Genomic DNA, 369,070 nt, shown 5'->3' with positions numbered 1-369,070 from the left:
TCTAGAATTTCTTGAGCAGCTTCTGCGATCGCGCCGCCTTTATTCAATTCCAATCTACCTACATCTGTATTTGCAAGCGCTGCTGCTTTTTTTACAATTGCGAATGCTCTAATTAAACTTTCATGAATTTTGTACCCTGTAATCGGGAAATTTTCAACAGCGCGTAAAGTTTGAATTCCGTAATATGCCTTAATGGGTAATTCCTTTGCTCCCAAAAAATCCTTCTCCACTCGCATGTTCTTGTTTGTTATTGACATTTTAATTTCTCCCCCATATTAAATGTAAAACCTAAATAAATCATATGAAGTTATTACCAATCCTTATCAGATTTTATTGTTAAATCGTAGGCTAAAGGCTCTTCAATAATTTTTTTAATCTCTTCTAATTTATTAGTTTTTCCAAGCGTCCACATCAACTTTGCTATGATGGCTTCCGTATTCATATCTCCAGATAATATTACTTGATGTTGCGCCACTTTCCGTCCTACTTCATAGAGAAGTATGTCTTCTCCTTCTTCCAGGCATTGAGTAGTAATCACTACAGCAATCCCCATTTCAGTCAACTCTTGAATTTTCGAAAGCAAGTTCCTTCCTTCAAAAGGTAATCCACCGTTACCAAAACTTTCAATAATAATCCCTTTATACAAATATTTTAAACAATTAAATATCTCTGACTTTGTACCTGGATACAATTTCATAAGAAAAACGTCCGTACATAAATTAGTATCTATTGAAAGTTCATTATGTGAGGAAGTTGGCTTCCAATGATATTTCACTTCATCTTCATTTACCTCAGCAACATATGGATAATTCACACTTTCAAATGCATCATAACTTTTTGTTCGCATTTTTACTGCTCTCGTTCCAATAATCACCCTACTATCAAAAACAATAAACACACCGCCAACATCCTCACAGGCAAATCTAAGAGCATCAGCTACATTTTTCTTTGCATCTGTCTTTTTAAAACTAATAGGTACTTGTGAGCCTGTTAAAACAACTGGTTTTCTTAAACCTTGAAGCATATAAGATAACGCAGAAGATGTATAAGCTAACGTATCCGTTCCATGTGTAATCACAAACCCGTCATAGTCATCATAGTGATTAAAAACAGCATTAGCTATTTCTTTCCAATGCTCAGGTTGCATATTGGTACTATCAATATTCATTAAGATTTTGCAATCTATTTCTAAGTTTCGGGATGACCTCGAAAAATAATTCAATAATTCCTCAGCGGACAATCCTGGAACAAGCCCTTCATTCCCCTCCACAGATGCAATTGTCCCACCAGTTGCAAGTAATAAAATTCTCTTCATACACAACCCCTCCATAAAATAAACAACGATATATCGTTCGCGAAATGCGTATTTATACTTATCATTATAGAACTTAATTTGAATTAATCAAGTTTTCGTATTCAATACGCGTACTTTTTTCTGTTCTTAATTCTTTTTCTATGTTATAATTAATTTAATAAAATTAGATGGGGTATGAGACGAATGCTGGAACGTTTATCTGAATTAAGAAAAAATCAAAGATGGTCCTTACAAGAGACAGCAGATCGACTTGGGATTGCGAAAAGCACCTATGCTGGTTATGAAAATGGTTATAGATTACCTTCATTACAATCTTTATCTAAAATAGCAGATTTATTTGATACGTCTGTAGATTATATATTAGGTCGAGTTGAACATTCACATCAAAACAAAGATGTAATTGATATTACAAGACTCCTAAACGATCCAGATTCAACACTTTTAATAGATGGAGAAGTACTTTCAACAGAAGAGATAATTGATTTTATTGCTTTTGTGAGAAGTAAACGAGAACTAAGTTCCAAGAGAATAGAAAATATTGAATCAACATTTGAAAATTGATTAACTAAAGAACAAAGACACTGCACTCTTTAAACTTAGAAATACTTAGATAATTAATTTGTAAACGGTTTATATAGGATTAGCTTGGGGAATATTATTAATCCGAATTCATTTTATCAACTTCATATTTATAAATTACATTTTATTATTTTACATATGAAAAATATTCTTCCCCAAAAACTTGCATGCCAAGAAAAATCGCGGAACTACACTGATTGATCTAGTACTTCTCTCCATGCAGTTCATGCTGGCAGCACGTGCACATATGTATAATCCAAATCCAATCAGAGGACATGACAAGGAAAATAGCAATGCATTCTTTCGTTTGGAAAAAGAGCGCTATGCATCAGTTCTACTTCTATCTTTTGATATAGTAGCCGACGAAGGATATGCTTCATATCTTCTCCCTGTTGATAGAATTGCAAAATGGAAATAGTATAAAATTTATATTAAGGATTAAAGGAGACAGAATAGCATGGAAATAATCGCAGCTCTTTTAGTAGGAATCGTAGCATTAGAGCATTTATTTATCATGATTCTCGAAATGTTTTTTATTAATTCAAAAGTAGCACAACGCGCTTTCAAATTGCCGAAGCATTTAGAAGGAGATCGAAACGTAGCCATTATGTTTGCAAATCAAGGTTTATATAATGGGTTCTTAGCAGCTGGCCTCATTTGGGGACTTATACTTGGAAACAATCCCATTGGTTATATGATTCAATTATTTTTCATCATTTGTGTGGTGGTAGCAGCTATTTTCGGAGGTTTCACATCCAATAAATCAATTATCGTGAAACAAGGACTCCCCGCTATTTTAGCGCTGCTTGCCCTTTTATCTGTCATATAGAACCAAAGCTTTTCAATAAAAGAACTCATTTTTGAAAAAATCGCTATTCTTTCTGTAGATTCATAGGAAAGGATGGCGTTTTTGTATGTCTATTTCTGTATCGAAAGAATTTGAAAGTATAACAGATTTCAAACAAGAATTAGCAAAGTATATAGAGTGCTATAAGCATGAAAGAATCAAGGGAAAATTAAAAGGTATGAACCCAGCATTGTACTAGGCTCATATCCCAGAGGCTATCTAATAAACCGACTCCTCTAACTTTCGGGGGCACAGTCTAGTTGAAGTGCTAAAAGCAACGAATTTACTATTTTAAATTTAAGTGTTTAACCTTGAAGTACTTAAATTCTTTTTTCCAGATAAAGCATACATTATATCTTGATGTTTTATTGTCCTCTTATAATTATGTGGTATCGGGAATTTATTTTGGTGTTCTTTCATTATAATTAAAGTTTGAAGTTCTATGCTCAATACTTTTGCGAGAACATGATAGTTATATCCATTGTTTAACAGAGAAATTATGTCATAAAACATAGTTTTTCCACCCACTAATTTTACTAATCTATTCTTTAACTCATCCCTTTTTTCTTTAGCTTCATCAATTTCTAACAACATAGATTTTTTATTTGTTTGCTTAATATATTGATTATATAACTCTGGGAATTCTTTTTGGACTTCTTTGTTTAATACTGGTTTATATTTAATCATATACGTAACTTGTAACAATGAGCGTTTTAACAAACTATCTTCAATGAGATACGCTACTTTATTAAATAAATGTACATATTCCTTAATATTGGAATAACTATTAAAATGAGCTAACACTCTACTTTTTATACTAAAAGCCTTGCCTACATAAATAATATTGTCATTATAATCTTTAATGAAATAAATACCACTGTCAGATTTTTTCAATTCATTATCCAGTTCTTCTAGACTCATAAAATGCAATTCACTCATACTTCTCCCTCTCCTTAGCAGTTTTAAATCGTAAAAAACAAGCAAGGTTTCTAAAAAAGTACTTAGCTGCCCTAGCATCTCTTATTTTATCTCTTGCTAAATTTCAAAAAACTGTTTCTATGTTACTCAACTATCAATATGATTATTAATAAAATTTTCGATCGTTATTATCTCGCAATTTTATCATGTAATTTCGAGATCGTTTCCTCATTTAAATTACTGTGTTTTATTGAGTAAAGGAAATATATTACTACCCCAATAGTAATCCAAATACTAAAGTACACCCATGTCCTTAACGGTAAATTTAGCATTAAAAACACACAACATACAATTGAAACGCTTGGTAATACAGGTACAAAAGGTACCATAAATCCACGTTTTAAATTTGGGTGTGATTTACGGAGGATAATAACTGATAGACAAACTAACGCAAACGTCACCAAACTACCGATATTAACTAAATTAACTAATTCTTTCAAGTCAATAAACCCAGCTATTATAGAGCTCCCTATTCCTGCCAATCCAGTGATAAAAGTGGGTGCTCCAGTTTTCTTATTAACTTTCGCAAATGATTTCGGTAACAATCCATCACGACTCATTGCAAAGAATACTCGTGTTGCCGCATACATATTGGAAAAAATAACAGCCATAAGGCCAATTACAGCACCTGCAGCAATTGCACCAGCGACTTTTCCTTGTCCTACAACTTCCATTACATAAGCCATCGCCTCAGGAACATTTAATTCTTTATAGGAAACCATTCCTGTCATAACAAGACATACCATAACATAAATAATTGTACATATGATTAATGATGCGATAATACCGATGGGAAGATTACGTTTCGGATCTTTTACTTCTTCTGCTGAAGTTGCTAATATATCAAAACCCGTAAAAGCGAATAAAATAGCTGCTCCACCCGTAAAAACTCCACTTAAGCCGTATGGTGCAATTGGTACCCAGTTCATTGGTTTTACATAGAATATACCAACTGTAATAAACAACAAAATCATTCCAATTTTAATCAATACCATTGTATTATTGATTCGTTTACTTTCCCTCGTACCACGGGATAACATCCATGCTAATATCAATGTAATGATTACTGCTGGTAGATTCACAATACCACCATGCGAAGGAATCGTTACTAGAGCTTTAGGTATCTCTAATCCAAATCCTTTTATTAAATTGTGGAAATAGCCTGTCCATCCAGCAGCGACAGCCGCTGTTGCCACAATATATATTAACAGTAAAGACCAACCTACTAGATGAGCAACAAACTCACCAATTGTTGCATATGAGTACGTATATACACTACCAGATGCCGGGAGCGCAGAAGAAATTTCTGCGTAACATAATGCTATAAATCCACATATAATTGCTGCAAGTACAAATGAAAAGATAACTGCTGGACCAGCATCTCTTGCTGCTACTAATCCAGTTAACACAAGAACCCCCGTTCCAATTATCGAGCCTACCCCTAACATAATTAAATCAAATGCTCCTAATGTTTTCGTTAAGGTCTTGCTTTGATTATGCTCTAACAATTGTGTAACGGATTTCTTTTTTAGTAAATTACTCATATTTTCTGTATCCCCTTTAAAATAAGGTTTGTTCTTCTCGTTAGTGTTGTATATAAATTTACTTAGTTATTAACTAGCCTCATAATATTTCTTTTACATTAAATAGATTTGAAATATTATATAAATTCGCTTCTCACTTACTAGTTAAACTAGACATTTCCATAGATTTTTGCGTACAACGTTTCATAGCTGAAATGATAGCTGTTCTTAAACCTTTTTCTTCTAGCGTTACTACAGCTTCTATCGTCGTTCCACCTGGAGAACAAACCATATCCTTCAATTCACCTGGATGTATTCCTGTTTCCAATACCATTTTTGCAGAACCTAATACAGCCTGAGCCGCAAATTTATAAGCTTGTTTTCTCGGCATACCGCCAAGTACAGCAGCATCTGCCATGGCTTCTATAAACATATACACATATGCTGGAGAAGAACCACTAATAGATGTAACAACATCCATTAGTTTTTCATTTACGACCTCCGTCTGGCCGAAAATATTAAATATGTTCAGTACCTCTTTTATATCTTTTTCTGTAACCATTTCATTAAAACATAACGCAGACATTCCTTCTCCAACAAGTGCCGGTGTATTAGGCATTACTCTAACAACTTTTAATTTTCTACCAAATTCATTCTCAGTGCTCTTAATACTTTTTCCTGCAGCAATAGTTACAACGATTACATCATTTTTTATTTGATCTTTTATTTGGTTAATTACTGATGAGTATAAATCTGGTTTGATTGATAAAATTAAAATGTCAGCACTGTTAGCGACTTCATTGTTGTTAGTAGTTATAGTTATGCCATATTCATTACTAGCATTTTTTAAATTAATGACGTTTAAATCTGAACAAATTATTTGATCTGGAGAAACTATATTTTTTTTAATCATCCCACCTATCATAGCAATACCCATGTTTCCACATCCGATGAATCCTATTTGTTTATTCATAATAATTTGCTCTTGCTCCTTCTACTCTAAGTTTTATTAATTTTGAAATTATTATTCTAAATAAGGGCTATTACAATTACTGGGTTTATCAATAGAATTTAAACATTCTCCTTCCTATATAAAGCTTACATATACCTCTAATAACTTCTTTGCTTTCGCTGAATTTTGAGGTGGGGGTTTTACTGCCCGGCAAATAGCGGGATAAAATCATTTCTTTAATCTATAATAAGAAGGACATAAAAAAACAAAAAGTTACAAAAATTTTTAAATTAAAATTTTTGTAACTTTTTGTTTTTGTGTAAATATAAGGTCAATTGAGACGTCTCACCGTTTTAAACTTGATGCTCCATAATCTTGTATAGTTACATTTATATGATATTTAATCGGTACCTTACTAAATGTTTGATCCCAATCTTTTTTGACTTTCTCCCATGTTCTCGGGTGTTTAATTCTTAATTGGTTGCCAAAACCCGCAATATCGACTTGATATTCTTTTTGTATTTTTTTTGTAACATGATGTACTAAGTGCTTTACTTCTTTTTCAATAGCTTTTTCTTCTCTTTTTAAAAATTCATTTTCAAAATCCTTTCCTGATTGCATCCAATTTTCAGACAAACGCCCTTCTGATTCAATGTTTACATCAAAGGAAATATTATTTCCTTTAACATGTGGTATGATTTTGCTTTTTATTGACTTTATTTCGTATATAATGAGTTTCTTTGATTCTTTATCAAAAGTTTTTACCACACCACCATTCCTTTTTCCGTTTATCCATACTACTCCTTCCAATTCCTGCTCATTTAAAAAGCCCATCAACTTTTTTGTTTTCCCTTTAATTACAGCAGCTCCTGCAAATTTTGTTTCCCCATTTATCGAGATTACATTTTGCAAAAGAAAACTGGAACCTGACCGCATCTTTCCTTCCAATTTAGCGAGCGATACAGGAGGTAAAATCCTTGTTGTTCTATTTCGATTATCTGCAATTCCAGACAAACGAAATGCTGGGATTTCTCCTTTTTTGTTTGATTCCAGTACCTCCTTCGCTAGACCCTTGCTAATTAAGATCATACAGCTAAGCCGAACTTCATTGTCGCGGAGATACTGTTCAAGTAATTGTTCTAAACTGTATGTACGTACAAGACTATCACTAATAACAATGTTTTTTAAATGTGGGCTGAACATTGCGCTCTCTCTTTTCAATGAAAACTCACGAACAATTTGATGAATGGAATCACCGGTCTCAGAAACATTTATATAACGTTTTTGTTGTCCGTTTCCTTTACTTTGTGCTTGCGAACTGACAATTTGATAAGTTGCTTTTATAAGATTTCTTTTAGGATAACCTCCTTCCTCATCCTCTTTCTCAATTGTTGAATCCTTCCCTTTATCTAGTGCTATACCTGCAGTTAAACTCAACTCTTCTACTTCTTTACTGCTCCAACATCCTGTTAAAAATAGAAGCAAAAGCGTCCATAACAAAGCCAAATAGAGCCGCATATAATAAAATTTATTTTTCACACTACTCCTCCTTTTAATCGCGTAATAATAAGAAGAAGCAGTGGCAGTAAAGCAAACAAAAATAAAGCAGCATTACCGAGCATATCCCCCAATTTAAGCAAATCATTTATATTTTTCGAAGTCATAGCAATGATGTAAATGATTGGAATCAAAGCAAAAATAAACGGATGAATACTCTTTTTAAAGAGTTGCGCTAATCCTAATGCAGCTGCATAGTAACTAATCGTATAGGTAGCAAATATTTGCATAATCCATATTACAAGCAGTAAAGATTCAAAACGTTCAAATATCAAACCAGAAATTTCAAAACTGCGCATAAGGTCAATTGTCGGCCATGTTCTTGTTACAACCCCATCAATTGATAATGCACCAATGACCATTACAACAGTTATTACATAAAAGATTAACGGAATAGAAATTCCAACTAAAATAGCTTTTACTGCTTTCTTTCGTTGTTCCATAAATACCAAAAGAATTAACATAATTTCAGGACCTGTATATGCGAGAGACGTTGTTTTTATCCCATCTAGCACTGGTTTAATTCCCAAACCTAATACGGGACGGAGATTATCTATCTCGAATATTCCGATACTCATAAAGGAAATGATTAAAAAAATAAAAACAGTAATAGGAAATATTATTTCAAACATCCGTGCAATTGAATTAATACCACCCATAATCAAATAGAGACCTATCCACATAAAAGGCATAACAATAGCCCATGTAGGAGTTCCTTCTAGCAAAAAAAAGCTTATTACTTCTGCCATTGAACGAATTTGAAATGCTGAAGTTGTAAGAAAATACCCTATAATAAGAAAACTAAGCAATCTGCCTATCCATTTCCCTACAATATCTTGACTGTATTGGTAAAATGTTTTTTCTGGAAACTGCTGACTTAATTTGACCATAATTACTCCTGAAACCATTGCGAGTATCCCACCTAATATCACACTTAACCATACATCTGGTGTTTTCACTTTTTCCACAGATGCTCTGGGCAAAGTGAGAATTCCTGTCCCAAGTATGTAATTTACAATAATAACAACTGCTTGTGAAGTTGTTATTCGGTCTTTAGGTATAGTAATCACTGAAGGCCACTTCCTTTCGTCATCAGCTACCTTTTGCGGATAGTTTTTTTGGTATGCATTATTTTCGGTCGACGTCTCATTATTTTTAATGGCATGCGAACCATAAAATCTTTCCAGTCACTGAATCGATATGGAACAGCAGGGCTAGTATAAGGAACGCCAAAACTTTTCAGTTTCACTAAATGACTGCAAAGTAAAAGATAGAAGAGAATAACTCCATACAATCCAAATATCGCAGCACAAAACATAGCTACAAAACGAAGAATGCGTAACGTAATTCCCACACTATATTGCGGAATAGTAAAAGAAGAAATAGCTGTTACCGCAACAACGATAACCATTATTGGACTAACAATTCCTGCTTCTACGGCAGCCTGACCAATTATTAAACCGCCCACAATTCCCATTGCAGGTCCAATCGGTTTAGGCAGACGTAAACCTGCTTCTCGCAAAACTTCGATAGCTACTTCCATAATTAACGCTTCTATTAAAGCGGGAAAAGGAACTCCTTCTCGCGATCCGAGAATAGAAATAGCGAGCTTAGTGGGAATTAATCCTGGATGAAATGAAATGAAAGAAATATACAATGCTGGAGCAAATAATGAAACAAAAGCTGTCATGAAGCGTAATAAGCGGAGAAGCGTACCAGGAAGCCACCTTTCATAATAATCTTCTGGTGATTGCAGCAGCATACTAAATGTAACTGGAGCAATTAAAACAAATGGTGTTCCATCTAACAAAATAGCTACTCGACCTTCCATCAAAGCACTAATAACACGATCAGGTCGTTCTGTATTTTGAATCTGCGGAAAAGGACTGAGATAATTATCTTCAATAAGTTGCTCTATATAACCAGATTCGAGTACACTGTCTATGTCAATTTTCTGAATTCTATTTTTTATTTCTTCCACCAATTCTGTACTAGCAAGATCGTTAATAAATGCGACAACTAACTCTTTCTTTGCACGTTCTCCTACTGGTAGCTTTACTAATGATAAGCTCTCATCCGCACAATGTCGTCGCAAAAGTGAGGTATTATCACTTAATACTTCAGTAAAACCGACCCGTGGCCCTCTGACTAATGCCTCCGATACTGGTTCTTCAATGTTTCGTTTATTTGCTTTTGTTGTACCAAGAATAAACACATCTGCTAAACCATCAATTAAAAGAGCTGTTGAACCTATCAATACTTTGGGTATTAAATCTTTTATGTAATGGACTTCTGCTACTTCACTAATTGTAAGAACTTTATTTTTAATATATTCTTTTGAAACAGTCCCCTCCACATAAGAAGATTCATTTTTATATTCATCAGAAAAATCATCCATTAGTAATTTCATAATATGTTTGTCAATTATCTCTTTATCTGATAGACCATCAACAAAAACGATCCCAGCCTGAATATCTGTGCGTCCAATATTAAACTTCCGAAAGCGAACATCAGAATTATGTCCGATTTGTTGCTTTATAAGTTCTAAGTTAGAGGCAAAATCATTTGTGAAATGAACGATTGTATTTTGAGAAGGTTTATATTCTTGTTTCGTTTTACTTTGAATATTATTTTTTTTCACTTGTTTGTCTCTTGACTTCCACCAACTCATTCTTCCCACTCTTTCTCTGACATACGAACCCAATGAAAAAATCTTGAGATAGTATACGGAATTAAAAACAAGATAAAAGCTTGTACAAAGACTTTCCAATCTGGAAGATAAGAAGTAATTATGTTCCACATTTTTATCACCCAATTTATATACTCTGCTAGGATTGAGATTTCTAAAAAACGATATGTACTTAATAAAAAATAACGATAAGATTAAAGAGCAGAAAAGCGAGACATTATGCTTATTTAGTACCAATAACCAGTTAGTATAAAAACATTTCTGACCTAAAATACCATTTCCAATTATAATTTGTTAGATATTATCTCCTTTTCCCTTATTTATATGCCCACATTTGAATTTTAAATAATATAAGGATCGATGATATTTCCTCTTAAAGAAAAAAAGATGCTAGAAGATAGCATCTTTTTTAAATTCAACTTATTATGTATTTATATTTTATTTTGAAAATACTCGTTTTTTTTAATGAATATTAATGTTTAAAAAATAAAAAATACATATTCTTTTGTTCTAAGTTCATACACTTCTACCGAATCGATACGGAATTTTCTGACTTTAAAACCAATATGAAATAAAGGAAAGTCCTCTCTTAGAAAAACTATATAAAACAAATAACATGAAAACAATTATCAATCTATCAATTGAAAATAATAATTAGCAAAAGTTTATCATCTTAACTCCAAGTGTATTCGTTTTGCTTCAAAATAAAGAACTTGAATAAATTTTTTCGTATCGATACGAGCAGGTAATGTTGGTTCATTATTCAATTCTGTCATCTTTCTCCTTACGGTAGTAAAATCAAAAAATCTAGAAGCATAATTTTCGAACTTCGGGTTTAAAAAATCAGTAAGTCCAAGGGATGCTAAATGGTTTAATGATTGATAAATAGCTCTCCGAATCCTTTGTTTGGAAGCTTCTATGAACCTTTTTAATTCGGCATCTTCAGCTGAATCCCCAAGTTTTTTTTGAGCCAAATTCATAAAAATCTCTTTTAGTGAGGGAAAGCCTTGTTCCAACGTGTTATCTTGTTCATATTTATATAAATAATCCAGCATATCCATTAAATCTTTACTTCCACTTTCACTGGCTATTCCTAATTCAGACAAAAGAAAATGAATGGAATTTTGAAAATGATTGAAAGTATTTAAATGTTTTTCATTACGGTATTTTTCTTGCACACTTGAATTACTATCCAATTTTAGGACCATATTAAGCGATTCTTGAATGTTTTTTATCGATTTTTCCAAACGAATTCGTTCAATGACTTTCCGAACAACTGTTAATACTTCAATCCGGTTAATCGGCTTAATAATATAGTATTCAACACCAAGCGAATAAGCTTCAGCAATTAATTCTTTTGATTCTACTTGAGAGACCATGATGATTTTCCCTTTAAACGAAGGTTTTATTTGACGAATTGTTTTTATTCCATCTTGAATCGGCATTAACAAATCGATAAATAAAATGTCTATATTTTTAAGGATTACCATTTGTTGCTCTAAAGATAAACCATCCTCAGCTTCTCCTATAACCTCCCCAAGATCTTCATCCTCGATAATTTGAGCCAACATTGAGCGAACCGCTTTTTCATCATCTACTATATAAAAATACATAGAATCACCCTTTCGAAATTATATGATCAATCCCTAATCTAATTATAAAAATTGATCCTTTTCCTTCGGTTCTGTCCTCAAGCGTAACATCACCTTCAAGTTGTTCGACCATTTCTTTAACATACGATAATCCGATACCTGTCGATGGGTTGCCTAAATCATCATATTTAGAAGTAAACCCAGGCTCAAAAATTGAATCTTTATATTTTGAAGAAATACCGGGACCATTATCGCCTATTTGAAATTCAACAAAATGGTGGTCTTTATTAATGTCAATTGTGATGGTTCCCATACCTTGGATAGCTTCTACAGCGTTTGTAACGATATTATTTATAATAGATAAGATTGTGTAAATATGATAATGAGGATGCACACCCTCAATTTTATACACAAATTGGATGTCTTTCTCTAGCAACCGTGCATATTTCGTATTTGCCCGCATAATGATATTTACTAGTTCATGTACAGACATATAATCTGTAAAACTTTCATCAGAAATTAGTTTTGAAAGTCCCGCAAAAATACGTTGGTTATCCTTTTTAACGTCATGGACCTCACCAGCAATTTGTAATGCCTGTTGCCTTAAATCCCCAAACTGAAAATCCATCTGTTTGTGCTCAAAAGAGTCTAAGGTTTTATATAAATCATAGGATTTTTTTGTTATATTCTCAGCATCTTGTAAGGTTTTTTTTAAATGAACAGCATCTTCATATAAATTAGAGATGAGCATGAGCATGTGTTCATTTTGTTTCTTTATGTGTCTCTCCCTTGATTGCGCTTCATACAATTTCATCATATTGAAAAAGCTTAGAACTATAAAACTATGGGAACATGCGATAACAATGATCTCATTTATTGCCTCGGATGTGATTGATGTTTTTAATACGAAATATTGAACCATTAATTCCACACAGTCTGACAGTATTTCAATCATGCAACCAATAAAACCAATCATTAGTGGTTGATGATAAAAACGTTTGATTTTTGCTAAATGAAAAAGATACGAATAAGTAAAATAAAAGAAAAAACTAGGATAGTGAGTATGAAAAGCGGCTAGCCAATCCATATTTTCCTTTATAATGACATCCATTGAGATACGAAATACTACCACGACTATTGCTGTTAAAAAACCCGGTAAAAATGCTGGAACTCGTCGAAATAACAACAAAAAAAAGAAAAATGTTGGTGCACCAAAGCTCATTCTAAATGTTTCATTTAAGGGAAATGACTTTATTTCACCTACTAAGGGTACTGTAAGTATCATTAAAACGAGAATATAGATGTCTTTCTTTACTAAATTACTAAGATTCAAAATAATCACTTCTCACTTTCGCCTAACAGTCAGTATACAAACCTATTTGTATTAATACAATACTTACTCTATTTTTTTCAAGAACTGATAAATAAGATATAAACGAAAGCATTATAGATTGTGAGTATTCATTACACTCTTCTACTTTAGAAAGATACTTTAGAACTCAAAAATGTTCAGACACAATATAAGGTCTGAACACTTTTGGACTCGCTCTAACACCAAAATATCTGTGCTCCTTTTTAAAATATACTTAAATCCCATTCTTTTGCAATATGTTCTAACAACATAATTCCTGGTAAACTATTCCCATATTCATCAATGGCTGGTCCGTAAATACCAATACCACATCCATCTTGGAACGATAAATCCTTCCTAGATTTTGAGGGAACAAGTGTCATAATTCCACCGGATACCCCACTCTTAGCTGGTAATCCAATGAAAGCAGCAAATTTTCCAGAAGCATTGTACATTCCACAAGTAAGCATTAAAGCTTTTGTTAACCTAGCTACTTCTTTAGGGAGTACTTGTTCTTTGCGAATAGGATGATATCCATCATGTGCTAGTATAAGCCCTATTAAGGCAATATCTTCTGTATTTATTTCAATCGAACATTGTTTTAGGTAAACCTCTAGTGTCTCCTCCACATCTGATTCTAGAAAACCATTCTCCTTTAAATAGTATGCTAATGCTCTATTACGATGAGCTGTTTCCCATTCTGATTGAAATACTATTTCATTAATAGCGGGACGCTTCTCTATCATTTTTTCAATTAATACGTATAGAGATTCTAATTTTTCTTGCACCGATGTCCCTGGCAAAAGTGAAGCTATCGTAATTGCCCCAGCATTAATCATAGGATTAAAAGGTTTTCCTGGTTTATGTATCTCTAAACGAATAATTGAATTAAAGGCATCTCCAGTTGGCTCTACGTCAACTCGTTCTAATACATAAGAAATACCGCGACTTAAACAAGCAGCTATAAAACCGATTACTTTTGATATACTTTGTAATGTGAAAGGTATCTCCCAATCTCCTGATTTTATCATTGTTCCATCTGGCTTTACTATACAAATACCTAACTGCGATACATTTATTTCCCCCAAAGCGGGAATATAACTGGCGCTTCGTCCCTTAGCTGCATACGTTCGATAATGAGCTACCCATTGATCTAAGCAAACTTTTTCTTGACCCTCAACTTGAACGCTAGAATCCTTTATCATTTAATAATATTCCCCCGTACTATTAACTTTATATAGAATGATTTTTTCTTTACTATAATCAATAATATTTGCACTAGAACCAAGAAAAATATTCAGACATATTGCAGTCTGAATATCCTTCTTATTACACACTTTTCTTTTTTGAAGTTTTCTCATAACTATCCCAACATTCAATATTTTCAAGCCCTTTAATGTTTTCTTTATAAAAAATAGGATCTTTACCAGCTTTTTTCTGGTTTATATAATCTTGTAACGCCGCAAATGCTACTTTTGAAAGTAAGGTAATAGCAATTAAATTAATAATAACCATAAAGCCCATAAATAAGTCCGCTAAATCCCATACAATTTGAATCTTTGCAACAGAACCAAATACAATCATAGCCAACACACTTATTCTGTATATCATTAACCACACTTTACTTGTATGTAAGAAGCGAATATTTGTTTCACCATAATAATAGTTGCCAATTAACGCACCAAATCCAAATAAAAAAACAAAGATAGCAAGACAACCCGATGCCCAAGGACCTATGTGTTCACTTAATGCTGCTTGTGTAAGTGCAATACCATTTAACCCCGGTTGTTTATATGCATCAGACAGCAAAATAATAAAGGCAGTACTAGTACAAATGATCAGTGTATCCGTTAATACACCAAATGCTTGAATCAGTCCTTGTTTCACCGGATGACTTGTTGTTGCTGTTGCGGCAACGTTTGGTGCACTTCCCATACCAGCTTCATTTGAAAATAAACCACGTTTAACTCCATTCATAAGTGCTGCACCAATTGAACCGCCTGCTATTTGTTTAAAACCAAATGCGTTTTGAACAATAAGAGAAAGCACTTCCGGCATTTTTGATATGTTGGTAACTACAACAAATAATGCAACTCCAATGTATAATACCGCTAAAAATACCACCTTGTATTCAGCCATTTTTGCAATACGTTGTACACCACCAAAGATAATCGCAGCGAAAGCAATGGCCATGATTATCCCAACTGTTAGACGATCTGTACCAAATGAGTTTTGAAAAGCAATTGTAACTGTATTTGATTGTACTGAATTGAATACAAGACCAAAAGTAATTGTGATTAAAATAGAGAATAATACTCCCATCCAACGTTTATTCAACCCTTTTTCCATATAATAGGATGGACCACCGCGGAAACCAGTTTTATCTTTTACTTTATATATCTGTGCTAATGTGCTTTCGACAAAACTGGAGGCCGAGCTAATAATAGAAATAATCCACATCCAAAATACAGCTCCAGGACCACCTAATGCAATTGCAATCGCAATTCCTGTGATATTCCCTGTTCCAACGCGGGCTGCCATACCAATACAAAACGCTTGAAAAGGAGAGATTTGATCTTTAGAACCACTTTTCCCCTCCATTAATACACGGACCATCTCTTTTAACATTCGAAACTGTACAAAATTCAATTTAAATGTAAAATAAATTCCGCAAATAACAAGCATAATAATTAACAATTTAGACCATAAAAAATCATTTGTTGATCCGACTAACTCTACAAAAAACCTTTCCATATCATCACTCCATGTCAAAATTTATATATCATAATTTATATAAAATCACCTATATTTCCTGGTATAAATACCTCTTTCATATTCAAATACAACAAGGATAAAAATTTTCTATATTAATCGGATTGGCCTGTTTAAGCAAACATCACAACATGTAACCGTAAAACTGAAATTTTGAAGAACTTAACGCTTATACAAACGGATGCTCTACCCCTTTCTGCAAAACTAATATTCTTATCCACTAATGTTGTTGTACTATTATGTTTGTTTCGTTTACTGGTGATTTACATTTAAATCATAATAATCAATAGTGATTAACTGGTTTTTTGTTAATTTTATCAAGAACATGGAAATATCTCCTTTCTCACTACTAATCTCAAAAATAGGCTAGGTAAAAACTTCACGAAAAATCTATAAAGCGCTTTCAATCTTCAACTAAGAGAACCTTGTCTTTAATTTATAATTAAAAGTACAGAATGTTACGAAAAAGTACAGATTTTTATAAAAACAAAAAATATTTTAAGGTTTTTTCATCTAAAAAAACACTGAAATTTTGTGAATTTTATACAGTATCCAAACGTCGCGGATTCTCTTCTACCTAATCTTTGACAAGCCTCTATTTTCTTCATATAATCATGCATACTTTTTCTCTTTTAGAGCTTCATATAAAGTATTTGAAATCAAGAATCAATAAAATGTTGTAAGAATATTAAAAAAATAATACTTTTAATTTATTTATGGTATCATACAAAAAACATTTGTTTTCTCAATTAATCTCCTTAGTTGGATTCATCTATATTGCACATATTTACAACATTAAAGACACTAAGCAAAAAAGGATTTTGTTGAAGGGATGAAACATTACAAAACTCTTATTTAGGACCTTATGCCATCCTCTTTTCTAGCAATATCGAGTTATCCAAAAAATGTATATTTACTAACATAGATTATAGGTGGGGTATTGTGAAAGAAATAGTATTCGTTCAAAATAAAAAAAGACTTCTTATGAAATTCGAATTTTTAAAAAAGGATTTAGTACTTACCATTTCACTGATACTAGCAATTGTAAGCTGCTTAATACATTCGCCAAAGATCGAATATATTAACTTTGAAGTGTTAATTAGCTTATTTAATCTAATGGTGGCCATTAAGGCCTTTGAACAGCTAAAAATATTAGACAAACTTGCCGTTGCGATTTTAAATAAATGCAATAACAGCAGGTCAATATCTATTATTCTAATTTTGTTATGCTTTATTTGCTCCATGTTTGTAACAAATGATGTCGCTCTCCTCACTTTTGTACCAATAACACTTGTCATTAGTAAAAAAACACAAATGAACATGATGGATACAATCATCCTGCAGACAATTGCGGCAAACATCGGTAGTAGCTTGATGCCTATGGGAAACCCCCAAAATTTATACCTATATTCTTACTATGGAATTAAGCTCATCCCATTTTTAGGTTCAATCCTGCTTTTAGCTGTACTTGGGATTAGTTTGTTATTTATATTTACTCAAAAACTTCAAAAAACAGATTTGAAAATAGAACTATCTGTTATTACCGTGAAGAATCGAAAAAAAGCTACCGTCTGGATTTTGATACTTATCACTATCATTGCATCTATTTTTGGTGTCATTAATTATTACATTGCGCTAATAGTCACATTGATGGCAGCATTTACTTTAGATAGAAAATTACTATTTAAGATCGATTATTTTCTTCTAATAACCTTTGTCTGTTTTTTTATTTTTATCGGAAACATTTCCCATTCCGATGCGCTGGATACATTTGCTCGTGCTAATTTAAGAGGAGATACTTCAGTCTTCTTTAGTTCCATATTTTTGAGTCAACTGATTAGCAATTTTCCTACTTCAATTCTTCTATCAAACTTTACTTCTGATTGGAAACCTTTATTACTCGGGGTAAATATTGGAGGGCTTGGAACAATTATCGCATCTTTAGCCAGTGTAATCTCCTATAAATTATTCATTCAGGCAAATAGTAAAGAGACCAAGGCGTATTTAATCAAATTCAGCATTTACAATTTTTCATTTTTAATCATACTTACATGTATACAATACTTTATCTTTAAATTTCTATAATTTTAAAAAAGCGATTACTACTAGAATAATAAAACCAAAAATTTCTCAACATTAAATTGAGAAATTTTTGGTTTTAAAGTACATAGTACTTACAATTAACATTATATGCAAGATCCACCACTTGCATCAATTAACTCACCAGTTATCCAACGACTATCTGATGATGAAAGAAAACCTCACCTTCAGGTAAAGTCAACTTAAACTAAAGTCACTTCATATATTTTACTTAAAATTCCATCAATACCTACCTTTGAACAGTTAGTTTAAAATGCCCTGCCTCTATTCAAAGATATTTCAGCAGTGCCTGTATTCTTCCTCTTTAATATTTTTGTTTCTTAGCCATGAGTATACTTAGAAAACCTCTAAAAACTAGTTAATAATCTTTTAGAATCTAACTTTCCTATAATACTCTTTGCTATTTCTTCAATATTTTCATTTTTAAAAAAATGACTACCTTCAAAAGAATGAAAAGTACACGTTTTACTTGTATATTGCTTCCATTTTATTACTTGATCGTATGTAGTAAATTCATCATTTTTCCCATTAAATATAAGAAAATCAATATCACATGGTTGTATATTATTATCATGAATATATGTCTCGACAATCTTAAAATCTGCTCTTAAAATAGGGAGAAAAATCTCCATTAATTCTTCTGATTGAAGTACCCCAGATGGTGTACCTCCCATTGCAATAACTTCTCTTCACTAATGTACTCATAACAAGAATTGAATAATATAGCATTAATACTTCTGTACCTACTATCTATTTTATTTATTGGACATTTATAATTCAAAAAATTACACATTATTCACAATTAGGATACATACCCAAAATATGATTTGAACATGTTATTATATTTTAAGATAATATAAAATCAGTTTTTCTATAAGAGAACTTAATCTTTATGTAGTACGAAATTGTTAGTAATACAGTATATATTTTAATTTAGTTATAAAAACGTTTAAAGACCACCTATTTCGATAAGTGATCTTTCTTTGTGATTCTGCATTTGTGCACTACTGTAGAAATATATCGTAGATACGCTTTGTTTGCTAAATTTTTAGTTCTTTCCATTTACTAAAAAACATAGCTTCATACAATTAATATTATATTCGTTAAATTGCAAACTATTATTTTGTCTTCTGTACAGGCAAACTACTAAAAATCAATTCAGCAACTTTTACATATCCTTTTGAGTTTGGATGAATGAAATCCGTAGACCAAAGCGTATTGTCATTAACTAAATGATGATTCCAAAAGTCAACATGATGAAGCTTATACTCTCTACTCAGTGAAAGTATAACTTCATTTGCCTCTAATAATTGTTCTTTTATTACTTGTTTTTTTTCAGAAGGAAATGGAAGCCTAACAGTAAAATCTGGAAGGTTTGCTATCATAATATCAGCACCTGTTTTACTTAATGTATCTATCATAAATTCCATATCGTTCTTATATGCATCATGATTCCAACGTCCTTTTAGAACATCATTTGCACCTGCAATGAGACTAACCAACTCTGGATTAAAAGTTAATGCCTTTTCCAATTGCTGTGAGCGAATTTCTTTAGTTACTAACCCACGCTTTGCAAAATTAGCATATTCTATATCGTTTACACATAGTTGAACAAAATGATCTACCCAGCTTTTTAATGCAATTCCCTCAACTTCATCCCCTATCCCCTCTGTAAAACTATCACCAATTGCTACAAATCGCTTCCACATATGTATTCCCCCTTTATTATTAACCATATCTATACTATACAATAGCTCACACCGTAATTGTTATTTCTAAGTGGTTTTCAATTTCAATTATATTCCACTTTACTATATTTACATTTAGAATCCAAATATGACCGATTCCTAAGTATACTTAGGAATCGGTCATATTCATATATTTACTAAAGAAATAAAATCTCTCCAGGAATTATATTTTTTTCAAAAAATTTGTTGTTCTTTGTTTTGCCCAGTTGATACATTTCTTTTCGATTAAATAATACGAAACTATAGAAAAAAGTAGTGTCATTGCAATGCACAAAGTAAGAAGGAAAAAGATAGGTATCTTTGTATACAAAAGTTTAAATAGTACCATCATGATTGGAAAATGACACAAATAGATACTGTATGAAATTTCTCCTAAATATACAAATACACTCTTATTTAAAAATGCTTTTACTTTTAGGTTACTCATAGCCATTATAATAAATATACTAACCCCCATTACGACACCCCAATCTTTTAATAAGAAAGTAGTATCATTACGGGAAAGACCATAAATTAAAATGGAATATAAATATAGAATAATCCCTAATGCAATAAGAAATCCTTTTTTAAATTTTTTCATATTCCTATATGAGTAGATAAGTTTTTCCTGATACTTAAAAAGTAACATTCCAACCATAAACATAGATGTAAAATGCAGTGTGTCAGCATAACCATTATAAAATCCTTCAGCTTTCCCAATATGCAACATATTAAGAAAAACACTAATTAAAGAAAAGCTCAAAGCAAATAGTATCGATTTCTTCCAATTCAGTTTATAGAACAGAAGGAATAACAAAGGAAATACAATAGATATACGCATTTCTTGAGCCAATGACCAAATAACTGGATTATAATTTTCCGTAAAAAAGTTATTAAGAAGCACAAAGTGGTTTAGAATATCTAATTTTGTTATAGACCCTTGCCATCTATCATAGAACCAATCCCGTAGCCCTACCACTTCATACGGCGAAAATAAAATAAATAAAGCAAAGGTAACGATTATCCAAAAATAATAAGGGATATAGATTCTTACAAATCTCTTAATTAAATATCCCCAATAATTTGTTTTTGAATGATAAAGTGCCATAGATAACACAAAACCACTTAGTACATAAAAAACGATAACAGCTTCCCCACCCGCCCATAAAAACCTAAGCGGGGAAAATTTAATAGAATTAGGCAACGATGGTAGCATTAAACAAAAATGTCCAAATACCACAGTAAGTGCCGCTAACCCTCGTATCGAATCTAATTCTTTTATTCTCTTACTCATAAAATGTTCTCCTTGTAAATAATAAATTTTGCTGTTCATAAAGGCCACTATACGAATGTAGTGGGAGAATTGTACATATTGTTTCTTTAAATTCCTAATATAAGCAGTATAAAGTTAATTTGACCTCCATTTCTTTATATACATAATTTAAAACAAAATATTTAATACAAAGAAAAGATTTTATTAAATTTTTATAAAACTTAATAACAGAAATAAGTTACCAAATATTTTTTATTGTCACATGATGGAATAATAAATGTTTTTTCATCATGTAACTTTATTAAACGAATCCTGTACCAAAATCCTTTGAATCGAAATATTCATAATAAACGCCATCCTTTCTGTATTTTTCTACAAAAAGAATAGCGTTTTTTGGTTATATAGATACAAATTTAATTTACCTTGGTAGCAATACGAAAAGTTTCGAAGAACCCAATTTGAGAATTAATGCAATCTTCCATTCCAAGCTATCCACATAAAAATCTATAATACTTTGAAACTTTTTGTTTCAGATTAATATGTAGTTTTATCCTATAAAGTTAGCTTTTTACTATACCAACCACACTATCCCACATACCGCTAAAGAAAGATCCGATTTGGCGCATAAAACGTGTAAACCAATTTGCTTGTTCGACATCAGATTTTGTTACAAGGTCTATTTGTAATGAATTACCTGATAAGAACCCAGGATCTGTATTATCTTTAGGCGAGATAATCATTTTACTAATTGTTACACCTTTTTTAATAGGCGCTTCTTGTTCCGTATTCGGTACTTTAAATTCTTTTTTATAAATGTCTTTGTTGCCTTTTGGCATTGGAAGTGAAACAGCTTGCTTCGTTTGAACAACTACATCTTTGTCTTTTGCATTTGCTACTCGCACTGTTTCATGCCCTTTTACTACTGCATCTTTCCCATAGACTTTCTTCACTTCAAAATTCGCAAATCCATAATCGTATAATTTCTTTGTTTCATCAAAACGTGCCGTATGAGAGTTTGCTTTTATCACTACAGAGATTAGGCGCATACCGTTTCTTTCTACTGTACCAGTGAAACAATCTCCCGCTTCTGGAGTAGTTCCCGTTTTCAAACCATCTACACCTTCGTATTGCTTAATTAAGCCTTTTAACATCCAGTTAAAATTCGCCATATCAATTGGATATTTACCACCCTCTTGGAATGTTTTTTTAGGAATTTTTGCAGTATCTAATATTTTAGGAAAATCTTGAATAAGACGTTGCGCTAAGATTGCACAATCCCTTGCAGACATTTTATTTTTCTCGTCTAGAGTTGTCCCTTCTGGGTGATATCCTTTTAAATCTTGGTTTGTTAAGCCTGTAGCGTTTACAAATTTATAATGTTTCATTCCAAACGCTTTCGACTTATCGTTCATCATTTTTACAAAATTGACTTCTTTACCAGCAATCTCTTCAACTAAAGCAATTGTTGCACCGTTTGCAGAGTAAATTGCCATTGCCTCATATAACTCTTTAACCGTATAAGAGCCACCATTTTCTAATGGAACGTTTGATAATGAGCGATCTTGCGAAATCTTATGTGCATATTCAGAGATTTTAACTTTTTGATCCCATTTAAGTTTTCCTTTATCCATCGCTTCATGAACTAAGTATTCACTCATCATTTTTGTCATACTAGCAATTGCCAATGATTCATCTGCATTTTTTTCATATAAAATTTTCCCGGAATTTTCTTCTATTAAAATTGCTGATCCCGCTTCAACGTCTATAGCAGAAACTGTTTCCGCTGCTGCTCTTCCAAATGTAACAACAATGCTACAAAATAGTGTAATCACTGTTACTATTGCAATAAATCTCTTGCAAAACATACCTTTCACTTCTGTTACCTCCAATATCTTTGTACTCAAAAAACGTTCTTCTAACATAATCCTCAAAAAATAGACAGTGTTATCAAATTCTATATACATATAAGACGTTAGGATAACTTTCATTTAGACCATCTCATCAAACCCTTTTAGGACAATGACACTTCGTATTCCCACACACATCCCTCTTTTTAATACCTTCGTATTTTTCAAAATGATCCGTACTTTCATATTTTTTAGGATTACACTTAATAGACAGTGTAAGTAATACATTTGTTCCATGTTTACAAAAAAACAGTGTGTTCCGATTAAATATCGAGACACACTGGTAGCTTAGCATTCGTTTATTAGCTATCATGGTTTTTACTTATTCAATGCAGCTATTTGCTAGACTCATACTAAATAAGAAAAAAACTACATCCTATATTGAATGTAGTTTTTCTAGCTGATTTATTTATTTTTCACTTCATTTTTATAAAAAGCAAACAATGGTTCAATGGCTGGACTAGATAAAAGAGGAATTGCCTTCTCAGTCAATTCTCTATCCCAATCAAACCAACGCATTTCCATTAGCATATTAATTTCTGTATCAGTGAACCGTTTCTTTATTTCCTTAGCAGGATTTCCACCTACTATTGTATAAGGTGGAACATCTTTACATACGACAGATCCAGCTGCAATAATTGCACCTTCACCAATAGTAACGCCAGGCATTATAATAGCATTCATACCAATCCAGGCATCGCTTTTAATGACTGTATCACCCTTCGGTTCATATGATTGTTCTATTTGCTCAATGAATGGATAAACTGTAATCCATTCAGGGTGATGATTATGATTCCCACCCATTAAAATGACAACTCCACTTGCAATACAAACATAATTTCCAATAATGAGTTTATCAAGTTGCCAACCCATCTGTTCAATTGGATTGAAAAGTACTCGAGACTTAGCATCGCCCCATAAATATCTAACGCAACCATCTTCAAAATTTTGATCGCCATAATATCCTGAATAATAGGAGTACTCTCCTACTTCAATAAGTGGATTTGTTACTATATCTTTTAAATACTTCGTTTCAGACCAATGATTATATAATGGATGCTTCATAATTACATTCCTCGCTTCTAAGTATGGTAGATTTAATAATTTACTTAGAAGCTTAATACGACAGCTACATTTTTAAACTTTTTCAAACGACGAATCATTATCTTCAAGCCTTTCTTTTATACTAAAAAAAGCATAACGCAATAAATTACACTAGTCAAATTGTTTAATTTTGAACACATCTTAAACCGCGTAATACTGCAAGAAGAACATTAAAACACTCTGACTTTGATACAAATAATATATTGATTACATTTAGTTCATATTTTGTAAAAAAATTTTAATTGCCATGACAAAGCAAACAATAACCACTATTGGTCGTATTAATGACGTTCCTTTTGTAAGCACCATCTTTGCCCCAATATATGACCCTATAATTTGACCAAGCATCATAATCAGCCCAATTGTCCAATCAATTTGGCCAAAAATAATAAAATATAACAAAGCAGCGAAATTACTAGTAAAATTCAAAATCTTAGCATTTGCAGTTGCTCTTGTAGCACTATATCCACATAAAAGAATGAAAGCTAAAGCAATTAAGCTACCTGTTCCTGGGCCGAAGAAACCATCATAAAATCCAAGGAATGGAGCCACTGTTAACGCAAATAACAACATACTTATTTTTCTCGGTCGATCTTCGTTTGCTATATTTGGAGATAATAGAAAATAAAGACCAATAATAATAAGTAAGAAAGGTAATATCATGATTAAATATTCTGCTCGTATCTGTAAAATAAGCCATCCACCCAAAATAGATCCAAAAAAGGTCATTAAGATGGACAAACGCATTTCTTTGAGATTAATTTCTTTCTTCTTAATAAAAATCACAGTTGCCATGAGGGTTCCGCTACTCCCTTGTAGTTTATTAGTTGCTATCGCTACAGAAGGAGACATACCTACTAATAACATTACTGGGATAGTTATCATACCACCGCCCCCAGCAATTGTATCTATCCATCCTGCTAAAATAGCTACTAAAAATAGTAATATGAGTAATTCAATAGTAAAATCCATATAAAGGAAATGGGAAGGTTTGAGCTATTACAGCCCAAACCTTCCCATTCTCCCTCCTCTCTTTAAACTAGTTTATGATATCTGTAAAGTAACTCTCTTTCTGGTCGCGTAATCGGCTGGAAACGTATTGCCTGCAAACAATTCTACGTCCATACTTATTATCACCAATCGGAATTTTATATTCTTCCTCCGATAACCTTTCTCTACCATGGGTTACATTTGTTTGCTTACCATAGTATGAATTTGGCATAATCAATAAATCTTCAGATGTAAGCGGGACTTTATAAGTAGGCATTGTCCGTAACAGTTCCAAAAACATGTCGAATTTTAACTTTTCTTCTTCACTTCCTCCCACATAAATCAATCTATTTTCTGCTCCATTCAAACAAGTTGCAATAATATCACCATTATCATCCAAAAATATAATTTGGTTTATTTCCCCTACGAATCCCGATATTTCACCATCCGCCATTCCTGCGATATGAGCAATAGGCATTTTACTTATCGCCAATATATCATCTTTACTGAAGTGATTTTCTTCAAGATGCTTTTGAAGTAATTTTGGTGTTCCAATATGAGTATTGGTTTTTAAATTTAACACTCCTTTTAATAAAAGAGCATCAACCCTTGTAAATTTGCCGCAAGTAATTTCCGAAACTATTAGTTCGACGGATTTATTAAGTCTATTCGATACAATGTCTAAATTCGTATTGAACGATTTCAATCTTTCTTCAATATGTAATTGATCTTTCATATCTGTATACACTGTCGCATCGTTATGTTGATAAAAGTTTCCGCCACCAGTGCTTGCACCGACATTTCGCAAAACTTCATCATTGTTTAAAGGAGAAATGAGATGAAATCTATTTTTCCCTGCATGTTCGGACGGATGAATCAAAGCATCATAATTAAAAAGTGTGGCAAAAAGCCATGTGACCCATTCAGCATAAAAATATTTTTTCATTCTATCGTGTTCGTTTTCACCATAATTAAAGCCTTTGCGATTTTCTCCAGGTAATAGGGTTTCCATAGGATCACACGGAATATTTTTAATAAGGATAGGCGGTACGTTTCCACCACAATTCGCTTCTTTTATCATATGAAGTAGTTTTTTTACATCTGAATTCGGAGTTTTCTTTAAATAGTCAACCAAAAAAATGAGCCACTCTTTTGAAAAGCTTGCAGCTATTTCTTGATCACAAGTATAAGGATTATGAGTTTTTAATTCATTGTCTATCAGATTCTTGATTTTATCCTTTAATACATTAGGAATAGTAATTTCTTCAATTTCCGTAATCTGCAGTATTCCTTTATTCATTATAAAACCTCCGTTATTTTATTTTTCTACACCATATCTCCTGTTAAATGAACTACCCACTTCTTTTTTGCTCCTTTGCTTTTCGTCAGAACTATTAGAACCACCAATTTACAGATACTAAACGTGAATGATACGAGATTTCCTCTTAGTTACATTTCTCCAACGAATTCCCCTTGAATTAGCATATTTAATTTAAAAATCTAATTCATTTTCTAAAACTTTCCGAAAATCGAAATCAGAATTTTCTTCATACTAACAGTAAAAATATAACACGAAACCAAAAAATGTAAATAGTTAGGATTTTTTATAAAAAATAGTCAGACTACTTTTAGGATAATTCGCATTTCATTGGACCAGCTATTCCCCTCTATTTTATTTATAACAATTAAACAACCTGTCTTTGCAATAAAAAAAGTCCCCTGAATGATAGAGGACCTTCTTTACAAGTATATTTTATTTTAAAGTTCTTACTTATCTTTTATTTTAAAAGATATTGCTGTAACTTCTTTATTAACAGTTCTGTTCCCTCTGGACTTATAATAATCTTCCCATTCGCTAACGAAATATTCTTATCTGAAATATCACCTGTAATTGCACAAGCTTGTGAAGATTGATATTTCCGCAAAATAATCTGATCATCTTCCACAAACATTTCTAGCGCATCTTTTTCTACAATTCCTAAACTCCGTCTTATTTCCATTGGAATAACAATACGCCCCATACTATCTGCTTTACGAGTACTCCCTCTTGATTTCATAAAATGTCACCCTTTATTTTTATCTACTATTACAGGACTTATTTTAGCAATAAACAGCAATAAGGAATAGTTCGTATTACAGCACTTATTTTAACAGGAAATTCCAATAAGGAATAGCTCATATTAAAGCTTTCTCTTGTTTATTTCTGGTTTTTAAAATATTTATCCTTGATTATCTTAATATATTGTTTTCTTTCTGTTAGTTCAAAAATAAATAAAGCCTTATTAATATAGTTAAAACCATCTTCACTAGATTGCTGAAGTTCTAATAAATTTGAACCTTTTTCGAAATTTAGTTCCCCTAATAAGTATAAACTATTTATATTAATGGCTAATTTAATACCTATATCACTGTACTTTATTGCTTCTACATGTTCATATGTAAGATGTAAACATTTTGTTAAGTTATAAATAATTCTTAATTTAATTTCTTTATTTCTAGGAAATTCTATCTTATTAAAATTACTTAAACATTTCTTTAATATGCCTATACTTTTTTCATATTCTCCATTTTCCGCATAGATTACTGCCATTGTGTGCATAATATCTATTTCTCTTTCTGATAAAAAATCAGCATTGGTTACAGTTAGTTTTAATGCATGATTTAAAAGATTTAAAGCAGTTTTTGTTGATCTATTCACCATAAATATAGCAATTGCTTCATGCCATAGTAGAAATTGTTTATTTTCTTTTGACTCGAAATTATTTTCGTTTTTCTCTTTTTTCACTATTTCATAAAGTTCTTCATATTGTTTTTGTTTTATGCAATCTCTTATTACATATTTTACGTTTTCTACATATTTTAATTTTTTATTTTGAGTTAGCGCAAATATATAATTCGGATCAACACCAAGTCTTTCAGATAATTGATACAACAATATGCTAGATGGATAAATAATACCTTTTTCTATCTTACTAATCTGACTTTGTGAACATATTCCCCGACATAGTTCAGATTGTGATATATTTTTTTTCTTTCTAAGTTCTTTAATAATAATACCGAGATTATAGAATTCCATTTCTCCCCCTCAAATGTAACAATTTATGAGTATAAGAATATTTTCCAACTTTTAATGTGATGTAAAATTAATATAGTTACAATTACTAATTATATTGATTTATAGTTTCTTTTACAAACTTGTATTAAAATGAGAGAAATTATTACAATTAAAGGGAATAAAGAGTATTGGATATGATTTTTCAACTTTATTTCAAATAATAGTTTCTTTTGATTTTTATATGAATAATTTCGAAGGAGCTTATTTTATGAAAAGAATGTTAACCGAAAGAGAGTTAGAAGTGGCTATTTATGTAGCAAAAGGATTAACAGATGCAGAAATTTCCAAAAAGATATATATTAGCCCTAGAAGAATTTCAACGATAATTAATCATATTAAAGAAAAATGGCGTATTCATTCTAGAGTGGAATTAGGTATTTTAGTTTATCATTTTGGGTTTATAGATGCACCCTTATTTTCAAATAAAGAAAGTCATTTATTTGAAAAGATTGCACAATAATTGGCCAAGTATAATTCGTTTAAGTTACAAATATAAACAGAAAAACCGCTGAACTTTTATTATTTATGGTAATTCTGCATTCTGAAGTTGATGGGCATGTATGGATTGTTAAAAAAACATATAAATCTTATTCTTATAGATATTTTAGTAAGAATGATTTTACTAGAAACTTTTAAAAGGTGAAAACATACCTTTAAACAATGTTTCTTCCGCAACAGCAAGTGCAAGTATAGCTTTTCATTTAAAAAACCTATCCATTTTGATTAAGATTTTTTCAAAAAGGGTAGGTTTCTTCAGTTTATAGGAAAGTTATACTAAACTCATAAAAAAATACAATAAAATAGGTAAAAATGCTATCACGTCTTTACCTATCCTATGGATAAACAGATTCTCATAAGAAATAGACAACTTCCCAAAGAATTATAAATATATTATTTTAAATTAATTGGTTGTTGTTGAGTAATACAATGAATCATACCACCATTTTTATACAGCTCTCTTACATCTATCCCCAACACTTTACGATCAGGATAAAGTTTTTGAATCATCTCATTTGCTATTTTATCATTAGGATCATTATAGTTTGGAACTAAGATGACTTCATTCGCTATATAATAATTAATATAGGAACCTTTATAATCAAGCTTCTTCCCATTTTTTAATGTAACATTATTCTTACTTAGCGGTAGATATACATACTTGTACTTATTACCTGTAGCATCTTTTGCCTGCAGCAACTTGTTAATATCTTTGCCAGACGCTCCCCATTCAGCCAAATCTTTTTCTTTTAACGTTATAATAGTAGATTTATCGTGGAATTTGGCAAATCCATCAATATGAAAATCAGTAATATCTAAGTTAGGTGCTCCATCTAACCAAATAAAATTTGTTACCCCAAGTTCACTAAAATATTTTTCAATATCCTTTTCTGACAATTTAGCGTTCCTATTTTTATTCGTCACAGCACTTCTAGTTAATAAAACAGTTCCATTACCATCCAATTCAAATGCGCCACCTTCAAGAACAAATTTATTCCAATTTATTCTTTCAATGCCTAACTGATTGCTAAGATTCTCACGAAGACGAGCATCTTTCTTATATGGCGTTTTCTTTCCCCATCCGTTAAAGCCTGGATCTAATATCTTTACATTTTTGTCATTATCGTAAACAAAAATTGGACCAGTATCTCTAGCCCATACATCGTCAGTAGGTGCGATAAAGAAATCAATTTTCTCCATATTTACCCCTTGATCCGTTAGAACTTCAATAATTCTTTCTTTCTCTTCTTGATCATATGCAACAATATGAACTTTTTCGCCTTTGCTTAAAGATTCTGTCATTTGAATCCAAATCGGTTCTACTTCTTGCTGATATTTTGACCCGTATGTAAGTTCATGAGGCCATTGTAGCCATGTTCCTTCATGTTTGCTTTTTTCATCTGGCATTGTATACTTTCCTACTATTTTTTGCGCCTCTACTTTCTTCCTATCTTCTCTCTGCGGTTTTTCAATTTCCTTCGCCTGGACTTTCTCAATTCCCTTAATTTGAGCATAACCACTAATAATAGATGTGGTTAGTACAGCACTCATACACAATTTCGTTATTTTTTGCATTTCTTAACCTCCTTTTCTGTTCAACTGTAAACCTTTACATAGTGTTAAGGTCAAGCTTTTTTAATTAAATTATTACGTATGAAGCACGATTTAAATCGAACAATATCTTTCTGTACAAAATGCAAAACATCCACTCCGGGGGTGGTATGAAATGTTAACTTGATGAGCATGTGTAACTCCACCATTTATAAAAACTTTGGAATGCATATAAAAAGGTTGGAGAATTAGCTTCTCTAACCTTTTTATATGCACTATTATGTTTATACCTCTAACATCAATCCTTTTGCCTTTTGCCTGTTCCATGTTCAACCTCATATAAATAACAAATAAGAATCAACAATTCCTACTATAATCACCATTGACCCCTATAACATCTCGCGCTTTTTTCACTTATTATCTTTTCTATTCTTTCTACTGTATTTTTTATGAATGTATTCATTTCTAAAACTAATACAGTACATGAAATTTTATATTACATACGTATTTATTTATTCAGTTTATAATTAACTATTCAAAAGCAGTTACGATTCTCTCTTTCATTTTCTGTATTACTTCACTGCTTACTATTTTTTGACCAGCGGGAAGTTTTAATATAGCAGCAGCCCCCTTACTAAGGTATATTTCTTGGTCATTATTTTGATTTACTATCAATATTCCTTGCCCTTCAAATTCAAAATAACTAAGATTTTTTGTTTCATTTGTATTATTTGTTATTGCTTTATATAACTCATATAAATCTTTACTTCTATTTTCTCCACCCATTCGAATCGGTTCAGCATCATTCGCAACTATTAGTCCTTCTGGCTGCTCACCCTTCATAATAAACCACAGCTTTTCATTTGTTGGTAATAGTATATGCTTAAATTCAGAGCTATTTAAAATTTGCTGTGCTGGAATTGTTTCATAGATTGGTATCGAAAATGAAGAGGTTGTTATTTTTTCAAAACTTACATTTTCAGAAGAACTACTCTTACTATATTGATAATCTTTTAATGCGATCGATTGTACTGGTTCACTTTTATTTTTTGATGCATAACTAATTTTACTAGCGAAAATAATAACAGTCATTAAACAAATGCATGGTATCACAAGCTTAAGTAGTTTTCCCATTCATGAACCCCCACACTTTTAATATTATTAGTTTGCACGGATATTATAAACAGTTTCATTCCACCAAAAATTATTATTGTTATGGAACGTACTGAAATTATGATTATAATGATCACCATACCAAGGGTCCATGTAAGTTATATAGTCTGTTCCATTTGTACCTTTATAGAATCCATCAAGTACTAGAAAGTGTCCGATGTTAGCTCCATTTTGCCACATAATAAGTGCAATCATCGGTTGATTACTATTAATTTGATTTTTGAACCAATCATACGATTTTGCTCCAGAACTTATAGCTGAGCTAACACCATATCCCGATAATCCATATTGTATTTCACGTGAAGTTGCAGGATTATTATATGATCCACCTTTGACATATCTAACATACTGGTCTTGTGAAGGAGTTTTCCCAAAATAATTTAAAACTGAAACCGAAGTGCCCGCCCAACACCAATTTGATCTTTCTTGTAATATGTTAGGAACAGATAATTTACGATCTGTTGATGTATTTGGAGGATTTCCATTAATATAAGCTGACGTTACATATACTTTTTTCCCATCTTTAAAATAATAAAACCAACGATTATCTAAATTTCCTGTCCAATAATCTTTAACCGCTTCACCATACTCCCATCCTTTAAAAGATACTTTTGTATTTCCGGGAATCACATCTATAATATTTGCATTCAAACTTTTTTCTTCTCTAACATTTACATTCAATGGAGCAGTTGTTCCTGAAAATTCAACTTCTTCTGCTATTACTTTGTGAACACCAGTGAAACTAATTGTGAAGAACAATAAAAATATACAAACAATACATTGCTTTCTTCCCTTCATTTCTTCACCCCTTCATAAGTACTAAAAAACATCAACAATTCATCCTTATTAATTGTTCAAGCTTAATATTACATATTAACGAAAAAAGACTTCTCATAAAGTGAAACTTTAATCAGTGGGGGTTTTGTTCATCCCCCACTGATTATTAGTTAAACCAATCGGGCTTTTACAGGTAGCCCGACCCCCACCTAACTTCTTTCCTCTCGCTGAATGTTGAGGTGGGGGTCTTACTGCCCGGCAAATATCGGGATAAATTCCAATACAAAAAAGTAGCCTATAAATTTTTATAGGCTACTTTTCATTTTATCGTTATTACTTAGCTAATTCTTTCGTTCCCTGCATTACATCAACGAAGAATCCCCAGTTGTTCACAACAGAAGAAATACTAATATGCTCATCTGGAGTGTGAACGTTGAATATATCTGGCCCGAATGAAATTGCATCTAATTCAGGCATCTTTTGAACGAATACACTGCATTCAATCCCTGCATGTACAGCAAAGATTTCAACATTTTTATTGTATTTTTCTTGATGTACTTTTTCAAACAAATTACGAATTTGTGAGTTTGGATTGTATGGCCACTCCGGATATTCTGACTCTAATTCAAATGTTGCTCCAACTAATTCAGCAATATATTTAATTTCATCGGCAATATGTCGTTTTAAACTACTTACAGAACTTCTTACTTCGTTTCGCAATTTAATTTCATCTTGCAGCGTTTCAATAACTCCTAAATTTGTTGAACTTTCTACAAGTCCTTTAATATCCATGCTCATACTTTGAATGCCATTTGGAATTAAGAATAATGATGAAATAAGCTGTTTTTGTGTTTCTTTAGCAAATACTTTTTCTACTTTCTCATCTAATTTTGTAAGTGTAACATGAACATCTGGATCAACAGCACGCATTTCTTCTTGTAATACTCGTGTCCATGATTTTAACTTTTCTTCAACTTTCTCTACATCTTCTTGACGTAATAAAATTGTAGCTATACTTTCACGTGGAATTGCATTCGTTTTTAATCCGCCATGAGCCTCACTTATATCAAATTGAATATTTATTGATAAATCACGTAAAACTCGTCCTAGTACTTTGTTCGCATTCCCACGTTGTTTATCAATTTCCATACCAGAATGTCCGCCCTTAAGTCCACCAACATATAGACGGTATGTATCCATATCAACTGGTGCCTCATCCCAAATTACTGGAATTGTTTCAACTGCTTTCGCACCACCTGCGCTACTTACAAGTAATTTATGATCTTCTTCAGAATCAATATTTATAAAAATCTTTCCGTCAAAGTGGTCTGCATCAACAGCAAAAGCTCCGCCCATTGTCGTTTCTTCTTCAGTAGTGATTACTACTTCAAGTGCTGGATGCGGAATATCTTTTGAATCTAATAAAGCTAATGCATATGCAACAGCAATACCGTTATCAGCACCTAAAGTTGTTTGATTCGCATATAGCATGTCTCCAATAATTCGTAACTCAATTGGATCTTTTTCAAAATCATGTACTGTTGCTTGATTTTTTTCACAAACCATATCCATGTGACCTTGAATGATAATAGCTGGTACACTCTCATAGCCAGCAGTTGCGTCTTTTTTAATAATGACATTTAATGCTTCATCTTGAATCACTTCTAAGTTACGCTCTTTTGCAAAGCCCACTAAATAATCACTAATTTCCTTTTCATTACCTGATCCTCTAGGAATCTTTGAAATTTCTGCAAAATGATAAAATACAGGGTGCTTTGTTAATTTTTCTAAAGTAGAATACATTTTTCAAGCTCCTCTCAAAATGAAAAAATAGTATGTAAGTCTTTTATCATTATACCATGATTCATTATTTTACCTTTCTTTAAACATATTAAAAATTTATTATGAGCAGTTCAATTTAATCCTTCTGCGCTCTATACCTTATACTCTTACATCATTATTAGAATGTTGTAATCTATATCGATTTTTCTAATTTAACAATAATTGTATACTTTTTAAAGAAACAAATTGAAGGAGATAAATAATATGAAAAAGCTTTTTGCTGTTATGACACTATGTTTATTATTTTCAAGCATTACTATTGGATGTGAGAGAGCATCACTAAATAGAATTGGTAAGGGTGTATATTACGTACAGATAAAAGGTGAAGGCGCTATCGAAAAAGTAGATTTACCTGGAAAAGTAAAAGAAAAATTAAATGTTAACTAACTTGAAACTAATCCGTAAATAACGGAACAAAAAACAAAAGAAAATGCTCTATGCATTTTCTTTTGTTTTTTGTACTCGTATATATTTTGAACTGCTATTATTCATAAGTTTTTCTAACCGATTTATATTTTCCGTTAATGCACCTTTCACAAGAGAGAAATCTGTATTTGATTCTTCTTTTTTTTCTTTAAAAAACGAATACTTTTGTACATTTATTTCAGCCATCTCTTCTCCCCCTTTTCAAAAAGATACAATCTTCTATTTATATTATATAGCAAATAAAGACAGAGTGTACACGAATCATTTTCTTTTTAATTCTTCTTCTAACTTTTCTACTTGCTGCAACGTATCTCCTTTGATTAAAGAGAAATCTGTTGTATCTTCATTTTCTTCTTTGAAAAAATCATTGTCATAATCTTTTATCACTACAATCACCTCTACGTGCTAGTGTAGGAATGATTGTCCCATTTTATTCAACTTTGTCGAATTTTGTTTTGAATTTATGTATAGAAGAAAAGGACAGAAAAACAATTCTGTCCTACTTACTAAAATAACTATGATGTATTGTTAAATTATATACATTTTCAAAATCTCGATCCTGCAGGCTATTCTTCTTCCCATCAATCACGATAAAAACATCATTCATTATTTTTGCTGGTATAATTCCCACGTTTTCTACTTGCACTGCTTTTTGTTCATTCAATTGCTCTATATGCTCTATAGGTATTGTAATACTAAATTGAGAACGAATACCACGAAAGCCCGTATTTAATTCATTCGCTGCTTCAAATACAACAATTTTCGCTCCAATTTTTTCCCCGTATGAATCTAAAAATGCGTTTAAGCTTTTTGTATATTCCTCTTCCGTATGCCATTCCATCGTCCCAAATGCTGCTGGATTAATATTTTGGATAATGTTCGTATATATTTCTCCTCTTGCTTTTGAAGCGATTAATGACCGCTTTATGGATTGAACAGTTTTACCGATATCGCTAAATTTCGCTCCCCATATTTCGGAAATATTAGGTGTTAAAATAAATGAAATATCAACAAAAATGACCATCGCAGTGAACATTAATAAGTTTTTCCAGAGGGTTAAATCGATTCCTTTAATCATGAAATAAACTGTGACTGATGTTATGAATAATCCATACCAAGTTTTTCGAATTCGCTGCTTTTTCTCTTCATATAACTCTTCATTTCTCCAATAAAAGAAAACAAGAACTACAAAAACGATTGCTAAAATAAATAAGCCAATTCGAATGTTAGAGATCGTCAATTACATCACCCTCCATTCAAAAACTACTCACGATATCATTACATGCGCAAGTAGTTCTCTTTATGACAAAAGACGTGGACAAGCTTCTAAATTTAGCTACATCGCATATACATTAGAAGGAGGCCACGTCTTTTATCATGAGTCTACATTGTATATGTAGACAAGCATGCATTTCAAATTTTCATGTTAAAAAGAAATATGTTTCGGAATTTCCCCTTCAGGTACTTCTCCATCCATACTTAAGTAATAATGGCGAATCGGACGTAAATTTTCGTCTAATTCATAAACGAGCGGAATGCTAGTTGGAATATTTAATGAAACCACACCATCATTTGAAAGGTTGTCTAAGTATTTCACTAGCGATCGAATTGTATTACCATGTGATGAAATAATTACTTTCTCACCACTTTTTAATGATGATGCAATTTCTGAATGCCAATACTCCAGCACTCTCTTCTCCGTATCCTCTAAACATTCCGTCAATGGAAATTCACCTTTTTTGAGCGTTTTATATCTCGGATCGTTCGCTTCATATCTAGGATCTTCTTCAGTAAGAGCCGGTGGTCTTACATTGACACTTCTTCTCCAAATATGAACTTGTTCTTCACCGTATTTTTTTGCAGTTTCTTCTTTATTCAATCCTTGTAGCGCTCCATAATGCCTTTCATTTAGTTTCCATGATTTATGTATAGGCACCCAAGTAAGATCCATTTCATGCAGAACAATCCATACAGTCCGGATTGCTCGTTTTAATACCGATGTGTAAGCAACATCGAAAGTATAACCGTTTTCCTTTAATATTGCTCCTGCTTCTCTTGCTTCACTTAATCCATTCTCTGATAGATCTACATCCGTCCATCCAGTAAAGCGATTTTCAAGGTTCCATAAACTTTGTCCGTGACGAATAAGTACAAGTTTTATCATTATAATTCCCCTCTCGGAAATGTGAATTTTATTGTTCCATCGCGTACACGTATAAAGTATCTAGTAATGCATTTTTTTATCCATTCACTCTATGATTTACCCATAGTTGCCACATGCATGGATAAAATTCTTTCTTTTTCAAACTATAAAGAAAGGCCTATTTCTCATTATTTTTGATCAACTGGAATTTCTCTTTTCGCTATCCATGCATCATGACCTGAACGGCTATTTGCCATTTCGTTCATAACTTGATGCCAATTCTCTTCACATGATTCACCAAATTTTGAAAAAATAGCACCCATTTGCTTTCTTTGAACATCACTTAGTTTTTTCTCTAAATCTGTACCTTCTTCTGTTAAGGATAATTGTTTTACTCGACGATCATGAGTAGCTTCATTACTTTCAATTAGTCCTTTTTCAACAAGTTGACGCAGTGGTCCGTGAAGAGCTTGTTTACTTATTTCTAATAGCGATAGTAACTCATTTACACTTATCCCTGGAAAACGTGCGATAAAAAATAAAATTCGGTGATGTACTCGTTGTATACCATACTCTTTTATAATTTCATCTGGCTTTTCAGTAAATGTTTTATATGCAAAATAAAATAATGCCAATGCCTCATTCATCTGTTCTTCTTTATGTCGTGTCATCTACTTTCCCCCTGTATGTAAATTATACCACAATCCAGTAATGAATATTTTAATCAACGCACTTGAACTTCTGTAGTCCATTGAAGCATTCACTACACGAACTAAAATAATTAGGAGATGATTCTCTTGAAAACGCAATACACTGTAAGTACATATTTATTAGATCGATTACATGAATTAGGAATTGAGCATATATTTGGTGTTCCTGGTGATTATAATCTTGCCTTTTTAGATGATGTGATTGCACATGAAAATTTAGAATGGATTGGTAACTGTAATGAATTAAATGCGGCATATGCAGCAGATGGATATGCTCGCATAAAAGGCGTCGCTGCTCTTATTACCACTTTTGGTGTCGGGGAATTGAGCGCCATAAACGGCATTGCCGGCTCATATGCCGAAAACGTACCAGTTATAAAAATCACCGGTACACCAACAACAACTGTAATGGAAAATGGAGGACTCGTTCATCATACATTAGGTGATGGAAAGTTCGATCACTTTTCCAATATGTATCGAGAAATTACGGTAGCACAAACAAATTTAATCCCTGAGCATGCCGCTGATGAAATTGATCGTGTATTACGTACATGTTGGAATGAAAAACGTCCAGTTCATATTAATTTACCGATCGATGTATATAATAAACCAATTAATAAACCTACGGAGCCAATCTTAAATCATCCCATAGTAAGTAATAAAGACGCATTAGATAAAATGCTTCTACATGCCATTTCAAAAATAAATAGCGCCAAAAAACCGGTTATATTAGCTGATTTTGAAGTGAATCGTTTTTATGCTGAAGAAGATTTACATCAATTCGTAGAAAAAACTGGCTTCCCTATCGCATCACTAAGTATGGGAAAGGGCATATTCCGAGAAAAACATCCTCAATTTATAGGAATTTACACTGGCGATGTTAGTCCTCCATACTTGCGAAAAAGAGTTGATGAATCTGACTGTATCATTAGTATCGGTGTGAAATTAACTGATACTATTACCGGTGGCTTTACACAAGGTTTTACGAAAGAACAAGTTATAGAAATCCATCCCTACACTGTGAAAATTATAGATAAAAAATACGGTCCAGTTGTAATGCAGGATGTTTTACAACATTTAAGTGATTCAATTGAGCATCGTAATAAAGATACTCTTGACGTTAAGCCATTTATTTTAGAATCATCACCTTTTACTGAAGAGTTCAATCCAAAAGCACAAATGGTCACACAAAAACGTTTTTGGCAGCAAATGTACCATTTCTTACAAGAAAACGACGTCTTAATTGTAGAGCAAGGAACACCTTTCTTTGGTAGTGCTGCTATCCCTCTACCTAATAACACTGCATATGTAGGACAACCGTTATGGGGATCTATCGGATATACACTTCCCGCTCTATTAGGAACACAACTCGCTAATGTAACACGGCGTAACATTTTAATTATTGGTGATGGTTCTTTCCAGTTAACTGTTCAAGAATTATCCACTATGTTACGTCATAATTTAAAACCAATCATATTTTTAATTAATAACAACGGATATACTGTTGAACGAGCGATTCATGGACGAGACCAACCATATAATGACATACAAATGTGGGATTATAATAAACTGCCAAATGTATTCGGATCAGAAGAAAAAAGTCTCACATTTAAAGTAAAAGATGAAATAGAGTTAGCAGAAGTCTTAAATAAAATAAGTTTTAATATGAATCGACTTATCTTTATTGAAGTTGTAATGAGCCAAGGGGATCAGCCTGAATTATTAGCTAAACTTGGAAAAAGATTCGGCAGCCAAAATTCTTAAAAAGAAAAAGCATCGCTATAAATCATAACGGGTTCAGCTAAAAGTTGTAAAACTTGTTTTGCCACTCAAAATATATGTCAAAAAGGATGGTAAGTGCCATCCTTTTTGACATATATTGAACTTTTACTATTTATAAACCCCTTCTTCGACTAACACCCTGTGTAACAAGCTAAAATTTTTAATCAACCTTTAACTTTATAGCTTTAGTGGCAATAAAGGTTTTAATATGCTTATCTAATATCCTTGTTCCACCAAAACCATCCTCGTAAAAACCTGTTATAACAAAACCAGCTTCAATTTGGCCTTGGATTTGGTCTTCTAAAGTATGCGCATATTCTATTGTTTGATTTGAATCGATGTAATCTTGAACTTCATCCTCTGGTAAATAATCCAATGTTGATGAAGGAATTGAATGTTTAACATCAAGAATACCTTTTTGTTCTTGGTTATCATCAAAAATCCATAGTAACGGATTTGTAAATCCAGCAATAAGAATACCTTTATTCTTTAAAACCCTAGAAACTTCATTCCATACAAGATGAACATTTTTTATAAACAAATTAGAAACAGGATTTATAACAATATCAAAATATTCATCCTCAAAATCACCAAGGTCTGACATATCTCCTTGTACTGTTTTCAAATTCAAACCATCCCGTTTTGCTACCTTTTCATCTTGTTCCAATTGCTTCTTAGATATATCAGTAACTGTTACATCTGCTCCAGCAGCAGCTAGAACTGGTGCTTGTTGTCCGCCACCTGATGCTAAGCAAAGTATCTTTAATCCATCTAATGACTTTGGAAACCACTCTCTAGGAACTGATTTTTCCGTAGTGACTGTAATCTCCCATTCACCTGATTTGCTTTTCTCAATAACCTCGCTACTTACAGGCTGCGTGTATCTAGAACCTTCTTCCACCTTCTTATCCCATGCATTACTGTTTTGCTGTGTAGTATCCATTGCGATTTTTCCTCCTAACTACCTAGTTGCAATTTAATTGTAAGATTATTAACTATTTATACATTCCTTTTTTTATTAACCTACCAGATAGTAAATACTTAGTTGTATATATTTATCTTAACAAATAATCGACCGTAAATATAAAAAAATTCTAAATAAACATGAAATTAGACAACTATTCAATTCATTTAAAATAAACGATATTAATTAACAATTCCCCAAAAATGATATACCAACAAAAAAGGCGTTCCAAACCTGTTGACAGTTGGAACGCTTTTTAAAGTTATTTAATTTTTCAAACTCTTAACTAAACACATTATACAAATAAGCGATGCTTCTTTTTTATTCAGCAAGCGTTAACTGCCAAGACACACCATACTTATCATTTAACCAACCAAACTTTTTACTAAATGGATAGGCACCTAAAGGCATAAGAATTGCTCCATCCTGCGCTAGTTTATGAAAGACCGTTTCAATTTCTTCTTCTGTCTCACAAGTTACATAAAGAGACATAGCTGGAGTGAATGTAAAATTATGATTTACATAACTATCAATACACATAAACTCTTGGCCATTTAGCGTAAAAGTTGCATGAATTACAGTTCCCTCTTTACCAGGTCCATTTTCATCGTAGCGAGAAATACTTACAATTTCTGATTGATCAAATAGGGATGTGTAAAAATTCATCGCTTCTTCAGCTTTTCCTTCAAACATTAAAAATGTAGTAATTTTTTGATTTGTGTTACTCATATAGAGACAGCCCCTTGTTATGTATTTATGCAAAACATACATCGGTCAACGAAACCGAACGTACATTCTTATAAATGTATTGTCTATAAAAACGATGAATTTGTCAATTATCTAATTTTCATTTCTTCTTAAACAATGCTGTCCAAAGAAATGATTCCCCAAACATATCATTCGGTTGTTTCATTTGTTTCATCCTTCTAATCTCAATTACCTCAAATTCTTTAAATATCTCTCTTAACTTTTCTTCCGAGTATGCAAGACCACCTTGTAGACTCCATCCTCTATATACGTCCCAATCTGTTATTTCTGATCCATTTCGTTCATCCAAATCACCTGCTGCAAAACATGTTAATCCGAAATAACCACCTGATTTTAAATATCTATCAATTAACTCTATATAATTCATTCTTCTATGTGGTGGAATATGATGAAGGCAACCAGAATCATATATAAAATCAAATTCATTTTGAACCTCTAAATTGAAAATTGAATCACAAATGAAGTGAATTTGTACCCCTTTTGCCAACGCCCTCTCTTTTGCCCACTGAATGCCTTCTGCAGATAAATCCACTGCTGTAACATCAAATCCTTCATTCGCTAAATAAATGGCATTTCTACCTGGACCACATCCAAGTTCTAATACTTTCCCTTTTGAAACTCTCTCTTTTTGTATATACGAAACTAGATTCTCATCTGGAATATTTTCAAAAAACGGAACATCCTTTTCTCTATTGGCATAAAATTCATTCCAAAATGGTTCTGCAGGTCTTAATAATGAATCAAGCATTTTTAAAATGTCTTCTTGTGTGTGTAACGTTTCATTTTTCATTTGCACTCCTCCATATTTTAATAGTCAGAAAATTATTATATAACCTCCTGAACATTCAGACAAATAAAACTCCACATTTTATTCTTTCTTTATTTTTCAATTCACTTAAAATACGGTAAATGAAATTATCAACTTTACTCTCATTGAGCAAATGCATACCAACCTAATCTTAAAATACAAAAAGAGCCACAAAAATTTGTGACTCCTTCTGCATTCATAATTGTATCAGGATTTTTTATTATATATCGATTTCTCTATTAACAAACAATATATCTCTTCATCCCAATTACCACTTCATATTTTAACGCCCACGTCTTTTCTGACCTTGATTTGTACTACTTTTCTTATTGCTTGGCTTATTAAATGATCGATTATTTTCATTTCTCGAATCACGTCTGGAACCTTCACGGCTATCTCTTTGACGATTTTGACCTGATTTCTTTGGAGCCGGCTTTGGTACCGGTTTTCCATTTTCATCTACACGTTTTATCTTCGGTTGTTCGATTATTTCTCTTTGTATTGGTGCACCAAGCATTTTTTCAATTTCTTCTAAATGTTTTTCATCTTTCGCTGCAACGAACGTAATTGCAAGACCTGATCCACCTGCACGTCCTGTTCGGCCAATGCGGTGAATATAACTTTCTACATCTTCAGGGATATCATAGTTAAATACGTGCGTTACACCATCTACATCAAGTCCACGAGCTGCTACATCCGTTGCGATTAAGTACTGAATTTTAGCTTCGCGGAAACTCTTCATAACCCTTTCACGTTTCGCTTGAGGTATATCACCATGAAGTTCAGCACAATTATAACCTAGTCCTTTTAAATTATCATAAAGCTTACTTGCTCTAACCTTTGTACGACAGAAAATAACTGCTAAAAATGGCTGATCACGATCCATAACAAAACGAAGTGCATCTGGCTTTGCACGATCTGTCGTCTCAATGACACGCTGTTCAATTGTATCTACCGTTACTTCTTCACTTTGTACTTGAATCATTTGCGGCTCATCCATATAACGTTTCGCCAATTTTTTAATATCTTTTGGCATCGTTGCTGAGAATAACATCGTTTGCTTGCTACCAGGTGTCTCATCTAAAATATCTTCAATATCATATAAGAAACCGAAATAAAGCATTTGATCCGCTTCATCTAGTACAATCGTTGAAAGATTACTTAGATCAATTGTTTCACGTCGTATATGATCTAATAATCGTCCTGGTGTTGCTACAACAATATGTGTATTACCTTTTAACTTTCTCAATTGTTGTGCTACATCTTGCCCGCCATAAATCGCTAGTACATTAATATCTTCTCTTTGAACAAGCATTTTTTTAATTTCAGTTGTAATTTGCAATGCTAGTTCCCTTGTTGGTGCAACAATTAATGCCTGAACATCACTAGACTCTGGATCGATTTTTTCTAAAATCGGTAAAACAAATGCTAATGTTTTACCCGTTCCTGTTTTCGCTTGCCCAATAATATCTTTTCCTGACATAATAACAGGAATTGCTTTTTCCTGAATTGGTGTTGCTTCCGTAATTCCATTTTCACGTAATGTATGATTAAAAGTTTCACTAATTCCTAATTCTAAAAAGTTTTTCAAATAGACCACTTCTTTTCCTTATTTTTCACATTAGCTTTCATTGTACCATTTGTTTCGCCAAATATGAAAAATAAAAAAATTCTTACCTTCTTTTTTTATATTCATCATGTACTAGGTGGACAAATTCTTTTTGTTTTGTCTCGGAATTTATTAATACTTCCATGTTAGTAGTAGACAAAATGAACTTTTTAATTTTTCTATTACTCCAAATTAGTCTTGTATACTTTGTATCTTCGTGTAGCTTTCGAAACCACTCGAATTCACTTAACTTTGCAATGTGATGTTTTAATTTCATATCATTTCGAGGATAAAATGTAATTATAGCCATTATTACATCAAGCAATAAACTCATCTTTTCCCCTCCTATACATATATATTTCAATGTTAAGGAAACATAGGTACAAGGTGATAAAATTGACCAATACATTCATAAAGATATTTTGTATATTGTTCTTACTATATTTTCAATCGACCTCAATTATTATGGCGAAATCTCAAACAAATGTGATAAGTGAATTTAAACAAGCTTTACTCCAAAATGATAAAAAATTAATGCGGTCATATGTAACAGAAGGGATTGAACTACCTACATTCCAAAAGGAAAAACCTATTCATGAAATTAAAATAATACCATCTCCAAAAGAAGATACTACAATTCTTATTTCCTATTTCAAAGACACTGATGATGAATTTACTATCGGTTACATTTTAGAAATAATAACAAAAAACAATAAAATATCTCAAATTAATCAAATTTACGATGGAACTAATCCTCTAATGAAAGAAGCTACTATTGTAAAAAAATATGAAATGAAGTGTAAGAAACATATACTTACTCCTACAAAATTCCCGTTCGAAATTCATGAATTTCAAGGGTACATCTATAACGATTACTTAGAACTACGATACTACAATAAAGATAGTAATGGGATTTTTAAAATCACTGTTTCACCAGTTCAACATAAATTAGATCAATATTTACATAAGGGCACTAAATTTTACATTTTAAAACATAATATAAAGGCAGTATATAATCCTCATTTTGATTTAGCATACGAACTTATCTTTCAGAAGGACGGTTTTCAATATAAAATCGCCCTTGGTAACAAACTATACATAAAAAGAAAATACAATGTTACTGATTTAATAAGAATTGCGGAATCTATGAATTAAAAAACCGATCTTTTCAATATAAGAAAGATCGGTTTTTTTATATATTTTATATAATGAGTTTTCCTCCATGATAGCAATAATACTTTACGGCTTTAAGGCTTTTAATCCTTTTTAATGACTCTTCTGCTTTTTCTATATCTAAGCAAAAATTTGGATTAGCTATTACTAATTCATTATTATCTTGAACGGCCGCATCCCCTGTAATTACACAGTCTAAGTCCGGAAAATATAATGAAATATGCCCCGAAGTATGTCCTGGCGTCGCTACTATTTGACATTTATCATTCAAAATCATTTGACCATCATATACTTTTTCATCGACGGAAATATGTCTTATATTTTTTAACTGTTGTATAAACCATTCACTAAATTCTTTCTCTTCAATTGGCATATGTTCTAACATTTCTTCAGCTTGAACTAGTCTCTCTGATTTTATTTCACCATTAATGTAGTTGGATTCTATTTCACTAGCAATAACATGAAGTTGAGGATATTTCACTTTGAAATCGTATAAAGACCCTATATGATCATCATCATAATGAGTAATAATTATATTTTTTAAGTTTTTCATCTCATATCCATGTTTTAAAATTTCATTTTCAATTAAAGGTAAAAAATTTTTATAACCTGTATCTACTAAAGTTAATTCATTGTTTAATACAATTAAGCTCGGATAAATCCATTGTTTTCGCCCGTTACATTCAAATTCAATTGGTAATTCTATTATCTTCATTTCCCTTCCCCCATACCGTTTATTAAATGTTTAATAATAACTGCATCATCCACATACATTTTACTATACATATCACGAATTGAAGTATGGGCTTCTTTAGTTTCTGTACAAAATTCAAACTTGGTCTCACTTCCCATTAACAGATTTCCGACAAGCTTCTCGATTAAATCCGTCTGGGTATCTTATTGCTAATTTAGATATATTCATTTGAGCGATGTCATCTAACGTATATTCCACCTCATGAGCCGTGATAGAGATTATAGTACATAATGTCACCCAATTCTAAAGCTAACCTATAAGTATTGCCGTTCTCTTCTCCTAAACAATGAACCGGATCAAATCCATGCCCATGGAAAATAGCCTTTCTTACAATATCAGCAACCTCACCATTTTTGACTACATAAATTTTATTATCCATACTATGTAATGAAACACTGTAGGTCGTTGCATCATAAACATTATATTATTTTGAACAGGTAATTTCCTATTCTTATGGAATTATAAATTAAGAAACAAAAATAAAATGGATTATTCCCTCACTTCTTTGTCCATCCTTTTAAAAAATATATGTTTTTGTAAAAGGAGTGTTTATATGGAGAAACAGACGCTTTGGAAAAAATTCAAAAAAAGCTCCGCAAACCTTGGAAAATCCAGCGTATATGAAAGTATTATTTTATTTTACACAATGAAAAAGAAAACGTTACCTATTAAAGCAAAACTCATAATATTAGCTGCTTTATCCTATTACGTATTAACAATCGATTTCATTCCAGATATAGCTGCTATTATCGGTATTGGCTTATTAGATGATGTTTTAGCAATTGCTGTAGCGCATAAATACGTTATGAGGCATGCAGACGCTGAAATTCGTGAAAAGAGTAAAATTAAAATGGAGTCCTTGTTTACTTCAGCACACATTTAACGAAGAAAGATAGGCTCTCACTTGTCTTTGTTCACTACTTATCCATCTTCTATAGCTTTTAATCCAATGATTTGAACAGTGTTAAAACAGAAAAAAGAACTAAAATAATCTTTAGTTCTTTTTTTATCAAATCAATTTATTTTTGAAAAATCTTTAAAAAGAGCCTATTTTAGTGTACCAACTAATACAGGCTCTTTTCTAATTCAAATTTGCAAAATCCGCATCATTTTACGCTATACTTTGTTACTTCAACAACATTTCTCTTTCATCGCTTTCATCATAGACATAGTTGTCTTCATCATTTCATCACATTCGTTCATTTTTACCATCATTGCCTTATCCATTTCTACATCCATTTGCATCATGTTATTCATCATCATTTTCATACACTTCATTTCACACATCATTTTTTCCATAGACATCATCATGTTTGTTGTTTCTACCATCATAGTTTTTTCCATATTAACATCCCCCTAGAATTTTTATGTTACAAGTATAAAAATTCCTTTTTGTTTTTCTAAAACCTTCTTAGTTTACCTCATACAAATATTTATCAATATTTTTCCCTCTCTATTGATTATTGATTCGCTTTATTTATTGTCACGCTGAAAACGTACATATAATAAAAAGCATCTTATTTTAGATGCTTTTTATTATATGATTGACACTATGAGCCCATTTATTTCGTGAACATAGGTTAAATCTATTATTTTTCATAAAATCCATGAATCTGACTATAACGTATTATAGTTTTATTCATATACTGTAGTAGATTACTAGAAAGGAGGCGTATATATGGAAAGTTGTATTGTGTTCGTAAACGGCCAACCTTTTTTAGTACTCACAGTTGCTGGCATCGAAATTGCTAGATTGGAAATTACTCTTCAAGTAGCACTAGCTTTGAGAGTTCTCGGTATTCCAATCTGTGAGTAGTCCATTTAAGTAAGTTTAAAAGAGGGCTTTCGCTCTCTTTTAGACTGTTGTCAATACATGTACTTCTATTCGCTTAGCAAGTGTAAATTATAACTTTATAAAATTTATATATAATTATTTACGCTAAAAGGACTTTCTGTAACATACACCTGCAAACAATTCAACATCCTCTTCCTATCACGTTCTTTATAATGATTTAAACATGCAATTTGGATCCAATTATTTTTTTGCAAATAAGATGACTCATAATGAACAATGTATCCTTGCAATGCTAATGCATCGCCTACTGCTTTAGAAGAATACCCTTCATTTAACTGAATGGTGAGTATAATTTGCGCGGTGTGCTCTTTAGGTGAAACAAGCTTTAAACCCATATTAGTAATAGCTTCTTCCATATAAGCATATGTCTCTTTTATTTTTACAAACGCCGTTTCATCCTCAAATTTCTTCAATGCTTCTTGCAGTGCGTAAATTAAATTCCATGAATGAGAATATGGAATACTGTCATTCATTTCATACATACCAATGTCCATATACGCAGGTATTGCTTCGTTTTTCTCTATATTGTGATTATGAAAAACGAAAGATAGTCCTGTAAATGATTTAATCGCTTTCCCGCTAACGCCACTTGCAAAATATACATCCTTCAAATCTATCGGTATTGCTCCAATTGAACTAATACAATCTACACATAGTTTCATATGATATTTTTTACAAAAAACATTTAGCTCGTCCAAATTATTTAACATTCCAGTTGATGTTTCATGATGAACAAACCAAAGCCATTCATAATTTCCACTTACAATTATTTTTTCTAATTCGATTTGTTTAAACGGCTCTCCCATTTGTTTTTTATACGTATCAAAATTTAAATGTGCTCGTTTTGCCTGCTCAATTAATCTATTACCAAACTCTCCATTCGCTAAAACTAACCCTTTACCTTTTAAAGAACGTATCTGTAAAGCAATCGCATCATTCGCTAACGTCCCTGTTCCTAACATAATTTGTACATGTTTTGCTTTTGTCATTTGAAGTAATCGTTTCTTTACATTGTCCATTGTCACTTGAAATGACTTAGAACGATGCGAAATAGGCTTAGTAGAAAACGCCTTTTGAACATTCTCTTCCATGTCTACTGGACCAGGTAAAAACGTAAATTCTTTCGTCATAATACCTCCAACACTCGATTCTTCGAACATAGTAGGTGTAACATACATTGGCTGAAAAGCTGCTTCTTCTGTTCCAACTAACGTATGGAAAGATTTGAACCCCATATGCTCATATAAAGGCAGCTCACGTGTTGTAGCTGAAATGAGTGCCAATTCATATCCATTTAGAAGCAAATAACGATGTAAAAAGCGAATTAATCCTAACAACGCTCTACCATTTCTATATTCACGTTCTACTGAAAGCAAACGAATTTCATATACGTTTTCACCATGTTTGTTTAAATATACATCTAAATTTGAGATTTTATTATGTAATGAGAATGGGCGTTTTCCTCTTACCGCGACCATACCTACTAACTTCTCACCGTCTAAACAAATTAAATATGTATTTTCTTCATGAAATCGATCTATACGAAAACGTTCCTCCGTTTCTTCATGTTGCGGAATTTCTTCTACAAATGTTTTATAGTTCAATTTATGTATACTTTCAAATTCCCAAGCTTGATCAGCAATTTTATAAATTATCCCCATGTCCTATCCCCTTTCTCTCTACTTATTGCTCGTTGTTTAATTCATAAAAATTATAAGTGGAGATACCCCCACTTATAAAGTGAAACTTTAATCAGTGAGGGTTTTGTTCATCCTCCACTGATTATTAGCCTTCACCAATCGGGCTTTTACGGGCAGCCCGCCCCCCACCTAACTTCTTTGCTTCCGCTGAATTTTGAGGTGGGGGTCTTACTGCCCGGCAAATAGCGGGATAAAAGGTTCACTTTATTCTCGATTTACATATAAAATAAGCACAATAATAAGTACACTTAATATAGTCGTACCAATAGAGTAAGAATAAAAAACCATACAAATTGGTAAACAAGCAATTGTAATTAACCCTGGCTTTGTAAATCCTTTAAATATTAAATAAAAAACAATAAAAATACCTATGAGGGTAAGCGCTATCAAATAATCAAATGCGATGAGTCCTCCGATAAATGTCGAAATTCCCTTTCCGCCCTTACCTTTAAACAACATTGGGTAAATATGTCCAATAATAACGGTCAATAATGTTAACATTACGAATGTAGCATCTTCAAAAAGATATTTTGCTATACAAACTACAATTGCACCTTTAATCGCATCACCTAAAAATGTAGCGACGAAATACCATTTTCCATATACACGCCCCATATTTCTTGCGCCAGGATTTCCGCTTCCTTCATCCCTAATATCAACGTTATGTCTCAACTTTGTTACTATATAAGCGGTCAAGATGTTACCAAATAAATAAGAAGCCACCAAATACAAAAACTGCATACTATTAATCATGTAATCATTCACTTTCTACATGGGAATACATATACACTATTCAATTACTACGTATATTGTACATTTTTCAATCTACATCCCTTTGTACATTTTAACATCATATTTTTACAAATCATACAAAAATTCTCATTTATCTATTTACACTTTAAAATATACATCCTTCATTAAATAATATGTTCCTTTCACTGCCATTTCTGATTGTGATACAAATGTAAGTTCTTCAATCCTTTCCTCACAGCACTTCTTAAATACATCATATATTTCAGGAACTAAACGTAATATGCTACCACTTACTGCAATTGGAGTTGAAAACTTACATTGCATCTTATTATAAACATCTACTGTAATTCTCGCTAATTCCTTACCAGCTTGCATCATAATTTCATGTGCACCCTCATTCCCATTTCTCGCTTCCTGAATAACTAATGGTGCGATTGCTGCAACTTTATCTTTTGAAGAAGTATATACTAGGCTTTTTATATGAGACGGTGTCAAAAGTTGAAACTGCCTTTGAATATTCAAGCTTAATGGACAAAGGCTAACTCCTTGATCGAATTGTAATGCCATTTTCTTTAAAGCTTGTAATGCAATCCAATATCCGCTTCCTTCATCCCCTAAAATATGTCCCCATCCACCGCTATACTCGTATACTGTCCCTTTCTTTCCTAGGCAAATCGCACCTGTACCGCCAATTGTTAAAATTCCTTCCTTCCCTTTTAAAGCAGCTGCATGTGCAATCATTGCGTCATTAAAAACTTCAATTTGTGTTCCGTACTTCTTTTTTAGACGTATTGTTAATTCATTTGTATTTGCTCCACTTATACCTGCTAATCCTAAACAAATACAAACGCAATGCTCATTTATTAAACGTTCCCAACATTGATTAATCGCATCTATAATATGTGTGAGTGCATTCTCATAATTTATTACTATATTTCCAAATCCACTCGTACCTCTCGCAAGCTCATTTCCGTCTTGATCAAATGCAATTGCTTCTGTCTTCGTCCCCCCACCATCTACTCCAATCATATACTTCATTTACTTGCCCTACTTTCATCTTCTAGTCGTATGGAAAGTTATATTCCCTAAAACAACCGGTTCCTTAGCACCTGTAGCACTCGGCACATTACTCGGATTACGATGGTACGTTTCGTTTGCTAAAACTGCAAATGCGATTGCTTCTTTCGCCGCTGAAGAATACCCAATATCTTCTTGAATACATATTCTGCATCTTTCTTCTCTTAATTTATTCTGTATCATTTCGACAAGTGTGTCATTATAGCTTCCGCCTCCACCTAGAACTACCTCATCAATTTCATACAATGGAAAAATAAACTCCTTATAATGATGAACAATTGAACTTGCTGTAAACATCGTGACAGTCGTCAATATACTTTCTTTACTATACTTTTCAAATCGCTTTAATAATTCACTCACAAACTCTTTTCCAAATTGTTCTCTACCTGTTGATTTTGGTGGTTTCATTTTTAAGAATGGATGGTTCATACAGTATGTTAATATTTCATCTACAACTACCCCCTGTTTTGCAATTTCACCCTTTCGATCATATGGTAAATGAAATAATCTTTGACACAATTCATCAATTACCATATTTCCTGGACCAGTATCAAAAGCAATAACACTTTTATTACTTCGTTTACTTGGTATGACTGTAACATTACCAATCCCACGAATATTTTGCAGTATCCTATTTTTAGTTCGATGCTGGTATAAAATAATCTCTGAATATGGTACAAGTGGTGCGCCTTGTCCTCCTGCTGCCATATCCATCGTTCGAAAATTAGAGATTACTGTTGTTTCCGTTTCATATGCTATAACTGCTGGTTCTCCAATTTGTAATGTCGAAGAAATAAAATTGCCTTCTTGCTTGGGCTGATGATAAATCGTTTGTCCGTGAGAACCTATTAAATCTAATCGCTCCAATGACCAATTAGCCTTTTTACAAATTTCCTTTACAGCATTAGCAAAACATAAACCAAGCTTAAAGTTCAAACTGCATATCAATTGAACATTAGATGTATCATTTGATAAAGCCTGCTGTATCTCATTTTTTATATCCTTACAAAACGGAACAGTAATAAAATGAATGAGTTCAACTTTAGAATCTACACCGTTTCCTTCAATATGAACGAGCGCTACATCTATTCCGTCTAACGATGTACCAGACATTATCCCTGCAATATACATACTATGCATGCCCCCCATTCACTAAAAAACAATTATGTAAGTAAACAACGTACAACCTACAGAAAACAATATAAATCTAATAAACAACTGGCCTTTCGATACAAAGGTGCCATCAATGAAAGAAACAACGATCGTAAGCAAAACACTTGCCGCAATACTTGTAACGAGCCATATACTATGCATTTGTGATAGATTTAGCATTCTTAATACAGGTACTAAGAGTAAATTTGCACATATTACTCCAAACAATAATATAAATACACCTTTATAACTAAATTTTATATTCATTCCTTTACACCTTCTCTCAGTTTAATACGAAAGAAGTGATAGACAAAAAGTCTATCACTCAAAATAACCGTATAAAGTTTAAGGACTAACAGATTCCCCGTCACCATTCTTTTCAATTTCAAGCATATTTTTGTCATACATTTTAAAGAATGGTAGGTAAATAAGAAATGATATTGCTATATTTATAAAAACTAATACTACTGCGCGCCAATCCCCACCTGTGGCTAAATACGCGCCAATTGGAGCTGGTAATGTCCACGGCGGCATAATATGTGTTGGCGTTACAAATCCCATCGCAGTTGCTGAGTATGCAACAGTTGCTGTTACGAGTGGTGTAATGATAAACGGGATAATTAAAATTGGATTTAGTACAATCGGTAATCCGAAAATAACAGGTTCATTAATATTAAAAATACCAGGAACAATACAAGTTCTTGATAATGCTTTCGAATATTTTGATCGACCAAATACAATCATAGCTAATACAAGCCCTAACGTCGCACCAGAACCGCCAATCCATATAAACCATTGATATAACGGCTCTGGTGATATGAATGGCAACTGATCTGCTCCACTGGCAACTGCTTCACCATTTTTCCCTAAGTAAACTTCCCATAATGGCCGAGCAACAGTTCCAACAACCGACACACCATGGATTCCGAATGACCAAAAAAATGTAATTAAAAACACTGGAATGATTACACCGAAGTAACTATCACCAGCTTTTACTAATGGTGCTGCTAATTTATCAACAACGTGGTGTAAATCAATGCTAAAAACGACAGTTACTAGACTCATTGTAATAATAACGAATGCAGCAGGTATAAGTGCTTCAAATGAACGTGATACAGATGGCGGTACTTGTTCTGGCATTTTAATCATTACATTTTTCGTCTTACAAAACCTTAATATCTCTACGGATAAAATAGAAACAATCATCGTCACAAATAATCCATGACCTCCGAGATTTGTCATCGGAAGCATAAATCCTTTTTTATCAATTAATTCAGGGGTTAACGTTAATAGCAGTGAACATACCGCAAGCTGTGCTCCTGATAAAGCATCTAGCTTATAACTTTTTGCTAAATTATATCCTATTCCAAATGCTATATATAAAGACATAATAAACATCGTTAACCGATATGGTATTAATATACTTGTTTGATTTTTCAATGCCCATACTGATATGAAACTATCTTTCGGTAATGGTGGAAATGCTACTATTAAAAAGAAACTCCCTACGATAATAAATGGTAACGCCGAAATAACTCCATCACGGATTGCTTGTAAATGCCTCTGTTCAGAAAGCCTTGCCATCGGTCCAGATAAGTTTTTATCAAGAAACGTGACAAACTTATTCATAACGCTTCCCCCTAACTAATTAATTCATTTACAGTTTTCAACAAAGTCGGTCCACCAAGCGGTGTGTATGCTTGCGGTGGAATAATACCGCACGGAATGGATTCCTCTTCTGCAATTTTTTTTACAGAGGCAAATCGGTGTCTTATTTGAGGTGCAACCATTACAACATCCCAACCATTCTTTACTTCTTCCTCTACCTCATTCGTTCCAATTGCATGCACTTCCATGCTCACACCTTTTTTCTCCGCTTCTTTTTTTAAAGCGTTTACAACAATTGCGCTGGACATTCCTCCAGAACAAACGAATAAAACTTTCATTATTGAAGCCTCCTATACTTATAAATTATTTCCTTCAAATGAAAGAAAGTTTCACTTTACTAACAAGCATATGAAGACATGAAACGATTTAGTTATACTGAAAGTAAATTTCACTAAAAATATTTTTCCTATTAAATTAATGTTTCAATATTTATTTTTCTCAATTGCAAGGCCAACCTCACATCATATATTATTTTAAATAATCGTATAATAGGGAGGCGTATAAATGATTATGAAACGTTTATTAATGATGTGTTGTATCATCATCTTGTTTACTCCTTTCTCTTTCATTTCCCCTCACTCTACCTATGCTGAGGTAAATACTACTTACAAAAAGCATGAATTACGCGCTGTATGGATAGCATCTGTTCTTAATATTGATTGGCCCTCAAAAACTGGCTTACCTATCGAAAAGCAGAAACAAGAATTTATAAAATTATTAGACGATGTAAAAAACACTGGTATGAATGCAGTCGTTGTACAAATAAAACCAACCGCTGATGCTTTTTATCCTTCAAATTACGGTCCTTGGTCTGAATACATTACAGGTTCACAAGGAAAAGACCCTGGATACGACCCGCTCGCATTTATGATTGAAGAAGCACATAAAAGAAATATAGAATTCCACGCATGGATTAATCCATACCGAATAACGATGAATCACACTGATATAAATCGACTATCAGAAAATCACCCTGCAAGACAACATCCCGATTGGGTTGTACCTTACGGCGGGAAGCTATATTACAACCCTGGTATTCCAGAAGTGAAAAACTTTATAACAGAAGGCGCTTTAGAAATCGTAAAAAATTATGATGTTGATGCAATTCATATGGACGATTATTTTTATCCTTATAAAGTAGTTGGCGAAGAATTTCCTGATCAAAAAACATTTGAATTATATAATAACGGAAATTTTTCAACTATCGAAGATTGGCGTCGCAATAATGTAAATGAACTCGTAAAAGGTTTAAATACTGCTATAAAACAAGAAAAATCATACGTAAAGTTTGGCATTAGTCCGTTCGGCGTATGGCGAAATATAGCTGACGATCCAACTGGCTCTAATACAACCGCAGGTCAAAGAAACTACGATGATCTTTATGCTGACACACGTGAGTGGATACAAAAAGGGTACATTGATTACATTACACCGCAAATATATTGGAATATCGGTTTCACACCTGCTGCATATGACATATTAGTAGATTGGTGGGTAAAAGAAACAAATAACAAACCGATTCACCTTTACATCGGTCAAGCGGCTTATAAAATTAATAACAACTCTGTCCCTGCTTGGTCTAATCCAGAAGAATATCCGAAACAAATCGCATTAAACCATCAATATCCACAAATAAAAGGTAGTATGCATTTCAGTTTAAAAGATATAAATAACAATCCACTTGGAATAAAAGATAGACTCTCCAAAGACATATATATACATCCTGCATTAATCCCGCCCATGCCTTGGCTTGATCATGATCCACCAAAACAACCTACTTTAAAAGGTGCCATTCCAAGAGATGACGGTATTGCTGTAGGAATAATTGACAATAGAGATAATGACTCTGCTTATTACGCCATTTACCGTGTGAATGGAAAAAATGAAGTGGATATACACAACCCAAAACATTTACTTACCACTGTAAGAAAAACAAAACTTGGAGAAATTTACGTAGATAAAACGACTATTTCTGGAGAAACGTATACGTATGTGGTAACTGCAGTTGATCGATTGCATAACGAAAGTGTTGCTTCTAGTTATACTACCGTTAAGGCAAAATAAAATCTCAAAAAAACGCCTTAAAGCTGTGAAACACTTAGCTTTTAAGGCGCTTTTTCTATTTATTCTTAAACTTCTCAGTCGCTGCTCTCATCTTCACATTCAAATCATGATCAATGGAGTCCCGAATATCACGCTCTACTACTTCCATTTCTTTTTTGAAATTTTGCAAGTAGACTTTTAACTCTTCTTCTTTTTCTGGTCGTTGTGACGGAGGTAATTGCACCACTAAAGATAACATCGCAGTTAAATCTTTCATTAAGAACGTTTCAAGTTTATGTTGTTGTTCAAACATACGCTGCTCTTGATAATACGGCAATGCATTTAATACTGAAATTGTAATATCATCAACTGTTCTTTGTAATGAAGGATTTATCGAGCGTTTATACGTTTGAATTGTATTCAATGCATCTGGATATCGATCATAAAAATACAATTTATAAAACGATAGGTCTGACGGTTTTACAGTTTGCTGCGTTTCTTGTCTTAAGAAATCTTTCACTTTCATCGCGGCCACATCGATATCTTCATTTGTAAGCTTTTTCGTTGTTTTTGCCATTACATGCACTTTTTTCTGTTTTTCTTTCGGTAACATTGAAAATACTTGCTCTCTCGTACGTTGACTTGATGTACAGAAAAGAGTATTCAATGTATGTTGTTCTTTCTTTCCTTCTGTACGAATCCATCGATAAAAGAGTGGATGTTGCGTAAACTCTTGTAAAAACGGTGTCGATTTATTCGATAACTTTTCTATAGAATCTTGCGCCCTCTTATATGGTTTCGTCCATGAAAAATACAGTTTACGTCCGAAATATACTACTAAAACAACGACAGTAAATGCGATTAAAAGTAATGTACCTAATAGTACTAATACTGTTTGAATGAAACTCATTTTTTCACCTCCTCTAATAATCTGTTATTTCCTTGGACGTTGAATGAGTTTCTGCTTCATCTCATCATTAAATGTGTCTAATTCAATGACAAATTTCTTACTAGACTCAATAATACGTTCTGACGATTTCTCAGAAGCTTCAATCGCTGCGAATACATTTTGGAATGATTCACGTAATTTATCCATGCTAATAGCAGGATTTTCAAGCAACTTTGTTGTTTCTTCTGTATTTTGTTTCAATGCTTGAGAGTTACTTAATACCATTGATTCAATTGCTTCATTTGTCGCATTAACAGCATCAATTGTTTTACGTTGATTCGTTAATGCTAGCTGAATAGCAGCTGAAACTGTTACAACGTTTTGCGTCATCGTAATTGCATTACGAATTGCCTCTGTTAACTTTTCATTATTTTTCTTAATGATATCTACAGATGCAATCGATTGTAATAGTACACTTTTCGCTTGCTGCATATTACGTGTACGTACAAGTATCTTTTCTAATGCATCGTTTATTAATGGAATATCTCTTTGACGCTCTGGGTTTTGCTTCTCAGCTTCAAGCATCCCAGCAAGTTTTTTCCCTAAGTATACTTGTTTATCAAGAGCATGAATTTTATCATGCGATTGCTCTTTTAACATTTCAAGGCCAACCGTATCTTCTTGCAAATTGTCACGGCCAATTAGAAGGGATCTAATAATCTCCTCGATTTGCTTATCTATAGATTGGTATTTATGCACATATGTTTCAAGTGGATTTTTTTTGAATACTTTAAACATTATTTTCTTCATACCACTTGCTTTTAATGAATTCGGATCAAGCTCTGATACCACTTTTCGTAACTCTAACAATGTATTTGGAATTTCTTCATTTTTCCCATTCATCATCGCTGTTACAGGACGTTTTAACGCCGATAACGTTTGTCCTGCTGCTTGTTGCTCTTTATCCCCTAAATCTCCTAGCTGAGACAATACTTTTGATAAATCTGTATTTTGCTCGCTATTTAACTTTTGTACATAAAGATCAGCTTCTTTATTCAATTCATCAAGTTCTTCATCTTTTATAACTGTATCAACTACTACTCCTACATTATTATCTTTCACAATTGATACGGGTTCTTTTTTCTCGAGTTCAGTCAACAAAATCGCTCCTTTATTTATATGTGCGAATTTATATGCACTATTTTTCATTTCATTTATCGTATTTCATGTACAATCAGTCTGTTTGAAATCGATTTTTCAAGAAATATCTGCTTATGCAGTCATTCCCTGTTTCTTAGTATAAGTATACCTGTTATCCACATTATTTTCCTCAGACTTAAGACCTAGAGAAGAACATGCTGAAGGCGGATTCTTCGTATGTTATCTATATAATTTACATTCTTTCTGTCATGCTGTAGTCAATCTTTTGACATTTGCCGGCTTTCAATGTGATAATTATATTACGTTCACTTCTATTTATTTTTGCGCGCTACAAATGCTCCCTTTTGAAACGCTAATAACACCGTTTCAAACACATCATCCTCTTCAATCATTTTTATGAAATCAGCTAATTCACTCGCATGGGAAGTTGCATTATCAATAACAAGAAATCCTTTTGGTTGTAAAATACGTTTTATATGCTCAAGCCACCACATGTATTGTGTACGCTCTGAATCTAGGAAAATAAAATCAAATGAATAATCGAGTTGCGAATCTAAAAATGCCCCTGCTTCTTGATTATGAACATCAATTCTTTGTAATAGGTTTGCCTTTTCAAAATTTACAAGCGCCTCTCCCACTCGTTCTGAAGAAAGCTCTACCGTTGTTACATTTCCATTTGTTTCTTCTACCGCATTCGCTAACCACAATGTAGAATAACCATTAGAAGTTCCAATTTCTAAAATTTTTTTTGCATTACACCCTTTTACTAAAACTGATAAAAATTGCCCCATTTCACGAGAAACATTCCGTAATTTTTCTTCCCGTGTTTTTTTATTCTGATCATGCTCTTCTCCATATTGTTCAAGTTGAAATAATAATGAATTTAACGTATCCATTCTTTTCATCGCCTTTCCAAGCAATATGATGAAAAAGCTCTTGCTGCCCGTCTACTTTTCATTATATGCGAAACGAAAACCTTTTTCCCGTTATATGACAAAAATTTATAATTTTTTATAGCATATTGTTTCGTTTTTTGGTAAAGTTAATTTCTACGTGCAATTATTCCATTCTTATTATTTCATATTAAAATTGCAGTTATTAAATTATATAAACCCCATTTAAATGAATCGGTATTTCAAATTCAATTAAGCGCCCTTTTTGGACGCATTTTCTTTTGTTTATATATTTTTCGAAGAAAGGATGCTTACAATGAACGTGATTAGCTTAGATGCTGCAAGAAAGCGAAAGCAGCATAAAAAATTAATGATTACAATACCGATTATTACACGTATTTATGAAGAAGACGGGGAAATTAAATTTGAGGTAGCCGGTGAAAAAGATGTACCTCTTGAAATGTTAGAAAAGTAATAAAATAAAGACGCATTTCTGTTGAAATGCGTCTTTATTTTATATTTTCACATTTAAATGCATAAGTTTTTCAGGATTAACCATCATATAAATGTTTGAAATTTTCTCATTCTCAAATGAAAATGAAAGTACATAAGTCACTTTATTATTTATAGTAACAATAACTCCTGGTGCACCATTTACCATTTTAAAATTAACATTGTACTCTGCCGGGAACTTTTTCGCAATTCCAAAAAATAAACGTATAATTCTATCTGCAGAATAAATCGGATGAATTGCAGTTGTCACTTTACCGCCACCATCTGCTTTGAATATCGCATCTGTTTTTAATACTTCTAACATGCCTTCCGCATCCCCACACTGTAATGATGATACAAACTTTTCAACATAAGCAGCCATTTTCTTCGTACTTAATTTTGATTGCTTCGGTTTATCCAAAATACTTTTTCGTGCCCGTTGAAAGATCTTCCTACAGTTCACACTACTCTTATCAACAATTGAAGCTATTTCTTCGTATTCATAACTGAAAACCTCTCTTAATATGAAAACAATCCTTTCCACTTCAGACAGTTGTTGTAAAAGTAATAAATATGCTGTGGAAAGGGATTCTTTTATTACAAATGACTCTGATGGCTCATCACTCTCTTCTACAAGTGGCTCTGGTAACCACATCCCCACGTACACGTTACGTTTATGCGCTGCCGAACGTAATTTATCGATTGAACGATTTGTCGCCATCTTACACAAATATGCTTTCATATTTTCGATAGACTGTATATCCTCTATATTATCAAGCGAGATAAATACATCCTGAACGATATCCTCAGCATCCATAACACTCCCAAGGATTCTATATGCTAACGAAAATAATAATGGCTGATATGCTTCATATAATTGCTCCGTTTCCATGATGAACACCTTCACTTTCTAATTGCTTTAAAATGTGTAACGCTGCACGTTTTCCGCTTGCTACTGCAGCATCAGCTAATAATTCATCCTGCCCAGTCCAATCACCTGCAACGTAAACACCTGGCATTTCAGGGATATTAGGACCTGGAGTTTCAACTCGTTCAATATGAGGAAAATCATATGCTACTGTTATTTTCGGTAAATATTGCTGCGCAACAACTTCTCTTTTCCAATTTGGATGTAACAACTCCATCGCACTTTCTAACTGTTCTTTATCTTCATGAATATGATTCATCTCTAGCACAGGATTATGGTACTTAATTAGACTCACTGCAATGGATCCATCTTCACTTAATTTAGCTGCTCTTGATTGATTCGTGAAAAATATAGGTTGATCTAACCCTAATGCAAATTGATGTGTAGGATTGGGTAATCGTCTCAAACCAATATCTAATGCAGCAGCGGTAACCAGTACCGATTGTTCACTCCATCTATGCAAACTTGTTCCTTCTGTCCCTTTTATTATTTTACAAGCCTCTTTCGGTGGAGTCGTCACGATGACTGTACCTACTTCAAATACCTCATCGTCAAAACAATGTATTCTTTGTTTATCTTCATCATGCTCTATTTCCAAAACATGCTTTTTAGCCAAAAATTGCACCCCGACATTATTGGCTATATCTCTTAATTTTGTTATAATCGTCTCCCAACCACCATCTACATAAAGTACACCTTCTTTCATAGATAGTTGTATTTGCTTTAGTACTGAAGAAGCTAATTGTATTGTAGGAGCAAACGTATATGTTGTTGTTCGGCATAGGGCATAAAATATATTGCGAACCATTGGATCTTTTATTTCATTTTCCGCCCATGCAGTTAGGCTCATTTTTGGAACTTCTCCTACATCTAAATTCCCTAAACGAATCATAAAACGTGAGAATTGTACTTTTGCAGACCACGAAAGTAGTGGCGTTGATAAAATAGAGCGAAAATCTGTTGGGATAGTGAATATATCCCCTTTCCATATTCCATGTGCTTTTGTAGTTGGTATTCCACCCGGAAGATTCATACCGAGCTCATTAAAAGTTAAAAATGCTGCTCCTCCTCTATATAAGGCATGTGCACCAAGATTCATGCAGATCCCATTTTTATTTATAGTCATCCCTCGACCACCAAATCGACTGGACTTTTCTAATACAATCACTTTCTTTCCAGCTTTCGCTAAATATATAGATGCTGTTAATCCAGCAAGCCCACCACCAACAATTGCTACATCAAATTTCTTCATAATAAAATCCCTCCTTATCGTTCTACATACAAGACGAACGATTAAGGAGGGATGTGACATGAAAATACATTTTTATTTATCTACTTACTTTCATTATTTTTTATTCGGTCATATTGCATTCGAAATAACTCAATTGCAAATGGAATATCCTCTTCACTCTTTATATAATAACTTATCCATCCTGATTCAGGTAATATGTGATGTGCTTTCACTAATCCTTGGTTTACTAATTCATCTCGCTTTAACTTCGGAAACGGTAAATCAACTAATTTATCACCATGAAGATGACCAAGTTCCTTCTTACCATAATTTATTTCAATACCACCAAATCGATGCGGTTTTTCAGAAACACCCGTCCAGCTGAGCACTTCATTTCTAATCATTTCACTAAATGACATAAACATTCACTCCTTATAAATGATTGATGTAATTTAAAATTAACATTTTCATTACTTTTTTCCATCAATCAAAAGTATGAATGAGAATACGAATATAGTTTAATCTCAACACCTTTATTTTTTACATATTTAAAACAATTTTAAACGGGATTTATTCTATTGAAATAAGTTATGAACTCAGCCCCATTTACTCTGCCTACTCACAACTACAAGAATCTCAAAACGTATCATGTATCACCACTACAAGTATGCTAGATTGCTATAAAACCCTTGGAATGATTCATCAATTATACAAACCAACTATAAACGATTTCGAAGACAATATAGCACTTGAAAATAGCCATTTTAATAACAATTTATTAACTACAGATCCGATCGCTTTCCACAATCTAGTATCGTATGAACTATTTGAAAATATCATAACGGCTTATACTTCAGATTTACAACCCATTTATTTACCAGATGGTGCTACAATTATTGATTCTACTTTCTCTGCATTTCCAAGACTTTCACATAACATGAAACAAGCAAAAGTAAATGGCATACCTGTTCCACTTAAAACAAAGGTATCTCATTTTGACGTCATATAAATCCATTTTGGTTTAAAACAAAACTTGGCATTATTGTGGCTAAATTACGCCTATACCGCTAAAGCACAATTAATTATTCAGCAATAACCTATCTTAAATACAAGACCAATTCCTTTCTAAAAGGCATTGGTCTTTTCATATAACGTAACCATTAAAATATACTTTAATATTTTTACTCCTTACCTAACATCACGAATTCCGCCTTTCGTTCGTTCACCCTAATTTTTATCCATATTAACGTTATGAGAAATAAGAAGTACAGGCTATATTCTTTATAAAATAAGTGAATGTATTACGATACAAACAAATGCACATAACTAACACTAGGCACATATCCTAAATTTGTATCCATACTTTCCAATAGAAAGGCAGGTAATACAATTGACTTCCAATATTGACTACACCTCTCCTTCAACCAATTTCACTCATGATGTAAGTAAAAGTAATTTTTTTAAGAAAGATGCCCAAAACTATATAAACGTACTTGGCATAAAACAATTAAATACTTTAGAAAACACTTCTTTACTAGATATTTATTTAAGTACAGGCAATGTTGTAGAACCACATATTCATCAAAATGCAGCTGAACTTGTTTACTGCATTTCAGGATCTGCTGTTGTTTCTTTACTTAATCCATTTACAAATCAAATATTAAACTTACCGATTAAACCAGGGCAAGTTGCCAACATTCCACAAGCATGGTGGCATTACGAGATCGCTTCAGCGGATAATACTCATTTATTAGCTATTTTCGATGCCCCAACCCCAGAAGTTATTTTTGGTTCTGATATTTTAAGATTAACTCCAGCCAATATGATGGCTCATACTTATTGCCTCAATGAACAACAATGGAAACAAGCGGTATCCCCTATTCAATCTACTACAGTAATTGGTCCTCCAGCAAACTGTAATCAGAACCGCGGAACTCAGCCTCCTAATCCACAACAAAATTTATATTACCAAGATTCATATTATTTCCCTCTTTACTGGGGATATTAATTTATCTCATTAAAAAACAATTATTTATCTCCTTGGAAAATACCTAGGAGATTTTTTATCGTAACAATTAATAGAGTACATACATATAATAGTTATATATTTAATTGGAGGTGATAGTACTATGAGTAATTATAACTATCGAAAAAACTACTCTCATAATAAAAATAGTAGTTCATCCACATCCTCTCAGTCTTCGAATTCTCAATCTTCCAATTCCCAATCACAAAGAGATTTAGCCGAGCAAGGCTATGTAAAGAAAAAAGGATGTAACTGCAATAAAAATAAATAAGATCTTTTTTAGCTATACAAAAAGGAATACTCTTAAAAAGAGTATTCCTTTTTTCAATGCTCACCATTTAAGACGCGATGCTTAGACGAATGTTATCCCTGCACTTGCGAATCCTGTAATAGCAGTAGCTATATCAAAACCTGGTGTAGTTGATGAAACAACAAGTAATATCTTATCTTGTGGAGCGACCGCAATTGCTTCTCCGATAATACCACTTGAAGTGGCACCGATAGCAATTAGACCACTAAATGCTGGTGTTAATAGTAATGGTACACCTACTGGAGTGAAAGTATTACTTGCTGCTGGTGCGCTGTACAACTGCATTTGAATTTGTATGCTTCCTAATGCTAAAGCAACCGCTACAGTTACACTAAAGAATCCTGCTAACGAAGTAATTGTACCTGCGCGAGGAGCTACAAATGCGAAATCAAATACTGGAGGTACAGGGCCTATAGTAATCGGGCCACCAGGTGGGACAATTACAGGGAAGAATGAACTTCCAAATCCAAGAAGTGCTCCTGTGTTTGCTAATCCACCTAAAACAGTTGCTAATGCTACTGGTGTACCTGATGCAAACGGAATAACCGCTCCAGCTCCTGTTGCTCCTGTTAGGCCTGTTGCTCCTGTTAGGCCTGTTGGACCTGTTGGGCCTGTTGCTCCTGTTGGACCTGTTGCTCCTGTTGGGCCTGTTGCTCCTGTTGCTCCTGTTGGGCCTGTTGCTCCTGTTGCTCCTGTTGCTCCTGTTGCTCCTGTTCCTGTTGGACCTGTTGGACCTGTTGGACCTGTTGCTCCTGTTGTTCCCGTTGGACCTGTTGGACCTGTCGCCCCTGGAGTAGCATTGATTAATTGAATTAATAAATTAAAAAGAAGTTGTAAAGTTGCAGAATCTACATTTGAGTTGCAGGATATAGGGATAAGATCTAAAGCGAAGAAGAATTGTGCAAGGGCGCTATAAAATTGTTGCAATAATGTTGACAATTGTCCTAAATTAGGTGCTGGAGATTGTAATAAAACTATAATACTTTGAGTTAATTGTTTCAAAAAATTAACTTCTGGGGAAGGTAATAAGGAATTTAAGAAAATTAAAAATTGATTAAATAAATCGAGTAACACTAATCTGTTTGCATTACTTGGATTTGCAAAAAATGCTGAAATAGCTGATACTAATGAGTTTAGTAAAGTAATTAATTGACTTAATTGTTCCCTAGTAATAGGAACTGACTGTGGATTTTTACAACAATCTGCTGAAAAAACAATCGGATTGCAGTTATTATGATCAAAACAATCATTATGTTTCATTTATTTCCTCCTTACTTTTCTTATAGTTGAGTGTTTTCCTATTCTAAGTACTATAAAAGATGCGATTGAAAAAAGTAGTTGAGTTATATGTTTCTCTTAAAATAGGAAACATGAATGATAATCAAACTTGAAAACGTTATTTAATTATGTTCATGACTCACATATTAATTATATGTTTTTAATAATTTAGTGCTTAGATTAAACACCTAAACTTAAGAGTTTATTTTATTTTTCCACGTTTATCTCTTAAACCAAAGAATACATATTAATTTGAATACAAAAATTCAAATTAACCCTTAGCATATATTCCACAAATATCAACATCGCTTTTTAATTGTAGTAAAAATTATACTTTTAATAAAATTATGCCACTCTTCTAATCCTAAAGCCGTTTCTATTATAGAAAACTCTCATACAATATAGTGGACAAGTTATTCAATACTTCGGTCCAATAAAATATGAATAGGAGTGAGAATTAATTGCCTATCATTCAACCATTTATGGCATCTAGAAGATTCACATCTACACTAGGAGCCGGGACTGGCACAGGCGCAGCCTTTGCGGTTGCTGCCACAGCTTGCTTAAACGATGCGGGTACTACTGCAACTGCTTTTCCAACTTTCACGTATTACAACCTATATGTAAACGGTATCCTTCAGCCAAGCGTGAACTCCAGTGTTACTACTGGCCCTACTGGCGCTATTACAATTCCTGGTGGAGATGCATTAGACGGCGGAATTCCAATCACAATCGAATTTATCGTCACTTAATGTTAACGAATGTAATTTAAAACAAAAAAGACAGATTCCTTTTAAAATAAGAATCTGTCTTTTTTAATTAATAATAATAAATTGCAAAATAATTGAAGACCCTTGCGATGGTGGTTGATTATCCAATAAAGTTAGTTTACCAGTACTAACTTCATAAAATGGTTGTGGTTGCAGAATTCCATTAATAAACAAATTTATATATGAAACCTCACTAGGTGATAATATATTCGTCGTACCATATTGAGCTATCCCATCTGCATTTGTATATATAAGTTTCTCTCCATCTGAAAAAGTGTAATATAACAAATTGGTTGTTGTTATGGGGCCAATCCCCCCAGTAGGACCTGTTGCTCCGGTTACTCCCGTTGACCCCGTTACTCCCGTTGGACCTGTTACTCCCGTTGACCCTGTTACTCCCGTTGACCCCGTTACTCCTGTTGCTCCGGTTACTCCCGTTACTCCCGTTGGCCCGGTTACTCCCGTTGACCCTGTTACTCCCGTTGACCCCGTTACTCCTGTTGCTCCGGTTACTCCCGTTACTCCGGTTACTCCCGTTGGCCCGGTTACTCCCGTTGACCCTGTTACTCCCGTTGACCCCGTTACTCCTGTTACTCCCGTTGACCCCGTTACTCCTGTTGATCCGATTACTCCCGTTACTCCGGTTACTCCCGTTACTCCCGTTGACCCCGTTACTCCCGTTGGACCTGTTACTCCCGTTGACCCCGTTACTCCTGTTGATCCGGTTACTCCCGTTACTCCCGTTGACCCCGTTACTCCCGTTGGACCTGTTACTCCCGTTGGACCTGTTACTCCTGTTGATCCGGTTACTCCCGTTGGACCTGTTACTCCCGTTAGCCCTGTTACTCCTGTTGCTCCTGTTGATCCTGTTGATCCCGTTGGACCTGTTACTCCTGTTACTCCTGTTACTCCTGTTACTCCTGTTGGACCTGTTACTCCTGTTACTCCTGTTACTCCTGTTGGACCTGTTACTCCTGTTACTCCTGTTACTCCTGTTGATCCCGTTGATCCCGTTGGACCTGTTACTCCTGTTACTCCTGCTGGACCTGTACTTCCAGTCGGAACATAAATTGGTGGAAGAGCTGGAAATGTAGGGCCGATATTCTCAGGTCCTATCCTACCTTTATTCATTGATAATTTATCATTCCGCTTCAATTCAATACCTCATTTCACATGTTTTTAACTAACATACATTATTATGACTCTATCATTAAGGAATAACTTCATAACTATCTTTTTTCTTTCCAAATGATTCATACATTTATTAAACCTTTTACCGTTACTATAAACTACTTCTATTAATAGAATAAAATGATAGTTCCACTCTAAAAACACTACACTTATTAGGTTCTAATTTAAAAATGAGGTGATTTATTTGCAAGATAAAAATGAAAAAATAAAAGAAGAACTACTATCAATGGCTCTTGAAATAATTCTTCCATACAGACTTACAGGACCTACTGGGAATACTGGTCCTACCGGAAGTACTGGGTCAATTGTTACAACAAACTTTATGTTCGCTAATAATACATTAGGTGATCCCATCTCAGTTATATTAAGTGGAACTAATATTCCACTTTCTAATAACCAAAGCCTCAGTAATTTTACAGTTAACGCTTTAAACGATGTATTTACAATTCCTGTAACCGGAAGATATCATTTAACCTATCAAGTTAATACGACAACTTCTCTACTTGCTGGAACAAGGTTACTATTAAACACTTCTACTCCACTTTCTGGCTCTGTTTTTTCTCCCGCTATGTCAACTTCAAATTATAATAATAATTTAATTACTAATTTAATTGCTGGTAATACAATTTTACTTCAATTATTCGGTATATTATCCATTGTTAATTTAGTTGGAGGTGGTTCAACAGGTGCCTCTCTAACAATTATACGAATCGATTAAAAAATGATTCATTCTTTTTCTAATACACATTATTAAATACCAAGTCTATCATAATAATAAGAACCACCCAATTATTTCATGGCGTTGATTACGTAACACAGAACAAATTACACTATATTTATAGTAGAAACTATCTATACTAAATTTTCCGTATATACATTATCAATTTACACTCACCCTTACCGATGTTACATTAAATAAGAAGACAGTTTCTCCTTTACGAACCATCTCTCAATACGTATTTGAGAAACGTACTCCAATCCTATACGCGAGAGCAATACTATGTTGGCACTCAAACGAGTGTCTTTTTTTTTTGTAATTTAACACAAAATAAAAACCATCTTGTATAGATGGTTTTATCTTTTATTTTTTATCTTATATATATAAATGTATACTTATGTAGCTGGGTAATAAATTGTCATGCTTAACCGAGTCAAGGATTCCCCTAAATTATGATAAGAGTGTGATCTATCGGCCTTAAAACGAATGGAATCTCCACTATTTAATGTATACTGACAATTATTCACTTTTATTGTCAATTCTCCTTCAAATACCGTTATAAATTCTTCTGCTCCTTCTTTATGCCCTTCTGAACTTAGTTTCCCTTCTGTTTCTATTTCAACTGTATAGATTTCAAAATGTCTATCATCTTGAAAAGGAAAAGAAGGATACACTTTATATTTCCCATTATCTTCAGACAATACTTGAACATCATCCCGTAAAACAACTTTTATATCGGGTTGTGGATTATTGATTAAAGAAGTAAAAGACACTTTCAATCCATTAGCAATTTTCCATATTGTGGTTAGTGTCGGACTTGATTCTCCTCTTTCAATTTGTCCAATCATCGTTTTACTCACTCCTGTTAATTGAGAAACCTTTTCTAAACTTAATTTTTCTTTTTCTCGTATTGTTTTTAAATTTTTCGCTAGAATAAGTTGAATTTCTTCCATAAAAAACACCCCTACACTATATACAATATAACGACCGTTATGTATAATAAAAAGCACACGTTATATTGTTCTTTTCGGTCATTATAACATACAAAAAATAATAAGGGGGTTTTGAAATGCCTATATTTTCTTTTTTATTATTTGTTTTTATAAGTAGCTTCACACCCGGCCCTAACAATTTTTTAGCTATGACATACGCCAATCAACACGGGTTAAAGAGGAGCATGCAATTTTGCTTTGGAGTAGCTTTCGGCTTTTTCATCCTCACTTCTTTATGTAGTTTCTTTAATGTAGTACTACTTAACATCTTACCCATAATCGAATTCCCTTTAAAAGTTTTAGGTGTAACATACATGTTATATTTAGCTTTTAAAATACTCACTAGTAAAGGCAGTACGAATCCCAGTGAAAAAGATAATAAAAACTTATTTACAGTGGGGATTTCTCTTCAATTCGTTAACCCTAAAGGGATATTATTCGGACTGACTGTAGTATCGACTTTCATACTCCCTTACTACAATTCATATTCAAGTTTTCTACTTTTTTCATTATTTCTAGGTGTAGTCGGTTTAATGAGTACATGTAGTTGGAGTTTATTTGGTTCAATATTCCAAAAATTATTAATAAAACATAACCAATTATTTAACATCATTATGGCCGTTTTATTAATCTTCAGTGCCGTTTCAATCGTTATACACTAGTTCAATGCTCATTCTAATTTTAGATTTTTGTACTTTTTCATACCAATCTATATTTCCTAATCTTTGTCCTTAATGTCATAAATATTTAGTTTCCACACCCATCTGTTTTTTATTCACATACTGCCCTTAACTAACTACTTTTCTCTAGTAGAACTTTGATATGGGAATATTGCTGTACACAGATCCGCCCTTATTTATTCTCGTATTACCAGCCTATAACCTTTCATACCTTTTCATTGAGCACCTGATGCTGGATCGGAAATAAAGTATGGTAATCCCTTTAAAGTTTTTCAATTCTAGATTATCTATCTTCTAAAACAAAGTACTCAAAAAAGAAAACCACAACTTAAAACATTAGTTGTGGTTTTCTTTTTTCGTAATATTCACTTTAAAATCTATTTATAATAATACCGAAAAATACGGTATAATATAAATTACTGTTCTTTGGGAGGGTTATAATGTCTGATAAGTATAAAATTTTCATTCTTATTGTTACCGCATTTTTTTCTTTCTTTTCCTTAATAAAAGATTTCCGCAACACTTCAAAAAGTTTCTTTTGGGGTAGTTTTGTAATTCTTACAAGCTTCATAATACTTTTAACACTCGCTTTAGATTTAACTCAAATAATCCTATATTCAACGCAGATAGCGCTTGAGATTATTACAATACCACGTAAACTATTTCTACCATCTGTCACTGAGGCCGCTAGTTTTTACTAACAACTCGTAATTCTACAAAAACACATAAATTACATACCTGAACAACTGTATATTCCACCCTTTTTGTAACTTAACTACGTTTAATCTGCATTTTTGCAACCTAAAACGCTATTCATATGTTTTACCAGAGATTCAAGGTGATACTGTCAAAGCATTTAATGAAAGACTATTGGGTTTAGCGATGTTTACAATCATGAAAAATGCGGTTTCTCTTTTCTAAAGAAACCGCACCACATGAATATTATTATTAAATTTTAAACTGACTCGTATACAATTCAAAGTAAAACCCTCGATCCTCCATGAGAGATTCATGATTCCCTTTTTCTAAAATACTCCCATCCTTTATAACGAGGATTTGATCTGCCTTTTCAATCGTTTTGAGTCGATGAGCGATTACGAAACTCGTTCTACCTCTCATTAAATTGTTTAATCCTGCTTGAATTTGCAATTCTGTTCTCGTATCAATATTAGATGTCGCTTCATCAAGAATTAATATGTCTGCATCTGCTAAAATTGCCCTTGCAATCGCAAGAAGTTGTCTTTGTCCTTGACTTAAATTCGATCCTTCTGAAGCAATCTCTGTTTCATATTGTTTCGGTAAATGTTTAATAAAAGAATGTGCCGATGCAGCCTTTGCTGCATTGATTACTTCTTCATCACTTGCATGTAATCGTCCATAACGGATATTATCCATGATTGTCCCAGCAAATAAATACGTATCTTGTAAAACTACTCCTATTTTACTTCGCAAAGAATTGATATCATAATCTTTTATATTTTTTCCATCAATATGAATTTGCCCTTGCTGTATATCATAAAATCGAGTTAATAAGTTTATGATTGTTGTTTTTCCCGATCCCGTTGGACCAACTAAAGCAATTGTCTCTCCAGGCTGTGCCTTAAGACTTACTTCTTTTAAAATTGTTTTATTTTCCACATAACCAAACGAAACATTCTCAAGTTCAACATGCCCTTGTATATTTTGTACAATGAATGCGTCTTTTTTATTTTGAATTTCTGGTACCTCATCCATAATTTCAAAAACTCGTTCTCCCCCCGCAACTGCCGCTTGAATCGTATTCATTAACGTTGCAAATTGACTTAGTGGTCTTGAGAATTGACGAGAATAATTAATAAACGCCGCAATGACACCTACTGTTGTCATACCGTTTAATACCATAACGGATCCAGTCCCAATTACAAGCCCCATTCCTAAGTTATTAATAAAGTTCATACTCGGAAAAATAAAAGCTGAAAATGTATCAGCCTTCGTTGCTGAAATTCTTAGTTGTTCATTAATTTTATTGAAATTTTGTACGGTTTCTTTTTCTTTCCCGTATAACGTTGTAACATCCGCGCCTGTTATAGCTTCTTCAATAAAACCATTTAATTCTCCTAAATCTTTTTGACGCTTTGCAAAGTTTTTACCACTATATGCAACAAGTTTTTTTGTAACGAAAAACATAATAGGTACTGTAATTAAAGTTACAAGTGCCAAAATCCAATTTAATGAGAACATCGCAATCGTCACACCTATAAAGGTTAAAGCTGATGAAATAATCTGTACGACACTTTGCGTCAACGCTTGATTTAAATTGTCAATATCATTTGTCACACGGCTCATTAAATCACCTTGAGAACGTACATCAAAGAACCGTAAAGAAAGCGTTTGGATTTTCTCAAATATATCTTGTCGTATTTTTTGAATTGTCTTTAATGCAACATTAATCATGACATACGTTTGTAACCATGTTAAAAGCACCGTTACACCGTAAATTGCAATAAGTAACATACACATTCTTGCCGTACCGTTTAAATCTTTCGGTACAATATATTGATCTATAATTACTCCCATAAAATATGGACCTAATAACCCAAGTAATGTCGTAACAAATACTAGAAATATAACGAACATTAGAGCAGCTTTTTCATACCCCATATAGTTCCAAATCCGTTTTACAGTTCCTTTAGTATTTTTAACTTTTCCACTCTTAGGTGCGTTACGTCCACCTTTATTAGCAAATTGTCCTTGAAAATTACGCATGTTCTTTCCCACCTTCTTTATGCAAATTACCACCTTGGGAAAGATAAATTTCCTGATATACCTCACATTGTTCTAGCAGTTGTTCATGTGTACCATCACCAACTAATTCACCATTATCTAATACGAGAATTTTATCAGCATCTATTATAGATGCGATTTTAGAAGCAATTAATAATATCGTTGTTCCTTTATATTCTGTTCTTAATGCCGATTGAATGTTCGCTTCTGATTTCGCATCAACTGCTGATGTAGAATCATCTAATATAAGAATAGATGGTTTTCTCACAAGCGCTCTTGCAATGGATACACGTTGTTTTTGTCCACCTGATAAATTCGTCGCACCTTGTGTTAAATTATAATGATACGATTCTTCCAACTTGTTAATAAACTCAGTCGCACACGCAGATGAAGCTGCTGTTTCCAATTCATCGTGTGTTGCATCTTCTTTACCGTAACGTAAATTCTCTTCTATACTTCCTGAGAACAACAATGCCTTTTGAGGTACAAAACCTATTGAAGCACGTAATTTTTGTAAATCGTACCTCTTAACATTTATTCCGTCAATACAAATTTCACCTTGCTCAATATCATATAAGCGTGGTAGCAGTTTAGCTAAAGTAGACTTACCACTCCCTGTAGAACCGATAATCCCTACTTTTTCACCTTTACGTATGCTGAATGAAATATCTTTTAAAACGTATTCATTATTTTTCGTATAACTATAACTAACATCTCTAAAATCAATATTCCCTTCGATTTTCTCAGGTTCAATTGCGTTAGCTTCGTTCATAATATCAACTTCAGTATTTAAGACTTGTTGTACACGATCCGCAGATGGAAAAGCTCGAGCAATTTGAATAAATACCATACTAATAGACATAAGTGCCATTAAAATGATATTCAAATAGTTAATAAATGCTAAAATCGCACCTACTTGAAGAGTTCCATTAAATACTTTTTCTCCACCAATCCATAGTGTTGCGACAATTCCACCACTGACAACTAGCATAATAATTGGCATCATTAAGGAAATAAGCTGCACAGCTCGAATATTTATCTTCGTTAAATTTGTATTCACATTTCCAAACTGAGAAATTTCATATTTTTGTCTTACATACGCTTTTATAACACGTACACCAGATAAATTTTCTTGTAACTTTGTATTCACTTTATCTAATGCTTCTTGCACCTTTTTAAACGTTCCACTCGCTTTACTTGCAATTAAAATAATCGCCAGTAATAAAATTGGTACAACTACAAGTAATATTGGAAATAACTCTCGCGCTGTTACAAAAACAATAATTATACTTCCGATAAATAACAAAGGGCCACGAACGAGAACACGTAATGTCATCGTCATCGCCGATTGAATTGATGTAATATCATTTGTCACAATCGTTAATAATTTTCCGGTTCCAAATGCATCCCGATTTTTACTAGAAAATGTTTCTATTTTTGTAAACACATCTTTTCGTATGTCTGTAGCGAAATTTACAGCTGCTTTTGTAGAATACATCATACACCCAAGTCCTCCAACTACCCCAAGTGCCGCTGCTCCTAACATAAGAAGCCCCATTTTTATTACATAATTCAAATCCCTATTTGCAATCCCGACATCAATAATATGTTGCATAATAGTCGGTTGAATTAAGTCCATCGCAACCTCAAGTACCATAAATAGCGGTCCAATAATAGCGAAGAACATGTATGGTTTTAAATACTGTAATAGCTTGCGAAATGATTTCATACATAATCTCCTTTTTCCATGAAATTACCACTGAGTAATTCATATCCCTCCTTATTTAAACCCTATAGTTTGTAATTTCTTCTTTACTTTTATTATATTATGCAAATTAATATTTAACATTATTAAATGATAAGCATTAATGACTTTTCGGTCAATAAATGTGCTTTATAAATATACAAATACAAAAACCGCATTCTTAATGAAAAGAATGCGGTTTTTTATCTATATTTCTTCAATTGTAAAATCGAAAAACTCAGTCTCAAATCCTTTATTTTTAGAAGGACTACACGTGTAAAAGCCTATTTTAACAGGCTCATTCCCTATATCCTCCATTAAATGAGCGATTCTTATTTGTTCCCATCGCTGACTTATTTTCACATATATTGAATAATCACCGCGTTTTCGAATAATTCGAAAACGAAGTTGTTGCTTAGCTGCTTCAGTTGGATAATCTTGCGTTGACCAGTCAGAATATCCATTATTCGTTACGACAGCACCTAAATGAGATGGCCCCTCAGGGATATATTCTAAAGAAGTTTTTAACCAACAGTTCTCCGAAATCATAACAAAAAGACCTGCTTGATCGTATGTCGCATTTGGATTCATACGTAACTGAACTTCAGCCTGAAAATCTGTCATAATCTCATTATAAAATACATGACCATTCATTATTTCAAAGCCATAATGTGTTTTCAGCCAAAAATCTGTTTCTGCCTTCGAATGGACAATGAATGTATGATTTTCTTCCAGTTTGTAATATTCAGTTACATTCATTACGGTAAGTTGCTCAATATGATTTGGTATATATGATGTTTTCATAATTCCTCCATAAAAAAGCAATTAAATCAATATTTAAAACTCGGTTAACACCGGGAATTTATAACCTTTAAAATCTAATTCCTTATTACTTCGAACCATTAAATACTTACTAGTCTGTAATTCTGTATATTGTACATCATCAATTCCTAATTGATCTGGGCAAAAATAAAATTCAATCTCCTTAAATTCCCCAGAGATTTCCTCACATAATTCATCTAAAATCGGAAGTACCGGAGCAAATACTCCATATAATTTTAGTTTTTGATTTTCTATTGTAAAAACAATCAACGTATCTAATTTCTCTGAATAATATAGGTTTTCATTCCATGTTGAATCATACATATTTAAATAAAACGAAGAGCGGTAATTTAACGTTGAAAATGTATTAGAAAGCCTTTGGCCATTTTCAATCATCTCATGTATTAATTGTCTATCCTCTTCATTATAAAAATCTAACTTTTTAATTTGAGAATCTTTATCACTCTTGTTTTCGTATGATACTTTCATCAAATATTCTTGCACAATTTGAAAACCAAATGGTTTATATAGTTCTGGATTTTCAGTAAATAAAAGCGCACACTCACATTGCTCATCAATTTCTTCTATCATCTTACTAAACAATTGTTTCATTAACCCTTGTCGACGATGATTCGGATGTGTCATTACCGATTGAATACCCACTGCATTTATTTTTTCACCATTCATTAAAAGCGGAAGTGAAAATGCAGCAACATTCGCAATCACTTTGTTATCTTGTAAAAATGATAAAGCTTTATATGTATAATCCCAATATCCTTTCTCCGTAAAATCACGTAATGTTTGACTTTCAATACCAAACACTTCTTCAAATAAAGGAAATAACTGCTCTCTTTTCGGTTCTTCTATTAGAAGATTTGCAAATTTTTCAACATTCCCCATGTTGTCCCTCCATACTTCAATTCCATAAAATTATATATGGTTATATGACCTGACCTTAAAATAATAGGTCTTACAAATCAATATACTATCATAAAATATAAAAAAATAATCCAATTAATTTTATGTTTTCGCAATTAGAAAAAAAGTCGAATAAAACAATATTAAGATTTTTGTATATTAATAAGGTTATTATATAAAAACAGTGCTTTCTAGTTAGTTTTTACTAATAGAAATGCACTATTTATAAAAATATTTTTTTATTCTTTTATTCCTTCAAGCCTCTCCTTCGTATTTATTTCTTCTCCCCTCAGTCGCTTTTCAAATGTCTTTCTCCAACTAGTAGAAAGTGCATGTACTTCTAAAATTCTCTTTATCCCTTCTATATTTTGTTTTTCCTTATGCATAATACGATTAGCAAACGCTACTGTAATACTTATTGGATCAGACTTCAGCAACTTTAACGTATCAACTGGCGACACCCACCCTTCTTTTAATACACGAAAATAAAATCCTGTATATCCTGTTTCTTGAAAATACAGTGGTAACTTTGGAATATTGTATTTCTTAGCTAACTTAAAACAAGGTTGCCTTGGTTGCGTTACTTGTACTATCGCTTCTCCGATCTCAAACGTATCACCGATACAAACATCCTCTTCACGCATACCACTTACTGTTATATTTTCTCCGAATGCTCCATATTCAAGGTCTTGATTCAATGTTTCTTCCCAATAACTATAATGTTCCCCGGAATACACACAAACCGCTTTATCCACCCCTCCATGATGAACTAAATCCGCCTGACCATCACCTTTAAATTTTAAAAATGATAAATATATAGGTTCCTTTGTTTTCGTTTTATTTATACCCGTATGAATTAATTTTCCTCCATACATAACTTCTTTTGGGAATCCTATATTTAGTGATAGTACCTCATATAATTTATTCATCATAATTGCCTCTCTCACTTTCCGCACAATTTTTTAAAAGATTGATTTATTATTTCAAAACCTTTATCAATTTCTTCATTTGAAATAACAAGAGGCGGTAAAAAACGTAGTACATTATCAAATATCCCTGCCCCAATACTTATAAGCCCATTCTTCCAGAATTCATCAATTAATTGTACTGTTAGTTCTTTTGCTGGTTCTTTTGTTATGCGATCCGTTACAAGTTCCATTGCTACCATTGCACCAATTCCACGAACGTCACCTATGACTTCGTATTTTAATTGCATTGCATGTAAATGTGACATTATTCTATTTCCAATTTGTTGAGCTCTTTCAACTAGATTTTCTTCTTCCATAATTTCAAATACAGCAAGACCGGCTGCGCATGATAACGGACTTCCAGCAAAGGTCCCACCGATTTGACCCCTTCCAGGAACATCCATAAACTCAGCGCGCCCAACAATCGCACTTAATGGTAAGCCTCCAGCTATTGATTTTGATAATGCAATAATGTCAGGTTCTATATTAAAATGTTCCGTTGCAAACCATTTTCCAGTTCTGCCAAATCCAGTTTGCACTTCATCCATGATCATTAAAATGCCATATTGATCACAAATTTCCCGGATTCGTTTTACAAATAAAATGGAAGGAACAATAAATCCCCCTTCTCCTTGTACTGGTTCCATTACGATTGCCGCTACTTTTTCAGGTGATACTTCCTCTAAAAATTTTTCAAACTGATAGATGACTTGAGAATCCACTTCTTCAGAAGAAACTCCTTCTGCAGCTCTGTAATAGTACGGATACGACAATATATGCATGTCTGAAACGAACGGGCCAAATCCTGTTTTATATGGGTTTTCTTTCGTTGATAAAGACATCGTCATTAATGTTCTCCCATGAAACCCTCGTTCAAACGAAATTACTTTACTTCTCCCGGTTACTTTACGTGCGATTTTTACAGCATTTTCAATCGCTTCCGCACCACTATTTGCAAACATCGTTTTTTTCTTACTTGTTCCTGGTATTTTTTCATTAATTTTCTCTGCTAAAGCAATATAGTTTTCATATGGAGTTACATGAAAACAAGGATGAATAAATGACTTTGCTTGTTCTTGTACCGCTCTTACAACTTTCGGATGACAATGACCAACATTTTGCATTCCAATACCACCAGCAAAATCAATAAACTGATTCCCATCTACATCTGTAATGATCGCTCCGCTAGCTTTTTTTACATATAAAGGCGTTAAATGATATATTCCTGTCGGTACTGCCTCCTCATACCTTTTTTGAAGTACTTGTGAATAACTGCCTGGTAATACGCTCGATTTCAACAATTCCTCTTCACCTCATCTAATCTTTATCATCAATCTATTTCTAATAAAGTGATTATAAATCGCACAAAATCATTGTTCAATTCAATTATTTATATAATAATGATAGGTATATCCTATGATTAAATTTGAGGTGATTCCAATCGAATTACGACAATTAGAATACTTTTTAGCTGTTTCGAAAGAATTGCATTTCACAAAGGCAGCCGAAAAATTAAACATTTCCCAACCTTCACTAAGTCAACAAATACGTGCGTTAGAACATGAAGTAGGAATGCCACTTTTCGATCGAATTGGTAAAAAGATATCTTTAACTGAAGCAGGAAAGATTTTATTATCACATAGTAAAACCATTTTTCATGAAGTCGAACAAGCCCGTTCTGCTATCCAGGACTTAAATGGATTACAGTACGGATCCTTAACAATCGGCTCATTATTAACCGTTGTAAATTATTTACTACCGCCAACCCTTTTACACTTCAATAATCTTTATCCAAACATTGAGCTTTCTGTGTTAGGACTTCGCACAGGAGAAATTCGCGAAAAATTGTTACAAAACGAATTAGATATTGGTATTACATTTCTCCCGGTACAAGATAAAGAAATTGTTTCTATCCCGCTATATAAAAGTGAACTTACATTAGTTATTCCAATCGGTCATCCTTTAAGTGAGCTTGATCACGTGTCTATTAAAGAATTACAGAACTACCCTTTAATCCTTCTACCAAAAAACTTTTATTTAACAGAACTACTTACGACCTATTGTCAAAACTTTAGCTTCAAACCAAAACCAATTTTAGAAATTAGTACGATGGAATCTTTAATTCAAATGGTTTCAAAAGGTATGGGAATTACAGTGTTACCCAAACCGTATATAGACTTTTTGCAAAACGAAAACATTCAAGCTATTAAAATAGAAGATCCTACTCCAACTATAGATATAGGACTGATTTATAGAAAAGATAAATATATGTGCGCTGCAACTCGAGAATTTATTGAGCAACTAAAAATAACAGTACATTCTTTACAAAACTAATGGATATTTATAAAAACACTATAAAAACTAATTTATTTTAAATTCTCACTAAAATAAGAACTAGGATACTTTTACAATCAATAGTTTCCTAGTTCTTATAATACATGTGTATCTCTATACTAAATGATTCCCTTTTCCACCAACGTCTCTGCGATTTGAACTGAATTCCAAGCCGCACCTTTTAACAAATTATCGGAAACGATCCAAAGATGGAATCCTTTTGGCGTATCAGGGTCTTTCCTAATTCTTCCGACAAACGTATCTATTTTCCCTTCTGCATATAATGGCATTGGATACAGCTGTTCACTAGGGTTATCTTGTAAAATAACACCTGGTGCATCGAGCAGTACTTCTTTAATTTCTGTAACAGTTGTTTCTTTTTCAAGTTCTATATAAACTGATTCTGAATGACCTGATACAACTGGAACACGTACACAAGTAGCTGCCATTTTCAGGTTTGGGTCTTCTAAAATTTTCTTCGTCTCTTGAATCATCTTTACTTCTTCAAAAGTGAAATCATTATCAGTGAATATATCTACTTGAGGCAGTACATTAAACGCAATTGGATAATGCTTTTTATCTTTTTTCACTGGTAATATAGCACTTTCCACTTCTTCACCTGTAAGCATCGACTTAGCTTGTTCTTTTAATTCATGAATCGCATGAATTCCAGAACCTGATACAGCTTGATAAGTGGAAACGATAATTCGTTCTAAACCGAATGATTTTCGGATTGGCTGAAGAGCTGTTACCATCTGTAATGCTGAACAATTCGGAACTGCAATAATACCGTTATGCTCCTTTAAAGTGTGTGAATTAACCTCTGGAACAACGAGCGGTACATCGTGCACCATTCGATACTCACTTGTGTTATCAATTACGATTGCGCCACTAGAAACTGCGTGATTTACAAATTGTCTAGACACTTCTCCTCCAGCACTGAAAAAGGCAATATCTACACTTTCAAAACTAGTTGTTTTTGCCTCTTGTATTGTAATCTCTCGCCCTTTAAATTTTACTTTCTTACCAGCAGATCGTTTTGACGAAAGGAATATAACTTCAGCTATATTAAACTTTGTTTCTTGTTCTAACAGTTCAATAATTTTCTGACCTACTGCACCTGTAGCTCCAACAACAGCTACATGATAGCTCTTTTTACTCATTTTTTCTCCTCCAATACTGCTTACATGAATTTCCCCACAACATAATATTAAAAGAAATTTAATCATTTGAAAAATTGAAATACATGATATAATCATTCACAAATCATGATATTAAAAGAGGGGTCACTTATGGAAATGAGACATGTTAAAACATTTTGTGCCATTGTTAAGCATGGCGGTTTTTCTAAAGCTGCTCTTGCATTAGGTTATGCGCAATCTACTGTTACAGGGCATATAAAAGCATTAGAAAACGACTTACATATCCCTCTTTTCGATCGATTAGGGAAAAAAGTACTTCTTACAAAAGCAGGTCATCAATTTCATCCTTATGCATTAGAATTACTTGCTATTTATGAAAAAGCACAAGAAATCCCTCAAAATAATGATTATTTGGAAGGGACGTTAAGTATTACATCTAACGAATCGTTAGCAGTGTACCGTTTACCACAATTATTACGTACTTACAAACAGCAAAATCCGAAAGTAAATATCGTTCTTGAGACTACTACAAATGAACATGCACTGCAAAAGCTACATGAAGGAGAAACAGATGTTATCTTCTTAATTGGTGAAAGTATAGCACATAACGATTTTATTATACGTACTTTTTGTAATGAAACATTCGGATGGATTTTACCTATTCATTCCCCCGTACAGGAAAATCCATTTCGTTTATTACAGGATACTCAGTTTATTTTTACAGAACAAAGCTGCGGTTATCGGCCAATGGTCGATCGTTTTTTGCGTCAAAGCGGAAATATTCTAGAAAAAACATTTGAAACTTCTAATGTTGAAGTCATTAAACAAGCTGTTATGTGTGAGTTAGGAATTTCAATTCTTCCTTACATCGTTGTACAAGAGAATTGTCAAAAGGAACAAATACGTTTTCAACCTATCGAAACTCCAGCCGTTATTCAAAGTCATGTAATCTATCATAAATCTAGATGGATTTCCCCGGTACTACAGTCGTTTCTTTCCTTACTAGAGCGAGGCTAAATTATTAAAAATGTGCACAAAAAAAGAGTAACTGCCTAAAAAGCACTTACTCTTTTTCATTGATACGTATATTATTTATTAGCCTGTCCCCCACCTGCAATTAATTTACTACCTGAATATGTACCTTTTTGCATAAACACTTGATTAATTAATTCTTTTTGTTCAGCTTGCGACATTATTCCTTTTCCTTCTCCTAAATTCCCACTTTGCAATTTCCAAATTTTATTATGATCCACATCAACCTTTTCATATTTCCCTTGTTTCCATCGTTCTAAAATATCCACATATGTATTTTTTTGTGCAACATCATTACTATTTATAATTTCAAGTAAACTTTCAATACGTTCTTGTGTGATAAAAATATAGCCCCATTTTTGTTCAGCTTTCGTTTTTTGGTGTGCCATTTCATGTAACGCTGTTTGTATGTTCTCATCTGTCCATTTAAAATTTTTATTAAAACCACTATTAGGTAATGAATGATTGCCATTTTCTAAAAGCTTCGCATCTTCGGCTTTTACATTACTATCAGCTAGCACTTCTACTGCCGGAGCTGCTGGCGTTGACTTTTTCGCAACTGGTTTACTATTATTCAAATAATAAAGCATACCATATGTTAAACCTACCCCGATTACTGCCATACCAGCTATAATACCGATTATTTTAAATAGTGTTTTCATCTCGCTTATTTCCTCCCAAATATCTCTGTTCTTACTACCTCATTATTTCTTATATAAAACAGTTCCTTCATTCAAAATAGTTCATCCCATCCCCTACCATATTATTTATATATATTTCCTTATATTGTATTTCTTTTTTTGTGAAATTGAAAGATTATTCCGTCAAAACCCAAAAATATTCTACAAAATTTCCCTTTATATTTATATGGAAACAAAAAACAACGAGCGCCTTCTACAACACTCGTTGTTTTTACTTTATGCACGATTTTCTTTTAACCACTCCGTAATAGCATCTAACCTCGAAACATCAAAACGTCTATCTTCACATACGTTTAAGCTGTTTAAACTTTTCACAATTTCTAATTCATTCGACTTTATACTTTTTGCTTCAATCAATTTACAGTACCCGTCTGTGACGGTATTTAAATTTTCATAATAACACTGCAACGATTTTGATATATGTAAATGTTTTTCAAAGTTTCTTCTGCTTCTCGTCTCATCAAATTCTTTTCGTTTTCTAAGTTCTTCATCAATTGTTTTCTAGTTCACGGCATGTTGTACTTTTCCCAACAGCACTCGCTCCCTCAAACGCTATAATCCCCATAGTTTCTCCCACTTTCATTAACTAAAATCTCGTTGTTTCGCTCTTCTCCCCCATAACTGTCTCCATAAAACAATTGAAGCGATAGAAAGCATTATTGTTGTAATAATACTACCTTCAATCCCAAATGAGCCTCCATGAAGGACTTCATTGCCATTTTTTACAGGTTTAAATAGTGGTGTTGAATATATCGTCATTCCACTAACGGCAAAGCCATAAACGTTATATTGTGCCCAATTCCAAATGGAATGCCATGCACAAATCCCCCAAAGACTACTGTCCTTTAAAACGTAAAAAGCTGCAAATACGCCAACTAATATTATATTCGATATTGAAAGAATTGTAATTCCTGGATTAAGCAAATGAAGAAAACCAAATAAAAAGGACGTCACAACAATTCCAATCCATATACGGCTTCTAACAGAAAGAACTGGGAATAACCAACCTCTTACAACAATTTCTTCAGTGGCCCCTTGTATTAAAAATGCGACTAAAGATCCTACAATACCAAATATAACTGTCATCGTAATTTCTTGCATTTGTAGTTTTACATTTCCTGTTAATATGAGTAAAATTACTGGTATCGAAATGAAAATAAACCCTATTAGTGCCCCTCTCAAATACTTTCTCATCCATTGCTCATTCCAAAAACCAATAGATGAAAACGACCTTTTCTCTACAAATTTAATCCATAAAAACACAAAAAATATAGCCCCGCCAAACGTTAATATCATCTCAATATTGCTATAAATTGCCTTCATAAAAGTTGTTTCTGTTTTCGGTAAAAACAGCATAAATAACATAAACAATTCACCTAAAGTTAAAAATACAATTGCAAGTATAACAGCAAAGACAGGGTGTACTTTCCTTCTTCCTTCTTTTGCTGCTTCGATTATTTTAAATTGTTTATTTTGCAATATTCATCCTCCTAATTATTGTAATCATCTTTATTCTTAAAAAATATACCGTTTCCTTTAAACATACTTTTTTATATAAATGATTTCTGTTTGGAATACATTCAGATTAGGAATAATATATAAATAAAAGAGATGTCTTTGTGCGTTTTACCATTATCGCCCAAATTACTCACTGGTATTACCAGCACTTGCTATTTCACACCATTTGTTGTAAGATAGTAATTAAGGTCAATTTAACAATATATTTTCTTTGCATATTATCAAGTATCAATCAGGACCATTTCGTACTCCTTATGGGTTTTTGATAATATGTGAACTTTTATTTTCATTCAAATAAGGCCGATCATATTGTAATCTTTTTAAATTTTAGGAGGCATTACCATGACATTAACAGGTAAAGTAAAATGGTTTAACAGCGAAAAAGGTTTCGGTTTCATCGAAGTTGCAGACGGTAACGACGTATTCGTTCACTTCTCAGCTATCACTGGCGACGGCTTCAAGTCTCTTGACGAAGGTCAAGAAGTTAGCTTCGAAGTTGAAGACGGTAACCGTGGACCTCAAGCTAAAAACGTTGTAAAGCTATAATTCAAACAATAAAAAGGTTGTTACCAGCTCGGTTAACAACCTTTTTAATATATAACTAAAATTTTTTACATAAAAGGAGTGGTTACATGTATCGCAATCGAAAGAACGATGTAGCAGAAGTACCACCAGAACAAACGCCTGTTTGGGAATGTGAATCAGAGGATTGTTTAGGATGGATGAGAAAGAACTTTTCATTTGAAGAAGAACCTAAATGCCCTTTATGTAAAAGTAGCATGAAAAGCGGAGAACGTTTATTACCTAAGTTAGGTTAATTTTACTTAACCCCTCTTTTAATAAGAGGGGTTTTTTATTAAATATTTAATTCCTCTACATCTGTTCGCACTATAGAATATAACAATGCATCGTGTTGTTTATTTCCTTGATGAATATAGCCGCGTAACAAACCTTCCTTTTGAAAACCTATTTTAGATAGCATTTTACAAGAAGTAACGTTTTCAGGATATGTAATAGCTCCAATTCTATATAAACCTAAATCTTGAAATCCATAATGAATGATTTCCCCGGCTGCTTCCGAAGCATATCCCTGCCCCCAATAACGCGGATGCAAATCATACCCTATTTCAGATCGTTTACTCCATAATTGTAAATTATTCAACCCAATTGTCCCAATTAAAGTGTTTGTTTCTTTTAACACAATCCCCCATCGTATTGCCTTTTTCTCAAAGTAATTTTTCGAAAAAGATTCAATCATACGTGAAGCTTGGCCAAATTCCGTAAAAGAATTCATACCGTAATAACATGTAACTTCATCCAATGAAAAGATTTCATATATTTTTTGACAATAAGATTGTTCTATTTCAACTAAACGCAAGCGCTCTGTTTCTAATATAGGAAATACCACAGGATCACTCCTTTCTCTCTACTAATTTATTATAGCAGAAAAAATATTCATAATTAGGCAAGTCCTCAATATCCCACTAATCAAATATTTCTAATGACTCTTTTCCTTTTTATTCTATAACAAGTAAGAGTATACCTTCTTACTTGTTGATTACCGCCTTGGTCATATAATGTAATTTATATTTTGCTTATTTCGCTTTACATAATACCAATATCCCTCCAGATACATCCGTTCGCTCATTATAAGAATAATTTCCATTCTAAAACAACAGACTAATTCATACATTAATGTTAAAATATAGAAAATATTCCATTCTATTATGGAGGTGTAAAAATTCTATGTATATATTCATCAGCTTAGCCCTCTTACTCATTTTGCTTATTTTTTTATTCGCAAAAAAATTCACACCAAACTCATTCATGATGACTAACTTTAAAGGAAATAGCTTTAAGACATTTTCAATTGGTATATTAATCGCTGCCACACTCTCTCTTTCATATGGAATCTATCACGCAGCAACATATCAACCTAGTTATTTAGATATTAAATTACATAACCAAAACTACACCGTTTTCGGTAATGTGGGCGAGTTCGGTTATTTCTCAGCGAACTTACCGAAAAAAGATGTAGAAGTTGAACTGTATTTCGCCTCTTGGGAAACATTACAGTTTAAAAATCCAGAAATATTCATAGATTATCCTTCAGGCAAACAAGAATTTTGGAGGGCAAGTATAGTATCAATATCCACAAATAAACTAAAAGAAAAACACAACATAAAAGAAATTTATCAACTCTCACCATACTCATTTAAAGAGTCTGGAAATATTACATTAACAATAAAAGAGAATAATGGAAGAACTAAAAAAGTTTCCATTCAAGTGAAATAAATAAAAAAACTGTCCCTCCAGTAGACTGAATGGACAGTTTTTACATATGTATTCTATATTATTATTTTAACTCTTCACTTAATGTAGTCATTATTTCTTTGGCCGTATTCTTCCCGTTTCCAATACATGCACCAATTCCAACACCGTAATATGAAGCGCCAGCTAAATATACATTAGGATATAGAGAAGTCAATTTTTCATTTAATGCTTGAACCGCTTGATTATGTTCTAAATGATATTTCGGCATTAAATCTTTCCAATTTGTAACTTCAACTACTTCTGGTTCACCTTTAATTCCAAGACTCTTTTCAATATCATATAAAGCGACTCGTACTAATTCTTCTTCACTATAATTTTTGATCGTTTCATATATCGGATTGGTACTCTTATAAAACATTCTTACTAAAAGCTTTTGTGTACCCGATGTATGTTTCCACTTCCGGCTTGTCCATGTACAAGCATCACAATATAAATCACTGTTTTCTGTTACGATAAACCCTGTACCGTCCGCCGGTAGTTGTTCATCTGGAATGTCAAAACCTAAATAAATACTAATAAGTGATGAATTTTTAAATTTATTAAAATGCTCGTTTAACTCATTAGATTGTAATAAAGTTTGTGCTATATCATGCGGAGCTGCTAAAACAACATAATCAGCTTGGATTGATTCCTGATTTGCAATAGAAATCTCATATTGATCTCCTCGTTTACTTACAGCCGTCGTTACAGCACCTTTTTTTATGACAGTTTCAGTTAACTTGTCTTCTAAGCGATTAATTATCGTAGATAGTCCACCTTTAAATGATACAAACTTTTTATTTCCTGCTGATTGAAATTGCTTTTTATTCTCTTCAAATCCTTTCATAATACTTCCATATTTATTTTTATAATCAAGTAAATACGGTAATGTTGATGCCATTGTAAGCTCATTCAATTTACCAGAATACACGCCTGAAAGTACCGGCGCAATTTGTCTTTCCACTAACTCTTTTCCTAAAAAGCTTTCTAAAAATAGAGCAAGTGATGTATCTTTCGTAAACTCTTTATTTTTCGTTATAAAATCTTTTAAAGCAACAATTTTCCCTTTCGTTGAGACTAGCGTACTGCTAAACAACGACTCGACACTCATCGGAATACCAAATATACTGTCAGAAGGAATGGGGTGTAAAATATTATCAGAATATATGTATGAAATACCCGTTTCGTTATATACCATTTCTTCTTCTAAGTTTAAATCTTTTACAAGCGGCATAACATGTTCATTGCGAGCAACGATAGAATCCGCTCCTGATTCCATAATAAAATCCTGTTCTTCAACACTATGGATTTTACCACCTAAAGACTCTTCTTTCTCGACAAGGATTAAATGTAAATCGATATTATAATCCTTTTTTAATTTTTCTAAATAAAACATAGTAGAAAGTCCCGTTATACCTCCACCGATAACAACAACTGTTTTCATATGTGCTGCGCTCCTAACCGATACAATTAATCATTCTTTTATTATTATACCCAATACTCCTTACATTCGACTAGCGGCTTGCGCATTCTGTAAAAAATTTGACACTATATACGAATACATTTATATACATTTAATCCGTACATAACCATCATTGTAAATGAATATATATAAAAAAGAACTATAACATTTACAAATCACGTCATAGTTCTCTCTATTTTAAAAACATAAAGTAATTGATCAGTTTGTCTATTTCTTGACTTAATGCCAGTACTTTTTCATGTTGAATTCCATAATCCGATACTAAATATAAAAGTTCTTCTTTTTTTATTTCAATTACCTTTTCCAATTTTACTAGTTCCATGTCGATTTACTTCTCTCCAAACATAAAATGTATGTTATTTAGTATAGCCTACTTACATAATTAGTAAAAGTAAAATACGCATGTAAAATCTTACATATTTGAAAAAACAATATACTACTAACAAAAAAAGAAACTTATATCCTCCCTTTTTACAGATTATTAAAATTCATTACGAATGAATAACATACCGGAATTGTTCTAAGGTTATACCTTTATATTCCGGAGCTCTCTTTATATGATCAAAATAACTATATGAGAATTTGAAAACATGTCCAAAATCCCAATCAAATTCACTATAGTCCTTTAGCCAAAATTGATTTTCAGTTGGTAATACGTGAGCACGTTTAGATTCAATTAAAGGCAAATGATCTATAGGAGAATGTAGATTTATTTCAGTATTCAGCATAAGTTTTTTACTAGCACGCAGTACGTATACTAGTTTTAAAAGCGGACGTATCCCTCGTTGAAATACATCTTTATGTCCTAAATCATACATTATATTAATTGCGTGGGAAAAAGTAAGCATATGGCCAATTAAATCATGATGTGATTCTGCTCTATAAATAACCTTAAACTCCGATAGTTCATTTAAAATAAACTTAGATAATTGTTTTGGATTTCTTAATTCACTTTGTATCTCGTCATATATACTTAATTGTTTAACTTCTTTCGTCGTAAAACCAATCCACGATCTACCAGGAATTGTTTTTTGAAATGATAATATAAGATCTGTTATCCCTTCTATCGCTTGATTATTTCCCCATTTTTGTAGCTCTTTCATAGCTAATAAACTTAATGCCGCATAAATGACGTTATGCCCCACCCAATGAAGTTCATCAATTGTATATTCCAATGATTTTATTATCTTTTTTTCAGCAATTTGAAAATCAATTTCTTCTTTACTATCGATGATTTCATCTAAGTTTTTCTTGTTCAGCATCATTTTTGTATGAGAATGCATATTACGAGCTATCTCTTCTTCAATATTATTATCCTTCATGAAAAAATAACTAGCAATTGCAGCTGCCCCGTAATGTGCATGCCAAATATCCTTTGTTTGTTTTTTGCATTGAGAAATAATTGAAAGGCCGCCTTTTAACACACTTTTATTTTCCATTTTCTATCCCCCATAATAAAACTCACTTTATATTCATCCTAAAGATGGCGTTAATACAAATAAAATGTGATTCGATTCATCACTTTTATTCAAAAATCGATGCTTCACGTTTGGTGGGATACGTACAACATCACCTTCTTCTAAAAAATATTCTTTTCCTTCTAATTCCACATACACTTCTCCTTTCATGACAACCGCAATCTCTTCCTTATCTTCATGTGAATAGTGACTTTCCGTTGTGTTTGCTTTTTTATTTAAATCCATCATTAACATTTCAATACGTGCTTTCATAAAATCAGGTGTTAATACATCATATACAATGTGATCATTATTTTCCCGATATACTTTTTTTCGATCTTTTTTCTTAGAAATGAGTGAGTCTGTATCAATATCATTAATAAAAAGTGTAAATAGCGGCACATTTAATGCTTTCGCAATTAATTCCAATACATTTAAAGAAGGATTAGCATGTCCTCTTTCAATTTGGCTAATCAGTGACGTACTAATCCCTGCATACTCAGCAAACTCACGAATTGTCATATTATTTTTCTTACGATAACTTAAAACAGTTTGTCCAAGTCGATAGTGAATCAAAATAACTACTCCCTTTCGTCCATCATAATGTATGATTCATTCCCTTTGTGCTGACTTACTAAACAAGGGCAAATAATCCTTTTCTATCGTCCCCGAGACTTATATACTTACCTTTGTACATTATATCGCATTAAGTATATTATAATAAACATTCTATCGGAGGGACAGACTTTGAAATCACCTATTTTTTCATATTTCATCTTATTTTTCGGTGTATTCGCCTTATCAACTTCAGCAATTTTTGTGAAAATGGCAGATGCTCCTGCGGCAATTATTGCTTTTTATCGATTATTATTTGCTACAGTAATTCTGTTACCGTTATTACTATTTAATAAAAGGAATCGAAACGAACTAAAAACATTATCGAAAAAACAATGGGGATTTGGATTTCTATCCGGGCTATTTTTAGCTGCACATTATGTACTATGGTTTGGATCCTTACAATATACTTCCGTAGCAAGTTCTACAGTTATCGTAACGTTACAACCTTTATTTTCAATGATTGGTGGTTACTTTTTATTTAAAGAGAGATTTACGAAAGGAGCGGTTATCGGTTGCTTCATTGCCATTTCAGGAAGTATCGTCATCGGTTGGCAAGATTTCCAAATTAGTGGCGACGCTTTATACGGAGATATTTTAGCATTTATGGCGGCCGGCATTATTACAGCTTACTTTTTCATTAGTCAACACATTCGTAAAGATTTATCTCTTATACCATATTCGGTAATTAGTTATGGAAGTAGCGCATGCTTTCTCGGTATATTTGCTTATATGCAGCAACAATCTTTCATTCATTACGCTACACAAACTTGGTTGTCCTTTATTGGACTAGCTTTCATTGCAACGATTTTAGGACAAACGATATTCAATTGGTTATTAAAATGGATGAGCGCTACTGTTATTTCAATGAGTATTTTAGGTGAAACAATTGGTACTTGTGTTCTAGCATATTTTATTTTGAGTGAAACCATTACTTTACAACAAGCACTAGGAATTTCAATTATTTTCATTGGATTAACATTATTTTTATTACAACCGAAACTAGCGAATCGCAAATGACAATTAAAAAAGCATGACATTGATTTGTCATGCTTTTACATATTAATTATGTACAATTAAACCATCAGGTCTAAAACGACTCATCATAATTTCATTTATAAACTTTCCGTGAGCCTTTAAATTCCCTACCTTTACCCCTTCTACTACAAACCCAAATTTTTCATATAAATCTTTTGCTTTCGGATTCGTTTCTAATACACCAAGTTCTACTCTCTCTAACATTAACCAATTATCAGCTAAATCAAGCATTTTTGTAAGAAGTGCTTTGCCAATACCTTTATTATGATATTCACTGTCTACCCCAATAAATAAATCGCCTGAATGAGATCTTCGTCCCGGACTTTGTGTTAAGCCAATAAACCCTACTACTTCCCCGTCATACTCTGCAACAAATTCAAATTGATTTGGCGCTAAGTTTCGAATTCTATTTTCCATAGCGTCTACACGCATGCTAGGTAAGAAAACCATATAAGGCAAAACCTCATCCTGTATACATATACGATGAATTGCTGTAGCATCTTGTATTTCTACTGCTCGTATGTTGATTCCCATATTCCTCCCCCCTTCATATAAATAACAATATATTTATCATTCTAGAAACCTATATTAAATCCTTCCTCACTTGTATTTCTTTATGTTATTTCTACATAATTATTTCGGTATAACACTTAGTTTCCAAACTTCTTATCCTAACAACCCCGATATGCTTTATATTTTCATCTTATTATATAACTCAAGCAAATTCTCTATTGGAATACCGTTTATCTTCATACCAGTTACATCACAATTTACTATTTCAATATTTTTCAGGTTACTATTATGTATTGTACTACCCTCCAAATCACAGTTTTCAAATGAAAGAGGTTCCTTCTCATCTCCAAGACTTGTATTTTTGAATTGCACTCCACCTAATGTCACCAAATTAAATGTACTACTAGAAAGATTTAAATCTGCATATGAAGAGCTTCTAAAGTTTATATTCCTAAACTTTGATTGACTTACATTACAATTACTCATATTCAAATGCATTATATTACTACCAACAAATGCACTATTTTTTAAATTTACTTGATAATATTCTGTATGAACCAAATTACAGTTTTCGTATTGACCATTTTTCATATCTTTATTTTTAATTAAGTTCTCTTCACCTGCACCTACATTTTTTCTTTTTACATAGCAATACTCATCTTCAGATTTAAAAATGATTTCATAGCCCATTTTTTTATAAAAATGATGATTATTAACTTGTCTACTAGATGTTTCAAGATCCCAAATCCTTATGTTCGGAAATTTTTCTTCTATTAACTTAATAATCCTTGATCCAATTCCTTTTCCTTGAAGAAAAGGCTCTACAAAAATACGATCGATTCTTCCGTACGATTTACCAGAGATCGTAACTATAATTCCCCCGATTATTTTTTCATCCATTATCACTTTGTAAGAATCCAATTCTTCAATTGAATATCTCATCATTTCAACTGAAGAATATCCTGGCGGTTGAATGTTATAATCAATTACATCATCTTGGCCGCATAACCACCGCTTCGCTTCTTCGTCAAATGTTCTTTTCATTATTTCTGTTAACTTTTCAGCATCTAAAATTGTAGCTTTTTCTATAAATATTATTGTCATTTTTATGTTCCCCTTCATCGTTACAATCTCATAACTTTTGTAATCTATATAGTTATAAAATAAAGAAAATTAAAATCAATCACTCTCTCTACTATTAAACTACAAATCAACCTATATTTTCCACTGTTACTTAGTATGAATGAATAAAAGGAAGAGAACATGTAATATACACATGTTCTCTTCTTTTTATTTTACGCCTATTCATTTTCAATTTTATATAATTAAAAATTTGATATTACTTAAAGCCACTCGTTACATGTATTAACTAGTTCCTGTAAATCCTCTATAAAACGACTCGCATGATATCCATCACAAACCGCATGATGTACTTGCAATGAGAAAGGTAGCATTACCTTGCTTCCATCATTGAAATATTTTCCGCAAGTTATAATTGGTAATAGAAAATCACCATCATTATTAATATTTAAATTAAATCCTGTAAAACTAGTCCAAGGTATCCCAGAAATCGGATAAACATTTGGCGGAATATTTTCTTTCGGGAAGAGACCATGAACATTAGCAAAACATTTCATATCCTCTTCATAGTTTTTATAGAAAATGTGGAAATCACTAGAATAATCCGTCCATATACTTGAAAAAGATTTATCACCTTTATGAAAGATTGTATAACTAGGTATCATTTCCTCCCAATACCCTAAAACTCCTTCATCATTAAAACATGTCCGAAATTCTTTATGTTTATTTATCATTCTAGAAATTATATAAATAAAAGTCGGATAAAATTTTATTTCCTTTTGATGTATTTTCTCTAGCATCATCGTAATATCAACATTCGCTGTCATACTAAACGAACACTTTAATTTTAAATAATGTTCAAAATACTGCTCTCTATTCCAATTTTCTCTGTCAATTAAATGAAACTTCATTTCATTAGCCTCCTAAATTTTCATTTTTATTTTAGAAGGCTAATTTCCTTGTTTTCACCACACTTGTTCACTCCTTATAGTTTACATTTATACTCACGTTTTTATTTAATTATATAACATTTACAAAAATCCATTCACATATTTCTTGCAATCCATTCACATACTATTAATAATGTGAAACTTTAATCAGTGGGGGGCAGTTGATCCCCCACCTAACCTTCTTTGTTTTTGCCGAATTTTGAGGTGGAGGTCTTACTGCCCGTTAATGCGGGATAAATTAAATGACGTTTGGAGGATTCAAACATGCATGATAAAAATGAAAATAAAAAATTAAATGTTATCGAAAACACTACATCTATTCACAATAATAATACTGCAAATCTAACTAGCGAAGAACAAGCAATGAACGGCTTATACGGAATGCCCGAAACAACAATTGAAGATGCTGATCACGCTGCAGCTGATGATTTGACTTCAAAAAATTAATGAACTACATTGAAAAAAGCCAAGGAAAATATCCTTGGCTTTTTTAACTATGCATCCACCTTTTGTATTTCTTCACTCTTTCTTGAAAGTTTACCTGGCCAAAAAGCAAATCGGCCTAACACAACTGTAATTGCCGGTACAAGTAACGGTCTTACGATAAACGTATCAAGTAAAACTCCAATTGCGGTCACAATACCAAATTGAACTAAAACTTGAATTGGTAACGTACCTAACACCGCAAAAGTTCCTGCTAAAATTAAACCTGCGGATGTAATGACACTTCCTGTTTGTATAACACCATTTTTTACTGCATCCAAGTGATTTTGAGTCTTTCTGTTCTTCCATATTTCTGAAACCATAAAGATATTATAATCTTCACCTAAAGCAACTAAAAATACGAATGCGTATAGCGGTATCGCCCCTTGTATTGCCGGCGCTCCCATACCAAAGTGAAGTAATATCCATCCTGCTCCTAATGCAGAGAAGAATGATAAAACAACTGTTACTATTAAATAAATCATCGCTACAATTGATCGTAAGTAGACAAGTAATAGTAAAGCTATAATACTAATCATTACTGGAATAATAACTGCTTCATCACGTTCCGTAATTTGTTTTGTGTCATATAGTGACGCTGTTTCTCCACCAATCCACAATTGATCTTCAACATCATTAATCCCCGCATCTTTTAATACTTTTTCTACACTATTTTTCAATTTAGGGATTTGATCTAGTGCTTCAATAGAGTACGGATTTTCCGCTAAAGAAATTTCATACATTTGTATTTGTTTATTTTCTTTTCCCTCTTTTGGCTCTTTCACTGTATTTACAAAAGAAAATTTCTCAATCTCTTGCTTAATTGGAAGCTCTTTTCCTTTCGTATTAACAACAACTTTTACTGGCGCTAGTTCCCCAGCTGAAAAATGATCACTAATTAACGTAAACCCTTCACGTGAAGGCATATCCTTCGGAAACGATTCTAAAAGGTCATATGTGTATTGAATACGTGGTACGAATGAAGCTAATCCACCTAATACAAACACAGTTAGCATAATTATTGTCCACGGTCTTCGTACTACAATATCTCCAATTTTATTACTAAAAGAGCCTTTTGATTTTTTAACTTTTATTACTTTCTGTTTCTTTCTTGCAAATTCCTCATTCATCGCAATTGTTCTTGGTATAAACGGAAAGAATGCAGCTCTGCCGAAAATTAATAAAAATGCAGGAAGAATTGTTAAAGCAGCAACCCCCATTATGAATACAGCAACACTGAATGGTACTGCAAATCGATGAAAGGCGCCGTAATGAGCAAGTAATAATGTTCCTAATCCAAGTACGACAGTTAATGCACTCATTATAATTGCCCCGCCAGATGCTTTAATCGCAAGTTGCAGCGCTTTATATTTACTTTCTTCTTCTAACAAGTACTCTCTATATCTTGAAATTAAAAATAGACAATAGTCTGTACCCGCGCCAAACAATAATACGGTCATGATTGATATCGCTTGGGCATCTACTTTAATCCACCCATGATCAGCTAAAAAACCAAGTGTAGGACTAATAATACCGTATGCAAAGCCAACAACAAGTAAAGGTAAAATTGCTAAAATTGGTGAACGGTAAAGTAAAATTAATAAGACCAATACTAATAGTACAGTAGCGACTAATAATTTCACATCAGCTTGACTAAATAAACTAACAGCATCTGTTTGAATACCTACAGGGCCAGATAATCGAACATGTAAACCAGAGTCCGTTATTTTTTGTTTAAATGGATCAACATCCACCTTACTATTCACTAGTATTCTTACATCTTCAAGATTTCCTTTTAATATATCCGTACCAGCTGATTTATTAAAGAATATCGGTGTGACAAATGATGTACCATCTTTTGATGCACTTTTTGATAATACTTGCTCTGGAATTGTATCAAATGGTGGTAACGTTGATAGTTCTTTTAAAGGGCTAGCTTTTAACTCTCTATAAACGTCCTGTATGAGTTTATAGTCTTTTGACTGTAATCCACCATCTCTATGCCATACTACTAACAACGGATTTCCTGCATTATTAGGAAACTCTTTTTTCATAAGTTCTTCCGCTTGCTGTGACATAGCTGTTTCAGGTAAATTTTTCGGATTTGGTTCTTTCGTACTATTTACTTGTGGCAACGTAAATGAAAGTACTAATGTAATAAGAATCCAAACTGATAAAGTTATCCATTGCGTATTCTTCCCTGCTACAATCCTCCCTAACATATGTAACGGGTGCTTTTTCATAAAAACCCACCTTCCTTTTTTCCTCCAATATTAATTATATATACTGGTCAGTTAATTAATCAAGAAAGATTAAAAATTATGTTATAATTATCTCAATAATAAATGTCAGGAGCGAATGTATTTGGAACAAAAACAACGTCCTCTCGGAAGACCTCGTCAAAATAAAAATACAAAATCTACAAAAGAAATAATTTTAGAAGTTGCAACTCGATTATTTCTTACTCAAAATTATCAAGTCGTTTCCATGGATGAGGTCGCGAAAGAATGCGGTGTTACGAAAGCAACCGTCTACTATTACTATTCTACAAAAGCTGATTTATTTACCGCTACTATGATTCAAATGATGATACGTATAAGAGAGAATATGGATCAAATACTTTCCACGAATAAAACTTTGGAAGAAAGGTTGTTAGACTTCGCTACAGTATACTTACACGCAACGATGGATATTGACATGAAGAACTTTATGAAAGATGCAAAACACTCTTTATCTGAAGAGCAGTTGAAAGAATTAAAAAATGCCGAAGATAACATGTATGAAGTGTTGGAAAAAGCACTTCATAACGCGATGCAACTTGGAGAAATAAGTAAAGGCAATCCTAAATTTGCTGCCCATGCTTTCGTATCTTTATTATCAATTGGGAATTTTAAGGATGAAAATCACAATCCTATTCTTGCAAATATAGATGAGTTAGCACAAGAAATCGTTTCTTTTTATTGGAACGGGTTAGGTCATTCGTATTAAATAAATTCCCTTTAATAAAAGAGCATATTTGAATTTTTCTCAAACATGCTCTTTTATCAATTACGTGTTTTATTTATATACTTACAATTAGATTATTCTTTAGCACAAATTCAAAATTTTTATTTACAAATTTTGAATTTGTGCATTTATATTCCCTTTACTTAATCCCCCATGGTAACAAACTACGGATTCAATATCTAGATTTAAATACTTCTTCAAAGACTGTTGTGCTTCCTGAACATCCAAAGTAGTTGGAGCATGAATTCCTCCTAACATTCCATTTACACTATACATTGAATCCCCAGCGATAAGAGTTTTACTTTGTTTCAAATATAAACTAATATGACCCGGCGTGTGTCCTGGCGTATGGAGAATTAGTATGCCACCGCAATACGGAAGTTCTTGTCCATCAATCACAGTATCACTCACTTTTCCTTTTGGTGGATTCTCCACATTTCCACCTTTCAATAAAGGTAAATCTCCTTCAATATATGGCTTATCTAGCTCGTGCGCATAAACTTTAATATTACTTCCGTAATTCTGCAACAACTTTGGAAGACTACCTATATGATCTATATCCTGATGCGTTAAAATCACGGCTTTTAATTTATCAAACGATACGCCAACTCTCTCCATCTCTACTTGTATATCTTCAATTTGTCCAGGGAAGCCAGTATCTATTAATACTGCCATTTCATCATCCCATAAAAGAATTGGGTGAATAATAAATCCTTGAAATTCAAGTTGTAACATTTCTACTCCTTTAGCAATCTCCATACAGCAATTCTCCTTTATACTGAAGTTTGAAAATATGTACGAGTAAACTGAAAATATAAAGCGCCGCTATCTTTTAAGATGTTTTGTCATCCCAACAGAGAATACCTCAAACCCTATAGATTCATAGTAAGATTGCAATTTTTCCACACACATAAGTTGGGGAATAACTTTGTTTTGTTCACAGTGCTGGATTAATCGTTCCACTATTTCTTTTCCAATGCCAATGGACTGATATTTTGGCAATACACATACACCGCAAATAACGCCTGTTATTACACCATCTGATATAATACGCCCCATCCCAACTAACTCTTTATCATCAAAAGCATAAATTACATACCAACTTTGTTTACACATTTGTTCCAATTCATTCAGCGTTAAATTAAGAGAATTCCATTCTAAAGATTCATATAAGCTTAATAATCCATTGAAATCTGTTGGGTGTTTAATTGTGTAATTTATTCCATTATTCATGTAAATACTCCTTATTCCTTCGTTTGTTTGTATTTTATAAAATTCCCCTTATTAATATGAAATTAATTTAAATAAACTTCCATAAAAATAATAAAATTCCTACTCAACATAAAATAAAAAGAAGTTAACCTCACCTCAGTTAACTTCTTTTATAAAAATCTATTATTATATTATCAACCAAAAATCATACAGCTACAGACGATAAGAACAAACAAAACTAATAAACCATTTGAGAAATAACCCATAGAATACTACCCCTTTATTTCATTATGTAAAAGATTTTATCATAAAATTATTTACAACATAATAACTGAAAAAGACATTACATTCATTAGTTACGTATATTTAGTAATATTTTAATTTTAGCCATATTCGCCTTTTCTAAAATCAATTCTCCTCCTCCTCTGCTTTAGTCCACATAATCTCAAAATAACAAATTAGTAAATGTTAATTTACTATAATAAGTTTAAACATTTGATTTATAGCTAAATTAGTAATAAAATAATGACTAAATCCAAAAAGGAAGCGAAAATAATGCCCCATAAAGAATTATTAAACGAATACATGAATTTATTATTAAATATGTCAGGTACTTTCAAATTACTATCAGAAAAATCCTCTGAATTTACACATTTAGAACAACACGTAGTGGAGTATCTCGCCCAGCAAAAAGTACCTGTAAATTCAAAGATGATTGCTAATTATTTAAACATTCCTAAGCAACAATTAAGTGTAACTGTACGTAATTTAAAACTAAACGGCTATATTGTAAAAAAACAAGATACGGTAGACAAAAGAGCTGTATTAATTTCTCTGACAGAAAAGGCTGAAAAGGTACATTATGAGAGATGGAAACAAATTTATAAAAATTTCACAGTAAACCTCGAAAAGTTATCTGAAGAAGATAGGCGGGATTTAACTTACGGACTATATAAAACAAATACAATGCTCTCAAAAATGTTACATAACGACTAAATATATTGTTTATGATTAAACGGAGGATGTTTCATGGTTAAAGAATTAGATTTACAATCCGTACAAGGTACGATGCTTATTCCCCTATGGGGAAGAGCATATGGCAGTGAGAAGAATAAGGATATTTTAGATGATACAGAGGCTATTCGAATAATTAAAGAATGCGATTTTGACTTCTCAACAATAGCAAATACATTTGGCGAATACGGATGTGTCACATACATTACTCGTGCACGAAAAATTGATGATGCGATAAAACAATTTATAGCAAAACACCCGAACGCCACTATAGTAAATATCGGTTCAGGACTAGATACTACTTTTTCAAGAATTGATAACGGTACAATACATTGGTATAACCTTGATTTACCCGATGCAATCTCTTTTCGCAAGACTTTAATTGAAGATACACCGAGGAATATTAGCATCGCTAAATCATTTTTTGATACTTCTTGGTTTGACGATATAAGATATGATCCAAACGACGGTATTCTTTTTATATCAGCAGGCGTATTTTATTACTTTAAAGAAGAAGATTTAAAAGAGATCATAGTTGCTATGTCAAAACGTTTTCCTGGAGGAGAGCTATATTTTGATGCTGAATCAAAATTCGCACTGAACCTTTCGAATGCAACTGTAAAAAAATCTGGCAATAACGGCGCGATGATGTATTTTTATGTAAACAATCCAAAATCAATAGAAAAATGGTCTTCTTCCATAAAAGTATTAAGCTGCTCCCCTTTCTTTAAAGGTATACCTACAAATAAAGATTGGGATGGTAGTACACGTATTATGATGCGAATTGTAAACGCAATAAAGATGTTGAAGTTTGTTCATTTGCGGTTTAAAAAATAATAAATAAAGAAGACCTCAATACATTTATATTTAGGTTATACATGTTAAACATAAGAAAAAGGCAGGAACATATTTGATATGTTCCTGCCTTTTTCTTATGGGGTACCGATACATAGTCATCTAGCTATGAAAAGCAACTACCCCAAAATGAGAAATTTGGCATCTTAACACCCCTCAAGTAGCTTCTGTATATAATACATTTTAAATTTAATTTTTCTTGATAAATCAAAGATTTCCTGGCATACTCTTAAAATTATTTATGCACGAATAAAATCTCTTCGTAAACGTCCAATTGCACTAAAATATACAAAAATTGAGAAATTTGAAAAAGACACTCTTATGAGTGCCCTTCTTAGCAACTAAGTCCGCTGCAGCTTTTACCATAACCCATATGAATTTCGCCTGTAAGAGGGAATTTTAAATTCATATTTAATTATTAAAATAAACCGTACCAAAGTTTTCATTAAATCTTTTACACCAAACAGAAACCGAACCATATTCACTTACATCTATCCCTTCAGGAATTTCGTAGTTTTGGTCTCCTTTATTTCCCTTTAATTTTCCTAATTCAATATACTGATAGTTTTTTACGTCTTCATTATTTTTCAAACGATTTGTAGGAACTAATACAACTCGTACATCTGGCCCATTTGATGTTGCAAAATTAGAAAGTCGTAAAACACGTTTTCCATCCGCTAATTGGTGAATTTTTGCCGTTCCAGTTGTTTCATGGACACCGTTTTGAAACTGACCTTCCCTTATTACTCGATCACTTTGTTGCCTTACTTCAGTTGATTGTATCTCTGCTTGTGGCAATGATTCATTTACGTGCTTATCAATAAATAATTTCTCTGGTCGGAACAATGACCATAAAATCCCCAATACAATTATTAAACCACCTATAAGCCATACATATTTTCTTTTCATAAAGTAAAAAACCTCCTGTAACATACTGTGTAGTAGTATGTTAACAAGAAGGTCTTTCATTTTTCTAACGTAAATGTTACAAAAGTCTTTCAGCCATCTTATTTTTTTACTGATGTGATGGGAAGAGTGAACCAAAATTCACTTCCCTGCTTACCATCTGCGCGATTCCTTACACCAATTTCCCCTTTGTGCATTTCAATTAATGATTTTGCAATAGCTAATCCAAGTCCGGAACCTCCAGATTGTGAACTTCTTGATCGATCTGTTCTAAAAAAACGTTCAAATACACGTAATTGATCATTTGGAGAAATTCCCATTCCTTCATCCCGCATAATGAATTGGACCTGTTGAGTTGATTTATTTTCCACTACAGTCAATTCAATTGTTCCAGAGATAGGAGAATATCGAATTGCATTATGTAATAAATTACCTATGACCCTTTCAATTTTACAAGGCATAATCAAGAGTCGAGGTAATGTATCAGGGACATCCAATTGCACATGGATTTGTTTGTCTCCTAATAAGACAGAATGTGACTCTAATACATCTAATAGAACTTTATCTAAATGTGTAAAACTTGGGTGAAAATCTACTTGCTCAAACTCTAACTTTGAAAGATCAAATAAGTCGTTGATTAATCCATTTAATCTTTCTATTTCTTTTAAAACCGTTGCCAAGTATTGCTTTTTTATTTCAGGATCTTCAATCAGGTTATCTTGTAATGCTTCTATCATCATTTGCATGCTAGCCATAGGTGTTCGTAAGTCGTGTGAGATATTGGTAATTAGCTCCTTACGAGAGTTTTCCTGTTCCTCTAACTTAGTAAACCCTTCTTCTAATTTTTTTGCCATCTGTTGAAAGGCTGTTGCCAATTCTTTAAACTCACGTGGTTCTTGCCCAATTATATACATCGTTTCAAAGTGTCTATCACTAAATTGTTTCGTCAATTTTATTAAATTTTGTATAGATTTCATGATAGGACGTGTCATTAACCAATAAATAAACGTTGAAATAATGAATGCCACAAATGCAATTACTGTTAATAACCGCGTTTGTTCCGGTTCAAGTAACATTTTCGTCTCACTATACCATATAGCAATTACCATAATACTGGTACTTAATAGATTCATGAGTAACAATTGAATACGTAATCTCATGTTTCATTTCCTCCATTTGGCTCAAAGCGATATCCTATACCCCAAACCGTATGAATCCAACGATTCTTTAGCGTATGCTTTTCGAGCTTTTCACGTAAACGACTCACTAACACGGTAACTGTGTTTGATGCCCCTTCATGTCCAAAATCCCAAATTAATTCAAGAAGCTGCGAGCGAGAAAATACTTGTTTTGGATGCTTTGCCATGAGATAAAGTACCTCAAACTCTTTCACCGTTAACTCCACTTCCTTATCACAAACAAGTACATATCTTGTCTTTGGATATATTTTTAAATCTGGAAACTCTATCACTTCCAATAGAGATTCTTTCGCTTGTATTGGTACATGGCTTCCTCTTCTTAGTATAATTTGAACCCTTAATACTAATTCACGAGGGGAAAATGGCTTTGTTAAATAATCATCTGCCCCCATTGTTAAGCCTAAAATTCGATCCCTTTCCTCTCCCTTAGCAGTTAACATAATAATAGGGACATTTGACTGTTGACGAATTTCCTCGCATAATTCCCATCCATCTTTTTTTGGCATCATCAAATCTAATATAATTAAATCTGGTTGATGTGTAAGAAATAAATCCCAACCTTCTTTACCATTTACAGCGGTATAAACTTCATATTCTTCTCTTTCTAAATACCGTTTGCATACTTCTCGAATATTTTCTTCATCTTCTACAATTAAAATTCTTTTCTTCATATACTATCCTCACTTCTTTTTCACCAATAACACAAAATTTATTGTTTCTATTATCCAATGAAAATTCAGAAAATAAATTTTGTAATACAGATAGTAATCTTAACATTTGATTACTTATATGACTAGATAGGCATTTAAAATAGTAGTTACTAAATTATATAAATTAAAAGGAATGAGTCCGATTCAACATCGAACTCATTCCTTATTAGTAACCTAAATTATTGTATCTAACTTTTCGGATTCAATTCATTTCCGGTTCTCTTTTCAAACTTAGCAACAGGACTGTTACCTATTACTGAACTCTTGATAGATTCCATGCTATAGTATCAGTCCCATTCTCTCCATTACCATATTTCATATAATCGATTAAATATCCTACCTTTAACTTGTTACCATTAGATAGTATGTTCCATTGCTTATGGTATCCAGTGAAATTCTTTGGATATGCATGATTAAATTTAAAAGTACTTGCATTCTGTTTTTGATCTAAATGGATATAACTATCTTGAAGTTTTAAATATGCATAATCTGAATAAATAGGATTTCGAAATTTAATTAATACCTCTTCATCCTTTTTAATTGGTTTTCCAGGTCGAGGTTGACCTACTCTTTCAATAATTACATTCACTTTTTCATCGCTAGATTTTTCAGTCCAAAGATACTCCCATTTATTCCCAGCATGATGACTTCCCCAATAAGCTGTATTTCCATATGAAGCTACGGTATAAGGAACCCCTTCTGTAACAAATTCACCTGAATTATCTACTACATAATCTTCAAATTCTTTATTAGCTTTAATTTCAGTATCAATCTTTTGTGTAGGGGTTAGATTGTGTGCGTCATTGATTTCAAATGTAACTTTTCTGTGCGCAGCAATTTCAGATTTAATAGGGTGTATATTTTCTCTAGACTCATATGTAAATCCATTCTCACGTTTAACTAGTGTTACTGTTTGTGACGGAGCACTCCATTTCTTACTATAAGTAGTAGGAATCTCTTTACTCACACCAAATAAACCAGGTAAAATTGTTGCCCTAATCTTTTGCGTCACAGAATCATAACTACCTTCTACTAATGTTGGTTGCTGTAGTTTTGCAAAAGCACCGTGTACAGAGTCTTTATGTAAATAACCGCGATTTCCCTGTCCCGCTTTTAAATCGTTCAATGCATCAGTTCCATTATTAGCTGAAACTACTGATACGTTATTAGTACTTTTAGCCTTGTTTACAATATGATTTACTTTTTTCGTATCTATATTTACATGTTGAAAAACTTCGTTATAGGATAAAACTGGCTTATCAGCAAGGGATTTGTCTTTAGGAGTATATACCCTAAACTTTGGTATATTTCCTATATCTGTTTCTAATTGTTCAGTAGCTGCATTTACTCTAGACTCATATCTCCCTGAATCCCCCAAATGCATAATTTCTTCACCTTTTTCAATAGATAAATCCATTGTACTTGTAGGTAAAACTTCAATCGAAAGAAGTTCCCCTTGTTCAACAGCTTTCAATTCATCCAAAGATAAGACAATATTCGCATCTGCTTGTCCTTCTAAACTGTCAATTACTACTTCTGTTTTATTCCGTCCACCTTTTTCTGTACTTAAATAGTTTGCTTTATAACGATCTTGTGTTGCCTTTACAGTATTAATAATTTTGTTTCCTAAACGAATATTAAAATGAGGCGAAACATTTTCAGCGGATGCTGTTCCTACATTCTTATATTCCAAATGTACCCGTAATTTTGCTGCGTTCGCTGTATCCACAGTTGTTGCAGTAGACCAATCAAAATTATTTGTATAACTCTCCGTTTCCGTAGTTGTTTTTGAATATCCGTATCCCACATTTGCTGAAACACTTCCGGAAGGAACAGGACCGGCTGCTGAGCCTTCTACACCACCTGAACCACTTAAACCTACATTAAATGAATGTTGTGTAGATACACTTTTTTCCCATCCTCTGCTAACTGATCCGCCATTATTATCCGTAATGGTTGCAATAGGAATTACTTCAATTCGTTTGACACCAATTTGCAAATTCGGCATGTTGGCAACTATCGGATTGAAATTAGTATCAGAATCGTTGTTATAATTCTCAACCTCATACATATCAGTAAAAGGATCACCATCCGTATTTGCATTCATAGGATTCGATATAAATTTTGGTTTCCCTTTATCCTTCTCGGGATCCCATGCTTTCGCTTCATTTTTTCCAGTTTGTGAATTGAATTCAATTTTATATCCATTCATCTCTAAGTCGTTAGAAATACCATCTTTATCCCAATCGTTGTTTGCCATTTCAATGTTTTGTGTAATGAGTGAACCTATTTCCCCATCAGATCCGAGCGTGAAATTCTTATCTTCTTTTTTTACATTTACATTCTCTTTGAATATTTCAACTGTACCTCCTGGATTCGGTTGTTTTACATCTGCTAAAGCAGGAGATGCTAAAGTCAGTGCCATCGATACACTACCTAATACACTAATTGCTGGCTTCAATTGTTTCATTGTTATTTTTCCTCCTTGGTTTCTAGGTCAATTAGAACACCTACTAGTAAGATTAATTTCATCATATATAACAAATCTTTCTTTTCTCTCTCATAACTGTTAAAAAAGTCTCTCGTAAATGTTACAAAACACTTACAGAGTTTTTAAAATCTATATATGAAACATTAAAAAGCCGTAATATGAAGAATCGATTACAATATATACAAAAAAACAGCTAGCCAAAGCTAACTGCTTACTAATTTATAAAATTTCAGTAAAAGAATGTATTAATTTTGAAGTGTGCAAATTGGAAGAGTGACTTCAACTATAGTTCCCTTATTCACTTCACTCTCAATAAATACCTTCCCCTGGTGTGTTTCAATAATTTTATAACATACCATTAATCCTAAGCCGATTCCCTCTTCCTTAATACTGTAAAAAGGTTCTCCTAAGTATGGTATACGTTCTTTTGGAATCCCACATCCTTGATCGATAAAGCGAATCCTTATTTGATTATTATCAAGTTTATCAAATTGAATCAAAATTTCTCCTCCTGTTGGCATAGATTCAATTGCATTTTTTATAATATTAACAAATACTTGTTTTAATTGATTTCCTTCACATGGAATCAATGGAATACCAGGTGTAAAATCAATTAAAATTTTTATATTATTCATCATTGCTTGAGGTTGCAGTAGCATTAAAACTTGATCCATTAGCACACTAATATCATTAGGTTGTATCTTTACCACCTGTGGTTTGGCTACCGCCATAAATTCATTAGTAATACTTTCTATACGCTCAATCTCTGATGATACTATATTTATATACCCCTGATTATTCTCAGTTTCCGTTGATTTTAGTAATTGCATAAACCCTTTCATTGCGGTTAATGGATTATTAATTTCATGAGCCATTGCAGTCGCTAATTGTCCTACGACAGCAAGTTTTTCAGATTTCCGTAGTAATTCTTCTGTTTTTAGCCGTTCAGTGATATCACGAGAAATACTCAGGAAAACCTTTTTACCATTTAAGTTAAAAACACGGACACTAAACTCAGTTGTTATTATTTTTCCTGTTGGAAAAGCATATTCATCTTGTAAAGTGAAGGAAGTTTGTCCCTCTCTAATTTTTTCTAACAACCTTACAATCATTTTAGAATCTTGTGGTACTACATTTGGAAATGGTAACGAGAGCAGCTCTTCTCTACTATATCCAAATCTTTTACAACCAACAGGGTTTACCTCAATGAATCGACTGGGAACATAATTTTCATTCAGCTCTACTACATATACTGCATCAGTTGCTTGTTCGATTAGTGCACGGTACTTCATTTCACTATCTTTTAATTGTTGATGTAATCGATGTCGCTCTCTTTCTGCTTGTTTTCTTTCAGAGATGTCTCTACATATTGCAGATAAAGCTATCACATTTCCTCTTACGTCTAATATAGGAGAAACTGTCAGACTGACATCAAGAAGACTTCCATCGTTACGTCGTCTAACAGTTTCTAATCTAGTAACTACGGATTCTCCTGTTAGAATTTTCTGAATATTTTTGAGTGATTCTTCCATTAAGAAATCTGGTACACAAGGTAATCTCTTACCTATGATTTCTTCTAATGACCATCCAAATATCTTTTCATAAGCTTTATTTGCTTGTAAAATATGCCCTTCTCGATCAGATATGGTAATAGCATCTACATTATGCTTTATAAATGATTCTAGTAATTCTTTGGTAGCTCTTAATTCTGATTCTACCTTTTTCCTTTCGGTTATATCGACTGTAGAACCAACAACTTCAATAACTTGTCCATTTCGTTTAATCGGCCTAAGTGCAATAAGAATAATTGTTTTATCATCTGGCCAAGGTAATTCGAATATAATTTCTTTCCCTTCCCATGCCTGAAGATAATACTTCATCAATTGTGAAACTAAATGTGGTGGAACAATAGAGGCATCAATAGTCCGTAAGCTTTTCCCTACCACCTGTTCAGAGTAAAATCCTTTTTGATAATAAAACTGTCCATCACATAAAGTGTGTATAAAGTGCTTACCCACTTTTTTAAATTTAAAAATCCCTCCTTGAAGCTCATGTACGGTATCTGTAAGTTCTTGCTTGGATTTTTTTAATTCCCGGTTCATTTTAGATAAGTCCTGTGTTAAATAATACAATCTCTGGTAGGCTTCCATAAGAAATAGCCCAATTAAAAGTCCTAACGCTATATATAATAAACCTCCAGAGTAAAGTAACGTAGTATTAAAGAATACACCAACTAACCACTTTATTCCGACAAAAATAGAAAAATATAAAGATGCACTTTTAAAAGGATGAAGGTTTTTAAAATATGTTTTAAAAGTAAAAAATAGAACACTCATACTTAAATATGCAATCACAGGTGGCTCCCAATACCCACCAATGAAAAAGATACGCATTATAATTATGCTAATTAGTGTAATCCAACCAGCAATGCGACCAAAGTAAATAAAAGATAGAATAAGAGGAACAACTCGAAGATCGTAGGAAAATCCCATGTATGGAAAAGAAAAGAGCATCAAAGTAACTGCAATAATCCCTCCATAGAATTTTTCGAAATATCGCCTGGAATGAACCAAAAAAACTTGAATAAATATCGCTGCGCTAACTAATAAAGAAAAAATAGAAAGATTGATGAAATAGTCTTTAATAATCATGTAATGTCCCTCCTTGCATTAAAGATATATTCGACAAAAAAACAGAAAATCCTACAAATAATATACACAGTTCAGGTGCAAAAAAATATAATTCCGTACATGACAATACATGTAAATAGTATCATATTGATTCAAATCGAAAATCAGGGCATCTTCCATTTGAAACTGTAAATCCCCCAAAAATAAGGTGTTTATTTAAATGTTATGTACAAAAAAACGTAGGAATATTTAATTCCTACGTTTTTTATAAATTAATCAATTCCTTCACTATTACGATTCTTCTAATTCCTCAATTTCGGCTTTTCGCTTTAAAAATATTGCAATATCTTTATTCTCCCTTTCTATTAAACCAAGAGCATGTCTATCATTTAAAGCTAATTATTTATAACCCCATATATATTGTATCGTTGTCGCTTTACTATGTTTATGATCCGCAAAATACCATTCTAAAGGTTGTAAAGGGTTAGATACTTCAAATAATTCAGCTGGCTACCATGAAGGCAAGTTTTCATTTTCACCCAGTCGCCTTCTTTGGGCCAACGAGGATCTGTCATTGGTATTCTCCTTAGAACTATACTTTATGGATTTGAATTAATTTTTTTATTACTTGTTGCTCTTTTAATGTATTTGCAGTGCTTCTACCTGCGGAGTCTCTTCCTAATATTTCAACTTCATATTTTGTATTCTTTGTAGCCTCTTCTAGTTCTTTTTCTTTCTTTTCAGGTTTGCATATATTTCATGTCAAATTACAGAAGTGAGTCAGGCCACTCTAAATCTTAGATTAGAAGAACATGAATAATATTCTTTTTTGAATTGTAATTAAACCTCAGAGTGGCACCTCATACTCAGAACCATTTCCTTACCTAACAGAAGTTAATAAAACATATTTAATTATTGCTTCACCGCTTTGGCTACAAGTGCTGCGTATGCTTCTGCACCTACTTTGGTTAAATGCACACCGTCAGGTGCAAAGTAGTCTTTCTTTCCAGCACTTGCTGCATACCAATCAACTAGAGTTACATTCGGATATTCAGATACCGTTACTTTCAGTCTCTCATTCACGATTGATTCCCACGGACGTGGTACTCTCGTATTAATAAATATGATTTTACGTTCGTTTCCAATTACTTTTATTAATGAAACAAGTTGCTCAGTAGTAAAGGCTCCATTTGTACCTAATCCAATAATGACATAATTTCCTAAATTACCTTCATATTTTAACTGTTCAACTACCGGAATCGCTTTTGACAGCTGGCGACCAATTTGGGCATCAATCCTAATATCAGGAAAAGTATTTTTTAAATACGGAGTAATATCAATCATAACGGAATCGCCTATCGCAGTAACTGTGAGTGAATTTTTATGTTGCGCAGAATTTACTTCTCTTGATTCCCCTTGTTTTTGAGGCGTCTCTTGATTTGGATTTTCCCAAACTGCAACTGGATGTGGCGCCGGTTGTGTTTGTGCTGCTTTCACCTTATCTTGTTGAGAGTTCTCCTTAGCCTTACTAGCTTTTGATAACCCTACAACCGCTATCGACGAAACGAATAATGTACAAATTAAAGCTAACTTAACACCTAAAGTGACATTTTGAATTCTTAAATTCTTAAACTGAATGTTCCGGAGCGCACCTTGTCGGATTGGTTTTTCAATAAACTTCCATGAAATTTGCGCAATCAATATAATCAAAAGAAATTGAAGGATTGCTCTTATTAATGAAAAATCCCCAGCATTTACCTTTGGAGTCGTCAATGTAAGAATTGGATAATGCCAGAGGTATATGCCATACGATCTTATCCCTATCCAACGTAAAGGTCTAAATCGTAAAAATTGAGCAATACGACTAGCTGGATGAGCTAGATTTGCGACTAACAATGCTGTTGCAATTGATAAGAGAACCATTCCTCCCTTGTATAGAAATGGATCATATTGATTGGTCTTCCAAAACATAACCAAAATAATAATAAGGGCAATGCCCCCCACTACATCAAGAATGAAACGCGCCTTTGGGATAATTTTATTTGCAAGTCTATTGCTTGGCCAAACTAAGGCAAGTACCGCTCCGATAAGTAAGGAAAAGGCCCTCGTATCTGTACCATAATATATTCTGCTCGGATCAGCTCCAGGTTCATACAAAATTGCCATCGCTAAAGCTGAAGCAACGGCTCCCAGACAAATTAATAAAATCATACGGGATTGTTTTTTTATGTAGTAAAGCCCTAAACTAATGATAAACGGCCAAACAACGTAGAATTGTTCCTCAACTGCTAACGACCAAAAATGATTCAATGGAGAAAGCTGGTTAAAATTATCAAAGTACGATAATTTATGATAAATATACCACCAGTTACTAACATAAAATAATGCCGCTAATGAATCTCCGCGCATTTTTTCAAGTAAAGAGCTATGAAAAACTGTAATCCATGCCAACGTTATAACGAGCATAACAAGCATTCCTGGAAGCAATCTCCTTGCCCTACTAAGCCAGAATTTTTTTAAATCAATTCTCTTATTTCTCTTCCACTCTATGGCTAGAATATCTGTAATTAAATAACCTGAAAGTACAAAAAATACAGTAACTCCTAAAAATCCTCCAGGCATCCAATTAAAATTAATATGATACAAAATAACACCTAGTATAGCTAGGCCCCTTAGACTGTCCAATCCAACCATATAACGACTATTTTTTTTAAAAGGTTTAGTCATCCTACATTCACCTCTTTTTCTTGGAAATTAGGTTAATAATAACGGCACAAAGTACTATTAATCTCCTAAAATCGTATAAGCTAAACTATTACAAACATCTTTTTGTAAGGCTTTTTTTTATCTTTACATGCACAGTAATTAATACTTTAACACGTTATCTGGCTCTGTTGTGAAAATTTTTAAGCTAGATGTTCTTGTTGCTCTTCCGAAAAAGAGGAATATGATATATAACGTATATTTGAACATTTCCCTGCAAAATAACGTTATAAAGAAGGGCTACTGGTTATGAGCAGCCCCTCTTTTACCTTACTTCACATATACATATGTTTCATTTGAAATAACATTTTATGTCTTGCCCTTACTGTCGTGTATTTTATATTGCAGCGAACCTTGCATCAGAACAATATGTGTTCTGGTGCAAGTTTTTTTTAACTAGAATAAATTCTGGGAAAGCAAATAAGGAACATGATAGATGTGATATTTTAAAGAAAAATAATAGTAGCCATTTGCTACTATTATTTTTTTCTTTAAGTTATCATAATATGCCTGAAATTCTAAAGGGACGTGGTATGCCAATTCATCTAACAACCATTATGTGCTGAGTTCGTAAATGCGAAAATTTCATTCGTGATTTTTGAAAAATAAAACAAAAAAGAAAAACTATCTTTGAAAATGGATGAAACCTACATAAATGTCAACTAATCTATGTACGAATTCCTTTGCTTTAGCTAGGTGTTCTAGGAAATAAGGAGCCATATGCCGGTCAATTTTTCAATTAACTTGGTGTCTAGTTTAGTGTACCATCTCCAATTAATGCATTTTTTCAGGTTCAGTTCATTATATTTTCTACTTTGTCTTTATATACAACATATTCTTTTCCATCCACTACTGCTACCACCGCAAATTCATCATTTGGATTGAATGAAAGCCAGTCAGCCCACATGCTTGTATTAGCACCTCCACTCCACATATGATGAACAGTGTTTTTAGTTAAATTCATAACTTTATAAGACGCATTTGGTGCATTTGTTCCAGTCTTTATTTCAAAAGTGTATGCGTTATGGATTTTTTTATAAAAGTAAAAAACGTTTGATGGACGAAGTAGATTCATAAAATCTTGTTCTTTCTTCTCTGCAATTTTTATGCCTTCTAGTAATGTGACAACATCTGCTCTTAATGTTTTCCAACTGTCTTTAGCTGAATTCAAGTTAGGCTTTAAAAATTTATATCTATTTTGATCAGCTTTTTCATCAGCTTTATCAATATGCCCCATTACGCCCGAATATTGAGAGTCTAAATCATCCCATTGTGTGGACATATAAGTAAGAGCAGTAATAGCACTATCAATCGTACTATGCATATCACTAATATTATGAAATGCAACTCCGACTACACGATTTAATGTAATTTTATAATCTACAGTTTTACGTAATTCTGCTAAATCAGGCTCTAATCGACCTAAATTATCTCTAGCAGTACCTATCATTATGCCACCAGAAATAAGCGTGGGGATAAAAGGGACTTTCACCATTATTAACCCATCAGATTCTAATTTCTTATAATAGTTTACTTGTCCTAAAACTTCATCTAAACGCTTTTGATCAGTCTCTACATCAGCTCCTTGGTTTTTTAAAATCGATTGCAAGGTCTCTTTATGGCTTCCAAATACTCTAACATCTTCTCCAATAGCGTTTTTAAATTTAGTTAATTCTTCTATTAACGCTTTTGCGGACTTTTGGTTTCGTTGAATCCCCACCCTTAAATCTGTAATCCCCTTTTTTAAAGTATCCCCATTTCCATTATTGATCGCCTCTACTAATGTTTCATAATAATTTTCAAACTTTGTATCGTATTCAATAATGCCGGTCAATGTATCTAAAAGCTGTTTTTTTACTTTTGTATTCCATGTAACAGCATGTGCTCTTGCATTCTTTTGATCCTGTACAATTTTACTAGGTAAATCTGCATACCCATTAATAGAAATTCCTTCAAAACTCACATCCGGATTATTAATTAGTAAATAAGAATATTCATTCATAGCCTTTGCAAATAACCCAGCATCTTGTACAGTTTTTTTCATCTTTTCTTCATTTGCTGAAAGAGACATATCTCCAGTGTTCGTTTGTTCAGTTTCAATTGCAAAGGTTGCTACTGGTGTGATTGCATAGGTAGTTGTCATAATTAAAAATGCTGATACAGCCAGTATTTTATAAGGTTTTTTTTTCATCTTTTCTTATTCCTCCTGCATAGAGTATGATTTCAAGTCCTATTCTTATTAAAAGACGATGTTGTTGCATAGATTCGATATTATTAAGCAAATCTATATAACCTGTCCCCTATTGATTAATTCTGTTACAAATTTTTAAAAACAAGTAAACTACATGACTATCTTTTTATTTGGATAAAACTTATATATAAGTGAAAGGCGAAGTCTTTAATGAGACTCCGCCTTTTTAATATATAAGGATTTATTAATTATCGCTTTACTGTTTAACAGTGTAATCATAGGCTCTCTATGTTATGGATTACTTTGCAATAGAATAAATATTTCCCTATTTTTGTGGAGTAACAGTTTCCACTTTTAATTCCTTTATCCCCTCTTTTAATGTAACCGCATCTGTTCTTAATGTTTTCCAACTGTCTTTCGCTGCATCCAAGTTATTTTTTAAGAATTTATATTTATTTTGATCCGCTTTTTGAGCTGCCTTCTCAATATGCCCTAGAACGCCCGAATATTGAGAATCTAAATCTTGCCACTGCGTCGACATATAAATAAGGGCATTAATAGCATCATCAAGTGCCTTATGCATTTCATTAATATTACTGTAAGCAACTCCAACTACTCGATTTAATGTTACTTTATAATCCACGGTCTGACGTAATTCTGCTAATAAAGGCTCTAACTTACCTAAATTATCTCTTGCTACTCCCACTATGATACCGCCAATTATTGGTAGACCCAAAATGGCACCCTTCATTACATTAAATCCATCAGATTCTAATTGTTTATAATAGTTTACTGATCCTAATACTTCTTCTAGACGTTTTTGATCGGCTTCAACATCCGCACCTTGATTTTTTAAAATCGACTGTAAAAGATCTTTATTACTTCCAAATGCTCTAACATCTTTTCCAATAGATTCTCTTAATTTAGTTAATTCTTCTATTAATTGTTGAGCATACTTTTGATTTTGTTGAATTTCACCTCGTAAATCTGTAATCCCTTCTTTTAAAGTTTCTCCATCCCCTGTATTAATTGCCTCTACCATTGTGTCATAATAATTTTCAAATGTTGTATCATATTCAACAATACCAGTCAATGTATCTAAAAGCTGCTTTTTTACTTTCGTGTCCCAAGTAACAGCATGTGCTCTTGCATTCTTTTGATCTTGTACGATTCTACCAGGTAAATCTACATATCCATTAATAGTAATTCCCTCAAAATTCACATCAGGATTCTTAATTAACATATAAGAGTAGGCATTCATAGATTTTGCAAATAATCCAGCCTTTTGCAAGGTTTCTTTCATTTTCGCTTCATTTGCAGAAAGAGAAGTATCTCCATTGTTCGTTTGTTCAATTTCACTTGCAAAAGCTGCTACTGGTGAGACTACAGGAGTTGCTGTCATAGTTAAAAGAGCCGATGCAACGATTAGTTTGTACGGGATATTTTTCATCATTTTCTATTCCTCCAATATAAGTTTTCATTTTCAGTTCTATTCCTGTTTAAAAGCGATGTCTTTTGAAATGAATTCTGCATCTTTATGAATATCATTCCAACTTTCTTTAGCAGCTTTTAAATCATCCGGTATTAAAGAGAATTTGTGGTCTTGCATAGAATCGATATTATCCAGTAAATCTGTATAATTTGCGCCCATTGTATTCCATTGCTTTTGAATATTTGTTAGAGATAAAATCGCTTGATCTACAGTCTGATATAGATATGCCAATGTTTCTTTCGCGTTAGTAAGCGAAAGAACTGCTTGATTAGCACGATCTGCTTTCATACTTAATTCTCCGATTTTGTTTGAAATTTCGTTATAGGAGTCCATATGCTTAGATGCCGTGACACCCGCCGCAGTTCCTAGGCCGATACCAGCTGCTCCAAGAGCTGAAAGTCCACCAACAACAGCTGGTGTTGCTGTACCACCAGTTACAACAATTACAACTGCTCCTCCAATGGCTGCAATAACTAAAATAGCTGCTCCCAATCCCCCACCAATTGACCATGCTAATACATCATCAAAATGTTTTTTCTGAGTAGAACGAAGTTGCTCAATTTCAGCTTGAAGTTGTGGAATCGTTGCTTGTTGACCTGCCAATATTGCAGTTAATCCGCCTTTCCCATCTGGACCACCAACATTATTTTTAAAATCTGTAGAATTTTGATATAGTTTCCCTTTGAAGTCTTGTAGCATCTTAATTACATCTGTTACCTCTTTTGAATTTGTATTAATTGTTGTAATTAAATCATTTATGCCCTCTTTTAGACCTGCCTTATCTTTCTTTTGTACAGTATCTACTAATGTGTCGTAATAATTTTGAAATTGTTCATCGTAATTTACAATATTACGAGCTGTTTTTTGAATCTGTGGCTTCGCTGTATCTAACCAATAATTCGCATTGATTCGTGACAGTTCTTGATTAAGGTGAATATTTTTGAGCAACTCTCCTCCTTCTGATCCTAAATCGATATTAGATAAATTTACATTCGGTTGCTTAATCATTGTTTTTGCGTACAAATCCATTACAAGAATATGAGACCCTGTTTCAGCCAATGCTTTCTTCAGTCCCTCAGGACCTAAAACATAATTGCCTACTTTTTGTTCTTGGGCGGTCGTTTCTTGTGCAAATGCATGAATAGTGTTACCAGTAGTAGCAGTTATAACCGTTGCCAGAGTGGCTAAAGTTAGCACTTTGAATGGGAATTTTTTCATCATTTTTCTCCTTTTTTCGCTATATTCCTAGAATTTTCATAGTTTTTCCAAAAACGTAATATCAAAATTTATATACCTGTTCTTCAAGGTAACCTATTACATTTTTTAATTGTCTTAATGTATCTTTTTGAGACTGCTCGTTAGTTGCATCAACATTAGTAGATAATTTTGTAATATTATTTTTTATTAGATCCAAATCTTCTTTATAGCGCTTTAGTAGGTCAAGTTCTACATCTACTTGATTTGCAAACGTATGCAAATCATTTTGTGAAAGAAGAAGCATTGATTTTTGCAAATCTGCTATTGATAGTTTCGTTGTTAAATCATATATTTTTTGGTTTTGTTTCTCTAAGTCATCTAAATATGATCGCTGCTCTGCTGTTAGTTTATTTACTTCTGCGAAGACACCAAATGTTTTCTTAATCTTTTCAGTATCAATGGCTTTCATCAGGTCATATTCTTGCGTTTTTGCGGCTGCAGCTGCAGCTATTTCACCTTGTTTGCTTTTCTCAATTGCTTCACGAGCTGCTTTTTTGGCCGATTCAATTTCTAGAGCAGTTTTACCTTGTTCTGTCGCTTCTTGCGCTGCTTTTTTCTCCGCTTCTAGAATAGAGTTGTTAATTTCTTTTCCTTTGTTATACGCTGCCATCCCTGCTTGAGCAGCCGGTTCAATAATTTCTTTTGAAAGACTATAAATTTCTTTGAATATAGCAAATCCCTGCTCATTTAAAGCTCCTGGTATTAATGCAATTTGTTGTAAATCATTTTGAATTGCTTTTTTGGTATTTAATATTTCATTTTTTAACTGATCTATTTTTCCTGTTCCATCTGTACCTAATATGCCTTGCGCAGTTGCCACATTAGTATCGAAATCTTTTAATTTTTTATCAAGCTGTAATTTAAGATCAGTTAACTCATTAATTTGTCGTTGCGCATTTTCTTGATTCGTCATAGCCATTTCTTGAAGTACTTCAAGTCTATCCACAAAACCTTCTCTATCTTCTTTATTGTCTACATACGATTTTAATGTCGGATAATAGCTATTAAATTTTGTTACAAATCCTTTGCTTTTTGAATTTAATAGAATTAACTGTGGATAGAGTTCCAATGACCATTCCTTCATATCTTGTTTGATTAGGAATTGATTTGTATTTAAAGCTGGGACTTCCTCTAGCTGTACATTAGGACTCATTAAAGATTGATCAATATACGTTTGGATTAATTTAGATTGCGCACCTAATTTTCGTAATGATGAAGAAATATCCATGTTTTCCTGTTGAGTTTCTGCTTGAACGATTGGTGTTGCGAGAGTATTGATAGGAATAGTCGCTCCAGTTACAATGGATGTTATTAAAAATCCTGTCATTATTTTATTCTTCATTCCGTACACTCCTTTACCATTTTTTTCTATAACTTGATTCATATAACTTGTACGACCTAGCGCTAGGCTCACTCTTTGTACACGGATGAGGAAAGAGAAGTCTTTCAGATAGGGTGTTATCCTTATTTTTTACTTCTAATAGGATGTAAGAATTTTACTCATCTCTCATTTAGATACTTTATTTTCCAAAAAATAAACAATAAAAATTCATCAGCTATATTTGAATTAGACACCCAATGGGTAGTAATATATTAATTCTCCCAAAGAGTTGCGGTTTAACTTACAGAGCCACGAGGATTGATAAGCCAATGCTTACAGTTAATCCTGTTTTGACTTTAATATCAATTACATAATATGTCTCTTAGTTTTGTCAGCAAGAGCCTTACAAGACTACAAAAGACGAACTTATACTGTACATTGCTTATACTTTTATTGCGGAATAAATTCACTTTTGTTATGCAAAAACTTAGAACACTTTTATTACAAACTTGATCATTTTGAGATTCTAGGTCTCTCATTAATTAACTGATTATTAGGAAAATTATTTTCGACATAATGTTACTTACAACTTCGCTATACTCCTATTAGCGTAATCTTCTCCTTTCTCTCTGGTCATACCAGTTATGTTGTTCATTAAAACATTAAATTTTTAATGCGTAAATAGCAAAATTTTGTCGATTGTACTCAATAATTTAACTGTTAAGTAAAAACACGAGCCAAAAACATTATACAAATATAATTAATTAAAAATTTCACCTCTGTAATTGTAATGATTACAAATTAATATATATAAGGTTAAAAAATAACTATTTTAGCTTAACCAAGAAATTATATTTTAGAAAAAATACTTATAGAATAATTTAATAGGTTTTTTTATACTTTTTTACCTTTATTTAGTAATGTATAATTGCATAAAACATAGATATATCATGTGATATATGTTACATTATTAATTTTTACGAAATATACCCTAATATCAACATTAATAAATATTTAAAATGGAGATATTAATCTATAAACTTATTCATCGTTATAACCATATATTTTAAAATATAAAACAGCTGCAAAACTTTCTTAAAAATCCTTTGCAGCCTTCTGTTTTTTTGTTTTCTTTAGAAAAATAGTGTTTCAAGTTAACAATATGGTATAAACATTTCCATTGTGCTTTTGCTTGGATATATGTTTCATGGACTCTTCAAAAGCTATTTGTTTGAGCTGACGTCAGACTCGTTTGTCTAATTCAGAACTATACTGATAAATCCAGCGCCTAATTATTATTTAAAAAATAGATAAGCTTCGTTTCTCCATTATTTTTGCCAACTCCTGAAAATTGAAACTGTTCCGCTAACAAGATAATATCAGGTTGATCATACGTCTATTTAAATACAAGTTCCTTATCTAAACAAATCACACACTTTTTCTAGAGTAATAAGCTCAGTATTTTCAAGTTTTAGAGATTACTTACACCTATGTTTAAGTTTTTACATTGAAACCAAATAACAAGCCTATATTATTGTATATTTTTCACGGTACTGTCTAGGGGTCATGCTAGTAATTTTTTTGAAAACCCTCGTAAAATAACTTTGGTCATTAAAGTTTAGCCAAGCACAGATATCTGATAACGAATAAGTAGTTAGAGTTAATAATTTTTTTGCTTCTTCCACTCGTTCCCTTTGAATATATTCACTTAAAGTAATTCCCATTTCTTTTTTAAATAGTTTAGACAGATAAGTAGGGGTAATTTCCAAATGATTAGCAAGTTCATTGAGAGTTATTCCATCGTAAACATTTTTATTAATATGTTTCATACATGTAGTAACCGCGTATGAATACTTTTGTGCATTGTATTCTTTCACACGATCTGCAAAGGTACGTAAAGCGTCTCCTGACAATCGCTTTGCAGATTCTACGTTATCTAATTGTTCCAGAGTTTGTATATATAAAATACTATGAGCAAAAGCAATATCTGGTGGCAGGTTTCCTTCTATCGCATATCGAGTAGCTAAGGTAATCGCAATAATTCCAAGGTTTTTTTGGTTCCTGAGCGGATCCTCTATTAACATCAGTTCAACATCCTCTTGTGAAACTGCATACATATACTGTATTAACTTTTTTTTATTTCCTTCTTTGATAGTCAAAAAGAAATCATTTACTAATGCCATGTTGTGAGTTTTAGGTTTGTTTTGTCGGCGTTTTAAAATATATAAATCAGGTTTCACAATTTTATTAGGAACTTCCTCTAGTACTTTATTTTTTTCTAAAACAATACCTACATCTAACTTTTCATTGAAAATCATGTAATGTAATAAAATTCCCATATCAATTAATGTAGTTTTTTTAATCTCAGATAAACACTGATAATAGGCTAGTCTTTCTTGAATTTTATCATTTGATTTAAATTCTTTTTGAAGTTTTATGGTCATATCATCTGAACCTTTTGGATGTATAGTGGGACCGATAATAATAGTCCCTTTAATGTGATCATGATTTTCTATATGTATTAGAACAAAATTTTCAAGATAGCTGTTACATCTGAAAAGTGGTAAGTTAAAGGGATCGTTTTCTTGATAAATATCACTAAGATGTTCTTCTTTTGAAGAATAAAAAGGACTATATATATCATCAGATGTAGAATGATATAAAATTTTTTTGTCTGTAGATAAAATATGTACAGGGGCATTAAATGCTTTATGTGCAAGATCACACAAGTGTTGTATATCGATAGAAGTATTCATTACATTCTCCTTTTAAGTAAATTATTTGATAAATTTCCGCATTGTTCCTTTTATAGTTTCATAAAATATATTCTGCTAGGTATAATTCACGACAAATAATACTATAAAATATCAAATTAGTACAATTAACGACAAAATATTACTATATCTTTTTTATGAAAATCATATATTATTTAATTGTAATTAGCATCTAAATATCAGAGTAGATAAGAAAATGAAATGAACGAAGGTCATTTCTTAATTCTACAAGATCTAATCATTACACTTGAGAAAACAGTGAAGAACATACAAAATACAGTGGTACTCAATGCGAGGACCAAGCTGGAAAAAAGATTCAAAATACAGCGAAAGTAACAGGAGATACTGTACCACCGCAAGAACCAACAAACAAAATTTCAATTCAATTACTTGTACAAATTGAATTCCAAAAATAGATAATGTTAATTTAAATGTAAAACTGAAAACCTACTGTGTTTCAAATTTTAGACAAAGATAACAAAAAGTCGGGAAATTAACAACAGAGGACAATGATAAGACTATTTATGAACCACTATGCTTCGGAAAGTACACGTTGGAAGAAATTCAAGCACCAAATAGGTCTACGTTATTTAAAGATCTAATTGAGAGAAGAATCTTATCATCAGTACAAAAATAAAAAAAGAAAACATAAAAAACGAATAGAATATTTAAAATTCTGGCGATATAGGGACAACTATTTTTATCTAATCCCCCACAATATTACTGGTCCCAACATTAGTTTTATTTTCCACAAATGAGGAAGAAATATATAGATTTCAAAAATACTAGGAATTGCAGAGGAGATAGAACATATGAATAAACTTTATTTATATGTTGTTCATCTTTGTATTATTAATCTTTATGCTACCTAGCTCGAATACCGCACCACATCAACATATTCTTAATTTTCCACTTTATTTTTAATTAAGAATCAAAATACCTTTAAATGAAGTTGTATTATAGTTTATTAAATACTATAAATAAAAACAAAATGCTATTTAAACCTCCTCTGACTACTTATATGAGGGTTTTTCTCTAATGATACCTATGGTATTAACTCTACTTTAAAGGATCATTTTAAGAGAATTTGAGAAGCCATTTTTCTAGTTCACCATCAAAAATCTTGAAATTTATGTAAAAAAGAACCCGTTTTATATATAGTTTCTTTTTTTCATTTCTTTAACTTAGTCTAATCTATATTGGCCAGTTAATTGTTCCTCAGCCATTCGAGCTAAGTGTAATTATTCTAATCATTAACACCTTTTTCCTTTAAATTCTTTAGACCCTATCCTTGTTTATATGAATAGCTTTCTTATTCGAAAATAGATTTTTAAAAATTCCTACCCCTACAATTAATACACCTATTCCAACTAATTTATTTATTTGTATTGGAACGCTCTCCATTCCAAACAATCCGAATGTATCAATACATAATGCAACAACTAATTGTGTAATAAGACTAATTAACACCGTATACGCTGGACCTAAACTCTTTATTGCACCCATTATACAAATAATTAATCCAATGCCAAACAATCCGCTTATATAAAACAAATAATTTGTAGTGTAAAAATTAATGCTAATACTTTTCTCTGTTATGATATAAAATAGACCAGAACTTATGAGACCTATTCCAAGAACAAATGCAGTTGTTAACCACTGTCCTACACATTCATTGACCTTTGTGTTAAAAATAGATTGTAAGCTAATTAATACTCCAGCAAATATAGCTAAACTAAATCCAATCAAAATATTCCTCTCCCTTTCATTGCTCATATATATTATCTTTAGCAACTTCCTTCATTCTAGAAAAATCTTTAATTACGATAACTCCATTTTTCTTTTCAATTAATTTTTCTTTATTTAATTTCTGTAACACCCGAATTACGTGCCTATAACTTACTCCTATAAAATCAGCAATACTTGATATGGAAGTTGCATCTAAATCCTCTTTATACATATTTCCGTTACTATCGGTTGAAATTGATAGTAAATAACTAGCTACACGCACTTCTACTGGATAAAGTAAATTTAGAGCTGTAAAACGGGTCGATATTTTTAACGTGTTCGCAATGTTTTCAAGCAAGAAGTTCATAAATATAGGATCATGTAATAACTTGTTTCTAATAACCCTATTAGAAATGGAGATAGCTACAACATCTGAACACGCTTCAACGACATTATGAGTCTTGCTTTTTTGTATTAATTCAAGATCACCAACAACCGCCAATGGATTGATAAAGCGAAGAATTAGTTTCTTTCCTTCTGGTGTAATCGTATAAACTTTTACTTTACCTTTCACTACAAAATATAAACGATCCATTTCGTCATCTATATTGCAAATAAACTTGCCTTTTTCAAAATGATTTATTTGAAAATAAGCTGTATCTATTTCTGAAAAAATCTCAAATATTTTATTAGTTTTCAAATAATGAATAATTAAATCTGATCTATTCTCCATTCTCATTTCCTCCTTCTATTTACATATTAAATATTACAATCCCTATAATCATTACTATTGTTCCCACAATATGATATCTCTCCATCTGTATCTTTTTTATATGGAACAGTCCTTTTATTTCAATGAAAGTTGCTGTTAACAATTGAGCAACCATAAGTGTGCTAGCTGTCAATGTAACCCCCATTGAATATATCGCCATAGTTTCTGCACAAATAATGAATCCACCAAATGCACCGGCTACTAAATATATTTTTTTCACACCCTTTAAATCCGTTACTTTCTCTTCTTTCTTTAACAAAAATATAGTTACTGCAATAAGGAATCCAATTAAATGCGTTATAATACTCGTTGGCCATATGCCGATATGTGAACTAAGTTTCGCATTAAAGGTTCCTTGAAGTGTTATACATACACCAGCAAAAACAGCAAATACAATGCCTTTCAAAAAATCATCTCCTAATTTTTTATTTCTAACTTAATTAAAAGCTATGACCCTAAAAGGCAAAAGGACAAATGTCACATCACTATGAAAATAATTAGAAATGAACAAAAAACACATCTCAAAAATTTGAGATGTGTTTTTATATTTTTATTAATATATAATTTTTTACATATTATAACTACGCTACATTAACAGTCTTCTTCATAACAAACTTTGCAAATAAGAAACGCACAAGCGGCCCCATAATAATTAATTGTAATGGATAAGCCATAATGAAATTTTTAATAAAAATTGAAAAATAACTTGAAACAAATGATTCCCCTTGTAGTCCACCATGTAAATACATCATAGCCATTCCGTAAAATGACATAAAGAAAACCATTCCGATTACCATAGCTGTAGCCATCGCTACTATAATATTTATTTTCTTCGATTTATTAAACGGTATCGCGAATACAATTTTTTTCGCACAAGGTCCAACGATACATATCTCAATTAATAACGCAATCATAAATCCAATTAGTAGTTCTAATGCGATCTCCTTAATATGAATTGGCCCTCCTGCTCCGTTCAATAATAAATTGTAAAACGTCATTACGATAACCATCCCTAGGCACATCATCATACCGAATTGGAGGTTTTCCTTTCTTGTTGTTGGCAACTTTCATCATCCCTTCTCTTTGAGTCTTTGCCATTATATCGATATTGGAAACTCCTTCGTAAGTGAACATTTTGTGAACATTTCGAAAGCGTTTACGTGTATTTCTTTCACTCTTCACTCTAATCTTCCCATTCTATAACTGTATGCTTATAAAGGTTTTATATATTTCACTGTTGAATTACTAAATTTAACATTGAAATATATTACTACTAGGAGGATAACTATGAATGAAGCAGAATTTTACGCCTATCACATCGTTACAAAGAAAAAAATGAATATCGGACAAATCATTCATTTTGATAAAAATCAAACTAACACTTTATATCACTTCTTTTTTGAAAGAGAACACTTAAATGCTACTGGCGAAGATTCTATTCAAATTTTAAAAAGCAATTATATAAATAACGAACTACATATAAATAATGAAAACGCTCAAGTAGTTATGAAATATACGGATCAAACAATTAGAGCCGTTAGGGAAACGATTGTCGAAATGGTTAGGCTGCAAGAATATCCTGAATACCCTTCAAGGTTATCTTGCTTATATGCTTCTAAAAGCTATGAAGATGCTTTGAAATGGAAAGCGTTATTTGATTCTTACAACCGAGATGTTTTACAGATTGTTAAGCTACTAGTGAGTGGAAATTCTTTTGAAAGCGACGGAAATCTTTTACCAAAAGAAGATGGTATTTCTTTCTCCAGAAAAATTGAACAGGCTAGAGACTATTGGAAAGGAAATAGCAAAAGCGAATTACCTGAGCTACTGATTAATGGGAAAATTCAGGTGGTGGAAATTATCGATGATTTTTCCAAAATTAAAATTTAATTCTTGGCTAAATATTAGAGAATGGAGATTACAATGATGAAAAAGGTGTACTTCAATCATGATGGTGGTGTAGATGATCTAATTTCACTATTTTTATTACTCCAGATGGGTAATGTCGAACTTACAGGTGTTTCAGTTGTCCCTGCAGATTGTTATTTAGAACCCGCAATGTCTGCAAGTCGTAAAATTATTGATCGCTTCGGCAAAGGTAATATCGAAGTAGCAGCGTCAAACTCTCGTGGAAAAAATCCATTTCCGAAAGACTGGCGAATGCATGCATTTTATGTAGATGCTTTACCCATTTTAAATGAGTATGGAAAAGTTGCAACACCTGCAGCAGCCAAACCTGCGCATCATCATTTAATAGAAACTCTTCTACAAACGGAAGGAAAAACAACTTTATTATTTACAGGGCCGCTAACTGACCTAGCCCGTGCATTATATGAGGCTCCTATAATCGAAGATAAAATTGAACGTCTCGTTTGGATGGGCGGTACATTTCGGACTGCAGGCAATGTACATGAGCCGGAACACGATGGAACGGCTGAGTGGAATTCGTTTTGGGACCCTGAAGCAGTAGCTCGTGTATGGGAGGCGAAGATTGAAATCGACTTAGTAACACTAGAAAGTACAAACCAAGTTCCGTTAACAATAGACATACGTGAACAGTGGGCAAAAGAGCGTAAATATATTGGTGTTGATTTCCTTGGTCAATGCTATGCGATGGTTCCTCCTCTCGTTCACTTTTCAACGAACTCTACTTACTATTTGTGGGATGTATTAACCGCTGCGTTTGTTGGGAAAGCTGACCTTGCACAGGTACAAACGATTAAAAGTATTGTTCATACATACGGACCTAGCCAAGGGCGTACAGTGGAAACTGATGATGGGCGACCTGTAAATGTCGTTTATAATGTAAACCACAATGGTTTTTTCAACTATATAACTGACTTAGCAAAGAAAGCTTCCACTTGAAATTCTATCAATACGAAAAATAAATAAAGTCGTATAGCTTCAGATGATGAGCCTGCAAAAAAATTCAAATTGGTTGCGGCTTAATATTTACTTATTAAAAAGAGTATTGAAGTAAACTTCAATACTCTTTTTGTACAGTTTAAGGCTATTTGATTAAAGTTGCGTTTTACAGGTTAACCATTTCATAACCATTTACAAAATACGTTATTGTTTCTAACTCATCTTCATTTAATTCTCTATCTAGCTCTTGTTTATACGCTTCCTTTATCTTCTCTTCATCGCCTTTATGAGCTTCTGTGTATGTTCCTACTGTTTTTAGCAATTGTATTTCTTTTAAAAATCCCTCCCGATCTATAGCCTCTCCATGAGAAAGAATATATGTCTCAGCATCAAATTTTTCTAGTTCATCTATTAATGTAACCATTCTTTTCGTCGTATAGTTCCACTTCGAAGAAAAAATATCTGCATATATACAGTCTCCTAAAAATAATATCTTTTCTTCTTTTATATACATAACAACAGAGTCATGTGAATGATCTCCGCCCACATGCTTTAGCACACATGTCACTTCACCAAGATCTAATTCAAGTTGATTCTGGAATGTTAAAGTTGGAGGAATAATTTTAATATTTCTCGCTTTTTCATTAAACTCTTTTTTGATACAATCCGCACAAAATTCAATTTCAGTACCCTCTTTTACACGTGTGTCCAACGCTTCATCTGTCCATTCATAAGAAACAAGTTTACTCATCTCTTTTTTCGTTTCAGAATGTGCAATAGACAATGCCTCTTGTAGTACAGGTAATCCAAAAATATGATCCCAGTGCCAATGCGTTAGTGCTACAAAATCAGGACTTGATACATTCTGTTCTTTTAACATTTCTAGAAATAATTGTGCATGTTCTTCTGAATTCCCCGCATCAATCATTAACGTTTTTTCTTTTCCAACTACCATCCCTAATATAGGTCTATCTGTTTCAGAAACAGGTGTCATATACCAAAATGAGTTTCCTATTTTTTTAATTTGCTGCATAATCAATTCCCCTTTTCATATTCCCACTTAAATTTAATATATAAATTATAACGAATTGCTAGTTTTTTCTCTATACTCAAACACAATTACTTGGACTAATCCAACTTAACTTTTCGTAAGCTAAAAATAAGGGAATACAATCGGAGTGTGATACTATGGAGCGTTTATGGATTCCAATGATTGTAACATTTTTTTCGTTCGGTGGATTACTATTAGGAGCTGTTGTTGGAGTTGCAACACGCCAGCTAATTGAAGAAAAGATGCATCGTTTATACGCATTATGTGGTGGTATTTTGCTTGGCCTTTTATCCCTTGAAATTATTCCTGAAACATTTTCAGGCTATGAAATGACTGGTCCTATACTTGGTGTAGCTATCGGTATTTTAGTTATGAGCTTATTAGATAACTATTGTCACCATCCAATGATACATAAAAAGGATCAACAAGCATGGCAAACATTCCTGTTTCTCTCTTTCGCTATATTTATTCATAATATACCGAGTGGATTTGCGTTAGGCACAGCTTTTATTAATCATGCTGACTCAGCCATTCCCTTTTTAATAGCAATCGTCGTTCACCATATTCCAGAAGGATTAGCTTTAATTATCCCCTTTCTCTTTACAAAACATAAATATGTTTCATTTCTATTAACAACTTTATTACTTTCTCTTATTCTCGGTACCGGTACGGTGTTTGGCATTTTAATGGAAGGAAAAGCTCTTCATTTACAAGGTCTCATTATGGGCAGCGCTATCGGTTCACTTGGTTATGTCACAATTCATGAAATGCTTTGGAAAGCTAAGAAACAGCTCTCTTTCCTTACATTTCTCATGTGGGCAACTAGTGGTTTTTTACTAATAACAGTGTTTACTTTATTCGCTGGTCATCATTAAAGCTAAAAAATTTATTATTTGTATATTTTTCCTTTTTCTTCAAAACATATTGTTATCTACCTATTATGAGGAGGAACAATTATGTTTGGGAAAACAGCTGGTGAAGCATTAGTTGATTTATTAATTGACTGGGGAGTAGAACATATATACGGTATGCCTGGAGATTCTATCAATTCTATCATTGAAGCTTTAAGAAAAAAACAAGATAAAATTAAATTCATTCAAGTTCGCCACGAAGAAGCTGGCGCATTAGCAGCGGCCGCTTATGCGAAATTAACAGGGAAACTCGGTGTTTGTATGGCAATCGCAGGACCTGGAGCTATTCATTTATTAAACGGTTTATATGATGCGAAACTCGATAAGGCTCCTGTGCTAGCAATTTCAGGACAGGTAGAAACCGATTTACTCGGAACGGATTTTTTCCAAGAAGTAAACTTAGAAAGATTGTTTGATGATGTTGCAGTGTATAACCAGCGCATTATGTCAGCGGAGCAACTACCTGCTGTAGTGAATCAAGCGATTCGTATGGCCTATACGAAAAAAGGTGTATCTGTTCTCACTATTCCGGATGACGTTCCGAAATTCGAAGTAAAAAATGGGGCTCGTGTTACAAACACTTCTTTTACATTGCCTGAGCTATTTCCGCAAAAAGAAGATTTAGATGCAGCGAAACTCGCAATAAATGAAGCGACAAAACCTGTTATTTTAGCAGGTAAAGGCGCAAAACATGCAAGAGAATCTTTACTTGCATTCGCAGAACATATCGGCGCTCCAATCGTACTTACATTGCCAGCTAAAGGAATTGTTCCTGATGAACACCCACTTTGCATCGGTGGATTAGGATTAATTGGAACGAAACCATCTTATGAAGCAATGAAACACGCGGATACTTTAATTATGGTGGGTACTTCTTATCCGTTCACTGGTTTCTTACCTGAAAAGGCAAAAACAATTCATATCGATACAGATCCTGCCCAAATCGGGAAGCGTTATGTGACAGATATCGGCTTAGCCGGTGATGCTGATAAAACATTAAAATGGTTAATTGAAAATGTAGAAAAACACGAGGACCATTCCTTCTTAGAGCATCATCAAGAAATGATGAAAAAGTGGGAAGAAAAATTACACGGTCAGGAAGAAGATTCCTCTACTCCAATTAAACCACAACGCGTTATGCATGCATTGCAGCAAGTAGCAGAAGATGACGCCATTCTTTCAGTTGATGTCGGAAATGTAACGGTCTGGACAGCAAGGCACTTCCGTATGACGAACCAGCAATTTATCATTTCAAGCTGGCTCGCAACACTTGGCTGCGGTTTACCTGGTGCACTTGCTGGAAAAATTGCGTTCCCGAATAAACAAGTATTTGCAGTTTGTGGTGACGGCGGATTTGGAATGACTATGAACGATTTTGTAACAGCTGTAAAATATAAACTACCAATCGTTGTCGTCGTATTGAACAATAATAAAATTGCCATGATTAAATTCGAACAAGAAGTTATGGGTAATATCGAATTCGGCACCGATTTAACGAATCCAGATTTCGCAAAATATGCAGAGGCGTGCGGCGGTATTGGCTACCGTATTGAGAAATTAGATGAACTACTACCTGCTTTCGAAAGTGCAGTAAAACAAAACAGGCCGTGTATTATTGATGTAGTTGTAGATGTAAACGAAGCACCAATGCCAGCAAAAATCACATTTGGTCAAGCAGCTGGTTATACGAAACATATGATAAAAGAATTATTTGAAGAAGGTAAAATTGATTTACCTCCACTTTAAACGAAAAAAGATAGCTGAAAACGATTTGTCTTCAGCTATCTTTTTTTATTTTTGTACCTCTCTATAGAATGAAAAATCATTCATAGTCGGTTGTATTTGTTTCTCTACTTTCCCTTTTTTCTTTTCCCCCTTCGGCCTTCTCACATTTCCTAATTTAATCGCATCTTGCATACTATTACTAATCAAATTTCCAGATAAGATTGTCATACTATAAAAAAGAATTGGTATGACCACGCTCCAAGTATGAGTAGTTAAATGGCGGAAGTTTTGACCAATTAATCCTGTCCATTCTTTTGTTACACTATCTGCCTCTGTACCAAAGATTATTGTTCCGCCGAAAAACAGTTCTAACAAACCAAGATGTAAGAGAAGTAATAGGGTGCTTACAAATTGCTGGGCTACTAATAAAAGAAATGATGGTAATATATGTGGCCATACATGGCGTTTCAACCGCTGCCACTTACTCCCTCCGAGCACAGTAGCAGCCAACATAAATTCTTCATTCTTAATACGCTTTACTTCTTGCGCCGTATACAACATAACAGTTGGTACAGCAAGGCACGCAAGAACTATAATTTGAAACGTAACCCGTAAATGAAACGGAGCAGCCTCCTCTCCACTTTCAAACATTAAAACTTCATTTAACATAAAATAGGAAATCATAATCATCGGTACAATACTAAACGGATCAAAAAAAGATGAGATAACTGAAAATGAGCGTTTACTGTACATACCAAGCAATAAACCAATAGTTCCGCCAATTACTACACGTAAAATTGCGATAACGATACTAGCACCAACTGTCCATTTCGCTCCTTCTATTATTAACTGAAAAAGGTCGCGTCCTTTCTCATCGCTTCCAAACCAAAATTTACTCGATGGTGAAAACGGAGCAGCCTCTAATTCTCCTTTTTCGTTATACATCATCGTTAATTCACGAATATTTCCGTCAAAAAACACCGTATTTCCAATACTAACAATCATTAATACACTCAAAAAAGTAACACCTAGCCAAAATCTCACATCTCTTTTTACAACTTGCCACATGTTACACACGCTCCTTTATAACATTTTTTAAAAGCGTATGTAATAAACGAAATAGTATAAAAAGCGGTACGTATAATATAACTAAACTCACTGTAAATATTTCTAATTTGGAATTTTCTTTTACAAAAACAAACATGCCGTACGTATTAAATAGCCATTCAATAATATATAAATTTGATAACATAAATAAAATATTTGTTTTTGCATAATAGACTGTTGTTAACAAGACGTTTCTTGAAATATGGTGCGTCAAAACATGTCTTAAACTCAGTCCTTTACTCTTTGCAAATATGCTATAATCTTTCTCTAATTCTTCTCTAAAACGTAATAATAGTAGCTTCATAAATAATAACGTTGTAGGTATAGCAAGACATATTATTGGTAACATACGAGCTCTATCCTCACCAAATCCCGCATGTTTCACTGGCATAAATCCTGTTTTTTGAAAGATAATTACTACTAGAAGTTGAGATAATAAAATTAATAAAATGTCCGGGATACTTTCCAGTGCGACGAAAACTCCATTCCATATACGTTGCTTTGATTGAGAGCGCTGCAATACCCACACAACGATAACATACGCAATGAGTAAAGAAAGTATAAATGCCGAAATAAATACAAACATTGTCTCTACATAATGAATCCATATTTGTGGAAATAACTTTCTTGAGTTCCGAAATCCGTAAGTAATTTCACCTGGTTGTAGTAACTTCTCCCCAAGAAACAGAACTGTGTCCCAAAAACCGATTAAATCAATTTGCAGTCCTTTAAATAAACGCGGAAGTGCTCCTAAAAAAAGGATACAAATAAGTGCCGCAAATAATTGTAAACATGTAACTCCACACCACTTACCAATTCGAATGAACATAACCATTATCCTTTCTATTTAAATGAATATTCAGAAATAAAATATATGTATAGTACCTATACCTTTTAACAAATTAACTCCTCTTTCTAAAAAACATAGCAATTCCCGTCATTTTTTGGAAGTTGTATTATATCTTTCGACCATTATCCAACATTTTCCTTACCAATAAATTCCATACTATAAAAAAGCACTTATTTTTAAACTAAGTGCTTTTTGTATTTAATTCTATTTTACGAATGTATCACACATCCACTCATAAAACTTTTCCTTTTCTTCAAATTGAGGGTAATGTGCTGAGTTTTCAAAAGCTATAAATTCCTTTTGATCCGCTTCAATCAAATCAAAATATTTTTTAGCTGCATGAAATGAAGTATTATAGTCATATTTACCCATAAGAAAATAAAATGGTAGCTTTAGCTTAGTTACTTTAGTAGGTAATGGATTCTTTAAATCTTTTTCTAATAAGACCGTTTGGGAATGTGATACTCCAACGTTATAACGAATTACGTCTAACAAGTTATATTCATTACTAAGTAACATCTGAATGTTATCACCATCTGGATTTTCAATGAGTCTTGATGTTCCACCATATTTTGCAACATAATCTCTCGGAGTGTATGTATCGCCGTTTTTAATTTTTTCGGTTAACTCTTTTAAATATGAAACCTCCTCCGTATTTCCCCCATTTTGCGCCTGTTCAATAACGTATTTTAAACTATCCATCTCACTTTCTACTGTGTCACCCATCTGCCCTATACCAACATATGCTTCATATTTTTCAGGAGCTTTATAGGCAGCTTGCATTCCAATATATGTACCGTAAGAATGCCCAATCAATATTACTTTTTCTTTACCGAGACGTTTTGAAACATAATCTGTCATAGCTAATAAATCTTCTACAAGTAGGTCTGATGATAATTTCGAATAGTCTTCAAAAAAATGATACGATTTCCCGCTTGCCCTTTGATCATAATTAACAACTGTGAATTTCTCTTCCAATAAGTATTGATATTTTTGAGCATATGGTATTTCCGAAGAACCTGGTCCACCATGAACAAAGATAATTACTGGATTCCTCTTATCTTTGCCACGTATCATAATCTCATGACCACTTCCATTTATCTCTACTTGTACTAATGTACTTATACTGTTATTACTCTTTATTTGCGAAGTCCATGTAGGAAATATTAGTGCTATGGTTAGTAATAGTATAGTAATGACTCCAATAAGTTTTATTGATTTTTTTATCTTTTTCATAATACGCTTCCTTTCTGTTAAATTTATAAAATATCAATTTATTTCTGCAAAACTACCTCAAGAAAATAAAAGTACAAAACAAGTACACTTTCCAATTTCATCTCAATGTTTTTGTACATTATTAATGTCCCATACACATCTTAACTTTCCGCTATATAACCCCTTAATATTTTCTTAATTTCCAATATTTTATTATTATGAAGACTTGATAACGTCTTGCATACACGTATTTATGTATCACAAACATAGAAAAAAGCCCTTGTTTTCAAAACAAGGACTTTTTTCATAAACTATTTCGCTACCTCTTCTTTCGGCATTACCATACCTTTATACAATTGAACAGTTATCCAGTAATAGATAAAATAAATGACTAAGAATATTCCTATCGGCATCCACACTTTTACAAACGGGTCAACTAAAATAAAGCTGAATAAGTTAAGCCCTACTAAAACGTGGGAAATTCCAATGATTGCTGGGAAGATAAATAAATATGAAATTTCTTTATATATACTTTTCGTTAACATACTACGTCTCACACCGATTTTTCGTAACATTTCATAGCGGCGTACGTCGCGAGAAGCACCTGTTAATATTTTGAACATAAGGGAACTTGCCATCATTGCTAAAAAGGCAATTCCGAGGAAAAATCCCATAAACATTGTTCCGCTCATGAAGCTGTTCATGAACTGATAAATTGTCATTTTCGTAAATAAATCTACCTTTGCACCTGTTGCTTTTTCAATTTGTTCTTTTTGTCTCTTGTCTATTTCGATCAACAACGGTTTATATTTTTTCATATCATCTACTTTTGCTAATGTTACAGTATGTTCTGTTCCTTGAATTCCTTTATAATGCTCTTCATCAGCAATTCTTACAGGCTTTCCGCTAAATTGATTATGTGTAATTTGTATTTCTCTTACAACCGCATCTTCCCAATCTTTTGGCATACGAGGAAGCCTATTCGCTGCTTCGGGAGCTTCCAAAGCAGAATATACAGGTTCTGTTAAAGGTTCAGCCACACGTTTTCGTGCAGGCTCTTTTAACGTCTTTGTATCAAAATGATCTGAAATAAGTGGTGGGTTTTCAGTTAAGTCGTTACGTAAATAATAAACCGCTTCTCCATCTACTTTATATTTGTACTTGCTTTCTTCAACAATTTCCATTTCTTTCAAGGCCGCTTTGTCTTGATCATTCGGATCATGAATTACAACATCATATACACGAGAAAAGTCTGTCATAATACCTACATTTTTTTGGAACGCCATACCTGCCGTCATCGCACCTGCACCTAATGCAATTAACATCGCTACAGTTCCTAATACTCTCGATAAACTATTTACTCGAAAGCGTAACTGTGCATATGTAAAACTATTTAAGCCCATTTCATTTCGTTTTTTATTTCCCTTAATTTTCATCACAAAAAATGGGAGCAATGAACTAAAAATAAAGTACGTTCCAAGTGTTGTAACAATCGTCGCTATTATAAAACCAAGTTCAGCATATGTTCTTATATTTACCATAAAATAATACCCTGTACTTACTAGTAATACACCCAGTACTGTCATTATAATAATGCGAGTTTTACTTTTCTTTACTTCATCTAGTGTTTCATCTTCACGAATTAACTCTAGTTCTGTTTTACGTAACAATCGAATGCTATTCATTATACCCGTAATGAAAAATAGTATTAAGAAGAAAATAGATGTAACTAAAATAGCTGGTGTGTATACAGATGCGTAACTACCTTTTGCTGAAATTTCCATGCCATTCATTAAAAAATTTCCTGCTACACTTGCAAGTAACATTCCTACTAAAATACCGATAATAATACTGACAATACCCATACCGAATGTTTCAATAAATAATAACTGTGCTACTTTTTTCTTTTTCGCTCCAAGCATCATATACATACCAAGTTCTTTTCTTCTTAATGTAAGTAAAAAAGAATTGGCATATATAATATAAAATACAGTTATGAAAGAAAGTAATATTGCACCTACCCAGAAGACGAGTCTAATACTACTAATGAGACTATTACCTTTTGTAAATTCACTGTTCATCGCCATCGTTTGGAACATATAGAAAATACTAATACTAATAACGAGACCAATCAGTAAAACCATATAATCCTTTAACATCTTTTTCATACTATGACGTGATAATTTAAATAACATTGTTTCGCCCCCTACTTAGACTCAGCAGCTGAGCCCATATGAGCGAGCACACCTAAAATGTCTTGATAGAAATTCTCTCGAGTACCTTGACGATTTAATTCTTTATAAAGAAGACCATCTTGAATGAATAAAATACGCTCACAGTAACTTGCACTAAACGCATCATGTGTAACCATCAAAATACTTACATTGTGATTTTCATGTAAATCTTGCATTGCTTCTAATAAACTTTTTGCATTTTTACTATCAAGTGCTCCTGTTGGTTCATCTGCTAATACGATTGCCGGATTATGTACTAAAGCTCGTGCTGCCGCTGTTCTTTGTTTTTGCCCACCAGAAACAGCAGTCGGATATTTTGTTAAAATTTCAGTAATTCCTAATTTCTTCGCAACCTCATTTACTTTTCCTGTAATCTCACTTGACGGTACACCTTGCAAAGAAAGAGGCAAAGCAATATTTTCATAAATTGATAAGTTTTCTAGTAAGTTAAAATCTTGAAAAATGAATCCTAATTTTTGAGAACGAAAATCTGATAATGCATTCCCCTTCATAGAAGTAATATTTGTACCAGCTATCGTCACACTACCACCTGTCGCTTGATCCAGTGTACTAATCACATTAAGTAAAGTCGTTTTTCCAGATCCAGAAGGACCCATGATCCCGACGAATTCCCCTTCCTTAATATGTAATGATACGCCTCTTAATGCTTTTGACTGATTCTCATTTCTTTTCCCATACGTTTTTTCTACACTTTCTACAGTAACTACATTTGTTGACATTTCTTTCACTCCATCCCTTTTGTATAGTATTATTTTTTCATATAATTCTTATTTTTCACTCATGTAAAATCTTACTATTTTTTAGCTTTTCAAACAGAAAGAGATGCACAAGTAACATGAACCTTTTTCCTCCTTCATATTCTCACTTTTCTAAAACTCGTTCATTCGATTTCTCTTACATTTACCTTACATTTTTGTAAGGTAAACAAGAAAACACACCAAATTCTAATGGTGTGTTTTCTTGTTAATCAATATTTTTTATTCTTTATTTCCTCTTCCATACTTGCCGCAAATACATCTAGCGCAACAACTTCTGACTTTTCTTCCCCATATTTACGTACATTTACAGATCCGTTTTCCATTTCCTTATCCCCAATAACAAGAACATAAGGAATTTTTTGCATTTGTGCTTCTCTTATTTTATATCCTAACTTTTCGTCTCGCACATCTCGTTCAATACGAACTCCAGCTTGTGCTAATTTATCTGCAACCTCATTTGCATATTGTACATGAACTGCATTTGAAACTGGAATTACTTTCACTTGAACTGGTGCTACCCATGCCGGGAACGCGCCTCCAAAGTGTTCAATTAATATTGCTAAAAAGCGGTCTAACGAACCTAAAACTGCTCGGTGAATAACAACTGGTCTTTTCTTTTCATTCTTCACATCTATATAATTTAAATCGAATTTCTCTGGCATTTGGAAATCAAGCTGAATTGTTCCGCACTGGTGACTTCTATTTAAGGCATCTTTAATATGGAAATCAATCTTCGGTCCATAAAATGCGCCGTCACCTTCATTTAGTCTATATTTATAATTCAATGACTGTAATACATTTTCTAATGCGGCTTCTGCTTGCTCCCACAATTTATCGTCACCCATTGAATCTTCTGGACGAGTAGACAGCTCCACTTCATATTCGAATCCAAAAGTTTTATATACGTAATCAATTTGCCCCATTACGGATTTAATTTCATCCTCAATTTGTTCTGGTGTTACAAATAAATGAGCATCATCTTGGCAGAAAGTACGTACTCTTAATAATCCGTTTAACGCTCCGCTAAATTCATGGCGATGCACTTGACCGAACTCACACATGCGAATTGGTAATTCACGATAAGAATGCAATTTATTTTTGAACATAAGCATGTGTCCTGGACAGTTCATTGGCTTTAATGCAAAACTTTTGTTGTCTACTTCTGAGAAATACATATTATCTTTATAATGGCCCCAGTGCCCTGATCTCTCCCATACTTCTTGGTTCATCATAAACGGAGTGCGTACTTCTTGATAATTGTATTCTTTTTGAATTTCTCTTAAAAATGCTTCTAATTCATTCCGAATAATTTGGCCTTTCGGTAAATAAAATGGCATTCCCGGAGCCTCTTCAGAAAACATAAATAACTCAAGTTCATTACCTAACTTACGGTGGTTTCTTTTTGCTGCTTCTTCAACAAAATGTAAATACTCTTCTAACTCTTTTTGAGAAGAGAATGCAACACCATATATACGCTGAAGCACTTGGTTATTACTATCACCTCGCCAATATGCACCGGAAACGTGAGTTAATTGAAATGCTTTCAAATAACCTGTAGATGGTACATGTGGCCCCCTACATAAATCTACAAATTCACCTTGTTTATATAGTGTTACACTTTCCCCACTAGGAATTGCTTCTAAAAGTTCTAATTTCAAGCGATCGTTCATTTCTTGAAACAGTTTTGTTGCTTCTTCTCGAGAAACCTCAACTCGTTCTATACTTATATTTTCTTTTATAATATTTCTCATTTCTTTCTCGATTTTTGGTAAATCTTCTACGTTTACACTACTTGGAAGATCCATATCATAATAAAATCCATTTTCAATAACAGGCCCTACCCCAAGATTTATATCACCATATAATCTTTTTACAGCTTGCGCTAAAATATGTGCCGCAGAGTGTCTTGCAATTTCTACTCCATCATTTGAATCTATAGTAATGATTTCTACTTCCGCATTTTCTTCAATATTTCGGCGTAAATCATATAACTGATCATTTACTTTCCCAGCGACTGCTTTCCTTTTCAAGCTACTACTAATTGATCCAGCAATTTCTTCTAAAGTAATTCCTTTTACAAATTCTTTAACACTACCATCCGGAAATTTAATTTCAATCATCTGTTCTTTCATTTTTCATCTCTCCATTTCATAATAAAAAGCACACTCATCCCTAAAATAGGGACGAGCGTGCTTTTACCCGTGGTTCCACCCAGATTCCCATTGTAAACATACAATGGCTTCTTTTACGGTAACGTCGTTTACACGGCACTAGATACTTCATTTCCCCAGTGCAGCTCTAAGGTGGTAAGTTATTTTTCTGCGTTAGGAAGTTCTCAGCTTTCCTTCCTTCTCTGTATAACCGGGTAAAATAACTCGTGTCCTTTTCTTCGCTTATTATGAAATTGAATGCAAAAAAGCATATTCATCCCTAAAATAGGGACGAATATGCTTATATCCGTGGTTCCACCCAGATTCCCATCACAAAAAACATAATGGCTTCTTTTGCGATAACGTCGCATACACGGCACTAGATACTTCATTTCCCCAGTGCAGCTCTAAGGTGGTAAGTTATTTTTCTGCGTTAGGAAGTTCTCAGCTTTCCTTCCTTCTCTGTATAACCGGGTAAAATAACTCGTGTCCTTTTCTTTGCTTTTATAAAACATCCATTTATTGTTATTTAATATATCTTATTCATTTTATTTTTGCAAGTGTTTAAAAAAATTATTTATTTAATTTAAAAAAGTGAAACCAAATTTTTTTGGTTTCACTTCACAATTTTACCAATCTTGTGGTTCGTAATTTAAATCTGAAAATAGACGTCTTTTCTCTTTCTTCGATAAATCTCTCCACTGCCCAACTGGTAAATTATTCAATTCTATATTCATAATTCTCGTACGTTTTAACGTATATACTTGATAACCTAAAGCTTCACACATACGGCGAATTTGACGATTCAGCCCTTGTGTTAAAATAATTTGGAACTCATATTTTGATAACTGTGTAACCTCACAAGGAAGTGTTTTTGTACCTAAAATTTTAACTCCCGCTGCCATTTTCTCTAAGAAATCAGGTGTAATTGGCTTATCCACTGAAACGATATATTCTTTCTCATGCTTGTTTTCAGCACGTAAAATCTCATTAACGATATCGCCATCATTCGTTAACAAAATTAAACCGTCTGAGTCTTTATCGAGACGTCCAATATGACTAATACGTAAAGGGTGATTCACTAAATCAATAATATTACCTTTTACTGCTTTTTCACTTGTACATGTAATACCTACTGGTTTATTTAAAGCGATATACACATGGTCTCGAGCAATACGAAGTTGTTCTCCATTCACTCGTACATCATCACCTGGATTTACTTGGTCACCAATTTTTGCAACCTTACCGTTAATAATTACTCTTTTCTCATTAATTAATTTATCTGCTCCGCGTCGAGACGCTTTTCCAGCTTCACTAATAAATTTATTGATACGCAAGTTAGGCACATCCTTTTCATAAAAAATTTCAAGCTCACACTGCTTCTACCGTACAATACAAAAGGGTAAGCCTCCTATTTTAACTTAAATATATTAACATGAAAGGGTATATGACGTCTTCTATTAATTTCTTGTTTACAAGAAATTATCTTTATTATACATTCATTTATACACTTTTTCTGCACTTAATATACAAGCCATTCTTCCTTACATACAGCTTGTTTACTTCTTATCTCTTCTATATCTTCATGAATGTTAGCCAGTTTATACAACATGGGAAAACCCTCTTCCACATAATATTGATGCGCCATTTCATCTTCCCAATAAGTTAATACTATGTAACGAGTTTCATTTTTTAAAGACTTCGCAACTACTCCACCTAACATCCCTTTTGCATTCTCCATTCCTTTATTCCAAATTGTTTCTTGCTTATGTAAAAAATGATTTTCTTTTTCTCCCTTTACATCACATATGGCAACTCTTACGAATGATCCTTCTGTAACAACGTTTTGCAAAGGCTTATCATTTATATCATACAACGTTTGAAATAGTTCAATTTCACATGAAAGAAACGTATCTTTTTGATTACTATTTAAATAAATTGTATCGTGAGCACCGTTCATAAATGATTGATATGCACTTCTATCTTCCCATAAAGTAAATACACATGCCTCATCTTCATTCCATCCACCAAATTGCCCATGAAAACCATCTAAATGTTGTAAATCACCCCATTTTTCTTGAGCAGCCGAAAACATCTCCCTTTTCTTCCACTCTGCAAAATATTGTTTTTAGTAACATTTCTAATTCCCCCTCATAATACAATCTCTCTTACAACAATCAGTTTACATAACAAAACTATGGTAACTAAAAACTTCTACTTTTGTACAAATAATCATTTTTTTGCACTATATCTATCAAACCATCTATCTGTTTTCATTTCAAATAATTCGGAATATAAAAAATGTAGCTCTATAGGAATTACATCGAAATCTTTTCTCCCTTGTATATCTATTGCTCAAATAAATAATACGTAATTTCTCTCGGATAATGTTATACATTTACCTTTCGTTCCACTTTTTTAAAACTAACTAGGCTGGCTCCCATCCACTTGCCTTTATAATAAGCATTACACTTATATATGTATAAACCTCTTCATTATCATCATTAACATGGATTGCTGACATTGGTACTGGAAATTTTTCAATTTTAGATTCTTTGTCTACATAAATGAGTGCAAATAAAGTGAAACTTTAATCATTTTGGGATTCTTCATCCCCCACCTAACTTCTTTGCTTTCGCTGCATTTTGAAGTGGGGGTCTTACTGCCCGTTAATGCGAGATACACCAATTAATAACATAGCCGTTACAATATTTAAAACTAGTTTTCTTTTATTCACTTTCACTAAAATTCCCCTTTCTTATATATTCCTTTCATCTTTTTACTAATTTTAATTAGTTACGTATAAAAAAGATGTAATTCAAATCACTTCTAACTTTATTTTCTCTATTTAAAACAACATTATTGTTATATATTATAATTATAAGTTTTTAAATTTTGGAGGCGTTACATATTGAAGAAAATTCTTTTTGCTAAATGGACAGTAGTTATTTCTATTTTCATCATTTTCGGTACGATTTTCTACGTAACTAATGGTAAAAATAAAAATGATAATGAAAAAGCAACTGTAGAAACAGTGGATACAAAAACTTTCAAAACTAAATTACAACCTAAAATTAAGGAATTGACTACTAATTATAATGACATTATCGAAAAAGATTGGTTGCCTGCCTGGGAAGAGATGAACACGAACGGAGATTCAGTGGATAGAAATAAACTATTAGCTACAATGAGTGCTGTTTCCAAACAGTATGAAACACTTATGAACGAAATAGACACGATAAAAATCGAAGAAAGCATAACGGATATACATATACAAAAACAACTAATCCAATTCACAACTCAGTTTAAATCCGCATCATATTACATGAAAAATGCAGCAGATTTAATTATTGATAAATACAATAATTCTACTCCGGCCAATGAAATAATTGAAAATACAAAACAGGCTTTAGGGCTTGCCGATCAACATATTGTCATCGCTTTATCTACTTTAAATGAAATTAAAGATAAATTAGGAATTTCTAAAAAATAAAACTGTTTACTATTTTAAAATAAAAAAAAGATTGCAATTCACAGTTTATCTGTCTATAATATTTTTATTGATTTACATTCAATGTGTATATTAATTTTATAATTCGGATGAACCATTCAGGAGAAGGTCAATTGATCTACCGACGGGGCAAAAAGTTGTAATACCAACTTTGAAACTCTCAGGTCTTGGTTACAAGTAGAACTGCATGGGGACGAATCTCTGGAGAGACTCCCTCTCGCTTTTAATAGCGCGGAGGAAAAAGAGCGCCGAAGGAGCAAATCCGCTATTTTAGCGGATAATCTCTCAGGTAAAAAGGACAGAGACAAGCGAAGGAAAATGCCGATTTGTATCGGTTTATTTTTCTATTCCTTGTTTCTCCAGAGACCATTTCATTTACTTGAAGTGGTTTTTATTTTTTCTAAAAAAGGAGAATAAAGATGGAGACAGTAAGTAAAGTATTAGAACAAATGAATCATTACGTGTGGGGATTGCCAACTTTGTTGCTACTCGTTGGTACTGGTATCATTCTCACAGTGCGTTTGAAAGGTTTACAGTTTAGTAAACTATTATACGCTCACAAAATAGCATTTAAAAAGTCAGAAGATACGTCATCTTCTGGAGATATTAGCCACTTCCAAGCACTCATGACAGCTATGGCCGCAACGATTGGTATGGGAAATATCGCCGGTGTTGCAACAGCTGTTACAATTGGTGGTCCTGGTGCAATTTTTTGGATGTGGATTACCGCTTTATTCGGAATGGCAACAAAGTATGCCGAAGCAATTCTAGCAGTGAAATACCGTGTTAGTAATGAAAATGGTGAATATTCAGGTGGACCAATGTATTATTTAGAGCGTGGCTTAGGTAAGAAATGGCTTGCTGTTTTATTCGCTATATTCGGTACAACTGCTTCTTTCGGGATCGGTAATATGGTGCAATCTAACTCAGTTGCAGAGGCAATGCGAATTAATTTCTCTTTCCCCCCTGCTTTAACTGGTATATTAATGTCATTTTTAATCGCTATTGTTATTTTAGGCGGTGTAAAAAAAATCGGGAAAGTAACGGGATTTATTGTTCCTATTAAAGCTTTCTTTTATATAATTGCTGGTCTTATTATTATTTTCTATCACTTTGATCAAATTCCAGAAGCATTTTCACTTATTTTTTCTGGTGCATTTCAAGGTACAGCAGCCGCAGGTGGTTTTATTGGAGCAACAGTCGCATCAGCTATTCAAATCGGAATGGCGCGCGGTGTATTTGCAAACGAAGCTGGTTTAGGTAGTGCTCCTATTGCGGCCGCTGCAGCAAAAACAGATTCACCTGCAAAACAAGCTTTAGTTTCTATGACTGGTACTTTTCTTGATACATTTATCGTCTGTACAATTACAGGACTTGTATTAATTACAACTGGAGCATGGAAATCAGGTAAAACCGGTGTTGAAGCTACAACACTTGCATTCCAATCTGTATTCGGCACCGCTGGTAGTATGATCCTTGGTATTGCCATAATTTTATTCGCCTACTCTACTATTTTAGGCTGGTCATATTACGGTGAGAAATGTGTCGCTTATTTATTTGGAGAAGGTGCTGTTCGATATTATAAAGCAATCTTTATCGTGATGATTGCGATTGGTGCCAATTTAAAACTTGGCATCGTATGGACATTTGCTGATATTGCAAATGGACTTATGGCAATTCCAAACTTAATTGGCCTAATCGGATTAAGTGGTATCGTTGTCGCTGAAACGAATCGTTTTTTACAAGCAGAGAAATTGAAAGAAAGCCATAAAAAACAGGCAAGTTAATCTGTTTTTAAAATAACTGTAGTTCAAATTTCACTATAAATATTAATTTTATATAGAATACAGCCCTACATTTTGAAAAAGAAATTGGTCAAAATGTAGGGCCTTTTATTTTATTAAAAAAGTTCCACTAAAGTAAATAAAAGAATATGTTTAGTACATTATATTCTATTAAGTAAACTTCATTTAAAATTATCAGTGTTGGTTACTCTAAAAATCATTAGCATCACACATAAATTATAGTGAAGTAATACTAAAATATAATGAACCTCAACATAAATATCTCGGTAAGAATCCCCTCTTTTTTTAAGCAGTATTATCAAAAAAACTTTAAAGTCCAGTTGATTATATATAAATCACAACTTAATAACCAGAAAATTATAAAAGGAAAACTATTGAAGATTATGTAATATAAAGGTAATCTATAGATAGACGATTCTAAGATGTTATTCGGAGAAAACTTCTTAGTTAAGTATGTTAACTTGTTTGCACTAAATTTTACAAATAAAGGGGTATTAAGAATCATGAAAGCAAAGAAATTAGTAAGTTTAGCATTACCAGTTATGTTATTAAGTGGTTGTATTACAATTGAAACTGATAGTAAGAAAGCGGAACCAAAGAAAGAAGAAACGCAAAAGATGGAGAAAGAGAGTAAGTCAACCGATAGTAAAAAAGATGATAGCTTATCTGCAGCGAATGGTAAAGATGCAAACAGTAACTCATCAAGTAGTAAACCAAGTTCTTCTTCTAACAATTCAAACTCATCTACTTCCTCTAGTTCATCAACTGCAAAGTTAAGTGGTTCAGAAGTTGAGAAATACAAGTCAGAAATAGTAGAAAATGCTACTAAAGTTGATGATGTTTTGAAATTAATAGAAAAGGTAGCAAGTTCAGATGTTAAGTCATATAGTCAAAAGAAAAGTGAAGTACAACTAAGTATAGGTGGAGCAAAAGCATATGTAACAAAGTTAAGAAACCTCCAAGCACCGCCTGAGTTAAAAGTAGAACAAGAAAATATAAAACAATCAATGGAACTTTATAATGAAGCATTTGCACTGCTTTTTGATGCAATAGAAGAACAAAACGAAAGTAAGATGAATCAGTCATTAACGAAAGCTAAAGATGGTTCAAAGCTTTTTGAGGAAGCAACAGATAGTATTTCTAGAAAAACACAGTAAGGCTGAAATCAAGGTAAATAGATACGGCTAATTTATTAACTAAGGATAAGGGGCATTTAATCATGAAAGCAAAGAAACTACTAGGATTAACCATACCAGTTATGTTGTTAATGAACGGTTGCATGAAAATAGAAGAGTCTAAACCTGCTAAGACAGAAGAGTCTAAAACCGCTAAGACGGATTCTGAAGTTAAGACTTCTAAAGAAGCTGACTCTAGTACTTCAAAGCAGTCAACTTCTGATGTGAAGAAAGTAAGAGTATTAGCAGACGACTATCCTATGTATTTAATTGATTTAGGAAATGAGTTTGATAGACTATTCAAAGAGTACAATAATATAGTTGGGGAAGCTAGCAAAGGCAATAAGACACGAAAAGACGTATTAGTTAGTGTCGAAAACATCTTTAAAGCAATTGATAAGTTTGAAGAAATCGACCCACCGAACAAGTATATAGATGCTCAAAAGGATATTGAGAAAGCAACCGCTAAGTACAGAAAAGCCTTTGAGGGAGTAGAACGTATTTTCTCACAAAACACAGAGAAAAATACTGGTGGTAAAACTGACAAAGAAGTAATTGAAAACGCTGAAAAGTTAGTTAAAGAAGGCGACAAATACTGGATTGAAGTATATAACAACATGAAAAACGAAGTAACGAAGGCGAACGGCGGCGGAATATCTGCAAGTGAGAAAACAGGAATAGACACTAATTCAGGTGTTAACGAAGCAAACGTTAAGAGTAAAGTAACAGACGGAACTGAGTTAATTGCTGACTGGGGACTTGAAACTTCTAGTGGTTTCCTAGTAACATTTATCATAAAAGGTGGAAATACTTTTGAGTTATATGCAGCAGGAACTTACCCAAACAAGGACAATGTAACGGAAGGAACATGGTCTTACGATAAAAACTCTATGACTTTTGAATTACATATAACGAAGCGAATGGACAACGGTAAAGAAGTCACTGTTTCTAAGAAAGACATACCTTATATTGTACAGAATTTCGATGGTAAGACCTTACAATTATTAAATACAGAAACAAATAACACAACAAGATATGTGAAACAAAGTTTCTAATAGACAAGAAATAGAGTCACTCCCTCTTAACCACTTAGATTTCTTTTATCAAGATGGATAAAACGTAACAACTATTTATAAATGGTATAACTTCATTTGGAAATCACAATTAATCTATGAAAAAAGGAATGACTCATGCATAATGAGCATTCCTTTTTTCGTTCTCTTACTCAACCAATATCATTTAAAATAAATTTATATCAATCTTCCCCCCTTTTTATTCCAATAAAAGTTTTTCACATAAATGTCATAAATCGTATGGTCTAACTATATAGTTGAAAAGGAATGCGACATTAAAGTGTCGCTGAAAAACTCATCCAAGAAAAGGGAGGAAAAATCTTTTGAAAAACAAATTCATTGTTTTCCTATCTGTTTTATCATTTATTATTGGTGGTTTCTTCTTTAACACGAATACTTCAAGTGCTGAAACATCATCTACTGATTACGTTCCTAACCAATTAATCGTTAAATTCAAGCAAAATGCATCTTTAAATAATGTGCAATCTTTTCATAAATCTGTCGGAGCTAATGTCTTATCTAAAGATGATAAGTTAGGTTTTGAAGTCGTTCAATTTTCAAAAGGTACTGTAAAAGAAAAAATAAAGAGTTATAAAAATAATCCAGATGTGGAATATGCAGAGCCGAATTATTACGTTCACGCCTTTTGGAATCCAAACGATCCATATTTTAAAAATCAATATGGATTACAAAAGATCCAAGCTCCACAAGCTTGGGATAGCCAACGAAGTGATCCTGGTGTAAAAGTAGCTATCATTGATACAGGAGTTCAAGGCTCACACCCTGATTTAGCTTCTAAAGTAATTTACGGACATGATTATGTTGATAACGACAATACATCTGATGATGGTAATGGTCATGGTACACATTGCGCTGGAATTACTGGAGCACTTACGAATAATAGTGTCGGAATTGCTGGTGTTGCCCCGCAGACTTCCATTTACGCTGTTCGCGTATTAGATAATCAAGGAAGCGGGACTCTTGATGCTGTAGCGCAAGGTATTCGAGAAGCTGCTGATTCGGGTGCAAAAGTAATTAGTTTAAGTTTAGGAGCTCCAAATGGTGGTACTGCATTACAACAAGCAGTTCAATATGCATGGAATAAAGGCTCTGTTATAGTTGCAGCTGCTGGAAATGCTGGAAATACAAAAGCTAATTACCCTGCTTATTACAGCGAAGTAATTGCAGTTGCTTCTACAGATCAATCAGATAGAAAATCTTCATTTTCTACTTATGGTAGCTGGGTAGATGTTGCAGCACCAGGTTCAAATATATATTCAACATATAAAGGGAGCACGTATCAATCATTAAGTGGTACATCTATGGCAACACCTCATGTTGCAGGAGTCGCTGCTCTTTTAGCAAATCAAGGATATAGCAATACACAAATCCGCCAAATTATTGAGTCAACTTCTGATAAAATTAGTGGTACAGGTACGTACTGGAAAAACGGTAGAGTCAATGCATATAAGGCTGTACAATACGCTAAGCAATTACAAGAAAATAAAGCTTCGTAAGAAATACAGTGAAACTTTAATTATTGGAGGCTTTGTACATCCCAAATGATTATTTTCCCACACTAATCGGTACTTTATAGGCAGTTCATGCAGGATAAAATAGAAGGAGAGACTTTTACAATTAAAGTCTCTCCTTCTTACAAACTATATTACTCCCCCTTTTTCTGAATCATATGTAAATACAGTACAAAATCCATCATTGTCGATGAATGACCAAGTTGACGGATCATTGCTGTTATATTTCCTCTATGATATGTACCATGATTTACGACGTGTTGCACTAATTCTAAAATTGAAGTATGTAGTGTCCCTGCATATGGATTCTTAATAACAAATTCAGCATGTACATCTTGTTGTGTACTTAGAAATTCTTTATACTGATTAGCTATATTTAAAAACATTTCTTCTAATTCATTTAGCGATTTTGTATCGATTTGTTTTTTTAACTTTTCACGATCTTGTATTGCTTCACTCATACTTCTGCCATGTAATATGTGTAACCACACTTGATCTGTAATATAAATATGCGCAAAAGTATCCTTAATGGATGGGAATACACTCTGTATCTGCTCATTCAAAATTGTCTCATAATTTGGTAACTCTTTTAATCGATTGAATAATCTAGTATTAGCCCAAGCATGGTAATCACACTGTTTTAATATATAATCTTTCAATTTATATTACCTCCTTATTGTATAAAACGAACGTTTTGCTCCTTCATTTCCGATTCTCTATCAGCTTTTACAATCCCTTTTTCTTCAATTTCATGTTTATTTATCGTTTTATATTTTACATACGTATAAAATTCCGTTTGAAATGGAAATGGTGTAATCCGAATTGTTTCCTCGTCCACCCATTCAGCTTGAATAAGTTTCTCCTCTTTACTATTAAACATTTCTGTTCCTTCAAAACCATCTTTAAATAAATCAACTTCATCTTTCTTTTTGACACCAGGCTTATTCATACATACGTATAAAGAAAGTTCATCACAAAACTTTAATAATCTATAATGTTTATCGAACATCGCAAACTGTTCCTGTGTTAACGTTTTCAAAATTCTTTTTTGTCGTTCTAATTCATGTTTATAAAAAGAAAGCATCTCTTCATCTTCCTCATTTAATGGGAATGATAAAAAGTGTTTACTACACAGTAATGCCCCGTATGGATTAGAATCTTCAATTTCATTCAAACCAATCGTATAAAAAACAAAACGTAATGGGCTTGGACAATCCATAAATGTATACGGAATATTTTTAGCATCATTCAAAATTGGTACTTTATCAAGTTCTATCCATCCTCTATCATGTTCATATATTGCATCAATTGTCTCTTTTAAGTATGTTGTATCTTCAAAAAAACATTCTTTTATATGCCTAGCAATCTCTCCAGCCAAAAAACCATGATCATGTTGACGAATTAATATACTCTCTTTCTCACTCTTTTCACGAAAAATCATACGTATATTCCCCCTCATCCTCATACTATTGCTTTTTGTATGCATCAATTCTTAATTAATCCCCAATTATTAGCAGGGATTCAGTCTCTTGCAACGAAATTAACATAACTATATAGTATTCTTTCCAACCATAAAACTAGCTTTATCTTTACTATCCATTATACTAAAACATTCATTCTAAAAAAATTTTTATGAGGTGAAAACATGAATAAAACAGAATTAATTAAAAATGTGGCACAAACAGCTGATATTTCTCAAAAGGATGCTTCTGCAGCTGTACAATCCGTATTTGACACAATTGCTAACGCATTACAATCTGGCGATAAAGTTCAATTAATCGGTTTTGGAACGTTTGAAGTGCGTGAAAGATCTGCTCGTACAGGGCGTAACCCACAAACTGGGGAAGAAATTCAAATTGCGGCTGGTAAAGTTCCAGCATTTAAAGCAGGTAAAGAATTAAAAGAAGCTGTTAAATAAACAAGAAACCAGCCATTTTATAGGCTGGTTTCTTGTTTATTTCTTATTTAAGCAATTCCTTTATATTTTCTGCATGATACACTTCACAAATATAAAATACACATTTGCAGTTACTTACAATTTGATATTTTCTAGTTGGATACACATTCGCCGCAACTGAACATCCATCAAACAATTCGATAATATTTCCAGATGGCTGATATCCTTTATATAATACGTTTCTTCTTACTTCCATTTTTTCTATCAGGTTTTCAACAGGAATAGTTCCACTTTCTAATTCACTTTTTATTGTATCCGGTAAAAAAGAAGTATCCGCAAAAATTAGATTTTCAGATAACAGCTTACCTTTATAACTAACATTAGATACACGATAAAGAAATGTTCCGTTGTTATCAAAGAAATTTTTTGCTTCTTTCGGAATGTACTGCCTATCTATTACCTCTTGTTCTAGAACATCAAATTGAACTGTATCATTCAAAAGCTTTTCTAAAGCAAGAATAGATGATGTATCTCCAGAAAATAAAATATTTTTAATTGCTTGTACATTATAAGTGAATTCATTTGTTCTACTTTCCGCCACTAACATGTGGAACACCTCTTCTATAAAATATTTTATTAAACTTATTTATAATTTAATAGCGCTACCGCGTCTAACTGCGTAATTTCAGTTACTTCTTTACTAAATATTGCAATGGAAGCCATATAATCTAAACTAGGCCTTACATCTTCCATCCTTGTATTTTCTGCTAACTCTTGTCTATCCCTAAAAACCAACAATTTAGGAGGATCATTTGGAGCTGATACAGTAATTTCAACTGGTGGAATCAATAGTCCTTCACCTGTCGCTTTCAGCACAGCTTCTTTTCGAGTCCAATACGTTAAAAATCCTTCTAATCGCTGTTCATTAGGTAATTTCATAACTTGTGCTATTTCAATATCTGTTAATACGCCCTCTGCCATTTTCATCACATCTACATTTGGATTCATTTGTTCAACATCAACACCGACAGATGCAGATTTTGTAAATGCAACGACAACCCACTCACCCGAATGTGAAACTGATAATTGTGGCATACCTTCTGGTAATTGCGGCCTACCATGTTGTAACTTACATACTGGGCACAATCGATCAATCGGCACTTGAACTGGCGACATAGAAAGTATCTTTCCAAGAACTAACCTACTAATTACGCAACCTATTATAAAACGTGCACGATCTGCCGAATGATGATATGAATTTGCTTTCTCTTGCTCTACATCATTTAGTAAATTGTAATGCCATGATTGTAAATCTGAAATTCTTGCCCACCATATTTGACAATCATTCTCATTCAAAGTTGGTATAGAATCTACAACTTTACTTTCTATCATGTAAAATCTCCTTTTTACTACTAATATCAATTTCAATTAAAGTAGCATACATATATTGCTATTCATTGACGAGTTCTTTCTCTTTTTGTGATACTGATAACATTTTTTCTTTCTTCTTTGACATTACCTCTTTATCAGAAATACGTAAAGAAAATAGTAATGCTATAAGTAAAAATAGTGCTGATCCAATTAATGCCGCTTGATATGGCAAGAAATCTGATTGTGCGTTATTCTGTACGTTATTACTTCCAAAACCAGACAGTATACTAGCTAAAACAGCAACTCCTATTGCAGATCCTAATCGGTTTTGCACATTGAATATAGTAGTTGCTCTCCCCATAGAATGTGGTGTGATATTGTTAAAAGCAGAAAATTGAACTGCACCGACAGACTGCCCTAAGAAAATACCTATGCCAAACAATAATGCCCGTATTTGCCATGGATTCGTATCATGATTTACAAAACTTAATAATACAAATATAACCGCGGTACTTATTAGTCCAATAGAGATTACCTTTCGAGCACCTAATTTCTTATACGTCCATGGTACAATTTGCGAAGAAATCATTAATCCAATCGCCTCTGGGAATGTCGTAAGACCTGATTCCAGCGCAGAAACTCCGATTACATTTTGATACATAAGCGGAAAAACAAATAGCATTCCAAGTAAACCAGCAGATGAAAACAAGGATATGAGACTCATTTTTCTAAAAACGGGTTCTTTTAATAAGCGTAAATCTAACATCGGTTGCTTTACTTTCAATTCTACTATTATAAACAGTGAAATGAATACAATCCCAGCTATCCCAGTACTTATTATTTCTGGAGAAATCCATCCTTTTGACGCCCCTTGACTGAGTGCATAGATGAGCATCGCAAAACCTGGTGCTGAAAGAACAAAACCGAGAGAATCAAAACGACCAGCTGATTTTTCAATATGCTCTGCTAAAAATAGAAGTCCAAATAGCAATGCAACGATTCCAAACGGTAGATTAATATAAAATGCCCAACGCCAAGACATTTGATCTACAAAGAAACCACCGATGATAGGACCAATTGCTGGTGCTACAGCAATTGGGAGTACAATGAACCGAGAAATCTTCGGTCTTTCCTCTGGTGAAAATGTTCGAAATAACATCGCCATTCCGACCGGTGTTAAAAGCCCTCCACCAGCACCTTGAATGATACGGAAAATATTCAATAAAGTAATATCGTTAGCCATTCCGCATAAAGCAGAGGCAATTGTAAATACGAAAAGAGCAGTTAAAAATACTCTTTTCGTACCAAATCGATCTCCTAACCAACCAGAAATCGGAAGGAAAACAGCTAAACTAACTAAATACCCAACATTTACTGTCCCCATTGCAGATGGGGGTACTTGCAGTTCTTTGCTTATCGTTTGCAATGCTACATTCACAATTGTTGCATCCATCGCAGCCATAAACATCGCTGTTATATACACGATGCTTATAACTACTTTTGGATTTATTTTTACTTTCATTATTGTTTTCCTACTAATATTTTTTCGCTAATTTGATTTTTTTTTGGCTCTAAATCATTCCAGTTTACTTCAACGTATTCTAAGCAAACTTGTCTGCTAGCTTCTTCATGTACGACATTCCATCCAATTGGTACATCGAGAAAGGCAGGCCAGAGAGAATACTGGCCCTCCTCATTCATTAATACTTTATATGTGTAATTATCATTTTCAAATGGATTCGTCATACTCTATTTACCCCTTTCTTATTCTGTAAATATTTCGCAAGTACTTGCCCAATTTCTGTAAGCGGCCCTGGCTGACATAAATCTTTATGTCTACAATCAATATCATGTTGCACGATATCTCCATCTAAATAATTTAGCCATGTATTTGGAGAAATGGGATCAAACCAGTCTGGTATAACAGTAGACCTAAAGAATAAAATATCCCCGTTATAAACTTTCGGTACGTACTTCCCTAACAACCCTACCGAATTTACATATGTTTCTTTCAAGTTTAAAATAGTCTCTTCTTCAAGACTCGCTAATGCACTTCCATCTTTGCGAAGTATTGCAATCGCACTTTCCATAGTCAGTGGTTTACCATCCATGTTATCTGGATCATATCCCCCTAAAGCAAGTAATGCGATTAACGCTTCCTCTTCAGTAGGCGCTTCCGTATTCGGTAAGAAGTGACCAGGATAAGAATCAAGCATAACGAGTAATTCTACTTCTTCCCCTTCATTTTGTAGTTGCGCCGCCATTGCATGAACAACATTACCTCCAAGTGACCAACCGAGTAAACGATACGGTCCGTGAGGCTGTACTTCACGAACATGTTTCAAGTAATCCGCCGCCATCTCCTCTAAACTTTTTGGAAGTTCTTCATTTTCAGCGATACCACGTGCTTGTACACCATAGATTGGATAATCTGTTCCTAAAGATTTCATAAGTCCTGCATAGCACCAACTTAATCCACCTGCTGGATGTACACAAAATAGTGGTAATTGATCCCCGCTTGCTCGTAATGGAAGCAACACATCAAGTGCACTTTGACCATTCCCCATTTCAAGCCTTTCAGCAAGCCCCGCAACAGTAGGTGCTGCAAATAAAGTTCCAATATTCAGTTCAACGCCAAGTGCCTCTTTCATGCGACTCATAAGCTGCACTGCAAGAAGTGAATGACCACCAAGATCAAAGAATCCATCTTCAATTCCAATTTGAGACACACTTAAAACTTCTGTAAACAAGTCACATAACATTTCTTCTTGCGGTGTTCTCGGTCCGCGGCTAGATGATGATGCAATAAACTCTGGAGCTGGCAATGCCTTTCTATCTAATTTACCGTTTGGAGTTAAAGGTAACTCGTTTACTACTACAAAAGCGTATGGAACCATATAATCTGGCAAACTACCTCCAGCATGCTGACGCATTTCATTCGTATCAATCGTTTCATTATTTGATGCGACGATATAAGCAACTAATCGTTTATCCCCAGGTTGATCCTCCCGGACAATAACGGCTACTTGTTCAACTTTATCGTGTTTCATTATGACCGCTTCTATTTCCCCTAATTCAATTCGGAATCCACGAATTTTAATTTGATGATCTGCACGTCCTATATAATCTAACGTCCCATCTTGACGCCAGCGCGCTAAGTCTCCTGTGCGATACATTCTTGTACCAGGTTTACCAAATGGATCTGCGATAAAACGTTCAGCCGTTAATGCTGCTCTTCCTAAATATCCACGAGCTAGTCCAGCACCTGCAACATACATTTCCCCAACTACTCCTGGTGGCACTGGTTGTAAATAGGTATCTAATACGTATACTTTAAGATCTGGTATACTGCACCCGATTAAACTATTTGCTCGTAAAGAAACGATACTCTCATCTAACTCAATATAACTAACATGTACCGTCGTCTCCGTTATACCGTACATATTAATAAGTTTCGGTGCGTTATGAGGATGACGACTATACCAATCTTCTAATCGACTTAGTTCAAGTGCTTCTCCACCAAAAACAACATATCGTAAAGATAGTTTTTGACCAACCTCTTCATTTTCACGATCTGCTTGCATCAATTGATAGAACGCTGATGGAGTTTGGTTTAAAACAGTAACCTTTTCCTTAACAAGCAGCTGTAAAAATTCTTTCGGCGAGCGACTTACAGTATGTGGTACTACAACTAAACGCCCTCCATATAATAAAGGTCCCCAAATTTCCCAAACCGAGAAATCAAAAGCGTATGAATGGAACATCGTCCACACATCGTCTGCGTCAAATTGGAACCAATGATCGGTTGCTCCTAAAAGTCTTACTACATTTTGATGAGGTATCATAACTCCTTTCGGTCTACCTGTTGAGCCTGACGTATAAATAACGTAAGCAATATGTGAAGGAGATAACGGCTTCAGGCGCTCCATTTCATCAATATTGTCCTCACTATATTTTTCAATTTCTTCTATTACGTTCACATCATCAACTAAAATCTTTAGTGCCTCATCACATTCAATTTCTACACTTGCATTTGTTAATACACATGATGGTTTCGCATCGTGTAGCATAAATGAAATACGATCTGACGGATAATCCGGATCTAACGGAAGGTATCCGGCACCTGCTTTAAGAACAGCAAGTAAGCTTACAACCATATTTAAAGATCTCGGCATCGCTAAAGCAACGAGTTGATCCGGCCCGATTCCTTTTGCTATTAACGAACGAGCTATTTTATTCGCTTTTCTATTTAACTCTTCATACGTTAGCTTTTCATCTTCAAAGACAACAGCAATAGAATTTGGATTTACATGAGCCTGCTTTTCAAATAATTGTGGCAATGTCATTTCTGGTGCAATTTGAAAACCACCATTCCACTTTTCTAATACTGTATTTTTCTCTGCAACAGTTAATATTTCTAATCTGCCAATTGATTGATCCGGATTTGTAGCTGCATCATCTAATAACAAAATGAATCGTTCTATTAGTTTTTGAACCGTTTCACGTTTATATAAATCGGTACTAAACTCTAGTAATCCATGTAAACCGTTCGGAGTACCATCAACCTCATTACTCTCACTAATTTCAAATGTTAAATCAAATTTTGCAGAACCAACGCTTTGAATTTCAAGGCTCGCTTCTAAATCTGGTGCATTAAACGTTGCTTCTGGTGTATTTTGAAAAGCTAACATAACTTGAAACAACGGGTGGCTGTTTCGAGTACGTACTGGATTTAACACTTCAACAAGCCTTTCAAATGGAACATCTTGATTTTCATAAGCTGCAAGATTTACCTGCTTCACTCTATTTAATAATTCTTTAAAACTTGGATCTCCTGACGTATTTGTACGTAACACTAATGTATTTACAAATAAACCAACAATATCTGAAAGTACATCATCATTTCTTCCAGCAATCGGACTTCCAATTGGTATATCAGTGCCTGCACCTAATCTTGTAAATAGTGCACTAAGCCCTGCTTGCAATACCATAAACAAACTAACTCCATTTTTACGTGCAAGCTCTACTAACCTACTATGCATACCTTCATCTATATGAAAATGAATTGTTTCCCCGCGGTAACTCGTCTCAATTGGACGCTGGAAATCTGTAGGTAACTCCATTTGGTCTGGTAAACCTTTAAGTTCTTCTTTCCAAAAATCTAATTGTGTTGAAATAAGACTCTCTGGTGTCGTTTCATCACCTAGCAATTGCTGTTGCCAAAGTGCATAATCTGCGTATTGAACTGGTAGTGTCTCCAGCTGAACTCTGTCACCTTGACATCGTGCTTTATACGCCGCTGTAAAATCTCTCGTTAGCGGCTGTAATGACCAGCCATCACCTACAATATGATGTAATAGAATTAATAATACATGTTCGTTTTCACTCACTGTAAAAAGTTGCAAACGAACTGCCGGCTCAAAATCGAGGTTAAAGCTATATCTTACCGCCTGTGAAAGTACACTTTCTAATTCATCTTTACATGTATTAGTTATAACCATTTCTAGATTTAAGTTTTCCATATCTAAAATTTTCTGATAGGAACTACCTAATACGTTAGGGAAAATTGTTCTAAGTGTTTCATGTTTCTCAACTACATCGTAAAAAGCACCTTGTAATGCTTCCCGATTCAATATTCCATTCATACGAATGACTAGCGGAATATTATAAGTAGGACTTGGACCTTCTAAACAATTTAAGAACCATAACCTGCGCTGTGCAAATGAAAGTGGAACTTCATTTGGCCTACTTGCTTTCTGAATAGCTGGTCTTGCATTTTTTGCATAGTTTAATTGTTTCGCCAGTTCGGCAACAGTTGGTGATTCAAATAGTTTCCCGATTCCTAATTCCACACTTAACGTTTCACGAATTCTTGCCATTAAACGAGATGCGAGAAGTGAATGTCCACCCATTTCAAAGAAATTATCATCAATGCTAATTCGAGAAACACCAAGTACTTCTGCAAATAAATCACATAATATTTCTTCTTTCGGATTTCTAGCAACTCTCTCATTGTTCATTCCATTAAAATCAGGAGCAGGTAATTTCTTTCTGTCAACCTTACCATTTGGCGTTAATGGTAATTCTTCTAGCACAACAAATGCCGATGGTATCATATAATTCGCTAAACTTTCTGAAACATAAGAACGAATTTCTGAAAGATTAATCAGTTCCTTTTCTTCTGCAACGATATACGCAATGATGCGTTTATCAATTGGACGATCTTCTCGTACCATTACTACCGCTTGTTGAATATTTTCATGTCGTTGTAATACCGTTTCAATTTCAGCTAATTCAATTCGGAATCCACGAATTTTAATTTGATGATCTGCGCGACTAATGTACTCTAACGCACCATCACTACGCCATTTCACAAGATCTCCTGTACGGTACATGCGCTTCCCTGATTCTCCATAAGGATTTGCAACAAACCGTTCAGCTGTTAACTCAGGTTTTCCTAAATATCCGCTTGCAAGTCCCTCCCCTGCAATATATAATTCCCCAATAACTCCAGGTGGAACTGGTTGTAACCCTGCATCCAATACATACACTTCTGTATTGGAAATTGGCTTTCCAATAGGAGGTATACCCTTTTCACCTTCATCAATGTTCATGAAAGTAGACCAAATCGTCGTTTCAGTTGGTCCATATAAATTAGTTATTGAGCAACCTAATTCTTTTAATTTATTTGCTAAATGCGCTGGAAGAGCTTCACCACCAACAAGTATATTTAGCCCTTGTAGCTTCTCTGGATAATCAGTTACTAACGCCTGCCAAAGCGTCGGTGTAGCCTGCATAATTGTCACTCTTTCTTCTTGTAAAAGTGTCGTTAATGCTGATGACTCTTGTATGTCTTCTTTTTGCGCAATTGTTAAACTTGCACCACTAATAAGAGGTAAATAAATTTCTAGAGCAGAAATATCAAACGCAAACGTTGTAACTGCTAATAAATGATCATTTTCATTTAATGAAAACTTTTGTTGCATAGCCATTAAAAAGTTACTTAAACCTCTCATAGGAACAATTACACCTTTTGGGTTTCCTGTTGAGCCTGAAGTATATATTGTATAGGCTGGGTTTAAACGTGATACATCATTCTTACATGCTATATTCATACGAGAATATGTATGTAACGCTAGTTTCGTTTCTTCTTCATCTAATACAACTTTTTTCATATCATTTTCTATAACTAACTTAGATGAAACAGATGAATGTGTTATGATACAAACTGGGTTTGCATCATTTACTATATAATTAACTCTTTCTGCTGGGTATTCTGGATCTATTGGTAAATATGCTGCACCAGCTTTTAAGACCGCTAGCATACTAACCACCATTTCTATTGATCTAGGAAATACTAAAGCTACAAACTGGTTTGGTCGTATGCCTTCTTCTACTAAATAATGTGCTAGTTCATTCGCTCGTTCATTTAGCTCTTTATACGTAAGGTTTACACCGTCACAAGTAATCGCTAGTTTATTTGGATTTTTTTGCACTTGTTTTTCAAATGATATAGGTAGACTGATTAACTCATCATCTTCCTTCGTTTCATTCCATTCCAATAAAACTTTATGCTTTTCTTCAGGCAGAGTAATGTTTATTTTTCCAATAGACTCGTTTTTCTCATAATTATTTATTACTAATTCAAATAGATTCATAAATCTTTCTTTATGCAATGCTAGCTCCGCGCCATTATATACTTCGGGATTCGCATCAAAATGAATCATTAACTCCTTTTGATCAAAACGTTTATATACATTTATCGATAAATCATCGACAGGTCCTGCTGATAAGTTATGCGTAATACCACGCTTCCCAGCAAAATTAAGCCCGTAATCAAATGGCATAACATTCACTAACGGTCCAAACAACCTTTGATTTTCACCTAGTAACTTTAAGTCTCTTCTTAATTCCTCATGACGGTATTTATGATGGCGACGTACATCTCGGATTTCTTTAGAAACTTGTTGCAATAATTCCGCAAGAGTTATATTTGGAGTTACTGTAATACGAAGCGGAACTAAATTCATTACCATACTAGGTGTATGAATAGATACAGAACCTAGACGTCCCATCATCGGTAAACCTAAAACAATATCATTTTCACCTGTTAATTTATGCATATAAATACTTGTTACAGCGACAATGAATTCCGGCCAACTTGTTAACGAAATATTGATTTCTTCTAGTAAAGTTTTCGTGCTAGAACTAGATAAATAAGCTGTTTCTCGTGAAAATCCATTTGATGTTCTCGGTGCTCGTTCTGCCAAACTTACAACTTCTGGTTCATCCGCAAATTTTTCTAACCAAAAAGTACGATCTTCCTGAAATTGTTTAGACTCACGATACTCAATATCTTCTTGCACAACTTTTGCAAGAGAACCAAATGGCTTTTCATTCTTGTTTGTTTCTTCTATAAGTGATGTATACTCATTCGCTACCTTTTGGCTAAGAAGTGAAAATCCATAGCCATCCATCACAATGTGATGGATGCGCTGATACCAAAAGAAACGATTATTTTCAACTTGAATAAGTGCTTCAGTAAATAAAGTATCTTTTTTCAAATCGACTGGCATAGATAAATCATTTTTCATCCATACTTTAGCAGCTTCTTCAGGATGTTCTTCTTTACGAACGTCAATAAAATGCATATGAAACTGTGATTCTTCAATAACTTGCCATGGGCCAATTTCATCCTCTTCGAAGCGAACATGAAGTGCTTCTGCTTCCATTACGACTTTACGTACAGCTAATTCAAAAATGTCTTGATGAATATTCCCGTTTATTTCTACATATTCCCCAGTATTATATATCGGATTAAGCGGATCTAATTGTTGCGCAAACCACATACCAGACTGCGCAGATGATAACGAATGACGAATCTTTTGACTGTTAGGCATTCTTTACTACCCCTTTATTATGTAGTCTATTTGTTACAGCACCTTTGCTGTTTTTGAAGATAGTAAGCTGTACCAACCTGCAACAGTTGGACGTTCTGCTAAATCTGCAAACGTGATTTCTTTCCCTTCACGACGCCACTTCTCTACTAAACTCATAATTCTGACCGAATCAAGCCCTCTATTTAATAAGTCCTCATCAATATCAATACTCTCTACTGGCTCACGAAGTAGTTGTGCAACTAGTTCATGTACTTCCTGTATAGTGGTTCCTTCACTCTCATCACCTTTTACACTTTGTAAAACTTTTAACAGTAGGTTTGTTGATGTCGTTACTGCGCATCTATTAGATGCATACTCCAATGCTTGTTTATGATGCTCTAGTGAAAAATCAGCAACTGCATCTGCTACAAAGAACGGCTCTATACCATCCATAAATGCTTCACAAGCTGTTAAAAGGCATCCAATATGCGCATAAATACCGCAAATAATGAGTTGATCTCTTCCTTGTTCATTTAAAATTTCTAATAGATTTGTCTTTTTAAATGCACTATATCTCCATTTTGTTAGGAATATATCATCTTCATCAGGAGTAAGTTCATCAACAATTTTCTTTTTATCTGGTCCAGCAGGAATACCGTCACCCCAAAAGTCTTGTAATAAACCTCTTTGTTCTAACGTTTGCCCACCAGGTTGCGCTGTATAAACAACTGGTATACCAAGTTCCTTACATTTTTCTCTTATCATTTTAATATTTGAAATGAGTTCTACTATTGGTGATTCTTTATCGCTATATGCATCAAGAAAATATTCTTGCATGTCATGAATTAAAAGTACTGCACGTTTCGGGTCTGGTGTCCAATTCACTTTATTTTTTGGTAGTTCTGATTCAATTGGCATTTTATATACTGAAATAGATGGGATAGCCATCTAATCACTTCCTTCCGGTTTTTATTATTGTTTTACTGTAATAAGTTTTTCAGCAATGACTTTACGTAGTTCTTTTTTGCTGACTTTTCCGACTCCTGTTTGCGGGAATGATTCAATAAATTCAATTCGATCTGGAATTTTATAAGCCGCTATACCACGTTCTCTTAAGAACATTTTTAATTCACTTACAGTTGGAACTTGTCCGCGAGCTATAACAAAAGCACAGGTGCGTTCACCTAAATAATCGTCAGGCATAGATACAATTGCTACATCATGTATTGCATCATGTGCTAATAGATGATTTTCAACCTCTTCCGCAGCAACTTTCTCACCACCACGATTAATTTGATCTTTATCTCTTCCTTCTACAACGATGTAACCTTGTTCATTTACTTTTACAAGATCACCTGTACGATAAAATCCATCCTTTGTAAATGATCGTGCATTATGCTCTTCCGCTTTATAATAACCACGAATTGTATATGGACCTCGTGTTAATAAACTACCTACTTCACCCGGTTTTACATCGTTATCATTTTCATCAACAACCCTTACTTCATCGGATGTAGACATCGGTCTACCTTGTGTATGAATAATGATTTCTTCCGGATCATTTAATCTTGTGTAATTTACTAGCCCTTCTGCCATACCAAACACTTGCTGTAACGTACATCCAAATGTAGGGCGAATACGCTTCGCAACTTCGGCACTAAATTTCGCACCACCTACTTGAATCACTTGCAAGCTCGATAAATCGTTATTACGGGAAGATGCAGCATCAAGCCAAATCATTGCTAATGGTGGAACGAGCGCTGTAATCGTCACTTTTTCTTTTTCTATAAGAGCAAATGCCTCGTCTGGACTCCCTCCAGTTGCCAACACTACCTTTCCACCCGCATAGAAAGTTCCAAATGTTCCTGGAGAACTCATTGGGTAATTGTGTGCTACTGGAAGAACTGCCATATAGACACTTTCTGCATTTAAATTACAAATTTCAGCACTAACACGTAAACTATAAATATAGTCATCATGTGTTCTAGGAATTAATTTAGAAAGTCCTGTTGTCCCTCCTGATAATTGAAGAAACGCAACATCACTTGGCTGAACTTCTGGTAATGATACGGGATCCATATACAGATCATTTATGTTCACAAACTCTTCTTCTTCTCCCACTACAATTACATGTTGTAAAGTTGGCACTTTCTCTTTCACTTCTCTTGCTAGTTTTCGATAATCAAAACCGAGAGCCTTATCTGAAATAACGTAAGCGCTCGCCTCGCCAAACTCACAAAAATAACTAATTTCACTGCTTCGATGTGAAGGTAGCGCAAAAACAGGAAGCGCTCCAATTCGAAATAGTGCAAAACATATTTCGAAAAACTCTATAATATTAGGTAACTGGATTACAACTCGGTCTTCTTTCTTTATTCCTACATTCAGTAAACCTGAAGCTAAGCGATCTACCTTTTTATCAAGTTCACTATACGTTATATGTGTATTACCGCTTACAACTGCAATCTGATCTCCATATTTTTCAGCACGCTCTCTTAACACTCCGCCAAATGTTTCACCAAGCCAACACCCTTCTTCTCGGTAACGATCGACGAATTCTTTTGGCCATTCCGTATAACCTGTTAACATTCTTTCTTCCCCCTATTTTTCATTCAACGAATTATCTCTTAACCCTAAAGCCTTCAGCATTGTTTGGAACTTAGCTGATGTTTCTGCTAGCTCATCTTCTGGTTTTGACTCAGCAACAACTCCAGCTCCTGCATATAAACGAAGTGTATTCTCTTGCACTTCCGCACAACGAATTGTAACAATCCATTCGCCATCTCCATTTAAATCGCTCCACCCTAACATTCCTGTAAAGAATTCACGGTCAAATGGCTCAATTTTTTGAATAGCCTCTCTTGCTGCTTCCATTGGAGTTCCGCAAACTGCTGGCGTAGGATGGAGAGCAATTGCTAATTGTAAAGAAGAAGTATTTGGATTCTTAAGTTCACCTTTCACTTCGGTAGACAAATGCCACATTGCTTCACTATGAATAACTGATGGTTTTTCTGGCACATGCAATGTATGACAGTACGGACGAAGCGCAGCAGCAACCGCTTCAACTACTACCGCATGTTCATGTAAATCTTTTGGTGAAGAGAGTAATTCCTCTGCTCTTCTTTTATCTTCAGCTGGATCGTCACTTCTTGGTCTTGAACCAGCTAATGGATTAGAAACGACTTGCATACCACTACGTGAAACAAGCAATTCCGGGCTTGCTCCAATTAATGTCTTATTGTTCTCGTTTTCATCTTTCGGTAAATTCACAGCAAATGTATAACCGTGCTTATTATGCTCTGCTAATTCGCGAAGTAATTTTTGTTTATCAATCTTCTCTGAAGATTTAACATCTAACGATCTAGATAGAACGATTTTCTTTAAATCTCCATCCTGAATTTTTTCAATCCCTTGCTTCACACCATTCATATAAACTTCAGGGTCTGGCACTGACTTCATTTCAAATGTTACGTTCTCATTTATTTCAAGCTGATTTGTTGTATCTAATTGTAAACGCTCAGAAATTCTGCTATATTCTGGTACGATAAGTTGGACTTCTTTTCTACGATCAAATGGCAAAGCACCCACAACGATAGGATTTGGATTTCCAGCTTGTTTCGCATTACTTAATGTCGCTTGCACAAGCTCTGGGAAACTTTCAATTTCACGATGCTTTACTGTAGTAAACTCTCCTTCTGCTAATATCGTTCGAGTTGGTGAAGCGAAAAAGAATGAAGATTCAGTTTTATAATCTTCTAATAATTTTCCTGACAGTTCCTTTACGGCTGTAAGTTCATTCATAGTATGAAAACCTCCTGAATTTTTTATTAAACTCCTAATGTAGCACCGCCATCGACACATAAATTGTGCATTGTAATATGACTCGCTTTATCAGAAGCTAAAAACAATACTGCTTCAGCAATTTCTGAAGGTTGTGCAATTTTTTGTAATGGTATACCGAGTCTATATGTATTTTGAGAACCAGCAATTATATTTTTAGCTCCATTTTCATCAGCCCATAGTAACCTTTGCATTTCAGTTTCAGTAGAACCAGGAGAAACTAAGTTGCAGCGAATATTGTATGATGCAAGCTCTAATCCTAAACATTTCATGAACATTGTCGTTGCAGCTTTTGATGCAGCATACGCAGCCATTTCCATTCTCGGAGTATTTGCTGCATTTGAGCCAACTGTAACAATTGCCCCTGATTTTCTTACCATCATACGTTTACTTACCGATCGAGATATATAGAAAACTCCTGTAGTATTTACAGAGAATGTTTTATGCCAATCTTCATCACTTAAAGAGTGAATCGCTCCCATTCGTAAAACTCCTGCGACATTTACTAATATATCTATAGGCGCTATGTCATTTTCAATTCGGTTTACTACCTCTTCAACAGCATTGCTATCACTTACATCTAAATGAAATGTCTTCATACGTGTTTCATATGATGCATCATGATTTAATAACACATTTAGCCCTTCTTCATTTTGATCAACCGCAATAACTGTAGCTCCTCTTTCTAAAAACATTTTTGCTACAACACTACCTATACCTTGCGCTGCACCTGTTACGAAAACGGTTTTCCCATCAAATTCCCCTACGTTCATTTCCTCTATCCTTTCATATAAAAATTAATCTAATGAAACAAATTAAATGATAACGATTTTCATTATCATTGGTAATGTAAAAAATAATACACTTACTAAACTAATTGGTCAAGTGTACTTTTCATCGAAATGAAATTAATTGATAATATTTTTCATTTACTGTTCTTACATCGAAATGATAATGTTTCTCAATAATCTTGTCAATCTTTTTTTATTTTTCAGACATTTTTTTTATGTTTCTATGCAAGACTACATCTATAAGCAATAAAAAGTACTTTAAATGAAGTGCAACTTTATTCATTGGGGGTTTTACGGGCTGTAATAAAGGATACAAAATAGATCCATAATTCCTTATCATCTTTTTGAAATTCAAAAAGATAACTTGTAGATTTTTTCGCCTACAATGCTTTACCAAAAATTCATTTTTTCTCAACATTTTTCTGAAAATATTTTATTTTACATCTTTCATTTCTCAATAAATATTCTATGTATAATCTAAGATTAATTTACATTTTCCTATATTATGCATCCTTTAATGAAACTTCAATATAATCCAAATCGATATTTTACTCGCACTTTTATTCGTATCATTACGTCGATTACAAGGACTTGGCAGAGAAAAATAATTTAAAAAAGTTCATAAAGAAAAAAGCACCCTTTTTCATAGAGTGCTTTTTTCTTATCGTAGTGCCATAGAAGGTTTAAATCGTTACGCTACACTGCGATATTCTTCTTCTTTTTCTTTTTTCTTATTAGGTGCTTGAATTAAAATTGCGATAATAAATGACACGACACATAATACGCCGATCACCATGAAAGTTGGTTTAAATCCACCTAGAATTGCACCGATAAAGGAACCTGCAAGCGCTCCAAACCCGAATCCTTGATACACAATTCCGTAGTTTTTACTATGATTTTTCATGCCGAAGAAATCACCAACAATAGCTGGGAAAATAGTGATATTTCCACCAAAGCAAAACGCTACACTTGCTACACAGACGAAGTAGATACCATAATTTAAATCTACGAAACTTAGGACCAAGACTGAAGTCGCCATAGCAACAAAAGTACCAGTAACGATTTTTAAACGGCCGATTTTATCTGATAACGGTCCTAGAATAATACGACCTAATGTATTGAAGATTGCAACCATAGCCACTGCATTAGCTGCTGTTGTTGCGCTAAGCCCTACAAGTTGAACACCGATGTCTTTTACCATGCCAATTAAGTATAAGCCACTCATACATGATGTAAATAACATAATAAATAATAAGTATACTTGTTTTGTACCTAGCATTTCTTTCGTTGTATATTCCTGCGTTTTTGTTTCATGAACTGCCCCTTGATCAGCAGCTTGATGGATTAAACAAGCGCCAATCACAATCATAGCTGTAACAATTAAACCCCAGTATATAAACGCTTGTGATACACCAACTGATTCAATCAGCTGTGCGTTTATGTATTTAAAGATTAGGCTACCTGAACCATATGCAGAGACAGATATACCAGCAATTAAACCTTTACGCTCTGGAAACCACTTAATTAAATTCGATAGTGAAGTGATATATGCTGTACCATCTGCATACCCTACGACAACTCCTGCTAATACATAAAGCAATATTAATGAGGAAGCTTGTGAACTAAGTATTAATCCTAGTCCTAATGCTAGTCCAGCTATCATAATGAGTTTACGAAGTCCCCATTTTTCTTGCAATTTACTCGCAAACAAAGTTGAAAACGCTAAAGAAAGGCTTGTAATCGAGAAAGTTATAGCAACAGCGTTCAGACTCCAACCAAATTTACTAACTAAAGGCTGATTGAACAAGCTCCAAGTATATATCGTTCCAAGCCCCATTTGTACTATGACTGTACCAAGGACAACAAGCCATGGATTAACAGTTGATTTTTTCATATCATCCCGCCTCCTCTTTCTATTTCAATGCTATTCGCTACATTTACTTTTTTTATGTTCATTTTGTCCACCTCTTTGATTTGACAACTTCATTGTATAAGATGTCCCCGCTTATGTAAGCACTTACAATGTAAAGCGTCAAAAATATGAAATCAGTTACAGAAAATGAAGGGTGAAATACAACAAACTGCTTATTAAATACGTAGCAGCTGTTCGTATTGTGTTATATAAGTACGGCTTACAAGTGTTTTTGAAATCTTTTTCATTTAGTGAAACTTTAATCTGTAGGATTTTATTCACCTCTCATTGATTATTAGGCCACACCAATCAGATGTTTACGAGCAGCCCGACTCCCACCTAATTTCTTTGCTCCAGTCAAATTTTGATTACCTTATGCAAACAAAAGGTTTCCTACTTAATTGGATACGAATATATATAACTTCTTTTCGAAGTTTCTGGTTGTTTGCATGAAAAAAACCATTACATTAAAAGTGTAATGGTCACAATTCTATAGTGTCCTCTTTAATCTCAGAATGACTTCTCATCTTTACCTATCTTATTAAAAACTTTACTTTCAAAAATTCGGCCTATATGAATATCTGTTTGACAACCATCTTTGAATTGAAATTTAAATAGTAGAACACAAATGAAATCATTGTCACCCTTTGTTAATACACGTACTATTTGAATTGAGTTGTTGTATTTTCGTAAATTAAACTGGGCTGTAATAAAACCTTCTCTTTACTATTTAGTAAAGAGAAGGTTTTATTAGGTCAATTCATAAGGCTGATTTTCTTTATACGTTTATAATTGTTTCTTCAAATGTAACGATTGGCTCTACAAATTCCATCATAACGAAAGCGTTTTTAATACGTCTTGTTAAAACTTCTTTTAATTCTGCACACTTTTCTTCTGTAAGTGATTTTACAAATACAAAATTGTGATAATAGACCACACTCTTCTCTTTACTTAAAGGATTTAAAAACATCCCCTCTTTTGTAACGAAAGCGTTAGAATGCCCCGATAGAGTTGAAAGAAACGTCTCTAAAATTTTTATTTCTCTATTTGAAAACTGTTCCTCACAAACTACTTTAATATTCATTTCTGTTATCATTTATATATTCCCCCAACCAATTTTTTCACAAGGGGATAACTATAATACTATTAAAATTTCACGAGACTCCCCTTGCCGTTCAAAAAATTCACCAGAAAACTAGTTTGCTTAACTTTCTTTTTCCCTTTACTCATATGAATCTCTCCTTTCATATATATTACTTCTCCATTTTTAATTGAATACCTTTTTATATTTGAGTTTTTCTATATTTTTAGTCAGATTTATACAGATGATAACTCCATTTCTTTTCATTTCTTATACTATATTCACCTGAATACTATTACTTTTGAGAAACGCTTATTTATACTTATTGAAGAAATTACTTCCTGTACTCCGAAAAACAATGCTGCCTTCCCTATAAAACTTTGCTGATCTACTTTACGTTTAGAGCTACATATTATCTCTCTTTTGATTAATTTGTTTAGCTACATAATTTACATAGAAATATTGGTTCGCCAATTCTGAAAAATTTTACTTTGCATATAATAACCTTAAACAAAATATAACTTTTACCATAGGAGCACTCTATACTTTTCTATTAAATAAAAAAATTTTCATTGATAAACAAAACTAAATATTCACTAATATAACTATCCGTGGTTTAATATATGTAATAAACAAATATTTCTGTCTTTTATAAGGAGGTACTATGAAAGCAAACGTAGGGGATACTATACTTTTTCAACGAAATAATTTAAAGATTACTGGGTCTGTACTAAAACTATATACTGAATCGGTCTTAGTTGAAATTACAGATGTAAGCGGTGGTACTTTTGAATTTGATCGAACGATAGTAAATCATAAAAACTATAAAATTTTAAATGCAAATACATAAAGTAAAACTTTAATCAACCCTCACCAATCGGGCATTAACGGGCAGTTTATCTCCCATCCTAATTTCTTTGCTCAAGCTAAATTTTGAGGTGGAAGTTTCATTGCCCGTTAATGCGTGATAAAACAACACAAAATAGCCTCTGCTCACCAGCAGAGGCTATTTTATATCATAATACTTCATTAGTTTATATATCCTAAAACATTAACAATCTTACTCGCTTTTAAATTATTAATGTGATAATAAATTTCTAAACCCTTTCGCTCAGCTCGTAACACTTTACCTTTCATTTTTGATAAATGTTGCGAAACAGTCGATTGTGGAATATTCAGCAATTCTGTTAATTGTGTTACATTACAAGTTTTTCTAGTACTTAATTCATTTACAATTTGTAATCGGATTGGATGCGCCATAATTTTTAAAATATCTACATCCTCTTCTGAAACTACACTTTTTTTCATTTCACTCGTATATGTTGTCATAAGACATTCCCCTTTTATATGAATTCCTTTTTATTAAGATCCATTTCTACAAAATTCAATACTCCCGCTCAAGACCTTCATATAGAAATAATAGGATCTCAAATTTTCAAAAATAGAACTTACAATTATTCACTTTTTTTATTTATTCATTTATTTATTTGGTACATATACATAATACAATGTTAATATGTGCTCTATGTGAAGTTAGCATAAATTTATGATGAAGATTTATTTAATGACTTGCATCCTACTACGTGCTGGATAGTTTTATGCATTTTGTATCTTCCGCATAAAACTATCCAGTAATCTTAACACATTTTAGGCGTTTGTATATACTATTTACAAAACAATTTGGCAAAGGAGGATTTCATATGCCTACAATGTTACAAGAAGAAATTGAAGAAGCACGTGAGACATATGTCAGTCGTATCATTTTAGTTGGTGGATCAACTCTATTTTTAGTAGGTGGTGTTATATCGGCAATCGTAGCTTTTAAAGCTTATAATCGTTTGGAAAATACACCGCCTTCTTCTGATAATTCATAGGTGAGTTATCAAATTTTGAATAACAAACATACAAAGGCCGCCTCTAAAAAAGAGACGGCCTTTGATTTTTCATAAGTTCTACATTTAATAACGATTAGAACCAGCTTACATACTTTTATTTAAATTCAAATGTAAATAAAACATTTTAAAATATAAACCCTTACTTACATAATAAAATTATGTAACAATTCGAGAAAAGCGTGATTAAATCTTTTAGTATGAACTAAAATTGAACTTACTTCACCACAAACCGAGTCTGACTACAACCATCCTTCTGCTTCGTTACTTCTAATACAGCCGGCATTGCGTTTTTCAGCTCTTGAACGTGTGAAATGACACCGATAAATCGGCCTGATTTTTGTAAGTCAATTAAAGCGTCTACTGCTTTCGTTAATGATTCCTCATCTAATGAACCGAAACCTTCATCGATAAACATCGTTTCAATGGAAATACCACCTTCATACGCTTGAATGACGTCTGCCATTCCAAGCGCCAAGCAAAGCGATGCGTTAAACTTCTCACCGCCAGATAATGTTTTCACATCACGTGTTTGGCCGGTGTATGCATCGTACACATCTAAACCTAATCCACTTTGACGGTTTCTTTTTTCAACTCGCTCACTTCTTTTTAAATAAAATTGCCCATTTGATAATTTTCGTAATCGTTCGTTTGCAATTTGAACAATTTGTTCTAAATACTCAATTAAGATGTAACGCTCGAATGATATGCGACTTTCGTTATCGCCTTTCATTACTTCATATAAATCAACTAGTTCTTGGAAAGCTTTTTCTTCCTCATGAATTTGTTCATCAATACGTCTAATACTTTCATGTAAATCAGAAATATATGTTACAGCGTTTTGCGCACGTTGTCGTTTTTCTTTACTTATATCGAGATTGATTTCTAATTCTTTTATATGCTCACCTAACGATGTAATATCCATAAACTCTTTATCTTTTAATTCAGCATGTAACTCTTCAATTTGTTTTGCAAGTACTTCAAGAGATGAATAGTAACTTTGAATTTCTTTTTGTAACATCTCCATCTCAGCATCATTTAACTTAGCTTCTTTATACGTTAGCTGATCTATAAATCCCCTCTGCTCTAGTTCTTTCATAAAGCGCGAGAGAGTCTCTTCTTTCTTCAATTTTGCACTTTCAAATTGATTAGATGCACCTTCATGTTCTGCTTGAATACGTATATTTTCATTTTGCCAATGTTGATATGCTTCTTGCACTTTCTTCCATTCGTCTTCCATTAACCTAAGTTGTTGCATTGCTTGGTCAAACTGTGCTTTCCAAGCTTGTACTGTTTGTAAGTTATCTGGAATATTTTGCTTATCATGTTCATATGACGTACGAAGTTGCATGCACTCCATTTCTGTACGGTGCTGCAATGTTTCTGCTTCACGCTTTTGTTTCTGAAGTTCATCTACTTTTTCTTCTACACTTTTTATATTCACAGCAATTTGCTTACGCGTTTCTTCGCTTTCTTTTAACGTATTAACTTCTGCCGCTAATTGTTTTCCTTTTTGAACGAGTGCACTGTACGTTTCAACTAATTCATCTGAGTGATACCCTCGTTTCATGACTTCTTCGATCACCTGTTCATATTGTAGTCGATAGAAATTCCATTTCTCCTCTACTTGAACATGTAATTTTTCAGCAACATTTTTCTTGTCTCTTAAATCGTTTAACTCTTTTTCATCGATCGCATTACTTTGCTCTGTCGCTTTTTTCGGATGATTCGTACTACCACAAACTGGACAAGATTCACCATCATGTAAATGAAGTGCTAATATGCCTGCTTGTTCGCTTAGCCAGCGGCGTTCCATATTTTCATATGCACGAACTGCCTCTTGCATCTTAGTATATGCTGCTTCTTTTTCTTGCTCGAATTTTTGTTTCTCTTGCCAAACGTCATATGCCTGCTTTAAAACTTTTGCATCTTCTCGCATGTTCGTTAGTTCTTCTACTTTCGCTACATACTGCTCAAGTGCTTGTTCTAATTGCTGTAATTCACCAGACATTCTCTGTTTTTGATTTGTATGCTCTTCTAGTAGTTGATCGAGCTTTTGCATACTTTCTTTTAATCTTCCTAGTTGAATTTCAGCATTTTGTAAATTCAACTTTTTTTCAGCTAATGATGCAATAATTGATTGTAATTCTTCTAATCTTTGAACAAGTTTTTTAGCATCTTCTCGTTCAAGTTCTTTATTTTTTTCTACTTCGTATTTCTGCTGTGCAAGTGTAAAACTGGTTATTATATTCTCTTTTTTTACGATAATCTGCTTTAATAAACTTTCAGCCTTCTGTTCATTTTGCATTGCTTCCTCGTGCCATTGCTCAAATGGTAATAAATGCTTTGCTTGTTCCGCACGTCTAAAAGATGTTTCTTTCCTTTCAATGACTGCACGGTTTTCTTGTAAAGTGTTGTATCTTTCATTCTTTTGTTGTAAATCTGTAAATTTCTCATTTACAGATTTTGCTGCATGAAAACGTGTTTCAGCTTCTTTTAATTGCTTTGTTCGAGCATCTTGTTCTAGTTGTAATTGCGCAACCTCTGTCTTATATGCCGTTGTTTCTTGCTCTAACGCCTCTACTACTTGATGCGTATTTACATGTTCTTGTTCCACTAATGTCTCTAATAATGCTCCATCTCGAATTGGTAGTTTAAATACATTGCGGAAATGTAACTCTCGCTCTTTTTGTTTTTCTTGCAGAACGTCTTTCCATTGTTTTCGTTTTTGATCAAGTAATTCACGCATTAATTTATAACGATCTGTTTTAAAAATACGACGTAAAATCTCTTCTTTGTTTTCTGTCTCAGATGTTAATAGTTTTCGGAATTCTCCTTGTGGTAACATAACAATTTGACTAAATTGATGTTTACTTAACCCAATTAAATCTTCCACTTTTTTGTTTACATCTGTTACATGAAAACGATCAACAGCTGGAATTTTTTCTCCATCCATAACGTCATATAATTCTACTGCATGTCCTGTAATCGTCTTATTCCCTTGTTTTTTATGGCCAAGTTGCCGTTTTATTTCATAGCGCTTCCTTTTTAACTGAAAAGTTAGTTCTACACTTGTATAAACATCATCATCAGCAAACTGACTTCGAAGCATGCTCGTATCACTGCGTTCTTCCCCACTAGCTTCACCATATAATACGTAACAAATCGCATCAAAAATCGTTGTTTTTCCAGCTCCCGTATTTCCAGAAATGGCGAAGATGCGATGCTCTCCAAGATCATCAAAATTGATTACTTCTGTCTGTTTATATGGCCCAAATGCTGTCATAATAAGCTGAATCGGTCTCATCCTCGTTCACCTTCCCGTTCTTGCACTGTTTGTAATACTTCTACAAATAGACGTTCTTTCTCTTCTGATAAATCTAAGCCTTTCATTTCTTTATAAAAAGCTTTTAAAAGAGATACATCATCCGTTTTATGTCTTGAAACAGTTACTTCATTTGACTCTGTGAACTCTCGCCTTTGAATAGACCTTTCAACATGCATTGCATTTGGATATACAGAGCGTATTTTTTCCATTGGCTGCAAAACAGGATTTTCATCTAATAGTTTTACAAACACGTAATCTTCACTTACCGGATGTTGTAATAATTCATCTATTTTCGCTTCTACTGTTCGCATTTTACGACGTGGTGTAAGTAATCTTTTTTCAATTGTTGTTTCACCCTTTTCGTCCAGTTCCACGATATAATATCCTTTTTTATGTTTTTCTTCAGAAATAGAATATGCAAGTGGCGAACCTGAATATCGAATTGTCTCATTACGTACGAAATGCGCTTGATGTAAATGTCCAAGCGCTGTGTAATGAAATTTATCAAAATAATGACTATTTACGTATTCAGCACCACCAATTGAAAGCGGACGTTCTGCATCACTTGTATTCTCCTCCGCTTCTCCCGCAGAAGTTACAAATGCATGACCTACAAATACATGTCTTGCTTCTTTATCCATCGTTTCAGAAAGTTCATTCATAAAAATACGCATCGCATCATCATGAGATCGGACGTCTTCGTTTTTCAATACATGTCTAACTATGCTTGGATCCGCATAGGGAACTAGATGGAAGTGAACCTCGCCATATTCATCATTTAATACAATGGGTTCATATGGAAATTGAAATTGTCCCACAATAAATAATCCTTGTTTCTTCATTAAACTACTACCGAAATGTATACGATCTGGACTATCATGGTTTCCTGCAACTGCGATAACTGGTGTTTGTAAATCAATCACTATTTTTTGTAATACATCATTTAATAAGTCTACTGCTTCCGTAGGTGGAATTGCTCGGTCATATAAGTCCCCTGCAATAATTACGGCATCTGGTTTTTCTTCTTCAATAGCTTGTACAAACTGATCTAATACAATCTTTTGATCTTCAGTCATATACACGCCATGAACAAGCTTGCCTAAATGCCAATCCGCTGTATGAAATAACTTCATAATTTCCTTCTCCTTTTAATTTACTGAGTTTAGTGATACGAGTTGATAGTTTACTGTAGTTTTTCCGTTCTCCCACTCTAACTTTTGTATAATCGCACTACCAATTCTTTCTTCATTTGATTTATATAAAGGTAATATTTCTTGAACTGCAAATAAATGATAACCATTCAAGTTTAATTGAAATATGTTTTCTTCCATATGTAATCTTACTTCTTTTTCATTTGAAACTATTTTTGTGTGCATCTCAAATTTCATAATAGATACAACCCCTTCTTATAATCTCTACATTTTAATAGTATAGTGGCTATGCAAGATTGACAAGTACATACACGGTAAAGTACACACTTTTCTGTTGCTATATGTTTTATGTTTTCATTTAAATTACGGTATGTGAAATTTAATGTTATGCAAAAATAAAAATGTCTATTTAGACATTTTTATTTTTGCATATAATCTTTCATTACATAATATAAAATCGTTATTAAAACGCTCGCTACGAAAAATGAAAAAACCACCACAATATACCCATCTTTATTTAATAGAAAACATAAGGAAATAGATACGATAAAAATCGGAAATACGAGACGAACTTTATCCTTTACTTCTTCTGTCGTATCTGTATGATGAAAAAACTGAGTAATCCCTATCATTAATGATGACAAGATAATAACCGACAATAATAAAGGTCCTGGCATTCCGATTTCTCCTTTCTCTATTTCTAATTCCATGTAAACATTCATTATCATTTAAACCATTCTGTTTTCAAGAAATTTTTTACATTTTACACATTTATAATAGCGCTTTTGCCATAATAATTTCAAATAATATCACTTACATTAATAATGTATTATTCATCTTCAACATTCAAAATCCTGCAAAGATAACTCGGCAAAATATGCGTTGAATAAAGTGAAGCATGAATTAATAGGTATGAACAAAACTCCCACTGCCTATCGCTCGTACCTATCAAACTTTTAACAGCCATTCTCTTCTACCTAACTTTCTCGTATTCGTCGAATTTCAAGGTGTGGGCCTTCTTATCCACAAATAGCGGAATAAAATAACACTTACCGTCAACTTTAGACAAAATTTATACAGGACATTTCAATACGTATCAAGAATTAAGAATAAGAAGATATATAAGGGAGGATGAATCATGACTGAAAACGTTTTATTTTCTGTTAGTGAAAACGGCGTTGCATCAATTACTTTAAACCGCCCAAAAGCACTTAACTCTTTATCTTATGATATGTTACAACCAATTGGGCAAAAACTTAAAGAATGGGAGAACGATGAGCGCATTGCAATTATCGTATTAAAGGGAGCCGGAACGAAAGGTTTTTGCGCAGGCGGTGACATTAAAACTCTTTACGAAGCACGTTCAAACGAAGTTGCTTTACAGCATGCAGAACGTTTTTTTGAAGAAGAGTATGAAATTGATACATATATTTATCAATATAAAAAACCGATTATCGCTTGTTTAGATGGAATTGTAATGGGTGGTGGTGTCGGACTTACAAATGGTGCGAAGTATCGTATTGTGACGGAGCGCACAAAATGGGCGATGCCTGAGATGAACATCGGCTTCTTTCCAGACGTCGGCGCCGCATATTTCTTAAATAAAGCACCTGGATATACAGGAAATTACGTTGCTTTAACAGCATCTATTTTAAAAGCTTCTGACGTATTATTTATTCATGCTGCTGATTACTTTATGACGTCTGATTCATTACCAGCTTTTCTAGCCGAACTTGACAACGTAAATTGGCATACTGAAGATGTACATACTCATTTAAAAGCAGTTCTTCAAACCTTTACATCTACTCCTGACTTAGAAAGCAAACTTGCTGCTTCATTAGAGGAAATTAATACACACTTTGCCTTAGAAACGATTGAAGAAATTATCGACTCATTAGAAAAAGGAGATAGCGAATTCGCTTTACAAACGAAACAAATATTATTATCAAAATCTCCAATTTCATTAAAAGTAACTTTAAAACAACTATTAGATGGCAAAGGAAAATCTGTTGAAGAATGTTTCGCTACAGATCTTATACTTGCTAAAAATTTCATGAGACATGAAGATTTCTTCGAGGGCGTACGCTCCGTTGTCGTTGATAAAGACCAAAATCCGAATTATAAATATAAACAGGTAAGCGATGTTTCAGAAGACGACGTAAATCGTTTCTTTAACTTACTTAATGCCTAACAGTGAGGCTATATTTGTAGTGTATTCACCACTACGAATATAGCCTCTTCTTATTTAATATTTTTTAACAAAATTTAATTTTATTAAATTAAATTTTGTGCTACACTAATTTTAATCAAATATTCTAAAAATAAAGAAGGAGGACGAATATGATAGAAAATTATCTTCTTTTCATCATTATGTCTATTTGTCTAATCATTTTACCTGGACCTGATACAGCGATGGCTACGAAAAACACATTAGTTGCTGGTAAAATGGGCGGTGTTAAAACAGTATTCGGTACATGTGTTGCACTTTTGATTCATACTTTAGCTGCTGTAATTGGTCTTTCCGCACTTATTGTAAAGTCAGCTCTTTTATTTTCTATTTTCAAATATGTTGGGGCCCTTTATTTAATCTATATTGGTATTAAAGCCCTATTAGCAGTGAAAAACAAAGAAGGTGTAAATACAAATGATGTATCTATAAATAATGATAAAGAACATACTTCTTGTTTTCGCCAAGGGTTTCTTACGAATTTATTAAACCCTAAAATTGCAGTCTTCTTTTTAACTTTTTTACCACAATTTTTAAATCCAAGTCATAATACATTTATTCAGCTTCTCGTAATGGGTCTTACTTATCTCGTTTTAACAATCATTTGGTTTGCCTTTTATATATTTTTAATTGATAAAATTAGTGCTTTTATGAAGAAACCGAAGACGCAACGTTATATTCAAGGCTTAACAGGAATCGTCTTAATTGGTTTTGGTATTAAACTAGCTTTTGAAAAAAATAATTAACAAGACGAAAACCACCACTATTAATAGTGGTGGTTTTCATTTAACAACTGATTTGGCTGTTCACTCTATATTAAAACCAGCGCTCCGTTACAACCTTTTTACGTGTATAGAATTGAACACCATCTGTACCATTTGTACCTAAATCACCAAAGAAGGAAGCTTTATTTCCTGCAAATGCGAAGAATGCCATTGGTGCTGGAACGTTTACGTTTACACCGATCATACCAGCATCGATATTATCACGGAACGTTTGTGCATGTTTACCATTTGAAGTGTAAATAACCGCGCCATTTGCAAATTTAGATTGATTTGTTAATTTAATACCTTCTTCTAAATCTTTCACTCTCACAATACTTAATACTGGAGCGAAAATTTCATCTTGCCAAATTTTCATTTCTTGGTTTACGCCATCAAAGATTGTTGCTCCAACGAAGTAACCTTCTCCAACTTCTTCATTAATTTTACGACCATCTACTAATAAAGTTGCTCCATCTGCTACACCGCTATTAATATAGCCTAAAACACGCTCTTTATGCGATTCACGGATTAATGGTCCAACGTAATTATCTTCGTTGAAACCGTCACCTACTTTTAGTTTTTTCGTCTCTGCTACTAGTACGTCGATAAAGTCATCAGCAATTTCATCTACTACTGCTACTACTGAACATGCCATGCAGCGCTCTCCACTACTTGCAAACGCAGATCCAATTACACCTTGTACCGTTTTTTCAAGATTGCAATCTGGCATTACAATCGCATGATTTTTCGCACCTGCTAACGCTTGTACACGTTTTCCATGTTTCGTACCTGTTTCATATACGTAACGAGCTACCGGCTCAGAACCAACGAACGAAACAGCTTGAATATCTTTATTTTCTAAAATGCTATTTACAACATCTTTTCCGCCTTGTACTAAATTTAATACCCCTTTTGGAAAACCAGCTTCATAGAATAACTCTACAAGTCGCTCTGCTAAAAGTGGCGTTCTCTCAGATGTTTTTAATACGAACGTATTACCGCAAGCAATTGCAAGTGGGAACATCCATAATGGAATCATCATTGGGAAGTTAAACGGTGTAATACCCGCAACAACTCCAATTGGATAGCGCCAGATCGATCCATCAATTCCGCTTGCGATATTAGGAAGAGCTTGTCCCATCATTAAATTTGGAGCTGATGTTGCAAGTTCTACCGCTTCAATACCACGTTGTACTTCACCTGTTGCATCTGTTAGCGTTTTACCATTTTCTAGCGTAATGATTTTTGCAAGCTCATCTTTATTTTCTTGTAATAGCTGTAAATATTTATATAAATTTCTTGAACGATTCGGAACAGGTACTTTAGACCATGTTTCAAATGCCGCTTTTGCCGCTTCAACAGCCTTTTCAACGTCTTCTTTTGGAGAAAGTGGAACGTAAGCAATGATTTTTCCAGTCGCTGGATTCGGAACCGCTTCTACTTCTGTACCAGTAGATTCTACCCACTCGCCATTAATATGATTTTTTACTCGTTTAATTTCAGTTGTAATCATTGTATTCTCTCCTTTTTATGATTTATTTTTGATTAGAAATTAATTGTTCGCTAACTTTCTTATATAAAGCAGCCATATCGTTTTCACCATACCCTGCCTCACTCGCTTCTTCATATACATTTAATAACATTTCACTTACAGGTAAGTGAAGTTCACTTTCCTTAGCTAAATCAACTGCAAAGCCTAAATCTTTTTTTAATAGATTTACAGTAAATCCTGGCTCATAGTTTTCTGATGCAATGAAACTTTTATAATTGCGCTCATAAATTCTACTTTGACCGTAACTTACATTTAAAATATCAAACATTTTATCTAAATCCATATTACTCTTTTTCGCTAATGTTAAAGCTTCACTCACACCAGCTGTATAGAAACCAATTAATAGATTGTTAATTAATTTAACAGTCGTACCACTATCAATTTGCTCGCTTACGTGGAAAATATTCGCTCCTAACACTTCCATGATAGATTCAGTTTTATCATATACGTCTTTTGATCCACCTACCATAAACGTTAATGTACGATTTTCTGCACCAATTACCCCACCGCTAACTGGTGCGGCTAAAAAGTCTACTTTCTTTTCTTTCGCCGACTCCTCTAACTGTTTGTTTAATTGTGGAGATACAGTACTTGTATCAATTAATACGACATTCGAGTGGCTATTTTCAAATAATCCTTCTTCCCCAAAATATACTGCTTCAACAGCACGAGGTGAAGGTAAACTTGTAAAAATCACATCGCATGTCTCTGCTAATTTTGAGATTGATAAGCCGATAATTCCTCCTTCTTTTTCAAAGGAAGCTTCAGCCTCTTTATTTAAGTCCACACCATATACTGTGTAACTTGATTTAACTAAATTTTTAGACATCGGAAGGCCCATGTTACCTAAACCGATAAAACCAATCTTTTTCATATCGCTTTCCTCCTATTTACACAATATATTTCCCACGATTTATAATAGCTTTCGCAATTTCTCTCTTTTTCGTAAATACGTTCGTGTATAAAGGCACTAATAATTGACGGATTTCAGCTAACATTACGTGTCTATCTTGTTCTTCTGTGACAGCCGCTGAAAGTATAGAAATCGCCGCTTCTTCTACTTTACGATAGCCTTCCTCACAAATAACATCCGTTATCATTTGTTTTGTACGCTCTTTTTCTTCACCATTTTTATTAATTGCTTTACTCGTACGTAAAAATGCTGATTCCATGACGTACACGTCCGTCAACATATTTGATAATACACGTGAATATTCTTGCTCTTGATCAATTTTTAATCCTGGAGTTTTAGAGAGCGTTTTCAAAGATTGTTTCAACAATTTTTTCGCTAATAAAATGTAACGATGGTTTCTTTCTACAGTTGCTATATCAATTTCTACTTCAGTATCTTCTATTTGTTCGATTTGCTTCATTAACATTTTAGCAACTGTTAATCTATTAATTTCATTTGTTCCTTCAAAAATACGACTAATTCTAGCATCACGATATAATCGTTCTACTTCGTATTCTTGCATATAACCGTAACCGCCATGAATTTGTACAGCTTCATCTACGATATAAGCGAGTGTTTCAGAAGCGTTCACTTTATTCAGTGCACATTCAATTGCAAATTGGGACATTTTTTTCATAAGGTCCTCATCACTCTCATGAATTGCGTCATCAATTACACCTGCTGTACGATAAGCTGCACTTTCTGCTCCATATGTTGTAATGATCATATTTGCAATTTTCTCTTGTATCATCGTAAAATCCACTAATTCCGTTTGGAACTGTTTTCGCTCTTTTCCATATTGAACTGACAAACCAATTGCTTGTTTTGCTGTTCCAATATTTCCAAAAGCAAGTTTTAGTCTAGCGAAGTTAAGAATATTAAGGGCTACGTGATGCCCTTTCCCAACTTCCCCTAACACATTTTCAGCAGGGATAACTACATCTTCTAAAATAAGCGTCGCTGTTGAAGAACCTTTAATCCCCATTTTCTTTTCTTCTAATCCAATAGATACACCTTCACATGTTCTTTCGACAATAAACGCTGTCATTCCTTTATTTGTCTTCGCAAAAACAACGTATACATCTGCCATATGAGCATTTGTAATCCACTGCTTCTCACCATTCAACTTCCAAGCTGTACCCTCTTCATTCAAAATTGCGCTTGTTTTTGCACTTAATGCATCAGAACCAGCATTTGGCTCAGTTAGAGCATAAGCCCCAATCCATTCTCCCGATGCGATTTTTGGTAAATATTTTTCTTTCTGTTCTTTCGTTCCGTAATATATGTAAGGCAATGTACCGACACCAGCGTGTATATTAAATGAAACGCTAAATGCACCTGCGTAACCCATCTTCTCTGCTACAAGACCTGAGACAGCCTTTCCTAACTCGAACCCGCCATAATCTTCTGGTACCTCAATGCCTAATAATCCAAGTTCCCCAGCTTTCTCAAATAATTGACGGGAAACTTTATAGTTATGTTTTTCAATGTTTTCAATTTGTGGGACAATTTCCTGTTTAACGAATTGTTCTGTCGTTTTTGCGATTAAATCTTCATCCCCTGAAAAATCTTCTGGTGTAAAGAAAGTATTATTCACATCTTTATTGATTGAAAAAAATTCATCCCAAGGTAACTTCGTTTTCTCCATCTGAATCCCCCTATCATTTCGGCCTTCATTGCTCTTTGCATATGCTCGTCTACGATGAGTGGAATATCTTATTATTGAAAACAGAAGGCGATGAATTTTCACATCAAGCAGTTCATTTTGCCAAAGATGTATTCTCATCGCCCTAGTTGTTTTATCTATTGATCTTCTGATAATACTGTTTTTGCAATTCCAGTATCTAATTCTTCAAAGTCATGATATGAAATTGTCTCATATAGCTCGCTTCGCGTTTGCATATTTGAAAGTGCATCTTTTTGAGAACCAGTCTCTTTAATTAGCGTGAATACATTCTCATATGCTTTTGCAGCAACTCGAAGCGACGTTACTGGATAAATCACCATTTGGAAGCCCATATTCGCAAATTCCTCTGCACTATAATATGGTGTTTTCCCAAACTCAGTCATATTTGCTAGTAAAGGTGCATTCACTTTGCTAGTAAATAAACGGAATTCTTCTTCCGATTGAAGCGCTTCTGGGAAAATTGCGTCTGCACCTGCTTTAACATATGCATTCGTTCTTTCAATCGCAGCATCTAGTCCTTCTACACCGCGAGCATCTGTGCGTGCAACAATATATAAGCTTGGCGCAACTTCTTTAATCGCTTTAATTTTTTGAACTAATTCTTCTGTAGTAACAAGTTTCTTACCATTTAAATGTCCACATTTCTTTGGTAATTGTTGATCTTCAATTTGAACAGCCGCTACTTTTGCCTCTACCATTTCTACAGCTGTTCTCGCTACGTTTAGTACTCCACCAAATCCTGTATCAATATCAACAAGAACTGGTAAATCTGTAGCTCTAACTAGATCTCTTGCTCTTTCTGCTACTTCAGTAGATGTCACGATACCTAAATCTGGTAGACCTTTACTTGCAGTGTAAGCAGCTCCCGATAAATAAAGAGCTGAAAAACCTGTATTTTTTGCAACAAGAGCGGCCATTGCATCATGAGCACCTGGAATTTGCAAAATTTCATTTGCTTCTACTAAAGCTCGGAAGCCATTCGCAAGCTCCTCTTGTGTTGACTGCTTATTCACAACCCAAGCCATTCTAAATTCCCCCTATTATTAAATTATGAATAGATCTACAAATTCGTTTACATTCATATTTTCTAGTTTTTCTTCATTTAAACAAACTTCATGAATTTGTTCTTGTTGCTTACTAGAATAATGACCTGCCATATTTGCAGTGAATTTTTGAACAACTTTTGGAATCGCTTCGTCTCTACGGAAACGGTGACCAAGTGGGTATTCACATTCCACGTTTTCTGTTACAGTACCATCTTTAAAATGAACTTGAACAGCGTTGGCGATTGAGCGCTTGTTCGGGTCAAGATAATCTAAACTGTACTGTTTGTTTTCAACAACAACCATCTTATTACGTAATTCATCTACACGTGGATCATTTGCTACTACATCCTCATAATCGTCCGCTACGATATCTCCTTTTAATAAACCAATTGCCGTAATGTATTGTAAACAATGATCACGATCAGCTGGGTTATTTAATGGACCTTCTTTATCGATAATACGAATTGCTGATTCATGAGTTGTAATTGTAATACGATCAATTTCATCTAATCTTTCTTTAAGTTCCGGATGTAATTTCACTGCACATTCTGCAGCTGTTTGTGCATGGAATTCTGCTGGATATGATACTTTAAATAATACATTTTCCATTACATAAGACTCTAGTGGTCTAGCTAATTTTAATTCTTGTTTGTTAAATAATACATCTTGGAATCCCCATCCTGGCGCAGATAATGCTGTTGGATAACCCATTTCACCTTTTAGAGCAGTCATTGCAAGATGAACACCGCGACTCGTCGCATCACCTGCTGCCCATGATTTACGTGATCCAGTATTTGGAGCATGTCGATATGTACGAAGACTAGAGTTATCAATCCACGCATGTGATAATGCATTAAAGATTTCTTCACGTGTTCCGCCAAGCATTTTCGCAACTACTGCAGTTGTTGCTACTTTTACATATAATACGTGGTCAAGACCAACGCGGTTTAAGCTGTTTTCTAAAGCAAGTACACCTTGAATTTCATGTGCTTTAATCATCATTTCTAGTACTTCACGTACTTTTAATGGTTCTTTTCCTTCTGAAATACGAACACGGCTAATATAATCTGCAACTGCTAAAATTCCGCCTAAGTTATCAGATGGATGTCCCCATTCTGCTGCAAGCCAAGTATCGTTATAGTCTAACCAACGGATCATACATCCAATATTGAATGCACCTTTTACTGGATCTAGTACATAAGACGTTCCTGGTACACGTGTACCGTTTGGCACAACCGTTCCTGGTACAACTGGACCTAATAATTTCGTACACTCTGGATATTGCAATGCTAAAATTCCGCATCCAAGTGTATCTAATAATACGTAGCGAGCAGTACTAAATGCTTCTGCACTAGTAACCTCTTTATTTAATACATAATCCGTAATTTCTTCTAATAATGCATCTTTTTGTTTAATTTCATTTGTTTTAATCATGCTATTCTTCCCTTTCTGTCGAAAATTCGTTATTATTAATGATGGGTGTCTGTCAAACACCCATCTGGCGGGCGGCGCTAACAACTCCCCAGTTGTTCTTATTTACTAAGTACATGTCGCTCGCCAACATAATTTACACGCGGACGGAACAAGCGATTATTTGCATGTTGCTCAATAACGTGCGCACATAGTCCTACTGTTCTAGAGCTAAAGAAGATTGGTGTGTACAGTTGAATTGGGATACCAAGCATCCAATATACTGGTGCTGCATAATAATCAAGATTCGGATAAATGCCTTTTTCCTTCTCCATAATTTTCTCTCCAGCTTCACACATTTCATATAGTGTATAATCGCCTTTTACATCACATAGCTGTTTTAAAGCTTCCTTCATCATAAGTGCTCTTGGATCCATTTTCTTCATATAAACACGGTGTCCAAAGCCCATAATTTTTTCTTTGTTATATAGTTTTTTCTGTAATAACTCTTCAAACTTCTCAACATTGCCAGCCTCTAAAAGCATGTACATAACAGCTTCATTCGCACCGCCGTGTAAGCTTCCCTTTAAAGATGCAACCGCACCAGTTAGAGCACCGTATAAATCTGATTGTGTTGACGCAATTACACGCGCTGTAAATGTAGAGTTTGGCATTTCATGTTCACTATATAAAACAAGGGAACGATCAAAGATCTTCTCCTCAAGTTCAGTCGGTTTCTTACCAGTTAACATATAGAAGAAATTCGCACTATATGACAATTCCTGAAGAGGCTCAATTGGCTCCTCATTATTTAAAATATGATAGCTATTTGCTACAATATTTGGTACTTTACTTAAAAGCTTATAACCTCGATCTTTGTTTACTTCTAACGAGCGATTTTCAATATCATTATCATAACCAGCTAATGCAGACACACCTGTACGCAAGCCATCCATAGGATGCGTTTCTTTAGGCAACGCCTTTAGAACGTTGAATACCCCTTCTGGCACTGCATATTCTTCTTTTAATTTCTTTTCAAGTGTTTCTTTTTCATCCTCATTCGGTAGATGTTCTTCTAATAAAAGGTGCACAATGTCTAAATACTCTTTTGTTTTTGAGAGTTCGATTAAATCATACCCTTGAATTACAATTTCACCTTTTACTGTGTCAAGAAACGAGATTTTCGTCTCCGCTGCTACTACACCATCTAATCCCGGGGAAAATTTTTCTTCAGCTTTCATTATTATTTCCTCCAATCCTAATAGATCTTCGTGCACACAACTGTAAGCCTTTACAATACTTTAGAACTACATTTCTATTTCAATGTATCAGAGTTTTTAGAAGATTTCAATTTATTTTATAATGATAAGTTTCCTATACTTTTATTGATGTAACAATACAATTTTTTGAAAATAATTTTCATATTTTTCAAAGAAAGGACAGACTTCTTTACAATTCTTTTTAAAACAAAATATAAAGATAACTCATATAATCCCATCAAACATATCTTTTTTCCGAATTTTATTACAAAATAGAAAAAACGAGCTGCACACATGTACAGCTCGTTTCTATATGATATTTATTTCACTATCCTCTAAATATAATTCTTATATAAAACTTATTCATTTTTAATAAAGTTATTATTTTACATAATTAAATTAAATTTCTTCTGTTTCTTTATGATAACTTACAACTAAATCATAGTTTTGAAAGTACCAAAGATCATCAAAATCTACAAAAATAGAATACCATCTTTCTTCACTGACACTATTTCCCCATCTGGTTTCTCAGAAACAATCCCTAAAGAATATCCGGGCTGAATTGAACTGTTTCCACCATATCTTATGACAAATCGAATACATTCATTGCGATTGATTCGTAATTCTTCTTTAAACCATTTTACAGCTTCGTTTTCAACGATAATATTCAATTTTATCCCTCTCGGCTTAATTCTTTTTCACTTAACTTTTGTCTTACAAACATACCAAAAACAAGTAAAGCTATTACAGCTGAAACAGAGCTTGCTGTAAATAAAATACGATAGCCAAAAATTTGTGACACAAATCCAAGTAAAATTGCACCTAATCCGATACCTAAATCAAATGCTGTAAAAAATGAAGCGTTAGCAACTCCTCTTTTACTAGGATCAACAATTGTAAGCATCGCCGCTTGTAAAGCTGGCTGTGCTGAGCCAAATCCCATACCGTATAATGTCGCTGCAATAATGATGCCCGTCAAACCATTTGCCATCGTTAATACAACTATAGCTAAAATAGTAATACATAGTGCTGGAAGTATGATGAATACTTCTCCATATTTATCTAATAATTTACCTGAAATCGGTCTTACAATTGTTAATGCAATTGCATATACAAGAAAGAACGTCCCAGGATTCACATTAATTGAAGAAGCGAATAACGGTAAAAACGTTGTAATGCCACCGTATGCAAATGATAAAAAGAAAACAACAACCGTAATTGATAAAACGGATTTTTCAAATAGTTGAATTTTCCCTTTTTCCTTTTGTGGCGTGAATGGCATTTTCGTTATTAACGATAATATAACTGCCATGAAAGATAAAAGAGTTGCTAAAAGGAATAGACCATGAAATGAATAATATTTTACTACCCATAATCCAATCATCGGTCCGATTGCCATTGCAATTGTCATAGCCATCCCGTACCAGCCCATACCTTCTCCACGGCGTGAATCTGGAATAATATCAGTTATCGCAGTTCCAACAGCTGTTGTAGAAACGGCCCATGTCACTCCGTGAATAACGCGTAAAACTGCTAAAAGGACTATAGTCGATGCTAAATTATAGGAATACATCGTTAGCCCAAAAAGGATGAGTCCGAAAATAATAAAAGACCTTCTACCATATTGATCTAACATACCTCCAATAATCGGTCGTATTACAACAGCAGCTATTGTAAACATTCCCATCATCAATCCAACTTGTGATTCATTTCCACCAATCTCTTTAATGAATAGAGGAAGCGTTGGAACAAGTAAATAAAACCCTGTAAATAAAAATAACATCGCGAAAGACATTTGAATAAATGACTTCGTCCATAATCGTTCCATAAAAACACCTCCATAAACACGTGAAATTTACGATTAACACCCCCATTGTACATTTTCTCTGTCTCTTTTCCCTCAGCAAAAAGACGTATCTTTTCATATTAAATAGTCCACTCTCAGCATTGATTGGTCGTACGACTTTGTACGTATGCTTTAACCGAAAGTCCTATGTATTTGTACCTTTATACGTGTTAAGAGAATATACTAATTTATTATCTCAACTTAGGAGTGATTATTTTTATGTGGGTATTATCAAGAGTAACTGCCGTGGTTCCTTCAACTCCCGGAATACATGTGCCCGCCGTCCATACAGCTAGCTCTGATGTTGGCATTGAACTTCCCGCAACTTGGCAACAATATCAAGTTCCCGGTCAAGTTACTCCCTCATTTTGGCATCACGGTACACACCCAAGTAGCACTACCTTTTATAACCCCAGTTATGTTCCATTACCCCCGACTCAAGTCTTTTATCATTTTCCATCCATTTATTTTCAAAATTTCTATGGTACGTTTAACATTTAAATAGCATCATTGCATAGCTCCTATATTTACTTCCAATCCATTTTCAACATAAAAAAGTCGAATTTCTTATGTAAGAAATTCGACTTTTTTAATTGCTTTTTATTAACTTTTCTTATTGCCCATTATTCGCAGGGACTTCCCCTGTATTTCCCCCATTATTCGGTGGAGTTGTCACTGGTGGGGTTGGATTCCCTTGCCCTCCCCCGTTACTTGGGGGCGTTGTGTTCCCGCCTTCTCCGTTATTCGGCGGCGTTGTGTTCCCGCCTCCTCCGTTATTCGGCGGCGTTGTGTTCCCGCCTCCTCCGTTGTTTGGCGGCGTTGTGTTCCCGCCTCCTCCGTTATTCGGCGGCGTTGTATTTCCTTGACCATTTCCATTATTTTGTTCATTTTCTTTCTTTTGTTCTTCTTGCTTCTTAAGGTCATCTTGTTTCTTTTGTTCTTCTTGTTGCTTCTTAAGGTCATCTTGTTTCTTTTGTTCTTCTTGTTTCTTTAATTCTTCCTGTTTCTTAAGTTCTTCTTGCTTTTTCTCTTCTTCAGTTTTTTGCTGCTGATCTTGTTTCGGCTGTTCAGTTGTATTCGGTACGCTCGTATTTGGTGAAGAATCACGTTTCTCACCTTTTATACGTAACTCATTACCTTCTTTCACAACACTACTTGGCATCTTAAATTGTGATTTATCAGTAGCCATCTCGCTCATCATTTCTTTAAAGATCAACTGTGCAATTTTCGTATTTTTACTACTAATATAATCGTCTTTACTATCTTTCATATAACCGGTCCATACTGCCATCGTATACTGCGGTGTATATCCTGCAAACCAGCTATCACGAGTCGCACTGTCTGGTAATTTATATTGCGCTGCTTTTTCCGAAGAATAGTTCGTTGTTCCTGTTTTACCAGCTACATCTAAAGAACTTATATTAGCAGCTGTACCAGTACCAGATGTTACAACGGAACGAAGCATATCTGTAATCATATAAGCTGTATAATCTTCCATCACTCGTTTTGACTTTTGCTCAAAACTTTTCGATTTACCATCTGGATAAACCACTTTTTTAACAAAATGCGGCTTCGTATATTTACCGTCATTACCAAATGCAGCATACGCACCTGCCATCTCAGTTGGCGATACTTCATTTGTACCAATCGCTGTTGATTCTGTCGGTGGTGCATTAAATGTAATACCTAACTTTTCAGAGAAAGCTTTTGATTTATTTATTCCTACTTCTTTTGCAGTTTTGATAGCTGGAACATTACGTGATAATTTTAATGCTTCACGCATTGTAATTTGTCCTAAATACCCTCTATCTGAGTTTCTGACATCTTGACCACCAGTATACTTAAATGGCGAGTCATCGACTTGATGATAAGTAGCCCATTTTAAATATTCAATTGCAGGAGCATAATCAAAGATTGGTTTCATTGTTGAACCTGCTGAGCGATCTAATTCAGTTGCCATATTATGACCTTTAAATACAGCCTTATTTTCACCACGCCCACTACCTATAGCACGTACTTCACCTGTTTTCGTATCCATAAATGTGAAAGCCCCTTGGAATTTCTCATTTGGATAATCAATAATATTTGTATTTAAAATATTATCAGCCAATTTCTGTGCCTCTGTGTCTAATGTTGTATAAATTTCTAAACCGTCAGAACCAATATTAGCATCAGGTAATTCTTTTTCAACTTCTTTCACAACTGCATCCATAAATGCAGGATATGGCATCGCTTGTAATTCAGCTGCCTTTTCAACACCTTTGTCTACTGGTACTTTCGACGCTTCTTCCATTTCTGCTTTTGTAATATAACCATGTCGATTCATTAACTTTAGTACAACATTTCTTCTTTCTGTTGCCTTTTGAATATTTTGTGGTTTCGACGGGTCGTAATTATTTGGTGCTTTCGGTAAACCTGCAAGCATCGCAACTTCTGGTAATGTTAAGTCTTTTAATTCTTTTTTATAGTAGTTTTGTGCTGCTGTTGCGATTCCATATGAACGGTTTCCTAAATTAATTTTGTTTAAGTACATCTCTAATATTTCATGTTTTGAATACTGTTGTTCTAGCTTGTAAGCTAAATACACTTCTTGCGCCTTACGCTTTGGCGTTTTATCCATTGATAAGAAGTAGTTTTTAATAACTTGCTGCGTTATTGTACTTCCGCCTTGCGAACCGTAATCTCCCTTTAAACTAACTAAAACTGCACGAGCAGTACCTTTAAAATCCACACCACTATGCTCATAAAAACGAGCATCTTCCGCTGCTAAAAAAGCATTTTCTACTAATTTAGGAATTTGATCATACGTAACGTTTGTTCGCTTTTCTTTTCCATATTCATATACCAATTCTCCGTTTTTATCATAAATTTTTGAGGATAACGGATTAACAAGTTTTGCTTTTTCAAGTTTTGGCGCGTCCTTAATCATTACAAAAAAGGTAGCAACCCCCGCCACTAAACCTACAATACCAAGTAATAAACAACTAATTAAAAACTTACGGAAAAATGATGTTTTACCCTTTGGTTTTTGTTTTTTAGAAGCTGGCTGATTTTTCTTTTTAACTTGTCGTCGCTCCTCTCGAGAACGATAATTTTCTGACATGTTACTTTCTCCTGCCTTTCAATTCTCCCGTTGATTTACTAAAAATATTGAGGCCACCTTCCCAAATATCTTTACATTTAGAAAGTGTGTTCATCGGAAGCATTCAATATTTTCCTAATTCACAGATTATAAATTTTAGATACTCTTAAACAAATTATTTTTTACCTCTATTCCTTCAAATAAAGCTGCCCCATTACGCATAAAATGGAAGAGATAAAATTTTAATACCTCGTATAAATAATATACCTTTTTTTCAAATGGTCAATATTTTCTTATTAATTTCATCAAAGGTGAGATAAAAATAGCATATCGATATGAACTTCGTGTGAACTTCTTTATAAATAGGTATAACAAAGATTTAATATATTGGCTATCCGTATTACTGCTGCTTTACATATTCATATTTCAACAACCTAATCCTCATTTCTAAAGTAATTTACAAATAAAATTAAGGAGTTGTATGCTTATGAAATTATCTCCTGTTATATCAAAAAATTTGATTGCTGTTGGTTATAATCCCTTTTCTATGATTTTACGAATCCAATTAAAAAATGGCATGTATGATTTCTTTAATGTACCTGAAAGCATTTACAATGGCTTATTAAATGCACAATCTAAAAGCTATTACCATAAAACTTACATTAAAAATTCTTTCCGCTACACTAAAATTTAAACTTAAGCACCAAATAAAAAGAAAGGAGGTAAATCCCCCTTTCTTTTTATACTATTTTCACAGACGAATTATCTTCTATTCCTCTTATTAATTTCATCATATGCTTGAATTTGTTTTCTCACTCGCCGATCCGCCTTTTTATCATGTACGACTAAAATCGCGTGTATGACGCCTGGAACCCAAAATATTAAAGTTAATATGAAATTAATTATTGCTTGAAATGGCTTTCCGCAAAATAATACAGCTACAGGTGGAAGTAGAATTGCCAATAAGTACATCATCTCTTGAAAACTCCTTATTTTGGATTTTTTATAAAAATTCTTTTCATATGCAAGCACACTCTTTGATTTTGAAGTTACACAAATTTCAATTAAGCAATTATAACATTTCTTCTATTATATATATTCTATCCATATGCAAAAAAACCTACTAGACCAAACTCTTCCTACCTATTTAATTACATTTTACATCCGCTCTTTCAATGAGCATTTTAAAATCCTTATTATTTTCAAAACTTTTCTCTTTCTCTACTGCAGTTAATCCAATCGCAGAAATTACCGTTCCTATTGCCTGTATCCAAATACCAATCAGTGCTATTATCCTCTCATCCTTCTTATCAAGAATACGATCTTCGTTTTCTACTTCATCCTTCGATAAATTAATTATGCCTTGATACGCTTGTAGTCCGGCCCCTAAGCTTTGCATAGAATTGCCTAGTACAATGATTCGCTGTATTACTTTCATCTCAATCAAAGCTGCTTCTACTCCTAAAAAAGCACCAATCGATTGTAAACTGTTCCCGACAATGATAAGATAATCATTCTCTGTTAATTGTTCATTTTTATTAAAATATGTTCCTATTACATTTGATATATTCCCTAATGCCAATAACTCAATTCCCATTTTATCCAGTGTTTCACTTTCATTCTGCAAACATATATTTCGATTTTCTACTTCTTCATCTTCGGTATAATTACTCGCTATAATTTGTAAAATATACCCGAAGGCTTGCAATGAGCTTCCTATAATAACAAGGTCCGATTCAATTTTCTCTTCCCCAATAAATCCTCTTGTCGTTCCAATAGCAGCTGTAAGATTTCCTCCTACTTGATACCATGCTCCTGTCACTTTTAAACTGCTTGGATTCATTTTCATCACCTATTTTGATATTTTCTCGTGCTTTCGAAATAACCAAAAGTCACTCTTAATCAAATATTTTATTTTCCATATGTAATTTTGTGCATTCTATAATGTGTTACTAATACAAAAAGTACCTTAAAGGTACTTTTTTAGCCAAAGCGTATATCACTGAAATTACATTGAGTAATAGATACTTATTTTTAAACACATGCTGGGCATGTCAATGAATCTCCATTTTTATCTATTGTTATATTCAATATATATCGAATCGCATTATGTGACCACATTTCAGGTGTGGGTGATTCATTAACATACTGTGGTGCACATGAATACAGCATTGGAGTGCTAATACCACCGCCAGGATCTAAAGCAACTACAGCCACGCCATCAGGCAATTCCAGTGCCATAGATTTCGTGATACCTTCAATTGCAAACTTCGAGGCACAGTATGGTGCAAGATTTGCCTCACCTTCTCTTCCCCAACTAGAACTCATATTAATAATAATTCCTTCTTTTCTATCTACCATTGCTGGGACAAATGCTCTTATTACATTTACTACACCATTCACGTTTACATTCATTACATTTTCAAATTCCCCAGCGGTAACTTTCCAAATTGGTGCATTTTGATTCACAATGGATGCATTATTTATTAACAAGTCGGGAGTCCGATATTTAGTAAGGATCTCATTTGCCCAACTACTAACTTGCTGCGAATCTGAAACATCAATTATTTGAAAATCATGTGTATTACCGTATTGTTTTTTTAGTTCTTCAATTTTATCTTTTGAACGTCCACATCCACATATGTTCCATCCCAATTCATGAAATCGATCAACCATCGCGCGTCCTAATCCTTGTGTCACTCCTGTAATAATTACGAGTTTTCTAATGTCATTTCGCTTCAATTCCTCGCCTCCCTTTACCATATTTTACTCCTTTAACCTTCATTTAACTATTTACTAAAGTATTAAAAACACTTCATACTTTAGAAGTATTTTTAATACTGCACACATAAACAAAAGAGTAACCATAGTGGTTACTCCCGTTTACATATTTAAAAATTCGTTGCTTATTTCATTATTACTTTTAAATTTCAACTTCTCTTTCCCACATTTTTCAAAACGATACATATAAACTGTACCTAATTTACCTGCTTTAATAGCCTCATTATCCTGCATTTTCATAAAACTATATTTATGTTTATAGTGCGATTCATCCAAATAATTTCCAATCCACTTTTCAACATAACACAGTCCACTTTTGTGAAAGAACCTTCAACTAGCCTGATTACATACTTTTATTTAAAAGCTCAATTTCATATTGTAATTTTTTGAATTGCTCAAAATGCATTGTTATAGATTGACTGCTACCAACTTCAGCACTTTGTTTCACCAGTAATACTCCTGTATCATGAAAAAGCGCTTCAAGTTCTTTTCTGATGGACACTTTTGCAATATGAGCTGTTTTAATTGCAGATAAAATTGCAATCTCATTAAACTTTAATTTTATTTCATTTGGACAAAATGCGTTTTCAATCAATATAACTTCATTGCTATAAATAAGCGCAACAAGATTACTTGATTTTGCATCTGATAAATCTACTTTTTTTATAACGTTATTCATAACATTTTGCCTCCTTTGTTTTCGTATATATTAATTATACAAATTATTTCTTTTTTATTATCCAACTCATATTAAGTTTAACACACTTTTATTGAAAGCCACGCTTGAAACGTTTTACTATTCCACAATTTTTGTTACATGAACCATTTGGACTTTACTCCCATATAGTAATGTTAACAATTCATTATAAAGCAGGTGAAAATTATGCCCTCAGTTGTAGGGAATTTAGTTGTACAAAATAGTAACGGATCATTTAACTTAGGTGATTTCTACAACGTTTCTCCCAAAGAAAATACAAAAGCTTACAATGGATCTGGCGCATCAAACGTTGGTTTTGTTGTTAATACTTTTAACGGTGTTAGTGCGACTAATACGTTTGATTCGGACCTTGCAGATCAAAATCAAGTGGGTACAGCCTAACCCTATTTTTCATCTTTCTGTATAGGAATTTTAGATTTGTCTATACTATAATCAGGCTGTTTCACAGCTATTATTGAATGTTGGAGTACCCTATCTTTTTCTCCCTTTCCCTGGGGCTTAGCAGTTAGCATGAAGCTAGCTGCTATTTCGCATTATTTCTTCCATCTATCAGAAATAATAGAAGCTGGATATTTAAGTTCAGCTTCTATTACATTATTTCAATTACATCTGTAAAACTCATTACGTGAGTTTTATAAAATGCGTCTGTGCACATTATAATCTGCCTTACCGGGTCTATATGAACGACTGTCATATAACTTGTAAGTATGTAGCCATCTTCAAAATATGTCACCAATATTTCTTGCTCAGACAATAATGCCGTTAGCAATTTATCAGAAATTCTTTCTTTTTCTTCATTTGTTACTATCGGCCTTTGCACTTTTAATTTCTCACCAATAACCTTTCTCATACTTAACAATTGTTCCGACATTACTGTAAATGGAACCCACTCTCTTTCTTCTTTCTGCCTCTTTACATGATTCATTTCTTTATCTCCTTGATCATTTATCCACTCTATTTCACACATACTGTTACTCCATCATTTTTAGTAATTACTAAGTTCGTATTTATTTCTAAATTGTATAAGGTCTGCATCAAAAAGAACATTCGTTCTAATTATACACGAACCTATGTTCTTTTGAGAAGGGGCATATTTATATTTTTTCCCCTTAAAACAAACTTTTCACTCTCTACACATTTAGCGAATAAAAAACGATTTCACATAAAGTGAAATCGTTTTTTCTAATACGTTATATTTTCAAATTTATTTTTTTATCTTGACTAGCTTTCTTTCTGAATGAAAGTTTCATTTATTATTCGTCAACAAACTACAACATTACATTCGTTTAATTGAATATAAAATCCCTGCCTACACTACAAAGCTTTATTTTTTTTGCATGAACCATTCTTAAACGCAAACATACATTATAATGAACGAACTCACAAAATTTAAGAAATTTATAATGTAACTCAATTTATTCCTTATAGGTTTTCTGTGAAAAGAGGGCGATTTCCACACTCTCTTTTCGTACATATCATATTACAATATCAAATACTCCTTTGCTTTCATAATAGTTTGATATTGCTACCATTCATTACATATATTTAGGATGTATGGTTATATGTAACTCTCTCTCCGTTTCTCCTCTTTTCGGATGACGAAAATACTCTATTTCATATTTTAACACTTCATACTCAACCATCCCAATTTTAATCCCTTTCGTTTCTTTTAATATAGCTAATAAATCACTTATATTTTCATCATTCGATTCAAAAACTTTCCCTCCGTCTTCTCTTTGAAAAATCACTTTCATATATTCTCCCCCACTTTCATTTATTCATCTAGTAAATAATACATTTAGAAATATTCATAACAAAAAGAACATCCTTTTTAATAGAATGCTCAACTTTTCACTTCCTATAATATTGCAAATGTTTATTCAAAAATATTATATGTACTATTCTTCAAATTATGTTGATCCACTATAAAAATTTATATACTTAATTTATATGTAATAAAATAATCAAAACATTACTATATCAACATTTTTTAAAACGATTATTATTTCCTATTTCATTTTCCTACAATTTTCCATTGTAATTCTTAATATTTAAATGTAATATTATATTGTCTTACTATCTTTTTTATAACACACACACTAATTAGAAAAGGGAACTCAATATGAGTTCCCTTTTCTAATTAAAGTTACATAATACTTCTAGAGTTTTACCTTTAAAAATTTCATATGAAGATGCGAAATTTTATTTTATTTAGTTTTTTGTTTTTTACTTATCCGAATCATTCTAGTATGATTGTGTTTACCGAAGAAGTCTGCATTCTTTTTTCAAAAAAACAAAAAACAGAAGTCTAGCAAAATGCTACATTTCTGTTTTTTCTATCCGTATTATTTCTTTTCTAGAAATTTAAATGTCTCTTTATATTCTTTATCATTCACCTTAATATCAGCATCTTTTAATAAATCATTGACTACTTGCTGTTTCCATTTACCTGTCGTATCTTGTAATCTTTGTTGTTCTAAATCTTTACGGATCTTATCCTTCACTTCTTCAAATGGTTTCAACTCTTTTTTATCGGTCACTTCAATAATATGGTAACCGTAAGATGTTTTAACTGGTTCACTTACTTGTCCTGCATTTAATTTATACGCAGCTTCCTCAAATTCTTTAACAGTTTGCCCAGGTCCAAAACCAGCTATTTCCCCGCCCTGTTCCTTTGAACCAGTATCTTCTGAGTACTGCTTCGCTAAAGCGGCAAAATCTTCACCATTATTCACTTTCTCTTTTACTTCTTTAGCGGTTTTTTCATCTTTTACTAAAATATGACTTACCTTCATTTCTGGTTTATAGTTATCTTTTACATCTTTTTCTGTGACAGTCGCTTTAATCGCTTTTTCAAATGCAATTTCTGGTTTCATTTTTTCTTTTAATTCATCTTCGTTTTTTAACCCAAGTTTTTCTAAAGTCTCTTTAAAATTGTCACCCATTTTATCTTTTGCTTCTTTTACTTGTTTTGTTGCTTCCTCATCTGAAACTTTATATTTATCTAGCAGCGCCTTACTTAATACCATTTGATATAATGTACTTTCTCCATATTTTTGTTTTAATTCTTTACTTAACTCTTTCTCTGTAACATTTCCTACTTTTGATGTTACTACGTTGTCTGAGGAACCACATGCAGATAATGCGAGTACCACGCATGAAATAATTGTTCCCAAAAATAGCTTTTTCTTTTTCAATTCAAATACCTCACTTTTATTATTATGCAACGTAACTATACACCGATATTGTGAAAACAGTGTGTTTTCCATATGTAATTCATTTCATTTGAATCAAATATGTATCATATTTTTTATACACAAATATGAAAAATCTTCTCACTATTTATTAATGAGAAGACTCTTTACGAATGCCTCAAAAACATTTAACGACTAAGGTTACTTAATGATTAAATGTTTTTCCGGTATCCAACTACTTTGTCCGATATCTACCGCATTTTTTACTCTTCCCCACACACGGTAAGATGTTGATCCATCTATATTTCCTTTATAATTAATACATTCAGGCTCTCCATAATAATTCACTCCGTACCCAACAGGATATTTTGAAGAAGCATAATACCATCTCACATCAAAATGTTTTAAATATACCCACTGCTTATCATTCCCTAAGCAAATCATATCTTTATCGCCGCCTCCCCAATAACTGTTTAAAATTAAATACGGGATTTTCTTAGTGATTGCACCTGTATACTGGGGGTTCACAGGATTTTCATATATATTTATGCCGTATCCATCAGGATATTTTGAAACTGCAATACCAATACCACTTGATTGCTGCAAATCCACTACATTAGATTGATTTTCTTGATTCGAATCTATAAACCAGGAAAGTGACTTATTTCCTATTAATTGATTCAAATCACATTTCCCGATCCCAGGAACATTCCCCGAATCCGTATATTGCCAAATATCACACGGATATGCCGGCTTATTCCCTCCATAACGAGGAATCCATACAAAATCAGCATCAATATTACGCGCTCCAAACGATACATACGTGTGATGCCCAACATATAAACCTACTTTTTTCGCACCTAAACGACGTAATTCATCTATAAATACTTGTGTCCCGCCTTGCATATCTACCATCGTTTGTACTTCAACATCCGCCACCCAAAACGCAGCAGACTTATCGCCACGATTCCAAAAATCTTGTGCCTCTTTCTTTGCATCTGCAATAGAAATAAAACGACAAAATGCATAATTACCAAACGGAACACTATGCTTCTTCATTGCATTCACATAGTTTTGATACATAAAATCCACCGTATTTGAACCATCTTGCACTCTAGCAATAACTAAATCTAGTTGAGGCGCTGCAATTTCCCAATTAATAGTTCCATTCCACTTTGAAATATCAACAATATAACCCATTACAATTCAACTCCTTTTTATTATCATATTCAAAGCTTGTTTTAGCGTAATCCACATATACCTATTACTATCTATCTATAATATAAATAAGAAGAAATCTTTATTTTTTGAAATATATAATCTTTAAAACTACTTCTTTCAATCTCTCCTCTAACTCATATAATTAGGCGTGAAAATATCAATTTATTTAAAATGATTTTTCTGTTGATAATAATAAATCTTCTATATGTCCTATGTTTATTTGCCTGTACGTAGAAAACCCCTATATGTGAACTATCTTTTTATAATAGTCTAGCCTAACACTCATTGTTTATTTCATTTCTATCTGTAATCAACAATTCCATACGCTATCCAGCCTATTTAAAATTGAGTAAAACTATAATTATTTTACATTTTACCACTGATTTCCAGCCAATAAATTTTGGTACAAAATAATATTAATACATAAAAAAGACATTTCCGATTTTTGAAAATGTCTTTTTGCATCTTAATAAAACAACTTTGGTTCTAAATCTGTATTTTGTAATTGTGGATTTTCACTGCTCATAACGCAACTTGTGGAAAATAAAATTGGGATATCACAAACATCCTCCTGCATTACATCACGAAACACATTTGCAGCAACACCTGTAAACGTTTGACATAGATTTGAAATATCATCATTAAAAAATTGGATCACTTCCGCTTTAAAAACTGGAAATACAACATTCACTCCACCAGGGAACTGAGGTTGTACCACAACTTGTTCAAAATAAGGATTATTCTCTAACGCTACTTGAAATAAATACGCAATTTCAAATGCATCTAGTGGACAAGGAAATGGATTTACAATTTCATTTTCATTATTCGTTTCAATAATGGTTACACTTACATTTCCAAATTGTACAGAAGATTTTAGAAGCGTTGCTAATGCTCTCGCTTTTTCATTACTTAACGCATGCACTAAAATAATATAATTCCCGCCAACCGGAATAAGTGGCCCCACTGTAACTGTTGGATCAACACCAATTGAATTTCTTAGTTCATTAAAATATGTGATCCACGGTGGTGAAAGCTGTGGCTGAGCTTGTACATTTTCTTGCATTCTTTTATTACCTCCTCATACTATTCTTACTACCGTAATATGTATCATGACATAAAATGCATTAGATAGTTAAATCATTTTTCATATTATATTAATTATACATTTCATAGAGTATTCTCCGCTTTTCCCCACATGTTTATGTACTTATACGACAATGAGGTTCTATATTATAATCAACTTAACAAAGATTTCATATTATATAAATACACCTTAATAATCATTTAAATCAATAGGTGAAGCACATATAATGTGGAATATTAGGAGCTGATTTCATGAAAAAAGAACCTATCGTGTTCAAAGTTCCACCGAATTCAAAACTAAAAGTTACATTTTTCGGTCCTTGTAACGAAGTAATTACAAATGTTTCTATAATTAATCAACTACTCACCCCTAAATGCCAAACTATCACGCAATATCCAAACTTTAAGAAATATGTAACTGAAGTACGATCATTATCCCATTGTTAGTCCCCATCATGCACGATTTTCACAACTTTTTTACCTAGATTATTTCGAAAGAAAACAACTACATCCCTAAACTAAAATTACTCATTTCATGATATTCCATTGATAATTTATTGATTCTTTACACGTTTTCATTAAACACGCATATATTATCGTATGGAGATTATCCACTCATAAAACCTATCTTTCTTTTGAGTATACTTTTTATGTATGCTCTTTTTTTATATCCATCGTTTGGACTCGACAATAACCTTCTATATATTATACTCTCACTATTACCATTCATTTCTCTTCTATTAAAACATTATATCTAATTCATAAAACACTCATATAATAAACGAAATTAAATCTGGTTGCTTATATATTTTAGAAAAACAATAAAAAGCCCACACTATTTAGTGAGGGGTCTTAACAAACTTTCTATAAAACATCTACTTATCAGCTTCATTCAATTGGAGAAGGAAACCTTGCCGCTTCAAAATGAACAGTATTTAAACCATTAACGTTTTGTACAATAACGCCATCAATACTACTCTCTGCGAAAATTTCAACTACATCCCCTGCTTCTAATTGAAGAATAGAAGTGACTGAAACATCATTATTAAAAAATACCCCTGTCCCAAAGAAATCATTATCTATAGCTATTGCTGTATTTCCATTTACACGAATTTCTACTCTAGCTCTGTAATTCACATTAATATCATTTGGTGAGAACGTTATATTCCCTAATACACTATACACCCCTCTAGTCTTAGGCATAAAAGTGGATGTTACTGGATTATATTCATTTGCTAAATCAAATTGTTCATTTTGAAATAACACTTTAACAGACGTATTTGCCAGAATAGGTTGATTAACTGTATTCACAGCTCTAAATGCCGACGCTCTTACAAGCTCCTCTTTCTTATTACCACAACAATTTACTTTTACATACTTCCCATCACATTGACTACTTTTCCTATAACAATCATGACTCTTCTTTTTGTACTCGTTACAATACTTACAGTAATAATAAGACGTAGTAAGTCCCCCTTTAAATTTATTATTACATACTATGCAAAATTGATTAGAAAAGCTTGGATGAGCTGTTACTATTATTAATAAAAAAATGAATCCCCACCTGTTTGGTGAGGATCTATTATTAAACTTCTATTCATTTTTAAATTACCTACTTTATTTAGTAGGAGACGGAAATCTTGCCGCTTCAAAGTGCGAACCATCTTCTAAGGGGCTTAAAACACCATCTATACTACTTTGTGCATAAATCTCAACTATATCTCCTGCATTCAATTGAATGATTGTTGAAACACTTACAACATTTCCAAAACCTATTGGACCAAAAAAGTCATTATCTATAGCTATTGCTGCATTTCCATTCACACGAATTTCTACACGAGCTCTATAATTTAAATTTGTATCGTTTGGAAAGAAACCAATCGTTCCAATAATAGAATATACGCCTTTCGTCTTCGGCATAAAAATAGACGTTGCTGGATTATACTCATTTGCTAAATCAAATTGTTCATTTTGGAATAACACTTTCACAAAAGTATTAGCAGGAACATTTTGATTTACAGTATTTCTAGCTCTAAATGCTGATGCCCTAACAAGATTATCCTTGTTGGCATGACACTTACTAGTCTTATTACGACAATCATGTTGCTTCTTTTTATAATCCTTACAATACTTACAGTAGTAATAACAAGACATACTCGTTCCCCTTTCAAGCTTATTACTACATATTATGCAAGATTGATTAGAGAGGTTTGGACTAGCTATTCTTATTTTTAAAAGGGTGCTTTTTACTTGCACCCTTTTGTATTCATTTTATTCCTCTATATTTATAAATTGAATACTGTTCCATATGGAATTGAAGTAAAAGCAATTCCGTATGGTGTAAAATGTTGCGTTGGGTAAAAATACTCCATAGAGGAATAATACGGTTGTATACCTTGCTGCATTTGCATTTGTTGTTGCATTTGCAATGCTTGTTGAACAGCTTGAACTGTACTTTGTGCCCCGCTATACGTTATAGCCGTACCATACGCTGGTCGTATGCCAACTTGAGAATCCACATATGAATAAAACATTAATTTCAACTCACTTCCGAATAAGTTATTACAAAGTATGTTATGTATAATTATTTTAGTGAGTGCTAAAAGCTAGTCTACTAGCCTTTAGCACGTTATTCATTTTAAACTTTTACATTATCACAATATTCAATTAAATATCGCATTTTAAATGGACACCCCATAAGAACATCTCTATTTTGTTGACATATACTTAAAAGAAAAAATATTCTTGAATATTTCACATTAAACATATACTCAAAATCACTTTAAATTTAGAAGCAAATAGTAGTTATCAAGACGTACTTAATATTTTTTTAAAAGGAGGTATTTATGAAATATAATCAAAATTCAAACTCAACAAATCCGTGCGAAAAGTTCCAGGTCCCCTGCTTTATTTCTATATCCCCTTGTGATCAAACTAATTGTTGTACACCTGTCTTTTTCTCAAATTCTCAGCAACAAGAATTATTACAATTAATTAACCAATTAAACGAAGCTATCCTTTCTTTCTTTACAACACCAAATCCAATAACTATTCAAATACTCCAATCAGCATTACAAGCATTAAATGATTTATTAATTGCAGTACAACCAAATACTCCAAATAGAAATTTAGTCATTCGAACTATAAATCAATTAATTAATTCTCTACCTACTGCATCCCTCACTCAAATCTCAGCACTGTTCCAATTCCTATTCCAAAACTTATCTTCACTTATTAGTTGTTCGAATATTTCAGACCCATTGTTACAACAAACATTCAACTTAATTTTACAAGGAATCTTGAATAGTTCATTATTAAGTAGTACTGGACCGACTGGGCCTACTGGACCAAAAGGGATTCAAGGACCTAAAGGAGCACAAGGGCCTCAAGGTGTGCAAGGGATTCAAGGACCAGAAGGGCCAGAAGGGCCTCAGGGATCTCAAGGTGTGCAAGGAATTCAAGGACCTGAAGGACCAGAAGGATCTCAAGGACCTCAAGGCGTTGAAGGAATTCAAGGGCCTGAAGGACCAGAAGGACCAGAAGGACCTCAAGGTGTGCAAGGGATCCAAGGACCTCAGGGACCACCGGGACCGACTGGTTCTGGGACTGGAATGGGAGTTCCTGGGCCACCGGGACCGACTGGACCTCAGGGGGTGCAAGGGATTCAGGGACCAGAAGGACCGGAAGGGCCTACTGGATCTCAAGGTGTGCAAGGAATTCAAGGACTGGAAGGACCGGAAGGGCCTACTGGACCTCAAGGTGTGCAAGGGATTCAAGGACCAGAAGGGGCGGAAGGGCCTACTGGACCTCAAGGTGTGCAAGGGATTCAGGGACCAGAAGGACCACCGGGACCGACTGGAGATTGTGAATGTCCAACAGGTCCAACAGGTCCGACTGGACCAACTGGACCAACCGGACCTGCATGTAATTTCCTTGTTTATGTTACAAACGCAGGAACCATAGATGATCCTGCAGATGATACAGTATCAGTAATCAACACCGGAACTAATACAGTCGTTGCTACAATTACTGTAGATAATGCACCTCTTGAAGTAACGGTTTCACCAAATGGGACTCGCGCTTATGTTACTAATATTTTTTCTAATACCGTTTCCGTTATTGATACTGCCACTAATACAGTTGTTGCTACCATCCCTGTTGGATCTAATCCGATTGGCGTAGCTGTTTCTCCAAATAACACAACTGTTTATGTTGGAAATCATGGTAATAATACTGTTTCTGTTATTAATGCTGCTACTAACACAGTTATTGATACCATTCCCGTTGGCAACGCTCCGCAAGGAATCACTGTTTCTCCAAATGGAGCCTTTGCATATGTTGCAAACGAATTAAGTAACACAATTTCCGTTATAAATACTGCGACAAATACAGTTAGCGCTACCATCCCTGTTGGTATTCGCCCTAGGATAATCGTCTTCACACTAGATGGCACTCGTGCGTATGTCACAAATCAAAATAGCAATACCGTTTCTGTTATTAACACCGCTACCAATTCCGTTATTGATACAATTAACGTAGGTACCGAACCTGTTGGTATTGCTATTACACCAGATGGCACCCGTATTTATGTTGTAAATAAAGTTAGCGATAATGTATCAGTAATAAACGTGGCGACAAATACTGTAATTGATACAATTCCTGTTGCTCTATCCCCTGATCAAGTAACTATCATACCAGATGGCACTCGTGCCTATGTTACAAATCAAGCTAGTAATACTGTCTCTGTCATAAATACTGCGACAAATACGGTTATTGATACGGTCCCAGTAGGTGTTGCTCCAACTGGTATAGCAACCGGAACTATTTGCGAATAATATAAAGAAAGAACAGCGAGACATTAAACATGTCTCGCTGTTCTTTCTTTATTGAGCTTCTTATACACGTTCACAGTCTATGCTTATTTTCCTTAACTATCCCAATTTACCCATCTCCTGATAATTAATTCCTTTACAAAATAAAAAGTAGCTTTTAGGCTACTTTAAATTGCTTTTATCCCCAAGAAAAATGATATATATATTCTCCCATTACACTTTCATTAATCCCAGTAATCCTTACAAATCGCATTAAGTCTGCTCCTTGAAGAAAATACATCGTAAGTGTAACTGGTACCTGTGACCACATAAATTGATAAAGCTCGTTCACTCTCTGCTTTGTTGAAACAGTTACATCATATACAGGACCATTATTCCACGCAGAGGTTTGAACTGAAGTGAACGGAAGGTCTTTCCCATTTACTACTATTCTTGCCACACTTTGAGTTATGTCCACAACAATCTCCTCCGCTATTCCAAAATTAGACCTGTTTCCATACTCATATTCTTATAAATATTCGTAGCTTTAATAAATGCTTGAGGAAAACCTCTATTCAAATTAATTTATTTTATAAAATAAAAAAGCAGCCTACTCATCATACGAGTAGGCCTCTTTTTTCGCTTTACATAGGCTTATTTGCATTTACATAGTATGTTTACTTAACAGTATATGCCCAGCCTTTACGATCAAGATAATCAGTGAATGCTTTTAATTGAGTATCGCTAGTTGGATCAGTTACAGGATAAACATAGCCATCACTTCTAAGAATTAAGTTACCTGTCATCTTAACTGAGTTTAAAGCACTTACTAATTCAGCCAAATTTTCTTTACCTATTCCACCAACTTCGACAATATTACGTTTTTGAGGTGGTTGGCTACCTCCACCAGATTGTCCAGTTAAAGCAAAAACGATTGAATTAGCGATTTTATCAACATCCCATTTTGCCATGTCGGAATCATTATCAATGAATCCTAATTCGATAAGAATAGCTGGTGCTTTAGTCCCATTCAATACTGCTAAATCTTTACGTTGTTTCGCACCACGATCACGCCATCCAATATCTTTTGCTAGTTGAGCTGAAATTTTAGACGCTAGTTCATTCTGATCATAATACAGCACTTCAACACCCTGCCCAGTTCCATCACTTGCATTAAGGTGAAAAGCAATAGCCAAATCTACAACATGTGAATTACTATTACGAATAATATTATTTAAATTTTGAGCTTGAGTGCTTCCTACTTCGTCCGTATCATCATAGACTGTGTGTCCTAAAGCTTTTAACTTGGCTGCAACCGCATCTTTAACTTGACGATCCAAAATATGCTCTTTCCGATTTCCCCAGTTAGCCCCTTGTACAATACTATTGTGTCCTCCATGTAAACTATAACGTGCCATTACTCAACATCTCCTTTTTTATTAGTATATTCAGAGATTTTCTCATGGTCTGTCCATATACCTAAGTCCATACCAAGTGCAGACAAATAAGGCACCAATTCATCTAAAATCTTTTCGCATACCGAATTTAATATAATAAAATTCAAGTAAAGAAAAAACCGCAACCCATTTTTTCAGTTACGGAATCTTTTTTGTATTCTCTTTTGAAAAATTCATTATGAATCACTCTCACTTTCTAATTATCTAGTCCATTTAGTTTTAATGTCACTCTATTAACGATACTTCCCCATAAATATCTAAAGAAATTTCTAATCATGCCATCCCAGCTACTTGCAAAAAATGAAGAAAAAGCTTATAAAGAAAAGTGAGGTTCCTGATATTCGGTTTCATGATCTAAAGCAATCCCTTAACATTAATGTTGCAATAATGTATTTAACTAAAGATCGTAAGCGAATGATTAGGACATGAAAGAGTAGGCAACACATTAGACACCTACTCACAAGTTGTACCAGACCTACAAGAAAAAGCAGTCGAAGATTTTGCAAACAATCTATTTCAAAAATACTAATGTTTGCAATTACGGATTTCGCATACAAATACTAGCTTATCCGTGTAACATTGAGAGGAGTCAAAAATATGAGAGAAATCAAGTCTGAAAAAGAATTCAAAGACATCATCGCAAGTGAGGAGCCAGTAGTTGTTAAGTTCTTTACTACATGGTGCCCGGATTGCGTACGTATGGACAACTTTATCGGAGAGGTAATGGAAGAGTTCAATAAGTTTGAATGGTATTCTATTAATAAAGATGAGTTTCCAAGTATCGCTGAAGAGTATCAAGTAATGGGTATTCCAAGTTTACTTGTATACCAAAATGGTGAGAAGCTAGGCCACTTACATAGTGCTAACGCAAAAACTGAAGAGCAAGTTACTGAGTTTTTAGAAGCATACTAAGATGAAAATCCTCTGAAAAATATTTTTCAGAGGATTTTCATCTTTTTTCACAATTATTGTCGTAGCTCTTTCTTCATGACCAATGTACATAATTACACTCCTTTCCCCCTTCATCCCCTAAGTATAGATGTATACGTTCGTATCACCACTTTCATATGTAATTAATATATCGTATTGTGGTATTTCGCCACTTTCCTTTTGTTTTTTCATTTCAATCCACAAGTTATGAACCCCATTGATTATTTGTTTGTTTTCTATGTTCATTACATATCTTTCATTTACTCCACCGTATCCTTTACATGTAGATATTGATCATTTAGAAATATAATACTTCTTCACAATTTCATCATTTGATGAATTACATCCAGTCATTATTAGAAAAATACATAGTAAGAAAAGTATTCGTTTCTACATCCACCTACCATCTTATCCCTTTCATTGTGAATGATTCCCAATTATATTCATACCCTCACTTTGTACTTTTCAACATATTTTTCCTTAACGAAACTTTGTTACCCCCTACTTAAAAAGCTATAAAGTGTCAACAATGTTTGTATAGACCCACACGAGTTTCATTTGATACTCTATGTATAGAAAGAAATTCCTTTAAAGAAAGGTGCGTGATTAAAATGGATACTCTTTCTCATAAAGAAGCTGATAAAGGTGCTATTGTCAGCATTATGGCCTACATATTTTTATCCTCTATGAAAATTATCATCAGTTATATTACCCTCTCTAGCGCATTACGTGCTGACGGTTTGAATAACTTAACGGATATTGGTGCCTCTTTAGCAATATTAATCGGTTTAAAAATTTCTCGTAAACCTCGAGATCCAGATCATCCATATGGGCATTCGCGTGCAGAACAAATAGCTTCGCTTGTTGCTTCTTTCATTATGGCAACGGTCGGATTAGAAGTTGTTATTAGTGCCATTCAATCATTTTTAAATCCGAAACAAGCTGCGCCCAATGTACTTGCTGCATGGGTAGCTTTATTTTCTGCTGTCGTTATGTACTGTGTATTTAGGTATACGAAAAAGATTGCACTTCGAACAAAGAGTAAATCATTAGAAGCTGCCGCAAAGGATAATTTATCAGATGCGCTCGTAAGTATTGGTACAGTTGTAGGCATTGTCGGCTCACAGTTCCAAATGCCTATTTTAGATCCTATTGCCGCTCTAATTGTCGGCCTTATTATTTGTAAAACTGCATGGGAAATTTTCGTAGAAGCTTCTCATATGCTAACAGATGGCATTGATCCTAATAAAATGGAAGAATATGCTGATGCTATTGAGCATATTTCTGGTGTGGAAAACATTGTAGATATTCGAGCGCGTATGTACGGGAATCAAACGTACGTTGATATTACAATCGAGGTAGACGCTCGTATGGATGTTGGAGAAAGTCACTGTATTACTGACAACATCGAAGCCATGCTTCGAAAAAAATTCGGAATTTACCATGCCCACATTCATGTTGAACCAATGGAAAAAGAACCTATTATGACATAGGTTCTTTTTTTATAAACGCTTTATGAAATATAACACATAAAACGAGCCAGCTACCGCCAGCTGCCCATCCTGCTAATATGTCAGATGGAAAATGCACGCCAAGATATATTCGGCTAACTGAAATAGATAATACAACAAAGCTTGCTATAAGAATAATCAACAGTTTTTTATGCAATGAAATACGCTCTTCAGTAATTGTGACGTATGCAATAAATCCTAAAAAAGCAGTAGCATTCATCGTATGACCGCTCGGAAAACTATATCCAGTTGCAGTAACAAGCTGCGTTACATCAGGTCTTGCCCGTTCATACCATAGTTTAAGCATACTGTTTAAATAACGAGATCCGTAGTAATTAATTGTTAGAAGTAATGCACTAAGCAACTTTTTTCTAACGAGAAAATACATTACAAGAATAATGAGTAACGGAAAATATATTCTTTTGGAACCGATAAAGGACACCCAAGTAAAATAGGTTGTCAAATAATCGTTTCGAAAACTTTGAATAAAGTGTGCGACTATATTGTCAAATTTCTCAATACAAGCGGTATGATACGAAAGTGATAGTGCGACAAAACAAATGAGTAGAGTAAAGCTTAACAAGTATAAATGTCGATATCGTTTCACATACATAACCTCACTATGCAAAAAAATGGAGCGGTTGTTTTAGTTTTCCTCTCCATTTCTTTTTTATGCATAGTTTATTAAAAAATATAATTGTTAATTTTTTGCTGCATCGTTGGGATATCTTCATTCGTTACTGTAAAGCGAATAACCTTCTCATCCAGATCAAGTGCTTCTGCAAATAAACCTGCCAATCCACGTGATTTTCTATCTACTTCCATAATGATTTCTAACCGATCGTGGGAACTTGGCAAGATTAATAATTCTAATTCATCTAATTTCCCATAATACTGTCCTGAAACAGGAATAAACTCAAACTCTTGTGCGAATGGTACTTGCTTACGTAATCGATATGGTAATTCTTCGCATTCTATATGACGCGCTTTAAAACCTAATTGATTTACACTTTCTAATACACTGTTCAATAGTGCATTTGGCAACACTTGAATGTAATCACGGTCACTTGGATCAATACTATTTTTAATATCAAGGCCTGTATGAACCCAAACCGTTTTCATTCCAAGTGTTAGTGGTGCTTCAATTGGCATCTTAAATGAAAATGGAATTTCTTTCTTTTCATTTGGCTCTACAGAAAATGGATCTGTTAAACGAACTCGCTCTAAGTCAAACGTTGCTGTTACTTTTTTATCATCCACTTCTCTTACATATGATGTAGATAACGTTAAGTAAATGCTTTCAATTTGTTGGCTAACTGATCCCCCAGTTATACGAACCTTCCCTACTATCGTTTCTCCAACTACATACTCCTCTTTTTCAAGAACAGTATCTACTTTTGCACTACCAATGCCAACACTCGCTAAAAACTTTTGAAACATGGAGTCTCCATCCTTTCTAAAGCAAAAGCTATATCTTTTTTTAAATCTTGTACATTCTCATAGTACGGTGTTTTTATTTGTAACATTCGCATCAATATTTCACGATTATCATTTTTCAAAGTTAACTCTTCATACCATGGCTTTTCATGTTTTTCAATCGATTCATATCCTGCATATAATAAAAATAACGAGAAATGGCCAAGCGCATAAAAATCGCTACGAAAGTGAACTTCTCGCATCAAAGCTTGTTCACCTTCATACGTTGTAGCTCGCTCATCACCCTCACCTTTATATTTAGCTAATCCAAAATCAATAATACTAATTTGATTTTCTTTCATTAATATGTTCGGAATACGTAAATCTCGGTGAATAATACCTTTACTATGAAAAACTGAAACAATTCCTAATATTTCATATAAAATTTCAAAAACTTCACGTTCTTTATATACACGCCCATCTGAGAAAATATAATCTTCAAAATTTTCACCAGGCATATATTCCATCACAAAAAAGCTTTTTTTCTCCCATAAGAACTGATCATAGAGACTAGGAATTGCTTGATGATTCAATGTTTGTAAAATCATTTTCTCTTGCTCAAATGATTTTCTACCAGACTCATATCTTTGTTTACTTTGTCTTAACTGCTTTAAGACTTTATATCTATTTATTTGTAAATCATTAACGACATATGTAACCCCATAACTGCCCATTCCAATTACTGATTCAATTTTATAACGTTCTGCTACAATTGTATTTTTTCGCAGTGGTCTATCAAATAAAGCTAGTACACGATGCCATTTCATCAGCTACTTGAAAAGAAGCTACGGCTTTTACGTTTTCTTTTATAATGTTGGTGTCCATAACCAGAAGAACGTCGCTTATAGTCACTACTTGAATAAGAGCGCCCTCTATGACGAGAATCACTACTCGAATACGAACGATTTTTTTTCTTTCCTAATAAAGAATCAATAATTTTTTTGAACATCCCTTCACCTCTTTAGTAAAATTTTCTCTTAATTATACCAATAATTTATAAGCATATTTGTGACAAGTTTGTAAAGAGTAAAAAACGACGAGTTTAGCCCGCCGTTACTTTCAATCTTCCTCTTCATCAAAAACTTCGTCAATCATGCATTTCTCTAATAAATACTCGAATGTAATATCTGCGAGATCTTCAATTTCCTCTCGCTTTGGGACGTATCCCCTTTCAATTAGTTGCTCATAAAAAAACTCCGCAATCTCTTCCGTATCAATTACGACTTCAATTTCCTTCATGAGCATCACTCCTTTATTTCTGTTTTATGAAAAAATCTCAAAATTATGTATATGAGATTAGAAAAATAGTTTTTCTTTTTTTATAGGTCATATCATTTGGACGAGGTGCATACGATGGTAGTACAAGCTATCCAAAAGGGGGAAATAATAATGGAATACCAATACGAAGTAGAACAAACAAAAGAAGAGTTCATGCATGAAGATCAATGGGCAGACTCTCTTATTAAATGGCTTTTTATTTTTTTAATAATTGTAGGCATACCTTATACTGCATATGTTGTTGTTCAATTTATTCTCTCTGTCTAGTTAACTATTTTTTCTCTGTCAATTTAACTAAATAATTATGAACAACATCCATAACAATTTTATATTCTTCATCTTTAAATGTATCAAATAACAATTGATAATCGTTATAAATATCAAGTAACCCATCTATGATTTCTTGACGATTTGTCTTAACACTCACTTTTTTCGAGTTGTTAATTGACTTTAATTTTCCTAAATCCAATTTATTCATGCCGGCTTTATCTTGTTTCATTTTCTTCAAAATTGCATTTGCCGTTTGAGCATTGGCAAGTAAAGTTAAATCTGATTCATCCGCTTCTAACCATTCACCATCCGTAATTCGTGATAACTCATATATCGTATCTTCCCATGCGTCATTTTTGTATCTCCATACCTCTGTACGAAAACCAACAATACGGAAAACATCTTTATCATATCCAGTCACTTGCACGAGATCACCAAAGGTGAAATTATAATTTAATTCAATCCACTCCGTATCGCCCTTTTTCATTTCTTGCTCTGTAACGTGCTGCAATGTTTGTTCTACATAAAATCCATCGTGATTATTGACTTCGTATACATAAACCCCATCTAAAACTTTCATATTTGTGATTTTACCAACGGTTCCATATAGCGTAATCACGACTATGTCCCCTACGTTGTATTTAGGTTGTTTTTTTCTTGCCATCTCTATCTCTCCTTTTTTTGACGTCGTGATTTTGATAACAGTATATGCAACCTACTTAAAAACGCTTATCACAGAAGCTTATATTCATAAATTTTTTCGATAAAAAAATATCACTACATAAAATTTATGTGAAACGCAAAAAAGCTAGTAAATAGACTAGCTTTAAATCAAGACATTTCATATAAAAAAACATACAGAATACTTCACTTTCAAAAAGTAATGTATTCTGTATGTTTTCAAATCGTTTTTATCCTTCTTGTATGTATAAATCCCACGCTTCATCAAATATAGACATACTTTCTAGCATTCCACTTAACTCTAAGTATGAACTAATTTCATCATAGTCTTCAGATTGCTTCGGAAAACTTAAATCATCATACATTGCCTCTGCTAAATCTGAAATTTCATTTCTAAATAAAGCTGCGCGATGCTTCATCATATAATGGTAAAATGTCTTTTTCAAAAATATTCCCTGCCTTTCTAACTTGGGTACATTATACAAGGCAAAAAAGAAAAAAACCAGCATAAAAGCTGGTTAAAAGTCGAAATAATTTCTTTTTAATAGTCTTGGTCTTCCCATTAACTCTTCATATGTTAGTTGTTTTGGCAAATCTTTCGTATAAATTAAAAACAACTGATCTTCAATTTCTTTTACAGTATGGTCTGCTTGATAGTCCATTCCACATGAGGAACAAGAAATACATGGTGTCTTTTGGATTTCAATGGCTTTCGTACCATCTGGTAGTTCCCAATACACAGTATTCAAGCTTTCTTTCGCTTCTGTACTGTCACACCACATACAATTCATACTGCATCACCCTCAGTTTTTTTGTCGTTTTCTTCTAATTTAGCCATTTGCGATTGATATTTTTTATCTTTTAATTGGTCTCGCTTATCACGTTTATCTTTTAAAGATGCATGCTTATCATTATCTTCATAGTCTTTACGACGGTTCATACGCTGTAAATCATCTGGAACAAGGTTAAATTTCTTATCGCTCATAAGACCTGCAATACCAACATCTGAACGTTTTTCTTCATAGTTCGGATAAATTTCTTTAAAGTAACCTTCAGCTCTTCCTGGAATGTAGCTCTCTGGTTCTGGATACGTCGTAATAACCCCTTCAAAGTTACGAAGTACAACTTTATCCGCACTTTGTGAAATTAAATAGTTTGGCTGAAGCGCAATTTTTCCGCCTCCGCCCGGTGCATCCACAACGAATGTCGGTACTGCATAGCCAGAAGTATGTCCACGTAAGCCTTCAATAATTTCAAGACCTTTAGAAACTGGTGCACGGAAATGTCCAATACCTTCAGATAAGTCACATTGGTAAATATAATATGGACGCACACGGATTTTTACTAAGTCATGCATTAGCTTTTTCATAATTGGAACGCTATCGTTAATACCTGCTAAAATTACCGCTTGGTTTCCAATTGGAACACCCGCGTTCGCTAGCATTTCACATGCTTTTTTCGATTCCTCTGTAATTTCAATAGAAGTGTTGAAATGTGTATTTAACCATACTGGATGGTACTTTTTAATAATGTTACATAAGTTTTCTGTAATACGTTGCGGGAATACTACTGGTGCTCTCGTTCCGATACGAATAATTTCAACATGCGGAATCTCTCGTAAATTTTTTAATACGTATTCTAAAATTTTATCATTAATTAGAAGACCGTCACCACCAGAGATTAAAACGTCACGTACTTGTGGTGTTTCACTAATATAAGCAATCGCATCGTCTAATTGTTTCTTCGGTACACCCATTCCAATTTGTCCACTAAAACGACGGCGTGTACAGTAACGACAATACATAGAACATTGATTCGTTACTAAGAATAATACGCGGTCAGGATAACGATGTGTTAGCCCTGGAACTGGTGAATCTTCATCTTCATGAAGTGGATCTTCTAAATCATATTTCGTTTTATATAACTCTTCCGAGATCGGTACAGATTGCATCCGAATCGGACAGCGTGGGTCATCAGGATTCATTAGCCAAGCATAATACGGTGTAATATTTAACGGGATCGTTTTCGTTGAAATTTTAACGCCCTCTTCTTCTTCAGGTGTTAAGTTAATCACTTTCCTTAAGTCATCTAACGTTTTGATCGTATTCGTTAATTGCCAAACCCAATCATTCCATTGCTCTTCAGTAACATCTTTCCATAATTCGATATCCTTCCAGTGACGATTTGGTTTGTATACATCATGTAACATTGCTATTCCCCCTTTTTATACGCTCATCCTTTATATAAGCAATTGTTATGCCAACTTCATATTCTTGATAAGTAAATGTGCGAAATACCCTATTATATAGGAGAAAAAATATTTTCAAGTGCAGTAATAACAGAATATTAACTATCATATTCATTACCTTTTATATATGTAAACGTTCTTTTATTGGTGCAAACACACAAAAACCGCCGATTATTCGGCGGTTTTGTCGTACTTACTCAGTTTATATTGAAGCGTTTGACGCGGAATACCTAACATTTTTGCTGCTTGCAAAATATTTCCTTCCGTTTCAATCAACGCTTGGTCTATTAATTCCTTTTCTGTTTGATGAAGAGCTTCCCGAAGCGGTAATATACTTTTCTTCTTTGGAAGTTTCTCTTTCTTAAATATACGAGGTAAACAATTTGCGGTTAATGCATTTCCTTCCGCAATAATGACAGCATGTTCAATTGTATGTTTTAACTCACGAACATTTCCAGGCCATTGATAAGCTTGTAGTCTTTCTTTCGCTTCCTTATCAATTTGAAGTACACCTTTTTTATAGCTTTTATTATATTCTTTCAAGAAATAAGAAGCTAATAGTAATACATCCTCAGTTCTTTCACGTAGTGGCGGGATATATAATGAAAACACATTTAATCTATAATATAAATCAGTGCGAATTTTATTTTCTCGTAAACATACTTCTGGCGGCTGATTCATCGCGGTAATCACGCGAACATCTACTTTCCTCGTCTTATTATCACCGATTCGTCTAATGACTCCATCCTCTAATACACGTAGCATTTTCGCTTGTAAATCGAGCGGCATTGAATTCAGTTCATCTAAAAATAATGTTCCTCCATCTACAAGTTCAAATAAGCCTGCCCGTTCAATCGCCCCTGTATAGCTACCTTTTGTCGTTCCAAACAGTAAGCTTTCTAATAGTGATTCTGGTAAAGCTGCACAGTTTTGTGCAATAAATGGCTTGTTTTTTCTTTTAGAAGCTTCATGAATTGCTTGCACGAACAGTTCTTTTCCTGTTCCCGTTTCACCATATATTAAAACGTTTGCATCTGTTGGCGCTACTTTTTGCGCTAACTCTTTCGTCTGTTTAAAGCGAGAATCATTTGTCACTATCGTCTCAAATGCAGCATGCTTTTTAATCACTTTTTTTCTAGACGATCGCTTTATTTTCGACTGTAAATCGACAATGGTATCAGTTAGCTTTTGAATTGTAGAGTAGTCTTTCGCAATTTCAACAGCACCAGCAATATTCCCATCTATAAAAATAGGTAACGTCGTATTTACGGTACAAACATCTTCTCCATTTAAATTTTGATAATGTTGCACTTGATGTACAATTGGTTTTTTTGTATCTAAAACTTTCATCAATGTACTCGTTTCCCTAGTTAAAGATGGGAACGCCTCTAACAAATGCTTTCCTAACACTTTTTCAATTTTGGATCCATCGTGTTTCGCAGCAACTGTATTGTAAAAAATTGTAATACCATTTTCATCTACTGCGTGTATAGCCTCATCAATACTGCCCAAAATCGCTTCAATGACTTCTTGTGTCGAAACTGCTAGCAATGTCATCCCCCCTTTTGCCGAAAATTCAGCAAATACTATGCCGAATTTCCGGCATACCTATGTGCGATTATAAGCATGACGATTCCGTTCTAATATTTTGATGAAATTTATTTTTGATTAGATAAAGTAAAACTTTAATTAGTTGGGCTTTTACGAGCAGCCAGATTCCCACCTAACTTTTTTACTTTACAGCCGAATTTTGAGGCGGGAGCCTTCATGCTTTCGAATAGCTAGATAAATCTTTTACCCATATATTCATATCTTCCAACTTATCGAAAATGTAGCAATTGTTCGCCAGTCTTCCTGTATATGTATAGCCTAACTGATGAAAGGCAGCATTCATACCGAAAGATAACGATCGAGCAATTGTATAGGAACAGAAAATAGATTTTTCTTGAAGCTCTTCTTCTAACTTAATGAGCAAACTTTTCATAAACCCATGTTTACGATATTCAGGTAAAGTAGCACAATTCGTTAATTCTGCATTGCCTTCCTTTACGTTCATTTCTGCAGACGCTGTACTAATGATTTTCCCCTCAAATTCATATACGTAGTAAATTGTATCGTCTTCTTTCATCGTCTGTAATACATAACTCGCTTCATTTAAAGGTGTCGGATACACTTCAAATACTTTTCCAAAGACAGTTGCTAATTCTTCTGCATCTTCTTCAGTCGCTTTTCTTAACAGAAATTTCTCCGGGACTACTTTTTCTTTTACTTCTTTTGCTTTTACACCACTTAAAATAGTATCTTCCTCAGACCAATGAATACTATTTCGTCTTTCATCATTATTATATTTCACAAAGAAGTATGCATCGTGTCCTTGAAAATAATGAGGTATCGTCGCTTCCAATAAGAAACCGAAAGAGAGCCATGTTGAAACATGCTCTCCCTTTCCTTTAATAATACATTTAGTGAAAGAATGTTTCTCTGCTAGTCCGTCAATTGTCTGTATAATACTTTCAACATTTCCTGTATAGTGATCTATTCGAATACGTTTATTAAAATAATCTAAAACTCCTTCTACTGTATGGCAATTTGTCTGCTCTCTAAAAGATTCATAGTATTTCATTTTTTCACCTCACACCAATCTAGTAATGTACATGCAATAATTTTTGCGGCAGCTATCATTTTATCAATTTCTATATATTCGTTTGGATAGTGTGCTACTTTCGTCTCTCCCGGACCAAATACTATCGTTGGTACACCTGAGATTTGTGTAAATAAACCTCCATCAGTCCCCCACGGAGATGCTTCAATCATTGGTTCCTTCCCTTCAATTTCAACAAAGTTATGCTGAAGTGTTGTAATTAACTCATGGTTTTCTTCTAGTTCACCAGGAACCCATCTCGCTCCAAACCATTCTACTTCTACTGGATTTTCAACAAACCAATTGTCCACATCATGTAATTCAGCGATCCAACTCTCAAACTCTTCTTTTGCTGCCTCTATAGTCTCATTCGGCGCAATACCATATCTTCCTTCTAAAATTAACGAATCAGGAACAGAACTTGGCCAGCTACCACCTTCAATTTTTCCAATATTAATTGGAATTGGAATCGGAATTCCTTTAAATAACGGATCAGTAATTCGACCATTTCTCTTCTCTTCTAATTTTCTCAAATGATCTATAACAAACATGCTTTTTTCAATTGCACTTACTCCTTCATAACGTGTACCACCGTGTGCAGCTTTCCCTTTTACATGTAAACGGAACCACATTGACCCTTGTTGCTTCGGGAAAAACTTCATATTAGTCGGTTCTGGAATAATGACACCATCTGCCTTATATCCTCGTAATATAGTCGCTAATGTCCCTGCCCCGCCACTTTCTTCTTCTATGACACTTTGAAAATAAATATCTCCTTTTAATTCAACACCAGATTCAATAATCGCTTCCATCGCAAGCATAAGTGCGACATTGCCGCCTTTCATATCCGTCGTTCCGCGGCCATATATACGATTCCCTATTTTCTCACCACTATATGGGTGATGGTCCCATTGATTCACATCGCCTTCTGGTACTACATCAATATGCCCATTTAATATCATAGATTTTCCATCGCCGCTTCCTTTTAAAGTTGCCACAATGTTCGGGCTGTCTGAAAAACTTGTACGTGGTGATACAAAATAAGGATGATCTTTCATTTTAGAAAAAGATGGTTCCCAAATATCAAGATCTAAACCTAGCTCACGTAATTTTTCAATCACAATTGCCTGCGCACCACTTTCATCACCAGATACGCTTTTTTCTTGAATTAACCGTGTTAAAAATTTCACACTTTCCTCTTCATGACTCTCAATATAATCACAAACTTGCTTTTTTAATTGCTTCATATATTACATCTCCCCTCATTCAATAACTAGTAAGTTAGAGCCAATTTGAAACTCAGCTTCCGTATGTCGCTTTATATCTTCTACTGTATACGGGCTCATTAATTCTTGTAAAATGAGTCCACTCGAAGTCACTTCCATAACCGCCATATCTGTAATAATTAAATCTACACATTTCTTTGACGTTAATGGCAATGTACACTCTGAAACAATTTTTGCATTTCCGTATTTATCAACATGATTCATCACAACAACGACACGCTTCGCTTTTTGTGCTAAATCCATCGCTCCCCCAATACCGGGCACACGTTTCCCTGGTACAATCCAGTTTGCTAAATCTCCATTCTCACTCACTTGTAATGACCCAAGAATCGTTATATCTAGTAAACCTTTTCGAATCATCCCAAACGCAGTGCAGCTATCAAAATAACTCGCTCCTGTAATAAGCGAAGTCGGTAAACCTGCTGCATTACATAAATTCTCGTCTTCATTCCCTTTACTTGGCGTTGGCCCCATACCGACGATTCCATTTTCTGCATGAAACATTACATTTATATCGTCAGGCAAATGATTCGGTATAAGCGATGGAATGCCAATACCTAAATTTACAATCATGCCATTTTGTATTTCTTTCGCCGCACGCCTAGCAATCTTATCTCTCACTTCTACGCCCATACCCATTTCCAATTCACTCCTTCCGACGGTACGATATAATTTACGAAAACACCTGGAACGACAATTTCCTCAGGATCTAAACTTCCAAGTGGAACAATTTCTTCTGCTTCTACAATCGTTATGTCCCCAGCCATAGCAACATGAGGATTCATATTCCGCGCACTTTTGTCGAATACAAGATTACCAAACGGATCAGCTTTTTTCGCATAAACAATCGCAACTTCAGCAGTTAATGCAGTTTCAACTAAGTATGTCTTGCCATTCATTTCGACTGTTCGTTTTCCATCTTCAACAATCGTATCAACACCAACATCAACTAAAACACCACCAAGCCCTACGCCTCCAGCGCGAATACGCTCTGCTAATGTTCCTTGCGGGGAAAACTCAATTTGTAATCGTCCTTCATTTAACTGTCTTCCTGCATTTGGATTTGAACCAATATGGGAAGTAACTAAAGACTTAACCCGTTCATTTGTAACAAGACGACCGATTCCTACATCAGGAAAGCCCGTGTCATTTCCTATTAAATTTAAATTTGTAACTCCCTTTTCTAAAATAGCCTGTATTAAAGTTGGAGGGGATCCAATCCCCCCAAACCCTCCAAACATTAATGTCATATCATCATGGAACAAAGAAATTACTTCCTCTATCTCTTTTAATTTATTGAATGTATTTGTAATTGTTGTCATACGATACTATGCCCTCCTTTTTGCATCATCTCTTCTACACTTTTTGCAAAAATTGAAAGTAATTCATCTAACTCGGAATATGTAGTTGTCATCGGCGGTGCCACAAGCAGTGCGCTATCTTCTTTTCCTGCTTGCCCTGAAACAGCTTGGTATAAAAGAAGACCATTTTTAGCTGCAACCGAAATAAGCTCCGAAGCTTTTGTAAACGGTTGCAATTCTATTCCGATCAGCAACCCTTTTCCACGCACATCCGCAATAATTGTCGATTGTTGCTGAACTTTCTGTAGTCCCTTAATTAAATATTCTCCCTTTTCCGCTGTTTTTTCAGGTAGATTATGTTTCTCCATGTATTCAATAACAGCTAGAGCCGTTGCTGCAGATAATGGATTTGCACTTAGCGTATGACCACTCATAACAGAACGTGACCCACGTAAAATCGGCTCCATAACTCGGTCACTAACAATCGTCGCAGCCATTGGTGTATATCCCGCTCCTAATCCCTTACCAAGCGTCATAATATCCGGTTCTACACCCCAATGCTCCATCGCAAACCATGCACCAGTACGACCAAGCCCAGTCATTACTTCATCCGCAATGAATAAAATATCGTAATGACTACAAATATCTTTAATCACTTTATAATATTCTTTCGGCGGTACAACCGCACCGCCAGCTGCTCCGATAATCGGTTCAGCAATAAAAGCTGCAATATGCTCCGCACCAATTCTTTCAATTGATCTTTCTAGTTCAGTTGCACAAGCAAGCTGACAAGTTGGATATACCTTTTGTACAGGGCACCTGAAACAATATGGGGCTGGAATAGTTGGATAATCTTCCAAAATAGATACGAAACGTTGTCTGCGCAGCGGATGCCCAGACATTGATAAGGCTCCCATCGTAATACCGTGATAGCTCATCCAGCGTGACAAAATTTTATGTTTCCCTTGAATACCGCGCTCCTGAAAATGCTGAATTGCAATTTTCATAGCTGTTTCATTTGCTTCCGTACCACTATTTACGAAAAAGCTCCAGTTCAAATCTCCTACACTTAAATCACTTAACTTCTTCGCTAGTTTTTCAGCTGGTTCACTCGTAAACTGTGATCTATATACGAAAGCAATCTCCTCTGCTTGCTTTTTAATAACATCTGCAATCTCCTTTACGCCATGTCCAATACCTGCCGTAATTGCTCCTGACGAACCATCAAAATATTTATTTCCGTTCTGGTCATACAAATATACACCTTTTCCATGTGAAATCATTGGATACGGCTGACCAACAAGTGGTTTAATTAAGTAATCGCGCATAGCGCTCCCCCATTTCTTCAATTTGTATATGTATATGAAGAAAATTGACGTTTCTTTCATAAAAAAGAATCCTCTGCACAAGCAGTGAATTTATCAAAATACTATTATAAAATATACAAATGAGTGCTAATAAATGTTTTGAAAACAGAAAATTCAGAACTTAAAACGAAGACCAATCCTTATCTATACGCTCAAATAACCCTCCCTTATATAAAAGTAACGTATTACTAAATGTTTTCCTAACATAATGCCAACTTCCCTCAAATGCCGACATTGTGTAAACTTCGACGGAACTCCCTTTAAACTCCTTCCTATTATCCTACTTTAAATTGCATATTTCCAAAAAAATTTCGACAATTATCTCGCCGCAATGATAACAATCTTTTTATAGAAACTAATTTTCCACATTTAATATTTTCAGTTTATACATAAAAAAAGAACCGATTAACCACATTAATCAGTTCGACACGACGCTCTTTTATCAATATTACTGGGACTCGCTAAAATAAATCAAAAAACCATACGTTTTACGAATTCAACAGTCATATAACGATTTTTCACACAAATTCCTTCATAACTTCATTCACAATCATAATCGGGATATCCCCATCCCAAGGTGCCACTCCTTCCACCGAAGTTAAACTACCTTTCCTTTATAAATTATGTAGGACAATTATCCCTTTGTATGTGTGTTTGCCTATAAATTAAAAAATCCCTTTACTAAAAATTTTTTATACATGTATTCGATACGTTGATTGAAATGCCCTTATAATTTAGTCTTTTTATATTTTTATTACTCCTAGTAAATATAAGCTTCTATTCAACTTAACTAACTCCATATACAACTCTTTTAGTACCACTTTACTAGCCAATAATACTCAGACATACTTCTCCCAAAATATGTTTTTAATCTTTTACTTTTCCCATTCAGAAATACAAGTTTTTCGCATAACCTCTTTCTCACTTCGCATATAGTTTTAATGATGACAAAGGAGGAATGTGCATGTCTCAATCTGAAATCGAAAAATATGGACAAGAAGCTGTACGTTACGATCAGCTCGCCCGTTACTATCAATATAGCAATCCCAAAAAATATGTAGAACTATATATGAAGTATTACGATGCACTTACAAAACTTGTACAGGCATATGAAAAAAGAGATTCTCAAGAAGCCGCTTTACCGTCACATATAAGAATTTTTCATTCTGCTCCAAACACGCCTGCGGTTGACATTTTAGTAAATGGACAAAAGGTAATCAAAAACATTTCATTTAAGCAATTTAGCCCCTATTTATCATTAGTGCAAGGTAAATATCGCATTGATATCGTCCCTGTCGGGAACGAAACTCCAATTTTTTCAGCTTTAGTACCGATAATGGGAAATCATACGTATACACTTGCCGCAATAAATAGTGATAATCACCTACAATTACAACCTATACTTGATAATACACATATACCATCTGGGCAAGCCAAAATTCGATTTATGCATTTTTCTCCAGATACCCCTGTTGTTAACGTAGATTTAAAAGGTGGAGATCATTTATTTGAAAATGTGCTCTTTAAACAAATAACAGATTTTTTACAAGTTAGCCCTGGTACAGCAGATATTGAAGTTTCACTCGCAGATAATAAAAAAATCCTGTTAACTTTACCTAAATTCGATGTTGAACCGAATATAATTTATACCATTTCAATAGTAGGCTATTCAACTAAAGACCCTAAATTAGAAGCCGTTATACTTACAAATTAAAACAGTCTACACCATTTATTTGGTGTAGACTGTTTACTTTTGAAATGCAATTTGAAATTCTGTCCAATCGCTATCTGAACGACACATAATGGACCCTTTATGTTTTTCTACAATTTGTTTACATACAAATAACCCAATACCAGTTCCTAATTTTTTAGTAGTTACAAATGGTTCAAAAATCGTTTCTACATTTTCAGCTGGAATCATCGGTCCATTATTTTTTATCACAATTCGAATAGCTTGCTCTTCTTCAAAAACATCAATGATAATTTTCCGCTCTTCTTTCATTGCTTCCATAGCGTCAATTGAGTTCATTAAAATATTTAAAAATACTTGCCTCACTTCACTCCGATAACCAACAAGTGGTATTGGATACGGCAAATTCTTTTCAATCGAAACATTTGCATTAACCAAACTCGGATATAAGAACTGTATAATATCTTGGAACAAGTCATTAAGCCAAAAACGTTCCGATTCATTCCACATTTCTTTTTTCGAAACGAGTAAAAATTGCGAGATTCGAAAATTTAATTGATCTAATTCATGCGAAATGATATCTAAATACGATAAACTCGGATGGTCTGCCTTTAATAATTTGACAAATCCCATAATTGAAGTAAGCGGATTACGAAATTCATGTACAAAACTAGCTGACATTTGGCCTAAAATCGTCAGCCTTTCTTTATGTGTTTCATTAATATATTGCTGTTTTTCCTCTAAATTCCTCGATATAATTTCCGAGTATTTTAAAACGGTATAATAAATTAATTTGTCAAAACAAGTATGTATTTTGGCCATAATTGGTTTCAATTCACGAGCGCTAACATCTAATTCACACATCGCTTCAAAAAGTTCATTTCTTCCCACATTTGCATTATAAACAAAGTCTCCAATATTCGCATCTGCTCCTGCTCGTTCAATTGCGATTTTCTCGCATAATGGTTGAAGATAATTTATATCTTTATCTTCCATAGTAAGTTCGATTATTAACTCTAATAAATCCTCTCCATTTTGAACTACTTCTAGTTTAAATGGATCTTTTTCGGAAATTATCATTTTGTTTTTCCAGTTCTCTACGAATTGGTGCCTGTTGTTTTTCAAGTGTGAACAAAATACTTCTTTAATATCCTTATCGATTGGAAAAACCTCCATTCACTCCATTTCCATACGACGAATACCCTTTATATTTTGAATATTAACACAAAAAATATGTTTCGTTAATAGATTATTGTCACATTTTGTTAATTTCTGTTGATAAAATTATTTTTTTCTTTCTTATTTAATTATTTATATTCAAATCTCTCTTTTTCCTTCTCATTTTTTTAATTATTTCCGTATTCAAAACGACTTTTTTTGCATCATTTTTAATTCTTGCGTACAATAGGAAGTGAAAGGTGTGAAAAATATGGTAAATAAAAATGTGGAAGACTATCTCCAAGAAGGCATTTATGGCCAAAAGCAAAACAAACCAGAAGAACGTAATATGTATTTAACTACATTACGTGAGCGCGTAGAAATCGCTTTAACTATCGGTCAAGTAATGCAAAGTAATGTATATACTGAAGTAGCAAGTAGCATACGCTCTTCTCAATCATTACAAATCCTCCTAAACGGTGGCATTGCTTACCCACATTTATCAAAATACATTAAATTAGCAAACGAAAAAAATATTCCTTTTACAATTGTTCAAAATAAAGATACAGAAACACCAATTGGTTTAGTATTATCTCATAGCACAGCTGTAGATAAAGAACAAATTTATGTAGAAGATGCTATTTTCAAACAAGAAATGAAGTAAAATAAAAGGTACACTTAATTAAACAAGTGTACCTTTTGCTTTATTTTTTAATACACACTAATTTCATTTCTGTCATTTCTTCAATTGCATATTTAATTCCTTCACGACCCGTGCCACTTTCTTTCACACCACCGTAAGGCATATGATCTACTCTAAACGTTGGAATATCATTAATCATAACCCCACCAACCTCTAACTCATCAATTGCACGCATCGCTTTAAATAAGTTATTTGTAAATACGCCTGCTTGTAAACCGTAACGTGAATGATTTACTTTCTCTATCGCCTCATCAAATTCTTTAAATGTATTTACTGTCATAACTGGACCAAATACTTCTTGGCACTGTACAGATACATGCTCTGGAACATTTGTTAATACAGTTGGTTCGAAAATTCTTTCATCACGCTTCTTACCACCGTATAAAACAGTTGCTCCTTCCTTAATTGCTTCTTGCACCCACATGTCAATTCGCTCTACATCTTTTTTCGAAATTAAAGCTGATACATCCGTTTCCTCATTCATTGGATCACCAACAACAACTGTTTCCATCGCTTTCTTTAGCTTCGAAAGAAATTCATCCATTCTCTTTTCGTGTACAAACACACGTTGTACCGAAATACAAACTTGTCCATTATTAACAAATGCGCCCCATTTCACGCGTTCCATTATCTCATCAGTTAACTCTACATCTTCATCAATAATAACGGCAGCATTGGATCCTAATTCCAACGTAACTCGTTTTAATCCAGCCTTTTCCTTTATTCCGATTCCGATTTTCGGACTTCCGGTAAAAGTAATGGACGCAACATCATCATTTTTAACAATTGCCTCGCCAACAGTTGCACCAGGACCAGAAATGATATTCAAAGCTCCCTTTGGCAACCCTGCCTCTTCAAATAATTCAACTAATGCGTAAGAAGATAATGGCGTTTGATCAGCTGGTTTTAACACTACTGTGTTTCCGGCAGCAATTGCAGGGCCCACTTTATGCGCTACTAAATTTAACGGAAAGTTAAATGGCGTAATAGCTCCTATAACCCCAATTGGTTTGCGAATCGTATAGGCAATTCGCCCCCCTGCACCAGGTGCTGCGTCAAGTGGCAATGTTTCACCATATATACGCTTCGCTTCTTCTGCTGCAAATTTATATGTTAGAACAGTACGATCTACTTCTCCCCTTGCAGCACGTATTGGTTTTGCAGCCTCTTTTGCAATAATTTCTGCAAACTCTTCTCTTCTTTCATACATTATTTGCGCAACCTTCTCTAAAATAGTTGCCCGATCGTATGCAGTTAATGTATTCATTTTTTTCATTGCATTTTTTGCAGAAGTAACAGCCTCTTGAACATCTTCTTCCGTTCCTTGTGCAATTTCCGCTAACGTTTCTTCAGAGTATGGTGCATATAATGGTTTATACGTGTTTACTGACTTCCAATCTCCATTTATATATAAATGCTTTTTCATCTTTCTTCCCCTTCCAAATATATGTATAAAATAATACTTCACCTAGTGAAAGGTCTGACTTATGTAATTGTATCATAGCCCGTATTCCTCCAAAAACATTATGCTCAAAAAAACTCTGCTATATAGCAGAGTTTACGAGCTAATTTGCTCTTGTAAAGAAATTTGTTTTTCATCTTCTAAAACGACAATCGATTCTACTGTTTTTGTAACTTCTAACCTTTTAATATAGCGCCCGTCTAATTCTTTCACACAAAACTTATAATTTTCAATTTCAATGGAATCCTCTTCAGCAATCTCTATATTCTTCGTTAATATCCAACCACCAATTGTATCAACACCATCATCATCAATCTCTAGACCAAATAACGTATTCACTTCACTAACGAGTACTTTTCCTTCTAGTATCGTCTTTGTTTCACTAACTTGTTGAATTTCTGGCTGTTCATCCGTATCAAACTCATCCTGAATATCTCCTACAATTTCCTCTAAAATATCTTCAACAGTAACAAGCCCAGATGTACCACCATATTCATCTATCAATATAGCAATATGTGTTCTTTCTTTTTGCATTTTTAAAAACAAATCATGAATTGGAATAGAATCAATAACTAAAATAATTGGTCTAACATATTGCTCTACTGTCTTTTTATTAACAGCTTTATGCTGTACAAACTCAGTAAAAATATCTTTAAAATTTACAAAACCTATTACGTGGTCTTTGTCGCCATCAACAACTGGATACCTTGTATATTTTTCACGAGACATTTTTTGCAAAGCTTCTTCAGCGGGCATTTCTTTACTTATAATATTCATTTCAGTTCGAGGTACCATTATTTCTTTTGCAATCCGATCATCAAATTCAAAAATTTTATTTACATATTTATATTCAGATTGATTAATCTCACCATTTTTATAACTTTCTGAAACTAACAACCGTAATTCTTCTTCCGAATGAACCTCATCGTGCCCTTTCGGCGGTTTCAGCCCTAGCAGCTTCGTAATGATTCGAGCTGAACCATTTAATAGCCAAATGAATGGGAATGCAATACGATAAAAGAAAATTAACGGCTTAGAAACAAGCAAACTCACTTGTTCAGATTTTTGAATTGCAACTGTTTTTGGGGCCAATTCCCCTATTACAACATGTAAAAAAGTAATTAACAAAAATACTAAAATTACAGCAAAAATATCTGCGAGCTGAGTAGATATTTTCCAATTTGCAAAAAGCGTGTCGAACATTTGCTTTAGCGCAGGTTTACCAAACCACCCAATTCCAAGAGCTGTAACTGTTATTCCTAACTGGCAAGCCGATAAATATTCGTCTAAGTTTGTAATGACTGTTTTGACAGAAGTTGCACGATTATTTCCCTCTGCAATTAAATTGTCAATTCGTGAACTCCTCACTTTAACAATTGCAAATTCTGCTGCAACGAAAAATGCCGTTAAGGCAATTAAAACAATCACTATACTTATACTATATATGTCCAAATACTTTTCCTTACTTACATTGTAAGCAAGGAAGCCACCTCCTACTTAATTTTATTCAAGTGAAGTAAGCATTCTAATACTCTAACAAAATTCTACATTAGCAACCACCTTTTTATATATTATATGCATACATAAAAAAGATATTTATCATTATGATAATCTAATTCATTTCCCCTAGTCAAATCAAATTATTCTAAATCTTACGATGAATCATTTTTATATAAACGATATATTCTTCACAACTTAATTTCGTGAAAAAACACTTTCTTTGCCGATTCCACACTTCTTTTGTCATACCGGAAGGGAACTTACTTCATAGATCGAAATCATTCAACAGGATATATATAGGAGGGATTATTTTGGAATATAAAACACCATTTATCGCAAAAAAGTTAGGTGTTAGCCCCAAGGCTGTTGTCCGGATTGCACAACAATTAAATCTTACGATAGAAAAAAATAAATATGGTCACTTTATTTTCAAACAAGATGATGTAGATCAAATGTTAGAATACCATCGTTCTCAAATTGAGCATTCGCAAAACTCTCAACCTACTCAAAAAACATCATCAAATGATGTTGAAGAATTAAAAACTCAAGTAAACACAATTGTTCAAAACACATCATCAAATGATTTTGAACAATTAGCTACTCAATTACACACAATTACAAGAAGGCTAGATCGAATGGAGGAGCAAATGCAAGATAAGGCAAATGATGTCGTTACGTACCAACTTTTGCAACACCGTCGTGAAATGGAGGAAATGTTAGAACGAATCCAAAAGCTAGAAGCTTCCCTCAAAAAAGAAGAGCCCATATATATTACTCCTGATTCAAAACCAACATATGAAAGAGAAAAGAAACCGAAGCGCCGCAAAATGATTTTTAGTATATTTGGATTATGATTTTTAGACCCTTATTAAAACAATAAGGGTCATTTTTTCATGAAGGATACTGCCATATTAATATATCATTCTCTATATTATATATATTCACTTCTAATTATTTTGTTAACATAATATTCTTACTGTATTCCGCGATTAATGCCTGTGCATGAGCATTCCCTTGAATCACATCGCGAAATTCTTTTAAAGAATACAAATGCGTAACTCCTTTTCGAGCATGAATTCGCACTGGTACACCTTGTAAAGTATCATGAAACTGAAATGGATTGTCTATCGGCTCTATAGGAAAACCGAGTGTTAGTAGATACATATACATTCTTTTTGTAACTGCTGCAATATACCATTCCGCTTTCGTTTCTAACGCATGCACAAATAAAATAGCTGTTAGCCTTTTGAAATGCCCTCTCCCACGAGACGTTTTCGCAATACTTAGCTTGCCTATTTCATACACATTTTTTAAATCTTTCACTAAATCATTTTTAGAAAACGGATAGAAAAACTCAGAATTTGATTGTTCGGGTACCGTATACTTAATACACTCCACTGTACCTATATGATGCTCATCTTCTATTAATAAAAATCGTGTTGGATTTAAATTACGTTCTACGAACATTAAGTTTCTTTCTTCACAAAAATCTCCCCATAGTTGCTCGAACCAAAAATGTTCTTCCTTTGTTTGAACACGCTGGAACATATTTCCCCACCTTTCCCATCGTCGCTCTGTTTTGATAACGCTTTCACTATCTATCATATAAGAACAAATCTTCGTATGCAACTAAAAATATTTATGACTTATTATATTCTGCAAAATGAATTAAATTCCAACTTCGTCGTCTCTTACCTCACATGTACAGTTATTCTAATAACCTATGTGTATCACTTTTTAAATTACATCCTACCTACTTCCATACAGCATATAATTCTTCTTAATCTAAAAAAATCCTTTATGAAAAAGGATTTCTTTTACTTCTTATTATTTTTTAACCACTTCTCAAAGATTTGTACCATCCCATGTTTTCCTGCTAATTTCTCTTCTCCTTGTTTCGTCTTATATGGATATAATTGCAAAAAGACACCGCACCCAGATTCAATTTTTTTACTATGCATATGACTTCCTGGATATACACAAATAACTTCATAAATTGCCCGTCGATGAAAAACACGCTTTCCATTCTGTTCTTCTACATACTTTATAGACCAGTATTTATACATTTGCTCAGTCGCTTTCGTATTTCCAACGTGCTGAAAAATATTGTACATTGGGCTATACTTCACTTCAATAATAATAGAAGATTTATATACGTATTTCCCTTCTTCCTTTACATAACAGTCTAAGCGAATATCTGGTTTTTTTGTATCCTCGCCATTATAAAAGTTACTCCCTTTACTTAATGCAATAAGGGGGTGTGTTTCAATTAAGTCATTAAATGCAACATGGACCTTCATATCATCTTGATGTAAAACTACTGTCGTCCCATCTTGTAACCCATCTACATAAAAATGCTCTTGTATTTGTTCACGAATGGGATTTCTAGCTTTAAAACCAATTTGCTCTAGCATGGAAATAACGATAAAAAAAGCGTAATATTCATACACTAAAAACGTTGGTTTATATACAAATAATAAAGATGGAGATTGATCTGTATATTGTGGAAGTAAGTTTAAATGCTGTAGTAATTGTTGATGTGGAATTGGTAAATCGTATGAGTTCATATTACCCGTTTCAGAAACTTCTCTCCAAAAGGGGGAATATATTAAAGTTTTAAAGTATTGTACACTTTCACGTACAATATGAGCTAATATTTTATATTCTTGTATTTTCACAGAGCTTTTACGTAAATCGGCTTCTTTTAGTAAATGTATATTTTTATATTTTTGCTTCTCTCTATCAGTCACAGATCCATTACGCTCAATTGTTTGCATAATCGTTTTTACAGCTTGAAACTCTTCTAATTTTTTCTTTTTTTCTCTTTCTAATATTTCAATTGTTTGACGTAAAAAACTTTCGGCTTCAAGTAAATAATGATAAAATTGCATCGCTTTAAATTTAAGAAATGCATTTTCTCTACTATTTTTTTGTTCAATAAACTTACGATTATAATATTTCGTATAGGACTTTCTTTCCGCCATTATTGTTCCTTTTCTCGTTGCCTTCCGTTCCTTCACTTCCCATTTATATTCATGTATAAATTTTGAACTTGATTCAATCTTTTTAAAAACTTGTTTTATCTTTTTCATTTTTTGCGGCAACTTTCTAAGTAACACTAAATAAGAAGAATCCTCAATATCACTAAGGGCAGAGAAAGTCTTTTTATAATAACCTCTATCTAAAATCAACTCATTTAAAATTGACTTTACATAGTTTTGAATCATTTCAAATTGGTCATCAAAAAAATTTTTTGGAACGATTTGAAAAGCACCATAATACGTTGTGTCTTCTATACGAACTTCAAAATGATATAAACCACATCGCCATGGATAAAAGAATTCCGTTTTTCCATGTTCATAAATTAGTACCTTTTGTTTTTTTTCATTTATTTCGTATTGTGACTCTTTTATATTTTTCTGGCCCTCATACACTTTATTCCATATGAAAGTAATATTCATTGGACTTTCGTAATGGTAATGCAATCTTATCGGTTTTAATTCTTGTACTTTGTAAATACATTGAACTAATGCTGTAGTAGATGTGCAAAGACGATTTAATAAAATATACTCCCCTTTTGCCTCTGTTCCTATGATTAACTTTAATACAAAAGGGAGCGTTTCATTCGTATCAACAATTTCTGTTTCATACCGCTCTTCATTTCGCATATCCATACAACTCCAGTTCTCTACGTTTTTCTCTTATATATGCTAAAGAGTGTTCAAATGTAGAGACTCTGTTTGCAAGTGGCGATTGCAAAAGAGGTACTAAAGTCGCTCCCCTTTTTACTTCTTCAGAAAGTAATGACCCAACCATCATTTCAGTACCTCTTAATTTCGTCAGTACACGTTGCTTTATTTGTAAATCAAAACCTTCTTCTCTGCTAATCATATAAGAATGATTATTTTGAAATGGTATATTTTGCAAATACATAGCAATTGCATTTGCACATCGAAAAGAAATTCCCTTTGACGCATCATGTGATGACAATACAACATGCAACTTATCTAATAGCTCTAACTCTTCTTCAGAAAACACTTCAATCATAGATTTCTTTCTGATCCAATTTATCCGAAATTCTCCCGCTGTTACTTTCAGAGGTGGTTGTAATACACCTTTCTCTTGTACCATGCACATCTCACAAAACGGAATTTTTTGTAACGTAATTAAATTGGTTCGGTCTAATAATCGATCAGAGAGTTCTGTCGTTGTTTCATCAAAATTCACAGTACCTACAAAGATAATATTTTCTCCAATTTCAATTGTTGATGGAATTTGGTTTTCTAATTTCTGCGCACCCTCATACAAATTCAAAATACGATTTTCCTTTTCAAGTTGAAGAACAGATAGAAATGGAGTAAACCAATGCTCAATATGTGACATGTTCATTTCATCAAAAACGATTATATACAATTGATTTTGATTTTCTTTTGCCTTCATTAACGCTCTAACTAACTTTGTTTCACTTTCAATAAAAGTACCATTTGGGTGAAGATATCCAAGTAAATCATGTGGTTCTTGATACGATGGAGAAATCGGAATCCAAACCAATTCTTCTCCATACTGTAATCCAAGTGCCTCTGCATAAGCTTGCACAAAGCGTGATTTTCCAACTCCCGGTATACCACCAAGAATCGTTAACATATTTGTTTTTACACTTATATGAAAATTATAAATATCTGTTTCGTCCAAATACATCCCTTTATTACGCACCGTACTTTGTACATACTGTAAAAAGGATGATTCACGCTCATCCCATTCCCATACTTCCTTGTGTACTTTTATATCCTCTACTTCAACTAGCTTCCCTTCTTCCGTTATTCGTTTTTTTAATTGCTCATACACTTGATCACTTACGAAATACAATTGCTCTTCTACCGCAATTTCTACATGCTTCATCCAGTCACTTAAGTCTATATATTTACATTTTCGATTTTGTTCAAAATACGCGATTGAACTAATTGATGACTTTAACAATATATTTCCATATAACCTTCCATCATGCCACAGTAATTCAGGAGACTCAAAGTCTTTTGGATATTTCGGCATAAGAAATGATAAATAACCATTACAAAGCTTTCGTTCTAAAGACTCTCTTTTTTTATTATCTGCAACTTTAGGTGCTGGAATCATTTTATAGCCAGTTGCTATTTCTCTAGGTTCTTCTGTACATATTAACTCCACGTATACATTTCCTCTTTCATAATAAAGACGAAACATAACCAATTGCTTTTCTAATTTCTTCTTCTTTAATTCTGAAAAAATCTTTTCATTCTTTTTATTGCTACATAACCCTTCAAATATATAATGTTCATTTGTAAATTGCTCTTGTAAATTAGATGGTATTGGCGATAGACATTGTACAAAAAAATTCTCTCCATTCTTCTCTCTCTCCGCTTTTGTAAATTTCCCGATAAACCTCATATAGTACATTCGTTTTATAAAACTTGGCTGAAGAGCTTTATGTAATTTCATCTTAATCACCTTCTTTTTTCATACTATTCTTAGTGTATGAAAGAAAAAAAAAACTAGAAATAAAAAACCTGACGTTATCCGCCAGGTTCAAAATTAAAACGTATATTAATGAGATGGAAATGCTTTTTTCTCTTGTAAAATAGCATTGTGAGCAATTTTCATTTTAGCCAGTACATATCGTAATCGATCCTCAGCGTTTTCATCTTTATTTTGCTGCAACTCCGCTAAATTCTCAACAGAACTCGCTAAATTTTCAATTACTCCCCTTAGTTCAGGATGATGATTAAAAAAAGATTCTTGTACTAATACTTTCCTTAACTCACTAGCTAAATCAATTATTCTAGACAACTGTTCTTTTTCTTCCATTTTCATCCCTCCTGAATATCTTATGTATTAAATATTCTCTACACAAAGAAAAAAGCCCTTTAAATGAAAAGGACTTTTACATTTTTATCGTTCCAGTTATCAACAGATAAAGTGATGTGATAGCTGCGACAACAATTGCCCACATCACATATCTCTCTATACCTACAAAACAACGATTCCCTTTTTCTTTTCGTGCAAACATGTAAACGATAATCCCAATTCCATATACGATTGAAACGAGTAATAAATTCTTTAAACCCGCTGCATAAATAAGCCATACAGAATAAATAGAGGCAATTAAAGCTAACGAGCCATTTTTTACTTTTGCATCTTTTAGTTCATTTGTAATTACTAATTTGAATTGGTATAGCGCTGATAATAAATATGGTAATAATATTGATGTTGACGCAATAAAATACATAATTTGATATGTCGATTCTGAAAACAGAACAATTATAAATATAATTTGAGCAACGATATTTGAAATCCATAATGCCATGTGTGGCGTTTGCTTTTTATTTGTTTTCGTAAAGACCTTCGGAAACACGCCATCTTTTCCTGCTACGTGAGAAATTTCCGAAACAAGTAAAAACCAGCCAATTAATGTACCTACAAGTGACGCAACTAATCCAATATTAATTGCCATTGCACCCCATGGCCCAACAACATGTTCTAATACATGTCCCATTGAAGGAGTTTCTAAAACGGAAAGTTCTCCTCGCGTCATTACTCCCATTGACAGAACAGAAATTAAAATATAAATAGACATAACTAAAATTAATCCAAGTACTGTCGCTTTTCCAACGTCCCTACTATTTTTTGCTCTTCCTGATAATACAACTGCTCCTTCAACCCCAATGAACACCCATAGCGTTACAAGCATTGTATTTTTCACTTGACCAAGAATAGCGGAAAGTGAGATTGTTCCTTCTCCCCAAAAATCATGTGTAAATGTATCCCAGCGAAACGCTGTTACCATTACGACAATAAATAATAAGATCGGAACTAATTTCCCTACTGTTGCAATAACATTCATAATGGAAGCTTCACGAATTCCAAATAAAATTAGAAAATGAAGTGTCCATAGTAAAAGTGATGCACCTACGATTGACGCAACATTATTTCCACCTTTAAAAATTGGGAAGAAGTAACCTAATGTACTAAACAGTAGCATAATTGTTGCAACATTTCCTAAAATCCCTGCCAGCCAGTATCCCCAAGCACTGTTAAAACCAATATATTCACCGAATCCAGCTCGTGCATAACTATAAATTCCGCCCTCAAGCTCCGGTTTTTGTCTTGCTAACGTTTGATATACGAGCGCAAGTGGAATCATTCCCATTGCTGTAATACACCAACCAATTATCGTTGCACCACTATTTGCTCCTACTGCTAAATCATGCGGTAAACTAAAAACACCGCCACCAACCATCGTTCCAACTACTAATGCGATTAACGGAAAAAATCCTAACTTCTTTTCTATTTGTACCACCCCATCTGTCATTCTAGGTGTTATGTTCGTTCAACTATTAAAGTCACCTTTTTCTCTAATAGACGTTTCTCTTATATTTTTTCAGGAAAACATTACTTATTCTAAAAGAAAATGAAGAAAAATGGAATACTTTTTTGAAAAAATGTATAAGTATGCACAAAAAAACCGCTCATTTTGTAATGAGCGGTCATTTTAAACATATAAAATTGTATATTTCTTGTAAAATTAACGAAGTAAATTCTCTTTTTGTAAAAATTGTTTCGCTACTTCTTCACTACTTTTACCATTCACATTTACTTCATAATTCATTTTTCGCATTTCTTCATCTGTAATCTTTCCAGCTAATTTATTTAATACTTTTTCAAGTTCAGGATATTTTTGTAATGTCTCTTTTCTTAATAACGGCGCACCTTGATAAGGTGGGAATAATCCTTTATCATCTTTTAGCACTTTAAGTCCGTATTGCTCCAATTCACTATCCGTTGAATATGCATCGATTACGTTCACATCACCAGATTGAATTGCACTATAGCGCAGTTTCGGTTCCATCGTTTTAACATTTAAAAACTTATAGTTATATAACTTTTGCATTCCTTTATAACCATCTTCACGATCTGCAAATTCTAATGTAAATCCTACTTTAGCTTCCTGTGCAATATTTCCTAAATCAGAAATTGTATTTATATTCTTTTGATCTGCTATTTTTTTCGGCATCGCTAGTGCATATGTATTGTTATACTCCATTGGATTTAACATAACCATATTATATTTTTTTTCCATTCCAACGCGAGCTTGTTCATATACTTCCTCACGATTTGTACTTTTCGGTTCTTCTTTCACGAAAGTAGATAAGGCTGTTCCTGAAAATTCTGGGTATATATCTACTTCACCTGATTTTAACGCTTCAAATACAAATGCTGTTTTCCCAAGACCCGGCTTTAATTCTACTTGTAAATCTGTATCCTGTTCAATAAGTTGTTTGTACATTTGAATTAAAATTTCTGGCTCCGATCCAAGTTTTCCAGCAATAACTATATCTTTCTTTTGTGTATTCCATAGAAATGGAGTAGCAATCATAACTACAACTATACATATCGTCAATATAACGCGCTTAGAAGAGCGTTTTGGACTCTCAAGTATGCGAAGTACTATATCAAAGAATAAAGCGAGTAACGCAGCTGGTACGGCCCCTAAAATGATAAGCGCATGGTCATTTCGATCGATCCCGAGTAGTATGAGCTTACCGAGCCCACCAGCACCTATTAAAGCAGCTAATGTAGCCGTTCCAACAATTAATACCATCGCTGTACGAATACCAGCCATAATAATTGGCAACGCGAGCGGAAGCTCTACCTTCCATAACCTTTTCCAGCTATTCATCCCCATAGCTCTCGCCGCTTCTATAAGTGATTCATCTAATTCCCGTATTCCTGTATATGTATTTCGTAAAATAGGTAATAGTGCATACACAACTAATGCGATTATAGCTGGCAGTTTTCCAATTCCTACTAACGGAATTAATAGTCCAAGTAAAGCAAGTGAGGGCACTGTCTGCATAACAGCAGAAGTCCCTATTATAAATTCAGCCATTCGTTCTTTTCTCGTTAATATAATGCCAAGTGGCACTGCAATAATTACTGCAAAAAATAGTGAAATAAGCGATATTTGTAAATGCTCACTTAATGCACTTAGCAATTCTATTTTTCTTTCTTGGAACGTTTGAATAAAATCAGTCACTGTTTAGCCTCTTTCCTTCATTTGTTCAACAATATAATTGACAATATGACGACTTGTTAACATACCAACATATTGACCATCTTTTTCAACCGGCACTGATTCTTCAGTTTGTAAACGGACTAGTGCTTCTTGTAAAGGAGCATGTAAAGATAAAGCAGCCCCTTCTACTCGTGTATGATCGTCTAGTGGCATTACATCTTCTATAATTATTCCCTCATACCATTGTCGCCCACGATTTCCAATGAACTCCTCAACAAAATCATTTTTCGGATTATGTATAATACCTTCAGGTGTATCTAATTGAACAACTTTTCCTGCTCTCATTACACAAATGCGATCACCAAGTGATAATGCCTCTTGCATATCGTGCGTTACAAACACGATCGTTTTTTGAATCTTTTTTTGCAGTTGTACGATATCCTTCTGAAGTTGCTCCCTGCTTAACGGATCTAACGCACTAAATGGTTCGTCCATAAGAACAATTTTCGGATTTGCGGCTAATGCCCGTACGACACCGACACGTTGTTTTTGCCCTCCTGACAATTCATCAGGCATACGATCACGATATACATCTGGATCGAGCCCAACCATCTGTAGCAAGTCATCGACACGTGCTTTTATTTCTTTTTTGCTCCATTTTCTCATTTCAGGAACAACTGCAATATTTTCAGCGATTGTCATATGTGGAAATAAAGCAATTTGCTGCAACACGTATCCTATATTCCAACGTAATTCATTTATATTATATTGTTGAATATCTTTTCCATCGATTAAAATTGAACCTTCTGTCGTTTCAATCAAACGATTAATCATCTTCATTGTCGTTGTTTTCCCGCAACCACTCGGACCAATGAGAACAAAAAATTCTCCTTTTTTAATTTCTAAATGCAATGAATCCACTGCTTTTGTGCCATCTTCATACGCTTTTGACACATGATTAAATTGAATCACAAATACAACTCCTTTATTGTTGTTTCCTTTATTTTGATGGAATATGGAATTCATTTCAAATGATACGCATTATTTCTATATAAAAAAGAGCTCACATTTGAGCTCTAACGGTCGAACAATATTGTTTTCATAATAGCAGCATATTCACGCACATACATTTTTCTCTTAGAACGCATTGGCGTTTCTGCAGCTAATGCCTCCATCTTTATTCCTAAACGCCTCGCAATTATTTTTGTTCGATATAAATGATACGTATTACTGACAACTACCGCATGTTTTACATCAAATAAATCCATACTAAACTTCAAATTTTCATACGTATTTGTCGAACGGTCTTCCATTAAAATACGACTCTCATCTATACCGTGTACCATTAAATAGTTTCTCATACTGTGAGCTTCCGGTATATCTTCATCTTCTCCTTGACCACCTGAAACAATTACTTTCACCTCAGGATGAGAATATAAATATTCCAACGCTACATCCAAACGGTTTTGAAGTGATAAAGACGGTCTATCTCCAAATAACTTTGCACCTAATATAAGAACGTATGGAGAGTGATTACTCAATTTCTCACGAGCAACTTTATTCATTCGAAACGTCATATAAATAATGTATAGTGGCGGTAGTAATAAGATTATAAGTAATATCCATTTGTTCATAAATAAGTTAACACTCCCTTTCTTTTTATTATATAGAAAAAGAAAGGGAGGCAGAAGTAATTTTTAAACGAGTGATTTATTCGGAACATCCGCTCTGATTTTACGTTGTGATATCACATAGTAAAGAGCGATTCCTAATGATAGGATCAATATACAGCTTAATAGGTAAAATGGGAGCATTACCCCAACTTTAGATACACCTGCTGTAAACACCATTAATAATACTATTCGTATTCCTGTACCAATTAAGCGAAATAAGCTGTCCACTCGTCCCATTACTTCGTTTGGGATTTCCTCCATCATCAATACATTTCTCGCGACTCTTGTTCCAGCGTTTCCAATCGCATGAAAAATCGCTAGTCCATATAACAGCATTACGGACGGTTCAATGATCATTATGGTAATTGAAATTACATAAATGATCATCGTCAAAACGATTGAAACTTCTGTTTTGACATACTTCATTATGAGTGGAATACTGATTCCCGCAATAACCGCTCCGACACCGTACATCATACCTTCTACTGCGTATACAGAAGCATTGGCTTTAAGTATATCTGAAATATAAACTGGTATTAAATAATTTGCCATCATAACACCGATAAACGGCATATAAGTGGCAAGTAAAAACCAAAAAAGCTTAGGACACTTTTTCATAAAGTGAATTCCTTCGAACAATTGCTTCTTAAACGGTACTTTCCGTTTCACTTCTTTTTTCTTTACGTACGGTATACATAAGAAAAGAAAAAATGCTCCTGCAAAAGTTAACATATCTACTAACAAGATCCATTTCAAAGAAACCATTTCAATTAAAAAACTCGCAGCTGCTCCTGAAATAACTTGTGTTAACTGTCCTTGTATCTCCATCGTTCCACTTAAACTTTTATAATGTTCTGCTTGAAATATTTCTTGGTTAAATGCAAAAATTGTAGGATAGAATAATAGATAATAGAATGACCCTGCTATATAAATAATAATGTAATGAATAGAATGATAAGATTGCCCGGCAAATCCCCATATAGTCATCATTCCTATAACGGCTATCCCTATACCTTCGTTACATAACAATAAAGATTTTCTTGAAAAACGATCAATGCTTTGCCCAATGAATGGTGTGAATAAAAACATAATGAGGGTTGCAACGATCGAAACATAACCAAACGTTGTCTCTCCCCCACCTTCTTTAATTAACAACCATGGGATCGTAATCATAACAATCCCGGAACCAATAGCTGATAAACTATTGGCTCCTAGAATGTAATACAAGCGAGAATCATGATAAAGCGAGGACATATCACTCCACTCCTAGTTGTTTTTTCACCTCTTTATATACGCTCATATATGCTTTTAATTCTTTAACTACATCATGAATTAATGGTTTTGCATCTTCTCCAAGTTCACCATCTTGTACGTGAAGTCCATCAAGTACTACTTGTTTTGGGATTGCATTTGCGTAAACACCTCTAGCAACAGTTCGCATACTATTTAATGCGTTAATTCCTCCTTTACCGCCCCCCGCAACAGCTAGTAATGCGACAGGTTTATGGATAAACTCACTACTACTTAAGTAATCTAACGAGTTTTTCAGCGCTCCGCTCATCGCATTATGATATTCTGGTGTACATAGTACTACACCGTCTGCTGCTTTCACTAACGCTTTTAATTTTTTTACTGCCTCTAAATCACGTTGCGATTCTTCGCCATTATATAAAGGCAATTCCTCTATTGCTAAATCGTATAACTCCCCTTCAAATTGATCTGCAATATATTTTGCCACAACGCGAGTTCTACCTAATTTTCTTGGTGTACCGTTAATAACGACTAGTTTCATAAACAATTCTCCCCTTTGTTTTCAAATTCTACTTATATATTATCAGAAATTTCTATACAAAACACAATATAAAGAGGGAACTTCCTTAATCAAATAGTATGATACACGAAAAAAGAACTCATACTTTCGTATGAGTTTCGCGCTATTACTTTGTTTCACCATTCTGACTTATTGTACCTATGCTTTTATTTGCTTCAAAATGGTAATATGCTTTTTCCGCTAATTCTTTTCGTTCTTCTGGTAATTCTATATATTTCATTACGTTTTCAATTATTTTTTCGTACGGAGTAAATACAATTCCTGGCCACTCTATCTCGTCTTCTGGATTACTATTTTCCGAAATAATAAATTTCTTATTCGCGACCGCATAAGAAACACGTGGTGTTTCAAGAATTCCCGATAAGTAAAAGTGAATATTTAATATAATTTTAGACCTAGCAATTAACTCATTTCTAGCAATTCCCCACGCATTATTTTTAAAAACTATATTTAAATTCGGTGCAATGGCTTTTAGGTGATTAAAAATAGCTTGCCGCCTCGGATTAAGAGCACCTATAAACAAAATATCAATATCTTCAGTAATCTCACCTTCAAATATATCTTTTTTTATTTCCAAAGTTGGAGCATAGTTCATTCCTACATGTTTTATTTCTTTTCCTACCCCTTTTTGTTTTAACCATTCTATATTTTGTTTACTATAATCCCAAATCACTCTATCTTTTAATAATATTAAATAAAGCGGGTGCGCATATGGACTTCCTTCGTATAGCTGTTCTAAATTATAAATAATTGCATCTTGCGGAAGGAGATTCGGGTTATAAGCGTATGTATGCGCTCCAAAAACAACTATATTCTTTACATTTCCCAGTATTGTTTCTGATATAATTACTGTATTTCCCTCCTGCTCCAACCTCCATTTCAAAGCTCGCGCAACATCTATGAAACTACCGTACGTCTTCGGGCATATAAAAAGACAATAATCATATTCTTTATTCAAATAAACTTCCATTAATTTTAAATTATTTTTATATAAATCTACATCCGGATGTTTAAGTACCAACTCATTTGCATGTTTTCTTGCCACTTTATATAATCCAGCATAATAAGCAGCGATGCATCTTCTTAATTCGATTCTTTCCCGATCTTCATCTAATACATCCATGTTTAAAAGAAGATTTGCGATACAATACGCTTTTAAATGATCACGATCATAATAATAGTCTAGTAGTGGCATCAATTCTTCATACGTATTTCCATGCACCGATTCCCCTAGTTCAATCGCCCATCGCATTAATTCCATGATTATTCCACTACTCCTTTAACCGGAAATGTATTTAATAAAATTTCGCATTATTTTCTACCACATTTGCTATATGAAATGGAATCTCTTCTTTTATCGATTCCAAATACTTTTGCGACACCGCCCCTAAATGTTTTTTATGAGGTATATAGAAAGCACTAATAGAAATTTCATAGTCAAATAAGTAATCATACACATGATAATCTACAAATAGAAGATCATCCTTTGGAAAAGGAATTTCCTTCCCTTGCAGAGCATACATCAAAGCAATATTGTTTTGAGATCTTAATCGATACAACCTTGCAAGTTGGTATAATGGTTCAGCCCGAGTTGGTCTATATTCCCACGCTTTTTGAAAATAAAAAACAGCTAATGCTAAATATTGCTCTTCTTGCCCTTTAACATTTTCTTTTTCATCAGCATCTGTCACTTCATTTTGTTTATTTGCTGAACGATTTGCTAACTGCTCATAACAAAATCCTATTCGCAATAACGAATAGAATACCTCTTCAACCCATCCCCCTGCTTCCACTCGTTTTTTATACCATTTAATCGAATCTTCAAATTGACTTAAATGAAAATAAGTCTGAGCTAAATAAAATAAATATCTTATATGCAAATCTGGCGTTGTTTCTGGGTCGTTTATTCCTTGTAACAACAACCTCTCATCTCTTTCAAATTTATCAGCTTTACTTCCGCCATCTCCGGGATCATTCACGACAAGAGTCTCTAACCGATCTACCCTCGTATTGTAATTCGCTCCAACTTTTGAACGATCTATATCCCAATACTCATGAGTAACACCGACAGATTTCCATGGTAAAGAAGCTTTTAAAAGACGTGTAAGCCAATATTTAATATGAACATCATATTGCAATGTAAGATAATGATCTTCCGTTAAGCTCGTTTTATCAAAATTCGGATCAACCTCTAAAATCATATCTGCATCTAATATTAATAAATAATCCGCTTCTGGATATGTTTTTTGCGCTAATGAAACAGCTAAGCTCCTGTTATAACCAAAGTTTTTAAACGGCTCATGATGAACCGTCCCAAGTATCTCATTTTCCTTACACCAATTCCCAATAATTTCAGGCGTATTATCCGTCGATCCAGTATCACAAATAGAAACAAAATCTACAATTGATTTCGTTGCATTTAAACATCTTTCCATAATTCTAGACTCATTTTTGACGATCATACAAAGACATAACTTTTTTTCTTCCTTTACAGACTTCACTTGCTCATTTCCCATTTAACCACCTCATATTTTATTAACACGCTCTCCTCATATGTAACAACATTTCTTAGCTATACTGATGACATAAGCACCCTTTTACTATTTATGAAAACTTCATTTTATTTATTCTTACTTTTATGTTGGGACATATTTCATGCTTCGCTTTATATTTGATACAATCCGTACAAAATGAACATATAGAATACATTGTTCAATCAATGAACGTTGAAGCTGTCATTTGTAAAAAAACGATGGTTGATTGGTATTTTTAAAATAGGAGTTTCTTACACTATATAAAAAAAAGAAACTTGCGCTTATGCACAAGTTTCTTTTCAAAAGCATTACTTATTTTTTTACAACTTCATGTCCACCGAACTGATTACGTAGCGCTGAAACTACTTTTCCGTGGAATGTATCATCTTCTTGAGAACGATAGCGCATAAATAATGACATTGCGATTACTGGTGCCGCTGCTTGTAACTCAAGCGCAGTTTCAACAGTCCATTTTCCTTCTCCTGAAGAGTTCATTACACCTTTAATACCATCCAGTTTTGGATCTTCTGCAAATGCTTTTTCAGTTAAGTCCATTAACCAGCCGCGGATAACTGATCCGTTCGCCCATACTTTTGCAACATCTTCATAATTGAAATCAAAATCACTTTTATCTAGCACTTCAAATCCCTCAGCGATTGCCTGCATCATTCCGTACTCAATTCCGTTATGAACCATTTTCAAGAAATGTCCACTACCATCAACACAACACTTCATTAAGGCACATTATTCTAAATTTATTGATGTAGTTGAGATGGACTCACTTTTTGAATTTGAACAAGTATATCAAACGCTTTACCTAATGATATATCAACTGTTTTTGGTATATCAGGCCCTTCGGTAGTTACTCCAGCGAAAATTGGATGTTGTTCGTTCAACCAAGTTTTTGTCACGCCATTTGCCTTACGTAAATCAATAAAAAATTGATCTTTTTTAACTTGTCCAAAGATGTAGTTATAACTGTTTGGATCATCCGATTTTAATATTCCATATGGGCCAAATTCACCATCGCTATTCTTGACATTGTATTGTCCTTCATAAACTGATGTTCCAATAGATACGTACCGTTTTCCATAATACTCTGCTAAATACTGCCCAGCTACTTTAGGGTATACAAAAGGAAGCATATTTGTTTTCGAAACGTGGCCATTATGCCCCCATACAATAGTTTTTCCTAAATGTTCTTCAGTCCACTTCGCATTTTCATACATTGCGATATCATGTTTCAAATATAAATCAGATGGTTTATCAGGAGGTGACGTTAACATTGTAGTAAACTGTTCAATAATACGAGCATTTTGTTTTATCCATGCGAACTCTTTAGATTTCCCATTTAAATAACTTTTATTTCCCTCTAATAAAGCACTAATTTGTTTAGCATCTGAAATATACTTTTCTTTTTCTTCTTTCGTAAGGCTTTCAAAAGTATTCATATCCTTTGTTACAGGAATAAGACCTTTTATCTTCTCTTCTATCCTCGGCACAAGTTTTGAATTGGTTCTTTTAATATATTCTATTATATTATTATAAACATTCTCGTTTACTGATTGAATGTCCATCCCGATGATACGCACTTTAGATTTATGTTTTGGATTAGCATTATATTGCCGAATCCAATCAAGTAAATCTAACATTTCTTTCGTCTTAAATACAGGTGATAGATGTTGGCTTGGATTTCCCTCACCAGTAAGAACATATCGATCAAGTTCTAAAGCTCTGTCCCACCCCTCTTCTAAAACTAGGTTGGTAAAGCCCTTTTCAGATACTAAATAATTCACAATACGGTTTTTCATCGTAAAAACTTCATGAGCCCCATGCGTAGCTTCACCTAAACCTACAATTGAAGCTGAACCTACCATATTCTTAAGTGGTTTTAAATCATTAAAAGGTGAATTTGGATTCGTTGTTCTTAAAGGATTCGCGTGCATTTCTAACCATTCCGCTATTTGATTTTTATTGTAGGGAGCTGTAACAGAAACTCCTGTTTTCGAGTCTGCATAAGTACTTCCTACAAAATTAGTCAGTATTATAGCAGAAACACCAAATGCAGTAATCATTTTCTTTTTCATAAAACCCTCCTGAAATATTTTCTTAAAACGATAGCGTTCTTTTATACTTAATTACGAGTATTAAATTTTTTAGAGTAAGTTGTTTTTTGCACCAAAATGATATATTTTAAACTATAAACCTATGACAAAACTTATCCATTTCGCCTTTTTGCCTACTTCCTAAATTCAGCAAGTAAAATACTTTTAAAAGGATCAGGATTACTAAAGTTAAAGCTGTTCAAATTGACGGCCAATGTATGTTTGCCTCCAAGTGTTCCACCAACAAAAGTGGAAAACCCTAGAACGCTACCTCTATGTCCCCATACCGAGACACCATTCGGAAGCTTAAATTCAACGATTCCAAGACCATATCCCGTTCCTTCTCTATCTGTAGGAACTGTAGTAAGCATTTGATTTAGCTGCTGTTCCTTCAGCAATTTACCACTGAGTAAGTATGAGAAGAATTTATTTAAATCGTCAGCAGTAGAAATCATATCCCCATCCGAGCTACCTGGGTTAATATACGTAACGTCTTTTAGCTCACTTGCTCCGTCTAGTTGGATATAGCCACGGGCATGCTTCGTGCCTGGAATTACGCTTGAATTACCAGGTAGAAATGTATTTGACAAATCAGACGGTTCAATAATCCGATTTTCAATCTCTTCCGCATAGCTGTTGCCAGTTACTTTTTCAATAAGGATCCCCAGTAATACGTATCCTGTGTTTGAATAAGACCAACCCTTTCCTGGGGCAAATTCTGGGGGAAGTGAAATCCCCATCTTTACAAATTCTTCAGCCGTATACGATTTTTTTGTATCCATAATATCGAAGTCTTTTGAATTCATATAGTCAGCAATACCACTTGTATGATTCAATATTTGCCGGATCGTAATCTGGTTACCATCATATCCGTTTCCTTGAATGACACCAGGCAACCATTTTTCAATGGAGTCGTCTAAATTCAAACGATTCTCTCCAGATAATTGAAGTAGAACTGTTGCAATGAACGTTTTCGTTACACTGCCAATACGAAAGCGAAAATCTGCTTTCATTGGTTTCTTGGTTCTCACATCCGCTATCCCAGCGGCATAACTCCAAGTTTTACCACCCTTAGAAATGTTAGCGAGTATTCCCGGGTATCCAAGTTGTAGCGCATCCCGTATTGCGTTCTTAACGGAAGTACGATCGCTTTGAGTACTTGTTTGTAACGAGCTAGATACATTTTGCATGGGTTCTGCTTTTACAATTGAGTTTGATGTTATGTATAACAGGGAACTTCCACCTATTAAAAGTGCTAGACTGGCACATGTAATTTTACTGCGTTTTTTCATAAAGCATTCCTCTCCTCTTATTTAAATTGTATTGATGGTTGATAGGTATCTCATATGCTAATCACACAGCTATCAACCCTCCCAATGTAAAAGTCAATACTGAATTTGCAATCATCTATACACCAATTATTTCTACAAACAACTCTCTGACCTAATAAATGATTAATCCCTCTTCTTCAGTTGTCTGTTCACTTCTATAATTTCTTCTTTTCTTCCATAGAGTTTCATTAATTAATTTTTTTATATAAATATACAGTAACTATTCCCCCTCTCGTTCTTCTCTATATTTTGATCATACACATTGAAAATCTCTTTTTTCTTACTCCTTCCTTACAAATTCCTTACGTTCAAAATCACTTCTATATTTCGGTGGTTTTTATTTTAAGAAAACTTAGTTCTATCAACTTGATCGCAATGGAATAGCACCAAATGCCCATCAACTGAAGAAAAGTAAATGCCTCGAAAATGAAAATACTGCACATTTTGCTTGATGGACATAGGGACCGGCTCCTTGGTATAACCTTTTTACCATATAAATATATATTACGTATTATAATTATAAAACCTAAAAAATTTCTTATTTTTCAGAAAAATAAAACAATAAATTAGGATTTATTGTATAATGTTGTAAAAAGATGTCGGAGGGATTTTATGTTACATACAATAACTCAATTCACAATTAAGCTTTCATCAATTCTTTTATCACTCTTACTATTATTAAATTTACCTTATTTATTTATCACTCAACAAGGATTTACCTTTCAACCAATATATTTTTTTAATCAGATCGTTACTATGTTAAAAGAGGTTTTCTCCCCTGAATCATTAGTGGTTATCGGCTCAGACCCGAAATTTGGTAGTTTCAAAAAAACACCATTATTCCCAACTGTTTTAGAACCTTATCTATATTCATTTACTGTATTATTTTTAGCCTTTTTACTTGCGCTCTTTCTATCTTCTAGCATGGCATTTTTTTATTTTTTAGCAAAAGATTATATAAAAAAATGGATAAACCGAATTGTGTTCATATTAGAAGCTGTCCCTGATATGATGATGATGATTTGTTTGCAAATATTTTTCATATGGGTACTTCAGAAATTCGGGGAATCTCCTGTCACCATTATTTCTTTTAATGAAAATCGAGCTTATTTACTCCCTATTTTATCTTTAGCTGTCTTACCTACATTACAAATGTTTCGGATGATGGTGTTATACATAAAAGAAGAACATGGAAAACATTACGTAGAGGTTGCATATGGAAAAGGCCTTTCATCAAGTTATATACTATGCATTCATTTATTCAAAAATATATCTATCCACTTCTTCCATCATTTAAAAACGATTTTTGTTTTCTTACTGTCTAACTTATTCATTTTAGAATTTGTTTTTAATATGCAAGGTATTATTCAATTTTTATTTAATAAGGCGTTTATTTCACCACCAGCTGCATTTATCATACTTGTTATGATTATTTTACCGTTTTATGCCATTTTTCAAATAATCTCATTCATGATGAATAGATGGCAAAATCAATTGAAAGGAGCAACATTATGAAATCTATTTGGAAATCAAAACGCTTTTTAATCGGCTTTACTTATTTATTCATACTTATTTCAGCTAGTTTTATTTATAGTTGGTTCTTTAAAGATAACATCCCAAAACCTCCTCAGTTACTTTACAATGACAATAACGAATTACTTGGAAAGGCCCCCTTTCCACCATCGTTAATACCGCCTTTTGGATCTGATCGTTTTGGAGAGTCTGTTTTCTTACAAATTGTAGAAGGAGCAAAATTCACTATTTTATTAGCCGTGGCAATTAGCTTCTTTCGAATTTTATGCGGAACATGTATAGGAATCCTCTTAAGTTTATACGCTCCAAAACTCAAGAGATTTTTCCAGGCATGCTCAGAAGTTTTTTATTATATTCCAACTCTATTTATCGCATTCATACTCATCACGCCCGTTAATATTGTAATCACATCAAATGCCGATGGGGTAGATCCAAATATTTCATTTACGTTTTATCAAGTACTCGTACTTATTTTCGTCGCTCTGCCTACACTTTCTTTATATATATCCTCAGAGGTGGATGAATTTATGAAACGAGATTACATCTTAAGTTCACAATTACTGGGTGCTAGCCGTTTTCATATTATCAAAAAACACTTACGAGTCTTATTACTTGACCGCTTATTTGTGTTATTCATGGAACATATCGTCCAAACACTCATACTCGTTATCCATTTAGCGTTGCTTAACATTGTAATTGGCGGGATACAAATGCGTGAACTCTATGACGGAGTGCTCAGACCTGTTTCTATATCTAATGATTGGGCAGGCCTTATTGGATTAAATCGTAATGAAATGAATCTTTCATGGTGGATTATTTTTTATACTCTCGCTTCATTCTTTATTACGATTCTATTTATTAAGCTTATGACAATCGGGATTCAAGATGCACTGAAAGCAAGAGATTCGCAAGTTGTAGCAACTCAAAACGTTCCAGATCATAAAAAGTTTGTTAAAAATAAAGATTCTTTTTCGTTTGCAAATAAAGTGAACTTTTAATCATATCTCATCAATCAAGTATGAATTGGCATTGATATTAGTAGAATATAAAGAAGATGATCCCTATTGAATACAGGAATCATCTTTTTTATGCCGTCTAACTTTTTTACATGACCTTTGCTAGACTCATGCTTTTTATATTTAAAATGAATTATTTACAATCACAACTATTCTGTTTAAAATCGATTACCATACGCCCTTGAATTTTACCTTGTTCCATTTCTTCGAATACATTTTGTACTTTATCTAGAGAACACGTTTGAACAACCGGTACTACTTTTCCTTCTGCACCGAACATAAATGCCTCTTCGAGATCCTTACGAGTACCTACTAGAGAGCCAACTACTTCAATTCCGTCTAGTACAAGTCGTGGAATGTTTAAATCCATAGTTTCTACTGGTAACCCTACCGCAACTACTTTACCACAGGCACGTACTGCATCAACCGCTGAGTTGAATGCTACTTTAGAAACGGCTGTTACTACAGCAGCATAAGCACCACCAAACTCATCTTGCACAATCTTATCAGCAGGACCTTGAGAAATTGGATTGATAGTCATATCAGCACCAACCTCTTTTGCTAAGGCTAATTTATCATCATTAATATCTACTGCAATTACCTTTGCACCAAATACGTTTTTAGCATATTGGATAGCTAAGTTACCTAACCCACCACAACCATAGATGACGATAGGTTGACCAGGTTTAATATCTGATACTTTAATAGCTTTATATGTAGTTACGCCTGCACATGTAATTGATGATGCTTGAGCAGGATCTAATCCTTCTGGTACTTTCACTGCATAATCAGCTGTAACGATACATTGTTCAGCCATACCACCATCTACTGAATAACCAGCATTTTTAACTTCACGACAGAATGTCTCTCTACCAGTTACGCAATATTCACAACGTCCACAAGATTGGAACATCCATGCAATACTTACACGGTCACCAACCTTAAGTGAAGTTACATCATCAGCAAGTTTAGTAACAATACCTACACCTTCATGACCAAGGATGCGGCCATCCGTGTTACCAAAATCATGATTCGCAACGTGTAAATCAGTGTGGCAAACCCCACAGTACTCTACATCTACTAACGCTTCACCTGAATGTAACGGACGTAATTCTTTTTCGATAACCTCGATGTTCGCTTTGCTGTTTTTATTAACCACTACTGCTTTCATATGTGATCTCCCCTTTAGTGTTTTAGAGTTTTAATGAGTTCATCTCACAACTACTGTCCTCACTATTTTGACTAATTATTGCGCCAAATTTAAATGTTCAATCATCATTACACGTTCATCATAACATGACATTTCATAAGTAAATTGTGAAATTATGAACAATGTTTGAATTATTGCATAAATCGATTTCTTAACTGAATTAAAGATGAGAGTTTATGAATATAAGTAGGTCACATTTTTCTACAGGAAAATAAATCAACTACATTTAGAGATTATATAATCAAACGATCCACCAATATAAAAAGCTCTTCATTTGAAGAGCTTTTTATATTCGCTTCATCGAAATTGTTTCACGTATACTTTGTAAATTTTGTAGTGTTTCCTCTTGTCGTTGCAACGACAATCCTACATACAAAGTATCTAATAAACTTAGCTGCGCTAAGCGTGATGAACTTGCTTCCGTACGAAATTCTGTTTCACGTGTTGAAGTATAAAGTGTTATATCAGCAAGTTGACTTAGTGCTGATTTCTGATAGCTCGTAATTGCAATAATGCAAGCTCCTCTTGCTTTTGCTACTTCTAACGCTTCCAATAATCCTTTATTACTACCAGAATGAGAAATTGCAATGATTACTGCTTCTTTTGTAAGTAAACCAGCACCCATAATTTGAAAATGAGAATCTGTATGAGCAATACAAGAAATACCCGTTCTCATAAATTTATGATATGCATCCATCGCAATAATTCCAGAGCCACCATTTCCGTAAAACTCAATTCGGTTCGCTTCTTGCAAAGCTCGTACAGCTTTCTCAAGTGCGGTGTCATTTAACAAATGTAATGTATCTTGCAGTCCTGTAATATGCGAATGAAAAACTTTTTTAGCAACTGTTACCATACTATCTTCTGCTGATACTTCTTCATGAATATTTTGCATCGGTGTATGTACAATTTCACGAGCTAATGTAATTTTCAAATCTTGAAACCCTTGCAAACCAAGGTGTTTACATAAGCGGAATATCGTAGCTTCGGAACTATTCGTAACTTCTGCTAATTCAGTAATAGATTTATGTACAACATCTTGTGGATGTTTCAAAATATGTTCGGCAATACTTCGCAATTTCGGTGACAAACCGTTTAACGAAGCCTGAATCTTTCCAATCCCACTTCTTGTTCCAGGCATAGCATATCTTCCCCTTCCATTGTAGCTATATTGTACCTAATTATTGAAAGAAGAAAAACCTTTATTCGGTATCATACTATTATTTATTTGTTCCTATAAATGTTACCTTAACATATGACACACTTATAACTAGTTTCCCCCATACTTCACCGCATATAATGCAGCTTGTGTACGATCATCTACTTCCAATTTAGCTAAAACGTTTGAAACGTGCGTTTTCACAGTTTGTTCTGTAATGTGAAGCTCTGCTGCAATTTCCTTGTTGCTTCTTCCTTTCGCAATTTCGCGAAGTACCTCTTGCTCTCTTTTCGTTAACATTGAAAAAGGATTTTCTATTTCCTTCTTTACTGCGGAACGCCCCATTAATGCAGGTGTTACTTTCGGGTGAAAATTCGCATTTCCTTGATGTACTGCAATAATAGAAGCGACAAGTTGCTCAGGTTGTACTTCTTTTAATTGATAACCATCTGCTCCAGCTTCAAGTGCTGGTATAACATAATCTTGCTCTGAAAAACTACTTAATATAAGTACCTTTATCGTCTCATCGTATTGCTTTAGACGTTTTGTCGCCTCAATTCCATCCATTTTCGGCATCGATACATCCATTAGCACGACATCCGGTTTTTCTTTTTGCACGAAATGTAATGCCTCTTCGCCATTTTCCGCTTCCCCAATAATTTCAAATTCTTCTCTCGTTTTCAAAAAGAATACAAGTCCTCTTCGAACGATATGATGATCCTCAACTAGTAGCAGTTTAATCTTCAACCTTATTCTCCCCTTCAAATCGGCAATTGAATTTCTATTTTTGTACCCTTTTTTAGCTCTGTTGTAATTTGAAACGATCCCTTCATCAACTGAATACGTTCCTTCATACTTTTCAGACCAAGTGCTGATCCCCTTACTTGTTCTTGTATAAATCCTATTCCATTGTCTTCTATGTAAAAATGTAACTGGTTATTTTCTATTTTTAAAAGAACATGTACCTTTTCACACGAAGCATGCTTTTTACAATTATGTAGCGCCTCTTGGCTAATACGCCATAAAACTTCTTCTATTTCATCCCCAATTGAAACCATCCCATCAATTCGAACTTCCACTTGAACTCCTAATAACTTCCCGTAATTTTGAATTGCTTCTGCTAATCCTTTCTCTAATCCTTCAGGTCTTAATTGCCAAATTAATAGCGTCATCTCTTGTAATGCTTCTTGTGATAATTCTCCAATATAACTTAACATCTCTTGCAATTCTCTATCTTGCGTCATATTCAGAGTACCTTTCGCTGTTAACATAATAGAAAATAACAATTGTTTTACTGAATCATGTAAATCACGTGCAAGTCGATTTCTTTCCGCTACCACTACATATTTACGTTCTTTCTCAACTAATTGAATACGTTGTATTGTCGTTCCAATTTGAAATGCAATCGCTTCTAATAACGCTAACTCTTCCTCAGAAAAATGAGTCTTATGAGGTGCAGCCACATTTAATAGACCAAATTTCTCTGATCCGGACCTAAGCGGAATTGTCGCATGATGTGTAACATCTTCTGTTTCACCCCAATTACATTCAATCGCATCTTCTATTCGCTTACATTCAATAATATTTGTCGCTTTTTCTAATCTGCCATTCACAAAACGCTCTACACACCAACAGTCTCCTTCACACATCGGCTTCTTCTCTTGCCACGTAAGAGCTGGTGGTAAGTTTTCGTCTACAAGCATACGGTGCTTTCCACTTTCATCAATAAAAAATATCCACCCTGTTTGTAAATTCATAACTTGTAACAATGTATGTAAAACTTTTTCTAACATGTCCTGTAAATTCGTTGCTTCATTTAGCAATTCCGCAATTTCTTTTAATGCTTCTAAACGATGTATCTCTTTTTCTTCAAAGTTCATTCTCATCACCAACTATCATTATAACATTAAGAAATTTCTAAATTCTACAAATAAAAAGAGCTGAATTCCTTCAGCTCTTTTTATTTATCAATCATTTTTTTATTTTCCCTTTAAATTTTGACCGCGTAATTCTTAAACTGAACAACGCCAAGTAATGAAGTTACTTTTAAACCCTCTAAGACTCATCTACATCTATAAATCAGAATTCTAAATGTAAAGCTTTATTTAATTGTCTGACAAAAATTGTTCTCCACGGATATGCTGCAAACTTTCAGTAGTAACGAACATATTCGCTGCTGGCATTTGCACTTGATGTTTATGGAACATAGCCATTAATGCAAACCTTACTTGTCTAGAAGTTTCAAAATAATCTTCTGGCTTAATTAAACCTGTAATACAAAATTCATATCCAACATATTTAAGGTTAGGATTTAAGTCTGTAACACCAACATATTTAAATGGTTCAACAGCCTCATCCTCTACTCTATACAAACTTTGTTCCAAATTTTCATTGCATATCACACATACGTCTTCTAACAATTCCTTAACTCTTTTAGGGTCTTCCTGATAACTTACCGTGATGCGTTCAATTACTCGCATCCACCCTTTATTAAAATTTTGTATCGTTCTAATCTCTCCATGTGGTATGGTAAGTAGTTTTCCTGACCATTCACGTATTTGCATAAAACGAATACTAATTTCCTCAATAGTTCCTGAATTTGTACCATTAAAAGTAACAAAATCGCCAACGCGAAACTCTTTGTCCGCTAATCTCGCAAAGCCTAATATGACATCTTTTAGCATCTGTTGCGCAGCAAAACCAATGACAACTCCCGCTATCCCTGCACCTGCAATGATACTTTTTATATCTACAAACTGACTAATTAAATAAATGATTAGACTGATGATAATGATATATCTAAAAATAGATCGAATGACACTTTGAATCGTCTGCTCTACCTCTTCATCAAAAAAGCTGGACTTTCTAAAAAACCAATCAATAATGCGATTAATAACAAACGAAATAATGATAAGAACTAAAGCAAATAGTAAAAACCTTAATAGTAAAAACTCCCTTACATAATTAAAAAACTCCTCCGTATACGCTAATATACTCATCTATCCACTTCCTTATTTTTTAAATTTTCATGTAGAGCTAATCTATTATAATTCCTTATTAATTATCTCAAAATTTTCTTTCGTAACTTTTCCCCTGACCTTTCATTTTACTTTCTTAACTATGTATTTGTATCCCTAGTACATCTTCAACAATATAACCCTTTCATTAATCTTTCAACTTCTGATGCCCTTTTCTATTTACTATAAATATACCCTTTTTAATAATCTAAAGGGAGATTACAATAGAAATTTTTATAAACAACTTTGTAATACTTACCTCATTTAAAGGAATACATTCACATAACACCGAATCATTCATTTGATACTTTTTTCACGGAGGTTACAATTAATGGGGTATATCGAAGAACTAAGAGAAATTGTTGGATCAAGACCACTCAATTTAGCAGGAGTTGCTGTAGCTGTTTTAAATGACCGAGGACAAATATTACTACAACAAAGACGAAATGGCATGTGGGGTGTTCCTGGAGGTTTTGTGGAACTTGGTGAATCCACAGAAGAAGCTGGAAGACGAGAAGTACTTGAAGAAACAGGCATTGAAATTGGTATACTTCAGTTAGTAAGTGTATTTTCAGGTAAAGAGTTTTTTGTGAAATTAGCGAACGGAGATGAATTTTATCCTATAACAATCGCTTACCTTTGCAAAGACATTAAAGGTGGCTTGCTAAAAGCTGACGGAGTTGAATCATTACATGTACAATTTTTTGATTTAAATGGGCTACCAGAAAACATTAGCCCGTTCATAAAAAAACTAATTGAGCAAAATGTCGTCTCAATTTAAACGTAAAAAGAGGCCTTTTCAAAGGCCTCTTTTTCACTTCACTTCTGCATGTAAACAAGATTTAAAATGTCCAAGTGCATATTCATGTCCTTGCGCATTAAAAGATGCAACTGCCTTTTCATATACAACAATTTTAAATCCTTTATTATAAGCATCTACTGCTGTATGAAGAACACAAATATCAGTGCACACCCCTACAAGATGAACTTCTTCTATTCCTCGTTCTCTCAACTTCATCTCTAGATCTGTTCCAGCAAATGCACTGTATCGCGTTTTATCCATATAATATACATTCGCATCATTTTTATATTTTTCGTATACATCTTGTAATTCACCGAATAAGTCTCTTCCATTTGTACCTGCTATATTATGAGGAGGGAACAACTTTACTTCTGGATGATATTCATCATTTTCTTCATGTTTGTCGATTGCAAACACTACATAATCTCCATTTTCAATATATTGCTTCGTTATATGTACAAGTTCCTTCTCAATTTCTTGACCTGGTTTCCCGCAAGTTAAAGCACCTTTTTCAGCTACAAAATCATATGTATAATCGATATTAATAAGAGCTCGTTTCATAACTACTATCTCTCCTTCTCCTGTTTCACAATAAACAATAGAAAATTTGTTATTACGACATCGTATGTACTATTCGACATTTCAAATGAAATACCTACATTTTTCTTGCAAAACTTAACTTAATCTAAGTTTATCATAAAACAGATATACTATGACAAAACATACTGTTCCTATTAGCATGTCATGGATATGATAATTGAGCGTAACTTCAACCACCTCGTGTAAAGTAAACCAGATTATCGAAATTATCATACTAAGCAAGATAATACGAACAAATCGCTGCACACCTTCAACCTCTTTCTCTTTCTTAGTAATAAAGAGTAATTTCTTACTATTCATACGTACTAGAAAGTGAAACAAATCATTCTCAATAACCCATTTATATCCAAATTAAAAAGTACACTACTACTTTAAGTAATGTACTTTTTATCCATAATTAAGATGCTGGCTTCGTTTCAAACGTCGCTTGATTAAAGCTAATGACTTTTCCTTTTGGGTCATTATTTTCAAACTGAGCTGCAGTAATCGTATGACTACCTGTCTCAAGTGTCTTTTCTTTTAATTGTACTGTTGTCTGTGTTGTACTAGTTACTTGATGTTTATCAGCAAATATTTGATCTACAAATACGAATGTTTCTTTATCGTTTTGAAAATTAGAAAGTTCTAATTCAACTTGCTGAATTAAAGTATCTTTTTTAATAAATACAGTCGGTGTATTGCCGTTTTCAGAAGTACCATCTGGTGTAATGACTTTTACTATCCCTTCTCCAATTGGAACTGCCCCTTCAGGAAATACAACCATACTCTCCTCACTCGCATTTACAACTTGTTCTTTCTGATTTGACTGTGCATCCTCTTTTTCCTTTGGAGCACCACAACCTACTAATAACAATACAGACAATCCAGCGATTATGAATTTTTTCAAAATTCATCCCCCCTGTAATTTCATTATAATTTATTATACAAAAATAACTTTGTAATTTTAAAACTTTTTTTAACACTTTCATGAACAAATACTAGTAGCTTGCTCACGATTACTGTACCATACTTTCCTTAATAGAACATTAATTTTTTTAATGAAATAAATAGTAATTTTATCTTATTTATCATTTTAGCCCAACAAATTAATAACATACCTATCCAAAATAAAAAGACATTGTTATTTCAATGTCTTTTCTATATGGTGATTAAAAAATAAACGTTGTAATCTCATCTACTTCTTTTCTTGGAAGTTTCTTCGGTTTATCTTTCGGATAACCGAGTGAAATAACCATATTTATTTGTTTTTCGGTCTCAATTTGGAAATATTGTCTTAGTTCTTTTTGAGCTAACAATACAGGCCCTGTCATTGGACACGTACCAAGACCCTTCGCATGTGCAGCCAGCATTAAGTTTTGCGCCGCTAAACAGCTACTCTTAATTCCTTCCTCTTCCCACACTGCATCCGGAACGAAGGCAATTGGATCAAATATCTTTTCACGAAACTTTGATTCATAAGGTGTTGCCAAACATACGATTAATACTGGTGCCTCAGAGAAAGCTGTTGCATATGGCCCGAAAGAACGTGTAAGTAATTTCCCTGCTTTCTCTTCTCCATTTTCTGCTGCTTTTGCCGCAAGTTTATGTAATGCATCCCAAGTCATTTGTTCAATTTCTTTAATTTTCTCTCGATTCATAATGACTAAGAACTCCCACGTTTGCGAGTTCGTATCACTCGGTGCATAACGAGCGCAATCAATAATTTCTTTTATATCACTAGTAGATACTTCTTGTTCTGTAAACTTTCTAACACTTCTTCTTCCGTGGATTACCTCTTTAAAAGCTTCATAATTCATACATTAAATCCCCTTTTACAGCGTTTTCAAAACCTGTCCTATGTTTGAATTATATCATGAAAAAAAGCTGGGGGAATACCAGCTTTTTTCTTCATTATTAATTTGTCACTTTAAACAAACTAATACTTTCTTCATATGCAGATTGTAGTTTTTTCGTAATTGGTCCTCTTTCACCGCTAGCAAACTGTTCATCGCCAATTTGAACAACCGGGAATATTTCGAGTGGTGTCGCTGTAAAAAAGCACTCATCCGCCTCATATACTTCTTGTAATGAAAATTCTCGTTCTTCTACTTCGATATGTAACTCTTTCGCTAATGTTATAACATAATGGCGAGTAATACCATGCAAAATAAAGTGATCAGCTGGATGTGTAATCAGTTTATCATTTTTTACTATGAAAAAATTAGAATGACATCCCTCTGTTACAACTCCATCTCGCACTAAAATCGCTTCTTGATATCCTTGTTCATTTATTTTATTTTTAATCATGATATTAGGAAGTAGATTTAATGATTTTATATGACAAAATTTCCATCTTATATCCTCCTCTACCGTTACTTTTATACCGACTTCCATCGTAGCGACTGGTCTTGGGAACGAAACAATATTTGCAAAATACGTTGGTTGAAGGTCTTTTTCATATACATGGTTTCTTGCTTGAGCGCCTCTTGATATTTGTAAATATACATTACCATCTTCTTGAAATTGATTTTTTTCAATCATTTGATGTAGCTCTTCTACTAACTCTTCCTTTGTAAATGGTGCAATGAGTTTAATTTCTTCCATTGATTTAAAAAAACGCTCCAAATGTAAATCTAATAAATGTGGCTTCCCATCGTATAGTCTGAATACCTCATATATACCATCACCAAATTGGAAACCTCGCTCTTCTAATGCAACCATCGGCTGTTCTTCCTTTGTATTTACAATTCTCCCATTAAACAAAATCCAATCTTTATGAGTAGCTTTCATTCCTTCCCACTCCTTTATTACGTGATTGATTTTATTGTACAACTTAAAACGACTGAAAAAAAGGAATTTTCTGTATTTGCATAAATAAAAAATGCATCACCTATTTAAAGTGATGCACTCAGCCATTCATTTATCCCGCTATTGACGGGCTGTAAAACTCCCACCTCAAGGTTAGGTGGGAGATAACGGCCTGTAATTGCCTGATTGGTTCAACTTTATTTCAGAAAATATTTTTCAATATCATCTAGCATTAAGTTTGCTGCTTTAATACCGCCTGCTGTATTCCAAATTACTTCATCTACTTGGAATACTTTATTATTTTTAGAGGCTTGTAGCTGCTTAAAGAGTGGGTCTTCTGTCCATTCTTTTGCTAACGTGTTTCCTTCATTATTCTTATCGCCATCTTTATCAGATGTGAAATAGAATAAGTAGTCCCCGTCCATATTTGGAATTTGTTCTTTTGTAATTCCTTTTATCGCAAATTCATCTTTATCTTGTAATGGTGGTCGTTTAAATCCAATATCGTTTAAAACAACACCTGAGAATGAGTTCTTTTGATATATACGAACATCACCTGGAACGAAGCGAATAATAGAAACTTTAGAGTCTAATTTATCTCCTAGCTTCTCTTTCATTCCTTCAATACGCTTTTTATAATCTTCAATTGCCTTTTGACCTTCTTTTTCTTTATTTACAGCCTTTGTATAGAGCGTAAAGTTTTCCTTCCAATCTCCACGCAATGTTTCAGCGTATACAGTTGGCGCGATTTCTTTCAATTGTTCATATATTTTTTCATGACGCATTTTATTCCCGATAATTAAATCCGGCTTAAGCTTCATTACTGCCTCTAAATTAATATCGCGCTCAGTTCCTACAACTTTCGTATCTTTTAACTCTTTCGCTAAATGAGGGTACCATTCATCACCTGCACGCGGTTTCGTAGTTCCAACTGGCGTTACTCCCACAGCTAGAAGAGCCTCTGCACCTTCATTTGTTAAAACAACAACTTTTTTAGGTGTACCATTTACTGTTGTTTCCCCCATTGCATGCTTTACAGTATAAGAATCTTTGGCTTTAGCTGATGGATCATTTTCTTTTTTTTCTTCTTTACTACACCCTGCGATTATAACCATAAGTATCATAATGCAGAACATAAACATTTTTTTAGTATGTAACATATGTCCTCCCTAGATGAAATCGATTATCATTAACAACTAAAGGTTAATGTATATTACATACATTGTCAATGTATATCAGAAAACTTTTTTAATATATACTATTTAGATTCTATCCGTTATTCAAATGTTTCTTTTTGAAACTATCTGTATAAGTATGTAAATAATGGCCGTTCTTAAAATGCGTATCTATGTTATATATAGATACGCATTCGTATTACATTATAAATTTATTTCCTAATATTGATTATAGTTAATATATGATGGATCATTATACACCCACTGATTTCCACCAAGGTTCAACCAACTGTTTTGATTAATAAATACTAAATAAGATTCTGGTTTATTTAATTTACGAATTACTGAAGAAGATGTTGATGGACCACTTCTTAAATTCACATTCGTTCCTTGTATATATGCGACACCGATTGCGCTACCATCACTATTGCTCGTCTTTACAAAATTAATGTAAGACGGGTCATAATACACCCACTGTCCGTTACCTAAGTCTAACCATCCGTTACTTTCTTGATATACGACATACGATTCTGGAGAGTTTAATTGGCGAATTACTGAAGAAGATGTTGATGGGCCACTTCTTAAATTTACATTTTTCCCAAGTATATAAGCAACTCCCTTCGTTTGTGGTGTTGGCTGAGGGTTTGGAGGTTGTGTATTTGGAGGATTCGGATTCGGAGCTACTCCAAAAATAGCTGCTATTCCGTTTGCATATGCTTGACATAGATCTTCAATAAATTGTGGATTTTTCAATAAATTTGCATCAAACGTTGTATCAATAAAAGCAGTCTCAGTTAAAATTGCATCCATTGCAGTCTCTCTTAGTACTGCATAATTTGCTTTTTTTGCCCCTCGGTCACGAAGGCCGTATTTTGTTAATACAGGATTGACTGCTGTATGAATTTTTTGTTGCTTTGCATATGCGGAGCTACTGTTAGATAACCCATTATAAATATAACTTTCAAATCCAGTTCCACCGCCACTATTTATATGAAATGAGATAAAGTAATCTGCTCCAAAAGAATTTGCGATATTAGCACGTTCTGATAAAGAGATAAATACATCACTATCACGTGTCATTTTAATAGTAATTTGGTAGTTTGCAGATAAAATGTCTCGCACACGTCTCGCTATTTGAAGTGTTAAGTTTTTTTCTACTAAACCATTACCAACTGCACCAGAATCATATCCACCGTGACCTGCATCTATTACAAGTTTCATATCACTGTCTCGTTCCTTTCTTTCGTGTAATAGGTTTACATTGCTACTCGTCCTATTTTATGTAAAATGTACAAGTTCCGTTACAATTACAAATAAAAAACCACCTTATGTAAGGCGGTTTCTATCATCTTGCTTTAACCAATTTAAAATAAATATATACGATTGATAGTGAATATAACGTATGCAAAATAAAATAAATAAAAGACCCATTCCAACACCGCTGTATAACAAACCGAACTTTAAAAAAATGTTCAAAAGTGGCGGGAAATTAGTAATATTTTGTACTGTAACAAGCATGCAAAACAAAATAAAAAACACAGGTACATATTGTAATTCGTACGGCTTTCTTTTCTTACTAGCTCTTTTCCGAATGAACTTATGGCTTAGTTCTGCCAAAATAAAACATCCTCCAATTAATACAAGACCAGAAGTCATTATCATGTATCCACCTGCCTTATATTTATTTTACCGCATTACTAATCATCGTTATATTTTCTTCACGTATGTTCCATCTTCTTCATTAAAACCAAAGCTCTCTATGAAAGTTTTTGCTTGTTCTGTTAATTCCTTTTGTAACACTTTTATCTCTTTCACACCTCTTTGTTTCACCATCTCTTCAAATGTAAAATACGTATTTGTTCCATATCCGTAACTTTGATAATCAAAATGAATTATAAACTGAGATAAAACTACACTCTCTTCTTGAACACTGTAATCTATTACACCAATATATGTATCATCAACTTTTACGCAATACTGCACCTGTTTCTCACTAACATTATGCGAGCGGAACATTTCTTTAACAACGCTTTCATTTTCTACTGTTACTTTTTCAAACGCAATCATATGTTGTCCATCCTTTTACTATTATTGTATCAATAATACGTTCTATTTATGAAAAAAACCTTAAGACCATATGCGGTCTTAAGGTTTTTCTTATTAAACTAAGCTATACGCACGTTTTGTTTCTTCGTGGAACTTATTCGTATCGTATTTATGCTCAACATAAATTTGGTGCCAAACCATAAACGCAAGTACAGTCCAAATTTTACGGCTATAATCGCCTTTATCTGCACAATGTGCTTCCAGTAAGTTTAATACATACTGTTTGTCGATTAAATGATCTGTTTTACTTTCGTTTATAATATTTATAGCCCAGTCATGCATTTCATCTTTTAACCAGTGACGAATTGGTACCGGGAATCCAAGTTTTTTACGATCTAACACGTGATCTGGAACGATTCCGCGTGCTGCTTCACGTAAAATAGCTTTCGTAGTTCCGTTAGCAATCTTTAATTCAGTTGGAATTTTAGATGCAACATCGAATACTTCTTTATCTAAGAACGGTACACGAAGTTCTAATGAGTTTGCCATTGTCATTTTATCAGCTTTTAATAAAATGTCACCACGTAACCACGTGAACATGTCAATGTACTGCATTTTACTTACATCATCATAATCTTTAATCTCGTTATACAATGGTTTCGTGATATCCATATAGTTAACACTTTCATTGTAGAACTTCATTAATTCCGCTTTCTCTTCTTCACGGAAGATTTTCGCGTTTCCATAGTAGCGCTCCTCAATTGGCGTACATCCACGCTCTAGGAAGCTCTTTCCTTTAAATCCTTCTTTAAGAGCACCGCTTAATGCTTTTAGAACGCTCTTACCTGGGCTAGGAATGTACGAGAACATTTTTAGTGAGTTTGGCTCACGGTAAATGTTATAACCACCAAATAGCTCGTCTGCGCCTTCCCCTGAAAGAACAACTGTTACATGTTTACGTGCTTCTTTTGCAACGAAGTACAATGGTACAGCTGCTGGATCTGCTAAAGGATCATCCATATGCCAAATAATTTTTGGGAACTCATCCATAAATTCTTTCGCTGAAATAAATACGTTATGGTTTTTAACGCCTAATTTCTCAGCAGTTTCTTTCGCAACATCAACTTCACTGAAACCACGTTGTTCAAAACCAACAGAGAACGTTAAAAGGTTCGGATTCATTTCTCTTGCGATAGAAGCGATAATAGATGAATCGATACCACCAGATAAGAATGAACCTACTGGTACATCACTTCGCATATGTACTTTTACTGAATCGTATAATACATCACGAATTGCTTGGATATGCTCTTCTTTCGTTGCGCTTGAAGCATTGAAATAAGGCTTCCAGTAGCGATGGATTTCCATCTCTTTACCGATTTCCTTTACGAAATAATGACCAGGCTCAATTTTATTAACATCAATTGTTAATGTTTCTGGTTCTGGACCATATTGGTACGTAAAGTAATGTTGTAGTGACGTTGGGTTTACCCCTTTGTCTTCCATTACATGCATAATACTTTTCTTCTCAGATGCGAAGAATGTAGTATCACCTTGTTGCGCGATATATAATGGTTTAATACCAAAGTGGTCACGTGCACCGAAAAGTTTCTTTTCTTCACGATCCCAAATCATAAATGCAAACATACCACGAAGATAGTCTACACATTTTTCTTTCATATGTGCATACAATGCAATGATAACTTCTGTATCAGATTGCGTTGCGAACGTCGCACCTTTTTCAAGTAACATTTCACGTAATTCTACATAATTGTAAATTTCACCATTAAAAATAATTACATATCGATCATTTTCATAAGTTAGCGGCTGATGTCCTGCCTCTAAGTCAATGATACTTAAACGGCGGAAGCCAAATTGTACATGTTCATCACGAAAATATCCTTCGTCATCTGGACCGCGGTGGAAAATCATCGTGTTCATATTTTCAAATTGATGTTTTTCTGTTTCTGAAAACTCTCTAGGGTTTTCACATAAACATCCTACAAAACCACACATACTTCTTACCCTCTTTCGGTTTTCATTCTGTTTCTATACTACTATATCAACCCTATTTATACTAGCATAATCAACTCAATATGGCGACCAAAAACTATAAAAAAATCACTCCATTTCACATTTTTAACATTTTTTTATGAAAACATGAAAATTAGGCAATCACCTTTCTCCGCTTTTGTCATATGATATTGCAAATTGATTTCTAGGAGGGAATACCATGAGTGAAGAAAAAAAAGATTCTTCTCGTCCACCGGTTCGCAATTATTTAAAGCAAATTGATGATTTTTTTGAGCAAACACCTCTTCGCAATGTAATCGCTGATTTGAATCATTTTTTCCAAAAAGGAAATCGTTTATTAACATTCCCTGTAGATTTATATGAAGTTGATGAAGAACTCGTTGTTACCGCTGAACTACCGGGTATACAAAAAGAGCAAATTCAAATTGAAATACAAACCGAATACTTAAAAGTCTCTGTAAAAGAAGAAATACTCGAAGAGGCAGAAGAACAAACATCTCATAACTATTATCGCCGAGAACGGTCTATTTCAGAAGCCGCAAGAATGATTAAATTGCCTTATTCCATTAATAAAAAAGCAGCGAAAGCTTCCTATCAAAATGGTGTGTTAGAAATTCGTGCACCGAAACTTCCACAACAGCATGACATTTTATCTATAGACTAATGTAAAAAAATAAGGGTGCTACGCACCCTTATTTTTAATCCACTAATCGCTTCATATCACGTATTATATCTTCGTACGGTGTATTACTAATACCGCTATACTTTTTCATTACTTTTCCATTTTGATCAATTAAATAAAATGATGTACCATGTATTACTTGACCGTTCTCTGGCTTATCTACAAGTGATTGGAAATTATCTTTTGAAAACTTTGTAATATCTTCTAACGAATAACCCGTCAATAAATTCCAATTACTAGTATCTTCTGTAAACTTTTGAATGAAAGCTTTCAGATTTTCTGGTTTATCAAGATCTGGATCTACACTAAACGAGACAAACTGAACGTCTAACTTCTCTTCCTTTGCCATCTTCTGTAATTTTGCCATATTAGCAGTCATTGGCGGACAAACTGTTTGACAGTTTGTGAACATAAAATCTGCAACCCATACTTTCCCTTTTAAATCTTTTGTACCAAATTGTTTTCCATCTTGATTTGTGAATTGGAAAGTTTCTAAATCCCAATTTAATGGTTTACGAAGCTTTGAGCCTGATCCACTACATCCAGCGAGTACAAATAGACAAAATACAACCATAAGACCAATTATTTTTTGATAACGCTTCATTTATAAACCTCTTTTCTCTATCCTAAATTTAAATAGGTTATGTTCATCATAACAAAAGTTAACACTACGAGAAAATTGTTTACTGCATTTGTTCACGAAATCGTACGAATTTACGTATGTTACTTCTTAATTTCAAGCGAATTACTAGACAAAATATGTTTTTTCACTATTATTTCTCTAAATCGTATTCGCAAAACAAAGCTCATTGTTAAAATTGTAAATACCTCTCCCTATTTTTTAACAATTAATTAAACATTAATCCATGTTATACACTGTATTCCTTAACAACATTTCGGTACAATACAACTACAAAGATTTTAAATGAGGTGATGTTCATGGCAAAGCGCTATGAAAATATGGATAATGTCAGTACAAAAAAATCAATTCGTTCTTTTTTACGATGGCGTAAAGAACGAAAACTGAACAAAAAAGACTTTTCTTTTTTAGTAGAACAATCACCTGTTAAACAAAATTCATTTTTGCAAAGCAATGTTGAAAAAACGACAGTCACATGGGTTGGCCATTCTACTTTTCTTATCCAAACGAATGGACTTAATATATTAACAGATCCAGTATGGGCAAATAAATTAAAGTTAGTTCCAAGGCTTACTGAACCAGGTCTTACTATACAAGAACTACCTAAAATTGATATAGTCCTTATTTCACACGGTCATTATGATCATTTAGATTTTTCAACTCTTCGTCAGTTAGATGATGATGTTCTATATCTTGTACCTATCGGATTAAAAAAATTATTTACTCGCAAGAAATTTACGCATGTAGAAGAATATAAATGGTGGGAAAGTACGACGATTAATGAAGTTTCTTTTCATTTCGTACCTGCTCAGCACTGGACGAGAAGATCCTTATTTGATATGAATACATCTCACTGGGGTGGATGGATTATTGATAATGAAACGACTATGGAAACCATTTATTTTTGTGGCGACAGCGGCTATTTCCAAGGTTTCAAAGAGATTGGAAAGCGCTTTTTAATTGATATTGCTCTTATGCCAATTGGCGCTTATGAACCAGAATGGTTTATGAAAGTATCTCATGTTTCCCCTGAAGAAGCAGTGCAAGCTTATTTAGATTTAAACGCGACACATTTTATTCCAATGCATTACGGAGCTTTTGCACTTGCTGATGAAACACCTCGCGAGGCAATAACAAAACTTCGAAGTAATTGGAATTTACGTATGTTACCGTGGGAACAACTGCATGTACTCTTTTTAGGCCAAACTTTTACTTATAATAGCGACACAAATAAAAAACAAGTACAAGAAAAAATCGAAACTTTACAAGTGTAATGTAACTACTTATTTTCTATATCCATCATATAATATAGAAAATCATAAAGGGTGTTTTCTATGAATGAATATTTACAGACTCGCTACATCATTAGCGGGAGCGCCTGTATAGCCCTTCTCATTTCTTACTTTCTATTCACATAAAGTGAAACTTTAATCAGTGGGGGTTGTTCATCATCCCCACTGATTATTAGCCTTCACCAATCGGGCATTTACGGACCGTTGATCTCACACCTAACTTCTTTGCTTTCGCTGAATTTTGAGGTGAGGGTCTTACTGGCCGTTAATGCGGGATAAAAAAGCTACTTGAAATATATTTTCAAGTAGCTTTTTTATTACTCTGCTAAATACATAAATCCAATTGCACCCGGACCTGTATGAGTACTAATAATAGGCGTTGTATAGAAAATTTCTGATTGAGTAAATCCACTCACTTTTTCCACAGCTGCTTTCATACTTTCAGCTAAAGGAATTGCTTTTGCATGCGGAATCGCAACAGCTTTTACAACTTTTCCTGCTGTATCTTGCTCAAATAACTTAGCTAACGTTTTTACAATTTGGCCTTGACTGCGCACTTTTGTTACAGGGTTATAAACACCGTCTTCAAGGCTAGCAATTGGCTTTATATTAAGTAGCGAACCGATAAACGCTTTTCCTTTACCGATACGTCCACCCTTCACTAAGTTTTCTAATGTATCTACCACTACATATAAACGAGTATTCTTTCTCACTTCATCTACACGTTTTAAAATTTCTTCTAGTGAGCGTCCTTCATTTGCCATTTTTGCAGCTTCTATTACTTGATATGCTAAAGCATGTGTAATAAATTGTGAATCAACAACTGTTACTTTTGTATCAGTCATCGATGCAGCACTATTTGCAGTCGCAACAGTACCACTCATTCCACTTGTCATATGGATAGAAAGTACTTCACTTCCATCTTCACCTAGCTTGTCATACATTTCTACAAATGTACCCATAGCTGGTTGTGATGTTTTTGGTAGTTCCTCTGATTTAATCATTTCTTCAATAAACTCATCAGGTTGTAAATCAACGCGATCTAAATATGTTTGTCCATTTACAGAGATTGATAATGGTAGAACATGAATGTCATACTTCTCGATTACATCTTGTGATAAATCTGCCGTTGAATCTGTTACAATTTTAATTTTTTGCATACTATCCTTCTTCCCTTTCCAATACGCTCTCCTTGTTATTATACTAGCATTCCTAATGCTTTCAACAATTTCGAACGAAATTTCATCAAATTAATTATATTTTTATACCTAAAATAAAAAGACAGAGTATTCCTGACTCTGTCCTGCTCTAATTTATGCGTTTTTTTCAAGGGTATTTGTTTTATATACATTTAAATAATCATTCCACTTCAAACATTTTTGTAAATATTCACGGAAAGAATACGAAAATCTTGGGTGCTTTTGTTTTTGAATTTTTGCAATAAATAATTGAAGACGAGACTGAATTAGAAACGATAATGGATGCTGCGCCTGTAGGACAGGGATTTCGAATATTTTAATACAATCCCCTGTTGAATGAGTGAAATAAAAACTTTTCGTAATCACAATATCAATCCTCTTTTTCATTGGATTTTGAACTTCCTCTACTTTACGCTGTAACACGTTGTTTAAAGTGGAGACTCCTTTGAATACAAAAGTATCCTTAGATGATCCCTTTAGTCCTTATGGTTAGTAGATTTATTCTCTATTCATCTCCACCTAATCCATCCCCCGTCCTAATTATCACGTGAGACGGGAATCTCGTTATCCGTAAATTGCTTAATACATTCAGTATAAACTTATAAAGGTGCAAAGTTTGTCTAAATTTTGGAGATTCTATTATTTTTTTCTTCTTTATATTGTATACGTTTATAGCCATAGTATAACAAATAATTAAAAAAGTGCCTTTATAACGAGGCACTTTTCGACTGTATTTCTTCTTCCCTTTTCTTTTTTCGCTTACTAACAATCTTTGATAAGGCAATACTAATTTCATAAATACAAATAAGCGGTACCGCAACTAAACTATGAGATAAAAAATCTGGCGGTGATATACACGAGGCAATGATAATCAATGCTACGTAAGCATACCTTCTTATTTTTATTAGAAACTCCGCCGTAAGTATGCCAATACTCGTTAAAAACATTACCACTACAGGTAATTCAAAAATCACAGCAAATGGAACTGTTAAATTAAGTACAAAATGAAAATACTTTTCTGTCGTAAACATCGTATTAAACATTTCATTACCTATCGTAGTTAAAAAATGAAATAAAAACGGCATTACAATAAAATATCCAAAACTTAAACCTGCAATAAATAATATAGACAATACCGGTATATACATTACAGTCATCTTTTGTTCATTTGGATGTAAACCTGGTTTTACAAATAACCAAATTTGTATAGCAGCAAAAGGAATTGTACAAACGATAGCAAATACTGTAGCAATCGAGAAAAAAATCCACAATACATCACTTGGACCGAGAACAGTTAATTTCATTGGTAAATCTTTTACAAGCCAAAAATAAATATCCTTCGTAAAAGTAAATCCAATAATTAAAAATAATACAAAGGATAACACTGTATAAATTACTCGTTTGCGAAGCTCAACGATATGTTCTACTACACTCATTTCCCGATCTTCCATCTCGTTCACCACACTTTACTTATCCATTACGAGGAAAATCCATTACATTTTTTCTTTCTTTTCCTTCTCTTGAAATGCGTCATCAGTCAATTCTTTCGTTGATTTTTTGAATTCTTTTAACGTTTCCCCTAAAGCCTTTCCGATTTCCGGCAATTTTTTAGGCCCAAATAATATTAGTACAGCTACTAAGATTAAAATTAACCCTGGAAAGCCAATATTTGAAAACATTTCCCCATCCCCTTTATTAGTAGATTTCTTGTCCTACTATTGCATAATTTTATTTTGTCAAAAAAGTTTGAAAACGTCAACAAATCCATCGTCTTTTGTCAAAAAAATTCAAAAATATAATCAATTATACAAATTTCATTTTCTATTGCTCTTGTGTATGATATGGTAAGGGAAATGACATATTATTTCATGATAGTAGAAAGGATTTGCATTATGACTGAAAAAATGACACGAATGACCCAATTTGTAAAAGAAGAAATTGCAAATGCAATTACACATGGTATCGGTGCCATTTTAAGCATCCCTGCCTTAATCATATTGATTATTCATGCTTCTAAGCACGGTACCGCATCAGCTGTTGTTGCATTTACCGTTTATGGTGTAAGCATGTTCTTACTGTACTTGTTTTCAACGTTGCTACATAGCATTCACCATCCAAAAGTAGAAAAATTATTTACTATTTTAGATCACTCAGCCATCTATTTATTAATCGCTGGCACATATACTCCTTTTCTACTCATTACACTTCGTGGACCTTTAGGTTGGACGTTACTCGCAATTATATGGACACTTGCAATTGGCGGTATTGTCTTCAAAATTTTCTTTGTACGCCGTTTTATAAAAGCATCCACTTTATGTTACATCATTATGGGCTGGCTCATAATCGTTGCTATTAAACCACTTTACGAAAATCTAACTGGACATGGTTTTTCACTACTTTTAGCAGGTGGCATTTTATATTCAGTCGGGGCAATCTTCTTCCTTTGGGAAAAGCTACCTTTCAACCATGCCATTTGGCACCTCTTCGTTTTAGGCGGTAGTGCAATGATGTTCTTCTGTGTACTCTTTTACGTCTTACCTGCAGCGTAATAAAAAAGGTTTCAGCTTGATGAAAGCTGAAACCTTTTTTATTACTTATGTAATTGTGATGCGATAACATCCTGTGTATGCTTCGTTAATTCTTTAATATCCATATTCGCATACTCTTCAGGTGTAATCGGCTTAGAAATCGTTACTGTTGCATGAGCTCGTTTCATACGATTTCCATTCGCTTCAAACATTTTATATGTACCATCTAACGTTACAGGTAAGATTGCTACACCAGATTTTACTGCTAGGTGAAAACTACCAGCTTTAAACTCTCCAATTTCGCCACCCTTACTTCTCGTTCCTTCAGGGAAAATTACGATAGAATGTCCATTCTTTAATAGTTCAATTCCATCTTTAATCGCTTGAAGAGATTGACGACGATCATTACGAACCATAAATACACAATTCATAAGTTCCATCCAAGTTGGTACAACTGGAAACTTCTTAATCTCTGCCTTTGAAACGAATCCAATTGGTTTATTTAAGTAACCTAGTAAAACAGGAATATCCATATTACTTTGATGATTACTTACAACTAGTACCGGCTTGTCTTTCGGAACATTTTCAAGCCCTTTTACTTCTACTGCCCCACCAGCAACACGTACCATTTTTTCACCAAACCAATTTGTCGTTTTATATACAGCATTATCTTTTTCTTGCGGTGACATCGTATTTACTTGTTTTTTAAGACGCCACATTCTCGGTGTAATCGCAATTACAATTAAAATTAAATAAAAGATTTTAAAAAACGTTTGAATCATACAGAACCCCCACCTATTATCATTCCGACCTTCATTATACTAGACAAACGAAGGAAAAAGAAGAAAAAATGTCCAAACAACAAGTGTTTGGACATTTTTAAGTATTCTATATTAGAAACGTTTTGCTAATTCACGTGCGTTAGCAATTGCTGCTTCTTTAATTTCTTGTGCTTTTTCAGGATTAGCATTCATACCTTCAACTGCAATATATTCAGTTTCATTTACACCGATGAATCCTAATACTGTTTTCAAGTGATTACGACCGAAGTCTACAGCTGCGTATGCTCCTTCAGAATAAACGCCACCTGTTGCTTGAATGTGAAGTGCTTTTTTGCCTTCTAATAAGCCAACTGGACCATTTTCAGTATATTTGAATGTTTTACCTGCGATTGCTAAGTTATCTAAGTATGCTTTTACTACTGGTGGATAGCTAAAATTCCACATTGGAGTTACGAATACATAACGATCTGCATGCATAAATGTTTCTAAGTTTGTGTTCATTGCTGCAACTTTTTGTTGTTGAACTTCTGTTAAAGTTTCAAAGCCTTCACCTGCTGCAAATTTACCCCAAGCAGCAAATACATCAGCATCAATTGCTGGTACAATCGTATTGAATAAATCAACTGTTACAACTTCGTCTTGTGGATGCTCGTTTTTATAAGCTTCGATGAAAGCTTCTCCTACTGCCATTCCGAAAGAACCTTCTGCTGAATTTGGATTTGCTGTGATAAATAGTACTTTTGTCATTGTATTCTCTCCCTTTAATTTTATCTTTAATTTGAGATTTATAATTCGAAAGTAAATAACTTACCTTATGTAAGTATAATACAAAATCTCTCGCTTCATGTCAATAAAAAATAGCTACTTTTTTTTCGTAAGTTAATAAGTTGTTTTGTAATCTATAAATTATATATTTCCATTTAAAATGTTAACTAAATAAAAAACTACCTCCATATTTCATGGAGATAGTCCTTCATCAACCTTTATTTTTGAAAAATATGTTTCACTTTTTCAGCTGGAATGTTACTTCCACCTCTACCTTTTACATCTTCAATCATCATTGTAATGACCATATCAGGTGCATTTAAATCAAATGCAGCGAACCAGCCTAGTTCTTTTCCTTCGGCCTCTTTAGATACTTTTAATTCCGCTGTACCTGTTTTTCCAGCAAGGGTCATACCATCAATTTTAGCAATTTTCCCTGTACCATCCGGATCATTAATTACTTTAGTCATAGCAGTTTTTAATATATCCTGATTTCCTTTTGAAATGACATTTTCTTTCCAAGCTTTTGGTTGTTTATCTGTTTTAATGATATATGGTGACGGAATTGTTCCATCATTTACAATTGGTGCATATGTTAAAGCTAGATGAAGAGGAGTCATTAACACTTGTCCTTGACCATATCCTGTATCTGCCATTTGAATATCATTTTTAATACCATCATTTGCGATTTTAGAAGCTGGGAATCCATATTCAATTGGTAATTTCTCATCGAATCCGAATTTTTTCGCTTCACTCATAAATTTATCTTTTCCGATTTTTAAAGCTTCTTGTGCGAAGTAAATATTATCCGAATATTTCATTGCCTTATCCAAATCAATCGGATTTGCATCTTTCACACGTGTTACGTAATAATTGCCCCAAGAAGAATCTTTTGTCCATTTCAATCCTTCAATTTTCAATTCTTCTTTTGGATCAATCGTTTTCGTTTCAAGACCGATTGCAGCTGTAATTGGCTTAAATACAGAACCTGGTACCGATAATTGTGTAAATCGGTTCGTCATCGGTTTTTTCGGATCATTATTCCAAGCTTCACGTTGTGCTTTCGATGTTCCTCGTGCAATTAAATTAGGATCATATGCTGGACTACTTACAAGTGCAATTGTTTCTCCACTTTTCGGATTAATTGCCGCACTTGAACCAGCTTCGCCCTTCATTTCATTATACGTTTTTTCTTGAACAGCACTATCGATAGTTAAAGTTACATTTTCTCCATCAACAGCTTCTGTTTTTGCTAAATTTTTAATTTCTTTTCCTTGTGCATCTTCTACAAAGACACGGCCACCTTTTTTACCGCGTAGCTTTTCTTCCAATACTTGCTCTAATCCAGCTTTACCAACTGGCTCATCAGCTTGGTAGCCTTTCTTTTGTAGCGTTTTTAAATCTTCAGCATTTACCTTTCCGATATAACCAGTTAGATGAGCTGCCGCTTCCCCTAACGGATATGTACGAACATTTACAGGTTTTGTTGCAACACCAGGTAAATCAATATACGTATTTTGCGTTGCCCCTTCAGGTAAAATTCCAATTGGTACAAGATACCCTGGTTTTACCCATTTAGCAGTTAGTTTTTGATCAATTTCTTCTACAGACATATTTAACAACTTAGCTACTGCTTCTTTCGTTTGCGGAGCAGTTTCATCTAATTTTTCTGGAACGATTCCGATCTCAGAAGCTTTCCCATTCGTCGCCAGACCTTTTCCATTACGATCGTATATTTCACCACGTTTTGGCTCTGTTGTTTGCATACGCACTTTACTATCTTTTGTCATGCCAGGGAAAATGAAATCAGGTGTCCAATCTATTTTCCAAGATTCTTTATCTCCATCTTTTTCTTTCACCATTTTTGCTTCATGACCAAAAGTGATTTTACCACCAACTGTATCCATGCTTACTTTAAAAGGAACAGGGCCTTCATCTTTTTTATCTTCTTTTACTTCCCCTGTTTCTACCTTTAAGTCTTTCACTTCAATACCAGAATAAATTTTTTCATATTTCTCAGTAAACTCTTTCTTGGAAATATCTTTTTTTGCATTTTCTGATAATTGATCGTACATATCTGTAAATTTTTGTTTATTCCATGATTTTACATATGTATCAAACGCTTCTTGTGGTTTTTCTTCTTTACCACATCCAACTAACATGAATGTTAAGCAAAGAAAAAGAATCCCCCATATTTTTCTCAACTGATTCTCCTCCTCTTTCTATAGTAATACTTTTGAAAATTTTAGCATTTTTCACATGCTACCTTTCATTATAGCATTATTGAATACCATCTATAAACTTACATTTATAAATACAAATAAAAAAATTGATGCGAATACTCACATCAATTTTTATTATTATTGTTGTTTCTCATATACATGGTAATAATACGTATACGGATTTTTTTCATCCGTTAAACCTTTTTCTACAAAAATCTCTTTCCAATTTGTCATATCCATTTCTGGGAAGAATGTGTCTCCTTCAAATGCGTAGTGGATTTTTGTTATATATAACTTGTCTACATACGGTAAAAAGAGATCATAAATTTGCGCTCCGCCAAAAATAAAAATCTCTTCTTCATTTTTACATAGTTCAAACACTTCTTCTACAGTATGAGCTACTTCGCAGCCTTCTACATGATACCCTTCATTACGAGTTACAATAATATTACGTCTTCCAGGCAATGGTCTACCAATTGCTTCATAGTTCTTTCTCCCCATAATAAGTGGGTGACCCATCGTCGTTTTCTTTACATACTGTAATTCACTCGGTAAACGCCAAGGTAAGTTATTATCTTTACCAATTACTCTATTCTCGTCCATTGCGACCATAAATGAAACAATCATCTTGTCATCTCCTCTACAATTACACTGCAACCGGTGCTTTAATCGCTGGGTGTGGATCATATCCTTCAATCGTTAAATCTTCCATCTCAAAATCAAACACAGATTTCACATCTGGATTTAATGTAAGTTTCGGAAACGGACGTGGTTCACGTGCCAATTGTTTTTCTACTTGTTCAAAATGATTCGTATAAATATGCGCATCTCCAATTGTATGAACAAATTCTCCTACTTCAAGACCACATTCATGTGCAATTAAATGTGTTAGTAGTGAATAACTTGCGATGTTAAATGGAATCCCAAGGAAGATGTCGCCACTTCTTTGATATAGCTGACAAGAAAGTTTTCCGTCCGCTACATAAAATTGGAATAGCGTATGACAAGGCGGTAATGCCATACTCGGTACGTCTTCAGGATTCCAAGCAGAAACGATTAGGCGACGTGAATCTGGCGTTTTTTTAATCATTTCAATTACATCTTTTAGTTGATCCAGTGTTTCACCAGCCGTCGTTTTCCAAGCACGCCATTGCTTGCCATATACGTCTCCTAAGTAGCCATATTTATTCGAAAAATCATCATCTTCTAAAACATTCTTTTTAAATAGGTCCATTTGCTCATCATATTGCACTTTAAATTCCTCATCTTGTTGTGAGCGAAGACCGAAATCTGTCATATCAGGCCCAGTATACTCGTCACTTTCTACCCAGCTCTTAAATGCCCATTCATTCCAAATGTTATTATTATGCTGCAATAAATAGCGAATGTTTGTATCACCTTTCATAAACCAAAGTAGTTCACTTGCTACAAGGCGAAATGGTACTCTCTTTGTCGTTAATAAAGGAAATCCTTTACTCAGATCAAAACGCATTTGATATCCAAATACAGATACAGTACCTGTCCCTGTACGATCTTCTTTCTTCGTACCGTGCTCCATTACATGGCGGCATAAATTTAAGTATTCATATTCAGCATGTTTCATATGTAGAAAAACCTTCTTTCAATCTTATATGAAATTTATCATAACATGAAAAACAACAAATTTAATAATCTTGATAAATAAAAATTATTTTCAGTAATTCTTACAAAATTATTAACTTTCCATATTTAAAAAGGTTTTCATTTTCTATTACCGAAAGTATAGTGCGGTAGGACAAAATTTAAATTTGGAGGTTAGAAGTATGTCTAAAATTGAAACTCCTGTTATGACTTCGTTACAAACTACGGTTGAAAAAATGATGAAGGATTTAAAAGTTCCTGGTGCTGCTGTAACTGTTATAAAAGACGGTGAAGTTATTCTTTCAGAAGGTTTCGGCTATCGAAATATAGAAACAAAAGAGGCTGTTACACCGAGCACCCGGTTCGCAATCGGTTCCTCAACGAAAGCTTTTGGCACACTTTCATTAAGCTTGTTAGCACAGCAAAAAAAGTTTAATTGGGATACTCCTGTCCAGTCTTATATACCTAACTTCTCTTTATGTGAACTACTTGCTACCTCACAAGTTACAGGACGGGATTTAGCCTCTCACCGCACTGGAGTGAGTCGTCATGATGCTCTTTGGTACAGCTCTTCCTTATCTCGAAAAGATCTCGTTGAAAAAATAAAACATTTACCACTTGATGCACCGTTCCGAACAGCATTTTTATATAACAACTTAATGTATGCGACAATTAGCTGCATTGTTGAAAACATTACAAATCAAACGTGGGAGCAATACGTTACAGAACATATTTTAGAACCTTTAAATATGAGGCATACAAACTTCTCTGTTACAGATTCACAAATTACAGAGGATTATGCTTTACCTTACATTGAAAAAGACGGTGAAATAAAAGAAGTTCCATTCCGTAACATCGATACAGTTGGCGCTGCTGGGTGTATTAATTCTACAATTGAAGATATGGCAAATTGGGTACTTCTTCACTTAAACAAAGGAAAGTTTGGAGATCATGAATTAATCTCCTCTGAATTATTACAACAAATGTATACACCACACAATTCAATTCCAGATCAACCAGTTCTATCACTCCCTGAATCTCCATTAAATAGTTACGGCCTCGGTTGGTTTATTAGCGCTTATCGTGGTAACAAAGTGATTCATCATGGCGGTAATATTGATGGATTTTCGGCACTTGTTTCATTCATGCCAAAAGAAAATGTAGGTCTTGTCATTTTAACGAATGCTGGAGGCACATTACTTCCTACTTATCTTGCTAACCAAATTTATGACGAGCTACTTGAATTAGAAGGCATCGATTGGCATAAACGTGCTGCAGAAGATACTGAAAAAATGAAGGAAATGATGAAAGAAGCAACTGAATCCCTTCCTGAGCAAATTAAAGAGACTACACCTTCTCACAAATTAGAGGATTATACTGGTACTTTCGAACATCCTGCATACGGAACATTACAAGTATACAAGCGAGATGATTCATTATTTGTGCAATTCATGGAAATGGACATTCAATTAACACATCATCATTACGACATCTTCTCTGCAAAAGTTGACTTATTCCGAATGAAAATGAGTTTATTATTCGCTTATGAAATGAGTGTGAGTGGTGAATTTCCATCCCTTCAGTTACATGTGCCAGCTACGTTAAGTACTCAGCCGCTTATATTTAAGAAAATTAAATAAGTATTTTGATGGTAAAAAATAAAGATAGGTGCGAATTACACCTATCTTTTCTATTTCATATCAATCTTATCTGATTGAAACCAAATCGGCTTCGATAACTCAAAGTTATTATGATCCTCTAAAACTATAATAAGACGCTCTAACATATCATCTAACATATGCGGTGCTGCTCGTAATGTCCAGACAACTGATGAGAAAACTGTCATGCCGACGTACACCGCATATAATTTCCAGAACTCCTCTGGTATTCTCCTATTAAAGTATCCTTCTATTTGTCCGATTGAATACGGAATACTAATGTCTCTTGCAAATAGTGCAATTTTTACAAAATCATGAAGTGGGTCGCCCCAGTCATAACCATTAAAATCAACAACACCTACATATTTCCCATCCCGCACAATTATATTTTCTAAATGAAAATCATCGTGTTGAAATCGATTTGGGCGGTTTTGTACATACATTTCATTTTCATCTATAAACTTAATGATTTTATCATCATTTTTTATTTTTATTCCGCATGTTTTGTATGCCTCTAAATATTTTCGATGTTTTTTCATGGCTCTTTCATACCATGGAAGTATACCCTTAGGAGCTTCATATGTATGCATTTTTGCTAAATCTTTTCCTGCTTCTATACCAATATCATATTGTTCTTTTAGTGTATATGTAGGCAACAATTTTTTCGCATCTTCTCCTTCTATATACGAAAAAACACCGTAGCATAAACCTTCTTCTTCCAACAAACCCATTTCAATTGGCCTTTGTGCTTGCACACTACGTTTTTGCATTTCATTTAAAATTTGAAACTCTATTTTCTTTCTTTCAAACTCTTTTATATCGCCTGTCCGTAACAAATACTTTTCATCTTTAATAGTCGTAATGATATATTTTTTATCAGGTGAGAAACCTTTAGAAATTTCTTCAATATTTGCTGCATCCTTTACTATTTGTATATTGTTTTGCCGTGCTGCAATTGTCTTCATGTTTATTCCCCTTACATTTCTACATTTGGTGTATACGCTACTTCTATAATAAATCCATTCGGATCGTAAAAATCAACCGTATAGTATCCGTCCGAATAATGGTTCATTTCTATCGGACCACGTATTACCTTCACTTTTGTACTAGCAAGAAAATCTGCTACTTCATCAACTATTTCTCTACGAATAGCTTGATAACAAATATGTCTAGGCCCTAAAGTCCTTACAATTTCCCCGTCCACCTCTTTAAAATATATTTCACTTTCTCCCGTACTATATGCTACTTCATTTAACTTTCTCCATCCAATTATCGAAAACAATTTATCATAAAAAGAAATAGACTCCTCTAAATTCGCGACCCAAAATTCAATATGATAAATACCTGCTCGAAGTGTATTCATATTAAGAATGTGCCCCTTGTACGACTTGTACAATTTCCATAGGCGTATGAACCATATAATCTGGTGCATCTTTTTTCACTGTTTCAATGACATCATACCCCCAAGATACCCAAATTACGTTCACACCAGCCTTTTTACACGCTGCTACATCTCGCTGTTCATCACCGACATATAACATTTCTTGCTCTGTTATTTTTTTTGATTTTAAAAACCTTCTTATCATTTTGTCTTTACCGAACAAATTTTTAGAACAATACACTTCTTGAATATTTTCGATACCATTATTATGTAAAAACGCCCGAATATGCTCTTCTGAGTTAGAGGATATGACGGCAATCCCGTAGCCTTTTTTATGTAATTCATCTAACACATCCTTCATCCCATGGAACAAAACGAGATCTTTTATAGCTGGTTGATATAATTTATAAAACTCTAACGCTAATATCGGTAGTTTATACAGTGGTACATCGAGTTGTTTACATCTCTCGGGCATCGTTAATTTACGTAAATGCTCAATTTCTTCTTCCCTTACTGTTTTATAACCATGCTTTTCAGCTATTTGATTATAGATCGGTACAAATATATTTTGTGAATCTACTAATGTGCCATCAAAGTCAAAAACAATATATTTTTGCATTTCCATACTCCCTTTTCTTCTTTTTTCCTAAACATATGTTATTCAACAACATAGTTGTCTTACCCTTTTATCAACAAAAAAAGAACAAGATTTTCTCTTGTTCTTTTTAAGAAAGCCATTTTGGCGGTACATTCGTATTCCAATAAATATTTCCTAGTTCATGATGTCCAGAGTATCCATCATCAAAACGATGATAATGGAAATTGAAATAATAACCATCTTGCGGTGGATGATCTCTTCTTACATGAAATCGTAGTAAGTCATTTCCAGATTTCGTATCGTAAACGTGAAAAATCTTTTCATTATTTCCACCAGCTGGTTTCTGAGAAATCGATAATGATTGTAACGATTCCTCTGGAACATCATTGGCAAGCTCAGCAATTGCCTCTTCAATTTTCGGTAATATTACATCTTTAAACTCATCTTCAATTACTGGACCAATTTTAGTTCCAAACTTTTGCATCGACTGCTTCTCTGCTTCTTGCATTGCATAAGTAATAAAAATATCGGTGGTTAACCTGTCATTCGTTTCTTCATATGTATAGGACGTACTCTCCAAATTTTGTTGCCCAGCTGTGCTCGTAGGCTTGTCCGCAGCTTTGGCATTATCAAGCAATATGGAAGGAGGCGTCACTAAACCAAATGTAAATACGGTAATTAATGCGACTAAGGTTTTTCTAAACCAATTTGGCATTTATGTTCCCTCCCCTTTCACTCATTATATTTTATCCCGCATTAACGGGCAAGTAAGACCCCCACCTCAAAATTCAGCGAAGGCAAAGAAGTTAGGCGGGGGATCAACTGCCCGTAAAAGCCCGATTGGTGAAGGCTAATAATCAGTAGGGATGAAGAAAACCCCCACTGATTAAAGTTTCACTTTATATAACGGTTGTTTCTTCTATTATACAAAATGATTGTAATTTTTGCACTTTACAATTTTGTTAACGTTCACATATTTTTCACTTGAATATGAAATTGTAAGATTTCATACAATAAAATACAACAACAATAAGGAGGCGATCAGATGACTTTAGATGTCATGTATTCCGCCGCAAGCATACTCGTTTTAGTATATTTTATTTATCAATGTGTGACAGATTAGAAAAAGAGCCATTTTCGGCTCTTTTTCTATGGTAAAAATACAATCCAACCAATCCATACTATAAAAATAATCCCGGCAATTACAGCTGGTAATAAATAAAAATGAAGAAGTATAACTATCTATATATCATTATAAAATATTTATTTTCATAGCAGGAAAAAACATTTTTTAACAGAATATTAAATGTTTGATTACATTTTATTGGAGTGAATAATATGTCTTTTCAAATTCGTGAAGCGACGATAGATGATATAGATGCACTTTGTTCTTTAACGAAAGAATTAAAAGGTTCCTCTATTTCCTATGAAGATATGAACAACCGCTTGCAATTCGTACAAATGAGTCCTTTTGATTTTTTATATGTTTATGTGGAAGAAGAAACTATATTTGGATTACTCGGGTTTCGTATACGCGAAAATTTAGAAGATGTAACTCGTTATGGAGAAATTTCAATTATTAGCGTCGATTCTACAATACGGCGGAAAGGCATTGGACAGGTGTTAATGGATTATGCAGAACAATTAGCAAAGAAGCATCATTGCATTGGAACATGGCTAGTTAGTGGAACAAAAAGAGTAGAAGCACATCCTTTTTACAAAAAATTAGGTTATGAAGTAAATGGATATCGATTTGTAAAACATTTTTAAACTACTTTTTACTTGAAGGGACTATAAATATGACAAACATTAAAGCAATGTTCATTGATCGTGACGGTACAATTGGCGGCGACACTACAATACATTACCCTGGTTCTTTTACATTATTCCCCTTTACAAAAGCAGCTCTGCAAAAAATAAAAGCTCAAAATATAAAAATTTTCTCTTTCACAAATCAACCAGGTATCGCGGATGGAATAGCGACTGTAGCTGATTTTGTACTAGAATTAAAAGGTTTCGGTTTTGATGATATTTACGTTTGTCCTCACAAACATGGTGATGGTTGTGAATGCCGTAAACCAAGTACAGGCATGCTTCTAAAAGCAGCGGAAAAACATGGGCTTGATTTAACACAATGTGCTGTAGTTGGTGATCGTTGGACTGATATTGTGGCAGGTGAAAAAGTGAATGCGACAACAATATTAGTACGAACAGGCGCTGGATACGATGCTTTACATACGTACCGAGACAGGTGGGCACATATTGAGCCAAACTACATTGCAGAAAACTTTGAAGATGCAACAAACTGGATATTAAATCAACTATAATACAATTTAAAAGAGACGTTTTCATTTTGAAAACGTCTCTTTTAATCTTACATTTTTTAAAATGTTAATTCATAATGGAAGTAACGATTATCTCTTAAATAACCATTTTCAGCGTATAATCGCTGTGCTGATAAATTATCAATCTCTGTTTGTAATTTTACACCTTTTGCGCCATTTTCTAATGCGAATTTTTTAGCAGCTTCTAATAATTTTTTACCTGTTCCAGTTCCGCGCTTCGCGGCTTGTACAAACAGATCATTTAAAATCCATAATTCTTTCATTGAAATGGAAGAAAATGATGGATATAGTTGCGTGAATCCAATATATTCACCGCCTTCAACTGCTACGAAAATAACGGATTCTTTTCTCTCGATACGATTTTGTAAAAATACTTTTGCACCATCTAAATCGGAATCTTGTCGGTAAAACATCCGATAGTTATTAAAAACTGATGCTAGTCCATCTAAATCTGCAATTGTTGCCTCATATATTCTCATTTTACTCCATTCCCCTTCCAATACTGTCTCATTATATCCGTTACCCATTTAGGCTGTAGAATTTCTTCTTTCGGCATAAACTCTTTCATTACCGGCTTTATATCCAATATAGGGGTGCCATCAATAGCATCTAATCCCTCAACAATAATTGATTTACCGTCTCTTTTTATCACTTTTACAATTGTTACACCTAAGCGATTCGGGCGATTTTTCCCGCGCTGTGCAAAAATGCCTACTTTAGGATAATCATTATTATTTCTAGGATGTCTAGCAACATATTGAATTTGATCATCCGTTACTTTATGAAAATAAAAAACAACTTCAATATGAGAAAATTCTTCAATCCCTTGTATACTTTCCTCTGTATACAATTCAGTTAAAGTAATACAGGATCTTACTTCTCCCCATTCGTCATCTTTTATTTCCTTTCTTTCATTATGTACAAATGCGATTGGTTGAACTGAAAACATACGCATCCCCCTTAAATGTAACCACTTACATTATAAAATATTTTCTGAATGTTTTCCACATACACGAACTAAGTTTACATAATATAATTATAATCTACTTTCTAAAGCCACATTTACTGCTTCCATTGCATGTATAAAAGTTGTATCAAATATCGGAACTAATACGTCTTCCTGCTTTATTAATAATCCTATTTCTGTACAACCTAAAATTATTCCCTGTGCTCCTTTTTGCACTAGCTCTTCTATGACTCTTTTATAATATTCTCTAGATTGCGATGTTATTTTTCCTAAACATAATTCTGTATAAATTATTTCATTTAATTTTTCTCTATTTTTTTCTACTGGCACTATTACTTTTATATTATTCTCTTCTATACGTGACTTATAGAAATCTTGCTCCATTGTATATTTCGTTCCAAGTAGACCAATCGTTTGAATACCTTTTCTTTTAATTTCTTTTGCAGTAGTATCAGCAATATGTAATACGGGGATGTTAATATTCTCTTTTATTTTCTCCACTACTTTATGCATTGTATTTGTGCAAATGATTATAAAATCTGCTCCTCCCTTCTGCAATGAATACGCCGCATTCCCTAATACTTCTCCTGCTCCATCCCAATCCCCGTTAGACTGGAATCGTTCAATCTCTTCAAAATCCACACTATTAATCAAACATTTTGCTGAGTGTAATCCCCCTAATCTACTTTTTATCTCTTCATTTAAAATTCGATAATATTCCGAAGTCGATTCCCAACTCATACCACCTATAAGCCCTATCGTTTTCATATAACACACCTACCTAAACTTTTTTCTAAACTAATAACAATGTTTTATTATGTATATTATACACAATAAAACAAGACTTTAAGTTTATAATATAAAGTCTTGTTTTAACTATTTCCAAGGAAATTTTATGTGAATATTCTGAAATTAACCCCCTGATGTTTTTATAGAATCTTCATATTGATAATTAAAACATTGTCGATACAACTGTTTAATTTCATTATAAGAAGGAACTCGCGGATTATTTCCTGGGCTACCACTTTCAATTGCATCCGAGGCCATTTTTGAAATAGCATTTTCAAATTCAACCTCACCGATTCCGTATTCTTTTAAATTTGGAATACGAAGATCAAAACAAAGTTTTTTTATTTCCCTCAGCGTATAATCGGCTATTTCTTCATCACAATAGGAATACATATCTTTATTTAAACAACGTCCAATTTCCGCTAGTCTTTTTGTTGCACTCACTTTTGTATATTCTAAAACTGTAGGTAATAGTATTGCATTTGATATACCATGTGGTACATGAAATAACGCCCCTACTGGTCTTGACATTCCATGAACTAATGTAACAGATGCATTTGAGAATGCAATTCCAGCTTGTAATGAAGCGATCATCATTGCTTCCCTTGCTTCCATATTACCTCCATCTTCATATACAATACGTAAATATTTCATAATACTTTCAATAGCCGAAAGAGCAAGTACATCTGTAAGTGGTTGAGAAAATTTAGAAATATATGCTTCAATTGCATGGCATAATGCATCTATACCTGTCGCTGCCGTAATATGAGGTGGTACCGAACTTGTTAATATCGGGTCAATAATCGCTACTTGCGGGGTAAAACTCGGATGCTTCATCATCATTTTTACATCTGTTTTTTTATTCGTAATTACTGCTACACTTGTTACTTCTGACCCAGTACCTGAAGTTGTTGGAATTGCAATGAGTGGTAGTGGATCATTTTCTATTTCAACATCTTTTTGGACGTAATATTCAATTGCTCCACCATTAGTATATAACACCGCTACTGCTTTCGCAGCATCAATACAACTTCCACCACCAATACCGATAATAAAATCACACTTTCCTTCTTTACAAATCGTTAACGCTTCTAATACGTGTAAATTTGTAGGCTCAGCATTCACTTTATTATATGTAATAACAGTAATCCCTTTCTTATTTAGCTGTTTTATGCACCTTTCAACATACCCTAATTTCTCCATAATTGTATCAGTAACTATAAAAGCTCTTTTCCCAAACTTCTTTGATTGTTCCCCCAGCTTTTCAATCGAATTTCTTCCATATAGTACAGACTTCGGCATACGAAACTCAGCAACTTCTTGCAAATACTCCACCCCTTCTTACCCTTATTAATGTTTAGTTTATAAAATATCAACTAAATAAACCTTTACAATTCATATAGTATCTATTTTTAATAAATTCCTGTAATAGTATAGAATGCGATAACTAAAAACACAGCAAGCGTTTTCAAAACTGTAATAGCAAATATATCTTTATATGACTGTTTATGTGTTAAACCTGTTACTGTAAGAATAGTAATAATAGCCCCGTTATGTGGTAATGTATCCATTCCTCCTGATGCCATTGATACGATACGGTGCATAACTTCTAATGGGATATCAAATTGATTGGCTGCTGCAATAAATTTATCCCCCATCGCACTTAAAACAATCCCCATTCCTCCTGATGCAGAACCTGTAATACCGGCTAAAATATTCGTCGTTACCGCTCCATTCACTAAAGGATTTGTGAACGTTGCAGAAATGCCATCTCTCATAATTGCAAAACCTGGAAGTGCTGCAATGACACCACCGAAACCAAATTCTGCTCCAGTATTCATTGTTGCAAGTAGTGCTCCACCTATACTTGTATTCAATCCAGCTTGAAATCCTGTTACTACCCGTTTCCAGTATAATAAAAGAGTTGTTAAAATTCCTATTATAAGTGCCAATTCTACAGACCATATTCCAACTACCGCACTCAATTCTACTTTTCCAAATGCTTTCATACCAATTGCTGAAAAGTCAAAACCGTTCGGATACCACTTCGGTATCATAATAGTAAACACTTTATTCATTACACCTACTAAAATAAGTGGTATAAAAGCAATAAGTTGTTGTGCCCTCGTAATTTCTAAACTATTTAACAGCGGTATTTCTTTCTGCTCTAATTCCAAAGATGCTGCCATTTCAGTATTCCCATCGTTAAAACCAAAATATCCTTCACCTGCTGCTTTTGCCTTCTTACGCCTACTCTCTAAATATAATAAACCTAACGTGAGTACAAAAATTGCCCCTACAATACCAAGTATCGGCGCAGCATAAATATCCGTTTTAAAAAATGTTGTAGGTATTACATTTTGAATTTGTGGTGATCCAGGGAGCGCATCCATTGTAAATGTTACTGCTCCAAGGACAATTGTTCCAGGTATTAAGCGTTTTGGAATATTAGCTTGTCGAAAAAGCTTAGCTGCAAACGGAAATATAGCAAATACCACTACATATACACTAACACCACTATATGTTAAAATAGCACCCATTAAAACAATCGCTAAAATTGTACGTTTTTCTCCAACCAACTCTACAATCGTCTTTGCAATAGAATCAGCAATTCCTGACATTTCTACTACTTTCCCAAAAATTGCTCCAAGTAAAAACACCGGGAAATATAGTTTAATAAACCCTACCATTTTCTCCATAAAAATATTAGAAAAGAAAGGTAATACAAAACTAGGTTCTGTCAAAAATACCGCAAATAATGCAAAAATTGGTGCAAATAAAATAACAGAAAACCCTCTATAGGCTACAAACATAAGTAAGCTAAGTGCTAATAATATAATAACTAGCTCCAATTATACCCCTCCTTTAAACTGAAAATTCAATCTTTTATTGATAAACTTCTACTAATCTTTCATTTCTGACATCCCTCCTCTAATTCATACAAATTTTTCATACTAAAATGTCTAATTATACATATTCGATTACATATGAAAAATCCCTTTAAACAGAAACGATTTCATCGTCATACGTTATAAAGGGATTGTTAGTCTCTATTTTTATTTTTTTATTAAACTATTTTCTATACAAAAATGGTGTAGTTCTTCTATATCCTTCGCTATATGAGTCGAACTAACTTCAATCAACTCATTTTCACTACCATAGCCATATAAAACACCAATTGAAGCAATTCCATTATGATTTGCACCTATTATATCGTGCTTTCTATCTCCAATCATAACAACTTCCTCTTTATTAAGTCCTTCATTCTGAAGTAAAATATGTGCAATTATTTCTTCTTTTTTTATTCTTGTTCCATTTAAATTACTTCCAATAATATCTTCAAAATAATTCGTTAGTTGAAAATGCTCTATTACTTGTCTAGCAAAAATAGTAGGCTTTGAAGTAGCTATAAATAAACGATTTCCGTTATCTTTTAATTGTTTTAGGAGATTTGGAATACCCTCGTATACACTATTCTCCAACAACCCACGTTGCTTTAAATATTCCCTGAAATAAAAAACAGCTCGTTCAACTTCTCCTTCATTCATATTATATCTCTCTACGAATGATTGCTGAATAGGAGGACCAATAAATGAATCTAACTCACTTACATGTAATTCTTCAATTCCAACCTTTTCTAACGCGTACAAAACTGAATTTACAATCCCCTTTTTAGGATCCGTTACTGTTCCATCTAAATCAAATAAAAATGTTGTATACATATTTAATCCCCCACTTATCCTACTTTACATGTAATACTAAAGGTTTTTTTACTACTCTACCTCTACTATACTACCATTATTTGTTTTTTCAAAAAAATCACTTTTTCTATGTTACATAGTTTCGGTTACATTAGACGGATAGATATGATAAAGTAAGAAAGTTACAATTAATTCAATAGAAACTGGTGAAACAAATGTCAATTACGTTAATTTTTATAATAGCTTTCACAATTGTCATCCACGCAGTCGAAACTAGTTCTTATAGTATTCGATTAGCTGGTGTTCGTTTAAAAAAGATTGTCGTTGCCTTATCTGTCGTAGGAATGGTATTACTTATTTCAAGAACTTCAAATTTACTACAAGCCTTTTTAATTGGCGGGATTGTCGATGAAGCAAAACGAGATGCTTCTATTAATTTAGAGCATACTATACGACTTGTACTATTATCTGCTTCCATAGGTACATTACTTGCGATTATTCTTTATCCAACTTTGACAAAACTATTTGGATATGTCATTCAAAACTTTGAAACAGATGGTTCTTTCATTCGAATGATGAAAACAAATAACATTCAAAAATTAAAGTACACAAAAAAATATGTGCGCTTTCCAAGATTTGAAATGATTCATAGATTGCGTATCGGTGGTATTCCAAAGCGTATTATGCTTATTAACATGTTTGCTACTGCAATTTATACAGCAGGTGTTCTTTCTGCCCTTTATGCTTCTTTTCTAAATCCAGATTACGCAACAAATGCAAGTACAGCTTCTGGCCTTGTGAATGGGTTTGCTACTATTTTATTAACAGTATTGCTCGATCCACGCATTGCTCTATTAACAGAGCGTGCTTTACAATCAGAAAATGGTGCTGAATCTATGAGTAAAATGTATGGTTGGTTAATGATATCTAGACTTCTCGGTACTTTACTCGCACAACTGTTGTTCGTACCAGGTGCTTACTGGATTTTATGGATTATTGAACTGATGCATTAATTTACTAGGAAGGTGAATTTATCAATGAAGATACAAACAGAACAAGATGTAATTCGCTTAATAGAAAACGACAAATGGATGATGGACGTATTACACATAGCAAAATCACTAGAGCTACCTGATTGGTGGATTTGCGCCGGTTTTGTTCGTTCTAAACTTTGGGATACTTTGCATAACTACGAAGTAAGAACTGCTACACCGGACGTTGATGTCATCTATTTTGATCCATTACATAAAGACGAGACATATGAACAATCCGTAGAGAAAACACTAACAAATATGGATGCTTCTATACCTTGGTCGGTTAAAAATCAAGCTCGTATGCATGTGGTGAACAACATGCCACCATATTCTTCTTCTGTTGATGCTATTTCTAAATTCCCTGAAACAGCAACGGCTTTAGGGGTTACATTAGACGAAAAAAACAATGTTATATTAACAGCTCCGTGCGGTATTAAAGATGTTCTTTCATTACAAGTGAGAGCAACAGCTCATTTTCTCGAATCAAAAGGACGTATACATATGTACAAAAACAGAGTTATTAAAAAGAATTGGCAAAGTAAATGGCCTAACATAACAATCACATATCCAGAAATTTAGAAAGGGTGCTTCTCATTAATAGAAGCACCCTTTTCTTCATTTCAAAAAATACATGACTGTTTCTGCGAATCTATCTGCTTCCTCATAATGAGGTGAATGACCGCTCTCTTCAAATGCAATATACTTGCCGTTTCGAGCATCTTTATTAAATATTTCAATTTGTTTTTCACACGTTACTACATCATGTTTTCCTACAAGTAATAACATTGGATTTTGTACATCTTTTATTTTGGATAATAATGATGTATGACATGCGCCTTCTAATTTTAATCTATCAAAATGAATCTTGGAGCGTTTTGGAAACATTTCCCACTCTTGATCACTGTATAAACTCTCATCTGTCCTATCTTCCTTATTATTGTAAATCTCCATTCTTTTTTCTTCTAATTCATCGCTTAATCTTATATACGCTTCAAGCAACTCTTCGGAACTAGCATTGCTAGATGAATAAGCGATGGACTCTTCTGCTACTTCTTGTTTTCCATACTTTTTTAATAAATCCCCTGTCTTTTGTAACAAAGCTCTACTTGTTAATGCAAAATCGAAAGTTGGTCCTTCAAATATTATTTTCTCTATTGAACTTGGATATATCGATGCATATAACAATGCTACATATCCACCGAAAGAATGTCCAATTACAGACCACTTCTCAATTTGCAATACTTTTTTTAGTTCTTCACAATCTTCAATCAAATCATTTAATCCAAAAGCTTCGTCCTCAAGAATTTCTTCTGAGCGACAAACACCTCTTTGATCTATCATAATTACATTTAAAGAATCTTTTAAACGTTCCGCTTGATGAAATGAAAAATCATAACAGCTCTCTCCTGGACCGCCGTGCAAGTATAATACAGGCTTACTTTAAGGGTTTCCATGTGCTTCAACATATAACTTCTTCCCTCTAATGTCCATGTATTTCCCTGCTTCTATCAAATTCGCCTTTATAATCATCACCTTCTTTTTTACTGTATATTATAACATTTAATGTTAAATAATTCCTATTACATTTAAAAAGACGATGATGATGGCAAGTGGCGCTACAAACCGAAGTAAAAATGCCCAACAAGTAAATACTTTCTTTCCGTAATTTCCACCTACAAAAAATTCTGCTTCTATCACCTTCTTTTCCATTTTGAATGATACGAAAATACTAATAAATAGCGCTCCTAGTGGCATTAATATATTACTAGATAAAAAGTCTACCGCATCAAAAATATTCTTACCAAAAATCGTAATATCACTCCATACTCCAAATGATAACGCAGATGGTATACCTACTAAGAAAATACAGAAACCAATGATCCATGATAGTTTCGTTCTTCTTTCTTGTTCACCATTTGCTAATGCTGAAACAACCGTCTCTAGTAGAGAAAACGCCGATGTTAATGTGGCAAATGTAAATAGTGCAAGAAATACCGTTAAGAACAATCCGCCAAATGGAATTTGACTAAATACAGATGGTAATACGATAAATAGCAATCCAGGCCCTTCCGTCGGCTCCATTCCTAATGAAAATACTGCTGGAAAAATTGCAAGACCTGCAAATAAAGAAACGAATAAATTCAATCCAACAATTGTTATTGCTGATTTTGGTAAACTTTCTTTTTTATTTAAATAGGAACTATACGTAACCATGATTGATATTCCGATACTAATCGCAAAGAACGATTGGCCCATTGCGAACAAAATACTTTCTGAAGTAATCTTTGAGAAATCTGGTTGTAAGAAAAACTTCACACCTTGCATTGCATTATCCAATGTTAATGAACGAATAATAAGGGCGACAAATAAAACGAACAATGCTGGTAACATATATTTACTTGCTTTTTCAATTCCGTTTTGTACACCTTTTGATACAACCCATATCGTAATGAACATAAAAGCGAAATGTCCAGTAATAGCCCAAGCGGGATTTCCAATTGTTTCAGTAAATAATGTACCGTAATTTTGTCCCGGAGTAATAAGTTGTCCAGTTGCTCCTCTAAATAAATAAATCAATACCCATCCACCTACAACACTATAAAACGAAAGTAATATAAAACACGTTCCAACGCCAAGGCGTCCAATCCAGTGCCATCCTGTATTTGGTGCAATACTTTTAAATGCGCCAACTGCTTGTTTCTGTGTACTGCGTCCAATCATAAATTCAGCTATTAATAGCGGGAGACCAATTAATACAGTAAATAATATAAAGATTAAAAAGAATGCTCCTCCCCCGCTCTTCCCAGCGATATAAGGAAACTTCCATATTGCGCCTAATCCAATTGCTGATCCTGCTGCAGCCATTATAAATCCTAATTTCGAAGTCCATTGCTCCGTCTGTTTCATCTTATTTTCCTCCCAATTAAATCTTTTTATATAAATAATTAAATTTTATATACCTATCCGAATAAACCCTCCATTTCTTTTTCTATAAAATAAAAAATGGCTCAGCATCTCTTTATAAAAAGAGACGCTAAGCCATTTACTTAACGCGGTACCACCCTTATTGATTCCATTATGAATCCACCTTAGTAGTAATCGTTTGATTACAAACCTAATATCGAAGGTTAACCGTTAAGATTTACTAAGAATGTAATTCCGTTCCACCTTACTGCTCCTAGGCGAGTTCAGGATGTCATTTGACTATGTCGCACCAACCCATAGCTCTCTGCACAAATACATGACCTTACTACTCCTATTCAACACATTTTAATATTTAGAATATATTTTCTTTTGAAATTAATATGAAGTATATCGGTTATATTAGTAACTGTCAAGGTATATATTTATTTTTTTGTCGAAAAGGTTTTTTATAAACTTTCAATGTAAAAATAAAAGAACATAAAAAAAGAATCCTCGCGATAATCGCGAAGGTTCTTTTTTATGGTGTAAGACGTGTACAATCTCTCGGAAAAGCACTCGCCTCTCGTACGTTCGTTAATTCTAAAAGTTTATATACAATCCTTTCTAACCCAATACCGAAACCGCCATGCGGTGGACAACCGTATCGGAATGTATTTAAATAAGATTGAAATTTCTCTAGGTGTAATCCTTTTTCTTTAAAAGATGCGAGTAACAGATCATAATTATGAATTCGCTGTGCTCCTGATGTTATTTCTAACCCTTTATATAATAAGTCGAACGAATCAGTAATAGATGGATTCTCGTTATTCGGCATCGTATACATCGGTCTCGCTTCTTTCGGATAATGTGTAATGAAAACAAATTCACTATTATATGTTTCTTTCACATATTTCCCTAGTAACTTTTCACCTTCTGTATCTAAATCTCCAATCGGTGATTCTTTTCGATACTTACTTTTCAAAATCTCTTGTGCTTCTGACAATGTAATTTTCGGTATTTCAGTAATGACAGGTACTTCTAATTGTAATTGTTGTAGTTCTTTCTCACATGTTTCTCCTACCTGCTGAAACATATATCGTAAAACATCCGTTTCTAATTGCATCACTTCATGAAAATCATCGATAAATCCAAGCTCTACGTCTAACGATATATATTCATTCAAATGACGGGAAGAGTTGTGATGTTCCGCTCTGTAAACAGGTGCAATTTCAAAAACACGTTCCAATCCTCCCGCTACCATCATTTGTTTATAAAACTGTGGTGATTGAGCTAAATAAGCTTCTTTTTGGAAATATGGAAGCTTAAAAACATTCGCTCCTCCTTCTGCCCCTTGCGAAACAATTTTCGGCGTAAATATACGTATGAAATCGTTCTCTGTTAAATAGTCACTAAAACTTTGAGCGAGTGTAGCTTTCACTTTAAATATCGCCGCGGTTCGCTCATGTCTTAACGATAATACTCGTTCATTCAATAGTTGATCTAAACCAACTTGTAATTTCTTTTTATTTAATTCAAATGGAAGTTGTTCTGCACCATTTAATACTTTCACTTCATGAGCAAGTACTTCAACCCCTAATTCTGTTTTCGAAGTCTCTACAATTTCACCAACTATTTGAACGACACTTTCTACATCAACTTTGTATCCAGCTAACTCGTTTTCTAATACACATTGAATAACTCCCGTTCGGTCCCGTAATAATAAAAAACTAACATTACCTAGATGACGGATCTTTTTTACCCACCCTTGTAAGAGTACCACTTTTCCAACATGCTCTGTACTCGCTTGAGTGAGTGAACGCTTCATTATTTGCCCCATTATATTTCCCTCCAATAGTTTTCATTTTATTTACGTTATTGTTGTCATCGTCGTCATCCACGTTCACTCACCTCCTTTCAAAGAATACAAAAATCCGCCCCTAGAAATAGGGACGGATTTTTTCCGCGGTACCACCCAAATTGTCACAATGACCATCTTAGCCCTGATAACGGTAGGTACCGTTTGCTTTTACTAATAATCACGTTCAAAGCAACACTCACAGGTGTCTTTCCATCATGCGGTATCGCAATCTTCCCAGCAACCGATTGCTCTCTGTAGACCTTTGCATCATGTACTTTTCCTGATCATCACTTTTTATATTTACAGAGTATTCTATCTCTTTATTTTATAAAACGCAAGCCTTTTTATTTAAGATTCTTCATCTACCGTTATATATGCGTATTTTTCATGTTCTATTATTATTTTCCCATTTAGATTTACACTAGTCTTTTTCACGCTCTATATGCATTTCCATTTTATTACATATTTTACATGTTTCCCACGCATATTAATAGCAAAATTGTAGCGGAGGTGTACATATGAAAAAAGCAATTAGTTTCTTTCTCCTTTTGTTATGCCTAATTGTAGTAAATGAAACGTACGCATATTCACCAAAATCTTTACCAATCTCTCAACATTCTAATCAATGGCAAGTGAATATTGATGACGTGAAAAAAACGAGTAAAAAATTGTTGCAACCTAAAAAAGGTGTATTACAAACATATTATTTCTCTGTAAAAAATCTCGGAAAAAGCGAAGTGTATAACGTACAAGTTGAAGTCTTCCGCAACGAGCCAAATACAAAAACGAAATATGAACTCTTTTCCCTAAAGGAAAGTCGTTTAGCAAGCAACAAAACTGGATTTGAACATGCTAACTTACCTATTTCTACAAAAGCAGATGAGGTTGACGTGATTATTACGTGGCAAGAACACCCTTTCCGCTCGATGCGAAACGGTCAAAAAGTTGAGTCTAGAAAATTTAAAGAGCATTTTGTTTTTAAAGAATCTAAAAAGTAAATGAGGATGCGGATGTATTCACATTATCATTGATATTAATTTATTTACTAGTACCAATTCTTATGTAAATTAAAAAGTCGTGGCTTATAAACGCCACGACTTTTTATATTAATTCGTACTAATTCCTCTTGCTGCCCAAATACGATCGATATCAGCAGCATGTTGTCCGCCATATAGAAGAGCATCCGCTTGCTTAATTGCTTTTGCTCCATCACGGAATTTAGCATTTGGCGTTAATGACCAATGTGATTGTAAAATAATTTTTGTTGCTACATCACGGCCAAAAGCTTGTGCCATTTCGTATTGTCCTTGAGCCCAAATTTCCCCATCATCATGCACTTCATTCGTAATATCTTTCGGATATACTTTATTCGTATCTAATCGGCGTAAGCATGTTGGATCCGAACTAGAATAAGCTGTCGCATCCCATTCTCCAACACATGCTTTTCCGTACCCTGTAGTCGACACTGCATCTTCATAAGTAGCACCTAAGAAATCACCAAATCCTTCTCCCATTGCTCCACCTTCTGGTGAGCTACCGAATCCAGGCACTTGATTGTCTTGAATTGAATGGCCGTATTCATGCGCGATAATACCAGCATCTTCTGCATCATCAACTCCGCCAGTACCGAAAGTTAAAGCTTTCGTTGATGGAGAATAGAATGAGTTATCATCCGTTGTACCATTAACATTTACTTTAATCGAACGATTATTAATATTTTTAAAGCCTAGTCCTTGAATATAGCGCTGCAATGTATCGATATGATAATACGACATAACATCTTCAAAGCTATCATTTGCACGTGTATAGTTAAATTGTAAGTTTGTAGATTTCGTCATCGCTTTTGAAGAAATCGTTACATACTCTCCAATTAAAAATCCTGTTCCATCTAAACCTTTTAACGTAACAGTCTTCAATTGGTTCGTTAGAGCTGTTGAATCTGCATCATTATTATCTTTTAATCCTACTTTACTACCGCTAGATACGACCGGGTTAGGTAAAAATACTTTTCCTGACCCTTCAGCTTTTCGGTTTATATCAACCTTTTTAATTAACTTTCCATTTTCTGCATCAATAAATGTTTCCCATGCACCGAATGGATTATTAGAATGGACTACCACTTTATATACTGGAAGAGCGACACCTTCTTCAACAATATATCCGAATTCTTTTTCTGTAGGAGCCCATAAGTTTTGCTCACTCGCTTCTCCAACATACGCCATTGACTTTTGTATTGCATCTTTTTCACTAATTTTTGTCGTTACTTCCTTCACACCTGTAACAGGTTGATAATCAGAAACAGCAAGTACTCCTTTTCCCTCTCCGTTAAGAGTAACCGTAATTTGTTTTGAAAATACAGGCGCGCCATTTACTATTTGTTGGAACCTAACATATGAAGCTACTGATGTTTCTGTTGTAGAAATATATTGCAAGTCTGAAAGGTCGGGCTTTAATCCATACTGATTGGCATTCCCTTTTAAATATTCAACTGCTTTTTTCTGTGGTGAATAAGCTTCTACCTTTACTTGCTTCTTTTCCAATGCGGAAACTGTAGAAATCGTCCCCATTACTAATGGTACAGTCATTGCCATTGCCACCATTTTTTTGTTTAACATAAAACCACTCCCCCTAATAAATTGAAACCTTTACCCCATTCCTATAAGGCTATTACTGTCCACAAGTAACGAAATAAAGTGAATCTACGAGTAATTCTATACGAGCAATTCTATTACCTTTACATTTTGGGTAAGTGAAATTTTCTCAATATTTATGTGTAAAACGAAAACAATACTTTAGAAATATATTTCTTTATCAATTCTTTCAACCTTATACTTTTAAAATATGAAGAAAGAAATTTTCCAGTGTCCCTATCGAGTGGATTATGAGGAAATCATTCGGTTAATCTCCCTTCATACAAAAAAGGAAGTTGGAATGATTCCAACTTCCTTTTTCATTAATTAGCCTCGCTTAACTTAATTCGGAGTTTTGTCTCCCCTAAAGAAAGCTCGTCATCTTCATTCGTTAAGTGGCCAAATGTAAATTGCTTGACGAGTAAGTTTTCTTCCAATAGATGTTTATGATTCGTTAACGTTTGCTGTAGTTCTTCATCTGCATCAAGAATCACATCAACTCGTAAGTTAACTGGTAAATTCAACTGCTTACGATATTCTTGAACCGCACGAATGAATTCACGGGCCACTCCTTCTTGTAACAATTCTTCCGTTACATTCGTATCTAACATAACTGTATATTGTCCGTTAGTTGTATTAGAGAATCCTGATTTCGCGACTTTCTCTACTAATACATCTTCAACCGTTACGACTACCTCTTCTCCTGATACAGCTTCATATACCGCTTTTTCAGTTGCAACAAAGTTCTGTACTTCTTCTTGTGATAATTGTTTTAACCAGCCGTTTACTGCATTCACATTTTTACCGAACTTCGGCCCTGCTGTTTTAAAATTGAGCTTCAATTGATATGATGTATACTTCGTTTCATCCAGTTCAACATGGAATGCTTTCACATTTAGCTCATCCATTACAATATCGCGATAAGATTCCCAATCGATATCATTCTCTTTATGCTCAAGTAATACAAGCTCAGCTAACGGCTGTTTTACTTTTAAAGAATGCTGATTACGGTTACTTCTTCCAAGTTCGACAACTTGTAAAACAGCATCCATTTCCGCTTCTAATTTCGGCTGAAGTAGTGATTCATTTACAACTGGATAATCCGCTAAATGAACGCTACTTCCTTCTAAATTCAGATGAATGTCTTCCGCGACAAACGGTGTAAATGGTGCAATTAATTTACTAATTGTTACAAGCACTTCATGAAGTGTCTCATAGGCAGATGCTTTTTCAGCGTTCATACCAGATTCCCAGAAACGATTACGTGAGCGTCTTACATACCAGTTACTCACTTCATCTACAAGTGCTGCAATTTCACGAGCTGCATTCGTAAATTGATACTCATCAAGTGCTGTTCTCACTTTTTTCGTTGTACTATGCAATCTTGATAATACCCATTCGTCTAATTTCGTAAGCTTTACGTCATACGTTTCTTTCGGATTATACTCATCTAAATTTGCATATAAAACGTAGAAGCTATACACATTGACTAATGTATCTACAAATTTAGATTTCGCTTCCAGTACGGTTCTTTCAGAAAAACGCTTCGCATTCCACGGGGCACTATCAACGAGTAAAGCCCATCTTAGCGCATCTGCACCAAACTTCTCTACTAAATCAACTGGATCTAGTGCATTGCCTTTACTTTTAGACATTTTTTGTCCTTCTTCATCTAAAACATGCCCTAGTGATAAAACTCGTTTATACGGCACTTTGCCTGTATATAGTGCTGATACTGCTAATAAACTATAAAACCAGCCGCGTGTTTGATCAATTCCTTCTGCAATAACATCCGCTGGAAACTGCTCTTCAAATAAATCTTTATTTTCAAATGGGTAATGATATTGTGCAAATGGCATAGAACCACTATCAAACCAAACATCGATTACTTCTGGTGTGCGATTCATTGTGCCTCCGCATTTCCCGCAGCACACTTGCACTTCATCTACATACGGCTTATGCAATTCTAAATCTTCAGGTGTTTCTTTCTTACTATGCTTTCTTAATTCAGCAATGCTTTTCGGTGCGAACTGATGATCGCAACTTTCGCATTCCCATACGTTTAATGGTGTTCCCCAATATCTATTTCGGCTAATATTCCAGTCAACCATATTTTCTAAAAACTTACCAAAACGTCCATGTTTCATATGATCCGGATACCAAGTAACAGAATCATTATTTTTTAAAAATGTATCTTTAATTGCAGTTGTTCGGATTAACCAACTTTCTCCTGCATAATAAAGAAGTGGTGAATCACAACGCCAGCAATGCGGGTAACTATGTTCATATTTTTCTTTATGATATAGCAAACCTTCCTTCGCCAAATAACGAACGATATCAACGTCACAATCTTTTACAAATTTACCTTTCAAAAATGGTACTGCATCTGTATACTCACCTTTTCCATCTACAACATGTAGGAACGACAATCCTTCACTTTGAACAACTCTATAATCATCTTCCCCATATGCTGGAGCAATATGAACGAGTCCAGTACCACTATCTGCCGTTACAAAATCCGCTGCAATAACACGGTAACCATTTGTCACTTCTTTCATTGGAAATGGTGCTGTGTAAAATGTATTTACTAATTCTTCACCTTTATGAACAGATAATACTTCATAGTTTTCTTTTAATACTTCTTGTACACGTTCTTTCGCAACAATGTATACATGACCTTCTTGTTTCGCTTTAACGTATTCCATATTTGAATGTACAGCAAGTGCAACATTTGCTGGAAGTGTCCATGGTGTTGTCGTCCAAGCTAAGAAATACTCATTTTCACTATTTTCCACTTTAAACTTGACTGTTGCACTTAAATCTTTTACTGTTTTATACCCTTGTGCAACTTCATGTGAACTGAGAGAGGTTTGACAGCTTGGGCAGTACGGTGAAACTCTATGACCTTTATATAACAAGCCTTTTTCATGAATCGTCCCTAAAATATGCCATACACTTTCGATATATGGATTTTCTAAAGTAACGTATGGATCATCCATATCTACCCAATAACCGATACTTTCAGTGAACTCACGCCACTGCTTTTCATATGTGAATACACTCTCTTTACACTTCTTAATAAATGGCTCAATTCCGTACTCTTCGATTTCATGTTTACCAGAAATACCAAGTTGCTTCTCAACACCTAATTCTACAGGTAAACCGTGTGTATCCCATCCTGCTTTTCTTACTACTTTATAACCGGCCATCGTTTTATATCTTGCTACTAAATCTTTAATTGCCCGACCAAGTGCATGGCCGACGTGTGGTAAACCGTTCGCCGTTGGTGGTCCTTCATAAAACACAAACGATTGCGCGCCTTCTCGATTCTGAATTGATTGTTCAAAAATGCTCTGTTCGTTCCACTGCTTACGAATACGTGTTTCTCTCCCTACAGCTGACTCTTTTACATCTACTTTCTTCATCTACAATCACTCCTTTGAATGTTTTAAAAGCACACAAAAAACCCGCCCCTATGAAGTAGGGACGGGTTTACCCGCGTTACCACCCTAATTCTATTAGCTTTTCACTAATAGCGCTTAGCAACGTACTAACATACGCGTTCTTTGTAACGGTAGACATCCGTCCGGGCCTACTTACTTTCAGCCTCGGCTCCTCGGAGATGATTTTCAAATAACGTCTGAACACCGGCTTTCAGCACTTTACCGGCTCTCTGGGGAACAGTTCATTATTTTACTCTTTCTCGTCTTCAGATTTGTATACTTTGTTAAAAGCTATTTTATGCCATTTAACAATAAATTGTCAACTAATTCAAAATATATTTTTATTTATATCCTTTTTTCACTACTTATATACATATACAATTACTTTTCAAACTCTCTCAATCTTGCTAAATCTTCATCTTCTTCGATAAGTTCAGCAAAAAATCCAGATTCATCCTCACGAAGTACATGTTCAAGCTCTTCTTTCGCCTCTGCATTTCTATTTAATAACGCTAAATAACAAGCATGATCATATCTTGCTAACAGATCACTCGTATCCATTGTTACTACTTCACTTGTTATTTTTTCTGCCTTTATCGTTTGTCCGGCACTATGATATGAAGATGCTAATGAAAGAAGAATTGCCGTATCATTTGGATGATGTATAGAAGCATCTTCTAATAACTGAATTGCCTCTTCATATCTCTCTTGACTTTGGTACATTTCTCCTAAAGCAAGAAACCCTCTACTTACAAACGGTGTTTTCTCCGTTAATTGTAAGCATATTTTTTCTGCTTTTCCTTCTTCCCCAACTTTCAAGAATACTTGCGCTTGTATAAGAAGCGTATCATAATCATCCGGTAGCTCTCGAACTAATTGCTTCATTAACTCTAGAGCATCTTGTAACAAATCCTCGTCCTCACACTCAATGAATAGATTTACAAGTTGCTTCGCTACCTCATAATCCCATTTATTTTCTAACGATGTTTGCAGAACATCTATCGCTTCTTTATTCATCGATACATTTTCGTAAAATGATCCAAACCGTTGCGCTGCCATACTATTTTTTGGATTTAACTTTAATGAGATTTCATATAAATCAATGATTGTTGTAACCATTGAAATTTCTTTTGCCCGGTTTTTCATACGATAAAAAGCTCTCGTAAATATAGATTTTTTCGGTTGTTCATTTTGTTGACGTTCAATCCATCTTTCCGTAATCGCAGCTGCTGCATACATGAATGCTGTACTTCTTTCTGCTTTTTTCACTTTTAATGTATGAAGAAAATCTCGGATGTTAGACAATTTCTTATGTTGTTCTACCGCTTTTACATAAACATCAAATATACGTTCATTATTTACATCTTTTTGTATTACTTTCATTGCAACTTCAATCGCTTTTGCATCTCTTTTTTTCACTAATACTTTTGCATAATGATATAGAACTTCTATATGTCCCTCATCTACTTGTAGTGCTTCTTCAATTCGTATCTTTTCTGTATCTATTTCATTCATCGCTCCATACACATACGCAATCGCATCTAAGCGCCATATTTCGGGTACTTCGCCTGCTAGATGTTCTAATTCCTTTAGCAACTCTTCTTGAAGATTTATTTCTACTGAAAGCTGTGCCAAATATTCCATATTTATATGCAAAGGCTCTTCTTTCATCGCCTGAACCATATGACTTTGTTCTTTGAAACGGTCTTCTTCTTTTTCGTATATTTCTGCTAGTTGTAAATGTACACCTAAGAAGTTTTCATCTAGCTCTAAACATGTTTCATACGCTTGTTTTGCTTCTGTCAATTGTCCTAATGCCATAAGTGTTTCACCAATTCGGTAATATGGCAATGCCGTTTTCTTTTGTTCTATTGCTTTATTATATCTTTTCATCGCTTGTCCATACTGTCCAATAGATTCATGTAAAATACCTGCATAACAACTGTATTCACTTACTTCATTTCTTTCTTTTTGTAACGTTCTTAAGAATGCTATACCTCGTTGTACAAATACAGTTCCTTTAATTCGATTCACATATTCATCTAACGCACTTGCTACATTATATTCACTCTGCTTTATACCACTCTCTAACTTAGACAATGCTACTTTAAACCCATCTTCATTTCCACCAAGTTCAACCTCTGCATCCCATAAAACCATTCCTGCATTCATAAGGAAATCTTGGCTCTTTTCAATTTGTGTTTCGAGACCAAGAATATATTCTTTCGCTTCATCATATCGCTCTTTTGCCATATAAACTTGCGTAAGTCCGAAATGAGAATAAACATCTTCATTATCTTCTTCTAAAGCACGCTTATATAATGTTTCTGCTTCTTCCAGACTATCATTTTGAAAATGATAATCACCTAATCTTACATATAGAGACGCCTTATCATCACAATTCTCAATACCTTTTAATAAAATTTCTTTTGTGCTTTTCTCATCCTTCAAATCAGATTCATAGATCTCTGAAAGTTTCGTATAAATGTAAGGCGCATTACTATCTAACTGAATCGCCACTTTAAGTCCTTTTATCGCTAAATGTAATTTCCCTAATTGATGCGCACATCTCGCTCGTTCATACCATACATGCGCCTCATTTTTATATTCTTTTAACAAATTATTAAAGATTTCATATGCTTCTTCATATCTTTCTAAATCTATTAATATTAAACCGTGATTCGTTAAAGTGAACCTTTCTGGACTACGTTCTACAGCTACTTGAGAAAACTGCAACGCATTTTCAGATTGATCGATATACATATAAGATAACGCAAGGAAACTCCAGGCGATCGGCTGATCTGCGTCCAATTGTAATGAGGAACGAAAACTTGAAATCGCTTCTATATAACTTTCCTGTTCAAATGCATATCTTCCATTTATCAAATGATATAAAGCACGATTATTTTTCTTCTCAACACTTGCCAGCATTTGCTCAGCTTTCTCCATTTCTTGAAGACGAATAAAGCACTGTGCACCATGCAATTTAACAAAATCCGAGTTCGGAAACTTTTCCATTAACTTTTCTATACAATATAAAATAAATTCTTTATCTACTTCAACATCTAAATGTTTCATCGTATATAACCACGTATTCGGATTATCACTCGTCTCTTTTAAAAATTGTACTAAGTTATTAATTCCCTCTTTATCTTGTTCATCTAAATGATCTGTAAGAGAGAAAATGGATTTAAAATAATGATTCTCTTCTTCACTTAAAAATGCTAGTTGTTTCTTCTTTTTTTTCGGAACAAACGTGATCGCCAAACAACCTGTATAACGATATTTCTCTTGCAATTTACTATATTCCACAAGAACTGGTTCTATAAAGTTTGGATCTTGAACATAAAAAGCTTGTAACGTATCATCATATCCTGATAGCACTTGCACATGTGAAGCATGTTCGATGTCTATACTTAATAAAACGGGGATCTTTCGGTCGAGTAATATCTTATAAATTTCCTCATTCCCTTTAAAATAACGATATTCATAGCCTAATTCTTCAATATAAGAGACCGTATCGGAAAACTTTGAGCCTGTCATATCAAAAATAAACTCTGCTATTTCATCTTGTGTACGTTTTTCTCCCCATAGCTGCAACATCATTTCTAAACTTGTCGGAACACAATAATTATCCTTTTGTACAATTGGAACTATCGGCAGGTGAACCTTTTTTCCATCTGGATTTTTTTCTAAATTATGATATAAAAAGCCTTTTAAACTTTTTTCTTCTTTTAATAACTGTTGTAAATCTACAAGTTTATTCATTTTGTACAACGCTTCTGCACGTAAATGTACAAAGTAAGTTTCATAAGCATGATAAGGAAGCGTACTATTAATATTATCTATTACCTCTATCATCTCTTCATATTTCGCTAAATCTAATAAATACTTTACCTTTTCAAAATGAAAATATGGTACTTGTGGAAACTTTACAATCGCATCATCGATTAACTGTAATGCACGTTTTTGTTCCCCTTTATTCGCATATAACTGTGATAATAAGTAGGTAGATAGTTCTTCACAATCTTTATGCTGCTTTCCAGCTAAAAATTGTTCTTCTGCTTTCTCCCATTCACCTGTATGCATATAGACGTAGCCCCATTTATCAAAGACCGCACGTGTACTGTACTCCTCTGCTTTTTGCATATAAATGAGCGCTTCTTCATTTCGTTTCATTTCTAATAAACATCGTACTAAAGTAAAATATGTTTTCGCTAAAAAATCGTCATCTATTTCTTCTTTATCTGCCTCTTCTAAAGAGTCTTTTAACAACTGTTCTGCTTCAAGGATTTTTCGCTCATCAATTAACTCATCACAATATAAAGAGAGCGTTCTCATATTTGGGAATTTTTTATAAGCGTAGCGAATGAGGAATGAACTGTATTGGTGCATAAGCCCTTCATCAGTAAGGCGAATTAATATATCAAACTCCTTATGTGAAGGAATATTAGCAAGCCAAGTCTTCACATAGGATAAAGTATTCGTTTCTTTTATATATGAAATTTCATTATTTATTTCCTGTAATCCATCTACAAATCTCTTGTCTTTCAAACAAGCTTCTAACTGCTTAAAATCTAGCATGCATTCACCTCGAATATTTATTTAAACTGCTACTTGCTTAGATTTTACACATCATATTGTAGGTATTCAACTAAAATCTCCTATAATGGATAGTATTATTTAATATTATTCGAATTTATAACAAAATATAGTAAAAATGATTGTTTTTCTTCGTATTTTGTTTAATTATATGGAATAACGTGAATTGAGGATCTTATCTTTTCAAGGCCAAAATCAGTACATGAAATTATATCGGCGATAATTCAAATATATCAGCGCTTCTTTCGTTTTATCGGTGATTTTCAAAATATATCGACCGATTCTTAAAATATATCAACGATTATACGGTGAATATCGACTTATCGATAAAAAATGTCAATCCTCAATAAATCGCTACCTTTTAACATTCTATGTCACCAAATGTAATTTTCATATTCGGAGCATATACTAAAGATGAATGTATATGGAGCGCTTTAAAAAATCGTAGTTCTGCTTCATATTGAGCTAATGCTTCATCATATGTTAATCCTCTTATCATTAAACGTTCTATAAATTGCTGTTTATCACCCGGGTTGTCCGCAATCCCCTCTTCTCTTAATGAATGATACAAACTGTGTTTATCATTGTGATGCATACTAGAGTCTAAAAAGTTCACTTTATCGCTCACTCTACACTCAATATTTTTCACACCTAATTTACTTAAATACATCGGTATTTTCATGCCAATATTTCCATCTTTACCGTTTCTCTGCGCGTCTTTTTCAAATAACTTCTGCAAAGCACCTAGTTTAATAATTTCCGATTGATTCTCTCCATCTAAGACATATGAAGACATATTTGAAATCCAATGTGGTTCAAAACAGATTATTTTACCACCTTTTTTAATTGCATGTATCATTTTTTCTAACATCATTTTTGGAGTATTCATATGTAATAAGAAAGCATGACAGATTGCTATATCGTATTTATCGTTCAGTTCAATTTCTGTAGCATCTCCTTCAAGAAATTCTGAATCATACGGAAGTAAACGAAACAACTCTCTCGCTTCAGCTAATAATGTTTCTCCACTATCAATACCGGTATACTTTGATCTTTTTGGAAGTAATGGCATTAATATTAGGCCTAAATAACCATATCCACAACCGTAATCAACGATATGTACAGGCTTAGTAATCTTCCAAACTGTATTTACTAAAAAGCTTACATAATCGTCGTTGTAATATAAATCTCTCGTGTTTTTTAAATATGTTAGTTTATTGTTCCAATCATACGTTTCCAACATCTAACGCCTCCTTTTATATACAAAACTAAAGTTCTCTATATAATAGCCGTATTCCTACACTTTTCTTAAAATTTCAAAGCAAAAAAGCTAGTGTATTTTTAATAATACACTAGCTTTTTATTTGGAAGAAAAATTTAACAAGTACAATCACAATCAAAACAATCCGTACAGTCTAAATCGTCACAATCTGCTTTTCTCTTTCTTTTGTTTCTTTTAAGATAATAATACAGTAGCCCAAACAATAGTATACAAATAACAAAAGCTATTATTGCTTCTGTATACTTATTTTGAGTCATAAAACCAATTCCACTTCCGCCTGAAATAAAAATTAGAATTAAGTAAATCCAGAACATCTATGTAAATACCTCCATTACTATATATCTTAAGATAATATCCATATAACACTAGATGAAATGAATAATCCCATACCATTACCGCTTAATACACCAGTAGTTATTCTTAGCAAATTTGAGCTACTTCTCCATTTCCACTTTTGGGTGAACCCATCGATAAGTAACGGAATTTGAGCGAAAAATGATAGTATGATTGCCAAAAGAAATGAAGGTGTCATATAAAAATAAATTGGAAACATTAAAATACCAATAAGCACACCTGTACAACGCGCACATAAAGGTATGTACTTTTGTAGTTTAAAAAAACTCCTATCTAATCTTCTATGACAAGGGATTTGTAAAATAAAAGTTCGAATCAATATGAATCACCCTCTCTAAAAAGATTTTAATTGATTTTGCAAAAAAATTATATATCCAATAAAAAACAAACCAGGTTTATACTAGACCCAGTTTGTCAGTTTACTACTATGTTACATCTCCTCAGGTGCCTCCACCCCAAGTAAACGTAATCCTTCTTTTAATACAACCGTCACAGCATAAACCAATGCGAGTCTGCTGTCTTTCTCTTCGCTCTCTTCTAATATACGCACATTTCCATAATATTTATTAAAAGATTGCGCTACATCTAATACATATTTCGAAATAATCGATGGCTCATTTTTATTGAAAGCTGCTTCAATTACTTGTGCGAATTTATTAAGTAATTTTACGACACTCCAGCTATGATCATCTTTTAAAGCAAACGTACATGTTTCAAATTCTACACTTTCTTTTCTTAAAATAGAGCAAGCACGCGCATGTGTGTACTGTACATATGGTCCTGTTTCTCCTTCGAATTTCAGCATATTTTCTAATGAGAATTCGATATTATGCATACGCTCATTTTTCAAATCGTGGAAGATGACTGCTCCTACACCGACTTGCTTTGCTACTTCTTCTTTCTGTTTTAAGTTTGGGTTTTTCTCTTCAATATTTTGTTTTGCAAGGTCTATTGCTTCCTCAAGTACTTCTTCAAGTAAAATAACTATTCCTTTACGTGTCGACATTTTCTTACCATCTTTTAAAATGAATCCAAACGGTACATGTTCCATGCCGTCAACCCAATTGTAGCCAAGCTTTTTTAATACAGTGAAAAATTGATTGAAGTGTAAACTTTGTTCCGGGCCAACTACATATAGGGCTTTATCAAATGCATATGTGTTTTGACGATATAACGCTGCCGTTAAGTCACGTGTTGCGTAGATCGTCGCACCATCGGATTTTCTAATTAAGCAAGGCGGCATTCCCTCTTCTTCTAAATTAACGACTAATGCGCCTTCTGACTCTTCAAGCAAATCATGCTCCTCTAAAATTCCAATGAAATCTTCCATTAAGTTATTATAAAAAGCTTCTCCTTGAAAATTAGTAAATTCTACACCGAGAAGTTCATAAATTCGAGAAAATTCTTTTAAGGATTCGTGACGGAACCAATTCCAAAGCTCAACAGCTTCTTCATCACCTTCTTCTAATTTCTTAAACCAAGCACGCCCTTCTTCTTCTAGTTCTTCGTCGTCTTTTACCTCTTCATGGAATTGAACGTATAACTTAAATAATTCACGGATTGGATCCTCTTTAACTACTGCTTCATTTCCCCATTTTTTATAAGCAGTAATTAACTTTCCAAACTGTGTTCCCCAATCCCCAATATAATTAATTCCTACAACTTCATAGCCACATTTTTCAGCGATATGTTTCAGTGAATTTCCAATCATTGTAGAACGTAAATGCCCCATCGAAAAAGGTTTTGCAATATTTGGAGATGAGTAATCAATAACTACTGTTTTTTCACATCCAAAGTAGTTTTGACCGTATTCTTCTTTCTTAGCTAAAATCGTTTTTAATACAGCATCACTTACAGTTTCACGATTAAAAAATACATTTACATAAGGACCAACAGCCTCTACTTTCGTAAAGAACGGATCATTTACTTTCTCCGCAATTTCCTTTGCGATAATAGCTGGTGATTTTTTATATTGCTTCGCTAGTGAAAAACATGGGAACGCTGCATCTCCGAATTCATCTTGTTTCGGTGTTTCGATTAAATCTAAAATTTGATTTTGCGTTAATTCATTTACAAAAATATTTGATAAACTTTTCGCAAACTGTGTTTTATATTCCATACTACAACCTCCTTATTTTTTTAAACACAAAAAACTCGTCTCTATATAAGAGACGAGTTTTAACCCGTGGTACCACCCTTGTTGTTCATTACGAACCACTTTCCCGTTTATAACGAGGACAGGGGACCTCGGCTTACTCTACTATTCGTTCAAGAAGCGTCTCCGAAGTGCGCTTCATCTTTTTCTTCCGCACTAGGCTCACACCATCCCTAGCTCGCTTTCCTTCTGAAAAAGACTACTCTCTTCATCACAGACAGTATATTTAATTAATTATTGCTTATTATACATCTTTTCAAACAATTAGCAAGGGTCAATTACGCCAAAATGAAACTTTGCACTTTTTCTTTTGTATACGTGAAAATTGTGTTTTTCAAATCTAGTACTACGGAAATGGTCTTTCAGAACGACACGCTTTCTCGCCACACGCTTCGCTTCCGCAATTGTTTCATCAGTAATATCATGATACAAAGCGAAGTGTTTTAATCCTTTAATTCCATCTGATTCTATGACAGTTTCTTCAAACATCGGATCAAGGTAAACAACGTCATAACTATTATCCTCACATTGCGTTAAAAAAGCGAAATGCTCTGTCTGCTTTACATGGATTCTTTGCATTGCCTTATCGATTTCAGCAACTGATGAAGACCATGTTTGCAAACCTTTTTCCATTATGTAAGCCATATATTCGTTACCTTCAAGTCCTGTTACCTTTCCACTTTCACCAACAATATAGCTAGCTACAATACTATCTGATGCCATGCCGAGCGTACAATCTAGCACTGTCATCCCTCTCTCTAATTGGGCAGCTTGTACAAACGGATCGTGTTCTCCGCGCATTAACCTTTTCACACGAAACATTGCTGAGTTTGGATGAAAGAAAAACGACTCTTCCGTACCTTCAGGGTAAATAGCTAATCGGTTCTTCCCTACGACAAGCACATCTTGTTCATATTTCTCATGCAGTTTGTGCACAGGTATATCATTACGTATAACGAAAGAACTATTTAATTCTGTCGCTACTTTTTTTGCATAAGATGTCATTTCTTTATTTGTTCGTCCTGCTGTTGTTACTATCATTATTTCACCTCTATATAAAGAAAAGAGGGAGATTTACTCTCCCCCTTCTTTAGCAATTCTTTTCGAAAGCTTGTTCTAAGTTCGTAATAATTTCGTCCATAGTTGCACCTTCAATTTCATGACGGTGAATGAAGTGAACAACTTCTTTTCCTTTTAATAATGCCATAGATGGTGAAGATGGAGGGATTTCTCCGAAGTATTCACGCATTTTTGCAGTAGCATCTTTATCTTGACCTGCAAATACAGTTACAAGATGGTCAGGTTGTTTTTCAGCACGAACAACTGCTTGGCCTGCTGATGGACGCGCTAAACCAGCTGCACAACCACAAACTGAGTTTACAACTACTAAAGTTGTACCTGATGCATTCTCCATAAATTCTGTAACAGATTCTTCTGTAGTTAATTCTTCAAATCCAGAACGCACTAATTCTTGACGCATTGGAATTACCATTTGGCGCATGTATTCTTCATAAGCATTTGACATCTTGTATCTCTCCTTCAACTTTCATTCCAAATTCATCATATCACGCTCTATCAATAGGTGCAAAAGAAAGATAGTGACGTTTTCATTTTTTTGAAGGGATTTCACAAACCCCACCGCGGCAATGTCCGACTGGGACTAGTTTTCTATTGTTAGCGATATAATCATATACTTTGCTTCCAAACCCAAGTACGATAGATAATTTTATAAAAGGCACTGCAAACCAATAAGATGGAACGGCCTTCGCTAATACGTTTATGCTATGAATTCCGTCATACCATTTATTATTTTTAAAAATATACATCCTTTGCTCCATCTTACTTTGTAGTTCTTGAGAAAGATCATACTTCTTAACTACATCATCATCTCGAAATGAAACAAATGTCATTTTACCCTTTTTATCTAATTTCTTCGTACGCTCTGCCACTGCAGTACACATCGGACACCAACTATCATAGAAAACAATCATATATTATTCCCCTTTACGAGATTCCGTCATTTGTTTCCATACAGAACCTTTCGCTTCTTCGCCGCCTTCAATACGCTCTAATGCAAGACGAGCTTGCATCGCTACTTCAAACTCTGGATCATCTTGCGCTGCTTTTAATGCCGGAATCGCACTTTCATCTCCAAGTTCAAATAAGAACATAGCTGCACGCCAGCGTACTAATTTACTTGGGTCTTTCAGCGATTTAATCATAACGAACATCGCTGCTGGGTCACCTACGTCTGATAAGCAATCCCCTGCAGTACGACGAACACTTACTGAACGATCTAATAACGCTTTATATAATAACGGTAATACTTCATCACCTTTTACCATACCTAAATAAGCTGTTGCTATGCGGCGGATAGATACTTTTTCATCGTCTAACGCCATTTTCAACACTAGAATATCCTCTTCAGTAGGATCCATTTGCTCTAAAGCTGCAAAACGGTTTTTCCAGTCAGAATCTTTCATCATCTCTTCTGTTACTTTATATGGCTCACGCTTTTGAATCGTTACTTCAACTGCCCCAGCCTGATCTAATAATTCTTTAACTGTTTCATTTACACGTTCTTCTGAATAAGCAGCAACAATTTCTTCTACTACTTCTTTCCCAATTTCTTCAAAATTACCGTAACGTGTACTTTGCTCTACCCATTTACGCTCTTTCACAACGTTAGGTGCAGACATTTGCACTTTCATGATTGATTCTTTAAAACGATCAGGTAAACCAACACGCTCTTCCGTCGTTCCATCTGTTAGCTTTACTTGCATCGGAATAGTAAAGAACATTTGAATAAACACTTTCACTTCTCCAAAGTGAGAAAGTTGCTGTTCTTCGCTTTCTTCTACTACTTCTTCACCGAAAACGGCACGAACTTGTTGTAATAAAACTTTCCAATCATACTTCGCATTACGCTCGACTGCTAAAAAGTCTGCTACATGATACACACCTTTAATGCCTTCAATTTTCAAAATTTCTTGCACTTGTACTGGTGCTTGTTCTTTATTTTCATTTGTATAATTATTACGCGCTCCTGATGGTAATACTTCATTCAAAATAACTTTCATTGTATTTGGACTTGGCGTCGGTTCAATTGCTTTAATCTTCACGTAAAAAACTCTCCTTTATTGCGTGTTCTTAGCTGTATTGTAACATGTTATCACTCTATACTCCTACTCGGATGCTTTATTTTACTACTTTCTTCCTGCTACCATACTATTTCATCCTTTTTTACATTTCAAATTAGGAACGAAATTTGAAAACCATTCGCTTCCGATAAGTTTTATTGTAAGGAGGAAATTTGTTTTCTTTGCCCTACATAAAAAGAGGTATCTATATCCTAGTTAGATCATTCATTTTAAATTGAAGTGCAGTTAATAAATAAAGCTCTGGAGGATACTACTAAAAAAGAAGAACGATTTATATATAAAAACGTTCATACGAATGCGCTCTGAGGGACTTGTTGGTGGAGAATTGATTTCTGAAGACATTTTGATTGTGAATGTTCCGAAAGATGAATTAATGGAATTGTTTAAAGTGATAGAAAGAAAAAAGGCGAACCCTTTATGAGATTAAGGGATTCGCCTTTTTTTGTTACCGATAATTTCACATTATGTCAACTATATTTGTATATGATATACATCATCATGGTGTTAGCAAGCAAAAGTATATTCTTCATTCCTGAAAACAGTAGATGGAAGATTGTGACCTTCTGAGTCTGCTAAGAAAGAATACACAAGAACATCCTCAACATCATCTTTATTTCCTCTAATGATGACATCAAGAAAATCTTCTATATGGAATTCTGGAGTAAACAACACAATCTTAGATGTTCTGTTTGGTCCTAAAGAAACAATAGTACGAGAGATTTCAACTAATTCATTTTGCGTTGGGAAAAAAGTGTTTGGACTTCTCTTAACAATTACCGTCACATTACTAGTATGGCAGCGTGAATCATTGTTTAACATAATATTGAGAGCAGTTGGAATAATACCATTCTCAGAAACCGGAACTCGAAAAACCCCAGTAGATTTATGAGCCATATAATCACATCCTTTCAAAATAAAATATTCTTAACAATATAGTAGATGCAAGAAAAGTTCATTTTGATAGGGACAAATTATGTGATTAATATGCACATAATTATCTTCAATATTAATAAATCAATGATTCAAAAGATTAACAAGTACCGTGAAAAATGTGGAATAAAACCAATCTAATAATCCCAATTCAATGAGTAACCATTTCCAGAGGAATCTTTCAATATTCAGTATAAAAGATTTTAAATTTATAATTTTCGTTAGCTTGTTTTTCTTCAAAATTGCTGACGGTACCCCTTCTTTAACTTTATTAAAATACTTTCCACAAAATTTTTCCGAAGCTATTACTTAAAATCCCCTTTTATTACGATGCCCCCTCCCTCCTTCTCTCCAAAAAGGTAATACTCTCAATCACAACTTCAGTTCTATATATTTTCTTTCCTTTCTCATCATCGTAATTATTCGTATGAATACGCCCTGTAATTCCAACAAGTGATCCCTTCGTACAGTATTCTGTTACATTTTCAGCTGCTCTTCGCCAAACGACACAATTTATAAAATCTGCTTGTTGTTCACCTAAACTATTTCGAAATCCTCTATTCACTGCAACACATATTCGTGCATAAGCAACGCCTTGTTTTGTGTAGTATAATTCTGGATCCTTTGTCAATCTACCGATTAATACAACTCGATTCATCATAAGTTATACCACCTCGCATGTTTTTCTTCATTGTAAAGAAAAATGTGTGAAGGGTAAAAAGGATAAAATTATATATTTCTAAAGTAAAAAGGATTACTTTGCATATAAAAAAGCAAAAAAGAAACCCTACATATTATGAACATGTAAGGTTTCAAGATATATTATATTTCACTGCAAGAGATGTAATACCCTCCGCGAGCCATTTTTATTTCAGCGCTAAACAATGCATCGTCTAAGTAGAATGTAATCGGTTTAACTTTACTCTCAAATTTTAGTAGTTCATTACATTCAGTTGCATACCCTTCAATGGCTGAAATAATGCATTCTACTGACGGATATGTTAAAGCATCATCTAGTTCTATGAAAAAACTTTTAGAAAATAGTTTTTTCATAATCCCTTTCTTCTCTTTCATCATATTCCATCCCCTTCCATTCAAACTTCTAACATCCACATTATACCATTCATTCAATTTATCTTTGAAAATAAAAAAATCCTGCACATTTCATGCAGGATTTTTTCATTAGTCATTTTTCGTAAAGTAAGAAACGAAACGAAGAATTTCTAAGTATAACCATACTAGAGTCATCATTAGACCCATTGCACTGTACCATTCCATATATTTTGGAGCTTGGCTACGTGCACCGCTTTCGATTAAATCGAAATCTAGTAATAAATTTAATGCAGCAACTACAATAACAACCGCACTAATGATAATACCGATTGTACCGCCCTGGTGAATATATGGAACAGTTACACCGAACATATTTAATAAGAATACGATTAAATACATAACCATAATTCCCATTGTCGCTGCAATTACACCCGTACGGAATTTATCAGTTACCTTTACAACGCGTGTTGCATATAAAACTAACATTGCAAATAGAATTGAAATTGTAAGTAATACAGCGTTTAAAACGATAGAATCGCCAAATTTCATTGTATAAACTGCTGAAATACTTCCTAATACAACTCCTTCTACCGCCGCATAAATTGGCGCCCCAATTGGTGCCATTCGCGGGAAGAAGATAGATGCAAATGCGATGATTGCCGCAATTACTAATGCACCAATTAACACTGGCATTTTCATCGTACCCTGCATCATCTGTATGTATGAATAGACAGACGTTGCAAGTAGCAAGATAAGCATGATAAACGTTTTGCCTACTGTTCCGCCAATAGTCATCGCAGAAGCGCTTGCTCCCTCTTTACGAAATGCCTCTTTTTTCAACATTGGATTAGATGTTCTCATTTTTTCCCTCCTAAAATAGGTTCTACCAATAGTGTAAAGTTTTTCTCTTTACTTTTCAATATATGCAGCTTGTTTTTATTTTAATCCTTCAACGATATCTGATAGTTCACTCCATCTTTCCATCGTTTTTTCTAGCTCTTCTTCTGTTTTCTGCTGTGCTTCAGATAATTCTTGTGCCTTTGTGAAGTCAGATCCAACTTTCGCAAGTTCTTCTCCAATTGACTCAATTTTCTCTTCTAGTTCGGCAATTGTATCTTCAATTGTTTCCCATTCACGCTGCTCATTGTATGAAAGTTTACGTTTACGTTGTTGTTTTGGAGCTGCTTCTACTACTTTTTTCTCTTTTTGAACTTCCGCTTTCTCAATAAGTTCTTTCGTTTTTTCCATTTCTAAATAATCTGTATAACTACCTAGGAACTCACGCACTTCTCCTCCGCCAGTAAAGATGAACAGTTCATCTACTACTTTATCTAAGAAGTAACGGTCATGCGATACAGTTAAAACGACACCTGGGAAATCTTCTAAATAATCTTCTAGTACTGTTAATGTTTGTGTATCTAGATCATTCGTAGGTTCATCAAGTAATAGTACGTTTGGTTCCCCCATTAAAATACGTAATAAATATAAACGTCTTCTTTCACCACCAGATAGTTTACCAAGCGGTGTACCATGTGAATGCGTCGGGAATAAGAAACGTTCTAACATTTGAGATGCACCAATTACTTTTCCATCTGTTGTATGAATAACTTCTGCAATCTCTTTAATGTATTCAATCATACGCTGATTTAAATTCATCTCTTCATTTTCTTGCGTATAATAAGCAACTTTTACAGTTTGTCCTACTTCAACTTCACCACTATCAGGAGATAACTTGCCTGCAAGCATATTTAATAGAGAAGATTTCCCGCTTCCATTCGCCCCAATAATTCCGATACGATCGCCTGGTTTCACAATATGATTAAAATTATGTAATACCGTCTTATCGCCAAATTTTTTCGTTACATCTTTTAACTCAAGTACTTTCTTTCCTAAACGACTTCCACTTAGTGCAATATCAACTGACTGTTTTGCAGCTGGCCCTTCTTGTTCCTTTAACTCATCAAAACGCTGAATACGCGCCTTTTGTTTCGTAGAACGGGCTTTTGCACCACGGCGAATCCAAGCAAGTTCACGACGATATAAATTTTGGCGTTTGGATTCTTGTGCCAATTCTTGCTCTTCACGAAGTGCTTTCGCTTCTAAAAATGTACTATAGTTTCCTTCGTAGCTATATAGTTTACCATTATCTAATTCAAAAATACGATTCGTCACACGATCTAAGAAATAACGATCATGGGTTACAAGTAATACCGCACCTGTATATCTTGCTAAATATTCTTCTAACCATTCAACTGTCTCATGGTCAAGATGGTTCGTAGGCTCGTCTAAAATTAATAAATCAGGTGTTTCAATAAAACACTGTGCCATTGCGATACGTTTTTTCTGTCCACCAGATAAATTCCCAACAGTTGCAGTGAAATCTGTAATTCCTAATTTCGTTAGAAGAGATTTCGCATTTGCATTTGCTTCCCATGCACTCATTGCATCCATACGTTGCTGCACTGCAAATAATTGTTCCTGTACTTTTTCATTACTTGGATCTTTTTCAATATTTAATAGTGCTTTTTCATAATCACGAAGAAGACGAATTAATGGTGTATCACCATGGAACACTTGCTCTAATACTGTTAGTTTTTCATCAAACTCTGGTTGCTGTGATAAATAACTAATTGTATATCCACGTGAATGCGTCATTTCACCTGTATCAGGAGTTTCTAACCCTGCAATAATTTTTAATAATGTTGATTTACCAGTACCGTTTACACCAATAATTCCAACACGTTGTCCTTCTGTAATACTACATGATAATCCATCAAATAACGGTTTTTCTCCGTATGATTTCGATAAGTTCTCCACAGTTAACATTTTCATATTTGTGCATTCCACTCTTTCATAAATTGTTCTATAAACTGTTCCATATAACGATGACGAACTTCAGCTTCTTGTTTTGCTGCGTTCGTATTCATTAAGTCTTTTAATTTTAAAAGTTTTTCATAAAAATGATTTAAAGATGGATCGTTATTTTTTCTATACTCTTCTTTCGTCATTACTTCACGCGGCGGAATTGTTGGATCATACATTAATCTCCCTTTCGCTCCGCCATATGCAAAAGTACGTGCAATCCCAATTGCTCCAAGGGCATCTAAACGGTCTGCATCTTGAACAATTTTCCCTTCAACTGACTCAACTGCGCCGCCATTCCCACCCTTATAAGACATATTGGCAATGATATGAAGAATATGTTTACTTTCTTCCTCATCTACATGTAACTCTTCTAACCAATCAGAAACTTTTTTCATTCCTGCTTCTTCACTTTCATTTAACTTTTCATCTGCCACATCGTGAAGTAATGCTGCCATTTCAATTATAAAACGATTTCCTCCTTCTTGCTCGGATAAAGAAATCGCCAGTTTATGTACGCGCTCAATATGATACCAATCATGCCCACTCGCATCTTTTTCTAAAATATTTTTTACAAAAGTAATTGTTTTTTTAATCTTTTCTTGTTTTGTCATTTTATCTTCACCCAGTTTCTTATTGTAACACGCTCGCCTTTTTTCATCACATATTTTCTTGTCCGCCCATACACTAGGTGGTAGGCATCATCATGAAGGAGGAATAAACATGTTCTATAATAATCAACCGCCTTATCCACAACAACCATTTTACCCTCAGCAACCGGAACAAAGATATACAGAACAATATGAGGAACAAGAATTACAACAGCCAGAACAACAATACGAACAAAATCCATACGCTACACCGCAAGCTCAAGAACAACAAAATCCATACGACACACGTCCAAATTATGAATATCCTCAAAATCCATATGCTACACCGCAAGCTCAAGAACAACAAAATCCATATGACACACGTCCAAATTATGAATATCCTCAAAATCCATATGCAGCACCGCAAACTCAAGAACAACAAAATCCATACGACACACGTCCAAATTATGAATATCCTCAAAATCCATATGCAGCACCGCAAACTCAAGAACAACAAAATCCATATGTAACTCAGCCACAACAACCACAATACCAACAACAAATGTATCAACCCAACTACGACGCACGTGTCTCACCACCTAAACCACCAACAATTGATCCAATGCAACCACAAATTTTACCACCTGGGCCTATTACAGAACCGACTCAACAACAAATTCAACAAGTTGTCGGTACACAATTTTTACCTTTAAAGAAACCTGTATTAGATTTCGTAAAACCTTGGGTAGATTATGGTTTAAATGAAGCGAAACATACTTCACATAAACACGCTTTAACAGAAGTCGCTGCGATTATGTTTTTAGTTGGAAAAGGATATAACCCAACAATTGCTCATTATATCGTTGAATCTTGGGAGAAGAATGAGCAGTTTTAGGGTTGTTCATTTTATATTATATAAAACTACAAAAGTGTCACAAGTGCCTGTCATACAAGCATTTGCGACACTTTTTATTAACTACACTAATGCTTATTACTAAAAATTCAACTTTAAAATATAAATAAAAAAAGAAAAGGACGATTTCTATCGCACTTTTCAAATCACATCCTATAAAGGCACTTTATTAGGATCTTCTCTTTCTAGGACCTACAATTAATTTAATTGCTGTTCTTTCTTGATTATTGATAGAAATCTCTTGAAATGCTGGAACAAAAGCCAAATCAACACCACTTGGAGCAACAAATCCTCTTGCAATCGCAATTGCTTTAATTGCTTGATTTAAAGAACCTGCCCCAATTACTTGGATTTCCACATTGCCATTTGCTCTTAGTACACCTGCTATTGCACCTGCAACTGAATTTGGACTTGATTTTGAAGATACCTTTAATATATTTTCCATGTAAGTTGCTCCCTCTATTATTTAATAGCTCTTTCGTTACAGTTTTAAATATTTCAACGTATCTTTAACTATTATTCACACCAAAAGCAAACAATGCTTCCTATGTAAATGAATTCGATACCTTTCGTCTTCTTCCTGCCCAACTGCACAAATAAAAAGTAACGAATAAAGACTCTAATGTACAAACGTTTAAATAGGAGCAATTCGCTAAACGACAACATTATCGCACCAAAAAATAACAATGCTACTTTTTCAGGTGCAATTCGTATAATAAGCGTTTCATCAATACTTCAATTTATTTAGAACTTCAGTTCATTTTTCTACCAAATTATTAATTTTTTCGTCTTCAAAAATCGTTATACATATTATTCTAATAAACTACATTTCACCATTTGAGTGCTTTATATTCCAAATCTACCACCTTATACAGGATAGGCATACATGCCACTAGTAGTTCATTTACATATACTACTATGTATCTTACATTTATTAATCATCAGGAGGTAATATATTGGGTTCATACTATCGTTCTTCAAACTCGTATAAAAGATGCTCCTGCCACGATTCACATAAACCATCAAAGCCAGCTTACGGTACTTTCTGGAAAACTGAGTTTATAACTGTTCCTTTTGGTGGTTCTTTCCCATTATAGAACGTAAACCCCTATTTCATTATTCTGTTAACCTAATAAACATAAAAAATTGCCGTCCCCTTCTAACACAAGGTTTCGGCAATTTTCATATCAAAATCTATTCACTCTTACTTCTCCACATAAACCGACTTAACAATCGTACGATTATAAGGTTTTCCTTCTTTATTTATCCCTTTTATATCCATCGTAACGTTATATACCCCTGGTTGCTTTATGTCCTTCAAAGCACCTGTAAATGTATTTGTATTAACATTTTGTAATTCATTAAATTCAGAGACTAGCTTCCCTTCTTTATTAACAACTCTTACTGTTATGGAAAGATTTCCTTTCATTTCAGGTGCCGCAGGTGATTTTTTCAGTTTATACTCTGATTTGTTTATTTTGACTTTTGTTGGCATTTGAAGAACGAATGGCGCGCCACTTTTGTGATCGCTTACAATTAAGTATGCATCTTTCGACTGCTTCGCCATCATTTTAACTCTCCATTCTCCTACGTCCATTTTGTCAAATTTAAATGTACTAATTGTTGCCCCATTAAAGAAAGATTCACCTTCACCAGTAGTTATCGTACTATCTTTATTTGTATACACTTTTCCTTTTGGAGATATTAGTTGTATTTCTACATCAGAAGCAGCTGTTAATACAGAAACTATTCCTTCTGCCTTTTTATCAACCGCCACAGCTTGCTCTATCCACTGACTTTGTGGCAATTCTCCCCCTAAAATATTTTGATTAGAAGTTGTATTTAATTGCTCTATATTTTCTTCTGAACTATTACTTGGTGCTACTAAAGCTGGCACGCCTACATTTGCATTACGTAAATATGGTTCAATTCGTGCGAAAACAGCTGATCCTTTTCGTATATTGTCATGATCAAATTTGGAATCTGTAAATAAATGTGTGCCATATGGTAGCTTAGCACTCCATTCATTTACTAATCCATCATTCGAGCCGTACGATGACAAATATAATCCGCCCATAGATAACGCAGAAAATACTGGTCCCCAGCTAGTCCCAGTAGCCGTATAGTAACGGTTTAATTTAACTGCTGGATCATTATCTATCGTTGAACGAAATTTTGCCATTTCCCCTATTTGTAACGCGTACGTACCATCATCTTTTTGACCTAATATAGAAGCAAGCCAACCTGCCCACCAACTATATGATAAATCCGCTAAATTTGAGCCGTGATGTGGTGTCGCAAGTGTAATAACATTCCCAACAAATCGATTCGCACGATATCCAACTAATGCCGCTTGTGTATCTATACCGCCTTTACTATGCGCTACAATAGTAACCTTTTTACCGAAATGATTATATATTTCTTCCAGTTTTTGTGCTAACAATTTTCCGTTGTCCCACTGACTAGCCGATCCTTTCCCTGCCGCATCATATAATTGAATAAATACCGTTTGATATCCCGCTTTCAACGCATAGTCATACATATCATTTATATCGTGATATACAGTCTTTCCATACCAACTATCCGCATTACCATTTCTGCCTTGTACAAAGAGAATTGGAGGCTTATTCTCATCATAATTAGTTGGTTTTTGTCCTAAAAACCAATCGCCAGGTGTAAATACTTCTGTATCAGGAAACCCCTTTCCAAGCTCTTTTACAACTTCTGCCCTTACATTTGTGCTAATCGATGGAGCCATGATAAAAAATATAATTAGTAAGGCAACACATCTTCTCATTAATCGCATGTTACTCCCCCCCACTTTTTTTGAAAGAAGGTGCTCTTTGTAATAATTTGTATTTTCTCCCTTAATAATAGCTAATCTTTTTATTTGAAAAAGATGTTAGCCCTATATTCATGTGATTACTCGTACACCCTCTTCCTTAACTCACGTTATTCTCTTCGTTTCCATCTCTTCCTTTTGAGTAAACACGACAAAAAAATTTCTCAATACTTGTTAACTTCACTACATCCAGATGTTTTTCAAATCATGATTGTTTATATAAAGCATACAAATCTTGAAAAAATTTTAGTGAAAAAACATTTTATTACTAATTAGTTATTTAAAAACATAATGAAGATATGTATTTTCTTTTCATTACATACAAACGAATTTAAAAGAAGCTTGTATTGTAAGACTTTCCTATGACTAAGTATTTAACTGAAATTTCAAAATATACAATCATATTTCCAGAAACATATATTATGATAATTTTCGCAGACTTGAATTAAGTTTTTAGAAGTACTAACCTATCGGTAAGCAGAAGAAAATTCTGTAAAAAGAAAGGAGAATGCTTTATGATGACCAATTTACAAAAGGAGTTTTTTAAACGATTAAAAATTCCCGCAAAAGAACTAACATTTGATGATTTAGATGAAGTCCTCTTAAAAATGGGAATGATTTTCCCCTATGAAAATCTTGATATTATGGCTGGTACTATTAAAAATATTTCAAAAAATAACTTAGTAGAAAAGTTACTTATTCAAAAACGAGGCGGTCTTTGTTATGAATTAAATTCCTTATTGTATTACTTTTTAATTGATTGTGGGTTTCAAGTATACAAAGTAGCTGGTACTGTATATGATCTTTACGATAATAAATGGAAACCTGATGATGGTCATGTCATTATCATTTTAAGTCATGATCATACAGATTATATTGTGGATGCAGGTTTTGCATCTCATCTCCCTTTACATCCAGTCCCCTTTAATGGCGAAGTCATATCTTCTCAAACGGGAGAATATCGAATTTACAAACGAAATACCCGAAAAGGTACACATATTTTAGAAATGCGAAAAGGGGCAAACGGCGAATCTACAAGTTTCTTACAATCTGAACCTTCAAACGAATGGAAAATAGGCTATGCTTTCACTATAGATCCAATTGATGAGAAAAAAGTGAATAACATTCAAAAAGTAATTGTAGAGCATAACGAATCGCCTTTTAATAAAGGGGCTATCACTTGTAAATTAATTGATTATGGTCACATATCATTAACGAAAAAAAATTATACAGAAACCTTTAAAGGCACAAAAAATAAACGACCAATAGGTTCTAAAGAATATGCTCGCATTCTTCGTGAATCTTTTGGAATCACTCAAGAGAAATATGTAGGAAAAATATTAGAAAGAGGCTAGTTGATTAAAAATATTTCATAATAAAGCAGATTCTATATATAGAATCTGCTTTATTTTATAATTTTTTATAGCGTAATTCCTTATCAGTGTTACTCTTTTAAAAGACTAGTATTATTAAGCATTTCTTTTTGTGCCATGTATTACTTACATTTCAATTATATACTCATCATCATATTTATCGTATTGTAGCCCTGCTCCTATTTTTGATTCCGTAACTTGATCCCTTAAAAACGGTGCGGCTTCCATATTGCTAGTTGCAATTTCAATTCCATATTTTTTCGTTAAATGAGCTAACTCTATTAAAAACCACTCTCTTCGCAATGAAACTGGAATATCTAATGTTCTTCTTTTCATATATAATAGCACCTCTTTTATTTTCATAACTTAAAAGAATATCACTTATCAAAACTATCGTTCATCACAAACGCCAATGAAACATTATAGTATATGCATGTCCATTTTAAACGTGCTAATATAAAACACCATTATAGTTTACATAAAATAATTATGTAATAGTAGAAAGAGGAGGCTTATCCTCCTCTTTCTACTATAGAGATTTAAATTAAGAACATCTTGGTACACCAAAAGCTAAAAATAATGCTGCTACTCCTGCTGTAATCGGTACTTTTAACGTAATTACATCGTCTACCTTCGTTACTAAAAAGTACGCATTACCTTCTTGTAATATACAATTCACTAACAATTGAAATTCCATTCAAATCTCCTCCTTTCAATCGATATACTATAATTTATGAAATCTCTTTAAAAAAGTAATAGGAAATATATCCATTTTTCTTTATATACAAATTAATTGTTTAAATATCTATTAAAAATATCAATTTTCGAAATTTATATAAAACGTGTATTATCCAATAAGTTCCTATATATAATCAATAGAGAAAATCTTACAAATAGAGGTATGAAAATGGCTATTTTGAGTAATATTGGTGGCGTATTATTTCTATTTGCTTTTATTCTTTTAATCTTATGTATCCTTTTCATTCTTTAAGAAAAATGCAAAAACAAAACAATATGGTCGTCCTACCGTTATCCTTTTTATAATTTCTATTGTATTAATAATGACCGGTACAACAAAATCTGAACACCCAGTTATCGAATTTTTTACTTTGGCGTTTTATATCTTCCAACTCATTAAAGATTGGAATAACACTTTCTAATTTCTTTTTATCGATACATTCATTTACAAGGTCCCGTCCTAACATTGAAATGAATGTACCAATTATAACCGCTTGTGCTGGTTTAGTTAATTTGGCTTTATCCATCCTTCATCCCTCCAAAATAAAAAGCACCCGAATGGATGCTTTTTCATTAAGTATTACATTTGCATTTCAATCATGGTAAATGAAGTTTTATTCTTCTTTCAATCACCTAATCTTATTTACATTTATCTGTTTCAGCAATATTAAATAACTAAAAGAAGATCAAAACCCCTTCTCCGTTTATACAACGTAAATTGCAATTGAATGTGAAATGAAGAACAACCATTCATCCAGTCTGCAACCATCGCCACCAGTTATGAAGATCCATTTTCAGAGGAATTTTATGAGCAATGTTTTCGTCCACTTCTCACAATACAAATATATCACGTTAACTCCAAAACGACCGGCACATTTACTGCAAAAAAGCGGTCACGAATCTGCCACCTTTCTTTAATTGATTGTAGCTCTTATTCTATTAAGTAATGAATCTTTTAATTCCCTCTCATCTTTCCAAACAATATGGCTATATTGTCTAGTATCAAAATGCAGATTTGCTAAGTCATTTTCCCTGCAAGTCCATATTACAGGTTTACCAAGTCCCATTGCATAGCCGGCTTCAAAATAGACGTCACCTCTATGTTCAGTAAAATCTGCAATTATAAATTTACTTTGTCTTATTTTAACTATAATCTCATCATCAATTTTGTTATTGTGTTCCACTTTATCAATTCGAATAGGCTCATAACCTGCTTCTTTTACAGCCGTTGCAATTGCATTCTGATATAGACTATCCATTTTTGGACTAAACGACATAGCGACAAACACCTGCTTAGTATCCGCTTCTCTTCCCTTTTCTAATTCTGCAATACGATTCCACCCTTTTGCTGTAACTGTAATATGTGCAGGAAAATCTGCTGCAGATAGCTTAGATATCTCAATTAATTCGTCCTGAAATAATTGGTTCGCTATATATTTCATTTCCAACAAATGAACACTCTGTACAAAAAATAGAGATTTATCTGATTCACGAATATATAATGGGTCACCTGGAAATTTTGACAATTTAGCTAAGTTTATTAATGACTCATCCAATCTATCAGAAGCACTATCTGGATATTCACTTAATAGATCCGCTAAAAGATAAATAGGATACGGAAATTCTGAAAGATTTTCATCTGGTCGATTAAGAAAAATCATTATTTTTCCCATCCCTCTAATGTTTCTCTTTCTTAAAATTGCAGAAAGTTTTCTCTTCTGCTCTACATTTAATTCGATTCTCGCTTCTTCAATCATGGAAAATGTGCCACAATTCTCACATTTATATTGCTCTGCACGTCCCCCTCCCACTCCTACTAATTGGGGTTCCTCAATAGAGTTTTGACAAACCGGACATCTTTCCCTCATCACAACCACCACTTTCTTGTTTATAGCATAATATTAACATATAAATAATTGACTTACCCTTATCTTATATTGTGTGTAACTGATCCTATCACTGAATCCCTTGCTATCATTAATTTTATTTAACTTTCTCTTTTGAGTTACACAGTACAAAAATTATGAGTAGCTGTATAGGGAGGGATACCACCAGCATTTTTCAAAATAACCTACGCTATGCGGAAACATAAAATAAAGCTGCCCATATGGACAGCTTATTTACATAATTCTCGTTATTGGGAGTTGCTTTTTGTTTTATTTTTTCTCACGAATTTTAAGCCGTTTTGCATTTATGAAGAATGCGCTCCCAATTGTGAATATAACGGAAGAGATGTACATTGTTATTCCTGAATATTTATTATCAAATATTGTAGTATTAAGTAAATTAATAAATATCATCAATATAAGTGATATGTACAATCCATAAATATATTTCACTTATGCCCCTCCCTTACTTTTTTCTTTTCTCTTTCATCTTTTTTTTGGCAACCCCTATGTAATAAATAGAGTTTTCTAAAGGTATTATTTAGAACTTCCTTTTTCCCTATTTTACCATTTTAAAGAAGTGATATGTTGTTTGATTTTGGTTGTATATTATATACACGTAAGGTTAACATAACGTCTCATTATTGGGAGTGAAATGTGCTTATACATCCAGGCTGTTGATGATAGCTAATATTTGATGATCTGTCCACTTGCCATTAATCTTTACATTTTCTTTAGCTATACCTTCTTTTTTAAATCCTACTTTTTCTAATACACGAATAGATGCTATATTGCTAGGCATAGCTCCTGCTTCAATTCTATGTAGTTTTAATTCTCTAAATGCAAAGTCTACAACAAGTCGAAGAGCCTCTGTTGTATAGCCCCTTGAATTATGCTCCCTATCTAAGGTAAATCCCGTATAACAGCTTTGGGCGGGATCCCTGGCAATTTGAGTTAATGAAATATCTCCGATAAGTTTATCAGTTGCTTTTAAAAAGATTCCAAAAGCGTAAACTTGATCTTCAGCTTTCTTTTTTAATGCTCGTTCAATGCGCATTTTTTGATGTTCTTCTGTATAAAAGACTTCTGGGAGTAATGGACAAACTCGTTGAAAAAATTCGCGATTTCTAGTGTGTAAGTTAGCTAACTCGCTCGCGTCAGAAATTTTGTAAAGTCGAAGATATATTTGCTGTCCTACGATTTTCATAAAAAACCTCCGATATCCTTTTAATACAATTTTATTCTCGTCAAATCTTATAAATTCCTTTTTTATATTATATTCATGTTAAGCTAACATGACGTCTCATTATCGATAACAAGGAAAGGTGGGCCCATCCCCTGACAAAGGAACTTCCTTTTTTTATTCTAAAGATTCATGCATCATTTTATACATTCCTATCCTGACTCAGGTTTTCGGGTTCTCTTTTGTTACTGAATTAGCCAAAAACTGTATAAATTTTTGTATGCTCTTAGCGTGGGGGGGGGGAAATGGTGGCGATACCCCTAGATTTATTTCGTCTATACGTAAGCTCACTCATACCAACATTTGCTAAAGCAATATCTTCAGCTGGCTTCCCTACCATATTTGTTGGACCATGATATCTTACCTCGCTAGATGCTGTAACCTTCATTTCATATCTAATCATCCCAAATTGTCTATAAATACGAACATTTTCAAGAACCTCTTCTAAACGAGCCTGCGTTGCTTTGCGATCAATTTTAGGTAAGAAAGTTAATTGCGCCATATATAAAAACACCCCTTATACATTTTGTTAATAAAAACAAAAAAGCGGACACCGAACTACAGAGCAATATTACTAATGCTCTTATAGTTCGATGTCCGCTGATTCTTCCAGTAGGACTATATTTATAGATATTGTTATATCATTTTCTCATATTTTAGTGATTTTCTTATTAGAAAAAGATTATTTTGTAACAAATTTATAAAACCCATCTTCATTGAGCACTTTATATCTAAAAGGAGTAATTATGAAAATTTTGGAATACATATTACTTAGAATGGTTGGATTGCATTATTCAGAACATGGTGGGCTATATTCTTTCATTGAGTGTTTTTAAATCTCAACATCCATTATAATTTTTAAAGAAAACTTTTTAGATCAAGTAGCATATTATACTAGATAAGGATATATTCCACAAAATTTTGAAAGGAGGACTCTTTATGAATACAACTTTAATTTCCCATTTCTATAATGAAGAGTATCTACTCCCATGGTGGTTAATGCACCACACAAAATTATTTGATCATGGTATTCTTATTAATCGTGGGTCTACTGATCGCTCGGTTGAAATATGTAAATTATTTGCACCTCATTGGGAAATCCGTGATTCAAAAGTATTAGAGTTTGATGCCGTATTAGTTGATCAAGAAGTAATGAACATAGAAAAAGAAATTACGGGCTGGAAAATGGTGTTGAATACCACTGAATTTCTTTGCTGTTCTAATAAAGAAGAGTTTTTTTCATCACTTACTAAATTAAAAAGAAAAATGTATTCCATTAGAACTATTTTAATGGTAGATGACCCTATGCATGCCTACACTAAACCGAGATATGGAATTCCACTCGTCAAACAACGTTTTCATGGAATAGTAATTCAGCCTGTGCCTCTTACCATTTATAGCGGCGGTAGATTAATTCACAATTATTCCCATGGTAACTATTCAGTAGGAAGACATAACTCGTTCTATTCGTTTACTATTTACAAGTATCCTGCTTTCATTTTAAAGTTCTTTTACAGTCCATGGAACAGCGCTATGAAGGACCGAAAACTACAGATTGGTCCTACTCTTTCTAAACATAGCACCCAGAATGGTTTGGGTACTCACCATCTTGTAACACTAGCTAAATTAGAAGAAAATTACATACACTACGCAAACTTAACTAGCGATCTTCGATTAATGCCAGAATATCAATTGTTATTTCCAGATTTATGTTTTCCAAATTAATTATTGTATCTATAAATCAACACAATCCATAATTATTCAAATAACGCTTTTATGAAAAGTTATTTCTCTTAAATTATTCAGACATTTTCATGGCTTATTTTCATATATTCAGTATTCCCTCCATACACTAAGAAAAGTATACAAAGTGAATGGAGGTTAAATGTGCTTATCACAAATATTTATGATTTTATAGCCAAGTATGGGCGTCCCCCTCACTTTCACAAAGATTTCCCTTTAATCTTATTTTGGAGCCAAAAAAGCGGCTGCACTTCACTCGCATATTGGTTCTTTTATCACATTAATTTGTTTAAAGAAGTTGTAAAATATAGCCCATTTGTTCATAACTATGAATTTGAAATTTATAAAAATTCCATACCATATTTCACTGATTTAGCCAACGCATTACAAGCAAAAGAAAAAGACACGTATAAATTGGTAAGAAACCCTTTCAAAAGAGCTGTAAGTTCCTTTATTTCTCTTATACCAGCGCCATATTACGAATCCACTGAGTGGAAGCCAATCCGTCGTTATCTTTATGGCGATGAATCTTGCAATAAAAAGATTTCCTTTAAACTGTATTTATATTATTTAAAAGCGCATGCACCAAATTTTGAAGGTGTAAACCCACACTTCACACCTCAATATATACAAGGAGAAGAAGAGTTCGTTACAAATTACATTTACCTTGAAAAATTTTCTACCCATCTGTCTGTCTTAGAAGACAAACATTGTTTAAAAAAATCTCCATTAAACGGATTAATAAACTCGTGGCATCACCAAAGTAATCTAGCAAATTACAAAGGTAACTATGCAGATGGTGATATTACAGATCCCTTATTCCCAAGGCATCCGACCTATGATAGTTTTTATGATGAAGAAACGATTCAATTAGTTGAAGATATCTTCAAAGAAGATTTCACTACTTACAAATATCCCTCAATATTACTTTAAAATATAAACATTTTCCTTATCATAAATTCATAATTATTACAGAGAAACTTAAGCCACCTACTTAAGTTTCCTCATAATACTCCTGCAAATTGAAGTTGGGCACTATTCTAATAGTGCTCTTTTTAATGAATTTCAATTTTCAAAATATCCCTATTAAGTCCCCCTCCAAAATAACTATTTTGTTCGACTTTCTATTAAGCTCTTTTTTTAATAAACCTTACAAATTCGTAATACTATTGTCACCTAAATAGATAGTTAATTGGTTAATTCTGGTTTAATATAACAGACTGTTAGATTGATTAAATAAAACATTATTGATAGGTGTGACACTTGATGGCAAGAAAATTATTACGCTACGGAATTGTAAGTGTATTTTTCTAACTATTCCGATTATCTTTATACATTTTGTATCGGCTCAATCCATTCCAAAAGAATACAGTGAAGAATGGCCAGCAGTAAAAAAACTGCTGCACTAGTTACAATTGGTTACTTTAAAAAAGAGAAGACTCTTGATATTGTAATTGAAAAAGTTGAACCTCCGAAAGAATATAGAACACATGAGATTTACCTATTCGGACACGTTGCTGACGATAAAAAACAAAAGATTTCTGCTATTGTAAATTTTAGTGAGAACTATTCAATTAGAGGTACATCTGAAGATTTATTTTAAGTCAAAGAGTATTTAACTTATGTTAGATGCTCTTTTAGCTAAAATCACGCTTTTGTTAAGATCCACGCATCCATTTCTTAGGTGAAAAACTTTTATAGAAACCCTTTTTTTGGACAAATTTACCGGATTAATTAACAGAAATTTCGTGTTATTATTAACTTGTTAAATAACCCAATACATTCAACAATGCTCTTGACCGCATACTTAGTATGCAACCATCCATCCAAATACCTTAGCTAATACGTCCCCAAAATCGTTGTTATTGCTAAGGTATTTTTTTAGATGCCCTGTGTGCAGGGCTTTTTTATTTCAGTGATAATGCTCTTTTTCCCATATAATTATCGATGCTTGTAGTCCCATTTCTTAACAAATTTCAAATTTGATTATATTAACTGTATTTTTCGCTCTTCCATACGAATTATTTTTCCATTTTGATATACAAATGATTGTTCACCAAATCCACCTTGAGGTGGTTCTATTAGTTGGACCTGACCATTTTTAACAACATATATTCCGTTTATTTTCAAAACTGACACATAATAAGTGATTTATATCACCACATTGATTTTAATATATTGCTATTCTTGGTTTAGTTATCACATTAAACTTTATGGAGGCATTCATATGGAACATACATTTACTGAAACTTCTATTGTCGGTGAGATTGTTACGCAATTTCCGAAAGCTAGTGATCTTTTTAAATCATATAGAATAGATTTTTGTTGTGGTGGTAATAAACCACTTATTGATGCAATTCATGAAAGAAATTTATCAGCAACAGAAGTACTTACAGAGTTAAATACGCTTTATGATAAAACAAAACTATTAAATGAATCTGAAATTTATTGGAAAAATGCTTCTTATCGTGAATTGATTGATTATGTTATAAATAAGCACCATCGCTATTTAAATGAAGAGTTGCCACAATTAAGTCCGTATGTAACGAAAGTATTACGCGTCCATGGAACAAGTCAGCCTCATTTAGCTCAAATTCATAAGCTATTTCATGAACTTAAGATGGAATTAGAACAGCATTTAATTAAAGAAGAAACAGAAGATTTCCCATTAATTTTAGAATTCGAACAACATCCAACTGATGAAACCTATGCAAAATTACGTAAAGTGGTGGATGAGTTGGAGAATGAACATAACCACGCTGGCAATATTATTAAAGAACTTCGTAAAGTGACAAATGACTTTACTCCTCCAGAAGGAGCTTGCGGCACTTATCGACTTGTTTACCAACGTCTTGAAGCTCTAGAATCTGATTTATTTGAGCATATACATTTAGAAAATAACATTTTATTTCCACGTGCAATTACGAAAGCATAGATAAAGCACAGGACATGAGTATACATGCTCATGTCCTGCTTTTTCATTGTGTAAGAAATAGTCACACTTCCTCCATCATTTCATTGGGTAGCTAACTATTATTTAATTAGGTGCGGGTTTCTTCACTCCCCCACCTACCCATATAAAAATTCCCTTTCACTTATCTCTCCACATAAATCCGAATTTTAACAATTTGTGAATCATTATTAAGATGTGATAAATATCACATCTCCCTCTTTTTTTATTTTCTATAATAGAAACATAATATACTTTGTTCAACATTTCACATAAAAAGGGGAAATGAATATGAAAAAACGTTTAGTTATGATCGGAAATGGTATGGCTGGCATACGCTGTATGGAAGAAATATTAAAACATGATAGTGATTTATATGAGATTACTATTTTTGGAGATGAACCACATCCAAACTACAACCGTATTATGCTATCTCATGTTTTACAAGGCAAAACAAATATACAAGATATCATTATGAATGAATATAGTTGGTACGAAAGAAACGAAATAACATTATATACAAATGAAAAAGTTCAAAGTATTGACCGAGAAGAAAAAATCATTGTCACAGAAAAGAATCGTACTCTTACATACGACAAACTCATTATCGCAACAGGTTCTAGTGCTTTTATTTTACCTGTTGAAGGTTCTACCCTTCCTGGTGTGACAGGATTTCGAACAATTGAAGATACACAATTTATGATTGATACTGCTAAAGATAAGAAAAAAGCCGTTGTCATCGGTGGTGGATTACTTGGTTTAGAAGCAGCAAGAGGTCTTATTGACTTAGGAATGGACGTACATGTTGTTCATTTAATGCCGAGCTTAATGGAGCAACAACTAGATACCAAAGCAGCTTCTCTCCTTCGTGAAGATTTAGAAGCACAAGGCATGAAATTTCTCATGGAAAAGAAAACGGTAAAAATTCTTGGTACAGACCATGTTGAGGGCATTCAATTTGAAGATGGTGAAGTTGTAGATTGTGATTTAATTGTAATGGCAGTCGGGATACGCCCGAATACGCAAATAGCAAAAGATGCTAGTTTAATTGTAAATCGCGGTATTGTAGTCAACGACTATATGCTAACAAATGATGAATCCATTTATGCCGTTGGTGAATGTGCAGAGCATGACGGTATCGCCTATGGCCTTGTTGCTCCTCTATATGAACAAGCTGCAATATTAGCAAAACATATAACGAATTTACAAACTGATGGATATACAGGCAGCATCGTCGGTACGCAATTAAAAGTTGCAGGTTGTGATTTATTCTCTGCTGGCCAAATCTATGAAGATGATCAAACGAAAGCAATATCCATCTTTGATGAATGTAAACGTTCCTATAAAAAAGTATTAATTCGTGACAATAAAGTCGCCGGTATCGTTTTATATGGTGACACAGCTGATGGTACACGCCTCTTTAGTATGTTAAAGAAAGAAGAAGATATACAAGAATATACACCTGCTTCCATTCTTCACAAAGCTGGTGAAGAATGTGAACTTGACGTTGCTACAATGAGTGCGGATGACACGATTTGTGGATGTAATGGTGTTACGAAAGGTACAATCGTACATGCCATTTTAGAACAAGAGTTAACGACTTTTGAAGAAGTAAAAGGCTGCACGAAAGCCGCCGGTTCTTGTGGTAAATGTCGTCCACTTGTAGAACAAATTTTATCTCATACACTTGGAGATGCGTTTGATGCCTCAGCACAATCTGCCGGTATGTGTGGATGTACAACTTTATCACGTGATGAAGTCGTAGAAGCGATTCATGAGAAAGGTTTAAAATCGCCAAAAGAAGTACGAAATGTACTCGGTTTTGCACATGAAGACGGATGTTCGAAATGTCGTCCTGCTTTAAATTACTATTTACGTATGGCGATTCCAGAAGAATATGAAGATGATAAATCATCCCGTTACGTTAATGAAAGAATGAATGGTAACATTCAGCATGATGGTACATTCTCTGTTATTCCACGTATGTACGGAGGCGTTACAACTGCAGATGATTTAATGAAAATTGCTGAAGTTGCGAAAAAGTATGATGTTCCTCTTGTGAAAATTACAGGCGCAAGTCGCATCGGTTTATATGGTGTTAAGAAACAAGATTTACCTAACGTATGGGCTGACTTACATATGACTTCTGGTTATGCGTATTCAAAATCACTTCGTAATGTAAAATCGTGTGTTGGTTCTCGTTTCTGTCGTTTCGGTACGAAAGATTCATTAGGGCTTGGTATGCTACTCGAACAATCATTAGAAATGGTAGATACACCTCATAAAATGAAAATGGGTGTAACGGGCTGCCCACGTAACTGTGCGGAAGTACTTACGAAAGATTTTGGCGTTGTTTGTGTCGAAAATGGATATCAACTATATATCGGCGGAAATGGTGGTACGGAAGTGCGTGAAGCTGATTTTGTAATGATTGTCCCTACTGAAGATGATGTTCTTCGCATCGCTACAGCTTACATGCAATATTATCGTGAAACTGGTATTTACGGAGAACGCACTGCCTACTGGACAGAACGATTAGGCTTCGATCATATAAAAGAAATACTGCAAGATACAAATATGGTCACTAAGTTAAATGAGCGTTTCCAAACAGCTCGTAGCACATATACGGAAGCATGGGGACAAGCACTAGAAACGAATTCATTAAAAGCGATGTATGAAGTAGAAACTGTAAAATAAGGAGCGTGCAGTATATGTTACAAACGAAAGAAAAAATAAAAATTATGCGTGCGGAAGACCTTCCTATTCAAATTGGTAAAGAGGTGCAAATGAAAGGTACGTCTATCGCCCTATTCCGCCTTTCAAATGGCGATATTCGCGCTGTAGAAAATCGTTGTCCTCATAAAAACGGTCCATTAGCTGAAGGAATTGTATCTGGAGAATTCGTATTTTGTCCACTACATGATTGGAAAATTTCATTAATAACGGGTGAAGTTCAAAAACCTGATGACGGTTGTATTCAAACGTACGAAGTAGAAGTTATTGATGGTGACATTTATATCAACATGTAATTTACAAAAGGAAGCCTCCCCTGGCTTCCTTTTAAATAAAAATAGATGAGGTGTGAATATGAACGGATATGTATATTTAGTTGGTGCAGGACCAGGTGATGAAGGGCTTATTACAAAAAAAGCGATAGACTGCTTAAATCGTGCAGATATCGTCTTATATGACCGCTTATTAAATCCTAGCTTTCTTCATTATACAAAAGAAACATGCGAACTTATTTATTGCGGAAAAATGCCGAAAAATCATACTATGCGACAAGAAATGATTAACGCCCACCTCCTTCAATTTGCGAAAGAAGGAAAAACCGTTGTACGCTTAAAAGGTGGAGATCCCTCTATTTTTGGTCGTGTTGGTGAAGAAGCAGAAACTTTAGCATCTGCGAACATTCCGTATGAAATTGTACCAGGTATTACATCTAGCATCGCCGCTAGTAGCTATGCAGGTATCCCCCTCACCCACCGTAACTACAGTAATAGCGTCACTTTACTAACTGGACATGCAAAAGGTCCTTTGACCGATTATGGAAAATATAATTCATCCCACAATAGCGACACAATCGCCTACTACATGGGTATAAAAAACTTACCTACCATTTGTGAAAACTTACTACAAGCAGGAAAAAAAGAAGATACACCCGTAGCAGTCATTGAATGGGGTACAACTGGGAAACAGCGCGTTGTCACAGGGACTCTAGCAACCATTGTTCATAACGTCAAAACCGAAAATATTTCTAACCCTTCCATGACGATTGTTGGTGATGTCGTTTCCTTACGTAATCAAATCGCTTGGAAAGAACGTAAACCATTACATGGTAAAAAAGTTTTATTTGCATCCGCAACAAATAAAACAAGTGTAATGAAGCAAAGGTTACAAGAAACCGGTGCAGAAATATATCAAATTCCAACTTTCAAAAAGGAAGAATATACATTAACACTTGAACAAATCAATGAAATTTTTAACGTTGATCGCCTTGTTTTTTGTTCAGCTGAAAGTGTAGAAATCTTGATGCAAGCATGTAGTAAATACCAGAAAGATATTCGTTCCTTACAGGCAGAGCTGCAGCACATGAATGTTGCCACTCAAGAAAAACTTATGCAATATGGGCTACTAAGTAAACAAACAAAGTTCTCTTCCGATACAACTGTTTATTTAGGCAGAAATATTAACCGAATTGCTTTTATTCAAGAGAAAATTGGTGCTGGCTCCTATATGATGACTCATGAGTATACAATTGATCATCGTTTCGATGAAGTTCATTCTCGTATACTTTCTGAATTCTCATGGGATAGCATTGTGTTTGAAGGGCGTGCCTCAATTGATACTTTTTTATCAGAAATAAAACGACTTGGTTTTATTGATATTCTTACTTTTCCCTTCTCGTATACCGACGTTCCAACTTTACACTATGCGAATAAAGTCGGATTACATAATGTAGATGAGCAATTACAAGACATTATTATGAAGAAAGATTTGGTGCTACGATGAAAGGAATTGTATATGTTGGACACGGTAGTCGCCTGCAAGAAGGCAATGAACAATTTATTCGCTTTATTCAATCTGTCATGAAAGAACGTAACGAAAGAATTCAAAAAATAGCTTTTCTAGAACTAACAACACCTACCATTTCGGATGCAGTTACAGAAACAATACTAGAGGGAGCAACTGAAATAATGATTGTACCTGTTTTATTATTTGCAGCAGCTCACTATAAACGTGATATTCCTCTTGAAATAGAACAAATACAAAAGAAATACCCACATAGAACATTTTCAGTTGTACCACCTTTTAGTACGCATCCACATATGGTTGAACTTGTAGCGAAAAGAATACGTGAAACTATTCCAATGCAAGGTAGTAGTATTTTACTCGTAGGAAGAGGCAGTAGTGACCCCCAGCCGATACATGAGTTACAGCAAATCGGAGCAGCTGTCGAACGAAAACTCAGTATGCCAGTATCGTGCTCCTTTTTAACGAAAGGCACTCCCTCTTTTACTGCTGAGCTCAAGACTATAACATCGGCCGCATCCCATGTATATGTCATGCCGTACCTTCTCTTTACCGGATTATTGCTTCAAAAAATCAAATTGCATACAAAAAAATACGATCACGTTACGACTTGTAACTGCCTGAAGTTTGATACATATATGAAGTTGGCATTATTAGAGCGAATGGAGGAATGTGTGTATGTATAGCATGTACCCTCTTATGTTTAATCTACATAATAAAGTGGTCGTTATCATTGGTGGAGGTAAAATCGCATATCGAAAAGCGTCTGGATTAAAAGATACAGGCGCTTTCGTCACCGTTATTAGCCCAGAGATTTGCGAGGAAATGAAAGAACTTCCTTATATTACTTGGAAGCAAAAAACTTTTAGTAATGATGACATTAAAGATGCTCATCTTATTTATGCAGCTACAAATCATCATGCTATAAATATGATGGTCAAACAGGCCGCCCATGATTTTCAGTGGGTTAACGTTGTAAGTGATGGTACAGAATCATCGTTTCACACACCTGGCGTCATTCGAAATGATGAATATGTTATAACGATTTCAACTTCAGGTAAGGATCCATCGTTTACGAAGCGTTTGAAACTAGAGTTAACCTCTGTCCTTCCTAATCTTATAAAAAAACTTTCTCGTACACACAAATTATAACCTATTTCTTAGCTAAAATAGTAATTACCTTTGGACAAACGTTTTTTAGAAGCGTTTGTTCTTTTTGTTTTGGTTTCTTTTTTGAAACTGCACAAGCAATCTGCGAAGAAAATGAATGGTGTCGGCAACTTGTAAACAAGTAAATGTTATGATAACTGCAACATTACGAGCAACTCTTTCAATTCATTTTTTACATTGGATATTCATTCAACCAAATTAGCGCTTGTTCATAATCATCAAAAAATTTCACAGATTCTTTCGTATTGGATTGTTGTAAATAATTCAGTATCTCCCCTTCTTCAAGAAGAAATGCAATTGCCTTACTATGATTCAAAATGGTTTCATTGAAGAACTTATCCTTCCATACTTTTTGAACAGAAAAATGATTTGGCGTGTATCCTTTTCTATCTACAAATAATTTGTATTTCCGCCCCTCAGAAATAAATTGCTGACAAACCTGCTCAAAATCATTAAACCATTCATACACATCCTCTGTTTTAATCTGACCAATTAGATGGGTAACAATCAAATCTCCTGAAACTGTTGTGCTGATATTCTGTTTACTCAACTTGGAATCATCTCCCTTTGTTACAATTATGCGGGAAATTCTTATAAAATCAATAAAGATAAAATTCTTAAGTAATAAAACAACATTATTTACGAAAAGGCCCTTGTTATACATAAGACAATTCATTCTTGTTTGTTTAAGTAGAAAAAAGGATGCCTCTACTAGGCACCCTTTTTCTCTATTAATTATTCTTTAACATCACTAACAGCTTCTCTTGGCTATACATCCACACTGTAATGATTAAACAAGCAAGCGCTACTTCTGATAACGCCATAAATCCGATTGCATAATGACCTGTCAGTTGGAATAGTAATGTTAGAATTAATGGCGGGAAGAACCCTCCTAGTCCGCCTAAAGCTGACACAACACCATTTACAATCCCTGCTTGCTCAGAGAAGTACATTGGCACAAGCTTGAAGATTGTACCATTGCCAATACCTGCACAAAATGCGACTAGTAAGCAACCAAATGTGTATACGTTCATGCTTGGCATAAATGATAGGATAATACCTGAAAGTGTTAAACCAATAAATACGAAGATTAATATTTTAAATGGATTAAATTTATCACCGAGCCAACCACCAATCGGGCGCATAATTGTTGCTAATACGATGAAGCCAGCTGTCCGCATACCTGCATCTACTTTCTCTAGTCCGAAGTGAGATACTAAAAAGTTTGGTAAGTATACTGTAAATGCGACGAATGATCCGAATGTTAAAAAGTAAAAGATACATAAAAACCAAAGTTTTTCATTTTTATATACACCTTTTATTTGTTCCATTAATGGTGTATTCACCTTTTTTTCTTTACGATCGCCTAATAAAAAGTTCATAAGTGCAAATGCTGCAAGTAAAATTAAATAACACTGTACTGTCGTTCTCCAGCCAACTGAAGTTGCAATAACAGGTGCTAAAAATGAAGTAATTGCTGTTCCAGCGTTACCTACACCGTAAATACCATTTACAAAACCGTGGCTCTCTTTTGGAAAGTACTTTGGTAAAGAAGTTACTCCTACAGAGAATACAGCACCACCAATCCCTACAAATAAGCCACCAATAATTAAATCCATCATAGAATTGGCAACACTAATGTAAAAGACAGGGAATAATAAAAGAATAAAACTAATAAAGAATAATTTTCTTGCTCCGTAACGATTCGTCCAATAACCAATTGGAATGCGAAGAATAGAACCTAAAATAACCGGTACTGCTGTTACCATAGAAATTTGTCCCGCAGTTAATGGAATATCTGCTTTAATATAAGGCATTAATGATGATAAAATGACCCATACCATAAAACCGATAACTAGATTAGAAGTTTGTAAACTTAATTGAAAATTAGGACTTTTCATCCTGTTCCCTCCTATGTATGCATAGTTATATTCATTCTCTCCAGCCTAATCACGTCCTAACATGATTAGGCTGAAAAGAATCAACCACCACTTACTGGCGGAATCATTGCTACGACATTGCCAGTTTGAATAATGTCATCCTCATTTGCGTATTCTTCATTTACGGCGACCATTATCTCGTTTGAAATTGCTACATTGTATTTCTTAATCAGAACTTCCTTTAGTTCAGAAACTGAAATATTTTCACAATCTATTTGCAAGACCGACTTCCTTGCTTCTTCTTGCAAATGTGCAAATAATAGTACTTCAATCATGTTCTCATCTCCTTTTCAGGCTCGCCATTACCATATGCTATTTTCTCTAACTGATCCCCTATCCATGACTCACCATCTTCCCAAAACTCTTTCTTCCAAATCGGAACAATTTGTTTTATACGCTCCATAATATATTCATTCGCCTCATAGGCCGCTTTCCGGTGTGGTGTAGAAACAGCAACAACAACAGCAAGATCAGAAATTTGTAATGTACCAATGCGATGGGTAATTGCCACATATGTCCCAGGCCACTTCGCTTCTACTTCAGCACCAATTTTCTCAAGCTGTTTTTCCGCCATTGTCTTATAAGCTACATACTCTAAATAAAGCGTGCGACGTCCTTTCGTAAATTCTCTGACAGTACCAATAAAAGTAGTAACCGCGCCGCACTCACGGCGAATTACTTTACTTGTAACATCTTCAATTGAAATAGGAGTATCAATTACTTCATAATACGTATGTGTCATCTTGCACCTCTTATCTTTGTATAAATTAGCAATCTATTTTTCTGTTACTTGTATGATCGAAGCGGCTCTTCCCACGGCCACTCACTTCCGGCGCTTGATTCTAATAACAGTACCGAAACGGTTATTCCTGCTTCAAATCCTCTCGTTCCTCCCGGCAGAACGATACATGCATTCGCTTCTGCAAGTGAAGAAATTGCGCTAGATTTATCTAAACCGACTGGTGTAACTTGTAATTGGCCATCTACAAGTTCTACATTCCCTCTTACAAAACGAGTAAACGGATTTGCTTTCGGAAAGTCTTTCTGTAAAATTGCTTCTGCTCGATATAAGTGCGGATCTTTCCTGTGCAAGTATGTTCCAATGACTGGTCGAACATATAATTCACATCCGACATAACAAGCAGAAGGATTACCAGATAGACCAAATAATAGTTTTCCTTCTAGCTCAGCGACAGTTGTCACGCTTCCTGGTCGCATCGCTATTTTATTGAAAAGTACATTTGCTTGTAATCTCTTATAAATAGCAGGTAAATAGTCATAGTCTCCTACTGAAACGCCACCAGTTGTAATTAATATATCAACTTCTTTTATCGCTTTTTTTACAGTGTTATAACACGTCTCAAAATCGTCAGCGAATTGTCCATAATACTGTACAACTCCGCCCGCTCGTTCAATTTGAGCAGCGATCATATAGGAGTTACTATTTCGAATCTTCCCTTCTTTCAGTTGTTCATGTACTTCGAGTAGTTCACTCCCTGTCGTTACAATTCCAATAACCGGCTGTCTTACAACATGCACGGAACTATAACCAAACGTAGCAAGCAGTGCCGCTACTCCAGGGTTAATAGAAGTCCCTTTTTTCACAAGTATGGCATTTTGTTTTACATCTTCTCCTTGAAAAGAAATGTTATCACCAGAAGTGAAAGAGCGTTTTAATTTCATATAAGTCTTTTTGTTTTCTTCAAACCCTTCCGTTAGTTCTAACATAACAACAGCATTACATCCCGCTGGAATTGCGGCTCCTGTCATAATACGTACAGCTTGAAATGCTTTTACTTCCTCTTTAAAAACAAAACCTGCTCCAATTTCACCTATCACTTCAAACTGAATTGGGTTACTGCTACTTGCTTCTTTTGTATCTTCTGCTCGAATCGCAAATCCGTCGTACGGAGAGCGATCAAAATGCGGAACATCATGATCTGCAACAACATCTTCTCCGAGGATTCTTCCGTAACTTTCGGTAAGAGAAACCTTTTCCATTTCACCTTGATAGGCATATTCCATTACACGTGCAACTGCTTCTGCCACTGAGATTGGTGTACGTTTTTCTAACATTCTTTTTCACCTCGTTTTGATAAGAAGACACTCTCTTTCTGTTCATCCTATATATTTTGCGTATAACCGTTTTGCCATTTTCATATCATTAGTCCCATGAATAAACGCTCTGCCGTCTGTAAATAACACAAAACGATATTCATCTACTAGAAAGGATAGTAAATATGGTGTTTTTTTGACATTCACACTTTTTTGTAAGCGTTTTTGAATTTCTTCTAAATTAAGAATTCTCTTTATTCCTGGACGGATTTGAACTGTATTCCGCCCGCATAGCACTTCCGTTTTCATCTGTGCTTCAAATGTTAAACTTGGATACGTGCGTACATTCCCACAAGATGGACATGTACTTTTTTTCTGCCTATTTACTTTTAATGAGAGATATTGATTGTTCCAAATATCAAATGATAACATTGTTCCTCTTAACGCCTCAAAATCATCCACCAATATTTTCATCGCTTCTGTTACTTGGTGAGCAACAACCATTTGTACCGCTGGCTGAATGATTCCGGCTGTATCGCATGTTGCACCGCCCATAGGATGATCCATTAAGCAGCGAAAACATGGTGTTTCTCCAGGAAGAATCGTATACGTTACACCGTAACTTCCAATGCATCCACCGTATATCCAAGGTATATTTTCTTTTTGTGAAATATCATTTATAAGTAGGCGCGTATCGAAATTATCAGTCGCATCTACTATAAGATCTGCTTCTTTTGTTAACTCTTCCATTTCTTGCATTGTAACATCCGTTACAACAGGTACAATTTCTACTTCAGAATTAATTTTTCTTAAATGCTCTGCCGCTGCAATTGCTTTCGGTTTACACTGATGTGCATCTTCTTCTGTATATAACTGTTGTCTTTGTAAATTACTCCATTCAACGTAGTCACGGTCAGCAATTGTCAATTTTCCAATTCCCATCCTAACGAGCGCTTCTGCATTCGCAGCTCCTAGTGCACCCGCACCGATTAGGAGCACATGCTTTTCTTTTATTTTTCTTTGTCCCATTTCACCAATTCCAGAAAACAATACTTGCCTTGAATAACGATCTTGCATAGGGAACCCTCCTTTCGTTATCCACCAATGTAAGACATTTCTACTTTTGGACGTTTATTTGCACTTTCAGCTGTTCTTTCATCTGAATACTGATTTTTTCTAAACTCCCATGTATGTTGTAGAATTTTTAATAGTGATGCATCAGAAATATTTTCTCGAAGAAGCGTTCGCAAATCCGTTCCTTTCGTTCCAAATAGGCATGTAAAAAACTTTCCGTCTGCCGAAATACGAGCTCTCGTACAAGAAGAACAAAATGACTCAGAAACAGAAGTAATAAAGCCAACTTCTGCATTGCTCCCTACATATCGATACACTTTAGCTACTTCTCCAAAGTAACGAGGCTGGGCGGGCTCAATCGGATATACACGATTAATTTTCTCTATTAATTGTTCCTTCGTAATAACTTGTTCAAAGTTCCAGCCGTTCGTACTGCCCACATCCATAAACTCGATAAAACGTAGCTGAATTTCTTGTTCTTTAAAATACTGAGCCATAGGAAGAATCTGACTATCATTCATCCCTTTTTTTACGACCATATTTACTTTTACTTCTAATCCAGCTGCCTTTGCTGCTTCAATTCCTTTCAATACAGGTTTTGTACTTACATTTCGTCCATTAATTTTTTTGAAGACGTGATCCTCTAACGCATCTAAACTAATATTTACACGTTTTAATCCCGCTTCTTTTAACGCCTTAGCTTGTTTTGCTAAATGAATACCGTTTGTTGTGAGTCCAATATCCGTTAAGCCTTCTAGCTTTGCAAGCCTTGCAATTAACTTTGGTAAATCTTTACGCAATAAAGGTTCACCGCCAGTAAGTCTAATTTTATTGACTCCCATACTTATAAATAATCTAGCTAATCTTTCTATTTCATCGAATGTTAATAAAAATTCTTCCTGTAAAAAAGCATAATCAGATCCGAACACTTCGGCTGGCATACAGTATGTACACCTAAAATTACAACGATCAATAACTGAAATACGTAAATCTTGAAGTGGCCGCTCTAACGAATCCCTCATCTTCTCGTGCATCTATATCCCTTCTTTTCTACTGCAATCCTTAGTAGGTTTCATATTTTTTATTTACCTTTATTATAAAAAAGAAGTTACATATTCAATGTGACTTTTCTCACATTACTTTCCCCATTCAAAAATTCTTCACAAATCCGTTCGAATTTTGTTCACATCTTCAGTTCCTACTCCTTACGGTCAGTGAAATTTTACATCAATTTTGAAATAGCTCTTGCATTTTCAGCATACTTACACTCAAAATAGGAATTGTATTGCTTATATGAAGAAAGGTGATTGCTGTGGCAAACAGTATGAAATTATCTCAAGATTTAAAGGAATTACTTGCATCTGTTGAATATAAAATGCAAATAAAAAAAGGTAGTTTTATTTTCCAAGAAGGTATGGAGGCGACAGAACTCTATATCATCCACTCCGGAAAAGTACAGATTAGTAAACTAAGTGCTGATGGACAAGAATTGACACTCCGTATTTGTTCGGAATATGACATTATTGGAGAATTAACATTGTTCACGGACAATGCGAAGTATTTATTAAATTCAAAATGCCTTGAAGATGTTGAAGTAGGCGTTATAAAGCGTGAAGCGTTAGAAAAAGCATTACTCCAAAAACCAGCACTTGTATTTGAATTTATGAAATGGATTAGTGAACATTTAAGAAGAATGCAAACGAAGTTCCGAGATTTAGTATTACACGGCAAAAAAGGTGCCCTATATTCTACTCTTATACGAATGACAAATAGTTACGGTGTATTAAAAGAAAATGGTATTCTCATCGATTTACCATTAACGAATCAAGAACTTGCTAATTTCTGTGCAACTTCACGGGAAAGTGTAAATCGCATGTTAAATGAACTAAAAAAGCAAGGTACAATTTCTATTCATAAAGGAAAGATTACAATCCATGATTTACAATTTTTAAAACGTGAAATTGCTTGTGAAGATTGCTCTGCTTCTGTTTGTAGCATTGATTAGCATCTTATTTAGATACTTATACCTACAAAGAAAGCCGAGGTCTCCAATTAGATCTCGGCTTTCTTTATAAATTACTAAACATGTATACCAAAACTATTTTTTCAATTCATTAGGAATACGTCTTCTGTAAATTACATAACTACGGCTTACATATTTAATTGGAGCACTAAATACATGTACAAGTCTAGTGAACGGCCATACTGCGAATAGACCCATCGCTGCAATAATATGAATTTTAAACCATACAGGCACTTCCATCATATATTCAACTTTCGGTTGGAAAATAAAGAGACTTCGGAACCAAGGACCGATCGTTGTACGATAATCAAACCCTTTTGAGTCGATATTTAAAAATGTTGAGGAAAGTCCTGCCAGCATAACGATAAGTAATAAAATAAGCGCAATATAATCTCCCGTTGTACTCGTTGCAATGATACGTTTTACGGTTACACGGCGATACGTTAATATAATTAAGCCGATGATAGAAGCAACACCTGCCGGAAGTCCGAAACTAATTGCTACTACATGATACATATGTTCAGAAATACCTATTGAACGGTATACGGACTCTGGAATTAAAATCCCCATAACATGACCGCCAATTACGAACATGATCCCAAAGTGGAATAATAGACTTCCGGCCCGGAGCATTTTCTTCTCTAATAGTTCACTAGATTTTGATGTCCATCCAAATTGATCATAGTTGTATCTGAAAATATGTCCACCGATAAAGATTGCAAAAATGATATAGGGAAACAACACCCATAGAAATTGATCCATCATTTTGACAACTCTCCTTTCTAATTTGTCTGTACACCCCATGTATCGATAGCGAGGAGAATAGCTACAAGGATTGGTTCATACATACTATCAGCTTCTTTTAATTGAACGTGCAATGCTTGTATATTTTCCTTGTATTTACTCATAATTGGCTCACTATCTTGCTCATTGGCATTTGCAAAAAACTCAAGCAAAAGCGGTAAATAATCCGGTAGTTCTTTATCTGTTACTTCAAAACCAGATTTTTTATAATGCTGTTTTAACTCTAATAATTCAATACCTCTTTCTCTTTGTTCACCTGTGTTCATATAAGTTAAATACATATTTGTCTTTTTACCAAAATCAAATGTATATACGTAACGATCAATTAATTGATCGTTCGTTTTATCTAGTGCTTGTTTTATAAACGCTGTAAGTGCTGCTTTAACGTCTTCTTGTTCAATTGCTTCAATCTCTTCTTGTACTTCAGTTAAAGCTTCTCCCCACCCAAGTTCCGGATAGGAGAGAAGAAAAGAAGAACAAGAAAAAGCAGTTTGTAAACTTTGTTTCATCATTTTCCGCCCCCTTTATTTAAGAAATTGTCATGCAAGACCCTGGCCCACCTGCGAAGGATAAACCACAGCTTCCTTGTTCACTATATAAATCAGCAACTTGTTCACGGTGAGTGCCCGGAATGACGAAACGATCTTTATATTTCGCGATAGCAAGAAGACGATACATATCTTCTACATCCTGTTTCGTTAAACCAATTTCTTTTAATACTGCTTCATTTGGTTCTTTATTAATTTGCAATGCTCTCATATGCGTCCGCATGACAGCCATTTTTTTCAACGTAAGTCGAATGTGGGATTCATCTCCTGCAGTGAGTAGATTCGCTAAATATTGAATTGGGATACGCATATTATCGATAGCAGGGAAAATCTCTTCTGCTTGCCAGTTACTTCCTTTCCCTTCCACCATATTCATAATTGGGCTAAGCGGTGGGATATACCAAACCATTGGCATTGTACGGTACTCTGGATGAAGAGGCAGTGCAATTTTCCAATCGATAATCATTTTATAGATCGGTGACTCTTGTGCTGCTTTAATCCATTCTTCAGGAATGCCTTGTTTTTTCGCTTCAGCTGCTACTTCTGGATCATTTGGATCTAGGAAAACAGTAAGCTGAGATTCATATAAATCTTTTTCATCTTCAACAGAAGCTGCTTCTTTCACTTTGTCAGCGTCATATAGCATTACCCCAATATACCTGATACGTCCTACACATGTTTCCGAACAAATCGTTGGCATACCAGCTTCAATACGCGGGAAACACATTGTACATTTTTCTGCTTTATTCGTTTGCCAGTTAAAATACACTTTTTTATATGGACAAGAAGATACGCAGAACCTCCAAGCACGACATGCATTTTGATCCACAAGAACAATCCCATCTTCTTCACGTTTATACATCGCACCAGATGGACAAGAAGATACGCAAGATGGATTCATACAATGTTCGCATATGCGTGGTAAATACATCATAAAGACATTTTCAAAATCTGTTTTAATTTCTTCTTCCATTTTCTTTACGTTCGGATCTTGCAATCCTGTTATATGTCCACCAGCTAAATCATCTTCCCAGTTTGGACCCCATTCAATTTTGTCGATAAATTCGCCTGTAATTGCTGATTTCGGACGAGCAACTGGTTGATGCTTACGCTGCGGGCTATTTGTTAATGTTTCATAATCATAGTTCCAAGGTTCAAAGTAATCGTCGATGGTTGGTTGATCTGGATTGTGGAAAATATTCATAAGGCGTTTCATTTTCGAACCTGATTTCAGCTGAATTTCACCATTTCTCAATTCCCAGCCGCCTTTATATTTCTCTTGATCTTCCCATTGTTTCGGATAACCAATTCCAGGTTTCGTTTCTACGTTATTGAAGTACATATATTCAGCACCTGGACGATTTGTCCAGGTGTTTTTGCATGTTACGCTACAAGTATGGCAGCCGATGCATTTATCTAGGTTCATTACCATTCCGACTTGTGCTTTAATCTTCAAGCCAATCTACCTCCTTCAGTTTACGGATTACAACATTTAAGTCACGCTGATTCCCAGTCGGACCATAGTAGTTAAATCCATAGCTTAATTGGCCATATCCACCAATCATATGTGTTGGTTTAACATGAATACGGGTTGGACTATTATGTGTTCCCCCGCGGGTGCTTGTTAATTTCGTACCAGGCACGTTAATGTGGCGATCTTGTGCATGGTGCATAAATGCCATCCCTCTCGGTATACGGTGCGTTACGACAGCACGTGCTACAACAACACCGTTACGGTTAAAGCACTCGATCCAATCATTATCTGCGACGCCAGCTTCATTCGCATCATCTTTATTCATCCAAACAGTTGGACCACCTCTAAATAGCGTTAACATCGGTAATGAATCGAAGTACATACTATGAATCGACCACTTATTATGCGGTGTTAAATAGTTTAGTGTAATTTCTTTTCCTTCTACTTCAGGACGTGATTTTCGGAACGGTTTATGTTGCAGAATTGGTTTAAATGTTGCCATCGTTTCACCGAATTCTTTCATCATGTCATGATCTAAGTAGAAAGATTGTCGACCCGTTATCGTTCTCCAAGGAATAAGACGTTCCACATTTGTTGTAAATGGTGAATAACGGCGTCCACCTTTTTCAGAACCTGTAAAGGCTGGAGAAGTAATTACTGTTTTCGGCTGTGCTGTAATTTGTTCGAATGTGAAGCATTCTTCTTCACGTTCTTCTGCTAAATCACGCAGTTTTATATCCGTTTGTTTTTCAAGTGCTTCCCATGCTTTTACAGCCATATGACCGTTTGTTGTCGAAGAAAGCGTTAATACCGCCTCAGCAGCATTGATTGCTTCTTTTATGTCTGGGCAACCTTTCGCAATAGAATCCGTTCGAACAACTCCTAATTTGCTCTTTAATTGCTCATACTCTTTTTCTGCTGACCAAGAAATACCTTTCGTACCAATTGGTTGTTTTCCAGCATTTGGTCCTAGTGCAGTCATCTTGTCATAAATCGTTTTATAATCCCTTTCGACAACATGAATTTGTGGCATCGTTTTACCCGGTATTGGTTCACACTCACCTTTACTCCAGTCTTTAATCTTGCCAAGTGGTTGCGCTAATTCTTGCGGTGTATCGTGAAGAAGTGGTGTTGCAACGACTTCTTTCATTGGTTGAAGATCGATTTTCTTCGCTAAATCTGACACAGCTTTAGAAAGAGCGGTGAAAATATCCCAATCAGAGCGTGCTTCCCACGGTGAACCGATTGCTGGATTAAATGGATGTACAAATGGATGCATATCCGTACTGCTTAAATCATGCTTTTCATACCAGGTTGAAGCTGGTAAGACGATATCAGAATAAAGTGCTGTTCCAGCCATACGGAAATCTAAATTAATAAGTAGATCAAGCTTCCCTTCTGGTGCGTCCTCATGCCACTTAATTTCTTCTGGACGTAACGAATCACTATCGTCATTCATTAATCCATTTGTTGTACCTAGTAAATGCTTTAAGAAATATTCGTGGCCTTTACCAGAACTTGAAATTAAGTTGGCACGCCATACGAATAAGTTGCGCGGGAAGTTGTTTTTATTATCTGGATCTTCAATCGCAAATTTTAGTTCTTTTTCTTTTAGTTTTTGTGCAACGTATTTTCCGATTTCTTCTTGCGTTGTTGCACCAGCAGCAACAGCTTCTTTATATAATTCAATTCCATTTTTCTCGAATGTTGGATAAGAAGGTAACCAGCCAAGTCGTGCCGCTAATACGTTGTAATCACCGTGATGTTGATAACGAGAGTTGCCCTCAATTGGTGATGCTAAATGTCCAACCGGTGTATCTTCATAACGCCATTGATCTGTTACGAAATAGAAGAAAGATGTACCATTTTGTAATTTCGGTGGCCCTTGCCAATCTTTTGCCATCGCGATTGTTTGCCATCCTTCTGCTGGTCGTAATTTTTCTTGACCGACATAATGCGCCCAACCGCCACCGTTTACCCCTTGTGCTCCAACGAGAAGAACAAGGTTTAAAACTGCGCGATAAATCGTATCAGAATTAAACCAATGGTTAATACCGGCCCCTACAATAATCATCGAGCGCCCATCCGTATCAACTGCGTTTTGTGCAAACTCACGAGCAATTTGAATAATAAGCTCTCGTTTCACTCCTGTCATTTTCTCTTGCCATGCAGGCGTAAATGGTACATCATCATTGAAGTCTTTCGGCTCTTGTCCGCCGAGCCCTCGGTTCACACCGTAATTTGCCAACGTTAAGTCGTATACAGTTGTAACGAACACTTCGCCTTCTTCTGTCATAATTTTTTTCACTGGAATTGTACGTTCCAATACTTTATTTCCCTCATCTGAGAAGTACGGAATTTGTACCGTTCCCACAGCATCTTCCATTCCAAGTAAAGAAAGACGTGGATCAATCTTTTCACCTGTTTGTTCATCTTCTAAACGCAAGTTCCATTTCTTTTCATTATCCCAACGTGACCCCATTGTGCCGTGAGGTGTTGCAAAATCTTTCGTGTTCTCGTTCCAAAGAACAGGCTTCCATTCTCCTAACTTTGTTTCTCGTCCAATATCAGTAGCATTTAAGAAACGATCAGCGACGAATTGATCTCCTTTTTGTTTCAATGTGACAAAGAAAGGAAAATCAGTATATTGCTTCGCATACTTTGTGAAGTATTCCACTTGATTATCTACGTAAAATTCTTGTAAAATCACATGCCCCATTGCCATCGCAAGTGCACCGTCTGTACCTTGTTTCACACTAATCCAATCATCCGCAAATTTTGTAGACTCAGCGAAGTCAGGACTGACAGAAACAACTTTCGTTCCTTTATATCGAACTTCGGCTAAAAAGTGTGCATCTGGCGTTCTCGTCATCGGTACATTTGAACCCCATGTCATAATGTAACCAGCGTTATACCAGTCACTACTTTCTGGTACATCTGTTTGATCACCCCAAATTTGCGGAGAAGCTGGTGGTAAATCCGCGTACCAATCATAGAAGCTAAGCATCGGCCCGCCCATAAGTTGCATAAAGCGGCTACCCGCTGCATGACTTAACATCGACATAGCTGGAATTGGTGAAAAACCAACATTTCGGTCTGGGCCGTATTTAATGATTGTGTAAAGTAACGAAGCAGAAACGAGTTGTAATACTTCATCCCAATTCGCACGAATAAATCCACCTTTACCACGCGCCTGCTTATACTTACGTGCTTTTTCAGGGTTTTCCACAATACTTTTCCAAGCATCTAGTGGTGAATCATTATTTTGTAATTCTTCTTGCCACATACTCCAAAGAACAGCACGTACATACGGATATTTCACACGAAGTGGACTATAAATGTACCAAGAAAAACTCGCTCCACGCGGACATCCTCGTGGTTCAAAATCCGGCATATCAGGTCCTGTCGTTGGATAGTTAAGCTCTTGCCCTTCCCAAGTTACAATTCCATCTTTCACATAAATGTTCCAACTACATGAACCAGTGCAGTTCACGCCGTGTGTAGAACGAATTACTTTATCATGCTGCCAGCGTTTTCTGTACACATTTTCCCATTCACGATCTTCATATGTTTCTTGTGTATGATTATCATTATAACGATCTATTGGTGAAAAATATTTTAAACGTCTCATTAGTGCTGAAGGTTTCTTCTTCATCATGTTCACTCCTTTAATACGTCTCTCTTACATACCCTTACTATAAAAGAGGTTGTAAAATACAGATGTGACATTTCGCACAGTTCAAGAGATTGTCAAAAATTCAGTAGAAAATAAGTTTGTGAGAAAATCTTGTGTTCCGTTGTGAAGATTATGGTTAATCTTAATTATTAGGAGAATGGTATTTTGAGGTATCGACTATTTTGCAAAAGAAAAAGAGTTTTGATATTATTTCAAAACTGCCATAAGGAAAAGAGTATAAATTGTATGTAAAAAAAATTTTCCCAATGTTATTATTTTATATCGAGTCTGATTTTACATAAAACTACAAATCATTATTTACTGTATTGCCCTTAGTTACGGAAACAATTATACTAGATGTAATCGAAATAAATAATCTGAATATTCTCAGAATTGAAGGTAGAAGTTTTACTATCTACAAATAGAATTAGAAATATGTCCACTAAATAGATTAGAAAACGATAATAACATTAGGAGGATTACGATGCCCCAGCTTGATTCATTACATCCCACTGTAGAAAAAATAATCAATAATATTGAAAAAATAATGGTCGGAAAACGAAAAGAAACGATCTTAGCTTTGACAGCTCTTTTAGCTGAAGGTCATGTGCTATTAGAAGATGTTCCTGGTGTCGGGAAAACAATGCTAGTACGTGCTCTTTCTAAATCCATTGATGCTGATTATAAGCGAATTCAATTTACACCTGATTTATTGCCGTCAGATGTAACAGGAGTTTCTATTTATAATCCGAAAGAGCTCCAATTTGAGTTCAAGCCTGGACCAATTATGGGGAATTTTGTACTTGCTGATGAAATTAATCGTACATCTCCAAAGACACAATCTGCTTTACTTGAATGTATGGAAGAAGGCAATATTACAATCGATGGCATTACAAGGCCTTTACCAAAGCCGTTCTTTGTCATGGCTACACAAAATCCGGTCGAATATGAAGGAACATATTCTCTACCAGAGGCTCAGCTCGATCGTTTCTTATTGAAACTAAAAATGGGATATCCTACACCAGAAGAAGAATTTGAAATTTTAAACCGGATGGAAAAAACAAATCCACTCTCTCAATTACAGGCCATTACTACAATAGAAGAATTACTTTATTTACAACAAAGCGTACGGGTAGTAAGTATGGGCAAAGCAATTAAGCATTACATTGTAAAGCTTGTTAATCAGACTCGTACGTACAGTTCTATACAGCTAGGTGCAAGTCCACGTGGCTCAATTGCTTTAATGAAAGCTTCACAAGCTTATGCATTTATCCATGGCAGAAATTATGTTATTCCAGACGATGTTAAATTTTTAGCTCCTTACGTTTTAGCACATAGACTCATTTTAAAAATGGAAGCAAAATTTGAAGGAATAACTGGAGAACAAGTTATCGCAAAAATCGTTGCACGAACTACCGTGCCGACTCAAAGGACGATGAACCCTTGATGAAACGAATACTGCGAGCGCTATATCACGTTACGAAGTTATTGCTACTCCCTTTTTGCCTAGTCTTAACATTTGTGTACGCTATGTTTCAAGGAGGGTTTGTAAGTTGGTTTTTGTTTTACAGCACAATTCCCATTGCTCTTTATTCACTACTACTCCCCTTTTACGCTTTACGGGACGCTGAAGTAAGACGAATAACAAACCAAAATGGATATGTAGTAGGAGAACAATTTGTAAGCACGATTACAATAAAAAGAAAATTTCCTTTTCCCTTACTTTATTTAGTTATAGAAGATGAACTGCCACCACAATTTACAAGTTGTAAACAAACAAAGATGAATAAGGTAGTACTCTTCCCAGGATTGAAACGAAATATTTCGTTTCAATATGTTATTGACACAATCTCTAGAGGCGAGCACAATTTTTCAAGCGTACGTGTCAAAACTGGCGGTTTATTCGGCTTGATGGAGAAAGAAGTAACTTTTTCAGTTCCAGATACATTTTTAGTCTATCCCCACTATGTAGATATAACGTATCGACAATTGGAAAATCATTTCGAACAAGGAGCGCTTTCAGCGAATATAAATTCAGCAAAAGACTCTACAATCTCTGTCGGTGTCAGAGAATATAAACCCGGTGATCGCTTTTCATGGATTGATTGGAAAGCAACTGCACGAACAAACAATATTATGACAAAAGAGTTTGAACAACAGCGCAGCCATAATATCATGATATTCATAGATAGAACCGAGTCTCCTCTATTCGAATCAGTCGTCACATTTACTGCCTCTATCGTAAGGGCTGTCTTGAAACAAAATTCACCAGCATCATTCGTGTCTATTGGAAAAGAACAAACTATTTTCCCTTTAGACAATGGAGATACGCAGTTACAACAAATCCTTTGTCATTTAGCAAAAGTACAAGCAGACAGTGTATTCCCGCTCTCCCAGAGTGTAGAAATGGAACTAAGAAAAATTTATGAGCCCGTCACGATTATACTCGTGACAAGTAATCTTTCTCCCGATATTCAAAAGGCGGCTGATTGTGCCGCTATAAAAAATAGAAAATGTATGGTGTTTGTCGTGAAAGAAAAAGCGAATCAACTTTCACACCGAGAACTCAGTATAATAGAAACTCTAAAAAAACGACAAATATTTGTAAACACGGTTTATGAAAACCGGTATACAAACGTGTTTTTTGAGGTGAGCAAATGATAACATTACAAACAAAATACAAGTGGGATACGAACAGATTCTTTATGCATGCATGTGTATTTCTTCTTTTACTAGAATGGCTAAGACCTCTTATAGGTATTACAAATGTAGGTAGATTAGATATTTTCGTAACATTTATAGGAATTTGCTTCGCTCTCTCTTTTTTTCAAACGAGGTGGCAGATTCCAATAAAAATTGTCACAGTCTTATTTATCATTCATTCCCTGTATTATAAAAATGCTTTTATAAATCCATCTTGGCTAACAACATTCTTTTCTGATATGTTTCGAAATTCCTCCCTGTTTTTCCAAGGGAATTTACTAGATATTTCTCCAGTTTTTCCGACAGTTTTATTTTTTCTATCATTTTGGTTTTTGAGTTCTTTCACTTCATTTTGGATAATTCATAAAAAACGTGGGTTTCTATTCCTTGTATTGACTATTATTTATATCGTAACTTTTCATAACTTACATTTATACAATGCAAACTACGCTATTATTCGGACTGTTGTCATCGGCTTTTTTATGCTTAGTCTTCTTCAAGTAGAACGAATAAAAGAGCGTGAACACATACAAAATCATGCTAGGGAAACCTCAAAATTACTTAGACCACTTACAATATTTATTGTATTATTAGCAACCATCGCATACTTTGCTCCAAAATTCGGCCCTCAATGGCCAAACCCAATGAATTTTTTAAAATTCAACACATCCGAAGCGAGTAAAAAACAAGAAGTTTCTACAATTGGGTATGGTTTAGATGACTCGAGATTAGGTGGTCCTTTTCAGGCTGATCCTACAATTGTTTTCACAGCACAAACGCAAAACAAACAATATTGGAGAGTAGAAACGAAAGATTTTTATACAGGAAAAGGCTGGGAAGTTTCTGAAAATCAAAAAAAGATTTCTTTTAAAAGTAAAAACGACGTCGTGAGCTGGTACGAACAAAATACAAAAACGGAGACAACAAAGGCAACAATAAACATGCAAAAAAGTTATCCGCACCTTACCTATCCAGCAGGGTTAATATCAGTTGAGGCTTCCTCAGATGTATCATACAGCGTTGACCCATTTTCCGAAAAAATCTATATGATGCACGGAGACTCCTCTACTACTTTACATTCATATAAAGTAACGTATGAGATCCCGGAATTTCCCATAGAAAACTTGAAAGCTGTAAACACGAATGAAGGTCAAGAAACAAATCCTTATTTCATGACAAAGTACACACAACTTCCCGAATCATTACCACAGCGAGTAAAAGACTTGGCTGTCAATCTTACAAATGATAAAGACAACCGGTATGATAAAGTATTAGCTATCGAAAATTACTTCACAGACAACTCTTTTGTATACGAAACAATGAATGTTTCATTCCCTGCCAAAAGCCAAGATTATGTAGATCAATTCCTTTTCGATACAAAAAGCGGCTACTGTAATAATTTTTCGACGTCTATGATTGTACTACTTCGTTCTGCCGGGATTCCTGCTCGCTGGGTAAAAGGCTATACAGAAGGAACTCTTGACAATACACTTGCCTCTGCAGAAGGTCAGGATATTTATAAAATCACGAACGATAACGCACACTCTTGGGTCGAAGTATATTTCCCAGGATACGGCTGGATTCCATTCGAACCAACAAAAGGATTTACTAATCCCTATACTTTTACAAATAATACTCCTGCTCCTATTTCACAAAATAGCGAAGCAAATAATTCTAATAACCAGCAAATACATCAACGAAATAATGAAGCAAAACTTAAAAGTTTAATAGAAAATACAGAAGAAACTTCTACTAAAAAGGTCACAAATTCTAAAACTAGTTTTTCTTGGTGGTACGTATTCCTCTCTATGATACCAATTAGTATCATCGGATACATTCTCTTCACTACTAGAATGAAATGGATTACATTTTTTATTATTCTTTTCTATAAATACCGAAAAGATGATGTTGTTTATCAAAAAGCTTACGGCGCACTTTTAAAACAATTTGCGAGAATCGGCATACCACGGGGGGAAAGTCAAACATTCCGAGAATACGCTCTCCGCATCGATACACTTTACAACTCGGCTCATATGCAACAACTTACTTTCAGTTATGAAAACGCTATGTATCAAAAAGGACGATCCTCAGCCGAATGGAAAAAATCTGTACACTTATGGGAAGTGCTTATGAAAAAAGCAGCTTCTCTACCTAAATCAAATGAATTCGATACAATGATTTAATCTTGATCATGTGAGTTTAAAGAAAATACCTCAAAGGGCAACTTTGTTCTTTGAGGTATTTTTTAATAACTATAATAAAAGATAACAAACTCCTAATTATTCCCCAAGTACCTTCTCAATCTCAACCTCTAAATCAACTGGCTTCGTTTGCGGCGCAAAACGCCCTACTACTTTCCCATCTTTTCCAATTAAAAACTTCGTAAAATTCCATTTCACTGCTTTCATACCGAGTAAACCTGGCGCTTGTTCTGTCATGTATGTATACAGAGGATGAGCCTTATCACCTTTCACATCAACCTTTGCAAACATCGGGAAGTTTACACCGTAGTTTAATTCACAAAAACTAGTAATGTCCGCTTCTGTACCTGGTTCTTGTCCTCCAAATTGGTTACAAGGGAAACCGAGTATTTCTAGTCCTTGGTCTTTATATTTATCATATACTTCTTGTAATCCTTTATACTGTGGTGTAAATCCACATTTACTAGCTACATTTACAATAAGAAGTGCTTTTCCTTCGTAATCTTTTAACGATTTATCTTCACCTGTTATTGTTTTAGCTGAAAAATCATAAACTGTCATTGTTCCTACCCCTCTCTATACTATTATTCTATGTTTATACTATACTACATTCGTGAATATACAGCTTCTATTACATACTTACACACCGAAATGATAGCGCTTTATTTATGTTCGAAAATTCGACACAAACTACTAGACTTTTAGAATGGAAAGTTTTACAATTGAATTGTGAACAAAATGTGACAGTTTATATTCTATTATAATAGAAAAGGATGGTGTTCATTATGAAAACTGCACAACCTGAAACGATTTCAAATCGCGAGTTTTATTTCGTACTATATATGATGTTATTGTATGTTACTGGTTGGGTAATCGATGTAAATGGTTTATTCTTAAGCTCCTACTTTAATTTAGCAGGAGAGATTACGCTTCCGATCGTTGGTGGCATTGTTGGACTGTTCGTTATGTCTATCAATAAAGAACAAACGAAATAACAACACTTTAAAAAGGCAGAAGACGAGCTTTCGTTTTCTGCCTTTTTCTATTTTAGCGTATAATAGAAACATACAGTAACTAAGGAGTTGTAACGATGAAAAAAGTAGAGCAGTTATCTTCACACCTATATCTTATTGATGATTTTGATTTACAACATAATGAACGAACTGGTACGTATGTTTTATTAGGTGACGATATTACTTTAATTGAAACTTGTGCAGCCCCTTCTCTTCCGTATATTTTAGACGGCTTACAACAATTACATATTGATTTAAACGATGTAAAAAACATTATCGTAACACACGTTCATTTAGATCACGCTGGGGCAGCTGGTTTAATGATGGAAAAGTGCCCAAATGCTACTTTATATGTGCATTCTCGCGGCGCTCGTCATATGATTGATCCAACAAAACTCATTTTAGGCGCAAAAGCTGTATACAAGGATGATTTCGATAAACTTTTCGATCCAATTCTTCCTATAGAAGAAGAACGCGTTCATATTGTACAACATGATGATACGTTAAAAATTGCAGAAGACCGCATCCTTACATTTTATGATACACCTGGACATGCAAAGCACCATATTAGCATTCATGATTCATTAACAAACGGCATTTTTACTGGTGATACAATTGGAATTTATTATAGAGAGCTTGCAGACCTTGATGTAGAGTTATATTTACCATCAACGTCCCCTTCGCAATTTCAGCCCGATGCGATGATTGCTTCTAAAAATCATATTCAAAGTATGAATGTAGATACTATTTATTTCGGTCATTACGGCGCTTCATCCAATGTTACAGAAGTATATAACCAACTAGAACATTGGTTACCTATTTTCGTTCATACTGGTAAAGAGGTCTTTGAAAAGTATAATGATTTCGATGAGGCTACTAAAGCATTACAAACTTTATTAATGGATAAAATCTCTTCTCACCTTACAAAATTAAACGTCCCATCCGATCATTCCGTTTATAACATTTTACATCTAGATATAGAAATTAGTGCGATGGGTATTATTGATTATTTCACGAAGCAAGAAAAAACAAATTCCACTATTTAATAACAGTAAAAGAAGAGATATACAACAGTAGTTATTGTATATCTCTTCTTTGAATATATTTTTAGTAAAGGATGGTGGAATGGAATGCAAAAAGTAATGCTATACCTCTGCTTTACATTATTTATCGTCTTATTATTATTTGTTGGAGTAAAAATTCAATCTTATTTAGATACAGACGCGCAGGTGAACTTTAACGTTTATCCAAGATTATTCTACTTTACACTCTTCCCTCTTATAGTTGGTATTTTATTACGGTTCCTTCAATCTATTAATTACGCAACGAGTAAACAAAACTGGAGCTTTCAGCCGGATAAATTTATTGCTATTACAGTGCCTACACTATTCATTTCCTTTTCCCCTGCATTACTCTTTTCACCACTTGGCGAATACTTACCTTATTTAGCTAATATCATTCTTATAAATACAACTTTTGTTACGATTATTAGTTTAATAGCTGGTTATTCACTATTAGATTGTTTTATACAAAAAGATACTGCAAATATGAAAAAATATAATTGATGACCAATTTTTAAGTGTTGCTGATTAGGACATTTTGTTTATAAGTGCGCTATTATTTGTAAAAATCGCCATAAATGAAAATGGGAATTCTGTTAAAATAAAGTTGGTCGTATATTATGTCAAAATGCATTTTAACCAAGGAGATTTATTATGTATAAATTAGGGGCTTTCTCTTTTCTAACGGCTATCGCAAGTATATTTTCTTTCTTTATCCTTAAAGGACCTAATGCGAATTTAACGTTAATTATTGTGACTCTAAGTATACTTTCATTACTCGGTATTATTTTTGCAATCGCATCAAAAAATTGGTTATTCGGAATAGTTGGTACTGCATTAAATGGCGTAATATTATTAGTTGTATACTTCCTATTGCTAGCAAAAGGCATAGGTGGTTAATATATTTACGTTTCAATAAGAAAAGCTCAGAGCTTAGACTCTGAGCTTTTTTACTTATCTCACCTTTTCGTCTACATACTCCATAAACTGCTCGGCTTTAATAAATCTTTCTTTGTACGCCTCAGGAACTTCTTCTACTGTTATCCCGCCACCCGATTTCGTTTTTACTAACACAGTTTGATGTGACATTAATGCCTCCATATATTGTTCATATTCTTCAGGAGTTAGTACTTCTTTACTAGATTTATGGCCATTTAATTTATCAAAATACGGATGAAGCTCCATTACTACCTTTTTCAATTCCTCTTTTTTAGCTGGTGATAATTGATCATAATCAATATTACCGTTCGAATCTCCGTACGCAAGCTTTGCATTTGTTAATTTCTTTAGTTCTTTTGTAAACTCTTCATATTCTTTCACACCCATTTCATCTTTCGCTTCTGATAATTTTGCATTAAAACGCATATACGCTTCTAACGTCATTGCTCCGGCATGTTTTTTTAAATTCTCAAAAGATCCGTATATACCATCCGCCATAATAGATTGATACGCAAAACCAGTCGTCGGGATTAAAAGAGCTGCTGCAAGTACTCCTGCGATAAGGCGTTTTTTTCTCTTACTTCCACCACGCTTCATTTTTATTTGAACGATTACTTTTTCTTTCAACTCCGGCGGGGCAACAATCCTCTTGGCTTCTTCTTGTATAGATTCTCGGACTTTACAATCTAAACTCATTTCACATTCCCTACCTCTCCTAAAAAGATTTCTTCTACTTACTCTTTTTGACGTAGTTTTTTTAATGCTGCGTGAATTCTAGATTTCACAGTACCAATTGGAATATGTAATATTTGTGCTACTTCTTCTTGTGAATAATCGTGTAAATATCTTAAGATAATAACTTGTTTCAATTTATACGGTAATTTATGAATGAGTTCGATTAGTTTTTGGTTTGATATTTTACTTACAACATCGTTAGAAAAATCAATTTGTACTGGTTTTCTTTGCTCTTCTGCTTTTTTTACAATTCGTAGTCGCATCCACCTCTTTCTTCTATAAGAGTGAATTTCTTTAATCGCGAGTCCAATTAGCCAAGGACGAAATGGCTTCTCGCTATCATACTTACGAAGCGATTCATATAGTTGTATGTATATTTCTTGAACGACATCATCTACATCTGTTTTATCGTCTAGTAAAAAATGTGCTTTCTTATATACTTCTTGAATCGTTACATCATACAACTCGCTATACGCTTCTTTATTTCCTGATAAAGTTAATTGAATTAAATCTGTACACACTGTTTCACCTTTCATATACCATCCCCCTTTGTCTTACACTTTATATTGGCAAGTAATTCATATTTCGTTCGATTTTTTAAAGTTTTTTATATAAATTAATATAATGATTCACTGAGTTCATAAGCTTCACTTATAACCTTGCATAACTATTATATAATTTTCCAATTTCTAATGACGCTTTAAAATGATTTATATAATCAAATTTAGGAGGATATATGATGAAAGCTATCGTTGTAACGTCGTTCGGTGGTCCGGAAGTGATGAAATATACTGATGTGGATATGCCGACTATTTCAGACAATCAGGTGTTAATTCGTGTTGTTGCTACTAGTGTTAATTTTGCCGATATTAAATCACGTTATGGCAAAAAAGGAAATAAAACATTTCCTTTTATTCCAGGGATAGATGCCACTGGTATTGTAGAACGAGTCGGTTCTCAAGTTAAAAATATTCATCCTGGACAGCGTGTCATTGCTTTTCCTCAAAATGGATCTTACGCAGAATATATTGTTGCAAATGAAAATCTTACTTTCGTTTTACCTGATGAAGTTAATTTCCAAACTGCAGCCGCTTGCCCTATCGTATCTTTTACAAGCTATAATTTACTCACAAATGTTGCAAGGCTTCAACAAGGTGAATCTGTACTCATTCATGCAGCTGCTGGCGGAATTGGCACTACTGCTATTCAACTTGCAAAACTATTAGGGGCTGAGAAAGTTATCGGTACTGTCGGAAGTGAAGCAAAAAAAGAAATTGCTTTAGACGCTGGAGCTGATTATGTTATATGTCATCAAGATGAAGATTTTGTAGAGAAGGTCAATGAGCTGACAAATGGCGAAGGGGTTGATGTAATTTTAGATTCTATTTCTGGAACGGTTTCGGAAAGAAGTTTAAAATGTCTTGCTTATTACGGACGCCTCGTTCATTTCGGCAATGCGAGCGGTGAAATTGGCAATTTCAAAACGAAAGACTTACACGCAAGTTGCCGTTCTATACTCGGATTCAGCTTCGGCACTACACGGAAAAAACGTCCTGAATTACTCCAAGAAACTGCAAATGAAGTTTTCCGTTATTTGCGTGATGGAAGTTTGCAAATTAAGGCTACAAAATCTTTTCCCTTTATAGATGCAGGGAAAGCACATGAATGGGTCGAAAGTAGAAAAAGTACAGGGAAAGTAATACTAAACGTTCAGTCCCCTTCCTGAAATGAATACTTGAAACAGAGGTGACATTCATGGGATCAAGAATTATGCATGTGATTATCGCTAACGGTATTGCTGAGAAACTATGTATTCAAGATAAAACTTCTTTCTTACTTGGAGCTGTAGCCCCTGATGCTGTTCATTCAAAAAAAGAAAAAGGCACCTCACATTTTTATGCCGGTACAACGAAGAACTATACGAGAAGAATAGATTATGATTCATTTATTCATAAATATGAAGAACATATAGATTCCCCATTTATTTTAGGCTATTACACCCACCTCATTGCCGACGATAATTGGCTACAAGGCTTTTTTCTACCTTGGCTAAAAAATCGAATAGAAAATGACGAAACTATCGCACCTATGTACTATAACGATTTTAAATTGTTAAATGCAAAGTTGCTTCATCATTACGACAAAGAACAACAGCTATTCTCTCTTCTTAATCAAGAGGCTCACATTGTGGATATCACAGAAGTTTCTAAAGAAAATGTTTTAGCTTTTCGAACATACCTTTTTGAAGATATGTTGTATCCAGAGCAACATTTGCATGAAGAATTACAGGTGTTCACGTTTAATCAAATTGTCGGTTATATTGAAACCGCTATTGAGAAATGCGCTTTTTATATCGAACAACTGTCGAATAAAAAGTCCACTTCAAATATTTAATCCCCCTCATTTTATACGAGGGGGATTTTTCCATAACATCATTATTTGTTCTTTTCCATAACCGCAAAATAATTCCCTTCACTATCAGCAAAGTTAAACACTTTACCAGAAGGCATAGTTACCATTTCGCCAACTGTAACATTTTTATTTGTTAAATCTGTATATAATTGATCAAGATTTTCTGAGAAGAACATTAAGGATGGTGTACCAAGATTCAATTCTGGGCTCATTTTCGAAATAACTTCTTTATTATGTAGTATGATACTCGTTTCTGCATCTTGAGTTGGAGCGATTTCAATCCATCTCATCCCTTGCTTGTTATCTTCCTCTGCTACTACATGAAACCCTACCTTTTCCGTCCAAAAATTTACTGCCTCATCTTGATTATTTACATATAACATAATTTGTCCGACTTTATGAATCATTTGTATTCCTCCTAATGGTTTTTATATTCTATGTAGGTTTCTACAAGTGCTATTGTTATTCCTTTTGAGTTGATATGTACTTCTTTACAAAATTTATCGACTTACTCGTTCACTACTTTACCAACGAACAAAATAAGACGTAACTACAAATAGTTACGTCTTTCCCATTATTTATCTAGGCTTTTTCTTCCCAGTAAATGCTGGTTTCTTTTTCTTCGGTGCTTTCGGTTTCGTTTCTACAAATGATCCGTTGAACATTTCTTGCTTCGTAAACACAATACCTAATTTTTTCGCAAATTGAAGTAATTTACGCTCTTCTTGTTCTGTTACAAGAGACACGACCGTTCCTTCTTTGCCCATACGTCCAGTACGTCCTGAGCGGTGAATGTATTGGTCTACAGTGTCAGGTAACTCTAAATGAATTACATGTGTTAAATCATCAATATCTATTCCACGTGCTGCAATATCAGTAGCAAGTAGAATTTCTAATTTTCCGCCGCGGAAAGCACGCATCGTCGCTTCACGTTCTTGCTTACTTGCCTCTGCATGAAGAGCTGCTGCTTTCATTTTACGGAATTTCAATTTCTGAGTAATTTCATCTAAACGGAATGGGTCATTTAAGAAAGCAACTGCTTTTACATCGCCCATATGCATAATTCTTCTTACGTAATCATTTTTTTCGCGTCGCTCACAAATGATATACGTATGCTCAACTAAGCTTTTTGACTCTGCACGTGTTACACGTACTAATTGTGGTTCAACTGCTAAATCATGTGCTGCATCTTCTGCTGCTTTTGTCATTGTCGCTGAGAAGAATACTAATTGACGATCGCGCATCGTTGATTTAATTACATCCTGTGCAGCACCCATCATCTTTTGTTTCACTATTTGATCGAACTCATCAAATACAATCGTTTTCACTTCATGCATCTTTAGCTTTTTCATACGAATTAATTCTAAAATACGTCCTGGTGAACCAACAATTACTTTCGGGTGTTTCTTCAATTTTTCCACTTGGCGCTTAATATCTGCACCACCAATTAAAGATGCACCTGAAATATCAGTTCCTGCTGTAAATTTTTGAACCTCTTCATGAATTTGCATGACAAGTTCACGCGTTGGAGCTAAAATAACAACTTGTGGCTGTTTTACTTCAGGATTAATTTTATGTAAAAGTGGTAATAAGTACGCTAATGTTTTTCCTGTTCCAGTTGGAGATTCAGCTATAACGTCTTGTCCTTCTAAAATAGTTGGAATCGCTTGTTTTTGAATTTCAGTTAATTCTTTAAAACCAGCCTTCTCCCAAGCTTGTTGTAAAAATGGTTGCATATCTTTTATCATTTGTTTTTCTCCTTTATCTCTATTTTTGAAGAAAATGCTGTATTGTTCGCACCGTTTCTATCATGTGTGAAATAACAGCTATTAAATCATCAACATGGTCTTCTGTAATCGCTTTTTGAAATAGAACCTCTACCTTATTATGATATGAAATCGCTTGCTTATTATATTCGTATGAAACTTTTTGCATAATCATTCTTTCTTTTCCCCATATAGAACGCATGAAAGTTTCAATTTCTTCGCATACTCCTTCTGGCTGTTCTATCGGGAATGAAAATGCTAACTTCATTTCACATCCTGGTGTAAACTGAGGTACTTCTAGTATTTCACCAGACAAGTTCTTTGCATCCACAGATAATGAAAATGTCGCTTCTACTAATGGTTCGAACGGTTCTGTTAACTGAAACGAGATATGATATATACGACTTAATGAAGCAAGGTCCATCATATCTTTTCGATCTGTTACAAGAATATCACCATGTAAGTCAAAATCATAAACAGCACCTTCTACGATTACTTTTAAATTGTCAAAAGCAGTTGGATCAAACATAATTTCCTCCAAAAAACAGGCGCCTTTCGATGGAAAGGCGCCACTTGATGTATATATAGTTTACAGATAAACGAGATGAATTACAACCTTTTAGAATAAACCTACTGCTTTTCCATCTTCATTTACATCCATTTGCAGTGCTGCTGGTTGTTTTGGAAGACCTGGCATAGTTAACATTGTTCCTGTTAATGCAACGATAAACCCTGCACCGATAGATGGTTTTAATTCACGAATTGTTACGATAAAGTCAGATGGACGACCTAACTTTGTTGCATCGTCAGAAAGAGAGTATTGTGTTTTCGCCATACAAATTGGTAGGTTACTCCAACCTTCTCCTTCGTATTGAGCTAATTGCTTACGTGCTTTCGGAGCAAAATCAATATCTTTTGCGCCATATACTTTTTGAGCAATTGTACGAATTTTTTCTTCTAATGGTAATTCTAATTCATAAAGTGGCGCGTAGTTATTTTCACCTTTTTCGATCTCTTTTAGTACTTTTTCAGCAAGGTCAACTCCACCTTGGCCACCCTTCTCCCAAACTTCTGTTAAGGATACTGCATAGCCACGCTCATTGCACCATTCTTGTAAGTATGTAACTTCTGTATCTGTATCTGTAATGAATTTATTAATTGCAATTACGAAAGGTACACCGAAGCTTTGAATTGTTTCAACATGCTTCTGTAAGTTCTCCATACCTTTTGCTAATGCATCTACATTTTCTTCTTTTAATCGATCTTTTGCTATGCCGCCATGCATTTTAAGCGCACGAATAGTCGCAACAATAACAACTGCTTCTGGTTTAATGCCAGCTGCACGAGCTTTAATATCTAAAAACTTCTCTGCGCCTAAATCTGCGCCGAATCCAGCTTCTGTAATAACATAATCACCTAATTTTGCTGCCATTGTTGTAGCGATAACACTGTTACAACCGTGAGCGATATTCGCAAATGGTCCGCCATGAATGATAGCTGGTGTATTTTCTAACGTTTGTACTAAGTTTGGTTTTAATGCGTCTTTTAGTAGTAATGTTAACGCACCTTCTACACCTAAATCTTTAACCGTTACAGGTTGGTTTGCAAAGTTATAAGCAACTACGATGCGAGATAAACGTGCTTTTAAATCTTGAATATCCGTTGCAAGACAGAATACGGCCATAATTTCAGATGCTACTGTAATATCAAAACCGTCTTCACGTGGTACACCTTGAACTGGTCCACCAAGACCAATTACGACGTTACGAAGGGCACGATCATTTAAGTCAACACAGCGTTTCCAAACGATTTTACGCGTATCAATTCCAAGTGTGTTTCCTTGTTGGATATGATTATCAATAAACGCCGCTAACGCGTTATTCGCAGTTGTGATTGCGTGAATATCTCCAGTAAAGTGAAGGTTAATGTCTTCCATTGGTACAACCTGTGAAAAACCACCACCTGCTGCTCCGCCTTTTAGTCCCATCGTTGGTCCAAGAGATGGTTCGCGAAGTGCAATTACTGTTTTCTTACCAATTTTATTAAAAGCTTGACCTAAACCAACTGTTACTGTTGATTTACCTTCTCCAGCTGGAGTTGGGTTAATCGCTGTTACTAAAACAACTTTACCGTCTTTCTCATCCTGTAAGCGCTTAAAAATATCAAGAGATAACTTACCTTTATAATGCCCGTATGGCTCTAATTCATCTTCTAAAATATTTAAATCAGCTGCAATTTCTTGAATCTTCTTCATACTCGCTTCTTGTGCGATTTCAATATCGGATTTAACTGTTGTAGTAGTTGTCATATACCCTAGTCCCCCTTTAATTGGTTCTGATGATATTGTATCAGTTTTTTGTATTTTCTGCACTTATTTACCTCCTAAAAATTCTTTCATTTCTTTATACGTTTTTTAACATAAATACCCATAAGAATGTTAACGATTGTTGTAACTCTGTAGGTAGTTGACCTAGCATCTTTTCATTTACTCCGCGCTTATATACACCAATTCCATCTACAACTTCAAAACCTTGTTCTTTCGCTAACTGTTCAAATTCCCAAGGCATCATCGTATTACAAACAACGTCTTTGCCGTATAAACGAGGATAACTGTTCTCTCGAGGCTTTGCTGTCGGTCCTAAAATTGCAATACATGCGTATCCATCTTTCTTTAAAACACGTTTTATTTCATTTAATGCTTGTAATGGATTCTCAGTCCATTCTAAAGAGTTAATGGCCATAATCGCTTTAAATTGTTCATTTTCAAATGGTAAAGCGGAAAGATCTCCTTTCACAAAAGATAAATTTGAATCTTCCCCACGTTCTTTACCTTTTTGAATCATAATTTCCGATAAATCTACTCCAACTGCTTTATAGCCAACGCGACTTAATTTATATGTACCGTATCCATCACCACAGCCAACATCTAACACTTGAGCTTCTTTCTCTACGTACTGTTCAAAAAATGGAATAATTGTACTCCTGCTCCCGCTATCCCACATTTCCTGACTATTTTGATTCCAATATTCCGCACTACTATCCCACTTCTTCTCTGCTGATTCATGCCAATTGAATTTCGTCATACATTCCCCTACCTTCACGTATTATCATTCAATTCATTCTACATCATTTTCCAAAATCCCTGTTTATCTTCATAAGGAGATAGAGTGAAACTTTAATTAGTGGCGGTTTTATTCGTTCCTACTGATTATTAGCCCACACCAATCGAGCTTTTACAGACAACCCGGCTCCTACATAACTTCTTTACTCTAGCCGATTTTGAAATAGAAGTTTTACTGCCCGCAAATAGCGGGATAAGTAAGATAACAACGAAATCTATTTTCTCCATTTTTTGCTTTACTTGGGTTTAACTCATACTCATGCTCTTCTCATTTTGAAAGATACTATAGATACACCCAATTGAAAGAGAGGGATGTACATGCGAAGAAAGAGAAATCATCATTTTAAAAGTGGTGAAAAAAATGAAGAGTATGCAGCTGAAATATCTCCAGCCGGCATTCCAATTAGACATGAGCGCAAAGAAATTGCAAATGAAATAGAAGGTACAAATACCGGAGCAATGATAGGCTATGTCGCATTATTTCTTTCGTTATTCTCAATTGCTTTTTATCCAGTTACACTTGGTTCTCTTGCGATTTTAGTTGGTTTATTAGCTGTTAATTTCGGAGCAAGAACACTTGGATATACAGCAATTGGTTTTGGTAGTTTTTCTGTTTTATTTACTTTACTTTATCCGCTTGCTTTGTCAGCGTTTTAAAAAAACACACCAAGTTATACTTGGTGTGTTCATTCATGATACAACATAATATGACCGCATCCACAACAGTGCTTTGCTGTAATTTCTTGAAAGACCGGATAATTCTCTTCATCCCTATGTTCAATAAATACTTTTTCAAATCGATACATGTTTGGCGCATATGCCCAATCTTGTTTCGTACGAGCGTACAACGTTGAGGAAAAAAACTCCTCACCACCGCAAACGATGCATGTATTCTTCATCACTATCCCTCCTATGCTTGTCTTACTTCATCTATATGAACATAAGCATAAAAAAAAGACCTTCTATTACTAGAAAGTCTTTTCTGAAACAAAAAGAAATGTACCAAACATCCCTACTCCGCTATATTCTTTCGTAACATCAGCTTCTGTTTTAAACGTTTGCTTTACAGTCATAAAGAATACACCATTTCGTGCATCTGTACTTTCAAATTGTAGCTTTTCTTTTTTACCATCTACATTTTGTGTGCATTCAAAACTACTCTCATCACATTTCAACGCATACTTATCCTCTACATACGAATTAAAATCTGATTCTTTCGGACACGTAATAAGCAATATCGCCACGAGAATAATACTTACGATACCCACAATTGTATAATATTTCTTCATTTGTTCTCCTTTCAAATGACAAGAAAACTTGACTTCATGCGCCAAGTTTTCTTAGTCAACAACCCATTGCCACTCTTGTTCTTTCTTATCAAAAATGAGCCAACCTGTTTCTGTTGCTTCCTCTTTCAATTCATCGATATTATCTAGTACCTCATCCGTACTTTCATACGAACCAACTACATATACCGGAATTTCAAGACCTCTTCTTGACTCAATTTTCCCTGTTAAATCAATATAAAGACCATCTTCCATTAATGGAATAAGCCCCATAATCACTTCTTTTGAAATTGCTGGGAAAATTTTCGATTTTTGGAAGAAAGAAAAACGTTTCTTACCGAAAGCACCGAGTTTATAAGGAATGACTTTACTTAACATTCCAACAAAATCAGCTATTCTACGGTAATACACTTTGTTGTACCACCCGTCATCATGTGAAAAATAAACAAATCTATTTTTCAACAACGGAAAGAATGTTCTTGCAAGTGGTTCTTTTTTGTGAGCCAAATATAACAGTTCTGCAATTTCTTTTGGCTCTAATTCATCTAAATCGCTTGCATCATCAAAATCTACCCAACAAAATTCATCAAATTCATCAATCTCTGCTTGAATTAGCTTATGTATATTTTCTTCCTCAACATATTCAAATAAAGTATGATAATGAAAATCCGTCCATTCAAAGTTATGCTTCAAAAGCAAAACTTGATGAAGCGGTGAAGGGATGTTACTTGCAAACTCTTTAAACGTAATTCCTGATGTAATAAAACAATGACCTCGACGATTACCATTAATATATATCATATTCTTTACTTGGTCAGATCCTCCAGACAAAGCACCTAGCCACCTTCGTTTTAAATGTTTCAATTCTATAGCATATTTTAACATGAAAAATTTTAGAAACATAGAAAAAACTTCAAAAACTATTTACAATTTCATGTGTTTTATTACATAGTGATTACAAGAAAAAACGCCTGCTCGTAAGCAGGCGTTTTTAAAGGATTTCATCTGGGTTTTGAGGATGATGATTTCCCTCTTTCTTTTCATCTTTTTGGAACATCGATTGAATTTTATCAATTGTTTGTGGAGCTAATTCAATCATTTTTTCTGCTAAATGTGTCGCATTTTGTAGATGCAAAATATTTACTCCATCTTTATTCACCACAAGAAATGCTACTGGTGTAATAGAAACACCACCCGCGCTACCGCCACCAAATGCAGGGTTACCGTTCGCTCTTTGTCCATCATTCGTTTGGAAATCAGAACCTCCTGCTCCAAAACCGAACGCTACTTTAGAAACCGTTAACACTACACCACCGTCAGCCGTTTGAACAGGCTCCCCAACAATCGTATTCACATCGACCATTTCTTTTAAATTTTCCATTGCCGCTTTCATTAATCCTTGAATTGGATGATCCACCGTTCATAACCTCCTTTGTCATATCTTTCCTAGTTTTTCCGAAAGTTTGTGAACTAAACATAAAATTTTATATTGATTTCAAAAAACTTAAGTTGTAATATTTAGAAAAATAAAAAAGAGGTCGATTCGTTATGATGCGAAAATTAACAAAGAAAGATCATGAACAAGTATTCGCTTACCTAAAAGAAGAAGCATCCATTAACTTATTTATTATTGGAGATATTGAAGCTTTCGGTTATGATACAGATTTTCAAGAATTATGGGGAGTATTTGAAGAGAACGGAACATTAAAATCGATTTTACTTCGCTTTCACGATACATTTATACCGTATAGTAAAGAAGAGTTTGTGGTTACTGACTATGAGGCACTTCTTTCCGCATATAAGCCGCTTAAACTCTCTGGCAAATCAACTATTGTAGAAAGATTTGAAACTGCTCCAACTGTACAACTAGGCGCCAAAAATGAAATGTATTTTTGCGAATGCCAAGATGACAACAACTTACCTAACACACCAATTCATGAAACAATTAAACTTGCCTCACTCGATGATATAGAACGAATTATGAAATTACGAAGTGACATCGCTGAATTCCCGACTGCAAATGAATCTGAAAAAATGTTAAGGCAAGCTATCGAAACAAATACAGGACGTACATATTATATTGAAAAAGACGGTGCAATCATCGCATCCGCCTCAACTTCCGCTGAAAATTCATTATCTGCCATGGTTGTTGGCGTATGTACGCATCCGAACTACCGCGGAAATGGATATGCTTCGCTTATATTGCAAAAAATGATTCAGGACTTTACGAAAGAAAGCCGAACACTTTGTTTATTTTATAACAATCCAGCTGCTGGACGTATTTATAAACGACTAGGATTTAAAGATATCGGGATGTGGACGATGTATCGATAATAAGCAATACTTTATAAGAGGAAATAGTTGTAACTTAGCAATAAAGCAGATTATACAAAAACTTCAAACCGTTATTATGAAGAAACTACTTGAGGAGCGAGGACTCTAACTAAAAAATGTTATGTATTCAAACTAAATTTAGACAGATAAACGCCCCAATTGTTGCATCTACTCCAGCAATTGGGGCTACCTGTTTATTCTCAAATTCTTTCCACTACAAATAGAAATATTTATGAAAGATTTATCACACTTATGTTACTATTATCTTTACGTGCAAATGCCCTTCTTAATATTACTGTTTCTTATTATACTTTGCTTTAAAATCAATATATTCCTGTCTCGCATCCTGATTATTACCTTGGTGACTATCAAAAGATGTATGTATTTGTGATATATATTCTACTAACTTACCTTCATCATTTCGCTTCTTATAATTTATTACAATACTTACCTCCAATATCTGCTCTGAACCATCTTTAGAATCTATATGCAGTACAATCGATCCACCATCATATTCATCATATTGTATTTTCAACTTATCATTAACAATACTCTGAAACTCTGATTCATTTAGTTTATATCCAACTGTACTAGGTTGATCAAACTTTTTTATATCATCTCCGGGCTTCATCTTTAGTTTCCCTATTCCTTTTAAACGATCAACAATTAAGTTTACGTATGAAACATCCAGATTTGAATCCGGACTTTTCACCTGTCCATTTTTATACATAATATTGGTACGATAAACACCTTCTTTTTTATTATCTTTGCTGTCTACTGCTGAAGTAACCGCTTGTGTTGTACTTCCATATAAACTTTTATCTTTCGTATTATATATCCCTTCCGAAGTTTGATAGATTGTTTTTCTATGCTCTCCATCTTCCTTTTGTTCATATGTACTATATATACCTCTTTGTTTCACATACGCATACCCATCATCACTCGCAGACATAACAGTCTTCATGTCCCCTTCATCCAACGCCTTTACTAATCTCTCATACTCTATCTTTGTCTCTCCAAAACCACATCCACTTAATAAACTTGCCACTATTGACACGACTATCATCACCTTAGCTTTCTTCTTTAATTTCATACTGTCACCTCGTTAGTTACTCTAGGCATTTTTAGGTTCATTACATTCCCATTTTGATAGTAATATAGTTCACCTTTACTTACCGGTATTTATTAACTCATACAGATTATATTGAAGATACTTTAATTTTTAATAGCATCGATTTTTATACAATCCTTAATTGTTTATATATTCTGTTCGAATTTTCAGAAACCAAAACTTATTTTATTTCTTTGGCTTGCTTTTTTTCCTGCTCTTCATAAAGCTTTAGTCTTTTCTGACGTTCCCTTTCATGTTCCTCCCACGAAATATAAAATGATGGAAATTTAAATCTACAATAGGCTAATAATTGGAACTCTGCTGCACCTATGGCTACCGCGTACATGATTAGAGTTCCTCCCGCATACAATCCTAAAATATTTAGTGTATAATCATTATGCACATAAATTAAAATGAGAAGAGTTAACACATAAATTAGAGCACTCTTAATTGCAATCCTCTTTGTTTTACTAAAAAATGAAGAGGATTCTTCTCCCGTATTAAATGCCCCTTTACTTGCCTGTCTAAAAGTATCAATAGTCGCTAAAATATGTAAAATTACTGCACCTAAAAATAATAACCCGACATACATTAATGTAACTTGATCAATTGAATAATTCGACATCCCTGGGATTATCAACATTGTAAATGTTATAGTGCCTAGCTGAAATGCATATAATAGTACCACAAGTGTTTGTAGTTTCTGTAATTTAAATGGCATCTTAGGAAACAGATAAATAATTAAAAAAATTACTTGAAGACTATAAAACACTAACTCAAGGCTAACAATTATTTTATCAAAGAGAGTCGGGTAATAACTCCAACCAAACCTTATTAACCCTCCAATAAGAAAAAACATTATTAATGAAATAAAAAACATCGTTCCAAACATAACCCCTGTCGCCCAATCGGGACTTAAGCGATTCTTGCAAGTATTTTTAAATTCATTTAAATCTTCTTCTTTTATATTCCACACCCTGACATTTCACCTTCTATACAGTTTAAATAATTTTCATTCACTAAAATTCTATTACATTCTTAATATTTTTAAGTACATAGATCTTTGTACAACTAAATTCAGATAATCTTTTAGGTATATCATTACCATATTAATTACCATAATCATCTAATCAGAATGCCTTTTGATGGTTCAAGTAGTGTTCTTTTTTCTCAAAAGTTCCAAATATTCTTCTTTCAATTAAGTATAACCGTCTTCTTGTCACCTTCATCCAATGCCTTTATTAGACTCTCATACTCTATTTTGATTTACCAAAACTATACGCGCTCAGTAAAACATAACTGTTATCACAATAACTATTTTTTACTACCCCTTTACTCATATCTTCACAACATTTATTGTTCTCAAAATTCAATTAAAATATATTATTTTTGATTTATATACTCTTTTTCATAATTTACATATTCTTTTTTGGAACTGTGAATATTATCTTCCCTGGTATGATAATATGTTGAAATCTCTTGATTGCGTTTTATAAGCTTATCTTCTTTTTTTTCTTCATAATTTACCGATATTGTTATTTGTGTTATTCTCATTTGATTTTCTTTTGTATTATTAGGCGTATTAAATTCAATCATCAATATTGCAGAATCAAATTTATCATATTTTAAATTCAACTTATCATTCATGATGTTTTTAAACTGTAATTCAGTTAAATCATAGCTTATTATGCTCGGTTCACTAGATCTTTTTGTATCTTCACTCGGTTTCAATTTACTAAGTTCATTTAATCCTCTAAACATTAATTTTACATATGAAACATTCATAGCTTGATCCTGGGCTACTGAACGGGATTTTTCATTTTTTAAATTTGTACTATAGACCGTTTCTTTTTTGTAATTTTGATTACTACCAACGTTTTTATCATTTTTTATATCAGTAACAACCTTTTGAGTTGTTTTCCCATATAAGTCGTCTTCTTTCACATTATATACTCCATGGGTTGTTTGATATATTATCCTGCTATGTTCACCATCTTCTTTTTCTTCATAAGTACTGTCGCTAGTCTCTTCTTTCACATATGCATATCCATCATCACTCGCAGACATAACCGTTTTCATATCACCTTCATCCAATGCCTTTACTAATCTCTCATACTCTATTTTTGTTTCCCCGAAACTGCACGCGCTCAGTAAAAACGTTACTGTCATTACAATAACTATTTTTTCAACTAACCTTTTACTCATGCCATAACTACACCTTTCCCCTTATTTTATACATTACTTATTATTCAAATATTGTTTTTCATACTCCTCATATCGGGTTTTAGAAGCTTTATCGTTATCTTCTTTAGTATTTAAATAGATTGCTATTTTTTGATCATGCCTTATTAATCGGCCTTCTTTATTCTTTCTTTCATATCCCATTGTGATGCTTATTGTAGTGAATTCCATTGGATTTTCTTTTGAATCTTTCGCCGAACTAAATTCCATTAATAATATTGCTTCATCAAATTTATCGTAGTCCACCTTTAACTTATTATTAATTATTTCTTGAAATTCCGATTCAGTTAAGTAATATGTTACCTTGGATGACTCACTAAATCTTTTTTTATCTTTTTTTGGTCTTAAACTATCTATTCCCTTTAATCTATTAAATATAAATCGAACATTCGAAACATCCAAATTTTGATCTGGACTTTTTGATTGATTATCTTCATATTTAATACTAGTTCTATATACAATCTCTTCTTTTTTTTGCTCACTATTTAATGAACTAGCAATTTCTTGCAAAGTTGTTCCATAGAGCTTTTTTTCTTTAATATTGTATATTCCTCCTGTTGTTTGATATACAACGCTAACGCGATTATCATTTTCCGCTCAAAACGTGCTATCCCTAACCTCTTCTTTCACATAAGCATACCCATCATCACTCGCAGACATAACCGTCTTCATATCACCTTCATCCAATGCCTTTACTAATCTCTCATACTCTATCTTCGTCTCCCCAAAACCACATCCACTTAATAAACTTGCTATTATTGATAGAACTATCATCATCTTAGCTTTCTTCTTTAACTTCATACTGACACCCCGTTGATTTCTCTAGGCATTTTTAAGTTCATTATGTTCCTTTTTGGAAAGTAATACATTTCACCTTTACTTACTGATATTTATTTACTCGTACAGATTATATTGAAGATGCTTTAATTTTTAATAGCATCGATTTATATACAAACCTTAATTGCTTATATATTCTATTCGAATTTTCAGAAACCAAAACTTATTTTATTTCTTTGGCTTGCTTTTTTTCCTCCTCTTCATAAAGCTTTAGTCTTTTCTGACGTTCCCTTTCATGTTCCTCCCACGAAATATAAAATGATGGAAATTTAAATCTACAATAGGCTAATAATTGGAACTCTGCTGCACCTATGGCTACCGCGTACAT

343 protein-coding genes, 19 pseudogenes, 1 riboswitch and 6 other annotated features are annotated in these 369,070 nt (G+C 33.9%); of the genes and pseudogenes, 93 read left to right on the top strand and 269 right to left on the bottom strand.

The features are described 5' to 3' along the window. Positions 1 to 257, bottom strand: a pseudogene (locus tag DPQ31_RS12005) (lyase family protein); the annotation flags it as partial. Between the two features lie 53 nt (positions 258 to 310). Then, positions 311 to 1,315 carry an asparaginase gene (gene ansA / locus DPQ31_RS12000; RefSeq protein ID WP_208731934.1) on the bottom strand — a complete coding sequence of 335 codons (1,005 nt, stop codon included), beginning with the start codon at positions 1,313 to 1,315 and terminating at the stop codon, positions 311 to 313. Positions 1,316 to 1,498: 183 nt separating this feature from the next. Between ansA and ansR the strand changes: the two genes are divergently transcribed. The 4 genes and pseudogenes from ansR to DPQ31_RS11985 all read left to right on the top strand — a co-directional run. Continuing rightward, entirely contained in the window at positions 1,499 to 1,876 is a 378-nt protein-coding gene (gene ansR / locus DPQ31_RS11995; protein ID WP_087968743.1) for an HTH-type transcriptional regulator AnsR, read from the top strand. 187 nt (positions 1,877 to 2,063) lie between these two features. Next, a pseudogene (locus DPQ31_RS29675) lies at positions 2,064 to 2,312 on the top strand (nitroreductase family protein); the annotation flags it as partial. Positions 2,313 to 2,351: 39 nt separating this feature from the next. Then, positions 2,352 to 2,723, top strand: a complete 372-nt coding sequence (locus DPQ31_RS11990; protein WP_000402496.1) for a DUF1304 domain-containing protein — start codon at positions 2,352 to 2,354, stop codon at positions 2,721 to 2,723. Positions 2,724 to 2,826: 103 nt separating this feature from the next. Beyond that, positions 2,827 to 2,940 (top strand): annotated as a pseudogene (locus DPQ31_RS11985) (IS3 family transposase); the annotation flags it as partial. A gap of 98 nt (positions 2,941 to 3,038) precedes the next feature. Here DPQ31_RS11985 and DPQ31_RS11980 read toward each other — a convergent pair. The 10 genes from DPQ31_RS11980 to DPQ31_RS11935 form a co-directional block, all read right to left on the bottom strand. Continuing rightward, positions 3,039 to 3,680, bottom strand: a complete 642-nt coding sequence (locus DPQ31_RS11980; RefSeq protein WP_097959940.1) for a nucleotide excision repair endonuclease — start codon at positions 3,678 to 3,680, stop codon at positions 3,039 to 3,041. A 167-nt stretch (positions 3,681 to 3,847) separates the two neighbouring features. Further along, positions 3,848 to 5,263 carry an amino acid permease gene (locus DPQ31_RS11975; RefSeq protein WP_097959939.1) on the bottom strand — a complete coding sequence of 472 codons (1,416 nt, stop codon included), beginning with the start codon at positions 5,261 to 5,263 and terminating at the stop codon, positions 3,848 to 3,850. A 133-nt stretch (positions 5,264 to 5,396) separates the two neighbouring features. After that, positions 5,397 to 6,215 carry a pyrroline-5-carboxylate reductase gene (gene proC, locus DPQ31_RS11970; RefSeq protein ID WP_001041296.1) on the bottom strand — a complete coding sequence of 273 codons (819 nt, stop codon included), beginning with the start codon at positions 6,213 to 6,215 and terminating at the stop codon, positions 5,397 to 5,399. A gap of 324 nt (positions 6,216 to 6,539) precedes the next feature. Then, entirely contained in the window at positions 6,540 to 7,733 is a 1,194-nt protein-coding gene (locus tag DPQ31_RS11965; RefSeq protein WP_097959938.1) for a Ger(x)C family spore germination protein, read from the bottom strand. Beyond that, positions 7,730 to 8,821: a spore germination protein gene (locus DPQ31_RS11960; protein WP_098711705.1), complete on the bottom strand. Its 1,092-nt coding sequence runs from the start codon at positions 8,819 to 8,821 to the stop codon at positions 7,730 to 7,732. Before DPQ31_RS11960 ends, DPQ31_RS11965 begins: the two co-directional genes overlap by 4 nt. 26 nt (positions 8,822 to 8,847) lie before the next feature. After that, positions 8,848 to 10,422: a spore germination protein gene (locus DPQ31_RS11955; protein WP_208731933.1), complete on the bottom strand. Its 1,575-nt coding sequence runs from the start codon at positions 10,420 to 10,422 to the stop codon at positions 8,848 to 8,850. A gap of 686 nt (positions 10,423 to 11,108) precedes the next feature. After that, the gene (locus DPQ31_RS11950) at positions 11,109 to 12,053 is read right to left on the bottom strand and encodes a response regulator (protein WP_000274083.1); all 945 of its coding nucleotides are present in this window, start codon (positions 12,051 to 12,053) and stop codon (positions 11,109 to 11,111) included. A 4-nt stretch (positions 12,054 to 12,057) separates the two neighbouring features. Continuing rightward, on the bottom strand, positions 12,058 to 13,374 hold the full coding sequence (locus DPQ31_RS11945) for a sensor histidine kinase (protein WP_097959721.1): 1,317 nt from the start codon (positions 13,372 to 13,374) through the stop codon (positions 12,058 to 12,060). Between the two features lie 233 nt (positions 13,375 to 13,607). Next, a complete protein-coding gene (gene glsA / locus DPQ31_RS11940; protein WP_000588656.1) occupies positions 13,608 to 14,588 on the bottom strand; it encodes a glutaminase GlsA in 981 nt (326 codons plus the stop codon). A 124-nt stretch (positions 14,589 to 14,712) separates the two neighbouring features. Beyond that, positions 14,713 to 16,137: an alanine/glycine:cation symporter family protein gene (locus DPQ31_RS11935; RefSeq protein ID WP_000439283.1), complete on the bottom strand. Its 1,425-nt coding sequence runs from the start codon at positions 16,135 to 16,137 to the stop codon at positions 14,713 to 14,715. Positions 16,138 to 17,097: 960 nt separating this feature from the next. Between DPQ31_RS11935 and DPQ31_RS11930 the strand changes: the two genes are divergently transcribed. Then, the gene (locus tag DPQ31_RS11930; protein WP_097959722.1) at positions 17,098 to 18,240 is read left to right on the top strand and encodes an anion transporter; all 1,143 of its coding nucleotides are present in this window, start codon (positions 17,098 to 17,100) and stop codon (positions 18,238 to 18,240) included. 101 nt (positions 18,241 to 18,341) lie between these two features. Here DPQ31_RS11930 and DPQ31_RS29670 read toward each other — a convergent pair. From DPQ31_RS29670 to DPQ31_RS11885, 10 genes and pseudogenes are all read right to left on the bottom strand, one after another. Further along, positions 18,342 to 18,416 (bottom strand): annotated as a pseudogene (locus DPQ31_RS29670) (short-chain dehydrogenase); the annotation flags it as partial. A 186-nt stretch (positions 18,417 to 18,602) separates the two neighbouring features. Beyond that, a pseudogene (locus DPQ31_RS11925) lies at positions 18,603 to 18,944 on the bottom strand (thioesterase II family protein); the annotation flags it as partial. Positions 18,945 to 19,373: 429 nt separating this feature from the next. Then, the gene (locus DPQ31_RS11920; protein WP_142307110.1) at positions 19,374 to 19,991 is read right to left on the bottom strand and encodes an SGNH/GDSL hydrolase family protein; all 618 of its coding nucleotides are present in this window, start codon (positions 19,989 to 19,991) and stop codon (positions 19,374 to 19,376) included. 175 nt (positions 19,992 to 20,166) lie between these two features. Continuing rightward, positions 20,167 to 21,315, bottom strand: a complete 1,149-nt coding sequence (locus DPQ31_RS11915) for an acyltransferase family protein (protein ID WP_208731932.1) — start codon at positions 21,313 to 21,315, stop codon at positions 20,167 to 20,169. A gap of 500 nt (positions 21,316 to 21,815) precedes the next feature. Then, positions 21,816 to 23,129: a D-alanyl-D-alanine carboxypeptidase family protein gene (locus DPQ31_RS11910; protein WP_315969888.1), complete on the bottom strand. Its 1,314-nt coding sequence runs from the start codon at positions 23,127 to 23,129 to the stop codon at positions 21,816 to 21,818. A 438-nt stretch (positions 23,130 to 23,567) separates the two neighbouring features. Beyond that, a complete protein-coding gene (locus DPQ31_RS11905) occupies positions 23,568 to 24,227 on the bottom strand; it encodes a CatB-related O-acetyltransferase (protein ID WP_208731931.1) in 660 nt (219 codons plus the stop codon). A gap of 252 nt (positions 24,228 to 24,479) precedes the next feature. Beyond that, positions 24,480 to 25,238, bottom strand: a complete 759-nt coding sequence (locus DPQ31_RS11900; protein ID WP_000347979.1) for a TSUP family transporter — start codon at positions 25,236 to 25,238, stop codon at positions 24,480 to 24,482. 67 nt (positions 25,239 to 25,305) lie between these two features. Continuing rightward, positions 25,306 to 26,556, bottom strand: coding sequence for a hypothetical protein (locus DPQ31_RS11895; protein ID WP_208731930.1), 1,251 nt, complete (start codon positions 26,554 to 26,556; stop codon positions 25,306 to 25,308). A gap of 478 nt (positions 26,557 to 27,034) precedes the next feature. After that, a complete protein-coding gene (locus tag DPQ31_RS11890; protein ID WP_000842218.1) occupies positions 27,035 to 27,313 on the bottom strand; it encodes an AbrB/MazE/SpoVT family DNA-binding domain-containing protein in 279 nt (92 codons plus the stop codon). Positions 27,314 to 27,453: 140 nt separating this feature from the next. Beyond that, positions 27,454 to 28,332, bottom strand: coding sequence for a helix-turn-helix domain-containing protein (locus tag DPQ31_RS11885; RefSeq protein ID WP_000397971.1), 879 nt, complete (start codon positions 28,330 to 28,332; stop codon positions 27,454 to 27,456). Positions 28,333 to 28,579: 247 nt separating this feature from the next. On the opposite strand from DPQ31_RS11885, the gene DPQ31_RS11880 reads away from it, so the two are divergent. Continuing rightward, positions 28,580 to 28,831, top strand: coding sequence for a response regulator transcription factor (locus DPQ31_RS11880; RefSeq protein ID WP_000827556.1), 252 nt, complete (start codon positions 28,580 to 28,582; stop codon positions 28,829 to 28,831). A gap of 431 nt (positions 28,832 to 29,262) precedes the next feature. Here DPQ31_RS11880 and DPQ31_RS11875 read toward each other — a convergent pair whose 3' ends face one another. The 4 genes from DPQ31_RS11875 to pepD form a co-directional block, all read right to left on the bottom strand. Next, complete coding sequence (locus DPQ31_RS11875) at positions 29,263 to 30,444, bottom strand: agmatine deiminase family protein (protein ID WP_199632400.1); 1,182 nt, start codon at positions 30,442 to 30,444, stop codon at positions 29,263 to 29,265. A 507-nt stretch (positions 30,445 to 30,951) separates the two neighbouring features. Continuing rightward, on the bottom strand, positions 30,952 to 31,554 hold the full coding sequence (locus DPQ31_RS11870) for a hypothetical protein (protein ID WP_208731929.1): 603 nt from the start codon (positions 31,552 to 31,554) through the stop codon (positions 30,952 to 30,954). Between the two features lie 27 nt (positions 31,555 to 31,581). Beyond that, positions 31,582 to 32,391 (bottom strand): C39 family peptidase, encoded by an 810-nt coding sequence (locus tag DPQ31_RS11865; protein WP_097959726.1) that lies wholly within the window; start codon positions 32,389 to 32,391, stop codon positions 31,582 to 31,584. A 312-nt stretch (positions 32,392 to 32,703) separates the two neighbouring features. Beyond that, complete coding sequence (pepD, locus tag DPQ31_RS11860; RefSeq protein WP_000287513.1) at positions 32,704 to 34,173, bottom strand: beta-Ala-His dipeptidase; 1,470 nt, start codon at positions 34,171 to 34,173, stop codon at positions 32,704 to 32,706. A gap of 243 nt (positions 34,174 to 34,416) precedes the next feature. On the opposite strand from pepD, the pseudogene DPQ31_RS11855 reads away from it, so the two are divergent. After that, positions 34,417 to 34,560 (top strand): annotated as a pseudogene (locus tag DPQ31_RS11855) (cytoplasmic protein); the annotation flags it as partial. 87 nt (positions 34,561 to 34,647) lie between these two features. On the opposite strand, the gene spoIISB reads toward DPQ31_RS11855, so the two are convergent. The 5 genes from spoIISB to DPQ31_RS11830 form a co-directional block, all read right to left on the bottom strand. Further along, entirely contained in the window at positions 34,648 to 34,824 is a 177-nt protein-coding gene (gene spoIISB, locus DPQ31_RS11850; RefSeq protein WP_199632403.1) for a stage II sporulation protein SB, read from the bottom strand. Between the two features lie 75 nt (positions 34,825 to 34,899). Beyond that, positions 34,900 to 35,025: a hypothetical protein gene (locus DPQ31_RS11845; RefSeq protein WP_000588713.1), complete on the bottom strand. Its 126-nt coding sequence runs from the start codon at positions 35,023 to 35,025 to the stop codon at positions 34,900 to 34,902. Positions 35,026 to 35,137: 112 nt separating this feature from the next. Further along, positions 35,138 to 35,878, bottom strand: coding sequence for a type II toxin-antitoxin system SpoIISA family toxin (locus tag DPQ31_RS11840; RefSeq protein ID WP_000155915.1), 741 nt, complete (start codon positions 35,876 to 35,878; stop codon positions 35,138 to 35,140). 186 nt (positions 35,879 to 36,064) lie between these two features. Next, positions 36,065 to 36,802, bottom strand: coding sequence for a 2,3-diphosphoglycerate-dependent phosphoglycerate mutase (gpmA, locus tag DPQ31_RS11835; protein ID WP_097954107.1), 738 nt, complete (start codon positions 36,800 to 36,802; stop codon positions 36,065 to 36,067). 167 nt (positions 36,803 to 36,969) lie between these two features. After that, positions 36,970 to 37,452 carry a MarR family winged helix-turn-helix transcriptional regulator gene (locus tag DPQ31_RS11830; protein WP_097959728.1) on the bottom strand — a complete coding sequence of 161 codons (483 nt, stop codon included), beginning with the start codon at positions 37,450 to 37,452 and terminating at the stop codon, positions 36,970 to 36,972. Positions 37,453 to 37,578: 126 nt separating this feature from the next. Between DPQ31_RS11830 and DPQ31_RS11825 the strand changes: the two genes are divergently transcribed. Continuing rightward, positions 37,579 to 39,255 carry an alpha-keto acid decarboxylase family protein gene (locus DPQ31_RS11825; protein WP_199633414.1) on the top strand — a complete coding sequence of 559 codons (1,677 nt, stop codon included), beginning with the start codon at positions 37,579 to 37,581 and terminating at the stop codon, positions 39,253 to 39,255. 178 nt (positions 39,256 to 39,433) lie between these two features. Here DPQ31_RS11825 and DPQ31_RS11820 read toward each other — a convergent pair whose 3' ends face one another. The 5 genes from DPQ31_RS11820 to DPQ31_RS11800 form a co-directional block, all read right to left on the bottom strand. Then, positions 39,434 to 40,216: a class I SAM-dependent methyltransferase gene (locus DPQ31_RS11820; RefSeq protein ID WP_097959729.1), complete on the bottom strand. Its 783-nt coding sequence runs from the start codon at positions 40,214 to 40,216 to the stop codon at positions 39,434 to 39,436. A 342-nt stretch (positions 40,217 to 40,558) separates the two neighbouring features. Then, on the bottom strand, positions 40,559 to 40,966 hold the full coding sequence (locus DPQ31_RS11815; RefSeq protein ID WP_000072494.1) for a VOC family protein: 408 nt from the start codon (positions 40,964 to 40,966) through the stop codon (positions 40,559 to 40,561). 118 nt (positions 40,967 to 41,084) lie between these two features. After that, complete coding sequence (locus DPQ31_RS11810; protein ID WP_098711219.1) at positions 41,085 to 41,795, bottom strand: class I SAM-dependent methyltransferase; 711 nt, start codon at positions 41,793 to 41,795, stop codon at positions 41,085 to 41,087. Positions 41,796 to 42,096: 301 nt separating this feature from the next. After that, positions 42,097 to 43,413 carry a DEAD/DEAH box helicase gene (locus tag DPQ31_RS11805; protein WP_098711218.1) on the bottom strand — a complete coding sequence of 439 codons (1,317 nt, stop codon included), beginning with the start codon at positions 43,411 to 43,413 and terminating at the stop codon, positions 42,097 to 42,099. A 73-nt stretch (positions 43,414 to 43,486) separates the two neighbouring features. Further along, positions 43,487 to 43,756 carry a hypothetical protein gene (locus tag DPQ31_RS11800; RefSeq protein ID WP_087968946.1) on the bottom strand — a complete coding sequence of 90 codons (270 nt, stop codon included), beginning with the start codon at positions 43,754 to 43,756 and terminating at the stop codon, positions 43,487 to 43,489. 62 nt (positions 43,757 to 43,818) lie between these two features. Here DPQ31_RS11800 and DPQ31_RS11795 point away from each other — a divergent pair, with 62 nt between their 5' ends. Beyond that, positions 43,819 to 44,577 (top strand): hypothetical protein, encoded by a 759-nt coding sequence (locus tag DPQ31_RS11795; protein WP_140158435.1) that lies wholly within the window; start codon positions 43,819 to 43,821, stop codon positions 44,575 to 44,577. Between the two features lie 46 nt (positions 44,578 to 44,623). Here DPQ31_RS11795 and DPQ31_RS11790 read toward each other — a convergent pair whose 3' ends face one another. Beyond that, positions 44,624 to 45,310 (bottom strand): MBL fold metallo-hydrolase, encoded by a 687-nt coding sequence (locus DPQ31_RS11790; protein WP_087968944.1) that lies wholly within the window; start codon positions 45,308 to 45,310, stop codon positions 44,624 to 44,626. Between the two features lie 126 nt (positions 45,311 to 45,436). Next, positions 45,437 to 45,698: pseudogene (locus DPQ31_RS29315) on the bottom strand (hypothetical protein); the annotation flags it as partial. Positions 45,699 to 45,902: 204 nt separating this feature from the next. Between DPQ31_RS29315 and DPQ31_RS11785 the strand changes: the two are divergent. After that, the gene (locus DPQ31_RS11785; RefSeq protein ID WP_087968943.1) at positions 45,903 to 46,232 is read left to right on the top strand and encodes a YkvA family protein; all 330 of its coding nucleotides are present in this window, start codon (positions 45,903 to 45,905) and stop codon (positions 46,230 to 46,232) included. A gap of 248 nt (positions 46,233 to 46,480) precedes the next feature. On the opposite strand, the gene DPQ31_RS11780 is transcribed toward DPQ31_RS11785, so the two are convergent. Beyond that, the gene (locus tag DPQ31_RS11780; RefSeq protein ID WP_000416118.1) at positions 46,481 to 46,693 is read right to left on the bottom strand and encodes a hypothetical protein; all 213 of its coding nucleotides are present in this window, start codon (positions 46,691 to 46,693) and stop codon (positions 46,481 to 46,483) included. A 334-nt stretch (positions 46,694 to 47,027) separates the two neighbouring features. Between DPQ31_RS11780 and DPQ31_RS11775 the strand changes: the two genes are divergently transcribed. Continuing rightward, positions 47,028 to 47,165, top strand: a complete 138-nt coding sequence (locus DPQ31_RS11775; RefSeq protein WP_000443202.1) for a DUF3956 domain-containing protein — start codon at positions 47,028 to 47,030, stop codon at positions 47,163 to 47,165. A gap of 104 nt (positions 47,166 to 47,269) precedes the next feature. Here the strand turns inward: DPQ31_RS11775 and DPQ31_RS11770 are convergent, their stop codons facing one another. From DPQ31_RS11770 to DPQ31_RS11740, 7 genes are all read right to left on the bottom strand, one after another. Continuing rightward, positions 47,270 to 48,865, bottom strand: a complete 1,596-nt coding sequence (locus DPQ31_RS11770; protein WP_208731928.1) for an aminotransferase class V-fold PLP-dependent enzyme — start codon at positions 48,863 to 48,865, stop codon at positions 47,270 to 47,272. Between the two features lie 243 nt (positions 48,866 to 49,108). Then, a complete protein-coding gene (gene plsY / locus DPQ31_RS11765) occupies positions 49,109 to 49,657 on the bottom strand; it encodes a glycerol-3-phosphate 1-O-acyltransferase PlsY (RefSeq protein ID WP_000610841.1) in 549 nt (182 codons plus the stop codon). 138 nt (positions 49,658 to 49,795) lie between these two features. Continuing rightward, the gene (locus DPQ31_RS11760; protein ID WP_087968941.1) at positions 49,796 to 50,695 is read right to left on the bottom strand and encodes a BadF/BadG/BcrA/BcrD ATPase family protein; all 900 of its coding nucleotides are present in this window, start codon (positions 50,693 to 50,695) and stop codon (positions 49,796 to 49,798) included. A gap of 15 nt (positions 50,696 to 50,710) precedes the next feature. Beyond that, on the bottom strand, positions 50,711 to 51,865 hold the full coding sequence (anmK, locus tag DPQ31_RS11755) for an anhydro-N-acetylmuramic acid kinase AnmK (RefSeq protein WP_208731927.1): 1,155 nt from the start codon (positions 51,863 to 51,865) through the stop codon (positions 50,711 to 50,713). A gap of 21 nt (positions 51,866 to 51,886) precedes the next feature. Further along, positions 51,887 to 52,153, bottom strand: a complete 267-nt coding sequence (locus tag DPQ31_RS11750) for a hypothetical protein (protein WP_087968939.1) — start codon at positions 52,151 to 52,153, stop codon at positions 51,887 to 51,889. Positions 52,154 to 52,231: 78 nt separating this feature from the next. After that, entirely contained in the window at positions 52,232 to 53,515 is a 1,284-nt protein-coding gene (locus tag DPQ31_RS11745) for a PTS sugar transporter subunit IIC (RefSeq protein ID WP_087968938.1), read from the bottom strand. 11 nt (positions 53,516 to 53,526) lie between these two features. Further along, positions 53,527 to 53,832, bottom strand: a complete 306-nt coding sequence (locus DPQ31_RS11740; RefSeq protein ID WP_208731926.1) for a PTS sugar transporter subunit IIB — start codon at positions 53,830 to 53,832, stop codon at positions 53,527 to 53,529. Between the two features lie 226 nt (positions 53,833 to 54,058). On the opposite strand from DPQ31_RS11740, the gene DPQ31_RS11735 reads away from it, so the two are divergent. Beyond that, positions 54,059 to 55,618, top strand: a complete 1,560-nt coding sequence (locus DPQ31_RS11735) for a glycoside hydrolase family 10-like protein (RefSeq protein ID WP_087968936.1) — start codon at positions 54,059 to 54,061, stop codon at positions 55,616 to 55,618. A 55-nt stretch (positions 55,619 to 55,673) separates the two neighbouring features. Here the strand turns inward: DPQ31_RS11735 and DPQ31_RS11730 are convergent, their stop codons facing one another. From DPQ31_RS11730 to DPQ31_RS11720, 3 genes are all read right to left on the bottom strand, one after another. Then, the gene (locus DPQ31_RS11730; protein ID WP_000008388.1) at positions 55,674 to 56,507 is read right to left on the bottom strand and encodes a DUF3974 domain-containing protein; all 834 of its coding nucleotides are present in this window, start codon (positions 56,505 to 56,507) and stop codon (positions 55,674 to 55,676) included. 24 nt (positions 56,508 to 56,531) lie between these two features. Next, positions 56,532 to 57,644: a toxic anion resistance protein gene (locus DPQ31_RS11725; protein ID WP_000137414.1), complete on the bottom strand. Its 1,113-nt coding sequence runs from the start codon at positions 57,642 to 57,644 to the stop codon at positions 56,532 to 56,534. Between the two features lie 314 nt (positions 57,645 to 57,958). Next, on the bottom strand, positions 57,959 to 58,552 hold the full coding sequence (locus DPQ31_RS11720; protein WP_033663278.1) for an O-methyltransferase: 594 nt from the start codon (positions 58,550 to 58,552) through the stop codon (positions 57,959 to 57,961). Between the two features lie 304 nt (positions 58,553 to 58,856). Here DPQ31_RS11720 and DPQ31_RS11715 point away from each other — a divergent pair, with 304 nt between their 5' ends. Then, the gene (locus tag DPQ31_RS11715) at positions 58,857 to 59,015 is read left to right on the top strand and encodes a hypothetical protein (RefSeq protein ID WP_001100984.1); all 159 of its coding nucleotides are present in this window, start codon (positions 58,857 to 58,859) and stop codon (positions 59,013 to 59,015) included. Positions 59,016 to 59,054: 39 nt separating this feature from the next. Here DPQ31_RS11715 and DPQ31_RS11710 read toward each other — a convergent pair whose 3' ends face one another. The 3 genes from DPQ31_RS11710 to DPQ31_RS11700 all read right to left on the bottom strand — a co-directional run bounded on the left by DPQ31_RS11710 (position 59,055) and on the right by DPQ31_RS11700 (position 61,610). Beyond that, positions 59,055 to 59,924 carry a sigma-70 family RNA polymerase sigma factor gene (locus tag DPQ31_RS11710; protein ID WP_087968935.1) on the bottom strand — a complete coding sequence of 290 codons (870 nt, stop codon included), beginning with the start codon at positions 59,922 to 59,924 and terminating at the stop codon, positions 59,055 to 59,057. Continuing rightward, positions 59,902 to 61,212 (bottom strand): phytoene desaturase family protein, encoded by a 1,311-nt coding sequence (locus DPQ31_RS11705; protein ID WP_087968934.1) that lies wholly within the window; start codon positions 61,210 to 61,212, stop codon positions 59,902 to 59,904. The genes DPQ31_RS11710 and DPQ31_RS11705 overlap by 23 nt, the downstream gene beginning before the upstream one ends. 80 nt (positions 61,213 to 61,292) lie before the next feature. Then, entirely contained in the window at positions 61,293 to 61,610 is a 318-nt protein-coding gene (locus DPQ31_RS11700) for a luciferase domain-containing protein (protein ID WP_000010331.1), read from the bottom strand. A gap of 155 nt (positions 61,611 to 61,765) precedes the next feature. On the opposite strand from DPQ31_RS11700, the pseudogene DPQ31_RS11695 reads away from it, so the two are divergent. Further along, positions 61,766 to 62,287 (top strand): annotated as a pseudogene (locus DPQ31_RS11695) (hypothetical protein); the annotation flags it as partial. 294 nt (positions 62,288 to 62,581) lie between these two features. Continuing rightward, positions 62,582 to 63,199: a cupin domain-containing protein gene (locus DPQ31_RS11690; protein WP_087968933.1), complete on the top strand. Its 618-nt coding sequence runs from the start codon at positions 62,582 to 62,584 to the stop codon at positions 63,197 to 63,199. Positions 63,200 to 63,569: 370 nt separating this feature from the next. Here the strand turns inward: DPQ31_RS11690 and DPQ31_RS11685 are convergent, their stop codons facing one another. Then, the gene (locus DPQ31_RS11685) at positions 63,570 to 64,787 is read right to left on the bottom strand and encodes an exosporium glycoprotein BclB-related protein (RefSeq protein WP_208731925.1); all 1,218 of its coding nucleotides are present in this window, start codon (positions 64,785 to 64,787) and stop codon (positions 63,570 to 63,572) included. A gap of 479 nt (positions 64,788 to 65,266) precedes the next feature. On the opposite strand from DPQ31_RS11685, the gene DPQ31_RS11680 reads away from it, so the two are divergent. Next, entirely contained in the window at positions 65,267 to 65,557 is a 291-nt protein-coding gene (locus DPQ31_RS11680; protein ID WP_001121652.1) for a DUF4183 domain-containing protein, read from the top strand. 63 nt (positions 65,558 to 65,620) lie between these two features. On the opposite strand, the gene DPQ31_RS11675 is transcribed toward DPQ31_RS11680, so the two are convergent. Beyond that, positions 65,621 to 66,730 (bottom strand): DUF4183 domain-containing protein, encoded by a 1,110-nt coding sequence (locus DPQ31_RS11675; RefSeq protein ID WP_208731924.1) that lies wholly within the window; start codon positions 66,728 to 66,730, stop codon positions 65,621 to 65,623. 220 nt (positions 66,731 to 66,950) lie between these two features. Between DPQ31_RS11675 and DPQ31_RS11670 the strand changes: the two genes are divergently transcribed. Further along, positions 66,951 to 67,484: a BclA C-terminal domain-containing protein gene (locus tag DPQ31_RS11670; protein WP_106081115.1), complete on the top strand. Its 534-nt coding sequence runs from the start codon at positions 66,951 to 66,953 to the stop codon at positions 67,482 to 67,484. Between the two features lie 395 nt (positions 67,485 to 67,879). Here DPQ31_RS11670 and DPQ31_RS11665 read toward each other — a convergent pair whose 3' ends face one another. After that, complete coding sequence (locus DPQ31_RS11665) at positions 67,880 to 68,494, bottom strand: helix-turn-helix domain-containing protein (RefSeq protein WP_106081116.1); 615 nt, start codon at positions 68,492 to 68,494, stop codon at positions 67,880 to 67,882. A 59-nt stretch (positions 68,495 to 68,553) separates the two neighbouring features. Between DPQ31_RS11665 and DPQ31_RS11660 the strand changes: the two genes are divergently transcribed. Next, positions 68,554 to 69,138 (top strand): LysE family translocator, encoded by a 585-nt coding sequence (locus tag DPQ31_RS11660; protein ID WP_098711692.1) that lies wholly within the window; start codon positions 68,554 to 68,556, stop codon positions 69,136 to 69,138. Positions 69,139 to 69,596: 458 nt separating this feature from the next. Next, positions 69,597 to 69,857, top strand: coding sequence for a hypothetical protein (locus DPQ31_RS11655; protein WP_098712055.1), 261 nt, complete (start codon positions 69,597 to 69,599; stop codon positions 69,855 to 69,857). Positions 69,858 to 70,104: 247 nt separating this feature from the next. Here DPQ31_RS11655 and DPQ31_RS11650 read toward each other — a convergent pair whose 3' ends face one another. The 6 genes from DPQ31_RS11650 to gabT all read right to left on the bottom strand — a co-directional run bounded on the left by DPQ31_RS11650 (position 70,105) and on the right by gabT (position 77,672). Continuing rightward, positions 70,105 to 71,901 (bottom strand): ABC transporter ATP-binding protein, encoded by a 1,797-nt coding sequence (locus tag DPQ31_RS11650; protein ID WP_098712054.1) that lies wholly within the window; start codon positions 71,899 to 71,901, stop codon positions 70,105 to 70,107. Then, positions 71,894 to 73,648, bottom strand: a complete 1,755-nt coding sequence (locus DPQ31_RS11645) for an ABC transporter ATP-binding protein (protein WP_208731923.1) — start codon at positions 73,646 to 73,648, stop codon at positions 71,894 to 71,896. The genes DPQ31_RS11650 and DPQ31_RS11645 overlap by 8 nt, the downstream gene beginning before the upstream one ends. 222 nt (positions 73,649 to 73,870) lie before the next feature. Next, positions 73,871 to 74,467: a DUF1349 domain-containing protein gene (locus tag DPQ31_RS11640; protein ID WP_208731922.1), complete on the bottom strand. Its 597-nt coding sequence runs from the start codon at positions 74,465 to 74,467 to the stop codon at positions 73,871 to 73,873. A gap of 33 nt (positions 74,468 to 74,500) precedes the next feature. Continuing rightward, complete coding sequence (locus DPQ31_RS11635) at positions 74,501 to 75,385, bottom strand: GNAT family N-acetyltransferase (RefSeq protein ID WP_098712052.1); 885 nt, start codon at positions 75,383 to 75,385, stop codon at positions 74,501 to 74,503. Between the two features lie 257 nt (positions 75,386 to 75,642). Beyond that, positions 75,643 to 76,335 (bottom strand): MOSC domain-containing protein, encoded by a 693-nt coding sequence (locus DPQ31_RS11630; protein ID WP_106081117.1) that lies wholly within the window; start codon positions 76,333 to 76,335, stop codon positions 75,643 to 75,645. 11 nt (positions 76,336 to 76,346) lie between these two features. Then, positions 76,347 to 77,672 (bottom strand): 4-aminobutyrate--2-oxoglutarate transaminase, encoded by a 1,326-nt coding sequence (gene gabT, locus DPQ31_RS11625; protein WP_098712051.1) that lies wholly within the window; start codon positions 77,670 to 77,672, stop codon positions 76,347 to 76,349. Between the two features lie 130 nt (positions 77,673 to 77,802). On the opposite strand from gabT, the gene DPQ31_RS11620 reads away from it, so the two are divergent. After that, complete coding sequence (locus DPQ31_RS11620) at positions 77,803 to 78,705, top strand: LysR family transcriptional regulator (protein ID WP_080119771.1); 903 nt, start codon at positions 77,803 to 77,805, stop codon at positions 78,703 to 78,705. A gap of 119 nt (positions 78,706 to 78,824) precedes the next feature. Here the strand turns inward: DPQ31_RS11620 and DPQ31_RS11615 are convergent, their stop codons facing one another. Further along, positions 78,825 to 79,868, bottom strand: a complete 1,044-nt coding sequence (locus DPQ31_RS11615) for an aspartate-semialdehyde dehydrogenase (protein ID WP_098712050.1) — start codon at positions 79,866 to 79,868, stop codon at positions 78,825 to 78,827. A 105-nt stretch (positions 79,869 to 79,973) separates the two neighbouring features. Between DPQ31_RS11615 and DPQ31_RS11610 the strand changes: the two genes are divergently transcribed. Beyond that, a complete protein-coding gene (locus DPQ31_RS11610) occupies positions 79,974 to 80,864 on the top strand; it encodes a LysR family transcriptional regulator (protein WP_176549982.1) in 891 nt (296 codons plus the stop codon). A gap of 71 nt (positions 80,865 to 80,935) precedes the next feature. Here the strand turns inward: DPQ31_RS11610 and DPQ31_RS11605 are convergent, their stop codons facing one another. From DPQ31_RS11605 to DPQ31_RS11595, 3 genes and pseudogenes are all read right to left on the bottom strand, one after another. Beyond that, complete coding sequence (locus DPQ31_RS11605) at positions 80,936 to 81,541, bottom strand: PRK06770 family protein (RefSeq protein WP_000853589.1); 606 nt, start codon at positions 81,539 to 81,541, stop codon at positions 80,936 to 80,938. Positions 81,542 to 81,796: 255 nt separating this feature from the next. Continuing rightward, positions 81,797 to 82,078: pseudogene (locus tag DPQ31_RS11600) on the bottom strand (chloramphenicol acetyltransferase); the annotation flags it as partial. Between the two features lie 84 nt (positions 82,079 to 82,162). Further along, positions 82,163 to 83,059 carry a CPBP family intramembrane glutamic endopeptidase gene (locus DPQ31_RS11595; RefSeq protein WP_001180197.1) on the bottom strand — a complete coding sequence of 299 codons (897 nt, stop codon included), beginning with the start codon at positions 83,057 to 83,059 and terminating at the stop codon, positions 82,163 to 82,165. Between the two features lie 381 nt (positions 83,060 to 83,440). Between DPQ31_RS11595 and cspD the strand changes: the two genes are divergently transcribed. Next, positions 83,441 to 83,644, top strand: a complete 204-nt coding sequence (cspD, locus tag DPQ31_RS11590) for a cold-shock protein CspD (RefSeq protein ID WP_000176365.1) — start codon at positions 83,441 to 83,443, stop codon at positions 83,642 to 83,644. An 86-nt stretch (positions 83,645 to 83,730) separates the two neighbouring features. Then, on the top strand, positions 83,731 to 83,916 hold the full coding sequence (locus DPQ31_RS11585) for a cold-shock protein (RefSeq protein WP_000286203.1): 186 nt from the start codon (positions 83,731 to 83,733) through the stop codon (positions 83,914 to 83,916). 38 nt (positions 83,917 to 83,954) lie between these two features. Here the strand turns inward: DPQ31_RS11585 and DPQ31_RS11580 are convergent, their stop codons facing one another. Further along, a complete protein-coding gene (locus DPQ31_RS11580) occupies positions 83,955 to 84,506 on the bottom strand; it encodes a GNAT family N-acetyltransferase (RefSeq protein ID WP_000231763.1) in 552 nt (183 codons plus the stop codon). 338 nt (positions 84,507 to 84,844) lie between these two features. Between DPQ31_RS11580 and DPQ31_RS11575 the strand changes: the two genes are divergently transcribed. Beyond that, positions 84,845 to 85,393 (top strand): hypothetical protein, encoded by a 549-nt coding sequence (locus tag DPQ31_RS11575; protein WP_000275258.1) that lies wholly within the window; start codon positions 84,845 to 84,847, stop codon positions 85,391 to 85,393. Positions 85,394 to 85,454: 61 nt separating this feature from the next. Here DPQ31_RS11575 and DPQ31_RS11570 read toward each other — a convergent pair whose 3' ends face one another. The 4 genes from DPQ31_RS11570 to DPQ31_RS11555 form a co-directional block, all read right to left on the bottom strand. Then, positions 85,455 to 86,855 carry a protoporphyrinogen oxidase gene (locus DPQ31_RS11570; RefSeq protein ID WP_098911230.1) on the bottom strand — a complete coding sequence of 467 codons (1,401 nt, stop codon included), beginning with the start codon at positions 86,853 to 86,855 and terminating at the stop codon, positions 85,455 to 85,457. A 211-nt stretch (positions 86,856 to 87,066) separates the two neighbouring features. Next, positions 87,067 to 87,216 (bottom strand): aspartyl-phosphate phosphatase Spo0E family protein, encoded by a 150-nt coding sequence (locus tag DPQ31_RS11565; RefSeq protein ID WP_000424361.1) that lies wholly within the window; start codon positions 87,214 to 87,216, stop codon positions 87,067 to 87,069. Positions 87,217 to 87,385: 169 nt separating this feature from the next. Further along, positions 87,386 to 88,333 (bottom strand): hypothetical protein, encoded by a 948-nt coding sequence (locus DPQ31_RS11560; protein WP_000428924.1) that lies wholly within the window; start codon positions 88,331 to 88,333, stop codon positions 87,386 to 87,388. A gap of 33 nt (positions 88,334 to 88,366) precedes the next feature. Beyond that, complete coding sequence (locus DPQ31_RS11555) at positions 88,367 to 88,927, bottom strand: helix-turn-helix domain-containing protein (protein ID WP_000582249.1); 561 nt, start codon at positions 88,925 to 88,927, stop codon at positions 88,367 to 88,369. Between the two features lie 171 nt (positions 88,928 to 89,098). Between DPQ31_RS11555 and DPQ31_RS11550 the strand changes: the two genes are divergently transcribed. After that, a complete protein-coding gene (locus DPQ31_RS11550) occupies positions 89,099 to 89,986 on the top strand; it encodes a DMT family transporter (protein WP_098712036.1) in 888 nt (295 codons plus the stop codon). 42 nt (positions 89,987 to 90,028) lie between these two features. Here DPQ31_RS11550 and DPQ31_RS11545 read toward each other — a convergent pair whose 3' ends face one another. From DPQ31_RS11545 to catA, 3 genes are all read right to left on the bottom strand, one after another. Next, complete coding sequence (locus DPQ31_RS11545) at positions 90,029 to 90,538, bottom strand: GNAT family N-acetyltransferase (protein WP_208731921.1); 510 nt, start codon at positions 90,536 to 90,538, stop codon at positions 90,029 to 90,031. A 156-nt stretch (positions 90,539 to 90,694) separates the two neighbouring features. Beyond that, positions 90,695 to 91,639 carry a GNAT family N-acetyltransferase gene (locus DPQ31_RS11540; RefSeq protein ID WP_106080506.1) on the bottom strand — a complete coding sequence of 315 codons (945 nt, stop codon included), beginning with the start codon at positions 91,637 to 91,639 and terminating at the stop codon, positions 90,695 to 90,697. Between the two features lie 221 nt (positions 91,640 to 91,860). Further along, a complete protein-coding gene (gene catA, locus DPQ31_RS11535) occupies positions 91,861 to 92,508 on the bottom strand; it encodes a type A chloramphenicol O-acetyltransferase (protein WP_097958668.1) in 648 nt (215 codons plus the stop codon). A 303-nt stretch (positions 92,509 to 92,811) separates the two neighbouring features. Between catA and DPQ31_RS11530 the strand changes: the two genes are divergently transcribed. After that, positions 92,812 to 92,994 carry a DUF4021 domain-containing protein gene (locus DPQ31_RS11530; RefSeq protein WP_016108374.1) on the top strand — a complete coding sequence of 61 codons (183 nt, stop codon included), beginning with the start codon at positions 92,812 to 92,814 and terminating at the stop codon, positions 92,992 to 92,994. A gap of 47 nt (positions 92,995 to 93,041) precedes the next feature. On the opposite strand, the gene DPQ31_RS11525 is transcribed toward DPQ31_RS11530, so the two are convergent. Then, a complete protein-coding gene (locus DPQ31_RS11525; protein WP_208731920.1) occupies positions 93,042 to 95,273 on the bottom strand; it encodes an MMPL family transporter in 2,232 nt (743 codons plus the stop codon). Between the two features lie 121 nt (positions 95,274 to 95,394). On the opposite strand from DPQ31_RS11525, the gene DPQ31_RS11520 reads away from it, so the two are divergent. Continuing rightward, entirely contained in the window at positions 95,395 to 96,018 is a 624-nt protein-coding gene (locus DPQ31_RS11520; protein WP_000436003.1) for a TetR/AcrR family transcriptional regulator, read from the top strand. A gap of 123 nt (positions 96,019 to 96,141) precedes the next feature. On the opposite strand, the gene DPQ31_RS11515 is transcribed toward DPQ31_RS11520, so the two are convergent. Together DPQ31_RS11515 and DPQ31_RS11510 are read right to left on the bottom strand one after the other, a co-directional pair. Next, positions 96,142 to 96,795: an MBL fold metallo-hydrolase gene (locus DPQ31_RS11515; protein WP_016108372.1), complete on the bottom strand. Its 654-nt coding sequence runs from the start codon at positions 96,793 to 96,795 to the stop codon at positions 96,142 to 96,144. Between the two features lie 66 nt (positions 96,796 to 96,861). Next, positions 96,862 to 97,269, bottom strand: coding sequence for a GNAT family N-acetyltransferase (locus tag DPQ31_RS11510; protein ID WP_199632002.1), 408 nt, complete (start codon positions 97,267 to 97,269; stop codon positions 96,862 to 96,864). Between the two features lie 534 nt (positions 97,270 to 97,803). Here DPQ31_RS11510 and DPQ31_RS11505 point away from each other — a divergent pair. Then, complete coding sequence (locus DPQ31_RS11505; RefSeq protein ID WP_208731919.1) at positions 97,804 to 98,244, top strand: MarR family winged helix-turn-helix transcriptional regulator; 441 nt, start codon at positions 97,804 to 97,806, stop codon at positions 98,242 to 98,244. Positions 98,245 to 98,277: 33 nt separating this feature from the next. Then, positions 98,278 to 99,099 carry a class I SAM-dependent methyltransferase gene (locus DPQ31_RS11500; RefSeq protein ID WP_199632001.1) on the top strand — a complete coding sequence of 274 codons (822 nt, stop codon included), beginning with the start codon at positions 98,278 to 98,280 and terminating at the stop codon, positions 99,097 to 99,099. Between the two features lie 429 nt (positions 99,100 to 99,528). Here DPQ31_RS11500 and DPQ31_RS11495 read toward each other — a convergent pair whose 3' ends face one another. The 16 genes and pseudogenes from DPQ31_RS11495 to DPQ31_RS11420 form a co-directional block, all read right to left on the bottom strand. Next, positions 99,529 to 100,026: a DM13 domain-containing protein gene (locus DPQ31_RS11495; protein WP_208731918.1), complete on the bottom strand. Its 498-nt coding sequence runs from the start codon at positions 100,024 to 100,026 to the stop codon at positions 99,529 to 99,531. A gap of 98 nt (positions 100,027 to 100,124) precedes the next feature. Then, positions 100,125 to 101,183, bottom strand: a complete 1,059-nt coding sequence (locus DPQ31_RS11490) for a sensor histidine kinase (RefSeq protein ID WP_208731917.1) — start codon at positions 101,181 to 101,183, stop codon at positions 100,125 to 100,127. Next, positions 101,180 to 101,893 (bottom strand): response regulator transcription factor, encoded by a 714-nt coding sequence (locus DPQ31_RS11485; RefSeq protein WP_098711901.1) that lies wholly within the window; start codon positions 101,891 to 101,893, stop codon positions 101,180 to 101,182. The genes DPQ31_RS11490 and DPQ31_RS11485 overlap by 4 nt, the downstream gene beginning before the upstream one ends. Before the next feature lie 292 nt (positions 101,894 to 102,185). Beyond that, positions 102,186 to 104,402 carry a binary toxin-like calcium binding domain-containing protein gene (locus DPQ31_RS11480; RefSeq protein WP_208731916.1) on the bottom strand — a complete coding sequence of 739 codons (2,217 nt, stop codon included), beginning with the start codon at positions 104,400 to 104,402 and terminating at the stop codon, positions 102,186 to 102,188. A gap of 266 nt (positions 104,403 to 104,668) precedes the next feature. Then, the gene (locus tag DPQ31_RS11475; RefSeq protein WP_199631999.1) at positions 104,669 to 107,074 is read right to left on the bottom strand and encodes a PAS domain S-box protein; all 2,406 of its coding nucleotides are present in this window, start codon (positions 107,072 to 107,074) and stop codon (positions 104,669 to 104,671) included. Positions 107,075 to 107,344: 270 nt separating this feature from the next. Next, positions 107,345 to 107,596, bottom strand: a pseudogene (locus tag DPQ31_RS11470) (hypothetical protein); the annotation flags it as partial. Positions 107,597 to 107,965: 369 nt separating this feature from the next. Further along, the gene (locus DPQ31_RS11465; RefSeq protein WP_199631998.1) at positions 107,966 to 109,780 is read right to left on the bottom strand and encodes an acyltransferase family protein; all 1,815 of its coding nucleotides are present in this window, start codon (positions 109,778 to 109,780) and stop codon (positions 107,966 to 107,968) included. Positions 109,781 to 110,609: 829 nt separating this feature from the next. Continuing rightward, positions 110,610 to 112,007, bottom strand: coding sequence for a hemolysin BL regulatory component HblB (locus DPQ31_RS11460; protein ID WP_208731915.1), 1,398 nt, complete (start codon positions 112,005 to 112,007; stop codon positions 110,610 to 110,612). Positions 112,008 to 112,332: 325 nt separating this feature from the next. Continuing rightward, complete coding sequence (gene hblB / locus DPQ31_RS11455; protein ID WP_208731914.1) at positions 112,333 to 113,460, bottom strand: hemolysin BL binding component B; 1,128 nt, start codon at positions 113,458 to 113,460, stop codon at positions 112,333 to 112,335. Between the two features lie 36 nt (positions 113,461 to 113,496). Further along, the gene (gene hblD / locus DPQ31_RS11450; RefSeq protein ID WP_000714444.1) at positions 113,497 to 114,717 is read right to left on the bottom strand and encodes a hemolytic enterotoxin HBL lytic component L1; all 1,221 of its coding nucleotides are present in this window, start codon (positions 114,715 to 114,717) and stop codon (positions 113,497 to 113,499) included. A gap of 61 nt (positions 114,718 to 114,778) precedes the next feature. Beyond that, positions 114,779 to 116,098, bottom strand: coding sequence for a hemolytic enterotoxin HBL lytic component L2 (gene hblC / locus DPQ31_RS11445; protein ID WP_098711907.1), 1,320 nt, complete (start codon positions 116,096 to 116,098; stop codon positions 114,779 to 114,781). A gap of 1,505 nt (positions 116,099 to 117,603) precedes the next feature. Then, on the bottom strand, positions 117,604 to 118,833 hold the full coding sequence (locus DPQ31_RS11440) for a helix-turn-helix domain-containing protein (protein ID WP_087971222.1): 1,230 nt from the start codon (positions 118,831 to 118,833) through the stop codon (positions 117,604 to 117,606). Positions 118,834 to 120,129: 1,296 nt separating this feature from the next. Next, the gene (locus tag DPQ31_RS11435; RefSeq protein ID WP_208731913.1) at positions 120,130 to 120,600 is read right to left on the bottom strand and encodes a DMT family transporter; all 471 of its coding nucleotides are present in this window, start codon (positions 120,598 to 120,600) and stop codon (positions 120,130 to 120,132) included. A gap of 16 nt (positions 120,601 to 120,616) precedes the next feature. Next, positions 120,617 to 121,312, bottom strand: a complete 696-nt coding sequence (locus tag DPQ31_RS11430; RefSeq protein ID WP_208731912.1) for a Crp/Fnr family transcriptional regulator — start codon at positions 121,310 to 121,312, stop codon at positions 120,617 to 120,619. Positions 121,313 to 121,331: 19 nt separating this feature from the next. Continuing rightward, positions 121,332 to 121,757: a DMT family transporter gene (locus DPQ31_RS11425; protein WP_208731911.1), complete on the bottom strand. Its 426-nt coding sequence runs from the start codon at positions 121,755 to 121,757 to the stop codon at positions 121,332 to 121,334. 175 nt (positions 121,758 to 121,932) lie between these two features. Then, a complete protein-coding gene (locus DPQ31_RS11420) occupies positions 121,933 to 122,415 on the bottom strand; it encodes a DUF2798 domain-containing protein (RefSeq protein ID WP_001143399.1) in 483 nt (160 codons plus the stop codon). A gap of 223 nt (positions 122,416 to 122,638) precedes the next feature. Here DPQ31_RS11420 and DPQ31_RS11415 point away from each other — a divergent pair, with 223 nt between their 5' ends. Continuing rightward, a complete protein-coding gene (locus DPQ31_RS11415) occupies positions 122,639 to 123,241 on the top strand; it encodes a DUF2441 domain-containing protein (protein ID WP_001001039.1) in 603 nt (200 codons plus the stop codon). Between the two features lie 33 nt (positions 123,242 to 123,274). Further along, a complete protein-coding gene (locus DPQ31_RS11410; RefSeq protein WP_208731910.1) occupies positions 123,275 to 124,216 on the top strand; it encodes a nucleoside hydrolase in 942 nt (313 codons plus the stop codon). A 166-nt stretch (positions 124,217 to 124,382) separates the two neighbouring features. Here the strand turns inward: DPQ31_RS11410 and DPQ31_RS11405 are convergent, their stop codons facing one another. Continuing rightward, positions 124,383 to 125,249, bottom strand: coding sequence for an MBL fold metallo-hydrolase (locus DPQ31_RS11405; RefSeq protein WP_098711637.1), 867 nt, complete (start codon positions 125,247 to 125,249; stop codon positions 124,383 to 124,385). 155 nt (positions 125,250 to 125,404) lie between these two features. Between DPQ31_RS11405 and DPQ31_RS11400 the strand changes: the two genes are divergently transcribed. Continuing rightward, a complete protein-coding gene (locus tag DPQ31_RS11400; RefSeq protein ID WP_208731909.1) occupies positions 125,405 to 126,142 on the top strand; it encodes a ZIP family metal transporter in 738 nt (245 codons plus the stop codon). An 81-nt stretch (positions 126,143 to 126,223) separates the two neighbouring features. Next, positions 126,224 to 127,924: a pyruvate oxidase gene (locus tag DPQ31_RS11395; protein WP_000467223.1), complete on the top strand. Its 1,701-nt coding sequence runs from the start codon at positions 126,224 to 126,226 to the stop codon at positions 127,922 to 127,924. Positions 127,925 to 127,969: 45 nt separating this feature from the next. Here DPQ31_RS11395 and DPQ31_RS11390 read toward each other — a convergent pair whose 3' ends face one another. The 8 genes and pseudogenes from DPQ31_RS11390 to DPQ31_RS11355 form a co-directional block, all read right to left on the bottom strand. Further along, complete coding sequence (locus DPQ31_RS11390) at positions 127,970 to 128,971, bottom strand: ABC transporter permease (protein WP_208731908.1); 1,002 nt, start codon at positions 128,969 to 128,971, stop codon at positions 127,970 to 127,972. Position 128,972: 1 nt separating this feature from the next. Next, positions 128,973 to 129,839, bottom strand: coding sequence for an ABC transporter permease subunit (locus tag DPQ31_RS11385; RefSeq protein WP_142306994.1), 867 nt, complete (start codon positions 129,837 to 129,839; stop codon positions 128,973 to 128,975). 225 nt (positions 129,840 to 130,064) lie between these two features. Then, complete coding sequence (locus DPQ31_RS11380) at positions 130,065 to 131,096, bottom strand: alpha/beta hydrolase (RefSeq protein WP_208731907.1); 1,032 nt, start codon at positions 131,094 to 131,096, stop codon at positions 130,065 to 130,067. 290 nt (positions 131,097 to 131,386) lie between these two features. After that, a complete protein-coding gene (locus DPQ31_RS11375) occupies positions 131,387 to 133,270 on the bottom strand; it encodes an FtsX-like permease family protein (RefSeq protein WP_208731906.1) in 1,884 nt (627 codons plus the stop codon). An 11-nt stretch (positions 133,271 to 133,281) separates the two neighbouring features. Beyond that, on the bottom strand, positions 133,282 to 134,049 hold the full coding sequence (locus tag DPQ31_RS11370; RefSeq protein WP_000106414.1) for an ABC transporter ATP-binding protein: 768 nt from the start codon (positions 134,047 to 134,049) through the stop codon (positions 133,282 to 133,284). Positions 134,050 to 134,297: 248 nt separating this feature from the next. Then, positions 134,298 to 136,220: a threonine--tRNA ligase gene (gene thrS / locus DPQ31_RS11365; protein WP_199631988.1), complete on the bottom strand. Its 1,923-nt coding sequence runs from the start codon at positions 136,218 to 136,220 to the stop codon at positions 134,298 to 134,300. A 44-nt stretch (positions 136,221 to 136,264) separates the two neighbouring features. Beyond that, positions 136,265 to 136,487, bottom strand: a binding site (T-box leader). A 35-nt stretch (positions 136,488 to 136,522) separates the two neighbouring features. Continuing rightward, positions 136,523 to 136,746: a binding site (T-box leader), on the bottom strand. A 121-nt stretch (positions 136,747 to 136,867) separates the two neighbouring features. Then, positions 136,868 to 137,575 carry a 23S rRNA pseudouridine(2604) synthase RluF gene (rluF, locus tag DPQ31_RS11360; RefSeq protein ID WP_208731905.1) on the bottom strand — a complete coding sequence of 236 codons (708 nt, stop codon included), beginning with the start codon at positions 137,573 to 137,575 and terminating at the stop codon, positions 136,868 to 136,870. A gap of 185 nt (positions 137,576 to 137,760) precedes the next feature. Next, a pseudogene (locus tag DPQ31_RS11355) lies at positions 137,761 to 138,376 on the bottom strand (DUF4937 domain-containing protein). 773 nt (positions 138,377 to 139,149) lie between these two features. Between DPQ31_RS11355 and DPQ31_RS11350 the strand changes: the two are divergent. From DPQ31_RS11350 to DPQ31_RS11330, 5 genes are all read left to right on the top strand, one after another. Next, positions 139,150 to 139,731, top strand: a complete 582-nt coding sequence (locus DPQ31_RS11350) for a hypothetical protein (protein ID WP_199632337.1) — start codon at positions 139,150 to 139,152, stop codon at positions 139,729 to 139,731. Positions 139,732 to 139,940: 209 nt separating this feature from the next. Next, positions 139,941 to 140,061: riboswitch (glycine riboswitch) on the top strand. A 107-nt stretch (positions 140,062 to 140,168) separates the two neighbouring features. After that, complete coding sequence (locus tag DPQ31_RS11345) at positions 140,169 to 141,536, top strand: alanine/glycine:cation symporter family protein (RefSeq protein ID WP_000451043.1); 1,368 nt, start codon at positions 140,169 to 140,171, stop codon at positions 141,534 to 141,536. A 521-nt stretch (positions 141,537 to 142,057) separates the two neighbouring features. Further along, entirely contained in the window at positions 142,058 to 142,711 is a 654-nt protein-coding gene (locus tag DPQ31_RS11340; protein WP_392388334.1) for a DUF7018 domain-containing (lipo)protein, read from the top strand. A 62-nt stretch (positions 142,712 to 142,773) separates the two neighbouring features. Then, positions 142,774 to 143,784: a DUF3994 domain-containing protein gene (locus DPQ31_RS11335; RefSeq protein WP_208731903.1), complete on the top strand. Its 1,011-nt coding sequence runs from the start codon at positions 142,774 to 142,776 to the stop codon at positions 143,782 to 143,784. Positions 143,785 to 144,125: 341 nt separating this feature from the next. Next, positions 144,126 to 145,319, top strand: a complete 1,194-nt coding sequence (locus DPQ31_RS11330; protein ID WP_000790784.1) for a S8 family peptidase — start codon at positions 144,126 to 144,128, stop codon at positions 145,317 to 145,319. A 149-nt stretch (positions 145,320 to 145,468) separates the two neighbouring features. On the opposite strand, the gene DPQ31_RS11325 is transcribed toward DPQ31_RS11330, so the two are convergent. Further along, positions 145,469 to 145,993, bottom strand: coding sequence for a DinB family protein (locus DPQ31_RS11325; protein WP_199632336.1), 525 nt, complete (start codon positions 145,991 to 145,993; stop codon positions 145,469 to 145,471). Positions 145,994 to 146,007: 14 nt separating this feature from the next. Next, positions 146,008 to 146,775: a DUF3891 family protein gene (locus DPQ31_RS11320; protein WP_199632335.1), complete on the bottom strand. Its 768-nt coding sequence runs from the start codon at positions 146,773 to 146,775 to the stop codon at positions 146,008 to 146,010. 204 nt (positions 146,776 to 146,979) lie between these two features. On the opposite strand from DPQ31_RS11320, the gene DPQ31_RS11315 reads away from it, so the two are divergent. Then, a complete protein-coding gene (locus tag DPQ31_RS11315) occupies positions 146,980 to 147,252 on the top strand; it encodes an HU family DNA-binding protein (protein WP_001043908.1) in 273 nt (90 codons plus the stop codon). 43 nt (positions 147,253 to 147,295) lie between these two features. On the opposite strand, the gene DPQ31_RS11310 is transcribed toward DPQ31_RS11315, so the two are convergent. From DPQ31_RS11310 to DPQ31_RS11260, 11 genes are all read right to left on the bottom strand, one after another. Next, complete coding sequence (locus DPQ31_RS11310; RefSeq protein ID WP_208731902.1) at positions 147,296 to 147,838, bottom strand: cold-shock protein; 543 nt, start codon at positions 147,836 to 147,838, stop codon at positions 147,296 to 147,298. A 35-nt stretch (positions 147,839 to 147,873) separates the two neighbouring features. Continuing rightward, positions 147,874 to 148,623 (bottom strand): 4'-phosphopantetheinyl transferase Sfp, encoded by a 750-nt coding sequence (sfp, locus tag DPQ31_RS11305; RefSeq protein ID WP_000573008.1) that lies wholly within the window; start codon positions 148,621 to 148,623, stop codon positions 147,874 to 147,876. 58 nt (positions 148,624 to 148,681) lie between these two features. Then, complete coding sequence (locus tag DPQ31_RS11300; protein WP_208731901.1) at positions 148,682 to 150,124, bottom strand: MDR family MFS transporter; 1,443 nt, start codon at positions 150,122 to 150,124, stop codon at positions 148,682 to 148,684. Beyond that, positions 150,124 to 150,348, bottom strand: coding sequence for an MbtH family protein (locus tag DPQ31_RS11295; RefSeq protein WP_000184075.1), 225 nt, complete (start codon positions 150,346 to 150,348; stop codon positions 150,124 to 150,126). Before DPQ31_RS11295 ends, DPQ31_RS11300 begins: the two co-directional genes overlap by 1 nt. After that, positions 150,345 to 157,502: an amino acid adenylation domain-containing protein gene (locus DPQ31_RS11290; RefSeq protein WP_208731900.1), complete on the bottom strand. Its 7,158-nt coding sequence runs from the start codon at positions 157,500 to 157,502 to the stop codon at positions 150,345 to 150,347. The genes DPQ31_RS11295 and DPQ31_RS11290 overlap by 4 nt, the downstream gene beginning before the upstream one ends. Before the next feature lie 33 nt (positions 157,503 to 157,535). Further along, positions 157,536 to 158,429, bottom strand: coding sequence for an isochorismatase (locus DPQ31_RS11285; protein WP_199632332.1), 894 nt, complete (start codon positions 158,427 to 158,429; stop codon positions 157,536 to 157,538). Between the two features lie 24 nt (positions 158,430 to 158,453). Next, positions 158,454 to 160,070: a (2,3-dihydroxybenzoyl)adenylate synthase gene (locus DPQ31_RS11280; RefSeq protein WP_208731899.1), complete on the bottom strand. Its 1,617-nt coding sequence runs from the start codon at positions 160,068 to 160,070 to the stop codon at positions 158,454 to 158,456. Between the two features lie 12 nt (positions 160,071 to 160,082). Then, on the bottom strand, positions 160,083 to 161,282 hold the full coding sequence (dhbC, locus tag DPQ31_RS11275) for an isochorismate synthase DhbC (RefSeq protein ID WP_208731898.1): 1,200 nt from the start codon (positions 161,280 to 161,282) through the stop codon (positions 160,083 to 160,085). A 26-nt stretch (positions 161,283 to 161,308) separates the two neighbouring features. Beyond that, positions 161,309 to 162,094 carry a 2,3-dihydro-2,3-dihydroxybenzoate dehydrogenase gene (gene dhbA, locus DPQ31_RS11270; protein ID WP_098144984.1) on the bottom strand — a complete coding sequence of 262 codons (786 nt, stop codon included), beginning with the start codon at positions 162,092 to 162,094 and terminating at the stop codon, positions 161,309 to 161,311. A 709-nt stretch (positions 162,095 to 162,803) separates the two neighbouring features. Beyond that, the gene (locus DPQ31_RS11265; RefSeq protein WP_000750116.1) at positions 162,804 to 164,006 is read right to left on the bottom strand and encodes an L-lactate MFS transporter; all 1,203 of its coding nucleotides are present in this window, start codon (positions 164,004 to 164,006) and stop codon (positions 162,804 to 162,806) included. A gap of 796 nt (positions 164,007 to 164,802) precedes the next feature. Further along, entirely contained in the window at positions 164,803 to 165,120 is a 318-nt protein-coding gene (locus tag DPQ31_RS11260; protein ID WP_000627296.1) for a hypothetical protein, read from the bottom strand. Positions 165,121 to 165,769: 649 nt separating this feature from the next. Here DPQ31_RS11260 and DPQ31_RS11255 point away from each other — a divergent pair. Continuing rightward, a complete protein-coding gene (locus DPQ31_RS11255; protein WP_000646787.1) occupies positions 165,770 to 165,955 on the top strand; it encodes a YkvS family protein in 186 nt (61 codons plus the stop codon). A 179-nt stretch (positions 165,956 to 166,134) separates the two neighbouring features. Here the strand turns inward: DPQ31_RS11255 and DPQ31_RS11250 are convergent, their stop codons facing one another. Beyond that, entirely contained in the window at positions 166,135 to 166,434 is a 300-nt protein-coding gene (locus tag DPQ31_RS11250; RefSeq protein ID WP_000214792.1) for an ArsR/SmtB family transcription factor, read from the bottom strand. Positions 166,435 to 166,805: 371 nt separating this feature from the next. On the opposite strand from DPQ31_RS11250, the gene DPQ31_RS11245 reads away from it, so the two are divergent. Continuing rightward, complete coding sequence (locus tag DPQ31_RS11245) at positions 166,806 to 166,979, top strand: hypothetical protein (RefSeq protein ID WP_001142745.1); 174 nt, start codon at positions 166,806 to 166,808, stop codon at positions 166,977 to 166,979. 235 nt (positions 166,980 to 167,214) lie between these two features. Here DPQ31_RS11245 and DPQ31_RS11240 read toward each other — a convergent pair whose 3' ends face one another. From DPQ31_RS11240 to DPQ31_RS11225, 4 genes are all read right to left on the bottom strand, one after another. Continuing rightward, complete coding sequence (locus DPQ31_RS11240; protein ID WP_208731897.1) at positions 167,215 to 170,304, bottom strand: SbcC/MukB-like Walker B domain-containing protein; 3,090 nt, start codon at positions 170,302 to 170,304, stop codon at positions 167,215 to 167,217. Further along, positions 170,301 to 171,458: an exonuclease SbcCD subunit D gene (locus tag DPQ31_RS11235; RefSeq protein WP_000765125.1), complete on the bottom strand. Its 1,158-nt coding sequence runs from the start codon at positions 171,456 to 171,458 to the stop codon at positions 170,301 to 170,303. The genes DPQ31_RS11240 and DPQ31_RS11235 overlap by 4 nt, the downstream gene beginning before the upstream one ends. A gap of 15 nt (positions 171,459 to 171,473) precedes the next feature. Next, entirely contained in the window at positions 171,474 to 171,713 is a 240-nt protein-coding gene (locus tag DPQ31_RS11230) for a DUF2584 domain-containing protein (protein WP_000667358.1), read from the bottom strand. A gap of 182 nt (positions 171,714 to 171,895) precedes the next feature. Beyond that, positions 171,896 to 172,153, bottom strand: a complete 258-nt coding sequence (locus DPQ31_RS11225; protein WP_002093761.1) for a hypothetical protein — start codon at positions 172,151 to 172,153, stop codon at positions 171,896 to 171,898. 461 nt (positions 172,154 to 172,614) lie between these two features. Here DPQ31_RS11225 and DPQ31_RS11220 point away from each other — a divergent pair, with 461 nt between their 5' ends. Continuing rightward, the gene (locus tag DPQ31_RS11220) at positions 172,615 to 173,667 is read left to right on the top strand and encodes an enoyl-CoA hydratase/isomerase family protein (protein WP_097956762.1); all 1,053 of its coding nucleotides are present in this window, start codon (positions 172,615 to 172,617) and stop codon (positions 173,665 to 173,667) included. Between the two features lie 149 nt (positions 173,668 to 173,816). Beyond that, entirely contained in the window at positions 173,817 to 174,449 is a 633-nt protein-coding gene (locus tag DPQ31_RS11215) for a LysE family translocator (protein WP_000572350.1), read from the top strand. Between the two features lie 70 nt (positions 174,450 to 174,519). Here the strand turns inward: DPQ31_RS11215 and DPQ31_RS11210 are convergent, their stop codons facing one another. The 8 genes and pseudogenes from DPQ31_RS11210 to DPQ31_RS11175 form a co-directional block, all read right to left on the bottom strand. Then, positions 174,520 to 175,980 (bottom strand): CoA-acylating methylmalonate-semialdehyde dehydrogenase, encoded by a 1,461-nt coding sequence (locus DPQ31_RS11210; protein ID WP_016108339.1) that lies wholly within the window; start codon positions 175,978 to 175,980, stop codon positions 174,520 to 174,522. Positions 175,981 to 176,002: 22 nt separating this feature from the next. After that, entirely contained in the window at positions 176,003 to 176,893 is an 891-nt protein-coding gene (locus tag DPQ31_RS11205; RefSeq protein WP_097956764.1) for an NAD(P)-dependent oxidoreductase, read from the bottom strand. Between the two features lie 16 nt (positions 176,894 to 176,909). Further along, on the bottom strand, positions 176,910 to 178,619 hold the full coding sequence (locus DPQ31_RS11200; protein WP_070189612.1) for an acyl-CoA dehydrogenase FadE: 1,710 nt from the start codon (positions 178,617 to 178,619) through the stop codon (positions 176,910 to 176,912). A 155-nt stretch (positions 178,620 to 178,774) separates the two neighbouring features. After that, positions 178,775 to 179,683, bottom strand: a complete 909-nt coding sequence (gene prpB, locus DPQ31_RS11195; RefSeq protein WP_097956767.1) for a methylisocitrate lyase — start codon at positions 179,681 to 179,683, stop codon at positions 178,775 to 178,777. Between the two features lie 18 nt (positions 179,684 to 179,701). Continuing rightward, complete coding sequence (gene prpD, locus DPQ31_RS11190; protein WP_097956768.1) at positions 179,702 to 181,138, bottom strand: 2-methylcitrate dehydratase; 1,437 nt, start codon at positions 181,136 to 181,138, stop codon at positions 179,702 to 179,704. Between the two features lie 98 nt (positions 181,139 to 181,236). Then, complete coding sequence (gene mmgD, locus DPQ31_RS11185; protein WP_000642649.1) at positions 181,237 to 182,355, bottom strand: citrate synthase; 1,119 nt, start codon at positions 182,353 to 182,355, stop codon at positions 181,237 to 181,239. A 417-nt stretch (positions 182,356 to 182,772) separates the two neighbouring features. Continuing rightward, positions 182,773 to 183,044 (bottom strand): annotated as a pseudogene (locus DPQ31_RS11180) (HesB/YadR/YfhF family protein). 2 nt (positions 183,045 to 183,046) lie between these two features. Further along, positions 183,047 to 184,201, bottom strand: coding sequence for an MFS transporter (locus DPQ31_RS11175; RefSeq protein ID WP_208731896.1), 1,155 nt, complete (start codon positions 184,199 to 184,201; stop codon positions 183,047 to 183,049). A 237-nt stretch (positions 184,202 to 184,438) separates the two neighbouring features. Here DPQ31_RS11175 and DPQ31_RS11170 point away from each other — a divergent pair, with 237 nt between their 5' ends. Next, on the top strand, positions 184,439 to 184,720 hold the full coding sequence (locus DPQ31_RS11170; RefSeq protein WP_000270098.1) for a hypothetical protein: 282 nt from the start codon (positions 184,439 to 184,441) through the stop codon (positions 184,718 to 184,720). Positions 184,721 to 184,832: 112 nt separating this feature from the next. Here DPQ31_RS11170 and DPQ31_RS11165 read toward each other — a convergent pair whose 3' ends face one another. After that, positions 184,833 to 187,322, bottom strand: a complete 2,490-nt coding sequence (locus DPQ31_RS11165) for a transglycosylase domain-containing protein (protein WP_208731895.1) — start codon at positions 187,320 to 187,322, stop codon at positions 184,833 to 184,835. A gap of 466 nt (positions 187,323 to 187,788) precedes the next feature. Between DPQ31_RS11165 and DPQ31_RS11160 the strand changes: the two genes are divergently transcribed. After that, positions 187,789 to 187,995, top strand: coding sequence for a KTSC domain-containing protein (locus DPQ31_RS11160; RefSeq protein WP_000777817.1), 207 nt, complete (start codon positions 187,789 to 187,791; stop codon positions 187,993 to 187,995). A 68-nt stretch (positions 187,996 to 188,063) separates the two neighbouring features. Here the strand turns inward: DPQ31_RS11160 and DPQ31_RS11155 are convergent, their stop codons facing one another. The 5 genes from DPQ31_RS11155 to DPQ31_RS11140 all read right to left on the bottom strand — a co-directional run bounded on the left by DPQ31_RS11155 (position 188,064) and on the right by DPQ31_RS11140 (position 190,761). Then, complete coding sequence (locus tag DPQ31_RS11155; protein ID WP_000990226.1) at positions 188,064 to 188,276, bottom strand: YqaE/Pmp3 family membrane protein; 213 nt, start codon at positions 188,274 to 188,276, stop codon at positions 188,064 to 188,066. 172 nt (positions 188,277 to 188,448) lie between these two features. Continuing rightward, entirely contained in the window at positions 188,449 to 189,144 is a 696-nt protein-coding gene (locus DPQ31_RS11150) for a DUF6944 family repetitive protein (RefSeq protein ID WP_087950036.1), read from the bottom strand. A gap of 191 nt (positions 189,145 to 189,335) precedes the next feature. Then, complete coding sequence (locus DPQ31_RS11145; protein WP_141520624.1) at positions 189,336 to 190,064, bottom strand: SDR family oxidoreductase; 729 nt, start codon at positions 190,062 to 190,064, stop codon at positions 189,336 to 189,338. Between the two features lie 120 nt (positions 190,065 to 190,184). Further along, positions 190,185 to 190,391, bottom strand: a complete 207-nt coding sequence (locus tag DPQ31_RS29310) for a hypothetical protein (RefSeq protein ID WP_242475999.1) — start codon at positions 190,389 to 190,391, stop codon at positions 190,185 to 190,187. A 34-nt stretch (positions 190,392 to 190,425) separates the two neighbouring features. Next, on the bottom strand, positions 190,426 to 190,761 hold the full coding sequence (locus DPQ31_RS11140; protein ID WP_001066863.1) for a hypothetical protein: 336 nt from the start codon (positions 190,759 to 190,761) through the stop codon (positions 190,426 to 190,428). A 204-nt stretch (positions 190,762 to 190,965) separates the two neighbouring features. Here DPQ31_RS11140 and gerPF point away from each other — a divergent pair, with 204 nt between their 5' ends. Continuing rightward, positions 190,966 to 191,181, top strand: a complete 216-nt coding sequence (gene gerPF / locus DPQ31_RS11135; RefSeq protein WP_001141565.1) for a spore germination protein GerPF — start codon at positions 190,966 to 190,968, stop codon at positions 191,179 to 191,181. Positions 191,182 to 191,389: 208 nt separating this feature from the next. Here the strand turns inward: gerPF and DPQ31_RS11130 are convergent, their stop codons facing one another. The 5 genes from DPQ31_RS11130 to DPQ31_RS11110 all read right to left on the bottom strand — a co-directional run bounded on the left by DPQ31_RS11130 (position 191,390) and on the right by DPQ31_RS11110 (position 196,278). Next, entirely contained in the window at positions 191,390 to 191,725 is a 336-nt protein-coding gene (locus DPQ31_RS11130; protein WP_033658415.1) for a YolD-like family protein, read from the bottom strand. Between the two features lie 610 nt (positions 191,726 to 192,335). After that, a complete protein-coding gene (locus tag DPQ31_RS11125) occupies positions 192,336 to 192,554 on the bottom strand; it encodes a hypothetical protein (RefSeq protein WP_000864289.1) in 219 nt (72 codons plus the stop codon). A gap of 591 nt (positions 192,555 to 193,145) precedes the next feature. Then, positions 193,146 to 193,997: a peptidylprolyl isomerase PrsA gene (locus DPQ31_RS11120; protein WP_208731894.1), complete on the bottom strand. Its 852-nt coding sequence runs from the start codon at positions 193,995 to 193,997 to the stop codon at positions 193,146 to 193,148. A 198-nt stretch (positions 193,998 to 194,195) separates the two neighbouring features. Then, a complete protein-coding gene (locus DPQ31_RS11115; protein ID WP_199632087.1) occupies positions 194,196 to 195,194 on the bottom strand; it encodes a glycoside hydrolase family 25 protein in 999 nt (332 codons plus the stop codon). A 487-nt stretch (positions 195,195 to 195,681) separates the two neighbouring features. Continuing rightward, on the bottom strand, positions 195,682 to 196,278 hold the full coding sequence (locus DPQ31_RS11110; protein ID WP_208731893.1) for a hypothetical protein: 597 nt from the start codon (positions 196,276 to 196,278) through the stop codon (positions 195,682 to 195,684). Between the two features lie 272 nt (positions 196,279 to 196,550). On the opposite strand from DPQ31_RS11110, the gene DPQ31_RS11105 reads away from it, so the two are divergent. Then, positions 196,551 to 196,745: a hypothetical protein gene (locus tag DPQ31_RS11105; protein WP_000712072.1), complete on the top strand. Its 195-nt coding sequence runs from the start codon at positions 196,551 to 196,553 to the stop codon at positions 196,743 to 196,745. Between the two features lie 441 nt (positions 196,746 to 197,186). Here DPQ31_RS11105 and DPQ31_RS11100 read toward each other — a convergent pair whose 3' ends face one another. From DPQ31_RS11100 to DPQ31_RS11090, 3 genes are all read right to left on the bottom strand, one after another. Then, a complete protein-coding gene (locus DPQ31_RS11100; protein ID WP_199632099.1) occupies positions 197,187 to 197,798 on the bottom strand; it encodes a hypothetical protein in 612 nt (203 codons plus the stop codon). 117 nt (positions 197,799 to 197,915) lie between these two features. Then, positions 197,916 to 198,452, bottom strand: coding sequence for an ABC transporter permease (locus tag DPQ31_RS11095; RefSeq protein ID WP_208731892.1), 537 nt, complete (start codon positions 198,450 to 198,452; stop codon positions 197,916 to 197,918). A 131-nt stretch (positions 198,453 to 198,583) separates the two neighbouring features. Continuing rightward, the gene (locus tag DPQ31_RS11090; RefSeq protein ID WP_000500114.1) at positions 198,584 to 198,832 is read right to left on the bottom strand and encodes a DUF3947 family protein; all 249 of its coding nucleotides are present in this window, start codon (positions 198,830 to 198,832) and stop codon (positions 198,584 to 198,586) included. A gap of 312 nt (positions 198,833 to 199,144) precedes the next feature. Here DPQ31_RS11090 and DPQ31_RS11085 point away from each other — a divergent pair, with 312 nt between their 5' ends. Continuing rightward, a complete protein-coding gene (locus DPQ31_RS11085; protein ID WP_098001045.1) occupies positions 199,145 to 201,133 on the top strand; it encodes a beta-propeller fold lactonase family protein in 1,989 nt (662 codons plus the stop codon). A 175-nt stretch (positions 201,134 to 201,308) separates the two neighbouring features. On the opposite strand, the gene DPQ31_RS11080 is transcribed toward DPQ31_RS11085, so the two are convergent. Further along, positions 201,309 to 201,587: a hypothetical protein gene (locus DPQ31_RS11080; RefSeq protein ID WP_199632089.1), complete on the bottom strand. Its 279-nt coding sequence runs from the start codon at positions 201,585 to 201,587 to the stop codon at positions 201,309 to 201,311. Between the two features lie 199 nt (positions 201,588 to 201,786). Then, the gene (locus DPQ31_RS11075) at positions 201,787 to 202,527 is read right to left on the bottom strand and encodes an N-acetylmuramoyl-L-alanine amidase (RefSeq protein ID WP_098227503.1); all 741 of its coding nucleotides are present in this window, start codon (positions 202,525 to 202,527) and stop codon (positions 201,787 to 201,789) included. A 315-nt stretch (positions 202,528 to 202,842) separates the two neighbouring features. Here DPQ31_RS11075 and DPQ31_RS29305 point away from each other — a divergent pair. The 3 genes and pseudogenes from DPQ31_RS29305 to DPQ31_RS11065 form a co-directional block, all read left to right on the top strand. Beyond that, positions 202,843 to 203,095 (top strand): annotated as a pseudogene (locus DPQ31_RS29305) (site-specific integrase); the annotation flags it as partial. Between the two features lie 68 nt (positions 203,096 to 203,163). Beyond that, a complete protein-coding gene (locus DPQ31_RS11070) occupies positions 203,164 to 203,478 on the top strand; it encodes a thioredoxin family protein (RefSeq protein WP_001206937.1) in 315 nt (104 codons plus the stop codon). A gap of 629 nt (positions 203,479 to 204,107) precedes the next feature. Then, a complete protein-coding gene (locus tag DPQ31_RS11065; RefSeq protein ID WP_140158651.1) occupies positions 204,108 to 204,989 on the top strand; it encodes a cation diffusion facilitator family transporter in 882 nt (293 codons plus the stop codon). Here DPQ31_RS11065 and DPQ31_RS11060 read toward each other — a convergent pair. From DPQ31_RS11060 to DPQ31_RS11040, 5 genes are all read right to left on the bottom strand, one after another. After that, positions 204,979 to 205,614, bottom strand: a complete 636-nt coding sequence (locus DPQ31_RS11060; RefSeq protein ID WP_002093763.1) for a phosphatase PAP2 family protein — start codon at positions 205,612 to 205,614, stop codon at positions 204,979 to 204,981. The genes DPQ31_RS11065 and DPQ31_RS11060 overlap by 11 nt on opposite strands. A gap of 77 nt (positions 205,615 to 205,691) precedes the next feature. After that, positions 205,692 to 206,447, bottom strand: a complete 756-nt coding sequence (locus DPQ31_RS11055) for a sporulation protein (protein ID WP_000486638.1) — start codon at positions 206,445 to 206,447, stop codon at positions 205,692 to 205,694. After that, entirely contained in the window at positions 206,429 to 207,250 is an 822-nt protein-coding gene (locus DPQ31_RS11050) for a serine/threonine protein kinase (protein WP_097953463.1), read from the bottom strand. The genes DPQ31_RS11055 and DPQ31_RS11050 overlap by 19 nt, the downstream gene beginning before the upstream one ends. Continuing rightward, the gene (locus DPQ31_RS11045) at positions 207,250 to 207,432 is read right to left on the bottom strand and encodes a hypothetical protein (protein WP_208731891.1); all 183 of its coding nucleotides are present in this window, start codon (positions 207,430 to 207,432) and stop codon (positions 207,250 to 207,252) included. The genes DPQ31_RS11050 and DPQ31_RS11045 overlap by 1 nt, the downstream gene beginning before the upstream one ends. A 110-nt stretch (positions 207,433 to 207,542) precedes the next feature. Continuing rightward, complete coding sequence (locus DPQ31_RS11040; protein WP_000658452.1) at positions 207,543 to 207,722, bottom strand: YozD family protein; 180 nt, start codon at positions 207,720 to 207,722, stop codon at positions 207,543 to 207,545. A gap of 150 nt (positions 207,723 to 207,872) precedes the next feature. On the opposite strand from DPQ31_RS11040, the gene DPQ31_RS11035 reads away from it, so the two are divergent. Further along, positions 207,873 to 208,028 (top strand): DUF3930 family protein, encoded by a 156-nt coding sequence (locus DPQ31_RS11035; protein WP_000456536.1) that lies wholly within the window; start codon positions 207,873 to 207,875, stop codon positions 208,026 to 208,028. 4 nt (positions 208,029 to 208,032) lie between these two features. Here DPQ31_RS11035 and DPQ31_RS11030 read toward each other — a convergent pair whose 3' ends face one another. From DPQ31_RS11030 to DPQ31_RS10985, 10 genes are all read right to left on the bottom strand, one after another. Then, positions 208,033 to 208,695 carry a hypothetical protein gene (locus DPQ31_RS11030; protein WP_000101503.1) on the bottom strand — a complete coding sequence of 221 codons (663 nt, stop codon included), beginning with the start codon at positions 208,693 to 208,695 and terminating at the stop codon, positions 208,033 to 208,035. Between the two features lie 247 nt (positions 208,696 to 208,942). Then, positions 208,943 to 209,158 (bottom strand): YozE family protein, encoded by a 216-nt coding sequence (locus tag DPQ31_RS11025; RefSeq protein ID WP_000750718.1) that lies wholly within the window; start codon positions 209,156 to 209,158, stop codon positions 208,943 to 208,945. Positions 209,159 to 209,230: 72 nt separating this feature from the next. Then, complete coding sequence (locus DPQ31_RS11020; protein ID WP_000995765.1) at positions 209,231 to 209,503, bottom strand: YokU family protein; 273 nt, start codon at positions 209,501 to 209,503, stop codon at positions 209,231 to 209,233. Continuing rightward, a complete protein-coding gene (gene ablA, locus DPQ31_RS11015) occupies positions 209,500 to 210,921 on the bottom strand; it encodes a lysine 2,3-aminomutase (protein WP_208731890.1) in 1,422 nt (473 codons plus the stop codon). The genes DPQ31_RS11020 and ablA overlap by 4 nt, the downstream gene beginning before the upstream one ends. 210 nt (positions 210,922 to 211,131) lie before the next feature. Then, positions 211,132 to 212,517, bottom strand: a complete 1,386-nt coding sequence (gene rocR / locus DPQ31_RS11010; RefSeq protein WP_002038616.1) for an arginine utilization transcriptional regulator RocR — start codon at positions 212,515 to 212,517, stop codon at positions 211,132 to 211,134. Between the two features lie 208 nt (positions 212,518 to 212,725). Then, the gene (gene ablB, locus DPQ31_RS11005) at positions 212,726 to 213,583 is read right to left on the bottom strand and encodes a putative beta-lysine N-acetyltransferase (protein ID WP_000878583.1); all 858 of its coding nucleotides are present in this window, start codon (positions 213,581 to 213,583) and stop codon (positions 212,726 to 212,728) included. Continuing rightward, a complete protein-coding gene (locus DPQ31_RS11000; protein ID WP_000811521.1) occupies positions 213,580 to 214,848 on the bottom strand; it encodes a peptidase in 1,269 nt (422 codons plus the stop codon). Before DPQ31_RS11000 ends, ablB begins: the two co-directional genes overlap by 4 nt. 15 nt (positions 214,849 to 214,863) lie before the next feature. Beyond that, positions 214,864 to 215,526 (bottom strand): CoA transferase subunit B, encoded by a 663-nt coding sequence (locus DPQ31_RS10995; RefSeq protein ID WP_000525263.1) that lies wholly within the window; start codon positions 215,524 to 215,526, stop codon positions 214,864 to 214,866. Further along, positions 215,511 to 216,209: an acetate CoA-transferase subunit alpha gene (gene atoD, locus DPQ31_RS10990; RefSeq protein WP_000208114.1), complete on the bottom strand. Its 699-nt coding sequence runs from the start codon at positions 216,207 to 216,209 to the stop codon at positions 215,511 to 215,513. The genes DPQ31_RS10995 and atoD overlap by 16 nt, the downstream gene beginning before the upstream one ends. After that, the gene (locus tag DPQ31_RS10985; RefSeq protein ID WP_001205888.1) at positions 216,206 to 217,516 is read right to left on the bottom strand and encodes an aspartate aminotransferase family protein; all 1,311 of its coding nucleotides are present in this window, start codon (positions 217,514 to 217,516) and stop codon (positions 216,206 to 216,208) included. The genes atoD and DPQ31_RS10985 overlap by 4 nt, the downstream gene beginning before the upstream one ends. A 1,003-nt stretch (positions 217,517 to 218,519) precedes the next feature. Between DPQ31_RS10985 and DPQ31_RS10980 the strand changes: the two genes are divergently transcribed. After that, entirely contained in the window at positions 218,520 to 219,269 is a 750-nt protein-coding gene (locus DPQ31_RS10980) for a DUF4397 domain-containing protein (protein ID WP_000083271.1), read from the top strand. Between the two features lie 33 nt (positions 219,270 to 219,302). On the opposite strand, the gene DPQ31_RS10975 is transcribed toward DPQ31_RS10980, so the two are convergent. Beyond that, positions 219,303 to 220,421, bottom strand: coding sequence for a BA2291 family sporulation histidine kinase (locus DPQ31_RS10975; protein ID WP_199632093.1), 1,119 nt, complete (start codon positions 220,419 to 220,421; stop codon positions 219,303 to 219,305). A 253-nt stretch (positions 220,422 to 220,674) separates the two neighbouring features. On the opposite strand from DPQ31_RS10975, the gene DPQ31_RS10970 reads away from it, so the two are divergent. Beyond that, positions 220,675 to 221,067 carry a YueI family protein gene (locus DPQ31_RS10970; protein ID WP_000247576.1) on the top strand — a complete coding sequence of 131 codons (393 nt, stop codon included), beginning with the start codon at positions 220,675 to 220,677 and terminating at the stop codon, positions 221,065 to 221,067. A gap of 40 nt (positions 221,068 to 221,107) precedes the next feature. Here the strand turns inward: DPQ31_RS10970 and DPQ31_RS10965 are convergent, their stop codons facing one another. Together DPQ31_RS10965 and DPQ31_RS10960 are read right to left on the bottom strand one after the other, a co-directional pair. Continuing rightward, positions 221,108 to 222,532: an aldehyde dehydrogenase family protein gene (locus DPQ31_RS10965; protein ID WP_208731889.1), complete on the bottom strand. Its 1,425-nt coding sequence runs from the start codon at positions 222,530 to 222,532 to the stop codon at positions 221,108 to 221,110. Between the two features lie 132 nt (positions 222,533 to 222,664). Further along, positions 222,665 to 224,020 (bottom strand): hemolysin family protein, encoded by a 1,356-nt coding sequence (locus tag DPQ31_RS10960; protein WP_208731888.1) that lies wholly within the window; start codon positions 224,018 to 224,020, stop codon positions 222,665 to 222,667. Positions 224,021 to 224,379: 359 nt separating this feature from the next. Between DPQ31_RS10960 and racA the strand changes: the two genes are divergently transcribed. Continuing rightward, positions 224,380 to 224,922, top strand: a complete 543-nt coding sequence (gene racA / locus DPQ31_RS10955) for a chromosome-anchoring protein RacA (RefSeq protein ID WP_000456001.1) — start codon at positions 224,380 to 224,382, stop codon at positions 224,920 to 224,922. 97 nt (positions 224,923 to 225,019) lie between these two features. On the opposite strand, the gene DPQ31_RS10950 is transcribed toward racA, so the two are convergent. From DPQ31_RS10950 to DPQ31_RS10895, 12 genes are all read right to left on the bottom strand, one after another. Continuing rightward, the gene (locus DPQ31_RS10950) at positions 225,020 to 225,616 is read right to left on the bottom strand and encodes a hypothetical protein (protein ID WP_000487809.1); all 597 of its coding nucleotides are present in this window, start codon (positions 225,614 to 225,616) and stop codon (positions 225,020 to 225,022) included. Positions 225,617 to 225,885: 269 nt separating this feature from the next. Further along, complete coding sequence (locus DPQ31_RS10945; RefSeq protein ID WP_001243344.1) at positions 225,886 to 227,736, bottom strand: hypothetical protein; 1,851 nt, start codon at positions 227,734 to 227,736, stop codon at positions 225,886 to 225,888. Then, positions 227,726 to 229,543, bottom strand: coding sequence for a DUF8727 domain-containing protein (locus DPQ31_RS10940; protein WP_098711551.1), 1,818 nt, complete (start codon positions 229,541 to 229,543; stop codon positions 227,726 to 227,728). The genes DPQ31_RS10945 and DPQ31_RS10940 overlap by 11 nt, the downstream gene beginning before the upstream one ends. Before the next feature lie 105 nt (positions 229,544 to 229,648). Beyond that, positions 229,649 to 229,909, bottom strand: a complete 261-nt coding sequence (locus tag DPQ31_RS10935) for a hypothetical protein (RefSeq protein ID WP_000391448.1) — start codon at positions 229,907 to 229,909, stop codon at positions 229,649 to 229,651. A 76-nt stretch (positions 229,910 to 229,985) separates the two neighbouring features. Next, positions 229,986 to 231,413, bottom strand: coding sequence for a basic amino acid/polyamine antiporter (locus tag DPQ31_RS10930; protein WP_087971277.1), 1,428 nt, complete (start codon positions 231,411 to 231,413; stop codon positions 229,986 to 229,988). Positions 231,414 to 231,626: 213 nt separating this feature from the next. Further along, complete coding sequence (locus DPQ31_RS10925; protein WP_000129124.1) at positions 231,627 to 233,138, bottom strand: ABC transporter permease/substrate-binding protein; 1,512 nt, start codon at positions 233,136 to 233,138, stop codon at positions 231,627 to 231,629. A 3-nt stretch (positions 233,139 to 233,141) separates the two neighbouring features. Beyond that, positions 233,142 to 234,089, bottom strand: coding sequence for an ABC transporter ATP-binding protein (locus DPQ31_RS10920; protein WP_098711554.1), 948 nt, complete (start codon positions 234,087 to 234,089; stop codon positions 233,142 to 233,144). A 104-nt stretch (positions 234,090 to 234,193) separates the two neighbouring features. Continuing rightward, on the bottom strand, positions 234,194 to 234,751 hold the full coding sequence (locus DPQ31_RS10915; protein WP_001045784.1) for a YdcF family protein: 558 nt from the start codon (positions 234,749 to 234,751) through the stop codon (positions 234,194 to 234,196). Positions 234,752 to 234,814: 63 nt separating this feature from the next. After that, positions 234,815 to 236,044 (bottom strand): MFS transporter, encoded by a 1,230-nt coding sequence (locus tag DPQ31_RS10910; RefSeq protein ID WP_208731887.1) that lies wholly within the window; start codon positions 236,042 to 236,044, stop codon positions 234,815 to 234,817. A gap of 1 nt (position 236,045) precedes the next feature. Then, the gene (locus DPQ31_RS10905) at positions 236,046 to 236,582 is read right to left on the bottom strand and encodes an NADPH-dependent FMN reductase (RefSeq protein WP_000780368.1); all 537 of its coding nucleotides are present in this window, start codon (positions 236,580 to 236,582) and stop codon (positions 236,046 to 236,048) included. 145 nt (positions 236,583 to 236,727) lie between these two features. Beyond that, positions 236,728 to 237,882 (bottom strand): CgeB family protein, encoded by a 1,155-nt coding sequence (locus tag DPQ31_RS10900; RefSeq protein ID WP_208731886.1) that lies wholly within the window; start codon positions 237,880 to 237,882, stop codon positions 236,728 to 236,730. Between the two features lie 34 nt (positions 237,883 to 237,916). After that, positions 237,917 to 239,137: a glycosyltransferase gene (locus DPQ31_RS10895; protein WP_208731885.1), complete on the bottom strand. Its 1,221-nt coding sequence runs from the start codon at positions 239,135 to 239,137 to the stop codon at positions 237,917 to 237,919. Positions 239,138 to 239,259: 122 nt separating this feature from the next. On the opposite strand from DPQ31_RS10895, the gene DPQ31_RS29840 reads away from it, so the two are divergent. Continuing rightward, complete coding sequence (locus tag DPQ31_RS29840; protein ID WP_140154130.1) at positions 239,260 to 239,394, top strand: DUF2711 family protein; 135 nt, start codon at positions 239,260 to 239,262, stop codon at positions 239,392 to 239,394. A 73-nt stretch (positions 239,395 to 239,467) separates the two neighbouring features. Here the strand turns inward: DPQ31_RS29840 and DPQ31_RS10885 are convergent. From DPQ31_RS10885 to DPQ31_RS10875, 3 genes and pseudogenes are all read right to left on the bottom strand, one after another. Beyond that, positions 239,468 to 239,872: pseudogene (locus DPQ31_RS10885) on the bottom strand (hypothetical protein); the annotation flags it as partial. A gap of 38 nt (positions 239,873 to 239,910) precedes the next feature. Further along, entirely contained in the window at positions 239,911 to 241,242 is a 1,332-nt protein-coding gene (locus DPQ31_RS10880; protein WP_208731884.1) for an erythromycin esterase family protein, read from the bottom strand. A 152-nt stretch (positions 241,243 to 241,394) separates the two neighbouring features. Further along, positions 241,395 to 242,552 carry a serine hydrolase domain-containing protein gene (locus DPQ31_RS10875; protein ID WP_208731883.1) on the bottom strand — a complete coding sequence of 386 codons (1,158 nt, stop codon included), beginning with the start codon at positions 242,550 to 242,552 and terminating at the stop codon, positions 241,395 to 241,397. Positions 242,553 to 243,203: 651 nt separating this feature from the next. Here DPQ31_RS10875 and DPQ31_RS10870 point away from each other — a divergent pair. Further along, on the top strand, positions 243,204 to 244,106 hold the full coding sequence (locus tag DPQ31_RS10870; protein WP_000903311.1) for an ABC transporter permease subunit: 903 nt from the start codon (positions 243,204 to 243,206) through the stop codon (positions 244,104 to 244,106). After that, the gene (locus tag DPQ31_RS10865) at positions 244,103 to 245,122 is read left to right on the top strand and encodes an ABC transporter permease (RefSeq protein ID WP_185777112.1); all 1,020 of its coding nucleotides are present in this window, start codon (positions 244,103 to 244,105) and stop codon (positions 245,120 to 245,122) included. Before DPQ31_RS10870 ends, DPQ31_RS10865 begins: the two co-directional genes overlap by 4 nt. A gap of 151 nt (positions 245,123 to 245,273) precedes the next feature. Here the strand turns inward: DPQ31_RS10865 and adhP are convergent, their stop codons facing one another. The 5 genes from adhP to DPQ31_RS10840 form a co-directional block, all read right to left on the bottom strand. Further along, positions 245,274 to 246,311, bottom strand: coding sequence for an alcohol dehydrogenase AdhP (adhP, locus tag DPQ31_RS10860; RefSeq protein ID WP_000649126.1), 1,038 nt, complete (start codon positions 246,309 to 246,311; stop codon positions 245,274 to 245,276). Between the two features lie 325 nt (positions 246,312 to 246,636). Continuing rightward, positions 246,637 to 247,491, bottom strand: coding sequence for a MurR/RpiR family transcriptional regulator (locus tag DPQ31_RS10855; protein WP_001119636.1), 855 nt, complete (start codon positions 247,489 to 247,491; stop codon positions 246,637 to 246,639). A 129-nt stretch (positions 247,492 to 247,620) separates the two neighbouring features. After that, complete coding sequence (gene casR / locus DPQ31_RS10850; RefSeq protein ID WP_000694625.1) at positions 247,621 to 248,256, bottom strand: two-component system response regulator CasR; 636 nt, start codon at positions 248,254 to 248,256, stop codon at positions 247,621 to 247,623. Between the two features lie 14 nt (positions 248,257 to 248,270). Further along, positions 248,271 to 249,368 carry a two-component system sensor histidine kinase CasK gene (casK, locus tag DPQ31_RS10845; protein ID WP_220553734.1) on the bottom strand — a complete coding sequence of 366 codons (1,098 nt, stop codon included), beginning with the start codon at positions 249,366 to 249,368 and terminating at the stop codon, positions 248,271 to 248,273. A 246-nt stretch (positions 249,369 to 249,614) separates the two neighbouring features. Next, the gene (locus DPQ31_RS10840) at positions 249,615 to 250,508 is read right to left on the bottom strand and encodes a mechanosensitive ion channel family protein (protein WP_087971288.1); all 894 of its coding nucleotides are present in this window, start codon (positions 250,506 to 250,508) and stop codon (positions 249,615 to 249,617) included. Positions 250,509 to 250,857: 349 nt separating this feature from the next. Between DPQ31_RS10840 and DPQ31_RS10835 the strand changes: the two genes are divergently transcribed. Beyond that, the gene (locus DPQ31_RS10835; protein ID WP_087971289.1) at positions 250,858 to 251,307 is read left to right on the top strand and encodes an NUDIX hydrolase; all 450 of its coding nucleotides are present in this window, start codon (positions 250,858 to 250,860) and stop codon (positions 251,305 to 251,307) included. Between the two features lie 33 nt (positions 251,308 to 251,340). Here the strand turns inward: DPQ31_RS10835 and DPQ31_RS10830 are convergent, their stop codons facing one another. The 10 genes from DPQ31_RS10830 to asnB form a co-directional block, all read right to left on the bottom strand. Then, complete coding sequence (locus DPQ31_RS10830; RefSeq protein WP_000816780.1) at positions 251,341 to 251,889, bottom strand: cysteine hydrolase family protein; 549 nt, start codon at positions 251,887 to 251,889, stop codon at positions 251,341 to 251,343. Between the two features lie 114 nt (positions 251,890 to 252,003). After that, positions 252,004 to 252,249, bottom strand: coding sequence for a hypothetical protein (locus DPQ31_RS29300; protein WP_087971290.1), 246 nt, complete (start codon positions 252,247 to 252,249; stop codon positions 252,004 to 252,006). A 76-nt stretch (positions 252,250 to 252,325) separates the two neighbouring features. Continuing rightward, positions 252,326 to 252,814, bottom strand: coding sequence for a putative periplasmic lipoprotein (locus DPQ31_RS10825; protein WP_087971291.1), 489 nt, complete (start codon positions 252,812 to 252,814; stop codon positions 252,326 to 252,328). A gap of 262 nt (positions 252,815 to 253,076) precedes the next feature. Continuing rightward, complete coding sequence (locus tag DPQ31_RS10820; protein ID WP_001105130.1) at positions 253,077 to 253,724, bottom strand: nitroreductase family protein; 648 nt, start codon at positions 253,722 to 253,724, stop codon at positions 253,077 to 253,079. A 97-nt stretch (positions 253,725 to 253,821) separates the two neighbouring features. Then, the gene (gene dat, locus DPQ31_RS10815) at positions 253,822 to 254,697 is read right to left on the bottom strand and encodes a D-amino-acid transaminase (protein ID WP_000648376.1); all 876 of its coding nucleotides are present in this window, start codon (positions 254,695 to 254,697) and stop codon (positions 253,822 to 253,824) included. Positions 254,698 to 254,912: 215 nt separating this feature from the next. Beyond that, a complete protein-coding gene (locus DPQ31_RS10810; RefSeq protein ID WP_087971293.1) occupies positions 254,913 to 255,875 on the bottom strand; it encodes an ABC transporter substrate-binding protein in 963 nt (320 codons plus the stop codon). Between the two features lie 234 nt (positions 255,876 to 256,109). Next, positions 256,110 to 257,111, bottom strand: coding sequence for an N-acetylmuramoyl-L-alanine amidase (locus DPQ31_RS10805; RefSeq protein ID WP_208731882.1), 1,002 nt, complete (start codon positions 257,109 to 257,111; stop codon positions 256,110 to 256,112). Positions 257,112 to 257,216: 105 nt separating this feature from the next. Beyond that, the gene (locus DPQ31_RS10800) at positions 257,217 to 257,546 is read right to left on the bottom strand and encodes a hypothetical protein (RefSeq protein WP_000200454.1); all 330 of its coding nucleotides are present in this window, start codon (positions 257,544 to 257,546) and stop codon (positions 257,217 to 257,219) included. A 51-nt stretch (positions 257,547 to 257,597) separates the two neighbouring features. Then, positions 257,598 to 257,957, bottom strand: coding sequence for a GNAT family N-acetyltransferase (locus tag DPQ31_RS10795; protein WP_208731881.1), 360 nt, complete (start codon positions 257,955 to 257,957; stop codon positions 257,598 to 257,600). 93 nt (positions 257,958 to 258,050) lie between these two features. Then, entirely contained in the window at positions 258,051 to 259,952 is a 1,902-nt protein-coding gene (asnB, locus tag DPQ31_RS10790) for an asparagine synthase (glutamine-hydrolyzing) (protein ID WP_000333815.1), read from the bottom strand. 217 nt (positions 259,953 to 260,169) lie between these two features. Here asnB and DPQ31_RS10785 point away from each other — a divergent pair, with 217 nt between their 5' ends. Continuing rightward, entirely contained in the window at positions 260,170 to 260,634 is a 465-nt protein-coding gene (locus DPQ31_RS10785) for an Hsp20/alpha crystallin family protein (protein ID WP_001288081.1), read from the top strand. 34 nt (positions 260,635 to 260,668) lie between these two features. Here the strand turns inward: DPQ31_RS10785 and DPQ31_RS10780 are convergent, their stop codons facing one another. Next, positions 260,669 to 261,256, bottom strand: coding sequence for an SCO family protein (locus DPQ31_RS10780; protein ID WP_000833344.1), 588 nt, complete (start codon positions 261,254 to 261,256; stop codon positions 260,669 to 260,671). Positions 261,257 to 261,591: 335 nt separating this feature from the next. On the opposite strand from DPQ31_RS10780, the gene DPQ31_RS10775 reads away from it, so the two are divergent. Then, positions 261,592 to 262,566, top strand: coding sequence for an MBL fold metallo-hydrolase (locus DPQ31_RS10775; protein ID WP_208731880.1), 975 nt, complete (start codon positions 261,592 to 261,594; stop codon positions 262,564 to 262,566). A 335-nt stretch (positions 262,567 to 262,901) separates the two neighbouring features. On the opposite strand, the gene DPQ31_RS10770 is transcribed toward DPQ31_RS10775, so the two are convergent. From DPQ31_RS10770 to DPQ31_RS10755, 4 genes are all read right to left on the bottom strand, one after another. After that, positions 262,902 to 263,744, bottom strand: coding sequence for a DegV family protein (locus tag DPQ31_RS10770; protein WP_001169475.1), 843 nt, complete (start codon positions 263,742 to 263,744; stop codon positions 262,902 to 262,904). Between the two features lie 153 nt (positions 263,745 to 263,897). Beyond that, the gene (locus tag DPQ31_RS10765; RefSeq protein WP_000629011.1) at positions 263,898 to 264,149 is read right to left on the bottom strand and encodes a DUF2535 family protein; all 252 of its coding nucleotides are present in this window, start codon (positions 264,147 to 264,149) and stop codon (positions 263,898 to 263,900) included. A gap of 341 nt (positions 264,150 to 264,490) precedes the next feature. After that, positions 264,491 to 265,234 carry a twin-arginine translocase subunit TatC gene (tatC, locus tag DPQ31_RS10760; RefSeq protein ID WP_000390131.1) on the bottom strand — a complete coding sequence of 248 codons (744 nt, stop codon included), beginning with the start codon at positions 265,232 to 265,234 and terminating at the stop codon, positions 264,491 to 264,493. Positions 265,235 to 265,276: 42 nt separating this feature from the next. Next, positions 265,277 to 265,462 carry a twin-arginine translocase TatA/TatE family subunit gene (locus tag DPQ31_RS10755; RefSeq protein WP_000492443.1) on the bottom strand — a complete coding sequence of 62 codons (186 nt, stop codon included), beginning with the start codon at positions 265,460 to 265,462 and terminating at the stop codon, positions 265,277 to 265,279. A gap of 213 nt (positions 265,463 to 265,675) precedes the next feature. Here DPQ31_RS10755 and DPQ31_RS10750 point away from each other — a divergent pair, with 213 nt between their 5' ends. Beyond that, on the top strand, positions 265,676 to 266,332 hold the full coding sequence (locus DPQ31_RS10750; protein WP_087971298.1) for a PAQR family membrane homeostasis protein TrhA: 657 nt from the start codon (positions 265,676 to 265,678) through the stop codon (positions 266,330 to 266,332). Positions 266,333 to 266,373: 41 nt separating this feature from the next. On the opposite strand, the gene DPQ31_RS10745 is transcribed toward DPQ31_RS10750, so the two are convergent. The 5 genes from DPQ31_RS10745 to DPQ31_RS10725 all read right to left on the bottom strand — a co-directional run bounded on the left by DPQ31_RS10745 (position 266,374) and on the right by DPQ31_RS10725 (position 271,683). Continuing rightward, positions 266,374 to 267,093 carry a lysophospholipid acyltransferase family protein gene (locus DPQ31_RS10745; protein ID WP_208731879.1) on the bottom strand — a complete coding sequence of 240 codons (720 nt, stop codon included), beginning with the start codon at positions 267,091 to 267,093 and terminating at the stop codon, positions 266,374 to 266,376. A gap of 111 nt (positions 267,094 to 267,204) precedes the next feature. Then, entirely contained in the window at positions 267,205 to 267,840 is a 636-nt protein-coding gene (locus DPQ31_RS10740; protein WP_208731878.1) for an FMN-dependent NADH-azoreductase, read from the bottom strand. Positions 267,841 to 268,076: 236 nt separating this feature from the next. Further along, positions 268,077 to 270,062, bottom strand: coding sequence for a penicillin-binding protein 3 (gene pbpC, locus DPQ31_RS10735; protein ID WP_098911650.1), 1,986 nt, complete (start codon positions 270,060 to 270,062; stop codon positions 268,077 to 268,079). A gap of 156 nt (positions 270,063 to 270,218) precedes the next feature. After that, on the bottom strand, positions 270,219 to 270,707 hold the full coding sequence (locus DPQ31_RS10730) for a dihydrofolate reductase (protein WP_097953481.1): 489 nt from the start codon (positions 270,705 to 270,707) through the stop codon (positions 270,219 to 270,221). Positions 270,708 to 270,726: 19 nt separating this feature from the next. Next, positions 270,727 to 271,683: a thymidylate synthase gene (locus tag DPQ31_RS10725; protein WP_000679621.1), complete on the bottom strand. Its 957-nt coding sequence runs from the start codon at positions 271,681 to 271,683 to the stop codon at positions 270,727 to 270,729. Positions 271,684 to 271,882: 199 nt separating this feature from the next. On the opposite strand from DPQ31_RS10725, the gene DPQ31_RS10720 reads away from it, so the two are divergent. Beyond that, positions 271,883 to 273,340, top strand: a complete 1,458-nt coding sequence (locus DPQ31_RS10720; RefSeq protein WP_097956809.1) for a serine hydrolase — start codon at positions 271,883 to 271,885, stop codon at positions 273,338 to 273,340. Positions 273,341 to 273,390: 50 nt separating this feature from the next. Here the strand turns inward: DPQ31_RS10720 and DPQ31_RS10715 are convergent, their stop codons facing one another. The 4 genes from DPQ31_RS10715 to DPQ31_RS10700 form a co-directional block, all read right to left on the bottom strand. Beyond that, positions 273,391 to 274,323 (bottom strand): aminoglycoside phosphotransferase family protein, encoded by a 933-nt coding sequence (locus tag DPQ31_RS10715; protein WP_097956810.1) that lies wholly within the window; start codon positions 274,321 to 274,323, stop codon positions 273,391 to 273,393. 11 nt (positions 274,324 to 274,334) lie between these two features. Next, on the bottom strand, positions 274,335 to 274,721 hold the full coding sequence (locus DPQ31_RS10710; protein WP_208731877.1) for a VOC family protein: 387 nt from the start codon (positions 274,719 to 274,721) through the stop codon (positions 274,335 to 274,337). Between the two features lies 1 nt (position 274,722). Beyond that, complete coding sequence (locus tag DPQ31_RS10705) at positions 274,723 to 275,358, bottom strand: HAD family hydrolase (RefSeq protein ID WP_033662996.1); 636 nt, start codon at positions 275,356 to 275,358, stop codon at positions 274,723 to 274,725. Between the two features lie 106 nt (positions 275,359 to 275,464). After that, positions 275,465 to 276,052: a YpjP family protein gene (locus DPQ31_RS10700; protein WP_097956811.1), complete on the bottom strand. Its 588-nt coding sequence runs from the start codon at positions 276,050 to 276,052 to the stop codon at positions 275,465 to 275,467. A gap of 623 nt (positions 276,053 to 276,675) precedes the next feature. On the opposite strand from DPQ31_RS10700, the gene DPQ31_RS10695 reads away from it, so the two are divergent. Beyond that, on the top strand, positions 276,676 to 277,107 hold the full coding sequence (locus DPQ31_RS10695) for a GNAT family N-acetyltransferase (RefSeq protein WP_000009785.1): 432 nt from the start codon (positions 276,676 to 276,678) through the stop codon (positions 277,105 to 277,107). A gap of 29 nt (positions 277,108 to 277,136) precedes the next feature. After that, entirely contained in the window at positions 277,137 to 277,664 is a 528-nt protein-coding gene (locus DPQ31_RS10690) for an HAD-IIIA family hydrolase (protein ID WP_208731876.1), read from the top strand. Positions 277,665 to 277,720: 56 nt separating this feature from the next. On the opposite strand, the gene DPQ31_RS10685 is transcribed toward DPQ31_RS10690, so the two are convergent. The 6 genes from DPQ31_RS10685 to DPQ31_RS10660 all read right to left on the bottom strand — a co-directional run bounded on the left by DPQ31_RS10685 (position 277,721) and on the right by DPQ31_RS10660 (position 283,160). Continuing rightward, positions 277,721 to 278,161: a GNAT family N-acetyltransferase gene (locus tag DPQ31_RS10685; RefSeq protein WP_001223860.1), complete on the bottom strand. Its 441-nt coding sequence runs from the start codon at positions 278,159 to 278,161 to the stop codon at positions 277,721 to 277,723. Then, positions 278,158 to 278,631, bottom strand: a complete 474-nt coding sequence (locus tag DPQ31_RS10680; RefSeq protein WP_000493240.1) for an SAM-dependent methyltransferase — start codon at positions 278,629 to 278,631, stop codon at positions 278,158 to 278,160. Before DPQ31_RS10680 ends, DPQ31_RS10685 begins: the two co-directional genes overlap by 4 nt. An 87-nt stretch (positions 278,632 to 278,718) precedes the next feature. Further along, positions 278,719 to 279,417, bottom strand: a complete 699-nt coding sequence (locus tag DPQ31_RS10675) for an aspartate/glutamate racemase family protein (RefSeq protein WP_000848587.1) — start codon at positions 279,415 to 279,417, stop codon at positions 278,719 to 278,721. 144 nt (positions 279,418 to 279,561) lie between these two features. Continuing rightward, positions 279,562 to 280,764, bottom strand: coding sequence for an iron-containing alcohol dehydrogenase (locus tag DPQ31_RS10670; protein WP_001158489.1), 1,203 nt, complete (start codon positions 280,762 to 280,764; stop codon positions 279,562 to 279,564). Positions 280,765 to 280,850: 86 nt separating this feature from the next. Beyond that, the gene (locus tag DPQ31_RS10665) at positions 280,851 to 282,290 is read right to left on the bottom strand and encodes a GntP family permease (protein WP_002065163.1); all 1,440 of its coding nucleotides are present in this window, start codon (positions 282,288 to 282,290) and stop codon (positions 280,851 to 280,853) included. Between the two features lie 204 nt (positions 282,291 to 282,494). Beyond that, positions 282,495 to 283,160 (bottom strand): HAD family hydrolase, encoded by a 666-nt coding sequence (locus tag DPQ31_RS10660; RefSeq protein WP_000288768.1) that lies wholly within the window; start codon positions 283,158 to 283,160, stop codon positions 282,495 to 282,497. 194 nt (positions 283,161 to 283,354) lie between these two features. Between DPQ31_RS10660 and DPQ31_RS10655 the strand changes: the two genes are divergently transcribed. Together DPQ31_RS10655 and DPQ31_RS10650 are read left to right on the top strand one after the other, a co-directional pair. Next, complete coding sequence (locus DPQ31_RS10655; protein WP_208731875.1) at positions 283,355 to 284,152, top strand: lipid II flippase family protein; 798 nt, start codon at positions 283,355 to 283,357, stop codon at positions 284,150 to 284,152. Positions 284,153 to 284,176: 24 nt separating this feature from the next. Next, on the top strand, positions 284,177 to 284,752 hold the full coding sequence (locus DPQ31_RS10650; RefSeq protein WP_208731874.1) for a nucleotidyltransferase family protein: 576 nt from the start codon (positions 284,177 to 284,179) through the stop codon (positions 284,750 to 284,752). 36 nt (positions 284,753 to 284,788) lie between these two features. Here the strand turns inward: DPQ31_RS10650 and DPQ31_RS10645 are convergent. The 3 genes and pseudogenes from DPQ31_RS10645 to aspS all read right to left on the bottom strand — a co-directional run bounded on the left by DPQ31_RS10645 (position 284,789) and on the right by aspS (position 288,914). After that, a pseudogene (locus DPQ31_RS10645) lies at positions 284,789 to 285,664 on the bottom strand (alpha/beta fold hydrolase). 75 nt (positions 285,665 to 285,739) lie between these two features. Beyond that, positions 285,740 to 287,080: a sodium-dependent transporter gene (locus DPQ31_RS10640; protein WP_208731873.1), complete on the bottom strand. Its 1,341-nt coding sequence runs from the start codon at positions 287,078 to 287,080 to the stop codon at positions 285,740 to 285,742. 117 nt (positions 287,081 to 287,197) lie between these two features. Further along, positions 287,198 to 287,446: a binding site (T-box leader), on the bottom strand. Positions 287,447 to 287,615: 169 nt separating this feature from the next. Next, complete coding sequence (gene aspS, locus DPQ31_RS10635; protein ID WP_199633800.1) at positions 287,616 to 288,914, bottom strand: aspartate--tRNA(Asn) ligase; 1,299 nt, start codon at positions 288,912 to 288,914, stop codon at positions 287,616 to 287,618. A 105-nt stretch (positions 288,915 to 289,019) separates the two neighbouring features. Then, positions 289,020 to 289,232 (bottom strand) — a binding site (T-box leader). 221 nt (positions 289,233 to 289,453) lie between these two features. On the opposite strand from aspS, the gene DPQ31_RS10630 reads away from it, so the two are divergent. Then, entirely contained in the window at positions 289,454 to 289,933 is a 480-nt protein-coding gene (locus DPQ31_RS10630; protein ID WP_000709314.1) for a hypothetical protein, read from the top strand. A 108-nt stretch (positions 289,934 to 290,041) separates the two neighbouring features. Here DPQ31_RS10630 and DPQ31_RS10625 read toward each other — a convergent pair whose 3' ends face one another. The 17 genes from DPQ31_RS10625 to DPQ31_RS10545 form a co-directional block, all read right to left on the bottom strand. Further along, positions 290,042 to 291,550: a M36 family metallopeptidase gene (locus tag DPQ31_RS10625; RefSeq protein ID WP_000932727.1), complete on the bottom strand. Its 1,509-nt coding sequence runs from the start codon at positions 291,548 to 291,550 to the stop codon at positions 290,042 to 290,044. A 338-nt stretch (positions 291,551 to 291,888) separates the two neighbouring features. Then, positions 291,889 to 294,990 (bottom strand): isoleucine--tRNA ligase, encoded by a 3,102-nt coding sequence (gene ileS / locus DPQ31_RS10620; protein ID WP_199633798.1) that lies wholly within the window; start codon positions 294,988 to 294,990, stop codon positions 291,889 to 291,891. Positions 294,991 to 295,044: 54 nt separating this feature from the next. Next, positions 295,045 to 295,284 (bottom strand) — a binding site (T-box leader). 105 nt (positions 295,285 to 295,389) lie between these two features. Beyond that, positions 295,390 to 299,592: a bacteriocin-processing peptidase family protein gene (locus tag DPQ31_RS10615; RefSeq protein ID WP_208731872.1), complete on the bottom strand. Its 4,203-nt coding sequence runs from the start codon at positions 299,590 to 299,592 to the stop codon at positions 295,390 to 295,392. A 379-nt stretch (positions 299,593 to 299,971) separates the two neighbouring features. Then, positions 299,972 to 300,853 carry a class I SAM-dependent methyltransferase gene (locus tag DPQ31_RS10610; protein ID WP_097956828.1) on the bottom strand — a complete coding sequence of 294 codons (882 nt, stop codon included), beginning with the start codon at positions 300,851 to 300,853 and terminating at the stop codon, positions 299,972 to 299,974. A gap of 134 nt (positions 300,854 to 300,987) precedes the next feature. Continuing rightward, positions 300,988 to 301,206, bottom strand: a complete 219-nt coding sequence (locus tag DPQ31_RS10605) for a hypothetical protein (RefSeq protein WP_000498604.1) — start codon at positions 301,204 to 301,206, stop codon at positions 300,988 to 300,990. 29 nt (positions 301,207 to 301,235) lie between these two features. Next, positions 301,236 to 301,565: a DUF2085 domain-containing protein gene (locus DPQ31_RS10600; RefSeq protein WP_097956830.1), complete on the bottom strand. Its 330-nt coding sequence runs from the start codon at positions 301,563 to 301,565 to the stop codon at positions 301,236 to 301,238. Between the two features lie 111 nt (positions 301,566 to 301,676). Further along, a complete protein-coding gene (gene argS, locus DPQ31_RS10595; RefSeq protein ID WP_208731871.1) occupies positions 301,677 to 303,365 on the bottom strand; it encodes an arginine--tRNA ligase in 1,689 nt (562 codons plus the stop codon). 45 nt (positions 303,366 to 303,410) lie between these two features. Next, positions 303,411 to 303,625, bottom strand: a binding site (T-box leader). A gap of 40 nt (positions 303,626 to 303,665) precedes the next feature. Further along, a complete protein-coding gene (locus tag DPQ31_RS10590; protein WP_208731870.1) occupies positions 303,666 to 304,442 on the bottom strand; it encodes a class I SAM-dependent methyltransferase in 777 nt (258 codons plus the stop codon). Between the two features lie 49 nt (positions 304,443 to 304,491). Further along, positions 304,492 to 304,926 (bottom strand): BrxA/BrxB family bacilliredoxin, encoded by a 435-nt coding sequence (locus DPQ31_RS10585; protein WP_000063715.1) that lies wholly within the window; start codon positions 304,924 to 304,926, stop codon positions 304,492 to 304,494. Positions 304,927 to 305,008: 82 nt separating this feature from the next. After that, a complete protein-coding gene (locus DPQ31_RS10580) occupies positions 305,009 to 305,392 on the bottom strand; it encodes a thiol-disulfide oxidoreductase DCC family protein (RefSeq protein WP_000634894.1) in 384 nt (127 codons plus the stop codon). Positions 305,393 to 305,395: 3 nt separating this feature from the next. Further along, complete coding sequence (locus DPQ31_RS10575) at positions 305,396 to 306,523, bottom strand: conserved virulence factor C family protein (protein ID WP_000692595.1); 1,128 nt, start codon at positions 306,521 to 306,523, stop codon at positions 305,396 to 305,398. Positions 306,524 to 307,066: 543 nt separating this feature from the next. Further along, the gene (locus DPQ31_RS10570) at positions 307,067 to 307,456 is read right to left on the bottom strand and encodes a hypothetical protein (RefSeq protein WP_000940649.1); all 390 of its coding nucleotides are present in this window, start codon (positions 307,454 to 307,456) and stop codon (positions 307,067 to 307,069) included. Between the two features lie 361 nt (positions 307,457 to 307,817). Then, on the bottom strand, positions 307,818 to 308,153 hold the full coding sequence (locus tag DPQ31_RS10565; protein ID WP_097956834.1) for a single-stranded DNA-binding protein: 336 nt from the start codon (positions 308,151 to 308,153) through the stop codon (positions 307,818 to 307,820). Positions 308,154 to 308,314: 161 nt separating this feature from the next. Beyond that, positions 308,315 to 308,569: a DUF4318 domain-containing protein gene (locus tag DPQ31_RS10560; RefSeq protein ID WP_199631430.1), complete on the bottom strand. Its 255-nt coding sequence runs from the start codon at positions 308,567 to 308,569 to the stop codon at positions 308,315 to 308,317. Positions 308,570 to 308,674: 105 nt separating this feature from the next. Continuing rightward, complete coding sequence (locus DPQ31_RS10555) at positions 308,675 to 309,406, bottom strand: Bax inhibitor-1/YccA family protein (protein ID WP_001260657.1); 732 nt, start codon at positions 309,404 to 309,406, stop codon at positions 308,675 to 308,677. Positions 309,407 to 309,481: 75 nt separating this feature from the next. Next, positions 309,482 to 311,377: an ABC-F family ATP-binding cassette domain-containing protein gene (locus DPQ31_RS10550; protein WP_000783187.1), complete on the bottom strand. Its 1,896-nt coding sequence runs from the start codon at positions 311,375 to 311,377 to the stop codon at positions 309,482 to 309,484. Continuing rightward, positions 311,374 to 312,021, bottom strand: coding sequence for an HD domain-containing protein (locus DPQ31_RS10545; RefSeq protein WP_097956836.1), 648 nt, complete (start codon positions 312,019 to 312,021; stop codon positions 311,374 to 311,376). Before DPQ31_RS10545 ends, DPQ31_RS10550 begins: the two co-directional genes overlap by 4 nt. Positions 312,022 to 312,130: 109 nt before the next feature. Here DPQ31_RS10545 and DPQ31_RS10540 point away from each other — a divergent pair, with 109 nt between their 5' ends. Further along, positions 312,131 to 312,892, top strand: coding sequence for a hypothetical protein (locus DPQ31_RS10540; protein ID WP_208731869.1), 762 nt, complete (start codon positions 312,131 to 312,133; stop codon positions 312,890 to 312,892). Between the two features lie 187 nt (positions 312,893 to 313,079). Here the strand turns inward: DPQ31_RS10540 and DPQ31_RS10535 are convergent, their stop codons facing one another. Beyond that, the gene (locus tag DPQ31_RS10535) at positions 313,080 to 313,355 is read right to left on the bottom strand and encodes a stage V sporulation protein S (RefSeq protein ID WP_000427795.1); all 276 of its coding nucleotides are present in this window, start codon (positions 313,353 to 313,355) and stop codon (positions 313,080 to 313,082) included. 511 nt (positions 313,356 to 313,866) lie between these two features. Here DPQ31_RS10535 and DPQ31_RS29835 point away from each other — a divergent pair. Further along, positions 313,867 to 314,001: pseudogene (locus DPQ31_RS29835) on the top strand (preprotein translocase); the annotation flags it as partial. Positions 314,002 to 314,114: 113 nt separating this feature from the next. On the opposite strand, the gene DPQ31_RS10530 reads toward DPQ31_RS29835, so the two are convergent. Continuing rightward, on the bottom strand, positions 314,115 to 315,716 hold the full coding sequence (locus DPQ31_RS10530) for an esterase/lipase family protein (protein WP_199633793.1): 1,602 nt from the start codon (positions 315,714 to 315,716) through the stop codon (positions 314,115 to 314,117). Between the two features lie 551 nt (positions 315,717 to 316,267). On the opposite strand from DPQ31_RS10530, the gene DPQ31_RS10525 reads away from it, so the two are divergent. Continuing rightward, positions 316,268 to 317,107, top strand: coding sequence for an arylamine N-acetyltransferase family protein (locus DPQ31_RS10525; RefSeq protein WP_097956840.1), 840 nt, complete (start codon positions 316,268 to 316,270; stop codon positions 317,105 to 317,107). Between the two features lie 144 nt (positions 317,108 to 317,251). Here the strand turns inward: DPQ31_RS10525 and DPQ31_RS10520 are convergent, their stop codons facing one another. Then, positions 317,252 to 317,461 (bottom strand): hypothetical protein, encoded by a 210-nt coding sequence (locus DPQ31_RS10520; protein WP_141499547.1) that lies wholly within the window; start codon positions 317,459 to 317,461, stop codon positions 317,252 to 317,254. 208 nt (positions 317,462 to 317,669) lie between these two features. Continuing rightward, complete coding sequence (gene exsG, locus DPQ31_RS10515; RefSeq protein WP_000395673.1) at positions 317,670 to 317,822, bottom strand: exosporium protein ExsG; 153 nt, start codon at positions 317,820 to 317,822, stop codon at positions 317,670 to 317,672. A 210-nt stretch (positions 317,823 to 318,032) separates the two neighbouring features. Between exsG and DPQ31_RS29295 the strand changes: the two are divergent. Further along, a pseudogene (locus DPQ31_RS29295) lies at positions 318,033 to 318,252 on the top strand (calcium-binding protein); the annotation flags it as partial. On the opposite strand, the gene DPQ31_RS10510 reads toward DPQ31_RS29295, so the two are convergent. From DPQ31_RS10510 to DPQ31_RS10490, 5 genes are all read right to left on the bottom strand, one after another. Then, positions 318,181 to 318,390 carry a hypothetical protein gene (locus tag DPQ31_RS10510; RefSeq protein ID WP_097956841.1) on the bottom strand — a complete coding sequence of 70 codons (210 nt, stop codon included), beginning with the start codon at positions 318,388 to 318,390 and terminating at the stop codon, positions 318,181 to 318,183. The pseudogene DPQ31_RS29295 and the gene DPQ31_RS10510 sit on opposite strands and share 72 nt — an antisense overlap. Positions 318,391 to 318,777: 387 nt before the next feature. Further along, a complete protein-coding gene (locus DPQ31_RS10505; RefSeq protein ID WP_001209143.1) occupies positions 318,778 to 319,731 on the bottom strand; it encodes a TIR domain-containing protein in 954 nt (317 codons plus the stop codon). Positions 319,732 to 320,019: 288 nt separating this feature from the next. Further along, positions 320,020 to 320,202: a hypothetical protein gene (locus tag DPQ31_RS10500; protein WP_208731868.1), complete on the bottom strand. Its 183-nt coding sequence runs from the start codon at positions 320,200 to 320,202 to the stop codon at positions 320,020 to 320,022. Positions 320,203 to 320,410: 208 nt separating this feature from the next. Next, positions 320,411 to 320,956 (bottom strand): GNAT family N-acetyltransferase, encoded by a 546-nt coding sequence (locus tag DPQ31_RS10495; protein ID WP_000706290.1) that lies wholly within the window; start codon positions 320,954 to 320,956, stop codon positions 320,411 to 320,413. Between the two features lie 262 nt (positions 320,957 to 321,218). Beyond that, positions 321,219 to 321,494, bottom strand: coding sequence for an ArpU family phage packaging/lysis transcriptional regulator (locus DPQ31_RS10490; protein WP_208731867.1), 276 nt, complete (start codon positions 321,492 to 321,494; stop codon positions 321,219 to 321,221). Between the two features lie 437 nt (positions 321,495 to 321,931). On the opposite strand from DPQ31_RS10490, the gene DPQ31_RS10485 reads away from it, so the two are divergent. The 3 genes from DPQ31_RS10485 (at position 321,932) to DPQ31_RS10475 (ending at position 324,338) form a co-directional block, all read left to right on the top strand. Then, a complete protein-coding gene (locus DPQ31_RS10485; RefSeq protein WP_001098391.1) occupies positions 321,932 to 322,717 on the top strand; it encodes a glycosyltransferase family 2 protein in 786 nt (261 codons plus the stop codon). A 162-nt stretch (positions 322,718 to 322,879) separates the two neighbouring features. Beyond that, positions 322,880 to 323,668, top strand: coding sequence for a sulfotransferase family 2 domain-containing protein (locus tag DPQ31_RS10480; protein WP_097956847.1), 789 nt, complete (start codon positions 322,880 to 322,882; stop codon positions 323,666 to 323,668). Between the two features lie 445 nt (positions 323,669 to 324,113). After that, positions 324,114 to 324,338, top strand: a complete 225-nt coding sequence (locus DPQ31_RS10475) for a hypothetical protein (protein WP_261797512.1) — start codon at positions 324,114 to 324,116, stop codon at positions 324,336 to 324,338. 383 nt (positions 324,339 to 324,721) lie between these two features. Here DPQ31_RS10475 and DPQ31_RS10470 read toward each other — a convergent pair whose 3' ends face one another. Then, positions 324,722 to 324,886, bottom strand: coding sequence for a DUF3954 domain-containing protein (locus DPQ31_RS10470; protein WP_097956848.1), 165 nt, complete (start codon positions 324,884 to 324,886; stop codon positions 324,722 to 324,724). Between the two features lie 76 nt (positions 324,887 to 324,962). Between DPQ31_RS10470 and ric the strand changes: the two genes are divergently transcribed. The 6 genes from ric (at position 324,963) to DPQ31_RS10440 (ending at position 331,370) form a co-directional block, all read left to right on the top strand. Continuing rightward, the gene (gene ric / locus DPQ31_RS10465) at positions 324,963 to 325,670 is read left to right on the top strand and encodes an iron-sulfur cluster repair di-iron protein (protein WP_208731866.1); all 708 of its coding nucleotides are present in this window, start codon (positions 324,963 to 324,965) and stop codon (positions 325,668 to 325,670) included. Positions 325,671 to 325,976: 306 nt separating this feature from the next. After that, positions 325,977 to 328,382 carry an NADPH-nitrite reductase large subunit gene (nirB, locus tag DPQ31_RS10460; protein ID WP_208731865.1) on the top strand — a complete coding sequence of 802 codons (2,406 nt, stop codon included), beginning with the start codon at positions 325,977 to 325,979 and terminating at the stop codon, positions 328,380 to 328,382. 14 nt (positions 328,383 to 328,396) lie between these two features. After that, positions 328,397 to 328,714 carry a nitrite reductase small subunit NirD gene (nirD, locus tag DPQ31_RS10455; RefSeq protein ID WP_000942185.1) on the top strand — a complete coding sequence of 106 codons (318 nt, stop codon included), beginning with the start codon at positions 328,397 to 328,399 and terminating at the stop codon, positions 328,712 to 328,714. Positions 328,715 to 328,772: 58 nt separating this feature from the next. Beyond that, a complete protein-coding gene (locus DPQ31_RS10450; protein ID WP_208731864.1) occupies positions 328,773 to 330,197 on the top strand; it encodes a uroporphyrin-III C-methyltransferase in 1,425 nt (474 codons plus the stop codon). Next, the gene (locus DPQ31_RS10445; protein ID WP_195755498.1) at positions 330,194 to 330,904 is read left to right on the top strand and encodes a sirohydrochlorin chelatase; all 711 of its coding nucleotides are present in this window, start codon (positions 330,194 to 330,196) and stop codon (positions 330,902 to 330,904) included. Before DPQ31_RS10450 ends, DPQ31_RS10445 begins: the two co-directional genes overlap by 4 nt. Continuing rightward, positions 330,897 to 331,370: a precorrin-2 dehydrogenase gene (locus DPQ31_RS10440; protein WP_087969093.1), complete on the top strand. Its 474-nt coding sequence runs from the start codon at positions 330,897 to 330,899 to the stop codon at positions 331,368 to 331,370. Before DPQ31_RS10445 ends, DPQ31_RS10440 begins: the two co-directional genes overlap by 8 nt. A gap of 190 nt (positions 331,371 to 331,560) precedes the next feature. On the opposite strand, the gene DPQ31_RS10435 is transcribed toward DPQ31_RS10440, so the two are convergent. The 7 genes from DPQ31_RS10435 to moaA form a co-directional block, all read right to left on the bottom strand. Next, positions 331,561 to 332,064 (bottom strand): STAS/SEC14 domain-containing protein, encoded by a 504-nt coding sequence (locus DPQ31_RS10435; protein ID WP_395934467.1) that lies wholly within the window; start codon positions 332,062 to 332,064, stop codon positions 331,561 to 331,563. A 55-nt stretch (positions 332,065 to 332,119) separates the two neighbouring features. Next, complete coding sequence (gene narK / locus DPQ31_RS10430) at positions 332,120 to 333,289, bottom strand: nitrate transporter NarK (protein WP_000841861.1); 1,170 nt, start codon at positions 333,287 to 333,289, stop codon at positions 332,120 to 332,122. A gap of 80 nt (positions 333,290 to 333,369) precedes the next feature. Further along, positions 333,370 to 333,603, bottom strand: coding sequence for a molybdopterin converting factor subunit 1 (gene moaD / locus DPQ31_RS10425; protein ID WP_208731862.1), 234 nt, complete (start codon positions 333,601 to 333,603; stop codon positions 333,370 to 333,372). Then, the gene (locus DPQ31_RS10420) at positions 333,600 to 334,070 is read right to left on the bottom strand and encodes a molybdenum cofactor biosynthesis protein MoaE (protein ID WP_098157692.1); all 471 of its coding nucleotides are present in this window, start codon (positions 334,068 to 334,070) and stop codon (positions 333,600 to 333,602) included. The genes moaD and DPQ31_RS10420 overlap by 4 nt, the downstream gene beginning before the upstream one ends. A gap of 44 nt (positions 334,071 to 334,114) precedes the next feature. After that, positions 334,115 to 335,404, bottom strand: coding sequence for a molybdopterin molybdotransferase MoeA (gene glp, locus DPQ31_RS10415; RefSeq protein ID WP_000890808.1), 1,290 nt, complete (start codon positions 335,402 to 335,404; stop codon positions 334,115 to 334,117). 42 nt (positions 335,405 to 335,446) lie between these two features. Beyond that, a complete protein-coding gene (locus DPQ31_RS10410; protein WP_097956859.1) occupies positions 335,447 to 336,460 on the bottom strand; it encodes a molybdopterin-synthase adenylyltransferase MoeB in 1,014 nt (337 codons plus the stop codon). Between the two features lie 17 nt (positions 336,461 to 336,477). Further along, positions 336,478 to 337,491, bottom strand: a complete 1,014-nt coding sequence (gene moaA / locus DPQ31_RS10405) for a GTP 3',8-cyclase MoaA (RefSeq protein ID WP_208731861.1) — start codon at positions 337,489 to 337,491, stop codon at positions 336,478 to 336,480. Positions 337,492 to 337,769: 278 nt separating this feature from the next. Between moaA and DPQ31_RS10400 the strand changes: the two genes are divergently transcribed. Next, positions 337,770 to 338,462, top strand: coding sequence for a Crp/Fnr family transcriptional regulator (locus DPQ31_RS10400; RefSeq protein WP_000013854.1), 693 nt, complete (start codon positions 337,770 to 337,772; stop codon positions 338,460 to 338,462). A gap of 93 nt (positions 338,463 to 338,555) precedes the next feature. Here DPQ31_RS10400 and narI read toward each other — a convergent pair whose 3' ends face one another. Genes narI through DPQ31_RS10380 form a run of 4 tightly spaced genes read right to left on the bottom strand, consistent with a single transcriptional unit; the run spans position 338,556 to position 344,964 of the window. Next, positions 338,556 to 339,245, bottom strand: a complete 690-nt coding sequence (narI, locus tag DPQ31_RS10395; protein ID WP_097954736.1) for a respiratory nitrate reductase subunit gamma — start codon at positions 339,243 to 339,245, stop codon at positions 338,556 to 338,558. A 17-nt stretch (positions 339,246 to 339,262) separates the two neighbouring features. Continuing rightward, a complete protein-coding gene (gene narJ, locus DPQ31_RS10390; RefSeq protein WP_097879376.1) occupies positions 339,263 to 339,793 on the bottom strand; it encodes a nitrate reductase molybdenum cofactor assembly chaperone in 531 nt (176 codons plus the stop codon). Between the two features lie 19 nt (positions 339,794 to 339,812). Continuing rightward, positions 339,813 to 341,288 carry a nitrate reductase subunit beta gene (gene narH / locus DPQ31_RS10385; protein ID WP_000692707.1) on the bottom strand — a complete coding sequence of 492 codons (1,476 nt, stop codon included), beginning with the start codon at positions 341,286 to 341,288 and terminating at the stop codon, positions 339,813 to 339,815. Further along, positions 341,278 to 344,964, bottom strand: a complete 3,687-nt coding sequence (locus DPQ31_RS10380) for a nitrate reductase subunit alpha (RefSeq protein WP_208731860.1) — start codon at positions 344,962 to 344,964, stop codon at positions 341,278 to 341,280. The genes narH and DPQ31_RS10380 overlap by 11 nt, the downstream gene beginning before the upstream one ends. A gap of 502 nt (positions 344,965 to 345,466) precedes the next feature. Between DPQ31_RS10380 and DPQ31_RS10375 the strand changes: the two genes are divergently transcribed. Genes DPQ31_RS10375 through DPQ31_RS10365 form a run of 3 tightly spaced genes read left to right on the top strand, consistent with a single transcriptional unit; the run spans position 345,467 to position 349,868 of the window. Then, positions 345,467 to 346,429, top strand: coding sequence for an AAA family ATPase (locus DPQ31_RS10375; RefSeq protein ID WP_097956864.1), 963 nt, complete (start codon positions 345,467 to 345,469; stop codon positions 346,427 to 346,429). After that, positions 346,429 to 347,643, top strand: a complete 1,215-nt coding sequence (locus tag DPQ31_RS10370) for a DUF58 domain-containing protein (protein ID WP_097956866.1) — start codon at positions 346,429 to 346,431, stop codon at positions 347,641 to 347,643. Before DPQ31_RS10375 ends, DPQ31_RS10370 begins: the two co-directional genes overlap by 1 nt. Further along, positions 347,640 to 349,868: a transglutaminase TgpA family protein gene (locus tag DPQ31_RS10365; RefSeq protein ID WP_208731859.1), complete on the top strand. Its 2,229-nt coding sequence runs from the start codon at positions 347,640 to 347,642 to the stop codon at positions 349,866 to 349,868. The genes DPQ31_RS10370 and DPQ31_RS10365 overlap by 4 nt, the downstream gene beginning before the upstream one ends. Positions 349,869 to 349,964: 96 nt before the next feature. On the opposite strand, the gene bsaA is transcribed toward DPQ31_RS10365, so the two are convergent. After that, positions 349,965 to 350,447 carry a glutathione peroxidase gene (bsaA, locus tag DPQ31_RS10360; RefSeq protein ID WP_000219426.1) on the bottom strand — a complete coding sequence of 161 codons (483 nt, stop codon included), beginning with the start codon at positions 350,445 to 350,447 and terminating at the stop codon, positions 349,965 to 349,967. A gap of 224 nt (positions 350,448 to 350,671) precedes the next feature. On the opposite strand from bsaA, the gene DPQ31_RS10355 reads away from it, so the two are divergent. The 4 genes from DPQ31_RS10355 (at position 350,672) to DPQ31_RS10340 (ending at position 352,860) form a co-directional block, all read left to right on the top strand. Then, entirely contained in the window at positions 350,672 to 350,881 is a 210-nt protein-coding gene (locus DPQ31_RS10355; protein WP_000844989.1) for a DUF3925 family protein, read from the top strand. A 95-nt stretch (positions 350,882 to 350,976) separates the two neighbouring features. Next, entirely contained in the window at positions 350,977 to 351,945 is a 969-nt protein-coding gene (locus DPQ31_RS10350; protein ID WP_098228088.1) for an MBL fold metallo-hydrolase, read from the top strand. Positions 351,946 to 352,029: 84 nt separating this feature from the next. After that, positions 352,030 to 352,464, top strand: coding sequence for a hypothetical protein (locus DPQ31_RS10345; protein WP_097956871.1), 435 nt, complete (start codon positions 352,030 to 352,032; stop codon positions 352,462 to 352,464). 150 nt (positions 352,465 to 352,614) lie between these two features. Continuing rightward, positions 352,615 to 352,860, top strand: coding sequence for a hypothetical protein (locus DPQ31_RS10340; protein WP_208731858.1), 246 nt, complete (start codon positions 352,615 to 352,617; stop codon positions 352,858 to 352,860). Between the two features lie 54 nt (positions 352,861 to 352,914). Here DPQ31_RS10340 and DPQ31_RS10335 read toward each other — a convergent pair whose 3' ends face one another. Together DPQ31_RS10335 and DPQ31_RS10330 are read right to left on the bottom strand one after the other, a co-directional pair. Continuing rightward, positions 352,915 to 353,595 carry a DUF3600 domain-containing protein gene (locus tag DPQ31_RS10335; protein ID WP_000050661.1) on the bottom strand — a complete coding sequence of 227 codons (681 nt, stop codon included), beginning with the start codon at positions 353,593 to 353,595 and terminating at the stop codon, positions 352,915 to 352,917. 38 nt (positions 353,596 to 353,633) lie between these two features. Continuing rightward, positions 353,634 to 354,170 (bottom strand): sigma-70 family RNA polymerase sigma factor, encoded by a 537-nt coding sequence (locus DPQ31_RS10330; protein ID WP_208731857.1) that lies wholly within the window; start codon positions 354,168 to 354,170, stop codon positions 353,634 to 353,636. A 203-nt stretch (positions 354,171 to 354,373) separates the two neighbouring features. Between DPQ31_RS10330 and DPQ31_RS10325 the strand changes: the two genes are divergently transcribed. Together DPQ31_RS10325 and DPQ31_RS10320 are read left to right on the top strand one after the other, a co-directional pair. Beyond that, positions 354,374 to 355,360, top strand: a complete 987-nt coding sequence (locus tag DPQ31_RS10325; protein WP_000644650.1) for a quinone oxidoreductase family protein — start codon at positions 354,374 to 354,376, stop codon at positions 355,358 to 355,360. Positions 355,361 to 355,389: 29 nt separating this feature from the next. After that, positions 355,390 to 356,028, top strand: a complete 639-nt coding sequence (locus DPQ31_RS10320; RefSeq protein ID WP_097954747.1) for a zinc dependent phospholipase C family protein — start codon at positions 355,390 to 355,392, stop codon at positions 356,026 to 356,028. A gap of 41 nt (positions 356,029 to 356,069) precedes the next feature. On the opposite strand, the gene DPQ31_RS10315 is transcribed toward DPQ31_RS10320, so the two are convergent. The 5 genes from DPQ31_RS10315 to DPQ31_RS10295 form a co-directional block, all read right to left on the bottom strand. Further along, entirely contained in the window at positions 356,070 to 356,453 is a 384-nt protein-coding gene (locus DPQ31_RS10315; RefSeq protein ID WP_000581484.1) for a VOC family protein, read from the bottom strand. 171 nt (positions 356,454 to 356,624) lie between these two features. Further along, positions 356,625 to 357,794: a DEAD/DEAH box helicase gene (locus DPQ31_RS10310; protein ID WP_208731856.1), complete on the bottom strand. Its 1,170-nt coding sequence runs from the start codon at positions 357,792 to 357,794 to the stop codon at positions 356,625 to 356,627. A 19-nt stretch (positions 357,795 to 357,813) separates the two neighbouring features. Beyond that, positions 357,814 to 358,341 carry a hypothetical protein gene (locus DPQ31_RS10305; protein WP_000460213.1) on the bottom strand — a complete coding sequence of 176 codons (528 nt, stop codon included), beginning with the start codon at positions 358,339 to 358,341 and terminating at the stop codon, positions 357,814 to 357,816. A 90-nt stretch (positions 358,342 to 358,431) separates the two neighbouring features. Then, positions 358,432 to 360,120 (bottom strand): formate--tetrahydrofolate ligase, encoded by a 1,689-nt coding sequence (locus tag DPQ31_RS10300; RefSeq protein ID WP_098710804.1) that lies wholly within the window; start codon positions 360,118 to 360,120, stop codon positions 358,432 to 358,434. Positions 360,121 to 360,214: 94 nt separating this feature from the next. Next, positions 360,215 to 360,895 carry a class I SAM-dependent methyltransferase gene (locus DPQ31_RS10295; protein WP_000160055.1) on the bottom strand — a complete coding sequence of 227 codons (681 nt, stop codon included), beginning with the start codon at positions 360,893 to 360,895 and terminating at the stop codon, positions 360,215 to 360,217. A 356-nt stretch (positions 360,896 to 361,251) separates the two neighbouring features. On the opposite strand from DPQ31_RS10295, the gene DPQ31_RS10290 reads away from it, so the two are divergent. Further along, complete coding sequence (locus DPQ31_RS10290; RefSeq protein ID WP_001253195.1) at positions 361,252 to 361,590, top strand: hypothetical protein; 339 nt, start codon at positions 361,252 to 361,254, stop codon at positions 361,588 to 361,590. A gap of 29 nt (positions 361,591 to 361,619) precedes the next feature. On the opposite strand, the gene DPQ31_RS10285 is transcribed toward DPQ31_RS10290, so the two are convergent. The 4 genes from DPQ31_RS10285 to ytfJ all read right to left on the bottom strand — a co-directional run bounded on the left by DPQ31_RS10285 (position 361,620) and on the right by ytfJ (position 363,636). Next, positions 361,620 to 361,832, bottom strand: coding sequence for a hypothetical protein (locus tag DPQ31_RS10285; RefSeq protein WP_000798747.1), 213 nt, complete (start codon positions 361,830 to 361,832; stop codon positions 361,620 to 361,622). A 69-nt stretch (positions 361,833 to 361,901) separates the two neighbouring features. Next, the gene (locus tag DPQ31_RS10280) at positions 361,902 to 362,222 is read right to left on the bottom strand and encodes a hypothetical protein (RefSeq protein WP_000761186.1); all 321 of its coding nucleotides are present in this window, start codon (positions 362,220 to 362,222) and stop codon (positions 361,902 to 361,904) included. Between the two features lie 51 nt (positions 362,223 to 362,273). Next, a complete protein-coding gene (locus tag DPQ31_RS10275; protein ID WP_142306996.1) occupies positions 362,274 to 363,050 on the bottom strand; it encodes an oxalate:formate antiporter in 777 nt (258 codons plus the stop codon). A gap of 160 nt (positions 363,051 to 363,210) precedes the next feature. Then, complete coding sequence (ytfJ, locus tag DPQ31_RS10270) at positions 363,211 to 363,636, bottom strand: GerW family sporulation protein (protein ID WP_000349987.1); 426 nt, start codon at positions 363,634 to 363,636, stop codon at positions 363,211 to 363,213. A 131-nt stretch (positions 363,637 to 363,767) separates the two neighbouring features. Between ytfJ and DPQ31_RS10265 the strand changes: the two genes are divergently transcribed. Beyond that, the gene (locus DPQ31_RS10265; protein ID WP_208731855.1) at positions 363,768 to 364,553 is read left to right on the top strand and encodes a GNAT family N-acetyltransferase; all 786 of its coding nucleotides are present in this window, start codon (positions 363,768 to 363,770) and stop codon (positions 364,551 to 364,553) included. Between the two features lie 292 nt (positions 364,554 to 364,845). Here DPQ31_RS10265 and DPQ31_RS10260 read toward each other — a convergent pair whose 3' ends face one another. From DPQ31_RS10260 to DPQ31_RS10240, 5 genes and pseudogenes are all read right to left on the bottom strand, one after another. Beyond that, positions 364,846 to 365,646 carry a DUF3952 domain-containing protein gene (locus DPQ31_RS10260; RefSeq protein WP_097956877.1) on the bottom strand — a complete coding sequence of 267 codons (801 nt, stop codon included), beginning with the start codon at positions 365,644 to 365,646 and terminating at the stop codon, positions 364,846 to 364,848. Positions 365,647 to 365,845: 199 nt separating this feature from the next. After that, entirely contained in the window at positions 365,846 to 366,640 is a 795-nt protein-coding gene (locus tag DPQ31_RS10255; protein WP_208731854.1) for a hypothetical protein, read from the bottom strand. Between the two features lie 227 nt (positions 366,641 to 366,867). After that, positions 366,868 to 366,961, bottom strand: a pseudogene (locus DPQ31_RS29830) (DUF3952 domain-containing protein); the annotation flags it as partial. A gap of 86 nt (positions 366,962 to 367,047) precedes the next feature. Beyond that, positions 367,048 to 367,869, bottom strand: coding sequence for a DUF3952 domain-containing protein (locus DPQ31_RS10245; RefSeq protein ID WP_097956881.1), 822 nt, complete (start codon positions 367,867 to 367,869; stop codon positions 367,048 to 367,050). A 33-nt stretch (positions 367,870 to 367,902) separates the two neighbouring features. After that, positions 367,903 to 368,706, bottom strand: a pseudogene (locus DPQ31_RS10240) (DUF3952 domain-containing protein). Positions 368,707 to 369,070 lie beyond the last annotated feature (364 nt).

It is taken from the genome of Bacillus sp. COPE52, assembly GCF_003355115.1.
Taxonomy (GTDB): domain Bacteria; phylum Bacillota; class Bacilli; order Bacillales; family Bacillaceae_G; genus Bacillus_A; species Bacillus_A toyonensis.
Note: the sequence above shows the minus strand (reverse complement) of the source record. Positions and strands in the feature narration are given on the sequence as shown.

What these genes read in the sequence shown, in the direction of transcription:
- DPQ31_RS11475 (WP_199631999.1), bottom strand. Translation starts at nt 107,074, where the DNA reads ATGATTATTAAAGACTATTTCATCAATCTTTCTATTTTTTCTTTATTA.
- DPQ31_RS10715 (WP_097956810.1), bottom strand. Translation starts at nt 274,323, where the DNA reads ATGAAGACAATTGCAGCACGGCAAAACAATATACAAATAGTAAAGGAT.
- DPQ31_RS10420 (WP_098157692.1), bottom strand. Translation starts at nt 334,070, where the DNA reads ATGACACATACGTATTATGAAGTAATTGATACTCCTATTTCAATTGAA.
- DPQ31_RS10410 (WP_097956859.1), bottom strand. Translation starts at nt 336,460, where the DNA reads ATGCAAGATCGTTATTCAAGGCAAGTATTGTTTTCTGGAATTGGTGAA.
- ablB (WP_000878583.1), bottom strand. Translation starts at nt 213,583, where the DNA reads ATGAAATACTATGAATCTTTTAGAGAGCAGACAAATTGCCATACAGTA.
- DPQ31_RS10605 (WP_000498604.1), bottom strand. Translation starts at nt 301,206, where the DNA reads ATGTTCTGGATTTACTTAATTCTAATTTTTATTTCAGGCGGAAGTGGA.
- DPQ31_RS10300 (WP_098710804.1), bottom strand. Translation starts at nt 360,120, where the DNA reads ATGACAACTACTACAACAGTTAAATCCGATATTGAAATCGCACAAGAA.
- DPQ31_RS11615 (WP_098712050.1), bottom strand. Translation starts at nt 79,868, where the DNA reads ATGAGTAAAAAGAGCTATCATGTAGCTGTTGTTGGAGCTACAGGTGCA.
- hblC (WP_098711907.1), bottom strand. Translation starts at nt 116,098, where the DNA reads ATGAAGAATAAAATAATGACAGGATTTTTAATAACATCCATTGTAACT.
- catA (WP_097958668.1), bottom strand. Translation starts at nt 92,508, where the DNA reads ATGAAGTTTCATTTAATTGACAGAGAAAATTGGAATAGAGAGCAGTAT.
- DPQ31_RS11085 (WP_098001045.1), top strand. Translation starts at nt 199,145, where the DNA reads ATGAAATATAATCAAAATTCAAACTCAACAAATCCGTGCGAAAAGTTC.
- DPQ31_RS11915 (WP_208731932.1), bottom strand. Translation starts at nt 21,315, where the DNA reads ATGAACAGCAAAATTTATTATTTACAAGGAGAACATTTTATGAGTAAG.
- DPQ31_RS11505 (WP_208731919.1), top strand. Translation starts at nt 97,804, where the DNA reads ATGCCCCATAAAGAATTATTAAACGAATACATGAATTTATTATTAAAT.
- DPQ31_RS11140 (WP_001066863.1), bottom strand. Translation starts at nt 190,761, where the DNA reads ATGAATAACGTTATAAAAAAAGTAGATTTATCAGATGCAAAATCAAGT.
- narJ (WP_097879376.1), bottom strand. Translation starts at nt 339,793, where the DNA reads ATGAAACAAAGTTTACAAACTGCTTTTTCTTGTTCTTCTTTTCTTCTC.
- DPQ31_RS11990 (WP_000402496.1), top strand. Translation starts at nt 2,352, where the DNA reads ATGGAAATAATCGCAGCTCTTTTAGTAGGAATCGTAGCATTAGAGCAT.
- DPQ31_RS10295 (WP_000160055.1), bottom strand. Translation starts at nt 360,895, where the DNA reads ATGACGAAATTCAATTGGCATGAATCAGCAGAGAAGAAGTGGGATAGT.
- DPQ31_RS10555 (WP_001260657.1), bottom strand. Translation starts at nt 309,406, where the DNA reads ATGAGAACATCTAATCCAATGTTGAAAAAAGAGGCATTTCGTAAAGAG.
- DPQ31_RS10495 (WP_000706290.1), bottom strand. Translation starts at nt 320,956, where the DNA reads ATGAAAATCGTAGGACAGCAAATATATCTTCGACTTTACAAAATTTCT.
- DPQ31_RS11160 (WP_000777817.1), top strand. Translation starts at nt 187,789, where the DNA reads ATGAAATTATCTCCTGTTATATCAAAAAATTTGATTGCTGTTGGTTAT.
- DPQ31_RS11760 (WP_087968941.1), bottom strand. Translation starts at nt 50,695, where the DNA reads ATGAAGTATATGATTGGAGTAGATGGTGGGGGGACGAAGACAGAAGCA.
- DPQ31_RS10265 (WP_208731855.1), top strand. Translation starts at nt 363,768, where the DNA reads ATGATGCGAAAATTAACAAAGAAAGATCATGAACAAGTATTCGCTTAC.
- DPQ31_RS10950 (WP_000487809.1), bottom strand. Translation starts at nt 225,616, where the DNA reads ATGTTCCAGCGTGTTCAAACAAAGGAAGAACATTTTTGGTTCGAGCAA.
- ileS (WP_199633798.1), bottom strand. Translation starts at nt 294,990, where the DNA reads ATGAAGAAAGTAGATGTAAAAGAGTCAGCTGTAGGGAGAGAAACACGT.
- DPQ31_RS11440 (WP_087971222.1), bottom strand. Translation starts at nt 118,833, where the DNA reads ATGAATACTTCTATCGATATACAACACTTGTGTGATCTTGCACATAAA.
- cspD (WP_000176365.1), top strand. Translation starts at nt 83,441, where the DNA reads ATGACATTAACAGGTAAAGTAAAATGGTTTAACAGCGAAAAAGGTTTC.
- prpD (WP_097956768.1), bottom strand. Translation starts at nt 181,138, where the DNA reads ATGATTAAAACAAATGAAATTAAACAAAAAGATGCATTATTAGAAGAA.
- DPQ31_RS10785 (WP_001288081.1), top strand. Translation starts at nt 260,170, where the DNA reads ATGAGTGAAGAAAAAAAAGATTCTTCTCGTCCACCGGTTCGCAATTAT.
- DPQ31_RS11775 (WP_000443202.1), top strand. Translation starts at nt 47,028, where the DNA reads ATGGAAAGTTGTATTGTGTTCGTAAACGGCCAACCTTTTTTAGTACTC.
- DPQ31_RS10375 (WP_097956864.1), top strand. Translation starts at nt 345,467, where the DNA reads ATGCCCCAGCTTGATTCATTACATCCCACTGTAGAAAAAATAATCAAT.
- DPQ31_RS10800 (WP_000200454.1), bottom strand. Translation starts at nt 257,546, where the DNA reads ATGACTTCTGGTCTTGTATTAATTGGAGGATGTTTTATTTTGGCAGAA.
- DPQ31_RS11575 (WP_000275258.1), top strand. Translation starts at nt 84,845, where the DNA reads ATGTATATATTCATCAGCTTAGCCCTCTTACTCATTTTGCTTATTTTT.
- DPQ31_RS10680 (WP_000493240.1), bottom strand. Translation starts at nt 278,631, where the DNA reads ATGTTTTCAGTTCAACCAATCGCATTTGTACATAATGAAAGAAAGGAA.
- DPQ31_RS10285 (WP_000798747.1), bottom strand. Translation starts at nt 361,832, where the DNA reads ATGAAGAATACATGCATCGTTTGCGGTGGTGAGGAGTTTTTTTCCTCA.
- mmgD (WP_000642649.1), bottom strand. Translation starts at nt 182,355, where the DNA reads ATGAAAGCTGAAGAAAAATTTTCCCCGGGATTAGATGGTGTAGTAGCA.
- DPQ31_RS10740 (WP_208731878.1), bottom strand. Translation starts at nt 267,840, where the DNA reads ATGACAAAAGTACTATTTATCACAGCAAATCCAAATTCAGCAGAAGGT.
- DPQ31_RS10775 (WP_208731880.1), top strand. Translation starts at nt 261,592, where the DNA reads ATGGCAAAGCGCTATGAAAATATGGATAATGTCAGTACAAAAAAATCA.
- ansR (WP_087968743.1), top strand. Translation starts at nt 1,499, where the DNA reads ATGCTGGAACGTTTATCTGAATTAAGAAAAAATCAAAGATGGTCCTTA.
- DPQ31_RS10650 (WP_208731874.1), top strand. Translation starts at nt 284,177, where the DNA reads ATGAAGATACAAACAGAACAAGATGTAATTCGCTTAATAGAAAACGAC.
- DPQ31_RS10900 (WP_208731886.1), bottom strand. Translation starts at nt 237,882, where the DNA reads ATGGAATTAATGCGATGGGCGATTGAACTAGGGGAATCGGTGCATGGA.
- moaA (WP_208731861.1), bottom strand. Translation starts at nt 337,491, where the DNA reads ATGCACGAGAAGATGAGGGATTCGTTAGAGCGGCCACTTCAAGATTTA.
- DPQ31_RS11870 (WP_208731929.1), bottom strand. Translation starts at nt 31,554, where the DNA reads ATGGGAAAACTACTTAAGCTTGTGATACCATGCATTTGTTTAATGACT.
- adhP (WP_000649126.1), bottom strand. Translation starts at nt 246,311, where the DNA reads ATGAAAGCAGTAGTGGTTAATAAAAACAGCAAAGCGAACATCGAGGTT.
- DPQ31_RS11320 (WP_199632335.1), bottom strand. Translation starts at nt 146,775, where the DNA reads ATGATTTTTCGTGAAAAGAGTGAGAAAGAGAGTATATTAATTCGTCAA.
- glp (WP_000890808.1), bottom strand. Translation starts at nt 335,404, where the DNA reads ATGTTAGAAAAACGTACACCAATCTCAGTGGCAGAAGCAGTTGCACGT.
- DPQ31_RS11315 (WP_001043908.1), top strand. Translation starts at nt 146,980, where the DNA reads ATGAATAAAACAGAATTAATTAAAAATGTGGCACAAACAGCTGATATT.
- DPQ31_RS10725 (WP_000679621.1), bottom strand. Translation starts at nt 271,683, where the DNA reads ATGAAACATGCTGAATATGAATACTTAAATTTATGCCGCCATGTAATG.
- DPQ31_RS10830 (WP_000816780.1), bottom strand. Translation starts at nt 251,889, where the DNA reads ATGAAACGAGCTCTTATTAATATCGATTATACATATGATTTTGTAGCT.
- DPQ31_RS10350 (WP_098228088.1), top strand. Translation starts at nt 350,977, where the DNA reads ATGAAAAAAGTAGAGCAGTTATCTTCACACCTATATCTTATTGATGAT.
- DPQ31_RS10320 (WP_097954747.1), top strand. Translation starts at nt 355,390, where the DNA reads ATGGGATCAAGAATTATGCATGTGATTATCGCTAACGGTATTGCTGAG.
- DPQ31_RS11740 (WP_208731926.1), bottom strand. Translation starts at nt 53,832, where the DNA reads ATGAAAGTTTTATTCGTTTGTTCTGGAGGAATGTCCAGCGCAATTGTT.
- DPQ31_RS11045 (WP_208731891.1), bottom strand. Translation starts at nt 207,432, where the DNA reads ATGTTCAAAAAAATTATTGATTCTTTATTAGGAAAGAAAAAAAATCGT.
- DPQ31_RS11865 (WP_097959726.1), bottom strand. Translation starts at nt 32,391, where the DNA reads ATGAAGGGAAGAAAGCAATGTATTGTTTGTATATTTTTATTGTTCTTC.
- DPQ31_RS11295 (WP_000184075.1), bottom strand. Translation starts at nt 150,348, where the DNA reads ATGACGAATCCATTTGAAAATGATAATTACACATATAAAGTATTAATG.
- DPQ31_RS10720 (WP_097956809.1), top strand. Translation starts at nt 271,883, where the DNA reads ATGTCTAAAATTGAAACTCCTGTTATGACTTCGTTACAAACTACGGTT.
- DPQ31_RS11525 (WP_208731920.1), bottom strand. Translation starts at nt 95,273, where the DNA reads ATGAAAAAGCACCCGTTACATATGTTAGGGAGGATTGTAGCAGGGAAG.
- DPQ31_RS10870 (WP_000903311.1), top strand. Translation starts at nt 243,204, where the DNA reads ATGTTACATACAATAACTCAATTCACAATTAAGCTTTCATCAATTCTT.
- DPQ31_RS11050 (WP_097953463.1), bottom strand. Translation starts at nt 207,250, where the DNA reads ATGAAATGGCATCGTGTACTAGCTTTATTTGATAGACCACTGCGAAAA.
- DPQ31_RS11150 (WP_087950036.1), bottom strand. Translation starts at nt 189,144, where the DNA reads ATGAATCCAAGCAGTTTAAAAGTGACAGGAGCATGGTATCAAGTAGGA.
- DPQ31_RS10435 (WP_395934467.1), bottom strand. Translation starts at nt 332,064, where the DNA reads ATGAATTGTCTTATGTATAACAAGGGCCTTTTCGTAAATAATGTTGTT.
- ric (WP_208731866.1), top strand. Translation starts at nt 324,963, where the DNA reads ATGGAACATACATTTACTGAAACTTCTATTGTCGGTGAGATTGTTACG.
- DPQ31_RS11570 (WP_098911230.1), bottom strand. Translation starts at nt 86,855, where the DNA reads ATGAAAACAGTTGTTGTTATCGGTGGAGGTATAACGGGACTTTCTACT.
- DPQ31_RS11145 (WP_141520624.1), bottom strand. Translation starts at nt 190,064, where the DNA reads ATGGTAAAGGGAGGCGAGGAATTGAAGCGAAATGACATTAGAAAACTC.
- DPQ31_RS10545 (WP_097956836.1), bottom strand. Translation starts at nt 312,021, where the DNA reads ATGACAAAACAAGAAAAGATTAAAAAAACAATTACTTTTGTAAAAAAT.
- DPQ31_RS11070 (WP_001206937.1), top strand. Translation starts at nt 203,164, where the DNA reads ATGAGAGAAATCAAGTCTGAAAAAGAATTCAAAGACATCATCGCAAGT.
- DPQ31_RS11240 (WP_208731897.1), bottom strand. Translation starts at nt 170,304, where the DNA reads ATGAGACCGATTCAGCTTATTATGACAGCATTTGGGCCATATAAACAG.
- DPQ31_RS10355 (WP_000844989.1), top strand. Translation starts at nt 350,672, where the DNA reads ATGAAAACTGCACAACCTGAAACGATTTCAAATCGCGAGTTTTATTTC.
- DPQ31_RS10505 (WP_001209143.1), bottom strand. Translation starts at nt 319,731, where the DNA reads ATGAGGGAAAGATGTCCGGTTTGTCAAAACTCTATTGAGGAACCCCAA.
- DPQ31_RS10485 (WP_001098391.1), top strand. Translation starts at nt 321,932, where the DNA reads ATGAATACAACTTTAATTTCCCATTTCTATAATGAAGAGTATCTACTC.
- DPQ31_RS10330 (WP_208731857.1), bottom strand. Translation starts at nt 354,170, where the DNA reads ATGAAAGGTGAAACAGTGTGTACAGATTTAATTCAATTAACTTTATCA.
- DPQ31_RS11290 (WP_208731900.1), bottom strand. Translation starts at nt 157,502, where the DNA reads ATGCCTAACAGTCAAAAGATTCGTCATTCGTTATCATCTGCGCAGTCT.
- DPQ31_RS10535 (WP_000427795.1), bottom strand. Translation starts at nt 313,355, where the DNA reads ATGGAAAATATATTAAAGGTATCTTCAAAATCAAGTCCAAATTCAGTT.
- DPQ31_RS11280 (WP_208731899.1), bottom strand. Translation starts at nt 160,070, where the DNA reads ATGTTAACAGGTTATACGGAATGGCCAAAAGAATTCGTCGATCGTTAC.
- DPQ31_RS11130 (WP_033658415.1), bottom strand. Translation starts at nt 191,725, where the DNA reads ATGAATCATGTAAAGAGGCAGAAAGAAGAAAGAGAGTGGGTTCCATTT.
- DPQ31_RS10340 (WP_208731858.1), top strand. Translation starts at nt 352,615, where the DNA reads ATGTATAAATTAGGGGCTTTCTCTTTTCTAACGGCTATCGCAAGTATA.
- DPQ31_RS10450 (WP_208731864.1), top strand. Translation starts at nt 328,773, where the DNA reads ATGAACGGATATGTATATTTAGTTGGTGCAGGACCAGGTGATGAAGGG.
- DPQ31_RS11210 (WP_016108339.1), bottom strand. Translation starts at nt 175,980, where the DNA reads ATGATTACAACTGAAATTAAACGAGTAAAAAATCATATTAATGGCGAG.
- DPQ31_RS11630 (WP_106081117.1), bottom strand. Translation starts at nt 76,335, where the DNA reads ATGATGAATAAATTATATGAGGTACTATCACTAAATATAGGATTCCCA.
- DPQ31_RS11705 (WP_087968934.1), bottom strand. Translation starts at nt 61,212, where the DNA reads ATGAAGAAATTTGATGTAGCAATTGTTGGTGGTGGGCTTGCTGGATTA.
- DPQ31_RS11610 (WP_176549982.1), top strand. Translation starts at nt 79,974, where the DNA reads ATGATATTAAAAGAGGGGTCACTTATGGAAATGAGACATGTTAAAACA.
- DPQ31_RS11075 (WP_098227503.1), bottom strand. Translation starts at nt 202,527, where the DNA reads ATGGCACGTTATAGTTTACATGGAGGACACAATAGTATTGTACAAGGG.
- DPQ31_RS11900 (WP_000347979.1), bottom strand. Translation starts at nt 25,238, where the DNA reads ATGGATTTTACTATTGAATTACTCATATTACTATTTTTAGTAGCTATT.
- DPQ31_RS10660 (WP_000288768.1), bottom strand. Translation starts at nt 283,160, where the DNA reads ATGTATACAACATTTTTATTTGATTTAGATGGAACAGTAACGGATCCT.
- DPQ31_RS11125 (WP_000864289.1), bottom strand. Translation starts at nt 192,554, where the DNA reads ATGAAAGTGATTTTTCAAAGAGAAGACGGAGGGAAAGTTTTTGAATCG.
- thrS (WP_199631988.1), bottom strand. Translation starts at nt 136,220, where the DNA reads ATGAAAGAACAGATGATTGAAATTAAATTTCCGGATGGTAGTGTTAAA.
- DPQ31_RS10380 (WP_208731860.1), bottom strand. Translation starts at nt 344,964, where the DNA reads ATGATGAAGAAGAAACCTTCAGCACTAATGAGACGTTTAAAATATTTT.
- atoD (WP_000208114.1), bottom strand. Translation starts at nt 216,209, where the DNA reads ATGACAACAATTACAAATACATTCAATAAATTAAAAGAGATAGAGGAA.
- DPQ31_RS11395 (WP_000467223.1), top strand. Translation starts at nt 126,224, where the DNA reads ATGTTTGGGAAAACAGCTGGTGAAGCATTAGTTGATTTATTAATTGAC.
- DPQ31_RS11115 (WP_199632087.1), bottom strand. Translation starts at nt 195,194, where the DNA reads ATGGGTTATATTGTTGATATTTCAAAGTGGAATGGAACTATTAATTGG.
- dhbC (WP_208731898.1), bottom strand. Translation starts at nt 161,282, where the DNA reads ATGAATGAACTTACAGCCGTAAAGGAACTGTCAGGAAAATTATTAGAA.
- DPQ31_RS11585 (WP_000286203.1), top strand. Translation starts at nt 83,731, where the DNA reads ATGTATCGCAATCGAAAGAACGATGTAGCAGAAGTACCACCAGAACAA.
- narI (WP_097954736.1), bottom strand. Translation starts at nt 339,245, where the DNA reads ATGATGGATCAATTTCTATGGGTGTTGTTTCCCTATATCATTTTTGCA.
- DPQ31_RS11250 (WP_000214792.1), bottom strand. Translation starts at nt 166,434, where the DNA reads ATGACAACATATACGAGTGAAATGAAAAAAAGTGTAGTTTCAGAAGAG.
- DPQ31_RS11285 (WP_199632332.1), bottom strand. Translation starts at nt 158,429, where the DNA reads ATGGCTATCCCATCTATTTCAGTATATAAAATGCCAATTGAATCAGAA.
- DPQ31_RS10260 (WP_097956877.1), bottom strand. Translation starts at nt 365,646, where the DNA reads ATGAAATTAAAGAAGAAAGCTAAGGTGATGATAGTCGTGTCAATAGTG.
- DPQ31_RS11390 (WP_208731908.1), bottom strand. Translation starts at nt 128,971, where the DNA reads ATGTGGCAAGTTGTAAAAAGAGATGTGAGATTTTGGCTAGGTGTTACT.
- DPQ31_RS11895 (WP_208731930.1), bottom strand. Translation starts at nt 26,556, where the DNA reads ATGAATAAAGGAATACTGCAGATTACGGAAATTGAAGAAATTACTATT.
- DPQ31_RS11785 (WP_087968943.1), top strand. Translation starts at nt 45,903, where the DNA reads ATGGAGAAACAGACGCTTTGGAAAAAATTCAAAAAAAGCTCCGCAAAC.
- argS (WP_208731871.1), bottom strand. Translation starts at nt 303,365, where the DNA reads ATGGAATATAAAACACAGTTTGCGAAAAGTTTATCAAATATTTTTGTA.
- DPQ31_RS11200 (WP_070189612.1), bottom strand. Translation starts at nt 178,619, where the DNA reads ATGGAGAAAACGAAGTTACCTTGGGATGAATTTTTTTCAATCAATAAA.
- DPQ31_RS11175 (WP_208731896.1), bottom strand. Translation starts at nt 184,201, where the DNA reads ATGGAACGATTATGGACGAAGTCATTTATTCAAATGTCTTTCGCGATG.
- DPQ31_RS11735 (WP_087968936.1), top strand. Translation starts at nt 54,059, where the DNA reads ATGATTATGAAACGTTTATTAATGATGTGTTGTATCATCATCTTGTTT.
- DPQ31_RS10865 (WP_185777112.1), top strand. Translation starts at nt 244,103, where the DNA reads ATGAAATCTATTTGGAAATCAAAACGCTTTTTAATCGGCTTTACTTAT.
- DPQ31_RS11225 (WP_002093761.1), bottom strand. Translation starts at nt 172,153, where the DNA reads ATGCCAGGACCTTTATTATTGTCGGTTATTATCTTGTCATCATTAATG.
- DPQ31_RS11710 (WP_087968935.1), bottom strand. Translation starts at nt 59,924, where the DNA reads ATGGAAACGGAGCAATTATATGAAGCATATCAGCCATTATTATTTTCG.
- DPQ31_RS11155 (WP_000990226.1), bottom strand. Translation starts at nt 188,276, where the DNA reads ATGATGTACTTATTGGCAATTCTACTTCCACCTGTAGCTGTATTATTT.
- DPQ31_RS11430 (WP_208731912.1), bottom strand. Translation starts at nt 121,312, where the DNA reads ATGGAGAATAGATCAGATTTAATTATTCATTATTTGAAAACTAATAAA.
- DPQ31_RS11245 (WP_001142745.1), top strand. Translation starts at nt 166,806, where the DNA reads ATGCCTACAATGTTACAAGAAGAAATTGAAGAAGCACGTGAGACATAT.
- DPQ31_RS11400 (WP_208731909.1), top strand. Translation starts at nt 125,405, where the DNA reads ATGGAGCGTTTATGGATTCCAATGATTGTAACATTTTTTTCGTTCGGT.
- DPQ31_RS10510 (WP_097956841.1), bottom strand. Translation starts at nt 318,390, where the DNA reads ATGGATAAAGCCAAATTAACTAAACCAGCACAAGCGGTTATAATTGGT.
- gpmA (WP_097954107.1), bottom strand. Translation starts at nt 36,802, where the DNA reads ATGATAAAACTTGTACTTATTCGTCACGGACAAAGTTTATGGAACCTT.
- DPQ31_RS11890 (WP_000842218.1), bottom strand. Translation starts at nt 27,313, where the DNA reads ATGAAATCAAGAGGGAGTACTCGTAAAGCAGATAGTATGGGGCGTATT.
- DPQ31_RS10985 (WP_001205888.1), bottom strand. Translation starts at nt 217,516, where the DNA reads ATGCGCGATTACTTAATTAAACCACTTGTTGGTCAGCCGTATCCAATG.
- DPQ31_RS11310 (WP_208731902.1), bottom strand. Translation starts at nt 147,838, where the DNA reads ATGTTAGTGGCGGAAAGTAGAACAAATGAATTCACTTATAATGTACAA.
- DPQ31_RS11460 (WP_208731915.1), bottom strand. Translation starts at nt 112,007, where the DNA reads ATGAAAAAAAAACCTTATAAAATACTGGCTGTATCAGCATTTTTAATT.
- DPQ31_RS11640 (WP_208731922.1), bottom strand. Translation starts at nt 74,467, where the DNA reads ATGAAAACATCATATATACCAAATCATATTGAGCAACTTACCGTAATG.
- DPQ31_RS10700 (WP_097956811.1), bottom strand. Translation starts at nt 276,052, where the DNA reads ATGCCAAATTGGTTTAGAAAAACCTTAGTCGCATTAATTACCGTATTT.
- DPQ31_RS10520 (WP_141499547.1), bottom strand. Translation starts at nt 317,461, where the DNA reads ATGAAAAGAAGAACATTAGATATTCCAGTTTCATTGCGAAGAGAGTGG.
- DPQ31_RS11875 (WP_199632400.1), bottom strand. Translation starts at nt 30,444, where the DNA reads ATGCAAAAAATAACGAAATTGTGTATGAGTGCTGTACTAACCACATCT.
- prpB (WP_097956767.1), bottom strand. Translation starts at nt 179,683, where the DNA reads ATGGCTTGGGTTGTGAATAAGCAGTCAACACAAGAGGAGCTTGCGAAT.
- bsaA (WP_000219426.1), bottom strand. Translation starts at nt 350,447, where the DNA reads ATGACAGTTTATGATTTTTCAGCTAAAACAATAACAGGTGAAGATAAA.
- DPQ31_RS11955 (WP_208731933.1), bottom strand. Translation starts at nt 10,422, where the DNA reads ATGAGTTGGTGGAAGTCAAGAGACAAACAAGTGAAAAAAAATAATATT.
- DPQ31_RS11465 (WP_199631998.1), bottom strand. Translation starts at nt 109,780, where the DNA reads ATGACTAAACCTTTTAAAAAAAATAGTCGTTATATGGTTGGATTGGAC.
- DPQ31_RS11745 (WP_087968938.1), bottom strand. Translation starts at nt 53,515, where the DNA reads ATGAATAAGTTTGTCACGTTTCTTGATAAAAACTTATCTGGACCGATG.
- DPQ31_RS29840 (WP_140154130.1), top strand. Translation starts at nt 239,260, where the DNA reads ATGTTGGGACATATTTCATGCTTCGCTTTATATTTGATACAATCCGTA.
- DPQ31_RS10290 (WP_001253195.1), top strand. Translation starts at nt 361,252, where the DNA reads ATGCGAAGAAAGAGAAATCATCATTTTAAAAGTGGTGAAAAAAATGAA.
- DPQ31_RS10540 (WP_208731869.1), top strand. Translation starts at nt 312,131, where the DNA reads ATGTTCTATAATAATCAACCGCCTTATCCACAACAACCATTTTACCCT.
- DPQ31_RS10895 (WP_208731885.1), bottom strand. Translation starts at nt 239,137, where the DNA reads ATGGGAAATGAGCAAGTGAAGTCTGTAAAGGAAGAAAAAAAGTTATGT.
- DPQ31_RS11980 (WP_097959940.1), bottom strand. Translation starts at nt 3,680, where the DNA reads ATGAGTGAATTGCATTTTATGAGTCTAGAAGAACTGGATAATGAATTG.
- tatC (WP_000390131.1), bottom strand. Translation starts at nt 265,234, where the DNA reads ATGGAAGATCGGGAAATGAGTGTAGTAGAACATATCGTTGAGCTTCGC.
- DPQ31_RS11480 (WP_208731916.1), bottom strand. Translation starts at nt 104,402, where the DNA reads ATGAAACAATTGAAGCCAGCAATTAGTGTATTAGGTAGTGTATCGATG.
- pepD (WP_000287513.1), bottom strand. Translation starts at nt 34,173, where the DNA reads ATGTATTCTACTTTAGAAAAATTAACAAAGCACCCTGTATTTTATCAT.
- DPQ31_RS10995 (WP_000525263.1), bottom strand. Translation starts at nt 215,526, where the DNA reads ATGGGTATGGGCGTAGAAGTGAGAGATAAGATTGCTAGGCGTGCGGCG.
- DPQ31_RS11300 (WP_208731901.1), bottom strand. Translation starts at nt 150,124, where the DNA reads ATGAAAGTAAAAATAAATCCAAAAGTAGTTATAAGCATCGTGTATATA.
- spoIISB (WP_199632403.1), bottom strand. Translation starts at nt 34,824, where the DNA reads ATGGCTGAAATAAATGTACAAAAGTATTCGTTTTTTAAAGAAAAAAAA.
- DPQ31_RS10490 (WP_208731867.1), bottom strand. Translation starts at nt 321,494, where the DNA reads ATGGCGCAATTAACTTTCTTACCTAAAATTGATCGCAAAGCAACGCAG.
- DPQ31_RS11230 (WP_000667358.1), bottom strand. Translation starts at nt 171,713, where the DNA reads ATGAAATTTGAGATGCACACAAAAATAGTTTCAAATGAAAAAGAAGTA.
- DPQ31_RS11720 (WP_033663278.1), bottom strand. Translation starts at nt 58,552, where the DNA reads ATGAAAAGAATGGATACGTTAAATTCATTATTATTTCAACTTGAACAA.
- DPQ31_RS10795 (WP_208731881.1), bottom strand. Translation starts at nt 257,957, where the DNA reads ATGATTGCGTTTGAAAAAGTAACAGTAGAAAATGAAAGCGTTGTTAAA.
- nirD (WP_000942185.1), top strand. Translation starts at nt 328,397, where the DNA reads ATGTTACAAACGAAAGAAAAAATAAAAATTATGCGTGCGGAAGACCTT.
- DPQ31_RS11880 (WP_000827556.1), top strand. Translation starts at nt 28,580, where the DNA reads ATGAAAAGAATGTTAACCGAAAGAGAGTTAGAAGTGGCTATTTATGTA.
- glsA (WP_000588656.1), bottom strand. Translation starts at nt 14,588, where the DNA reads ATGATAAAGGATTCTAGCGTTCAAGTTGAGGGTCAAGAAAAAGTTTGC.
- DPQ31_RS11370 (WP_000106414.1), bottom strand. Translation starts at nt 134,049, where the DNA reads ATGTCAACAAATGTAGTTACTGTAGAAAGTGTAGAAAAAACGTATGGG.
- DPQ31_RS10590 (WP_208731870.1), bottom strand. Translation starts at nt 304,442, where the DNA reads ATGATAGTAACAACAGCAGGACGAACAAATAAAGAAATGACATCTTAT.
- hblB (WP_208731914.1), bottom strand. Translation starts at nt 113,460, where the DNA reads ATGATGAAAAATATCCCGTACAAACTAATCGTTGCATCGGCTCTTTTA.
- DPQ31_RS10930 (WP_087971277.1), bottom strand. Translation starts at nt 231,413, where the DNA reads ATGACAGATGGGGTGGTACAAATAGAAAAGAAGTTAGGATTTTTTCCG.
- exsG (WP_000395673.1), bottom strand. Translation starts at nt 317,822, where the DNA reads ATGGAATTTCAATTGTTAGTGAATTGTATATTACAAGAAGGTAATGCG.
- DPQ31_RS10880 (WP_208731884.1), bottom strand. Translation starts at nt 241,242, where the DNA reads ATGAAAAAGAAAATGATTACTGCATTTGGTGTTTCTGCTATAATACTG.
- DPQ31_RS10565 (WP_097956834.1), bottom strand. Translation starts at nt 308,153, where the DNA reads ATGATGAATCGAGTTGTATTAATCGGTAGATTGACAAAGGATCCAGAA.
- DPQ31_RS10585 (WP_000063715.1), bottom strand. Translation starts at nt 304,926, where the DNA reads ATGTCAAATGCTTATGAAGAATACATGCGCCAAATGGTAATTCCAATG.
- DPQ31_RS11220 (WP_097956762.1), top strand. Translation starts at nt 172,615, where the DNA reads ATGACTGAAAACGTTTTATTTTCTGTTAGTGAAAACGGCGTTGCATCA.
- DPQ31_RS11655 (WP_098712055.1), top strand. Translation starts at nt 69,597, where the DNA reads ATGTCTGATAAGTATAAAATTTTCATTCTTATTGTTACCGCATTTTTT.
- DPQ31_RS10730 (WP_097953481.1), bottom strand. Translation starts at nt 270,707, where the DNA reads ATGATTGTTTCATTTATGGTCGCAATGGACGAGAATAGAGTAATTGGT.
- DPQ31_RS10640 (WP_208731873.1), bottom strand. Translation starts at nt 287,080, where the DNA reads ATGAAACAGACGGAGCAATGGACTTCGAAATTAGGATTTATAATGGCT.
- DPQ31_RS10280 (WP_000761186.1), bottom strand. Translation starts at nt 362,222, where the DNA reads ATGAAGAAATATTATACAATTGTGGGTATCGTAAGTATTATTCTCGTG.
- DPQ31_RS10335 (WP_000050661.1), bottom strand. Translation starts at nt 353,595, where the DNA reads ATGAGTTTAGATTGTAAAGTCCGAGAATCTATACAAGAAGAAGCCAAG.
- DPQ31_RS10615 (WP_208731872.1), bottom strand. Translation starts at nt 299,592, where the DNA reads ATGCTAGATTTTAAGCAGTTAGAAGCTTGTTTGAAAGACAAGAGATTT.
- DPQ31_RS10685 (WP_001223860.1), bottom strand. Translation starts at nt 278,161, where the DNA reads ATGAGAATATATGAGGCAACAATTGCAGATTTAGATGGACTAGCATCA.
- DPQ31_RS10690 (WP_208731876.1), top strand. Translation starts at nt 277,137, where the DNA reads ATGACAAACATTAAAGCAATGTTCATTGATCGTGACGGTACAATTGGC.
- DPQ31_RS10770 (WP_001169475.1), bottom strand. Translation starts at nt 263,744, where the DNA reads ATGCAAAAAATTAAAATTGTAACAGATTCAACGGCAGATTTATCACAA.
- DPQ31_RS10840 (WP_087971288.1), bottom strand. Translation starts at nt 250,508, where the DNA reads ATGAGTATATTAGCGTATACGGAGGAGTTTTTTAATTATGTAAGGGAG.
- DPQ31_RS11170 (WP_000270098.1), top strand. Translation starts at nt 184,439, where the DNA reads ATGTGGGTATTATCAAGAGTAACTGCCGTGGTTCCTTCAACTCCCGGA.
- DPQ31_RS11040 (WP_000658452.1), bottom strand. Translation starts at nt 207,722, where the DNA reads ATGAAGGAAATTGAAGTCGTAATTGATACGGAAGAGATTGCGGAGTTT.
- DPQ31_RS10560 (WP_199631430.1), bottom strand. Translation starts at nt 308,569, where the DNA reads ATGATGAAAGAGAAGAAAGGGATTATGAAAAAACTATTTTCTAAAAGT.
- DPQ31_RS10310 (WP_208731856.1), bottom strand. Translation starts at nt 357,794, where the DNA reads ATGATAAAAGATATGCAACCATTTTTACAACAAGCTTGGGAGAAGGCT.
- dhbA (WP_098144984.1), bottom strand. Translation starts at nt 162,094, where the DNA reads ATGAACGTAGGGGAATTTGATGGGAAAACCGTTTTCGTAACAGGTGCA.
- DPQ31_RS10820 (WP_001105130.1), bottom strand. Translation starts at nt 253,724, where the DNA reads ATGAATTATGAAGCTTTTAAAGAGGTAATCCACGGAAGAAGAAGTGTT.
- DPQ31_RS11820 (WP_097959729.1), bottom strand. Translation starts at nt 40,216, where the DNA reads ATGGATACTACACAGCAAAACAGTAATGCATGGGATAAGAAGGTGGAA.
- DPQ31_RS10625 (WP_000932727.1), bottom strand. Translation starts at nt 291,550, where the DNA reads ATGTTAAACAAAAAAATGGTGGCAATGGCAATGACTGTACCATTAGTA.
- DPQ31_RS11700 (WP_000010331.1), bottom strand. Translation starts at nt 61,610, where the DNA reads ATGTCATTTAGTGAAATGATTAGAAATGAAGTGCTCAGCTGGACGGGT.
- DPQ31_RS10580 (WP_000634894.1), bottom strand. Translation starts at nt 305,392, where the DNA reads ATGATTGTTTTCTATGATAGTTGGTGTCCGATGTGTACTGCAGTGGCA.
- DPQ31_RS10315 (WP_000581484.1), bottom strand. Translation starts at nt 356,453, where the DNA reads ATGATTCATAAAGTCGGACAAATTATGTTATATGTAAATAATCAAGAT.
- rocR (WP_002038616.1), bottom strand. Translation starts at nt 212,517, where the DNA reads ATGACATTGCTAGCAGTTTCGACACAAGAAGTCATTGAAGCGATTTTG.
- DPQ31_RS11545 (WP_208731921.1), bottom strand. Translation starts at nt 90,538, where the DNA reads ATGGGAATCAACATACGAGCAGTAGAAATACAAGATGCTACAGCAATT.
- hblD (WP_000714444.1), bottom strand. Translation starts at nt 114,717, where the DNA reads ATGAAAAAATTCCCATTCAAAGTGCTAACTTTAGCCACTCTGGCAACG.
- DPQ31_RS10245 (WP_097956881.1), bottom strand. Translation starts at nt 367,869, where the DNA reads ATGAGTAAAAGGTTAGTTGAAAAAATAGTTATTGTAATGACAGTAACG.
- DPQ31_RS10610 (WP_097956828.1), bottom strand. Translation starts at nt 300,853, where the DNA reads ATGTTGGAAACGTATGATTGGAACAATAAACTAACATATTTAAAAAAC.
- DPQ31_RS11260 (WP_000627296.1), bottom strand. Translation starts at nt 165,120, where the DNA reads ATGATAACAGAAATGAATATTAAAGTAGTTTGTGAGGAACAGTTTTCA.
- DPQ31_RS10945 (WP_001243344.1), bottom strand. Translation starts at nt 227,736, where the DNA reads ATGCGAAATGAAGAGCGGTATGAAACAGAAATTGTTGATACGAATGAA.
- DPQ31_RS10755 (WP_000492443.1), bottom strand. Translation starts at nt 265,462, where the DNA reads ATGTTTTCAAATATTGGCTTTCCAGGGTTAATTTTAATCTTAGTAGCT.
- DPQ31_RS11650 (WP_098712054.1), bottom strand. Translation starts at nt 71,901, where the DNA reads ATGCGTAATTTTCAAGGACAATTTGCTAATAAAGGTGGACGTAACGCA.
- DPQ31_RS11770 (WP_208731928.1), bottom strand. Translation starts at nt 48,865, where the DNA reads ATGGGGATAATTTATAAAATTGCTGATCAAGCTTGGGAATTTGAAAGT.
- ansA (WP_208731934.1), bottom strand. Translation starts at nt 1,315, where the DNA reads ATGAAGAGAATTTTATTACTTGCAACTGGTGGGACAATTGCATCTGTG.
- DPQ31_RS11110 (WP_208731893.1), bottom strand. Translation starts at nt 196,278, where the DNA reads ATGCAAGAAAATGTACAAGCTCAGCCACAGCTTTCACCACCGTGGATC.
- DPQ31_RS11055 (WP_000486638.1), bottom strand. Translation starts at nt 206,447, where the DNA reads ATGTTTCAAAAGTTTTTAGCGAGTGTTGGCATTGGTAGTGCAAAAGTA.
- DPQ31_RS11950 (WP_000274083.1), bottom strand. Translation starts at nt 12,053, where the DNA reads ATGTATTTTTATATAGTAGATGATGAAAAAGCGGTTCGCTCAATGTTG.
- DPQ31_RS11565 (WP_000424361.1), bottom strand. Translation starts at nt 87,216, where the DNA reads ATGGAACTAGTAAAATTGGAAAAGGTAATTGAAATAAAAAAAGAAGAA.
- DPQ31_RS10980 (WP_000083271.1), top strand. Translation starts at nt 218,520, where the DNA reads ATGTCTCAATCTGAAATCGAAAAATATGGACAAGAAGCTGTACGTTAC.
- DPQ31_RS11605 (WP_000853589.1), bottom strand. Translation starts at nt 81,541, where the DNA reads ATGAAAACACTATTTAAAATAATCGGTATTATAGCTGGTATGGCAGTA.
- DPQ31_RS11020 (WP_000995765.1), bottom strand. Translation starts at nt 209,503, where the DNA reads ATGAATTGTATGTGGTGTGACAGTACAGAAGCGAAAGAAAGCTTGAAT.
- DPQ31_RS10780 (WP_000833344.1), bottom strand. Translation starts at nt 261,256, where the DNA reads ATGAAGCGTTATCAAAAAATAATTGGTCTTATGGTTGTATTTTGTCTA.
- sfp (WP_000573008.1), bottom strand. Translation starts at nt 148,623, where the DNA reads ATGATAGAAAGTAAAGTTGTAGATTCTATACCAACTTTGAATGAGAAT.
- DPQ31_RS11515 (WP_016108372.1), bottom strand. Translation starts at nt 96,795, where the DNA reads ATGGAGATTGCTAAAGGAGTAGAAATGTTACAACTTGAATTTCAAGGA.
- aspS (WP_199633800.1), bottom strand. Translation starts at nt 288,914, where the DNA reads ATGGGGCAAATAATGAAGCGTTCACTCACTCAAGCGAGTACAGAGCAT.
- DPQ31_RS11810 (WP_098711219.1), bottom strand. Translation starts at nt 41,795, where the DNA reads ATGAAAAATGAAACGTTACACACACAAGAAGACATTTTAAAAATGCTT.
- DPQ31_RS10940 (WP_098711551.1), bottom strand. Translation starts at nt 229,543, where the DNA reads ATGAAATTACATAAAGCTCTTCAGCCAAGTTTTATAAAACGAATGTAC.
- DPQ31_RS11165 (WP_208731895.1), bottom strand. Translation starts at nt 187,322, where the DNA reads ATGTCAGAAAATTATCGTTCTCGAGAGGAGCGACGACAAGTTAAAAAG.
- DPQ31_RS11885 (WP_000397971.1), bottom strand. Translation starts at nt 28,332, where the DNA reads ATGGAATTCTATAATCTCGGTATTATTATTAAAGAACTTAGAAAGAAA.
- DPQ31_RS11815 (WP_000072494.1), bottom strand. Translation starts at nt 40,966, where the DNA reads ATGAGTAACACAAATCAAAAAATTACTACATTTTTAATGTTTGAAGGA.
- DPQ31_RS10855 (WP_001119636.1), bottom strand. Translation starts at nt 247,491, where the DNA reads ATGCCTGGAACAAGAAGTGGGATTGGAAAGATTCAGGCTTCGTTAAAC.
- DPQ31_RS11635 (WP_098712052.1), bottom strand. Translation starts at nt 75,385, where the DNA reads ATGGGGAATGTTGAAAAATTTGCAAATCTTCTAATAGAAGAACCGAAA.
- gerPF (WP_001141565.1), top strand. Translation starts at nt 190,966, where the DNA reads ATGCCCTCAGTTGTAGGGAATTTAGTTGTACAAAATAGTAACGGATCA.
- asnB (WP_000333815.1), bottom strand. Translation starts at nt 259,952, where the DNA reads ATGTGTGGTTTTGTAGGATGTTTATGTGAAAACCCTAGAGAGTTTTCA.
- DPQ31_RS11975 (WP_097959939.1), bottom strand. Translation starts at nt 5,263, where the DNA reads ATGAGTAATTTACTAAAAAAGAAATCCGTTACACAATTGTTAGAGCAT.
- DPQ31_RS11780 (WP_000416118.1), bottom strand. Translation starts at nt 46,693, where the DNA reads ATGGAAAAAACTATGATGGTAGAAACAACAAACATGATGATGTCTATG.
- DPQ31_RS10370 (WP_097956866.1), top strand. Translation starts at nt 346,429, where the DNA reads ATGAAACGAATACTGCGAGCGCTATATCACGTTACGAAGTTATTGCTA.
- DPQ31_RS10445 (WP_195755498.1), top strand. Translation starts at nt 330,194, where the DNA reads ATGAAAGGAATTGTATATGTTGGACACGGTAGTCGCCTGCAAGAAGGC.
- DPQ31_RS10630 (WP_000709314.1), top strand. Translation starts at nt 289,454, where the DNA reads ATGAAAAAAGCAATTAGTTTCTTTCTCCTTTTGTTATGCCTAATTGTA.
- DPQ31_RS10530 (WP_199633793.1), bottom strand. Translation starts at nt 315,716, where the DNA reads ATGCGATTAATGAGAAGATGTGTTGCCTTACTAATTATATTTTTTATC.
- DPQ31_RS11645 (WP_208731923.1), bottom strand. Translation starts at nt 73,648, where the DNA reads ATGAAATCATTTCGCAAGCTATTACAGTATTTAAAACCATACATGTTC.
- DPQ31_RS10875 (WP_208731883.1), bottom strand. Translation starts at nt 242,552, where the DNA reads ATGAAAAAACGCAGTAAAATTACATGTGCCAGTCTAGCACTTTTAATA.
- DPQ31_RS11790 (WP_087968944.1), bottom strand. Translation starts at nt 45,310, where the DNA reads ATGAAGATAATAGAATTACCAATTGAATTTGAATGTAACGGGCGAAAA.
- DPQ31_RS11095 (WP_208731892.1), bottom strand. Translation starts at nt 198,452, where the DNA reads ATGTCTTGTTATTACTACTGTAAGTATTGTAAGGATTATAAAAAGAAG.
- moaD (WP_208731862.1), bottom strand. Translation starts at nt 333,603, where the DNA reads ATGATTGAAGTACTATTATTTGCACATTTGCAAGAAGAAGCAAGGAAG.
- DPQ31_RS10345 (WP_097956871.1), top strand. Translation starts at nt 352,030, where the DNA reads ATGCAAAAAGTAATGCTATACCTCTGCTTTACATTATTTATCGTCTTA.
- DPQ31_RS10745 (WP_208731879.1), bottom strand. Translation starts at nt 267,093, where the DNA reads ATGATTCAAACGTTTTTTAAAATCTTTTATTTAATTTTAATTGTAATT.
- DPQ31_RS11830 (WP_097959728.1), bottom strand. Translation starts at nt 37,452, where the DNA reads ATGACACGACATAAAGAAGAACAGATGAATGAGGCATTGGCATTATTT.
- DPQ31_RS10440 (WP_087969093.1), top strand. Translation starts at nt 330,897, where the DNA reads ATGTATAGCATGTACCCTCTTATGTTTAATCTACATAATAAAGTGGTC.
- DPQ31_RS11750 (WP_087968939.1), bottom strand. Translation starts at nt 52,153, where the DNA reads ATGAATATAAAATTTAGTTATAAAGGTGTATTTATATTATTGTTTGGA.
- DPQ31_RS11345 (WP_000451043.1), top strand. Translation starts at nt 140,169, where the DNA reads ATGGAGACAGTAAGTAAAGTATTAGAACAAATGAATCATTACGTGTGG.
- narK (WP_000841861.1), bottom strand. Translation starts at nt 333,289, where the DNA reads ATGAAAAGTCCTAATTTTCAATTAAGTTTACAAACTTCTAATCTAGTT.
- DPQ31_RS10695 (WP_000009785.1), top strand. Translation starts at nt 276,676, where the DNA reads ATGTCTTTTCAAATTCGTGAAGCGACGATAGATGATATAGATGCACTT.
- DPQ31_RS11215 (WP_000572350.1), top strand. Translation starts at nt 173,817, where the DNA reads ATGATAGAAAATTATCTTCTTTTCATCATTATGTCTATTTGTCTAATC.
- dat (WP_000648376.1), bottom strand. Translation starts at nt 254,697, where the DNA reads ATGAAAGCTACTCATAAAGATTGGATTTTGTTTAATGGGAGAATTGTA.
- DPQ31_RS11335 (WP_208731903.1), top strand. Translation starts at nt 142,774, where the DNA reads ATGAAAGCAAAGAAACTACTAGGATTAACCATACCAGTTATGTTGTTA.
- DPQ31_RS11500 (WP_199632001.1), top strand. Translation starts at nt 98,278, where the DNA reads ATGGTTAAAGAATTAGATTTACAATCCGTACAAGGTACGATGCTTATT.
- DPQ31_RS11065 (WP_140158651.1), top strand. Translation starts at nt 204,108, where the DNA reads ATGGATACTCTTTCTCATAAAGAAGCTGATAAAGGTGCTATTGTCAGC.
- DPQ31_RS10305 (WP_000460213.1), bottom strand. Translation starts at nt 358,341, where the DNA reads ATGTTTGATCCAACTGCTTTTGACAATTTAAAAGTAATCGTAGAAGGT.
- DPQ31_RS10810 (WP_087971293.1), bottom strand. Translation starts at nt 255,875, where the DNA reads ATGTTACATACTAAAAAAATGTTTATGTTCTGCATTATGATACTTATG.
- DPQ31_RS11660 (WP_098711692.1), top strand. Translation starts at nt 68,554, where the DNA reads ATGCCTATATTTTCTTTTTTATTATTTGTTTTTATAAGTAGCTTCACA.
- DPQ31_RS11105 (WP_000712072.1), top strand. Translation starts at nt 196,551, where the DNA reads ATGAAAAAAGAACCTATCGTGTTCAAAGTTCCACCGAATTCAAAACTA.
- DPQ31_RS11415 (WP_001001039.1), top strand. Translation starts at nt 122,639, where the DNA reads ATGAATGAAGCAGAATTTTACGCCTATCACATCGTTACAAAGAAAAAA.
- DPQ31_RS10750 (WP_087971298.1), top strand. Translation starts at nt 265,676, where the DNA reads ATGACTGAAAAAATGACACGAATGACCCAATTTGTAAAAGAAGAAATT.
- DPQ31_RS10710 (WP_208731877.1), bottom strand. Translation starts at nt 274,721, where the DNA reads ATGAATACACTTCGAGCAGGTATTTATCATATTGAATTTTGGGTCGCG.
- DPQ31_RS11510 (WP_199632002.1), bottom strand. Translation starts at nt 97,269, where the DNA reads ATGAATAATGGAATAAATTACACAATTAAACACCCAACAGATTTCAAT.
- DPQ31_RS10475 (WP_261797512.1), top strand. Translation starts at nt 324,114, where the DNA reads ATGGCCAGCAGTAAAAAAACTGCTGCACTAGTTACAATTGGTTACTTT.
- DPQ31_RS10550 (WP_000783187.1), bottom strand. Translation starts at nt 311,377, where the DNA reads ATGAAAATGTTAACTGTGGAGAACTTATCGAAATCATACGGAGAAAAA.
- DPQ31_RS11000 (WP_000811521.1), bottom strand. Translation starts at nt 214,848, where the DNA reads ATGAAGCAATTAAAAAAGCAAGTTTGTGATTATATTGAGAGTCATGAA.
- DPQ31_RS11495 (WP_208731918.1), bottom strand. Translation starts at nt 100,026, where the DNA reads ATGAAAAGAAAATATGTATGGCTTATAGGTGGTTTAATAATTGTATTG.
- DPQ31_RS10970 (WP_000247576.1), top strand. Translation starts at nt 220,675, where the DNA reads ATGGTAAATAAAAATGTGGAAGACTATCTCCAAGAAGGCATTTATGGC.
- DPQ31_RS10705 (WP_033662996.1), bottom strand. Translation starts at nt 275,358, where the DNA reads ATGCAAAAATATATTGTTTTTGACTTTGATGGCACATTAGTAGATTCA.
- DPQ31_RS11380 (WP_208731907.1), bottom strand. Translation starts at nt 131,096, where the DNA reads ATGAAAAAGATAAAAAAATCAATAAAACTTATTGGAGTCATTACTATA.
- DPQ31_RS11485 (WP_098711901.1), bottom strand. Translation starts at nt 101,893, where the DNA reads ATGAAGAAAAGAATTTTAATTGTAGAAGATGAAGAAAATATTCGAGAA.
- DPQ31_RS11035 (WP_000456536.1), top strand. Translation starts at nt 207,873, where the DNA reads ATGGAATACCAATACGAAGTAGAACAAACAAAAGAAGAGTTCATGCAT.
- plsY (WP_000610841.1), bottom strand. Translation starts at nt 49,657, where the DNA reads ATGATTAATAGTATGCAGTTTTTGTATTTGGTGGCTTCTTATTTATTT.
- DPQ31_RS10910 (WP_208731887.1), bottom strand. Translation starts at nt 236,044, where the DNA reads ATGTCCTCGCTTTATCATGATTCTCGCTTGTATTACATTCTAGGAGCC.
- DPQ31_RS10655 (WP_208731875.1), top strand. Translation starts at nt 283,355, where the DNA reads ATGTCAATTACGTTAATTTTTATAATAGCTTTCACAATTGTCATCCAC.
- DPQ31_RS10525 (WP_097956840.1), top strand. Translation starts at nt 316,268, where the DNA reads ATGATGACCAATTTACAAAAGGAGTTTTTTAAACGATTAAAAATTCCC.
- DPQ31_RS11410 (WP_208731910.1), top strand. Translation starts at nt 123,275, where the DNA reads ATGATGAAAAAGGTGTACTTCAATCATGATGGTGGTGTAGATGATCTA.
- proC (WP_001041296.1), bottom strand. Translation starts at nt 6,215, where the DNA reads ATGAATAAACAAATAGGATTCATCGGATGTGGAAACATGGGTATTGCT.
- DPQ31_RS10675 (WP_000848587.1), bottom strand. Translation starts at nt 279,417, where the DNA reads ATGAAAACGATAGGGCTTATAGGTGGTATGAGTTGGGAATCGACTTCG.
- DPQ31_RS11560 (WP_000428924.1), bottom strand. Translation starts at nt 88,333, where the DNA reads ATGGAAAATAAAAGTGTGTTAAAAGGCGGCCTTTCAATTATTTCTCAA.
- DPQ31_RS10325 (WP_000644650.1), top strand. Translation starts at nt 354,374, where the DNA reads ATGAAAGCTATCGTTGTAACGTCGTTCGGTGGTCCGGAAGTGATGAAA.
- DPQ31_RS11685 (WP_208731925.1), bottom strand. Translation starts at nt 64,787, where the DNA reads ATGAAACATAATGATTGTTTTGATCATAATAACTGCAATCCGATTGTT.
- DPQ31_RS11935 (WP_000439283.1), bottom strand. Translation starts at nt 16,137, where the DNA reads ATGGAAAGGTTTTTTGTAGAGTTAGTCGGATCAACAAATGATTTTTTA.
- DPQ31_RS10915 (WP_001045784.1), bottom strand. Translation starts at nt 234,751, where the DNA reads ATGAACAAATGGATATTACTTATAATCTTATTACTACCGCCACTATAC.
- DPQ31_RS11405 (WP_098711637.1), bottom strand. Translation starts at nt 125,249, where the DNA reads ATGCAGCAAATTAAAAAAATAGGAAACTCATTTTGGTATATGACACCT.
- DPQ31_RS11090 (WP_000500114.1), bottom strand. Translation starts at nt 198,832, where the DNA reads ATGTTTTATTCATATGTGGATTCTCAAGTTGGCATACGACCAGCGTAT.
- ablA (WP_208731890.1), bottom strand. Translation starts at nt 210,921, where the DNA reads ATGTTACATGATGTATACAAACCAAATCGTCACTGGAAGGATATCGAA.
- nirB (WP_208731865.1), top strand. Translation starts at nt 325,977, where the DNA reads ATGAAAAAACGTTTAGTTATGATCGGAAATGGTATGGCTGGCATACGC.
- DPQ31_RS11490 (WP_208731917.1), bottom strand. Translation starts at nt 101,183, where the DNA reads ATGAGATTACGTATTCAATTGTTACTCATGAATCTATTAAGTACCAGT.
- DPQ31_RS11235 (WP_000765125.1), bottom strand. Translation starts at nt 171,458, where the DNA reads ATGAAGTTATTTCATACAGCGGATTGGCATTTAGGCAAGCTTGTTCAT.
- DPQ31_RS10365 (WP_208731859.1), top strand. Translation starts at nt 347,640, where the DNA reads ATGATAACATTACAAACAAAATACAAGTGGGATACGAACAGATTCTTT.
- DPQ31_RS11920 (WP_142307110.1), bottom strand. Translation starts at nt 19,991, where the DNA reads ATGGTTAATAATAAAGGGGGAATACATATGTGGAAGCGATTTGTAGCA.
- DPQ31_RS10570 (WP_000940649.1), bottom strand. Translation starts at nt 307,456, where the DNA reads ATGGCTCATAAATCTACTGGGGTTTTTCGAGTTCCGGTTTCTGAGAAT.
- DPQ31_RS11905 (WP_208731931.1), bottom strand. Translation starts at nt 24,227, where the DNA reads ATGAAGCATCCATTATATAATCATTGGTCTGAAACGAAGTATTTAAAA.
- DPQ31_RS10975 (WP_199632093.1), bottom strand. Translation starts at nt 220,421, where the DNA reads ATGGAGGTTTTTCCAATCGATAAGGATATTAAAGAAGTATTTTGTTCA.
- DPQ31_RS11730 (WP_000008388.1), bottom strand. Translation starts at nt 56,507, where the DNA reads ATGAGTTTCATTCAAACAGTATTAGTACTATTAGGTACATTACTTTTA.
- DPQ31_RS10905 (WP_000780368.1), bottom strand. Translation starts at nt 236,582, where the DNA reads ATGAAACTAGTCGTTATTAACGGTACACCAAGAAAATTAGGTAGAACT.
- DPQ31_RS11205 (WP_097956764.1), bottom strand. Translation starts at nt 176,893, where the DNA reads ATGAAAAAGATTGGTTTTATCGGTTTAGGTAACATGGGCCTTCCGATG.
- DPQ31_RS11715 (WP_001100984.1), top strand. Translation starts at nt 58,857, where the DNA reads ATGAACGTGATTAGCTTAGATGCTGCAAGAAAGCGAAAGCAGCATAAA.
- DPQ31_RS10935 (WP_000391448.1), bottom strand. Translation starts at nt 229,909, where the DNA reads ATGGAAGAAAAAGAACAGTTGTCTAGAATAATTGATTTAGCTAGTGAG.
- DPQ31_RS11385 (WP_142306994.1), bottom strand. Translation starts at nt 129,839, where the DNA reads ATGTTCATTCGAATTGGTAAGTGGTGTGGAGTTACATGTTTACAATTA.
- DPQ31_RS11265 (WP_000750116.1), bottom strand. Translation starts at nt 164,006, where the DNA reads ATGAAAAAATCAACTGTTAATCCATGGCTTGTTGTCCTTGGTACAGTC.
- DPQ31_RS11540 (WP_106080506.1), bottom strand. Translation starts at nt 91,639, where the DNA reads ATGAAGGGGAACATAAAAATGACAATAATATTTATAGAAAAAGCTACA.
- DPQ31_RS11030 (WP_000101503.1), bottom strand. Translation starts at nt 208,695, where the DNA reads ATGGCAAGAAAAAAACAACCTAAATACAACGTAGGGGACATAGTCGTG.
- DPQ31_RS11255 (WP_000646787.1), top strand. Translation starts at nt 165,770, where the DNA reads ATGAAAGCAAACGTAGGGGATACTATACTTTTTCAACGAAATAATTTA.
- DPQ31_RS10805 (WP_208731882.1), bottom strand. Translation starts at nt 257,111, where the DNA reads ATGAAACTTGTAATAGATGCAGGTCACGGTGGATATGATTCTGGTGCA.
- DPQ31_RS10835 (WP_087971289.1), top strand. Translation starts at nt 250,858, where the DNA reads ATGGGGTATATCGAAGAACTAAGAGAAATTGTTGGATCAAGACCACTC.
- DPQ31_RS11800 (WP_087968946.1), bottom strand. Translation starts at nt 43,756, where the DNA reads ATGAGTTTATTGCTTGATGTAATAATGGCTATAATTACATTTTATCCT.
- DPQ31_RS11340 (WP_392388334.1), top strand. Translation starts at nt 142,058, where the DNA reads ATGAAAGCAAAGAAATTAGTAAGTTTAGCATTACCAGTTATGTTATTA.
- DPQ31_RS10965 (WP_208731889.1), bottom strand. Translation starts at nt 222,532, where the DNA reads ATGAAAAAGCATTTATATATAAATGGAGATTGGAAGTCAGTAAACACG.
- DPQ31_RS11530 (WP_016108374.1), top strand. Translation starts at nt 92,812, where the DNA reads ATGCATGATAAAAATGAAAATAAAAAATTAAATGTTATCGAAAACACT.
- anmK (WP_208731927.1), bottom strand. Translation starts at nt 51,865, where the DNA reads ATGTATATTGCAGGGATAATGTCTGGTACATCGTTAGACGGAATAGAT.
- DPQ31_RS11375 (WP_208731906.1), bottom strand. Translation starts at nt 133,270, where the DNA reads ATGTTATTTAAATTATCACGTCATAGTATGAAAAAGATGTTAAAGGAT.